The organism is Candidatus Latescibacterota bacterium (assembly GCA_020633725.1).
In the GTDB taxonomy this organism is placed as follows: domain Bacteria; phylum Krumholzibacteriota; class Krumholzibacteriia; order JACNKJ01; family JACNKJ01; genus VGXI01.
In genome coordinates, this window is record JACKDC010000002.1 from 1 (window position 1) to 461373 (window position 461373).

The following is a 461373-nucleotide window of genomic DNA, read 5'->3' on the forward strand; positions in this document are numbered from 1 at the left end:
GCGGGCACCTACTCGGGTGAGGGGAACAGCGGGATTACAGTGGAGCGGTCGCTGACGATCTGCTCGCTGGCTGGTCCGGAGTCGACCGTGCTTGCAGATGCGGACCCTCAGTGGGGCATCTTCTTCTCCCCGGAAACGAGTGACGACGAGCTAGCTGTCTCGGGTCTCAGCATCGTCGGTGCGGCTGGGGGCATCTATGCCACCGAAGGGGGAAGTCTGCATGTCAAGAGAGCCCGCCTGCTGAATTGCAGCTCACCCGGAGGCATCAACGCGAATTGGGGAAGCGTGACGCTCGAGTCCGTCGTGTTCGAATCCAACCATTCGAGCACCCACGGGGGGGGAGTGGACTGTAGCGACTGCTCCGTGGAAATCCTCAGCTGCGACTTCGCGCAGAACAGAAGCAGTTGGGGTGGAGCGGTGTCTCTCTTCAACTCGGACTGTGTTATCGAAGAGGGTAGCTTCGAAGGCAACCAAGCCTTCCGCACGGGTGGAGCCATCCGTACAGCCGGGACTGGCTCTCTTGTTGTGCGAGGCTCGCTCTTCGCGGGGAACCAAGCCGAGACAATCAGTGGCGGCGCGATAGACTGGTCCCAGGTGGACGGGAGCCTGGAGCAGTGCCAGTTCATCGACAACCAGGCTTTTGCGGGTGGTGGAGCCGTGATCGTCGACGCTGGCGGAACTTCACTCGTCACCGGATGCTTGTTCTTTGGCAACTCGGCAAACAACGCAGCTGCGGTCCTTGCAGTGAATGGCAGTGCTTGCACGATCATTGGATGCACCATTGTCGAGAACACTGTCGGAGCGTCCAACAGCAGCGCGCTTGGGATCGGTTTCCAAGCGATGGTCAGCACGCAAAGCTGCATAATCGCCTGGAACCTTGGCGGAAGCGGAGTGAGTGTCGCGCCGCAAGGCCAGGCCGATGTCCTGTGCTGTAACGTCTTCGGCAATGAGCTCGGGGAGTACTCGGGGGAGATCGTCGATCCGACGGGATCGGACGGCAACATCTCCCTGGATCCGATGTTCTGCGGTCCGGTGGGGTCGGGAGAGTTTCATCTCAGCGGCAACTCCCCCTGCACCGCCAGCAGCAGCGACTGCGGCCAGATTGGGGCCTTCGGAATCGGCTGCGGGGAGACGTCTATCGGCGACACCCATTGGGGATCGATCAAGCGATTGTACTAAGCCTGGACCGGCTCAGGTCGCCCGCCGCTTCACCGTGCTGCGCTAGAGCGTCCGGTCGAACCAGTCGACGATCCGCTTCAACCGCTCCAGCCGGTTCTGCGGCTTGCCGCCGCGGCTCAGCCCGTGGCTCTCGCCCTCGAAGCGGATGTACTCGGCCGTCCGCCCCAGCGCCTTCAGGATCGTGAACAGCTCGTCGGCCTGCGCGATCGGACAGCGCAGGTCGTTCTCGCTGTGGATGATCAAGAGCGGCGCCGTGATCTTGTGCGCGTAGAAGTTGGGCGAGCGCTTCAGGTACTGCAGCGGCTTCTCCCAGGGCCAGGCGCCGCCGAAGCTGTGGCGCTCGTGGGCGTTGTAGTCCGAGCTGCCGAACTGCGTCATGCGGTTGCCCGCCTGGCGCATGGTCACGCCCGTCTTGAAACGCTTGTTGTGGCCCAGCATCCAGGTGGTCATGAAGCCGCCGTAGGAGCCGCCGAGCACGCCGAGGCGTTTCGGGTCCACGTCCGCCTGGCGGGCGAGGTGGTTGGTCACGGCCATGAGGTCGGCGTAGTCCTTCTGGCCCCACGCCCCGTGGATGCTCTTCACCCAGTCGGTGCCGTAGCCGCAGGAGCCGCGCGGGTTGCTGAAGGCCACCACGTAGCCCTGGGCGGCGAGCAGGTGCATCTCGTGGAAGAAGGTGTAGCCGTACTGGCCCATGGGACCGCCGTGGATCTCCAGCAGGCCGGGCCGCTTGCTCCGGCTCTTGCCTCCCGGCGGACGCAACAGCCAACCGTGCACGCGCACCGCCCCGCTCTTGATCGAGAACTCCTCGGGCTCGCTGAGGGCGAGCCCGGCGAAGACCGCGCGGTTCACCTGCGTCAGGCGCTTCGCCTCGCCGGCGCCGTCCAGGTGCAGGCCGTAGATGTCCCCCGTGTCCATCATCGTGGCGGCGCTCACCGCGCAGGCGCCCGAGGGCGACACGCTCACCGCCGTGCTGTTCACGTCGCCGCCGAACTCGAGCCGCGCCTGGGCGCGGGTGCGCGTCCCCGCGCGCGGGATCGAGTAGACGCGGCAGGCGCCGCGCTCGTTCTGCACGAAGGCGATGCGCCAGGCCGCGCCGTCGCGGTAGGGCGCGATGATCGCGGCGTCGCCCATGGCCGTGTCGGTGACGACGAAGTTGAAGGGCCAGTCGTCCATCCACGGGGTGAGGCAGGTGTAGCGCTCGCCGGTGAGGCCGACCTCGTAGAGGCGGTAGGGGTGCTGGATCCACTCGCCGGGCTTGCCGAAGTGGCCGGTGAAGAGCAGCGAGCGGCCCTCGGGCGCCCAGGCGAGGGTGACCTTGTTGCCGCCGCGCGTGGTCACGGCGCGCGGCGTGCCGCCCGCGGCGCGCATCACGAAGATGCGCTCGAGCGTCCCCAGGTGCTGCTTCTCGGGCTCTGGGTTGGCGATGAAGGCGATCTGCTTGCCGTCCGGGCTCCAGCGCGCCTCGCGCACGCTGAAGTCGCCGCGCGTGAGCTGACGCGGCTTGCCGCCACCGACGCCCACCACGTAGAGCTGCTGGGGGTCGGGGGGGAAGTAGCCGAAGCCGTCGAGCTTGTGGGAGAGCCGGGTGATGTGCTTGTAGGTCGCGCCCTTCGCCCGTTGCTTGGGGTCCTGCTTCTTCATCGGCCGGTGGAGGAAGAGCAGGCGCTTGCCGTCGGGGCTGAAGGCCAGCCCGCCCACGGTGCCTTCGAGCTGGGTGAGCTGCGAGGCTTCGCCGCCGTCGGCGGGCAGGAGCCAGATGTTGCTCTTCTCGTCGCGGGTGGAGACGAAGGCGATCCGCTTGCCGTCGGGGCTCCAGAGCGGCGCCGCGTCCACCTGCGCGCCGCGCGTGAGCTGGCGGCGTCCGCCGCCGCGCCGCCGCACCTCGTGGAGGTTGGCGAGGTAGCGGTTCTCCTTCGGGTCCATCCGCTTCAGGCTGTAGACGATGCGCTCGCCGTCCGGCGAGATCGACGGGGCCTCGGGGAACTGGAAGCGGAACAGGTCGTCAGCGCGGAGCTTGCGTCGCTTGGGCATGACTTGCCTTTCGTTGTTCCGGTGGGCGATACTCCACCGTGCGGCCTTGGAGCGTCGGGCACATCCTAGGGCAGCTCTCGTGTGAAGGGTAGTGGAAAGGAGATCCGATGAGGCACTGGCGAATCCCCGCGCTCCTCGCGCTATTCGTGTTTCTGGCCGGGGGCGACGCGCTCGCCGGCACCGACTCCGACTTCCGTCCCTGGGGCGTGGGTTGGGGAGGCTGGCTGGGAGGTTCCAACGGCGTGGGCCTTCGCTATCGCCTGCCGTCGGGATGGGCCTTCACCGTGGCCGGTTACATCGGGTCCTCCGATGGCAGCAGCGTCGATGAAGACCCGGACGGCTACTATGCCTATTCGGGCCAGGCGGCGGATGACAGCAACACGCGCCGCTTCGCCGTGGAAGTCGGGCGCAGCTTCGCCCTGAACGACTGGCTGGAACTGGCCCCGAGCCTGCACTACGTGTATTCCTACTCGCGCAGTACCTCGTCGTACGAAGAGCTGCGGGTGTACGACGACCCCTTCCACTGGACGCACAGCTTGGGGCAGTACTCCCGTCGCTACGAGGACACCTGGTACGGGGTCGGGGTGCGTCCCCGCTTCTGGCCGCACCCCCGGGTCAGCGTGGAGACGGGCGCGTTCCTGGACTTCCGTCGCAGCTTCGTCAGCTACCGGCGATGGACTCGCGCCGAGACCAACACGGATCCCCCGGTGGAGGAATCGAGCCGCTCGCGCGACAGGGAGAACGGGTGGTCGTGGAATCTGCCGACGCCGTCGCTGAACATGGGCGTGATCCTGATGTTCTACTTCTAGCGCTTTTCGGCGGGCGGACTTTGGCCTAGAGTGTGCGACCACGACCCCCGTCCCCCCGCCGAGGTGCCCCATGTCCCATCGTGCCCTTCTCGTCCTCCTTGCCCTGCTGCTCGGTCTGCCCGCGCTTGCCCCGGCCGCCGAGTGGACCGTGGAGGACGTCGTCGCCCAGGACTACGCCACCGGCTTCCAGGTCTCGCCCGACGGCCGCTGGGCGGTCTGGTCCCAGCGCGGCCTGGCCGAGGACGGGAAGGTCTTCCGCTGGCAGCTCACCCTCACGTCGCTGGACGTGGCGAATGGCCCGCAGACCCCGCGGCAGCTCACGCGCGCCGCCGTCGACAGCCGCGGCCCTCGCTTCTCGCCGGACGGCCGCCGCCTGGCCTTCCTGTCCGCGCGACCCGCCCCCGGGGGCGAGTCGGACGACGCCCCCGACAGCCAGATCTGGCTCCTCGACCTGTCGGGCGGCGAGGCCGAGGCCGTGACCGAGCACCCGGGCGGCGTGCAGGACTTCGCCTGGATCGGTTCGGACCGGCTGCTCTATCTCGCCGGCGAGGCCAAGACCCTGCGCGAGCAGAACCTCGAGGACGTCCACGACGACACCGAGGTCGTCGGCGACGAAGACCACGTCCCCCCGGCGCGGCTCTTCACGCTGACCCTGGGCGGCGAGGCGAAACGCCTCACCGACAACGCCACGCCGATCCAGGACATGACCGCCAGCCCCGACGGCAAGCGCGCCATCGTGCGGCTCGCCAGGAGCATCCACGACGACTACGACTTCCGCACGCCGCCGGACGTGATGCTGGTGGACCTGTCCACCGGCGCCATGAAGGAGATCCTGCCGGCCGCGATCCGCGCCGACGGCTTCGTCTGGGACCTGAACTCGAAGGGCTTCAGCTTCCTGCGCCCCGAGGCGAGCGACTCCACCGACCTCTACGTGTCGCTCTACGCGCTGGGCCACCGCGACCTGGACGCCAAGACCTGGCGGCCGGTGCCGCTGGGCTGGGACCGTGGGCTGGACGGTCTGCTGTTCGCCACGTCCAAGGGCGTGCTGGCCGGCCTGGCCGACGGCCTGCAGGGCCGCCTGGTGCACTACGAGCGCAAGGGCGATAGCTGGAAGCGCCAGGAGCTGTCCCGCCCCGAGCGCGGCGTGGAGACGCTGCTGGCCGCCGGTCCCGACGGCGAGACCGTCCTGCTCGCCCACGGCAACGCGTCGCTGCCCGACCGCTACTACGTCGGCCGCCTCGACGGCAAGCGCCTCAAGGACCGCCGCGAGTTCCTGCGCCTGAGCACGCATCTCGCCAACCTGCCCATACCCCGCAGCGAGCCGTTCTACTGGGTGGGCGCGCGCGGCGACACCGTCGAGGGCATGCTCACCTACCCCTTCAACTACGATCCCGAGACCGACGACCGCTATCCCCTGGTGGTGATGCTCCACGGCGGCCCCGGCGACGCCGACCGCGACCGCTTCGACGAGAGCTGGGCCGGCTCGGCGGCGCTGCTGGCCCAGCGGGGCGCGGCCGTCCTCAAGCCCAACTACCACGGCAGCTACGGCTACGGCCTCGAGTGGCTGGAGTCGATCAAGGGCCACTACTACGAGCTGGAGGTGCCGGACATCCTCGCCGGCGTGGACGCGCTGGTGCAGACCGGCCTCGCCGACGCCTCGCGCCTCGGCATCCTGGGCTGGAGTAACGGGGCGATCCTGGGCATCGCCGCCTGCCTGGAGAGCGGGGAGCGCTTCCGCGCGCTGGCCGCGGGCGCGGGGGACGTCAACTGGACCAGCGACTACGGCAACTGCGCCTTCGGCGCCGGCTTCGACAACGCCTACTTCGGCGGGCCGCCCTGGGCGCTGCCGGACGTCTACCTGGCCAAGAGCCCGCTCTTTCGCATGCAGGACCTGCGCGTGCCCACCCTGATCAGCATCGGCAGCGCCGACACCAACGTGCCCGCCGAGCAGGGCCAGGAGCTCTATCGCGCGCTGCAGCAGATCGGCGAGGCGCCCGTGCGCTTCCTGCGCTTCCCCGACCAGCCGCACACGCTGGGGACACCGGCGGGGCGGCGGCGTCAACTCACGGAGCAGCTCGCCTGGTTCGACCGCTGGCTCTTCGAGAGCCCGCTGCCGGCGGAGAACGCCTACCGCGACGACTCGCCCCTGGCGCGCGCGCTGGCGGTCGCGGCGGCGGCGAGCGTCGACGGCTACTTCGGCGAGCGCCTCGACGACCTGCTCGTGCCCGAGCTCGTCCAGCGCGACGCCTTGCTGGTAGGCCGTTTCGAGGTGACGCGGGCGCAGTGGGCGTCCTACCGCGGCGAGCCCTGGCCGGTGGACCGGCGCGAGGGCAACCTGCCGATCACGGGCATCAGCGCCGCCGACGCCCGCGCCTACTGCGCGTGGGTCGGCAAGCGCCTTGCCCTGGACTGCCGCCTGCCCGTCGACACCGAGTGGGAATCATTGGCTGGCACGGAAGACGCAAAGCCAGGCGCGGAGAACACGCTGAGCTGGTGGGCCGGCCACGCGCCGAACCCCGAGGACCGGGCGACGCTCGCCGCCGGCGTGGACCTGCTCACCGCGAACCGCAGCCTGCTCGAGCCCGTAGGCTCCTTCGCCGCCGCGGACGGCCTCTACGACCTCGGCGGCAACGCGGCCGAGTGGGTGGAGGACGCCGCCGGCAAGGCCTCGCCCCGGGGCCTCTGCGCCGTCACGGCGCCGGACCCCTACGGCGCGCCGCCCGCGGCGCCCGACGACTATGTCGGCCTGCGCGTCGTCGCTCCCGCGCCCCCCGCGGAGCGCGCGCGATGACGCGTCTGTGGCCACCGCGGAGCTCGACGCTCCTCGTCCTCCTCGCCCTGTCCGCGGCCTGGACCGGCGCCTGCGCGCAGTCGGCGCCGCCCCTCGTGCCGCCCGTGGAGGAGATGAAGACGTGGAACGACAGCGTCACCGTGGCGGGCCAGCGCTACGCGGTGCCCGAGCAGTGGCGGGGACGCCGGGTGGGGGCGCGCAACACGCCGCCGCCGCCGGACCTGGTGCCGCTGCCCGCGGCGCTGCGCATCGCCGGCGACATCCCGCGCCTGCGCATGGAGGCCTTCCTCGCGCTGCGCGCCATGGCCGCCGAGGCCGCGCTGGACAGCATCACGCTGCGCGTGGACTCCGGCTATCGCAGTCCCGACGAGCAGGCCGCGTTGATCGCGAAGCGTCTGGCGGCAGGCCGTGAGTTCGACGAGATCGTCTGGGGCGTCGCCCCGCCCGGCTACTCCGAGCACATGCTCGGCACCACGGTGGACCTGGCCCTGGGGGGCAACTACGAGCACAACCCGGCCTACCACTGGCTCAAGGCCAACGCCGCCAACTACGGCTGGCGCGAGACCTACCCGCCCGACTCCACCGGTACCTTTCCCTGGGAGCCCTGGCACTGGCGCTACGTGGGCGTCGACGAGCTCGCCGCCGAGCGCGCCCGCGCGGAGGGCCGCCAGGACGATGACTAGTCCGGCCCGCCTCCCCGACCTGCGGGACTTCGCGCGGATCGTCTTCTTCACCGGCGCCGGCCTCAGCGCCGAGTGCGGCATCCCCACCTACCGCGGCGCCGGCGGCATCTGGCAGCGCTACCGCTACGAGGACTACGCCTGCCAGCGCGCCTTCCTCCGCGACCCCGAACGCGTCTGGGAGTTCCACGCGGCGCGCCGCGCCCAGGTGGCGGACTGCGCGCCCGGCCCGGCGCACCGCCTCATCGCGGCGGTGCAGCGCGCGAAGCCGGGGACGGTGGTGCTGACGCAGAACATCGACGGACTGCATCAAGCCGCCGGCGCGACCGACGTGATCGAACTGCACGGCAGCCTCTGGCGCCTGCGCTGCGAGGCCTGCGGCGCGCGGCGTGAAAGCCGCGACGTCCCCCTGCCCTCCCTGCGCTGCGACTGCGGCGCGTGGTGGCGGCCAGATCTGGTGTGGTTCGAGGACCCGCTGGACATGACCATCTTCCACCGCGCGCTGACGGCGGTGGAAGCCTGCGACTGCCTCGTGGCCATCGGCACCTCGGGCGTGGTCTATCCCGCGGCCGAGCTGCCGCTGGTGGCGATGCAGCGCGGGGCGCTGGGCGTGGAGATCAATCCCGAGCCCACGCCGCTCTCCGCGCTCTATCCCGTGCGGCTCCAGGGGCCGGCCGGCGCCATGCTCCCGCGGCTCTGGCCCGACGACGGGGAGGCCTAGCGTGGCGGCCCCGGCGGTGAGCGAGAGCGCGCGGCAAGTAGTGATCGACGGCGCCGAGCTGCCCTACGTGCTCGTGCGGCGGCGGGGACGTCGCCGGCTCACCCTCACGGTGGAGCCGCGCCACGGTCTGCGCGTGCTGGCGCCGCTGCGCCTGTCCTTGCGCGAGATCGAGGGCTTCATCACGCGCGAGCGGGACTGGCTGCGCGAGCGCCTCGACGAGGCCGCCGCCTGGGAGCAGGCGCATCCCCTGCGCCGCTTCGAGGACGGCGAGACGCTGCTCCTGCTCGGCGAGCGCTGGACCCTGCGCGTGCGCGAAGAACTCGGCCGCAGCCGAGCGCGGGTGGAGCGCGGCGCGCGCTTCGAGGGGCCGGGGACGATCACGCTGCGCCTGCCCGAAGGCCTGCGCGCCGGCGAGCGCCGCGAGGCTGCCGCCGCGGCGCTGGAGCGCTGGTACCGTCGCCTGGCCAAGGAGCTGCTGTCGGCGCGCGTGGCCCACTGGTCGGCCGCGACGGGCCTCGCGCCCACCCGCCTCAGCGTGCGCGACACGCGCAGCCGCTGGGGGAGCTGCTCGGCGCGCGGGCACCTGTCCTTCAACTGGAAGATCGTGATGGCCCCGCCGGCGGTGGTGGACTACCTGGTCGTCCACGAGCTCTGCCACCTGCGGCACCTCGACCACTCGCCGCGCTTCTGGACGCTGGTGGGCCGCCACTGCCCGGACTACGAGCGCGCGCGGCGCTGGCTGCGGCGGCGGGGGCGGGAGCTGTATCTCTAGCGGGATCGCGGGTCGCTACTTTAGCAGCAGCATAGGCCTGGCTGTGGCGCCTTCCGTAGTGGACAGGCGATAGAAGTACACGCCCGACGGCACAGGACGACCCGATCCGTCCTGGCCATCCCAGCGCAGCTCGTGTTGGCCGGCGGCGTAGGGTGTTGCCGTGCAGAGATCGCGGACCAAGCGGCCCGTCACGTCCAGGATGCTCAGCGTCACTTCCGCCGGGTTCGCCAGCGCGAAGGGGATCGTCGTGGCAGGGTTGAAGGGATTGGGGTAGTTGGCGCCGAGCGTGAGGCCGGCGGGTGGGGTTTGCTCAATCGCGGTCAGGGTGCAACCCATGCCAAACGCGCCCATCTGAACGGAGCAGCCGTTGTTCTCCGGCAGGCAAGGCGAACCCTCCGCCAGCGTGAAGTTGTCCGCGCCGGTATCACAGAGGAACGGGTCAAGCGAGATGTTGCCGTCCAGGCCCGTCTCATCAGTCAGCTCACCGCCGTAGTTTCCGCTGGGGTTGCCCCAGACGTCGGAGCACGACACGTTGATGGCTGCGTAGTGCGTCCACAGTGCCACCCCGCCGCTGTTCCCCGTCACCAAGCAGTTCACGAGGTCGGCCTTGCCCTGCCAGTTCGCCGTCATGGCCGAGCCGGCGACCCAGAGGCAGTCGTTGGCGATGAACGAGCAGTTGATGAACTGCACCGGTGGATAGGCCATGTACTCGCCGACATAGACGCCACCGCCTGCGCCGGCGGTATTGCGCAGCATGAGGCAGTTGCGGAAGACAGTACCCTCGTCCGACTCGATACAGATCCCCCCGCCAGTCTGGAGAGCGGTGTTCTCGATGAACGCGCAGTCCTCGAACAGTCCCGGATCTACGCCCGTGTCCAGCCCGCCGCCATTGCGGGCATGATTACGGATGAAAAGGCAGTCCTTAAAACAGACCGGGCTCGACGTGTAGTACACTCCGCCACCGTTCGAAATCGCCTCGTTGTCCTCGAAGGTCACATTGAAGAACTGCGGGCTGGAGAAGCACATGTAGGCTCCACCGCCTCGACCGTGGCTGTAGTTGCCGCGAATCACGACGTTGCTGAGAATCGCGGTGCTGCCGTTGCAGATGGCAATGCCACCACCAGATCCAGCCGAGTTCTGGTTGTCTTCGATGACACAATCCATAAGGATCGGGTCACCGCTCCCCTCGATTAGCACCCCGCCCGCATACTGCGCAAAACACTGTCGAACAACCACATCTCGGAACGTGGCGCCAGCGCGGCACAGAATGCCGCCGCACTGATCGTCCGGTAGCGAGCCATTCTGGATCGTGATCCCCTGGACTAGGGCTGCCTGGGTCTCTCCGCTCGCTAGATGTAGGCCTCTCCCCGCGGCATCGCAATCGATGATGGTAGCTGCCGATCCGCCAGAGCCGACAAGAGCAATATCCTTGCCATAGAAGTCCAGGTCGCGATTGCCGATTCCCCTGTACGTACCAGGCGCGACGAGTACCGTGTCTCCTGGCTGAGCGAGGTCGATGCCGGCCTGGATGGTCGCGTGCTCTTGCGGCACCAGGAGCGTCGCGGCAATGCCTGCCTGCGCCAGCAGGAGGCAGCACCCCGCAAGCAGGATGGCAGGGGCTCGAGTCGAGCGGTTCTCTGGTCCGAATCGCAACACCTGAACGCCGCCTCGGGGACAGTGGCTTCCACTTTGCCTGGTCGACTGTAATAGTATAGCAGAGATGCTCCCGCCGCGCAGGTCATCCGGCGGTGATCGCCAAATGAGGGCGGCGCTAGCAGATCGTCGGCAGCAGCCCCGGCAGCAGCTCGAGCGTGGCCTCCACGACGTCCTCGCCCAGCAGCTCGCCGTCGGCGTGGCCGTGGAAGGGGCGCGCGCTCGTCACCGCGATGCGCTCGGCGCGACCCGAGTGAACCCCCGCGAGGCCTAGATGCCGACCTTTCATCCCGCGCGGCAGCAGGCGCAGCACCTCGAGCTTGCCGCGGGCGTCGGCGAGGCAGTAGTCGAACTTGCCGTCGAAGGGGTTCGCGCCGGGGTTCAGCTTGAAGCCGCCGCCCGACGTGTGGCCGTTGCCCACGCTGAGCAGCAGCGCGGGCTGCGGGGGCCGCGCCTCGCCGTCGATCGTGAGCGCCATGGGCGGGTTCACCAGGCGCGGCAGCACGCGCAGCAGCGCCAGCAGGTAGAGCGGCATCCCGCGCAGCGGCGTGCGCAGGTGGTAGGCCTCCCAGCCCACCTGCCCCTCGAAGCCCAGCCCCACGTTGTTGACGAAGATCCGCTCCCGCGCCCCCTCGGCGCTGGCCAGGCGCCAGCGGATGCGGCCGAGGTCGAGGTCGCGGCGGCGGCCGGCCACCAGGGTTCGGCAGGCGGCGTCGAGTTCGGCGGGCAGGCGCAGGCTCTTGATGAGATCGTTGCCCGTGCCCGCGGGCAGGATGCCCAGCGCCGCCAGCGGCGGCCCCTCGGCCGCGCCGCGGGCCAGACGCGCGGCGGCCAGGCCGCCGGCCACCTCCTGGATGGTCCCGTCGCCCCCCATGGCCACGATCACCGAGTAGCGGGAGGCCTCCTCCTCGGCCACGCGGCGGGCGTCGCCGGGGCCGGAGGTGAGATAGACCTCGTAGGCAAGGCCTGCCGTGTCGAGGCAGCGTTCGGCCTGCCGGCGCCGCTTGGACCCCAGGCCGCGGCCGGCGTGGGGGTTCACGATGAGCAGATGGGTGAGCACGGCGCAGGCTAGCACGCGCCGTGGCGGGGTCTCCAGGGCGATCTGGCAAAGCGATTGCAATCGCCCCAGCGAGGGGTGTCCCCCGTGTCCGGCGGCGGATGACCCTTCCCCGAGGTTCCTTGCTGGGAGGCGATCTGCATGAAGTGTCCGGCCTGCGGCAACGCGCTCACCGAGATCACTGTGGGCGGCATCCAGGTGGACGTCTGCCGCGACGGCTGCGGCGGCACCTGGTTCGACTGGTTTGAGTTACAGAAATTTGACGAACCGGACGAGGACGCCGGCGAGCGGCTCCTCCACGTGCGCCGCGACCCCACCGTGCGCCCCGATACCGCGCCTCACCGCAAGTGCCCGCGCTGCGACGGCCAGCCCATGCAGCGGCACTTCTTCAGCGTGAAGCGCGAGGTCGAGGTGGACGAGTGCCCCGCCTGCGGCGGCTACTGGCTCGACGCCGAGGAGCTCGAGGGCATCCGCAACCTCTTCGGCTCCGAGGAGGAGGCCCGCGAGACCGCGCGCGAGTTCTTCGACGCCCTGGTCGACGTCAAGTTCGCCGACGAGCGCGCCAAGAGCCAGGAGCAGCTCCGCAAGGCGCGCCGCTTCGCGCATCTCTTCCGCTTCATCTGCCCCAGCTACTGGATCCCCGGCAAGCAGGAGTGGGGCGCGCACTAGCTTTCGGTCCGCGATTCTCGGTTCGCTCGGGGCGGCGTCCTGCGGGACGTCGCCCTTTTTGTTGCGGCGCCTCCGCCCGGTGGGGACAATGCCCGCATGGCCCTGCCCCTCGCCCACAATCCCGCGCTCACCGTGGCCCTCGCGCTCGCCGCCGGCATGGCGGCGCAGGCCCTGGCCAGGCACCTGCGCCTGCCGGGGATCGTCCTGCTGCTGGGCGCCGGCATCCTGCTGGGCCCTGACGTCCTCGGTCTCGTCCATCCGGAAAGCCTCGGCGAGGGCCTCGACCTGCTCGTGGGCTTCGCGGTGGCGGTGATCCTCTTCGAGGGCGGCCTCAGCCTCGACTGGCGGCGTCTCAAGGAGCAGGCGAAACCCCTGCGACTGCTCGTCACCGTGGGCGCGCTGATCACCGGCGTCGGCGGCGCGCTGGCCGCCCACTGGCTGCTGGACTGGGACTGGCGCCTCGCTGCGCTCTTCGGCAGCCTGGTGACGGTCACCGGCCCCACCGTCGTCACCCCGCTCCTGCGGCGCATCCGCGTGAAGGCTCGCGTGGCCACGGTGCTCGAAGCCGAGGGCGTGCTGATCGACGCGGTGGGCGCGGTGCTGGCGGTGGTGGTGCTGGAGGTCGTCCTGCGCCTGCCCACCGGCGCGGCGGCCAGCGGCCTCGCCGGGCTGCCCCTGCGCCTGGGCGCGGGCGTGGGCTTCGGCCTCGCGGGCGGCGCGCTGCTGGCGCTGCTGCTGAAGCGGCGGGGCGTGGTGCCCGAGGGGCTGGAGAACGTCTTCGCGCTGGCCGTGGTGATGGCGCTCTTCCAGGTGAGCAACGCGCTGGTGGCCGAGACGGGCGTGGTGGCGGCCGTGGTGGCCGGCATGGTGATGGGCAACGTCGACTCGCCGCTCGAGCGCGGCCTGCGCGAGTTCGACGAACAGCTGACGGTGATGCTCATCGGCATGCTCTTCGTGCTGCTGGCCGCGGACGTCCGCCACGCCGACGCCGTGGGCCTGGGCGGACGCGGCCTCGCCGTGGTGGCCGTGCTGGCGCTGGTGGTGCGGCCGGTGAACGTGTTCCTCTGCACGCTGGGCTCGGAGCTGAACTGGCGCGAGCGCGTCTTCCTGGCCTGGCTGGCGCCGCGGGGGATCGTGGCGGCGGCGGTGGCGTCGCTCTTCGACCGTAGCCTCGCCGGGGCGGGCATCGAGGGTGGCAGCCAGATGCGCGCACTCGTCTTCCTGGTGATCGCGCTGACGGTGCTGGTCCAGGGCCTCGGCGGCGGCCTGGTGGCGCGGCTGCTGGGCCTGCGCCGCCCGCGCGACAGCGGCTGGGCGCTGCTCGGCGCGAACCCGCTGGGGATGACCATGGGACGTCTTCTGCGCGCCGAGGGCGAGGAGCTGGCCTTCCTCGACGCCAGCGACGACCACTGCAGCGCGGCCCAGGCCGAGGGCTTCACCGTGCTGCACGGCAACGCGCTCTCCGAGACTCTGATCCTGCGCGCGCAGATGGAGAGCCGGCGGGGGGCGCTGGGCCTGGCGTCCAACGAGGCGGTGAACGTGCTCTTCGCCGCGAAGGCGCTGCGGGCGGGCGCGCCCCGCGGGCTTGCCGCGCTGCAGCAGGGCTACGGCACGCTGCAGACCCGCGACGCCCACGACGACCACGTGGGCGTGCTCTTCGGCGGGCCCATCGACCTGGCGCTCTGGATCTCGCGGCTGCGGCGGGAGACGGCGAACATCCGGCGCTGGCGCCTGGCCGCGGAGCCCGAGGGCGACGCCCCGCCCTTCCAGTTGCCCCGCGAGCAGCGCGCGCTCATCCTGCCCCTGGTGCTGGAGCGCGACGGCCGCGCCCGCCCGGTGGACGACGCCGTGAAAGTCCGCGAAGGCGACGTGGTCTGCTGGCTCCTGGCCGCCGACCGCGAGGCCGAAGCTGCCAACGTGTTGCGCGAACGCGGCTGGACGCCGCTGGAGGACGCCATGGACACCCTGCACACCGAACTCCTGAACAGCATCGACGCGGCGCTGGCGGCTGCGCCCGGCCGCGACGCCGCCCTTGCCGCCACCTGCAAGCTCATCCACGGGCGCCTGGACGGCTACGACTGGGTGGGCTTCTACCTCGTCGACCCGGCCAGCCCGCGCGAACTCGTGCTGGGACCCTACGTGGGCGACGCCACCGACCACGTGCGCATCCCCTTCGGGCGCGGCATCTGCGGCCAGGTGGCCGAGAGCGAGCAGACGCTGGTGGTGGAGGACGTCAGCGCCGAGGCCAACTACCTCGCCTGCAGCACGGCGGTGCGTTCGGAGATCGTCGCGCCGATACTCACCGCCGACGGCCGCTTCGTCGGCCAGCTCGACGTGGATTCCCATGCGCTCGCGCGCTTCGGCGCCGCGGACCGCGCGTTCTGCGAGGCCGTCTGCGCGCGGCTCGCACCCTTCTTCGAGGAGGCATGATGGGGACCGAGGCCGTCTATCGCGATCGGCGCGCGGACTTCTGGCGCGAGCACTTCGAGCGGGCGCTGCCCTACGACGCCTACCTGGCCGCCAGCCCGGAGGTCCACGCCGCCAAGTGGCGGGCCATGGAGTCGTCGATCCCCGCGCTGGACGCATCGACGCGCGAGCGCCTCACGGGCCACGCGCGGCAGCTGAACCTGCTGGTCTACAGCGGCGTCTGGTGCGGCGACTGCGTGCGGCAGGGGCCGATGCTGCAGCGCCTGGCCGCGGCCGTGGGGCCCGCGCCGGGTGCGGCCACGCTGCGCTTCGTCGAACGCGACGGCGCGCCCGCCCTGCAGGAGGAGCTGCGCGTCCTCGGCGCGCTGCGCGTGCCGGTGGCGGTCTTCCTCAGCGAGGACTTCCACGAGGTCGGCCGCTTCGGCGACCGCCTGCTCACCGTCTACCGCGCCAAGCGCGAGCGCGAGACGGGCGAGGCCTGCGCGCTGGGCCTGTTGCCGCCACCCGAGGGCCAGCTGGCCGCGGAGCTGGCGGAGTGGGCGGACATCGTCGAACGGATGCTGCTCATGCTGCGGCTCGCGCCGCCGCTGAGGGCGCGCCACGGCGACTAGGGCGAAGAAAAGTTGCCAACATCCGATTTTCTGCTGGACGCAGCCCGCCGATCGGCGTAATGTCTTTGCCCATCCAAACGCGTCCAAATGCGGTTTCGACGCCGGGGCGGCCCCATCCGCTTCGGTCGGGAGTGACGCCAAAGCTTCCGACGCCAGCAGACCGCCGCAGGGGTGACGCCGGCCAGCCACGCGGGACCTGTGCCCGCCCAGCCAAGGAGCGATCCATGATCACCATCCAGAACCTCGCGGTGCTGGTTTCGCGTCCGCTCCCGGCTGCAGTCAGGGATTTGGCCAACTCCAGACGCCGCTAGGCGCCAGCGACCCGCTCAGGCGGAGTCCACCGGGCGCCACGCGGCGCTGAATCCACAGCCAGAGTTCCCTCGCGGCCGGAGCCGAACGCGACCGTCCATCGCGTCGTCGTACGCCTACGCCCGAACGTCACCCCCTGCCTGGAGGCACAACCATGACGGGCATTCGTCGCCCTTTCACTGATGAGGACTACGCCGCGGTCATCGCCGTCGTCCACGCCATTCAACCGGACACGTCCACGGACGAGGTCGAACTCCGCCACCGCGACGCCACCCGCGACCCCTCGCTCTTCTTCGAGCGCTGGGTCTGGGAAGAGGCGGGCGAGGTGGTTGCCTACTACACGCTGACCCACATGGACTGGATGTTTCATCCGGACCGCTACTACGCCTCGCTGATGGTGCGGCCCGACGCGCGCGGCCGAGGCATCGGCACGACCCTCTACGAGGCCGTGCGCGAGCGGCTGCGCGAACGCAACGCGCTGTCGCTGATGATGCAGACGCGCGACGACTGGACGGAGAGCCTGCGCTTCCTCGAGCAGCGCGGACACGTGCCGGGCAACCGCGAGGTGATCTCGACGCTGGATCTCACGACCTTCGACCCGACGCGCTTCCCGGGCACCGAGGAGCGCGCGGCCGAGGCCGGCGTGAAGATCCTGAGCTACCCGGAACTCGAGGCGGATCCCGACCGCGACCTGAAGCTCTGGGAGTTCGACAAGATCGTCGGCGCGGACATGCCCATGCCGGGCGAGTACACCGTGCCGCCGTTCGAGACCTACCGCGAGCGCTACATGCGGGGACCGAAGTTCTATCCCGAGGGCTTCCTCATCGCGGTGGACGAGGACGGCGGCTACGCCGGCATCAGCCTGCTGCACTTCGGCCGCATCCAGGGCCGCCTGGAGACGGGCTTCACCGGCGTGCGGCGCGAGTTCCGCGGCAAGGGCGTGGCCACCGCGCTCAAGGTGAAGGTGCTGTCGGCCGCCAAGGCGGCGAACTACAACGAGGTCCGCACCGGCAACGATTCGACCAACGACGCGATGCTGGGCATCAACCGCCGCCTCGGCTTCGTGCCGCTGCCGGCCTGGGTAGACTACGCGCTCGAACCCCTGCCCGCGCTCGCGAAGCGCGAAGGAGGTGTCTGATGGCGACGCAGCCAGCGACCTGGACCTTGCGGGACTACACCCCCGCGGACTATCCGGGTCTCGCCGCCGTGCACAACGCCTGCTATCCGGAGTATCCCGAGACGGCCGACGACTTCGACCGCACGGACCGCACCCGCGAGCCGAAGGTCCGCTGGGGCCGCTACGTCGCCGAGGCGGCCGGGACCGGCGAGGTGGTGGGCTGGGCGCGCTGGGCCAACTCGAGCCACGCCTTCCATCCCCGGAAGTTCTGGCTGGACGTGGCCGTGCTCCCCGCGTGGCGGGGCCGAGGCATCGGCGCGGCGCTCTACGCGCGGCTGCTCGAGGCCGTGAAGCCGCTGGAGCCGATCGTGCTGCGCGCCGAGCTGCGCGAGGACAACGCCACGGGCTGGGGTTTCGCCGAGCGGCGGGGCTACCGGGTGGAGTACCGCGAGCAGGAGTCGCGCCTGGACATCGCCGCCTTCGCGCCGGAGCGTTTCGCGGCGGAGCTGGAGCGCGTGCGGGCCGCGGGCATCCGCCTGGAGTCCTACGCCGCCCTGCGCGCGCTGCCCGACGCCGCCCGGCGCCTGCACGCGCTGGACGACACGCTCAGCCGCGACGTCCCCGGCAGCGATCCGCCCACGGACTCGAGCTTCGAGACCTGGTCCCAGCGCATCCTGGAGAACCCGCGCTTTCTGCCCGGGCTCAACCTGATCGCGGTGGATGGCGAAGGCGACGACGCCCCCTGGGTCGGCCTGAGCAACCTGTGGAAGGACGAGCTCGAGGGCCGCGTCACCACCGGGCTCACCGGCGTGCTGCGGAGCCACCGCAAGCGGGGCATCGCCACCGCGCTCAAGGTGACGGTGCTCGCGGCCGCGAAGGCGGCGGGCCACGGCGAGACCATCACCTGGAACGCGGAGTCGAACCGCGGAATGCTGGGCATCAACGGACGTCTCGGCTTCGTCAAGACGCCCGCCTGGATGATGATCGAAAACGTGCTCGACGCGGCCGCGCTGGCCGCGGCGAGCGGGAAGGAGGCGCCATGAAGCGCTGCATTCGCGACTTCACGCCGGCCGACTACGACGCGCTCTGCGCCGTGCACAACCGCGTCTTCCCGGACTTCCTGGAGGACGCGGCCAACCTGGCCCGGCAGGACGAGCTGCGCGAGGAGCGTCACAAGCACCGTCGCTGGGTCTGGGAAGAGGGCGGCAAGCTGCTGGCCTTCGCCGAGTACACGCAGAGCAACTGGGGCTACCACCCGCGCAAGTTCTTCGTCGAGGTGGCGGTGGAACCGGACGCGCGTCGCCGCGGCATCGGCACCGCGCTCTACGACCACGTCGTCACCGCCGTGGCCGAGCACGACCCGATCATGCTGCGCGGCATGGTCCGCGAGGACTGGGAGGCCAGCCTCGCCTTCGCCCGCGCGCGTGGCTACGCGGACGGCATCCGCATGGAGGAGTCCGGCTGCGACATCGCCGCCTTCCGGCCCGCCGATCACGCCGCCGCGCTGGCCCGGGCCGAGGAGCAGGGCATTCGCATCCGCAGCTTCCCCGAGCTGGAGGACGACCCCGCCCGCGACCGCAAGCTCTACACGCTCGTGCAGCAGCTGCTCGCGGACATGCCCCGCACGGAGCCGCACCAGAAGCCGCCCTTCGAGCTGTGGCAGCGGCGCTCGCTCGAGAGCCCGCGCTTCCTGCCGGAGCTCAACCTGGTGGCGCTGGACGGCGACGACTACGTCGGCATGAGCAACTTCTGGCGGGACCTGCGGCCGGGGCACATCGGCACCGGGCTCACCGGGGTGCTGGCGTCCCACCGTCGACGGGGGCTGGCCACCGCGCTGAAGGTGCGGGCGCTGTCCGCCGCGCGGGCCGCGGGCTTCAAGGTGACCACCACCTGGAACGCGGCGGAGAACGCCGGGATGCTGGGGATCAACCGGCGCCTGGGCTTCACCGCGCGGCCGGCCTGGATGGAGCTGGAGCTCACCCTGGCGGCCGAGGAAGGAGAGAGCGTTGGCGCCTGAGCTTCGCGGCTACCGCGCGGAGGACCTGCCCGCGCTCGTCGCGCTGCAGCAGGCCTGCGAGCCGGAGCACCCCCTGAGCGCCGAGGACTGGCGCTACCTGGACTCGGTGCCCGACCCGCGGGCGAAGAGCGGGCGGCTCGTCCTCGACGACGGCCACGCGCTCGTGGGCTACGTGAGCTACACGCAGCTCTCGATGATCTACGACCCGGGGCGCTTCGCCTTCACGGGCGGCGTGGCCCCGGGCGCGCGTGGCCGCGGCCTGGGGCGGCGGCTGTATCAGGCCCTCACGGAAGCGCTGGCGCCCCACGCGCCGCACAACCTGTCCCTGGGCTGCTGGGAGCAGCAGCGCGCCGGCCTCGACTGGCTGGCGGCGCTCGGCTACCGCGAGTGCCTGCGGGAGACGGAGTCGTCGCTGGAGCTCGCGGACTTCGATCCCGCCGCCCACGCGCAGCGCTGGGCGGACGCGGAGCGCGTGGGCTTTCGCCTCAGTTCACTTGCCGCGCTGGGCGACACGCCGACGCGGCGGCGTCAGATCTACGCGCTGGACATGGGCTTCTCCACGGACATCCCCACGTCCGCGCCCTTCACGCCGCCGGACTTCGCCATCTACGAGCACCTGCTCTTCGGCGAGCCCGGCTACCGGGCCGAGCACTGCTGGGTGGCGCTAGAGGAGGACGACCCCGTCGCCCTCTGCTGGCACACCCTGGGCAGCGCGACGCCCACCGTTCAGACCAGCGTCAGCGGCGTGCGCCGCGACCGCCGCGGCCGCGGACTGGCCATGGCGCTCAAGTCGCGCGCGCTGGCCGCGCTCAAGGCGTCGGGCGCGGGCCGCGTGAGCACGCGCAACGCCGTGAGCAACGTCGGCATGCTGACCGTCAACGCCAAACTCGGCTATCGCCCCTGCGGGGCGCGGATCGTCGTGGAGAAGGAGATGGAATCATGAGCTTGCCCGTCGTCGATCTCGCCGGAGACGCCCGCGCCCAGGGCCTGGCCCACGGCCGCGCGCTGGCCGGGGACATCGCCCACAATCTGCGGACCTACCTGGATCGCTTCGAGCGCGAGGCCAAGCTCGACCGGGACACGCTGCTCGCGCGCACGGAGCGCTACCTGGAGGCGCTGGGCGATCGCGCGGCGGAGTACCGCCGCGGCATGGAGGGCATCGCCGAGGGGGCGGGACAGCCCTTCGCGCTCATCGCCATGCTGAACCTGCGCTACGAGCTGCTCTACTACCAGTACGGCACGGTGAAGGCCGCCGAGGCCGCGTCGCGGCTGGGCGGCGAGGGCTACCGCGCCGATCCGGACGGCTGCACGTCCTTCGCGCTGCTGCCCGCGGCCACGGCCGAGGGCCGGCTGCTGGTGGGGCAGAACTGGGACTGGATCCCGCAGGCCCGCGGCGCGCTGCTCCGCGTGCGCCCCGAGGAAGGTCCCGCGCGCCTCGGCTTCACCGAGGCCGGCATCTTCGGGACGAAGATCGGCTGCAACGCGGCGGGCATCGGGCTGGCCATCAACGGCATGCTGAGCACCGAAGACCACTGGGAGCGCTTCAGCCTGCCCTTCCACTGGCGCTGCCACGCCATGCTCGGGACCACGCGCTTCGAGGACGCGGTGGCCGTGATCGCCGACGAACCCCGCGCCTGCACCACGAACTACCTCGTGGTCCAGGCGCCTGACCACGTGCTCGACCTGGAGGCCGCGCCCGAACTGCTGGGGCGCATCGGCTGCGCGGACGACTGCCTCGCCCACGCGAATCACTTCGAGGACCCCGCCGCGCTGGGCGTGGAGGAGCCGCCGAGCCTGACGCGCCACTACTCGCGCCACCGCGCGGCGCGGCTCACGGCGCTGCTGCGCGAGCGCCAGCCCTTCAGCGTGGAGTCGCTGCAGGAGGCGCTGCGCGACCACGACGGCCGGCCCAACTCCGTCTGCCGCCACGAGGACGGGGAGCTGCCCGTCACCGAGCGCGTGCGGACGGTGTCGTCGGTGATCATGGATCCGGAAGCGGGGAAGCTGTGGGCGAGCGACGGGCCGCCCTGCGAGGGCGGCTACCAGGAGCTGGCGCTGGACTAGGCGGGCTGGAAGCGCCGCTCGCGGTTGATGCTCTTGGTGAAGTTGTCCAGGTGCTCGATGGTGTGGATGTAGTCCTCGGCGGTGCGCTCCGCGTCGAGGTCGAGCTCGGCGCAGACGCGCTCCACCTTGGGCCAGTCACCGTGCTCGTGCGCGGCGCAGAGCTTCAGCAGCAGGCCCAGCAGGCCCTCGCCGGTGGTCAGGCCCACGCGGGCCTCCTCGCCGACGGGGAGCAGCTCGAGGACCTTGTCCATGGTGCGGCCGAGGATCACGTCGAGCCAGGAGAAGAAGCCGACGAAGTAGAACTCCTGGTCCCGCGCGCTCATGCCGAGACGGCTGGCCAGGGTCTCCATGAACGACGCGCGGATGAAGGAGCGCTGCACGAGCTCCTCGACGCTGTCCTCGGCGATGTCCGTCATGGCCGTCACCTGGATCAGCTGGCGGATGCGCACCTCGCCGAGCATCACCATGGCGTGGCTGATGGAGAGGATCTCCCGCGGCAGCGCGGCCCAGGCGGAGTTCACCAGGCGCAGCAGGCGGTAGGACAGCGAGAGGTCGCTCTTGATGAGGCTCTCGAGGCTGGCGAAGTCGATCGGGTCCTTGCGGATGGCCTGGAAGAGCGCCAGCGCGACGGCCTTGTTGCGCGGGATGTCCCCGTGGGTCAGCACCTCGGGCCGCTGGAAGTAGTAGCCCTGGAAGAGCGTGAAGCCCAGCTTCTCGGCGCGCTGGAAGTCGGCCCAGGTCTCCACCTTCTCGGCGAGGAAGCGCAGGCCGGGCCGCCGCCACTGCTTGATGATCTCCGCGGCGCGGCGCTCGCCGGCGGCCTTCCAGTCCACCTTGATCACGTCGGCCAGCTCGACGAAGGGGAGCTGGTCCTCGCTGCTCACGATGTCGTCCAGCGCGAAGCGGTAGCCGGCCGTCTTGAGGCTGCGCACCGCCTCGAGCACCTTCTCGTCCGGGGTCACGTTCTCGAGGATCTCGATCACGACCTGATCGTGGGGCAGCAGGCGCACGCTGCCGTCGACCAAGAGCTGGCGGGGCATGTTGATGTAGGCGTCGCGCCCGCTGGTCAGCGACGACAGGTCGAAGAGCGAGAGCGAATTCGAGATGACCGTGGAGCTGGCCTGGTTGGCGTCACGCCCGCGGAACAGGTTCTCCGGCCCCGAGCGAAACAGCAGCTCGTAGGCGTGAACCTTGTTGTCCACCGTCAGGATGGGCTGTCGGGCGATGAAGGCTTCCATTGCGATCCCGTAATAGGTTACAGACCATGACCTTGGCGCGATCGGGTCGCCACACGCGGTTCGCAACTTCTGTTCCACACGCCGGGGCGAGGAATGGCGTGGCCCGGGCTTCCTCGGGCTTCCCGGCGCTTCCGCATGGCGCCTTGTGACGTCCCGCCGCGCGGGCTAGAGTGGACGCGACCAGGAGGTGGGCATGGACGCAGTGGCACTGCTGCTGGGCATTCTGATCGGCGGCGCGCTGGGGGCGCTAGCCGTGCTCTTCGTGCTGCGGGAGCGTCTGGCGGCCGAGCGGACGGAAGTGGCGCGGCTGAAGACCGTCCTGGAGCAGGAACGCAAGGGCGCCGCCGAGAAGGGCGAGCGCATGCGCGTCGAGTTCGAGGCCATGGCCGCCCAGGCGCTGCGCAGCAACCAGGACACCTTCCTCGCCCTGGCCAAGGAGACCTTCGGCAGGGAGCAGGCCACGGCCCGCGGCGAGCTGGAGAAGCGCGAACAGGCGGTGAGCAAGCTGGTGGAGCCGCTGGCCAAGTCCCTCGAGCAGGTGAACGCCGAGATCGGCCGCATGGAGAAGGCGCGGGCCGAGGCCTTCGGCGGCCTCACCGAGCAGCTGCGCGCCCTGGCCGGCGCGCAGGAGAAGCTGCAGTCCGAGACGGGCAACCTCGTCCAGGCGCTGCGCCGCCCCAGCGTGCGCGGGCAGTGGGGCGAGATGCAGCTGCGCCGCGTGGTCGAGATGGCCGGCATGCTCGAGTACGTCGACTTCGTCGAGCAGGACAGCACGGACAGCGAGGCGGGGCGCCTGCGGCCGGACATGATCGTCCGCCTGCCGGGCGGCACCCAGGTGGTGGTGGACGCGAAGACGCCCCTCGAGGCCTACCTCGGCGCGCTCGAAGCCGCCGACGACGCCACGCGCCAGGCCCAGCTCGAAAGCCACGCGCGGCAGGTGCGCGAGCACGTCCGCCGGCTCTCGGGCAAGGCCTACCACGACCAGTACGACACGAGCCCCGAGTTCACGGTGATGTTCCTGCCCAGCGAGAGCATCTTCTACGCGGCGCTGGAGAAGGATCCCACGCTCATCGAGAGCGGCGTCGACCAGAAGGTGCTCCTGGCCACGCCCACCACGCTCATCGCCCTGCTGCGCACCGTGCGCTACGGCTGGACCCAGGAGACGCTCAAGGAGAGCGCGCAGGAGATCAGCGCCCTGGGCCGCGACCTCTACGAGCGCATGGCGACGCTGGCCGAGCACTTCGACGCGCTGGGCAAGCGCATCGCCGGCAGCGTGGAGGCCTACAACAAGGCGGTGGGGACGCTGGAGCGGCGCGTGCTGCCGGCGGCGCGGCGCTTCCCGGCGCTCGGCGTGAGCAGCAGCAAGGTGGTGGGCGTGCTGGACGGGCTGGACAGCGCGGTGCGTCCCCTGCAGGCGCCGGAGCTGAACCCCGACGACAGCGAGGACTAGCCCTGCGGCTCCGCCTTGCGGCTGTAGTAGAACAGGAAGGCGGGGATGCCGTCGCGCTCCTCGCTGACGGTGTAGTAGGTCTCGCCGTCGGCGGACCAGGCCACCGCCTCGCCCTGGGGCTCGGGGCTGTAGGGCAGGCGCAGCGGCGGCGCCTGCAGGGCCTCGTCGAGCCGCTGGCCGGCGGAGCGACGGAACAGGTAGATCCCCTCGTAGGTCTTGAGCAGCACGGCGTCGCCGGCGGCGTTCACGTCGCCGGCGGTGACCATCGTGAGCGGCAGCTCGCCGCAGGGCTGAAGCGTGAACACGGAGTCGACCGGCTGCGGATAGGCGGCGCGGTAGACGTGCACCGTCGGCTCGCGCTTGCTCACGATCACCAGGTCGCGCGTGAGCGGATCGACGAGCAGTGTCTCCGCGTCGCGGGGGCCGTCGGGGTAGACCATGCGCAGCGCCTCCACCCCCGACAGCGCGCTCTCCACCGGCTCCTGGTCGGCGCGCACCACCGGCTCGGGGACGCGGTAGACCGTCACCGAGGCGTGCTTGGCGTTGTTGTCGCCGATGTCGGCCAGGTAGAGGTACTCGCGGCCGGGCACCGGGCCCGGGCCCACGGCCATGTCCTCCCAGTCGACGGCCTTCGCGCCGAGCAGCGTGTAGGCCCCGAGGTGCTCGCCCTTGGGTCCCACCGCGAAGACGCGGGGGCTGTCGCCCGAGTCGTTGTGGATCCAGAAGACGTCCGCGTTCATGCGGCTGGCGGCGAGGCCCGAGGCCTCGTCGATGGCGTCGCAGGCCAGCAGGCCCGCGGTCTGGCGCTGGCCGAAGCCGACGTCCGCCAGGGGATGGTCCAGCGTGAAGCGCGGCTGCTCGCGGCAGGACAGCGCCGCCAGCAGCGTGGCGGCGAAGACCAGCGGCGGCAGCAGCGTTCGGCGAGTGGACGGTGAGGGCATGGGCCTAGAGTAGTCGATGGCGGTACCGAGGGCTAGTGGGCGACACGCTTCCAGATGCAGCCGTCGAGGGCCGCGCTGGCGTCCGACCGCAAACGCACGCTGCCCGCCGCGAGTTCCTGCAGATGCAGCACCATGGGCCGGCCCGCGTCCGTGCGGCCGGTGATGCGGAGGCCGCTGCCGTGGACCTCGTCGTCCTCGAGGACGACCGCGTCCACCCACAGCACGTCCTCGCGCTGTCCGCGGACGAAGACCAGCCGCTCGCCGTCCACCTGCAGTGTGAGTCGCTCGGACAGGCGCTGGAGCACGAGGCCCTGATCGCCGCCGGGCTGGCCGGCGAGGGCGAGGCTGGCGTAGGCGTCCAGGGCCCAGGTGCCGGAGTAGCTGGCCAGGGGGGAAAGATCTGCCGCCGCGGGGCAGGCCAGGATCAGCAACAGTGCGAAAAGCGACGACACGCGCCGGAGCATGGGCACCTCCTCGGGAGCTTTCGCACGCGCCCTTGCAGGGGGCGTGCCGGGCGCGAGGGCTCAGGCGGTGGCCGCGTGGCGTGGCGCCGTGGTCGCGGCCGCTTCCAGCGCGGCGATGGCCCGGATGCCGGCGAGGCGGTGCTGGCCGCCGGGGTCGGGGACGTCCTCCAGGCCGGGAAAGCGCGGATCCGCCAGCATGGCCTCGAGGCTGCGGCCACGCGCGCGGTGCTCCGCGCAGCGCTGCCAGGTCTCCTCGAGGTAGACGCGCTGGCGGTCCAGGTCCGCGGCGGCGGCGAGCCCGCCGTGACCCGGCACCACGCGCGCGGGCGTGAGCCGCGCGAGCCGGGCGAGCGCGCGGGTCCAGGCGGGGACGTCCGCGTCGCCGAGGTAGGGGTAGCGCCCGCGGAAGAGCAGGTCGGCGGCGAAGAGGACGCCGTCGTCGGGCAGCCACATCACGCTGAGATCGGGGCTGTGGCCGCCGCAGTGCAGGAACTCCAGGCGGCGCTTGCCGAGGGTGAGGCGCCGTGCACGGCGGAAGACGTCATCGGGGGCCGTGACGCGAAGGTCGGTCAGGCGCTCCCGGCAGCGCGCGGCCTCGTCGGGGTGGGTCGCGGCGATCTCGGCGAGCCAGCGCTCGCGCGCCGCGGGCGACCACTCGTCCTCCGCGCAGCGCAGCATCAACTCCCGGCAGCGCCAGTGCCCGAGGATCGGTGAGTGTACAAGTTGATTGCCCCAGGTGTGGTCGGCGTGGAAGTGCGAGTTGAAGGTGAGCCGCAGGTCGGCCAGCACGACGCCGCGCGCGTCGAGCGCGGAGAGCAGCTCGAGGGCGCAGAAGGCGGTGTCCATGAGGACCCAGCCCTCGCCCGTCGCGATCAGTCCGAGGTTCGCGCCCTCCGCCGGGCGGATGCAGGCGTGAATCCCGGGTTCCAGCTCGTGCCAGTCCATGGCCACCTCACCCGGCCACCGCATTCCCCCCGCTCAAGCTTAGACCCATCGCGCGCCCATCACAAGGCGTTCAGCGCGCGGTCTTCTTGACGGCCTTCTTGGCAGCCTTCTTCGGGGCGGCCTTCTTGACGGCCTTCTTGGCAGCCGCCTTCGGGGTGGCCTTCTTGACGGCCTTCTTGGCAGCCTTCTTCGGGGCGGCTTTCTTGACGGCCTTCTTGGCAGCCGTCTTCGGGGTGGCCTTCTTGACGGCCTTCTTGGCAGCCGCCTTCGGGGTGGCCTTCTTGACGACCTTCTTGGCAGCCGCCTTCGGGGCGGCCTTCTTGGCCGTCTTCTTCTTGGCGGCCTTCTTCCGCGCAGCCTCCTCTGCCTCGCGGCGCGCCGCGGCCTCGACCTCCGCCAGTCGACGCTCCTCGGCCTTCTTCAGCTCCGCCAGCCGCACGGCCTCGCGCTTGCGCGTCTCGGCGCGTTTTCGCGCATCGGCCTTGGCCTTGGCGGCGGCCTTGGCCCTCGCGTCGGCGCGCGCCCGCGCCTTGGCCCGCAGCTTGGCCTCCGCCTTCGCCTTGGCCTCGGCCTTGGCCTTGGCTTCCGCCCGGGTCTTGGCCTCCGCCTTGGCTCTGGCCTGGGACTCGGCGCGACGTCGCTCGCGCTCCTCCGCGCGATGCTCCCGATGCTCCACGGTGCGCTCGATGTAGGCCTCGGCATCGGGTGTCTTGCAGCCCGTCTCGCCGTGGTCCACGTCAACCCGGCCGATCTTGCGCGCAACGTTGAGCGCGCGCGTGCGCAGACCCGGCCCGCGCAGGGCGATGGCGATCAGCGCCTGGTTCATGCTGTGGCGCACGCGGTTGGGCTTGCCGTGGATCTCCTGCTCGATCTCGCGGAGGCAGTCGCGGAAGTAGCTCTCGGGCGGACCCTCCGGCCGCATGGCGGCGATGGCCACCAGGTTCCACCCGGCCGCGGCCTTCCACTCGCTGGCCATGCCGCACCAGCGCTTCCGCTTGCTGTCGGCGGCGCGGGTGTGGCTGACGAGTCCCGACAGGGCGTCGGTGAGCACGTAGTTGTCCAGGTCGCCGGCCCAGGACTCGATCTCGGCGCTCGTGCACGCCGACGGATCCGCCACCATCGTGGCCAGCACCCGCGCGTCGTGATTGCCCGTCGCCCAGAGCGCGCGCGCGAGGTCTTGATCCTTGCCGATCCCGTGCGCGAGGCGGCCCAGCACCGCGTAGCTCACCCCGAACAGCTCTCCCTGCACGCCGTGCCGGGCGTAGACCTTGCGGTTCTGCGCCGTGCCGGCGGCCTTCAGCTCCCGCATGACGGCCTCGAAAGTCATCGTCGCTCCTTTCCTCCGCCTCAGGCGAGGGTCGACAGCAGGGTCGGCAGCTCTGCGAGGCTGCCGATGCGGGGGACGTCCTCGGCCCCCACGCCGTTTCGATCCAGGAAGACGCCCCGCAGGCCGGCCCGTCGGGCCGCCCTGGCGTCGGTGTCCAGTCGATCGCCGATGTAGAGGCAGTCGGCGGGCGCGCGCCCCGCCAGGCGGCAGGCGTGCTCGAAGAGCGCCGCCGCGGGCTTGGCCACGCCGATGTCGCCGGAGATGGCCACCGTCGGCAGCCGGTCGGCGAGGCCCATGCGCTCGAGCTTGCGGCGCTGGGCGTCGCTGTCGCCGTTGCTGATCACGCCGAGCGCGTGGCCGTCGCCTTCGAGGGCGGCGAGGCAAGGGGCGACATCCGGATAGAGCCCCCAGGCCGCCTCGTAGCGCTCGAGGTAGTAGGCGAAGGCGGTGTCGGCGCCGGGATCGTCGACGGAGGACCCCGCCTCCACGAACAGCGCGCGCAGCCGGGCGCGGCGCTGCTCCGGCGTGCTGAGTTCGCCGGCGAGGAAGCGGTCCACGTACTCCTCTGCCAGGGCGTGCCAGCGCTCGACGAAGCGGTCCGGCGCCATGGCCGCCAGCGCGGGGTGGCGCTCGCGCAGGGCCAACGCCCCCGCGCGCTCCGCCGCCGCGTGGTCGAGCAGCGTGCCGTCGATGTCGAAGAAGATCACGGGGTGCTCCCGCGTGGCCGCCACTGGAAGCGCTTCAGGTCCACGCGGCCCTCGCGGCTCAGCGCGACGCCCTCGCGCCGCAGCAGCCGGCGCTGTTCGTCGCCGCCGCTTCCCGGCAGGCTGCACTCGCCGCGCGCGTTGAGCACCCGGTGCCAGGGCAGCGCGCGGCCGGCCGGGGTCTTGTTGAGCGCGTAGCCCACCTGGCGCGCGTGGCCGGGCAGGCCCGCGAGGGCGGCGATCTGTCCGTAAGTGGCGACGCGGCCCGCGGGAATCCGCTTCACGACGGCGTAGATGCGCTCGTAGCTGGGATGACGGCGGGCGACGGGCCGGGGCTTGGGCGCGCCGGCCAGCTCCGCCAGCAACTCCGCCTCGGCGCGCTCAGCCCCCTTGCGGGACGCCGCCGACGGCCGGGCCGCGGCGGGACCGGTCGGGGAGGAGGCCGTTCGGGTCCGACGCCGTATCATGGTCGCCAGTCTAGCGTTCCGGGGCCGACTTGCCAACCTCCTCCTTGTGCCGCCGAAAATGTGTCTCCCCCCGGGAGGGCCTCCGCCCTGGGAGCCTGCGCCTCACATCTTGGGTGTCCACGCCGTCGACAGCCCTAGATCTGGGCGTTGGTCGCGCAGCCACATTTTCGGCGGCACAAGGAGGGGGCCTGCCGCCATTGAATTTGCGACGACGCCGGTGCATCTTCAGCAGCGCTCGCCCGCCCCCAGGCACCCACCTCCCGGAAAGGAACGCCATGGCCGCCGCCCAGACTCTAGTGGAGAAGATCGCCCAGCGCTTCGCCGTCGGCCTTGCCCCCGGACAGGTGGTGCGCGCCGGCGACTTCCTCTCCATCAAGCCCGCGCACGTGATGACCCACGACAACACGGGCGCGGTGATCCCCAAGTTCGAGAGCATCGGTGCCTCGCGCATGGCGAACCCCCGGCAGCCGGTCTTCACCCTGGACCACAACGTCCAGGACAGCAGCGAGAAGAACCTCGCCAAGTACGACGGCATCCGCGCCTTCGCGGCCCGCCACGGCGTGGACTTCTATCCCGCGGGGCGCGGCATCGGCCACCAGATCATGTGCGAGGAGGGCTACGCCTGGCCCGGCACGCTGGTGGTGGCCTCGGATAGCCACTCCAACATGTACGGCGGCCTGGGTTGCCTCGGCACGCCCATCGTGCGCACGGACGCCGCCGCCATCTGGGCGACGGGCCGCACCTGGTGGCAGGTGCCGCCGGTGGCGCGGGTCACGCTAGAGGGCAAGCTGCGGCCGGGCGTGACGGGCAAGGACGTCATCATCACCCTGGCGGGCTTCTTCAACGAGGACCAGGTGCTCAACCACGCGGTGGAGTTCACGGGGCCCGGCGTCGCGGCCCTGACGGTGGAGCAGCGCCTCAGCATCGCCAACATGACCACCGAGTGGGGCGCGCTGGCGGGCGTGTTCCCGGTGGACGCGGCGACGATCGCCTGGCTCAAGGCGCGGGCGGAGTTCGTCGCCGCGCGCGGTCTGGCGGGGGTGCCCTCGGACGCCGACGGCACCGGCACCCACCCGCGGCTGAACGCCGCGCGCATCGCGGCTCTCGCGGCCGACATCCCCGCGGCCGACCCCGGCGCGCGCTACGCCGTGGAGCTGGGCCTAGATCTCGACAGCGTCGAGCCCTACGTCTCCGGCCCGCACCACGTGAAGGTGATGACGCCGGTGAGCGCCTTCGCGAAGAAGCCGCTCAAGATCGACAAGGCCTACCTCGTCTCCTGCGTGAACAGCCGCGTGGAGGATCTCGCCGAGGCGGCGCAGGTCGTCCGCGGCAAGCGCGTGGCCGACGGCGTCGAGTTCTACGTCGCGGCGGCGAGCAGCGAGGTGCAGGCCGAGTCCGAGCGCCGCGGCGACTGGCAGGCGCTCGTGGACGCCGGCGCCAGAGTGCTGCCGCCCGGCTGCGGCCCTTGCATCGGCCTGGGCGTCGGCCTGCTGGAGGACGGCGAGGTGGGCATCAGCGCCACCAACCGCAACTTCAAGGGTCGGATGGGCTCGCGCGAGGCGTCGGCCTACCTGGCCAGCCCGGCGGTGGTGGCCGCCAGCGCGCTGGCGGGGCAGGTCGCCATGCCCCCCGGCCTGGATTTCGCCGGCGCCGCGCCCGTGGGCACGCTGACCGCGCCGCCGGCACAGGATCCGGAACCCGTGGACGTCCCCGTGCTCGACGGCTTCCCCGCCCGCATCGAGGGCGAGCTGCTCTGGTGCGCCGCCGACAACCTGAACACGGACGGCATCTACCCCGGCAAGTACACCTACCAGGACGACATCACCCCGGAGCAGCAGGCGGCCGTCGCCATGGAGAACTACGACCCCGCCTTTCAGCAGCTCGCCGAGGAGGGAGATCTGCTGGTCGGGGGGTTCAACTTCGGCACGGGCTCGAGCCGCGAGCAGGCCGCCACGGCGCTGAAGTACCGCGGCATCCGCCTCGTGCTGGCGGGCTCGTTCAGCGAGACCTACAAGCGCAACGCGCTCAACAACGGCTTCCTGGTGCTGGACGCGCCGCAGCTCGCCCGCGACCTGCGCGCGCGCTTCGGCGCGGAGAAGCCCACCCAGCGCACGGGCCTCAAAGCAGTGCTCGACGTCGCCCGCTCCACGCTCGAGGTGGAGGGCCAGCCCTATGCGCTGGGGCCGATCGGTCCCGCGGCCCAGGAGCTGGTTCTGGCCGGCGGACTGGAGGAGTGGGTGAAGGCGCGGCTGTAGCCGTGTCCCCGCTGCGCGTCTTCTACGACGGCGGCTGCCCCCGCTGCGCGGCCCTGGCCGCGCGCGAGCGGGAGCGGGGTGGGGACGTCCACTGGCTCGATCTCACACGGAGCGCCGCCGAGTTGAGCGCCGCGGGCATCGATCCCGGCGCCGCCCTCGAGCGCCTTCACGCCGTGGACGAGACCGGCCGCGTCACGCACGGCGCGGCCGCGCTGGCCACGGCCTGGGAGCGCATCCCCGGGCGGCGCTGGCTCGCGCCGCTGCTGCGATTGCCGCTGCTCCGCGGCCTCGCCGAACGGGCCTACGATCTGGTGGCGCGGCGGCGGCGACGGGCGTAGTGCCCAGGGAACCGGGGAGCCCGGGCGGAGTTGACCGAGGACCTCCGTCCCCGTATCCTCCCCGTCGACCCCACGCAAGGAGCCGCCCGTGCCCGACAGCCACGACGACGTCGCCCGCCTGGAGCGACTCCACGACGCCCACCGCGCCCTCAGCGAGCAGATCGGCCAGGTCATCGTCGGCCAGGAGCGCGTCGTGCGCGAGCTGCTGGTCTCGCTCTTCGCCGGCGGCCACTCGCTGCTGGTGGGCGTTCCGGGTCTCGCCAAGACCCTGCTCGTCTCCACGCTCGCCCGCGTGCTCGACCTGCGCTTCAGCCGCGTGCAGTTCACGCCGGACCTGATGCCCAGCGACATCACGGGCACCGAGGTGCTCGAAGAGGACAAGAGCACCGGCGGGCGCGTCTTCCGCTTCATCAAGGGGCCGATCTTCGCCAACGTGGTGCTGGCCGACGAGATCAACCGCACGCCGCCCAAGACCCAGGCGGCGCTGCTGCAGGCCATGCAGGAGTACCAGGTCACCGCGGGCGGCGAGACCTTCTCGCTCGAGCGGCCCTTCTACGTGCTGGCGACGCAGAACCCCATCGAGCAGGAGGGCACCTACCCGCTGCCCGAGGCCCAGCTCGACCGCTTCATGTTCAACATCAAGGTGGACTACCCCGGCGAGGACGAAGAGCGCCGCATCGTGGAGACCACCACGGCCGGGCGCGCGCCCGAGCTGCGCGCCGTGCTGAGCGCGGCGGACATCGTCGAGCTGCAGCAGCTCGTGCGGCGCATCCCCGTGGCCGAGCGCGTGCTGGCCTACGCGGTGCGCATCGTGCGCTCGAGCCGCCCTGACGAGACCGCGCCGGACTTCGTGCGCGACTTCGTCGCCTGGGGCGCCGGACCGCGCGCCGGGCAGTACCTGGTGCTGGGCGCGAAGGCCCTGGCCGCGCTCGACGGCCGCGCCGCGCCGGGCATCGAGGACGTCCGCGCGGTGGCGCCCAGCGTGTTGCGCCATCGCCTGGTCACCAACTTCAACGCCGAGGCCGAGGGCGTGGATGCCGACGCGATCATCCAGCGCCTGCTGGCCGCGGTGCCCGAGTGATCCCTCCCGTTCCGCAGCGAGAAGGAGTGCCATGTACCGCAGGCTTGACGACTTCGTCCACGGCTTCACCGCCCAGCGCGAGGCCACCGAGAAGATCTTCGAGGCCCTGACCGACGAGTCCCTCGACCAGCGCGTGACCGACGGCCATCGCAGCCTCGGCGAGCTGGCCTGGCACATCGTGGTGTCGATCCCCGAGATGATGCAGCGCACCGGGCTGCCGCTGAGCGCGGTGGATCCCGAGTCGATGCCGCCGGCCGGCGCGGAGGCGATCCGCGGGGCCTACGCGGCCGTCACCGGCGAGCTCGAGGACGCGATCAGCGAGCAGTGGGACGACGACACGCTCGAAGAGCTCGACGACATGTACGGCCAGCAGTGGCCGCGCGGGCTGACCCTCTCGATCCTCCTCAACCACGAGATCCATCACCGCGCGCAGATGACCGTGCTCATGCGCCAGGCGGGCCTGCAGGTGCCGGGGGTCTTCGGGCCGAGCAAGGAGGAGTGGGGCGAGTTCGGGATGAACGCCCCGGCGTACTGACGCGTTCGCGCCCAACCGCTCCGCAGCGGACGCGCGCTCAGGCCTCGTGTGCCTGGCGCGCGTTCTTGCGTACGCGCAGCGCGTAGAGCGCCAGGAGCAGCAGATTCGACGCGTAGGCGGCGAGCAGCGCGCCACGCCAGCCGTGCCGGGGGATCAGCCATGCGTTGAGCCCGAAGTTGCAGGCCACGGCGACGATCAGGCTGAAGCTGCGGTAGGCGAAGAAGTCCGCCCCGGTGAGGGCGTCGCCAAGCGGCTGGTAGAGCGCGAGCAGGATCAGCAGCCAGACCCCGCGGCGGAGAACGTCCGCCACCTCGGTGAACTCGGGGCCGAGCACCGTCTGGATCAGCGGAGCCGCCAGGAAGATGAGCAGCGCGACCGAAAGCGCATAGGCCATCCCCAGGGGCGCGGTCCGGCGCCAGATCTGCAGGCCATCCTTCAGCGAGCGCCCGCCTTCCTGGAACAGCCTGGGCAGGAGCGCAACGAGCAGCGACTGCAGCGGGATGAACGCGAACATCACGACGCGCATGGCGGCGCCGTACTGCGCGGCCGCGGTGAGGCCGAAGAGGGCCGGGAGCATCATCTTGTCGAGGCCCAGCAGGAGGCTGCGGCCGGAGGCGGCGAGCGAGACGTGGATGCCGTCGCGCGCGATGGCGCGCAGTTCCGCGATCCGCCGCGGCAGGACCGGCCGCCCCCAGTGCCGCGCGTAGACGGCCAGCGCCCAGGTCAGGGTCAGCATCGAGCCCGCGAAGTAGGCGTAGGAGAAGCGCGCGAGGTCGAGTCCCGCGACGAACTGCACTGCCGCCATGATGCCCAGCCGCAGCACGCTCAGCAGCGCCAGGATGACGGCCACGCGCCCGAGCCGCTCCTCGCCCTGCTGCACCCCGTTGAGGACCTGGATGACGCCGAAGCCGACGAGCTCCGCGGTCGCGAACAGGAAGAGCGGCAGGCGGGGGAAGTCGATCCCGAGCAGGCGGGGCGCGACGAAGGCGAGCAGCAGAGACGCCAGCAGCCCCAGCGTCACGGTGATCGCGAGCCCGGCGCCCCAGTGCCGCGCGCGCTGCTCGGGCGATCTGGCGACGCCCCGCAGCACCAGCAGCGGCGTCCCGAGACAGGTGAAGGGGTAGATGGAGACGAAGAGCGCCAGGAGCGCCGTCACCTTGCTGTAGGAGTCCGCGCCCAGGCTGCGCGTCAGCAGCACGAGGTAGAGCGACTGCGAGATCAGCCGTACCGACTGTCCGCTCAGAAGGTGCAGCGCCCCCCGCAGAACGGGCCGAAGGCTGCCCTCGGCGCCGCCAGAGCCGGTCGCTTCGCTGTCGAACATGCGGGTCATTATCGAAGTGGCTTTCCCGGCGCGCAAGCGAAATGCTGGGCCGCTTCGCCGCGCCGCGCGCCTAGCGAAGGACGACGAGCGCTCTCGCCGCGTCGCCCTGTCCCGCCACCCGTGCAAGATAGACGCCGCTGGCCAGGTCGGCCGGCGGCGTCCAGGTCAGCTGGGTGATGCCCGCGGGCAGGTCGAGGCGATCCACGCGGCGGCCGGCGACGTCCACGATCTCAATCGTATGTGGACGGGCGTCGGCAAGGGCCAGGCGCAGGGTGGTCGACGCGCGCAGCGGGTTGGGCCAGGCGGCCAGGGCGGGCCCGCCGCCGGCGGGCAGCTCCGCGGCCGTCTCCACCAGCAACTCGTCCATCACCGCGCCGGTCGCGTACTCGGTCTGGAAGCCGAGCAGCGCGGCGATGGTGGGCGTGACGTCGGGGATGTCCCGCGGGGTGGTGGACACGAAGCCGGTCTTCACGTCGGGCCCCACGGCGAGGAGCTGGATCGTGCGGCAGCCGGCGCAGCCGTCGCCGTGGCCGCTGAAGTCGTAGTCGTGGCGGCCGTGGTCGTTGGTGACGAGGAGCGTCGTCTTGCCGGCGTAGGCGGGCAACGACTGGAGCAGCGTCCACAGGTCGCCCACGATGGCGTCGGCCGTGTCGATGGCGGACAGGTAGTTGGTCCAGTTGCCCGAGTGGCCGTAGTGGTCCACGTCCGCCAGATAGAGGAACATCAGCGTGGGGCTCTCGTTCTGCAGCACGCTCTGGGCCTGGTTCCACACGTCCGTGTCGCTGGAGCCGGCCATGTGGTAGAGCGGCCACCAGTCGGGCCCGTAGTCGGGGTGCATGCTGCCGCGCCAGGGGCAGCCGACGTCCTTGAGCACGTAGACGCAGTCGGTCTCGGGCCGGTCGAGCTGTTTGCGGAAGTACTCGAAGAGCGACGGCAGCTCCGTGTAGTTGTTGCTCGAGCCGCCGCAGTCGGGATCCGAGAAGCTGAAGATGTCCGTGTAGCCCCCGCACCAGACCGAGGGCACGGCGTGGTCGGTGTAGGTGACGCCGAGGTTCTGGAAGGGCTCGACGATCGCGCCCTGCCCGGCCAGCGCCGCCATCGCCGGCACGTGGACGTGATCCGGGTCGCCCAGGCCCTCGCTGTAGCGCAGCCCGTCGATGAGTACCAGCACCACGCGCTCGGTCTGCCAGGCGTGGGCGACGCCGGCGAGGCCGCAGAGCAGGGTGACGAGCAGCAGGGTGGGCAGGATGCGGCGCATGGATCACCTCCGGGGAAGGCGTCCATTGTATCGCGAGGGCGGCGGGGACGTCAAAAGCGGGCTCAGGCCCCCGCTGCGGCCTCGCGCTCGGCGTCGGCCAGCTCGTCCTTGAGTTGGGCCACCCAGGCGATCACGCGATCGGTGGTCATGGCGGCCTGGCGGTCGTCGTCGATGACGAGGCCGAGGAAGCGGCCTTTCTTGAGGCCCTTGGACTCCTTGAAGCTGTAGCCGTCGGCGCTCCAGCGGCCGATGAGCCGCGCGCCGCCCTTGCGCGCCCGCTTGGCCAGGGGGGCGAGGGCGTCCGCGAAGGTCTTGGGGTACTTCTTCTGATCGCCCAGCGCGAAGACGGCCACCAGCTTGTCCGAGAGGTCCGTCTCCTTGAGCACCTTGAGGAAGTCCTTCCAGTGCTCCTGCAGCTTGCCCTTCTCATAGGTCGGCGAGCCGAAGATGACCAGATCGCAGCGCTCGACGTCCGCGAGGCAGGCCTTCTTCACGTCGTGCACCTGCGTCTCGCCGCCGAAGGCGTGCGCGATCTTGCGGGCCACGCGTTTCGTCGCGCCCTTGGAACTGCCGAAGAAGATGCCGACTTCAGTCATGGTGTTCGCTCTCCTGAGCGTGCAATAATGCGAAGACGAGCCGCGCGCGTCAATGCGGCGCGGGCATCCTGGATCATGGGATCCACAAGGAGCAATAGTGCCCCTCGCCACCCGACTGCGACGATTTCTCGACCCGGAAGCCGTGAGCCAGCTCGACAGCATGGAGCTCATTGCGCGGCTGGTGGTGGAGGGCTTCATCGCCGGGCTGCACCGCAGCCCCTTCCACGGCTTCTCGGTGGAGTTCTCGGAGTATCGGCCCTACAACCCGGGTGACAGCGTGAGCCGGGTGGACTGGAAGGTCTTTGCCAAGACGGACCGCCACTACATCAAGCTCTTCGAGGAGGAGACGAACCTCCGCGGCACGCTGCTCCTGGACGGCAGCCGTTCCATGGACTTCGCCGGCCGCGAGGGCGGCATCACCAAGTTCCGCTACGCGAGCATGCTGGCCGCGGGACTGGCCTACCTGCTCGTGCGCCAGCAGGACGCCGTGGGCCTGATCACCTTCGACGAGCAGATCCGGCAGGTGCTGCCGGCACGCAGCGTGCGGCGGCACCTCTACGACCTGCTCACCGCCATCGAGCGCAACGAACCGGGCGGCCTCACCGACGTCGGCGCCACCCTGCACCGCGCCGCCGAGCGCGTGAAGCGCCGCGGCCTGGTGATCCTGCTCAGCGATCTCCTCGACGAGCCCGAGCGCGTGCTCGCCGGGCTCAAGCATTTCCGTCACCGCGGGCACGAGGTGCTGGTCTTTCACGTCCTCGATCCGCTGGAGCGCGACCTGGACCTGCGCCGCGAGGTCCGCCTCGAGGACCTGGAGACGGGCGAGAAGCTGCGCACGCAGCCCTGGTTCATCCGCAAGGAGGTGGGCGAGCGCGTCGACGCCTGGATCCGCCAGCTCGAGAGCGAGTGCCGCGCCCACCGCATCGACTACGTGCCGCTGACCACCGACATGCCCTTCGACGTCGCCCTGCGCCGCGTGCTCGACCGTCGCGCGCGTCTGCGCTAGCCGGGAGGCCACCCGTGAAGTACCGCTTGCTGGGCCGCAGCGGCCTGCGCGTCTCCGAGCTCTGCCTCGGCACCATGACCTTCGGCGAGGACTGGGGCTGGGGCGCCGACAAGCCCACCAGCCGCGCGCTCTACGACGCCTACCGCGCCGCCGGCGGCAACTTCTTCGACACCGCCAACCGCTACACCGAAGGCACCAGCGAGCGCTACCTCGGCGAGTTCTGCGCGAGCGAGCGCGACCAGGTGGTGCTCGCCACCAAGTTCACGCTCTGGACGCGCCGCGACGATCCCAACGCCTGCGGCAATCACCGCAAGAACATGGTGCAGGCGCTGGAGGCCAGCCTGAAGCGCCTCGGCACCGACTACGTGGACCTCTACTGGGTGCACGCCTGGGACTTCACCACCTCGCCCGAGGAGCTGATGCGCGGCCTCGACGACCTGGTGCGCGCGGGCAAGGTGCTCTACGTCGGCGTCTCGGACACGCCGGCGTGGGAGGTGAGCCGGGCCGTCACCCTGGCCGAGCTGCGCGGCTGGACGCCGTTCACCGCGCTGCAGATCAAGTACAGCCTGCTCGAGCGCACGCCCGACCGCGACCTGCTGCCCATGGCCCGCGCGCTGGACCTGGCGGTGACGCCCTGGAGCGTCCTCGGCACGGGCCTGCTCACGGGCAAGTATCGCCGCGGCGAGGCCGGCGAGGGCGACCGCCTCGCGCGCAACGGGCGCGCCGACCAGGTGGACGCGCGCACCCAGGCCATCGTGGACGCCGTGATCGCCGTGGCCGGGGAACTCGGCTGCACCCCGTCGCAGGTGGCCATCGCCTGGCTGCTCGGCCAGCCGGGGGTGATCCTGCCGCTGGTGGGCGCGCGGCGGCCCGAGCAACTCGCCGACAACCTGGGCGCGCTGGACGTCACCCTGGACGCGGCGCAGCGCGAGCGCCTCGACGCGGTGAGCGCCGTCCCGCTGGGCTTTCCGCACGACTTCCTGGCGCAGGACTACGTGCGCGATCTCGTCTTCGCCGGCTGCCAGGACCGCATCGTGAACCATCGCGAGCGCTGACTTGGACGCCCCCGCCCGCATCGCGCTGGTGACGGGGGCGAGCTCGGGCATCGGCCTCGAGGTCGCGCGCGGACTGGCGCGGACGGGCGCGCGGGTGATCCTGGTGGCGCGCGATGCCGGGCGGGGCGAGCGGGCGCGCGCGAGCGTCGCGGCGGAGGCCGGCGCGGAGCCGCCGGATCTGCTGCTCGCCGACCTGTCGCTCCTGGGCGAGGTGAGCCGGCTCGCGGAGACCGTCCTCGCGCGGCACCCGCGCCTGGACCTGCTCGTGGCCAACGCCGGGGGCTTCTTCGGCCGCCGCGCGCTCACCGCCGATGGCCTGGAACGGACCTTCGCGCTGAATCACCTGGGCGTCTTCCACCTGACCAACCGGCTACTGCCCGTCCTCCGCGGCGCCGCGCGCGGGCGCGTGGTGATCGTGGCGTCCGACGCCCACTACCGGGGGCGCGTCGATCTCGACGACCTCCAGTCCGCACGCCGCTACGACGGCTGGCGAGCCTACCGCGCCAGCAAGCTGATGAACCTGCTCTTCGCGATGGAATTGGCCCGGCGCCTCGCCGGGGACGCGCTCACGGTCAACGCCTGCCACCCGGGCGTGGTGCGCACGGGCCTGCTTCGCCGGGGCAACCGGGTCCAGCGCCTGGCCTTCCGCGCCATGGGACCCTTCCTGATCGACGCCGCCACCGCCGCGCGCGTGCCGCTGCGGCTCGCCACCGACCCGGTGCTGACCGGCGTTAGCGGCCGCTACTTCGACGCCGCCGGCGAGAAGCGGCCCAGCGTCCAGGCCCTCGACCCTGACCTCGCCGCCGCCCTGTGGACGCGGAGCGCGCGGCTGGCCGCGGACGCGCAGGGCGCCGCGGGCAGTGACAGCGCCCCGGATTGCTGCTAGCCTCCTGGCGGACCCCGAGGAGGCTCCATGGCACCCAGCGGTTACGACGACTTCGTGGCGGAGTTCTACGACCACGTTCAGCCCTACGCCGGACGCGCCGACCTCGACTTCTACGTGGAGCGCGCGCGAGGCGCGCACGGGCCCGTCCTCGAGCTGGGCTGCGGCACCGGCCGCGTGCTCGTGCCCATGCTGGAGGCCGGGGCGGAGGTCTGCGGCATCGACAGCTCCCGCCCCATGCTCTCGATCTGCGTGGAGAAGCTCGCCCGCCTGGACGAGGCCCTGCGCGCCCGGGCGCATCTCATGCTGGCCGACATGCGCGACTTCACCCTGGGCCGCCACTTCGCGCTGGCCGTGGCGCCCTTCCGCAGCTTCCAGCACCTGTTGACCGTCGAAGACCAGCTCGCCTGCCTGGAGCGCGTACGCGTGCACCTGCTGCGGGACGGCCGTCTCATCCTCGACCTGTTCAACCCTTCGCTTCGCGCCCTCACGGACGACGCCCGCGGCGAGCCCTTCGGGCACGAGTCGCCCTTCACCCTGGGCGACGGGCGGGTCGTCCGCCGCTCCCAGCGCGTGGCCGGCCGCGACTTCGCGGCCCAGGTGCTGAACGCCGAGCTGATCTACGAGGTCGAGCACCCCGGCGGCGGCGCCGAGCGCCTGGTGGACGCCTTCTCGATCCGCTGGCTCTACCGCTACGAGGCCGAGCACCTGCTGGCCCGGGCGGGCTTTGCGCTGGAGGCCGTCTACGAGGACTATGCCGGCACGCCGTTCAGCGGCCGGGATGGCGGCGAGCTCGTGCTGGTGGCCAAAATCGCCTGAACCCTGTGATTCCGCTCCCTGGCCCGGTTCCCACCGGTGTCGCGAGCGCGCGCCCGCCGGGGCGGGTCTGCGCGTCGCCCAGCCGAAGGAGTGGACATGTCCCGCGCGCGCCAGCTCAGCGCCCTCGTGATTCGCATCATCCTCGTGAGCCTGCTCGCGCCGGCCCTGGCCGGCGCCCAGGACAACAGCCACTGGTGGGAGGGCTTCCATCCGCCCGGCGTGATGAAGGGCAGCTACAAGGGCAAGGTGAACGTCATCGTCCAGCGTGACGGCCAGGTCTACGTGGGCGGCGACTTCGACCGCATCGGCCTGGTGGACGCGGCGAACATCGCGCGCTGGGACGGCTACCGCTGGCACCCCCTAGGCGAGGGCGTGAACGGCGAGGTCACCACGATCTACCCCGCGCAGACCGCGCTCTTCGTGGCGGGCAACTTCACGGCGGCGGGCGGCGAACCGGCGCTCTACGTCGCGCGCTGGACCGAGAACCAGTGGTACCGCATGGGCGACGAGGACTTCGACGGCCATGTTTACGCCTTCGAGTACCACAACACGACGCTCTACGCCGGCGGGAACTTCACCCACTACGGCGCGACGCAGATGTGGCACCTGGCGAAGTGGGTCGGCAGCGAGTGGGAGCGGGCCGAGAGCACGGGGCCGGTCTGCTACGTCTGCTGGCCCTCGCAGATCCGCGCGCTGAAGTCCTACGGCAGCCGGCTCTGGGTGGGCGGCACCTTCGACAGCATCGACGGCACGAACATGTTCAACATCGCGGCCTGGGACGAGGACAACGGCTACCAGGAGCTCGGCACCGGACCGGGCATCGGTCCGCACTCGGGCTATCCGACCGTCGTCGACTGCTTCGAGGACCAGGTGGGCTACATCCTCTTCGGCGGCCAGTTCCTCACCGCCGACAGCGACGACTGCCTGGGCCTCGGCTCGAGCGCGAGCGGCGAGACCCTGCACGGCATCACGCCCTTCAACCCCGCCGACTACTGGGTGAACGACCTCGTGGACCTGGGCGAGACGACCCTCGTGGTCACCGACAAGTGGCTGCGCAGCTACGGCGCCGCCACCTGGGGCGCGGCCAAGGGCAGCATGGTCGGCGCGCTCTGCGCGGAGGCCCTCGGCAGCACCCTCTACGCGGGTGGCGAGCTGATCGCGTCGAACACCCACGCGGACGGCATCGCCTACTGGAACGGCTACCACTGGTTCCGCGTCGGCGCGGGCCTCGGCTACCGCGCGGACTTCGGCGACAAGGGCCGCACGCTGACCACCTGGGAAGGCGACCTCTTCGTGGGCGGCGAGAACACCGGCGTGCGCAGCGTCTCCTACGACGAACCCGACTGCCCGGGCACGATGCTCTACGACGGCAGCAGCCTGCGCCCCCTGTCGCCGGGACTGGCCTACACCTACGACTCCATCGTCTACCAGGACCAGCTCTACGTGGGCGGGGAGTTCAACCCCGGCGGCGGGCTCGCGCACGTGGCGCGCCGCGAAGGCGACGCCTGGATGCCGCTGGGCACGGGCATCGGCCCCTCGGCGGCGCGGGTCAACGCGCTCACCGAATGGAACGGCCTGCTGGTGATGGCCGGTCACTTCAGCTCCGCCGACGGCCTGGTCTGCGACCGCCTCGTGGCCTGGGACGGCGCCGCCTTCTCCCTGGTGGACGACGCCGTCTTCAGCGGCGATCTGCTTGCGGTCTGCGACTACCAGGGCGACCTGATCGTCGGCGGCTACTTCAACACCCTCGACGGCGCCGCCATGGGCCGCGTCGCGCGCTGGGACGGCGCGAGCTGGGACGCGATGAACGGCGGCTTCAACGGCGCCCTGCAGGCCCTGGGCGTCTGGGGCGGCGCGCTCTACGCCGGCGGCGAGTTCACGCTGGCCAACGGCGTGACGGTGAACGGCATCGCCCGCTGGGACGGCGCCGCCTGGCAGCCCGTGGGCGGCGGCGTGGACGCCACCGTCTACGCGCTCCACGCCACCGATCACGGGCTCTTCGTGGGCGGGAACTTCACCCAGGCCGGCGGCGCGCCGGCCGCGGCGGTGGCGCGCTGGAACGGCGTCGAGTGGAATCCGCTGGGCGACGGTCTCACCGGCGGCCCGCTGACGCCCACCGTGCGCGACTTCGCGGAGCGGAACGGGCACCTCTACATGACCGGCAACTTCCTCTACGCCGGCGGGAAGCTCTCGGCGGGACTGGCGCGCTGGGACCAGGGCAGCACGGGCGTGGTCGACGACCCCGTGCCCGCGCCCGCGGCCCCCACGCTGGCGGTCTGGCCGAACCCGGCCAACCCGCGCTTCAACGTCGAGCTGCGAATGCCGTCGGCGCAGCCGGTCCGGCTCACGGTGCTGGACGTGTCCGGCCGCCACCTGGCGACCCTCCACGAGGGCGCGCTGGACGAGGGCGACCACGTCTTCACCTGGGACGGCCGCGACGACGCGGGGCGCCCGCTGGCCTCGGGCGTCTACCTGCTGGGGCTCACCGGCCCCGCGGGATCGCAGGGCAAGCGCCTGGTGTTGCTCCGCTAGCGGCGGCCGCGCATCCGTGATACAACGGGGAACGGGTGGGGCACGGAGCTCCACCCGTTGCCGCGAGAGGACGTCCCCATGGCCAACCTGGCAGTGCTGATCACGCGCGACGGCATGGGCAGCGCCGATGCCGAACTCCAGCACAAGCTCATGCGCACCTGGCTCAAGGTGGTCGCCGAGAACGGCCGGCTGCCCGGAGCGCTCTGCTTCTACACCGACGGCGTCAAGCTGGTGGTCGAGGGCTCGCCGATCCTCGAGGAGCTGCGCGCCATGGAGGCGGCCGGCGTCCACCTGGTCATCTGCAAGACCTGCCTCGACCACTTCGGCCTCGCGGACAAGGTGGCCGTGGGGGTGGTCGGCGGCATGGGCGACATCGTGGCGGCCCAGTGGAGCGCCGACAAGGTGATCACCCTCTAGCCACTTTTTCGCATCCCGGGACAACGCCGCGGCCGCCATCCGTGTCTCACCTTCCGTATGCACGGACAGCGACGGGAGCCGCCTTGCAGGAACGGGAACTCATCGCCGCGGCCCTGCGGGGGGACCGGGATGCGGAGCGGGCGCTCTACGATGCGCACGTCGATCGCGTCTACGGTCTCGCCTACCGCATGAGCGGCGATGCCACCCTGGCGGAGGACTTCACCCAGGACGCCTTCGTCAGGGCCTTCCGCTACCTGCCCGGCTTCCGCGGCCAGGCGGCCTTTTCCACCTGGCTTCACGCCATCGCCAGCTCGGTGGTGCTCAACGGCCTGCGCAAGCTGCGCGGCCGGCGCCACTGGGCCCCGGAGCCCGAGGAGCACTGGGAGGCCACGCTGGCGACGGACCTGCCCGACCGCGAGCTGCGCATCACGCTGCTCGCGGCGGTGGACCGGCTGCCCGAGGACCTGAGGATGGTGTTCCTGATGCACGAGACCGAGGGCTACACGCACGGCGAGATCGGCGAGATGCTGGAGATCCCCGAGGGGACGTCCAAGGCCCGCCTCCACCGCGCCAAGGCCCAGCTGCGCGGCGCGCTCGGCGAGCTCGCGCCGGGACGGGCGGGCCGCGCCGAACGGCGGGAGGCGCCATGACGGACGACCGCCGCCCCGCCTTCGAGCGCGAGGACGAGGCCCGCTTCCAGGCATTGCTGGACGCGGCCCTGCCGGACTACCACCGCCCGCCCGCGCCGCCCCGGGACGCCCTCTGGGCCAAGATCACCGCCGAGCGCGGCCGGGCGGCCCGCCCCCGCGCCTGGTGGACGCGCCCCTGGGCCTGGATGCCCGCCGCGGCGGCCGCGGCGCTGGTGATCGGCGTGGGCATCGGGCGCGACAGCCTGCGCGAGGACGCCCGCCGCGCCCTCGAGGCACAGGGGCAGGCCGACGCGCGCGAGCGCGCGGCGCTCATCTACCGTCTCGCGGCGATCCCCGTGCTCAGCCGCAGCGAGACCCTGCTGACCCAGTTCCGCAACGCCGCCGCGGGAAGCGATCCCGAGCAGGCGAGCTGGGCCGGTGAGCTGCTCACCGAAACGCGACTGCTTCTGGATTCGCCCGCGTCGGCGGATCCGGAGCTGAAGCGTCTGCTCGAGGATCTCGAGCTGACGCTCGCCCAGATCGAGCGGGCCGCCGCCAGCGGCGACCCGGACGAGCGGACCCTGGTGACGGAGGGACTGGAGCGGCAGGCGCTGCTCAGCCGCCTGCGCGCCCGGGTGCCCACCGGCGACATCCCGACGGGAGTCTGAGGAGGATATGATGAACAGCATGCATCGCAGTCGCCCCGCGGCCTGGGCCTTCGCCCTCGCGGCCATCCTGATCGTCTTCACCGGGAGCCTGGTGGCCCGCGCCGACGAGGCCGACGACGCCTACCGCCGCGCGCGCCGCGCCCTGAACCGCGAGCTCTACTCGCGCGCGGTCGAGGACTTCGCGCGCTTCCGGGACAACTACCCCGACTCCCACTACGTCCCCGACGCGCTCTACTGGGAGGCCTTCAGCCGCGCCCGCATCGGCGCGAGCGAGGACCTCGAGCGCGCGCTGGTCCTGCTCAACGAGGATCTCGCCCGCTTCCCCGCCGCCGAGGTGGTGGCGGACGCCCGCGAGCTGGCCCTGCGCATCGAGACGCAGCTCGCCAAGTCCGGCGACGCCGGCGCGGCCTACCGCGTGACCCGCGACGCGGAGCGTCTGGCCGGTCAGCTCGCGCGGAGCAACCGGGTGCGCGCCTTCGCGATCTCCGGCGACGGGGACGAGCCCGCCGATCCCGACGAGGAGCTGCGCATCACCGCGCTCAACGCGCTCATGCAGATGGACAGCGAGCGCGCCCTGCCCACGCTGCAGCGCGTCCTCGGCAGTCCCGACAAGAGCAGTCCCGAGCTGCGCGCGCGGGCCGTGTTCATCCTGGCGCAGCACGGGGGACCCGAGGTGCCCACCCTGCTGGTGAAGACGCTGAAGGAGGACCCGGATCCCGACGTGCGCCAGACGGCCGTCTTCTGGCTGGGCCAGGCGGGCGGCCCCGAGGCCATGCGGGCGCTCAAGGACGTGATCGGCGACCGCGGCGCGCCCGAGGAGATGCGCGAGCAGGCGCTCTTCGCCATCTCGCAGCAGGGCGGCGCGGACGCGATCGTCATCCTGCGCAAGGTGGCCGAGGACAAGAACGAGGACACGGAGACGCGCCAGCGGGCGATCTTCTGGATCGGTCAGAGCGGCGGCGAGGTCGGCGTGAAGACGCTGCGCGAGCTCTACCGCTCCCTCGACGACCGCGAGGCCAAGGAGCAGGCGCTCTTCGCCCTGTCCCAGACGAGCGGCGGCAAGGACATGCTGCTCGAGGTGGCCCGCAACAAGCAGGAGGACATCGAGCTGCGCAGCCGGGCGCTGTTCTGGGCCGGCCAGATGGGTGAAGTGCCGGTGGACGACATCGTCAAGGTCTACCGGGACGCGGACCAGCGCGAGATGAAGGAGCAGGTGATCTTCACCCTCTCCCAGCAGCGGAGCAGCGCCGCCGTGGAGAAGCTCATGGAGGTCTTCCGCGAGGAGAAGGATCCGGAGCTGCGCACGCGCATCGTGTTCTGGATCGGGCAGTCGAAGCACCCCAAGGCCGCCGAGTTCCTCGAGGAGATCCTGAACAAATGAAGACGCTCGCCCTGCTCGCGCTGGCCCTGCTCGCCCTGCCCGTCGCCGTCGCGGCCGCCACGCCGCTGGACACCGTGCTCGGCCTGGAGGACGGCCGCGTGGCCCTGCGCTTCGCCGCCCGCGACGACGTCTGGGGCGACGGCCCCTCCATCAGCGTCGGCGATCACGACGAGCCCCGCGGCTACTGGCGCCGCGGTCCCCTGCACCTGCTGCTCACGTTGCGTCACGGTGAACTGGTGGACGTCGACACGCGGGTCGCCGAGCCGGTCCCCGCGGGTCGCGCGGCGGGCGATGTGATCGACATCGGCGAACTCGCCCCCGACGCGGCGGCCGCCCTGTTGCTCGACCTCGCCGTCCGCCTGCCCGGCGACGAGGCCGAGGGGCTGATCTTTCCGGCCACGCTCGCGCGCGGCGTCACCGTGTGGCCGCGTCTTCTCGAGATCGCCCGCGACCGGCGGCTGAACCGCGATCTGCGCGAGCAGGCGATCTTCTGGCTGGGACAGGACGCCGCCGAGGCCGCGACCCGCGGCCTCACGGCCATCGTCGACGACGACGACGCCGACCTCGCCGTGCGCGAACAGGCCGTCTTCGCGCTTTCCCAGCGCGCGAACGACGAGGGTCTGCCGGCGCTACTGCAGCTCGTGCGCGCGAGCCCGCACCCGCAGCTGCGCGAGACCGCCCTCTTCTGGCTCGCGCAGCACGACGACCCGCGCGTGCTCGCGCTCTTCGAGGAGATTCTCCTCGGCGACTGACGCGCGATTCCCATGCTGGAGTCGAAACTCTCGATTTGCCTTGAGTCGGCCGACGTCCCGCGCTAGAGTTCGGTCGGTCCTGGAGGACCCTGCCCGCCATCGTGCGGGCAGTGTCGTCTAGGGCAAGACCCCCGGGTTAAAGGGCCAGAAACTCGCCAAGGAGGGAGCCATGGCCACTGGAACCACGCCCAAGGGGCTGCCGCTCGAGGAAGCCCAGATCCAGGAACGACTGGCCGCCGCGCGACGTCGACTCGAAGCCGACGCCGGACTCGCCGGCGAGCCGGCGCCGGAGCACTACGCGACACCCGCGCAGCGTCCCTTTCTGGCAAGTGAACGCCCACACACCACGCTGCTCTTCGGCGGACTCACCTGGAAGCACGATTCGCTGATCCAGTCGTCGCTGGAGGCGCTGGGTTACCGCTGCCAGGCGCTGCCCACGCCGGACGTTCGCGCCTTCCAGCTTGGCCGCGAGTTCGGCAACAACGGCCAGTGCAATCCCACCTACTTCACCGTGGGCAATCTCGTGCAGTTCCTGCAGGGCCTCGAGTCCGAGGGCAAGAGCCGCGAGGAGATCCTCGAGCAATACGTGTTCTTCACGGCGGGGGCCTGCGGTCCCTGCCGCTTCGGCATGTACGAGAACGAGTACCGGCTCGCGCTGCGCAACGCGGGCTTCGACGGCTTCCGGGTCATCGTCTTCCAGCAGTCCGGCGGCCTCGACCAGGAGGACATGGAGGCGGGCCTCGCGCTGAACCTGGACTTCTTCCTCGGCATCCTCTACGCGATGATGGTGGGCGATCTGCTGGGCGAGGTGGCCAACCAGGTGCGCCCCTACGAGCTGGAGGCGGGCGCCACCGACCGCGCCCTGCAGGCGGCGGTGGACGACATCGGCGCCGTGCTGCGCGAGCGCCGGCCCTTCGTGCTCGCCAAGAGCCGAGCGAGGGGACTGCGGAGCCTGCCCGGGGGCCGGCGCCTCGACAGCTGGTCCAAGTTCCTCGCCGTGCTGCGCGACGAGTCGCTGGTGGAAGCGGCCGAGCGAGCGCGCGACCGCTTCGACGCGGTGGCCGTCGATCCGCTGCGTCCGAAGCCGGTGGTCAAGATCACGGGCGAGTTCTGGGCCCAGACCACCGAGGGCGACGGCAACTTCAACATGTTCCGCTTCCTCGAGCGCGAGGGCGCCGAGGTGCTCACCGAGCCCGTGGCGACCTGGATCCTCTACATGGTGCACGGCGCGCAGAACAAGATTCGCGACCGCAAGGGGCTCGACGAGGGCCTCGTGGTGCCGGGCTGGGGCAATCCGCTGCGGCGCGCGGGCGTGGAGTGGAAGGCCGCGCGGCGGATCCGTCGACTGGGCCTGGCTGCCTGGCTCTTCCAGCGCGAGTACGAGCGCCTGCGCGCGGCGCTGGGCGGCACCGCGCATGCGCCGGCCGATCAGCTCGAACTCGAGCGCATGGGGCATCCCTACTACAACAGCCGCGCGGGCGGCGGCGAGGGCCACCTCGAGGTGGCCAAGAACATCTACTATCACAACAAGGGCCTGGCCCACATGGTGCTGAGCCTGAAGCCCTTCGGCTGCATGCCCTCCACGCAGTCCGACGGCGCGCAGGCGGCGGTGCAGTCGCGGCATCCGGACATGATCTACCTGCCCATCGAGACCTCGGGCGAAGGCGAGATCAACGCCCACAGCCGCGTGCAGATGGCCCTGGGCGAGGCGCGCGTGAAGGCGCGTGAGGAGTTCGAGCGCGCGGTGGCGTCCACGGGCTTCACGCTGGACGAACTGCGCGCCGGCCTCGAGCGCGAGCCCGCGCTGACCCGGCCGCTGGCCGGCGTGGCGCGCCGCAAGGGCGTGGTGAGCCGGGCGGCCAACACCGTGCTGGAGCTGGCCGAGCGGCTGCGCGCCGCCGGGCTGCGTCCCGGCATGGCGCCGGTCGTGTCGCTGAACGCCGCCGCGGGCAAGGGGGGCGCGCAGTGACTCCGGGCGGCGGGACCTCGCCCCTGATCGTCGGCCTCGACGTGGGCTCCACCACGGTCAAGGCCGTGGTGAGCGGGCCCGACGGCAAGGTGCTCTGGCGCGACTACCAGCGGCACTTCACGAAGCAGCCGGAGAAGGTGCTCGAGTTCCTCGAGCGCATCGAGGAGGAACTGTCCGTCTCGCCCGAGCGCCTGCGCCTCTTTCTCACCGGCTCGGGCGGCGCGGCGCTGACCCGTCACCTGGGCGGCAAGTTCGTGCAGGAGGTCACGGCCGTCAGCCTGGCGGTGGAGCGCTACTACCCCGAGGCCAACTCCGTGGTAGAGCTGGGCGGCCAGGACGCCAAGATCATCGTCTTCAAGGCCGCCGAGGAGGGCGGGCGCAAGAAGAAGCTGCCCTCCATGAACGACAAGTGCGCGGGCGGTACCGGCGCGGTCATCGACAAGATCAACGCCAAGCTCAAGATCCCCGCGGAGCGTCTGGCCGAGCAGGGCTACGACGGCATCAAGCTGCACCACGTCGCGGGCAAGTGCGGCGTCTTCGCCGAGACGGACATCAACGGCCTGCAGAAGCAGGGCGTGTCCACGGACGAGCTGATGGCCTCGCTCTTCGAGTCCATCGTGCAACAGAACCTGTCCGTGCTCACCCGCGGCCACACGCTGCGGCCGGTGGTGCTGCTGCTGGGCGGGCCGAACACCTACATTCGCGGGATGGTGGAGGCCTGGCGCGCGAACATCCCCATGATGTGGGAAGAGCGCAAGGTCGACTTCGACGAGACCAGGATCGACGAACTGATCGTGGTGCCCGAGAGCGCGCAGTACTTCGCGGCGCTGGGCGCCGTGGAGTTCGGTCGCGACGAGGACGCGGACGTGGGCCGCTATGGTGGCCGCGACGCGCTGCAGCGCTACCTCGTCGAGGGGCGCGAGGCCGAGAAGCGCGACCGGGGTTCCCGTGCGCTCTGGCAGAGCACGGAGGAGCTCGAGGCCTTCAAGGCGCGCTATCGCCGCGCCGACTGGCAGCCGGCCCGCTTCGAGCCGGGCGCGGTGGTCCGCGGGTTCGTGGGCCTGGACGGCGGCTCCACGTCCACCAAGGCCGTGCTGTTCAGCCCCGAGCGCGAGCTGCTGGCCAAGGCCTATCGCCTCAGCCAGGGCAATCCCATCGAGGACAGCATCGAGATGTTCCGCCTGCTCCGCGAGCAGGTGGAGAGCCAGGGCGCCACGCTCGAGGTGCTCGGCCTGGGCACCACCGGCTACGCCAAGGACGTGCTCAAGGACGCCCTGGGCGCGGACGTCGCCCTGGTGGAGACGGTCGCGCACACCAAGAGCGCCCTCCACTATTACGACGACGTGGACGTGATCTGCGACGTGGGCGGCCAGGACATCAAGCTGATCATCCTCAAGAACGGCCAGGTGAAGGACTTCAAGCTGAACACGCAGTGCTCGGCGGGCAACGGCTACTTCCTGCAGAGCGCGGCCGCGGGCTTCGGCTTCGCGGTGGAGGACTTCGCCGACGCCGCCTTCAGCGCGGCCAGCATGCCCACCTTCGGCTACGGCTGCGCGGTGTTCATGCAGTCGGACATCGTGGACTTCCAGCGCCAGGGCTGGCGGGCCGAGGAGATCATGGCCGGCCTCGCCGCCGTGCTGCCCAAGAACATCTGGCTCTACGTGAGCCAGATTCCCAACCTGGCCAAGCTGGGACGCCGCTTCGTGCTGCAGGGCGGCACGCAGCACAACCTGGCGGCGGTGAAGAGTCAGGTGGACTTCATCGAGGGCCGCTTCAAGGGCAAGGACGTGACGCCCGACGTCTTCGTCCACACGCACACCGGCGAGTCCGGGGCGATCGGCGCGGCGCTGGAGGCCGCGCGGCTCTGGGGCGAAGGCCACGCAACGCAGTTCATCGGCCTGGACGCCGTCGCCGCGATCGCCTACACCACCACGCGCAACGAGAGCACGCGCTGCTACTTCTGCAAGAACAAGTGCCTGCGCACCTTCATCGACGTCGAGACGGCCCGCCGCCCGGCCGGCGCCGAGGCCTTCGTCTACAAGCGCGGGCCCGAGGAGCCCCACGCCGCGCGCATTCGCGCGGCGGAGGAGGCGAAGGCCGAGACGCACCGCATCATCATCGCCACCTGCGAGAAGGGCACCGTGGAGGACGTGGCCGACATGCGCGAGATCAAGCGCGGCCTCGACGCGGTGAAGAAGCAGAACCCCGATCTCGCGGCCTACGCGGCCACGGCGGCCTTCCGCTCCTGGGAGCCGGAGCGCGCGCCGGCGGGCGCCTCGCGCCTGCCCTGGCGGCGCGACGCCGCGCGCGAGACCGCCCGGGAGCGGCGCGCCGAGCTGCGCATCGGCCTGCCTCGCGTGCTCAACATGTACTCGCTGGCGCCGCTCTTCACGGCCTACTTCGAGAGCCTGGGCCTCGGCGCGCAGAACCTCGTCTGGTCGGACTACACCAGCGAGGAGCTCTACCGGGCCGGCGCCAAGCGCGGCGCGGTGGACCCCTGCTTCCCGAGCAAGCTGGGCATCCCGCACGTCCACAACCTGCTGACGGCGAAGCACGCCAAGAAGCCGCTCGACGCGATCTTCTTCCCCATGGTCGACGATCTGCCCAGCGATCTGCACGGCTGCGTCGACCACCGCTCCTGCCCCACGGTGGCCACCACGCCGGAGGCGGTGAAGGCGGCCTTCACCAAGGAGAGCGACCTCTTCGCCGAGGCGGGGATCCGCTACCTGGACACCTTCGTGAACCCCGGGCAGCCCGTGCTGCTCGAGCGTCAGCTCTACGACGCCTTCGAGGACTGGCTGGGGCTTACGCCGCGCGAAAACGCCCACGCCGTGGCCGAGGGCTACCGCGCGCTCGCGCGCTACCAGGAGGACCTGCAGGCGCGAGGCGGGGAGATCCTGCGGCGGCTCGAGGCGGAGGACCGCCTCGGCATCGTGCTGCTGGGCAGGCCCTATCACAACGACCCGGGCATCAATCACGGCATCCTCGAGGAGTTCCAGAAGCTGGGCTATCCGATCTTCACGCAGCAGTCCCTGCCGCTGGACGCGGACATCGTGGCGCGTCTCTTCGACGCGGACCTGGCCTCGGGGCGTGTGCAGCATCCGCTGAGCGTGAACGACGTCTGGTCCAACAGCTACAGCGAGAACACCAGCCACAAGGTCTTCGCGGCGAAGTACGTCGCACGGCACCCGAATCTGGTGGCCCTGGAGCTGAGCAACTTCAAGTGCGGCCACGACGCGCCGATCTACGCTCTGATCGAGGACATCATCGAGGCCTCGGGCACGCCGAGCTTCAGCTTCAAGGACATCGACGAGAACAAGCCCGCGGGGTCGATCAAGATCCGCGTGGAGACCATCGACTACTTCCTGCGGCACCATCGCGAGCAGCTCCAGCGGCGGCATCACAAGCGCGAGCGCGTGGAGAAGGAACTCGAGGCCATGGAGCGACGCCTCCGCGGCGAGGCCCCCGCGTCCGGGGAGCCGGACGAGGGACGGCAGGCAGCCGCGGCCTCCGCCCGGCAGGCGTCCTGAGGAGAGGGTGTGGCGCGTCTCGAATCCGACCGCATCATGTACGAGATCTACCGCGAGGCCAGCTACGACCGGCGCTTCCGCGTGGTCTACTTCACGGAGCTCACCGAGCGGAACCGCGACCTCGAGATCGGCCGGGCCATGGCTGGCGAGCACGTGCTGGACGGATTCATCCGCCTCGATCGCAGCGAGGAAGCCAAGGCCGCCATCACGGCGCTCCTCGAGCGGCTGAATGCCGGGGAGGCGCTGCCGGCCGAGCAGCTCAGCACGGTCCTGGGGGACTTCGCGGCCTGAGCCGCGGCCGCGCGACTCCTTTCTTGCCAGTTTTTCCCGTCGCGATTACTCTGCCGGCGGCCTGGCGTCTCCGCGCCGGTCCGGACCTGGCCCGCCACTTGAGTGAGGACGACGATGGCCACCCCCCCCAGCCTTCTCTTCGAGAAGACGCTGCAGTTCGAAGCGCGTCCCGAGCGCGTCTTCGCCGCCCTGTCCGAGGCCGAACAGCTCATCATCTGGTTCGCGGAGCAGGCCGAGGTGGCCGCGCGGCTTCACGGCGGCTACAGCTTCTGGGGCAAGTACACGCTCTGGAACGAGCGCCGCGTGTCGGGGGGGCAGTACATCACCCGCTTCGAGGCGCCCGGCCAGCTCTCCTTTCGCTGGGAGCTGGCGGCCCTGCCCACGGAGGTCCATCTGGACCTGGACGGCAGCGAGCGCCGCAGCACCCTGCGCCTGCGCCACGAGCTGCTGGGCGAGCAGGCGGACGCCCACACCCGCGAGATGCTCGCCGACTTCTGGCGCATCGCCCTGCTCAACCTGGGCTGGTACCTGGAGACCGGCGGCCCGATGCTGCGCCTGGACTACACCCGCGTGCAGGGCGACGTGCACCTGGAGATGCCCCTCGCCGCCCCTCCGCCGCAGGTCTACCAGACCCTCACGCTGCCCGCGCGCATGGACGCCTGGCTCTCGCGCCAGGCCAAGGTCGAACTGCGGGTCGGGGGGATCTACGACTTCGGGTGGACGGAAACCGTGGACGGCCTGCCCGTCCCGGCCGGTCCCACGGTGCTCAAGGCGCTGGAGCAGGACAGCCTGCTCGCCTACGGCTGGCGCTGGCCCGGCCTCGCGGGCGAGACCCTGGTGCGCTGGACGCTGACGTCCGCCGGCTCCGGTTCGCTGGTCACCCTCGACCACGGCGGCTTCGCCCCCGACCGCGACTCCACCGACTACAAGCAGGGCTGGGGCGCCTTCCTCTGCCTGCTCAAGCTCTACCTGGAGCGCGGCCTGCGATGGGAGTGACGCCGTGCGCCGGCTGACCGCGCTCCTGGGGCTCGCGCTGCTGCTGGCGTCCGCCCCGGCGAGCGGGTCGCCGCGGCGGCACGAGAACGTCACGCGCCTGGGCGAGAACGAGCGGCGCCGGCTGCCCACCGTGCTGTCCAATCAGCGCGTGGGCATGGACGGGCAGGTCGACGACCTCTTCCTCTTCGCGCAGTACGGCGAGGTGGCGGGCCGCGTGGACGACAACGTCTACGCCTTCTGCCAGACCCTGGAGCTGAGCGGCACGGTGGGCGGGGACGTCTACGCCTTCTGCCAGACCCTGCGCATCCGCGGGCAGGTGGAGGGCGACGTCTACGTGGGCGGCGGTGAACTGCTGCTCGAGCCGGGCGCGGCGATCGGCGGCTGCCTGCTGGGCGGCGTGGGCGAGGGGAGCCTCGAGGGCCGCGTGGACGGGCCGGTGAAGCTCGGCGCCGGCGAGCTGTGGCTCAACGGCGAGCTGCTGAGCGAGGCCGAACTGGAGGTCGGCTCGCTCCGCCTGGGTCCGGCGGCGCTGCTGCGCGGCCGCGTCCAGTACGAGGCCGATGGGCCCGCGACGCTCGATCCCAACGCGCGGGTGGAGGGCGACTTCATCTACCGTGAGCACGTGACGCTGCGCGAGGACGACGCGCCGGCCACGCACGCCGACGTGGGCTGGCGCTTTCCGTGGAAGGGCACGCTGCTCTTCGCGTGGCGGGTGCTGAGCCTCTTCATCCTCGGGGCCGTGCTGCTGGCCGTCGGCGGCGCGCGCGCGCGACGTCCCAGCGAGCGCCTGGCGGCCCGGCCCGGCCTCAGCCTGGGCGTGGGCTTCGTGGTGGGCGTCACGCTGCCGGCGGCGAGCCTCATCGCGATGCTGCTGATCCTGCCCCTTCCTCTCGGCCTGGTGGGGCTGCTGACCTACGCGATCGGACTGGCGCTGGCCGGCCCGGTGGTGGGGCTCTGGCTGGGCGAGCGCCTGCTTGCCCTCGCCGGCCGTGCGCCGTCGGGCGCGCCGGGCTACGGTTCCCTCGCGCTGGGCATCCTGGCGATCGCGCTGCTCGGGCTGGTCCCCTACCTGGGCTGGCTCGTCCGCATCCTCGTGCTGCTGGCCGGGCTCGGCGCGTTGAGCCTGGCGCTGTGGCGCAAAGGACAGGTGACGCCGGCGCCCGCGCTCCTGTAGGCTCGCGGACACCGGAGGACAGCCATGGACTTCAGCGCCGCCGACGAGAAGCGCATCCAGACCGCCGCCGAACAGCTCGAGGCGCGCACGGGCGTCGAGGTGCTGGCGATGGTCGTGGGCAAGAGCGACCACTACCCCGAGCTGCCGTGGAAGGCCTTCGGCCTCGGCGCGTCGCTGGCCGCGCTGGCCGTGACGATCCGCGCCGTGCTCGACCCGCCCTGGTTCCTCCCCGCGGACGGCGCGCTGACGGCCCTCACCGTGATCGCGGTGGGCGCGCTCGCCGCGCTGCTGCTGCCTGCGCTGCCTCCCCTCGCGCGCCGACTCGTGAACCGCGCCCGGCTGGCGGGCGAGGTGGAGCAGTACGCGCGCGGCGTGTTCCTGGAGCGCGAGCTCTTCGCCACGGGCGAGCGTCGCGCGGTGCTGCTGCTGGTGAGTCTCTTCGAGCGGCAGGCGGTGGTGCTGCCGGATCGCGGGCTGCACGCCGCGCTGGACGCCGCGGCGCTCGAGTCCGTGCTCGCGGCCATGCGGGCGCCCCTCGGGCGCGGCGATCGCGCGAATGCCCTGCTGTCGGGACTGGCGGCGCTGGAGCGGACGCTGCTCGCAGCCGGCCTTCGCGGCCCGGCGCCGGCGGACGCGATCCCCGACGAGCTCGCCCTGGACCCGGGGGTGGAGCCGTGAAGGCGCTGCTGGGCCGCCTGACGCTCGCCGCCGCGCTGCTCGGCGCCGCCGCGACGGCCACCCTCGCGCGCGTGGAGGTGCCCTATCTCACCGGGCGCGTCGTGGACACGGCCGAGGTCCTGAGCCCCGCCGCCCGCGGGGAGATCACGGCGCTCCTGCGCGCGCACGAGGAGAAGACCGGCGACCAGATCGCCGTGCTCACCCTCCCGAGTCTCGAGGACGAGAGCGTCGAGGACTTTGCCGTGCGCGTCTTCGAGGCCTGGCGGCTCGGGCAGGCCCAGCGGGACAACGGCGTGCTGGTGGTGGTGGCCGTCGAGGACCGGCGCATGCGCATCGAGGTGGGCTACGGCCTCGAGCCGACGCTCACGGATCTGGCGGCCGGGCGCATCATCCGCGGCGCCATGACGCCGCGCTTCCGCGAGGGCGACTACGACGGCGGTGTGAAGGCCGGCGCGGAGGCCATCGTCGCCGTGCTCGAAGGCGGCGAGGCGCCCGACGAGCCGGAGTCTGCCCAGGGCAAGCCCTCGGGCCTCCACTTCGACGGCCCCGACCTCTCGATCATCGAGCGCATCCTGATGGGTGCCTTCATCTTCGGGATCATCGGCCTCTTCACCGTGATCGGCGTGCTCACGCCGGGCATGGGCTGGTTCCTCTACTTCTTCCTGATCCCCTTCTGGGCGACCTTCCCGATGGTCATCGTCGGCACCCGCGGCGCCTTCGTGCTCTTGATCACCTACCTGGTGCTCTTCCCCATCGTGAAGCTGTCCCTGCGCCGCAAGGCGTGGTACGCGCGCGCGTCCCGCGACCTCAAGACCAAGGGCAAGGCCAAGGTGGGTGGCTGGACCTTCACGTCCGGCGGCTCGTCGGGCGGCAGCTCCTGGAGTTCGGGCGGCAGCAGCTTCTCGGGCGGCGGCGGCAGTTCCGGGGGCGGCGGGGCGTCGGGCAGCTGGTAGGACTTCCCGGCAGATGACCTCTTGCGCAATTTCTTGGCGCGCCTAGAATATGACTGACCGGTCAGTCATTTTCGGCCAACGGCAAGAAAAAGCAGGACATGGACTTCTCCGCCTCCAAGCGCGAACGCAGGGCCACCGCCATCCTGGCGGCCGCCGCGCACGTCTTCGCCCGCCGCGGCCTCAAGGCCAGCACCATGGACGAGATCGCCCGCGCCGCCGGCGTCGCCAAGGGCACCCTCTACCTCTACCACCCGAGCAAGCAGGAGCTCTTCGTCGCGGTCTTCGACGGCCTCTTCCGCCAGCTGACCGAGCGGATGCAGGAGCGCCTCGACACGGACGGCGGCCGCCCGGTGGCCGAGCAGCTCCGCGGACTGGTGGCCGACGTCTTCGCCTGGGACGACCGCTTCCTGGAACTGCTCCCCCTGTGGCTGGAGTTCTGGGCGGCGGCGGGCAGCGGTGACCTGCGGGAGCGCATGACCACGTCGTTGCGGGGGATCTACGAGGACGTGATCGCCCCCGTGGGCGGCCTCCTCGCCCGCGGCCAGGCGACGGGCGAGTTCCGTCCCGACTTCGATCCGCGCGCCCACGCCGCCGTGCTGATGGGGGCCATCGACGGCCTCTTCCTGCAGGCGATGTTCCAGGTCGCCAGCGATCCGCGCGCGGCCCTGGAGGACTTCCTCGACAGCGCGCTGCGCGGAATGCGCGCCGCGCCCGGCAAAGGAGGCACAGCATGACACGACTCTCCCGCGCAGCTGCCCTGGCCGCGCTCCTCGTGGCCGCCGCGGGAGCCGCCGGCGCCGAGCAGGCTCGGCCCGATCCCGCGGAGCTGAGCCGCGAGCTCGATCAGCTCTACCGCGCGGACACCAGCCACGGGCGGATGTCCATGGAGGTTGTCACGCCCAACTACACCCGCGATCTCGACATGGAGTTCTGGTCGCGCGGGCTGGACTACACGCTCGTGCGCATCCTCGCGCCGCTCAAGGAGAAGGGCGTGAGCAGCCTGAAGCGCGACACCGAGATGTGGAACTACCTGCCCAAGATCGACAAGACCCTGCGCGTGCCGCCGTCCATGATGATGGGCTCCTGGATGGGCAGCGACTTCACCAACGACGACCTCATGCGCGAGACCAGCTGGGAGAAGGACTACAGCGTGGCCTACGGCGACGCGGGCGCCGACACGCTCCGCCTTGTCTACACGCCGCTGCCGAGCGCGCCGGTCACCTGGCAGCGCGTGCTCGTGTCCTTCGACGCGGCCAGCCACCTGCCGCTGAGCGTGGACTACGTCGACGAGAAGGACCGCCTCGCCCGCCGCCTCGAGTACTCGAACGTCACGCTGCTGGGCGGGCGACGCCAGCCCAGCGTCATGACCCTCACCCCGCTCAGCGACGACAAGCGCGGCCACCGCACCACCGTCACCTACGAATCGCTGGAGCTGGACCTCCCGGTGCCCGAGTCCACCTTCTCGCTGCAGCGCCTGCGCGAGGGGGACTGAGATGCTCTCGGTGGCCAATCGCCTCGGCGTGCGCAACCTGTGGCGCCGGCGTCGCCGCAGCGTGCTCACCTGGCTGATGATCGCGGCGGGCACGACCCTGGTCGTCTTCACGGTGGGCCTGTCCGAGGGCACCTACAAGCAGATGATCGACCTCGCCACGCGCGGCAGCACGGGACAGTTCCAGCTCCAGGCGGAGGGCTTCCTCGACAAGCCGTCGCTCTTCCGCAACATCGCCGCCGACGACTCCCTCGCCCGCGCGCTCGCCGCCCGCCCCGAGGTCAAGGCCATCACGCCGCGGCTCGAGACCGCGGGGCTGCTGGCGGCGGGCGTCCGCAGCACGGGCGTGATGCTCGTGGGCGTGGACCCTGTGCGTGAGGGCGAGGTGACGTCCCTGCCCGGCACCGTCGTGGAGGGCGCCTGGCTGGACCCCGCGGCGCCGGGGGGCGACACGCCGCCGCTGCTGCTCGGCCGCGGCCTGGCGCTCCGCCTCGGCGTGGCCCTCGGCGACACGCTGAGCTTCGTGAGCCAGGCGGCGGACGGTTCCATCGCCGCGCAGCTCTACCTGCTCACGGGCCTGATCGCCACCGGCGCCCAGGAGGCCGACGCGTCGCTGGCCGTCGCGCGCATCGGAGATCTGCAGGAGCTGCTGGTGCTGCCGGGCCGCGCGCACCGTCTCGTGGGCACGCTGCACCGGCTGGGCGAGCTCGACCACCTGCTCGCCACCTTCGATCCCGGTCCGGGGCGGCGCCTGCTCGGCTGGCCCACCCTGCTGCCCGACCTGCACAGCAGCATCCAGGCGGACCGCGCCGGCGGACGCATCTCGCTGGCCATCCTCATCGCGGTGGCGCTGCTGGGCGTGGGCAACACCATGCTGATGTCCGTCTTCGAGCGCACCAAGGAGTTCGGCGTGATGCTGGCGCTGGGCACCGCGCCCGGACGCCTCGTGCGCGCCGTGCTCTGGGAGGCCTTCTGGTTGTCGCTGGGCGGCGTGCTCGCGGGCGTGCTCGTCGGGACCGTCATCAACCTGCGCGTCGCGCTGCCGGTGGGCAGCGAGCCCATCGAGTTCGGCGGCGTGGCGCTGAGCGTGATGCACGCGGCGAACACGGTGCAGGGCAACGTCGTCTACCCCTTGATCATCTTCGGCGCGGGGCTGGTCGCCGGCCTGCTGCCCGCGCTGCGGGCGGCGAGGCTCGCGCCCGTGGAAGCGCTGAGCCACCACTGAGAGCGCACGAGGAGACCCGATGACCACTCTCCGCATGGCCTGGCGCAACCTCTGGCGCAATGGACGCCGCACGCTGATCACGGGCAGCGCGATCGGTCTGGGTCTGGCCGCGATGATCTTCTGGCTCGGCCTGCAGAACGGCATGAACCGCTACCTGCAGCGTTCGGTGACGAGTTCCTACCTGGGCGACGCGCAGATCCACGCGGACGGCTACCGCGAGACCCGCGAGGCCGCGCGGGTGATCCCGAACGCCGAGGCGGTGCTCGCCCGCGCGGACTCGCTGCCGGCGGTGAGCGCGGCGAGCCCGCGACTGCTGGCCAACGGGCTCGTCGCCATCGGCGACCGGGCCGCGCCGGTGGAGCTCGTGGGCATCGACCCGGCGCGCGAGCGGCGCGTCACCGACTGGGCCGACCGCCTGCTGAGCGGAGCCTACCCCGATGGTCCCCGCGGCGCGCTGCTGGGCCGGGACCTGGCGGATCAGCTCGAGGTGGAGCCCGGCAGCCGTCTCGTGCTCACGCTGGCCGACGAGACCACGGGCGAGCTGAACAGCGTGCTGCTGCGCGTCGCTGGGATCGTCTACACGGGCAATCCCTTCCTCGACAAGGGCACGCTGATCCTCGACCGCCATACGCTGGGGACGGCCCTGGGCCTGCCGAACGCCATGCACGAGATCGCGCTGCGCCTCGCGGTGAACACCGACCAGGCGCCGGTCATGGACGCCGCGCTCGCGCCCCTGCGCGCGCCGGGCCTGGACGTCGCCCAGTGGCTCCAGCTCTCGCCCTCGCTCGCCGGCATCCGCGAGCTGCAGGACCTCTACTACGCCATCACGCTGCTGGTGGTCTTCGCGATCATCGCGCTGGGCATCGTGAACACGCTGGCGATGTCCCTGGCCGAGCGGACCTGGGAGTTCGGCGTGCTGCGCGCCATCGGCACGAGCCCGGGACGGCTGGCGGGCCTGATCTTCGCCGAGGCGGCGAGCCTCGGGGTGATCGGCGCGGCGCTGGGCCTGGCGCTGGGGGCCGTCACGCATGCCGTGATCTCGCGGCACGGCCTCTGGCTCGGGGGCTTCCAGGTGGCGGGCGTGAACTTCGAGTCGCGAGTCTACACGGAACTCACCCTGCCGCCGGTGCTGCTGGTGGCCGTGATCTTCGTGGCCCTGAGCACGCTGACGGGGCTGAGCACGGCGCTGCGCGCCGCGCACGTGCAGCCGGCCAGCGCGCTGCGGGAACTGTGAAAGGACTGCCATGGACATCGTCGTCGAACTGAAGGGCGCCACCCGCCGCTACGTGAGCAAGGGCGAGACGGTCCTCGCGCTGGACCACGTCGACCTCAGCGTGACCGCCGGCGAGTTCCTCGCGCTGGCGGGGCCGTCGGGCTCGGGCAAGTCGACCCTGCTCAACCTGGTGGGCGGACTCGATCGGCCGAGCGAGGGGCGCGTGATCGTCGAAGGGCGCGACCTGGGCGCGCTCTCGGGCAAGGCGCTGGCGGCGCTGCGGCGCGAGCGGTTGGGCTTCGTGTTCCAGTCCTACAACCTGGTGCCGGTGCTCAGCGCGGTGGAGAACGTGGAGTACGTCATGCTGATCCAGGGCCGCCCGGCCGCCGAGCGGCGCGCGCGGGCGATGGAGGTGTTGCAGGAGGTGGGGCTGGCGGGCATGGAGCACCGGCGGCCCGCGTCGATGTCGGGCGGGCAGCAGCAGCGCGTGGCGGTGGCGCGGGCCATCGCGGCGCGGCCGGCTCTGGTGCTGGCCGACGAGCCCACGGCCAACCTCGACACGGCCACGGGCGACGCGCTGCTCGACCTGATGGCGTCCCTGAACGCCCGCTACGGAACGACCTTCATCTTCTCCACCCACGACACGCGCATCATGGAGCGCGCGAGCCGGCTGGTGCGCCTGCGCGACGGGCGCGTGGCCAGCGACGAGCGCCACTCCGCGGTGGTGCCGGCGTGAGACGCGCCGCGCTCCTCGCGCTCGCCTGCCTGGCCGCGGCCACGCCGGCGCGGGCACTCTACGACTGGCAAGGCGAGACGTGGAGCCTGGGCCTGGATGGCGCGGGCCGCAGCTTCACCTTCGTCACCCGTGGCGACGCCGCCGAGCGCCAGGCCGTGAGCACCCAGCGCCTGCGCCTGGACGCCACGCTGCGCCTTGGCGGCGGCGCGCGCGTCGATGCCGCGGGCGACTTCACCGCCGTGCTGGGCACGGGCGGCGCCACGGCGTTTGCGCTGCCGTCCGCCACGGACTGGCGCTGGCGGGACCTCGACGCCACGGTGGAGCGCGGCGACGGCTACTCGCTCCTGCGCGACCTCGACCGCCTCGCGCTGAGCGTGCGCCGCGCCGACATGACCCTGTGCGCAGGAAGACAGGCCGTCACGCTGGGCAACGCGCTGCTGCTGCCCAGCCTCGATCTCTTCGCGCCCTTCACCCCCGGCGCCCTCGACACCGAGTACAAGCGCGGCGTGGACGCCCTGCGCCTCGGCCGCGCCTTCGGCCTGCGGGGCGAGGCTGAGCTGATCGCCGTGGCCCACGCGGACTCCCTGGACGCGGGCGCGCTGCTGGCGCGGGGGCGTCTCGACCTGGGCGGGGTCAGCGCCACGCTGCTGGGCGGCGTGGGCATGCACGAGCCCTTTGCCGGCGTTTCGCTGTCCACGGATCTCGGGGGAACGGGCTACTACGCGGAGGGGCTCGCCCGCGCGGGGCGCCACCGCGACGATACCTGGCGCCTCACCGTCGGCGCGCAGCGGCAGCTACTCGCGGATCTCTCCGCCGCGCTCGAGTTCCAGCACGACAGCTTCGGGGCCACGTCAGTGGACGGCTATCTCGCCGCTGCCCAGGTGCCGGAGATCCGTCGCGGCGAGGCCTTCCTGCTCGGCCGCGACTATCTGGCGCTCAACCTGAACTGGCAGGCGCGGCCGCTGCTGGCGCTCAGCCTCTTCGCGCTGCGCAACCTGCACGATGCCTCGATGCTGCTCGAGCCCGCGCTGAACTGGGACTTTGCCCAGGAGGCCGCCATCGGCGCCGGGGGGCTCTACGGCCTCGGCAAGGGGACGCACCCGGGGCCGTTCGGCATCGCCGTGCCGCGGAGCGAGTTCGGCACGCTGCCGGACACCGTGTTCGCGGAGCTGCGCTTCTACTTCTAGCCTTGCGCTCCCGCCCGGCTGTGCTATATTTGCATCGTCATGCAAATGAACTGCGACCCCGGAAGCGCCCTCGACGGCCTGCTCGAACCCGCCCTCTTCAAGGCGCTCGGCGACCCGAACCGTCTCGCCCTGCTGCTGCGCCTGGCGGCGGCGGGGGGGCCGGCCACGGTGGGAGCGCTGGGCGGCTGCTGCGCGCGCGACCTCTCCGTGGTCTCGCGGCACCTGGCCCGGCTGCGTGACGCCGGGATCGTCAGCGCCGAGAAGCGGGGCCGCGAAGTCTTCTACCGGCTCAACACCGATCTCGCGGGCACCCTGCGCGCCATCGCGGACGCCCTGGACGCCTGCTGTCCCCCGAATCAGGAGTGCGACTGCCCATGAAACACGACGACGAACACCGCAGCGTCGCGGAGCACTACGGCGCGGCCATCAAGCGCGGGGGCTCCTGCTGCGGCGACGAGGCCAGCGCGTCCACGGTGGCGGCGCTGGCCGGCTACAGCGAGGCGGATCTCGCCGCGCTGCCCGCCGACGCGCTGGCGAGCAGCTTCGGCTGCGGCAACCCACTGGCCTTCAGCGCCGTCGAGCCGGGCCAGACCGTGCTGGACCTGGGCTCGGGCGCGGGCGTCGATCTGATCCTCGCCTCGCGCAAGGTGGGGCCGACCGGGCGCGTGATCGGCGTCGACATGACCGCCGCCATGCTCGAGGCGGCCCGCGCGAACCTGGCCGCGGCCGGCGTGACCAACGTGGAACTGCGCGAGGGCCTGATCGAGGCGCTGCCCGTGGCGGACGCCTCCGTCGACTGGGTGATCTCCAACTGCGTGATCAACCTGTCGCCAGACAAGCCGCGGGTCTTCGCCGAGATCGCCCGCGTGCTGAAGCCCGGCGGGCGCGTGCAGGTGAGCGACATCGTCGCCGAGGACCTGCCGGCGGCGCTGCGCGACAGCGCGGTGGCGCGCAGCGCCTGCCTGGGCGGGGCCATCAGCGAGGCCGAGTACCGCGCGGGGCTTGCCGCCGCCGGCCTGGCGGACGTGGACGTGCCGGAGCGGCTCGTCTACTCGGCGAGCCAGCTTGAGGACATGGTCTGCGAGCTGGATCCGGGCGCCGAGTCCGCCGGCTGCGGCTGCGGTTGCGACAGCGGCGGGGGCGGGCTCGACGCCGAGGCGGCGAAGCGCGTGGCGGCGGCCGTGGAGGGCAAGGTCTGGAGCGCTCGATTCGAGGCGCGGAAGCCGCTGTGATCGTCGCCGCGATCTGCTAGGATGCGGACGACCCGCTGGCGAAGGGAGAGGCCATGCGCCGCTGGCTGATCGCCGTGCTGCTCGTCTTCATCCTGCTCGTGGCCCTGCAGAACATGGGCGAGGTGACGCTGCGCTTCCTCGTGTGGGAGACGCGCGTGTCCGGTGTGCTCGTCTACCTGGCGCTCTTCGCGCTGGGCTTCCTCGGCGGCTGGATCGCCGGGCACGTGGGACGTCGCCGCGCCGCGGCGAAGGTCCGGCCGGCGCCGCCGTCATCGACGCCGCCCGCGGCTCCGCCGGCGCCGCCTTCGCCGTGAGCGTGCGGCGCGAGAACTTCGGCAGCGGCGCGCCCTGGGAGTCCATCGTCGGCTACTCGCGCGCGGTGCGCGCGGGACGTCGCGTGGTGGTGACGGGCACCGTGGGCGAGGGCGCGGACGCCTACGCCCAGGCCACGGACGCCCTGGCCAAGATCGCCGCCGCGCTGGCCCGCGCGGGCGGCTCGCTGGCCGACGTCGTGCGCACGCGGATCTTCGTCACCGACATCGCGCGCGACTGGGAGGCCGTGGGCCGCGCCCACCGCGAAGCCCTGGGCGACGTGATGCCCGCCACCACCATGGTGCAGGTTGGCGCCCTCATCGCGCCCCACTTCGTGGTGGAGATCGAGGCCGACGCGGAGCTGGGCCTCGTGGACGTCCCCGCGCCCATGCCCGCCGACTACAACGACGCCGCCGTGGCCGGGCTGCTTCGCGCCGCCGGCCTGCCCGTGCCCGGCGAGGACGACGCCCCCGTGCAGATGCGCGTTCTGCGCGAAGACGGCCGCGTGCTCGCCTGTGCCGGCTACGAACGCCACGGCGACTTCGCGCTGCTGCGCTCCGTGGCGGTGGACGCCGGCGCCCGTGGCCGCGGCCTCGGCCGCGCGCTGGCGACGGGCGTGCTCGACGAGCTCGCCCGCGCGGGGGTCGCCGCCGTCTGCCTGCTCACGCTCGACGCGGCGCCCTTCTTCGCTCGACTCGGCTTCGCGCCCATTCCCCGCGACGCCGTGCCGGCGCCGCTGCTGGCGTCGCGGGAGTTCGCGCTTCACCACTGCGACAGCGCGCAGACCCTGCGCCGGGAGCTCTGACCCATGGATGCTCGCATGTTCCGCCGGCTTCGACTCGCGATCCTGTTCGTCCTTCTGCCGACGATCGCGGCCGCGCTCACCTATCCCCCGGCCCGCACCGTGGACCAGGTGGACGACTACCACGGCAGCCAGGTCGCTGATCCCTACCGCTGGCTGGAGGACATCGGCAGCGATGAGGTCGCCGCCTGGGTCGCCGCCGAAAGCGCGAAGACCTCCGCCTACCTGGACACGATCGACGGTCGCGACCGCCTGCTCGCGCGCTTCAAGGCGCTCAGCGACTACCCGCGCTACTCCATGCCCAGCAAGAAGGCCGGCCGCTACTTCTACTCCGCGAACGACGGCCTCCAGAACCAGTGGGTGCGCTACTGGGCCGAGAGCCTCGACGCCGAGCCCAAGGTGCTCTTCGATCCCAACACCTGGAGCGAGGACGGCACCATTGCCCTGGCCGGAATGGACATCTCGGAAGACGGCAGCCGCGTGCTCTTCGCCCGCTCCTCCAAGGGCAGCGACTGGGTCGAGTGGCAGGTGATGGACATCGACACGGGTCACGTCCACGACGAGCTGATCCGCTGGAGCAAGGGCGGCGGCAAGTGGAACGCCGACGGCAGCGGCTTCTACTACGAGCGCTACCCCGAGCCCGCTCCCGGTGAGGAGACACAGGCGGCGGCCCGCAGCGCCGCGGTCTGGTACCACCGGCTGGGCACGTCGCAGAGCGATGATCGCAGGATCTTCGACCTGCCCGAGCATCCCGACTGGCTGCTCGGCCTCGACATGAACGAGGAGCGCGACCTGGGCCTGATCACCGTCTACCCGCGCGGCTCCATGTTCGGGCTGCTCAGCCTGCTCGACCTCACGGACCCCGGCGCCAAGCCCACACCCTTCCTTCAGGACCCGGAGCACGAGTACAACTACGTCACGAACGTCGGCGACCGGCTCTACTTCCTCACCACCAAGGACGCACCGCTCGGCCGCGTAATCGCGGTGGACCGCCGCCATCCCGAGGAGGCGCGCTGGGAGACGATCATCCCCGAAGGCCGCTACCCGCTGCAGTGGGTGAGCGAGGTGGGGGGCGCGCTCTTCGTCGGCGCGCTCAAGGACGCGCGCAGCCAGGTGCTGCGCTACGACCTGCAGGGGCGGCTACTGGCGGACGTGGCGCTGCCCGGTCTCGGCACCGTCCGCGGCTTCCGCGGCCGCAGGGACGCCACCGAGACCTTCTACAGCTATGCGGACTTCCTCACGCCCACGACGCTCTACCGCTACGACCTCGCCACGGGCGAGAGCAGCGTGTATCGCCGCTACGAGGTGCCGGTGGACACGTCGCCCTACACGTCGCAGCAGGTGTTCTGCCGCAGCGTGGACGGCGTGGCCATCCCGCTCTTCCTGACCTATCGCAAGGACCTCGTGCGCAACGGCACCAACCCCACGATGCTCTACGGCTACGGGGGCTTCGGCGTCAGCCAGCAGCCGCACTTCTCGTCGACGCTCACGGCCTGGCTGGACATGGGCGGGGTGTACGCGCTGGCCTGCATCCGCGGCGGCGGCGAGTACGGCGAGCCCTGGCACCAGGCGGGGTCGCTCGAGGGGCGTCCGCTCACGTTTCAGGACATGATCGCCTGCGCCGAATGGCTCGTAGATTCCGGCTACACCACACCCCACCGCCTCGCCCTCATGGGCGGCAGCCAGGGCGGCATGATGGTGGGCGCCGTCGTGAACGCGCGCCCCGACCTCTTCGGCGTGTCCCTGCCGCTCGTCGGCGTGATGGACATGCTCCGCTTCAACCTCTGGGGCTACGGCTCGGCCTGGGAGAGCGACTACGGCAATCCCCAGGACCCGGCGATGTTCCCGGTCCTCTACGGCTACTCGCCCTACCACAACCTGAAGGAGGGCGTGCGCTACCCCGCCACCATGGTCTGCACGGCCGACACCGACGATCGCGTCATGCCCGCCCACAGCTTCAAGTACGCCGCCCGCCTGCAGGCCGTTCAGCCGGCCGATGGCCCGCCCGTCCTGCTCCGTGTGGAGACCCGTGCCGGCCATGGCGGTGGCACGCCGCTGGACAAGTCCCTGGCCGAGTACGCCGATCTCTACGCCTTCACCGCCCAGCAGATGGGGGTACCGATCCCGCACTGGCCCTGATCGCCATCTGTTTCCGTCCAGAGGGCTTGACATTGTCAGCCTAGGCGCTACAATGAGCGAGCACTCACTGAGTTCACACTCAGTTCGGGCGGTCGCCGTGAGCAGCAGGAGGGACGAGAGAAGGGCGCGCAGTCGCGCGGCCATCCTGAACGCCGCCCGAGAGCAGATCGCCGCGGGGGGCCTGGCGGCCACGAGCACCCAGCAGGTGGCTCTGGCCGCCGGGCTCTCCCACGGCGCCCTGTTCGTCCACTTTCCCCGACGCGAAGACCTCCTCATCGCCGTGCTCGACGCCTTCGCCGCCGACTATCGCGCCGCGCTGGGTCCTCCGACCCCCGCCCTCGAGGCCGAGCTGGACCGTCAGCTCGAGGCGCTGGCGCCGCAAGAGACGCTCTACGCCCAGCTGCTCGGCGCCGAGGCCACCCTGCCGACTGCCGCCCGGGACGCCCTCCGTGCCCTGGAGCGCGACCTCGCCGGCCGCGTGGCTGCGGTCTTCGCCGCGGACCGAAGCGGCGGCGGCCTGCGCGCCCTCTCGCCCCGCCTGGTGGGCGCCACCTGGCTGGCGTTGCTTCAGCGCGCGTTGCTGCGCGGCGAGTCGGGCGCGGCGCTCCCCACCTGGGGACCGGAGATCCGCGCCTTCCTGCTGGCCGTCGTCGCGCCCTGATCGGGCGAAAAGCGGCCGTTGCCGCGTATCCGCACGACTGCTAGTTTTCGACGACCCCTCTCCGGACGGTGCGCGTGGGCTTTCTCAACAGCGTCCTCCTCTTCGGCCTGCTCGGCAGCCTCGTGCCCCTGGTCATTCACCTGCTCGAGCGACGACGTCTCCCCCAGCTCGACTTCCCCAGCCTCCGCTTCCTGCGCGAGCTGAACCGTCGCCAGATGCGGCGTCTCAACCTGCAGCGTCTGCTGATCCTCTTTCTCCGCATGTTGCTGATCGCCCTGGTCGCCTTCGCGCTGGCGCGACCCACCCTGACCGGGCCCCTGGCGGCGATCTTCCCCGAGGACGCGCCCCGCGCCATCGCCCTCCTCATCGACAACAGCGCCAGCATGCAGCTTCAGACCGAACACGGCACCTTGGCGGAGCGCGCGCGCGCACGCGCGCACGAGATCCTCGACGGCCTGCGCCCCCGCGACGAAGTGCTGGTCTACGCCCTCGAAGACGAGCCGAGGGACCTCGGCGGCGGCCCCGTGTCCCCGGCGCTCGCCGCCCAGCTCCTCGACCGCTGGCCCGACGCCGACGGCGGCGCGGCCCTGCGCGCGGGGCTGGCCCGGGCCATGGACGATCTCGCGCTCCGCCCCCAGCCGCAGCGCGAGCTCTACCTGCTGAGCGACTTCGCCGCGGCCACGCAGGACAGCGCCGCGCTGCCTCCGACGGGCGAGCTGCGGCTCTTCGCCCTTCCGCTGAGCGAGGATCCGCCGCCCAACGTGGGGCTGAGCGCCTTGCGCCTGCCCGCCCGGCCGGTGCTGCCGGGACGTCCCTTCGACCTCGCCGTCGCCGCGCGGCTCAGCGGCGCCGAAAGCGCGGACGCCTTTCCCGTGGAGCTCGACCTCGACGGCGAGCACCGCGGCGGCTTCACGCTCACCCCGACCGCGGGCGCGCCCACCTGGCGCGACCTGAGCGTGACCCTGGAGAGCGAAGGCGCCATCGTCGGGCAGTGGCGGAAGAAGCCCGACCGCTTCACCCCGGACGATGCGCTCAACTTCACGCTGCCGGTGGCCTCGCGGCTGCAGGTGCTGCTCCTCGCCAGTCCCAGCGCGGCAGGCGGCGATGGAACTGGCCGGCTATCCCTTGCCGAGCACGTCGCGCGCGCGCTGGATCCCTACCAGGGGCGGCGGCCCGAGGCCATCGCCGTCGAACTCGAACAGCGTGGCATCGCCGCGCTGACCAGCGATCTCGTGGCGGGGCGTCACCTCGTCGTGCTCTGCGGCGGCGGCGGGCTGGACGCCACCCGCGCCCAGATTCTTGCGGATGCGGTCGCGCGCGGCGGCGGCCTGGTGCTGTGCCCCGATCTCGACGGTCTGCCCGACCTCGCGCGCCATCTGCTCCCGCGCATCGGGGGGCCCCACGCGCTCGAACCGGCAGGGAACGCGCGCGAGACGCTCGCGGCGCTCGATCCCGACACGCCGATCTTCGCGGACTTCTCCGCGGATCACCGCAAGGTGCTCGCCGAGCAACCGCTCTGGCAGAGCTTCCGCACGCGCCCGGGGGATCGGGACGTGCTCGCGCGCTTCGCCTCCGGCGGCCCCGCCCTCCTCGGCTGGGAGCACGAGCGCGGCCGCATCCGGCTGCTGCTCTTCGACGCCGGGCCGAAGGGGGGCGAACTGCCCTACTCGTCGATGTTCCTGCCGCTGCTCCAGGAGCTGGCCCAGGAGGCGGCCGGCGCCGCGCGCCCCCAACTCGCCACCGCCGGCGGCACCTTGAGCTGGGCGCTCGACGAGGACGCCCCGCCCGCGGCCGCCGCCCTGCAGGTGAAAGGGCCGGACGACGTCATCCTGCCCGTCAGGGTAGATGCGGCGAGCTTCCCCTCGCATGCCATGGCCACGGTGCGCCGCACCGGCATCTATCGCCTGCAGGAGCGCAGGCCCAAAGGCGTGCGCGAACTCGGCCTGGCGGCGGTCAACGTGCCACCGGCCGAAGGCCTGCTCGCACCGATTCCCGCGGACAGCCTCGCGCTCCGCCTCGGCCTGCCTGGGCTCCAGGTCATCGGCGACGCGGCTCCGCTGGAGGCGTCGCTGCATGCAGGACGCTACGGCAAGGAACTCGCGCGCACGCTACTCATTCTCGCCGCCTTGATCATGGCGCTCGAACTCTGGCTCTCGCAGCGCGCCGAGCAGCGCTGAACCTCGTCGCCCTTCTCCCCCGCCCCCGGGGGCGGGTTGTTCAGCGGCGGCGCGTGTCTGGCGCTATCGGACCTCCTGGTCTCGCTCGCCCCCGGGGGCGGGTGGGGGCTGCCGCGGGAAGATTCTCTCGACTATCTCTCGTGCCGCCCTTGACGGCCTTCGTATGATACTATACATTGGTATCCATCGCAAGCCTCCCGCTGCACTTTCCTGGGACTTTCATCATGGAGACTCGAGCCGACCGCGCCCGGCGACTGCACCGGGCTCTGACGACTGAACTTGAGCGATTGCAACGCCTCGAGAAGGGCGCGCTGCTCTCCTTCGCGTCGATCCTGGAGGAGGGGCTTTACCGCGAGCTGGGGCTCCTCGATCCACGCCTATGGCCGCGATGCGCTGGGCTTCTCCGAGCGCAAGCTCTCGGCCTTCGTGCGCATGGCCGGTGCACTCGAGCGCCTGCCGGAGACACGACGCGCCGTCGAGGCCGGCGAGCTGCCCTGGACCAAGGCGCGGGAGCTCGTCTCGGTGGCGACGCCGGCGAACGAGACCCTCTGGTTGAGCGATGCCAAGCGCCTCGGCCGCCGGGCGCTCGAGCGGAAGGTGAAGGCGAGCCGGCCGCGGCCGCCAAAACGGCGTCAGGATCCTCCGGCGCTGTTCGCGGCGGGCGAGCCCGAAGCGCGCCGCGAGGAGGCCGAAGCCGCCGCGCCCCTGCGCGTCACGCTGAACTTCACGGCCGAGCAGTACGCGCGCTGGGAAGCGCTGATCGAGCAGCTGCGCAAGGACGGGCAGCTAGACTCGAAGGAAGAACTGGTGCTTGACGCGCTCGCCACCCGCCCCCGGGGGCGGGCGAAGCAGGCCGCCACCGTGATCATTCGCCGCTGCCCGGACTGCCAAGCGAAGGCCTACATCACCAACCGTGGCGAACTGCCCGCCCCCGGGGGCGACCCGCCGCGCACGCTCACGCCGGCGCTGCGGCGGACGATCCTCGCCCGCGACGGCCACCGCTGCCAGGGGCCGGGCTGCACGAGCACGCGATACCTCGAAGTACACCACCGGAAGCCCCGCGCGAACGGCGGCACGAACGACCCGAGCAACCTGATCACGCTCTGCAGCGCCTGCCATCAGCTCCATCACGAGCGGGGCCTCGCGCGGACGGTCGTCGCCGGGGCGAGCGCGCGCGGCTCGCCCTGACCGGCGGCAGCTGCGCCGCGCGGGAGAGGACGGCCGAATGTCTTGACGCCCGGGGGGGCGCCTGCCACCCTGCGGCCATGACACCGGCACGTCTGTACCTGCTCGCCCTTCTCTGCCTGGTACTGGCCGGTGTGCTGCTCTTCGGCGTCACCGAAAGTCTCGCCACCAACACCGTTGCAGGGATCGCCGTGGTTCTGGCGCTCGTGGCCTACCTTCTCGGCATCTACCTGTCTCGGGTGGGCCGCCGCGGCGAGGAGGCGCTCACCGCGCTGCGGTCGCGCATCGCCAGCGTCAGCGACGAGGCGATCCAGGGCGAGTACCGCACCTATCATCTCGCGGGGCTCGACGAGCTTCCGCGGGGGGAGCTGCTCGTCATCTATGGCACGCGCGATGGCTGGCTGCTGGTGCCGTTGCTCGACGAACTGGCGTGGATGAAGGTGCCGGATTGCGCGGTGGGCAGCGTCAGCCTCGAGCGGGAGGGTGGACTGCATCTGCGGGCCGTCATGCGCAGCGAGTCCGGTCGGGATCTGGACCTCCGTCTCGCGTCCACACTGGCGGATCCGAAGAGCGACAGCGACGGCGCACGTCGCGACCTGGAAGCCCTGCGCGACGCGCTCCGCGGCCAGCCGGCCGAAGTCTAGCGCCGGCGCTACTGGTACTCCGCGCCGAGAATCACGCTGACGATGATCGCGCCCACGGCGAGCGGGGCCACGAAGCGGATGAGGAAGCGCCACGCGTTGTGCGTGACCATCTCGCCGCCGTGTCCCATCTCCAGTTCCTCGCGCGTCTCGCGGCGGCTCAGGACCCAGCCCGTGAAGAGCGCGATCAGGAATCCTCCCACCGGCAGGAACCAGTTGCTCGCCAGGTAGTCGAGGGTGCCGAAGACGCCGGCGGTGGACTCGCGGCCGATCAGGTTCACGCTGGACAGCTTCGAGTTGGCGCCCAGGCTCACCGCGCTGAGGAGTCCGAAGAGCGTGATCGCCCCGCCCATGGTGAGCACGGCGCGGTGACGCTTCCAGCCGAGCTCGTCGATGGCGAAGCTGGAGACCACCTCCATGAGGCTGATCGTGCTGGTCAGGGCCGCGAACGCCACCAGCAGGTAGAAGAAGGCGCTGATGGCCGCGCCGCCAGGCATCTTGAAGAACACCACGGGGAGCGTTGTGAAGAGGATCGTCGAGCTCTTGCGCGGCTCGAAGTCGAAGCTGAAGATGATCGAGAACATGATGATGCAGGCGAAGAGCGCGATCAGCGTGTCCACCAGGCTGATCAGGAGCGCGGCGCGGGGGATGCTGTCGCTCTTCTGCATGTAGGAGCCATAGGTGAGCATCGCGCCCATGCCGAGGCTCAGCGTGAAGAAGCTGTGCCCCAGCGCCTCGAGAATCGCTCCGCGCGTCAGCTCCGAGAAGTTGGGACGGAAGAGAAAGGCGAGCGCCCTGGTGAAGCCGGGCGTCCACGCGCTGTAGATCACCAGGGCGATGAGGATGAGAAAGAGGCAGGGCATGAGGACCGTCGTCACTCGCTCGATGCCCTTGGACACGCCGAAGTACACCACGCCGATCGTGGCGGCCATGAAGAGCAGGTAGTAGGTGATCTGCTGTCCGCTGCTCGCGAGGAAGCCGCCGAAGAACGTGTCGAGCGCCCCCGGGTGCGTGGCCAGGTCGCCAAGCTGGCCGCTGAGCGCCATGCCGATGTAGCGGATGGTCCAGCCCGCCACGACGCTATAGTAGGAGAGGATCACGAAGCCCGTGATCACGCCGAGCACGCCGACGCCGGGCCACAGCCCCGCGCCACGTCTGCCCGCGGCAAGAACGCGGAAGCTCCCCACGGGGTCCTTCTCCGCGCGGCGGCCCAGCAGGATTTCCGCCACCATGATCGGCGCGCCCACCAGGATCACGGCGGCCAGGTAGACGAGCACGAAGGCCCCGCCGTGGTTCTCCAGGGTGATGTAGGGGAACTTCCACAGATTGCCCAGCCCGACGGCGCCGCCGGCGGCGGCGAGAATGAAGCCCAGCCGGCTGCTCCACTGTCCGCGCTGCGCGCCCTGCTGGCTCATCGGTGCCTCCTGGGTCGGGGTGATCCGCTACGCGATGGGCAAACCCTAGCGAGATAAGGGATTGGGTGTCAAGCAGGGGCTCGGCCTCAGCTGGCAAGCCCGACATCAAGTCTTCAGGGTCTGCATGGCTCCATCCATGTCAGAATAGATCCGTTTTGCCTTGAATCGGCCGGGCGATTCATGGCAACTTAACCGGAAATAGGGACACTGAACTCGTGGATGCGCTCGCGCCGCGAGTTCATGACCGGAAGGAGACGTGATGCGACGCAGCCTGATCTGCTTCTTGATCCTGCTGCTGGCCCTGCCGACGCTGGCCTGGGCCAAGGAAAAACCTCTCAAGGTGGGGGTGCTGTTGCCCCTGACCGGCTCGCAGGCCAAGTTCGGCGAGATGGAGAAGAACGCCTTCACGCTGGCCATGGATGAGATCAACGCCGCCGGCGGCGTGAACGGCCGGATGCTGGAGTTCCAGTTCGAGGACGACACGGGCAAGCCGGACGTGGGGCGACTCGGCATCGAGAAGCTGATCAGCGTGAACAAGGTGCCGCTCGTGCTCGGCGGCTACAGCTCTTCGGTCACCTTCGCGGCCGCGCAGGTCGCGCAGCGCTTCCGCACTCCCTTCGTGGTGTGCACGGGTTCGGTCGACAAGATCACGGAGCCCGAGGCCTTCGACATGACGCCCGACCAGGCCGACCGCTTCTACATCTACCGCGTCAATCCGCCGGTGTCGGAGTACGCGTCGGGTCTGGAGGGCTTCCTGGGCGAAGTGGTGAAGCCGGGGAGCGCGATCATCTTCCACGAGAACACGACCTTCGGCACCAGCGGCGCGGAGTCCTTCGAGAAGACCTGCGCGGCGATGGGCGTCGATGTGATGGAGGTCGCCTCCTACGCCGCGGGCACGGTGGACTTCAAGCCGCTGCTGCTCAAGGTGAAGGAGCAGAAGCCGGATCTCGTCTACATGATCTCCTACGTGATGGACGCGGCGCTGCTCATGAAGCAGGCGCGCGAGCTGGGCCTCGATCCGAAGCTCTTCGTGGGCGCGGGCGCGGGCTACACGATGCCGGCGTTCAAGGAGAATGCGGGCGTGGCGTCGGAGAAGGTGATCAGCGCGACGCTGTGGCATCAGTCGCTGCCGCTCGAGGGTGCGCAGTCCTTCTTCGACCGCTACGTGGAGCGCTTCGGCGGCGAGGGGCCGGACTACCACGGCGCCGAGGCCTACGCCACGGCCTACGTGGCGGCGGACGCGCTGAAGCGCGCGAAGAAGATCGACACCGAGTCCATCAAGAAGGCGCTCGACGAGACGGACATGATGACCGTCTTCGGTCCCGTCAAGTTCACGGCCTACGGCAACAAGATCCATCAGAACAAGATGGACACCTACGTCGTGCAGTGGATCGACGGCGAGCTCAAGCTGATCTGGCCCAAGGCGCTGGCGAACTCGCCCTACGCCTATCCCATCGACTGGGCCAAGACCTGGAACTAGGGCTGGTCCCCGGGGCGGCCGCGGCCGCCCCGGGCGCCGGTCGTCCGCCCGATCCCACCTGCGAGGGGAGCCGGCATGGATCTGTTTCTGCAGACGCTGATCTCGGGCATCCTGATCGGCGGCCTGTACGCGATCATCGGCATCGGGATGACGCTCATCATGGGCGTGCTCGGCATCATCAACCTCGCCCACGGGCAGGTGCTGATGGTGTCGATGTACATCACCTGGGTGCTGTGGAAGTTCCTCGGGATCGATCCCTACCTCTCCATCTTCATCAGCATCCCGGCGGTCTTCCTGCTGGCGGAGGGGATCAGCAAGTTCTTCCTGCATCCGCTGATCGACAAGCCGTCGATCCTGCCGGAGAACCAGGTGCTGATGACCGTCGGCATCGGCATGGTGCTGATGGAACTGGCGCGCACGATCTTCACCAGCGACTACCGCTCGGTGCAGACCAGCTACACCGAGAAGGCCTGGCACCTGGGCGACGTCACCATGGCGGTGCCGCTGGTGATCGCCTTCTTCATCGCGCTGGGCCTGACGCTCGCGCTGTTCTGGTTCCTCATGCGCACCGACCTCGGGCGCAGCGTGCGCGCCACCGCGCAGGACAAGCACGCCGCGGCGCTGATGGGCATCAGCACCGCCAAGATCACGATCCTCACCTACGGCATCGGCAGCGGCCTGGACGCCGCCGCCGGCTCGCTGCTCCTGCCGGTCTACTACCTGTACCCGGACGTGGGGCCGATCTTCACGGTGAAGGCCTTCGTGATCACCATCCTGGGCGGCCTCGGCTCCACGGTGGGTGCGATCTTCGGCGGGCTGATCCTCGGTCTGGCCGAGACCTTCGGCGCCACCTACATCTCCATGGGCTATCGCGACGCGGTGGGGCTCGTGATCTTCCTCGTCGTGCTGGTCTTCATCCCCGGCGGCCTCAAGCGGCTGACCAAGATCTGAGGAGGTGGCCGCCGTGAACGTCGCAGTGCGCTTCTTCTCCTGGCGGGAATGGCTGGCCATCGGGCTCATGCTCGTGGCGCCGCTGACCGTCTACACGTCCACCTACTTCCAGGGGCTGCTGGTGCTCATCATGATGTGGGTCGTGATGGGCAACTCGTGGAACCTGCTCGCGGGCTACACCGGGCAGGTGTCCTTCGGGCACGCGGCCTTCTTCGGCATCGGCGCCTACGCGTCGGGGCTGCCCTTCCACCACTGGAAACTCTCGCCCTGGTGGGGCCTGCTGACGGGGGGCCTCGCCGCGGTGCTGCTGGGCTATCTGCTGGGCAAGCTCGTCTTCCGCCTGCGCGGGCCCTACTTCGCGCTGGGCACGCTGGCCTCGGCGGAGATCCTGCGGCTGGTCTTCGGCGAGGAGGAGTGGCTGACCGCCGGCCACAACGGCATCTTCTACATGGGCACCTGGACCAGCAAGCTGCCCTACTACTACGTCATCACCGCCATCGCGCTGCTCTCGCTCGTGGCCGTGAAGATGATCACGCGCAGCAAGCTGGGCTTCTACTGCCTCTCGATCCGCGAAGATCAGGACGCCGCCGCGGCCCTGGGCATCGACACCACGCGCACCAAGAACCTCTCGCTGGCGGTGTCGACCTTCTTCGCGGGCCTGGCCGGCGCCTTCTACATGATCTACATGGGCTTCATCGATCCCGAGGTGGTCTTCGCGCTGCACAACATCTCGATCATCACCATCCTCGTGGGCATCATCGGCGGCGTGGGGACGGTGTGGGGGCCCGCGGTGGGCGCCCTGATCATGGTCTTCGTGCAGGAGCTCTTCCGCTCGTCCTTCTTCGGCATCGGGCCGAGCTGGATCTCGCGGATGCACGCGCTGGCCTTCGGCGCGCTGGTGGTGGTGGTGATCCTGACGATGGCCGGCGGGGTCGTGGGCGACTGGCATCTGCTCGCGCGACGCTTCCGCCGCGCGCCACGCAAGGAGGGCGCATGAGCCTCTTCGCCGTGGAGGGACTGACCAAGCGCTTCGGAGGCCTGACCGCCGTCGACAACGTGAGTTTTGCCGTGCAGGAGGGTGAGATCCTGGGGCTCATCGGCCCCAACGGCAGCGGCAAGACCACGCTCTTCAACCTGATCAACGGCTACTACAGCGTGACGGCCGGGCGCATCGTCTTCGCGGAGCGGGACATCACCGGCCTGCCCACCCACGAGATCGCGCGCCTGGGCATCGGCCGCACCTTCCAGAAGGTGCGGCCCCTCAAGCGCCTCACCGTGCTGGACAACGTCATGGCCGGCGCCTTCGCCCGCGAGCGCAGCTTCGCCGGCGCGCGCAAGGTGGCGCGCGAGGTGCTGACCTTCTGCCACCTGGACAGCGTGTCCAAGCAGAAGGCCGGCAGCCTGCCCATCGGCGGCCGCAAGCGTCTGGAGATCGCCAAGGCCCTGGCCACGCGGCCCAAGCTCCTCCTGCTCGACGAGACCGCCGCCGGCCTCAACCCCTCGGAGCTCACGCAGGCGATCGCGATCATGCGGCGCATCCGCGACGAGCTGGGCGTGACCATCATCATCGTCGAGCACATCATGAAGGTGATGATGACGATCAGCGACCGCATCCACGCCATCGCCTCCGGCGCGACGATCGCGGAGGGCACGCCGGCGGAGGTGTCGCGGAATCCCGCGGTGATCGAGGCCTATCTCGGCAGCGACTACGACCCGGAGGAGCACACGCATGCTTGAGGTGACCAACGTCGACATGAGCTACGGCGACATGCAGGTGCTCTGGGACGTGACCTTCGCCGTGCATCCCGGGGAGATCGTGGTGCTGGTGGGGGCCAATGGCGCGGGCAAGAGCAGCGTGCTGAAGACCATCTCCAACCTGTCACCGGCCAAGGGCGGCACGATCCGCTTCGACGGGCTGAACCTGCGCAAGGCTTCCCCGATGGAGATCATCGAGGCCGGGGTGATCCACGTGCCGGAGGGCAGGCATCTCTTCCACGAGATGTCCGTGGAGGAGAACCTGATCCTGGGCGCCATCTCCAAGCGCGCCAAGCCCCATCGCGCGCGGATGCTGGACCACTGCTACTCGCTCTTTCCGCGGCTCAAGGAGCGGCGCAAGCAGCTGTCCGGCACGCTGTCGGGCGGCGAGCAGCAGATGGCCGCCGTCGCCCGGGGACTCATGGCGCGTCCGGCCATCCTGATGCTCGACGAGCCCTCGCTCGGCCTGGCGCCGATCCTCGTGCAGGACATCTTCAACATCGTGAAGTCGGTCAACCGCGAGGAAGGCATCACGGTGCTGCTGGTGGAGCAGAACGTCAGGCAGACGCTGGCCTTCTGCCACCGGGCCTACGTGCTCGAGAACGGCCGCGTCACCCGCAGCGGCACCGGCGAGGAGCTTCTCGCCGACCCCCAGGTGCGCGAGGCCTACCTGGGCATCTAGCCGCGGATTTCCGCGCGCCATTCAGGACAATCTGATACTCTTTGAGGGCCTCGCTTCCCGCGAGGCCCTGTGATTTGTCCGGAGGCTCCGTGTCTCACGAGTCGAGGAAGCGCGAGATCGACCTGCTGTCGGACGAGGCGCTCTGCGCGCTGGCGCGCGGCGCCGACGGCGCGTCGGCCCGCCGGGCGGCCACGGCGTTGCTGGGCCGCTACCGCGAGCGCGTCTACCGCTGGTGCTACGGACGCGTGCGGGACCACGAGGAGGCGCTGGACCTCGCCCAGGACGTGCTGCTCGGCGCCTACCGCGGGCTGGGCAGCTTCGATGGCCGCTCCCGCTTCTCCTCGTGGCTCTATGCGGTGGCGCGAAATCGCTGCCTCAACGCCCTGCGCCGGCCGCCGCTGCTGGGCGAGGACCTGGAGCCCGACGCGCTGCCGAGCGCCGCGCCGGCACAGGACGACCTGCTCGACCAGCGCGAGGGCGAGGAGCGCCTGCTGGCGCTGATCCAGCGCGCGCTGCCGCCCCTGGATCAGCAGGTGCTCTGGATGCGCTGCGTGGAGAAGATGCCGGTGGACCGGATCACGCGCCTGCTGAAGCTGGAGGAGGCCAGCGGCGCGCGCGCCGTGCTGCAACGGGCCAGACGCCACCTGCGGGCGGCGCTGGCCGCCGAACGCGCCGAGGATGCCGAGGAAGGAGACGAGGCCCGTGGCTGATTCCTGTCCCACCGTCGAGGTCCTCGCGGACCTGGCCGCACTGCCCGCGGACGACCCCCGCCGCCGCCACGTGCAGGACTGCCCCCGCTGCCGCGCGCGCCTGCTGGACTACCAGGACTTCCTGGCGGGCGGCGCGCCCGTCTCCGCCGCGTCCCTGGAGGACGCCCTCGACCGCCTGGACGCCGCCCTGCGCGACGCCACCGCCGACCCCGGTCCCGCCCCCGCGCTCCCGCGCCGCGAAGCGCTGCCGCTGCGCCCGGTCTGGCGCGCGACGCTGGCCCTGGCCGCCGTCCTCCTGCTGGCCGTGGCCGTGACGCCGCTGCTGCGCGACGCTCTCGACCGCGGCGGACCACGCGAGCTGCGGCTGCGCGGGCAGACGCCCACGGTGGCGCTCGCGCTGCAGCCCGCGCGCTGGACCGCGGACGGCGCCCTCGTCCTCGGCTGGTCGCCCGTGCCCGGCGCCGACGCCTACACGGTCCACTTGCTCGACGCCGCCCTGAACCCCCTCGGCGCGCGCGACGCCGGCGCCGGCACCCAGCTCACGCTCGACGCCGCCGCCCTGCGCGCACTGCTGCCCGACGGCGGCGACTTCATGGTGTGGCAGGTGGAGGCGCTGTCCGGCGGAGATCCGCTGGCGATGTCGCCGCCCGAGTCGCTGGTGCTGCCGGTCCCCTCGAACCCCTCCCGCGAATGACGCCCCGCGGGGCGCTCCTGCCGGCGCTGCTCGCCCTCGTGCTCGTGCTGGGGGCGCGGACCGCGGCCGCGGCCTCGCCCGGTGACGACCCGCGCTACGCCCGCCTCGACGCGCTCCAGCGCGCCTGGCAGGGCGCGCAGGCCCTCGCGCTCATCGACAGCCTGCTGCCCGAGGCGCGCGCGCACGCCGACGGCGCGCTGCTGCGCGACCTGCTGCGCCGTCAGGGCGAGATCCGCGTCTCCATGGGCGACGCCCCCGGCGCCGAGACGCCGCTGCGCGAGTGCCTCGCGCTGTCGCGCGCGGCGGGCGACACGCTGGGCCAGTGCCGCGCCCTTCGCTGGCTCGGGGTCGGCGCGGAGGGACGCGGGCACCCCGACGAGGCCGCCGCCCTCTACGCCGACCTGCTCGAGCTGGCCGGGTCCGCCGGGGACGCGGCGCACCAGGGCTGGGCGCAGGTGGGACTCGCCTGGCAGGACTTCCAGTCGGGGCACAACGGCAGCGGCGCGGAGCGCTACCGGCAGGCCATCGCGCACTTCGCCGCGGCGGGCGAGCGGCGCGGCGGGATCTGGGCCTGGAACGGGCTCGGCATCACCCTCAGCAAGCTGGGGGACTACCCCGGCGCCATGGACTGCTTCCGCCGCGCGGCGGCCGAGGCCGGGAGCTTCGGCGACGTGGCGGTGGAATCCATGGCACTCAACAACCTCGGGGCGCTCGCCTACGATCTCGGCGATCCCGGCGACGCGGCGCTGCACTTCACGCGCGCGGCGGAGCTCCAGCTGCGCCTCGGCTACCCCAAGGGCGCGGTGATCCCCGCGCTCAACCACGCGCTCTGTCTGCGGCAGCTCGGCCGCCTCGACGAGGCCGTCGCCCTGCAGGACTCCCTCCTCTCCACCTGCCGCGCCGAGGGCTGGCCGGACCTCGAAGGCCGCGTGCTGCTGCAGATGGCCGACGAATCGCGGCAGGCCTCGCGGCCCCGCGCGTCGGCGGCGCGCTATCGCGAGGCGCTCGCGCTGGGGGAGGCGCTGCCGCCGCGCAACGCCCTCGAGGCGCGCCTGGGCCTGGCGCAGGCGCTGGCGGCGTCGGAGGGCGAGGCCCGGGCGCTCGAGGCGCTGGAGTCGAGCGCCTCGGCGCTGGCGTCCTGCGACGACCGTCCCCTGGCCCTTCGCTTCGACGCCGAGCGCGGCCGCCTGCTGCTGGCGCTGGGACGCGCCCGCGCCGCCCTGCAACCGCTGGAGCGCGTCGACGCCGAGGCCCGCAACCTGGGGCTGGCGGGTTTCCGGGTGGAGGCGCTGGCGCGCGCGGCGGCGGCGCAGCGCGCGCTGGGCAGGCCGGACAGCGCGCGGGTGCTGCTCCGTCGCGGGGCGGAGGTCTGGGAGGCGGAGCGCAGCCTGCCGCGCGACCCGCAGTGGCGGGAGCAGCGCGGAGCGAGCGGCCACCTGCTCTACACGGATCTCGCCGCGGCGCTGCTGGCGCCGCGCGAGGGCATGGACGTCGACGCGCGCCGCCGCGAGGCCTTCGACGCCCTGCAGCGCTTCAAGGCGCGCACGCTGCGCGAGCGGATGCTCGGCCCCGGCCCGCTGGCCGCGCCGGCGCGGCCCCCGCTGACCCTGGACGCCCTGCAGCGCGAGACCCTGCAGCCCGGCGAGCTGCTGCTCGATCTCTACCTCGGCCCGGAGCGCTCGGTGCTCTTCGCCGTGACCCGCGACGACTGCGAGGCCCTGCTCCTGCCGCCCGAGGCGCCGCTGGCCGAGCGCCTGCGGGCGCTCTACGGCCTCGTGGCGCGGCCGCCCGTCGCCGGCGCCGGTGACGCCGCGCTCGTGGCGACGGCCGCGGCGGCCCTGCGCGGCCAGCTCTTCGCGGGCGTCGAGGACCTGCTGGCCGAGAACCCGCGCGTGATCCTGGTGCCGGACGGTCCGCTCAACCTGCTCCCGCCGGCGCTGCTCGACGCGGCCGACGCCCCCGCCCACCACTGGCTGCGCGTCCCGGCCGCCGCCGTGCTGGCCCAGCTCCGCGCCGCGCGCCCCGCCCCGGCCCGTCCCCTGCTGGCGCTGGCCGACGCGTCCGGCGGCCTGCCCGGCGCGCTCCGCGAGGTGGACGATCTGGCCCATCGCTATCGCGACGTGCGCCGCACGCGCCTGTCGGGCGGCGACGTCCCCGGCCCCGCGCTCGACGCCCTCCGCGGCTGGGGCGTGCTCCACCTCGCCACCCATGCCACGGTGGACGACCAGAACCCCTGGCAGTCCTCGCTCGCCGGCCTCGGGCTGACGGCGGCGGACATCGCGCGCGGCCGGCTCGACGCCGAGCTCGCCGTACTCGCGGCCTGCGAGTCCGCCGGCGGGCGCACGCTCTCGGGCGAAGGCGTGCTCGGACTCACCGGCGCCTTCCTCAGCGCCGGCGTGCCCACCGTGCTCGCCACGCTCTGGCCCGTGGACGACGACGCCACCCGCCGTCTCATGCGCGAGTTCTACGCGCAGCTCGCGGCCGGCCGGGACGCGGCCGCGGCCCTCGCCGCCGCGCAGGCGGCCCTGCGCGCCGATCCGGCCACGGCGCATCCCTTCTTCTGGGCCGGCGCCGTGCTCGTGGGGGACGGCGACCGGCACGTCGCGCTCGAAGGCCGTCCCCTCGCGCTGCGCCGCTGGCCGCAGTTCCTGGCCGGCGCGCTGGGGCTCGTCCTGCTGGCCATCGCGCTGAGGCCGTCGGGAAAATCGGACCACGCAGTGTGATTCCCTCGCCCTCTCGGGTTCCCACAGCCGAACCCATCGCCCAGGGAGGGCAATCATGCCTCGCGCGTCCCGCCTCGCTTCCGGCCTTCGCCTCGCGGCCGCCCTGCTTGCGCTCCTGCTGCTGACCGCTCCCGCGCCCCGCGAGCAGACGTCCCCCGTTCCCGGCGACTGGTGGACCGAGGTGCAGACCGCGCTCAGCGCGGCGGAGTACCTGCCCGAGGCCATGGACGGCGGGTTCGGGGCCCCGAATCGCGCGCAGGGGCTGCGCCTGCGCTTCGACGCGGAGGGCGTCAGCGTGTCGCCGCGCCGCGCGTCGGCGGGCGACTGGCGCTGGGCCTGGCGCACGGCGCGCTGGGGGCGTCCGGCCGCGCTGGCCGAGGCCGGCGCCGTGGGTCCGATCGCCGACGCGCGGCAGATCCACTATGTCCGCGAGGGCCTGGTCGAGTGGTATGCCAACGGCGAGTCCGGGCTCGAGCAGGGCTTCACGGTGAGCGAGGCGCCCCCGGGGGCGGGGCCGCTCTGCATCGTCGGCGCGGTGGAGACGTCGCTGGGGTTCGACCCGAGCGCCGACGGCGACGCGCTGCAGTTCGCCGACGCGGACGGCCACGCGCGCCTGCGCTACGACGCGCTCCGCGCCTGGGACGACGCCGGCCGCGAGCTGCCCTGCCGCATGGCGCTGGCCGACGGCGCGCTGCGCCTGGAGGTGGACGACACCGGCGCGCGCTACCCGGTGACCCTCGACCCGCTGCTCAGCACGCCCGACTGGCTGGTGCAGGGCGCCATCATGAACGCCGAGCTGGGCTACCGGGTCGCGCCCGCGGGCGACGTGAACGGCGACGGCTACGGCGACATCATCGTCGGCTCGCCGGACTACACGAGCAACGGCTGGCTCTTCTACGGGCGCGCGTGGGTGTTCCTCGGCGGGGCCGGCGGGCCGTCGTCGACGCCGCACTGGGAGGTGACCACCACCCAGGACGGCTGCAAGTTCGGCTACAGTGTGGCCGCGGCGGGTGACGTCAACGGCGACGGCTACGACGACGTGCTGGTGGGCGCGCCGGATTACGCCGTCGACTACTACGCCAACGGCGCGGCCTTCCTCTACCTCGGCTCGGCCTCGGGGCTCGACACGAGCTACGACTGGCGCGAGGACGGCAACGACGTCTACGTCTCCTTCGGGTGGAGCGTGGCCGGCGCTGGCGACGTGAACGGCGACGGCTACGACGACATCCTCATCGGCGATCCCTACTACGGCACCACCGGCCGCGCGACGCTCTACCTTGGAGGGTCCGCAGGACCCGACCATACAATCGACTGGGCGGTGGGCATCGCGGGGCGCAGCGGCAACAGCGTGGCCGGCGCGGGTGACGTCAACGGCGACGGCTACGCCGACATCGCCGTGGGCATCCCCTGGCGGACGGGCACGCTCGGCGCCGAGGGCGGCTTCCGCGTCTACCACGGCGGCGCGTCGGGGCCCGACACCACGCCCGACTGCGACGTGCTGGGCGACGAGATCGGCGAGTATCTGGGCTACAGCGTGGCCGGCGCGGGCGACGTGAACGGCGACGGCTACGCCGACCTGCTCGTGGGCGGCGTCGCGCTGGACGGCTACTACGCCACGCACTCGCGCGTGCAGCTCTACCTGGGTGGCGCGTCGGGCACGGCCACGGCGCCGGCCTGGGAGATCACCCAGGCCGACCACGGGCAGGCGCTGGGCTACGACATCGCGAGTGCGGGCGACGTGAACGGCGACGGCGTCGCCGACGTCCTCGTGGGCTGCCGCGGCGACGACTCGGCCGGCAGCGACGCGGGCCGCGCCTGGCTCTACCTGGGCAGCCTGCAGGGCCTGGCGACCGAGGCCGTCTGGAGCGCCTACGGCGAGGCCGCCGGCGACCTCTTCGGCGCGGTGGCCGGCCTCGGCGACGTGGACGGCGACGGCTTCGGCGACGTGCTGGTCGGCGCGCCCGGCATGTCCGACGACCATCCCGACGGCGGCGCGCTCTACTGCTACTGCGGCTTCGCCGACATGCCCAAGCTCAGCAGCGGCTGGTTCGCGCAGTCGGATCAGGCCGGCGCGCAGCTGGCCTACCGCGTGGTGGGCGCCGGCGACGTGACCGGCGACGGCTTCGACGACCTCTGGGTCGCCGCACCCTGGTACGACAACGGCGAGGCGGACGAGGGCGCGGTCTTCCTCTTCCCCGGCGGCCACGCGGGCCTGTCCTACCTGCCGATCTGGTGGGCCGAGAGCAACCAGGAGAACGCGCACCTCGGCTTCGGCATCGACTGCGCGGGCGACGTGAACGGCGACGGCCTGGTGGACGTCATCGTGGGCGCGCCGTGGTACGACACGGGCAGCGGCTACAACGGCGCGGCGTTCATGTGGTACAGCCAGCTGGGCGGCATTCCGCTCGGCACGCCGGACAACGCGGACTGGTCCGTGCTCGGCATGCAGGCCAGCGCCCAGCTGGGCGCCGGCGTCTGCGGCATCGGCGACGTGAACGGCGACGGCTATGCCGACGTCGCCGTGGGCGCGCCCTACTACGACAACGGCAGCACCGACGAGGGCGGCGTCTGGGCCTACTACGGCGGCCCCGGCGGCCCGAGCGCCGTCAGCGACTGGTTCCACGACACCGACAAGGCCAGCACCGGCTACGGCCTGCGCGTCTCGAGCGCCGGCGACATGAACGGCGACGGCTACAGCGACCTGCTCGTCGGCGCGCCGCTCTACGACCACCCCGAGACGGACGAGGGCCTGCTCGCCGTCTACCTGGGCGGCGAGGACGGACTGCAGGTGGGCGCGCCCTGGTGGTGGACCGAGAGCGACGAGGCCGGCGCGCAGCTGGGCCTCGCCATCGACTGCGCGGGGGACGTGAACGCGGACGGCTACAGCGACATCATCGCCGGCGCGCCCTATTTCAACGGAATCCTGACCGACGACGGCGTCGCCTACATCTGGCTGGGCGCGGCGACGACGCCGACCACCACGCCGGAGTTCTCGGTGACGGCGGGCCAGGCCTACGCCCACACGGGCACGGCGGTGGCCGGCGTGGGCGACGTGGACGGCGACGGCTACGACGACGTGCTCGTCGGCGCGCGCGACTACGACGCGGGCAGCCTCGGCGACGCCGGACTGGCCTTCCTCTACCGCGGCGAGTCCGGGGGCATCGACCACGGCGCCGCGCCCTGGCTGCTCGAGGGCAATCAGGACGGCGGCGGCGCCGGCAACGCGGTCGGCGGCGGCGACTTCAACGGCGACGGCTTCGCGGACCTCGTGGTCGGCGCGTCGCGCTACACGCTGGGCCAGGACACGGAGGGCATGGCCTTCCTGTTCTACGGCAACGGCGGCCGCGGCCTGTCGCGCACGCCGCGCCAGTGGCAGGTGGACGGCGCGACCCGTCTCGCGCCGCTCGGCCGGAGCACGGAGCTGGACGCCGTCGCGATCAGCGCCCGCGGCCGCACGCCGGCCGGCCGCGGCCGCGTGCGCCTCGCCGTGGAGGTGAAGCCGCTGGGCACGCCCTTCGATGGCGCGGGGGTCGTCACCGGTCCCTGGACCTGGACGGGCGCGCCGGGCACCTACGGCAGCACGGTGGATCTCGCGCCGCGGGTGGTGGGCGGACTCGCCGACGACACGCCCCAGCACTGGCGGCTGCGCCTCGAGACCGAGGACCCGCGCTTCCCGCGCACGCCGTGGTTCGGCCTGCCGTCCAGCGGCGTCAGCCGGACGGCCTTCCGCACCAGGAGCAGCGGCACGTCGGTGGAGACCGTGCCGGGCCTGGGCGCGCTGGCGCTGTCGAACCATCCCAACCCCTTCAACCCCGCCACCACTCTGCGCTACGCGCTGCCCGCGCAGGCCAGGGTGCGGCTGAGCGTGCACGACACGGCCGGCCGCTGGTTGCGGGATCTTGTCGACGAGACGCAGGAGGCCGGCCCGCACACGGTGCGGTGGAATGGGTGTGATGGGGCGGGCCGGCCCTTGCCTTCCGGCGTCTACTTCGCGCGCCTCGAGGCGGGAGCCTGGAGCGAGAGCCGGAAGCTGGTGCTTCTCAAGTAGCAAGCAGTGACCCGACCGTGCGGCGGGATGCCGCAGGCCGTCGCCGCCCGGATCCACCCCCTGTGGTCCGGGCGGTCTTCGTTGGATTGACGCTCCGCGCCCCCGCTGCTAACTTGCCCCCGCGCCGCCAGACGGCGCCGCGAACGCAGCCCCCCGGTTTTTACCGGCCGGGGCTAGCTGTGCGTCGACCCCGGCGAAGGGCTCGCTCCATGGCCATCCTCGACGATCTGCCCACCCTCCACGGCGGCGCCGCCGCGCTGCGCGAGGCTCTGGCCGCCGGCCCCCAGCGCCGTGTGCTCACCGGGCTCAAGGGTTCGAGCTTGCCGCTGCTGCTGGCGCGGCTGGATCGCGAGCTCGAGGATGACCCCCGCCCCTGGGTGCTGCTCACCAGTCTCGGCGCCGAGGCCGAAGGTCTCGCCGAGGACCTGCGCACCTTCGGCGCGACGGGCGTGGAGCACTTCCCCGAGCTGGAGATCCTGCCCTTCGACCGCCACAGCGCCGACCGCAACCTCGTCGCCCGCCGCGTGGAGGTGCTCGACGCGCTGGAGCGCGGCGAGGTGCGCTTCCTCTGCACCAGCGTGCGCGCCTGGCTGCGCAAGGTGCCGCCGCCAGAGCTGCTGGCCGAGCGGCGCTTCACGCTGCGCCCGGGTCTCGACCTCGATCTCGACGGCCTCGCCGCCCGCCTCGAGGCCCTGGGCTATCGCAAGGTGGGGCTCGTCACCGAGCCCGGCGACTTCGCGGTGAAGGGCGGGATCGTCGACCTGTATGCCCCCGGGGGCACGATTGACGCGCCCCTGCGCCTGGAGTTCTTCGGCGACACCCTCGAGAGCCTGAGGCAGTTCAGCGCCGAGAGCCAGATGAGCACCGGCGCGGTGACCGAGGCGCGCGTCCTGCCCTGCAGCCAGGTGCTGCTGGCCGAGGAGGATCGCCTGCGCGCGGTCCGCGAGCTGCACAAGCTCTACCCCTCCGAGTCCGTGCTGGTGGAGGACCTGGCCGCGAGCTTCCTCGAGGGCATCCCCTTCGAGGGCATCGACCGCTACAGCGCCTACTTCGTGCCCGAGGTGCCGCTGGCGCGCTACTTCCCCGCCGGCCTGCGGCCCGTGCTCCTCGACGAGGGCGCCATCGCCGAGCGCTGGCAGCATCTGGACGACGAGGTGACCCGCCGCCACGCCCGCGCGCTCGAGAACGACGAGCTGCCGCCGAACGCCGACGCCGCCTACCTCGACCGCGGCGATCTGCAGCGCCTGCTGGACGCGCCGGAGCTGCTCCTCGTGGAGGACGAACTCGCCGAGGCCATGGCCAGCCCCCGCGCGCCGGTGCTCAAGTTCGCGAGCAAGAGCCAGCCCGCCTTCGGCAGCAGCGTGAAGGCCCTGCGCGAGGACCTGGGCCAGCTCGTGGCGGAGGGCTACCGCGTCACCGTGTTCTGCGACAACAAGGGCCAGGCGGACCGTCTCGCCGAGATCCTGAGCGATCACGAGCGGCTGCTGCACCTGCCCGTGGGCGACCTGCAGCACGGCTTCCTGCTGCCGGACGAGAAGCTGGCCGTCTACACCGATCACGAGATCTTCGACCGCTACAAGCGCATCCGCCGCCGGCAGCGGCTCTATCGCGGCGCGGGGCCCGTGCGCGACCGCGCGAGCCTGAAGCCGGGCGACTACGTCGTGCACATCCAGCACGGCGTGGCGCGCTACCAGGGCATGAAGAAGCTCGACGTCCTCGGCGAGGAGCGCGAGGTCCTGCACCTCAGCTACGCGGACGACCAGCAGCTCTACGTGCCCGTCGAGCAGATCCACCTGGTGGAGAAGTATTCCAACCAGGAGGACGGCAGCCCCCGCCTCAACCGCCTCGGCGAGAAGGCCTGGATCCGCACGCGCAAGAAGGCCGAGAAGGCCGTCCGCGAGATGGCCGCCGACCTGCTGCAGCTCTACGCGCGGCGCCAGGCCAGCGGCGGCTTCGGCTTCGGTCCCGACACGCCCTGGCAGAAGGAGCTGGAGGCCAGCTTCCTCTACCAGGACACGCCCGACCAGGCCCAGGCGGCGCTGGAGACCAAGCAGGACATGGAGCAGGCGCGGCCCATGGACCGCCTGGTCTGCGGCGACGTGGGCTTCGGCAAGACCGAGGTGGCCATCCGCGCCGCCTTCAAGGCCGTGCAGGCGGGCAAGCAGGTGGCCGTGCTCGTCCCCACGACCATCCTCGCCCAGCAGCACCTGCAGACCTTCGCCGAGCGCCTGCGCGAGTACCCCGTGCGCATCGACATGGTCAGCCGCTTCCGCACGAGCGCCCAGATCAAGGAGACGCTGAAGCGCCTCGCCGCCGGCGAGCTGGACATCGTGGTGGGCACGCACCGCCTGCTCTCGGCCGACGTGGCCTTCAAGGACCTCGGCCTGCTGGTGGTGGACGAGGAGCACCGCTTCGGCGTCGCCCACAAGGAGAAGCTGAAGCGGGCGCGGGCGGCGGTGGACGTCCTCACGCTCACGGCCACGCCCATCCCCCGCACGCTGCACATGGCCCTCGGCGGGATCCGCGACGTGTCGCTGATCCGCACGCCGCCGCTGGACCGCCTGCCGGTGCACACGGAGATCGTCGCCTTCGACGAGGAGACCATGAAGGAGGCGATCCTGCGCGAGGTGGACCGCGGCGGGCAGGTCTACTTCGTGCACAACCGCGTGGAGACGATCACCGCCATGGCGGCCTTCCTGCAGGAGCTGCTGCCCGATCTGCGCATCGCGGTGGGGCACGGGCAGATGAGCGAGAAGCAGCTGGAGCGGGTGATGGTGGACTTCATCGAGGGCGAGTTCGACGTGCTGGTGAGCACGATGATCATCGAGAGCGGTCTGGACATCCCGCGGGTGAACACGATCCTCATCAACCGCGCGGACCGCTTCGGCCTGGCCCAGCTGCACCAGCTGCGCGGGCGCGTGGGCCGCAGCCGGCAGCGCGCCTACTGCCTGCTCATGATCCCGCGCGACCGGGGCGTCACGGACGACAGCCGCCGGCGTCTCGAGGCGCTGGTGGAGCACGACGAGCTGGGCGCCGGCTACAAGCTCGCCCTGCGCGATCTCGAGATCCGCGGCGCGGGCAACATGCTCGGCGCCGAGCAGCACGGCCATCTGACGGCGGTGGGCTTCGACCTCTACCTGCGCCTGGTGGCCGAGGCCGTTCGCGAGCTGCGGGAGGGCAAGAGCTACGCGCAGGACGTCCGCGTGGAGTCGCGCCTGGACGCGCGGATCCCCGACGACTACGTCCCCGACCCCGAGCAGAAGATGATCCTCTACCAGCGCATGGGCCACGCCGATCGGCTGGAGCAGGTAGACGCCCTGCGCCGCGAGCTGCGGGACCGCTTCGGCGACCTGCCGGGCCCCGTGGAGAACCTCTTCCTGCTGCTGGAGCTCAAGGTCCTGGCCCAGGGCGCCGGGGTGGCCCGGGTGGAGCTCGGGGACCCCACGCGCGTGGAGATGCAGCCCGGCGCGGGGCTGAACAGGACCGCCCTGGGCGACTTGGCCCGGAACTTCGGGCGCGATATACTCTTCAAGGCGGGCGATCCCCTGGTCCTGGAGCTGCGCGGCCGGCCCGGGGAGCGCATCACCCAAACCCGAAACCTGTTGAAGTCGATGGAAGGCTGTGCTATTCAATTGACTTCAAATGCCTGAAAGAACGGGGCTTAACGTGGTTCGCGCCGGCGTCGACCGGCCGCGACGGAGCGTCGGCGGTCCTCCCCGACGGGTCCTGCGCCCCATCCCATCCCGAGTGAGGTGTTCGATGTCCATGGCGAAGCTGAGGTCCGCCCATGTCCTGACGGCGCTGCTGCTGGGCAGCCTGCTGGCCGGCTGCGGCGGCAAGAACCCCGACGACGTTGTGGCCTCCGTCGACGGCGTGCCCATCACCGTGGCCTACTTCGAGGCCAAGTGGGCGAAGCTGGCGTCCAACGACGCCGACTTCAAGCCGACGCCGGCGAACCTGGACTCCATGCGTGGCGCGGTGCTCGACGTGCTCATCAACAAGGAGCTCATGGTGAACAAGGCCCTCGAGGAGAAGATGGTGGAGGACACCGTCTACCGGGAGGCCTACGACAACCAGCTCGACTACCGGCTCATCGAGGCGCTCAAGAACCGCGAAGTCGTGGACAAGATGCCCACCTTCACCGAGGACGACCTGCTGGCCCACTACAAGTACCTGGGCCTGACGGTGAAGGCGCGGCACATCGACATGGATCTGCTCGAGGACGCGCAGAAGGTGGTGGCCGACCTCAGGGCCGGGACGATCAGCTTCGCCGACGCGGTGGCGAAGTACTCCACCAACCAGGACCGGGATCGCGGCGGCGACCTGGGCACGGTGAGCTTCGGCAGCAACATCAAGCCGGTGGAGGACGCGCTCTTCAACATGGGCGAGGGCGAGATCACCGATCCGATCAAGACGCCCTACGGCTACAGCATCTTCATCGTGGACTCGGTCAAGAACACGCAGCCGCAGGAGTACGCGGCCGTGCGCGAATCCATCAAGCGCCGGCTGGAGACGCGCGCGCTGCGCGAGAAGGGGGCCGAGCACGCCGAGCGCGCGCTCAAGAAGCACGGCTTCAAGTTCCACTGGGACACGGCGGAGAAGGTCCTCGCCAAGATGCCCGACGACATGACGCCCTCCCAGGCCGCGCAGTCGCGCGCGAACACGGAGGAGAAGCCCGTCCTCAAGTTCTCGCCGGAGGAGCTGAAGATGACCCTCTACGAGCTGGAGGGCAAGGACTACACGCTGCAGGAGTTCTCCGACGAGTACGACCGCCTGCATCCCTTCGCGCGGCCGCAGAAGGCCAACCGTCTGCAGGGCATCTACAACTACGTGCAGAAGGAAGTGGTGGGGAAGGTCATGCCCGAGGAGGCGCGCACCCAGGGCCTGGACAAGGATCCCGAGGTGATCGTGGCCATGAAGGAGTTCGAGGAGCAGGCCTGCATCGGCGCGGTGCGTCGCGTCTTCGTGGAGCGCAACCTGCACATCACCGAGGCGGACGAGCGCGCCTTCTACGAGAAGAACCCGCTCTACTACACGATCAAGCCGCAGGTGCGCTGCAAGCAGATCATCAACAGCGAGGAAGCCAAGATCCAGGACGCCTGGAAGCGCCTGCAGGCGGGCGACAGCTTCGACGACGTGGGCCGCGACGTGTCGATCGTCTTCGACCGGCAGTGGGTCACCGACTGGTTCACGCCGGACTCGATCGCCAATCCCGAGAACGAGGCCATCCGCCTCATCGCGCGCCTGCAGGAGCCCGGCGAGATGACCGAGCCCTTCTACTACCAGGGCTACTGGGGCATCATGCAGCTCTTCGAGACCCGCCCCGCGCACCTCATGGAGTTCGAGGAGGCGAAGAGCCGCGTGGAGAAGGATGTCCACGAGTCCATGGCCAACGCCATGCTCGACTCCCTGCTGGGCGAGTGGCGCAAGGATGCCGACGTGGAGATCGACCAGAAGGTGCTCGGCAAGACCGAGATGGGCGAGGCGCCCAACCCCGACCATGGCCGCTTCTAGCCGGGGAGGGGCGGCTCTCGGCGCGGCGGTCGCCGTCCTGCTCGGGGGCCTGCTGTTCGTGGGCGGCTGCCGCGAGGAGGCCGGCTCGCCCGGTCTGTCGAGCCGCGGCGACGACGGCGCGCGCGCTCCCGAGCGCCTGGACTACCTGGTCCGGGTGGGGGACACGGCGCTGTCCGAGGAGCGCTTCGTGGAGGGCATCCCCGAGGAGTTCCGGGGCCTCCTCACGCTGGAGGAGAAGCGCGGCTACCTGGATCGCTGGGTGGACACGGAGCTGCTCTACGAGGCGGCCAAGGACCGCGGCGTCCTCGACGACCCCGACCTCCAGCAGCGCCTGGAGCAGCAGCGGCGCGAGTACGTCGCCAACTATCTGCTGCAGAAGGTGCTGAACGAGCGCGTGGCGATCACCGAGGGCGAGATCGCGGACTACTACGCCGAGCACCTGGACGAGTACTCGTCCGAGTACCGCTATCGCGAGATCGTGGTGCGCAGCCAGCAGGAGGCGGAGGACCTCCACGAGCGTCTCGCCAGCAACGCCATCTCCTTCACGCGGGCGGCCGAGCGCCACTCGCTCGCCAGCTCCGCGCGGATGGGCGGCGACATGGGCTGGCTCGCCAAGGGCGGCATGCCGCCCGAGGTGGAGGAGCGCATCGTGAACATGAAGCCGCAGGAGATCTCGAAGCCCTTCGAGACCGCCTGGGGCTGGACGCTGATCCAGTTCCGCGAGCGCCGCGAGAGCGACCGCGCCCTGGATCTGCAGGACGTCCGCGACGAGATCCTGCGCTACCTCACCATGCAGCGCCGCCGGCAGGTCTACGCCGAGTTCCTCGACGAGGTGCAGCAGAGCTACCCCGTGCGCTATCACCCCGATCTGGAGCAGCGTCTGCGCAGCGACGAGTTCGTGCCCGCGGGCAGCCTGCGCTAGCGTGGCCCGCGCCGAAGGAGAGTCCATGTCATCGCGCCGTGCCGTCCTGTCCGTCCTTCTCGGCCTGATCGCGCTGCCGGGGGCCGGCGCGCGCGCGGCCGACGCTCCCGCCGACAGCAGCGGCCAGACCCTGCCCGTGCTCGAGCAGGTGGTGGCCACCGTGGACGACGAGGTGGTGCTCCTCGGCGAGATCGTGGCGGACGTTCAGTACCACGCCCTGCAGCAGGGCGCCATGCCGAGCCCCGCGGAGCAGCGCGAGCTGCTGCAGGAGGCCCGCGATCGCCGCATCGAGGAGAAGCTGCTCGTGGCCAAGGCGAAGCGCGATCAGATCCAGATCGGCGACGAGGACCTGAACATGGCCCTCGACGGGCACATCGACCAGCTGCGGAAACAGGCCGGCGGTGACGCGGGCTTCGCGCGGGAACTGGACCGCGAGGGCATCACCGAGCGGGAGCTGCGGCGCAACCTGCGCGAGCCCATGCGCGAGCAGCTGCTGGCGCAGCGCGTGGTGGAGCGTCTGAGCCTCGACACCCAGGTCGGCGACGAGGAGTTGCGCGGCTTCTACGAGCAGAACAAGAACAACCCGGAGATCATCCCGCTGCGTCCCAAGGCCGCGCAGCTTTCGCACATCGTCGTGATTCCCCAGGCCAGCCCCGAGCGCGAGCGCGAGCTGCGCGACAAGCTCGCCGAGATCCACCGGCGCCTCGACGCCGGCGAGGACTTCGGGGACGTCGCCAAGGCGCTCAGCCAGGGCCCGGCCGCGGCGCGCGGCGGCGATCTCGGCTGGTGGGACCTCAAGGACATCGCCCTGCCGGAGCTGGCCCTCGCCGTGGCGAACCTGCCCCCGGGCGCGGTGACCGACGACGTCCAGAGCGAGCAGGGCTACCACGTCCTCAAGATGGAAGAGCGCGACGGCCAGCGTGTCCACTTCCGGCAGATCTTCGTGCCGCTGCCCATCTCCGACGGCGAGCGCCAGGCCGCGCGGGATCGCGCGCGGGAGGCGTGGCAGCGCCTGCAGGCGGGCGAGGACTGGGACAAGGTCGTGGCGGAGTACAGCGACGACACGCCCACCAAGGACAAGGGCGGCCTGCTGCCGCCCATCCCCGAGGAGCAGCTGGACGACCGCTACCTCAGCATCGTCGAGGCCCTCGAGCCCGGCGAGTACTCGGGCGTGTTCCTGGGCAAGCACGGCTATCAGATCCTGCGGCTGGAATCGCGGGACGCGTCGCGCGCCTTCGCCTTCGACGAGGTCGCCGACCAGCTGCGCACCCAGCTCATCGCGCGCAAGCGCAACCAGGCCATCCAGAACTACCTGGGCCAGCTCGAGCAGGAGCTGCTGGTCACGCGGGTCCCGCTGCCTCCGCTGGAGCAGATCGCGGGACTCAGCCCCGGCGGTTGAGTCCGTTGCGGCTGGACGTGTGGCTGAGCAAGGTCTGTCTCGTCAGGAGCCGCAGCCAGGCGAAGGCCGGCTGCCACAGCGGCAAGATCCTGCTGGGTGACGCGCCCGTCAAGGAGAGCCACGAGCTGCGGCCCGGCGAAGAGCTCACCCTGATCTTTCCCCAGCGCGAGCTCAGGCTGCGCGTGCTGGACATCCCCGCGGGCAACGTGGCCAGGCGCGACGCGCCGAGCTACTACGCGCTGCTCGGCGAGCGCACGCTGCCCCGCGAGTTCTAGTCGACGCGATCTCCGCCTGCGCAAGAACGCCGGGACTCCGCGAAGGAGCCCCGGCGCATTCATCGGGTCGGCCGCAGCCGTCGCGCTAGGTGCTGTCGGCGTAGTTGAGGCGACGGCTCTCCACCCCCACGGGCTTGCGCTCGCTCGACGGGGAGGACTGGCCGCGACTCTGCGACTCGGAACCGCCTCCGCCGCCGCGCTCGCCGCCGCCGCCACCACCACTGCCGCCGCCGCCCCCGCGACGTCGACGCGGACGCCGCCGCCGACGGCGCGCGGCATCGCCTTCGCCCTCGGCGCGCGGACCGTCGCCGCGGCTGTCGCGCCGCGGCGCCGGCGCCCTGGCGTCCGCTCTGGGCGGCGCGTTCGCCGCCGCCGGACTGCCCGCGACCCCCGCGTCCGGAGCCGCCGCGCCGGCGACGCCGGCCCTGGTCCCGGTCCTCGTCCTCGCGTCCTTCATCGCGGGCGCGCTGACGGTAGTACTCCTTGCGACGCTCGCGGCGCTCGTTGGCGATGCGCCGCATCTCCTCGTCCGAGGCGCCCTCGTAGCCGCCGCGCGCGCGGCCGAGCGACCACTTGAGCGCGGGCGGCGTGATCAGCGTGGTCACGATGACCATGATCACCACCGCGCCGTAGGTGGCGTCGTCGATGATCCGCTCACCGGCCACGGCCAGGCCGGTGCCGATGCTCGCGAAGATGAGGCCCACCTCACCGCGCGGGATCATGCCGAAGCCCACGGAGAGCCGGTCGAGGCCCTTCTCCATCACGCCGAACGAGCAGACCTGCTTGCCGAGGATGGCCGCCACGGTGAGGCCGGCCGCCAGGAGCAGGATCTCCGTCTGGCCGAAGTAGATCAGCTTCACCTTGTAGCCCATGTGGACGAAGAAGATCGGCACCAGGAAGCCGGCCAGCGGATGCAGCAGCTCCTCGAGCGTGTGCTTCTCGCGCTCCTTGAGCTCGCCGTAGTGGACCTCGTCCAGGATCAGGCCGGCCGCGAAGGCGCCGACGATCGTCGCGAGGCCGATCTTGTTGGCCAGGTAGCTAAGCGAGAAGAGGATCACCAGGGCCGTGGTCAGCAGCAGGTGCTGGCCGCGCAGCTTGCTGGCGAGCTTGAAGATGCGCGGCGAAGCCCACTGGCCCACCACGACCGCGCCCACGAGGAAGAGCAGCGCCTTGCCCACGATCCAGGCCACGGCGCCGATGGAGACGCCGCCCTCGTTGCCCGCGCCCGCCGCCATGATGATGCCGGAGACCACCGCGAGGATGACCAGGCCCATCACGTCGTCGATCACGGCCGCGCCGAGGATGATCTTGCTCTCGCGCAGCGTGATCTTCCCGAGATCCTTGAGCACCCGGGCGGTGATGCCCACGCTCGTCGCGCAGAGGGTCGCGCCCAGGAACACATGCACGTAGGTCGAGTGCTCGGGCAGGAGCCAGACGCCCACGCCCCAGCCGAGGAAGAACGGAGCGATGACGCCGAAGGTGGCCACCAGCAGGGAGCTCACCCCGACGCTCATCATCTCCTTGATGTTGCTCTCCAGTCCCACCTCGAAGAGCAGCAGGATCACGCCGATCTCGCCGAGGATCTCGATCATGTCCTCGGCCGGCACCATCCCGAAGACGGTGGTGTTGAAGAGTTGCTGCACGCCCGTGAATCCCACCAGGGCGAGATTCCCGAGCAGCACGCCGAAGACCAGCTCGCCGAGCACGCCCGGCTGGCCGAACTTCTCCATGAGCGCGCCGCCGAGCTTGGCGGCGAGGATGATCAACAGGAGCAGCGCGAGGACGGGGACCACGGGGTTGTCGTGGCCGCCTCCTTCCTCGCCGTGGGCATCGCTGCCCGGGGCGCCGTGTCCGGCGGCGGCGTCGCCCGAGGCCCCATGCGAAGGGCCTGCCAGGGCGTCACCACCGACTTCCGCGGACGGCGCTGGGGCCGCAACCGCTTCCTGCGCAAAAGCTTGCGCAGCAAGGGCGGCCCGTGGCTGGATCGCGTCCAGCGCACACATTCCGGCCACGGCGAGCGCGACGAGAAGCATCAGCGCTGCGCCGGCAGGGCGGAAAGTCCGCATGCCGTCTCCTTTTCAGGACTCGAGACTGGGCCGGGCCCGATGGCCTAATCCGTTTAGTGGTTTTGAATTACACTTGACCGGGCCTCGGGGCACAGCGTAAGCGGGGCTCAGGATGTCGTCAAGCAGTGTCCTCGGCCTGGAACATGAAACCGGGCCCGCCGGACACCGTACAGTTTCCGTGCCTACGCGACACATTCCAGATCTGAAATAGGAGTGGTCCCATGAAAAGCGCCCTCGTCCTCATCGCCGCCACCCTCTGCCTGCCCGCCGCCACCGCCTGGGCCGGCGCAGATTACAGCAAGGACATCGTTCGCAAGTTCGAGCCGCGCAGCGTCGAACAGCTGGAGCTGCAAAATCTGGCCGGGCGGCTGCTCGTCGAGGAGGCGAGCGGGGACGAACTCGAACTCCGCGCCACGGTCCACGCCGACGCCTACGACAAGATGGACGCGCGCGACGTGGCCCAGCTCCTCGAACTGAAGATCGAGCGCGACGGCGGCGCGATCGCGGTGATGGCCGTCTACCCGGTGGACCGCTACTCCCGCCTCCGCTACGGCGCCGCCGAGGGCGGCTTCTTCTCCGGCAGCACCCAGACGCGCGTGGACGGCCGCAAGGTGCGCATCAGCATGGGCCGCAAGGGCGACGGCCTGCCGCTCTGGGTCGACTTCCACCTGCGCGTCCCCAAGGGCGTGGACTGCTCGCTGCGCAACCTCGTGGGCGACGTCAAGCTCGAGGGCCTGCACGGCGACGTGAAGCTGGACTGCGCCAGCGCCGAGGTGGACGTGGACCGCCACGACGGCCGCCTGCTGGTGGACAGCGGCAGCGGCGACATCCGCGTGGTGGACATGCGCGGCGCGCTGACCCTGGACACGGGCAGCGGCGACATCAAGGTGGAGAACCTCGAGGGCGACTTCAGCGGCGACACGGGCAGCGGCGACATCCTCCTGCGCCAGGCCCGCGGCGAGGCCTTCCACGCCGACACGGGCAGCGGCGACGTGATTCTCAAGGACGCCGCCTATCCGCAGATGGGCATCGACACGGGCAGCGGCGACGTGGAGGTCGCCTCGCTGCTGGCCGAGCTTCGCCGCTGGCAGGTGGACACGGGCAGCGGCGACGTGGTCTTCAGCCTGCCCGCGCTGGGCGCTTCCTTCCGCCTCGAGGTGGACACCAGCAACGGCGACGTGCAATGCGCCTTCGACAGCCGCGACGTGCAGCTGCACCGCGGCAAGATCCGCAGCCTCACGGTGGGCACGGGTGAGGGGCTGATCATCGTGGACACGGGCAGCGGCGACATCTCGCTGCTCCAGCGAAAGTAGAGAGAGGGTCCGGGATCCGGCTGGTCCGGAGACTTCCCGCGAGGCGGCGCCCAGGGCTACGGGCGCCGCCTCTTTTCGTGGGCGAGGCGTGGCTTGTTCGAGCGCCGGTCGCGGGTTAGCATGGCGCTGCGGTCGCGGTCCCGAGGGGCCGGACCCGGAAGGAGCGCCATGCCGTCCACCGGCCGCCCACGGGGCAACTCGCTGTTCATCCTCGCCATCTTCGTCGCCATGCTCGCCGGCGGCCTGCTCGGCGCCCTGCTCGGGCGGGAGCTGCCGCTGCTGGCGCTGGTGGGCGACCTCTTTCTGGCGGGCCTGAAGATGATGATCGTCCCCCTGGTCGGCTCGAGCATGATCGTGGGCGTGGCGTCGCTGGGTGACGTCCGGCGCCTGGGGCGCCTGGGCGGCCTGACGCTGGTCTACTATCTGAGCACGACGCTGCTCGCGGCGGCGCTGGGGCTGCTGCTGGTGAACCTCATCCATCCGGGCGCGGGCGTGGACGCGACGAGCGCCGCGCTGGAGGGGGGAGTGCACGAGTACTCCTTTCTCGACGTGCTGCGCGGGATCGTCCCGCCCAATCTCTTCAAGGCGCTGGCCGAGGGCCAGATGCTGCCGCTGATCTTCTTCTCGCTCTTCTTCGGCGCCATGCTGAGCACCGTCGGCGAGAAGGGCGCGCCGGTGCTCGCCTTCTTCGATGGCATCTTCCAGGTGAGCCTGCGCATGGTGCATCTGGTGGTGGCGACGGCCCCGCTGGGCGTCTTCGCGCTGGTGGCCACCCGCCTCGGCGCCGCGGGCGGGTGGACCGCCTTCGCCTCCGAGTTCAGGGCGCTGGGCCTCTACGCCCTCACGGTGATGCTGGGGCTGCTGCTGCACGGGGCCGTCACGCTGCCGGCGGTGCTGGCCACCTTCGGCCGCCGCTCGCCGCTGCGCTTCGTGCGCGACATGCTCGAGCCCATCGCCGTCTCCTTCTCGACGGCCAGCAGCAGCGCGACGCTGCCCGTCACGATGGAGGCCGTGCGCGAGCGGGCGGGCGTGGACGGCCGCGTGGGCAACTTCGTGCTGCCCCTCGGCGCCACGGTGAACATGGACGGCACGGCGCTCTACGAGGCCATCGCGGCCGTGTTCATCGCCCAGAGCTACGGCGTGGCGCTGACCCTGCCGGTGCAGCTGGTGATCATCTTCACGGCCACGCTCGCGGCCGTGGGCGCGGCGGGGATCCCGCAGGCGGGCCTGGTGACCATGGTGATGGTGCTGCAGACCGCCGGCCTGCCGGCGGAGGGGATCGGAATGATTCTCGCCATCGACTGGTTCCTTGACCGCTGCCGCACAACTGTTAATGTCTGGGGTGACGCCGTGGGGGCGGCGGTCATCGCACGTCATGTGCGCTTCGAGTCGCCGGAAGCGGTTCCACGCCATGGGAACGGTGAGCGGCGCTGACTTATCTTGACGTTTTTGCAATCTCTGCTACCGTAGAGATGACGACGGCTTGCAGGACCGACATCTGAGCACCACCGTTCGCCCCGGGAAACGCCCGGTCGGCGGCGGCCGCAGCGCCCGTCTTCAGGGAGCGACAGATGGAAGAGTCCGGCCATACCCCCCCTTCCCCGTCCACCCCGCCCGCGCAGCGTCTGATCGAGGTGACCGGCGAGGTCATCCTGGCGATCCTCGAGAGCACGCGGACCCTGGGTGACGAAGGCCTCAAGATCCTCGGGCGCCACCGCATCACCGCGCCGGCGGCGGGCCAGTGGTACCCCTTGCCCAGCCTGCTGGAGGCCTTCGCCGAGCTGGAGGGGTCGATGACGAACACGACCCTCTTCACCATCGGCCACAAGATCCACCGCAACGCGAAGCTGCCCGCCCAGAGCTACGACGACTTCGTGAAGGCCCTGGAAGGCATCGACGAGGCCTACCACCTGAACCACCGGGGCGGCGAGATCGGCCATTACAGCTTCGAGCGCGTGGCGGCGAAGCACATCGAGATGACCTCCACCAGCCTCTACCCCTGCGAGTTCGACCGCGGGGTCGTCGCAGGGTTCTCGACCATCGCCCGGCCCGCAGACATCGAGACGCTCAGGGTCTATCACGACCGCAACAGCCCCTGCCGCCGGCTCGGCGGCCCCTTCTGCCTCTACCACGTGGCCTGGTAGCGCCGGCGGCCGCGTTGCGGGGCCTCCCGCGCCCGTGCTAGGCTGCGCCCATGCCCAGCCACACGCTGCACTTCCCGGGGAACGCCCGCATCCGCACCCAGCTCGAGCACGCCCTCTCCGCCGGCAGACTGGCGGGCAGCTACCTCTTCGAGGGGGCGCCGGGCGCGGGGCAGGAGCAGGCGGCGATCGAGCTGGCGGCCGGGGCGATCGTCGGGGACACCGACCTGGCCAACCCCGACGCCCGCCGCGTCCGCCGCTACCAGCACCCCGACCTGCTCTACGTGCTGCCCGTGCTCAAGCCGTCCGGCCGCAGCTGGCAGGACATGCCCGTCGAGGACATCTTCGACCTCTTCCGGGCGGAGCAGGCCCGCAAGGCGGAGGATCCCTACGCGCAGCCCGACTTTCTCAAGAAGCCCACGATTCCCGTGAAGGCGCTGCGGGAGCTGCTCAAGCTGATCAGCACCCGGCCCTTCGAGGGGCGGGGGCGGGCGCTCATCCTTCGCGACGCCGACGCCATGGACTCCCACGGCCAGGACACCCTGCTCAAGACGCTCGAAGAGCCGCCGCCGGGGCGCGTGATCGTGCTGATCAGCTCGCGGCCCGAGGCGCTGCTGCCCACCGTCCTCAGCCGCTGCCAGCGCGTGCCCTTCGATCCCCTGCCCGCCTCCCTGCTCCAGTCCCTGCTGGAGGACCGCGGTCTCGCGCCCGCGCGCGCCGCCTTGCTGGCCACCCTGGCTGACGGGAGCGCGGACCTGGCGGTGCAGCTGGCCGCCGCCGAGCCGTCCCCGGACGGCGACGGCGACGCGGGCAACCCGCTGCTCGAGCAGCGCGAAGCCTGGCTGGACATCCTCGAGGTCTGCGAGCTCGGCAGCGAGCTCCAGATGCTCGACGCCGTCCAGGCCTTCACGCGTACGGGGTCGCGGGGGAACGTGACGCGCGAGCGGGCGGAGTTCCTCGGGCTGGCGCAGAGCTGGTACCGGGAGCTGCTGGGCCTGGCCGTGGGCGAGTCCGAGCCGCGGCTCTTCGTCGACCAGCGCGCCCGCCTGACCCGGCTCGCCGGCCTCACGCCCGCGGGCCTGGCCGAGCGCATCCAGCGCTGCGAGAAGGCGCGCGCGCAGATCCTGGGCAACGCCAACGCGCAGCTCACGCTGCTTGGCCTCTTCTTCGGCTTCCGGCAGGGCGCGCTCGCCCGCCGCGCCTCCTGAGCGCGCATGATCGACAGCCACGCCCACCTGCACCTGGAGGACTTCGACGCGGACCGCGACGCCGTGCTCGCCCGGCTTCGCGAGGCCGGCGTGCGCAAGGTGATGGAGGTGGGCATCGATCGCGCGGGCGCCGTGGCCGCGCTGGAGCTGGCGGCGCGCGTGCCGGAGCTGCGCGTGGCGGTGGGTTGCCATCCCCACAACGCCGAGGAGTGGGACGCGGACTTCGCCGCCGACCTGCGCCGCTGGGCCGAGCACCCGCGCGTGCTGGCCCTGGGGGAGATCGGCCTCGACCACTACCGCGACTACTCGCCGCACGACGTGCAGGAGCGGGTCTTCCGCGAGCAGCTGCGCCTCGCGCGCGCGCTGGACCTGCCCGTGGTCTTCCACGTGCGCGCGGCCGAGGCGGACTTCCTGCGCGTCGTCGACGACGAGGGCCTGCCGCGCCGCGCGGTGCTCCACGCCTTCAGCCACGACGCCGACTTCGCGCGGGCCTGCCTGGAGCGCGGTTTCTGGCTGGGGATCGGCGGGATCGTCACCTTTCCGAGCAGCACGCTGCCGACGATCCTGCGCGACGTGCCCGCCGAGCGCGTTCTGCTGGAGACGGACTGTCCCTGGCTTTCGCCCGTGCCGCGGCGGGGACGTCGCAACGAGCCGGCGCACCTGACCCACGTAGTGGAGCGGCTGGCGGGAATCTACGCGCGGCCGGCCGGGGAGCTCGAGGCGCAGCTCGACGCCAACTTCGCCGCCTTCAGCGGGGAGGATTGAGGCGGTGAGCGTCCCCGAACGGGAACCGGACGCGCCCCTGCGGCCAAAGAAGGCCCTGGGACAGAACTTCCTCCGCGACCCGAACCTGATTCGCAAGATCGTGGCCGCGGTGGATCCCCGGCCCGGCGACCTGATCCTCGAGTACGGCTGCGGCACGGGCGCGCTGACGCGTCCGCTGGTGGCGAGCGGCGCGCGCGTGGTGGGGGTGGAGGTGGACCGCGACCTGCTCGTCCGCCTCGCGGCCGACCCCGCGCTCGACGGCCTCGATCTGCGCGACGCCGGGCTCGAGGCGCTGCCCCCGCGGGCCGTGACGGGCGGGGACGTCCGCCTGAAGCTGGTGGGCAACCTGCCTTACCAGCTCAGCTCGGTGGCGCTCTTCGCCGCCGTGGAGGACTGGGAGCTGCTGGAACGGGTGGTGTTCATGCTGCAGCGCGAGGTGGCCGAGCGGGTGATGGAACCGCCGGGCAGCCGCCGCTACGGCATACTGCCGGCCCTGATCCAGGCCCGCTTCGGGGTGGAGAAGGTGCTGGACGCCGGTCCCAAGGCCTTCTTTCCCCCGCCCGAGGTGAAGAGCCGCGTGCTCCGCCTCACCCCCCTGCCGTCCCCCCGCGTGGACGCCGACCTCTGGCCGGCCTACCGGGATCTGGTGAAGACGCTCTTCCGCGAACGTCGCAAGCAGTGCGGATCCCTGCTCAAAAAGTACTACGCTGCGGACGATGACTATCTGGTAGAACTGGAGCGAGCCGGCGGCCCGAGCCCCGGACGTCGCCCCGAAACCCTGAGCATCGAGGAACTGGCGGAGCTGGCGGCGCGGCTCGTCACGTCGCCGCCGGGGCCTCGTAACGCCTGACGCAGCCGAGCCGATGAGAGCACGCCCATTCAGCGTCCTGGCCCTCGGCCTCTTCGCCCTCCTCGGGGTGACGCTCGCGCGCGCCCAAGATGACGTCGGCGACGGGGACTCCGCCGGCGACGTCGCCGCGCAGCCGGACAGCATCGCCACGGCGATCTGGGAGGCCGCGGCCGCGAGGGGCGACACGCTGAGCTGGGCGCAGGTGGACAGCATCATCGCCGCGGCGAGCGGGGACGAGGACGACCAGCCGGCGATCCCCACGGCGTCGCTTGGACTCCATCCGGTCTTCTCCAGCGACGCGAAGGCCGTGGACACGCGCATCGAGGTCAACAACGACATGCGCATCAGCGCGGGCTTTCCCAGCACCTGGACCGTGGACGGTCGCATCTACTACGACCGCACGCTGCCGCGCGAGTTCACGAAGGAGGGCGTCGACAAGGGCTTCACGCTGAGCACGGGCAAGCGCCTGCTGGGCGCGGTCCCGATCCGGCTGAGCGCCGATCGGTCCTACAAGCTCGACGAGCAGAACAAGGGCGAGAGCAACTACCGGCGCGACGTCACCGAGCAGCAGAGCGTGGGCGTGACCGCGAGCGGGGAGCACGAACTGACGGGCTGGCTCACCGCGAACATGCTCACGAGCGCCCGCCTCGCCAACACGCAGGCCCAGAACAACCAGAGCCTCGATCGCAGCAGCGAGGACCTCAGCCGGCAGCTCGCGGGTCACCTGGACCTGGCGCCCGCGAAGGGGCTCAGCATCACCGCGGGCTACTCGGGGCTCGGCATCGGCAGCAGCGCCAGCCTGAACGACATCTCCATGAACGTGGGGACGAGCCAGGACTCGCTGCAGCTCCGCGCGGAGTACGCGCCGAGCGCGGCCGTGAACGTGAAGGCCTCCGGCGGGCGGATGGAGCGGCGCGCCGAGAGCCTGGACTTCAAGCGCAACCAGTACGGCGTCGTGGATCCGGACAGCATTCCCGTCTTCGACGTGACCCGGGACACCGACGTCGTCGCGAAGGTGAGCGTGCAGCTCAAGCCCAGCGATCGCCTGTCCTTCACCGGGAGCGCCGGCGCGAGCCGCGACGAGCGCCGCGTGCGCCTGGACGACAACAAGAACAAGGACGGCGACAGCAGCGACTTCTCCCTCTACACCGCCTTCAAGCTGTGGAAGGGCTTCTCGGCCGACGCGAGCTACAAGCAGGGCGAGTCGCACAGCGTGGACTTCGCCGCCGACAAGCGCCAGCTCAAGCGCGAGTTCCTCACCGAGGCCAGCCAGGCGCTGACGAAGACCTTCGTGCTGTCGGGCGAGGCCTACCTGCTCCTGACCCAGGACGAGTACGCCGACGGCAAGCAGGACCGCGACAAGGCGCAGACGCGCGTCTCGGGCACGGTGGCCGGCGACATGACGCCGTGGATGGGGGCGAGCACCACCGTCCAGTACTTCCAGAACCAGGACGTGCTCATCCCCAGCACCAACTCCATCGCCAGCAAGGACAGGAACTCGCTGTCCTGGCGCGCGGACCTGGACTACACGTTCCGGAACAAGTACAAGGTGACCCAGCGCTGCGAGGTGAGCGTCACCGAGGAGGACTTCTACTTCACACAGGACAAGAACGCCCTCACCCGGGACTACCTGCTCCTCACCAGCACGACCCTTCCGGTCTCCGGGCGCATCCAGGTCAAGTTCGAGCACGAGTTCCGAAAGCGCGAGACGGGCAGCTACCTGCCGGATCCCGACGTGGCCGGGCACCCGAAGACCTTCTTCAAGGACTCGCGCACCAAGACGGAGCTGTTGCGCCTCGCGCTGGGCTATAGCTTCTGGGAGTACCTCTCCCTGTCCTGCGACGAGGAGGTGGGGCGGGACGTGGACTTCGACTACCGCAATGCGGAGCAGCAGGTCTCGATCTACGGAACGCTAAACTTCTCAATGCGTTTCAAGTACGCGCTCGGCCCGAGCGGCAAGGTGGAGGCGAATCTCGCCCATCGCGCCCGCTTCGGCAGCTTCGTGCGCGAGAGCCAGCGAAGCCTCTGGCTTCCCACCCTCAGCATCGGGTATACTTTCTGATGGTAAGGCGAGTCCAACGAGCGAGACGGTCCACGCGACGGCATGCCCCGTGGCGGACGCTCCTCCGTGTCGCGGGCACGATCCTCGCAAGCGCCGTGTTCGGCGGCTGCGTATTCACCCCGCGCACACCCGAGGCGCCACTTGCTTCGGACGTGTCCTGGATCCGGCCCTCGGAGCCGGCGAACGTGCTCGCCAACATGAAGTCGGCCGTGGAGGCGCGCTTCCTCACGAACTACAAGGACAGCATCGACGAGAGCTTCCTCTTCACGCCCTCCTCGTTCGATGCCGGCGAAGCGCCCCCCGACTACTTCACGGAATTCGGCAAGAGCCGGGAACTCGCCGCCATGGAGAAGCTGTTCACCCAGGTCGACGCCATCGACCTGAACTGGAACTACGAGGAGCTCTACATCGAGGCGAGCGCCGCGCAGTTCGAGGCCAACTACGAGTTGACGGTGACCTACTCCAACGGCGACGAGGTGGTGTACGCGGGTGACGCGCTGCTGAATCTGGAGAAGTTCGGCAGCGAGTGGCGGCTGGTCGGGTGGGACGAGTCGCCGAGTTCAGCCAACCAGTCCTGGGGGCGCCTGCGCGCCAACCTGGACGTCTGAAGGAGCGTCGAGAGAGAGACACTGCGCCAGCTTCCGAGTTCGAACCGAGTCCGCACCCTGTTTTGCATCAGGAGATGATTCCATGAAAGCACGCAGCAACTTCTCGCCCCTGCTGCTCCTGCTGGCCACTTTGCCCGTCGTGGGTGGCTGCCTCTTCGGCACGCCCACCAAGCCGCCCATCGAGCAGCCGCCGGAACCCTACCTGCCCTACTACGACGCCGATTCCCAAACGGCCATGGACAACCTGGTGGCCAACTTCCAGCTCGCCTGGGAGAAGATGGACCTCGCCGAGTACCGGGACAGCATCCTCTACGACGGCACCGTGCCGGCGACGGACGGCCAGCTCTACGCGCCCTTCGTGTTCTATTATGATAGGAGCACGAGCGATCCGAACATCCCCGACGACGATGACGTGTACGACCGCGAGATCCAGCGGGCGGAGAACATGTTCGGCGGGCTTCCCGGGCAGGACGCCGAAGGCAAGATCTATCCGGGCATCAAGGAGATCGCCTTCCAGCTGACGGCGAACGAGCAGTGGGCCAATCCACTCGATCCGAGCCAGGTGGAAGGGGACGAGTATCCGACCGGCACCAAGCAGCGGCCCTTCGAGACCCATCTGTTCATCACGCTGAAGTCCGCGATCCAGGGCTCGAACAACATCACGGCCTGGGATGTGCAGGACCGCTTGATCCTGTACATCATCCCCGTACAGATCGAGAACGAGGACGTGCCCGGCACCTACCACACCGTCTATCGCATCTGGAAGTGGCGCGACGTGATCACGATCTAGCGCGTTCGCTTCCCGGTCCGCTCCGCGCCCCTCGCGCTTGACAGCGCGGGGGGCGCTTTCTAGTCTGGCGCCGCCGCCGCGCGCCGCTCTCGGCCGGCGCCGGGCGACGTCACTCCAGCCCTCCAGGTACCCGTGGCCCGCAAGCGACGCAGCCGCAAGAGCTCCCGGCGTTGGTTCGCCCGGGCGTTCGTCCCCCTCAGCGCCATCGTGCTGCTGCTGGCGCTGGGGCTCGTCTTTCGCGAGCGGCTCGTGGACCTGTGGCTGACCACCACGAGCCCCGGACAGCGGCTGCCCGATCGCGGACTCACGCCGGCCCAGCAGCTCGACGAAGCCGTGGTCCTCGGCGCGCGCGAGCTCGGCGTGCCCAATACGCGCATCGGCCGCCGGGCGGGCGCGAAGCACATGCCGCACTTCGAATTCCGCTGTCCGGACCGCCTGCATCCCATCACGGCCAACCGCTGGCTGAGCCGCATCTTCCTGGACGCGGGCCTGGAGATCCTCGACTGCGCCGAGGACGGCCCGTCGGCCCGCCCCAAGCTCGAGTACGTCCTGGCCGCGGGGCCCCGCCGCGAGGCGCGGGCCACGCTGACCGTCTACCCGCCCATCGGCGACCCGCCGCTGCACGAGGCGCACCCGCGCCTGGCCATCCTCGTGGACGACCTCGGCCACAACTACGGCCGCGTGGCGCGGGGCATCCTGGACCTGGGCGAGCCGATCACGGTGTCCGTCCTGCCGGGGCTCGGCAGCAGCCGCCGCCTGGAGCGGGAAGCCCGGCGGCGCGGGCACGCCGTCTTCCTGCACCTGCCCATGGAGCCCGAGGACTACCCGGCCGAGGACCCGGGACCCCTGGCGCTCTTCACGCGCATGGGGCCGGACTCGGTGGCCGATCTCCTGGCCACGATGGCGCGGAACTTCGATCACCTCGACGGCTTCAACAACCACATGGGCAGCAAGGCCAGCACGGACCCCACGCTGGTGGGGGAGGTGCTCGACTGGGCCGACCGCGAGCAGCTTCTGGTGGTGGACTCCTACACGGCCTCCCGGAGCTGTATCTACACCCTGGCGCGGGAGCGGGAGGAGCCCGCCCTGCGGGTGGACCTCTTCCTCGACGGCGAGGAGGAGGACGAGGCCGGCATCATGGAGAACCTGGCCGAGGCGGCGGAAACCGCCCGTCGCCGGGGCTGGGCGCTGGTGATCTGTCATCCCCGCTCCGAGACCCTGGCCGCCCTGGAGGTCATGCTGCCCCGGCTGCGGGACAACGGCCTACGCTTCGTGACGGTGCCCCAGCTCTTCGCGAGCCTGGACGCCAGCGACCCGGCGCCCCCGCGCCCGCGGCGTACCGGCCCGCATTGATTTCGGCGAGGGGGTCTGCTATCTTTCTGCCCTTCCGGCAGTTGGGACAGCCCCACCGCTGCCTCGAACCCCCAGGAGCTCCATGATTCGCCCGCGGACACTTCGGCAGACCTGCGCGCTCGCCCTGCTGCTGACCGGCATGGCGCAGAGCGTGGCGGCGCAACCTCCTCCCCGCCCCGTCGAAACCCCGGGCCAGGTGCAGCGAAGAGTCCTCACCCGCGAGGAGATGCTGCGCCCCGAGGACCAGCTCCAGGTCTTCCCCTACCAGCTCGTGAACTACACCAAGGCCGCCCACGACGGCCGCATCCAGAACGCCACCGTGGTCGTGCTGGGCAAGGTGGAGTCCTACGAGGAGATCCAGGGGACCGACAAGAGCCGCAACTGGGCCGTCTGGCTTCGCGTCGAGAGCTTCCTGCGGACCGACCGCCCCGGGCAGGAGCAGAGCGATCGCATCTTCTTCCGCATGCTGCCCCTGACCAAGCCGTACCAGGACGTGAAGCCCGGCGACCGCTGCCTGGTGCTTCTCGACCGCGACCTGCGCTTCGACAACGCGCTCGTCCTGCCGACGGAGCTCTGCTACTACCCCGTCTCCGAAGACGGGGAGGTCACGAAGTTCTGGAAGGAGATGCCCACCGCCGAGGAGCCCACGCAGCGCACGCAGGCGCTGTCGGCGTTCCTGGAGGAGATCCGCGGCCTGCTGCGCGCGGTGAGCATCGAGGAGCAGGCCCGCCGGTCCGATCTGGTCATCACGGGCACCGTGACCGACAGCCACCAGGGCGACGATCAGGCCAGCGACTTCTACTACGTCCAGGTGAAGCCCGAGAAGGTGTTCAAGGGGCAGCCGGACGGGGAGACCATCACCTTCATCCAGCGGGGCAACCCCTACCGCTGGGCTGTCCAGGCCCTCAACCGCGCCGCCTTCAAGAAGGGCGATCGCGTGCTCTGCTTCGGGAACAAGGATCCAACATTCTCGAAGCCGGGGACCTGGAATCCCAAGGGCGAGGCGCTCTACGTCTTCCCCTACCAGAAGAACTCGTCGCTCTTCCTGGCCAGCAGCACGGCCTGGCGGCGCGGGTTCCAGCCCATCCCCCTCGAGCAGCTCTACGCGGATCTGGAGCGCTGGACCAAGGTCGCCCGCTAGGCGGCCCGCTCCGGATCCCGCGAGCGCTCACGCGCTCACCCAACGAATCCCCAACCCTGAGGAGGGCGCGCCCCTCCCGGAGGTGAGGCATGTCCCGCAATCAGAAGATCAAGTTCTACAGCATGTTCGTCGTGCTGGCGTTGAGCTTGTGGCTGCTGTATCCCAGCTTCAAGTACTTCAGCATGAGCGACGACGCCCTCGACGCCCTGCGCCACGACAACCCCAAGAAGTTCAACAGCCTGCTCGACAAGTCGCTGAGCCTGGGCCTCGACCTGCAGGGCGGCACCTATCTCGTGCTCGACGTCGACCTCGAGGGCGTTCCCGACGACAAGCACGCCGACACGGTGAACCAGGCCATCAAGGTGATCCGCAACCGCGTGGACCAGTTCGGCGTGTCCGAGCCGTCCATCACCAAGGAAGGCGACAGCCGCATCGTGGTGCAGCTGCCCGGCCTGCCGGACGTGGAGCGCGCCACGCGGCTCATCAACACCACCGCGCTGCTCGAGATGAAGCTGGTGGCCCAGCAGGGCGAGCTGTTCTCGACCCTGCAGAAGATCGACCAGGTGATCCAGGTACAGGCGTCGATGCCGGGCGCCATGGGCGACGAGAAGTCCGCGGGCGACATGGCCGCCGCGGACTCCAGCGCGGCCGCGGGCGACAGCACCATCGACTTCCTGGCCGGCGGCGCCAACGGCGCCGAGGAGAGCCCCGGCGAGGAGCCCTCGGGTCTGCTGTCGCTGATGCGCGGCTACCAGGGCGGCGGCATCTTCATCTACAAGGACGACATGCAGCGGGTGAAGGACTACCTCGCCGAGCCCGCCGTGCAGGCGGCGATCCCGCAGGGCTACGAGTTCCTGTGGGGGGCGAAGGACGTCACCGACGCCAGCGGCCGCAAGGCGCGCCTGCTCTACTACCTCAGCTCGAAGGTGGAGCTGGACGGCAAGCGGCTCACCGGCGCGACCCCCGAGCCCGACAACGACCGCCCCGGCTTCTACCGCGTGGCCTTCACGCTGGACCGCGCCGGCGCCAACGAGTTCGCGCGCGTCACCGAGCGCAACGTGGGCCGCCAGCTGGCGACGATCCTCGACAGCCAGGTCTTCCTGGCGCCCGAGATCGAGAGCCGCATCGGCGCCGGCTCGGGCGTGATCACGGGCCGCTTCAGCGCCGAGGACGCCACGGACAACGCCATCCTCCTGCGCGCGGGCGCCCTGCCGGCGACCATGCACATCGAGGAGGAGCGCTCGGTGGGCCCGAGCCTGGGGCACGACTCCATCACCCAGGGCTTCCGGGCGGGCATCATCGGCTTCCTCGCCGTGATCCTGTTCATGGTGCTGTACTACCGGGGCAGCGGGCTCATCGCGACGGCGGCGCTCCTGCTGAACCTCTTCATCATGATGGCCGCCATGGCCTACCTGCACGCCACGCTCACGCTGCCGGGCATCGCGGGCATCATCCTCACCATCGGCATGGCGGTGGACGCGAACGTGCTCATCTACGAGCGCATCCGCGAGGAGCTGCGCGCGGGCGGCCGCGAGGGCAAGGTGCGGCGGGCCATCCAGGCCGGCTATGACCGGGCCTTCTCCACGATCTTCGACGCCAACCTGACCACCCTGATCACGGCCGTCGTGCTCTACATCTTCGGCACCGGCCCGATCAAGGGCTTCGCGGTGACCCTGTCCCTGGGCATCATCGCGAGCATGTACACGGCCCTCGTCGTGAGTCGCGCGATCTTCGACGCGATCATCATGCGGCGTCACATCGAAACCCTGAGCATCTAGGCGACGGAAAGGCAAGGAACTGACATGCTACACATGTTCCAAGACGCGAACTATCGCATCATCCCGCACCGTCGGCTGATGATGGGACTCTCGCTGCTGGTGATCCTGATCGGCGTCGCCAGCCTCGTGATCAAGGGCGGTCCCAACTACGGGATCGACTTCAAGGGCGGCTACAAGTTCATCATCCAGTTCACCAACGAGGTGCACCTGGGCGACGTGCGGCAGGCCGTGAACGACATGGGCTTCAGCGGCGGCCAGGTCTCCGACTTCGGCCGTCCCGACGAGGTGCTCGTGGTGCTGCCGGTGGCCGACGCGATGACCGGCGTCTCCGACGACGCCACGGGCGACGCCATCCAGAGCAAGCTCGCCGAGGGCATCCGCGGCGCGTTCGCGGACAACCCGGTGGTCGAGATCAGCCAGGAGAAGGTGGGTCCCAAGATCGGCAACGAGCTGCGGCGGCAGGCCCTGTGGGCCATCCTCTACTCGCTGCTGGGGATCATCGTCTACATCACCTGGCGCTTCGAGTTCAAGTTCTCCATCGCGGCCATCATGGCTCTGGTGCACGACGTGGTGATCACGCTGGGCTTCTTCAGCCTGCTGAACAAGGAGATCAACCTGACGATCCTGGGCGCCCTGCTCACCATCGTCGGTTACTCCCTGAACGACACCATCGTGGTCTTCGACCGCATCCGCGAGAATCTCAAGGCGCGGCGGCGGGACGACGTCTACGACGAGGTGATCAACACGAGCATCAACCAGACGCTGAGCCGCACCATCATCACCAGCGGCACCACCCTGATCGTGGTGCTCTTCCTGTTCATCTTCGGCGGCGCCGTGATCCACGACTTCGCCTTCGCCCTGCTGGTGGGCATCATCGTGGGTACCTACAGCTCCATCTTCATCGCGAGCCCGATCCTGGTGGAGTGGCACGCCTCCGATCGCAAGCGGCGCGCGCGCAAGCTCGCCGCGGCCTGACGCCGCGCGCAGCCTACGAACCCCAGGGGGCGCCACACGGCGCCCCCTTTTTGCTGGCGCGCACCTGACGGCCTCCTTAGGATCGCGCCATGCGCCTCCGTCCCTGGCTTTTCGCGTTCGCCGCCGCGCTGCCGCTCTGGTTCGCCGCCCCGGCCGCGGCGCAGTCGCCGCGCGCCGAGCTCTGGCGCCGCAGCCTGGAGGACGTCCCCGGCCTCCCACCGCGCATCGAGGCCCTGGCCGTCGCGCTGGCCGCCGGCGACGTCGGCCAGGTGGCGGCGCAGTTCGCCGCCGGACGCGTTCGCCTCCAGGTCCCCGCGCAGGATCTGCCCACCACCCGCTGCGGCCACTCCCAGGCCCGCGTCCTGCTGCGCGACTACTTCGCCGCGCTCCCCGCGTCGGGCGGCGAGCTGCGCATCGGGCCGGCGCGGCTGTCGCCCGACGCTGCGCGCGCCCAGGTGGCCTTCGATCAGATGGACGTGCCCGTGGCCCCCGGCCTGCCCGCGCGACGCCGCTTCGTCGCGGTCTATCGCCTGGAGGCGGGCGACTGGCGACTGGAGGGGCTGCGTTGTCCCTGAGCGCGCCCAGACAGCGCCTGCCGCTCTGGCCTGTCCTGCTGCTGCTGCTCGCGGCGTCGGCCGCGCGCGCGCAAGCGCCCGCGACCGGCGACGACGTCCGCGACTGGGCGACGGCCGGCGAGGCCGCGCTCGCCGACGGCGGCGCGCAGCTCCGCGCCCGCGTGGATTCGGCGCTGACCGCGCTCGACGCGCGCGCCGACGCCCTCGTCCAGGCCGCCGGCGACAGCCTGACGCGCGACGGCGCGTCCTTCGCCTTCCTCGAGCGGACGATCGGCGCCCGGCCCCAGCTGCTCGACCTGCCCCTCGGCGCGCAGCTCCTCGACGGCGACGAGCCCCTGGCCTGGGTGGGCCGGCCCGTGCCGCTGGACGAGCAGGCGCCTCCCGCGGGCAGGGCCGGCCTGGCGTTGCGCAGCTTCGGCGTCTACCGCTTCCTCAGCCTGCGACGTCCCCTGGGCGGCTCCGGCCTGGACCTGCTCCTGGATCTGCCGCTGGCCGAGCGCTTGCCCGGCGCGCACGGCGGACTGCCCGTGCTGCTCGCGCCGCCGCCGGGGCTCGCGCTGGAACTGCTGCCGACGCTGGCCGCGAGCGCGGCCGACAGCGCGTCGGCCGGCCCGGTCTGGCGCGACGAGCAGCCCGTCCGCGGCACCACGCTGCTGGGCCTCTCGCGCAGCTGGGTGCTGGCGCAGGGCGGGCGCGCCCTGCTCGAGCTGCGTCTCCAGGGGCCGAGCGCCCAGGACTTCGAGCGCGTCCGCGACGCCGCGCGCCGCCGCTGGCTGGGCGCGGGGGCGGCGCTACTCGTCCTCGTCGGCGGTCTCTGGCTGCGGGCGCGCCTGCGCCGCGGCCGCCCGGAGGGGTTGCCGCTGGTCGCGCGGGCGCTCGTCATCGGGGGCTGGGCCCTGCTGCTGCGCCTGGCCCTGCGCTGGGGCGGCCTGCCCGGCAGCCTGCTGGACGGCGAGTTCTGGAGTCCGCGCGACTTCGCGCTGGACGTCCCGGGCCGCCTCCTCGACAGCCCCGGCGAGTTCCTGCTCAGCGCCCTGGCCGCGCTGGGCGTGCTGCTCCTGGTGCTGCGGCCCTACCTGCATCCCGAGGACGAGCGCGCCGACGACGAACCCGCCGCCCCGGCCCACTCCGCGAGCCCGCTGCTGGGCCTCTTCGCCATGCTGGCGCCGCTGGCCGCCGTGCTGGTGACGGGGGCCTTCGCGCGGCTGGTCTACGCGAACAGCACCGGGTCGCTGCTCGGCGCCACCGGCCTCGACCGCCCCGCCGTGCTGGGCTTCGACCTCGCCCTCTTCTTCGCCGCGATCTTCCTGCTCAGCCTGCTGCTGGTGCCGGCCAACTTCGCCTGGCGACGTCTCGCCCTCGGCCGGGCCGCGCGTCTCGTCGCCAGCCTGCCGCTGCTCGCCCTCGCCGCCTGGCTCGGCGGCCTCGAGACGGCCCTCGCCCTCCTGCTGCTCTTCCCCGTCGCCTGGGGCTTCCGCCGCGCCGCCGCGCGCCTGACCGGCCTGCTCTTCCACGTGGTCTTCGTCATCCTCGCCGTCACGCTGATCGTGGACGGCGCCCGCGAACACGCCCGCCGCGACCTGCGCGCCGACCTCGCGCCGGCGGCGGCCGAGGCGACGGGCGTCAGCTTCTGGCAGCCCCAGCAGGTCGAGGAGACCCTGCTCACCCTGGGACGCGAACCGGCGCTGCGGCGCGACCTGGCCCTGGCCGAGGGCAGCGGCGCCTGGCTGGCGCTGGCCGCGTGGCAGAGCGCGGGCCTCGACGCGCTGGGCGAGCGGGGCGCCCTCGAGCTCTTCGACGCTCGCGGCCGGCTGCGCGGCCGCTATCAGCAGGGCGTCGAGCTGCCTCTGCCCGTGGGGCGCGCCGCCATGGCGCCGGATCGCTCGGACCTGTCGGTGGCGGTGCAGAGCGCGGCGGCCGAGGCGGGTCCGGACTCCCTGCCGCTGGTCAGCGGCGAGGTGGCGCTGAGCAACGGCCCGGGCCATCCCCTGGGCACGCTCGTGCTTCGCCTTCGCGCCGAGCGCGCGCCGCCCAGCTTTCCCGCCACGGCCACGCTGCCGCAGCGCCTGCTCGCCGCGAGCCTGCGCCTCTTCCTCTACCTCGCGGCGCTGTTCGTCCTGCTGCTGCTGGACCTGCTCTTCTCGCGCGTGGAGCTCGTGCGGCGCACGCTGCCGCCCCTGGTGGGGCCGCGGGGTCTGGGCTTCCAGCACCGTCTCCTGGGCGCCTTCCTGCTGGTGGCGCTGCTGCCGGTGGTGCTCACGGGTCTCATCGCCGGGCGGCAGATCCGCGCGCAGCAGGACGCGGCCAGCCTCCGCGCCAGCCTCGAGCGCGTCCGCGCCGCGCGCCGCTCGCTGGAGAACCGCGTCCGCCAGGACGCCCGCGACCTCGCGGCCAGCGAGTACGTCCGCAACTTCGTGGTGCCCGACTTCCCGCCCACGGTGCGCGACATCGGCAGCCTCGAGCACAACCGCATCATGATCTTCGACGGCGACGGCGCCCTGCTGCTCGACGAGAGCCTGCGCAACTGGTCGCCCGCCCAGAGCGACTCCTTCCTGGCCGTGCTGCCGCCGGGGCGCGTGGTCTACGAGCGCGAGGGGCGCCGCGTGCACGCGGGGCTGCTGCTGCCCATGGAGCTCTGGCATCGAGAGCGGCGGGTGTCCTTCTCCGTCTACTATCGGCTGGCCCTGGACGGCGGGCTGCTCGACGACCTCGGCGAGGTGGTGGGCGGCGAGCTCAACCTCTACGCCGCGGGCGCGCTGCTGCACAGCGGACGTCCCGCGCTCTTCGGCCTCGGCTACCAGTCGCCGATGCTGGACCCGAGCACCGTCGCGGCCATGGCCGCCGGGGCGGATCAGCACCAGGACCTCGACCGCGCCGCCGACCTCCGCTTCGGCCGCGCCACGCTGCCGCTGGACGATGCGCTCGGCAATCCCGTCGCGCTGCTCTCGAGCCTCGACGTGGCGGGCCTCGACGCGCCGGCGGGCGGACTGCAGCAGAGCAGCTCGCTGGTCTTCAGCATGATCGCGCTGCTGCTCGTGCTGGCCCTGGGGCTGGGCGGCTTCCTGGCGGGGCGCGTCTTCCTGCCCATCCGGCGGCTGCAGCTCGCGGTGCGCCGGCTGAGCGCGGGCGACCTCGGCGCGCGGCTGCCGGCCGGTGGCGCCGACGAGATCGGCGAGCTCATGTCCAGCTTCAACCGCATGGCCGAGGGCCTCGAGTCCACGCGCGGCGCGCTCGAGCATCGCCAGCGCTTCCTCGAGAACGTGCTGGAGAACGTGGCCAGCGGCGTGCTCGCCTTCGACGCCGCGGGGCGGCTCGTCTCCGCCAACGGCGCCGCCCGCCGTCTGCTCGCCCTGGGGGACGAACCCGTCGACGGCCTGGCGCTGGACGTCCTCGCGGGCCTGCCGCCGGCGGGGCTGGACCGTGGCGCGCTGTTCCGTCACCTGATCGAGCATCCGGACGGGCTGCGCGGTCCGGCCTGCGAGCTGCGCCTGGAGCATCCGGAGGGCGCGCGCACGTTGCGCATGGCCGACGCGGATCCGTCGGGCGAGCGCGTGCTGGTCTTCGAGGACGTGACCGAGCTCATCCGCAGCCAGAAGCTGGCGGCGTGGAGCGAGATGGCGCGGCAGGTGGCGCACGAGATCAAGAACCCGCTCACGCCCATCAAGCTCTCCGCGCAGATGGTGGAGCGCGCCTGGCGCGACGGCCGCGACGACTTCGCGAGCATCCTGGACGAGAGCCTGTCGAGCATTGCCGAGCAGGTGGAGATCCTGCGCAACATCGCCTCCGAGTTCAGCCAGTTCGGCCGGCGGCAGGCGCTGACCGCCGAGCGCGTGGACGCGGCCGCGCTCCTGCGGGAGATTCTCGCGCCCTACCGCGACGCCCTCGACGTGGACTGGCAGGGTCCGGCGTCGCTTCCGGTGCGGGCCGACCGCGAGGCCCTGCGCAAGGTGCTGCTCAACCTCGTGGAGAACGCGCGCGAGGCCATGGAAGGGGCGGGGCGCCTGGAGGTGTCGCTCGCCGCCGAGGACGCGCAGGGGCTGGCCGGCGTTCTGCTGCGCGACTTCGGCACGGGCATCCCGGGCGAGGCGCTGGACCGTCTCTTCGAGCCCTACTTCAGCACCAAGACCCGCGGCACCGGCCTCGGTCTCGCCATCAGCGCCCAGCTGGTGGAGGAGATGGGCGGCCGCCTGCGCCTCGAGAATCACCCCGCGGGTGGGGCCGTGGCCCGTCTGGAGTTGCCCGGCGCCTGAGGGGCCCGCGACGGTGAGGGTCGATGGGGCGCCACCGCGCCCCGCCATTCCTCACAGATTCTCCCGAAATACGAAAATGTAGTAAAGGCCCGGGGCGAGCCGCCGATACCCGAGAGCACACTCCGCTTTCGGGCGGAACAGGTTTACCCATACGCCCCAACAAGGAGGGGTGACATGCGAGTTCGCTCCTGGACCTTCCTGGTCGTCATCGCCCTGCTGGCGGGCATGGTCGCGGACGTCACCGCGGCGCCCCTGCGCCAGTACGGCTACTTCTCGTCCCGCTACGAGCGGACCTTCAGCGAGCCCGGCCTCGACGGGGGCGGCAACACCGTCTACCTGGACGCACCGGGCGCCTGGAGCCATCCCTCGCTGAACCTGATGTTCCAGCAGCAGGTCAACGACAACGTGAAGGCCTTCCTGAACATCAACGGTTCCGGGGCCGGCACGCTCGACGTGCGCAACATGTGGGGCGAGTACAGCTTCAACTCGGCCTTCAACCTGCGCGTCGGCAAGATCTACCGCACGCTCGGCCTCTACAACGAGATCCTCGACGCCGTGCCCATGTACATCGGCATCGAGGCGCCGGAGCTCTTCGACGCGGACCACCTCATGGTGTCCCGCACGACGCAGCTCATGGCCTACGGCAGCCGCGAGCTGGGCGACGGTTCCCTGCGCTACACGCTGTCCATGGACAACGGCGAGGGCGAGCCCGTGCTGGACGTCTACCCGCTCTGCCTGGACCTGCGCTACAGCACGGGCAACGATCAGCTGACCTTCGGCACGTCGCTCTACTCGTCCAACGGCGCGCTGACGCCGGACAAGAGCCCCGGCGAGGGTTCGCCCAAGGGCGGCATCCTGCCCTGGATGGCCGAGGACAACTTCAAGGTCTTCGGCGGCTACACCCAGCTCAACGCGAAGTCGTGGATCGTGCAGTTCGAGTACTGGCAGTCGCCCCACGACGCCGTGCGCGACGCGAGCCTGGTGGTCGACGTCGTGAACAGCGCCGGCGTCAACGAGGCCCAGCTCGACCGCTTCCTGCTCGACGTCACCCGCGCGCCGGACGACACGAACGTGCGCGTCCCGGTGAAGTTCGACGTCAAGACCTGGTACCTGCGCAGCGGCTACTCCTTCACGAGCAACGCCGGCGAGTGGGTGCCCTACATGCAGTGGGACTGGTACTCCAATCCCGAGACCATCGCCGCCAAGACCTGGGGTGGCGACAACGAGGCGGGCGTCGCCGACGACGGCAAGTTCAACAAGGCGACGCTGGGTCTCATCTTCCGGCCGGTGCCGCAGGTGGCGCTGAAGCTGGACGGCAGCACGCACATGTACAAGTTCAACGGCAAGAACGAGAAGTACTCGGAAGTCCGTTTCGACATTTCCTACGTGTTCGGCCTCTAGGGCGGCCCACGTACTCATCAAGGGGGTACCACGATGAGCCGGTCATTGTTCGCAGTTGCCGTCGCCGCCCTGATGCTGGGCGCGACGGTGGGCAGCGTCGCCGCGGAGTCGGTCGACCTGTCCGGCGTGGTCGTCATCGTCAACGCGTCGCAGGGCGTGACGACGATCTCGACGGCGGAGCTCACCAAGCTGTTCCTCAAGAAGTCCACGAAGTGGGAGAACGGGACGGCGGTCGTCCCCGTGGACCAGGCGCCGAACGCCCTGCCGCGGTGCACGTTCACCGACAAGGTGCTGGGCAAGACGCCCAGCGCGGTGAACAGCTACTGGCAGCAGCAGGTCTTCTCGGGGGCGGGCGTGCCGCCGGAGATCCTGGCTGGCGACGAGGCCGTCGTGGCCTTCGTCAAGCAGAATGTCGGCGCCGTGGGCTACGTCTCCGCGGAGGCGAAGCTCGACGGCGTGAAAGCCCTGACGGTCACGCAGTAGCAACAGGACGCTGAAGAAAGGCGGGTAGTGGCCATGAAGCTCGTGTTCCGGATGTCTCTCATCCCGGCCTTGGCCGGTCTCGCCTTCGTCGCGATCCTGGTCGGCGGGTTCGTCGCCGGCAAGCGCAACGATCAGCAGCTCGCACGGATCGAACAGGGGTCATTCCCCGCCGTCGAGCTGAGCCGCGACCTGAGCGAGCTGCTGTCGGAGCTGCAGCACTCGCTTCAGGACGCGGTGGCGGCGAGCGAAGAGCAGAAGCTCGAGCAGGCGCGGGAGATCAGCGCGCAGTTCGTGGCGCGGCTGGACGCGGAGCGTTCGAATCCCGTGCTCGACGCGAAACAGCTCACCTCGCTGTCCGAGGAGTACCAGAGCTACTTCGAGCTGGCGTCGGACACGGCGTCGCGCATGATCGATGGCACCATGGACACGGACCTGCTCGGCCGGCTCAAGCGCATGACCGAGCAGTACAACGCCGTGCACGACCGCCTGGAACAGTTCCGGGAGGCGCAGAAGGCCGACATCAGCAGCTCCTTCAGCCTGGCGCGCAACGAGCAGATCAGGACGCAGAAGCTGAACGGTCTGCTCACGATCGTCTTCCTGCTGCTGCTGCTGGGCCTGTCCTACTACACGATGCGCGCCATCCTGCCGCCCATCAAGACGACGGTGGCGCGTCTGGAAGGCGGCTCCGAGACGCTGCGCCACGCCTCCGAGCACCTGATCGCCACCAGCGACTCCACGACCGAGGGCGCCACGGTCCAGGCGGCCAACCTGCAGGAGATCTCCGCCTCGCTGCAGGAGCTGAGCTCCAGCACGGACAGCAACGTGCAGAGCGTGCGCAAGGTCCGCGAGATGGCCCTGGGGGCCCGGACCGACGCCGAGGCCGGCATGAGCACCATGCAGCGGATGTGGAAGGAGATGGACGAGGTCAAGCGCACGGCGGACGAGACCGTCAAGATCGTGCAGTCCATCGACTCCATCGCCTTCCAGACCAACCTGCTGGCGCTCAACGCCGCGGTGGAGGCGGCCCGCGCCGGCGAGGCGGGGCAGGGCTTCGCCGTGGTGGCCGAGGAGGTGCGCACGCTCGCGAAGCGCAGCGCCGAGGCCGCGCAGGAGACGAGCCAGCTCATCGCCGAGTCGCAGCAGAGCACGCAGCGTGGCGTGGCGACCTCGCGCGACCTGTCCGAACTGCTGCAGGGGATCGTGACGGCGGTGAACGACGTCAGCGAGCTGGTGGAGCGCGTCACGGCGGCCACGTCCGAGCAGGCCACGGGGCTCAGCTCCATCGCGACGGCGCTGGTTGACATCGGCAACGTCACCCAGGCCAATGCCGCGGCGTCGGCGGGGGTGCAGTCGGCCACGCGGGACGTCGCCAGCCAGGTCGAGGACCTGAAGCAGGTGGTGGAGATCCTGTCGGCCGTGGTGGGGGAGAAGGCCGCGGTCTAGCGCCGGCGGAGCCTTCCTGCTCGCCCGGAGTCCGGGCCGTGACCGTCCGCGAGCGCGTGGGCGGTCACGGTTTCCAGGCTCCGAATCTCCATTTTCAGGAATCCGTGAACATGCTGTCGCGATGTGCTAGACTTCGGTCGGGCACGGACTTTCCTGAGTCCGGCCAGCCCAATCGGACGACCGCCATCGCTCCCACCTCACGCCACCCCTCGGGAGGTCACGCATGAGAACACGCATTCCCGCACTGGCACTGCTGTTCCTGGCTCTTCTGCCCGCCGGCGCCCCGGCCGCGACGCACGTGGTGACGGCTCTGGGTCAGGCCTTCGACCCCAGCGAGATCACGATTCAGATCGGCGACACCGTCGAGTGGCACTGGGGGTCGCTGCTGCACACGGTCACCAGCGGCGTCGACCTGTCCGATCCCCAGGCCGGCGCGCTCTTCGACGCTCCCCTCGACTCCGGCAATCCCGTCTTCTCGTACACGTTCACCGAGGCGGGCGATCAGCCCTACTTCTGCCGCTTCCACATCGCCGTGGGCATGACCGGGCTCATCCACGTGGAGACGACGACCTCCGTGCCCGACGAGAGCCTGCCCCCCGACCCGCCGAGCTTCGGCGTCATCAAGAGCCTTTACTAGGGCAGGGCTTCTGGCTTCGCGGATCGCCCCGGCGCGTGTCGCCGGGGCGATCGCGTTCCCGTGTTCCGGGTCCGGGATGCGCGACGGTCCCGCGATCGTCGCCGCGCGTCCCCTGGAACCGATTCTGCTCCTGGGTCTTTGCAAGGCAATGCGCTATCATTCAGGCAGCTAGACCCTCACGCGCCACCCGGGAACCGCAGCATGCACCGCGTCCTCGCTCAGGTACTCGCCACGCTGGCGGGCGCGATCGTCGTCGCCGCCCCCGGGGGCGGGTTCGCCCAGCCCGCGCCGGATCCCGACCAGGTCCAGCTCGGCCGCCTGCACTACAGCGGCGGCGGCGACTGGTACGGCGACCCCAGCAGCCTGCCCAATCTCCTGAGCGAGTTCGAGCGCCGTACGGGCATCGACTGCGCCGAGCACGACACCGCCATCAAGGCCACCGATCCCGGGCTCGAGCGCCTGCCCTTCGTCTACATGACCGGGCACGGGAACGTCATGCTGACGGCCGACGAGGAAGCGGCCCTGCGCGGCTGGCTCGAGCGCGGCGGCTTTCTCTGGTGCGACGACAACTACGGCCTCGACTCCAGCTTCCGCCGCATGGTGAAGCGCCTCTTCCCCGAGGAGGAGCTGCGCCTCGTGGCCGCGGACCACCCCATCTACCACAGCTTCTACGATCTCACCGGCGTCCCCAAGATCCACAAGCACGACGGCAAGCCGCCCCAGGGCTGGGGCCTCTTCCGCGACGGGCGCCTGGTGATCTTCTACACCTACGAGTCGGACATCGGCGACGGCATCGAGGACGCCGACGTGCACAAGGATCCCCCCGACAAGCGGGAGGCGGCCATGAAGATGGCCATCAACGTGTTCTACTACGCGCTGACGCGGGCGCGGACGGCGTCGTGAGCGCCCCGCGGCCCGCGGCCGCTTCCGAGCGACTGCTGGCGCTGCTGCGCGGCGAGCTCGCGCGGGCGCGCCGGGCGCACTGGCGCGCGGCACTGGGTCCGGCGCTGGCGCTGAGCGCGGCGGTGCTGCTGGCGGCCGTGCTGATCCTGCGCTTCGCGCTGCCGGCCGGACCGGGAGCGGGTCGCGCGGCGGCGACCGCGACCTGGCTGCTGGCGCTGGCCCCGCTGGTCGCGGCGTTCGTCTGGCCCTGGCGGCGGCTGCCCAACGCGCGCGCGCTGCTGCGCGAGGCCGAGGCGGCCGCGGACACGCGCCAGCTGATCGAGACGGCGGCCGACGTGGCCGAGGGACGTCTCGACGGCAAGGGCTACTCGCCCGCGCTGATGGACCGCCTGCTGGCCGGCGCGGTGGAGCGCGCGGCCGCCGGGCTGCCCGACCCCAGCCAGGGACCGTGGCCTCGGCGCGGGCGGCTCGCTCTCGTCGCGCTGGTTCCGCTGGTTCTGCTCGCCGGACTGCCAACGGGGCGCGGCGGGCTGCGTCCGCTGGCGCTGCTGCTCACGCCCGGCGATCCGGAGCACTACGCGGAGCGCGCCTGGCTCGAGCTGCTGCCCGGCGACGTCGACCTGCTCGCCGGCAGCGCCCTGACGCTCGATCTGCGCGAGCGCGACCTGCCCTGGCGCTTCCCCGGCGACCTGACTCTCGAGATCGACGCGACCGGCGACCTCTTCCGTCCCGTCGCGCTGACCCCGGGCGCGTCCGACGGCGCGTGGACGCTGCGCCGCGAGTCGGTGGACCAGGGCTTCGCCTACCGCGCGCGACACGGCCGCACGCTGAGCCCGACCTACCGCGTGAACGTCTACCATCCGCCGATGCTCGACAGCCTGCGCGTCACGGCCACGGCGCCGGCCTACACCCAGCTGCCGCCGCGCGAGCTGACGCTGCAGAGCGGCAGTCTGCGTGTGCCCGAGGGATCGCGGCTCGCGCTGTCCGGCCTCGCCTCGAGCCCCCTGGCCCGCGCATGGCTGCTCGGCGCCGGTCCGGCGGACAGCCTCGAGCTGGACGTCGACGCCGGCGGGCTCCGGCTCTCCGGCGAGCTCGACGTGCGCGAGGACGCCAAGCTGCGGCTGGGGATGGAGGACCGTCGGGGCACGCGCAGCGTGACGCCCACGCTCATCGAACTGACCGCCCTGCCGGATCGCGCGCCCACGGTGGAGATCCTGGCGCCGGGCCCCGACGCCGACCTGGACCGCGATCTGCGTCAACCGCTCGAGGTCAGCGCGGCCGACGACTACGGCGTGGCCGCCCTGCGCTTGCGCGCGGTGAAGCGGGGCGAGGCCGACAGTCTCGTCACCGCGCTGCCGCTGGGCGACGCCGCCGGCCAGCCCCGCGCCTCGCTCGACTGGACCTGGGACCTCGGCGCGCGCTGGGATCTCTTCCCCGGCGACGTGGTGGAGTACTGGCTGGAGGTGGAAGACACCCACCCCGGCACGCCCGGCCGCGGGATGAGCGCCGTGCAGCGCCTGCGCGTGCCCAGCGTGGCGGAGATCTACGCCGAGATCGAGCAGGAGGACGCGCAGCGCAACGACACGCTCGAGGAGATGGTGGACAAGGGCCAGCAGCTCCAGGAGCAGATGCGCAAGCTCGAGGAGGATCTGCGCGCCGACCCCGACGTGGACTGGGAGCGCAAGCAGGAGCTCGAGAAGACTTTCGAGAACCTCGAGCAGATGAGCGAGCAGCTGCGCGACCTCAACCAGGGTCTCGCCGAGCGCAGCGAGTCGCTGTCCGAGAACGAGATGATGCGCCAGGAGATGGCCGACAAGCTCGAGAAGATCCAGGACCTCATGGAGGAGCTGCGCGACACCGAGGCCGGCGACCTGTTGCGGCGCTTCCAGGAGATGCTCGAGAACATGAACCCGGAGACGCTGCCGCAGGAGCTGCAGGACATCCGCATGGATCACGAGGCGCTCATGGAGCAGCTCGAGCGCACGCAGGCCATGCTGGAGCAGCTCCAGCGCGACCAGAAGATGGACGCGCTGCAGCGCCAGGTGGACGAGATGATCCAGCGCCAGCAGGAGCTGCGCGCCGAGACCGAGGCGCTGCCGGACTCGACGGGCGCCGAGTCGGCCGAGGACGCGGCCCAGCAGTCGGCCGAGGCGGCGGACTCCACCGCCCTCGGCGAGCAGGCGGACGCGCAAGACGGCGAGCAGCAGGATCAGCAGCAGCAGGGCGAGCGGCAGGACGGCGACACGCCCGCCGACGAGGACGCCCAGAAGCTCGCCGAGCGCCAGGAGGATCTCGCCAAGGAGGCCGAGGAGCTGCTCGCCGAGATCCAGAAGACCGCCGAGGAGATGAGCGACGAGTTCCCCGAGCAGGCCGAGGAGATGAAGCAGTCCTCGGAGCCGCAGTCCCAGCAGGATCCCAGCGAGCCCATGCACGAGGCGCAGGGGCAGATGGAGAAGGGCGACAACGACGAGGCGAGCGAGAGCCAGAAGCAGGCCGAGAGCCGTCTCCTGAAGCTCTACTGGACGCTGGCCCAGGCCCAGTCGGGCATGAATGCGCAGATGGAGCAGCGCTCCATGGAGTCGGTGGATCGCGTCACGCGGCAGGCGCTGGAGCTGTCGCTGCGCGAGGAAGCGCACGAGGACGAGACGAGCCGTCTCCTGCGCTCGGGCCGCCGCGACGACGGCATGCGCGAGGCCGCCCGCCGCCAGATGGGCCTCTACCAGTCGATGGAGCACGTGCGCGACGACCTGGTGGAGGCGGGCAAGCTGACCTTCGCCGTCAGCCGCGAGGCCATGCGGCAGAGCCAGGCCGCGCTGGACGCCATGAGCCGTTCCGTCGCCGAACTCGAGGCCGGCCAGCACGCCGTGGGCTTGCAGCAGGCCGGGCTGTCCGTCACCCATCTCAACGGCGCGGTGATCGAGCTGCTCGAGGGCGTGCGCAGCCAGGGCTCGGGCACGGGCAGCTGTCCGAACCCGGGCGCGGCGATGCAGGACATGCTGCAGCGCCAGGAGCAGCTCAACCGCGACAGCCGCGGGCAGGCCAAGTCCCAGGGCGGGGGCGGAATGTCCATGGAGGAGCGCGCGGGCATGGCGCGCCTGAAGGCCGAGCAGCAGGCGATCCGCGAGGGCGTGCAGGAACTCATGAACGGCGATCAGGACGGCCTGCTGGGCCGCATGGACAAGATCGTCGAGGACATGAAGGAAGTGGAGAAGGACCTCGAGGGCGGCCGCCTCGACGACGAGACCCTGCGCCGCCAGGAGAAGATCTTCGAGCGCCTGCTGGACGCGCAGCGCTCCGTCCACCGCCGCGATTTCAAGCGCGAGCGTCAGAGCGAAACCGGCGACGAGCTCGCGCCGCTCTGGCCCGAGGACCTGAAGCGCGACGACCCCCTGGCCAAGCTACGCGACGAGATCCGCCGCGGCCAGGGCGAAGCGGCTCCGCCCGAGTACGAGGAGCTGATCCAGGAGTACTACCGTTCGCTGCTGGAGCGCGGGCAGGGCGAGGCCACACCGTGAGCCGCGCGGCCCGTCGGCGGCTCGTGGGCCTCGCGCTCGCGCTCGTCCTCGCGCTGCCGCTCGCGGCGGACGCGCAGCTGGTCTCCCCGGACCGCGACCCGCAGCGCGAGACCCCGGCGGACGAGGCCCGCATCCGCCTCACGCGCGAGCTGCTGCGTCTGCAGCGGCTGACGGAACAGGATCCCGCGGCGGCGCGGGCGCGTCTCGTGCAGCTGCGGGCCGAGCACCCCGACCATCCGCAGCTCGAGTTGCTGCTGGCGCGGGCCGACCGTCTGACCGGCGCGTTCGACGAGTCGGAGGCGATCCTGCGCCGCCTGCTCGAGCGCTATCCCCAGTCGAGCGGCTATCGCTCGGAGCTCGTCACCACGCTCTTCCGCGCCGGCCGGCTGGACGAGGCCCGCGACCTGGCCCGCGCGATCTACCGCGACGAGAAGCGCGCCGGCGCCTACGAGGAGGCCGCCAGCCTGCTGCTCGACCTGGGGCGGCCAGACATGGCCGAGGACGTCTACCGCGACGGCCTCGCCGCCGTCCCCACCAGCGATCCGCGCGGCCGCCTGCGCCTCATGCGCCGCCTGCTCGAGCTCTTCAACCTGGAGGGGGCGCCCGGCAAGGTCCTCGACCTCGTGGCGAGGGACGGCGAGTCCCTGACCGACGCGAACCTGCGCGCGCGCCTGGTGAACGACGCCGCGCAGTTCCTCCGCGAGGCCGAGCAGCCGCGCAGCCTGCTGCCGCTGGCCGACAGCCTCGCCGCCGGCCCCAGCGGCGACCGCCTGGCCCCGCTGCTCCGTGAGATCTACCTGGCGGTGGGCGATCACACCCGTTACGCCGAACAGGTGCTGCGCGCGAAGGTGCCCGGAGAAGTCCGCGCCGAGTGGCTGCTCGACGCCGGCATCCGCTGCCTCGAAGATCCGCGCGGCGATGCCGCACGGCGCCGCGCCGCGGCCGACCGCCTCTTCACCGCCGGCCTCGACGAGGCCGACAACGCCCTCCAGCGCGCGCGCCTGCGCTACCAGCTCGCGCGGCTGCGTCTCGAGGAGGATGGCGAGCGCCGTCTTGCCGGCGACACGCCCAGCGCCGCCGACGTGAGCGCCCTGCGCGACCTCCTCGCCGCGCTGCGCCGCGAGCAGCCGGGCAGCGAGTGGGCCACGCGCGCCCTGGTGGACGAGCTGCGCCTCCTGCGCGACCGCCTCGGCGAGGTCGCCGCGGCGGACAGCCTTCTGCGCGCCTGGTTCCTCGAGCCGGACCGCGCGCGCGGGGGCGTGAGCGACGCGGCGCTCGAGATGGAGCTCGGCGAGAACCTCATGGCCGCCGGCGAGTTCGATGCGGCGCGCGGCCACTACGAGAGCCTGCGCCGCGAGGACGACCAGCCCGAACTCGTCTCGCTGGCCACCTTCCGGCTGGCGGAGCTGCAGGTGCTGGCGGGGGAGACCGCCGCCGCCCAGGACAGCCTCGCCGCGCTGGCCAAGGCCGCGCCGGGAGCGTCGCTGGCCAACGACGCCCTCGACCTCGCGCTGCTGCTCGCCGAAAGCGCCACCTGGCCGCAGGCGGTGCAGCGCCATCTGGCCAGCGCCTTCGCGCTCGAGTTCCGGCACCAGCCGGCTGCGGCGGCGAAGGCGCTGCTCGGCTTCGCCACCGAGTTTCCCGAGGACCCGGCCAGCGCGCCGCTGCTCTATCGCGCCGGCCAGCTGCAGCTGCGCGCCCTCGACGGCGACGGCGCCATGGCGAGCTGGCTGCTTCTGGCCGACGAGCATCCCGACGACTTCCGCGCCCCCCAGGCCCTGGAGCAGGCCGCGCGACTTGCCTTCCGCCGCGGGCGGCTCGACGAGTCCCGCGCGCTGCTGGAGCGCGTCATGACGGAGCACCCCGGCTTCCCCCTGCGGCCCGGGATGCGCGACTTGCAGGATCGACTGCGGGAGGACGCCTGATGAAGCGGGCCGCGACCTGTCTGCTGCTGGCGCTGGGATTCGGACTGGGGGCGCGGAGCGTCCACGCGGATCTGCTGGTGCCCATGGACCTGGAGCAGACCGACCACCTCAAGGCCTACGGGTTGGCCTTCCATTGCCTGCAGCAGCAGCAGACGGTGCTCTGGCTGCTGAACTACCGCGGCGGCAGCTTTCTGCTCGAGGACGGCGCCTTCGGCCGCCAGGAGGCCGTGCGGCTGGGCGTGAAGGTGGAGCCCATCAGCGAGAGCCGGCGCGCGTCGATCTTCGGCACGATCGAGAGCAGCAACATGGAGAAGGTGGTGCTGGAGAAGGCGCCCGAGGTGGCGATCTACAGCCCGCCCACCGCACAGCCCTGGGACGACGCCGTGATGATGTCCCTCGACTACGCCGAGATCCCCTACACGATCGTCTACGACCAGGAAGTGCTCGACGGCAAGCTCTCCGACTACGACTGGCTCCACCTGCACCACGAGGACTTCACCGGCCAGTACGGCAAGTTCCTCGCGCTCTACGGCAACACGCCCTGGTACCAGAAGGACAAGCGCCTCTCCGAGCAGATGGCCGCGGCCGCGGGCTATCCCAGCGTGAGCGAGCACAAGAAGGCCGTGGCGCGGGCGATTCGCAGCTACGTGGAGAACGGCGGCTTCCTCTTCGCCATGTGCAGCGCGACGGACACCATCGACATCGCGCTGGCCTCCGAGGGCGTGGACATCGTGGCCAGCGAGTACGACGGCGACCCGCCCGACCCCGACTGCCAGAGCCGCCTGGACTACGGCAAGGACTTCTGCTTCCAGAACTACCACCTGCTGACCAATCCCATGGTTTACGAGTTCAGCGACATCGACGCCACCAACACCGCGCGCCTGCGCGGCCAGGGCAACGACTACTTCACGCTCTTCGAGTTCTCGGCGAAGTTCGATCCCGTGCCCACCATGCTCGTCCAGAATCACGTGGCGGTGGTGGAGGGCTTCATGGGCCAGACCACGAGCTACTACAAGCGCTTCCTCAAGGACGGCGTCACGGTGCTCGGCGAGGTGGAAGGCGCCGACGAGGTGCGCTACGTGCACGGCTCGCGCGGCAAGGGCACCTTCACCTTCTACGGCGGCCACGACCCCGAGGACTACACCCACCGCGTGGGCGACCCGCCCACGGACCTCAGCCTGCACGTGCACTCGCCGGGCTACCGGCTGATCCTCAACAACGTGCTCTTCCCGGCCGCGGAGAAGAAGGAGCGGAAGACGTAGCAGTCTATTGATTCGCAACTGCCCCCTCCGTATGCTCTGGCTGCAAGGGGAAGTCCCTGAGGACTTCCGGGTGACCGGTCTCGACTGGACAAGGGGGGCAGAAGTCATGCGAATCCGCTTCGTATTCCGCGCGCTCAGTCTGCTGGCAATGGTCCTTGCGCCCTGCCTCGCGGCAGGTCAATCACCAGGACCCGATGAACTTCCCCTCAACTCGCAGCTGGCGCGAACCGCCTGGCAGGCCCTGGACGGGGGCGACTTCGAGCGAGCAATCGCCCTGACCGACAGCTGCATCGCCGAGTTCGGGGGGCAGGCGGAGGTGGAACAGGGCAGGCTGGACTCTCTCGGGGTGTCGGAGCCCCCGGAAGGCGGGGTCTCCGATGCTACGAAGGTTGAGATCTTCAGCCACGGAATCCTGAACGACGTTGGGACTTGCCACTTCATCCGTGCAACGGCTTTCGAGAAGTCCGGCCGCAATGAGGATGCCTGCGAGGCCTATCGTGCAGCCGCACGCTTTCACCATGCTCGTTGCTGGGATCCGAAGGGCTGGTTCTGGTCGCCTGCGAAAGCGGCGGTGGGAAAGCTGCGCTCCCTGGGATGCTGACGGCAGCGGCGACTCGCCGCAGCCCGACTGGGGATGTGATCCCCGACTGACGTGGAGGCAAAATGAGGGCGTGGGTGAAGAACGGCAGCATCGTGGCGGCGGTCGCTGCGGCGGCCACGGCGCTGATCTGGGTGGGGACGCTCAGCGGGACGGTGAACACGATTCGCTCCAGTACGTTCGCCGACGTCGACAAGAGCAGAATCGAAGGGCTGCTGGTCGCTACCCAGGACTCGCTCCAAGCGGTTCGTCGAGACCTGGAGGCAGTTCGCGGACAGGTCGCGGCGCTGAGTCGAGCGTACACGCCTCCGGTCTCGGTTCAGATCTCCACGCCGACGGACATGACGTCGATCGCACGCGAGACGCTTGTCCGCGGTACTTCCCAGGGCCTGCCGGCCGGGGAGAGCATCTGGATTCTCGTCTTCGACAACGCGCGCAAGCGATACTACCCGTTCGTCAAGCCCGCCGACACGCAGGTGGGCGGGGACTGGACGCAGCTGATCGAAGTCGGGGGCTACGTGGACTCAGGTGCGCAGTTCCAGCTGATCGCGGTGGTCCCGGATTCGACGGCTACCCGCCGGTTTCGCGAGCTGACTCAACCCCCTCGGGGAGACTATCCGTGGAGCGACGGCTTGACGGAGATTCCGTCCGGCGTCCTGGAGTATGACCGGGTCAGTGTCTGGCGAAGGTAGGGTTTCCTATCGGCGGCCTCGTCGCCAGCCGGCCGACGAGGAGGATGCGCGGCGAGTACTATGCCGGTCCGGGGGCGGGCCCGCGCATCGTCAAAAAGAACGCAAGACCCCGTTGGCTCGGTCCGCTATCCTCGCGGCCCTGCGACCAGGAGGTGCGCGTGGCCGCGATCGCACAACCCGTCGAGGCCCGCGGCCTCACCAAGCGCTTCGGCGAGTTCACCGCCGTCGACGGCATCGACTTCGCCGTCGGCCCCGGCGAGTGCGTGGGCTTCCTCGGCCCCAACGGCGCCGGCAAGACCACCACCGTCCGCATGCTCTGCTGCGCGAGCCCGGTGACGGCTGGCGAAGCCCGCGTCTTCGGCCTCGACGTCAGCGTCGAGGCCCGCGCGATCAAGGCGCGGCTGGGCATCTGCCCGCAGGAAGACAACCTCGACCCCGACTTCACCGTGCGTCAGAACCTGCTCGTCTACGCGCGCTACTTCGCGCTGCCGCGCGCCGAGGCGGCTGCGCGCGCGGATGCCCTGCTCGCCCTGATGCAGCTCACCGAGAAGTCCCGCGCGAAGATCCCCGAACTGTCGGGCGGCATGAAGCGGCGCCTCGTGCTGGCGCGTGCGCTCATCAACCACCCCGAGTTGCTGGTGCTCGACGAACCCACCACCGGCCTCGACCCCCAGGCGCGGCAGCTCATCTGGGAGCGCGTGCGCAAGCTGCGCGCGGCGGGCACGGCCGTGCTGCTCACCACGCACTACATGGAGGAGGCCTCGCGGCTCTGCGATCGCGTGATCCTCATGGACGGCGGCAAGATCCTGCTCGAAGGCGCGCCGGCGACGCTGATCGCCGAGACCATCGGCCGCGAGGTGGTGGAGCTGCTCGAACCCGACGAGGCGCTCACGGCCTTCGTGGCGGAGCGCGGCTGGCCGAGCGAGTCCTCCGACGACCGCCTCTTCGTCTACGATCGCCAGGGCGCGGTGGTGGCGCAGGCCGTCGCCGAGGCCTTTCCGCGGGCGGAGCGGCTGATCCGCCACGCCACGCTGGAGGACGTCTTCCTTCACCGCACCGGGCGCACGCTCAGGGACTAGGAGGCGCGCGTGATCGGCATCTCGCGGAACATCTCGCGGCGGGCGTGGCGGGTGTGGCAGCGCAACGTGGACGTCTACCGCGTCACCTGGATCGTCAACTTCCTGCCGCCGCTGCTCGAGCCGGTGCTCTACGTGCTGGCCTTCGGGCTCGGCATGGGGAGCCTGATCGGCGTCGTGACCTACCAGGGCGCGCCGGTGGCCTATCTGCGCTTCATGGTGCCCGGGGTGATCGCCGTGGCGATCATGTTCTGGTCCTACTTCGAGACCACCTACGGCTCCTTCGTGCGCATGTACTACCAGCGCACCTTCGACGCGATCGTGGCCACGCCGCTGACGGTCGAGGACGTCATCGCCGGCGAGTGGCTCTGGGGCGGCACCAAGAGCCTGATGGCCGGCGGCCTGATGACGGGGGTGATGGCCCTCTTCGGGCAGGTGGACTGGCCCTGGGGGCTGGCCGTGCCGCTGCTGGCGGTGCTGGGCGGGCTCTTCTTCAGCGCGCTGGGCCTGGTCACGACGGCCGTCACGCCCAAGATCGACACCTTCAACGTGCCGATGTTCCTGCTGATCTTCCCGATGTTCCTCTTCAGCGGGACCTTCTTCCCCATCGACATCCTGCCCCGCTGGGCCATGCTGCTGGCCGAGGCGCTGCCCCTCACCCACGTGTCCTACCTGGTGAGGGGGGCCTGCCTGGGGCAGGCCCCCCCGCACTGGGCCCTGAGTATCGTCTACCTGCTCGTGGGCACGCCGCTGGTCACGGCGCTGGCGGTGCGCCTCATGCGCCGCCGCCTCGTGAAGTGACGCTAGAACAGCTGCGGCACGTCGAGCGTCTGCTCGCCGGTCACCTGCAGCATGAGCGTGACGCGCCAGGTGAAGGTGATGGGGTCGCTCGCGCTCGGTGTGGGCGCGACGTCGCCATTGGCCACGCGCAGGGTGAGCACGGGCGACGCGCCCGCCAGAAAATCGGCGAGGGCCTGGTTGATCAGGCTCACGCCGGCCGCGGTGAGCGGCGCGGCCTGGCGGACGCCCAGCGCCGCCTCCACCGACTGGCTCGTGTAGGCGAGGAGCTGGACGAAGTTGCCGCTGGCGTCGCGCTCCACGTCGATGGCGCCGGAGATCTGCCAGTCGTGGGTGCCGTCCAGGGTCAGCACCTCGAAGTCCACGCCGGACAGGTGCGCCGAACCCACCTCGTCGCGGCCGAGGTTGGCCGAGTCGAGGATGTCCGCGATCTTGTCGCCGAGCTCGACCACGGCCGTCTCCTCGAAGGCCGCGTCGGTGTCGTCGACGACGAACTCCGCGGACGACTCGCCCGTCAGGACCAGCTCGATGACCTTCTCCTCCACGAGGCAGCCCGACGCGAGCGACAGCAGCACGCCGAGGCCGAGGACGATGAGCAGGGTGCGCAGGATGGTCTTCATGTCCACCTCCTAGAGGCCCAGGGTGCCGAGCGACACGCCGAGGTTGAAGCTGTTGTGCTCGGCGAAGCTGTAGGCCGCCGAGAGGTTGACGATCTTGAGATTCAGGCCCGCGCCCAGGGTGAGGTGAAACGTGGTGGCGCGGTCGAAGTCCAGGTGCAGCGACTCGCCGCCCTCGTGCTCGTAGTCGACCTCCATGGCGAAGGTGTCGAGGCTGAGTCCGGCGAAGGGCTCCACGGTGATGGCCGCGCCGTAGCGCTTGCTGGCCTGCAGCCCCACCGAGAACGCGCTGGTGGACATGAGGTCGCCGCCGGCGCTGTTCTCGCCCACGTTGAAGTGCTGCCAGAGCAGACCGGCCGCGAGGTCGAACTTCGGTGAGGCCATGTACTGCGACAGGCTGTGCCGCACGCCGAGGCCGAAGAGGCTGACCTTGCCCAGCTCGGAGTCGCCGGTGTCCAGCGACACCCAGCGCAGCAGGCCCTCGCTGCCGGCGATCCCGCTCACGCGCAGCTGGGGCACGGGCAGGGCGAAGGAACTCAGGTCGAGCCCGCCCGGGAAGGCGAAGGTGGCGCCGCCCTGGCCGTTCACGAAGACGGCGTTCGGATCGCCCACCACTGTGGGCGCCTCGGCCGTGGTCTCCGGCTGGAACGAGCCCTCGGAGTTGGCGCTGAAGCTGCGGTCATCGTCGCCGAACATGACGCCCATCAGCTTCAGCTCCACGCCCACCTTGACGCCCGCCCGCGGGATGCGCGCGGACTGGTAGAAGCCGTCGTTGAGGCTGGCGCCGAGGGCGTCGGCCAGCGGCTGCAGATAGCCGACGGCGTTGTCGCCGGTGTAGACCGACAGCTGGTCCTCGATCTGCGCGAGGGCGGGGGCGGCGGCGAACGTCAACAGGACGCCCGTCATCAATCCCCGTCGCAGGATGGCTCTCCATCGCTGGTGCATGAGTCCTCCTTCGCGGGGGCCGTGCCCGCCGCTGCCTGGTGGTTCGCGCCCGCCTGGGTGGCGGGCCGTGTGGGTGCTGAGACGCGCGGTCCGCGCAGAGGATCACAGGGAGAGGGGCCCAAGTGTAAGCGGGCTTACATTTCGGAGTACGCGCTCGCTAGTCCACCGGGTTCAGCGTGAGCTCCCGCGTGTCGCCCCGGGGCTCGCGGGCCGGCAGGGCGGCGGCCAGCTTGGCGATCACCTTGGCCGCCGTGGCGCGGTAGGTGGTCAGCTTGCCGCCGTAGATGCTGAGCAGGCGGGGGGGGCGGCCGCCGTCGGTGAGGAGGACGTCCTCGCGCGAGCGCCCGAAGGCCGCGCCGCCGCCGCCCGGCAGCACGCGCAGGCCGGCGAAGGCGGCGACGACGTCGCGCTTGGCCACGCCCCGCGTCGGGAAGACGCGCCGAAAGCTCGCGAGCAGGTAGTCGATCTCGCTGTCGAGCGGGTAGCTGGCGGCGGGGTCGTCGGTCCAGGGCGTCTCGGTGGTGCCGACCATGATGTTCTCGCGCCAGGGAATCGCGAAGATCACGCGCCCGTCCGGCGCCTCCACGTAGTAGATGCCCTTCATCAGCCGACCCGGCAGCACCAGGTGCGCGCCCTGGACCAGCTCCACGTCCAGCGCGCGCTGGGCCGGCCGCGCCGTCGCGAGCACGCGATTCACCCAGGGCCCGCTCGCGTTGACCACGGCCCGCGCCCGCAGCTCGCGGTCCTGCCCGCGCTGCAGGTAGCGCAGGGTGACGCCGTCCACGCCCAGCTCCACGGCCTCCACGCGCGCGCTCAGCTCGAGCGTGGCGCCCAGCGACCGGGCCGACGCCATGACCGCGCGGGTGAGCGCGGCGTCGTCGGTCTGGCCGTCGTAGTAGCGGTAGACGGCCTTCAGCCCCTCCGTCGTGAGCCCGTCCAGGCGATCCCAGGCCGTGCGCGGCAGCGTGCCGAAGCGCGCATGCTTGCCGAGGTTGCCGAGCATCGCGTAGAGCGACAGCCCCGCGCGCACCTGCCAGCCGGGCCGGCGGCTGCCCGCGTAGACGGGAATGTGGAAGGGCGAGAGCGTCACCAGCTCGGGGGCGATGCGCAGCAGCAGCTCGCGCTCGGCCAGGCTCTCGCGCACGAGGTGGAACTGGCCGCTCTCGAGGTAGCGCAGCCCGCCGTGGATCAGCTTGCTCGAGCGGCTCGACGTGCCCTGCGCGAGGCCGGGGTACTGCTCGAGGAGCGTCACCGACCAGCCCGCGGCCGCCGCGGCCTGCGCCACGCCCACGCCGTGGATGCCCCCGCCGATCACCGCCAGATCGACCGCGCCGCTCACGCGCCCGCCTCCGCGAAGGCGGGATGGGCGAGCAGCGTGCCGATGTCGTCCGTCTCCACGTAGCGCGCGCCGCGCGCGCCCCAGGCCAGCGCCTCCTCGGCCGTGTCGACGGCGAAGATCATCCACGCCCAGGGGCCGGCCGGAAGAACCGTGTGTGTACCGGCAAAGCGCTCGCGATCGGCCACGAGCAGGGGGACGTCCAGCGCCTGCGCCGCCGCCAGCGCGAAGGCGTCCACCGTCTCCAGGATCCAGCCCAGCCGCTCCCAGCCGAGGGACCGCGCCATGCGCAGCACTTCCGCGTCGAAGGAGATCAGCGTGACGCGATCGCGCATGGCCTCGAGCGCGGGCAGCGCCGCGTCGAGCATGGCCTCGCGGCCGAAGCGCTCCATGCTCACGCGCTTCAGCTCCACGAAGAGCCGCGCCGCCGGGTGCCGCGCGAGCAGCGCGACCGCGGCGTCGAGCGTGGGGACGGTGGCGTCGGCCCGCCGCGCGCCGGCGGGACCCGTCGGCAGCATGACGAGCTCGGTGGCGGGCAGCTCGGCGACGGGGCCGTCGCGATCGGTGCAGCGCTCCAGCGTGCGGTCGTGGAAGAGGACGGGCACGCGGTCCGCGCTGAGCTGGACGTCCACCTCGAGCCAGCGCGCGCCAGCCGCGAGCGCGGCGGCGAGCGCGGGCAGGGTGTTCTCGGGCTCGCGGCGATTCCAGCCGCGATGCGCCACCAGCTCCGGTGTGGGGTCCATGCGGGGCAGCCTAGGACAGGTCGCGCATCAGCGCCAACCAGGATTCGTAGCGTCGCTTGAGGGCGGGGTCGTCGACGGGGTCGATGCGGCGGAACGGGGCGCGCGACCAGCCGGACGGGCGGCCCGCGGCCAGGTAGGCGACGCCCCGCGCGGTGGCCTCGGGATCCGCCGCGACCTCCACCGGGAGGCCGCAGAGGGCGGCGAGCCGAGCGCAGAGCGCCGTGGACCGGGTGAGGCCGCCCGAGAGGCGGAGCGTCCGCAGCGGCGGGCCGGCGGCGGCGAGGAGGTCGAGATTCGTGCGCAGCATGAAGAGGATGCTCTCGGCCAGGCCGGTGGCGAGGCGGTCGGGGTCCCGCGGGCCGGTCTCGGCGGCGTGGGTGCTCACGTCATGCCGCCACCAGGGGGAGCCCAGCCCGCCCACGGCGTTGATCACGATCTCGGGTTCGCGCACGCGAGTGAGCAGCGCATCGAGCCGCGGCGCCACGGGCGCGAGGTCCCAGTATTCCTCGGCCCAGTCGAACGCCGCGCCGGCGCCGTTCACGGTGCCCTCCACGAGATAGCTGGCGTCGTCCGCCGCGCTGTCGGCCACGCCGCGCAGGAGGCCGTCGTCCGCGTCGAGGTTCGGCGCGGGCGACGTGCGCAGCGCGAAGGCGCCGGTGCCGAGGTTGACCAGGGCGACGTCCTCCGGCAGCGGGCCGTCGGCGAAGACGGCGGCGTTCTGGTCGCCGGTGAGGGCGGCGATGCGGACGCCGCCGCGCCACTGCGGCGAGGGCAGCCGTCCGTGGGGGAAACGGATCGGCCAGCAGGCGGGCAGCGCCTCGGGCGGAAGGCCGAAGCGCTCGATCAGCGTTGGATCCCAGTCGCGCGTGGCGAGATTCCAGAGCAGCGTGCGGGAGGCGTTGGCGTGATCGACGGCGCAGGGCGCCTCCTTCGCGAGCCCGGCCAGCAGCCAGGCGGCCAGTGGCCCCATGGCGAGGCGCCCCGCCCGCGCGGCTTCCCGCACCGCGGGCAGCTGGTCGAGGCACCAGGCCAGCTTGCTGGCGCCGTAGTGGGGCGAGAGGCGCAGGCCGGTGCGTCGCGCGATCTCGGCGGCGCAGCCGGCGTGGGGTTCGAGGCGATCGGCCGCGCGGGTGTCCTGCCAGCTCAGCACGGGCGACAGCGGGACGAGCCGCTCGCGGTCCCAGCAGACCACGCTGCTGCGCTGCACCGCGATGCCGCAGGCGACGGGCGCCGACGGCGCGGCGGCGAGGACTTCGTCGATCGCGTCGTGGGCCAGTCGCAGCATGAGCTCGGGCTGCTGTTCGACCCGGCCCGCCCCGGGCCGGGTGAGCCTCAGGATTCGCTCGCTGTAGTCGAGCACCCGCCCGCGCGAATCCAGCAGGACGGCGCGAAGGCTGCTCGTGCCGCAATCCAGGGCCAGGAGGCAGGAATCGTCCATGGCGCGAGTATGCCGCGGAAAGCGGCCGCCGTCGAGGGGGCGTGGGCCGTCTACTTCGCGGGCAGCGGGAGGGGCTCGGCGGCGCCGCCGAGCCCGCGCGCCGGCACGCGAATGCGCAGGCAGACGAAGAACCCGCCCAGCGCGATCGCCGCGGCGATCAGGAACACCCAGCGGTAGCCCCAGGCGTCCCAGATGTAGCCGGACAGCACCGGCAGGCTCATGGCCACCGCATGGTCGATGGTGATGCCGAGCGAGATGGTGGGCGTGATGTCCTTCGGGTCCTTCGCGATCTTCTTGAGGTAGGTGGTGCGCGCCACGCGCAGCGCGAAGAGCAGCTGGTCGAGCACGTAGGCCGCGTAGAGCAGGCGCAGGTCCCAGGGTTCGGACAGGACGTCGCTGGCGAAGGCATAGATCAGGCAGACGAGGAGGAGGAAGAGCTCGTCCACGGCGAGGACCGCGCGCTCGCCGAGCCAGTCGATCACGTCGCCCAGCAGCGGCCGCAGCACCACGCCCAGGGTCGCCGCGACGAAGTAGAGCAGCGCCATGGTGGACACCGGCACGCCGTGCAGCGCGACCAGCACCCAGGAGCCGAAGACCAGGAAAATCTGCTTGCGGATGCCGAAGAGCGCGCTGATCGCATAGAAGAGCCCGTACTCCTTGCGGTAGACCAGGCGCCTGCTGCGCGCCTCGCCGCGCCCCGTGTGCAGGCGCAGGTAGAAGCCGCCGGCGATGAGGGCTAGTGCGGCCGCGATCACGTAGAACAGGCCGAAGTCGTTGCCGCGCAGCTTGGCCAGCGCGAAGACCAGGCTCACGCCGAGGATGGTGCCCAGGTTGCGCGCGCCGCCGAGCTGGCCCAGGCGTCGTCCTTCGCCGCCCTCCTTGGCCAGGCGCAGGCCGATGGGGCCGTCCACCGCGAAGAGGATGTGGTCGCCGAGCGACCACAGCGCCACCCAGACCACCAGCAAAGCGGTGCTCGGCGCGAGGTGGCCGAGGCCGACGGCGCCGGCGGCGGCGCAGAGCATGGCCAGGCCGGCCATCTTCGTCTCGCGCATGGCCAGAGAGAGCAGGCCGACCACGCCCACCAGCAGGAAGCCCGGCAGTTCGCGGGGGAACTCGAGCCAGCCGCGGGCCTCGGCGCCGAAGCCGTGGACCTCGGCGAGGTAGTTGTTGAGCGTGGAGGCGAAGATCCCGCTGGCCGCGCCGAAGAACAGCGTGGCCCCCAGGAGTCGCAGGATTTCCCGGCGGTGGGCGGTGAGGGTGGGCATGGCGACAGAGTAGGGCAGGCCGCGGGCGGCGGCAAGCGAGGGAAGCCGCACTTTTTTTGCGGCGCGGGGAGGGCGCATCGTTCCTGGTGGCTCCTCGGCGTTGCTCATTAGTTCGTTGGTGGCGATTCATGGAGAGTCGAACAGAAAACAGGGGCTTATCAGACGGCGGCGAACCTGCCATACTCACGCTCGCTTCGACAGCAACCCGGTCCCCTGAAACCCACCTGGAGATGACATCTATGCGTAGGATCGAGTCCCTCCTGCTTCTTCTGCTCATGGCTGCGTTCGCGATGACGGGCTGCAGCCAGCAGGGCGGCGTCACGTCGCCCGCCGGCCCCGACGGCACGAGCCCGATGGCGAGCTCCCCGCTCTTCGGCTACGCGCTGCCCGACGGCGCCACCCTGACCAGCGCGACGTTGAACCTCTTCATCGTCGACGCGACCTACATGAACGTGGACGTCTTCCGCGCCACCCGCGACTGGGACGAGGCCACGACGACCTGGAACAGCTTCAACCTCCACGACGGCGGCGCCTACGACCCGACCGTGCTGGGCAGCTTCGCCACCCAGCCGGGCGGCGTGTATGCGAGCGTGGATGTCACCGCCCAGGTGCAGGCCTGGATGGACGGCGTCGACGAGAACCTGGGCTTCGTGCTGCTGCAGCGCCCGGAGTTCAGCTCGCGCACCGAGTACTACAGCCGCGAGCGCGGTGAGAACATCCCCTTCCTCGAGCTGACGTACATGGTGAATGGCCAGTCCGTCACCGAGACGATCGATCCCCTGGCGGACACCCAGATCAACGAGGAGTCCCCGGACACGGCCTTCGGCCTCTTCGACAAGCTCTACACCGGCTGGCGGAACCAGCTCGAGAAGGAGACCCTGATCCGCTTCGATCTGGACGTGCTGCCTCCGGGTGACGGCGGCGACGACTGCGGCGACCACAACGGCGACTGCGATGGCCACGATGGCGATTGCGACGGCCACGACGGCGGTCATGACGGCGATTGCGATGGCCACGACGGCGGCTGGTGGGGCTGGGGCCAGGGCGGCCATCACAGCGGCGGCAACCACGGCGGCGGCAACGACTGCGGCGGCAACGGTGGTCACGATGGCGGTGGCAACCACGGCGGCGGCTGGGGTGGCAACGGCGGCCATGGCGGCGGTGGTCACGGCGGAGGCCACGGCGGCTGTTAGTTGCGCTCGTGGGCCCTTTGCCTCGCTTCGCACTTCGTGAGGCGCTCGGCCAAAGGGCCCACTCGCTAGCTCGGCAGAGAAAGAAGGGGGAGCCACGAGGCTCCCCCTTTGTCATTCCCCGATTCCCCCAATCTCCACGCCGTCTTTATCTCCCCGTCACGGCCGCGGGCTAGTCTATCCCTGCCTGGAAGCAACCTGAGAGCCCGGAGGTCCCCCGTGTCAGCCGCCCCCGACAGCTCGCGCCTCGACAGCCTTGAGAGCGGCGCGCTGGACTGGGGGGTCTCCGGGCGACGCCTGACCGGCGAGCATCCTCTTCCGTTCGAAGCATTCAGCGGGGGCGACGTCGCAGGCGTCGCCCCCGTCCCGCCTTCCGGGCCGCTGCTCGCCCCGGCGCTCTGGGTGTCGGTGCTGCTGAACCCGCCGCTGGCCAGCGCCGCGGCGATCCTGCTCGCCGCCCGCGCGGGCGGCGACCGCCTCCCCTGGACGGCCCTGCTCCTGCTGCTGGCCGTCTTTGCGCCCCTGGCGCACACGCTGTGGCTTCATCGCTCAGGCCGCATCACGGACCTCGACATCAGCGCGCGTCACGAGCGCTTGAAGCCCCTCTTCACCGCTGCAGCCAGTCTGGGGCTGGCCTGGCTCCTACTCAGACACGGCGTCGCCTCGGCACTGATGATGGACCTCGCCACCGCCTTCTGGCTGCAGACGCTTTTTCTCCTCGCCGTGTTGCCCGCCTGGCGGCTCAGCTTGCACGTGCTCGCCGTCGTAAACGCCACCCTGCTGCTGGGCGGGCTGACCGGCCTCTGGCCGGCCCTGATCCTCATTCCCCTCGTGGCCGCCTCGCGGCTGCGCCTGCGCCGCCACACTCCCCTCGAGGTGGTGGGCGGCGCCCTGACCGGCCTCGCCGGCATGCTGCCGGTGCTCGTGGTTCACGCGTCCCGCCTGGGCTAGCGGCATTCGGCGCTGGCCGAACCCCGACGATCCTGCTATCCTGCCTGTGGCGTCCGCGGAGGGGACACCTTTCTGCGTGCTCCCTTTCGCATCGCCTCATCCAGTTGCCCTGGCGTTCCTTGAGCGCCAGGGTTCGTCATCTTGAGTCGGGGGATCTCCGCTGCAGTTTCCTGCGCCACTGGTGCCGGGCCGGCTCGTCGGCCGCGAGAAACGCTTCTTCGCGCACGTGGTCCTCGACGACGGCCGCCGCGTCACCGCCCACTGCCCCAACACCGGCAGCATGCTGGGCTGCGCCGAGCCCGGCAGCCGGGTCTGGCTGAGCCCGGCCGACGACCCCCGCCGCAAGCTCGCCTGGACCTGGGAGCTGGTGGAGGCGGGCACGCCGCCGTCGCTCGTGGGTATCAACACCCTGCGCGCGAACCGGCTGGCGCGGGAGGGTCTCGAGGCCGGCGCCGTGCCGCAACTCGCCGGCTTCGCCCGTCTCCGTGCCGAGGCGAGTCCGGTCAGGGGCACGCGCTTCGACTTCCTGCTGGAGTGGGAGCCAGCGCGGCGGCTGTGGCTGGAGGTGAAGAGCGTCACCCTGGCCGAGGGGCGGCGGGCGCTCTTCCCCGATGCGGTGACGGCCCGCGGCCTGAAGCATCTGGACGAGCTCGTCGCGCGGATCGAGGCCGGCGACGAGGCCGCCCTGCTTTTCGTCGTGCAGCGGGAGGACTGCGACGCCTTCGCGCCGGCCGACGCCATCGACCCCGCCTATGGCCGGGCGCTGCGCGCTGCGCGGGCGGCGGGTGTCAGGCTGCTGGTGCATCGCCTCGGGCTCTCCCCCGAGGGCCTGAACTTCGGCCCGGCGCTGCCCCTCGCCGACTTGTGACCGTCGCGAGCCTCTGCTATCACCGTTGGGACCCCGGACCGGGAGCCGATTCGTGCGCTGGCGTCCTCTCCTGATCCTGCTGCTGCTTGCGGCCACGGCCCGCGCCGACGACGGCGCCCGCTACCGCGGCTGGACGCTCACCGCGCTCACCCTGACCGTCGACCCGGGCGCTCCCGATGTCGCGCGCCGCGAGGCCACGGCCCTGCTGGAGGCCGCCAAGCCCGGCCTCGCCCTGGCCAGCTCGGGCGGGCTCTTCAGCCGACGCCATCCCGACTTCACGCCCGCGCTGCTCGAGGCCGACCGCCGCCGCCTGTCGCTCTACCTCGCACGGCGCGGCTTTCCGCGCGCGACGATCACGCCCAGCTTCACGCCGGCGGCGCGCGGCCGCCGGCTGGCCCTCACCCTCGGCGTTCGCCCCGGGCCCATGGCCCGCGTCACCGATCTCGTGCTCAGCGGACTGCCCCCGGACTACGCAGCCTTCGGCGACTCGCTGGCCCGCGCCGCGGCCGACGGCCGCCGCTTCAGCGAGGAGCGCCTGGCGGTGATCACCACCGCGGTGGGGGATCGCCTGCGCGCTGGCGGCTACGCGGCGCTCGTGGTGGAGGCCGGCGTCACCCCGCTGGACTCCACGCGCGTGCGGCTCGACCTCGCCGTCACCCCGGGTGATCGCTACGTCTTCGGCGCCCCCCGCGTGAGCGGCGTTCCCGCGGATCTCGAGCGGCTCGCGGCGTCCCACCTACGCGTGCTCACAGGCAAGGGCTACGCGCCGTCGCTCATGGCGCGCGCGCAGAACGACCTGCGGACGCTCCAGCTCTTCCGCCGCATCGACCTGCGCGACGAACCCGCCGCCGGCGACAGCCTCGCCGTGCTCGCCGAACTGGCGCCGCGCAAGCCGCGCAGCACGTCGGCCAGCGTTGGCACCTGGTCGGACCACCCCTTCCGCGTGCGCGCGGCCTGGGAGCACCGCAACCTCTTCGGCGGCGGCCGCGGCCTGCGCCTGCGGGGCGCGTGGTCGCCCGAGCAGCAGCAGGGCGGCGTGGACGTCTGGTGGCCGGGCCTGCCGCGCCCGCGCACGACGAGCTCGCTGGGCCTCGCCTACGTGGCCGAGCGCGAGGCGAGCTACCACCAGGACACCGCGACGCTCGAGGCCGCCCTGCTCATCCGCCCGTGGACCGACACGCCGACCCAGTGGCGCCCCTCGCTCAGCGTGGGCTACGTGCGCGCCGACCCCAGCAGCACGGCCGAACAGGCCTTCGAGGCGGGCGACGGTCTGCTGTCCATCCTCGCGCTGGACGCGAGCCGCGACGGCAGCGACGATCCCCTCGAACCCAGCCGCGGCACGCGCCTGCAGGCGCGCGCGGAGTACTCGCCGGCGGGGGTTCTCTCCGACTACCCCTTCGCCAGCGGCGAGGCGCAGGCCGTGGCCTACGCCACCCTCGCGCGCTTCACGCTGGCCGCGCGCGTGGCGGGCGGGCTGGCGTCGCCGCTGGGCGACGCGACGCGCCTCCTGCCGGGCAAGCGGCTCTTCGCCGGCGGGGCGAGCTCCATGCGCGGCTACCGCCGACGCGAGCTGGGTCCGCGGGACGCGTCGGACGACCCGCTCGGCGGCCGCGTGCGGCTGCTCGCGGGCCTCGAGCTGCGACGTCCGCTGCTGGGCCGCGTCGGCCTCGCGCTCTTTGCCGACGCGGGGCAGGTCTGGGAGCGTCCGCGCGATCTGCGACTCGGCGAGCTGGCCGTGGCCGTGGGGCCGGGCCTGCTCGTCTCGACGCCCGTGGGCGCCCTGCGCGGCGACTTCGCCTTCAACCTGCGCGACGCGCCCGACCGCTGGCTCTTCCACTTCAGCGTGGGTCATCCATGGTAGCCGCGGCGCGCAGACGGCGGTGGCTCTGGCTGCTCCTGATCCCGGCGGCGATCGTCCTCGCGCTGTTGTTCGCCGTGGGACTCCCCGCGGGGCGCGGCGCGCTGCTGCGCCTCGGCCTCGGCGTGGCCGAGCGGCGCCTGCCGGGCGCGCAGCAGCTGGGCGAAGCGTCCTGGCCGCGCGTGGGACGTCTGCACCTGGAGAACTACGCCTGGACGGACGGGCCCGACACGCTGGTCGCGCTGCGCTCCCTCGACCTCACCGTGAACCAGGCCGCGCTGCTGCGCCGTCACCTGGATGCGGAAGCGCTCACGGTGGACGGTCTCTACGTCGACCTGCCCGCCCTCAGCGCCCGGCTGACGAAGGGCGAAGCGCCGGCCGACAGCTCGGCGCCCGCGCCGCTGGACTCCGTCCTCGCCGCGCTGCCCTCGCTGCGCGTGCGCGCGCTCGCGCTCACCGACGCGCGGCTCCGCGTCGCGCCCGATCTGTCGCTGCTGCGCCTGGATCTGGCCGGCGGCGCGGACGTCGCGCCCACCGCGCCGCGTTCGCTGCGCATTGACAGCCTGCGCCTCCATCCCCAGGACGCACCCTGGGCGCTCGAACATCTCAGCGCGGCGCTGCGCGAAGAGCCCGGCGCACCCTGGGCGGGGGAGGTCGCGCTCGCCGGACGCTTCCGCGGCCTCCACGCCGCCCTCGCCGCCGAGGGCGCCCTGCAGGACTCGCTGCGGCTGCGGCTCTCGCCCGTCGCGCTGGGGTTGGCGGACGGCGAGGTCTGGCCGCCCGCGGCCGCGCGGCCCGGCCGGGCGGCGATCCCCCGCGACCTGGCGGGTCTGCGCGCGCGGAGCCTGCAGCTGACGGGCGCGCTGGGCGAGTGGGACGTCGCCGGCGCTTACGGCCCCGCCGACTCCCTGGCGGCCACGCTCGCCGCGCGCTGGCCCTCGCCGCCGCTCGCCGGCGCGCGCGCCCTGCTCGGCGATTCGCTGGTGGACGCCATCCCGCCCCGCCTGGCCTCGCTCTGGACCACCGACGCGGCGCACCTGGAACTCTCCGCGCGCGGCGTGGTGGAGCCCGCCCCCGGGGGCGAGTTCGACCTCGCGGCGGCGCTGCCCGGCCTGGACTTCGCGGCGGCGGGAGGCGCGAGTCAGGCGCACGTGGACCTGACCGCGCGCCTCGCCCTGGCCGACCTCTCGGCGGCCGACGGCCTGCTCCCGGCCGCGTTCGACAGCCTGCGCGGCCGCGCGACGCTCACGGCCAGCGCCGTCGGCGCGCCCCGCGCGCCGGCGCTCACCGCCTCGCTCGATCTCGACGCCGCCAACCGCACCCTCGCCGCGCGCGACCTGCGCCTGCGCCTGAGGCAGGCGCCTGGGCACCGCCGCCTGCAGCTGCGCGCACCCTCGGGGCTGCGCTACGGGGACGTCGCGCTGGACTCCCTCGACCTCGCGGTGGACCTGCCGCCGGACAGCCTCACGCCGTTGCCCGCGTCGGGGCGTCTCGTCGCCGCGGGGCGAGGCCTCGCCCTCGGCCTCAGGGCCGGGCTGCGCGAGACCGCGGATGGCTTCGCGCTGGCCGCCGACTCCCTCGCCCTGCGGAGCGCGGACGGTCATCACCTCGCGGCCACGCGACCCTTCGACGCCGTGCTCGCGCCGGCGTCGCGGCGCCTCACGCTGCGCGACCTCGCGCTCGACGGCGATCTGGGCACCCTCAGCGCCGACGGCGCCGCCTCTCCCGACAGCGCCGACCTGCGCGCAAGCCTGCGCCTGGCCCTGCCGCGCGCGGTGCTGACGCGGATCGACTCGCTCGTCGCGCTGCCCACCGCGCTCGACACGCTGACGCTCGTCATCGACCTGGACGCCCACGGCAACGCGGCGAATCCCCGCGCCGACCTCGCGCTCGAGGCCAGCGCCGCGGGTCCCGAGTTCGCGCTGCCGTCGCTGGGCGTCACGCTGCAGCAGGCCGCGGACGCGCGGCGGCTCACGCTCGCGCTGCCGCAGGGCCTGCAGTTCCGCGCGTCGACGGTGGACAGCGTTACCCTCGCCCTCGCCCTGCCGCCCGACAGCCTGCGCGTCTTCCCCGCCACGGGACGTCTGCGCGCCGAGGCCGCGGGCATCGGCCTGAGCCTCGACGCGCGCGTGGATCAGCGGGGCGCGCTGCTCAGCCTCGCCGGCGACAGCCTCGATCTGCGCGTGCGGGGACGTCACCTGACGAGTCGCGGACCCTTCCGCGTGGAGACGGACCGCGCTACGCGGCTTCGCGTGGAGGGACTCACGCTGAGCGGCGGCCTGGGCGAGCTGCGCGCAGCCGGCACGCTGGACTCCACCGGGGTGGACCTCGGCGTCCACGTGGCGCTGGACCTGCCCGCGGGCGCGCTGCTCGGCCTGCCCGGTGCGGCCGACCTGCCGCGCGCGGACAGCCTGGCGCTCGGCGTCGCCGCCGACGTGACGCTCAAGGGCGGCACGCGCGATCCCGCGCTCGCCGCGGCGGGCGAGGTGGAGCTGCGCGAGGCGGGGAGCGCACGGCGACTCGGGGTGGCGGTGGACCTGTCGCGTCCCGCGGGCGACGCCGAGCCGCTGGCCGGCACGCTGGCCCTGAGCGACGCGAATGGCGCCCTCCTGTCCGGCACGCTCGCGCTCGGCGGCTCGCTGGACCTGCGCGAGCACGCGTGGACGCCGGCCGGCGAGGAGGCCCTCGACCTCGCGCTCGGCCCGAACACGCTGCCCCTTGCGCGCCTCGCGCCCTATCTCCCGCCCTCGATCGGTCTCGAGGGCGACTGCCGCGTGCAGCTCGCGGCGCGCGGCGCGCTGGACGCTCCCACGCTCTCCGGCGGCCTGAAGACCGCGCAGGCGACCGCGCGCTGGAACGGTCAATCCTGGGTGGCCCTGAAGGGCGACGTGGCGCTCGGCGGCAACGCCGCGCGCCCGCGCGTGACGGGCAGCCTGGCCACGCTGTCGGGGAACGTCCGCCTCCCCGAGCCGCCGCGGCCGCTGCTGCCGGCCGAGGGCGGCGCGCTGCTCTGGGACGCCGCCCCGGCCACCGCGCCGGTCGTCGCCCCGCCTCCCGCGGCCGAGCAGCGCTGGCCGGACCTCGATCTCACCCTCAGCGTCCCCGGCGATCTCTGGCTGCGGCGCAGCGGTCTCGAACTCGAGCTGGGCGGCGATCTGCGTCTGCTGCGCGAGAGCGCGGAGGCCGTGACCGCGCAGCCGCGCGCCGACGGCGAACTCAGCCTGCGCCAGGGCAACGCGAAGTTCCTGGGACGTCGCTTCGACGTGGAGCGCGGCATCGTGACCTTCTTCGGCGAGCAGGCGCCCGACCCCGCGCTGGACCTGCTGCTCTCGAGCCAGCTCGGCGACACCAAGGTGCTGATCGCGGTGGGGGGCACCGCCAAGGCGCCGACCTTCGCGCTCAGCTCCGAGCCCGAGAAGAGCGAGAACGAGATCCTCGCGCTGCTGCTGAGCGGCGGCGCCTCCGAGCAGGGCGGCGAGGATCCGGGCGCGCAGCAGCAGATGCGCGCCGCGGCCACGGCGCTGCTCAGCAGCCTGGGCGTTTCGCGGCTGCAGAGCGGCATCACCTGGGGCGGGGGCTTCGATCAGCTCGAGTACCGCCCCGGCGCGGAGGGCCAGCGCGGCGCGCTGATGCTGGGCAAGTACCTCAGCCCGCGGCTGCTGCTGCAGTACGAGCAGAGCCTGAGCGAGACGAGCGCCTTCATGGTCCACCTGCGCTACCTGCTCAGCCGGCACTGGCGGATCGAGAGCAGCTATGCGCAGACGGGGCCGTCGGGCCTGGAGCTGGACTGGAGCCGGGAGGACTAGTTGCCGCGCTTCGCGCCTCCCGGGTGTCGGGAGAAGACCCGCCATCCAACCGGAGGTCGATCGCATGCCCAAGCTCACGCTGTTCGCTGTCCTGCTGCTCGTCGCCGTGCCCGCGTGGGCGGGGACCGTCCTCGTCGACACCAACCTCGACCGCTGCTTCGACAACACGGCGGAAATCATTTGCCCCGACCCCGGGCATCCCTTCAGTGGACAGGACGCGCAGGTTGATGGCGCCGCGCCCGCCTACCAGGACAACGGCGACGGCACGGTGACGGACCTCGTCACCGGCCTCATGTGGCAGCAGTCGCCCGAGCTGTGGAACCTCGTGACCTGGGACGAGGCCGTGGCCGGCGCGGACACCTGCGGGGTCGGGGGCCACGACGACTGGCGCCTGCCCACGATCAAGGAGCTCTACTCGCTCATCGAGTTCAGCGGGCACACGGGGATGAACGAAGCGGAGTCGACGCCCTACATCGACACCGAGTACTTCGGGTTCCGCTACGGGCTGGAGAGCCTGGGCGAGCGCATGATCGACGCGCAGTACTGGAGTTCCACGGCCTACGCGGGCCTCACCATGGCCGGGGACCTCACGGCCTTCGGCGTGAACTTCGCTGACGGTCGCATCAAGGGTTATCCGCGGGAGCCCATTGGGCCTCCGGGGGAGGAGACCGAAAAACGAACGTTCGTTCGCTATGTGCGCGGAAACGAAGGCTACGGTGTGAACGACTTTGTCGCCAACGGCGATGGCACTGTCACCGACGTTGCCACCGGTCTCCAGTGGCAGCAGGCCGACAGCGGCACGGGTCTGAACTGGGAGGACGCGCTGGCCTATGCCGAGGGCCTGGAGTTGGCCGGGCACGACGACTGGCGTCTGCCCAACGCCAAGGAGCTGCAGAGCCTCGTGGACTACAGCCGCGCTCCGGACGCCACCGACCTCGGCGCCGTGGGCCCGGCCATCGACCCGATCTTCACGCTCGGCGACGACGACGGCTGGTACTGGTCCAGCACCACGCACATGGACGGCCCCACGCTCGAGTGGGCGGCCTACGTCTGCTTCGGGATCGGCTGGGGCTGGATGGAGCAACCGCCGGGCTCGGGCAATCTGGTGCGGATGAACGTCCACGGCGCGGGCTGCCAGCGCAGCGACCCCAAGACTGGCGATCCGGCGGACTACCCCTACGGCCACGGGCCGCAGGGCGACGAGGTGCGCATCTTCAATCTTGTGCGCTGCGTGCGCGACGCGGGCGAGACCACCGGCTCGATCGACCCCGGCGACAGCGCGCCCGCCGCCCGCGTGACCTTGACGGCGTCGCCCAATCCCTTCAACCCGCGGACGACCCTGCGCTTCACGCTCCCTGAGGCGGGGCGAGTGCGGCTCAGCATCGTGGACGTGGCCGGCCGCCGCGTCGACACGCTGCTCGACGGCGCGCTGGAGGCGGGCGTGCACACGCGGGACTGGACCGCGGAGGTGGGTGTGTCGGGCGTCTACCTGGCGCGCCTGGAGACGGCCGACGGCGTGACGGCCACGAAGCTGGTGCAGGCGGAGTAGTGGCCTTGTCTTTGCCGTCCCCGCTTTGACATACTCCACTCCCGCGCCGGGAACCTCCACGGCCGGCGCCGGTACCCTGGCCAGGGGGCAAGCCACTGACAATGAGACGCTTACATTTTGACCGCGCCGTCGTCGTCCTGGCGATGCTGGCGCTTCTGACCGTCGCCGGCTGCGGGCGCGAGGGCGGCGGCCAGCGCCGTGGCGCGGCGCCCACGCCCGTGGTGGAGGCCGTGCAGGCCCGTCATGGCGCGCTGCCCCTGACCCAGCGACTGAGCGGCGTGGTGCGGGGGCGCAATCAGGTGCGCATCAACCCCGAGATCAGCGCCGTCGTCACCGACGTACTCGCGCGCGACGGCGACACGGTCGCGGCCGGCCAGGCACTGGTGCGACTGCGCGACCAGGAGTTCCGCGACCGGCTGAAGCAGGCCACGGCCAGCCATCAGATCGCGCAGGCCCAGGCCAAGCAGGCGGACGCGCGCCTGGCCGAGGCCCGTTCCGCGCTGCGGCGCGTCGAGGGCCTGGCCGCCGAACAGCTCGTCAGCGACGCCGATCTCGAGGCGGCGCAGACGCGCGCCATCTCCGCCGAGGCGGACGCCGAGCTGGCCCACGCGCGCGTGGACCAGGCCGCCGCGTCCATGGCCGAGCAGCAGGGCAACCTGGCGCGCACGGTGATCCGCGCGCCGGTGGAGGGCAGCGTCGGCGACCGCAACGCCGAGGTGGGCATGCGCGTCGACCCGAGCACCCAGCTCTTCACGCTCGGCCGGCTGGACAGCGTCTACGTGCAGGTGGTGCTCACGGACGAAATGCTGAACTTCATCGCCGAGGGGCAGTCCGCGGAGATCGCGCTCGCCGGTCGGGGTCTGCCGCTGGCGGGGACGCTGGATCGCATCTCGCCCTTCCTGCACCCGGTCACGCACAGCACCCAGGGCGAGATCGACGTGGCCAACCCCGACGGCAAGCTCAAGCCCGGCATGTTCGTCACCGTGGACGTCTTCTACGGCCAGAGCGCGGACGCCACGCTGGTGCCGCTGAGCGCGCTCTACGAGCAGCCGTCGACGGGGGTGAGCGGCGTCTACGTCTGCGACGCGGACCTGGGCCAGCAGGAGCTGCAAGCCGCGGGCGACGATCCCGGCATGGCCCTCAGCGGCCCTGTGGACTTCCGCTTCGTGCCCGTGCAGGTGATCGCCAGCGGGCGCATGGAGGCCGGCGTGAGCGGCGTGGAGACGGGCGACTGGGTGGTGACGCTCGGCCAGAATCTGCTCGGCCCGGAGCGCAGTCAGGCCAAGGCGCGCCCGGTGGGCTGGGACTGGGTGGAGAAGCTCCAATCGCTGCAGCGGGAGGACCTGCTGCAGGACATGATCGAACGCAAGCCCAGCTCGTAGGTCGCCATGAACCTGAGCGCGCTCGCCATCCGACGTCCCGTGGCCACCGCGATGGTGTTCCTCATCATCATCGTGATCGGCCTGATGGGCTTCCGCTTCCTGCCCGTGGATCTGCTTCCGCAGATCGAGGTGCCGCGGCTCACCGTGCGCACCAACTACCCAAACGTGGGTCCGGAGGAGATCGAGCGGATCATCACCGACCGCGTGGAGAACGCGCTGGCCGTGGTGCCCAACGTGGAGACGGTGCGCTCCGAGTCGGAGGAAGGGTCCAGCCGCGTCACGCTGGAGTTCGCCCAGGGCACGAACATCGACGAGGCCGCCAACGACGTCCGGGCGGCGCTGGACCGCATCCGCGACAGCTTTCCGCCCGAGGTGGAATCGCCGCGGCTGTGGAAGTTCGACCCGGACAACTTCCCCGTGGTCATCCTCGGCGCGCGCTCCACACGCAACATGGAGGAGCTGACGCGCATCCTCGAGCGCGAGGTCGCCCAGCGCTTCGAGCAGATCCCGGGCGCGGGTTCGGTGGACGTCTGGGGCGGCGTCTATCGCGAGATCCAGGTACGACTGAAGCGCGACCGCCTGGCCTCGAGCCAGCTCACGGCGACGGACGTGCAGCAGGCGCTGGAGCGCGAGAACGTCACGCTGCCGGGCGGCGATCTGCGCGAGGGCCTGAGCGACATGTACGTCCGCACGCGCGGCGAGTACGACTCGGTGGCGCAGATCGCCGAGACCATCATCACCACGGTGGACGGCCAGCCCATCCGCGTGCGCGACGTGGCCGAGGTGGTGGACGGCTACGCGGACCTGAACCGCATGGTCAAGGTGGACGGTCTCTCGATGGTGCGCATGGGCGTGCGCAAACAGTCGGGCGCGAACACCGTGGCCGTGGCCGAGGCCGCGCGCAAGGTGATGGACCAGATCAACCGCGAGCGCGACGACGTGGACCTGATGATGGTCATCGACCAGAGCGAGTTCATCAAGAACTCCATCAGCAACGTGCAAAAGTCGGCGCTCTGGGGCGGCCTGCTGGCGATCCTGATCCTCTACGTGTTCCTGCGCAACGGCTCGACGACCTTCATCATCGCGCTGTCGATTCCCATCTCCATCGTGGCCACCTTCGGCCTGCTCTTCTTCAACCACCTCACCCTGAACCAGATGAGCTTCGGAGGGCTCGCCCTCGGCATTGGGCTCATCGTGGACAACGCGATCGTGGTGCTGGAGAACATCGTGCGCCTGCGCGAGCAGGGGCGCGAGCCGCGCGAGAGCGCGCTGGTCGGCACGCAGCAGGTGACCGGCGCGATCATCGCCTCGACGCTCACTACCATGGTGATCTTCCTGCCCGTGGTCTTCATGCACACGGTGTCGGGCAAGCTCTTCCAGGAGCTGGCGCTGGTGGTGGTCTTCGCGCTGGCCTGCTCGCTCTTCGTGGCGCTGACCCTGGTGCCCATGCTGTCCAGCCGCATGCTCAGCGTGCGCGGCGTAGACGCGGAGACGCGCCACGGCGGCTGGTTCCGCGCCCTCGAGCAGCGCTATGCGGGCTGGCTGGCCGGCGCGCTGCGGCATCGCTGGCGGGTCTTCGGCGTGACGGCGGTCCTGCTCGCGGCGAGCCTGTGGGGTTGGCGGTTGATTCCGGTGGAACTCGCGCCGCAGACCGAGGCGGACGAGATCGACGTCAGCCTGGAGATGGCCCAGGGCACGAACATCGCCGTGATGAACGAATACCTCGGGACGCTCGAGACGCTGGTGCGCGAGGCCGCGCCGGCCGACGAGGTCGAGCACTTCAGCGTGGAGATCCGCAGCGGCGACGCGTCCGTGGAACTGGCGCTCAAGGACGCCGACGAGCGCAGCATGGACAGCTTCGTCATCGCCGACGACATCCGCCGCAAGGTGAGCGGCCGCATCCCCGGCGCGTCGGTGCGCGTTCAGGCCCAGACCGGGCTGTGGATGCTGCGCCGGCTCTTCGGCTCCGGCGGCGGCGACGCGATCGAGCTGGAGCTGCGCGGCTTCGACCTCGATCAGGCCGATCAGATCGCCCTGAAGATGAAAGCGCTCATGGAGCAGGTGCCCGACGTGGAGGACGTCCGCGTCAGTCGCCGTGAGGGGCGCCCCGAGCAGAATCTCATCATCGACCGCGAGAAGATCGCGAACCTCGGCCTGACCGTGAGCGATGTGGCCCGGGTCATCCAGACCAACGTGGGCGGCGGGCAGGCGGGCGTCTACCGCGAGGGGGGTGAGGAGTTTCCCATCGTGGTGCGGCTGCAGCCCGAGGACCGCCTCAGCACGCTGGACCTGGGGAACGTCACCGTGCGCACGGCGAGCGGGCGCGTGATTCCCATCTCGGCCGTGCTGCGCAGCGAGCGGCGGCGCGGGCCCACCTCCATCGAACGCGTGGACGGCCAGCGCGTCACCCGCATCACGGCCAATCTGGCCAGCGGCGCGGCGCTGGGCGACGTGGTGCCGCGCATCGAGGACGCCCTCGCCGGCCTCGCCCTGCCGGCAGACTTCTCGCTCATCTACAGCGGCGAGTACGAGGAGCAGCAGAAGGCGCGGCGGGACTTCATCCTGTCCATCGTCATGGCGCTCACGCTGATCTACATGGTCATGGCCGCGCAGTTCGAGCGCTTCCTCGACCCGCTGATCGTGATGGTCTCGGTGCCGCTGGCCATCGTGGGCGTGGTGCCGACCCTGCTCCTCACCGGCACCTCGCTCAACGTGCAGAGCCTGATGGGCGTGGTGATGCTCATCGGCATCGTGGTGAACAACGCCATCGTGCTGGTGGACTACATCAACCTGATGCGCCGCGAGGAGCGACTGCCCGTGGCCGAGGCCGTGCTGCAGGCGGCGCGGCGGCGGCTGCGCCCCATCCTCATGACGTCTAGCACTACCGTGCTGGGCATGCTTCCCCTGGCCATCGGCTCGGGCGCCGGCGGCGAGATCCAGGCTTCCCTGGCGCGGGCAGTGATCGGCGGGCTCACGGCGTCTTCGCTCATCACCCTGGTGCTCATCCCGACGGTCTACGCCTCGGTCTACGAGTTGCGCGAGCGCCTGGCGGTCGCGCGGGGGGCGAAGCAGCGCGCGGGCGGGGAGAGCCCGGCGCGGGCCTAGCCTGCTCTCAGGGGCGAGCCGCGCGGATGATCACCCCCTTCCCCTGTGCGTCGGTGCCGAGCAGGTACATCCCATCCGGCGCGAACTCCAGGCCGGACCACGCCACCTGCCTGTCCGGAGGCTCGTAGCTTTCGAGGACTTGCCCCGTGGCCGGGTCGATGCGCACGATCATCTGCGTCGCCAGGGTCTCGACGCCCCACAGGTCGGCGCCGTCGAAGGCCAGCGCACGGAGATCGCGGTTGAACGGCAGCGTCCGTTCCACCTGATCCGGCTCGCCATTCGTGTTCATGACGTAGACCTGACCGATTTGGGCGTCGAAGGGCCGCCCGTGAAGCCAAAGGCGGTCGGTGTTCGGCGCATAGGCCATGGCGCGAAACGTGATGGGACCGCCCATCTCGTCCTCGCTGCTGACGGTGTCCACCACGCCCGCGAGGTCCTGCTCGAAGGCGTCGCGACTTCCCCCGCAGCCGCAATGGGACCAGAAGTACGCGCCCTGAGCGGTTTGCACGAGACGGCTGCTGGTCGGACCGTAGGGCGAGCCGAGTGCGTGATTGCTCAGGGCGAAGCGCTCGAGACTCGTGAGGCTCGCGTACATGAGATCCCCGTCGAAGTGCGCAAGGTCGGAGAAGTAGACCGGTGCTGGCAGGTCGTCATGGCGGTCGACGATGCCGAGCGCGCGGAGCGTCACGCTGTCGGGCAGGCTGCTCTGGTGAGAGAGGATGGCGACTCGCCCCTCGCCGTCGGCGATGCGTAGCGTCGCTCCGTCGAGCGTGACCACTGGATAGGAAAACGTGTAGCGATTCACGGCGCCATTGAATGCAAAGCCGGCGCTCGTCTCGGCCGCGAAGTCGAAGATCAGCGAGACGTCGTTCTCGTCGTAGAGCACAAACGCGCGCACGCGATCCTTGGCCCCGGTGAGCCGATCGCGCAGCCAGACCCTGCCGGTGCCGTCATCCCCGATGCGAATCGCCGTCACGTCTGCGGTGACCCCTGTCGTGAGCGGCGCGACGAGGAAGTCCGGCATCATGCCACCGGCCTCCACGAGCCAGTCGCCCACGAGATCGGCCAGCGCGAGAGTGTGGGATGTCGGCGCCGAGGGGGAGGTGCTGTCGGTCTTGGTGCAGGCCGGCAAGGCCAGCAGAAGCATCGAGAATAAAGTGACGCGGAGGGGTCGCATGGTGGGCTCCTGCGGTAGGGGGACGTCTCCACCCTCGAAAGCGCCACAACGCGCCGGATTGGATCATGGCCCGCCCCGCCACCCACCCACAGGTCGTTGACCCTGCGACTCCCCCCGCTCATACTCGGGGCGATGCCACATCGAACCGCCAACCCGACGCCCGCGCCGAATCGCGGCTACACCTATGCCGGCCGCGTCGACGCGCGGAGCGCTGGCCGCACGCTGATCGACTACCTGACGCAGCGCTACCCGCACGGCAGCGCGGTGGAGTGGCGGGAGCGTATCGCCGCGGGCCGCGTCCGCGTGGGCGGGCACACCGTCTCAGCCGACACGACGCTGCGCCGCGGCGACACCGTGACCTGGGCGCGCCCGCCCTGGGTGGAGCCCGCGGCGCCCCTGCGCTACACCGTGCTCCTGGAAGACGCGGCCTTCGTCGCCGTCGCCAAGCCCGCCGGCCTGCCGACGCTGCCCGGCGGCGGCTATCTCGAACACACGCTGCTCGCCCTCGTGCGCGCGGACTACCCCGAGGCTGCCCCGGCGCACCGCCTCGACCGCGGCGCCTCGGGCATCGTGCTCTTCACGCGCACGCCGGAGGCCGCGCGCGCGATCGCCCTGGCCTGGCGCGAGCAGCGCGTCGAAAAGGTCTACCACGCGCTGGTGGAGGGACGTCCCGCGCAGGACGCGTTCACGATCGAGACGCCCATCGGCCGCAGCGCGCACCCGGCGCGCGGAGCCGTCTTCGCCGCGGATCCCGCGGGCAAGCCGTCGCGCAGCGAGCTGCGGGTCCTCGAGCGGCGCGAGAGGACCAGTCTGGTCGAGATCCGCCTCGCCACGGGCCGTCCCCACCAGGCGCGCATCCACCTGGCCGCCTGCGGGCATCCGCTGCTGGGGGATCCGCTCTACGCGGCGGGAGGCGGATTGCGCGAAGCGCCAGGACGTCCGGGCGATGCCGGCTATCACCTGCACGCGATCCGCCTGGCGTTCCCTCACCCCGAGTCAGGGGAACCCGTGGACATCCACTGTCCGCCTCCCGATTGACGCACCCGCCCGCGGCGCGCTAGACTTGCCGCACACCCGGGATGATCCCAGAAAGGCTTGATGTCCACCCTCGCTTTCCATGCGGAGCAGACCTAGGCCGCAGCCTCGGCGGTGCGATTGCGCATCGCCGGCTTCAGCCCGCCGCTCCCTCCGCGCAGGCCACGCCGGGCGAACCACGTCCGGCCGCCGGACCCTGCGATGCCGTGCATTTCCACACGCACACGCATGGAGAGCCACCATGACCGATCTGCTATCCCTGGGTTTCGACCTCTTCTTCAGCGCGCAACTCGACGCCTGGGACGACCCCGCGCTCATTCCCGCCCGCGTGGCGGCCGAGCACCGCGGCGCCTACGAGGTCTGGACGGCGCTGGGGGGCGGCAGCGCCCTGCTGTCCGGCCGCCTTCACCACGAGCTCGACGACGCAGACCGGCCCACCGCGGGCGACTGGGTCGCCTTGCGCAGCGAACCCGCGCCCGATGCGCCCGCGCTCATCGAGCGGCGCTTCGCGCGGCGGACCGTCTTCACCCGCGGCGTCGCCGGCACGGAAAGCCGCGCGCAGGTGGTGGCGGCGAACGTTGACGTGATCTTCGCCGTCACCGGGCTCGACGCGAGCTTCAACCTGAACCGCATCCAGCGCTATCTCGCGCGGATCTACGCGGGGGGCGCGCGTCCGGTGATCGTCCTCAACAAGGCCGATCTGTGCGAGGATGCGGCGTCGATGCAGCGCGAGGTCGAGCGGCGCGCGCCGGGCGTGCCCGTGCTCGCGGTGAGCGCGCTGGCGGGGGAGGGTCTCGAGGCGATCCGCGCGTCCATCGCCCCCGGCGCGACCGCGGCCTTCCTCGGCTCCTCGGGGGCGGGCAAGTCCACGCTGATCAACGCGCTCGCCGGGCTCGCGACCATGAGCACCGGCGCGGTGCGCGAGGGCGACGCCAAGGGCCGCCACACTACGACGCATCGACAGCTCGTGCGCCTGCCGGGCGGCGGGCTCGTCCTCGACACGCCGGGGATGCGCGAGCTGCAGCTGCTCGATGCGGACGGCCTCGACGCGGTCTTCCCCACGGTCGCCGCGCTGGCCGCGAGCTGCCGCTTCGCCGACTGTGGTCACGACGGCGAGCCGGGCTGTGCGGTGCAGGCTGCGGTCGCGTCGGGCGCGCTGGACGAGGAGGCGCTGGCGCACTGGCGCAAGCTGGAGCGGGAGGCGCGGGCGAACGCGCGGCGGCAGGACGTCCGCCTGCGCCGCGAAGAGGAGCGCGCCTGGGGACGCCGTCACGCCCAGGCGATGAAAGGGCGGCGCCCGAAGCGACGCGAGGCGCCTTAGAGCGCCTCGCGCCTGCGACCCTTACTGTAGCAGCAGCATCTTCCGCGACTGCCGCTCGGCGCCCATCTCCACCTCGTAGAAGTAGACGCCCGAGGCCTGGCGCAGCCCCTGCGCGTCGCGGCCGTCCCAGCGGAAGTTGAAGGTGCCCGAGGCGGCGTGCTCGCGGGTCTGCTCGATCAGCAGGCGTCCGCCCGGGCTGTAGATGCGCAGGGTCACGGTGCCCGGCTCGGCCAGCGTGTAGTTGAACACGGTGGACGGGTTGAAGGGGTTCGGGTGGTTCTGGCCCAGCTCGAGGCGCGCGGCCTCGACCGCGTCGGGCGCAGCCGTGGGATCGGCGCGGTAGAGGATGAGCTGGCCCATCACCTTCCAGTTGGGGGGCGTGGTGCCGTCGTAGTTGCAGTCGGTGCAGGTCTGGCCGGGCACGCAGTCGGGGTTCGTGGGATTGCAGGGGTTGAAGTACTGCTCGATGTCGTAGTCGAAGGTCATCTGCCCGCCCGGCACGAGCAGGCTCGAGATGTCGTTGTCCCAGGGCGTGACCTTGTCGCCCGGGCACCAGCCCGAGCGCGGATACTGCCAGGTGCCGCCCTGGGGGCTGCAGGTGTTCGTCGCGCAGCCCTGCCAGAGCAGGTGCGTGTAGCTCATGCCGTCCACCACGATCGTGTGGTCCTTGGGACAGAACTCGGCGCAGTTCTCCGCGAAGCCGAAGCCGTGACCGGTGGTGGTCATGCGCACCTTGCCCGCGGCGGCGTCGGCGGGGATGTCCACCACGACCGGCGGCAGCTCCTCCTCGTGATCCAGCAGCGTGTCGCCGTAGATGATCCAGTCGTCCAGGTAGAGGTTCACCACCCGGTAGGGCTGCAGCGCGCTCACGCCGTGCACGAAGGCGAAGTCGCAGGTGATGAGCCAGCCGCGGTCGTTGCCCATCCACGACTCGATGTAGAGCTTCAGCGTGACGAGGTCCTTGAGGAGGAACTTGTAGTCGGTGACGTCATAGGTCCACGCGCAGCTGCCGGGATAGGTTGGCGGGCCGGTGATGTCGTAGGGCGTGATGAAGCGTGCGATCTCGATGTCCTCGGTGGCGCCGCCGCCGAGGTCGTGCACCAGTCGCAGCCAGGCGTAGCGGTCCCAGGGGTCGCAGTCGCCGGGCAGGCCCGGGCAGCCGATGGTGATGGTCAGGAGCACCTGGCTGTAGATCTCGGGGTTGCCGGGGAAGGCGAAGCTCGCCTCGTGGGGCGTCGCCCAGTTGATGAACTCCTGGTCGAAGGCGCGCACCCACGTGGTGTCGGGCCAGGCGGGGTCGGCCTGCGCGGTGGCCGCGAGCGTGAGGGTGAGCAGGGCGGCGAGCAGGATGAAGCGGCGCATCACGTCCTCCCGGGCAGGGTGGGCGGCGGGGGCAAGTCCCGGCCGGGGAAGAGTATAGCCGATCCAGGCAGCGCGGGGAACGACGGGGAGCCCGGACAGGCCAGGCTCCCGCGTCCGAGAGGGCGTCAGTAGAGGCCCTTGATCGCGCTCCAGGAAGACTCGGCGGTGGGGATCTCGATGAGTGAGGCCAGGATCTGGAGATCGGCGGCCTCGCCGCCCCAGCTGTCGTTCTCCCAGTGACCGCTCCACCACGACCAGGTCACCGTTTGGTTGAACTGGCTGTAGCCGACACGCCCAGGATTCTCGTACGCGATGATGATCCAGTAGTCGCCGAAGAAGATCAGCGGCTCAGGCAGTTCGACATAGGTGTAGGGGTAGGGTGGAGAAGCCGTGCCGTCGGCGACGATCGGTGTGAAAGTGCCGGAGTACTGCGGGTTGAACGGGTCATCCGGCAGCTCCGATGAGTAGTCGTCGATCCACAGCCCCCAGTGGGCCTCACCGCCTGCGCAGGGGAAAGCAAAGCCCTCCAATGCCACGTCGAGCCCTTGGGTGACGTCCCATCCCCTGACCGCGGTGACTACCCATTCTGCCCAGCTAGTGTAGTGCCCGATGGTGGACGGGTTCTCGAAGGTCCCACTGGTGCTCCACCACGCGTTCCACTCGGCGTCGCGCACGCGAGTCTGGTCGGCAGCAGCCTGGGATGCGAAGGCCAGCAGGGCGAGTACGATCACTGTTGAGCGCATGCTTCCTCCTCGGAGTCTTGTGCCCAGCCACTCTCCCACCGGGTGCGCGAGCGATGAATCAAGATATCCAATTGTGGACTAGTATAGCTCAGAGCGCCCGAAAGGGAACAGCGTTCCGGCCAAGGAGGGCGGTTGGCCGCCCGGCGGCGCCTGTGCTATAATCGAGACCTTCGCGACCAGAACCCAATCCCGCGCCGGAGGATCCCCATGCGTCGTCCCCTGCCCGTCGTCGCGCTGTGCCTGTTCGCGCTCAGCGCCCTCAGCCCCCTCGCCCACGCCGAGATGGACGTGGACGGCACCGAGGAGCTGCTCCCCCGCGGCATGACTGCCGAGGAAGCGCGCATCATGCCGCAGTACGTGGCCGAAAACGGCGACCGCGTCACGGATCCCCCGCCCGTCGGTCCCGTGCGCAACGTGGCCGAGTGGGAGCCGGTGACCGGCGTGATCATCCGCTACCCGCTGGGACTGCCCTACAACCTGCTGCAGGACTTCGACGACAACCTGACCGTGCACGTCGTCGTCTCGAGCGGCTCCTACAACTCCGCGGTCAGCGCGCTCACGGCCAATGGCGTGGACATGAGCCACGTGCAGTTCCTCATCAAGAACAACGACAGCATCTGGACCCGTGATTACGGTCCCTGGTACGTCTTCGACGGCAACGGCGACGTGGGCATCATCGACCACCACTACAACCGTCCGCGGCCCAACGACGACCTGATCCCCTGGTACTTCGCCGAGCAGCAGGGCATCCCCGCCTACCGTCACGACATGTACCACACCGGCGGCAACTACATGACCGACGGCGCGCACATCAGCAGCTCGACCCGCCTCGTCTACAACGAAGCGGCCACCTACAACGGCATGAGCGAGGCCGACGTCAACCAGCTCATGGCCGACTACTACGGCGTCGAGACCTACACGGTGCTGGACTACATCGAGAGCGGCGGCATCCACCACATCGACACCTGGGCCAAGTTCCTCGACGAGGAGAACGTGGTCGTGAAGGACGTCCCCACGACCCACGCCACCTACAACAACCTGAACCAGCGCGCCGCGCTGCTGGCCAGCCTCCCCAGTTCCACCGGCCGCAACTACCAGGTCCATCGCGTCTACTGCTACCTGACCTCCTCGGGACCGGCCAGCTACACGAACTGCCTGATCCTCAACGATCACATCTACGTGCCCTTCTTCGGCAACACGACCTACGACAACGACGCCATCGCCGCCTACCAGCAGGCCGCGCCGGGCTATACCGTGCAGGGCTACTACTACAGCGGCTTCCTGAGCGACGACGCCCTGCACTGCCGCGCCAAGGGCGCCTACGACGTGGGCATGCTGCGCGTGGCGCACGTGCCGATCCACGAGCAGCAGGAGGGCGCGGTCACGGTAGGCGCCATGGTGCGCGACCACAGCAACACCGGCGTCAGCGCGGTGGAGCTGCACTACCGGCAGAACGGCGGCGCCTGGCAGATGGTCGCGATGGGCAACGTCGGCGGCTACGACTACGAGGGCACGATTCCGGCGCCCCTCAGCGACGGCACGACCGATTACTACATCCACGCCGCCGACAACTCGGGCCGGGACGAGGGCATGCCCCGCGTGGAGCCGGCCGCCTGGTACAGCTTCGACCACCTGACCGGCGACCTCACCGCGGTGGACGGCGTCACGCCCGCCCGCCCGGCGGCCCTGCACGCCAACTACCCGAACCCCTTCAACCCGTCGACGAAGTTCAGCTTCACGCTGCTCTACGCGGACCAGGTGGAGCTGACCGTCTTCGATCCCCAGGGCCGCCTCGTGCGGACGCTCATCGACGGGCTCGTCCCCGCTGGCGACACGTCGGTGACCTGGGACGGTCGCGACGACGCCGGCCAGGCGCTGCCCAGCGGCGTCTACCTGTATCGCCTACGCGCCGCGGGGCTCCAGTACAGCCGGCCGGCGACGCTGGTGAAGTAAGTAGATAGCTAGCAGGATCTTGTGCTGTTTCGCGACCCCGGGAAGCCTCTCGGGGTCGCTTGTCATGGGTGAGCCCCGAGTCCGCAATCGACGCACCGCGCCCATAATCTCTTCTGCCGAGTTGTCGAAGGAGTAACCCCTACCGGAGGCCCATCATGACGCGTCGCTTGGCACTGCTGGCCGTGTTCACCCTTCTCTCGATGATCGCGCTTGCTCCAGCTGCCCTCGCCGCAATGGACGTGGACGGCATCGAGGAGCTGCTTCCCCGCGAGATGAGCCGGGAAGAGGCTCTCCACCTGTCGGAGTATCTGGAGGCGAGCGGCGATCGACTTGCCACTCCCCCGCCGCTCGCACCCATCCGCAACGTGGCCGAGTGGGAACCGGTGACAGGCGTGCTCATCCGCTACCCGCTGGGTTTGCCCTACGACCTGCTCCAGGACTTCGACGACAACCTGACTCTCCACGTGATCGTCTCCAGCGCAAGCTACGATGCTGCCGTGAGCAACATGACGGCCAACGGTGTGGACATGAGCCACGTCCAGTTTCTGATCAAGCCCAACGAGAGCATTTGGACGCGCGACTACGGTCCCTGGTACGTCTTCGACGGCAACGGCGACGTGGGCATCATCGACCACAAGTACAATGTGCTGTCGAGGCCCAATGACAACTTGATTCCTGTGCACTTCGCGGAGCAGCAGGGCATCCCTTGCTACCGGCACGACATGGTCCATACCGGTGGCAACTACATGACCGACGGAGCCCATATCGGTTGTTCGACATGGAAGGTCTATAACGAAGCGTGGTCCTACAATGCGATGCCGCCCCAGGCTGTTCAGCAGCTCATGTTCGACTACTACGGCATCGAGAACTACGTGGTATTGGACTACATCGAGAGTGGCGGCATTCACCACATCGACACCTGGGCCAAGTTCCTCGACGAGGAGACCGTGATGGTGAAGGACGTCCCCACGAGCCACGCCACCTACAACAACCTGAACCAGCGTGCTGCCCTGCTGGCCAGCCTGCCCAGCTCCACCGGCCGCAACTACCAGGTCCACCGTGTCTACTGCTACCTCGTCTCCTCCGGCCCCGCGAGCTACACCAACAGCCTGATTCTCAACGACCACATCTATGTACCCGTCTTCGGCGATGCGACCTACGACGAGGATGCGATCGCGGCCTTTCAAGAAGCCGCGCCGGGCTACACCGTGCAGGGCTACTACTACAGCGGCTTCCTGAGTGACGACGCATTGCACTGCCGCGCCAAGGGCGCCTACGACGTGGGCATGCTGCGCGTGGCGCACGTGCCGATCCTCGAGCAGCAGGAGGGCGCGGTCACGGTGAGCGCCATGGTCCGCGACCACAGCAACACCGGCGTCAGCGCGGTGGAACTGCACTACCGGCAGAACGGCGGCGACTGGCAGGTGGCCGCGATGCATGGCATCGGAGGCTATGAGTACAAAGCTCTGATTCTGCCACCCGTGAGCGACGGCAGGACCGACTACTACATCCACGCCATCGACAACTCGGGCCGCGACGAGGGCATGCCCCGCGTGGAGCCGGCCGCCTGGTACAGCTTCGACCATCTGGTCGGCGATCTCACCGCGGTGGAGGGCGTCACGCCCGCCCGCCCGGCGGCCCTGCACGCCAACTACCCGAACCCCTTCAACCCGACGACGAAGTTCAGCTTCACGCTGCTCTACGCGGACCAGGTGGAGCTGACCGTCTTCGATCCCCAGGGCCGCCTCGTGCGGACGCTCATCGACGGGCTCGTCCCCGCCGGCGACACCTCGGTGACCTGGGACGGTCGCGACGACGCGGGCCAGGCGCTGCCCAGCGGCGTCTATCTCTATCGCCTGCGCGCGGCGGGGCTGCAGTACAGCCGGCCGGCGACGCTCCTCAAGTAAGCGTAGGCCCCGCTCCGGTCGGACTTGCCGAACCGAAGCGGGGCCTTGCTGCGTCTACGGCTAACGGGTGCTAGTTCGCGGGCACGTCGTTCACGGTCCAGGGGCCGACCGCCGAATCCACCATCAGCAGGCGGAAGGGTCGCTCGGTGTCGCCCAGCAGGCCCGCCGCCACCGCGAAGTAGCGGCCGCCGCTGCGCGCATCCAGGTCGAAGGTGGCCACCGGATCGGTCTCGCCCGTCGCGGCCACGCCCAGCGTCACCGGACCCGAGCCCAGCGCCACGCCGGTTGCCGCCGAGGACTCCCCGAAGGCCAGATCCGACAGCTCGGGCACGGCGCTGAAGCCGCCCGCCACCACGCCGACGTCCACGCTGGGCGCGCCGGGGCTGGCGTGCAGCACGCGTACGCGCACGTCGCCTCCCATGTCGAAGCCCTCCGCCAGCGGCAGCAGGGTGAAGCTGGCGTCACTAAGAAGACCGCTGGCCACCGCGAGGTAGCGCTCGCCGGCGGCGAGGGTCGGCGTGGTGGCGCTTGCCGCAACGTCCGACGTGCCCGTCGCGCTGAAGGCCAGCGTGTAGGCGTCGGGCGGCAGCTGCAGCGGCGCGGAGAGCTCGCCGAAGTCGAGGTTCGCGATCACGACGGCGCCGCCCGCCCAGATGTCCACGGCCGGGGCGTCGGCGCCCGCGTGCAGCGCGTAGACCGTGGGGTTCTGACGCACGAGGCCGATGCCGCCGCTCGCGTCCGCCGCGAGGAGGGCGAAGCCCTTCTCATCGCGGGGCAGATCGCCGAGCAGACCCGTGGCGATGAGGAAGTACTCGCCGCCGTCGGCCAGGGCGGGCGCGGTGAAGGCCGTTACCCGCGCGAGGGGACTGCCGGCCCAGACGCCCACCTGCAGGCTCTGCCCGGCCGGCAGCGCCACGCCGTCGGCGCCGGTGTCGGCGAAGCGCGCGAAATCGGTGACCTCGGCGCTGCCGTCATTGTTCACATCGAGAGCCACGGTGGGAGCGTCCGCGCCCGCGTGGACGATGCGAACGCGCGCCATGCCGGCTGCGGGATCCGCGAAGTCCTCGCCCAGGGCCAGCACGCGGAAGGCGTCGGCGCTGTCGGAGGACCCGTAGAGCCCCGCGGCCACGGCCGTGACGCTTGCGCCCTCGATCAGGGTCAGCGGACCGGTCTCGTAGAGCACCGCGCCGCTCGAACCGCTCCCCGCCGCGCGGATCTGCACGTTCACCGTGCCCGGATCCACGTCCAGGTAGGCGCTCACATCGCCGTAGGCCACGTTGCTGAGGAGCGGCGTGCTCACACCCTCGGCGTAGACGTCCACCGCCGGCGCGTCCGGCGAGGCGTGGACCACCCGCAGGCGCGTGGTCTCGGTGGACATCCCCATGGGATTGCTGTCGTCGTCGCTGCAGCCCGCCAGCGCCACGATGAGCAGCGGCAGGAGCAGCGCGAGTCGCTTCTTCATCGTAATCACAGGAGTCTCCTTAGTTGGGCAGCATCACGCTGTCGATGACGTGGATGACGCCGTTGCTGGCCATGACGTCGGTGGCGGTCACCTTTGCGCCGGCGACCGTCACGCCGTCCTTCGCGCTGATGGCGAGGCTCTTGCCGCTGGCGGTCTCGGCGCTCTTCAGCTTCACTACCTGCGCGGCGGTCACCTTGCCGGGGACCACGTGGTAGAGCAGGACCTCGCGCAGCGCCTCGGGGTCGGCGAGCAGTTTGTCGAGGGCGCCCTTGGGCAGCTTGGCGAAGGCCTCGTCGGTGGGGGCGAAGACGGTGAAGGGACCCTCACCGGCGAGCACGTCGGTCAGGCCGGCGGCCTCGACGGCGGTGGCGAGGGTGCTGAAGCCGGCCGCCTGGGCCGTCTCGAGGATCGAGGCGGGCGTGGCGGCGTCGGCCTTCAGGGCGTGGGTCTTGGCATGTCCGTGATCCGTGCTCGCGGTCACGCCGCAGCTGCCGCAGTGCGCCGATGCCGGCGTGCCGAAAGCGGCCAGGGACAGGGCGGCGAGGGCGGCAAGGGTGATCTGCTTCATGGTTCGTGCTCCTTGGCGGAGGGTAGGAGGCCGGGGCTTCCACCCCGGCGCGATCACTTGCTCTGAACGCAACATGAGTAGTATCGGTAATCGTTCAGTGATTGTCAAGGTTATATCTGTACAAATACGTACAGCATGGAAGGGGGCCGGACCTAGGCCTCGGCCCGCCGGGCGATGGCGGCGACCATCCCGCGAAACACGGGCCCGTGGAAGGGGGTCACGGCCCACCAGTAGAGCAGACCGAGGAGGCCGCGGGGCTTGAAGCGCGCCTGCTGCCGCAGCACGCAGGTGCCCGGGGTGGGGCCGTCCTCGAGGTGGAACTCCAGGCTGGCCTCTCCCGGCAGACGCATCTCGGCGCGCAGGGCGACGCTCCGGCCCGGCTCGAGTCCCGTGACGCGCCAGAAATCCAGGACGTCGCCGTAGGCCAGCCGGTCCGGGTGACGGCGCCCGCGACTGAGCCCGGGCCCGCCCAGGAGCCGGTCCAGCAGGCCCCGCACGCGCCAGAGCCACTGCGCGGCATACCAGCCGCCAGGGCCGCCGATGCGGGTGATCACCGCATAGACCGCCTCGGGCGAGGCCTGCACGAGGCGGTCGCGCTCGTCCAGGTAGACGGTGCCGCCGGTCCAGTCCGGGTCACCGGGCAGCGGCCCCGCGTCGAGCCAGCTCGTCTCGGGGTCGCCGCCCTCGCTCTTGCCCAGAGCGGCGCGGATGGCCTCGTCGACGGTGAGCAGCGGAGCAGGCATCAGCTGCTGCGCGCGGTCGTCGCGGCACACCACGCGGTTGCGGAGTCCCTCGGCCAGCGGGCGGGCGATGCGGTGGTCGGCGGGCGTCACGAGATGGATCCACAGGGAGCTCAGACGCGGCGTGAGCACCGGCACGGGCAGGATCAGCCGGCGAGGCAGGCCGCGCGCCGCCGCCATGAGGCGCATGGTCTCGCGGTAGCTGAGGACGTCCGGTCCGCCGATGTCCAGGGTCTGGCCCCGCGTGGCCGGCGTGTCGAGGCAGGCGACGAGGTAGTGCAGGGCGTCGCGCACCGCGATGGGCTGCGCGTCGGTGGTGACCCAGCGCGGCGTGATCATCACCGGCAGGCGCTCTACCAGGTAGCGCAGGATCTCGAAGGAGGCGGAGCCGGAGCCGATGATCATCGCCGCGCGCAGCACGGTCACCGGCACGGGTCCGCTCGCGAGGGCGTCGGCCACCTCGTGGCGCGAGTTGAGATGGCGCGAGAGGCCGGGGCCCGTCTCGCCCAGTCCGCCGAGGTAGACGATCTGCGCCAGCCCTGCGCGCGCCGCCGCCGCGCCGAAGGCGTGCGCGAGTTCGCGGTCGCGCTGCTGGTAGTCCTCGCCGGCCGCGACCATGGAGTGGATCAGGTAGTAGGCGGCCGAACATCCGCGCAGGGCGCGGTCGAGGGATGCCGCATCGCCCGCATCGCCGCGCACGAGTTCCAGCGCGGGATGGCCGGTCCAGTCGCGGCCCTCGAGCTTGCCGGGATCGCGGACGAGGCAGCGCACGCGCCGGCCCGTCGCCAGCAGGCGCGGCACGAGGCGTCCGCCGATGTAGCCGGTGGCGCCGGTGACGAGCACCGTGTCCTTGTCGACCGCGCGCATGCCGCTAGCGGGCGCCGTCGAGCTGCTCGCCGAACTCCAGCAGGCTGGCCGTGAAGTGGATGCCGAGTTCGTCCAGCAGGCCGCGCTGCGTGCGCGCGGCCTCGCCGCCGGCAAAGAGCTCGACGCCCTCGCCCGCCAGCTCCCGCAGCCAGCGCAGTTCGCGCTGGAGCAGGGCGGCGTCGTCGGCAAAGACCGCGCTGATGGCCACCGCCCGCGCCTGCCGCGCGTGGACGGCGGCGGCGATCTCCGCGGCGGGCAGGTCGGGCCCCAGGTAGGTGACGTCCCAGCCCCGCTCGGCCGCCACCGAGGCGGCCAGCAGCGCGCCGAGTTCGTGTCGCGAGCCCGGGAGCGTCGCGGCCAGCAGGCGCGGCGCCTGCGCGGAGCCCGGACGCTTCTGCTGCATCGCATAGAGGAAGGCGTGGATCACTGATGAGGCCATGTGCTCGTGCACGATGCGCAGCCCGCCAGTGTGCCAGGCGTCGCCGATGTGCTTCATCAAGGGCAGGACCAGGGCCTCGCGCAGCCGCACGGGACTCAGGGCGACGGTGCCCTCGCCGAGCACGCCCTCGAGCGCGCGCCGGTCGAGGGCCTCCACGGCGCCGAGCGCGCGGGCGAGCAGGTCGCGGGCGTCCGCGTCGACCGGGGCTGGTGACGGGGAGCGGCGCTGCGTATCCTCGAGGCGCGCGGTCCGGTCCTGCTGGTCCAGGTCCCGCAGCCGGTCCAGGTCGAAGGCGGCGACGTCGCTGATGCGGCGGCCCGCGTCCACCAGCCGCTTGAGCAGCTGCAGCTTCTCGATGTCCGCGTCGCTGTACAGGCGCCGTCCGCTCTCGCTCCGCCACGGGCTGACGGCCCGGTAGCGCCGCTCCCAGGCGCGCAAGAGCTCTGGAGTCAATCGCGTACGGCTGGTGACCACCCCCATGGGGTGCCGTGCCTCCATGGCTTTCTCCTCGGACATGACCGCAGCCTAGCGATCTGGACAAGTCAGCGCAAGCGCGGAAGGGGGCTTGCGCTCGTTGGATTGTTCATGTATTGTACTGGACAAGACGCGAACAGTCAAGACGGCAAGCGACGGTCCGCGTCGGATCGTCTCAACCTCCAAGGAGTCAGCCATGAAGAAGATCGATGTCCTCGCCACCGCCCTTCTCATCGTGGGCGGCCTCAACTGGGGCCTGGTGGGCCTCTTCCAGTTCGACCTCGTCGCGGCGCTCTTCGGCGGCAGCTCCGCCGCGCTGGCGCGGATCGTCTACGCGCTGGTCGGCCTCGCCGCCGTCTACCAGGCCGCGAGCGTGCGCGCGATCCAGCGCCGCTGGCACGTCGCGACCGCGCACGCCTAGGCACGGACACGCCTACGGCACCTGGCAGGGGTGCTCGCCCCCGGCGGCTCTCCGAGCGCCGGGGGCACTTTTGAGCCCCAGCGGTGTTGCACCGGGCGGCTTGACTTTCTGGCGATAGTGGATAAATTCCGGTCTAGTCCCCCGGTGGACCAACCACGGCGTTAATCGACCCCTCGGTGTGAAAGGGAGGTGGAGGCTCGAACCCCTCGGGCCTGTGACATGGAGCATTTTCCCAAGTGTCTGAATTGCGAGAACGGCCAGCTGCTGCCGCTGTCGGACTACGGCCGTGACGGCGCGACCATCCAGTACAAGGCCTGGGTCTGCAACAATCCGGGCTGCGGCTTCAACATCAGGATCGACAACGGCGAGGTCAGCCTGGGACGTCCCCTGACGACGTCCACCAAGTAGGCGGCACCACACCGCGCCAGCATCCGGCCTCCGCCACGGCGGGGGCCTTTTTCGTGGGAGCCGGTGTCAGACCCGCGCGTGCAGCCAGAGGCGGCTGAAGAAGGCGAAGAGCGCGGCGCTGAGTACGAACCAGAGCAGCGAGGCGTGGGTGAAGGGCGAGTCGAGCAGCTGATCCAGCTCGCCCGTGCTCTGCTTGAGCACCACCATGTTGGCCAGGTTCCACACGGCGTGGGCGATGATCGGGTAGGTCAGGTTGCCCAGCAGCAGGGCGAGCACGCCGAAGAACACGCCCAGCAGCGTGACCCCCGGAATCGAGTAGAGCGGGTGCACCGCGCCGAAGAGCACGGCCACCAGCAGCACGGCCACCACCGGGTGACCGTGCCTGAGCAGCAATCGCTGCAGCACGCCGCGGAAGATCAGTTCCTCGGCGAAGGGCACGGCCACCGCCAGCGCCAGCACCACTCCCACCCAGGCCGACCAGCTGTCGGGGCGAAGCTGCTCGACGAAGCTCAGGTAGCTGGGATCGGGCGGGTAGCGCCGCGCCATGGCCGCCGTGATGATCTCCAGCGCGGGGATCAGGCTCAGCGTGGCGCCGGCCACCGCCAGCGACGCCCCCAGCGCCGGCCGCTCGAGCTGGAACTGCGCGCGGAAGGGGATGCCCAGACTTCGCGTCAGCGTGAAGAGCGGCACGAAGACGCCCAGCCCCGCGCTCAGCCCGATCCCCACGGCGATCCACCACGGTCCCCGGTTGTAGAAGGGCACCTGGATCAGCTCGTAGAGGATGAAGCAGAGCGCGACCACCAGCACGATGGCCCACGGGCGCAGACGGGCGCCAAGCCGGTCGGGATGCAGCATGCGCGCAGTATAGAGGTGGCTCGCGGCCACCGCAAGCGACGCGCCGCGACCCTCTTGCGTTGACAGCCCCCCGAGGCCGGGCGACACTCGCCGCGATTCGACTCCGCCGACCATCTGCCGGGAGGGATTCATGGCCGTCATCGTGTTCGCCGTGCTCGTGATCGCGGGCATCGTTCTGCTCTTCAACGCGCCCATGCAGCGCGACACGGGCCGCCGGCCCGGCCGCATCGCGGGCGTGGTGCTCGCGTTGGTGGGCCTGGGCGGCGTGCTGTCGCAGAGCATCGTCTCGGTGCCGGCCGGCTACGTGGGCCTCAAGGACTTCTTCGGCAAGATCAGCGACGCGACCCTCGCCCCGGGCATCCACGTGGTGAACCCGCTGCTGGTCATCCGCAACATGGACGTGCGCACCCAGGAGATCACCGAGACGGCCAACGTGCCCAGCAAGGAGGGCATGAACGTCAGCCTGGACATCTCGGTGCTCTACAGCCTGCACAGCGAGCAGGCCGCCGACATCTACCGCACGATCGGCCGGGACTACTCGAAGATCTTCGTGATCCCCACGCTGCGCTCGGAGGTGCGCGGCGCCACCACGGCCTACGAGGCCAAGGCGCTCTACACGAGCCAGCGGCAGGCCATCGCGCAGACGATCTACGACAACCTCAAGCCGATCTTCGCCGACCGCGGCATCACGCTCGAGCAGGTGCTGCTGCGCAGCGTGACGCTGCCCAACCAGCTCGCCCAGGCGATCGAGGACAAGCTCAAGGCCGAGCAGGAGGCCGAGCGGATGCGCTTCGTGCTCGACCGGGAACGCCAGGAGGCCGAGCGCAAGAAGATCGAGGCCCAGGGCATCGCGGACTTCCAGACCATCGTGAGCGAGGGCATCAACCAGAATCTGCTGCGCTGGAAGGGCATCGAGGCCACGCAGAAGCTGGCGGAGAGCGCGAACGCCAAGGTCGTGATCGTGGGGGGCCAGGACGGCCTGCCGCTGATCCTCAACACCAAGGACTAGGATGAGGCTCGTCAGCAGCGCGCAGATGCGCGAGATCGACCGCGTCACCATCGAGGGCGGTCTCGTGCCCGCGGACGTGCTGATGGCGCGCGCGGGCGAGGGCGTCTTCCGCCTGCTCATGGACTGGGAGGGCTGGGGCGGCAGCGTCGCCGGCCGGCGCGTGCTCGTCGCCTGCGGGAAGGGCAACAACGGCGGCGACGGCTTCGTGGTCGCGCGGCACCTCATGCAGGCCGGCGCCAAGGTGAGCGTCTTCGTGCTCGCCGGCGACCTGAACCTGTCGAGCGCGGCCAAGCAGGCGCTGCACCAGCTCATTCCGCTGCACCCGGATCTGCGCAAGTTCTCCGATGCGGGCGCCATGGACGCCTTCCGCGCCGAGCTGGCCCGCTGCGAACTGGTGGTGGACGCCCTCTTCGGCACCGGCCTCAACGCGCCGCTTCGCGATTCCGCCGTCGACGTGGTGCGCGCGCTCAACGGCAGCGGCGCGCCGATCGTCAGCATCGACGTCCCCAGCGGGCTCTCCGGCGATCTCGATCAGCCCGCCGGCGACTGCGTGCGCGCCACGGTGACGGCCACGATCGGCCTGCCCAAGATCGGCCTGTACTACTACCCCGGCCGCGCGTCCGCCGGCGACGTGCGGGTGGTGGACATCGGTTTCCCCGCGTCGGTGATCGAGGCGCAGGGCGGCTGTCGTCGCCTCGTGGACCGCGCCGCGGCGGCCCGCGTGCTGCCCGCGCGCGATCCGCGCAGCCACAAGTACCGCCGCGGCTCCGTGCTGCTCGTGGCCGGCAGCCGGCACTACGCGGGGGCCGCCCTGCTCGCGGCGGGCGGCGCGCTGCGCGGTGGCGCGGGGATGGTCTACGTGGCCGTGCCGGCCTCGCTCGCGCCGCTGGTGCAGACGCGCTGGCCGTCGGCCATCACGCTGAGTCTGCCCGAGGACGAGGAGGGCCGCCTCGACGGCCGCGCCCTCGCGCCGCTGCAGGAAGCCGCCGCGCGCGTGCAGGCCGTGGCCCTTGGCCCCGGGCTCGACCGCGCGCCCGCCACCCAGGCGATGCTGCGCGACTGGCTGGAGCGTCTGGATCGGCCGGCCGTGGTGGACGCCGACGCGCTCGCGCCCTTTGCCGGCGACTACGCCCGTCTGGGCGAGCAGCCCGCGATGCGCGTCCTCACACCGCACTCCGGCGAGCTGGCCATGCTGCTGGGCACCAGCGCCGCCGAACTCGACGCCCACCGCGAGGAGCAGCTCCTCGGCGCGCGGCACGACCGCGTCGTCCTGCTGCACAAGGGGGCGCCCACGGAGATCGCCGAGCCCTCGGGCCTGCTCTACACCGTGGCGGGCGGCCATCCCGCGATGGCGCGGGGGGGCACGGGGGACGTCCTCACCGGCCTGCTGGGCGCGGTGCTCGCGCAGGATCCCGAGCGGCCGGGCGAGATGGCGCGGCTGGCCGCCTGGCTGCACGCCGAGGCGGGACGTCTGGCGGCGGCCGAGTGGGGGCGTGGGCTCAGCTCCGAGGACCTCATCGCGGCGCTGGGTCCGGCGTGGCGGGAGCTGGCGGCGGCGGCCACGGGTCCGTCGCCACGCTGAGAACGAGCCGCGCGCAGGCGTTCAGCATCACCGGATCGAGCAGCTCGGGCAGGTCGCCCGCGCCCTGGTCGCGAAACCGGTAGACCCCCGACAGCTCGCTCAGGCTCACCGCCGCCAGCCCGCGCGCGAGAAAGGGCCCGTGGTCGCTCTTGGCGATGCGATCCTGCGGGTGGAGCCGCCAGCCCAGGATCTCCGGCGCGCCGCGGCGGCCGAGCTCGCGGATGTGATCGAGGAAGGTGAGCCCGGGGCCGCGGCTGAAGAGCTGCAGCGCGCGCGGCGCCTGTCGCGTGGCGCCCACCTGGTCCACGTTGAGCACCCAGCCCAGGCTGCCCGGTCCCGCCAGCGGCAGCGTCGCCCACTGGGACGCGCCCCGCTGGCCCATCTCCTCGGCGGCGCTGAAGAGGAAGACCACGTTGCGCGCGTTGTCGTCGGGGCTGAGCAGGCGCATGACCTCGAGCAGCACGGCCACGCCGGTGGCGTTGTCGTCGGCGCCCGGGGCCGGGCTCTCGGGGTCCTCGAGGCTCGACGCCTCGTGCCCCCAGCCCTCGTTCACGGTGTCGTAGTGGGCGATGAGCAGCAGCCAGGGCTTGCGCAGATCGCGGCCGGGGTGCAGCGCGTAGAGGTTCACCTGCTCCGTGTCGACGGTGCCCACCTGTAGCGGAAAGCGCTGCTCACGGGGCTCGAGCCCGCGCGCCGCGATGGCCGCGCGCAGCCAGTCCAGCACGGCGGGGGTCTCGGCGCTCGCCGCGAAGCGCGTGGGGAAGGCGGCGAGCGCGCGGACGTCGGCCATGATGCGGGCGGAGTCCGGCTCGGCCAGCGCGGGCGCGGCGTCCAGGCGCCGCGGCACGAAACGCGCCGGCGTGATCAGGAGCAGCAGCAGGGCGCCGCCGGCGAGCAGGAGCAGCGTGCGGATGGGAACCTCCCGGGTCGGGGCGGCCGCCTTGCGGGCGGCGCGGGGCGATCCTATACTCGGCTGACGCCCGCGACAAGCGCGGGCTGTGGGACGCCCGCGACAAGCGCGGGCTGGAGGCAAGCGTGATCATCCTCGGCATCGAGACGAGCTGCGACGACAGCGCGGTGGGCATCTACTGCAGCGAGCGGAAGGTGCTGGCCAGCGTGCTCGCCACGCAGCTGGAGCACCGCGCCACGGGTGGCATCGTACCCGAGGTGGCCAGCCGCGCGCACCTGCGCAACCTGCCGCCGGTGCTGCGCGCCGCGCTCGAGGACGCGCAGCTGGGCCCCGCGGACGTGGACGCGATCGCCGTCACCCGCGGGCCGGGGCTGCTGGGCTCGCTGCTGGTGGGGCTTGCCTTCGCGCGCTCGCTGGGCGAGTCCTGGGGGCGGCCGGTGCTGGGGGTGCACCACATCGAGGCGCATCTGCTCGCGAATCGGCTCGAGCGCGAGATGGTCTTTCCGTCCATCGCGCTGGTGGTCTCCGGCGGGCACAGCCAGCTGATCCTCATGCGCGCCGCCGGCGACTACGCGCTGCTGGCGACCACGCGCGACGACGCCGCCGGCGAGGCCTTCGACAAGGCCGCCAAGGTGGCGGGCCTGGGCTTTCCCGGCGGTCCCGTGATCGAGCGGCTGGGGGCGACGGGCGACCCGCGCGGCTTCGCCTTTCCCGTGGCGCGCCTGAGCAACGGCGGCCTGGACTTCAGCTTCTCGGGACTCAAGACGGCCGCGCGACTGGCCTGGGAGGAGGAGGGTCCGCTCGAGGGACAGCGGCTGGCCGACTACTGCGCATCACTTCAGGATGCGATCATTCGGCAGCTGCTCGACCGGCTGGGACGCAGCCTCCAGGGACGCGACGTCCGCGCCTGCTACCTCGCCGGCGGCGTCGCGGCCAATCGCACCTTGCTCGCCGCGACGACGGCAATGCTCGCCCCACTGGGCATTCCTGTCCACGCGCCGAGCCCTCGCTACTGCACCGACAACGGCGCGATGGTGGCCTGCGCCGGCGCCTGGCGCCTCGCCGACACCGGCGATGCCGGCGGCCTCGCGCCCTTCCCGCGCGGCGTGCTGCGCTCCTGGGGCGCGCCGTCCTGAGTCGTGCCCCGGGGGGCGTCGCGCGTCCTCGCGCTTCCCCGTTCGATCCCGTCCTTCCCGCGCGTTCCCCGCGATGACCGCGCGCGGCGAGGTGTCAACGGTTCGCGACTCTGGAATGAATCCCGCGTCAAGGTCCCCGGCGGGCTGCCGATATCCCCATTGGTCGGGCATGTGGATTGCAATCGCCGGCGCAGGCCGGTGAGCGCACGCATGCTCGAAGGCCGTGGGACACATGCAGCGCGGGAAGGATCCTCATCCAGATGGACAATCCCACCACGATTCTCGTCGTCGAAGATGACGCGGCCATCCGTCGCATCCTCGAGTATCAGTTGCAAAAGGCCGGCTACGATGTGGTGACGGCCGAAGACGGCGAAACGGGCCTCTTTCTCGCGCGCAAGCACGAGCCGGATCTCGTGCTGCTCGATGTCATGTTGCCCCGCCTGGACGGACACGAGGTCTGCCGCCAGATCCGGCAGGACTATCGCATCGCCCAGACGCCGGTGATCATGCTCACCGCCCGCAGCTCCGTGAAGGACCGCGTGGCGGGCCTGGCGCAGGGCGCCAACGACTACCTGATGAAGCCCTACGACCAGGAGGAGATGCTGGTCCGGGTGAAGAACACGCTCACCCTGGCGCGCAAGCAGCGCGAGGCGAACCCGCTGACCGGCCTGCCGGGCAACCGCGCCATCGAGGCCGAGCTGAACCGCCGCCTGGCCACGCACGAGGACTTCGCCTTCCTCTACATCGATATCGACAACTTCAAGGGCTACAACGACACCTACGGCTACGCGAAGGGCGACGAGGCCATCCGCATGCTGGCGGGGATCCTCACCGAGGCCATCCACGACACCGGCCACGAGGGCTTCGCGGGGCACGTGGGCGGCGACGACTTCGTCATGGTCGCGCCGATCACCGTGGCCGAGGAGGTCTCCCGCCGCGCGGTGAAGGCCTTCGACCTGCTCAAGGAGCGGCTGTTCCGCCGCGAGGACTGGGAGCGCGGACACCTGAGCGTGCTGGACCGGCAGGGCCAGGAGCTGCGCATTCCGCTGATGAGCCTGACCGTGGCGATCGTCGTGAACGAGGAACAGCGCTACACGCACGTGGGCCAGATCAGCGACGCCGCCTTCGAACTCAAGAAGTACGGGAAGACCTTCCAGGGCAGCACCGTGGTCAAGGAACGCCGCGGCCATGCCGGGGAGGACGAGGAGGACGCCAGGCACGACGAGAGCATCAGCCACGCCGAGCCCGAGTCGGCTTAGCCCGAGACGAGGATCACGCAGTTGCAGGTACCCATCGAGCAGATCACCGAACTGGAGCGCCTGGAGGAGGTCGTGCCGCGCCGCGGACCTTCCCGCCGCGTGCGTCACCTGTTGCACCGCCTGCGCCTGGTCTGGACCGTCTTCTTCGGTCTCGCCACCCTGGCGCTGGCCGCGGGCGCGGTCCTGGGTCCCGCCGACCTGCGCTGGGAGCTCGGCGCTCTGGGCGGCCTCGCCGCGCTCATGCTGCTCTTCCTGATCCGCGAGGAGCGCGCCGCGCGCGCCACCATGGCCCGCGAGCGCTACCTCTGGCTGCGCCTGCGCGATCTCAGCCAGATCTTTGAGGTCGTGCTGGGCGTGCGTTCCCACGACGACGTGCGCAGTCTCGCCGGCCTCGGCCTGCAGGAATCGATGCTGCTGCTGCGCAGCGAGTACGGCGCCCTGATCCTGCAGGACACCGAGGGCGACGATCACGTCACCGTCCTCGGCTACGCGGACCGCAACTACGATCACCGCCCCTGGCTGATCGAGGTGCAGAACATGCTGCGCGGGCTGGCCGTCAACGTGCCGGTCTTCGTGCCCAACGTCTCCGCCGATCCCCACTTCGGCAGCTCGGCGATGCTCGAGAAGGCCGGCATCGGCGCCCTGGCCGCCGTGCGCTTCGGCAACGGCAGCGAGGCCGGCGGCCTGATGGTCGTGGCCAATCCCCGTCCCAGCGAGTTCCGCTACGGCGACGACAAGACCTTCGAGCTGGCCGCGCGCGTGATGACGAGCATCCTTCGCCACGGCCGCAAGCTGGACGAGCTGTCGGAGGTCATCGCCGACCTCAAGCGCGAGGTCGACGAGCTGACCTACGCCAACCAGGCCAAGAGCGAGTTCGCCTCCGTCGCCAGCCACGAGCTCAAGACGCCGCTGACGGCGGTCAAGGCCTCGGTGGACACGCTGCTCGCCAACGTGCGCCGCGGCGACTACGAGGCCCTGGAGGAGTTCCTGCTGGTGATCCGCGAGGAGGCCGACCGCCTCATCGACATGACCGGCAAGATCCTCGAGATCTCCGCCCTGGACTACAGCAACCGCGTCATGGAGCGGCGGCCCGTGCGCCTGCGCCGCGTGGTGGACTCCTGCGCCCAGGCCCTCGAGGTGCACCTGCAGGAGAAGGACATGCACCTGCAGGTGGACGTCCCGCTCGACCTGCCGCCGGTCTTCGCCGACCCGGGCATGGTGCGCCAGGTGCTGATCAACCTGATCGGCAACGCGATCAAGTTCAGCACCAGCGGGCAGAGCGTCACCGTGACCGCGCAGCGCGAGGGCGAGGGCGTCCAGGTGCGCGTGATCGACGAGGGCATCGGCATCCCCGAGGACGAGCAGCCGCACATCTTCGAGCGCTTCTTCCAGGGCAGCCACCAGGGCGACAACCACATCCAGAGCACGGGCCTCGGCCTGGCGATCGTCAAGGAGATCGTCGAGCAGCACCAGGGCCACGTGAGCGTGGAGAGCCGACCCGGCGCCGGCGCGACGTTCTGCTTCGACCTGCCCCTGGCCCGCGACAGCTTCGGGCTGGAGGGCACGCCGCTCGACTTCAAGCAGTCGGGCGAGGTGGAGGAGTTCCTGCGCCTGGCGCTGGACTGGATCAGCCACGTCTCGCGCGCCGACGGCGCCATGCTCTTCATCGGCGGTCCCGAGGAGCTGCAGCTCTACTGGTCCACGGAGGAGTGCGAGAACCTGCTGGAGGTCGCCAAGGTCGCCACGCGGGCCATGAGCGCGGGCTCGGGCATCCTGCTGGCCGGCGAGGGCACGAGCCTCGTGGCCGTGCCGCTCTACTTCCGCGACCAGGTGGCGGGCTGCTTCGTGGCGCGCCGCGAGTCGCCGCCCTTCCCGCTGGAGGACCAGCTCCTGGTGGAGGGGATCGTCGACCGCATCAGCCGCGTGCTCGCCGAGGCGGCCGCACAGCGCGATCCCGGCCGCCAGCTGCGCCGGGCCATGCGCGCCGTGCGCGACCTGCTGCAGAACAGCCAGCGCCGCGTGCCGATGCGCGTGGACCCCAGCCTGCTGGCCTGGGAGCTGGCCGACCGCGCAGGCGCTGACCGCGAGCTGGCGCGGGACGTCCGCCTGGCGACGAACTTCCACGACGTCGCCATGGCGCAGATCGGCCTCGACATCGAGAAGCAGGAGCGCCCGCTGAGCGACACCGAGCAGGAGCGACTGCACGAGCATCCGCGGCAGGCGGCGAGGCTGCTCGAGGACATCCAGGCCATGGAGTCGGTGAGTCAGATCGTGCTGCACCACCACGAGTGGTACGACGGCGCGGGCTATCCCGACGGTCTCGCCGGTTCGGCGATTCCGCTGGGCGCCCGCATCGTGGCGATCATCGACGCCTACTGCTCCATGACCACCCCCCGCAAGTACAAGCCCGTGCACGAGCCGCTGGACGCCGCGCGCGAGCTGGTGCGCTGCTCGGGACGCCAGTTCGATCCGTCGCTGGTGCGGCTCTTCCTCGGCATCCTCGAGGGGCGCAGCTGGCTGGAGCCCGGCGAGTCCGAGGCGCTGCTGATCGAGCTGGAAACCGTGGCGGCCGAGCGCCTGGCGCGCAGCGGGGGAAATGGTCAGCCGGCGCCGACAGCGAGCGCTTCAGTCGCCACGGTACCTGCCGATAACGAGAGCGAGGAGGGGCTCGACTGAGCCCGGGAGCCCCGGCGAGGGGCGCCGCAGTCCATGGAAAGGAGCCACCGTGTTTCAGGGAAAAGTCCTGGTCGTCGATGACGAGGTTTACATCCTGCACATCCTGGACTTCAGCCTGGGAGCCGAGGGATACGAGGTCGTGACGGCCGCCAACGGCGAACAGGCCCTGGATAAGGCCGTGAGCGAGAAGCCCGACCTGATCGTGATGGACGTCATGATGCCCAAGCTCGACGGCTACGAGACCTGCCGGCGGCTCAAGGAGATGCCGGAGACGAAGCACATCCCCGTGCTCCTGCTCACCGCCAAGGGCCGCGACGTGGATCGCAAGAAGGGCTTCGAAGTGGGTGCCGACGACTACATCACCAAGCCGTTCAGCCCCAACAAGCTGATCGGCCGTGTCCAGGAGATCCTGGGCATCTCCACCGGACAGTAGATAACGCCGCGGCGCGCGCGCTTCCCGGCCGCCTTCCCCGCGGGGGAGGGCGGCCTTTCTTCGTTGCGCCGGCCCCCGCCGGGGTGCAAGAAAGGGAAGGGCCGGCGCCCCCTCCCTGGCGGCCGGCGATCCCCAGGAGTGCCGTCCCGTGAGCGAATCCTCCGCGGGCGCGGCGCCGGACCGAGCCCCGCGCTTCGTGGACGTCGCCCTGCCCCTGCCCCTGCACCGCCGCTTCAGCTACTCGCTGCCCGAGGCCATGCCGCAGCCCCAGCCGGGGGCGCGGGTCCGCGTCCCCTTCGGGCCGGGGCAGGAGACGGGCTTCGTGCTGGGGCCGCTCACCCGGGCGCAGCTCGACCCGCCGCTGAGGGCCAACCCGGGCCGGGTGAAGGACGTCCTCGAGCTCCTCGACGACCCCTCCTGGCTGGGCCCCGACCTGCTCGCGCTCGCGCGCTGGCTCGCGGACTACTACGCCGCCAGCCTGGGCGAGGTGCTCCGCGCCATGCTGCCCATCAAGCCCATGAAGCGTCCGCGCCGCGCGCCCGCGCCGCCGGCGGTGGAGCCCGATTCGCCCCTGTCGATGACGGCCGAGCAGCGAGACGCGCTCGCGGCCACCTGCCGGGCCCTCGACGACCGCGTCTTCGCCAGCCAGCTCCTCCACGGCGTCACGGGCAGCGGCAAGACGGAGGTCTACCTGCAGGCCATCGCCCACTGCCTGGCGCAGGGTCGGCAGGCCATCGTGCTGGTGCCCGAGATCAGCCTCACGCCCCAGGCCGCCCGGCGCTTCCGCGCGCGGCTGGGGGACCGGGTGGGCATCTTCCACAGCGGGCTCAGCGCGGGGGAGCGCTTCCTCGTCTGGCAGGGCATCCGCGACGGGGAGATCCAGGTGGTGCTGGGCCCGCGCTCGGCCATCTTCGCGCCCTTTCCCCGCCTGGGCCTGGTCGTGATCGACGAGGAGCACGACGGCTCCTACAAGCAGACCGAGAAGCCGCGCTACCACGCCCGCAGCGTGGCCCTGGTGCGGGCGCGCGACGCCGGCGCCGTGGTGCTGCTGGGCAGCGCGACGCCGTCGCTGGAGAGCCTGCACAACGCGCGGCGGGGCAAGTACCGGCTGCTCGAGCTGCGCGAGCGCGTGGGCGGCGGGCAGCGGCCGCCGCTGGAGGTCGTCCCGCTGGCGGAGGGCGAGGACCTGCTGGCCCCGGCGCTGACCGAGGCCCTCGAGGGCTGCGCCGAGCGCGGCGAGAAGGCCATGCTCCTGCTCAACCGCCGCGGACACAGCCGCCTGCGCCTCTGCCGCGACTGCGGCGAGACGCGCCGCTGCACGCGCTGCGAGATCCCCCTCGTCTACCACTCGCGGCGCGAGCGGCTGATCTGCCACTACTGCGGTCAGGAGCGGCGGCCGGAGCCCGTCTGCGAGGCCTGCGGCGGCCGGCGCTGGGTGCTGCTCGGGGCGGGCACGCAGCAGCTCGAGCTCGAACTGGAGCTGCGCTTCCCGGGCCTGCCGATCCACCGCATGGATCTCGACAGCACCCGCCGGCGCGGCGCCCACGGGGACATCCTCGCGCGCTTCGCCGAGCCGGGGCCGGCCCTGCTGCTGGGGACGCAGATGATCGCCAAGGGCCACCACTTCCCCGAGGTCACCGTCGTGGGGGTGCTCGGGGCCGATCTGGGGCTCTTCCTGCCCGACTTCCGCGCGGCCGAGCGGAGCTGGCAGCTGCTCGAGCAGGTGGCCGGGCGCAGCGGGCGGGGGGAGCGTCCCGGGCGCGTGCTGGTGCAGACCTACTGCCCGGAGCACCCGGTGCTGCGGGCCCTGGCCACGGACACGCTGGACCAGCTGGTGGACCGGGAGCTCGCCGAGCGCCGGAGCCTGGGCTATCCGCCCTTTCAGCGGCTCGTCTCGCTGGTGGTCAGCGCCCCCGAGGAGGACCTGGCCCGCCGGGCCGCCCAGCGCCTGGTGGCCGCCTTCCAGGAGCGCTGGCCGGAGAGCACCGAGCCCAAGCGCCGGGGGCCTGGGCCCGCTCGCGCGGTGGAGCTGCTGGGGCCGGTGGAGGGCTACCCGGCCAAGGTGAAGGAGCGCTACCGGCAGCAGGTGCTCGTGAAGGGGCGTCTGGACGCCGAACAGAAGCTCGCATTCGCCGAGCTCTTCCCCGCGATCGCGCGCAAGCTGGGGCGCAGCGGGGCGCTGGCGCTGGACCTGGACGTCGATCCCGAAAGCCTGCTCTGAGCGCGGCGCGCGCCCCGGCGCAGGCCGCCGCCGGCCCCGGCCTTGACTTTCACCCTTGTGGCCGTTAGCTTTGCGTCCGTCTGCCCCTCGACACATCATACCATCAGGTCGCTTTGCCGGATCCGGCCGTTCCCGAGGCCGCTGGCTTCGGTGCTCCCCGCTCCCTCTCGATCCAAGGAGGACGGTTCAGGGATGAGACAGTATCACGTGCTCACGGTGGCCCTCCTGGGTCTGGTCGCGCTCGCCATCGGCTGCAACTCCATGCAGACCTCGAGCGCCATTCTGCGCTACCAGCAGGGTGAATTCGAGATGGCCGACTCCCTCTGCGGCGAGGCTCTGCGAGTCAACCCCGAAGACGGCGAGGCCTACTTCTACCGTGCGCTGAGCCAGTCGATGCTCCAGCACTACGACAAGGCCTACGAGAACTTCCGGAAGGCCGCCGAGCTCAAGCCCGACCGTGCCGAGATGGCCCAGCAGAACATCGAGCACAACTTCTCCGAGGTCTACAACAACGGCGTGGACGCGGCGAAGCGGGACGAGACCGAGCTGGCCATCGAGTACTTCACGACGGCCACGCAGGCCAACCCGGAGAATCCGCTGGGCTACATCAACCTGGCCCGCGCCTACTGGACCAAGGCCGACCGGCTCAAGGGCCTGGGCGCCAGCGACGACTTCTTCACCAGCGCCGAGAGCGCCCTGGAGAACTTCAGGCTGGGCCTGGCGCGCGAGAACGACGCGGAGAAGCGCCTGCAGGCCTCCAAGGAAATGACCACCGTGCTCGGCAACCTCTACATCGAGAGCGAAGAGGACAGCCGCGAGCAGTATCTCACGCAGTACCGCGACTTCACGTCCCAGATGGGCCAGCTCTACGGCCCGCACGAGGCCTTCGCCCGCGTGCTCTTCGACAAGGCCGAGGACATGCGCTCCATGAAGCGCAAGCCCGAGCTCTACAAGGACTACTACACCTACGCCGCCGAGGCCTACGCCAAGGCCGCGGACATCCGCCGGGATCTGGGCGAGACCGACGTCAACACGCCGCTCTTCGCGGGCATCGCCTACCTGAACGCCGAGGAGTTCGCGCCGGCCGCCAAGTACCTGAACATGGCCGTCGAGCTGGATCCGAACCTGGAGCAGGCCTGGTTCTACATGGAGTTCAGCTACTACAAGGCCGAGCAGTACGACGACGCGATCAAGGCCGGCCTGTTCATCGACCAGACCCTGGGCAGCACCGATCCCCAGGTCTTCCAGATCCTGTGGCAGAGCTACAAGGCCAAGGCCGTGGCGGCGGACAACGCGGGCGATCCGGCCGGGTTCGCCGAGAACAAGCGGCTCTACGAGGACGCCTACATCACCTACGCCACCTACAAGGGCCTGGCCGACGTGACGCCGCCCGTGCTCCTCTCCAAGGCCGAGGAGAAGGAGAAGGACAAGATCGAGTCGGCGATCTACGAGAAGGACAACGTGGCGATCCTAGAGGCCAAGGTGCAGGGACGCTTCATCAAGGGCGTCATGCTGAACAAGGGCACGGCGACGATCGAGTACGTCGAGATGACCATCGACCTGAAGGACGCCACCGGCGAGATCGTGGGCAGCACCTACACGGAGAAGGAGAACCTCCGGCCGGGCGTGCAGACCCGCTTCGAGGCGGCGATCATCCAGGATGACGTCACCGACTTCGCGATCACCGACCTCGTGGTGGAGTAACCGGGAGCAGTTGGCCCGAATCTTGATTGGTGCCGGGCGGCGAGGCCGTCCGGCACCGCCCTCTCCCGACGCCTGCCGCAGCGCGGCGCCCAGCCCTGAACGTGAGATGGGGTCCGGCGCGGCCCGTCGCTTCGGCTTGACAGCGGCGCGGGGATTGGGTAACTTTAAGTCCTGAGACGCCCTTCAGGGCGCGACCCGGACGTCCCCGTCCCAGACCCCATCGCTTCCAGCGCCAAGTCTGACCGTCCGCGACACCACGCGGAGTCCCATTTTCCGATTGCCTGGAGTGAATCCTTTGAGAGCAGAAACTGACGAGAAGACCTCGCGCGGCCGTCGGCGCGGCTTCGACCGCCGCCGTGGCGGCCACCGCCAGCAGCACAGCGCCGACATGGGCGAGCACCCGAACGGCCACGGCAGCGATCCCGATACCGTCGATCGCGAGACCGCCAGCGGGGCCGTGATGGACATCGCCCAGCTCAAGCGCGAGCCGGTGGGCAACCTCGCGGAGATCGCGCAGGGCCTCGAGATCGAGGGCGCCAGCGGCATGCGGAAGCAGGAGCTGATCTTCCGCATCATCGAGGCGCAGACCCAGCAGAAGGGCTTCCTCTTCTCGGAGGGTGTCCTGCAGGTCCTGCCCGAGGGCTACGGCTTCCTGCGCTCGCCCGACTACAACTACCTGCCCGGGCCGGACGACATCTACATCAGCCCCAGCCAGATCAAGAAGTTCGATCTGCGGACGGGCGACACGGTGTCCGGCCAGGTGCGTCCGCCCAAGGAGAGCGAGCGCTACTTCGCGCTGCTGCGGGTGGAGACGATCAACTACGTGCCGCCGGGGGAGGGCAAGACCAAGGCGAAGGTGCTCTTCGACAACCTGACGCCGCTCTACCCGGAGGAGAAGCTCGAGCTCGAGTGGAAGGCCACCGACCTGACCACTCGCGTCATCGACCTGATGACGCCCATCGGCAAGGGCCAGCGCGCCCTGATCACCGCCCCGCCGCGCACGGGCAAGACGGTGCTGCTGCAGAACATCGCCAACGCGATCAGCACCAACAACCCCGAGGTCAAGCTCATCGTGCTGCTCATCGACGAGCGGCCCGAAGAGGTGACCGACATGCAGCGCAACGTGAAGGGCGAGGTCATCAGCTCCACCTTCGACGAGCCCGCCGAGCGGCACGTCCAGGTGAGCGACATGGTCATCGAGAAGGCCAAGCGCCTGGTGGAGCACGGTCACGACGTCGTGATCCTGCTGGACTCCATCACCCGCCTGGCCCGCGCCCACAACGCCGTGGTGCCCCACTCGGGCAAGATCCTCTCTGGCGGCGTGGACAGCAACGCGCTCCAGCGCCCGAAGCGCTTCTTCGGCGCGGCGCGCAACATCGAAGAAGGCGGCAGCCTGACGATCATCGCCACGGCCCTGATCGAGACCGGCAGCCGCATGGACGAGGTGATCTTCGAGGAGTTCAAGGGCACCGGCAACTGCGAGATCATCCTGGACCGCCGTCTGAGCGACAAGCGCGTCTACCCGTCCATCGACATGTTCCGCAGCGGAACCCGCAAGGAAGAGCTGCTGCTACCAGAGGCGGTGCTGGGCAAGATCTGGGTGCTGCGCCGTTTCCTGAATGACAAGCCCATCGTGGAGGCCATGGAATTCCTGCTGGAGAAGATGGCCAAGACGAAGACCAACCAGAAGTTCATGGAGTCCATGAACGCCTGATTCCCATCGGAGCCACCTGCGCCCCGAGGAAAGGCAAGGAGGAACCCCGCGATGAAGAAGGGCATTCACCCCGAGTACATGACCTGCACGGTGACCTGCCTCTGCGGCAACGTCATCGAGACCCGTGCGACGCAGCCGGAGATCAAGGTGGACATCTGCTCGAACTGCCACCCGTTCTACACCGGCAAGCAGAAGCTGGTGGACACGGCGGGTCGCGTGGAGCGCTTCCAGAAGCGCTTCAAGGACTACCGCAAGCAGCTCGACCAGCAGGGTTAGCGACGCTTCCGACGGGCGCGCCCCACGGCGCGCCCGTTTTTCTATAGCCCCCGGCGGCGGGGACCAGCCCGGCGGTACAGCATGAGAGCCGAAGAAAGAGAAAGCTTCGCGGTCGGCGGCCAGGCGGTCATCGAGGGCGTGATGATGCGGGGACGGGACTTCGTGGCCTGCGCGGTGCGCACGAGCGAAGGCGAGATCGTCCTCAAGAAGGAGCCCTTCCGGAGCATCCTCAGCCGGCTGAAGCTGGCGAAGGTGCCCATCGTTCGCGGGGCCATCGGTCTCGTGGAGACGATGATCCTCGGCATGCGCATCCTGTCCTACTCCGCCGAGGTGGCCATGCCGCCCGAAGAGCGCAAGGACAAGGAGAAGGGCGAGGGCGGCGGCCTCAAGGCCAAGCTCGGCCTCGGCCTCACCCTGGTGCTGGCCTTCGTGCTGGGCCTGGGCATCTTCTTCTACCTGCCCCTGATCCTCACCGACCTGGTGCCGGGCACCGAGAGCGGACTCGCGTTCAACATCGTGGACGGCTTCTTCCGCCTCGTGATCTTCCTGGCCTACATCTGGGGCATCAGCCTCATGCCCGACATGCGCCGCGTCTTCGAGTACCACGGCGCCGAGCACAAGACGATCAACTGCTACGAGTCGGACATGCAGCTCACGCCCGTGAACATCAAGGCCTGCACACGCTTCCATCCCCGCTGCGGAACCAGCTTCCTGCTGCTGGTGATGGTGGTGTCGATCCTGGTCTTCATCCCGCTGGGGCGGCCGGAGAGCATCGGCGAGCGGCTGCTCCGCCTGGCCTTCGTGCCCGTGATCGGCGGCGTGTCCTACGAACTGATCAAGCTGAGCGCGCAGGAGCGCTTCTTCCGCTGGATGAAGCCCATCGTCATGCCCGGCCTCTGGCTGCAGCGCGTGACCACGCGCGAGCCCGATCTCGACCAGTGCGAGGTGGCGCTGCGCTCCCTGGCGGCCTGCCTGGAGCCCGAGGAGCTGGCCGCCCGCATCCCGATGGAAGAGCCGGACTTCTCGCCGCCGCCCATGCACTACGACGAGGACGCCATCGACCCCGATCTGGAGGACGGGGAGGCCCCCCGCCGCGAGGTCAACGCCGAATGAGAGATCTCCGCCCCCGCGTCCGCGAAGTGCTGGACCGGCTGGCCGCGCTCGAGAAGGAGATGCTGGACCCGGCCGTGCTGGCCGACCGTCGCCGGGCCAAGGAGCTCGGCGGCGAGCTGAAGCATCTGCAGGCCGTCGCCGGCCCCGGGCGCCGCTATGTCGCGGCGCTCGACGCCATCGACGAGGCCGAGGAGCTCCTCCACGGCAGCGACGCCGAGCTGAAGGAGCTGGCCCGTGCCCAGAAGGAAGAGGCCGAGGACGCCCTGCCCGGCCTGACCGAGGACCTCGAGCGCCTGCTCATCCCCCGCGACCCGGACGACGACCGCAACCTCATCCTCGAAGTCCGCGCCGGTACCGGCGGCGAGGAGGCCGGCCTCTTCGCCGGCGACCTGCTGCGCATGTACGAACGCTACGCCGAGCGCAAGGGCTGGCGGATGGAGCTGCTCAGCGCCACCGAGGGCTCGGCTGGCGGCTTCAAGGAAGTCGTGCTCGCCGTGCGCGGCGAGGGCGCCTACGGCGAGCTGCGCTACGAGTCGGGCGTCCACCGCGTGCAGCGCGTGCCGGCGACGGAGTCGCAGGGGCGCATCCACACCAGCGCCGCCAGCGTGGCCGTGCTGCCCGAGGTGGAAGACGTGGACGTGGAGATCGACCCGAACGACCTGCGCATCGACGTCTACCGCTCCAGCGGACCCGGCGGCCAGAGCGTGAACACCACCGACAGCGCGGTGCGCATCACCCATGTCCCGAGCGGGCTGGTGGTGAGCTGCCAGGACGAGAAGAGCCAGCACAAGAACAAGGCCAAGGCGATGAAGATCCTCGCCGCGCGGCTCTACGACCTGGAGAAGAGCAAGCGCGACGCGGAGATCAGCGCCCAGCGCCGCGACCAGGTGGGCAGCGGCGATCGCTCGGCGAAGATCCGCACCTACAACTTCCCGCAGAGCCGCATCACCGACCACCGCATCGGCTTCACGACGCACAATCTGGCGGGCGTGCTGGAGGGCGACCTGGAAGAGATCGTCGAGGCGCTCAAGCTGAACGTGCAGGAGCGCATGCTGGCCGCGGAGGACGCATGAGCCTGCCGGCGCAGGACCCCTCGGAGCCGGTCTGGACCCTGCTCGACGTGCTGGGCCCCGCCGCCGACTACCTCGACGACGCCGGCGTGGAAAACGCCCGCTACGACGCCGAGTGCCTGCTGGGCAGCGTGCTGGGGCTGAGCCGCCTCGATCTCTACCTCCAGTACGAGCGGCCGCTGAGCGAGGAGGAGCGCGGGCGCTTCCGCACGCTGCTGCGCCGGCGCCGGGCGCGCGAGCCGCTGCAGTTCATCCTCGGCGAGGTGGAGTTCCTGGGGCTGGCCTTCGCCGTGCGGCCGGGCGTCTTCATCCCGCGGCCCGAGACCGAGCTGCTGGCCGAGCGCGTCCTCGCCCGCATGGACGCCGAGTTCCCCCAGGGCGGTGGCAAGCTGGGCGTGCATCCGCTGCGGGCGCTGGAGCTGGGCGTGGGCAGCGGGGTCATCGCCGTGGCGCTGGCCGCCAAGCGTGGCGACCTGCAGATCTGGGGCAGCGACATCTCCGCCGAGGCCCTGGCCCTCGCCGCCCTCAACGCCGAACGGCACGGCGTGGAGGCGCGGATCGATCTCCAGCATCGCGAGGGACTGCCGGCCGGCAACGGCGCCGACGTGCAGCTCATCGTGAGCAACCCGCCCTACGTCCGCCCGGACGAGGCACCGCTCCTGGCGCCCGAGGTGTCGGAGCACGATCCCCCCGCGGCGCTGTTCGGCGGCGACGACGGCCTCGACTTCTACCGCCTGCTGGCGGCCGAGGCCCCCGCGCGCCTTGCGCCCGAGGGCCTGCTGGCCGTGGAGATCGGTGCGGAGCAAGGCGAGCCCGTGCGCGCGATCTTCGAGGCGGCGGGCTTCACGGACGTCGCGGTGGAGCAGGACTACAGCCGCCGCGACCGCTTCGTCTTCGCGCGGAAGCCGGTCTGACCTCCGCCGATCCCGATCAATACAGCGACTTGATGTGGCTCATGCTCGTCGACTCCACCGAAGTGGTGCCGGCGAAGCGGAAGTTCACCGCGCCCATGAAGCCGGGATTGTCGTGGGAGTAGGTGGTCGGGAAGTTGAGGTGGCTCGAGTAGTTGTCGATCCAGCTGCCATCCAGCAGGGTGAGGGCGGGATCCATCAGCTCGGCCGCGGTGACGATGATCTGCTCAGGGAAGTACCACATCGCCTGCATGTCGGGCCAGAGGTCCCAGGTTTCAAGATGCTCCTGCCCCGATGGCTGGAAGCGCACGAACATGTACTCCTGTCCAGCCTGCAGGACGACCGGATCGATGTCGAAGTACCGGTACTCCCCGTGCACCTCACCCGGTTCGCCGGCCTCGATCTGTACGTCGGCCAGCAGTTCACCGTCCGGGAAGGAGTAGATTCCGACCTCGGTGCGCTTCCACAATCCGTAGTGCGGGTCGAAGATGGTGTTGGTCGAGTCGAAGACGCCGAGCTGGAGCACCTCAATGCTCTCTTCGGCGCGCACGACGTAGCCGTGATTCGGGCTGTAGACGGAGCCGACGGACCAGGCGAGACACCAGATCTCCCAGCTGTCGAAGTAGAATCCGACAGTCTTGGCGCCGGCCTGGCCGGTCCCCAGAAGAAGCATGCCGACGACGAGCAGACGAGTAGCAAACCGCATGGGAGTCCTCCCCCGGATGGTGTGAAGCGCGGAGGCGCATCGCGAGGGGATGGCGCGCGCCCCGGTTGTCGGGCGAGGGCTGCAGCCGGGGGAGACGGATGTGCCGCGAGATCCCAGGCGGCGCCGTCTCCCGTCGTGCACGGGAGATACTCAATGATGTGGGAAAGAACTGCAGAAGTCAAAGGCAGTAGTGAATTCGCGGCGGGCGGGTCCAGCCGCGCCGACGCGGACTGATCTGCGGGGCCGCTTTCCTGTCGCGCGGCCCGCCTCTGGAATGCTAGAACGACTCGGGGGTTGTGCCCCGGGAGGACCCCATGGAACGCTTCGTCATCGAAGGCCCCGTTCAGCTCACCGGGCGCGTACGCGCCGGCGGCTCCAAGAACACCGCACTGCCGCTGCTCTGCGCCGCCCTGCTGGCGCCGGGGGAGTCGCGGCTGCGCAACGTCCCGCGGCTGCGGGACATCCGCACCATGGTGCGGGTACTGGAGACCCTGGGCGCCCGCTGTACGCACGACGGTCACGAGCTGGCGATCGACGCCACGGAGATCCCCGGCCGCGAGGCGCCCTACGAGCTGGTCAAGACCATGCGCGCGTCGGTCTACGTGCTGGGGCCGCTGCTGGCGCGCTTCGGCGAGGCGCGCGTCAGCCTGCCGGGCGGCTGCGCCTGGGGACCGCGCCCCGTGGACCTGCACTTGATGGGCATGGAGCGCCTGGGCGCGCGGGTGGACCTGGAGCACGGCTACATCCACGCGAGCGTGCCGGCCGGCGAGCGCCTGAAGGGTGACGAGATCACCTTCAAGGTGTCGAGCGTGGGGGCCACGGCCAACGTGATGATGGCGGCCGTCCTCGCCCGCGGCCGCACCGTGCTCCACAACGCCGCGCGCGAGCCGGACGTGGTGGCCCTGGCCGAGGGTCTCATCGCCATGGGGGCGAGAATCCAGGGCCACGGGACGGGCACGATCACCATCGACGGCGTCGACGCCCTCGCCCCCCTCGAGATGAGCGTGCCGTCCGACCGCATCGAGGTGGGCACCTTCCTCGCGGCGGCGCCCATCACGCGCGGCAAGGTGCGCGTCGAGGGCTGCGTCCCCCGCGAGCAGCGCGCGCTGCTGGCCATGCTGCGCGAGGGCGGCCTGCCGATCGAGCAGGGCGACGACTGGATCGAGGTGGACGCCACCGCCACGCGCCTGCGAGCGCTGGAGGTCATCACCGCGCCCTATCCCGGCTTCGCGACGGACATGCAGGCGCAGATCATGGCCGCCTGCGCGCTGGCCGACGGCGTGAGCACGATCACCGAGACCATCTACGTGGACCGCTTCACGCACGTGGCCGAGCTGCGGCGGCTGGGGGCGCAGATCCGTCTGGACGGGAACGTCGCCGTGGTGCGCGGCGTGGACCGCCTCTCCGCGGCGCCCGTGATGGCCACCGACCTGCGGGCGTCTGCCGCGCTGATCCTGGCCGCCTGCGGCGCTGAGGGCGCGACGACGCTGAGCCGCATCTACCACATCGACCGGGGCTACGAGCGCATCGAGGAGAAGCTCGCCGCCCTGGGCGCGAGAATCCGCCGCGAGGACGAGCCCGCATGAAGTCCATCATCATCGGCACGGCGGGCCACGTGGACCACGGCAAGACGCGCCTCGTGGGACGTCTCACCGGCACCAACACGGACCGCCTCAAGGAGGAGCAGAAGCGGGGCATCAGCATCGAGCTGGGCTTCGCACGGCTCGACCTGGGCGACGTGGAAGCGGGCATCGTGGACGTGCCCGGGCACGAGAAGTTCGTCCGCACCATGGTGGCCGGCGCGGGCGGCGTGGACTTGGCGCTGCTGGTGGTGGCCGCGGACGAGGGCGTCATGCCCCAGACCCGCGAACACGTGGAGGTGCTCGAGCTGCTGGGCGTGACGCGCGGGCTGGTGGCGCTGACCAAGATCGACATGGTCGATCCCGAGCTGGTGGAGCTGGCGGCGGAGGACGTCCGCGAGTATCTCGCCGAGACCTCGCTCGCCAGTGCCGAGGTCGTGCCGGTGTCTTCAGAGACCGGCGAGGGCCTCGAGGATCTGCGCGCCGCGCTGGCCGCCCTGGCCGCCGCGACGCCCGAGCGCGGGGGACTCGGCCCCTATCGCCTGCCCATCGACCGCGTCTTCACGCTGGCGGGCAAGGGGACGGTGGTCACGGGCACGAGCTGGAGCGGCAGCGTGCGCGCGGGCGACACGCTGGAGCTGATGCCGCGGGGGATCAGCGTGCGCGTGCGCAGCCTGCAGGTGCACGACCGCCCCGTGGACGAGGCCCACGCCGGCCAGCGCACGGCGCTGGCCATCCACGGCGTGAAGCACGACGAACTCACCCGTGGCGAGGTGCTCGTGAGCCCCGGCCGCTTCCAGGCCAGCAACATGGTGACGCTCAAGGTCAACTGTCTCGCCAGCTGCCCGCGCCCCCTGCGCCATCGCACGCGGCTGCGCTTCCACTTCGGCACCCAGGAGATCCTCGGGCGGCTGGTGCTGCTCGACCGCGAGGCGCTCGGCCCCGGCGAGAGCGGGCTCGCCCAGGCGCGCATGGAAGAGCCGGCGGTCTGCGCGCCGGGGGACCACGTGATCGTCCGCTTCTACTCGCCCATGCGCACGGTGGCCGGCGGCGAGGTGATCGAGGCCACCGCGCCCAAGCGTCGCCACGGCCGCGCGCGCGACCTGGAGGCGGTGCGCCTCAAGGAAGGCGGCGACCCGGCGGTGATCCTGGAGCGGAACATCCTCGACGCGGGCGCGTCGGGCTTCGCCGATCGCGACGCGCAGCTCCTGGTGGAGAAGTACAAGGGCGAGAATCCGCTGCCGGAGCTGCTGGAGAGCGGGCGGGTGATCGCCCTCGGCAAGCGGCTCTTCCACGACGACGCGGTGACGCGACTCGCCGACGGCATCGCCGAGCGCGCCGGTCGCTTCCAGGCCGAGCACCCCCTGGCCTGGGGTCCGGCGCGGCAGGGTCTGCGCTCGGCGCTGGCGCCGGAGGTGCCGCAGGCGTCCTTCCAGTTGCTGCTCGAGTACCTCGAGCAGCAGGGCGCGCTGCGCCTGCGCGGCGAGAGCGTGCGCGTGGGCGAAGACGACCCCGCCCCCACCGGCGCCGCGGCCGGCTGGGTGGAGCGCGCCGACGCCGCCTGGCGCGACGCCGGGCTCTCCCCGCCCGCCATGAGCACCTTCGCCGAGCTGGGCGTGCCCGCCGACCAGGTGCCGGACCTCGTGGACTACCTGGTGAGCGGCGGGCGCCTGCTGCGCGTCTCGACCGAGATGCTGGTTCACGCCGAGGCCTTCGCGCGCCTCCTGGACGGCCTGCGCGCGCTCTTCGCCGAGAAGGACGCCATCGCGGTGGGCGACGTGGGCCAGCGCCTGGACGTCAGCCGGAAATACAGTGTGCCCATCCTGGAGCTCTGCGACCGCCTGGGCTACACCGAGCGCCGCGAGTCCGAGCGGCGCCGCGGGCCGAAGCTCTAGCCCCCTCCATCCCCGGTTTGCGCCGCGCCTCCCGCGGGACTATCATGCTATAATAAAGGTCGGGCACAGGCTGGAGGGGGCGTCATGCGCAGCGAAGTCCTGATTGTCATGCTGGGAATCCTCGGCGCGGGCGCGGCGCCCGCGGGTGGGCAGTGCGTCAACTACGAGGACGTGATGCACGTCGAGAGCATGCTCGACCTCGGCGGGCCAGCCCGAAGCGTCGCGATCGTCGAGGACGTGGCGCTGGTCGCCGGCGGGGATGCGGGACTTGCCGTCGTCGACCTGTCCGGCACGGATCCCGTCCTCGCGCAGACCCTCCCGACGCCGCTCCTCGCCGAGGACGTGGACGTCCAGGGCCAGTTCGCCTATCTGGTCCAGTACGACAACGGCTGGCCGCCCGAGCCCAGCCTGCTGTGGATTCTCGACGTCAGCGCGCCCGCAGCCCCTGTGTTGATCGGCGAGCTGGAGCTGCCTGGCTTCGCCTACGAGATCATCGTGGAGGACGATCTCGCCTACATCGCCACGGGATGGGAGGGCGGCTACCCGAGCTTCCGGATCGTGGATGTCTCCGATCCACAGCATCCTACCGCGCTCGGTTCCGGGGGCTCCGGCGGGCCGGACGCGGGTGTCGTGGGCTTCGCGGTGCAGGGCGGATTCGTCCACTTCGCGGTGAATGGCCTGATCGGCAGCTACTACGATATCTACGACGCCACGGACCCCGCTGACCCCCAGCTTGTGGCGAACGTCGACATTGCCCAGGACTACGGCGGCATCGCCCTCGCCGGCCCGCTGGCCTACGTCAGCACCTTCGACGGGCTCGTGGCCCTCGACATCTCCGACCCCGCCAGTCCGCAGGTTCTGGCGACGGCTCCCGCGCTGGGCGGCCACCCCCTCTTCGCGGGCGGATACCTCTTCCTGGTCGGCGACGGCATTCAGGTCGCCGACGTGAGCGACCCGCTGGCGATGACCCTTCTCGGCGAGATGGACCTGCCCTCCTCGCCCCAGGAGATGGCGGTGGTGGGCGGTAGCGCCTTCGTCGCCTGCCAGAATGCCGGCCTCGTCGACGTCTACCTGGGCGGATTCGAGACCGCGTCGCCCCTCAGCGTGCTGGACGTGGGCACGGGGTCAGACGTCGCCGTCGATGGCGCCCTGGCCGCCGTGGCGAGCTTTCAGTCTCTGGTCACGGTCGACGTCAGCGACCTCGGCCAGCCAGCGGAGCTCGGCTCGCTCTATCTCGGCGAGTATCTGCAAGCCGTGGCGATCGACGGCAGCCGCGTCTACGGCGCGGCCGAGGACCTCGGGCTCGCGGTCTTCGACATCGCCACGCCGACCGCCCCGAGCCTGGTGACGACGCTCCCGCTGCCGGGTCCCGCCGTGGACATGGCCTTCAGCGCGCCCTACGCCTTCGTTTGCACGTACTACTCCGGCCTGTGCGCAGTGGACCTCAGCAGCCCCGAGTCGCCGCTGCTTCTCGACACCCTGCCCTTGCCCGGCGCGACGGTCTACTGCACCCTTGTGGGATCGCTGGCCTACGTCATCAATCATGGCTGGCTCACGATCGTCGACGTGTCCGATCCCGCGCAGCTGACGGTGCTGAGTCAAACCGCGCTGCCCTACGACTACGAGTCGGTCACGGTGGCCAGCGACCTCGCCTATGTCTGCGCCTATGGAATCTACGACGCCGGCCTGCGCGTCTACGACGTCTCGACGCCGGGTGCTCCCGAGCTGCTCGCGGAGAACCCGGACCTCGGAATGACCCGTCTCATGGTGGACGGTCCCGTGGGCTATGGCGCGACCGGGCAGGGACTGGTCGTGCTCCAGCTCGTCCCGCCGACCCATCCCCAGCGCCTCGGCGGCGCGGATGCACTCCTGCTACGCAACCTCCAGGTCACCGGGGACGCGGTCTTCTGTGCCGAAGTCGAGGGCCTGCGCATCCAGCCCCTCCAGTGCGCGCCTACTTCAGTGCCTCCCTCGGCGTCCGACGTGATCGCGCTGGACGCCTGGCCCAACCCCTTCAACCCCAAGGTCACCCTGCGCTTCACGCTGCCGGCCGCGGGGCGCGCGACGCTCTTGATCAACGACGTCTCGGGCCGACGCGTGGCGACCCTCGCCGAGGGCGTCTACGGCGCCGGCGAACAGCGCTGGACCTGGGACGGCCGGGACTCGCGGGGCCGCGCGGTGGCGTCGGGGGTCTACTTCGCGACGCTGAACACCGCGTCGGGAAATGGGAACAGGAAGCTGGTGATGCTCCGCTAGCCGCGACGCGCGGGCCGGCGGTAGGTGTAGATCAGCAGCCCCAGCGACAGCGCCATCACCGCGCCGTAGAGCGCAGGGCTGCGGGCTACGATGCCGGGATAGAGCGCCGTCGTCACGAGCAGGCCGATGATCGCACCGCCCAGGTGGGCATCGTGGCCGATGTTGCCGAAGCCGCTGCGCATGCCCGCGCCCGTGGCCACCACGAAGAGGATCGCGAAAAGCCAGGACGGGATCGCCATGGGAATGGGGAAGACCGTCACGCTGCCGCCCGGCAGCAGGAAGATGCTCGCGAAGATCACCCCGCAGACCCCGCCCGACGCGCCGAGGGCCCGGTAGACCTGGTTCCGGTGCATCGCCAGCGCCAGCAGGTTGCCGCCGAGGATCGCCGCCACGTAGATGAGCGCCAGCGGCAGGGGCCCGTAGACCTGCTCGATCAACCGGGCGAACGAGTAGAAGCTGAACATGTTGAAGAGCAGGTGCGGCAGGCTGGCGTGCAAGAAACCTGCCGTGAAGAGGCGGTAGAGCTGCCCCGCGCGCACGGCCTGCACGTCGAACAGGAAGCGCCGGACCACCTGTTCGTCACGGAAGCCCAGGGCCGAGACCACCACCGTGGCGATGATGATGGCGACGGTGACAAGTGCCGGCGATGCGTCCACGGGGCCCAGACTCCGAGTTCGGATGAGGTCAGTCCCTGGACCCTATGCCGAGGCATGGAGGTAGTCAAGAGATCCGCGCTGCTACTGGGCCGGCACCCGATGGCCGACTCGTCTAGTAGAGCGCTTTGATCGCACTGATGCTCGTCTCGGCCGTGCTCACCGCGCCGCAGTTCACAGGCAGTGCGCCGATGAGCTCGCCGCACCCGTTGTTGTTCGGGGCGCAAGGCGAGTCGCTCTGCAGGTAGTAGTTACCGCTGCCGGGAATCCCGCAGAACTGCGGGTCGGCTTCGATGTTGCCGTTCACGCCGAGTTGGTCGGCGTAGCAGTCGACCCAAGCGTCACCGAAGGGGCTGTAGATGTCGCAGCAATGGAAACTGGGAGCAGCAATTCCGCATGAGTAGGCGGTGAGACCTTCGCCAAGTACGAGTAGACAGTCTACGATCTGTGGGTCTTCACCGCCCCGGAGGTAGGAAGTGCTTTGTGCGACTCCTGTCGAGACGAAAGTCGACTGCTCCACGCGCAGCGCGGTGCTCGCGGATGCCAATACCTCGCAGCCAAGCGATGGGGTTGCTGAGGCACGCACGAACTGACTGGTCACGATGAGCAGCTCATCGCCCCCAGCCGCGATGCTCGAACCGTCAGCTCCGTATCCACTCGAATTCTCTTGGAAAACCGTCTTCGTGATTGTGCAATTCAATCCTGACTGCGATATGGCACCTCCAATACCATATGTCCAGTTCGCTTCGAAGCGGCTGCCGTCCACGAGAAGCTCTGCACCACTGGCATAGACCGCACCGCCGCCGCCACCCAGGTTGTTGTCGCTGTAATTCCCGTAGAACTCGGAGTCCGATATCGCGACTTGAGAAGAGGTGGCAAAGATTGCCCCGCCTCTGCCCCCTCCCCCGCCATGGTGCCCCACATTCTCAGTGAATGTCGAATAAGTGACCTCCAGTGTAGTCCCGCCGCAGTAAACCGCACCGCCCTCTCCCGCGCCGACTTCAGACTCCGTTGCGCGATTATCGCTGAATTCGCAGTTGTCAACGAGGACATCCGAATCAACGGCATAGATGCCGCCCCCCTGACTGCCCGCATAGTTGGAGATGAATCGGCAGCTGTGGATTCCGACTTGGGCGCTTTGGATATTGAATCCACCTCCGTCGGCGTCATTGTAGGCCCCGCCGTGCATGAAAGTGATTCCCTCGATCCGCGCCCGAAGAGGCGCGTTCCAGCAGCGGAGGATGGAGCCGTTCTGGCCGCCATCGATGACGACACAGTTGGGACTTCCAGTCGCACTACGCAGGGTTACTCCACTGCGAACTAGCATGGCACTCTCCACATAGGTACCACATTCAACGACGACGGAATCCCCGCTCCAGGCATGTTGCAACCCCTGAGTGATTGATGGGTAGTCGTCAGGCACGTGAATCTCCAGCGCCCACGGCTTTCCGCAACAAACACTCAGCCAAAGCGCTGTAAGGATCAGGGCTCTCGGTTTCCAGCCAGCACGGGGTTGAAATCGCATGGCGACTCCCAGCTTGACGGGCCCGCACGGCTATCCGGGCTATTCAATCCAGTAGGTCACAAGATAGCCGATCTCATTGCCAGCCACGTCGTAGGCCATGATGATCTTTCGTTTCGGTCCTGGAAAGCCCTGGGGAACATCCTGCGCGTTCCCGAACGCCAGGCCATCCAGAGCTTTCACCTGTCCCGACGCAGAAATATCTCCCGTAGCTTCGACATCGCTGCCACTCGAGATGCTCCCACTGCAGACAAGGTGTACAGAGTCCGTATTGACCTGACAGCCACCCCCGAATCTCCCAGGATTAGCTTAAGTGTCCCACAGGTGGGGGGGCATGCCAACGGTGATCAGCTTATGCCACATCCATGCTACGCCGGGCGGCCTACTCGTGCGACGCCACGGCGGCCTTCAGCGCCTTGCTGAAGGCCCAGATGGCCAGCCCGGCCGCCAGGCCCAGCAGGCAGAGCATGCCGAAGAACGTCTCCCGGCTCATGCGCTCGTAGAAGGTGCCCAGGAAGCCCGACATGTAGTTGCCGAAGAAGCTGGAGAGGAACCACACGCCCATCATCATGGAGACGATCCGAGCGGGCGACACCTTGGTCACCAGCGAGAGGCCGATGGGCGAGAGGTAGAGCTCGCCGATGGTGAGGACGAAGGTCGTCCCCAGCAGCCAGAGCACGCTGCGCTGGTCCTCGGGGCCCATGCCGCGCGTGCCGGCGATCATGATCAGGAAGGACGCGCCGAGCAGGAAGCAGCCGATGGCCATCTTCATCACGCTGCCGGGCTCGCGGCGCCGGCCGTTCTGCCAGGTCCAGAACATGTTCAGCAGCGGCGCGAAGGCGAAGATGATCAGCGGGTTGAAGGCCTGATACCAGGTGGACGGCATCTCCCAGCCGAAGATGCTCCAGCTGGTGTTGCGGTCGGCCCAGAGCTGCATGGTGTTGCCCTGCTGCTCGTAGACCCCCCAGAACACGATGTTCAGCGCGCAGAGCACCACCAGCGCGATCACGCGGCGCCACTCGCCGGCGGTCAGCGGCTCCTTCTCGGCCTTGCGCGCTGCGCGTCGCTCGGCGATCTGCTCGGGCGCGAGGTAGCGCTGTCCCCACAGGTAGAGCAGGAGCCCGAGCACCATGCCCACGCCCGCCGCGCCGAAGCCGTAGTGCCAGCCCACCTTCTGCCCCAGCGTGCCGCAGACCAGGGGCGAGAAGAACGAGCCCAGGTTGATGCCCATGTAGAAGATGGTGAAGGCGCGATCGCGACGCGGATCCCCGGGCGGGTAGAGGTCGCCCACCTGCGTGGAGATGTTCGGCTTGAAGGCGCCGTTGCCCATCACCAGGAAGAGCAGCGCGGGGAAGAAGAGCCACTCCACGGCCATGAGGAAGTGGCCGATGGCCATCAGCACGGCGCCGAGCACGACGCTCTTGCGCCGTCCCAGCCAGCGGTCGGCCAGGACGCCGCCGAAGAGCGGCGTCAGATAGACCAGGCCCGTGTACAGGCCGTAGATCTGCGACGAGAGCGGCTGCGCCTCGAGCGGCCCGAAGATCGACTCGAGCACGCCCTTGACGGCTGTGAAACCCAGGACGTGCCGCCCCACGTCCGGCCGCAGGAAGAGGTGGTCCACCATGTAGAGGACCAGCAGCGTGCGCATGCCGTAGTAGGAGAAGCGCTCCCACATCTCGGTGAAGAAGAGCACGAAGAGGCCGCGCGGATGGCCGAGGAAGCTGGGCTCGCCGACGTCGGCGCGGGGGACGGTGGGGTTGAGGATCGGCAACGGCGTCGGTCCTGGGCTGGGGTCAGTAGCGGGCCTTCACGGCGCCGAAGCTCGTCGGTTCGCTGGCCGTGGGGATGAACGTGCGCGTGCCGTTGGGCTGCCAGGCCCAGTCGAAGCTCACGAGCGAATCGGCGAGGGCGGTGACCTCGATCTTGACGGCCGTCGTCTCGATGGCGGCTCCGGCCTGCACCTGCAACAGCGCGTAGCTGTGACCGGGCGCCGCGATGGCGAAGCGCTCGAGCGCCACGGGCGCGCCGAGTTCGTCCAGCATGTCCGCCACCGTGTCGATGCCGCGCTCACCCAGATCGGCGATGAGCACGCGGTCGAAGAGCGTCCCGGGATCCTCCGGCGCGCGGAGCCAGTGCTCGGTCTCCCCCGCCTCGAGCTCCACGTAGACGAGATCCGCCAGCCCCGCCATCACCAGGTCCAGGTAGCCCGACAGGCTGTCCACCTGCCCCGCGGCGAAGTCCATGCCCTGCACGAGGCCGTTCGTCTGGATGCTGTCCTGCGTCGCCAGGCGCAGCGCGGCCGAGCCCGAAGGCAGTCCCCAGGGGTCGACGTGGTCCGCCCGCACCGCGGTGGCCAGCGCGAGGCAGCCGAGGGCGAGCAGCGCGCGGCGCATCAGAAGCCCTCCACTGGCAGGTCCATCGCGCCGTCGCAGTCGCCCAGCGCGCCGATGTCGCCGCAGGCGCCGCCCAGCGCGGGGCTCGCGGCGTCGACGCGCCAGTCGTCGACGTCGGGATCGCAGAAGAGCGGGTCCGCCAGCAGATCGCTGGCGCCGGGATCGAGGCCGCCGTAGTCGCCCACGGGGTTGTCCCAGAGCAGATTGCAGACGAGCGTCGGGGCGGCGCCCGACTGCAGGAAGAGCCCGCGGCCGCCGCGCGCGACGATGCAGCGCTCCAGCGTCACCGCGCCGGCATCGGAGAGGAAGGCCCCCGCGAGATCCGAGTCCAGCACGCTGGATGTCGTGAGCGTGCCCGCGGCGCCGTCGCGCAGCCAAAGGCCATACCAGTGCGAGCGCAGGATGAGCAGGCGTTCCGCGTCGAGCGCCCCGCCGCTGAGGGACACGCCGTGGTCGTTGCCGTCCAGCACGCAGCGCGCGATGGCGAGCGCGTCCTGGGGGCGGCCGTCGAGGAAGACCCCCGCGGAGCCGCAGCGCGTCACCCGCGTATCCTCGACGGTGGCGCTGCTGTGGTAGAGGTAGATGCCCGTGGATGCGGCGCCCGTGATCGCGAGGCCGCGGATCTGCATGGCCTGGCTGCGTCCGCTGAGATAGAGGCCGAAGTCGTTGTCGCCCTCGCCCGCGTCCAGCGCCACCGGCCCGACGCCCGGCATCGGGGCGAGCAGCAGGTCGGCCGCGTCGAGGCGCAGGGCGGCGCTGCCCACGCCCGGCAGCTCCTGATGCGCCAGCGAGTAGCTGTCTTGCGCGAGGAGCAGCGTGTCGACGCCCATGGCCGCGCAGTAGTCGACCCCCGCCTGCAGCTCGGTGATCAGGCTGTCGGCGTGCACGCCGGGCAGGAGCAGCACGCTGGTGGGCGCCACGGTGATCGTGAGCCGGTTCTCGACGTCGGGCTGGATGAACAGCGTGTCTGGATAGCCGGCGAAGACGGGTTCCAGGGACCGCGCGCCGTGGAAGGCGTCGGTGGCGAAGCTCACGACCACCTTCTCGCCCCAGGCCACCGCGTCGAAGAGCTGCGTGCTCGCCGGCGTCGCCAGCGTGTCCACGTCCAGCACCGCCACCGGCACGGCCGCCGGATTGCCCTCCAGGTCCACGATGTCCACGCGCAGCGAGCCCGTGCGCTCGATCACCGGGACGTCCAGCGTGCGCACCACGGGAGTGGCGTCCTCGGCGTCGCGCACCAGCACGCTGAATTCCACGGTGTCCACGGCGGCGAAGCTCGACGGCGCGACCCAGGTGACCGTGGAGTCGTTGTTCACGTTGCCGGCCCAGCTGCCCACGCTGCCCGAGCTCCACGCGAAGCGGAGGAGATCGTCGTCGAGGTCCGTGGCCGACACGCTGAGCCGGAAGCTGTCGCGGGGGGCGAGCGCCGCGGGCGGGGGATCCATGAAGATGTCGCTCACGGAGGGCGGGTGGTTCTCGGGGAGGTCGTTGACCTCCAGGCTGCACGCGGCCGCCAGCAGGGTCAGCGCCCCGAGGAATGGGAGCAGGAGGCGGAGACTGTTCGGGCTGTGGCGGCGTGGCCGCATCGGGTCCTCCCGCGGACGTGGCCCTTCCCGGGGCGCCGGGGAATGATAGACTATGGCCACGATGCGCCCAACCCCAACTTGAGGAGCCCCCTCCGTGTCCAGCGCCGAGCAGCTCGTCGCCCGTCTCCTGGGACCGGAAGGGCAGGCCCTGGCCGCGGCCGTCGACGCCCTGCCCGCCGCCGAGCGCGCCACGCCGCGCGCCGTGGCGGCCCTGCGCCGGCTGGGCGACGCGGAGCTCGTCGCCCTGGCGCTGCGCGTCGCCGAGGCCGAGACGCGCCGGCCCCTGAAGTTTCCCGCCGCCGAGCCCCTGCGCTTCACGCCCGAGCTGCTGGAGCAGGCCAGCGCGCATCCCGTGGCCAGCCATCGCGCGGCGCGGCTCGCTCCCTTCGGCCCCGTGCTCGACCTGGGCTGCGGCGCCGGGGGCGACCTGACCCGCCTCGCCGCCGCGGGCGCCCGGGTCGCCGGCCTCGAGGCCGACCCCCTGGCCGCCGCACTGGCCCGCGCGAATCTCGCCGCGCTGGGGCTGGAGGGCGAGGTCGTCACCGGGCGCCACCCGGGCACGCCGCTGCCCGCCCACCGCGCGCTGTTCCTGGATCCGGCGCGTCGCGCCGCAGGTCCGCGGGGACGTCGCCGCCGCGATCCCCGCGCGTTTTCCCCGAGCGCGGCGGAGGTGGCGGCGCTTCTCCGCCACAGCGACGCCTGGTGTCTCAAGTGGGGGCCGGCGCTGCCGCTGGACGACGACGAACTGGCCGGGCCGGACGGCCCGCTGGCAGGCCTCGCCCCGGGCGACTGGGAGCTGGAGACCGTCTCCTGGCGGGGCGAGCTGCGCGAGGCGGTGCTCTGGGGTGGGGCCGCCCGTCGCGGCGTGACGCGCCAGGCCACGCTGCTGGACGGGGACGTGGAGCGCTGGGCGACCCACGCCTACCGTGGCGACGGGCGCGTCCCCACGCCCACCCCCGCGCCACCCGGGCCCTGGCTCCACGAGCCCGACCCCGCGCTCATCCGCGCCGGCCTCCTCGACGCTTTCGCCACCGAGCACGGCCTCGCGCCGGTGGCGCCGGCGATCGCCTACCTCACCGGGGACGCCACGCGCAGCCCCTTCCTGCGGCGATGGCCCCTGCTCGAGCAGCTGCCCCTCAGCATCCCGGCCCTGCAGGCGGCGCTGGACCGTCACGACGCGGGGCCGCTCGTCCTCAAGAAGCGCGGCTTTCCGCTCGATCCGGAGACACTGCGTCCACGTCTGCGCACAGGGGGTAAACGGCCGGTGACGGTCCTCATCTACCGCGATCGGCGGGCGCCAGGGGGCCACGAGCACCAGGTTTGCGTGTGCGGGGAGCAGGCCGGAGAGTAACTTCGGGTTTACCGAGCAAGAAAAGTTGTTTTACAAAATCCGGATTTGCCGTTAACTCCTCCGCACGTCGGCGCTCGACAGCCGTGTCACTCCGGCCCGTGAGGAAACGATGACAATGGTCAACGCAAGTGTACTGCTGCTGGACCCCAACGGGGTGCTGATCATGCGCTGGGCCGAGGCCCTGGCGGGGGACTACCAGGTCGAAAGCGCCCGCAGCGCGGAGGACGCTCTCGCCCAGCTCGGTGAGTGGCTTCCGGATTACCTGGTCCTGCACCTGGAGCCGCGCAACGCGGTGCCGCTCCTGGACGGCCTGGAGCGCCTGCTCCTGCTCAACCCAGAGCTGCCCGTGGTGCTGGCGCTCGATGACGGTCTACCTCCCGAGCAGCGGCTGCGCGCGCTGCGGCAGCCGATCTACGCCCACCTGGCCTCGGACTGCCGGCTCGAGGAGCTGCGCATCGTGCTCGACCGGGCGCGCGACCACAGCCGCCGGCAGCAGGAGCGGCTGCTCCTGAGGCAGCAGCGGCTGGACTTGGACGTCTACGAGATGGGGGGCAGCCTCGGCGCCCTGCACGAGGAGATCCAGCAGGCCGCGGGCACGGAGCTGGGCGTGCTCGTCTACGGGAATCAGGGCAGCGGACGCCGCGAGGTGGCCAAGAAGCTGCACCTGCTCAGCAAGCGGGCCCGGGAGCCCTTCGTGTCCTTCAATCCCGCGGGGCTGTCGGTGGAGGATTGCCGCGTGCGGCTCTTCGGCCGCGAGAGCCGCGACGGCCTCCGCCGCCGGGGCCTCCTGGAGATCGCCGACGGGGGCACGCTGCTGCTCGAGGGCGTCGAGCGCCTGCCGCGCAGCGTGCAGGCGGAGCTCTACCGCGCGCTCCACGAGAAGCGCTGCACGCGGGTCGGGGGCATCCACCCGGTGTCGCTGAATGTCCGCCCCATGGCCACCGCCTGCCGGTCGCTGACCGACGCCGCGCGCGAGGGCGAGTTCCACGGGGAGCTCTTCAGCCTGCTGCACGTCTACTCGCTGGCGGTGCCGTCGCTGGACGAACGGCGCGAGGACATCCCCGCGCTCGTCCGGGGCTACCTCCGCCGCTACGGGCGCCGCCACGGCCGCCCGGAGCTGGAGCTGGATCCGGCGGTGGAGGCCTTCCTGATGCGACGGAACTGGCCCGGCAGCCTCCACGAGCTGCGCCGCAGCGTCGAGCTGGCCGTGCTGCGGGCCGAGGGGCGCACCGTGACGCTGGCCGACTTCGGCGTGAACGGTCTGGATGTGGAGCTGCTCCCGCTGTCCTATCGCAAGGCCAAGAAGCTCACCGAGATGGACTTCAAGCGCCGCTTCTTCTCGCGCCTCCTGCGCCTGGCGGAAGGCAAGGTGACCGCGGCGGCCCAGATGGCCGACGTGCCGCGGCCGAGCCTGTCCACCATGATCAAGGAGGCGGGGCTCGCCGCCGAGAGCTTCAAGCCCGCCCGTGCCACGCGCAAGGCGGCGGCACGCTAGCGTTCCGGCCCGCCGGCTGCGTCACAATCTGGTGTCGGTGTCGAAGCAGGTGCCCAAGTGGCACCTGCTTTCGGTTTAACCCCCACGTTACATCCCGTCCTCCCGGTGACGACGCAGGGACGCGCCGTTCGGCCGCTCCCGTCGCGCTCGTCGCAGCTCGAACCGGGAGGATTCCATGCAGAGCCACACGCAGCAGCGCCGTGCCCTTCTCGTTCTCGCCCTTGCCATCGTCCTGTTGATCGCCCTGCTCGCCGGCTGCAGCCGCGACGGGGAGAGTCCCCTCGTCTCACCGTTGACGCTCGACGGCGCGGCGGACCCGCCCGCCGCCGGTCCGCTGGGAGTGAGGTCCGCGCTCACCTTCGCCGAGGCGATGGCGGCCAGCGACAGCGCCACCTACGCGTCCTACTCCGCCACCCTGAGCGGGGGCGGCACGCTGCTCGGCACCTGCCCGGGTTACAGCGACACCTGCAAGCTCCAGGTGCCGGCGGGCGCCTACCAGGGGCCGGCGCCGCTGTCGGTGCTGGTGCCCTGTACCCACGTGCCCGTCTACCAGCTCCTGCCCCACGGGCAGACCTTCAGCAGCGCCGTGACGGTGACGCTGGACTACTCGCTGTGGCTGGCCAATGGGACGTTCGCGGTGGGGGACACGCTCGAGGTCTTCTACATGGACGAGGTGAACGAGGAGTTCGTCGCGCTCTCGCCGCCGGCGATCGTGGTGGCGGACTCGGTGAACACGACGATCAGCTTCCAGACCCTGCACTTCTCGCGCTGGCGTGCGGCCAAGAAGAACTAGGCGCTAGCGCGCAGATCGCAGGATCTGCCACGGCGCCCAGGTACAGGGGTCAGCCTGCTCGTGTGGGCTGGCCCCTCTGTCGAGCTTGGTTCGGCGCAGTGCCTCGTCCGCGCTGAGGCCTTCGCGAAGGTGGCGATAGAACAGCAGGGCGAAGTCCTCGCCGGAGGAGTCCGGCACCTTGATCGGACTCGCGAGCACGCACCCCGCGCCCCCTGCGAGAAAGGCGCGTGGCAGGTCCAGACCCCGTCCGCGGCGGTCCACCGTCTCGCAGCTCACCAGGAAGACCAGCGGTGTGTTCCACGACTCGGCGGCAACGCGCTGTGCGTCGAGGAGTCCGTCCTGCCCGAGCGCGAGGGCCGTCTGCCCGGGGCTGAAGCGCCCCGCCACGCTGTGCAGCACGATGTGGAGCAAGTTGCCGCGCGCTGCGGCATCGATCACTGCCTTCACCGTGACCGTGTCGCCCAGGGCGGAGCGGCTGCCAGGGGCGCAGAGTGCCGCCACGGACTCCGCCTGGGCCTCGGCATGCGCCAGAGGCGGACGGCCGGGTCCCGCCGCCGCGTTGCGTCCGAAGGTCAGCGCGGGGATGTCGCCGAGCCCTGCCGGCCAGTCGTGAACGGCGGGCTGGAGCGAAGGCACCTGGACCACGGGACCCCTTTCGAGAGAGCTGCGACCATCGAGGCGGAGCAGGTCCCAGGGCAGGGCGCGGAGGCTGCCGTCGGCCAGCACCTGAAGTGACGTCCCCGGGGGCCAGTGCCCGGCGAAGGGCTCCACGAGCAGCTCGCCGAGTTCGGTCTCAGCGGCGACGTCCCGCTGGCGGCCTGGCCTCGACACGCCGTCGAGCACGCGCTGCCCAAGGCGTTCGAGCTGCGCCCTGCCGGGGAGTTGCCGGACCTCGATCGTGTCGCCGCGGACGAACCAGACCGTGCTCACCTTCGGAGCCAGCAGCAGGATCAGCGTGGGTTGCTGCGGCATCGCCACGGGTTCGATGGGCTTCCCATCGAGCAGCTGCTGGAGTTGGTGGCGCCAGGTGAGGCTGGCCAGTGCGGCTTTGCGGTTGAGACCGTCGCGAAGCTCGAGGCGCACGAGTCCTTCCACCGCTTCCCGCAAGGCATCGCGAGCGATGTAGCGCAGGGTCGCTGTCTCGAGACGCTGGTTGACGTCGCCAGTTTCCTCCACGACCGTGCGGTAGGCCTCGCGAGCCCGGGTCGCCACGCCGCGAGCCTCCTCGCTTCGCCCAACGGCGAGCAGGGTCTTCACGCGAAGGTCCTGGGGCAGGGAAGGCGACTGGGCAAGCAGCGCGCGCGCGCGGCGCAGAGCATCTGCCGGACGTCCATCGGCCTCGTCGCAGCGAATCAGCCAGTAGTCGCGCTCCTGGAGGTTCCGCAGGCCTCTGCGCTCGGCCAGGAGCTTGCCCACCTGTCCCAATTCGGCGCGGGCGGCCCCGACGCTGTCCGCAGCCAGCAACGCCTGCGCGAGGACCAGCCGTTGCTGCACCACGATCGCAGGGCGATGGCTGGCCACTGCCGAGTCCAGGGCCTCGTGGATGAATTCGAGACCGAGAAATGGATCGCCGCCGTCCTGGGCGATCTGTCCACGGAGCGCGAGGACGCGCGCCGATCCGGACGCGGAAGGAACCTGGGACAAGCGCAGCACGCAGGAGTCCAGCGCCGCGTAGGCGCGCACGCGATTGCCGGCCTCCTGCTCGAGCTGTGCTCTGAGCAGTCCCGCTTCCAGGGGATAGTCCTCGGCGTTGCCGCGGGGAACCGGCTCCAACAACAGCCGCTCCATCTCCAGCAGGGAAGATTCGACGACGGGGAAGTTGCCGAGGGTCAGCGCGCGCTGGGCCCGGTGAAGCGCACGCCGCGCGATCGCGTAGGGGTGCTTCTGGCTGGCGAGTCCCGCATTCTGGGAATCTGCCAGCTGGCCGAGCGAGTCGGCGCGTGCAGCTTGCCCCATGATCGCCGAGAGGTCGGCGTCGTCCAGGTACACCGCCCACTGGGCCTCAAGAGTGCCCGTGGACGCCGCTTCGACGTGCGCGGAGTCGATCCACGCGCGCGCCAGATCCAGCTCGGCGAGTTGAAGGTAATCGTCGGCGACGTTCAGGAGGATGAGTGTGCGATCGAGCCGGAAGTTGAGGCGGTCCATCAGGCGCACTGCCTCGATGTCCAGATCCAAGGCCCGGCCGATTTCGCTGAACTCAACGTAAACCGAGGACTGCTCGCCGATGGCGATGACCTCGACGAACGCGGCCCCTTCGGTCCGAGCGCGTTCTCGCGTGCGATCGAGGACGATGAGCGCTCGACCCGGCTGCTGCGCTTCGATCAGATGCTCCGCCATGTTGATCCCGGCCCACAGCGCCCAGTGCTCCCCCGAAGACTGCTCGTAGAGCTCGATGCTGTAAGCCTCGGCGTGCAGCGCCGCGTCAAGCTGCCCCTCCGCGGCGAGGGCCTCACCCAGCACCTTCCAGAAACGCGCCTCGAAGAAGGGGCCGCCCAGGCCGCGCGCGGAGGGGATCGCATCGAGAAGTTCGCCCGAGCGGCCGGCGGGGTCTCGCCACATGGCGCGTGACAGGCGGAAGACGAGGCGGTCCTCCTCCGTGCCGAACGACTCTGGCGCGATGTCCCCCAGCAGCGAGTCCCGCACCGACTGCTCTTCGGCAAGGACAACGGCCAGTACGGCAGCCGCCGGGCTGCGGGGTGGGATGAGCGCTTGAACTGCCGCGACGCTGTCCGGATCGGTCTGCAGCAGGGCGTCGCGCTCGACGCACTCCAGCCAGAGCAGTCGCTCCGGCTCCCGCCGCCACCGCGCGAAGAACTCGGCGACCGCCGCGTCGTGGGTCTCCGGGTCGTCGAGACGGAGATCGAGGCCGGCCCGCCACTCGTGGTCAGGGGTGAGCGGGCCGCCGGGCCGCCGGTCGGCGCGGGATTGCTCGAGGGCACGCGCGAGTCCGGGGGGAACGGGGATGTCGTCGAGGATCCCCTCAGTGTAGGAGGACTCCCCCTGCGGACGACAGGATCCGCCTCCCAAGATGACGGCCAGGGCCAGGGTTGCCGCGAGAAGGAACATCGATGTGACAAAGCGTCTCGACAAGGCAGCGGCTCCCGTACGGCGTGCGGTATGGTACCAAATGTGAATTGAGGGTACCCTGTGGACTTGCTCGGCTCAAGTCCGGAGAGGGGCGAATACGGGAGGAGCGAGAGAGCATGGACTGGGACCTGGACGAACTCATCCGGCGGATCCGGGCCGGAGACGTGGCCGCGGAGAACGAGCTCTGCCGCCTCGTCTACCCTCGGCTGATCCGCAAGGCGAGGGCCATGGTCTCGGACGCGGGGATGGAGGGTCCCGAGGATGCGGTCGCGGTCGCTCTCGGCAAGTTCATCGATTTCGTGAAGCGCACGCCGGTCTTCGACCGGCCCGTCTTGCCCTACCTGATGGGGGTGCTGCACAACGCCTGCCTCGACATCCTCAAGCGCCGCCGGGCGATGGAGCGGTTGATCGGCAAGGCGACGCAGCGTGGAGGAGGCGGGGAGCCACGGCCTCCGCAGCTCCCGGACGTCCCCTTCGACCTGCTCCACCGGGAGATCCTCAAGCTGAAGTGGCCTTGTCCGTTGCTCCTGATTTCCATTTATTACTACGACATTCCGACCAAGGTGCTCGCGGCGCTCCTCCTGGGCCGGCCTGTAACATTACAGGCGATTTTCAAGCGCAGAGATAATTGTCTCAAGGAGCTGTACCGAAGGTTGAATCTGGATCTCTAGCAGCGTTTGTAGGGTGGAGGCAGGCGATGGCGGAACGGCCAGTGCGGCGGTTCCCGCTGCCGGCAGACCCGACATGCGATGAGGACGACAATGGACACCCCGACTGAGTACGTTTGCATCGATCCCGAGGTCGGCGAGCTGCGCCACCGGGAGCGCAGCTCGCTCAGCGACCAGGAGCGCGGCGCCTTGGAAGCGCACCTGGCGATCTGCCGTTCCTGCGAAGTGGTCGTCGCCATGGACAGCGTGCTGCGCGACGCCGGCGCCGCCTATCGCCAGCAGTGGCGGGCCCGCCTGCGCAGCATGGCCACGGGCCTCCGCACGGCGGCGGCCGGCTGTCTCGTGGCCGGGCTCATCGGCATCTTCCTGCTGACACCATCTCGCGGCCCCCTGTTCGGCGGCTCGTCCGCGCGGCTCACGCTGGGCGATGAAGGCGTCGTGGTGGAGCGGCCCTTCGAGGGCGAGGTGCTCGCCCCCAGCGGCGGCGACCTGCGCTGGACCGGCGTCGAGGGCGCGCAGCGCTACGACGTCACCGTTCGCGGCATGGGCTCGGACTACCTGTGGACGCGCGAGGGCGTCGAGGGCACGCAGATCACCCTGCCCACCGACGTGCCCGCCGGCGGCTGCGTCGCCGAGGTGATGGCCCTGCCCGATCACCTGGCCGGCGGCCTGCCCGGCGAGGTCTACTTCCAGCGCGGCAGCTGGGCGCAGTTCGCCAGCTATCGGCTCCAGCACCTGCCGCGCGTCGCCCTGGCCCTGCTGGTGGCGGGCGTGATCCTGCTCGGGATCGGCTTGTCGATACGCCCCCGCTAGACGATACTCGGCGCCCATGACGGTGCGCCCCCGCTTCCTGCCGAGCCGCCGCCAGCTCCTGCCGCTCGGCCTGGGGCTCGTGGTCCTGCTGCTGCTCAGCCGCCTGCCCGCCGACCCCGATCGGCTGGTGCCCGCCGGCCTCGAACGCTCTTTCTTCCCCGGCCTCGCCGCGCGCTTGGCCCCCCACGGGGGCGCGGCGGGGCGTGAGATCGTGCTCAGCCTCGACGGCCCCGGCGCCGCGGGCGTGCGGCCCGTCCTCGAGCGCGAGCTGGAGGCACAGGCCGCCGCCGCGCCCGACAGCGCCCAGATGCCGCTGCACCTCAGCCTCGCGTGGACTCAGGAAAGCCGCCACGCGCTGCAGCTGCGCGGGAGCATCCGCACGCTTCGTCTCGAGACCTTCGTGGACGAGCGCGTCCCCCTGCCCGGCTGGGAGAGCCTGCTGCCGCCGCTGGTGGCGATCGTGCTGGCCTTCGCCTTCCGGCAGACGCTCCTCTGCCTCTTCGCCGGCATCTGGGTGGGGGCGACGCTGATCGTCGGCGGCAGCCCGCTGACCGGTCTCTTCTGGGTCGGCTACGAGGGCATCCTGCGCCACGCGCTGCTGGACCGTTTCCGGATCGAGATCCTGGTCTTCATCTTCGGACTGGTGGGCACGGTGGGCATCATGAGCCGCATGGGGGGCGTGGCGGGCCTGCTGCGCGCGGCGGGGGGCGCGGTGCGCGGCGTGCGCTCCACGCAGCTCTTCGCGTCGGCCATGGGGCTGCTCATCTTTTTCGACGACTACGCCAACACCATCCTCGTCGGCACCACCATGCGCCCGCTCACCGACCGCTGGCGCGTGAGCCGCGAGCGGCTGGCCTACATCGTGGACTCCACCGCCGCCCCCGTGGCCGGCCTCAGCGCGCTGTCCACCTGGGTCGCCTACGAGATGAGCCTCTACGCCGACCAGCTGCCGGCGGCGGGGATGCACCAGGACGCGTACATCGTCTTCCTGCGCACGCTGCCCTTCCGCTTCTACTCGATCTTCACGCTGCTGCTGGTGTTCATGGGAGCCGCCATGGACCGCAGCTTCGGCCCCATGCTGCGCGCCGAACGCCGCGCGCGCGCCGGCGCCGTGAGCCCCGAGGACGAGACCGGCGGCCGCGCCGAACGCCTCAGCGCCAAGGCCCTGCGCCGTACGGCGGCCAAGCCTGGCCTGCCCGCGCGCTGGATCAACGGCGCGCTGCCGCTCGCCGTGATCGTCGGCGTCACGGTGGCGCTCATGCTGGCCTACGGCGACGTGGACGGCCGCGGCCTCGCCGCCCTCGGCGACCTCGTCTACCTGCGCGACACGGTGCTCTCCAACACGCAGAGCGCGCGGGCGCTGGCGTTCGCGTCGATCGCAGGGTTCGCGGTGGCGATACTGCTCGCCCGCGGCCAGAAGCTGCTCGGCTGGCGCGAGGCGCTGTCGGCCGGCGTGGGCAACTTCTCGGCGATGCTCGAGGCCGTGGGCATTCTCATCCTGGCCTGGGTGATGGGCCGCGTCTGCGACGACCTCGGCACCAGCCACGCGCTGATCGCCGCCACGGGCGGGCGGCTCGCGGACATGGCGCTGATCTTCCCGCTGATCCTCTTCTTGACGAGCGCGTCCGTGTCCTTCGCCACGGGCAGCTCGTGGAGCACCATGGCGATCCTGCTGCCCAACGTCACCGTGCTCGCCGCGCGCCTGGGCGAGGGCACGGCGCTGGGCGCCGAGGGCCTGCTGCTGCTGTCCATCGGCGCGGTGCTGGAGGGCAGCATCTTCGGCGACCATTGCTCACCCATCAGCGACACCACCGTGCTCTCCAGCGTGGCCAGCAGCTGCCCGCACATGGCCCACGTGAAGACGCAGGCGCCCATCGCGCTGGCCGCACTGGGGCTGAGCGTCGTGGCGGGCTACCTGCCCGTGGCGCTGGGCCTGCCGGTGGGCGCGTCGCTCGCGATCGGGGCGGTGGCGGCGTGGCTGCTGCTGCGGGTCGTCGGGCGCGTGCCAGGGGCGGCGTGACCGTGTTATAGTTGATGCAAGGGCACACCTTCGAGGGAGGTCGACCATGCGCGCTCACAGGCTGGCTCTTGCCGTCACGCTGTTGACCCTCCCCGTCGCCGGTCACGCCCAGTATCCCAACGTTCGCGTGAGCGCGACCTGGAGCGCCGATCCGGAGGAAGTCACGATCGCGGTGAACCCGGTGGATCCGGAGAACCTCGTGGCCGGCGCGAACATCTTCCGCAGCTACACGTCCTTCGACCGCGGGCTGAGCTGGGCGCAGGGGGGGATCACCTCGACGCTCGGCGTCTGGGGCGACCCCTGCGTGCACTTCGACGCCTTCGGCACGGCCTACTACGCCCACCTGTCCTACGGCTCCGGGCCCGACGGCTGGCTGGACCGCATCGTCGTCCAGCGCTCGCTGGACGGCGGCCTGAACTGGGACGACGGCGTGGGCGTCGGCTACAACCCGCCCAAGGACGAGGACAAGGAGTGGCTCGCCAGCGACCAGACCGGCGGCCCCTTCCACGGCAACGTCTACCTGGCCTGGACCGAGTTCGACGCCTACGAGAGCACGAACCCCGCCGACAGCTCGCGCATCCGCTTCGCGCGCAGCACCGATCACGGCGCGACCTGGTCGACGGCGATCACCGTCAGCGACCTCGGCGGCAACTGCCTGGACGCCGACGACACGGTGGAAGGCGCCGTGCCCGCCGTGGGGCCCGAGGGCCAGGTCTACCTGAGCTGGGCCGGCCACGAGCAGATCTACTTCGACCGCTCGCTGGACGGGGGCCAAACCTTCGGCACCGACCGGGAGGTGGCCACGCAACCCGGCGGCTGGGACTTCGCCGTGAGCGGCATCTACCGCGCCAACGGCTTCCCCGTCACGGCCTGCGACACCAGCGACTCGCCCTATCGAGGGCGCGTGTACATCGCCTGGTCGGACCAGCGCGCGGGCTCGAACGACACGAACGTCTACCTGATCAGCTCGGACGACCAGGGCGACAGCTGGACCGCGCCCGTCCGCGTGAATGACGACGCCACGAGCCGCCACCAGTTCTTCCACTGGCTCACCGTGGACCCCGCGACCGGCAGCCTCTACCTGGTCTTCTACGACCGCCGCAACACGGTGGGCGACGCCACGGAGGTCTATCTCGCCCAGTCCACCGACGGTGGCGCGAGCTTCGTCAACACGCTCGTCAGCGAGACGCCCTTCACGCCCTTGAGCCAGGTCTTCTTCGGCGACTACATCGACATCGTGGCGCTGGACGGCCACGTGCACCCGATCTGGATGCGCATGGACGCCGGCGACCTAAGCGTCTGGACCGCCACCGTCAGCGTGGCCACCGACAGCGGCGCGCCCGGCTACGCCTTCCAGCTCGCGCAGAACTATCCCAACCCCTTCAACCCGACCACGCACATCCGCTTCACGCTGGACGAACCCGCCGAGGTTGAGCTCACCGTCTTCGACGTGACCGGCCGCCGCGTGGACACCCTCGCCCACGGCATGCTGCTCGGCGGCACGCGCGAGCTGCGCTGGGACGGCACCGACGAGCGGGGTACCCCCGTGGCCGGGGGCGTCTATCTCTACCGGCTCACGGTGGCCGGCCGGTCGGAGACGCGGAAGATGCTGCTGCTCCGCTGACCCGCCCCCGGGGGCGGGTCAGGGCGCGAGCCGCGTCGCCCCCGGCGCGCGCAGCAGGCGCAGCGCGTTCGCGATCACCAGCAGCGATGCGCCCATGTCGGCCACGATGGCCATCCAGAGCGTCGCGCGGTCGGCGAGGGCGAGCGCGAGGAAGATCAGCTTTAGCCCCAGCGCCAGGCCGAGGTTCTGGCGGATGATCCCCAGCACGCGCCGCGAGTGGCGGACGAGCCAGGGCAGGTGGGCGAGGTCGTCGCTCATGAGGGCGATGTCCGCGGTCTCGATGGCCGCGTCGGCGCCCATGGCGCCCATCGCGATGCCCAGGTCCGCGGCGGCGAGGGCCGGCGCGTCGTTGATGCCGTCGCCGACCATGGCCACGGGGCCGTGGGCCGCGAGCGCGCGCAGGGCCCGGGCCTTGGCGTCGGGCAGCAGCTCGGCGCGCAGGGTCGGCGTGGCGCCGCCGGCGCGCAGCGCGGGGCCGAGGGTTTCGACCACGCGGGAGCCGTCGCCGCTGAGCACTTCCTGATGCCGGATGCCGAGCCGCGCCAGCTCGCCGAGGGCGGCCGCGGCCTCGGGGCGGAGGGCGTCGCGCGCGGCGAGCAGGCCGACGATGCGGATCTCGTCGGCGACGAGCAACAGGCTGTGGCCCTTGGCCTCGGCGCGGGCCATGGCCATCGCCACGCCTCGCGGGTCGCGACCCAGTTCGCCCATCCAGGCCGGGCTGCCGATCCAGTAGGCGCGGCCGTCCACGTGGCCGGTGAGGCCGCGGCCGGGCACCGTCTCCATGTCTTCGGCCGGCGGGGTCGCGAGTTCGCGCGCCGCCGCGGCCTCGCGCACCGCCGTCGCGAGCGGATGCGTGCTGTGGGCTTCGAGCCGCGCGGCCAAGCCCAGCAGGGCGGTTTCGTCCAGCCCGGACTCCGGCGCGGGCGACACGCGCGCGATCTCGAGCTCGCCGCGGCTGAGGGTGCCGGTCTTGTCGAAGGCCATGGCCTTGAGGCGCGCGGGCAGCTCGAGGTAGACGCCGCCCTTGATCAGGACGCCTTCGCGCGCCGCGCGCGCGAGCCCCGCCACGATGCTCACCGGCGTCGAGATCACCAGCGCACAGGGGCAGGCGATGACCAGGATCACCAGCGCCTCGTAGATCCAGCGCGACCAGGCGCCGCCGAAGACGAGCGGCGGCACGAGCGCGATCAGCGCGGCCACGCCGAGCATGATGGGGGTGTAGACGCGCGCGAAGCCGTCCACCCAGCGCTCGGCCTGGGCGCGGTTGCCGCGCGCCTCCTCCACCTCGCGCAGGATGCGCGCGAGCAGGCTCTCGCGCGACGTGTGCGTCACCGCGATCTCGAGCACGCCCTCACCGTTGATGCAGCCGGCGTAGACCGCGTCGCCCGGCGCCTTCGCCACGGGCTGGCTCTCGCCGGTGAGCGGCGACTGATCCACGCCGCCGCGGCCGGCCACGACCTCGCCATCGAGGGGGATGCGCTCGCCGGCCAGCACGCGGATCCGCGCGCCGACGTCCACGCGCTCCACGGGCGCCGCGCTCTCCGCGCCCGCGGCGTCGAGCAGCCGCGCGGTCTCCGGCGCGATCTCGAGCAAGCGCGCGATGGCGCGACGTGCGCGTCCCACGCTCCAGGACTCGAGCACCAGGCTGAAGGCGAAGAGGAAGCTCACCGCCGCCGCCTCGAAGAGCGCGCCCAGGGCCACGGCGCCGAGGACGGCGATCGTCATGAGCAGGTTCATGTCGGGGCGCAGCCGCGCCAGCGACCGCCAGGCCCGCGGCAGCACGAAGAGCAGCCCCGCGAGCACGGCGCCGCCGTAGAGCAGCGTCGCGGCGAAGGGCGGCGAGCCGCCCTCGAGCGCCGCGCGCCAGCCTCGCGTCACCTGATGTGCAATGAAGGCCGCGACGAGCAGCAGGCCGCTGAGCGCGGTGAGACGTCCCCGCCAGTCCCAGCGTGCGCGCGCGTGCGCGTGAGACGACGACGGCGCGGCGGGCGCCGCACAGGAATCGCCGCAGCCGCAGGCGATGCCGTCGTCGAGGGACACGCTAGACCGAGAAGCTCGTCCCGCAGCCGCAGCCGCCCGCGGCGTTCGGGTTCTCGAAGCGGAAGCCGCCGCCGATCATCTTCTTCTCGTAGTCGATCACGAGGCCCTTCACGTAGAAGTAGCTCTTCATGTCGACGACCACGTCGATGCCCGCCGTCTCGAAGCGCTGGTCGCCTTCGCCGAGGGCGTCGTCGAGCTCGAGCTCGTAGCTGAAGCCGCTGCAGCCGCCGGCCTTGATGGCCACGCGGAGGAAGGCCTCGGGATGGCCGGACTGCTCGCGCAGGCGGCGCACCTCGCTGGCGGCGGTGTCGGTGAGCGTGATCATGCCGTGCTGCTCCTTGTGCTGGTTGTCGTTTCGGGGTCGCGCCGGGGATCGGCGGCGCGCAGGTCGGCCACCGCCTCGGCGATCGCATCCACCACGCGCTCCACCTCGTCGGCCGTGTTGAAGCGTCCGAGGCTCAGCCGCAGCGCGCTGCGCACGCGCGCGGGCGGTAGGCCCATGGCGCTGAGGACGTGCGACGGCGCGTCCGTCGCCGAGCTGCAGGCCGAGGCGCTGGAGAGCGCCACGTCGCGGATGCGCATCAGGAGACCGTCGGCCTCCACGCCCTCGATGCTCAGGTTCAGGTTGCCCGCGAGGCGCGGACTCGGTGCGCCGTTGAGCACGACGCCGGGGACGCGCTCGCGCAGGCCCGCCAGCAGGCGGTCGCGCAGGCGGCCGAGGCGCGCGGTCTCGGAGGCCATCTCCTCGACGGCGATCTTCGCCGCCTCGCCGAAGCCCACGATGCCCGGCACGTTCAGCGTGCCCGAGCGCAGGCCCTTCTCGTGCCCGCCGCCGTGCAGCTGCGGCTCCAGCCGCACGCGGGGCGTGCCGCGCCGAACGGCCAGCGCACCGACGCCCTTCGGCCCGTAGAGCTTGTGCGCGGAGAGGCTCATCAGGTCGATCTGCAGGGCCTCCATGTCGAGCGGGATCTTGCCGGCCGCCTGCGCCGCGTCCACGTGCAGCAGCGCGCCGCGCGCGCGGACCATGGCGCCGACGTCGGCCAGCGGATGCAGCAGGCCGATCTCGTTGTTGGCGGCCATGAGGCTGACGAGGACGGTGTCGTCGCGCAGCGCGGCGGCGAGCTCGGCGAGGTCGAGGCGGCCGTCATTATCAACACACAGTACACTTAGCTCCCAGCCGCGACGCGCCAGCGCCTTCATGGGATCCAGCACCGCCGGGTGCTCCGTGGCGCAGGTGATCAGGTGCTTCCCGCGCCCCGCGTAGGCCTCGGCGACGCCCTTGATGGCCAGGTTGTTGGACTCGGTGGCGCCGCTGGTCCAGATCAGCCCGCCGGGCTCCGCGCCCACCAGCGCGGCGACGGACGCGCGCGCGCCCTTCACCGCGGCGGCCGCCTCCCAGCCGTAGCTGTGCTGACGGCTGGCCGCGTTGCCGAAGCGCGCGTCGAAAAAGGGCGCCATGGCCTCGCGCACGCGGGGGTCCAGCGGCGTGGTGGCCTGGTTGTCCAGGTAGATGGGCCGCGCCGCCCGGACCGGGGCCGCCCGGTGCCCCGCCAGCTCGACCAGGCTCAGCGCGGCGAACTGCCGCGCCAGCTCCTCGCGGACGGCGGCCAGGGGAGCCGAGTAGCCGCAGACCGCGGCGGCGCCTTCCGTGTCGTCCCCCGCGCCCTCCACCGCCTCGATGATCGCCTTCAGCGAGATCGCCGCCGCCGGCTGCGCCAGCCGGTAGCCGCCCCGCGAGCCCAGCCGGCTCTCGCAGAGCCCGGCCCGGGCCATGGCCTGGAGCAGCTTGGCGGTGAGCTGGACGGGGATGTCATGGCAAGCCGCTATCTCGCGGGCACTTACCGGCCCGGACGCCTCGCCGGCGGCCATGTGGAGCAGGGCCTGGACGGCGTAGTCGGTCTTGCGGGTGAAGCGCAGCATGCCGGGCTTTCGGAGTCGGGGACCGCTTACTCAAATGCCGACCATTTTGGTCGGAGTCACAAGGTAGAAGCGCGTTCCGGGTCTGTCAAGGCGGGATCGCCTGGCATGGCGAGGAGCAAGATCAGGCCCAGGAGAAAGAAGATCCCGAGGGCGAGGATCGACAGGCGGGCGGTGCCCGTCGCCTGGCGGATCGCGGCGAAGAGGATCGGCCCGCCGATCGCGCTGAACTTGGCGAAGACGCTGTAGAAGCCGTAGTACTCCGCGCTCCGCTCCAGCGGGACGAAGCGCGCGTAGAGGCTGCGGCTCAGCGCCTGGGTCGCGCCGAGGCAGAAGCCCACCGCCGCGCCCAGCACCCAGAACTCCCAGGCCGCCGCCAGCCGGTAGCCCCAGGCGACGACGCCGAGCCAGATCACGAGGCTCAGCACCAGCGCGCGCTTCGCGCCCCAGCCGCGCGCCAGGCGCCCGAAGAGCAGCGCGCCGGGCACGCCGACGGCCTGCACCAGCAGCAGCGTGCCGAGCAGGGTGCCGGTATCCAGGTGCAGCTCGTCCTTGCCGTAGATGGACGCCATCTTGACCACGGTCTGGATGCCGTCGTTGTAGAAGAGGAAGGCGAGGCAGAAGAGCGCCAGCGCGGGCCGCGCGAGCACTGCGCGGAAGGTGGCCGCCGTGCCGCGCAGGGCGGCGGCGGGGCTCGTCCGGCGCGCGGCCCCCGGCGGCTCCTCCATCAGGCGCCAGGCCACGAGCCCGAAGCCGCCCCACCAGAGGCCCGCCGACGCCAGTGCGATGCGCACGGCCCACTCCTTCGTCAGCCCGAAGCTGCCGTGGGCCTGGATCAGGATCAGGTCGACGAGGAAGAGCAGCCCGCCGCCGGCGTAGCCCCAGGCGAAGCCGCGGGCGCTGATGCGGTCGCGCTCGGACGCGTCGCCGAGGCCGGGCAGGAAGGCGTCGTAGAAGATGTTCGCCGCCACGAAAGCCGTGCCCGCGGTGACGTAGAGCGCGAGGGCCGCCCAGACGTCCCCCGGACCGATCGCGATCAGCGCCACGGTGGCCACCGCGCCGGGCAGGAAGCAGCCGAGGAGCCAGCGGCGGCGGCTGCGCGTGGCGTCGGCGAGCGCCCCCAGCAGCGGCGCGCTGAGGAAGACCAGCAGCGTCGACAGCCCCGAGGCGTAGCCCCAGAGGCTGGTGGCGCTGAGCGTCGCGCCGAAGACGCGGAAGCCGCCCGCCGGCACCACCGCCTCGGCGAAGTAGACCGGCAGCAGCGCCGCGAGGATGACCGTCGCGAAGGCGGAGTTCGCCCAGTCGTAGAGGTAGAAGCCGCGCAGGCTGCGGGCGCTCACGGCGATGCCTCCGGCGGCAGCACACCCGGCGCGAAGCGGCCACGCAGCAGCGCGGCGGGCGCCGTGGCGAGCACGAGACGGCGCGGGCCGTGGGCGCCGAGCACCAGCGTCTTCTCGATGTCCGCCGTGCGGCTGGGTCCGGTGATGAGCGTGAGGCTGTGGCCTGCGCGCGCGCGGAACTCCGGCGCGAGACGGGTGAGCAGGTCGGCGAGGCGTTCGACCACGCAGTCGTCCGCGGCCAGCGCGAAGTGGGTTTCGGCGAGGAACGCGCCGCGCCGCGCGCCCGGGTGGCGCGCCGACAGCGCGAGCGAGCCCGTCTCGGCGATGACGCCTTCGAGCACGGCGAAGCCGCGGCCGTCGTCGAGGAGGCCGGCGGGGTCGAGCAGGCCGGCGCGTTCGGTCCAGCCGGCTTCGGCGAGGAAGGCGGCCAGCGCCGCCGCGTCCGCGAGCTGCCGCCACTCGCAGCCGCTCTGCGCGAGGCGCTCGGCGAGGAGATCGCGCAACTCGGCCGTCATCGGATGCGCTCCGGGTGCCGCCGCCGCAACTCGGCCGCGAAGCTGCGCGGGGGCGCAGGCGGCAGCGCGTGATTCGCGCTCCACGCGCGGCCGAAGGCGGCGGCGAGGGCCGGGGAGACGCGCAGCGCGACGCGCATCAGCCCGGCGGCGAGGCGGAAGCTCCGCGGCCGCGCGCTGAGCGCCGCGAAGACGCGCCAGGGCGCGCGGCGGCCCGCGGGTGCATCCTCCTCCTTGGCCACCCGCGCGCGCCAGATGAGGTCCGGCAGCGGGATCTCCGCCGGGCAGATTTCGGCGCAGGCGCCGCAGAGCGAGCAGACGTCGGCGAGGCTCGTCTCCAGGCGGTGGGCCGAGCGGCCGTCGGCGGCGGGCGGCGTCGGGGCCGCCAGGTAGGGCGACTGCAGGATGCCCATCGGCCCCGGGTAGATCGTCCCGTAGCTGTGTCCGCCCGCGTGGCGGAAGCAGGGGCAGACGTTCAGGCAGCTCCCGCAGCGCAGGCAGGCCAGGATCTCCGCCTCGGGGCTCGCCGCCAGGGCGCGGCGGCCGTTGTCGACGAAGATCACGTGCCGGGCCGTGGGGCCGTCGCCGACAGGCGCTGGACCATTGATCAGGCTGACGTAGCTGCCCGCCCGCTGTCCCGTGGCGTTGGCGGGGAGCAGGCGCAGCAGCGGGTCGAGGTCGGCCAGGCGCGGCAGCACCTTCTCGATGCCGGCCAGCGCGATGTGCAGCGGCGGCACGCTGGAGCAAAGGCCGATGTTGCCCTCGTTCTCCACCAGGACCAGGCTGCCTGTCTCCGCGATGACGAAGTTCGCCCCGGTGATGCCCGCGTCCGCCGCGAGGAAGCGCTCGCGCAGGTGGCGCCTCGCCTGGGCGGTGAGGGTGGCCGGGTCCTCGCTGGGCGTCTCGTCGGGCCAGAGCCGCACGAAGAGCGCGCCGATCTGCCGCCGGTTCAGGTGCAGCGCCGGCGCGGTGATGTGGCTCGGCCGCTCGCCGAGCTGCTGTACGATGAACTCGCCGAGGTCGGTCTCCACCACGTCGAGGCCGGCGGCCTCGAGCGCGGCGTTGAGCTCGATCTCCTCGGTGATCATCGACTTGCTCTTCACCACGCGGCGCGCGCCGGCGTCGCGCAGGATGCCGAGGACGAGCCCGCGGGCCGCGGCGGCGTCGGCGGCGTGGTGCACCGTGAAGCCGGCGGCTTCCATCTGCGCGACCGCCCGGCCGAGCAGCGCTTCGCGCGCGGGGGCGTCGGCGTGGCGGGCGGCGGCCACGGCGTGGCGGTCGGCGTCGGCGCTGGGGAGCGCGGCGAGCAGCGCGCGGCGCTTGGCGAGCGTGCCGCCGGTGGCGCGTCGCAGGTTGCCGTGCAGTTCGGTGTCGGCCAAGGCGCGGGCGGTCCGTCGGCGGAAGGCGGCCAGCGCCGCCGGCGCGCTCATGCGCCCGCCCCCGGGGGCGGCGCCAGGATCTCGACGAAATGCAGCGCGCGAAGCGGCCGCCCCAGGTGACGCGCCCGACCCTCGAGGTGGAGGAGGCAGCTCACGTCGGTGAGGGCGAGCGTGTCGGCGCCCGCCTCTGCGAGCAGGGCGAGGCGCTCGTCGGCCTGCGCCACGGACAGCTCGGGCAGCTTCACGGCGTAGACGCCCCCGAAGCCGCAGCATTCGTGCTCGGGGCCGGAGGCGTCCACCAGCTCCAGGCCTTCGACGGCGGCGAGGAGGCGGCGGGGCTCGTCGACGAGGCCGAGTTCGCGCAGGGCGTGGCAGCTGTCCTGGTAGGCCACGCGCCCGGGCCAGCGGGCGCCGAAGTCCACGCGCCCGAGCCGGTTCACCAGGAAGTCGCTGAGCTCGAGGCAGCGCGGGCCGAGGGCGGCGAGGGCGTCGCGCTCGGCGGGTGCGAGCCCGGGAAGGGAGTGCAGCCGGCGGAGCATGGCCACGCAGCTCCCGGACGGGCTGAGCACCAGCTCCGCGTTCTCGAAGCGCCGCAGGAAGTTACGCGCTGCGGGCAGGGCCTCGTGGGGATGCCCGGCGTTGTAGGCCGGCTGGCCGCAGCAGGTCTGGTCGGCCGGATAGGTCCAGTCGAGGCCCAGGCGGTCCAGGAGACGCGCGAGCGCCAGGCCCACGGCCGGCCGTAAGTGCTCAACATAGCAGGGGATGAAGAGCTCGAGGCGCATGGGGGGACTCTAGTCCAAGCCCAGCGCCGTTGGAAGCGGTTCCTTGTGCCGCCGAGAATGTGTCCGGGGCCGGGAGGCCCCGGATCTCGTGCTGTTAACAGCGTTGACGCTCACGATGGAGTGCCAGCCGCCTTCACGGAGGGGCCTCGAGGGCCGCAGACACACTTTCAGCGGCACAGGGTTTCTGATAAAATGACCCGGTAACCCGCTACCTTGTCACTCGGGCCACTCCATGCAATAGGGGGAAACATGAGACGACTGAGCGTGCTCATCGCTGTCGTCGCGCTGCTCTTGTCGGCCACGTCGGCCGGCGCGCGACAGATTGCGGTCGCCAGTGGCGATGACGCCTACTCACTGCGCGTGCTCTCGGCCACGCCGGAGCGCAGCGTCGTGCAGCTGGATCTGAATCACTTCGATCTCGAGGGCGTCGAGATCGACGGCGACAAGTGGGCCACCCTGGCCCTCGACAAGCTCGCCCTCCACCAGGAAGCTGGCCTGCCGGCGCTGCCCACCGTGCGGCGGTCGCTGGCGGTCCCCGGCGACGGCATCATGGGCCTCACGGTCACCGGCGCCGACTTCGTGGAGTTCGCGGGCGTGGACGTCGCCCCGTCCAAGGGCAATCTCTCGCGCAACGTGGACCCCGCGATGGTCCGTTACACTTTCGACCGCTTCTACGACCAGGACGCCTGGTACCCGAGCAAGACCGCGCAGCTCCACACGCCCTACATCCTGCGTGACGTGCGCGGCCAGGTGCTCGAGCTGAACCCGTTCCAGTACAACCCGGCCACGCACACGCTGCGCGTCTACACCACGCTGCAGGTGGAGGTGGCCTGGGCCGCGCCGGGCGGCGAGAACGTTCTGGCCGGCCGCACGGCCGCGCCCGTCGACGAGTTCGCGAAGATCTACTCGCGGCAGTTCATCAACTACGACGCCATGGGCGATCGCTACGCCAGCATCCCCGAGGTGGGCTCGATGCTCGTGATCACCTACGACGCCTTCGCGTCGGCGGTGCAGCCGTTCGTGGACTGGAAGAACCAGATGGGCATCGCCACCACCATGGTCAACGTGAGCGCGGTGGGCGGCACGGGCACCCAGATCAAGGCCTACATCCAGAATCTCTACGACACGACGGATCTGGCCTTCATCCTGCTGGTCGGCGACGCCGCGCAGGTGCCCTACTACAACAACGGCGGGGCGTCCGACCCCAGCTACACCTTCCTCGCCGGCGCCGACAACTACCCCGACGCGTTGATCGGGCGCATGTCCGCCGAGACCATCGCCCAGGTAGAGACGCAGGTCGTGCGCAGCGTCGAGTACGAGCGCGACGCGCAGGCGGCCGCCTGGTACGGCCAGGGCATCGGCATCGCCTCGGCGCAGGGTGACGGCATCGGCGACGACGGCGAGGCGGACTACGTGCACATGGACGTCATCCGCGGGAAGCTGATGGGCTTCACCTACGCCGGCGTCGATCAGATCTACGACACCAACGGCGGCAACGCAACGATGGTGACCAACGCGCTGAACGCCGGGCGCAGCATCATCGACTACTGCGGCCACGGCAGCATGACGAGCTGGGGCACGACGGGCTTCTCGAACACCAACGTCAACGCGCTGGTGAACGACAACAAGTTGCCTTTCATCCACAGCGTTGCCTGCAACGTCGGCGAGTTCCAGAGCGGCACCTGCTTCGGCGAGGCCTGGCTGCGCGCCACCAACGGCGCCGAGCCGACGGGCGCGGTGGGCTTCTACGGCTCGACGATCAGCCAGAGCTGGGCGCCGCCCATGAGCGCGCAGGACGAGACCATCGACCTGCTCGTCACCGGCGCCAAGCGCTGCTTCGGCGCGCTCTGCTTCAACGGGGCTTGCCTGATGAACGACGAGTACGGCGCCAGCGGCGAAACCGAGACGAAGTACTGGACCGTCTTCGGCGACCCCAGCCTGCGCGTCCGCACGGACGAGCCCACGGCTCTGGCCGTCGATCACATCGAGACCGTGGATCCGCTGATGGCCTACTTCGACGTCACCACCACGCCCGGCGCGCTCGCGGCGTTGAGCTACCAGGGCGACTACGTCGGCGCGGCCTTCGCGGACGCCGCCGGCCTGGCGCGGATCCCCTTCACGGGCGATCTGCCGACTCCCGGCCAGGAGGTCACCCTCACGGTCAGCGGCTTCAATCATTTCGTCCACGTGGAGAACGTGCTGGTGGGCGACGGCCTCGTGCCCACCTGCGACGTCACGCCGCTCGCCTTCACGAAGGTCATGACGCAGGACATGCTGATGACCGACTACCTGCACATCGCGAACAACGGCGAGCTGGGCTCGACGCTCTACTACAACATCAGCCTCAGCGACCCCGACTACCCGACGGGCGGCGGCATCGGCCTCGATCGCAGCATTGCGGGCTCCACGATGACCGCGGATCTGCCGGGCTACTTCCCCGGACAGACCTACGACGTGGTCTTCACCGCGAACTGCGTGTCCAACGACAGCGAGTGGATCAAGTACGTCGATTTCGATCTGCCCGCCGGCGTGGTGCTGAACTCCGCGACGTCCATGAGCGGCGGCTCCGGCGGCGACATGCCCTACAACGGCGGGACCGGTGACGGCGTCGCCTCCGGCTGGTCGGGCACCGGCACCTGGGGCAGCATCTATCCCGGCGAGTCCGCGTCGGCCACCGTCAGCCTGACCTTCAACAGCAGCGCCGACGTGGTGATCCCCTACACGCTCACCGGCGACATCTACGGCAGCGAGCCGCACACGTTGAACGGCGAAATCGTCATCTCGCTGCTCGGTCCGGCCGTGAACGTGGTCTTCCCCAACGGCGGCGAGATCTGCGCGATCGGCGACATGATGCCGATCCAGTGGACGGCCGGCGGCGGTCCTGCCTACGTGAACGTCGAGCTGACGCGTGACGGCCACAGCTGGGAAACCCTCGCCAGCGGCCTGCCCGCGGGCTTCGGGCAGTTCGCGTGGAACGTCGACGGCCCGATCACCGCGGCCGCGCGCGTGCGCGTGACCGACGCGGACGACCCCGGCGTCACCGACACCAGCGACTCGGCCTTCACGATCTATCGCACGATGACCTGGGTCAGCATGACGAGCACCGGCGGCAGCGTGCCCGAGGGCGAGAGCGTCTCGCTGCCCGTGATCTTCGACAGCACGGGTCTGCCCGACGGCACCTACCACACGAACATCGCCATCAGCAGCAACGCGGGCGGCCAGCTCGTGGTGCCGGCCACGGTGGAGGTGCTCTTCGATCCCACGGGCGTGGAGACGGCGCCGACGGCCCTGCGTCTGGCCCAGAACCATCCGAACCCGTTCAACCCGAAGACCGTCATCAGCTTTGCGCTGCCCGCCGCGGGCGACGTGAGCCTGCGCGTCTTCGACGTTCAGGGCCGCGCGGTGGCCACGCTGCTCGACGGCGTGCAGCCCGCCGGCGACCACCACGTCATCTGGGAGGGCCGTGACGATGCGGGCCAGGCGCTCGCCTCGGGCGTCTACTTCTACCGCCTCGAAACGGCGGGCGAGACCCAGGTGAAGAAGATGCTCCTGATGAAGTAGCTCGCTCGTGTCCTCTCGCGCGATGCTTCGAAGGCGCGCAACCCGGACACAAGCTCGCTAGCATGAAGAACAGAGGGGGAGCCCGATGGCTCCCCCTTTCTTCTCTTCATGCGAGCGAGTGGGCCCTTTGGCCGAGTGCCTCACGAAGTGCGAAACGAGCGGGAAGGGGCCATGAGGCCTATCCGTAGCGCCCCTCGATGTAGTCCGCCGTCTCCGCATGCCGCGGCGTGACGAAGAGCGTGTCGGTGGGCGCGTGCTCCACCACCTTGCCCAGCAGCATGAAGATGCACTCCTCGCTGGCGCGGCGGGCCTGGGCCATGTTGTGCGTCACGATGATGATGGTGTAGTCGCCGCGCAACTCCCACATGAGCTCCTCGACGGCCTCGGTGGCCTTGGGGTCGAGGGCCGAGCAGGGCTCGTCCATGAGCAGGAGCACGGGCTTGACCGGCAGCAGGCGCGCGATGCAAAGCTTCTGCTGCTCCTCGAGGGAGAGCAGGGTGGCGTCGCGGTCGAGGTGGTCCTTGACCTTGTCCCAGAGCAGCACGGTGCGCAGCGCCTGCTCGACGATCGCCTCGCGCTCCGCGCGGCCCACGCGGCCGCCCGGCAGGTGGAGGCGCTGGCCGAAGAGCACGTTCTCGCGGATCGACAGCGGCAGCGGGTTCGGCCGCTGGAAGACCATGCCCACCTGCTTGCGCACCTGGACCAGCTCGACCTCGGGCGCGAGCACGTCCTGTCCCATCACCGTGATGCTGCCGCTGGTGCGCACGTAGCCGAGGCGTTCGTTGATTCGATTCACGCTGCGCAGCAGCGTGCTCTTGCCGCAGCCCGAGGGGCCGATGAGGCTGGTGATCTGTCCCTGCTTGATCTTCAGGTTCACGTCGAAGAGGGCCTGGAAGCTGCCGTACCAGAGGTTCAGATCGCGCGTCTCGACAGCGATGGGGGCCCTTGCCGTGCTGGGGTTAGCCAAAGCGCCCCTCCACGTACTCGCGCGTCCGCGCGTCCTTGACCTGCCGCGTGAAGAGATCCTCGGTGGGGCCCACCTCGACGCACTCGCCGCTCAGGAAGAAGGCCGTGCGATCGGCGAGGCGGCGCGCCTGTTGGACGAGGTTCGTCACCAGGACGATCGTCACCTCGGCCTTGAGTTCCTTGAGCACGTCCTCGATGCGCATGGTGGTCACGGGGTCGACGGCGATGGAGAACTCGTCCAGCAAGAGCAGGTCCGGCTCCTGGCTCAGCGCGCGCGCGATGGTGAGGCGCTGCTGCTGGCCCCCCGACAGCAGGCTGCCGAGGGAATTCAGGCGGTCCTTGACCTCGTCCCAGAGCGCGGCGCGGGTGAGGCAGCGCTCGACCACTACATCCAGCGCCTGTCGGCGCTTCAATCCTGCCAGGCGAGGCGCCAGCGCCACGTTGTCGTAGATGGACAGCGGCAGGCCCACCGGCAGGGGAAAGACCACGCCGATGCGCCGGCGCAGGGCGTAGAGGTTCTTCCACTCGCGGATCGGGCGGCCGTCGAGGCGGATCTCGCCTGTCACGCGCATGCCGGGGACGAAGACGTCCATGCGGTTCAGCGCGCGCAGGAAGGAGGTCTTGCCGCTGTTGGCCGGGCCGATGATGCCGAAGATCTCGCCGGCGTGGACGTCCAGCGACACGTTCGCGAGCGCGGACTCGCCGGCGTAGCTGATGCCGAGCCCGTCCACGGACAGCTTGGGCACGGCCGCTACCATTTCTTCCTCCCGCGCAGCCACATGCGGAAGCCGATGGACAGCGCGTTCATGATCAGCACCAGGCTGATCAGGACCAGGGCGACGCCGTAGGGCAGGGCCTCGGGGACGTCCGGCACCTGGGTCGAGATCACGAAGAGGTGCAGGCTGAGCGCCATGGTCTGATCGAAGACCGACTGCGGCAGGAAGGGCAGGAAGAGCGCCGCGCCGGTGAACATGATCGGCGCCGTCTCGCCGGCCGTCCGCGACACCTCGAGGATCACGCCCGTGAGGATGCCGCTCACGGAGTTGGGCAGCACGACCGTGCGGATCGTCTGCCAGCGTGTGGCGCCCATGTTCCAGCAGGCCTCGCGGAAGGCCTGGGGGACGGCCTGCAGGCTCTCGCGCGTGGAGACGATCACCACGGGCAGCGTCATCACGGCCAGCGTGAGGCTGGCCGCCAGGATGCTCGTGCCGAAGCCGAAGAACAGGACGAAGGCGCCCACGCCGAAGAGGGCGTGCACGATCGACGGCACGCCGGCCAGGTTGATGATGGCCAGGTTGATCGCGCGCGTGAGTGCGTTGTCCGGCGCGTACTCGCTCAGGTAGACCGCCGCGGCCACGCCGATCGGCACCGAGACGAGCAGCGCCACCGCCACCAGCCAGATCGTGCCGATGAGTGCGGGGAAGATGCCGCCGGCCGTCATGCCGTTGGTCGGCTCGCTCAGCAGGAAGTCGAGGCTGATCACCGGCGCGCCCTTGATCACGAGCACGGTGAGGATGATCAGTACCGGCGCGACCAGCAGCCCCGTCATCACGCCGAAGAGCAGGCGCACCAGGCGCTGGTTCCGGCGATTGCGCGCGTTGAGCGGGGTGGCCTGGAACATGCCTAGCGCCTGCGCACGCCGCGGACGATGAGATCGGCCGTGAGGTTGATCACGAAGGTCACCAGGAAGAGCAGGATGCCAAGGGTGAAGAGGGCGCGGTAGTGCTCGGAGCCCACGGCCGTCTCGCCCAGCTCGGCGGCGATGGTGGCCGTCAGCGCGCGCACCGAGTCGAAGACGCTGGTGGGCAGGTGCACCGAGTGGCCGCTGGCCATGAGCACGGCCATGGTCTCGCCGAAGCCGCGACCCACGCCCAGCAGCACCGCGGCCACCAGCCCGTTGCGTCCGGCGGGCAGGACCACGCGGCGGATCACCTGCCAGCGCGTGGCGCCCATGGCCTCGGCGGCCTCGCGGTAGCGATCGGGGACGGCCTTGAGGGCGTCCTCCGCGATGGTCGTCATGATGGGCGCGGCCATGAGGCCCAGGATCACGCCCGCGTTCAGCACGTTCAGGCCCACGGGCACGTGGAAGAGCTCGATGATGAGCGGGTTCATGATGCTGAGCCCGATGAAGCCCCAGACCACCGACGGAATCGCCGCCAGCAGTTCCACCAGCACCTTGAGCACCTCGCGCGTCTTGCCCGTGGCGAACTCGGCGATGAAGATCGCCGCGCCCAGCGAGAAGGGCACGGCCACGAGCATGGCGAGGCCCGTCACGCTGGCGGTGCCGGCCAGCAGGGCGAGGATGCCGTAGGTGGGCCGGGTCTCGGAGGTCGGCCGCCAGTTGATGGACCCGAAGAACTCGCCGGGATTCAGGTGGTGGGCGATGAAGCCGAAGCCCTCGGCGGTGATGAAGACGAAGATGCCGAGGATGAACACGATGGCGCTGATGCCCGCCACGAAGACCAGCACCTGCACGCCGCGGTCGATCCACCAGGCGGCGTCGCGGCGGTCCCGCGCCGGAGGCAGGCTGCGGCGCGCGCCGGGGCCGGGCTGCTCGGCGGCGGCCATGTCAGCCGGCCTCCTCGCCCATCAGCAGCTCCATCAGCTCCTGCAGGCGCTGCGACAGCGCGCGATGCGCCGTGGCCAGTCGCTCGCGTTCGTCGCCACCGTCGGGCGCGGGCGGGTCCAGGTTCCAGTGCAGCAGCACGGTGCGGAAGGGGAGCTCGCTCAGGCGTTCCCGCAGCTCGCCCGTCACGGCGATGATGATGTCGTAGGCCAGCAGCGCGTCGTGCTCCAGCGGCAGCGGGGTGGGCGAGTGCGCGACGTCGGCCAGCCCGTGCGCGGCCATGTAGGCCTGCGCCGCCGGGTCGATGGCATCTGCGGGCGCCCAGCCCGCACTTTCGAAGACGCCGGCGTCCGGATACGCCTTGCGCGCCAGAGCCGCCGCCAGGGGCGCGAGGCAGCTGTCGTGCTCGTCGACGAAGAGGATGCGATGGCTTCGCGGCCGCTTGGCCACGCCCTGCACGGTGAAGAAGGTCTCCTCGCAGATGTTCCGCGCCTGGTCGGTGATCCGCTCCAGGCGGTAGAAGGTGATCAGGAAGGCGAAGAGGTCCTGCGGCGGGCGCGACTGCTTGGCGCCCACCTTGAGCAGGTCGGCGTAGAGCTTGCCGAAGGTCTTGCGCGAATCGTAGGCGGCCTGCAGGGCCGTGCGGGCGAGACCGTCGTCGCCGGCGATGAAGGCCGCCGTGGCCTGGCGCAGGTTGTCGCGGCTCTGGTCGAGCATCAGCTCGATGTCCTTGGCGACGGTCTTCGGCGGCTGCCTGGAGAGGAGCAGCGCCTCGCGCGAGATCGAGCAGGCGTAGTCGCCGATGCGCTCGAAAGCCACGGTCAGGCGCAGCACCGAGGAGATGAAGCGCAGCACGCCGGCGCTCGGCAGGTGCCGCACGATGAAGCTGTGGCAGAGCCGGTCGAGGTCCCGCGTGATGCGGTTGATGGGGTTGTCCTCGATGATCGTGCGCGAGGCCAGCTCGTCGTCGCCGCGCAGCATGGCGGTGGTGGACTGGGCGATGGCCGTGTCGATGCGCTCGGCGAGCAGCGATAGCTGGCTGCGGATCTGCGCCAGGTCGCGCTCGAGACGCGCCTCGTAGTGGGACATGTCTCCCCCCGGGGGCTGGAGTGTCGGCTAGTCCAGCTGCCGGACGGGCGCGTAGCCCTTGTCGCGGATGATGCGCTGGCCGGCGTCGCTGAGGATCCAGTCCAGGTAGGCGCGCACGGCGCCCGTGGGCTCGCCGGCCGTGTACATGAACAGCGGCCGCGCGATCGGATAGCTCTTGTCGTGGGCGCTTTCCTCCGTGGGCTCCACGTAGGGCTCGCCTTCGCCCCGCGAGACGGGCACCAGCCGCACCTCGTCGGTGGCGTAGGCCAGACCGCTGTAGCCGATGGCGCCGGGGGTCTTGGCCACCAGGTCCACCACGTCCTTCGAGCCGTGCATGTCCAGCGAGCCGAGCTTGTACTCGTGGCCGGGGCCGAGCACGGCCTCCTTGAAGTAGGCGTAGGTGCCGCTGTTGTTCTGGCGGCTCACGCGAACGATGTGGCCGTCTTTCGCGCCGGGGACGTCCACGCCCAGCTGCGACCAGTTCTCGGTCTTGCCATTCTCGCCGTAGATGTCCGCCAGCTGCGCCAGCGTGAAGCCGGCGATGGGATTCTCCTTGTGGACGTAGACCGCCAGCGCGTCGTAACCCACTACGAACTCCACCGGCTCGATGCCGTTCGCGCGCGCCTGCTCGATCTCGCTGTCCTTCATCTTGCGGCTTGCGTTGGCGATGTTCACCGTGCCGTTGATCAGCGCCGAGATGCCCGTCCCGCTGCCGCCGCCGGTCACCGCCACGGCCACGTTGGGATCCACGGTCTTGTAGGCCTCGGCCCAGGCCTGGGCCACGTTGACGAGCGTGTCCGAGCCCTTGTTCTGGATCAGCGCGCGGGACGTCGAGTCGCCGCGCCCGCAGCCGAGCGCCGCGAGCAGGCAGAGGGGCAGCAGCCAGGTCCGCATGGTGAACTTCTCCTCGGGGTTGCCGGGGTTCGCCGGGCAGGCCGGTAAAGGCGGCATGAAGGTCGTGTGAAGACGCTCCCGGTATAGCGGACCCCGGGGTCGAAATCAAGGCCCTCAGAGCACGCGCAACTGCCGGTGCAAGGGGAGCATGGCCTTGAAGTGACCGTGCACCAGATCGACCAGTTCGGGACCGCTCGACTCGGCGGGGAGGCCCAGACTCAGGCCCGCGTAGAGCCCCTTGCGGCGCAGGAGATCGGCCCGCGGATGCTCGGGGTCCAGGCCGCGCGGCACGCGCTGGGTCTGCTCGCCGCCCACCGTGTAGCCGCGGCGTTCCACCTCGCGCGCGGCCCGCTGCAGCGCGGGTCCCGCCTTCGGGTCGAGGACGCGCTCGCGATAGGCGGCCAGGGCGTCCTTCGAGAACTGGTAGAAGCCGTCGCCCAGGTAGATCTCCGTAGCGCTGAGCTGGAAGTAGAAGCCGGCGCTCTCGAGCTTGTGGCCGAGACCCTCCCACCAGAGGATGCCCAGGTGCGTCTTGAAGGGCGACTTGTCGGGGCTGAAGCGGATGTCCCGGTGCAGGCGGAAGATGCTGCGGTCGGTGCGGGGGTCGGCGTTGATGCCGGGGACGTCCTTCGCGAGGCGCTTGCCCACCTCGACCACGAAAGCCCGCGCGGGGCCGAGCACGGACTCCTCGTAGTCGGCGCGATGGGCCTCGAACCAGGCCTTGTCGTTGTTCTTGGCCAGCGCGCGGAAGAAGCGCGGCGCGGCGGGCGGGAAACCGGTGAACTCGCTGGTGGACATGCTGGCGCTCCCTGGGACGTGGAGGGAGCGCCAGCCTAGCAGGGGCGAGGGCCGCGAATCAACGCAGCAACGTGAGCTTCATGGATTCGCGGTGGCCGCCTGCCTCCAGCGCCAGCAGGTAGACGCCGCTGGCCAGCGCGCGGCCGGACGCGTCGCGGGCCTCCCAGTCCAGCGCGTGGGGGCCGGCGGCGAGGCGCTGGCCATCGAGCACGGTGGCCACGCGGCGACCGTCGAGGGCGTAGACCGCGAGGCGGACGTCGGCGGCCGCGGGCAGCGAGAAGCTCAGGCGGGTCTTGGGGTTGAAGGGGTTGGGGTGCGCGGTGAGGAGCGCGGCGGGCGACGGCGTGTCGTCGACGGCGGTCACACCCTCACAGCCCTGCCCCTCGGCGCCCATCTGCACGGCGCAGGTGTTGTTTGCCGGGAGGCAGGGGGAGGTGTCGTAGAGGGAGAAGTCTCCGCCGGCCCAGTCGCAGAACTGCGGGTTCTCGCTCATGTTGCAGCCGACGCCGTATTGGTCGGCCAGCACCCCCACCCAGTCGCCCCCCACGTTGCCGTAGAGATCGCAATCCGTGAAGGTGAGTTCGTAGTCGCCGAGCGCCGGCTGAACCACGTCCCCTCCCTGGCGAAGGCTGAAGATGCAGCGCTCCACGCTGACGCCGCCCTGAGACTCCTCCTGCACGATGTCGGCTCCACCCTCGGCGCCGTTGGCCACGAAAGTGCAGCCAGAGATCGTGGCGATCGGTTGGCCGCTGAAGCCGCTCTCGAACCACAGGCAGGAGCCGGGATTGAACGCGAACTCGCAGCCGGTGACGACATGGTATTCCGTGCCGCGGGAGAAATGCACCAGGCTCACGGCATCGTTTCCCGCGAAGCGGCAGTTCGTGAAGGAACCCGACCCGTAGTCAGCCTCGTTCACGGCCACGCCGACAAGGCTGTAGCCCGACGGCGGCTGGTTGTTCGTGAAGGTGCAGTTCTCCAGCGTAGGATAGTAGGCGCTGGCAATCGGTGAGAAGTTGCTCTCGAACAGACAGCCCGTCGCGCTGCAGGAGGCTGCGCTGATCACCAAGGCGCCGCTGTTCCCTCGCACGACGCAGTCGGTGAGCGCCGCCCAGTTGGAGACCACCAGTCCATGCCCGCCTTCGATCACGCAGTTCTCGAAGCGGAATGGACCGGGATGCAAGGTATTCGTCACCGGGCCCGCATTGCGGATGCCGATGCCGGTGCACCACAGGCCATCCGTGGCGGCACCGAGATCGAAGCCTCCCGCATCGAGAATGCAGGCCTCAGGATCGCCGCTTTGCGAGGCGAGCAGAGTGTACTCGATCTGCAGATCGCGGTTGCCGGGACCGGTGAAGACTCCGTCGCCGAGCAGGATGGTCGCGCCGTAGGGCGTGGCGTCGATGGCCGCCTGGATCGTTGGGTAGTCACCGCTGCCGTCGGGAAGCACCAACGTCGCGTGGGTCGTGCCCGCGACGCCGACCAGGACAACCAGCGCAAGGGTGATACGTTTCATGACCGACTCCTTCTGGTGCCCGATTCCTGGGAAGCGCTATCTCAGCAGCGTCAGCTTCATCGACTCGCGAGTGCCACTCGCATCGAGCGCCAGCAGGTAGACGCCGCTGGCGAGGGGGTGTCCGGACGCGTCGCGGGCCTCCCAGTCCAGCGCGTGGGGGCCGGCGGCGAGGCGCTGGCCGTCGAGCACGGTGGCCAGGCGACGTCCATCGAGAGCGTAGACCGCGAGGCGGACGTCGGCGGCCGCGGGCAGCGAGAAGCTCAGGTGGGTCTTGGGGTTGAAGGGGTTGGGGTGCGCGGCGAGGTGCGCCGGCGCCGACGGCGTGTCGTCCACGGCCGTCACCGTCTCGCAGCCCTGGCCTTCGGCGCCCATCTGCACCGTGCAGCTGTTGTTCGCGGGCAGGCAGGGGGAGTCGTCGAAGAGGGTGAGCGTGCCGGCGGTCAGGTCGCAGAAGCGGGGGTCCTCGAAGACGCTGTTCACGGGCACGAACCAGCCCGTGGGGACCTGGAAGAAGTCGCTGCAGGTGATGGTGGGCGGTGTCATGCCGGGCGCGAGGTTGAGGAGCATGCCCTCGTCGCGGAAGGCGAAGATGTTGTTGCCCATCTCCGAGCCGTCGCCGAAGCAGGCGACGCAGTCCATGCGGATGAGATCGCTCCCCGCGCCGTAGTTCTCCGCGAAGGTGCAGCCGTGGATGTTGGGGTAGACGTCTGTGAGCTCGGCGATGGTGCCTTCGTTGCGCCAGAAGACGCAGTCCTCGAGGGTGAGCTGGATGGGGGGTTCCCAGTCGTGCGGATCGGCATCGTCGAAGCGGATCAGGGCCGGCGCGTGGTTGTCCTCGAAGCGGCAGCCGTGGAAGCTCGCGCCGGCGCCGTAGATGGTCTGGTTGTAGTGCGCCTCGAACAGCGGATCGTCGCCGCTGTCGTTGCCCCGGAACAGGCAGTCGTGGAAGCCGATGTTGGGACTGCCGAAGGACGCGTGGTTGTCGATGAAGCTGCAGCCGGAGCAGAGAACGCCGCCGGCTTCGCCCGCGCCCACCGGCGGCACGAGACAGTCGGTGAAGCTGCAGTCGTAGAAGTAGAGCGAGCCGAAGAAGGCGTAGGCCCCGCCTGTCGTGAAGGTGAAGCGGCAGTTGTGGAACTCGTAGCGGGCCCAGCTGGCGCCGACGCCCCCGCAGTTCGGAAAGCTGATAGCGGAGATCACCGCGTTCGTGCCTTCGGAAGGCATGCTCGAAAAGAGCCGCACACCCTGTGCATCGATCAGGCAGGCCGAAGGGTCGCCGGAGACCGAGCGGATGTAGAGGTTGTTCTGCCCGGCCTCGAGCGCGGAGTTCCCCGGGCCGGTGAAGACGCCGTCGCCCAGAAGAATCGTGTCGCCGAGGCTGGAGGAGATGACGTCCAGCGCGGCCTGGATCGTTGGGTAGTCGCCGCTGCCGTCCGGGTTCACGAGTATCGTCCCGGCGGCGGGTCCGGCCGCGAGTAGCAGGAACAAGCCGACCGTCAGCAGACGCTTCATACCGCACCCCCCGGTTCATGCCCGACATACAAGTATATCGAGTTGGGAACGGCGGGGGCAAGCGGCGCGGGCTAGAAGTTTGCGCTGAGCATCAGCCCGGGCTGGCCGCGGGGACCGGCCGCCAGGCCGAGATTGATCTCGCGGGCCGTGTGCATGGCGTGGCCGATGTCGACGACCTTTAGGCCCAGAAAGGCAACCCCGAGCAAGGAGAGCGGGCCCAGGGCCTCGAGGTGGTGGTCGTCCTCGGCAGTCAGCGCGACCACCCCCGCCGCGGCGACCAGCCCCAGCGACGATCCGAGATAGATCGCCCCCGCGCGCTTGTGGCCGCAGTAGAAGTGGCCCCCGCCGGGGACGAAAAAGGACAGCATCCCCGCCACGCCGGGGTTGCGCGGCTGCTCGTAGATCGGCGTCGCGCCGAGCTCGGGTGTCGTGGCCACCGCCGCGGTAGGCAGCAGCAGCGCGAGGAGCAGCAGGGGTGCCAGTAGCGTCTTCATCCGCACCCTCCACGTGGCACCGGGTGGCGCTAGTAGGACTTCGCGAAGATCACGCGCCGCGAACTGGCCCGCCCCGAGTAGACGCAGACGCCGGGCTCCAGGTCGGCCGGGTCCATCTCCAGCGGGATGCAGCGGATGGTGGCCTTGGTCTCCTCCTGGATGGCCGACTCGGTCTCGTCGGTGCCGTCCCAGTGCGCGACCAGGAAGCCGCCCTTGGACTCCAGCACGTCCTTGAACTCGTCCCAGGAGTCGACCCGGGTGGTGTTCGACCGGCGGAAGTCGACGGCGCGCTGGAAGATGTCGCGCTGGATCGTCGCAAGCAAGTCGGTGACGCTCTTGTCGAGGCCATCCACCGCCAGGCCCTGCTTCTCGCGGACATCCCGCCGCGCGCTGAACACCGAGCGCTTCTCCAGGTCCTTGGGGCCGATCTCGAGCCGCAGGGGGACGCCCTTCAGTTCCCACTCGGCGTACTTCCAGCCGGGCTTGAAGTTGTCGCGGTCGTCCACGTGGACGCGCAGGCCGGCGGCGGTGAGCTGCTCGGCCACGCGGTGGGCTTCGGCCACCGTGGCGCTGCGCTCCTCGTCGGTCTTGTAGATGGGCACCACCACCACCTGCACGGGCGCGAGGCGGGGGGGGAGGATGAGGCCGGCGTCGTCGCCGTGGGCCATGACCAGCGCGCCCACCAGCCGCGTCGAGACGCCCCAGCTCGTGGCCCAGACCAGCTCGCGCTCGCCCGCCTCGTTCTGATAGGTCACGTCGAAGGCGCGCGCGAAGTTCTGGCCGAGGTTGTGGCTGGTGCCGGCCTGCAGGGCCTTGCCGTCGCCCATGAGCGCCTCGATGCAGTAGGTGCGCACGGCGCCGGCGAACTTCTCCTGCTCGGTCTTGAGGCCCTTGATCACGGGCAGGGCCATCTCGTTCTCGGCGAAGTCGGCGTAGACGTCCAGCATGCGCAGCGTCTCTTCCTCGGCCTCGGCGGCCGTGGCGTGCGCGGTGTGGCCCTCCTGCCAGAGGAACTCCGTGGTGCGCAGGAAGAGCCGCGTGCGCATCTCCCAGCGCACGACGTTGGCCCACTGGTTGATGAGCAGCGGCAGATCGCGGTGGCTCTGGATCCACTTCTTGTACATGGACCAGATGATCGTCTCGCTGGTCGGCCGGATCACCAGCGGCTCCTCGAGCTTCTTGCCGCCGCCGTGCGTGACCACGGCCAGCTCGGGCGCGAAGCCCTCCACGTGCTCGGCCTCGCGCTTGAGGAAGCTCTCGGGGATCAGCATGGGGAAGTAGGCGTTGACGTGCCCGGTGGCCTTGAAGCGGCGGTCCAGACCCTCGCGCATGTTCTCCCAGAGGCCGTAGCCGTAGGGGCGGATCACCATGCTGCCCTTCACGGGCGAGTAGTCCGCCAGCTCGGCCTTCTGGACCACGTCCGTGTACCAGCGCGAGTAGTCCTCGCTCTGCTTGGCGATCCCCTGCGACATCGTCATCCTCCGAAGGTGCGGGTGCCCGCGCGGCGCGCGCGATCCGAGTACACTAGCCAAGCGGCTGCCGCGATGCAAGATCGCCGGGGCGTGGCCCTCGGGGGTGGTCGCCGGGTGCCGGATCCGGTATAATTGACCGAAGGCTCCGGAATCGTGGAGTCGGCACCACCGGAACCGGAAGGCTCGAAGGGGAGGTCCCCATGAAGCGCGTTTACAGATTCGCCCTGATCCTGGTGTTCGCCCTGCTGACGGCGGGCGCAGCGCCGGCCAGCCTCGTCACCAATCCGCACTTCCTTGCGGGTACGGATGGCTGGGACGTCTGGCTGACCCCGTCCGACGAGGCGGACCAGATCTACTGCGACGGCGACGTGCTCGCCTACGACGCCACGACGCTGGACCTTCAGGCGAATGGGTGCCATGCGCCGGGGCATGTCGACGAGTTCTACGGCAGCATCGCGCGCTTGTCCCAGCGGGTCACGGCTCCCCTGACCGGCGAGTACGAGCTCAGGCTCCGCTACGACCACTACCTGCCGTCTCACTGCGTGGACCAGGATCAGCAGATCATCGGCTACTACGGGATGGTCATCGTGAGGGTCGGGGACTGGCAGGCGACGTTGACGGGCTACGAGGAGGGGTGGCTGGAGGAGAGCTTCGTGCTCCCGCTCTCGCAGGGTGAGCACGAACTGAGCATCGAGGTGGTGGGTTACACGCTCGACCTGCCCGGGTACTACTGCTCGGATGCCGACCACGCCTACCTGGACGAGCTCGATCTCGTTCCGCTCACGACGGCAACCGAGTCGCTCTCGCTGTCGGCGGTCAAGTCGCGCTACTGAGCGGGCCCGCGGCGGAGGGCAAAGAAAAAAGCAACCGCGCCAGTCACTGCAACGGTTGCTTCTTGTTTTACCCCTGCTGCCCTGGCTATTGCAGGCGCGGTGCCAATCCGGGCGCCGCGCCTGTCGATTTTTAACTAACGCAGAGGCAACGGGTTATGGCCTAGACCCGTCCCCCGGGGCGGGTGGCGGCGGAACCCGGCCCCCGCACCCGTCCTCCGCAGTGGACGCGGACCCCGCCCGCGTGGACACTGCAGGGGACATCGTCGCACGCAGCCAAAGGAGAGGCCATGGACCACCGCGAGACGCCCCGGGGCTTTCTGCTCCGTCTGGATCGGGGCGAGGAGATCATCAGCACGCTGACGCGCTGGCTCGAGGAGAAGGACATCCGCTTCGGGGCGCTCACCGGCATCGGCGCCGTGGACGACCCCGAGCTCGGCCTCTTCACCATGAAGACGAAGGAGTACCTGCGCACCCGCTTCGAGGGCGAGTACGAGATCGTCAACCTCACGGGCAACGTGAGCACCGTGGACGGGAAACCCTTCCCGCACATCCACGGGCTCTTCTCCGATCTCGGTTGCCAGGTGGTGGGCGGGCACGTCTTCCACGCCGAGGTGGCCGTGACCTGTGAGATCGACCTTGCGGTCTACCCCGGCGAGGTGAAGCGCAGCAAGGACGCGGTCACGACGCTGAATCTGCTGGATTTCCGGGCATAGAAAGAGGCGGGGAAGACCGCGGGAAGGGGGAGAGGACGGACCCTGGTTGGAGGCGGCGCGCCCCGCACTCGCGGAGCCGATGTTCCGTCGGCGCTGCTCCGTCCACTGGAACGTTGGCGCCTGCCTCGATGTCCTCCCAGAAGACCCTTCACGTTGGCGGCTTCCCCGCCGGTGGAGGGGGAAGCGACCCCCTCAAAGTCCTCGCATGTGCTACCCGAAGTATAGCCCTCTTCGATGCCGCGTCAAACCGCGGGGCGCACTTTTGACAACTAGAGCGGCCACTTCTCCGAGTCGATCAAGACGTCCGCCACCTGGCGGCGCAGGGTCACCGTATCCAGCGGCGTGTGCTTGATCACGCGGCGCAGGCCGGCCAGCGTGGTGCTCAGCGTGTCGCCGCTCATCACCGCGGCCAGCGTCTCGCGTGCGCGCATCTCGATGCGGTCGAGGCCCTCGGTGCAGATGATGCGCGTCATGTCGGCGGCGACGTTCGTCTTCGCCGCGTCGCCCTGCGCCTGGATCTTGCGCGTGCGCATGACCGTGGACTCCATGGCGTAGACGTCCATGATCATGTCGGCCAGGAAGCTCAGCACCTCCTCGTGCGCCATGGGCTCCTTGAGCTTGTCGCCCAGCTCCTGCGCCACCGCGCCGAGGGTGAGCAGCGTGGTCTTCTTCGCCTGGGTGACCGCGTGCTGCTCGCCGCCGAGGAAGTCGCCGTCGTCGCCGGTGTCGAAGCTCGGCACGCCCATCAGCTCCTCGAGCAGCGCCTTGGCGCGCGCGAAGATCGGCAGGTGGTTCTTCGCCGCCTTCTTGATCACGTCTCCGGCGATGATCATCCGGTTGATCTCGTTCGTGCCCTCGAAGATGCGGTTGATGCGGCTGTCGCGGTAGTAGCGCTCGGCCACGTACTCCTGCGAGTAGCCGTAGCCGCCGAAGATCTGCACGCACTCGTCGACGCAGTAGTCCAGCGCCTCGGAGCAGTAGACCTTCATCATGGAGCACTCCGTCATGTACTCGCGGATGCCGTGTTCCACCACCTGGGCGTCGTAGTCCTCGGCGCCCTTGTCCAGCGTGGCGATGTTCTGGTCGATGTAGCCCGCCGTGCGGTAGACCATGCTCTGCGCGGCGTAGACCCGCGCCGCCATCTCGCCGATCTTGTGCTTGATCATGCCGAAACTGGTGATGGGCACGCCGAACTGCTGCCGCCCGTTGCCGTACTTCACCGCGTCGATCAGCGCCAGCTCGGCGCTGCCCGTGGCGCCCGCGCCCAGCTTGAAGCGGCCCACGTTGAGGATGTTGAACGCGATCGCCGCGCCGCGGCCGATGCGGCCGAGCACGTTCTCGGCGGGCACCTTGACGTCCTCCAGCACCAGGATGCGCGTGGAGGAGCCCTTGATGCCCATCTTCTTCTCCTCGGCGCCCGTGCGGAAGCCCTCCATGCCCTTCTCCAGGATGAAGGCCGTGAAGCGGTCCTTGCCGCCCTCCTCCTCCGGCGGCACCTGCGCGAAGACGATGAACAGGTCGGCGAAGCCGGCGTTGGTGATCCACATCTTCTCGCCGTTCAGCACGAAGTGGCTGCCGTCGGCGCTGGGGACGGCCTTCGTGCGCGCGGCCATGGCGTCGGAACCGCTGCCCGCCTCGGTCAGCGCGTAGGCGCCGAGGATCTCGCCCGTGGCCAGGCGGGGCAGGTACTTCTGCTTCTGCTCTGGCGTGCCGAAGTAGACGATGGGCAGCGTCCCGATGCCGGTGTGCGCGCCGTGGCCCACCTGGAACGAGCCGCTGGGCGCGAGCTTCTCGGCCACCAGCATGCCCACGCGCTTGGGCTGGGCCATGCCGCCGTAGGCCTCGGGGACGTCGATCATGAGCAGGCCCAGCGCGCCGGCCTCCTTGAGCAGGCCGGGCATGGCGCCCTCCTGCAGCGACTCGAGCGCGTCCATCTTCGGCATCACCGAGCCGGCGACGAACTGGCTCACCATGTCGCCGATCATCTTCTCTTCCGAGTTGAACCCCTCGGGCGTGAAGACCCGCTCGAGCGGGTGCTCCTCCACCAGGAAACTGCAGCCGCGGATCATGTCGGTGGTGGTTCCGTCTGCCATCGTGTGCTCCCTTTCGGTCCTGGGCCCCGCGTCCCCGCGGCGGCTACTGCAAGTTCTCGAAGATCCCCGCGGCGCCCATGCCGCCGCCCACGCACATCGTCACCATCGCGTAGCGCGCCTTGCGCCGCCGCAGTTCGTGGAGGGCCTGGGTCGTGAGCTTGGCCCCCGTGCAACCCAGCGGATGCCCCAGTGCGATGGCCCCGCCGTTCACGTTGGTCTTCGCGGGATCCATTCCCAGGCGCCGCATCACGGCGATGCCCTGGGCCGCGAAGGCCTCGTTCAGCTCGATGACGTCCATGGCATCGAGCGCCAGCCCCGCCGCCTTCAGGGCCTTCGGCACGGCTTCCACCGGACCGAGGCCCATGATCTCGGGCGCCAGCCCCGCGGCGGCGTAGCTCACCAGCCGCGCGAGGGGCGTGAGGCCGTGCTCGGCGGCGAAGTCGCTGTCGCAGACCATCACGGCCGCGGCGCCGTCGCTCATCTGGCTCGAGTTGCCGGCGGTCACGGTCCCGCCCAGCTTGAAGACCGGCCGCAGCCCCGCCAGCGCCTCGGCGTTGGTGTCGGCGCGGGGGCCTTCGTCGCGCGCGAAGTCCTCGCTCGCGCTGACCAGCTTGCCGCCCTTGCCCGCGGGGCGCGAGCGCGTGACCGTCACCGGCGTGATCTCCTCGTCGAAGCGACCGCCCTCTCGCGCCGCGACCGCGCGGCGGTGGCTCTCGAGCGCGAAGGCGTCCTGGTCCTCGCGACTGACGCCGTCCATCTCGGCGACGCGCTCGGCCGTGAGGCCCATGTTGAGATAGGCCTCGGGGCGATGCGCGGCCAGCTCCGGATTGGGGACGATCTTCACCCCGCCCATGGGGATGAGGCTCATGGACTCCGACCCGCCGGCGATGGCGCAGCGCACGGTGCCGCTGGCCACCTTGAGCGCGGCCAGATGGATGGCCTCCAGCCCGCTCGAGCAGTAGCGGTTCATCGTCATGGCGGGCACGGCGTCGGGCAGGCCGGCGAGGAAGACCACCTGGCGGGCGAAGTTCATCCCCTGCTCGGCCTCGGGAAAGGCGCAGCCGAGGATCAGGTCGTCCACCAGGGCGGGGTCCAGGCCGGGCACGCGCGCGAGCAGACCCTTCACGGCCGTGGCGGCCAGGGTGTCCGGACGCGTGGCCGAAAGCGTCCCGCGCGGGGCCTTGCCCACGGCGGTGCGAGTGGCGGCGACGATCACTGCTTCGGACATGACAGGCCTCTCAGTTGCGAAGCGGTTTTCCCGTCTTCAGGGTGTGCTGGATGCGCTCGAGGGTCTTCGGCTCGCCCACGAGCGAGAGGAAGGCCTCGCGCTCGAGCTCCAGCAGATACTCCTCGGTCACCCTCTGCGTGCCGGTCAGCTCGCCGCCGCAGAGGACGTTCGCGACCTTCTCGCCGATCTTGCGGTCGTGCGCGCTGATGTACCCGCCATCGGCCATGTTGAAGAGCCCCACGCGCAGCGCCGCCAGGCCCGCCGCGCCCATCACCGGGATGTCCGTGCGCGGATGGCCGGGGTCGTGACCCGCATGGGCCATGCCCAGCACGGTGGCCTTGGCGTCGGCGATCAGGCGGTCGCGGTTCATGCTGTACTCGTCGGTGTCGCGCAGGTAGCCGAGGCTGCGGGCCTCGAGCGCGCTGGTGGAGACCTTGGCCATGCCGATGGTCTCGAAGGCCGCGCGCACGGGGGGCAGGAGGTTGTCCGTGCCCGACCAGCGCTCGAGCATGCGCAGGTAGAGTTCCTTGCAGCCGCCGCCGGCGGGCAGCAGGCCCACGCCGACTTCGACCAGGCCGATGTAGCTCTCCGCCGCCGCGCGCACGCGCTGCCCGTGAAGGACGTACTCGGCGCCGCCGCCCAGGGCCAGCGCCGCGGGCGCCACCACCACGGGAACGGGCGAGTACTTCATCGCCATCGTCGCGCCCTGGAAGGCCTTGATCATGAGGTTGACCTCGTCCCAGTCGCCCTCCAGCGCGGCGAAGAGCACCAGCATCAGGTTGGCGCCCACGGAGAAGTTCGTCCCCTGGTTGCCCACCACGATGCCGGCCCAGCCCTCGTCGGTTGCGGTCGTGACTGCGGTCCGCGTGATGCCGAGGATGTCCCCGCCGATGCTGTTCATCTTGGAGTGGAACTCGAGGCCGAGGACGCCGTCGCCCAGGTCCATCAGGCTCGCGCCCTCGTTGCGCTTCACCACCGCGCCGGCGCGGCGCAGCAGGTTCAGCTCCAGCTTGCCGGGGTCGGCGGGCGGCGCGGCGTAGGCCCGGTCGGCCGGGCGCCAGACGGCCACGGCGCCGTCCTCCACGCGGTAGAAGCTGCTGGCGCCGGCCTCGAGCATGGCGTCGATCCAGGCGGGCAGGGCGATGCCCTCGGCGCGCATGCGCTCCACCGTGGCCGCGAGGCCCATGGCGTCCCAGAGCTCGAAGGGACCGGCCTCCCAGGCGAAGCCCCACTTCATGCCGTCATCGATGGGGCGGGGGTCGTCGCAGATCTCGCCCACGCGGTGCGCGCAGTAGGCGAAGAGGCGGCTCAGCGTGCGCCAGGTGAAGGCGCCCGCGCGGCTGTCCATGGCGGCGAGCGCGGCCACCTTCTCGGGCAGCGCCTCGATGCTCTTGAGCCCCTCGATCTCGGGGAAGGACGGCTTCAGCTTCTCGCGATGCTCCAGGGACAGCGTGTCGAGGGTGAGGATGTCGCTTCGGCCGTCCGCGCCGCGCGACTTCTTGTAGAAGCCGGCGCCGCTCTTCTCGCCCAGCAGGCCCTTGTCGATCATGCGCGCCAGCAGCGGCGGCGTGGCGAAGCTCTCGCGCTGCTCGTCGTCGGGGCAGCCCGCGTGGACGTTCCCCGCCACGGCGACGAAGGTGTCCAGGCCCACGAGGTCCGCCGTGCGGAAGCTCGCGCTCTTGGGACGTCCCACCAGCGGACCGGTGAGGAAGTCCACTTCCTCCACGGTGAGTCCCTGCTCCTCCATGGCGCGCAGCGTATCCAGCATGCCGAAGACGCCGATGCGGTTGGCCACGAAGTTGGGGGTGTCGCGCGCGATCACGACGCCCTTGCCCAGGCGCCGGTCGGCGAAGGCCGCCAGCGCGGCGAGCAGCTCGGGGTCCGTGTCGGGACCGGGGATCAGCTCGAGCAGCTTCAGGTAGCGCGGCGGGTTGAAGAAATGGCTGCCGAGGAAGTGGCGGCGGAAGTCGTCGTCCAGGCCCTCTGCCATGGCGGCGATGGAGAGCCCCGAGGTGTTGCTCGTCAGGATGCTGCCCGGCCGGCGGTACTTGGCCGCGCGCGCCAGCACGGCCTTCTTGATGGCCAGGTCCTCCTTGACCACCTCGATGATCCAGTCGGCCTCGGCGATGCGGGGGAGGTCGTCCTCGAGGTTGCCGATCTCCACCATGGCGGCCAGGTCGTTCCGGAAGAAGGGCGCGGGCTTGGCCTTGAGCGCGCGGGCGAGGGCGTCGGCGCCGAGTCGGTTGCGGGCCGCGCGGTCGCCCTCGGGGGCGCCGGCCGGCACCACGTCCAGCATGAGGGAGGGGATGCCCGCGTTGGCCAGGTGGGCCGCGATGGCCGACCCCATGACGCCGCTGCCCAGAACCGCCGCCCGCTCGATGGAGATGCGCATGCTTGCCTCCGTACTGAATATCATTCAGTATCTATCTTGGCGTCTAACTGGCGATTCGTCAACGCCGAAGCGACGCCTTTCGCAACCCTTCATCCCCCGGATCCCCTTGCCGCGTCCGGCCGGCTCACCTAGGATTCCCCCCAGGGAGGATGCCCGTGACCGCCAGCAAGAGCAAGGCCGACAAGCGAGAACGCATCCTGGCAGCGGCCGTGGAGAGCTTCAGCCGGCAGGGCTTCTACCGCACCCGCATCCACGACATCGCGGCCCGGGCCGGCGTGGCCGACGGGACCGTCTATCTCTACTATCGGAACAAGGAGGCGCTTCTGGAGGCCGTGTTCGCGGAAGTGATGGAAAGCTTCCTCGAGGCCGCCCAGGCCAAAGCCCGCCAGCCGCTGCCGGCGCCCGAGCGCCTGCGCCAGGTGCTGGCCCTGCACCTGGGCGCCCTGGGACGCGACCGCGACCTCGCCACGGTCTTCCAGGTGGAGCTGCGGCACAGCGTGCGTCTCATGGAGCGCTACGGGCAGGGGCATCTGCGGGACTACTTCCGCCTCATCGCCGGCCTGCTGGAGTCCGGGCAGGCCGAGGGCACGGTGCGCCCGGGGCTCGACGCCCGCTTCGCCGCGCGCTGCATCTTCGGCATGGTGGACGAATCCGTCACGGCCTGGGTGCTTCACGGCCAGGACCGCCAGCTGGACGAGCTCGCCGCGCCCCTCATGGACTTCCTCCTCCACGGCCTCGCGCCGGCCGGGTCCGGCGTCTAGGCCCCCGGCGCCTGCACCCCCGGTACCTCCGGCTTGACGAAGACCGTCTTCTCCCGCGTGCAGAGCGCCAGCCCCGGCGTGCCCTTCCGCGGCTTCCGCACGTAGCGCTTCTCCGTGTAGATCACCGGCACCAGCCCGCTGTGCCGTGCCTTGCTGTGGAAGGCTGCGATGGCCGCGGCGGCCTCGACGATGCTCCGCGGTGGCCCGCTGCGATGCCCGCCGGTGCGCAGGATCACATGGCTGCCCGACGCCCCCGCGGCGTGGAACCAGAGGTCGCGGCCGTCGGCCTCGCGGTGGGTGAGCTGGTCGTTTTCGGCGTTGTTGCGCCCCACCAGCACCTCCCAGCCGCCGGGCAGGCTGTAGCGGCGGAAGGGCCGCTGCGCCGGCTGGGGCCGCGCGCCGGGCGCGCTGCGCCGCAGGTCGAAGAGCGAGGCCGAGTGTCCGAGGCGCAGCAGCTCCTCGCGCAGGGCGTTGATCTCGGCGAGGTCGCGGCAGCGGCACTTGGCCAGGGTGGGCAGGCGCTCGCCGAGCGTCTCCTCGTCCTCCACCACGCGGCGGCGCACCTCTTCGAGGCGCAGCTCCACCGTCTGCAGGCCGCGCTCGCCCTTGGCGGCGCGCTGGTAGAGGCGGCCGAGGTTGTCCTGGGGGCTGCGGGCGGGGTCGAGGGGGATGTCCACGCGGCGCTCGCCGTCGTGGACGTCGTCCAGCTCGATGTGCTCCATGCCGCGCTTCACCTGGCCGAGGTGGGCGGCGAGGCTGTCGGCCTGGCGGCGCAGGTCGCCCGCGCTGGCCGCGCGCTCCCAGTCCTTCTCGAGCTTGGTCAGCAGGCGGCGGTTGTGGGCGAGGCGCTGTTCGAGGCCGCGGCGCAGGCCCTCGATCAGCTCGCGCATCTGGTAGCGCGCGAGGCAGCCGCGACCCATGTAGTTCAACGCGGTGGGGTAGTGGTCGAAGCGCGACACGGAGATCGCGTCGTGCTCCAGGGCCAGGCTGTCCTCGTCGGTGAGCGGGAAGGGCATGATCTGGCAGCCGCGGTGCAGCTCGGGCGGGAAGCTGAGCACGTTGACGCCCTCGCGCCCGTTCAGCACGCGGTTCACCCAGCGCTGGAGGCGGTTGGCGAGGATGACGCGGGGGTCGTCCTTGGCGTGGGCGCGCGGGCGCTGCGCGAGGTAGCGCACCGAGTCGGGCTTGAAGCCGCGCACGCCCTGGCAGTGCTCGCTGGGGATGCGCCCGTCGCCGCCCTGGCGCACCCGCTCCAGCAGCTCGGGCCGCCAGCCGTCGAAGCCCTCCGGGCCCATCGGCAAGTCTTGCCCGGGGTCGACGACCGGGCCCGCGCCGGCCAAGTACTGCGCCCCGGGCTTGTGCTCGATCGCGCCCTTGCGGCTCGCGCGGATCACGCGCCCCGTGCCGTCGGTGAGCACTGCCCGCCCCCCGGCGAAGAACTCCACGTAGAGGTGCAAGCGGCTGTCTTCCTTGAAGTTCCCCTGGGTGCCGAAGTCCAGGCGCAGCAGGCTCTGCCCGCGGATCGGCGCGGCGCCCAGGTAGGTGGCGCCTTCGAGGTGGGGGGGCAGGAAGCTGAAGTCGTGGCGACGGTCCTGGAACTGAATATGCTCGAATTCCTCGTGGAGCGTCGTGTCCAGGTGCAGGGACTGCACTTCCTGGTGCAGATGGAGGACGAGCACCTCGCTGCCGCGGCCGCTGTCGAAGACCAGGGCGGCCACGGGCCCGTTCCAGGTGACCCTCTGCAGGCGTTGTCCCTGGAGCGCGTCGAGGAGCGGGGCGGCCATCAAGAGGTTCGGGAAGTCCACGGGACCCTTCTCCCCGCTTCAGTCGCAGAGGAAAGCTGCCGAAACCCCGGGAAGCGACGCCGCGGGGCGAGCCCCCGTCGCACGGCGACGGCACCAGGAATCAGGAGAAGCTAGCACGGGATGAAGAGCATCGCAACCGGAGTCCGAACGCGCCACGCGGCCCTCACGCTCGCGCTCGCCTTGCTCGCGCTGATCCTGTCGGCCGCGTTCACAGCGCCGGTCTGGGCCCAGGTGGACAGCGACGGCGACCTGCTGGACGACTCGGTCGAGATCGCCAACGGCACCGATCCCAACGACCCCGACTCCGACGACGACGAGGTGCTCGACGGCCTCGAGACCGCGTGGAACGCGGACACCGACGGCGACGGCCTGATCAACGCGCTCGATCGCGACAGCGACGGCGACGGCCTGCTCGACGGCGAGGAGATCGCGCTGGGCACGAGCATGGTGCTCGTCGACAGCGACAGCGACGGCCTCGACGACTACGCCGAGGTGGTGGTTTACCACACGAACCCGGCGCTCTACGACACCGACGCCGAAGGCCTGAGCGACTTCGAGGAGGTCACCTTCGCCACCGACGGGCTCATCACCGATCCCTGGCGCGCGGACACGGACGGCGACGGCCTCACCGACTACCAGGAGCGGCCCCTGGCCTTCGGCGGCCACGGCACCAACGCCACCCTGCGCGACACCGACTCGGACGGCCTCAGCGACTACGAGGAGGTCTTCCAGGGCGAGGACGGCTACACCACCGACCCGCGCAGCGCCGACACCGACACCGATGGCCTCAGCGACGGCGCCGAGATGGGCTACGGCACGAGTCCCGTCAACGCGGACACGGACGGCGACGGCCTGAACGATCGCATCGAGATCCTCACCTACGGCACGAATCCGCTGCAGAGCGACACCGACGGCGACGGCATCAGCGACACCGGCGAGATCCAGGTCTACGGCACCGATCCGCTGCTCTTCGACACCGACGGTGACGGCCTCGGTGACAACGAAGAGGTCACCAACGGCTGGGACGGCTACCAGACCGACCCCCTCGATCCCGACACCGACAACGACGTGCTCACCGACGGCCGCGAGGCCGAGCTGGGCACGAACCCGCTGCAGCGCGACAGCGACGGCGACGGGATCTGGGACGGCGACGAGGTGGCGTACGGCACCAACCCCAACCTCGCCGACACCGACGGCGACGGCATCAACGACTACAACGAGCAGGTGGCGGGCACGCTGCCGCTCAACCCCGACACCGACGGCGACGGCCTGATGGACGGCGCCGAGCCCAACTGGAACGGCGACACCGACGGCGACGGGGCCATCAACGCGCTCGATCCCGACAGCGACAACGACGGCCTCATCGACGGCGCCGAGGGCCCCCTGGGCGGCGACCCGCTGCTGGCCGACACCGACGAGGACACCCTGGGCGACGCCCTGGAGGCCGTGCTCGGCACCTTCCTCAACGACGACGACACCGACGACGACGGCGTCACCGATGACGCCGAAGTTGACGGCGGCACCTCGCCCCTCGCCCGCGACAGCGACGGCGACGGCCTCGGCGACGGCCTCGAGCTCGGCCTCACCGCGCCCCAGGGCGACGACACCGCCGCCGGCCACTTCACCGCCGACGCCGACCCCACGACCACCACCGATCCCCTGCTGGTGGACAGCGACGGCGACGGCCTGGCCGACGGCTTCGAGGACGCCAACCACAACGGTCGCCGCGACGGCGACGACCCCACGGACGCGTCCAGCGACTGGGGTTCGGGCGGCGAAACCGACCCGCTCGCGATCGACACGGACGGCGACGGCCTCAGCGACGGCCTCGAGCTGTCCCAGGGCGACGACCCGCTGCTGCCGTTCACGTCCCAGGACCTCGACTGGACGGCCGACAGCGTGAGCCTCGAGCTCGACCTGGGCACGGTGCTCAGCGACTCGTTGCTGCTGGTGAACACCGACGCCACGAACAACCCCGACGACAGCGACGGCCCCGGGCGCGGGGACGTCGAGGCGATCGAGATCGAGGCGAGCGACCTCTACAGCGAGACCGGCCGCCGCCTGCCCGCCGAGTGGCTGCGCTTCCAGCCCGAGCGGATCTTCGTGCTGCCCGCGGGCGGCGACAGCCTGGTGACGCTCACCGTGCTGCTGCCGGACAACGCGTCCTCGGGCACCTACAGCGGCACCGTCACGGCCAGCGCGGCCGGCGGCGCGCCCTTCGCCACCTTCACCCTCGTGGTGACGGTGGTGGGCGGCGGCGCGCTGGAGGTGCTGCCGAATCCGGTCTACGCGGACCGCAAGCCCTACGCCGAGTTCAGCTTCCGCAGCAGCATGGGCCTCGAGCTCAGCATCGACATCTACACGATGGCCCTGGAGAAGGTGCGCACGCTCCGCGGGCCGGGGATCTACACCGACGAGGAGATGCACAGCCTCACCTGGGATCTGGCGAACGAGTCCGGGCGCCGCGTGGCCAGCGGCGTCTACGTGGCCGTGGCCCGCATGGCCACGCCCGAGGGCACGACGCTGCTGCGCAAGAAGATCATGGTCGTCCACTAGGAGTGCCGATGAGCGAGCGACGCCAGCGATTCATTCTCGCCCTCTTCATCGCGATCTTTCTCTTCCTGCTCGGACTCACCGAGCGCGAGGCGAAGGGCGCGGAGCTGGACGCCGCCGTGGGCACGAGCCACTCGGTGGTGGACGCCCTCGGGCTCGACGCCCGCGCGGCCGGCCTCGGCTGGGCCGTGACGGCCGTGGACCTGGGCGCGCCGGGGCAGAACTTCAACCCCGCGTCCATGGCGCTGGCCACCGAACGTCAGCTCTACCTCGGCCACGTCGACTGGGTGCTCGACACCAGCCTGAGCCAGAGCCTCGCGTTGATGCCCATGGCGGGCGGCAACGTCGTGGGCCTGGGCCTGCTCTACTTCGACCAGGGCACCGTGGACGAGGTGCTCGACGACGGCAGCTACACCGGCGAGCGCCTCGGCGCCCGCGACCTGCACTTCAGCCTCGGCCTCGGGCATCGCTTCGTGACCGGCGTGAGCGTGGGGGCGCGCTTCACGGTGTTCCAGAAGACGCTGGGCTGGGAGCGGGCGTCCGGCATGACCGGCGATCTCGGCGTGCTCACCGACGACATGGGCGGCTTTCGCCTCGGCGCGGCCGTGCAGGCCATGGGCCCGCCGCTGCGCTTCCGCGAGACGGAAGACCCCGCGCCGCTGCGCTACCGCCTGGGCGTGTCCCACGCGGTGGACGTGGGCGTCGACTTCCGCATGCAGAACAGCCTCGACCTGGTGATTCCCCGCGACAACTACAACTCTTTCCACGTGGGGACGGAGTGGGAGTACCACCGTCTGCTGGCCTTCCGCGCGGGCTACCAGCGCACGCTGCTCGAGGACGGCACCCCAGACAGCGACCGGTTCAGCTATGGCGCGGGCTTCCGGCTCGGCGGCTACCGCTTCGACTACGCCTACTCGCCCAAGGACGACTTCGACCCCGTCCACCGCTTCTCGGTCAACTTCGCCCTGGGTGCGCCGCCCGCGGCCGCGCCCGCGCCCACCACGGCGGCGATGCCGCGCGACGACGGCGCCCTCACCGAGGCCGACCTCGACAGCACCGAGACCGTGGGCCACGATCCGTTGCCCCGCGTGACGGTGCTGAAGGGCATCACCTTCGACCTGAACAGCTCCGAGATCGCCGAGGCGAGCCAGCCCATGCTGGAGGAGATCCTGCAGCGCCTGGTCCACACGCCCAGCGTGGAGGCAGTGGAGATCCAGGGTCACACGGACAACTCGGGCGACCCCGACTTCAACAAGCGCCTCAGCCTGCAGCGCGCCCGCGCCGTGCGCGACTACTTCGCGCTGCACGGCTATCCCACGGGCAAGATGGGCGTGATGGGCTTCGGCGACTCGCGGCCGATCGTGGCCAACGACACGCCGGACGGTCGCGCGGCCAATCGGCGCATCGAGCTGCACGTCATCCGGACGGTGGACGGCTAGCGGAGCAGCACCAGCTTTCGCCGCGCGCGAAACTCTCCGGCCTCGAAGTGGGCGAAGTAGACGCCCGAAGGCAGGCTGCGGCCGGCGTCGTCCCTTCCCATCCAGTCGATAGAGTGTTGCCCCGGTGGCAGCATGGCGCCGTCCAGGAGGCGCGCCACGCGGCGTCCCTGCACGTCAACGATGTCCAGGCGCACCGTCGCCGCCCGCGGCAGGTCGAAGCGCAGCGTGGTCTTCGGGTTGAAGGGGTTGGGGTGCGGCGCCGCAAGCGCGAAGGCGGCGGGGAGGGCGTCGTCGGCGGGGGTGAAACCGCAGCCGAGGCCGAAGGCGCCCATCCGCAGCTCGCAGTCGTTGTTCCACGGCAGGCAGGGCGAGGAGCCGTCGAGGCTGTAGTCGCCGCCGGCGGCGTCGCAGAAGAGCGGGTCGGCGCTGATGTTGCCGTTCACGCCGGTCTGGTCCACGAGCACGCCGCCGTAGTTGCCGCCGGGATTCGCGAAGACGTCCGAGCAGCTGAGCGATATGGCGCTGCCCGCGTCGGCCCAGAGCCCCACGCCCTGCTCGCTGTAGGCCACGATCACCTGCTCGAAGGTGGGAGAGGCGTCGATGCAGTGGATGGCCGAGGGACCGTCCGCCGTGTCCCCGTCGGGTTCGAAGCGGTTGTCGAGAACGGTGGTCCGCCGAAAGGTCGGAGAGGCATCGCGGACGATGATGCTGCCGCCGATGTCGGAGGCATTGCCAAGGAAGAGGACATCCTCGAAGACCGGAGTCGCTGTGCCGTAGACCCCGAGTCCGCCGCCGCCGTCCCGGGCGTAGTTTCCGCGAAACACACAGCGGCGAAACGTGGGCGAGCCCCCGGCGCAGGCGACGCCGCCACCGCCGAACTCCGTATAGCCGATCTCGGTGCCGACCCCGTTGCCTTCGAAGACGCAGTCCTCGAACAGTGCGGCGCCGCCTACGATCACCCCTCCGCCGAAGTTCTCCCAGCATCCGCAATTGCGAACGGTGACCTCGCGGAGCGTCGCGTTTCCGCCCACGGAGATTCCGCCCCCGGGGCCGCCGTTGTACTCGACGCCCGACCGCGAGCAGTCCTCGACCAGCACCCGTTCGAGTTCGGGCGCGCCACCCGAGAAGCGGAGACCGCCTCGGCTGTAGCAGTTCCGCACTTCGACATCCCGAAGGAGCAGGGAGGAATCGTAGGCGTCGAGCGCTCCGCCCGGATAGTAGTAGGCGCCGCCTCCGAACCCCTCGAGGTGGACCCCGATGAAGCTCGGCGATGCCCCTTCGACGATCACGCCCGTCGGCGCGTAGTAGTGGTAGTTGTTCCTGAGGGTCATGTCCCGCAGCACGGCCGCGCGCGTCTCGCCGTTCTCGATGCGTAGCACCGGCACGCCGCTGTCCTCGCAGTCCAGGATCGTCGCCTCCGGGCCGGCGCCGGCCAGGACGATGTCCTTGCCCCCGAAGTTCAACTGGGTGTTGCCGGGACCCAGGTAGAGCCCCGCGGCGAGGAGGATGCTGTCGCCGGTTTCGGCGGCGGCGATGGCCTCGGTGATGGTGGGGAAGTCGCCGGCGCCATCAGCGCTCAGGTGGTAGGTGGCTCCGGATCCAGTCCCAGGCAGCGCCGCCAGCAGCCCTGCAAAAAGTACCACGACACGCATCTCGACCTCCCCCGGTTCAGACCGCAACAAGTCTAATCCCGTTGGAGCCCGCTGTCCACCCGCGCAATCGCCTGGGGCACGGTCAGGCCCTCGCGAGCGAGTTCGAAGCCGAGACGAGCGAGGGCCTGACCGTGCCCCAAGCGATCACTCGAACTTCACCGTGCGCTGATCGCCCTCGATGATCTGCAGATTCCCCGCGGGATCGGTGCCGACGATCTCCAGCTTGCCGTCGCCGTCGATGTCGAAGATGTCCATGGGCTGCCCGAACGGCCGCTCGAACTCCCATTCCAGCTGGCGGAAGCGCGCGTCGAGCACCTGGCCGCTGTCCATGACGATCTCGTCCTGCCCGTCGCCGTCCACGTCCGCCACGCGGATCTGCTTCGCGCTGAAGCTGTCGACGCTGCGGTACTCCTCGCTCTCCTTCTCGCCGGACATGATGACGAGCTTCTCGTCGGCCAGCAGCACGATCTCGGGCTTGCCGTCGGCGTCCACGTCGGCCACGGTGAAGCTGGCGATCGACTGGAAGTAGCCCTCCGGCGTGCGCCAGACGTCGTCGAGGGTGTCCAGGTCGATCACGAAGAGATCGCCCTGCCGCGTCGTCACGATCAGATTGTTGCGCCGGTCGCCAGTGGCGTCGGCCACGCGCACCTCCTTGACCGGCGCCCAGACCTCGCGCTGGCGCTTGGTCTGCAGGCGGCCGGTGGCGCGGTCGCGCTCGAGGAAATACAGAAAGCCCCGCGCCGTCCCGTAGACGAAGCTGTCCACCGTGTCGTCGATCATCTCGGCGGTGGGCTGGTGCTCCACGAAGGCCCAGGGGTAGGACTGGTTGACCCAGTTCTGGGCGGCGGCGGGCGAGGCGACCAGAAGGAGCAGGGCGAGGACACAAGCGCGGCGCATGGCACTCCTCGGGCTGGGGGACGTCCTAAGATAGCACGGTGGCGGGCCGGGTCAAAGCAGCCCCCGGAGTCCTTTACAGTCCCGGGCATTGACGACATACTGGCATCGCCTAACTTGAGGGCCCGGAGGGTGTCCGGCAGGCAGGAGGTGCGGCCATGGATCGGCTTCTGACGGAACGCTATCCCCACGAAGCGCTGATGGAACGGCGCGTCGTGGACCTTCGCGCCATGGCGCGCGAGTACCGCCTCATCGGCTACAGCGCCCTGCGCAAGGCCGAGCTCGTGGCCACGCTCTATCGTCACTTCCAGCACCTCGACGACGCCGCCGCCGGCCGCGCGCGCGAGCGCGAGGACGAGCAGCCCGGCCGCCGGGCGAGCACCACCCCCGCGGCGCCGGCGAGCCAGCCACCGGCGGCCGCCGAGCCCGCGCCCCCGCGGGCCGACGACCCCGGCGCCATGCGCGATCCCTCCTGGTACGCGCCGCCGCTGCCCGAGGCCTACGACGTGGACCGTCTCACGCTCATGGTGCGCGACCCCCGCTGGCTCTTCTGCTACTGGGAGCTTCGCCCGGACACCCTGGCCGGCGCCCGCGCCGAGTTCCCCGGACCCAGCTGGACGGTCCTGCGCGTTCAGCAGCTGCACGACGACGACAGCGTGGTCGACGACTGGTCGATCACCGTCCACGACGAGGCCCTCAGCTGGTACATCGAGGCCGGCCGCCCCGGCGCGCGCTTCCGCGTGGAGCTGGGCCTCACGGACGTCACGGGCCGCTACCGCCTGCTCGTGGCGAGCAACACCGTGCGCGCCCCCCAGGACGCCCCGTCCCAGCGCTGGGACGAGGAGTGGGTGGGCGTGAGCCGCGAGGCCTGGGAGCGCCTGCAGTGGCAGCAGGGGCCGACGCCGGGCTCGCTGGGCGGCTGGGACGTCTTCCGCCAGGAGCTGGCCCGCGTGGGCGCCCAGCGCGTGGGCGCCTCCGAGCGCCTCTCGGCCGCGGCGCCGGCCTCCAAAGCGGGGTCGCGCTCGTGAGCCCCGCCGGCCGTCCCGGACGCCTGGCCCTGGTCCTCCACCATCACCTGCCCTACGTGCGCCACCCGGAGTACGAGGACTTCATGGAGGAGGACTGGCTCTACCAGGCGGTGGCCGAGACCTACCTGCCCCTGCTCGAGGTCTTCGAGCGCCTGCGCGCGGACGGCGTGCCCACGCGCGTGACCATCTCGCTCACGCCGCCGCTGGTCTCCATGCTGGACGACCCGCTGCTCCGCGACCGCACCGAGCGCCACCTCACGCGCCTGCTGCGCCTGGCCGAGGCCGAGATCCATCGCACCCGCGGCGACGACGCCCGCCAGCGCCTCGCCCACTACTACCGCGACCACCTGGGCGCCATGCGCGAGCGCTACCTGCACGCCTACGGCCGCGACCTCGTGGGACGCTACCGCGACCTCCAGGACAGCGGGCAGCTCGAGATCGTCACCTGCTGCGCCACGCACGGCTTCCTGCCGCTGATGAACGGCCACGAGCCGGCCATGCGCGCGCAGGTGGCCGTGGCGGTGGAGCACTACCGCGAGCGCTTCGGCCGACGTCCACGCGGCATCTGGCTCGCCGAGTGCGGCTACCAGCCCGGCGTGGAGCGCCTGCTGGCCGACCAGGGCGTGGAGTACTTCTTCGTCGACACGCACGGTCTCGCCTTCGCCGAGCCGCGGCCGCGCTACGGCGTCTTCGCGCCGGTGCTCACGGACAGCGGCGTGGCCGCCTTCGGGCGCGACCTGGAGACGAGCCACCAGGTCTGGAGCGCCGACGCGGGCTATCCGGGCGATCCCGTCTACCGCGAGTTCTATCGCGACCTGGGCTGGGACCTGGACCTCGACTACCTGAAGCCCTTCCTCGGCGCGCACGGCTTCCGCAAGTACCTCGGCCTCAAGTACCACCGGGTCACGGGCAAGGTGGCGCTGCACGAGAAGGAGCTCTACGACCCCTGGGCCGCGCGCGAGAAGGCCGACGAGCACGCCGGCAACTTCCTCTTCAACCGCGAGCGGCAGATCGAGGACCTCGCCGGCCGCATGGAGCGCCCGCCCGTGATCGTCGCGCCCTACGACGCCGAGCTCTTCGGCCACTGGTGGTACGAGGGGCCGCGCTTCCTCGAGTCCTTCATCCGCAAGGTCGCCTACGACACCCGGGCCTTCAGCCTGGTGAGCCCGGGCGACGTCCTCGACGAGCAGCCGGTCAACCAGCGCGCCACGCCCAGCTTCTCGAGCTGGGGCTACAAGGGCTACTGCGAGTTCTGGCTCAACGGCACGAACGACTGGATCTACCGCCACCTGCACCAGGCGCAGGAGCGCATGACCCAGCTCGCCGATGCGGAGGGCGGCGGCGACCCTCGCCGCGAGCGTGTGCTGCAGCAGGCCGCGCGCGAGCTGCTGCTCGCCCAGAGCAGCGACTGGGCCTTCATCATGAAGACGGGCACGGTGGTGGAGTACGCCGAGAAGCGCACCAAGGAGCACCTGCACCGCTTCGCCGAACTGACGCGCATGCTGGACGGCGGCGGCGTGGACGAGGGCCGCCTCGCCGACCTGGAGGGGCGCGACAACATCTTCCCCGCCATCGACTGGCGTCACTGGCGCAGCCGCTCGGGCGAGACCCTGGCCGTCGGTGCGGTGCGCACTCCCGCCGCCAGCTAGCCCGCGCCTTCCCAGCAAGGAGACGACGTGATCAGAAGCATGACGGGATTCGGCGGCGCGCGCCGCGAGGAGTCCGGCCTGCGCGTGCAGGTGGATCTGCGTTCGGTCAACAACCGCTTCTTCGACTTCCAGACGCGACTGCCGCGGGAGCTGGCCTTCCTCGAGGGCGAGATCATGGAGCGCTGCAAGACCCGACTGGGCCGCGGCCGCGTGAACGCCATGATCGCGCTGGAGCGCGCGGCCGAAGCGCGGGGGCCGCAGCTCGACCCCGGCGTGCTCAACGCGTATCTCGACCTGGCCGCACGCCTCGAGCGCGAGCACGGCTTCACCGAGCGGGGGAGCGTCGCCGAATTTCTCGCCCTGCCCGAGCTGCTCTCCGCGCCCGAGGCGGAGCCCGAGCGCGAGCTGCTGCAGCAGGTGGTGATGGGGGCGCTGGACGAGGCCATCGACGCGATGCTCGCCATGAAGGAACGCGAGGGCGAGGCGCTCGCCGCCGAGCTGAAGGGCCGCGTGGACACCGTCACCGCGGCGCTCGGCCGCGTGGAGTCCGCCCTGCCCGAGGCGCGCGATGCGCTGCAGACGAACCTGCAGACACGGCTCAACGACTTGCTCGGCGATGTCGCGCTCGACCCGCAGCGGCTGGCCCAGGAAGTGGCGATCCTCGTGGACCGCAGCGACATCACCGAGGAGACCGTGCGCCTGCGCTCGCACCTGGAGCAGTTCCGCGCCGCGCTGGACGGCGGCGGCGAGGTGGCCAAGAAGCTCGGCTTCCTGCTGCAGGAGATCCTGCGCGAGGCCAACACCATGGGCGCCAAGACCCAGGCCCTGGCGGTTCTGCAGGAGGTGTTGTTGATTAAGGAGGAGACGGAGAAGATCCGCGAGCAGATCCAGAACGTCGAATGATCAGCGCAGGCCCCACCCGGAGGAGCGACAGCGGGATGTCAGAGGCGGTGAAGGGCGGCGCGGCCGTGGTGGTCTCGGGGCCGTCCGGCTCGGGCAAGACGACCCTGGTCAAGCACCTCATGCTGCGCCATCCGCGCAGCCACTTCTCGATCAGCGCCACCACCCGCGCCCCCCGGGGCGAGGAAGTCGACGGCGTCGACTACCGCTTCCTCAGCCGCGAGGCCTTCCTCGACCTTCGCGCCCGGAACGGCCTGCTGGAGTGGGCGGAGGTCCACGGCGAATTCTACGGCACTCCGCGCGGGGAGGTCTGCCCCTACCTGCAGGACGGCCGGCACGTGTTTCTCGACATCGACATCCAGGGCGGGCTGGCCGTGCAGGAGGCCCTGGGCGCCCAGAGCTGGCTGCTCTACGTCCTGCCGCCCGACATGGAGACGCTCACCCGCCGCCTGACCCGCCGGGGCACCGACGACGAGGCCACCGTCGCCCTGCGCCTCAAGAACGCGCTGGGGGAACTGGCGGTGCTGCCGCGCTACGACGCCGTGGTGGTGAACGACGACCTCGCCGCGGCCGTGGAGCGGGCCCGCATCCTGCTTGCCTCTCAGGAGCGGAACTGCGCCCGCTGGCTCGACGAGGGCGGCCGCGCGCTGCTGGCCGAGGGTTTCGGGGTGCGGGTCTGACCGGCGCAAGGCGCTGGATTTTGGTCCCTTACGCGATTTCCTCTTGAGCCGGCGACTCGGCTTTGCTAGATTAGACCCCTTCGCTCCTCCTTTCATCCCGACGCCACGAGGTGTGCGCCCCATGGGCTTCGTACCCATCGAGAAGGTCACCCGGACGATCCCGAACAAGTACGAGGCGGTGCTGGTGGCCGCCAAGGACGCCCGCGTGCAGAACAGCATCGCCCAGCTGCAGGACCTCGATCCCAACGAGGCCTACCCCAAGATGACCTCGCTGGCCCTGCGCCGGCTCATCGACGGCAAGGTGCAGTACTTCTACGGCGAGGAGGAGCCTCAGCCCCAGGTCGAAGAGACCGAGGAGTTGGATCTCGACGAGGACGCCTAGGCCGTGAGCACGAGCGCCCCTGACACGCCCAGCCCGCTGCTCGGCCTGCGCATCGTCCTGGGCGTTTCCGGCGGCATCGCCGCCTACAAGTCGGCAGCGCTGGTGAGGCTGCTGCGCAAGGCCGGCGCCGAGGTGGTGGTCGTCATGACCGAGGCCGCCACGCACTTCATCGGGCCGCTCACCCTGTCCACCCTCAGCGGCAAGCCCGTGGTCACCAGCCTCTGGGAACGCGTCGAGGGCGAGGACCTGCCCAGCGACGTCGAGCACATCGGCCTGGTGAAGTGGGCCGACCTGGCCCTGCTGGCCCCGGCCACCATGAACACCCTGGGCAAGCTGGCGCGCGGCCTGGCCGACGACGTCCTCAGCACCTTCTTCGCCGCTTATCCGCCCGAGCGCAGCCTGCTGGCGCCGGCCATGAACGGCGGCATGTGGCGCAATCCGTCCACGCAGAAGAACGTGCGCCTGCTGCGCGCGCGGGGCTACACGGTCACGGGCCCAGGGCGTGGCGAGCTGGCTTGCGGCGACGAGGACGAGGGCCGCATGGCCGAGCCCGAGCAGATCGTCGACGCGCTGCTGTCGCGGGTGCGCCGCGGGCCGCTGTCCGGCCACCGCGTGCTGGTGACGGCGGGGCCGACGCGCGAGCACGTCGATCCGGTGCGCTTCTGGAGCAACGCCTCCACCGGCACCATGGGGCGCGCCATCGCCGAGGCGGCGCGCGCGGCGGGCGGGGCCGTGACCCTGGTGGCGGGGCCGGGCGTGGCGCCCGTGCACCCCGCGATCCGCCGTGTCGACGTGGAGAGCGCCGCCGACATGGCCGCCGCCGTCTACGCCGCCGCCGAGGACGCGGACATCACGGTCATGGCCGCCGCCGTGGCGGACTGGCGGCCGGTGGCAGTGGCCGAGGGCAAGCTCAAGAAGGAGAGCGGCCCACCCGCCGTGGCTCTCGAGCCCACCGAGGACATCCTCGCCGGCCTGGCCGAGCGCGGCACGGGCGGCTTCCGCGTCGGCTTCGCGCTCGAGACGGACGACCTGGAGGCCAACGCCCGCGGCAAGCTGGAGCGCAAGCAGCTGCAGCTCATCGTGGCCAACGGCCTCGGCGAGGGCGCGGGCTTCGGCGAGGGCGACAACACGGTGCTCGTGCTGGGGCCGGGGGGCTTTCGTCAGGACTTTCCGCGGCAGGACAAGCACTCGCTCGGCCGCGAGCTGGTGCAGCTCATCGCCACGCGCGCCCGCGCGGGGCGGCATACGACCGCCTGATACCTTCATCGCCCGTCCCCGCGGCCCAGGGCCACGGCTGGAGGACCGTCCGAGCCGGTCGCCATGCGGATCTGGCCTGCCGATCTCGAGCCCAAGCTCGTCACCGTACTTCGTGAAGGGTACTCGGCCCGGCAGCTCGGGCGCGACGCGGTCGCGGGCCTGATCGTCGGGGTGGTGGCGCTGCCCCTGGCGATCGCCTTCGCCATCGCCTCGGGCGTGCGGCCCGAGCAGGGGCTCTACACCGCCGTGGTCGCGGGCTTCCTCATCTCCGCCCTGGGCGGCAGCCGTGTGCAGATCGGCGGGCCCACGGGCGCCTTCGTGGTGCTGGTGGCCTCGGTCGTCGGCCGCTTCGGCTACGACGGGCTCGCCCTGGCCACGCTGCTGGCCGGCGTCCTGCTCGTCGTCATGGCCCTGGCCCGCCTCGGCGCGGTGATCCGCTTCATTCCCTATCCCGTCACGGTGGGTTTCACCACGGGGATCGCCGTCATCATCGCGGCGGGGCAGGTGGTCGACGGCCTCGCGCTTCCCCTCTCCGCCGTGCCGGCCGAGTTCATCCCCCGCTGCGCCGCGATCGGCAGGCACCTGGCCGAGACCGATCCCAACGCCCTCGCGCTGGCCCTGTTCACGATGGTCATGATCTGGCTGTGGCCACGGCTGAAGACGCCGATTCCCGCGCCGCTGGTGGCGCTGGTCGCGGCGACGTTGCTCGTCCGCGCGCTCAACCTGGACGTCGAGACGATCGACAGCCGCTTCGGCTCCGTGCCCAGCGGACTCCCCACGCTGCGCCTCCCGCACTTCGACCTGCGGCTACTGCCCGCGCTGCTGCCCTCCGCGCTCTCCATCGCCATGCTGGCGGGGATCGAGTCGCTGCTCAGCGCGCTGGTCGCGGACGGCATGATCGGCGGACGCCATCGCTCGAGCGCCGAGCTGCTGGGGCAGGGCATCGCGAACCTCGCCTCGCCGTTCTTCGGCGGCATCCCGGCCACCGGAGCCATCGCGCGCACCGCCACGAACGTCAAGTCGGGCGGCAGGACGCCCTTCGCCGGCATCGTTCACGCCCTCACGCTGCTGGCGATCCTCGTGGCCGGCGGCAGGTGGGCGGGGATGATCCCGCTGCCGGCGCTCGCGGGCTTCCTGGTGGTCATCGCCTACAACATGAGCGAGTGGCGGGTCTTCCTGCGCCTGTTCCGCGGACCGCGCAGCGACGTCCTCGTGCTCCTGACGACCTTCCTCCTCACGGTGCTGGTGGACATCAACGCGGCGATTCAGGCCGGGGTCGTGCTGGCCGCGTTGCTGCTCATGCGGCGGATGGCCGAGGTCAGCGCGGTCAAGCCGGTGACGGGGGTCCTGGACTACGAGGGGGACGTGGAGGGGCCGACGCTCGGCCGCCCGCTGCCCCAGGGCGTGGACGTCTTCGAGGTGAACGGGTCCTTCTGCTTCGGCGCCGCCGGCAAGTTCACCGAGGTGCTGGCGAATCTCAAGTCGCGACCGAGGGTGGTCATCCTCAGGATGCGCAGCGTCCTCGCCATGGACGCCACGGGTCTTCACGCGCTGGAGGGCGTGGCGTCGCGCCTCAGGCAGCAGCACGTGGTCCTGCTGCTGTCGGGGGTCCATTTGCAGCCGTTGAGCGCGATGGAGCGGAGTGGTACCCTGCAGCGGCTGGGCCGGGAACACCTGTTCGACAGCTACGAGCAGGCGCTCGATGCCGCCGCGCTCCTCGTGGGCGAGGACGCGGATCCGGCAGCAGGGGGCAGGCATGGGCAGTGACTTCGCCAACGTCTACGACGACGCGCGCCGCGCCGACGCCTACGCCCGCCTCGAATTCCCCGGCACCTACCATCTGGCCTTCCGCGACCTTCCCGCCCTCTTCGCCGCGCACGTGCAGGGTCGCGATGCGCTGGACTTCGGCTGCGGCGCGGGCCGCTCCACGCGGTTCCTGCGCGCCAACGGTTACTCCGTGTGTGGAGTCGACATCGCCGCGCCCATGCTCGAGCGGGCCCGGGCGCTGGATCCCGAGGGCGATTACCGCCTGCTCGACGCGCGCGGACTTGCCGCGCTGCCGGCGGCGAGCGTCGACCTCGTGCTCTCGATGTTCACCTTCGACAACATCCCCACGCGCGCGGCGAAGGTGGAGCTCTTCGGCGGGCTGGCGCGGCTGCTGCGGCCTGCGGGGCGGCTGGTGAGCGTGGTGTCGTCCCCGGAGATCTACGTGAACGAGTGGGCGTCCTTCAGCACGAAGGACTACCCCGAGAACGCGCGGGCGGCGAGCGGGGACGTGGTGCGCATCGTGATGCTCGACGTGGACGACCACCGGCCGGTGGAGGACGTCCTCTGGGACGACGCGGCCTACGCGGACGTCTACGCCGCGGCCGGCCTCGCCGTGCGCGAGCAGCGCCGGCCCCTGGCCCACGGCGACGAGCCCTGGACCTGGGTCAGCGAGACGCGCGTGGCGCCGTGGGTGGTCTACGTGCTGGAGAGGGACGACGCGCGGGGAGGTTGACGAGCCGGCGTCCGCGCCCCGCTGCCGCGATTTTGCTGGCGTGGGGGTGCGGCCGCTTCTACCTTCCTGCGCACACCCATTCGCCGGAGGCACCGCCGCCATGGGGGTCGCGCCCTTCGCGTGCGCCACGCTTCGCCGCCCCGCCCTGCTCCTCGCCGGTCTGCTGGCGCTCGTCCCGCGCCCTGCCTTCGCCGCCCTCGACTATCCCCTGAGCTACGAGACCGTCGACGTCCAGGGCCTGCGCATCCTCGCCGGCAGCGTGGACTCCACCGCCGCCGCGCGGATCCAGGTCGAAGTCGTGGTGGCGGGCGGCGGTCTCGGGGGCGTGGCCGCGGCGCTGGCGCTCTGCGAGGAGGGCCGCCACGTCCTGCTCACCGAGGAGACCGACTGGCTCGGCGGGCAGGCCAGTAGCCAGGGCGTGTCGGCGCTGGACGAGAACCGCTGGGTCGACCGCGGCGGCGCCACCCGCCTCTACCGCGAGTTCCGCGAGACGATCCGTCGCCACTATCTGCCCCGGGCGACGCTGCCGGACAGCCTGCGGGCCGCGGCGGCCTTCAACCCCGGCAACTGCTGGGTCAGCCGTCTGGCCTTCGAACCCGCGGTGGCGCACGAGGCCTGCAGCCGTCTGCTGGAACCCTACCGCCGCGCGGGGCTGCTGACCCTGCGGCTGCGGCACAAGGTCGTGGCCGCGCGCCGTGAGCAGGCGCGCGTGACACGCCTGCTCCTGCTCGACCTCGACAGCCAGGCGGCGCTCGAGGTGACCCCGGACCTGGTCATCGACGCCACCGAGCTCGGCGACCTGCTGCCGCTCTGCGACGTCGCCTACGTGAGCGGCCGCGAGAGCCGCGCGATGACGGGCGAGCGCGACGCGGCCGACGGGGAGAGCGAGCCGCAGTGCGTGCAGAGCTTCACCTATTCCTTCGTGCTCGAGAGCGGGGGTGGCGGCTGTGCCGACGGCCCGGAGCCCCCCGGGTACCGCCGGCACCTGGCCAGCCAGCCCTTCAACACGCGCATGACCCGGTCGATGAACGGCGAGGCGAAGCAGATCGAGGTCTTTCTGTTCGACAAGGTCGAGGTGTGGCCGGGCTCGCTCTGGGAGTACCGCCGGCTCATCGAGGCGCGGCAGTTCGACCGCCGCGACTACCCGGGCGACCTCTCGCTGATCAACTGGATGGGCAACGACTACCACGAGGGGAGCATCATCGACGTCTCGCCCCGCGAGATGCTCGACCAGCTCCAGGCCGCGCGGAGCCTCAGCCTCAGCTACTACCACTTCATCCGCACGCAGATGGCGCGCCCCGACGGACATCTGGGCTACGACGAGGTCTGCCTCCGCCCCGACGTCATGGGCACCGCCGACGGGCTGAGCAAGTATCCCTACGCGCGGGAGTCGCGGCGCATCGTCGCGATGGAGACCCTGCGCCAGCAGGACGTGGAGAAGCCTCCCGTCGGCATTCGCCTGCGGGGGAGGCACTTCGTGGACGCCGTGGCCATCGGCGCCTACGACATCGACCTGCACGCCGGCCCCTGCCACAAGAGCACCCTGCAGGTCCAGACCCTGCCCTTCCAGATTCCCCTGGGCGCTCTGATCCCGGTGGGCACCGAGAACCTGCTGCCCGCCGCGAAGAACGCCGGGGTGACGCACATCACCAACGGCTGCACGCGGGTGCACAGCGTGCAGTGGGCGATCGGGGAGGCCGCGGGACGTCTGGCGGCGCACTGCCTCGAGCGCGATATCAGTCCGGAGCAGGTCTGGCTCGACCCCGCCGAGGTGCTCATGCTGCAGGCGCGCATCGTCCGCGGGGGAGCGCCGATCTTCTGGTACGGGAATCTGCCCAGCAGCGACCCGCGCTTCGCGGAGGCGCAACTCCAGCCTTTCCGGCTCGCCCATGGCATGCACATGGCGGGCCTCCAGCTGCAGAGTCTGACTCAGAGCTTCAACTGGGCGAGTCCCTGAGCCCGTCTGCGCAACCGAGGTCGACATGGGCATGAGCCGCACGCTGATCGCGGCGCTGCTGCTGGTGGGCAGCAACGTCTTCATGACCTTCGCCTGGTACGGGCACCTGCGCACGCTGGCCGCGCGACCCTGGCTCCTGGCCGTGTTCGCGAGCTGGGGGATCGCGCTGTTCGAGTACCTGCTGCAGGTGCCGGCCAATCGCATCGGCCATGCCGAACTCAGCGTCGGGCAGCTGAAGATCCTCCAGGAGTGCATCACCCTGGGCGTCTTCGTGCCGTTCTCGCTGTTCTACCTGCGGGAGCGCCTGACGTTGGACTACCTGTGGGCAGGCCTCTGCCTGCTGGGCGCGGTGTTCTTTCTCTTCCGCGCTCGACTGATGGGCGCCTGACGCCGCCGCCCTACGCCTCGCCCAGAAGCTCGCGCAGCTTGGCGAGGAATGGCGGCCAGTCCAGCGGCTTGGTGAAGGCCGCTCTCGCGCCGAGCAGTTCAGCGGAGTGCAGGTAGACGCCGGGATCGCCGGCGCCGCCGCCCGAAATCGCGATCACCTTGACGTCGGGGTCGAGACTGCGCAGCTCGCGCAGGGTCTCCAATCCCTCCATCTCCGGCAGGATGATGTCCAGGATCACCAGCGGGAAGCGCTCCTGCTGGAACAGTGCGACGCCGGGCTTGCCGTCCCCGGCCATCGAAACCGCAAATCCTTCCCGGTGAAGGCGCTCGGCGAGCATCCGCGCGAACGGCTCGTCGTCGTCGATGAGCAGCAGCTTGGTCATTGTGCCTAGGCTCCTTCGGCACGGGTCGTCAGAATCCTCCCGACGGCCTCCACGATCTCCCTTCCCCCCAACGGTTTCTGGCAGATTTCAGCTACACCAATCTGTTTTAGGCGAGTCTCCACCACCGGCTCAGTGTAGCCCGTGATGAGCAAAATTGGAAGCCCGGGGCGGAGTTTTCGTGCCTCCTCGCTCAGTCTCTCGCCGCTGAGGCCAGGCATGCCCAGGTCCGTGACGATCAAGTCGAAGGCGGCGGGTTCACGGCGAAAACGATCCAGGGCGGCATCTCCCCGGGCGACGGTCTCCACCACGTGGCCGGCGCGGGTGAGCGCTTCCCGGTAGAGCTCGCGCAGCTGCGCCTCGTCCTCGGCGACCAGGATACGCGCCGGACTTGCGGAGACTGCGGGGAGCGCCTCGGGCGCCGGCGCGGGCGTCCCTACCAGTTCGGGCAGCAGGATGTCCACGGCGAAACCTCTGCCGAGCCTGCTTTCGAGGTCGAGGGAGCCGCCAAGACTGGTCACGATACCATGGACCACGGAGAGACCCATCCCCGTGCCCTCACCCGCCGGCTTCGTGGTGAAGAAGGGCTCGCAGACGCGGGGCAGGAGCGCGGGATCGAGCCCGGGGCCGTCGTCCGCGACGCGGAGATGCACGTAGGGGCCGGGGAGCAGGTCCTCGCCGCCCCAGCGATGCGGCGTATCCAGCGTCAGGCGCTCGACGAGGATGTCCACGCGCCCCGGTCGGCCAGCCAGCGCCTGGCTGGCGTTCGTGCACAGGTTGAGCAGCACCTGCTCGAGCTGGACGGGCGCCGCGAACAGCCGACAGTCGCCGCAGCGCTCCTCAACGCGCAGTTCGAGGCTGCTGGGCAGCGTGGCGCGCAGGAGGCCCATCGTCTCGTCCAGGGTGCGGGCCACCGGGATCGACTCCGGCGCCGGCGTCTGCCGCCTGCTGAAGGAGAGGATCTGCCGGACCAGCTCCCGGGCACGATTCGCCGCTGCCAGCACCTCGGCCATGTAGCGCCGGCAGTCCTCCTGCCGATCCAGGCCCTGCTCGGCCATCTCCGCGTAGCCGATGATCGCGCCGAGGATGTTGTTGAAGTCGTGCGCGATGCCGCCGGCCAGCGTGCCGATGGCCTCCATCTTCTGCGCCTGGACGAGCCGCTCCTCGAGCAGCCGCAGCTCGCTCCGGTCCACGTGGACCGCGACGAAACCCGCCAGCTCCCCGCGCTCCCCGGAGATCGGATTGACGGTGGCGAGCGTCTCCACCGTGCCGCCGTCCTTGCCGCGCCAGGTCACCGGTCCCCGCCAGGCGCTGCCCCCGGCGAGCGTCAGCCGCAGCGATTCCTTCGCCGCCTCGTGGGTTTCCTGCGCCTGCAGGTCCACCGCCAGGCGGCCGATCGCCTCCCGCTGCGGGTAGCCGCTCATCAGCTCGAAGGCCGGATTCACGTAGGTGATGGCGCCCTCGACGTCCAGCATCATCACGGCGTCGCTGGACTGCTTGAGCGCGGTGGCCAGCCGCCGCAGCTCCAGCTCGTTGCGCCGCCGTTCGGTGATGTCGCGCGCGATGCCCACGGTGCCCATGGCGGCCCCGTCGGCGCCGAACACCGGCGTCTTGACGGTCTCCACCCAGCGTTCGAGCCCTGAGTTGTCGACGACCCCTTCCTCCACCCGCAGCCGCTCCCGCGTGCGCAGCACCTGCGCGTCGTCGGCGGCGTAGCGCGCCGCGCTGGCGGCGTCCGCCCAGATGTCGCCGTCGTGCCGTCCGTGGATCTGGCCGGCGGGCAGGCCGCAGAGCTCTTCGAAGGGCGCGTTGACGCCGAGGTAGCGGCCGTCGGCGTCCTTCATCCAGGCGCTGTCGGGGATGCTGTCCAGGATGGCCTGCTGGACGCGCCGCGTCGCCTCGAGGTCCTCGCGACCGCGCACCAGTTCCTCCTGCGCGCTGAGCAGCTTGCCCAGCAGCAGGGTGCCCAGCGGGAAGAGGGTGAGCACCGGCAGGCCGATCCGTCGCACCGTCGCCCAGGCCAGCTCCGGCGGCAGCGCGAACATGCAGAGCAGCATTCCGACGTGCACCGCGAGCCCGAAGAGCAGCAGGCCCCGATCCCCGCGCCAGGCGGGGCGCGAGGCGCGGAGGCGGCGGAAGAGAAGACCGAGGGCGCTGCTGCTCAGGATCGTCAGCAGCCCTGGCGCGACGCCCACGCCGCCCTGGGCGATGCGCAGCGCCCCTGCCGTGACCGCCGCCAGCAGCGCCGCCAGCGGGCCGCCGACCAGCGCGCCGACGCCCAGGACGATGCTGCGACCGTCGAAGAACAGACCCGGCTGGAGGGGGACCGGCTTCAGCATGCCGCCCACGGCCACGGCGCCGATGGCGAGTCCCACGACCACCTGGCGGGCGGAGGTCTCCCTTCGCCAGCGACGCAGTGCGAAGCTGTAGATGAGTGCGAGGGCGAGCAGGAGGGCGATGTTCTCGGCCAGGGCCACGAAGAGCGCGAGCACTTGGGCCTCCCCGGGCGGGTTACGCTACAATTTCAGTAATGGCAGATACTCCCGGCCTTTTCCAGGGCTTTCGTGGGGGTCTTGTTGCCCGCCCGCCGCCCGCCTATACTGGCCTTCCCCATCCCCCGGCCGCCCATCCCGGAAGGACCTGCCATGGACGAGGCCAAGGACATCGTCGTCGAACTGCGGCGCTGGGTGCAGCAGCAGCGCGCCGGCGGCGTGGAGGACGTGCTGCTGCCGGCCTCGCCGCCGCTGCCCGCGGCCGCCCCGGTGAGCGCGACGCCTGCGCCGACCGCCGCGGCCACCGCGTCGGCGCCCTCCGCCGCCGCGCCCGCCGATCCCGAACTCCGCGCGACGCTCCTGGCCCGTCACCCCGCCTGGGTCGGCAGCCTGCTGCTGCCCCTCGCCGAGGAGATCGACGTCTGCCGCCGCTGCAACCTGGGCGCCCAGCGGAACTGCTCCGTGCCGGGCACGGGCAACCCGAGGGCCAAGCTCGTCTTCGTGGGTGAGGCGCCCGGCGCGGAGGAAGACCGCCAGGGCATCCCCTTCGTGGGCCGGGCGGGACAGCTGCTGGACAAGATCCTCGCGGCCATCGACCTGAAGCGCGAGGACGTGCACATCCTGAACATCCTCAAGTGCCGGCCGCCGGAGAACCGGAACCCGGCGCCCCTGGAGATCGAGGCCTGCCGGCCCTTCCTCGAGCGTCAGCTGGACCTGATCGAACCCGGCATCCTGGTTGCACTGGGGCTCTTCGCGGGGCAGTGGCTCACGGGCAAGAAGCTGAGCCTCACCAAGCTGCGCGAGACGGGCCCGCACCAGTACCGGGGCATTCCCGTCTACGCGACCTTCCACCCGGCCGCGCTGCTGCGCAATCCCAACTGGAAGCGCCCGGCCTGGGAGGACTTCAAGAACATCCGCGAGGAGTACAAGAAGCTGTGAACGCCAGTTCGGAAGGCGCGGCCCGTCCCGCGCGCGATCCTCGCGTGCCGCCGCAGAACCTCGAGGCCGAGGAGGCGATCCTCGGCGCGCTGCTGCTCGACCGCAACGCGATCTTCAAGGCCATCGAGCTGCTGGAGCCCGACCACTTCTACGCCGCGAAGAACGCGGCGATCTTCACCGCCATGGTGAACCTCTTCCAGCGCGGCGAGGCGGTGGACATCATCACGCTCACCGAGGAGCTGCGCAGGGAGGGCCGTCTCGAGCGCGCCGGCGGGGCCAGCTATCTGGGCGGGCTGCAGGAGAGCGTGGCGACGGGGGCGCACATCGAGCACTACGCGCGGATCGTCACCGAGAAGGCGACGCTGCGGCGGATGATCGAGATCAGCGGCGAGATCGTCGAGAGCTGCTTCGACGCGCGGGACGACGCCATGGACATCCTCGATCGCGCCGAGTCGTCGATCCTGGCGGTGAGCCAGGGACGCCTGCGCCAGGGCTTCGAGCCCGTGAACGAGATCCTCAAGGCCACCTTCCAGAACATCCAGCGCATCTACGACAGCAAGACCCACATCACCGGCGTGCCCACGGGCTACGAGCGCCTGGACCGCTTCACGGGCGGGCTGCAGCCGTCGGATCTGCTGATCGTGGCGGGGCGCCCGTCCATGGGCAAGACGAGCCTCGTGCTCAACGTCGCGCAGCACGCGGCGATCGAGGAGAAGAAGAGCGTCGCCTTCTTCTCGCTGGAGATGAGCAAGGAGCAGCTCGTGCAGCGCCTGCTCACGGCCGAGGCGCGCATCGACGCGCACAAGCTCCGCACCGGCAACCTGAAGGACACGGACTGGCCGCTGCTCACCGAGGCGGCGGGGCAGCTGGCCGAGGCGCCGATCTACATCGACGACACGCCCGCCATCTCCGTGCTCGAGATGCGCGCCAAGTGCCGCCGGCTGCAGGCGCAGAAGGGCCTCGACATGGTGGTGGTGGACTACCTGCAGCTCGCGCGCGCCACCGCCCGCGCGGACAATCGCCAGCAGGAGATCAGCGAGATCAGCCGCGGCCTGAAGGCCCTGGCCAAGGAGCTGAACGTTCCGGTGATCGCGCTGAGTCAGCTCAGCCGCGCCCTGGAGAGCCGCACGGACAAGCGGCCGATGCTGTCGGACCTTCGAGAGTGCGTGACCGGCGACACCCTGGTCTGCCTTGCCGACGGCCGACGCGTGCCGATCCGGGAACTCGTCGGGACGACCCCCGAAGTCCTCGCGCTCGACCCTCGACGCCGCGTGCATCGAGCCACGAGCGACTGCGTCTGGTCGGTGGGTGTGAAGCCTGTCTACACCGTGTCGCTGGCCTCGGGGCGTAGCATCCGCGCCACGGGGGAGCATCGGTTCCTGGGCGCCAGGGGCTGGAGCACCCTGAGCGAGTTGCGCTCGGGGGATCGCCTCGCCGGCGTGCCGGACGGGCGTCTGCATGAGGAGCTTGCGATCCGCGCCGAGTCGTGGGAGCTCGTTGCTGTTGGTAGCGAAGCCAGCAGGATGTCCCGGGCTGGCCAGGAGTCGATGGTACGCCTCACCGAGGCAACCGACGACCTCTTCTGGGACCGCATCGTGGCGATCGAGCCGGCAGGTGAGGAAGAGGTCTTCGACCTGACCGTTCCCGGGCCGGCGAACTGGTTGGCGGATGGAATCGTCACCCACAATTCGGGAGCCATCGAACAGGACGCCGACGTGGTGATGTTCATCTACCGTCCGGAGGTCTACGACAAGGAGAACGAGGAGCTCGAGGGGCAGGCGGAGCTCATCCTCGGCAAGCAGCGCAACGGTCCCACGGGCACGGTGCCGCTCTTCTTCGTCAAGCAGTACACGCGCTTCGAGAATCCGGCGCACGGCGACGACTACTATGGCTCCTGATGGCCTCAATGCCATCCTCATCCAGCGCATCGAGGTCTCGCCGGGGCTCGTGATCCTGCGCGTCGCGCCCGACGGCTGGGAGTTGCCGCCCTTCAAGGCCGGGCAGTTCGGCGTGCTCGGCCTGCCCGGGCGCGCGCCGCGCTACCGTCTGGCGGACGTCGAATCGCCGCCCGCCGACCCCGACGCGCTCATCCGGCGCTCCTACTCCGTGGCGTCCTCGTCGCGGGATCGCGAGTACCTGGAGTTCTACGTGAACCTGGTGCTCTCCGGCGCGCTCACGCCGCGGCTCTTCGCGCTCAAGCCCGGCGACCGCCTCCACCTGGGCCCCAAGCTCACGGGCGCGTTCACGCTGGACAGCGTGCCGGCGGAGGCGAACCTCGCGCTCGTCGCCACCGGCACCGGCCTCGCGCCCTACATGAGCATGCTGCGCGGCGAACTGCTGTCGGACGCCCCCCGCCGCCACGTCGCGGTGCTCCTGGGCGCGCGCCACTCCTGGGATCTCGGCTACCGTGGCGAGCTCATCGCCATGGAGCGCCTCTCGCCCGGCTTCAGCTACCTGCCGGTGATCAGCCGACCCGACGAGGAGCACCAGCCCTGGCCGGGGCGCACGGGCTACGTGCAGGACCTCTGGCGCGCCGGGGCGCTCGCCGAGCTCTGGGGCTTCGCGCCCGCGCCGGCGCACACGCACGTGCTGCTCTGCGGCAACCCCGGGATGATCGAGGCGATGAGTGCGATGCTGCTCGCCGAGGGCTACCGCCAGCACTCGCGCCGGGAGCCGGGCCAGCTCCACGTGGAGCGCTACTGGTGACAGTCGCCAAACAGGCCATTAACTCCTGAAACTGCTAGACAGCTCCGGCTCCCGTCCCGATGATGGCTCCGAACCCCATCGGGGAGGCGCCATGGCGAAGATCCTGATCCTCGGCGCCGGCTTCGCCGGACAGACCGCGGCCCTCTACCTCGGCGCGGCCCTCGGCCGCGACCACGAGATCACCCTCGTCAACCGCTCCGGCCGCTTTCTCTACGTCCCCTCGCTGGTCTGGGTGGGCACGGCCCGCATGGCTCCCGAGAAGACGCAGTTCGAGCTGGGGCCGGTCTGCAAGCGGATGGGTGTCAACTTCGTTCACGGTCTGGCCACCGAGGTGAACCCGGACGAGGGCTACGCGCTCGTGCTGCCGAAGTCGGAGACGGGGGAGGACGCGTCCACGCTCCGCCGCTTCGACTACGACTACCTCGTCGTGGCGACGGGCCCGCAGCTCAACTTCGCCGGCACCGAGGGCCTGGGACCGGCGGCGGGCAACAGCTGGTCCATCTGCACGCTGGGCCACGCCGTGCAGTGCCGCGACCGCTATCTCGAATCCGTGGCGCGCATGGAACAGGGCGAGAAGCAGCGCCTGGTGATCGGCACCGGCCACCCCGGCGCCACCTGCCAGGGCGCGGCCTTCGAGTACATCACGAACATCCACAAGGATCTGGTCCGGCGCCGCCTGCGCGATCGCGCCGAGCTGGTCTGGCTGTCCAACGAGCGCGCGGCGGGGGACTTCGGCGTGCGCGGCGTGCAGGTGCGGCACAAGGGCAAGACCTCCAGCAGCGAGGACTTCATCGGCGCCGTCTTCCGCGACTTCGGGATCGAGTGCCAGGTGCGCCGCGGCGTGAAGGCCGTGGGTCCGGGCGTCGCGCAGTGGGAGGACTTCGACGGCGTCGACGGCGAGACGCGCTTCGACTTCGCCATGCTCATCCCGCAGTTCACGGGGGTGCCCATCGCCTGGCGCGGGGAGGGCGGCAAGGACGTCAGCGAGGACGTCGTGAACCCCGGGGGCTTCGTCAAGGTGGACGGCATCTACGACCTCCCCTGGGACCAGCTCGCCGAGACGCCCGACGCCTGGCCCGGCTACTACCAGAACCGCCGCTACCGGAACCTCTTCGCGGCGGGGATCGCCTTCGCGCCGCCGGGGCCCATCAGCCAGCCCCACGTCACGCCCCGCGGCACGGTGATGGCCGCCGCGCCGCCGCGCACGGGGATGGTGTCGGGAATCATCGGCCGCGTGGTCGCGCGCAACATCGTCGACCTGGTGCGCCGCGGGCGCATGGGCCACCACGAGCGCATGAGCGAGATGTACGCGGCCTGCATCGCCTCCATGGGCGACAGCCTCTGGGACGGTGGCGCGGCCACCATCATGATCTACCCCGTGGTGCCTGATCCGCGGCGCTTCCCCGCCGAGGGGGGTCGCGACCTCTTCGTCACGCACATGGAGATGGGTCTCGCCGGGGCGTGGATGAAGCGGCTCATCCACAGCACGTTCATCCACAAGCTGCAGGGCCGTCCCGGCTGGAAGCTGATCCCGGAGTAGCCGAAATGGAAATCGACGCCAAGAGCCGCTTCTGGATGAACAACAAGCTCTTTCAGCTGTGGCGCTTCATCGTGCTCAACCTGAAGATCCTGAAGGCCGTGGACCGCAACAAGCGGGCGTGACGCCGGCGTGGCTGCTATACTCGGGCCAGCCCCGGGAGGTTCGCCATGCGCGCTCGCCGTCTCCTGCTGTCCGTCCTGCTCTTCTCCCTTCCCTGCGCGCTCGACGCCGCGCCCACCGCGCCCCGGCCGGTGGTCGTGGTGTTGCAGGAGCAGGCCCCGGCTCCCGCGATGAACCGCGCGCTGCTGGCCGATGGCGTGCCGCGCGCGGAGCGTCACCGGGCCGTGATCGAGGCCCTGCGCGAGGCCGCGGACGGCCAGGCGCCGCTGCTGGCCTGGCTCGACGCCCGCCGCGCCGCCGGCGAGCTGCTGCGCTATCGCGGCCACTGGATCGCGAACCTCGTTGTCCTGGAGGCCGCGTCCACGACGGTCGAGGCCGTGGCGCGGCGCGCGGACGTCGCCGCCGTGACGCCCCTGCCCGCGCCGACGGTGGAGGCGCCGCGTCCCACCGGCGCGGGCGATCGTGCGATCGGCGTGCCGCCCGGCATTCGCGCCATCGGCGCGGATCGCGTCTGGAACGAGCTCGGCTTCACCGGCGCGGGCGCGCTGGTGGGGATCCTCGACACGGGCGTGGACGTCACGCATCCGGCGCTCGCCGGCAGCTGGCGCGGCAACGGCGCGCCGGCCGGCGAGTGCTGGCTCGACCTGCTCGACGGCACGAGCGGCCAGCCCGTGGACCTCGCGGGCGGCCACGGCACGCACGTGCTGGGCACGGTGGTCGGGCTCGCTCCCGGCGACAGCATCGGCGTCGCGCCGGGGGCCGAGTGGATCGCCTGCAACGCGATCGGCCAGGGCGTGAGCCCCGAGTTCAACGCCGACATCTTCGCCGCGCTGGAGTGGTTCGCCGATCCCGACGGCGACGCCGGCACCCTGGACGACGTCCCCGACGTCCTCGTGAACGCCTGGGGCGTGAACGAGAACTTCGGCTACGCGGACTGCGACGCGCTCTGGTGGGCGGCCATCGACAACTGCGAGGCCGCGGGTGTGGTGCTGCTCTTCACGGCCGGCGGCGACGGTCCCGCGCCGGGCACCGTGCGCTCGCCGGCGGATCGCGCGACCACCGCGCTGAACAGCTTCGCCGTGGGCGCGGTGGACGCGAGCGTCCCCGAGAGCTGGCCCTACCCGCTGGCGTCCTTCTCCAGCCGCGGGCCCAGCGGCTGCGACGTGGCGCCCGGGCTCGAGGTCAAACCCGAGCTGGTGGCGCCGGGGGTGAACGTCGTCTCGTGCGTGCCCGGCGGGAGCTACGCGATCTGGAGCGGCTCGGCCATGGCCGTCGCCCACGCGGCGGGCGTGGTGGCGCTCATGCGCGGCGCGAACCCCGAGCTGGACGTGGACTCCCTCAAGGAGCTGCTGCTGGCCACCGCCCGCGACGAGGGCGACCCCGGCGAGGACAACAGCTACGGCTGGGGCGTGGTCGACGCCTTCGCCGCCGTGCGGGGGGCCCTCGGCAGCGCCACCGCGGCGCCGGCGTCTCCCGCCGCGCCGCCGGCCCGGCTGCGCCTGGCGCGCCCGAACCCCTTCCGGCCGGCCCGGGGCGCGGCCGTCCTGGCCTTCACGCTGCCCTCGCCGGCCGCGGCGCGCCTCGACGTCGTCGACGTCTCCGGCCGCCACCTGCGCACCCTGCTCGCGGGCGAGCTCCCCGCGGGCGAGCACGTCGCGCGCTGGGACGGCCGCGACGACGCGGGCCGGGCGCTCGGCGCGGGTGTCTACCTGGTCCGGCTGGACGCCGGCGGCACGCGCGAGGCGCGCAGCCTCGTGCTTCTGCGCTGAGACGGGCCCTCCGCGGCCCGCAACATCTGCATGACGGCGCCTCCGCCGCTGTGGTAGAATGGTCCAGTCTCGCCTTGGACCCGGCGGCCGTGGGGTTCCCCCGCACCGCTCAGCGTACCCAGCCCGCCGGCCGGCCCGTCCGGACCGGTGTTGCCGCACCTCTTGAACCGTCAAGGACCACGGAGGAGGAAGCCCATGCGTCTCGTCAGAGGATTCGCCCTGACGGCCCTGCTTCTCATGGCGTCGCTCGCCCAGGCCGGGGAGATCCACCCCGCGCTGGCCGCGAAGATGGACGCCACCCCGGCCGACGAGGCCATCAGCGCCATCGTCATCATGGCCGAGCAGGCCCCCATCGCCGAAATGAACCAGGCTCTCAAGCAGGACCGCGCCAGCATGGCGCGTCGCCACCGCGAGGTCGTCCTCGCCCTGCAGGACGCTTCCCGCTCCCAGGCCTCGCTCAAGACCTGGCTGGAGACGAAGCGGCAGACCGGCGAGGTCCGCGGCTTCTCGTCGCACTGGATCTCGAACCTCGTCGTGGTCTCGGCCACGCCCGGAGCCCTGGCGGAGATCGCGGCCCGTGAGGACGTGGACTTCGTCGAGCTCAACTTCAAGGCCGAGCTGATCGAGCCCATCCGCGATCAGACCCTGCAGGGCGAGACCGGCGACCGCGGCGACCGCGGCATCGGCGTCCCGCCCGGCATCCGCGCCCTCAACGCGCCCCAGGTCTGGTACGAGCTGGGCATCACCGGCGAGGGCCGCATCCTGGCCAACATGGACACGGGCGTCGACGGCAACCACCCGGCGCTGGCCTCCCGCTGGCAGGGCAACTTCGCGCCGGCCTCCGAGGCCTGGCTCGACGTGCTCGGCACCTCCGCGAACTTCCCCGTGGACAACTACGGCCACGGCACCCACGTGATGGGCACCATCACCGGTCAGGCCTTCGACGACAGCGTCGGCGTGGCCCCCGGCGCCCACTGGATCGCGACGAACCCCATCGACCAGGGCGTGGGCAACGAGTTCGACAACGACGTCATCGTCGGCTACGAGTGGATGGCCGATCCCGACGGCAACCCCCTGACCTACGACGACGTCCCCGACGTCTGCCAGAACTCCTGGGGCATCAACGAGAACTTCGGCGGCAGCTACACCGACTGCGACACGCGCTGGTGGGCCGCCATCGACAACCTCGAGGCCGCCGGCTGCGTGGTGACCTTCTCGGCCGGCAACGAGGGCCCGAGCAGCACGAGCCTGCGCTCGCCCGCCGACCGCGCCACCACGGCCTACAACGTCTTCTCGATCGGCGCCGTGGACGCCACCAGCTACAGCTGGCCCTATCCGATCGCGTCCTTCTCGAGCCGCGGCCCCACGGGCTGCAACGTGGCCCCCGAGCTGAAGATCAAGCCCGAGGTGGTCGCGCCCGGCGTGAGCGTCTACTCGTCCATCCCCGGCGGCGGCTACAGCAGCAGCTACAGCGGCACGTCGATGGCCGGTCCGCACGTGGCGGGCATCGTGGGCCTCATGCGCCAGGCCAACCCGGACCTGGACGTGGACACCGTGAAGCAGATCCTCATGAGCACGGCCCGCGACGAGGGCACGGCCGGTGAGGAGAACACCTACGGCTGGGGCTTCGTGGACGCCTACGCGGCCGTCCTCGCGGCGATGGAGGGCTTCGGCTCGCTCGAAGGCCACGTCACCAACGCCAGCTACGGCAACGCGCCGCTGCCCGGCGCGCAGGTGGAGCTGCTCAGCACCACCTTCCACTGGGCGACCGACGCCGCCGGCTTCTACCACGGCTCCGTGGGCGCGGGCGACTACACGGCCCACGCCAGCATGCCCGGCTTCGCCGCCATGGACGTGCCGGTGACGATCGTCGACGGCAACGCGACCGTGCAGGACTTCGCGCTCACCGACAACGCCGGTCCCTCGCTCAGCAACCTGACCCCGGGCGGCAGCACCAGCGACACCGCGGGTCCCTATCCCATCAGTGTCGACGCCCAGGACTTCAGCACCGTGGCCGGGGTGGTCCTGCACTACCGCGTGAACAACGGCGCCTGGCAGATGCAGGCCATGACGGGCGGTCCCGTCACCTTCAACGGCACGCTGCCCGGCTCCTTCGCCAACAGCCATCTGGACTACTACGTGAGCGCCACCGACGGCCTCGCGCAGGAGAGCGTGATTCCCGCCGGCGCGCCGCTGGCCTACGAGACGCTCTTCATCACCGAGGTGTCCTACACCTACGACACCGAGACCGGCATGGGTGACTGGACCGTCGTCAACGACGCGGGCACCACCACCGGCTTCTGGGAGGCCGGCGATCCGGATGGCACCAACTACAACGGCACCATCCTGCAGCCCGAGGACGACCACACGCCGGCGCCCGGCGTGATCTGCTTCGTCACCGGCGCCGATGGCGGCACCGCGGCCGGCGACAACGACATCGACGGCGGCTGCACGACCCTCTACAGCCCGGTCTTCGACCTCAGCGACGCCAGCCGCGCCTTCGTGCGCTACTGGCGCTGGTACGGCGAGGGCGGCGCGTCCACGGACGACGACTTCGTGGTCGAGGTCACCAGCAACGGGACGAACTGGGTCGAGCTGGAGCGCGTGGTCAACATCGCCAACAGCTGGACCGAGGTGAACGCCGAGCTGACCGACCTGGTCGGCCTGAGCAACACCGTGCAGTTCCGCTTCGTGGCCTGCGACCTCGGCTCGGGCGGTCTGGTGGAGGCGGCCATCGACGATCTGTCCCTGGAGACCTACCAGGCGGATCTGACGGCCGCGCCCGGCGACGAGCCGCAGCAGCTGTGGTCGCTGCAGCTCCAGCAGAGCCAGCCGAACCCGTTCCACCCCGGCGACGGTCCCACGACCCTGCGTTTCAGCCTCGAGACGCCGTCGATGGCCCGTCTGTCGATCTACGACATCTCCGGCCGCCACGTCCGCACGCTGGCGGAGGAGCGTTTCACCCAGGGCGAGCACACGCTCACCTGGGACGGCAAGGATGCGCACGGCCAGGCGGCTGGCTCGGGCGTCTACTTCTACCGGCTGGAAGCCGAGGGGCACAGCCAGAGCCGCAGCCTGGTGCTGGTCCGCTAGGACCCGCGGCCCGGCACGCGAAGGCGCAGCACACGCCTGACGGAGGAAGGCCGGTGGGGAAACCCACCGGCCTTTCTTGCAAGGTCGTGTCGGGGATTACTGGCTCGCGCTGAACACGAAGGGCGCGTTGAAGCTCACGCGGCCTCCCTCCACGGCGCCGAAGCGCCAGGCGTTCACCTGCGCCAGCACGCAGTCCAGCACCTCGGCGCTGTGGAGCGTGTCGTCCACCACCGTGGCGTCGCTCACGGAGCCGTCGCCCTCCACGGTGAGGCGGAGCACCAGCTTGCCGGCGAGGTCGCCCTGGCGCTTGAGAGCGTTGTCGTAGCAGTAGCGGATGCCCGGCGCGTAGCGCTGCAGCACGGCCAGCAGGGAGGCGTTGCTCCGGATCTCGGCGCCGCCGTCGCCCGCGCCGCCGCCCAGCGCGCCCGCCGCGCCGCCACCCGACGACGCCACCGCCATCTCCCCAAGATCCACCGACAGCCCCGCGGCCAGCAGCACCGGCCCGCCGGCATCGGCCGCTGCGGGCGCCACGGCGTCGCTCACCCCGGCGAGCTGCTCGCGACCGCGGCCTCGGCGGAGGCGTCCGCGGTTGCGCTCGGTGCGCGGCGCGGCGTTGTCGTCGGCGGTGGGCAGTGCCGCGCTCAGCTCGGCCAGGGTCTTGTCGAGCGCAACACTGGTCTTCGCGAGGGACGCTGTGGCCGCCTGCGCCTCCTTGCGACCCGCCTGCCCCTGATCCGGCGCGACGCGCGGCGCGGTCTCCTTGCGGATCACGCGGCGCTCGGGCCGGGGCGGCGTGACGGGCGCCGCCTGGGGCGTCTCCACCGCGGCCGGGGCGGGCGGCGCCTCGGCGAACTCGGGCGGCGCCTGCACCTGCGACTTGGGGGCGACGGCCTTCGGCTCGGCCGGCCGCTCGAGGATCAGCTTGGCCAGCCGCTCGGGCATGGCCTCGAGCGTGGGCTCCACCAGCACGGGAGCGGGCGTCAGCGCGACGGTCGCCAGCAGCAGCACGCCGAGCGCGCCGGCGATGGCGAAGCTCCGCCGCGTGCGCGCATCCATCTCCCCGATCAGGATGACGTGCCAGGGCAGCCGGTAGCTCTCGGCGCGCAGCGTGGTCACCACCGACATGCTAGCTGTCCTTGATCACGGCCAGGGCGATGTCGTCGTAGCCGCTGCGGTTGCAGGTGTACATGACCTTCTGCAGGATCGAGAACTCGATGTCCCTGTCGCCCTGGATGGCCAGGCTGGCCGGGCGGTCGGCCTCCTCGGCCGCGCCGCGCCGCTGGGCCAGCGCGTCGCCGCGCGCGCGTTCGGCTTCGAGCCGGCGGCCGAGGCCGTCGATCCACAGCGTCTCCTCGGCGAGGGACGCGCTCACGCTGGCCACCATCTCGTCGCCCACGAGGATCGCGTCGTCGAAGACGGCCACCACCAGCCGCGGCGCCGCGTTCTCCTCGCTCGACGACTCGGGCAGCTCCACGCCGGGCACCGGCGTCAGCGCCTCGCCGTCCACCACGAAGCTCTTCAGCAGGAAGAGCAGGAGCACGGTGAGGATGTCCATCATCGAGGTCATGCGCAGGGTCGTCTTGCCGCCGCGCAGGCGGTGGTGACCCAGGTGGCGTCGCTTCACGGCTTACCTCCGCTCGCGTCTCCGTACAGCGCCACGTCGGGCCAGCCCGAGCCGCGCGCGATGTCCATGGCCGCCACGATGCGCGCGTAGCGCGTGTGGGGCGTCGACACGATCACGATGTCCCGCTCGTCCGGGTGCTCGCGGCTGATCGCGGCCAGCAGCGCGCCGAGGCGCGCGGGGCCGTCCGCGTCCTCCGCGATGGTGCTCGCCGCGATGCCGCGACCCTCCACGCGCCAGGCGCCGTCCTCCAAGCTCACCGAGAGGTCCAGGCCGGGCGCGGCCGGGGGCGCCGGCGCGCTGTCGGCGGGCGGCAGGTGCATGTCGATGACCGTCACCTGCAGGAACACCGCCGAGATCAGCAGCATCGGAATCAGCGCGATGAACAGGTTGAGCAAGGGCAGGATCTCCAGCTCCTCGGCGACGAGCTGCCGGAAGCCGCGGCCCTGCCCGCGCTTGCTGCGCAGCATGAGCTAGAGCTCCCCGTTGCCGCCGGTGAGCAGGCTGATGAGGCGCACGCTCAGGGCGTCCACGCTGTCCACGATGCCCTCCACCTTGCTCACCAGGAAGCCGTGCACCAGCAGCGCCGGCACCGCCACGATCAGCCCGAAGGCCGTGGTGTTCAGCGCCTGGCTGATGCCGGCGGCCAGGAAGGCCGAGCGCTGCGACGGATCGGCGGCATCCACCGCCGCGAAGGCCGTGGTCAGGCCGAAGATCGTGCCCAGCAGCCCGAGCAGCGTGGCGGCGTTGGCCAGCATGTTCAGATAGGAAAGGCGGCGGCCCAGCGGCGGCAGCACCACGGTGGCGGCGCCGTCGGCGGCGCTTTGCAGCGACTCTTCATCGCCGCCCTCGCGCTGCAGGATGGCCTTAGCCACGCTGGACGCCGGCGCCTTCACCTTGCCGCACAGCTGAACGGCGCTGTTCTTGTCCCCCCTGCGCACGAGACGCAGCAGGTCGCGGCTCAGCTTGGCCGAGTTCAGGGCCGCGGCGCGCTGGATCACCCAGAAGCGCTCAAGGCTCAGCGCCAGGATGACCAGGCCCGTGGCCAGGATGACGTACATGAAGGGCCCGCCGTTCTTGAAGAACGCAGCGAAGCGGCCCAGCCAGACGAGCGGATCCATGCCTCACTCCTCCGTCGTGGTGGTGGTCGGTCTGTCGATGGCCGGCGCGAGCAGCGCGTCCGGCACTTCCGTGGGCTCGAGGCGAAGCGGCGCGGGCAGCGCGGGCTCGAGCAGCCCCGCGGCCGCGAGCAGCGTCCAGCCGTGCGTGGCCGTCAGCCGCGCCGGCTCGCGGGCGTTGATGAACAGCACCTCGGGGCCGTCCACCACGCCTTCGATCTGGATCGCCTCGAGGCTGCGCGCGGCCGGCGCGGGCGTCTCGGCCGCCGCGGCGAGGCTCGCCGCGCTCAGCAGCGCAAGGGCGCCGGCGAGGCGGAGGCTAGTTGGCGTCATGCTGCGTCTCCTTGGTGACGTCCTCGCGCGTCAGCGCCACCTCGCCCGCGCCGCTGCCGTCGGCGAGGCTGCGGCCGAGGGCGTCGGGGTCGTCGCCGCCGGCCGGGGCGAGACGGCGATAGGCCAGGTAGTGCTCCCGCGCCGCGGACTCGTCGAAGCGGTAGTGCAGATCGACGATGGCCAGGTTGTAGTAGGCGCCGGCGCAGTCGGGGTCGAGCGACAGCGCGCGCTCGAACTCGGCGGCGGCGTCCTCGGGGCGTCCCGCATAGAGCAGGCCGATGCCGAGGTTGTTGGCCGCGGCGGCGGAGCCCGGCGCGGCGGCCGCCGCGGCGCGCAACAACGGCTCGCTGTTGAAGGGATCGGGGCCGCGCAGCGTGAGGAAGCCGAGGGCCGGGGCGATGTCGCCCTCGGCGGGATCGAGGCGCGCGGCGAGGGCGTCGGCCTCGTCCAGTTCGCCCAGCGCCTCGAGCTGCAGCGCCAGGCCGGCTTCGAGCGGGCCGCGGGGCGAGGCGCCGGCGTCGAGCGCTGCGCGCAGCAGCGCGGCGCCGGCGGCGTACTCCCCGCGCCCGTACAGACGCTTGGACTTGAGGCTCACGGCCGGGGCGTAGCGCGCGTCACGCGCGAGCGCGAGGTCCAGCGAACGCTCGCCGGCGGCCGAGGAGTCGGCCGCGAACTGGAGCGTCGCCAGACGGTAGGGCCAGTAGGGCTCGGTCACGGCCAGCTGCGCGCGTTCGCGGAGCGTCGGTCCCTCGCTGGCCAGCTGCGCGACGGGGTCCGCCTCCACCGCGCTGTCCACCCCACGGTTGCCGGCGCAGCCGGCCATGGCCAGCAGCAGCGGCACGTGCAGGACGCGAGTCCAGCGGCGGGCAGTCTGCGCATCCCAGCGGGGCATGTGGCTCCTCGTCGGGTTCCAGGTGACCGGGGGGGCGAGCGTCGCCCGCGTGATTTGGCTGTTCGCAAGTCGCATACCGATCAGGAACCCCAGGGGGGCGCTTCGGCCTGCACCAGCGGATAGTCCAGTTCCGGCAGGTGCAGAAAGCGACGGGCGATGCGCGGCCACAGCTCGGTTTTAGTAATTGAGACCCAGTTGTCCGGGTCTTCGTCCCCGGAGGGAGCGAGGCGCACCAGTTCGCTCCAGGTGCTCTCGCCGCGGCTGTAGAGCTGCCAGGCCTGATCCTCGAGGACCTCGAGGTAGGCCAGGGCGTCGTCGCCACTAAGAGAGGGGGGGGCTTCGAGGGCGAGCAGCGCGTCGCCGAACTCGTAGAGCGACTGGCCGAGCAGATGCGCGGAGGCCCGCGACCAGCGCGCGTTGCCGCGCGCGAGCACGGCGCGGCTCCGCTCGGCGAGGTCCGTGAGCGCGGCCTGCTTGCGCTCGAGTTGCGTGGCGAGGGGCGCGGCGCCGTCGAGCTCGATCTCCGCGAAGCGCGCGTGCAGCGACAGGCAGACGAGATAGTCCACCCGCGCCAGCAGCTCCGGATCGCCGAGTTCGGGGCGCGCGGCGGCGCCCGCGAGATAGTCCGCCAGAGGGCCGTCCAGCGCGCCCGGGTCGGGGATGGGCGCGTCGCCGCGCGCGTCCAGCGCGGCCAGCGCCCGGGCGCGCAGGATCTCGGTCAGGGAGGCGGGGTGCTCGGGGAAGCGCGCGAGGAAGCGGTCGCGCAGGCTGTCGGCGGCGTTCGCCGCGCCCGCGCCCACGCAGAGGTCCACCGCGCGCAGCAGCGCCTCGGGCGCTTCGTCCGCGCTCGCCTCCTCCAGCGCGTAGCTGGCCAGCGCGGCCGCCGCGGCGCGGGGGTCGGCCTGCTCCCGCTGTGCCGCGAGGCGGAGCAGCGCATCGCCGCGCAGGGGGCTGCCCGGCGCGCGACGGCTCAGCGCCGCCCAGGCCCGGCCTGCGGCGGCCGTCTCGCCGCAGTCCTCGTAGGCGAGGCCGGCGCGATACCAGGCCTCGTCGGCCTGGTCGAAGGCGGGCCAGTCGGAGGCCAGCGCCTCGAAGCGCCGCGCACCTGCGCAGTCGCTGCTATCGGCCGCGACCGACGCCTCGGCCGCGAGGAACTGCGACGCCGGGACGCGTTCGGCCAGGGCCGTCGTCAGGCTGTCGTTGCCCGCGGCGCGCGCCAGCACCAGGGCCTCCGCGTAGCGCGCGGCCGCGGCGGCGTGCTCGCGATCGCGGGCCAGGGCGTCGCCGCTGCGGGCGGCCGCGAGGGGGGCCGCCGCGTTCTCGGGCCAGCGGCGCGCGAAGCGCTGGAAGGCCTCAGCGGCGTCCGCGTTCATTGCGTTGGCTTCGCGCAACGCCGCCAGACGCCAGAGCAGACCTGCCGCCCGTTCGTCCCGGGGGTGCGCGGCAAGGAAGTCCTCGCCGGCGGCCAGGAAGCGCGCCAGCGCGGCCGGCGCCGCGGTGGAGTCCGCCGTCGTCTGCGCCGCGTCGAGCAGGGCGAGCGACTGCCATCTGGCCGTGGGGGCCAGGCTGCTGTCCGCCGCCGCCGCGGCGCCGTAGCGGGCGAGGGCGGTTTCCATGTCGCCGAGTCGCGCGGCGGTCTCGCCGGCGAGCAGCAGGCGCGCGGGATGCTCCGCGTCGTCCGCCCAGTGGGCCAGCAGCAGGTCCATCTGGCCGGCGAGCTCGCGCCAGGCCGCGGGGTCGTCGGTGGCGCGGGCGCGCGTCTGGGCCTGCGCGGCGAGACGGAGCGCGCAGGCGCGGGCAAAGTCTCCGCCGGCCTCGGCCAGCGAGTCGTCCGTGGCGCGCACGGCGTGGTCCCAGGCGCCGCCCGGCAGAAAGCGCCGCGTCAGGTCGGCGAGGCGGCCGTCGGCGCGGGCCGAGTCGCCGGCCGCGCGCAGGTCGCCAAGGAGCAGCTGCGCCTGGGCGAGCGCCGCGGGCGCCAGGGGGTGACGCTCCAGCCACAGCGAGTCCGCCGCCGCCGCCCGCGCGTGGAAGCCGTAGCCGCGCAGGAGACGTCCCATGTCGGTCAGCAGCGCGGGCGACCAGTCGCGTTCGCCGGAGCCCGCGAAGAAGGACGCGAAGGCCGGCGCCCCGCCGGCCCGCGCCAGCGACTCCGCGAGATGCCGACGCGACTCGCTCTCCAGCGCGCCCGCCTGCGGGTCCGTGGTCGCCACGCGCAGCTCGAGGTCGATCAGGCGACGGTAGAGCTCGGCGGCGTCGAGGAAGCGGTCCTGCTGGAAGCGGATCCAGGCCAGGGTGTAGAGCGCCACGCGGGCCTGCTCGGGCGCGCCCCGCTCGGCCACGGCCGCGTAGTGGGCGGCCGCCGCCGCGGCGTCGCCGCGGGCCATGGCGCGCTCGGCGAGGCGCAGGCGCGCGCGCGGAACGGTGGGGGACTCCGGCCACTCCTTCAGTAGACGCTGTAACGTGGGCTCGCCGTCCGGGTCGCCCGCGTCGTCGAGCAGCATGCCCAGGTTGAAGAGCACCTCGTCACGGCGCGCGAAGTCCTGGTCCTCGTCGAGCAGCGAGCGGTAGAGCGCGCAGGCCGGCGTGACGTCGAGGAAGGGGGCGAGCGCCTGGGCCGCGGCCTCGTCGGCGGCGCCCTCCGCGCCGAGGAAACGCGCCATGGCCGCGTTGAAGCTGGCGTGCGCCTCGTCGAGACGCAGCTCGGCGAGGGCGAAGCGCATCTCGGCGCGGGCGGTCGACCCGGGATGCGCGGCGAGGAAGGCGGCGATGCGCTCGCGCGCGACGGCGGCGAGGGCGTCGTCGTCCGCACGGCGGCTGCGGGACAGGGCGGCCTCGGCGAGCTGGTAGTCGAGCGCCTCCTGCTGGACGTCCATCGCGGCCAGCCGCTGTTCGATCAGCGACGCGGCCGCGTCGCGGCGCGCCGCGCGCAGTTCGCGGGCCGCGGAGGATTCGTTCGCCTCGGCGCGAGCGAGCGCCTGCGCGAGCGCAAGCTCCAGCGAGTCCGGCGCGGCGGCGAGTCGTCGCAGGTGGGCGGCGAGGGCGTCGGCGTTCGCGAGCAGCGTGTCGCCGCGGGCGGCGGCGTCGGACGGACCGTGGCGCAACCGCGGCGCCCAGCGCTGCTCGAGGCCCTCGGCGAGCAGCACGGGGACGCGCGCGCGGTGCAGCGCGGCGAAGTCCCGCAGCTCTCCGGCCAGCGAGCGCTCGGCGACCACGAGGCTGTCCAGGTCCAGGGGCGTCGTGCGCGGGCGGCGCGCCCGGGGGCCGTCGAGGCGCAGTCGGTCGAGGGCGGCGAAGGCCTCGTCGTGCAGCGCGGCGCGACGCGCGACGGCATCGACGCGCGCGAGCAGCCACGCCTGATAGTCTCCGAGCAGGGACGCGAGGCCCGCCTCGGCCCGACGCGCAGCGAGGTCGAGCGTGTCCAGGCCGGCGGCGGTGCTGCGCAGGTCGGTGTCCAGGGCGTTCAGGCTGTCGAGCATCGCGGCCAGGTGACGCCGCCAGGCGGACCGGTCCGCCACGCGCGCGTCGCGCGCCGCCTCGGCCCGCTGTCGCGTGAGACCTGCCGCGCCGAGGGCGCTGCGCGCGTCCTCCAGGGCACGCCGTTGCGCGGGGGCGAGCGATAGCGGCGCGGGGTCGGTGGCGGCGGGTTCGAGGGCTTCGCCGGCCTTGCGGCCCGCGCCGTCGAGGCGCTCGCGGCGGTCGCTGGCGGCGGCATCGAGCGCGGCGAGCAAGGCGTCGCGGCTCCAGGGCGCGAGGCTGAGCCCGCTGCGCGCCGCCAGGGCGAGCAGCGAGTCCGCCGCGGCGTCGGGGTCGAGCGCGACCAGCCGCCCGCGTTCCGCTGCACGCGCGGCCTCGAGCGCCGTGAGATCGCGCCAGGCGGCGTCGGGATCGTCCGCGTCGAGCGCGAGGCGGGCGCGCAGCAGCGTGGACGGATCGTCCGCCGGCAGCGGGGCCAACGATGCGCGCGCTCCCACGCTGTCGCCGGCGGCCAGGCTCGCCAGCGCGCGCACGCGCAGCGCGTTCGGCGCATCGGAAGCGGCCGCCAGTTCGGTCTGGGGGTCGCGCGCCAGGGCGCGGAGCGCGGCGTCCGCCACCAGGGGCCGCTCCCAGTCCGCGCGCACCCGGTGACGCGCCAGCGCAAGCCAGCGCGCGCCGGCGTCCGCGTCGCCGCGGCGATCGGCCAGCCGGGCGGCGAGCTGCAGGCGCAGGGCCTCGGGAAGACGTCCCGCGCATTCGGCCAGGGTGGCGGCGGCGCGGTCGAGGTCGTTCGCGGCGAGCGCGCGCTCCACCGCGAGTGCGGCCAGTAGCGGGGGAGCGCCGGTCGCGTCGTGGCCAGGATCTACGCCGCTGGCGAGCGCGATCAGATCGAGCGCGGGGGCGGCGGAGAGGGGCGGGGCGTCCAGCAGGGCGTTCAGCCCGCGCGTGTCGCCGGCCGCGGCGGCGGCCAGGGCCTGGAGGAGGCGGGTGCGGGCGGCGGCGTCGGCATCGAGACGCGCGGGCTCCGCCAGCGCGAGCTGTTCGAGCGCGGCCCCGGGCGCCTCGCGCGACCAGAGCCCCAGCGCGAGACCGAAGGACAGGCGCGCGGCGTCCTGCTCGTCCAGGGCGACGGGGGCGGGCGCGAGCGAATCTCGCCGCGCCGCCGCGTCGGCGGCGGCGGGCGGGCTCGCGGTGCAGACCGCCAGGAGGACGAGAACCGCTGTCAGGGCGACGCGCTTCGTCACATCAATCCTGCCAGATCTTCGCCGAGGCGGCGGAGAGGTCCGCGGTGGAGGACACCCCGCTCAGGTCGAGCTGCAGCAGCGTGAGCTGGTCGCGCGGGGTGTCGGCGGCGATCTCCAGCAGGCCGTCGCCGCCCAGGCTGAACTCCAGGCGATGCAGCCGCGGCTCCATGTACTCGTGGAGCACCTGCACCAGGCCGCCGCGGCGCAGGGCCGCGCGCTGGGCGGCGTCGAGACGGATGTTCCAGCTGGCGCCGTCGTCGTCGCGGATGGCGATCTTCGCCGGATCCACCTGGGGCGGCAGGCCCTTGAGCAGCACGATCAGCGCCGTCTCCTGCTCGCCGCGGAGGGCCTCGTCGAGGTCGTGCAGCCGGTCCTCCTGACGGTCGGTGAGACGGTCCATGCGGTCGAGCTGGTCCTCGAGCCGCGAGAGGCTGTTGAGCTGCCCGAGCATGGCGTCGCCCGCGAGCTGCACGCCCTCGGTGCGGACGCTGTCGCGCGAGGCCTCGATCTCGTCGAGAATGCGGCGCAGCAGGAGCTGGCGCTCGTCGAGGCCGCGGGCCTGGCCCTCGCCGGGCAGCGGCTTCTCGCGCAGCAGATCGAGCCGGCCGCGCAGGAAGTCGCGGTTAGCGTGCAGGAAACGCAGGCTGGCGAGGCCGCCCTTGTCGGGCGCGCGACGCTCCACCTTCACGCCCCCTCCCGCGGACTCCTCGGCGACGGCAGGCGTGGCGATGCCCAGGATGAACGGCAAGAGAAGCAGAGCAATGGGCTGGCGGTGCATGTCATCCCCTCCAGGTGCGCACGGCGTGGCCGCTGGACGCGTCCAGGAGAACGTAGAACGAGGGCGCGTCCGGCGAGGTGTAGACGACGGTCCAGGTGCTCATGTCCGGCCGCTGCGGATGGAAGGCGCCGCGCAGCAGGACCATGCTGCTCAGGCGACCCTGGTGCTTGCGGCAGTAGTCGCGGCCGCCGGCGTCGTCGGCGCTGAGCAGCGCGGCGGCGCTGTCCACCCACTGGGTCGGCAGGGGCGGCGCGTCGAAGTCGAAGTCGAGGTCGCGGGCCTGGAGCACCTTGGCCGCGCCGCCGTCGAAGGAGAGCGAGTAGGACCGGCAGCGGCCGCGCTGGGTCGAGCGGAAGAGGTAGCCCCAGCGCGGCGCCTGGCCCGCGGCGCCCAGGTCCTCGTCGTTCTCCACGTAGACGAGCTGGGCGTCGTCGGCCCAGGCGCGCGCCGCGTCGGCGGCGAGGGCGAGGCCGTCGCGCGCGGCGAAGGGCGCGCGCTCGTCGGCGCGCGCGGGCGTCGGCCACGGGGCGATCCCCAGTGCGAGCAGGAGGACGAGCGCAGGCGCCGTCCTGGTCGGGAACGGGACTCTCATCACGGGCACCTCCTAGAAGAGCAGGCTGCTGCCGAGGCTGAACTCGACGTTGTTGTTGTCGCGCCGCGCGCTGGCGGCGCCGGAGGCGAAGCGGTAGTTCCGGAATTCCCAGCGCATGGCCATGCGCTTGCTGAAGTAGAGCATGCTGCCCGCGCCCAGGTTGACGCTGGGCTCGGTCTCGCCGCGCAGGATGCTGCTGCCCATGCCGCCCGTCAGGTAGGGCACCATCTGCCGTCCCGGCAGCAGCTTGAGGTTGAGATTGAACGAGTAGTAGAGCATGTGGAACTGCTCCTCCTCGAGGGCGAGGTTGAACAGGTTCTCCACGATCTCGGCGGGACGCGCGACGCGCGTCCAGGCCACGTCGCCTTCGAGCTCGACGTGGTCGAGCAGCTGGTAGCCGAGGCTCCCGCCCAGCACCAGCGAGTTCGACTTGCGGTCGAAGGCGTAGGCGCCGCTGTAGGCGCGCAGCGTGTAGCTGCCCACGCGCGAGAAGAGCCTGGGGTTGGGTCTGAACTCGAGGCCCGACATGTCGTCGAACTCCTCGCAGACGTCCTCGTGCACCCAGCCGGTGCGCTGCGCGTCGATGCTGAGGCCCAGCCAGGGGCCGCGCTTGGCGACCACCTTGAACGTGCTGCCCGCGGGGAAGGTGGCCACGATCGCGAAGTCCGGCCCCGGGCCGCTGCGCAGGACGCCGTCGCCATCGCCCGTCAGTCGCACCGACTTCTCCGTGAGGACGTGCGGACCGTTCAGCGGCGTGGACCAGAGCGGCGCGCGCGTGGAATCCGCGGCGCTGTCGGCGCCCCGCGCGATCCCCGTCACGACAGTCAAGAGCGCGAACGCGAGGGCGACGTGGAGACGCCCCCGCCCTCCGCGGCGGTGAGAGGTGCTCACGATGTCCTTCCTTCCTAGCGCAATCCCGGCGTCGCGGTGCCGGGCGTCCAGTCGAGGCGCAGGCCGAAGCGCCAGTTCGTGCGGCGCTGCCGTTCCAGCAGCACCGCGTCGCCCACGCGTCGCGCGCTGTCCAGCGCGAAGACGAGGGCGTCGAGGTCGAGGCCGAGGCCGAGCCCCGCGGCGAGGGGCCGGCGCAGCAGCAGGCCGCCGCCGCCGCAGAGTTCGTTCACGGTGTCGAAGCGAAGCTGCAGAGGTTCGCCGACGTCCACGGTCAGTGCATCCGGTGAATAGGCCAGACGCAGCCAGCCGGCGTGCGCCTGCCCCCAGCACTCGAGGCCGGCGAGCGGAAGGCTCAGCAGCCGCCGCGAGGCGAGCAGCTCCACGTTGCTCAGGCTCAGCGCCAGCGCGGCGGGTGCGCCCGGCAGGCCGGTGCCCTGGCTGCCGCCGTGGCGCTCGGCGCGCAGGCCAAGGCCGCCCAGGCGGCCGTCGAGCAGGAGGCCGCCGCCCACGAGACCCTGCGGCCCGGTGTCCCAGCGGAAGTCCGCGAAGCTGGCGTCGGGCAGCGCCGCGCCCGCGGCGACGAAGACGCGCAGGCCCGCGCTCGCGGGCTCGGCGTGCGCCAGGAGGACGGCGAGTCCCAGCCAGCGCAGGGCGCGGGGCCAGTCGATGCGGCGGCGGTTCACGGCGTGCCCCCGCCGAGGTCGAGCGGATAGCCCTCGGTGAGGATCTGCAGACTGTCCATGGACACGGGCGTCACCACGACGGTGTCGGCCATGCCGGGGCGGCGCACGTCCTCGTCTTCCCCGAAGTAGAGCAGGACCCAGAGCGCCTCGCTGCTGTCCAGGTCGGCGGGGACCTGAGCGTCGAAGGCGAGGGTCGCGTCCATCATGAGATGGTCGAAGCCCGTGATCGCGCGCAAGTCGCCGGCCAGCGGCTGCGTCGCCGCGAGCAGCGCCTGGACGTCGTGGCTCTGCACCTCGGCCGGCGCGTCCGCGGTCAGCGGGTGGGAGGTGGCCAGCGCGGCATCGCCACGCCGCAGCTCGAGCGCCAGCGCGCCCGTGCGGATGGCGCGAAAGGTGACGCGCGCGTCCACGCGCAGGGACAGGCTGTCACCGGGCGCGAAGGCGACGCTTCGCCCCGGCGACGCGCCGAGGATCTCCAGGCGCGTCCAGGTGTCCTCGATGCCCGGCGCCTCCAGACAGCCGGTCGCCGCCGCCCCCGCCAGCAGGGCGGCGAAGGCGGCGGCGCCGAGCGACGCGCGATGTCGTGTGCTCGGGTTCATCACTTGAGCAGGAGCAGCTTGCCCTGCTGCTGGGCCTGTCCCTGGGTCAAGCGGCTGAAGTAGACGCCCGAGCCCTGCGGCCGGCCCTCGCCGTCGCGGCCGTCCCAGACCGCGGAATGCTCGCCCGCGGCGAAGACGCCCTCGGCGAGGACGCGCACCAGGCGGCCGCGCACGTCGAAGACCTCGAGACGCAGGGGCTCGCCGCTGCCGGCCGGCACCGTGAAGCGCAGCGTGGTGCTCGGGTTGAAGGGGTTGGGGAAGTTGCCCATCAGCGCGAGCGCGCGCGCAGGCGCCTGGCCGGCGGCCAGGGCGATGCCCGTCTCGAGCCGCACGGCGGGGCCGTCCGGATAGGCGCTGGCGGCGTCGATCCGCAGGCGGTAGTCGCCGGCCGGGTGGTCGACGAGGAAGTCGTCCGCGGCGAAGCTCACGCTCGCCGGTCCGGCGTCGACCGTGTTCAGGTTCTTGAAGGCGATGCGCGCGCCCGCCGCGTCCAGGATCGTCGCGCTGACGGCCGCGCGGTCGGTGAGCAGGAACTCGGCGCGCGGGGCGTCGCCGCCCTCGGCCTGCAGCGACTGCAGATCCGGGCCGAGCGCGTAGAGGCGCAGGCCGCTGCCCTCGCTCCAGTCCTCGACCACGAGGCTCGCGGCCTCGCGGCGGCGCGACACGTCGCCCGTGCGGTGATCGCTCACCGTGACGGCGGGCACGCAGACGTCGTGCGGGTGGCGCAGCGCGCCCTCCACATCCCCGAGGGGCCGGAGCTGACGGTCGAACTTGCGCAGCACGCCGGCGCCGGGGGCCGCCGCGTAGCAGTTGCCCCAGGCGTCGAGGTCGAGGCCCTCCACGCGGCCCAGCCCGTGGCTGACGGCGCGCTCCCAGCGCAGGGCGTTCGCCGCCTCGCTCAGCTCGACGATCCGCCCGGCGTGCGCGTCGGCGACGAGGACGCGATTCGCGTCGCCAGCCCAGGCCGCGGCGATGGCGGTGGGGCCGGCGAAGCGGCCCACGCCGCCGCCCAGCGCACCGAGCCGCGCGGCCGGCGCGAAGCGGCCCGCGGTCGGCGCGCAGGCGACGATCTCGTTGGCGCCCGTGTTCGCCACGAAGAGGCGGTCGTCGGCGGGCTGGAAGGGCGTGCCGCCGTCGGACCAGGCGACGTCCTGGGGACGCGACAGACCCTCGATGGCGTAGAGCGGCGTGAGGCTCAGCGACTCGCTGTCGTAGGTCGCCTTGAGCACCAGCACGCGGTCGTTGCCGCTGTCGGCCACGTAGACGCGCCCGGCGTCATCCGCGGCGAGCCCGGCCGGCGCGTCCAGCTGACCGAAGCCGCTCGCCGCGCCGTCGTAAGCCGCGAGCCCCGCGGCGGGATCGCCGAAGAGCAGGCGGTTCCACGTGGGGTCGCTGACCACCTGCAGGTAGCGCGCCTCCAGGAAGGGGAAGCGGTCGTAGACGTCCACCCGGCCCAGGATCACCCCGGACCGGGCGCTGCCCATGAGGTCCCGCCCCAGGTCCGCTCGGCTCGCGCCGCGGTCCAGCAGCGCCCGGTCGGCGCCGGGGAAGGCGAGCGGGCTGAAGGTCGCCGCGCTCACGCCGCTGCTGCTCGCCGGCAGGGCGAGAAGCAGGCCAAGGGCTCCGATGGTGATGCGTCGCATGTCGGGCTCCTTTCTCGGTCTCGCTAGAAATCCAGGCTGAGGCCCGTCTCGAAGACGTTCGCCGCGAAGTCGTTCGTGTTGAAGTAGCGCTCGTAGCCGAGGCGCAGGGTGCAGCGCGTGAGCAGGCGCCAGCGCGAAGCGAGGGCGCTCGGCATCCACTCCAGGCGCGTGCCGAAGAGGTGCGCGTCGAAGGGGCCCAGACGGTAGTCGCCGCTGCGGTAGCCGTCGATGCCGCTCGCGCTGGCGTACTCCTCGGCCCAGAACCAGGCGCCGCTCTGGCGGTAGAAGCGGTAGCGGTAGCGCAGCACCAGGTCCGAGCCCAGGTACTGGTTCAGCTTCAGACCCGCGGTGTGCGAGTGCAGCTTCCAGTCGTCATTGTAGTAGCGGTAGTCGACGTTCAGGCTCGAGTGCTCGCCGAGGTAGCGGTTCAGCTTGACGAAGACGTCCTGCCGGTGCCGCTCGTCCGGGTGCAGCTCGGGCTCCCGCGCCCCGCCCGCGTAGACGTTGCGATAGGGATTGTGCTGCAGACCCGAGAGGCGGTTCAGCTCCCCACCCAGACGCAGCACGGTCTTCGGGTCGAGGATCCGCGTCGCCACCACGTTGAAGTGGACGATGCGCTTGCTGCGGGCGTCGCCGCTGGTGTCCTCGTCGCTGAGCGGCTCCACGCGGTCCCAGCCGTAGCCCGCGCCGACCGACACGTTGAGCTGCCGGTGGTCCAGGTCGCGCTGGAGGCTGCCCGAGACCATGCTCGCGTTGTAGTCGACCTCCTGCGAGCGGTAGAAGCCCAGCTTGCCCGGTCCCAGCGCGATGTCCGCCTGCAGCGCGTTGCGCACCTTGATGTAGTCGCTGAACGCGTCGCTCGCGTTGGCGATGGGACGGCTGGCGGCCGTGATGGCATCATCGGCCTCCTGGCTGCCCACCGGCGCCTGCACCGCGGGGATGCTCACGCGCTCGTGGTTGAACTCGAGATTCAGCGTCCGGCCGCCCAGGTCGAGACCGTAGAACGCGTAGTGCGAGCGCACGTGGACGTCCTCCACGTCCGCGAAGTAGTGGAACAGGAAGGACGCCTCCTGGCTCTCCGGCGCGAGGCCGGCCCGCGCCGGAGCGGCGGCCAGGAGCGGCAGCACGAATGCCAGACGCCTCACTTGCACGCGCAGCCTCCGCCGGCGCCGCCCACGCCGCCGCTGGAGCCCTCGCGGGCCTCGAGCCACTTGAGCTCGCGGGCCTCCGCGGGGGTCTCGGCGGCGAAGTCCATGATGGGATCGGCCAGGAACTCGCGCTCGTAGGGACGCGCGCCCGCGCAACCGCCCAGCAAGGGCGTGGCCGCGGCGGCGAGCAGCGCGAACGCGAAGAGGAGTCGACGTCTCACTGCCCGCCTCCCAGGCTCGCGCTCTCCGCCGCGGCGGGACCCTTCAGCAGAACGGCCAGCGCCGCGTCCAGGGCGCGCAGGTTCTCGTCGCTCTCGCCGTGGAGCTCCAGCACGCGCTGGCCCTTGGCGTCGAAGAGGAAGGTGCAGGGCAGGGACGGCAGGTCCATGGCGGCGGCGAGGCCGTCGGGACCGTCGATGTAGAGCGGCAACCCGAGCGCCAGCTCCGCCGCGAAGCGCCGCGCGCGATCCGCCTCGCGGTCCACGGACACCACGCGGGTCTGCAGTCCCTCGCCCGTCCAGCGGGCGACGCGCGCGTCGAGGGCGGGCAGCTCCCGGCGGCAGGGCGCGCACCAGCTGGCCCAGAAGTGGAGCAGCAGCGGCCGGCCCAGCACCGGCGCGGGCGCCGGCGCGGGCGTGGCGCCGGGCGCGTCCAGCAGGGACAGCGGATGCTCGACGACCGTCTGCCACTCCGCCGACGGCCCGCCGGCTGCCGAGGCGAGGCCCGGCAACGCGGCGATCAGGAGGACGGCGAGTGCGAGGCGTGTGCGCATGGGCGTCCTCCTAGCGGTACTGGGCGCCGAGCAGCACCCAGAGGCGGAAGGTTTCCTGCTCTGCCGGCGTGAGCGCGTTCGCGCCGTCCGGGTGCGCGCCGCTGGCCTGCCAGTTGCCGAGGCCCTCGGTGGCGTCGATCAGGAGCGAGCGGCGCGGGAAGGCGGGCCGCACCACCTGGTGATCCATGGTCTCGGACTCGCCGGAGAGGCTGATGTAGCCGCGCGGGAAGATCTCGCCCATCTCGAGGGTGTCGGGGACGGCGGAGAGATCCAGATCGCCCGCGGCCCAGAGCGTGTCGCCCGGCGCGTTCACGATGACCTGGTGGCAGGAGACGCACTTGTTCTCCACGATGGGCGCGATGTCGTTCTCGTAGTTGATGACGCGGAAGGCCGACGGGTCGAGGTTGAGGTCGGCGCCGGCCACGTAGTTGGCGATGGGGTCGGGGTTCGTGGGGTAGGGTCCGCCGGCCACGCGGTCCTCGTGGCAGCCCGTGCACTTGTCGAAGGTCTCGCCGGGCCGCACGTAGAGCCAGGTGCGCTTGACCACGAAGCCGCGGCCGTGATCGTCGAGGGTCGCGAAGGAGATGGGCGTGTCGGCCGGCACCTTGATCTTGAAGGAGCCGTCGCTCTCCACCGGCGCGTAGCCGACGAAGGCGCGCTTCTCGAACTCGTTGGCCGAGAAGTCGCCCATCTCGCCGGCCATGGTGGGACGCGCGGCGATGACGGCGATCTGGTCGATCGTGTCGTTCGCGCGGGTGGGCACCTCCTGCCCGTCCTGGTTGCTGCGGTTGAAGACGTCCTGCGCCACGAAGAAGCCGTAGTCCACGCTGTGGTCCACGGTGTCGGGGATGACGGGCGGCTTCTCGCGCGGCCAGAGCAGCTGCGCGTCGTACTCGTTGGTGGACGGGTCGTTGTAGAGGAAGCTCAGGTCGTCCAGGCTCAGCGTCGCCGGATCCTCGGGCGTGCCCGCGCCGGTCTGGTTGAGCGAGAAGGTGTAGAGCGCGTAGTCCACCTGGCCGTCCTCGGCGGCGGGCAGCGTGTAGCTGACCACGTAGCGGTTGCCGCCCAGGGGGAAGGGATACTTGAAGGCGCCGTAGGTCCAGGGCGCGCCGTCGGTGTTCACGTCGGGCGTCAGGACGCTCCAGAAGTCGCTGTCCGGCCCGGGCGTGGGATCCGCGGGACCGTTCTCGAGCTTGAGCACGCAGATGGGACCGGCGTCCTCGTTCACCATCGTGGACTCCACCGCGATCAGGCGGCCGTCCGGCGTGGGCTGCGCGTGGAAGAAGTTGCGGTCGTGCGGGCCGAACATGTGGAAGGTGCCCGTCCCGTCCGGGTTGGTGAAGAAGAGCGGGAAGCGGTTCATCGTGCCGAAGTGCTCCCAGCGCGTGTAGACGAGCCGCCCGTCCGGCAGCACCGCGGGATCGAAGTCGTCGCTCTGGTTGAAGCTGATGCGCTCCATGGCGGAGCCGTCCGCGTTGCAGACGTAGAGGTGCTCGGCCTGCGAGTGGTTGTACTCGTCCATCTCGCCGTCGCGGCTGCTCGTGAAGAGGATGCGCCCGTCGGGCAGGTAGAGCGGATCGAAGTCGTGGCCGCCGCCGCTGGTGACGCGGCGGAGGTTCTCGCCGTCGGCGTCGATCTCCCAGATGTTGCGGGAGCTCTCGCCGGGCGCGCGCATGGAGAAGAGCACCTTGGCGCCGTCCCAGCTCACGCAGGGATCGCTGACGCTCGCCCCGCTGAAGTTCGTGAGCGGCGTCACCTGACCGCCCGGCGCGATGGGCTGCAGCTTGAACAGGTTGCTGCTCGCCCAGCTCCGGTTGAGCGTCTCCTCGGCCGTGGTCTTCACGAAGACCAGCGCGGGCGTGCTCTGATCGTTGACGATCACGTCTTCCGGCGCGTTTTCCCGGCATCCCGTCAGCAGCGCCGAGGCCGCCAGCGGGAGCGCCGCCAGCAGCGGGGCCAGCGAACGCAGGCGTACGAAGGTGGCAGGCATGATCCACTCCTTGCGCTTGGGGTTCTCCCGAGTGTCCCAGTCCCTCACGGCGTCAGGCTCCGGTAGAAGACGAAGCCCGCGCTGTAGTCCGCGTAGTCGTAGTAGAGCGTCTCGCCGTCCTGGCGATCGAGGACGCGCCGGCCCCGCGCCTCGAGGCGGAGGGCGACGTCGTCGCGAAGGAAGAGCTCCAGTCCTCCGCCCGCGCTGAAGGCGTTGCGCGTGATCGAGTCGGCCAGCAGGGCGCCGCCGGGGAAGGCGATCATCATGCCGTAGCCGGCCGAGACGTAGGGCTGCAGGCGCCAGGGCAAGGGCCGCCTGAGCACGACGCTGAAGTCGTGGAAGAGCGCGTGCACCGCCGAGGCCGGGTTGTGCGCGACGCTCGCCTCGTAGCCCAGCCAGCGCCGCGGGCAGTAGGCCAGGCGCAGCGCGTACTGGCGGTGCGCGCCCAGGCTGCCGGCGGCGGTGGAGAAACCGAGATGGTGACGATAGGGACGCTCGCCGGGGGCCAGCTGCATGCGGCCCTCCGCCATCGTCGGGACCAGGTACTCGACGCGCTGGGGCGCGCCATCGTCCGCGCGAGCCTCGGCGCGCGCAGCGGCCGGCGCGAGGGCGAGGCCGAGCAGGAGGAATGACAGCCGCGCGCGCACTAGCGGTACTCCCCGGCGAGGATCCAGTCACGGAAGGCGACGTAGCCCGGATCGTCCGTGGAATCGAAGCCCGCCCCGCCGATGGCGCCGGCGTGGTCCACGCCGCCGGCGTCCTGGCTCAGCGGCTTGCGCAGCAGCGGGCTGTTCAGGCGGTCCCAGCCCCAGACCTGCAGGCTGGCCTGGTCGAAGTCGTAGGTCGCATCGGGAGCGTCGGGGGGCGACAGGGCGAAGCTGCCCCGCGGGCCGCCACCGTGGCACTGGGCGTTGTTGCAGCCCTGCGCCACGAGCACGGGCCGCACCTCGGACTCGAACTGGACGGGGTCCAGCACGAAGGCGGGGTCACCGCCCGGCGGCGTGGGTGACGTGGACTGCGGCCGGCAGGCGCCCACCGCGGCGGGCACCGTCACCAGGGTCAGCAGGACCAGCGCGGGCCAGCGTCGCTCGGAGCGACCCTTGCCGCCGAAGGCGCCAGGATTGCCCAGCCTGCCTCGCACACCGACTCCTTCCGCCGACGGATCCGCAGTTCGCACGATGCCAGGCCTCGGGCGGCTCTCGCCGGGGCCGTGCCGGGAATCCACGCGACCCCTGGGGGCCGTCCGGACTCACCGGTGGCCGAAACCAGCAATGCGTGCGCCAAAGCGGAAGGAACGATGAGATAAGGGATTTAGGATTCGGATATGCCGGTTTGTCGCCCAGGGGGCGGGAAAGCCCCGTCGCGGCTAGAAGCGGTGCAGGCGGTAGCCCGCGCCATCCCCCGAGCTCATGCTGTAGCTGCCCGCCAGGCTCCCCTCGACCCAGATCAGGTCGGGGCCGTCCTCGCGGCGCTCCACCAGGATGACGTCCATGTCATCCCGCGCCGCGGCGAGCTTCTTGGCGGCGGTCGGTCCCATGACGCAGAGCGCCGTGGCCCAGGCGTCCGCCTCCATGGCGCTGTCCATGAGCACGGTGACCGAGGCCAGCGAATCCGCCGGCCAGCCCGAGCGCGGATCGAGGATGTGCCCGTAGCGACGGCCGTCCGCCGCCACGAACTGCTCGTAGTCGCCGCTCGTGGCCACCGCCGCCCGGGTGAGGGTCAGCGTGCCCAGGGTGGCGTCGCGATTGGCGGGATCGCGCAGACCCAGGCGCCAGTGCTCGCGCCCCGGGGGGCTGCCGAGCTGCGCGATGTTCCCCGAGAGGTCGATCAGGGCGTCCGTCACGCCCATCCTCTGCAGGCTGTCGCGCACGCAGTCCACCGCGTAGCCCTTGGCGATGCCGCCGAGGTCGATCTGCAGGCCCGCGCGCGCGGGCTGCAGCACGCGGCGCGGCGCGTCCCAGGCGAGCGCGCGGTGCCCGACGCGGGGGAGCAGGGCCTGGATGTCCGCGCTGTCAGGGCGCGTGGGACGTCCGCCGAGGAAGCCCCAGAGCCGCACCAGGGGCTCCACCGTGGGATCGAAGGCGCCGCCGCTCGCCGCGGCGATGTGCAGCGCGGCCTCGAGCACCTTGCTGGTCTCCGGCCCGACGGGGAGGGCGTCGTAGGGCTCCGCGTCGGCGAGGGCGCGATTGAGCCGCGCGACGTCGCTGGTGGTCGTCCAGTTCGACATGAGGGAGTCCACGCGCGCGAAGGTGCGCAGCGCGCGCGCGGCGAGGGGCGCCAGGGCGCTCGAGTCGGCGCCGGCCAGCGTGACCGTGGCCGTGGTGCCCATGGTGCGCATCGAGAAGCGCGCGGTGACGTCCTCGGCCGCGCGCGCTGACACGACGGGAAGAAGGCAGGCGAGCAGGGCGGCGACGGCCGTCGCCCGGCAATGGCGTGGATGACGTGACATGGCGAGGGAGTCTAGGGCGGCCGCGCCGGTGGGGCAAGGGCGCAGATCCGTGCTCCGCTAGCCCCCCCTTGCGCTCCGGCCGACAAACCGCCAAACTCCCGGGATATCCCCTCACACCCGCGGAGGCACAATGCGGAACTCACTTCGGCTGCTCCTCGTCCCCATTCTCCTCACGCTCGGCCTCGCGAACTGCGGCCAGAAGCAGGAGGCGGCGAAGAAGGAACTGCTCTACACGGCGATCCCCGACCAGAACAGCACCGAGCTCATCGAGAAGTTCAAGCCCTTCAGCGATCACCTCAGCCAGGTGCTGGGCGTGCCGGTGCGTTACGTCCCCGCGCGGGACTACCAGGCCTCGGTGGAGATGTTCAGGAACGGCGACGTGCAGCTCGCCTGGTTCGGGGGCCTCACGGGAGTCCAGGCCCGCGCCGCGGTGCCCGGCGCCTCGGCGATCGCCCAGGGCGCGGCGGATCCCACCTATTATAGCTACTTCATCGCGAACGCCAGCACGGGCCTCGAGAAGAGCGACGACTTCCCCATGGGCATCGAGGATCTGGCCTTCACCTTCGGCTCCGAGAGCAGCACCTCGGGCCGCCTGATGCCGGAGCACTTCATCCGCGAGGCCACGGGCAAGGCGCCGTCCGACTTCTTCAGCAAGCCCGTGAGCTTCTCCGGCAGCCACGACAAGACCTGCGAGCTCGTCGCCAGCGGCCAGTTCCAGGCCGGCGTGGTGAACTACAAGGTCTACGACCGCCGCGTGGCGGAGGGGACCACGGATCCGAACGTCGTGCGCGTCATCTGGCAGACGCCCCAGTTCGCGGACTACAACTGGACCGCGCATCCCAGCCTCGACGCGACCTTCGGCGCCGGCTTCACCATGAAGCTGCAGAAGGCGATGACGGACATCAGCGATCCCGCGCTCCTCGCCGCCCTGCCGCGCGAGAAGCTCATCCCCGCCAGCAACGCCGAGTTCGAGGGCATCCGCGAGGTCGCCGTCCAGCTCGGGATGCTGCGCTAGCGGCCGCGGTGGGCGGCGAGCGGGGACTGGCCTTCCATCTCCAGGGCGTGAGCCTGCGCTACGGCGCGCAGACTGCCCTGGAGGACGTCACGCTGGACATCGCTCCCGGCGAGGCCGTCGGCCTCGTCGGGCCCAGCGGGGCGGGCAAGACCAGCCTGCTGCGGCTGCTCGGCGCCGCGCTGCCGCCCACGGACGGCCTGCTCGCCATCGCCGGACAGGATCTCGCGACGGTCTCGCCGCGCGCGCTGCGCCAGCTGCGGGCGAGCCTCGGTTTCATCCACCAGGATCTGCGCCTGGTGCCCAATCTCCGGGTCAGCCAGAACGTGCTGGCCGGGCGGCTGGGACGCCTGGGCTTCCTCGGCTCGCTGCGGCACCTTTTGCTGCCGCCCCGGCGTGAGCTGGCGTCGGTGCACGCGCTGCTCGAGCGCGTCGGCATTGAAGACAAGCTCTTCGCGCGCAGCGACCGCCTCTCGGGTGGACAGCTGCAGCGCGTGGCCATCGCGAGGGCGCTGCATCAGCAGCCGCTGGCCATGCTGGCCGACGAGCCCGTGGCCAGCGTGGATCCCGCCCGCGCACGCGACACCGTGGAACTGCTCACGCGCATCTGCGCGGAGGAGGGGCTCACCCTGGTGATGAGCCTCCACAATCTCGCGCTCGCCCGCGAGCACTTTCCGCGACTGGTGGGCCTGCGCGCGGGGCGCCTCGCCTTCGACGCACCCGTGGACCAGGTGACCGAAGCGCAGTTCGCCGCGCTCTACACCCTCGACGCGCCTGCGCCGCCCGGCTCCGCCCATGGGGGCTGAGACCCACATCCGGCGCGGCGCGCCGGGAGCCTACGGCGCGCGCCTGATCGTGCTCGCGGCGCTGATGATGGCCGGCCTCGCCTCCCTCGCGGCGCTCGGGCTCTCGCCCGCCGGCCTCAGCCCGGGGCAGGGCGGCCTGCGCGTGGCGGGGGACTTCCTCGGCCGCGCCCTCAGCCCCGCGCTTGACTACCAGGGCGACGTCCCCGCCGGCACGCCGCCAATCCTCCTCAAGGCGCTCGCGGCCGCGCGCACGACGGTGGTCTTCGCCGCCGCGGCCATCGGGCTGTCGGTGCTGGCGGGGCTCCTGCTCGGCTTTCTCGCGTCGAACGCCTGGTGGGACGCGCTGCGCGGCGGTGAGGCCAGCCGCGCGGGACGTCTGCTGCGGCCGCTGATTCCCGTCCTCTACGGCGGCGTGCGCGTGCTCATCGCGCTGATGCGCTCGGTGCACGAGCTGCTCTGGGCGGTGCTCTTCCTCGCGGCCTTCGGGATCAGCAACCTCGCGGCGGTGATCGCCATCGCGATTCCCTACGCCGGCACGCTGGCCAAGGTCTTCGGCGAGATGATCGACGAGGCCGACACGACCGCCGCCGTCGCCCTGCGGCAGGCCGGCGCCAGCGCGCCGCAGGTCTTCGTCTTCGGGCTGCTGCCCCGCGCGCTGCCGGACATCGGCGCCTACGCCTTCTATCGCTTCGAGTGCGCGCTGCGCTCGTCGGCGGTGCTGGGCTTCTTCGGCTTCCCCACGCTGGGCTACTACCTCTCGGCCTCCTTCGAGAACCTCTACTACGGCGAGGTCTGGACCTACCTCTACACGCTCTTCGTCCTCGTGGCGCTGGCGGACCTGTGGAGCGGCGCGCTCAGGCGGAGGCTGCTGACATGAGCGCGCGCGAGGCAAGGGTGCGCGCGCTGTGGCGCGGCCGGGAGCGCAGCCCCTTTCTGCGCTGGAGCGGGATCGCCCTGCTGGCGCTGATCGCGGGCTCCTGGATCGGCGGCGGCTTCAGCGCGCAGGGCTTCCTGGCGCCGCGGCGCGTCGAGAACCTGCATCGCTTCCTGCACGAGCTGCGGCCCTATCCACTGCAGGAGACCGACTGGGACAGCGGCGTCGCCCTGCGCTGGGCGCTCGATCTGCTCGGCAGTCGCGGGCTCGCCGCGGCGGGGATCACGCTGGCGATGGCCGTGGCGGCCATCGCGCTGGCCGCCCTGCTGGGCACGCTGCTCGGGCTGCCCGCCGCCCGCAACCTGGCGACGCCCGCGCCCTTCCTCCCCGCCGCGCACGCTCCCGGGCGCGGCGCCCGCGCGGCCTGGGCGACGCTGCGCGGTGTCGCACGTCTCGCGCTCATCTTCTGTCGCGCGATCCCGGAATACGTCTGGGCCTTTCTCTTTCTCGCGCTGCTGGGGCCGAGCGCCTGGCCGGCGGTGCTGGCCCTGGGTCTGCACAACGCGGGCATCCTGGGCAAGCTGGGCGCGGAGGTGGTGGAGAACCTCGATCGCGGGCCGCTCGGCGCGTTGCGTGGTCTGGGCGCCACCCGCGCTCAACTGGTCACCACAGGGGTTTTTCCGCTCAGCGTGTCGCGCCTGCTGCTCTACTTCTTCTACCGCTGGGAGACCTGCATTCGCGAGGCCACGGTGCTCGGCCTGCTGGGGATCGTCTCGCTGGGTTACTGGATTGCTGACGCGCGCGCGCGCAATCAGTACGACGTGATGGCCTTCTACATCCTCCTCGGCGCGCTGCTGGTCTTGCTCGGCGATCTCGTCTCAGGTTTGATACGCGCCTGGCTGCGGCGGGCCTAGCCGGCTGGACGCGCCCGCGCGCGAAGTGTTACAAGTCGGGACGCCGGGCTGGGTGCACCGCCGGCGAACCGCGGACCCGAACCAAGGAGCGAGTCATGGGTCTCTTCGATTTCGTCAAGGACGCTGGCGAGAAGATCTTCCACACCGAGGCCAAGGCCGCCGAGGCGCGGACCGAGATGGCGCAGCGCCTGGGCTCCCACGTCACGGCCATGGGCTTCGAGGTCGAAGGTCTCGCGGTGGACTTCAACGACAAGGACGTGGCGACCCTGCGCGGCACCGTGGCGTCCCAGAAGGAGATGGAGCAGGTCGTTCTCACCGTTGGCAACGTGAGCGGCGTGGCGTCGGTGGACAATCAGCTGGTGGTGAAGAAGCCCGAGCCCGAGGCCGTGTTCTACACGGTGAAGTCCGGCGACACGCTGGGCGCCATCGCCAAGGCGCATCTCGGCAGCGCGGGCGCCTACATGAAGATCTTCGAGGCGAATCAGCCCATGCTCAAGGACCCGAACAAGATCTACCCGGGTCAGACGCTGCGCATTCCCAAGAGCTGAACCCCGACGAAGGAGAGAACATGAGCATCGTCAAGGTCATCGAGGTCATCGCCTCGTCGAAGAAGGGCTGGGAGGACGCGGCCCGCAACGCGGTCGAAGAGGCCGGCAAGACCGTCAAGAACATCAAGCACTTCTACGTGGAGAGCCAGACGGCCGTGGTGGAGAAGGGCGAGATCAAGGAGTACCGGATCAACGGCAAGATCTCCTTCGTGGTGGACTAGCGAAGCACCATTGCGATGTGGGCCGGGGCTGCGCGCAGCCCCGGCCCGGTCGTATCCAGCGGTGGGTCGTCCCGACTCAGCGGAGCATCACCAGCTTCGCGCCGGCGCTGGCGCCCGCACCCTCGAAGCGCAGGAAGTAGACCCCGCTGCTCATCGCGTGGCCGGCGTCGTCGCGGCCGTCCCACTCGGCGTGATGCTCGCCGGCGGGCAGGGTGGCGTCGAACAGGGTGCGCAGAAGGCGGCCGTCGACACCGTGCACGGTGACGCGGGCGGGGCCGTCGGCCGGCTGGACGAAGCGCACGCGCGTCTTGGGGTTGAAGGGGTTGGGGTAGGCGGTGAGCAGCGCGGGCGCGGGCGTGGCGTCCACCGGCTCCACCGCGGTGATCGCGCCGCAGTTCAGCGGTCCGATGCCCAGCGCATGGGGCGCGGAAGCGTGCCGGTCGCTCGTGACCAGCAGGTCCGGGCCCGCCGCCACCGCGTCCGCCAGGTAGCCGCCGAAGGCGCCGGTGACCCTGGGGTTGGCCGGGTCGGAGATGTCATAGGCGGTGAGGCCGCCCGAGGCGACGTACACGCTGCCGTCCCGCACCGCCAGGTCGTAGTGACCGGAATAGCCGATGCTCACGCTGCCGAGGGACTGCGGAGTGGTGGGATCGCTGATGTCCAGCACGCTCAGGCTGCCGCCGAAGAGATCGTCCCAGTTCCAGGATTTGAGCCGGACCAGCAGGTCGCCCACCACCTCCACGCGGTGAGCGCCCGGCCAGCCATCGGCGAGCGGATCGTAGTTGAGCGGCTGCAGCGCGTTCGGGTCGCTCACATCGACGATCCAGAGGCTCACGCCCTCGGCGCAGTAGAGGATGCCGCCCGCCAGCGCGAGGTCCTGCGCCCACAGGTTCACCGCGGTGGCGTCGAGCAGCACGGGCAGGGTCGGATCGCTCGTGTCCACCGAGACGACGGGGCCGTTCTGGAGCGAGAGGAAGGCGACTCCATCGCCGAGTGCGATGGCGATGGCTTCGTCGGGAAGGACGAGGCCGCCCACCAGCCAGGGGCTGGCCGGATCCGCCACGTTGGCGATCTGGAGTCCTCCATCAAAGGCGGCGATGTAGGCCAGATCGCCCTGCAGCACCAGATCGCGCGCCTCGCCGGGAAGCGCCGTCCGGGAGAGCGTCACCGGGGTCGCGCTGTCGCTGAGATCGGCGATGACCAGATCGTCCGGGCCGGCCGCGAGGTAAGCCGTGCGTCCCTCGATCACGATCTTGTCGGCGGCCGTGTCGAAATCGTGGCTCTCCATGGGCACGAACGTGGGGGCGGCGAAGATCGTCGAAAGCGTGGAGCTCGTGGCGTTGTAAGCGCTGTTGTAGGCGCTCACGAGGGCGTGCTCTCCGTGGAGCCCGATGCCGCGCGACCGCTGCGAAAGGCCGACCGTGCCCAGGTCGACCATCGCCGCCGGATCGGAGACGTCGATCACCGCGACGCCGCCGTTGGCGATCAGCGCGCGGTCCGCCTGCACGACGATGTCGTAGGGCTGGCCGCTGAGTGGCAAGGTCGACAGGACGCTCGGCGCCCCCGGCACGGAGACGTCGACGCTTGCGAGGAAGCCCGTGTTCGCCCAGTAGTAGCCCGTTGCGTAGAGCACGTTGCCCACCAGGTCGAGGGCGCGGGGGTAACTCGACATGGCCACGGTGGCCAGGAGCACGGGGGCGAGCGGATCGGTCACGTCCAGTATGCGCACGCCGCCGGCGCCGCCGAGGTAGGCCACGTCGCCCTGCACGAGGATGTCGAAGGCGTCGGGGAAGGCGGTGAGTTCCGCGACGAGCGCCGGGGCGCTGGGGTCGGCCACGTCGTAGACGTTCAGCGAGTGATAGTAGCACGCGAAGAGGTAGTGGCCGCCCACGAGCGCCGTGTGCAAGAGCGTCGACAAGTCCACGATGTCGATCGGAACCTCGCCCAGGAGCACGGGCACTGCCGGGTTGGCGACATTGAAGACCTGCAGCCCGGACGGGGGCATGTAGATGTCGGAAGACCCCGCCGCGTAGGTGACGTAGGCGAGGTCGCCGTCCAGGGTGACCCAGCGGCTGCCCTGGGCGCCGAAGCTGGTCAGGACGACGGGGTGGACCGGATCGCTGACGTCCATGACGAGCATCTGGTCCGTCGTGCCGACGTAGGCGATGTCGCCGTCGACGGTGACGCTCTCGCCCCAGTAAGGGAGGGTCATGTCGCCGACGAGGTTGACGTAGTCGTCGTAGTCGACGCAGTCCAGCGGCGTGGCGGTCGCGCTGGCTGCGGCGAGCAGGAGGGCGAGTGTCAGGGTGGCGAGGCGGTGGCGGCAATTCATGGCGAACTCCTGGGATTGGGGTCCACGATTAGAGTTCAGTGCCCGGCCGCTGAGAAAGGGAGGCGGCGCTCCCGACCACATTAATTGTAGCCATCCCCTCTGATTCCGCGCAAGGGCTTGTCGTATCAAAATCTCCCGGACTGCGATCGCGCTTGAGACGCGCAGCGGGCCGGCTATACTCCCCGGGTGCCCCGACCCTGGAGGAAGCATGAGCCGCCTCGCCGATAGCCGCCGTCTCAGCGCCGAGCAGCTGCGCTGGACCTGCGACGAATCCGCCTTCGACTTCGACAGCACCAAGAGCGTCCCCGCCCTCAAGGAGATCGTGGGCCAGCCGCGGGCCATACAGAGCCTGGAGTTCGGCCTCAAGATCCAGAACCAGGGCTACAACATCTACGTGAGCGGTCTGAGCGGCGTGGGCCGGATGACCCTGATCAAGACCCACCTCGAGGAGCTGGTGAAGTTCGCGCCGCGCCCCGAGGACATCTGCTTCGTGCACAACTTCGAGGACCCGGACGTCCCCAAGGCGCTCATCCTGCCGCCGGGCAAGGGGGCGGACCTGCGCCGCCACGTGAACCAGCTCGTGGACACGCTGCGCGAAGAGGTGCCGCGCGCCTTCGAGAGCAAGGAGTACGAGGGCGAGGTGTCCGCGGTGGCGCAGGCCAGCCAGGCGCGGCAGCAGGAGCTGCTGAGCGGGCTGGAGAGCTACGCCAGCGAACGCGGCTACACGATCGAGTTCACCAAGGTGGGCATCACGCTCCAGCCGGTGAAGGACGGCGAGGCGCTCGACGCCGAGGCGGTGGCGAAACTCGGCGCGGCGGAACGCGAGGCGCTCGACCAGGCCCGCGAGGAGGTGCAGGGCGAGGTCCAGCGCTTCCTCAAGGCCGCCAAGGAGCTGAACAAGGAGACCCGCGAGCGGATCGAGGAGATCAAGAACCGCGTGGGCGTGTTCGTCGTGGGCAGCATCGTGGACATCTACAAGGACAAGTACGGCGAGCACCCGGCGGTGCTGACCTACCTCGACGCCTTCCAGCAGCACGCCGTGGAGCAGCTCAGCGACTTCGGCGAGGACGAGGAGCGCCCGCAGCTGCCGCTCATGGGCGTCAAGCCCGAGCCCGAGGGCGACAAGTTCGCGAAATACCGCATCAACGTGGTGGTGGACAACAGCGCCACCGAAGGCGCGCCGGTGGTGATCGAGACCAGCCCCAGCTACTACAACCTCTTCGGCCGCATCGAGCGCAAGAGCTACATGGGCGCCATGGTCACCAACTTCCAGATGATCAAGGCGGGCAGCATCTTGAAGGCGCGCGGCGGCTACCTCGTGGTGAACGCGCTGGACGTGCTCACCAGCCCCGGCGTCTGGGAGAGCCTGAAGAAGGTGGTGAAGTACGAGCAGGTGCGCATCGAGGACCTGGGCGAGCAGTACAGCCTGGTGCCGCTGGCGGGCATGAAGCCCGAGCCCATTCCCACCACGCTCAAGATCCTCATGATCGGCTCCGCGCGCATCTACCGCCTGCTGCAGAACGTGGACGAGGACTTCCGCAAGATCTTCAAGGTGAAGGTGGACTTCGACAGCCGCATGCCCATGGACATGGCGCGTCAGGACTACCCCGCCTTCATCAGCACGCGGGTGCGCGCGGAGGGACTGCTGCACTTCGACCGCAGCGGTGTGGCCGCGGTGATCGAGGACGCCGCCCGCCAGGTGGACGACCGCGACTACGCGTCCACCCGCTTCGCCGACGCCGCCGACCTGGTGCGCGAGTCGAGCTACTTCGCGCACCAGGAGGGCGCCAAGCTCGTCTCGCGGCAGCACGTGGAGCGCGCGCTGGACGAGAAGCGCTTCCGCTCCAACCTGATCGAGGAGCGCATCCAGCAGCTCTTCGCCGAGGGCACCGTGCTCGTGGACCTGGAGGGCGAGCGCGTCGGCCAGGTGAACGGGCTCGCGGTGCTCGACCTGGGGGACATCCGCTTCGGCAAGCCGAGTCGCATCACCGTGAAGACCTGGATGGGCCGCGCCGGCGTGGTGGACATCGAGCGCGAGGCCAAGCTCGCGGGGCAGATCTACCAGAAGGGCGTGCTGATCCTGTCGGGTTACCTCGGCGCGAAATACGCCCAGGGGCGGCCGCTGGCCCTGTCGGCCAGCATCGCCTTCGAGCAGAGCTACGACGGCGTCGACGGCGACAGCGCCTCCAGCACCGAGCTCTACGCGCTGCTCAGCAGCCTGTCCGGGCTGCCCATCCGCCAGGGAGTCGCGGTGACGGGCAGCGTGAACCAGCACGGCGAGGTGCAGGCCATCGGCGGCGCGAACGAGAAGATCGAGGGCTACTTCGCCGTCTGCAAGCTCAAGGGCCTGACCGGCGAGCAGGGGGTGATGCTCCCCGCCAGCAACCGTCGCCATCTCATGCTGAGTCCGGAAGTGCGGGACGCGGTGGAGGCCGGGCGCTTCCACGTGTGGAGCGTGGAGTCCATCGACCAGGGCATCGAGATCCTGACGGGCGTGCCGGCCGGCGAGGCCGATGCCGAGGGCGTCTTCCCCGAGGGCACGGTGCACCGCGCCGTGCAGGATCGTCTCGACGGCTTCATGGAGGGGCTGCGGAGCGCGAAGGACGACGGCGCGGCGCCCTCCGTCAAGAGCGACGACAAGAACGGGAGCTAGGGAGTGGGCGACGGGTGGACGTGGGCCCCACGGCAGCGAGGAGCGCCATGGCCAGCGTGAGCGTGAGCGGAGCGCAGCTCGACGTCGTCGAGCGCGGCCAGGGCACGCCGCTGCTCTTCGTCCACGGCTCCGCCAGCGATCGCCGCAGCTGGCAAGGCCAGCTCGACGCCTTCGGCGCCCGGTATCGCGCCATCGCCTACAGCCGCCGCTGGCACTGGCCGAACGCGCCGATCGGTCCCGGCGAGGACTACGCGATGCTCCGGCACGTGGACGATCTGCGCGAGGTCATCCTGGGACTGGACGCCGCGCCGGCCCACCTCGTGGGCCACTCCTACGGCGCCTTCGTCTGCCTGCTGCTGGCCTTGCGCGAGCCGGCCTTGGTCCGGTCGCTGGTGCTGGCCGAGCCGCCGGCCATCACGCTCTTCGCGAGCAGTCCCCCGCGTCCGCCCGAACTGCTGCGCCTGCTCGTGACGCGGCCACGCGCCGCGACGGCCCTGCTGAAGTTCGGGCTGGGCGGCGTCGCGCCGGCCGTGAAGGCCTTCCGGCGCGGGGACGATCAGCACGCCGTGCGGCTGTTCGGGCGGGCTGTCTTCGGCCCCGTCGGCTACGATCGCATGAATCCCGGGCGCCGCGGCCAGATCCAGGACAATCTGAGCAACGTGAAGGCGGAGCTCACTGGCTCGGGCTTCGCCGCCCTGGACTGCGAGCAGCTGCGGCAGCTCAGGCTGCCCGTGCTGCTGCTGGAGGGGGAGCGGAGCATTCCCCTCTTCGGTCAGGTGATGGACCGCCTGGCCGAGCTGCTGCCCTCCGCCAGGCGCGTCCGGCTCGCGGGCGCGACGCACATGCTGCACGGCGACAACCCCGACGACTTCCGCGCGGCGGTGCTGGATTTCCTGGCGGGAACTGGGGCATCCTGATCCCGTCGAGCGCGGGGCTACAGCGGAAGGGAGACCGCCGATGGACTTTCACGAACTGGTGGACGGACTGGAGCGCAGCGGGGCGCTGCTCGCGGGCGCCTTCGAGGGCGTCACCGACGAGGCCATGCGCTGGAAGCCGGCGCCCGAGCGCTGGAGCCTGCTGGAGATCCTCGGGCACCTCTGCGACGAGGAGGCCGCCGACTTCAGCGTGAGGCTGCGGCTCATCGTGGAGTCCCCGGAGGCGGACTGGCCGCCCATCGACCCGGAGGGCTGGGTGCGCGAACGGCAGCACAACGAGGGCGACCCCGGCGAGCTGGTACGGCGCTTTCGACTGGCGCGGGCCGGCAATCTCCTGTGGCTGCGCGGCCTCGACCCGGCGGCGCTCGAGACCGTGCACACCCATCCCCGGTTCGGGTCCATGCGCGCCGGCGACATGTTCGCCGCCTGGTGTGCCCACGATCTGCTGCACCTGGCCCAGGTCGCGCGCACGAATCTCGATCGGGTGCGCAAGCTGGGCAAGCCCTACGACACGGGTTACGCGGGGTAGCGCGTGACCGCGACCGGCGCCAAGCCCACCTTCTTCGCGACGCCGGCGGCCTGGCGCCGCTGGCTGGCCGCGAACCATGCGAAAGCGGACGCGCTGCTCGTCGGCTTCTGGAAACGCGACGCGGGCAAGCCCAGCATCACCTGGCCCGAGTCCGTCGACGAGGCGCTCTGCTACGGGTGGATCGACGGCGTGCGCCGCCGCATCGACGAGGCGAGCTACTCGATCCGCTTCACGCCGCGCAAGCCGGGGAGCACGTGGAGCCGCACCAACATCGCGCGGATGGAGGCGCTGAGCGCCGAGGGGCGCGTGAAGCCTGCCGGACACGCGGCCTACGCCGCGCGGCGGGAGGCGAAGTCCGTCATCTATTCCTACGAGCAGGGGGCCGTCGAGATGCCGGCGGCCTTCCTCGCCGCGTTCAAGAGGCGGCGGGTCGCGTGGCGCTTCTTCGACGAACAGCCCGCGTCCTATCGCAAGATGGCGACCTGGTGGGTGGCGAGCGCCAAGCGCGAGGAGACGCGGCAACGGCGATTCGACGCGCTCGTCGAGGCCTCCTCACGCGCCGAGCGCCTGCCGCAGTTCGACGGCCGCAAGCCCAGGGGGTAGTCATGGCCGAACAGAAGCAGCCCTACGTGCAGCACATGGACGTCCTCCACGGCGCGCTTTCGCGCATCGACGTGGCGGCCCTCGTGGCGAGCTGCACCGACCCCTGGTACAACCAGACGCTCTGCCGCGTGAACGACAGCGTGGTGCGCCTGGGCATCCTGCAGGGCGAGTACCACTGGCACCGCCACCCGGACGAGGACGAGTTCTTCTTCACCCTGCGGGGCACGCTCCTGATCGACGTGGAGGACGCCGACACCGTGGCGCTCGGCCCGCTGCAGGGCTACGTCGTGCCGCGGGGCGTGCTGCACCGCACGCGCGCGCCGGAGAAGGTGGTCATCCTGATGGTGGAGACGGCCGCCATCGATCCGATCGGCGAGGAGTAGGTGGTGGCCGCAGGCGACGGACCCCTGCACCCCGCCGCGGCGCCCCGCGTGAGCGAGCTGCTGCGTCTGCTGCGGGCGCACGACGTGCGCTTCGTGCTGGCGGGCTCTGCGGCGGTACGCGCGCACGGGGTCGCTCTGGAACCCGGCGACCTCGACGTCGTCCCCGACCCCTCGCGCGAAAACTTGCGGCGGGTGGCCACGGCCATCGAGGCGGTTGGCGGCCGGCCGGCGGGACCCTTCGGCGACTGGGTCGAACTGCCGAACGGCGAGAAGAAGTGGGAGGCGCGCCCCACCAGCCAGGCGGAGATCGACGCGTGGGCGCCGGATCCGGAGGACGTCGCCAGCTTCGACCACAAGCTGCGCACACGGCTGGGCGATCTCGACCTGGTGCCGACGCTGGCCGGCGGCTATGCGGAACTCGCGGCGCGCGCCGTGACGCTGTCGGTGGAGGGCGTCGACGTGCCCGTGGCGAGCATCGCCGATCTGCTCGCGAAGATGACCGTGCCGCGACGGGAGAAGGACGTCCCGCGCGTCGCCGCCCTGCGCTCGATCCAGCGGGGGGAGTCGCCATGAAGCTTCTGACCTACGATCAGGTGGATCCGCTCGGCGTCCTCCATCTCAACCTACTCTGTCTCGGCTATCCACTTACGCCGGAGCTCGCGGCTCGACTGCGGCGGGACGACCCGCGGGTGATGGAGGGCCTCGGGGTCTACCTGGAGGCAGACGGCATCGTGGTGGGGCAGGTCCTGCTCTACCGTCTGCCCGTGGTCGCGACCGACGGCCCCGGCGAGGTCGGCGGCATCTGCGCCGTCTGCACGCATCCGGCCTTCCAGCGCCGCGGGATCGCCGCGCGCCTCATGGATGCCGCCCACGCGCGCATGCGCGATGCGGGGCTGACCGTCTCCACGCTCGGCACGACACGCTACCGGGTAGCGCATCGGCTCTACCTGCGGGCCGGCTACGAGGACGCCGTCGACTCCCTCTCGACCCTGGTCCGGCGGGAGCAGCTCCCCCCGAACGGCTTCCTGCGCGCTCTGCGCGCCACGGAGGCCTCGCTCGGCGACTGCGACGCCGTCTTCGATCGCGCGGCTCGCGGGCGGCTGGGCTTCGCGAGACGGCACCCGGGTTTCTTCGCGCTCTCCGCGGCCGCCGGCGAGATCGACGTCGGCGCGCTCTGGCTCCTCCACCGGGGCGCCGAGCCGGTCGGCTACGCCACGACCAGCGGGGGCGGCGGCCTGCTGCGCGTGCGCATGCTCCTGCTGGAGGAGCGCGCCGATGCTCCGGCGGCCATCGCGGCGCTGTCGGCGGCCGGCGCGGCGGAGCGAATCGAGCTGCGGGTGGACGAACCCGCCGTCGCGGAGGCGCTGATCGGGGCGGGGTTCCCGCCGCCGCGGCGCGACTGGAATACCTTCATGCTCAGGCCGCTGCGCGAGGGGCTCCCGATCGAGGCCGCCCGCCGCTGGCTCGGCATCGACTCGGGGCGCTTCCTCATCTCGCCGATCGATCAGACCTAGAGGCGTCGCCCGCCCTTGCCGAAGCCCCTCCGAATACCGACATTGCACTCCGAAAACACGCCCCCGGGGGCGACTTCCCCGGGCCAAGGAGGCGCGATGCCCAGCACCACCGAGAATCTCAAGGAAGCCTTCGCCGGCGAGAGCCAGGCCTACCAGAAGTACATGGCCTTTGCGGCCCAGGCCGAGAAGGAGGGCTACGCCAACGTGGCGCGGCTCTTCCGCGTGACGGCCGAGGCCGAGCGCCTGCACGCGACCGGCCACCTGCAGGCCCTCGACGGGCTCGGCAACACGGCCGAGAACCTCGAGGAGGCCATCGGCGGCGAGACTCACGAGTATCGTGAGATGTACCCGCCCATGCTGGAGCAGGCCGAGATGGAAGGCCACCGCGCCAAGCGCATGTTCGGCTACGCGGTCAAGGCCGAGGCCGTCCACGCCAAGCTCTACGCGCTGGCGCTGCGCGCCGTGAAGAACGGCGACGACCTGGCCGAGACGCGCTTTTACCTGTGCCCGGTCTGCGGACACATCGAGATGGACGCCGCCCCCGACCGCTGCCCGATCTGCCAGGCGCCGGCGGCGCGCTTCCAGCGGCTGTAGCAAGGAGGATCCGATGCGCCTCTGCATCCCTGCCGCGGACGCTCGCGGCCTCGACGCCCGCGCCCACGGGCATTTCGGCAGCGCGCCCTGCTTCGTCCTCGTGGACACGGAGAGCGGCGCGTTCAGCACCCTCGACAACCGGCGCGCCGAGCATCGGCACGGGCACTGCGATCCCGCGGGCGCGATCGCGGGCGCCGCGGTGGACGCGGTGCTCTGTCACGGCATGGGCCGGCGCGCGCTGGAGATGCTGAGCGCGGCGGGCATCGAGGTGTTCACGGCCGAGGGCGACGACGTGGCGGGCATGCTGCAGGCGTTTCGGAGCGGCGCGGCACAGCGTCTCGCCGCCGACGACGCCTGCGCCGGGCACGGCCACTAGACTCTAGCCGCCGGGACCCACGAGACTGCGATAGACGTCCCAGGTGCGCTCGGCCACCTGGTCCCAGTTGTAGTGGCGCACCGCGTGCTCGCGGCCGGCCTCGCCGGCGGCGCGCGTGCGCTCGGGGTCCGCGAGCAGGGCGGCGAGCTGGGCGCGGAGGTCGTCCACGTCCTGGCTGCGGAAGCGGAAGCCAACGTCGGCCACCAGCTCCAGGTTCTCGGGGATGTCCGAGGCCAGCACGCAGCGCCCGAAGCTCATCGCCTCCAGCAGCGCGATGGACAGCCCCTCGATCTCGCTGGGCTGGCAGTAGAGCGTGGCGTTGCTGAAGAGCTCCTCGAGCAGCTCGCCGCCGACGAAACCCGTGAACAGCACACGGGGGTCGCCCTTGGCGAGGCGGTGCAGCTCGGCGACGTAGCGGTCCTCGTGGAGAGCGTCGCCCGCGATCACCAGCCGCTTGTCGGTGTCGAGCTCGCGCCAGGCGCGGATCAGGTGGTGCGCGCCCTTCTCGGGCGTGAGCCGGGCGATGAAGAAGACGTAGTCGTCCCCCGCCAGTCCCCACTTCTCGCGGATCGCGGCCGGCTCGCGCCGTGTGGGGGGCACGATGCCGTTGGGAATCGCGTGCACCTCGCGGCCGAACTTCTCGCGGTAGTAGACCTTCAGCACCTCGCTCACCACGATGGTCGCGTTGGGGAAGCGCACGCTGAAGCCCTCGCAGGCCTGCAGGTAGCGGCGGGCGAGACGTCCCCACTTCGCGCGCTGCCAGTCGAGACCGTGCACGGTCACCACCGTCTTGTGGCCGAAGAGCCGCGGCAGCCAGGCGAAGACGCTCGGCCCCAGCGCGTGGAAGTGCACGATGCCGCGGGGGCGAAAGAGCACGTCGAGGCTCGCCAGCAGCGCGTAGAAGATCGTGTCCAGGTGCTTGGTCTGCAGCGTGTGCAGGCGCCGCACGCGGACGCCCTTGTACTCGCGGATCCTGGGCAGATAGTAGCTGCGCCCGTAGACGGTGATCGCCGCGCGGCTCGCCAGGCGGGGGGCGATCTCCTCGATGTGCCGCTCGATCCCGCCCTGGCTGGTGGGTATGCCGCGCGTGCCGATGTGGTATACCTTCATGGGCGGGGGCGCCTCTCGGGGACGGTCGGCCGGCGGATTGCTGACCTTTCATCCTAGGCGGGGCCCCGGAGACTGTCAACCTCGGCTCCCGGAGCGCAGGGTGAGGGAACTGGTCGTCGGCATCGCGGGCGCGGGCAAGACCCGTCACTGCCTCGAACGCTGCCGCCGCGCGCTGGACGCCGGCGAGCGCGTGCTCTATCTCGTGCCCAACCGCGACGAGGCCGCCCTGGTCCGCCGCCGGCTCCTCGGCGCCGCGGGCGCGGGCGCCCCGCCCGCCGGCGTGGCCGCGCTGCTGCCCGGCATCCTCACGCCGCGGCTGCTCGCGCGCCGCCTCCTCGACGACTGGCTCCCCGGCTGGGCCGAGCGCTCCCCGGTGCGCCGCCATCAGCAGCTTCGCGCGCTCGTCGAGACGCGGCGCGGACGCCTGGGGCCGCTGGAGGCCAGCGCGCGCACCCCCGGCTTCGTGGCCGCGCTGGACGCGCTGCTCGCCGAGCTGGAGGGGGCGAACATCCCGCCGACGGCCTTCCCCCCCCTGATCGCCGCGGCGCCCAGCGCCGCCGACGCGGGCCGGCTCGACAGTCTGCAGACGCTCTACCGGGACTTCCTGAGCGGGCGCGACGACCCCAAGCTCCTCGATCCACCCTCCGTGCTGCTCCGCGCGGCGGCGCTCGCCGCCGCGGACCCCGCGCGCGCGGCCGGCGGGGCCCAGCTCCTCGTGCTCGACGGCTTCAGCCATCTCGGCCCGCTCGAGCTGGCCCTGGTGGACGCACTGCTCGCCGGCGTGCCCGCCGCCGCCGTCTCGCTCTGCCTCGACCCCGCCGACCTCGAGCGCGGCCCCGCGCCGCCCTTCGAGGGCCTGCACGCGCTGGCCCGCCACTTCCTCGACGCCGGCTGCGCGCTCACTCCCCTCGGCGCTTCCCGGCGCAGCGCCGCGCCCCTGCTCGGCGCCGCGGCCGCGGGCCTCTTTCGCGACGACGCGCCGGCCGCCCCCGGGGGCGAGTCGCTGCGGCTGCTGATCGGCGGCACGCCGCGGGACGAGGCCGAGGGTGTGCTGCGCGAGGTCCGTCGCCTGCTGGCGGCGGGCACGCCGCCGGCCTCCATCGCCGTGCTCTATCGCCAGGAGCGCTACGGCGACCTGCTGGCGGAGCTGATGGACGCGGCCGGCGTGCCCTTCCGCGCGGAGCGTCGCCGGCCGCTGGTCCTCGCGGCGGGGGTGGACCTCGCGCTGACGCTGCTCGACTGGGCCGCGGGCGCGAGCGTGCGCGACCTGCCGCAGCGGCTGCGGGGCTTCGTCGACACGGACGACGCCCTGCTCGCCGAACTCGCCGCGCTCGGCCGCGGCCGCGGCCTGCCGGCGACGGGGACCTGGGAAGCGCTGCTCGGCGACGCGCGGGAGCGCGAGCCGGATCACGACTGGGCCTGGCTCGACTGGCGACTGCAGGTGGAGGACGTCCCGCAGGACGGCCGCGCCTTCGTCGACCGGACCCTGCACCCGCTGCTGGCCCTGCTCGCCGGTCCCCTCGGCCGCCGGCTCGAAGCGGCGCTGCTCGCCCCCGGGGGCGGGGCGGAACTGGGAGATCTCGCCGCGGACGCGCGGGCGCTGGAACGTCTCGGCGCGCTGGGCGCCGAGCTGGCCGCCGCGCTCCCCGGCCTGCGCGGCCCGGCCGCCTGGAGCGAGCTGCTGCGCCGCGAGGCCGAGCTGGACGAACCCCGCGAAACGCTGGGCGGCGAGACCGGCGGCGTGCTGCTCGGCAACCCCTTCGCGCTGCGGCTGCCCGAGCTGGAGACGGTCTTCGTCTGCGGGCTCAACGAGGGCGCCTTCCCGCCGCCGGCCCGCGAGGATCCGCTGCTGCGCGACGCAGAACGCCGCGCCCTCGGCCCCGCCCTGCCGGACCGCGCGCAGCGCCAGGCCCGCGAGCGCTACCTGTTCTACGTGGCGGCGACGCGACCGTCGCGCACGCTCTGGCTGAGCCACGCGGAGCGCGACGCGACCGGCCGCCCCCTGGCTCCCAGCCTGTTCCTCGCCGAGCTGAAGCGACTCTCGACGGACTGGCCCGCGCCCGTCCGCCTGCCGGCGCTGGCCACCGCCGAGAAGCTGCGCGATCCCGTCAGCCTGCGGGCGCTGCTCAGGGACCGCCTGCTGGCCGAGGCGCGTCGCGAGGCCACGGCGCTGGCGGCGCAGGCGGAGGCCTGGCTCGCGGCGGCGGGGGAGTCCGCGCGGCTGGTCGCGGCACGGGACAGGCGACCGGAGCCGCGCCTCGCCAGCCAGCCCGCGCTGACGTCGCATCTCGGCGCGGCGAGCGCCGGCGGCCTGCGCCTCAGCGCGAGCCGGCTGGAGGCCTTCGCCGAGTGCCCCTACCGCTTCCTCGGCGTGAACCTCCTGGGCCTGGAAGCCGAGGAGGACTTCGAGCCCGGCGTGCGCGAGGAGGGCCGCCTGCTGCACGCGGTGCTCGAGCGCGTCTACCGCGATCCCACCGACGACAGCACTCTCGCCGAGCACTACGCGGCGGCCCTGGAGGAACTCGCCGACGACGACCTCCCCGGCCTCCGCTCGCCGCGCTTCCGCGCCGGGGACCTGCGGCGCCTGGCCCTGCTCGAGGGCTTCCTGCGCCGCGACGGCGACCGCCTCGCCGCCAGCGGCTTCGCGCCGCGCCCCGGGAGCCTGGAGTCCCGCTTCGCGCTGCCTCTCGACGCGCCGTCGGGGGGCGTCACCCTGAGCGGCATCGTGGACCGCGTGGACGTGGACGCGGACGGCCGCGAGTTCGTCCTTGATTACAAGCGCGGTGAAAAGGTGATCGAAGCTCCGGGCAGCGAGTCGGCCACGCTCTTCCAGCTCGCGCTCTACGCCATCGCCAGGGGCCGCGAGGCGACGGTGGCCGGCGCGGCCTACGCGAACCTGCGGGGCGAGAAGCCCCTGCGTGGCTACTTCCGCGACGACCTGGCGGCCACGCTCGAGCCCTTCGCCGTGCGTGGCAACCACGGCGCCGCCTGGCTCGATCTCGACGCGTGGCAGGCCTGGCTGGACGGCGTGGCCGAGCGGCTGCGCGCGGTCGTCGCCGAGATTCGCGGCGGCCGGCTCGAGCCCGCGCCGCGCGAGGGCATCGACACCTGCGAGCGCTGCGCGATCCGGCCCATCTGCCGCTGGCCAGAGGACGAGGGCGCGGGCGCCGCGGAGGACGACCATGAGTGAGCTCCGCCTGGCCGACGAGCAGCGGCATCCGGTCGAGCGCCACGACGAGCACTGCCTGCTGGCTGCGGGCGCCGGCTCGGGCAAGACGCGCGTGCTCGTGGAGCGCTATCTGCGCATCCTCGCCGACGCCGGCTGGGACCCGCGCCTGCCCGCGCGCATCCTCGCCGTGACCTTCACGGACAAGGCGGCGCTGGAGATGCGCGGGCGCATCCTCGGCCGTCTGCAGGAGGAGGAAGCGGCGGCGACGGGCGACGCCCGCGACGCGCTGCGCGCCCTGGGACGCGAGCTGGAGACCGCGCCCATCTCCACGATCCACGGCTTCTGCAGCCGCGTGCTGCGCGAGCACGCCGTGGAGGCCGGCCTCGATCCGCGCTTCAGCGTGCCCGCCGAGATGGAGCAGGCGCGCCTGCGCGAGGAGGTCATGGACGGTCTCCTCGCCGAGAACGACGCCGACCTCGCCCAGCTCACGGCGCGCTTCGAGCTGAAGGACCTCGAGGACGGCCTCGAGGCGCTGCGCGGGCTGCGCCGCAGTCTCGGCCTCGCGCTCGACGAGTCCGCCGCCGCCGCCCTCGCCGCCGCGCAGGACGCCGCGCTCCACGCGCTGCTGGCGACCGCCCTGGTGGCCGATCAGGCCGCGCTGGCCCGGTGGCTCGACGACTTCACCGCCCTGCTCCCCGGCGGCGTCCATCCCCAGCCCGCGGGCCGTGAGAAGCTGGCCGCCGCCCGCGCGCTGCTGGCCACACGCCCCCTCGACGCCCCCTGGCCCGAGCTTCCCGCGGCGCTCAAGGCGTCGCTCGGTGGACTGCGCTGCAAGGGCAAGGACCTCGACGAGGCCGCCGGCGGCCCCCTCGCCACGTCCTTCGACGGATTCAAGCGCGCCGCCGACGATGCCACCGCCCTCGCCGACGCCTGGCGCATCTCCGCCCCCGGCGCGCCGGAGGCCGCGGAGTTCCAGGCGCTGCGCGCGGCCGCCTTCCGCGTGGCGGCCCGCCTCGACCAGCGCCTGCGCGCGCGCATGCGTGCCCGCGCGTGGCTCGACTTCGAGGATCTGCAGCTCGAGACCCTGCGCCTGCTGCGCGAGAACGAGGGCGTGCGGCGGCGTCTGCGCGAGCTCTACAGCCACGTCCTCGTGGACGAACTCCAGGACACCAACCGCCTCCAGATGGAGCTGCTGCGGCTGCTGGTGCCGGAGGACACGCCCGCCTCCCGCTGCTCGCTCTTCCTGGTGGGCGACGCGCGGCAGAGCATCTACGGCTTCCGCAACGCGGACGTGGAGATCTTTCGCGGCGAGCGCCGGCGCATGGGTGCGCGCAACGAGGCGCACAGCCTGCGACTGAACCACCGCAGCCATCCGGCGCTGCTCGCGGCGCTGAACGGCGTCTTCACCGGGGACGACTTCGCGCCGCTGGACTCGCTCGAGCCGGAGCGGGCCGCGGAGGGGCCGCGCGTGCTGGTCCAGATCGCGCCTCGGGGGCCGGGCGAGCGGAAGGCCGAGAGCCGTCTCGGCGCGGCCGAGGCGCTGGTGGCGACGCTGCGCGAGGCGCGCGACGGCGGGCTCGAGGTGGGGCGCGGCGATCGGCGTCGGCCGATCGACTGGGGCGACATGGCCATTCTCCTGCGCAGCGGGGCCAGCGCGCGGCCGCTGCTGCGCGCGCTCGCCGCCGCCGAGGTGCCTTACGCCGCCGACGCGGGCCGCGAGTACTTCATGCGCCGCGAGCTGCGCGACCTCGAGTGGCTGGTGGCCGCGCTCGACGATCCCTACCAGCCCTTCGCGCTGCTCAGCGGCCTGCGCGGCGACCTGCTCGGCATGCGCCGCGCCGATCTGCTCGCGCTGCTGCCGCCCCTGGCCGAGCGCCGCGATCCCGACCGCCCGCTGCCCGACCGCGACCGCGGCGAGCTGCTGGCCCGCCTCGAGCGCGCGGCGGCGGGGGAGCTGGGGCTCAGCGACCACGGACGCGCCTCGGCGGCGCGCTTCCTCTCCCTGCGCGCGCGCTTCGGGGGACGTCTCCATCGCCTGCCCCTGGCCGAGCTGCTGCCGGCGCTGGTGGAGGCCACCGACTACGACCTGCGCGCGGCGCTCGCGCCGCAGGGCCTGCGCGCGCTGCGCAACCTGCGCCAGCTGGCGGAGATCCTCGGCGACATGGAGAGCGGGCGGCGGCTCACGCTGCGCGAGTTCGTCGACGGCATGAGCCGCTTCCGCGTGCACGCCACCCGCCAGCAGGAGGCCTGGGTGCCGGAGGAGGGCGGCAGCCTGCTGCGGGTGATGACCATCCACGGCGCCAAGGGGCTGGAGTTCCCCCTGGTGGCGCTCTTCGACCTGGACCGCGAGCTGCGTCCCGGCCAGAAGAACGGCGATCTCTGCAGCCTGCACGAAGCGCTGGCGGACGGGCCCGCGGCGCTGCTGGGCCTGCGCCTCAAGGACCCAGGCCGGCCGAAGGACGACGGCCGCGAGGACGCCGCGCGCCGCTGGATCGTGCGCGAGCGGAAGCGTCGCGAGATCGCCGAGAACCTGCGCCTGCTCTACGTGGCCATGACGCGCGCCGAGGACCATCTGATACTGGCGGGTGGCGTCGATGCGGAGCTCGCCGCGAACTGGCCCGAGGCGTTCCTGTCGCAGCCCGCGAAGCCCGAGCGAGACTTCCTGGAGCTGATTCGCGAGGCGCTGGCCGGGAGCGACGACCTGCGGGGGCGGGTCCGTCTCGCGCTGGCGGGAGAGGGCGACACCCTGCCGGGGCCGCGTCTCGGCGCCGTCACGCCTGGCGTCGCACCCGGCGCCGGGTCCGGGGACGCGCCGGGCGCGAACTGGTCGACGCTCGCCGCGGCCCTGCCCGCCGGCGAGTCGCCGCTCGAGCTGCCCGTCACGGGTCTGACGCTCCTCGGCAGCTGTCCGCTGCGCTGGCTGTTCGAGCGCAGGCTGCGGCTGGGCCGGCTGTTCCGGCCGGAGAGCGAGCCCTGGGTGCCGCAGCAGCGGGAACGTCTGGAGAGCGAGGGCGTCGGGGGCGTCGCGCTGGGCAGCGCGCTCCACGCGCTGCTCGAGCGCTGGGACTTCCGCCGTCCCTTCGCCGAGGCCTGGTCCGCCGCCTGTCCGCCGGGGCTGCCGGCAACCTTGCGCGAGGAGGCCCGCGCGTTGCTCGCGGAGTTCTTCGCGGGCAAGCAGCCGTGGCTCGAGCGTCTGGCCCAGGCGGAGGAGCTGCGTCGCGAAGAGCCTTTCGTCCACGCCATGGAGGGCGTGCTGCTCACGGGGCAGACGGACCTCGTCTTCCGCTGGCGGGACCAGAGCGTCCTGATCGACTGGAAGAGCGACCGCGTGCAGGGACGGGAGCGCCTGTTGCGGCGTCTGGGACATCACAGCTTCCAGGTGCTGCTCTACGCGCTGGCGCTCGAGGCCGCGGGGCGTCCGGTGGATCAGGCGCTGGTGGTCTTCCTGCGCGCGGGAGAGGACGGGGGCTTCCGGCAGGTCAAGCTCGAGCCCTTCGACCTGGAGTGGGCGCGCAATCGCGCGCGCAATCTCGCCACGCTGGCCCTCGATCTGACGCGCCTGGAAGCGGACGGGCCGGACGGCGTGCCCCTGGACCGCGTCCCCCGCGCCCAGGATCCACCCTGCCAGGACTGCCCCTTCCGGGACGGTCCCTGTCCGCGAAGCTATCGCCAGGCCTCCCACGGCCTGAGAGACCTGCCTGCGCCGGGCGGATCGCGCTAGGCCGCGCCCGGCCTTCAATAACAATACTGAAACGATTGGCAGATTGCGAACAGGGCCCGCCCTTCCGGCCCTTTCTCGCCCTTCGCGGAAGCACCCGGCGCATGGTCCGTTTTCTGCACATTGGGCGCGGGGATGGCAGTGGACCATCCGGGCAGCATGAGCAAGGACGAGAAAGGACGAGGGACATGGCGGTCGCCCCACGGATCACCGCGCGCGCCCTGCGGAGCGAGACCAGCGTCTCGCGGGCCGGATTCACCCTGGTTGAGCTGATGGCGGCGGTGGCCGTCTTCGGCATTCTGCTCTCCATCGCCGTGCCGTCGGTCTATCACAGCATGGACAGCATGGAGAGCCGGCAGAATGCCGAGTCGCTCAGCGGCAGGCTGCGGCTCGCGCGCTCGCAGGCGTTGAGCAGCTACAGCGACGTGGTCGTCTACTTCAACCGCGACGGCGCCGGCACCTACACGGTGCACGTGGACAACGGCGGCGGCACGGGCACGCCCGACGACCCGGACTTCGATCCGGCCAACAAGAACAACGGCGTGGTGGACGACGAGGAGCGCGTCTTCACGCCGGTGTCCCTGCCGGCCCGCTGCGTGTTCGGCTACGTGCCGGGCGCGACCACGGGCGACGGCGTCTTCCTCGACACGGCCATCAGCTTCGCGGGAGCGCCCAAGCGGGTCACCTTCCGCGCGGACGGCACCTGCGACGCCAGCGGCTGGATCTCGGTGATGCCGCTGGAGGACTTCCTCGACCAGGAGCCGGGCCGCGACTACCTGGTCGAACTCACCTCGACCACCGGCGAAGTCCGCGTGGAACGCGCGCAGCACTAGGCAAGGAGACGGACATGAACCGACAGGGGTACAGCATCCTCGAAGCTGTGGTCGCCATGACGATCTTCGCCATCGGCATGCTCGCGCTGTCCCAGTCCTACTTCGGAGTCGTGCGCTCCCAGGTCAACGCGAGCAACCACGAGCTGGCCACGCAGTGCGCGCGCGACCGCATCGAGGAGATGGTGAACTCGGTGCGCTACGCCGACATCACGTCGGCCAACTTCCCCAGCGAGGCCTACGGCGCCGTCAACGGGGGCGACCCCAAGTACGAGCAGTTCCAGCGCAACGTGGCCATCGTCGACTCACTCAATGCCATCAACCAGAGCGTCCTCAAGGAGATCACGGTGCGGGTCCAGTGGCAGACCGCCGCGGGAGCGCGAAACGTGAGCCTCAACACCGTCGTCGCTCGCTACCAGGACATCCAGCTATGACCGACAGCCGCAGACAGCAGTATGCCGCCCGCAGCCGTTCCGGCTTCACCCTGGTGGAGCTCGTCATCGGTACGCTGGTGGCGAGCATCGTGATCGTCGTGGCCTTCCAGGTGCTGGTGGGTGAGCAGCGGTCCGCCGAGGCCCGGCGCAACGAGATGAACGCGCAGCAGAACCTGCGCGTGGCCATCGACCGGCTCGGGCGGGACGTCCGCATGGCGGGCTTCGGCGTCGACCAGTTCGACGACCAGCCGCGCATGGTGGACGCGGGGCCCTGGCAGCTGGCCTTCAACGGCGACATCTCCACGGGCGTGGGCGGCGACCCCGCCATGGACGCCGGCATGCAGATCAAGCTCTCCAGCGGCGCGGCCTACAGCCCCGGCGACTACCCCGGCGAGAACCTGGGCGGGCTGCCGCGCTACAGCGGCGGCGCGGAGACGATCGTGCTGGGCCTGGACTCCAACTTCGACGGCCTGATCGACGACGACGACCTCTACGACGACAGCCAGTGCCCGGCCGACTACGCGCTCTACCGCGGCGTGAACGGCCTGCGCACCGAGCAGCTGGCCTTCGGCATCCGCGGGCCCACGGCCTACCCGGACGGCACGCTGCCCCCGCCGCTCTTCCGCTACTGGGGCCAGTTCGCGGGCGGCAACCTGAGCCTCTGGGGCGACGGCGACGGCGACGGCGAACTCAGCCAGACCGAGATCGCCGACCTCGATCCGGTCAGCGTGGGCGAGCTGGAGAACATCCTCTACGTGGACGTGAACCTGGCCACCTACTCGGCCAGCCCCGTGGCGGCCATGCCCCACGAGCACGGCACCTCCGACGAGCCCTTCCGCTACGTCGAGCGCGAGACGGGCACCCGCATCCGCCCGCGCAACCTCGGCGTGAACCCCGCGGACCTGTCGGCCTGCGGCGATCCGCCCACGCGCCCGGGCGGCATCTGGGTGGCGGACACGCCCAACGACGCCGGCTCGAGCATCGACGTCCACTTCAACGCCTCGGTGGACGAGTACGCCGGCGAAGAGGACGTGACCCACTACTTCATCTACCGGCGCCAGGCGGGCGGCACCTACGGCGGCGCGATCGCGTCGGTGCCGGCCGCGGGGCTGAGCAGCTACGTCTACGCGAACGACCTGCACACGCCCGACGACGACAACGTGCCGGTGGACGGCGTGGAGTACTACTACCGCGTCAGCGCCTGGGACTGCGCGCCGCAGGAGAGCCCGATGTCCTACGAGGTCGGGCCGGTGTCGAGCACGCCCAACGGTTCGGCGCCGCCGGTGCTGGTGCAGGCCTACGACACGCCCTGCGACTCGGGCGAGGAGATCACCCTGGTCTTCAATCAGAGTCCGGACGAGGGCTCGGGCACGGTCAGCGGCTACCGGGTCTTCCGCGGCCCCTCGGGCGGCGACTTCCTGGCCAAGACGCTCATCGGCTACCTGCCGTCCAACGGCTCCATGAGCTACACCTACCACGACAACGCGGCGAACAACGTCGCCGGCGCGCCGCCGGTGGACGGCCAGGACTACTGGTACACCGTGCGCGCCGTGAACGACACGATCGTGTCGGTGGACTCGAACGAGCTGGGGCCGGTGGACTCCAACGACGGTCTCAGCGCCGCGCTGCTGCAGCCGGTCCAGGACGTCCCCTTCGACGACGGCACGCGCCTCAACCTCAGCTGGCTGCGCTCCGAGAGCGAGACCTGCTCGCCCAACCCCGTGATGGGCTACAAGCTCCAGCGGAAGGGCCCCGTGGACGGCGCCTTCCTGGACGCCGGCTACTACCCGCTGACCGGCGATCCGTCCTACGCGGTGGTGGACAGCAACCTGCTGGCGGGGCAGCCCTACGAGTACCGTGTGATGACGGTCAGCATCGACGAGGAGCGCCCGAGCAACACCATGTCGGGCGTGCCCACCAACAACGTCGACCTGATGCCGCCCACGAACCTCGCGGCCGGCACCGTGCCCTGCGACGCCAGCGGCTCGATCGCGCTCACCTGGGACCGCTCCTATCACGACAACGGCAGCGGCGACGTGGAGTGGTACCGCATCTGGCGGCGGGTGCAGTTCACGATGCTCTGGGGTGAGCTGGACCGCGTGGCGGCCACGGCCTCGTCGCACTACTCGTACACCGACAACGACGCGGGGCCGAACCCGCCCGTGCTCGGCACGACCTACGAGTACGTGGTCACGGCCTACAACGACAGCAACGGCCACGAGTCCGGGTACTCGAACATGGCCAGCTGCACGTCGGCCAGCGTGCCGGGACCGCCCTACCTGTTCCAGGCGATCGACACGCCTGGGGACCACGGCGGCTCGATCACGCTCAAGTTCATCCGCAGCCAGGACGACGGCAGCTGCACCGACACGGTGCAGTCCTACAACGTCTACCGGAACACCGACTGGGGTGGCTTCGCCGACGAGCACATCGTCGGCGAGGTGACCGCCACCGACACGAACGTCTACACCTTCGTGGACAACGGCAGCGGTCCCGGGGACGCCCCGATCGACGGCACCGGCTACTACTACATGATCCGCGCCTACGACGGCACGCAGTACTCGGTGAACAGCAACGTGCGCGGACCCGTGCTCGCCGCGGACGACGCCGTCGTCGCTGCGACGCTGTTCGAGGACGGCTTCGAGACCGACCTGGGCTGGACCCACGGCGGCGCCCAGGACGACTGGCAGCGCGGCGACCCCGTCGCGCGCGCCCAGACCTACGGCGAGGCGGACCCGGACAACGCCTACCTGGGCGCCTGCGTCTACGGCACGGACATCGGCGCCAGCGGCTGGAACGGCACCTACCGCTCCTACGCGGACTCCTGGCTGATGAGTCCGGCCATCGACTGCTCGGGGTCGACGAACATCCACCTGAGCTTCCGTCGCTGGCTGAACGTGGAGCAGCCGATCTACGACCGCGCCATCGTGGAGGTCAGCGGCAGCGGCAGCGGCGGCCCCTGGGTGGCGATCTGGGGCAACTCGGTGGAGATCACCGACACGGCCTGGAGTGAGTGGGACTTCGACATCACCTCGGTTGCCGAGGATCGAGCGGATGTGCGCATCCGCTTCCGCCTCGAGTCCGACAGCAGCTGGGAGTACGCGGGATGGAACATCGATGAAGTGCACGTCATTGGCGACCAGTGATGTTCGCCGCAGCGGCCTGACGGACAACCGGGGCAACGCCCTGGTGGTCACGCTGCTCGTCACCCTGGCCCTGTCGGGCCTGGTGATGGGGGCCCTGCTTGCGACGCAGACCGAGACGCGCCTGAGCAGCAACAGCAGCCTGCAGCAGCAGGCGTTCTACCTGACCGAGCGCGGCATGGAGGAGTCCATCGCCTTCCTCTCGCAGCTCGGGCAGCCCATCCAGGGCTCGGGTGCGGGCGGCGGTCCGGTGGTGCTGTTCAGCGACGTGGCGGTGGGGGACGGCCGCTACACGGCCTGGGCCGACCCCATGGACAGCAACTCGGGCCGGGCCACGCGCTTCATCGCGGTGACCGTCCGCGGCACGCTGAACGGGACGGGCATCAGCCGCTCCATGCAGGTGCGGCTGGGGCAGCAGAACTTCTCGCGCTACGCCTACTTCACGGACATCGAGACGTCCGCCAGCGGCGGCACCATCTGGTTCACGAGCAACGACGAGTTCTTCGGCCCGGTGCACACCAATGACCAGATGCACATCGCCGGCGATCCGATCTTCCACGAGGAGGCCAGCAGCGGCGACTCCTCCGTGGACTACTACAACGGCGGCCCGCCGTCGGACAACCCGACCTTCGAGCAGGGGCTGACGCTGAACGCGGGGAACATCGCCCTGCCGCCCAACACCGACCTCCTGCGCGCGAAGGGCCAGGCCGCCGACGGTCTCGCCTTCGTGGGCACCGCGGCCATCGAGATGAAGGTGGATCCCGGCACCGGTCTCGGCTACCTGGCCGTCAAGCTGAACGGTGGCGCCACGGTCAACTACCCGCTGCCGGCCAATGGCGTCTGCTACGTCACGGGCAAGGTCGAGATGAAGGGCCGGCTGAAGGGCCAGCTCACCATCGCCTGCGACGGCGACATCGAGATCATGGACAACTGCATCTACGACACCGACCCGCGCGTCGATCCCACGAGCACGGACCTGCTGGGCATCGTGGCCGACGGTGACGTCTACATGGACGGCAATCCCTACGGCGCCAACGTGGACACCGCCGACGAGACGGTGATGGCCGCGATCATGGCCCTCGACGAGAGCTTCACCGTCGAGAACTACAGTAGCGGCTCGCCGCGCGGGAACCTGGTGATCTACGGCGGGCTGATCCAGTACCGCCGCGGACCGGTGGGCACCTTCAACGGCAGCACGGGCCAGATCGTCACGGGCTACGGCAAGGACTACTCCTACGATCCGCGGCTCATGGACAACCCGCCGCCGGCCTTCCCGACCACGGGCGACGTGGAGAAGCTGAGCTGGCAGGAGCTGGATCCGAGCGACGACATCACCGCCAACTACTGGTAGTCGGCGGCGGAAAGACCGCTTTGCCCGTTCGGCGGGCTGGCCTATAGTGACCCGGCCCGGAGCGCGACGCGTCCCGGGCCGTGTCGCGTGAACCCGGAGGATCGACGCTTGCTGGCATCGCTCAGGCAAAGCCCCGGACGACTGCGTCCCGCCGCGCTGGCGCTCGCCGCCCTGCTGCTCTTGACGTCCCTCCTGGTCGGCGCGCCCGCCCGCGCCGCGCGCGAGTACGTGTCCGCCCTGCTCATGGAGGCCGAGAGCGGGCAGATCCTCGTGGCCGACAACATCGACCGCGAGTGGATCCCCGCCAGCGTGGTCAAGCTGATGCTGCTGCTCCTGGCCCAGGAGGCGATCGAGGATGGCCGCGCCACGCCGGACGACCTCGTCACCGCCACGCGCCGCGCGCAGCGGCAGGGCGGCAGCCAGATCTTCCTGGGCGACGGCGAGCAGGCCACCCTGGAGAAGCTCCTGGAGGCGGTGGCCGTGGGCTCGGCCAACGACGCCGCCGTGGCCGTGGCCGTGCACCTCTACGGCTCGGCGGACGAGGCCGTCAAGGCGATGAACGCGCGGGCCGCCTCGCTGGGCATGGCGCACACGCACTACGTCAACGTCACCGGCCTGCCGGAGCGCGGACCGGAGAACCACAGCACCGCGCGGGACCTGTCGCAGCTGGCGCGCGTGATCGTCACCGAGCACCCGGGCGTGCTTGGCTGGACCAGCCGCACCTGGACCCGTTTCCGCCAGGGCCTGGTGATTCCCTGCACGAACGTCCTGCTCAAGGAGTTCGAGGGCATGGACGGCCTCAAGACCGGCTATCACCACAAGGCCCACTCCAACATCGTGGCCACGGCCCAGCGCGACGGTCGCCGCCTCATCGCGGTGGTCCTCGGCAGTCCCAGCGCCGGCACGCGCAACCGGGTTGCCTCGCGCCTGCTCGAGCGCGGCTTCAGGGACTGGGAGCTCGTGCACGCCCTGGCGGCGGGGGAGGGCTTCGGCGACGAGTTTCCCGTCGACCACGGCTGGAAGGCCACGGTGCCCGTGCTGGCGGGCCGCCCGCTGGCGGTGGCCGTTCCCCGCGGCAAGGGGGGCGACGTGCGCGTCCGCCTGGGCGCTGACGCCACGCTCGAGGCGCCGCTGGACAAGGGGCAGGTCCTCGGGCGCATCCAGGCCGTGCTCGACGGCCGCGTGCTGGCCAGCGTGCCCGCCCTCGCCGGGCGGACGGTGTCCCGAAGCTGGATCTCGCTGCCCTTCGGCAAGGAGGCGCGCGTCTGGCCCGAGCTGCCGTCCGTCGAGGCCTCCGGCATGGGCGGGCGATAGCCACCTTGTGCCGCCGAAAATGTGGCTGCGCGCTGCCGGACGCGGTTTCGTCCTCGGGCCCACGGAATGTTGGGTGACAACGATGGTCACACCCCCAGGTCTTGGGCGGGCGGCGTACAGGTACATTCTCGGCGGCACAAGGAAACGGCTGGCGGATCCCCGACCCATCTCCTACTCTCAACCCAGTCTACCCACCCTCGGACCGGAGGCCCGCCATGCGCCGTCTCTTCCCGCTCGCCCTGATCGCGATCCTGTCTCTCGGCGCCCTGTCCTGCGGGGGCAAGGGCGAGAGCGAGACGGAAACCGCCGCCGCCTCCGCCCCCGACAGCGTTCTCACCGCCACGGAGATTCCTGCCGAGGGCGTCGTGTGGATGAGCTTCGCCGAGGGGCAGGCCCGCGCGGCCGCCGAGGGCAAGCCCATGGTGGTGGACTTCTGGACCACCTGGTGCCACTGGTGCAAGGTGATGGACAAGGATACCTACAGCGACGCGACGATCCAGCGCCGGCTGGCGGAAGGCTTCATCGCCGTCAAGGTGAACGCCGAGAGTCCGGAGGTGCAGGGGGGTGAGGGCGCGCCGACCGGTGTCGATCTGGCCCGTAGCTTCCAGGTGAACAGCTACCCCACCACCTGGTTCGTGGACAGCAAGGGCGAGAAGATCGCCCCGCTGCCGGGCTTCGTGCCCCCCGACCGCTTCGCCCTCGTCCTCGACTACATTTCCAGCGCGGCCTACAAGACCCAGAGCTTCCAGGAGTATCAGGCTGGGCTCGAAGGTTAGCCCCTGGGCTTATTTTCCTGTGAATAAGTTGACAGGCTTATGTATTGCTAGATAAGCTCCAGTGTGAGGAGGTCGCCATGATCGCCGTGCTCACTGGAGACATCGTCGCCTCGTCGCGGGTCCCGGAGGACCAGCGCGCCGCCATGCTCGACCGCCTGGACCGGGCGATGGGCAGCTTGTCGCCGCTGGCCCAGCAGATCTTCCGCGGCGACGCCTTCCAGGCCGCGCTCGCCGAGCCCGCCCGCTGCCTGGACGCCGCCCTGCAGCTGCAGCTTCGCATGGAGGACCCGGACTTCGCCGATGGCCCGTCCCGCGAGCTTCGCCTGGGACTGGGACTGGGGGAGGCCACGGCGCCCCCCGGCGAGCCCATCGGCCGCTGGAGCGGCCGGGCGTTCGTGCAGGCGGCCGGCGCGCTGAGCGGCCTGGAGGGGGCCGCCGGGGGACGTCGGCTGGCCCTGCGCAGCCCCTGGCCCAGCCTCGACGCCGAGCTGGCCGTGGAGCTGGCGCTCCTGGACGCCCTCCGCCGCCGCTGGACCCCCGAACAGCGGGCGGCGGTGCTCGGGGCGCTCTCCGGCCAGACCCAGGCCGAGCAGGCGGCGGCGCTGGGGGTCACGCAGCCGGCCGTCTCGCAACGTCTGCGCGCCGCCGGCTGGGACGCCCTGCAGCGCCTGCGCGAGCGCGTCCACACGCAGGTCGCCGCGGGACTGGACGGACAGCTCTTCGAGGAGGGGGACCTGTGAACCAGCCCTGGCTGCTCGATCTCGCCCGCGGGTTCCTCGCCCGCCTCGACCTGCTGCTGCCCCTGCTGGCCGCGCACCTCCTGGCGGACTTCCCCCTGCAGCCGAGCCGCTGGGCCGCCCGCAAGCGCGCGCGCCGGCTCTCGCCCGTGCTGCTTCCTCACGCGGGGGTGGCGGCGCTCCTGGGCTACGCGTTCCTCGCGCGCTGGGACGCGTGGTGGCTGCTGCTCTACCTGGGCGTTGGACACGCGCTCATCGACGCGCTGAAACCCCGCCGGGACGGCGCGGCGGTCTTCCTGGCGGATCAGGCGCTCCATCTCGTCCACCAGCTTGGCGCGGCGCTGCTGCTGGCTCCGGGCGCCCCCAAGGCCTGGCCCTGGCTGCCGGGGGACGTCTGGCTGCTGCTGGTGGCGGTGCTCGTCAACTGGTCCTTCGCGGGCGTGCTGCTGGAGCAGGCCACCGCGCGCTGGCGTGGCGAGCTGGGCGCCGGGGAAGGCCTGAGCCGCGCGGGCCTCTGGATCGGACGGCTCGAACGCCTGCTGGCGCTGGTGATGGTGCTGGTGGGGCGGCTGGAGGCGGTGGCGCTGCTGGTGACGGCCAAGTCGATCTTCCGCTTCGGCAGCGAATCGGGCCGCAAGGCGCCCGAGTACGTGCTCGTGGGCACGCTGGCCAGCCTGGCGATCGCGATCCTCAGCGGGCTGGCCGCGGCGGCGCTGCTCGCGCGCGTCTAGCCGCCCAGCACCTCGAGGCGCACGGGGGCCACGCCGTCGCCGAGGAAGCCGAGTTCGCGGGCGGCGCGGCGGGAGACGTCCACGATGCGTCCGGCCACGAAGGGCCCGCGGTCATTGATCCGCAGGACGAGGCTCCGGCCATTCTTCAGATTGGTCACGCGCACCTGGGTGCCGAAGGGCAGCGCGCGGTGGGCGGCGGTCAGTGCTTCCTGGTCGTAGATCTCGCCGCTGGCCGTCTGGCGGCCGTGGTAGGGCGCGCCGTACCAGGAGGCCAGGCCCTCCTGCGCGGCGCCGCGTTCGGGCGGCGGGCCGAGGGTCTTGGGGCTGCAACCGGAACCAAGGGCCAGGGCGAGGCCCAGGGCGGCGATGCGGGCAAAGCGGCTGGCGCGTCGGATGGCGGACTCCCCTCGTCGGGTCCCCATCCTAATCGGACGGACGCCGCCCTGTCTTGAACGAAGTCCGTCAGGCGCCGGCCAGGGCCCGGCCGCGCTGGAAGGCGCCCCAGTTGCCCTCCTCCGTGCCGCGCGGGACGCGTCCGAAGATCACCTTGCGCCAGAGCGCTTCCTCGAAGGGCAGGCTGGGGGCGACTGCGCCGAGGAAGAGCACGCTGACCATCTTCTCGTTGCCCAGCGCGCGGCACTCGGCCTGGGCGTCGAAGCTCACCAGATCCTTGCAGCGGGCGCCGAGCTGCGCGAGGGCGTCGTCGGGGTAGCTGAACTGCTTGCCGGCGGCGATGGGCGGGATGATCCGCTGCGTGCTCACCAGGGCGCGTCCGCCGGGGGTGAGGTCGTGGACGGCCCGCAGCCCCTCCGCCAGCTCGAAGGCCATGAGCAGGTCCGCGCCGCCCTCGGGGATCATCGGACTCCAGACCTTCTCGCCGAAGCGCACGTGGCTGGAGACGGTCCCGCCCCGCTGGCTCATGCCGTGGACCTCGCTCTTCTTCGCGTCGAGGCCGGCCTCCATCGCCACCTGGGCGAGGACGTCGCTGGCCAGGATGATCCCCTGACCGCCCACACCCACCAGCAGCACGCCGGTGGTCCTGGTCGCGGTGGCCGTCATGCCGGCACCTCCTCGTTCACGAGCACGATGGCCGCGTCGTTGCAGGTCTGGGGACAGAGGCCGCAGCCCGTGCAGGTGTCCGTGTCGATCACCGCGCGGGTGCGCCCCTCCGGGGTGAGGCTGCCCGTGAGGCTGATGCTGGGGCAGCCGGTCTGCAGGCAGCGCAGGCAGCCGGTGCAGTTCTCCTCGACGATCTGGAACGGCGTGTCGCGCAGCTTGCGCGGCATGAGCGCGCAGGGGCTGTCGGCGATGATCACGCTCACGCCCTCGAAGTCCTCGGCGTCTTCCAGGGCCGCGTGGACGTCCTCCAGGTCGTGGTTCATCACGCGCTGCACGTGCTCCACGCCCAGCGCGCGCGCGAGCACCTCGAAGTCCACCTGCTTGGCCTCCGCGCCCATCAGGGTGTGCCCGGTGTGGGGGTGCTCCTGGCCGCCGGTCATGGCGGTGACGCGGTTGTCGAGGATGATCACGGTGATGTTCGCGCGGTTGTAGACCGCGTCGAGCAGGCCCGTCATGCCCGAGTGCAGGAAGGTGCTGTCGCCGATGGTGGCGTAGACGGGCTTCTTGCCGTCCGAGACCTTGCTCGCGCCGATGGCGTTGCTGATGGACGCGCCCATGTCCAGGCAGGTGTCCATGGCGTTCAGGGGCGGCAGCGCGCCCAGCGTATAGCAGCCGATGTCGCCGAAGACGTTCCCGCGCTGCTTCTTCAGTTCGAAGAACACGCTGCGGTGGGGGCAGCCCGCGCAGAGCACCGGCGGCCGGGGCAGCACCGGCACGGGATCGGCGGCGGCCGCCCCCGGCTCGGCGAGCCCGGCGCGGTGAAGGCCGGCGCGCAGGCGTCCCGGGGTGAGCTCGCCGAGGAGTCCGGTGATGGTCTTGCCCTCGCAGGGGATGCCGGCGGCCTTGAGCTGCTCCTCGGTGAAGGCGTCGAGCTCCTCCACGATGATCACGCGTTGCACGGCGCGTGCGAAGTCGCGGATCTTCTCCAGCGGGAGCGGATAGCTGAGGCCGAGCTTGAGGAAGCTGGCGTCGGGCAGCAGCTCGCGCGCCTGCACGTAGGCGGCGCCGGCGGCGATGACGCCCACGTCCTTCGAGCCCCACTCCAGGCGGTTGAGCGGCGTCTCCTCGCTGAAGGCGCGCAGGCGCTCCAGGCGCTCCTCCACGTAGGCGTGACGCGGCCGCGCGTGGCCCGGCACCATGACGAACTTCTTCGGGTCCTTCTTGAAGCCGAGGATCTCGGGGCGCTCGATCTCGCCGGCCTCCACGATGCCCTTGCTGTGGCTGATGCGCGTGGTCATGCGCAGGAGGACGGGCACGTCGAAGCGCTCGGAGATCTCCATGCCCGCCTTGACGAAGTCCTTGCAGTCCTGGCTGTCGGCCGGCTCGAGCATGGGGATCTTGGCGAAGCGCGCGTAGTGGCGGTTGTCCTGCTCGTTCTGGCTGCTGTGCAGCTCGGGGTCGTCGGCGCTCACCACCAGCAGGCCGCCCACGACGCCCGTGTAGGCCAGGGTCATGAGCGGGTCGGCGGCCACGTTGAGCCCCACGTGCTTCTGGGTGCTCAGCGCGCGTGCGCCGCTGAAGGCCGCGCCGGCCGCCACCTCGAGGCCCACCTTCTCGTTGGGCGACCACTGGACGTACATCTCCGGCACCATCTTCGCGAGCGTCTCCAGGATCTCCGTGCTCGGGGTGCCGGGGTAGCCCGCGCCCAGGTGGACGCCCGCCTCGCGGCAGCCCAGGGCCACGGCCTCGTTGCCCGACAGCATGTAGCGGACCTGTTCGGTGGGCTTCAGCGACGCTTCCACGTTCGTCCTCCATCGGCTGCGGCCGGCAAAGCGGAGTGCCGGATCCGGTTGCCCTTCCAAGATAGGCAGCCGGGCAGCGGCGTCAATGGGCGGGGCCGGCCCAGGCTCGCCGCGGGACGGAAACGCGGCTATACTCGGGCTAACGGCCTGTACCGCAAGGCTCTGTGATGCTCGGGAGGTGCTGATGTGACATTGCGAATCCTGTCCGTCCTTGCGCTGGCGCTCCTCGTCGCCGGCCCCGCCTCGGCCAACCCGCTGCCCGAGGCCATCGTCCTCACCCACGTCCAGCCCTACGACGGCGCCCCGCCCGCCGCGAGCGACTGCGTGGACATCGTCCAGCACACGACCGCGACCGGCGAACTGGAGTTCGACGTCTACCTGCGGCCCCTCTTCGCCCAGCCGCCCTACGGGCTGATCAGGCTCCAGCTCGAGCTGGAGTGGCCCGAGGACTGGACCTGGCTCGGCTACACGGTGCCCTTCGACGGCGAGGGCGAAGTCAGCGTGGGCAGCGGCCTCGCCTGGCTCGACCTGTACTGGCCGACGCCGCCGCAGAGCGACGACGAGGTGCTCCTCATGTTTCGCTGCCTTCTGGACGTGACCGGCCACGGCGAGCTCGACGCGCGCACCGGCCACGCCGACGTGACCGCCGGCTGCTGGGGCAACTACCCCATGGATGTGTGGATGTACGGCGCCACGGCGGGCGTGACCTGCGCCTGGCTCGACACCGACTGCTGGCTGGACTTCCAGTGCACGCCCTACGCGCAGACCGATGTGCTCGACCTGCAGGTGGTGGAGGGGGGCGAGGTGGTCACCGCCGTCAACTACTACGTGGGCTACGACGGGAGCGGCTTCCCCTGCTCGGTGATCTACAGCGCGTCGGAGGACTGGCTCGGCGTCGAGGTCGAGGTGCTGAGCGAGACCGACCACCGCATCACCCTGACCGCGGACAGCGACGGCCTCGCGCCCGGCAACTACTCGGCCTGGCTGCGAGGGGAGGCGAGCAGCGTCGCCTGCACGCAGGTGAACCTGGAGGTGCTGACCACGGTGGCCACGGAGTCCGTCTCCTTCAGCGCGGTGAAGTCGCTCTACTGACGCGTCGGGCCGCCCGGCGCTTGACAGCGGCCCCCCGGCCGTGAGAACCCCGACGGGCCCCTTCTCCAGCCCGGGAGTTCCCATGCGACTCGCTGTGCCCGCCGCGCTCCTGCTCGTCTCCCTGCTCGCCCTGCCCGCGCGGGCCGCGCTCGACGCCAAGGCGGAGGGCCGCGCCGCCGTCGCCCTGTTCTACGCCGGCGAGCTGGACAGCCTCTACGCCCGCTTCGCGCCGAGCATGGCCTCGGCCATGAGCCTCGAGCAGCTTCGGGACTTCCGCGCGGGCATCGAGATGCAGCTCGGCCCCGAGGCGCAGGTCTACCGCGAGGACGTGGCGCCGGCCGACTCGGTGCAGGTCTACCTGCGCCGCGCGCGCTTCGAGCGGGGACAGGGGATCGTGGACGTCGCCGTGGGCTTCGACGCGGCGGCCCGCATCACCGGCCTGCTCCTCCGCCCCGCGGCCGTGGCCTTTCCCAGCGACTACCTCGACTACGTGCCGAAGACCCGTCTCCACCTGCCCGTCGCGGGCGAGTGGTTCGTGGCCTGGGGCGGCCGCACGCTGGAGGAGAACTACCACGCCTCGACCCGCGACCAGCGCTTCGCGCTCGACCTGCTCGTGATGGACGGCGACGCGACGCACGTCGACGACGGCGCCCACAACAGCGACTACTTCGCCTACGGACGTCCCGTCCTCGCTCCGGCCGCCGGCACGGTCGTGGCCGCGGTGGACAGCGTGCCCGAGAACGCGCCCGGCCAGATGGACGGCGCGTCGCCCCTGGGCAATCACGTGGTGATCGACCACGGCAACGGCGAGTTCTCCTTCCTCGCCCACCTCCAGCCCCGCAGCCTGCGCGTGGCGCCGGGCGACCGCGTCGAGCCCGGCGACACGCTGGGCCTGTGCGGCAACAGCGGCCACTCGAGCGAGCCGCACCTGCACTATCACCTGCAGAACAGCCCGCGCTTCGGGGATGGCGACGGCCTGCCCGCGCCCTTCCTCGCCTACAGCGCCGACGGCAGGCCGGTGGATCGCGGGGAGCCCGTGCGCGGGCAGCTCATCGCGGCGCGGGACTAGTCCGGCGCCTCAGGGCGCCGGGCGCTGGCAGTCGCGCACCGAGCACTCCACGAAGGCCCGCAGGACGAACATCTCCTCGCCGCTCAGACCCTGGCCGATGAAGGCCGCCCCGTAGATGAAGGCGATCAGCGCGGCGGCGGCGGGCGCGGCCCACATGGGCCAGAGCGGACCGTCCACGGCCATCTGCGCCAGGCCGTAGATCAACCCCGCCAGTCCGCACATCGCCAGCGCGAAGAAGAGCCCCATGAACCCGGTCCAGACGTTGGGGTGCGGCGAGAAGCGGCCGATCAGCACCGTGCCGGACTCCCCCTGGCGCAGCTCGAGGTTGAGGTGGGGGGACAGCAGGCTGCGCCGATCGTCCGGCAGGCGGACGAAGGCGTGGGGCGGCCGCACCTGGCCCACGAGCTGGGCGCCCGGCTCGCGCAGGCGTTCGCCGAGCAGGGCGAGGAGCGCGCTGCCGTCGCCCGGGACGGGCAACTCGAAGGTGGGGCGCATGCGGGGTGGGCGGGTCATGCGTCCAGTATGTCCGATGCCCTGGGGGATTTCAAACCGGTGGGGTGCCCGAAAGGGCTGGCCATGGGCAGGCCAAGTGGGCACAGTGGCCGGGTCCCCAGCGGGAGGCTTCCGGCATGATTCCCTACATCGACATCCCCGCGCTGCATCTGGTGGGCTCGCTCAGGGTCCAGCCCTTCGGCGTGCTGGTGGCGCTGGGTCTCGTCACCGGCTACGCCGTGGCGCGCCGCGAGGCCCGCCGGCGCGGCCTGGATGAGGCGCGCATCGGCGACCTGGTTCTCTGGACCGTGGTCGGGGGTTTCGTGCTCGCGCATCTCGTGTCGGCGATCTTCTACTTCCCCGACGAGGTGGCGCGCAATCCCTGGGAGCTGCTCAAGGTCTGGGACAGCCTCAGCTCCTACGGCGGCTTCGCCGGCGGGGCGCTGGGCGCGCTCATCGCGATCCGCCGCTACCGCCTCCCGCTCTGGCCCACGGTGGACACCCTGGCCGCCGCGCTCATCGCCGGCTGGTTCTTCGGGCGGCTGGGCTGCACGGTGGTGCACGATCACCCGGGACGGCTCAGCGACTTCTTCCTGGCCGTGAACTACCCGGGCGGCGCGCGCCACGACCTCGGCTTCGACGAGTGGCTCTTCACCATCGGGCTCAACGTGACGGTCTTCCTCATGCTGCGCCGCGACCCGCCGCCGGGCAGCGTGCTGGCGCTGCTCATGATCGCCTACGCCCCCGTGCGCTTCGGACTCGACTTCCTGCGCACCGCGGACCGCCACTACCTCGGCCTGACGCCGGGGCAGTACTTCTCCGTCGCGCTCCTGATCGGGGGACTGCTGGTGCTGCGCCGGGTGCGCTCCCGGCGCGAGCTTCAGCCGAAATAGGGACGGTGCTTGCGCCGGGCGATCTCCTGCTCGTCGTGCAGGGTGCCCAGGGCCAGGCTCAGCAGCTTGATCTCCGCGCTGTCGCTGCGCGAGAGCAGCACGATGGGCGCGGCAGCGCCGAGCACCAGCCCGGCCACCTTGGCGCCCGCCAGCAGGATCAGGCTCTTCACGACGAAGTTCACCGCGCTGATGTTCGGCCCCAGGAAGATGTCCGCGCGCCCGGCCACGCGGCTGGGGATGCCCTTGAGCTGCGCGGCCTCGCGGCTCAGGGCCACGTCGATGGCCAGCGGCCCCTCGATGATCAGGTTCCCCAGCGGGCCGCCGCCCGCCCAGCGCATGAGCTCGCTCATGTCCAGGGTCTCGGGCAGCTTGGGGTTCTCCTTCTCCACGAGCGCCATGCAGGCCACGTGGGGATGGTCGTTCTCCAGGCAGCGCGCCAGCTCCACCGCGTTCGCGAGGATGTCCTTCCGCGTCGCCAGGTCCTGGTGCAGGTTGATGCCCCCGTCGGTGTGCAGCATCAGGCGCGGATAGCTGGGCAGCTCCGCCACGGCCACGTGGCTGAGGACGCGTCCGCTGCGCAGGCCGTGCGCGCGGTCCAGCACCGCCTTGAGCAGGCGCTCGGTGGAAACGCTGCCCTTCATCAGCAGGTCCGCGCGGCCTTCCTTCACCTCGGCGACGGCCCGCACGCTGAGAGCGGCTTCGTCGTCCGGGGTGTCGATCAGCGAGAACGGGGCGATGTCGAAGTCCAGCCGCTCGGCCAGCTCGCGGATTCGCGGCGCGGGCCCCAGCAGCACGGGCTCCACCAGCTCGCGGCGCACCGCCGCCGCGAGGGCCTCCAGCACGGGCGTCTTCGCGGCGCCCGCCACGGCCACGCGCTTGCTGGGCGCACCGGCGACCTTGGCCAGCACCTGATCGAAGTGCCGGATCACCGCGGGCTCCTGTCCGACACGCGGGCGTAGTCGCGCAGCTGCTCCTCGCCGGCGAGCACGCGCAGCGCGCCCGCGGCCAGGGCCTCCATCTCCCGTTCGCCGGGATAGACGAGGAAGGGCCCCAGCCCGCCGACCCGCTCCTCGAGCCGCGCCACGAGACGTTCGCTGCGGCTCATGCCGCCAGTCAGGATCACGGCGTGCACGTCGAGGCCCAGTGCCGCGGCCACGGCGCCCAGCTCCTTGGCGATCTGGTAGACCATAGCCTCCCAGACCTCGCTGGCGCGGCCGTCGCCGGCGTCCATGCGGGCTTCCACCTCGCGCAGATCGCCGGTGCCCAGGTAGGCGAAGAGGCCGCTCTCGGCGCGGAGATGCCGTTCAACCTGGCCCCTGGCAGGCACCCTGGCCCCCTCCGGGGACGACGCCGTGCCGCTGCCGTAGACCAGGTCCAGCACGCCGCGCAGGGGCAGCGCGCCGGCGCGGAAAGGCGTGAAGGGCCCCATGCCGAGGAGCGCGTCGTTGACGTCCACGATGCGCCCGCCCCGCATCGCCGCCACGCTGATGCCGCCGCCCATGTGCGCGGCCGCGAAGCGCGACCCCGCGAGCGGCAGCGCCAGCTCGGCCGCCGCCAGCCGGCTGACGGCCTTCAGGCTGAGCGCGTGGCTGCGCCCGAGCCGCGTGATCTCGGGCACGCCGCTGAGGCGCGCCACGGCGTCCAGTTCGTCCACGGAGACGGGATCCACCACCAGCGCCGGCACGCCGCGCGCCTCGCCCAGCGAGCGCGCCATCAGCCCGCCCAGCAGGCTCGCGTGCTCGCCCCAGCGGGCGCTGGCGAGGTCGTCGGCCATGGCGTCGTCCACGCGGTAGCAGCCGCCCTCCAGGGGGCGCAGGGGACCGCCGCGACCCACGACGGCGTGGAGCGCGGGGTCGTCCGCCGCCGCGAGAAAGCGACGGGTGGCCGCCAGGCGCGCGGGGAGCTGGTCGCGCAGCACGGGCGTGGCGGCGAGTTCCTCGGCCGTGTGGTGGATCTCCTCCTGGCGGAGGCAGCCGGTCTCGTCGAAGAGGGCCAGCTTCGTGCTCGTGGAGCCCGGATTGATGGCCAGGACGGTGGGCACGCTCACCTCGACGGGCCGGCGGTGGAGAAATCGGACGGGTCGGTCACAATGTACGCGGCCTGGCGGCGGCGTCAATGTGAGTTGGGCGCCCTGGGAGCGCTAGGGCAGCGTGCGGTGGAGCGACTCGGGGGCGTCGTTCTCGTCCTCGCCCGCGGGCGACGCGAACTCCTCCTCGGGCGACTCGAGCAGATCGCCGATGAACATGCTCGCGTTGCGCACGAAGAAGACCACGGGCAGCTCGCCGGCCAGCGCCTCCATGCGTTCGGCCACCTCCGCCTCGTGGCCGGGCGGCGGGCTGGCCAGGCCGAGGAAGACGACCTCCGCCTCGGCGCTCTCGCGCTGGATCAGGGTGGCCACGGGGACGTCGCGCGGCTTGACCAGCACGTTCACGTCCACCTCCATGCGGATGTTCGGCAGCAGCTGCGACAGGCGGCGGTCGGTCTGGGCCTTGGCCGTCTCGCTGGAGGCGATGCTGAGCACCTTCACGTGGGCGCCGCTCCACTCGTGGTTGTGCTGGAGCAGGTAGGCGAGCAGCAGCATGAGATCGCTGTTGCGCTCGAGGCCGCCCCACCAGACGTGGATCTCGCGCCGCTCGCGGGCGAACTGGCGGCGGGGGCGGATGCGTCCCAGGATGACCGACTTGCGCAGGATCTCCAGCTTGCGCACCACGCGCAGGAACTCCGCGCGCAGCTCGGGGTGGCTGGGCCAGCCCAGCAGGATGCTGTTGGAGGACAGCCCCGCCATGCCGTTGGCCTGGGCGACGTCCACGATGCCTTCCACGAGATCGTGGACCACGTCCACCTCGGCGAAGACGACGAGCTTCTCGCCGTCGAGCACCTCCTGCACCGCCTGCCGCTCCTCGCGCTGCTGTTCGCTGTAGGCGGTGAGGTCGCCCACGAGCAGCTTGCAGACGGTCACCACGCCACGCCCCTGGCTGAACCAGTTGCCGTAGCGCACGAGGTCGAGCTCGCGCACGGGCTCGTCGACGAAGACCAGCACGTGCGGCCGCCAGTTGCGTGCGCTGAGCGGGCGCTGGGCCAGCTTGATCAGCGCCCAGCGGATGAGGTTCTCGTAGAGGCCGCGGCGCGCGTCGCCCCAGCGCGCCTGCCGCGCGCGGCGGGACAGCAGCTGCCAGAGCCCGATCTCGGCGATGATCGCCACCGCGCCGGCCATCGGACTGATGAGCACCATGCAGGCCAGACAGCCCAGACCGCCGGCGAGGTAGATGGCCCAGTGCACGTGGATCCGCGGCCGCCACGAGGGGTCGCCGCTCAGCACCTCGAAGGCCGCCACCAGGTTCACCGTGCCGTAGACGGTGAGGAAGAACATGGAGACCACCGTCGCCACCGTGTTCAGGTTGCCCAGCAGCACGGCGGAGAGCGCGAGCGCCACGGAGACCACCAGGCCGGGCAGGATGTCCGGCAGGTTTCCCGGCGGGCGGAGCAGGAGGCGGGGGGCGATGCCGTCGCGCGAGAGCGCCTGCAGGGTGCGCGGGGCCGCGAGGATCGATCCCACCGCCGACGAGAAGATCGCCGCCCACAGCCCCGGCAGGATCAGGATCGGCCCCAGCGGCGCGATGCGCGCCCAGATCAGCGGGTCCTCGCGCAGCGCCGCCGGACTCGCGCCCAGGGCGAGCAGCACGGGCACCACGAGGTAGACCACGAAGCCCGTGGCCACCGCCGCGATCGAGCCCAGCGGGATGGCGCGGCCCGGGTCCTCCAGATCACCCGACAGCCCCAGTCCCGCCATCACGCCGGTGACGGCCGGAAAGAACACGGCGAAGCCCGCCCAGAAGGCCAGCTCGCGGCCCGGCGGATTCAGCAGGATGCTCCGCCCCTCGGTCTGGTGCAGCGCGCCGATGGCCAGCGCCACCAGCGACAGGGCCACCAGCGCCATCAGCACGACCTGCGCGCGCAGCGCCTTGTCCGCCCCGGCCACGGCCAGCGCGCCCACGGCGAGGATCACGCCCACCGTCACCGGCGCGAGCGGCAGCGACGGCCAGACGATGCGGAAGGACTCGGCGAGACCGTAGGCGTAGAGCGTCACCGAGAGCACCTGGCTGAGAAAGAGCGGCACGCCGATCGCACCGCCCAGCTCCCAGCCCAGGCTGCGCGAGATGATGAAGTAGGCCCCGCCCGGCCCCACGCGCGTGTTGGTGGCCACGGCCGAGAAGGCCAGCGTGGTGACCGCGGTGATCGAGTTGGCGAGCACGACGACCATCAGCACGCGCAGCAGGCCGAGCTGTCCCACCAGCCAGCCGAAGCGCAGGTACATGATGACGCCGAGGATGGTCAGGATCGTCGGCGTGTAGACGCCGATGAAGGTGCCGAGCTTCTTCATGCCTCACCGCCGTGGGCGGCCGCGCGGGCGCCCGCCTTGCCCTCGCTCACGTTGTCGTAGTAGCGGACGGTGGGGTAGGCGAAGTCGATGTCGTCGTGCTGGGCGAAGACGGTGAGGATCTCCTCCCAGAGCTTCTCCTCGCCGCCGCGGCGCCGCCTCGGTTCGGTGATGTAGCGCACGGTGAGGGTGACGCCCACGTCCACCACGCGGGTCCAGACGATGGGCGTGAGATGCTGGAAGTGGATCATGTAGTCGCGGGCCGCGCGGCGCACCTGCGCCTGGGCCGCCTCGCTGGCCAGCAGGCTCTGGCGCTCGGCGATCTCGGCCAGGATCCCCTTCGCCTTCTTCCAGTCGCTCTCGAAGGTCACGGTGACTGGCAGCTCGTTCCAGATGAAGTTGAAGCCCTTCGTGTAGTTGGCCGTGCTCTGCTTGAAGACCCAGCCGTTGGGGATGTGGATGATGCGCCCGGTGCTCTGATCCGCGTCCACCCAGTTGCCCACCTCCATCAGCGAGAACTGGAAGAGGCGCATGTCGATGACGTCCCCGCGGTGATCGCCGATCTGGATGCGGTCGCCCACCACGAAGGGCTTGCGGACGGAGAGGAAGACCCAGCCGGCGAGGTTCGTCACCGGGTCCTGCAGGGCGATGGCGAGACCGGCGGACACGATGCCCAGGTAGGCCGCCCAGCCGGTGACGTTGCCGAACCACACCACCAGCAGCGCCATCGCCAGGCTGAAGCCCAGCAGGTACTGGACGGTCTTGCCCACCACGTAGCGGCGGGTGACGTCGGCCACGCGGCGGTGCAGCAGCGCGCCGATCAGCATGCGCAGGGCCAGGTAGCCCAGCCAGACGAGCAGGCTGAACACGAGCTTGTGCAGCAGCCCCTCGGAGATGCCGAGGGCGCCCGTGATCGCGTCGCTCAGTCGCTGGAGGATCGGTTCCATCGCACCCCCGCGGGGCGCTCGCCCCGACGGGAGAGACTAGGGCCAGAGGCGGCGGAGGTTCAAGGGGAACGGGGCTAGCCCAGGTGCTTCACCGGCGTCGGCGCCTCGGCGGCGGGGAACTCGACCTCGAGGATCTCGTCCGGCGCCGGCGTGGGGGGCGCGCCGCCGTCGCCGGCGGGGCCGGCCAGCGGCAGCCAGATCGTGAAGGTGCTGCCCTCGCCGTAGACGCTCTCCACGCCGATCCGTCCGTCGTGGAGGCTGAGGTAGTGGCGCGCGATGTCCAGGCCCAGGCCCGCGCCGCCTTCCAGCATGGCCAGGGCGTCGCCCGTCTGGTGGAAGCTCTCGAAGATCAGCTCCTGGTTCTCGGGCTGGATGCCGATGCCGTCGTCGGTCACGTCGATGCAGAGCTCATCGTCCTCGATGTGCGCGCTGATGCGCACGGTGCCGCCCGGCTCGTTGTACTTCACGCCGTTGGTGAGCAGGTTCCAGATCACCTGCTGGATGCGGAAGGCGTCCATGCGGACGCGCGGCAGCTCGGGCAGCTCGTCGAGCACGATGGCGATCTGCTTCTTGTCCGCGCGCACCTTCACGGTGCCGATGGCCTCCTGGATCACGGTGACCGGATCGGCCCAGCTCAGGTTGAGGCGGGTGCGGTCGTTGTGGAAGCGGCTGAGCTCCATCAGGTCCTCGATCAGCTGCAGCAGCTTGCTGCTCTGGTCGTGAACCACCTTGCTGAACTCCGCGCGCACGGCGAGGGACAGCTCCTCGTCCTCGAGCTGCTCGGAGTAGGCGATCACGCTGGTCAGCGGCGTCTTGAGCTCGTGGCTCACCTTGGCCAGGAACTCCAGCTTGCGCTTGGTGCTCTCCATGAGCTTCGCGTTGGACTTGCGCAGCTCCTCCACCGCGTGGTCGCGCTGGGTCATGTAGTTGGCGGCGATGCCGTCCTTGCCCTTGCTCAGGATCGAGATCAGGCGGCCCAGGTTCTCGCCCAGGTGCTCCGGCTCGCTCTGGGACACGGTGAGCTCCCAGAGCGTCTCGCTGACCATGTTGAGCGTGAGCAGGCTGTCCTCGATGGGCACGCCCGCGGCCACGTTCTGCTCGCTGGCGTAGTCGAGAAAGAAGGTGAAGAGGTAGTCGTCCTCGTAGCGCAGCGACTGGAGGATGGGATCGATGTGCCGCCAGGCCAGGGCGCGCAGGCCGTCGAAGTCGAACTGGTCGAAGGAGCAGCGTCCAGAATTGCGAAAGCGCCGCGCCACCGCCTCCTGCAGCGGCTCGGCGTTGCTCTCGATGATCTGCAACAAGCTCTTGCCGGGTTCCATCCTGCGTCGCTCCCTGGCTGCCGCGATCACCCTGGACGTCGTCGTCGCATCCGGCGACGGCGCGTGCTACCCTTCGCTTTCCCGGGACGGCGGCGGCGGCGCCGGCCTCCCGAGCCTGCGGGGGGCTTTTGCATCCCGCGTACCGAAACGACCTGTGAGGACGCCCATGGCCGAACTCTCGCACACGGGGCCCGGCGGCGAGGCCCGCATGGTGGACGTCTCCGGCAAGCCCAGCTCGCGCCGAAGCGCCGTGGCGGAGGCGAGAATGCGCCTCGGCGACGAAGCCTGGGCGGCGCTCGCCGGGAACCGGGCGGCCAAGGGGGACGTCCTCGCCGCCGCCCGCCTGGCCGGCATCGGCGCCGCGAAGCGCACGGGCAGCCTGATCCCGCTCTGCCATCCCCTGGGGCTCGATCATGCCGCGGTGGACTTCGCGCTGGACGATGCGTCCCGGGAGCTCCGCATCACGGCGACCGCAACTTGCACGGGTCCCACCGGCGTCGAGATGGAGGCCCTCACGGCGGCCAGCGTGGCGGCGCTCACGGTCTACGACATGCTGAAGGCCGTCGAGCGGGGCATCGTGATCGGGCCGATCCGACTGCTGGAGAAGAGCGGCGGCGCCAGCGGCCACTGGCGCGCGGACTCGACGGAATGAAGACCTTCGTGAGCGTGGCCGAGGCCAAGGCCCTGGTCGCCGAGGGCCTGCCGGCGCCGCGCCTCGCGCGGCTGTCCCTGGCGCGCGCGGCCGGCCACGTGCTGGCCCGCGATCTCGTGGCCCGCGAGTCCCTGCCCGCCTTCGCGAACAGCGCCATGGACGGCTACGCCGTCCGCGCCGCCGACGTCGCCGGCGCCACGCCGGAGCGCCCCCGCACGCTGCCCCTCGCCGGCGAGATCGCCGCGGGGGCGGCCCCGGGCGCGGCGTGGCCGGCCGGGAGCGTCCTGCGCATCATGACGGGCGCGCCGGTGCCGGACGCCTGCGACGGCGTGATCCCCGTGGAGCGCACCGAGGAGGCGGACGGCGCCGTGCGCTTTCTCGCCGATCTGGGCGCCACCGGGCCCAACCTGCGTCCGGCGGGGGAGGACGTCACCGCCGGCGCCCCTCTGCTCGCCGCCGGCACGCGCCTCACGCCCGCTGCGCTCGCCCTGCTCGCGGCGCAGGGTTTCGCGCGCGTGCCCGTGTGGCGCCGCCCGCGCGTGGCGCTGCTGGCCACGGGCGACGAGCTGCGCCCCGTGGGCGCGTCGCTCGAGCCCGGGCAGATCCGCAACAGCAACGTGCCGATGGCCGTGGCGCTGCTCGCCGAGAGCGGCTTCACGGCGCTGGACCTGGGCGTCGCCCCGGACGCCCCCGGCCCCCTGCGCGCGCTGCTGGCGCGCGGCCTGGCCGAGGCGGACGTCCTCGTGAGCTCCGGAGGCGTCTCCATGGGACGCTACGACCTGGTGGGCACGCTGCTCGCGGAGATGGGCGCGACCTGGGTCTTCCACAAGGTGCGGCAGCAGCCCGGCGGGCCGCTGGCGCTGCTGCGCTGGGAGGGCAGGCCCGTGTTCGGCCTGCCGGGCAATCCCGTCTCCACTTTCATGACGCTCTGGTACTACGTGCTGCCCGCGCTGCGGCGCATGGCCGGCGACCCCGAGACCGAGCCGCGCGTCGTGAGGGCGCGCCTGGCGGAGGCGATCGCGGGGCGTCCGGTGAAGCAGTTCTTCGCGCGGGCGGCTCTGCGGCGCGTGGAGGACGGCTGGGAGGCCACGCCGCGGCCGCCCCACGGCAGCCACGTGCTGAGCAGCCTCGCCGCGTCGAACGCGTTCCTGCTGCTGCCGCCGGACTGCGGACGCCTGGAGGCGGGGGTGGAAGTGGATGCGGCGCTGCTGGCGCCCTGCTGAACGCGGCCGGACCCGGGCCCGCTAGGTCGCGGCCTCGGTGCCGGGGAGCGGCGTGGCCGCACGCAGTCCCCGGCGCTCGGCGCGGAGGCGGCTGAGGCTCAGCACGGCCTCGAGGATCAGCCACAGGTCGAGGCCGAGGATCACCAGGCCGGTGCCCACCAGCGGCCAGCTCACCGTGGTCGCGTGCATGAAGCGCCAGAGGCTGTAGGGCAGCGCGATCAGCGTGACGGCCATCATGAAGGTCATGGGCAGCAGCAGGTAGAAGAAGGGCCGGCCGGCGCGGTAGAACCAGAGGGTCATCACCAGGAAGCCCAGCGCGCCCAGCAGCTGGTTCGAGATGCCGAAGAGCGCCCAGAGCGTGATGCCCGCGGGCTTGCCGTCGACGCGGATCACCGCGAAGTAGCCGATGGCCAGCACCGCCACCAGGGCCGCGCCCCAGCGGCGCGCCGTGAGCACGCCCAGGGGACGGAAGTGGCTGCCCAGCTCCTCCAGGTTGTAGCGGAGCAGGCGGGTGCCGCTGTCGAGCGTGGTCATCGCGAAGCCCACCACCACGACGGCGATGAAGATGGCCATCAGCTCGGGGTTCAGACCGAGACCGGCGCAGAGATTCGCGCCGCCCTGGACGAAGGCCTGCAGCTTGGGGCCGAGGCCGTCGGCGCTGGCCCAGGACGCGTAGTGCGCGCTCCACTCGGCCCGGCTCGCGAAGCCCGCGCTGGTGGCCAGGATCGCCAGCACGGCCAGCATGCCCTCGGTGAGCATCGCGCCGTAGGCGACGAAGAGGCCGTCACGCTCGCTGGCCAGCTGCTTGGCCGTGGTGCCGCTGCTCACCAGCGAGTGGAAGCCGCTGATGGCCCCGCAGGCGACGGTGATGAAGAGGAAGGGGAAGAGCGGCGGCAGATCGGCGGGCACGTTGTTGAAGGCCGGCGCCACGATGGCCGGGCGGGTCACGAAGAGCCCGGCGAAGAGCAGCGCCATGCCGATGTAGAGCTGGAAGCTGTTCAGGTAGTCCCGCGGCTGCAGGAGCAGCCAGACCGGCAGGATGCTCGCGAGCAGGGCGTAGGCCATGAGGATCCACACCCAGCGGTCCAGGGAGAGGTCGCCCAGGCCAGGGAGGCTCGTCACCGGATGGTCGGCGCCCCACCAGACGGCCGCCAGCATCAGCCCGACGCCGAGCAGGGTGGCCGGCGTGAGCGGCACCCGCCAGCGGTAGACCATGATCCCGATCAGCACGGCGATCCCGATCAGCGCCCAGACGGGGATCACCGCCTGGGGATAGAAGCTGCTGGTGAAGAGGATGCCGATGACGTGGGCGAAGGCGCCCATCGCCAGCGCGAGCAGGAAGAAGGTGAGCACGAGGAAGAGCGTGCGGCCCCGCGGGCCGAGGATGTTGCCGGTGATGTCACCGATGCTCTTGCCCTCGTGACGCAGCGACAGGTAGAGCGCCGCCAGATCGTGCACCGCGCCCATGAAGATGCTGCCGAAGATCACCCAGAGCAGCGCCGGCAACCAGCCCCAGATGACGGCGATCGCCGGACCCATGATCGGCCCCAGCCCGGCGATGGTGGCGAAGTGGTGGCCGAAGAGCACCAGGCGGCGGCTGGGGACGTAGTCCACGCCGTCGGCGTAGCGCTGCGCCGGCGTCGCGCGTTCGGCTTCGAAGCCGAGCAGGCGGCTCGCCACGCGGCGGCCGTAGGTGTAGTAGGCGGCCAGGTAGGCGACGAAGGCGGCGACGGCGATGAGGACTGCGCTCATGCGGCCAGCGTGGCGCAGCGCGCCGCAGGCTGTCAACCGTCGAGCCGGCGGTGGGATTCGCCCTTCGAGCGAGGGCACAAAAAAAACCTGCAGGAGCTCGGCGAATGCAGAGGCCCCCGCAGGAGGGTGAGAGAAAGCTTTACGCTACCAGAAGCCCGGGGGCCTGTCAAGCCCCCCGGGGCCAGTAGAAGATCCGGCCGCAATTCTCGCACTGGAGGATGCGATCCCGGTTCTCGATGGACGTGTAACTCGTTGGAATTATTGCGAAACAGCCCAGGCAGACCTGGCCGGTGATGGGCACCACCGCCCGGCCCAGGCGGCCGATGATCCGCTCGTAGCGGTTCAGGAGGGGCCGGTCGATGCTCTCGGCCAGCTCGGCGCGCGCCTGGCGCAGGTCGTCCACGCCCTCGAGCGGGAAGCCCATGGCCTGCAGCTTCTCGGCGTGGACCTTGTTCTCGGCCTCGTGGATCATCGTGTCGAGATCCTGCAGGGCCACCAGCAGGAGCAGTTGCTCGTTCAGACTCGCCACTAGTCGTCTCCCAGGATGATCGTGCGGAACTCCGCGAAGGACTTCACGGCCATCAGCTTTTCGCGCGTGGCCTCGTCGCGGATCAGCTCCACCACCTGGCCGAGGGCCGGCAGGTAGCGGTTCTCCTTCTCCACGGGCGGGGCGATGAACATGAAGAACAGGTGGACGGGCTTGCCGTCGATGGCGCCGTAGGTGACGCCCTTGGACGAGCGCGCGAAAAAGGCCATCAGCGTGGGGATGGCCAGCGAGCGCCCGTGCGGGAAGGCGACGCCCTGGCCCAGGCCGGTGCTGCCCAGGCTCTCGCGGTTCTTCAGCATGCCGAGGATGACGTCCTGGTCGCGGATCACGCCGGCCGACCCCGCGTGCTCGACCATCTCCTGGAGGACGCCGTCGCGGTCCGTCGCCTTCAGGTCGGCGATGAAGAGTTCCTCGCTGAACAGCGTGATCAGTTCCTCGTGATTCATGGAATCGCTACCTTCCTGGGCCGACGTTCGCGTCGGCGTCGCCTTGTCATCAGCCATGGGCACCCTCGGTCGGACAATACGGACGTAGGGACCTGGAATCCCCGAACACGCTAGCAAATAGTGACGACTGTAACAAGAGGGGAAGGCTGACTTTATGGCCGCGTGGCGCTCTGCTAGACTCCGGGCATGGTCAAGGTGGATTCGCGTGAGGCCGAGCGCCTCGAGGGACGGGTGCTGCGCGCCGAAAGCGGACGCTTCCTGGTGGACGTCGGCGAGCACCGGGTGCCCTGCCGCCTGCGCGGCAGGATCCGCAAGCAGCGGCTGGGGCAGGTGCGGAACGTGGTCGTCGGCGACCGGGTGCTGGTGCAGCTGACCGGGAGCGAGCCCCGCCCGGAGGCCGAGGGCGTGATCGAGGAGCTTCTGCCCCGGGACAATCACCTCAGCCGGGCCAGCGCCGAGCGGTCGAGCCGTCAGCAGGTGCTGATGGCCAATCTCGACCGGGTCTTCGTGGTCATGGCGGCGGCCCAGCCCGACTTCAACGCCCGCCTGCTGGACCGCTTCCTGGTGGCGGTGGCGCACCAGGACCTGGACGGCGTGATCGTCCTCAACAAGTGCGACCTCGCGGACGCCCCCGGCCTCACCGCCATGGTGCTGCCCTACCGGGCCGCCGGCTATCCGGTGATCCTGACCAGCGCCGAGACGGGCGAGGGCGTCGAGCGGCTGGCGCGAAGCATGGCCGGCCGGGTGAGCCTCTTTCTCGGCCCCTCGGGCGCGGGCAAGAGCAGCCTGCTGAGCCGCGTGCAGCCGGGGCTCGAGCTCAGCGTGCGCACCGTGAGCGAGGCGACGGGCAAGGGCCGTCACACCACCAGCGCCACCGAGCTGCACGCGCTGGACCGCGGCGGCTGGGTGGCCGACTCACCCGGCGTGCGCGAATTCGGGCTGTGGGGGATCGACGCGCAGGAGCTCGCGGCCTGCTTCCCGGAGTTCCGTCCCCACCTGGGCGGCTGCCGCTACCCCGACTGCACGCACTCCCACGAGCCCGACTGCGCGCTGCAGGACGCCGTCGAGGAGCGCGCGGTGGACCCGCGGCGCTACGAGAGCTACCTGCGCATCCTGGAGTCCCTGGGGGAGGGGCGCTTCAGCGTCTAGTGGAAGAGGCCGACGATGTGGCCCCAGACCGAGGCGGCCAGCGCGGTCAGGCTGGGGAAGCGGCCCAGCCAGAGGCCCTCGAGCCCCAGCAGTCCCGCGCCCAGCATCAGGATGACGGCCGACTTGCCGTAGCGCTGCTTGAGACGCTGGCGCAGGCTGGGCTTCGTGGCGTCCAGCGTGCTCTTCTTCAGCACCACGCGGTAGTGGTTCGGATCGCTGAGGAACTGCTGCACGCGCTCGTCCGGATGGTGGATGCCCAGCCGCTCCAGCACGGAGTGCAGGTCGGCGATGAGCGCGTTGCCGTTGGAGTAGCGCAGGGAGCGGTCGCGCTGCAGGCAGGTCATCACCAGCGTGTCGACGAAGGCCGGCACCTCTTCCCTGAGCGTCGACGGCGGATCCACGCGGCAGTTGAGGATCTCGCGGAAGACCTCGTCGGAGCTCGTGCCCTGGAAGGGCGTCTGGAAGGTGAGGAGCTGGTAGAGGACGATGCCGAAGGAGAACAGGTCGCTCCGCGCGTCGAGCGTGGCGCCCTGCACCTGCTCCGGCGACATGTAGAGCGGCGTGCCGGCCGGGTGCGAGTGCTTGCCCGCGTTCTTCTGCGTGTCCACGAGCCGCGCCAGGCCGAAGTCGGCCACCTTCACCGCGCCCTCGCGATTGAGCAGGATGTTCGCCGGCTTGATGTCCAGGTGCAGGACGTGGTGGTCGTGCACGTAGGCGAGCCCGCGGGCGGTGAAGTAGGCGATGGACAGCGCCACGTCCAGCGGCAGCACCTCGGCCCGCTCCAGCAGGTCGCGCACCGAGCCGCCGCGCACGAACTCCATCACGAAGTAGTAGAAGCTGTCCTGCTCGCCGAAGTCGATCACCTGGACGATGTTCGGGTGCTCCAGGCGCGCGAGCAGCTTCGCCTCCTCGGCGAAGCGGCGGCGGAACTCCTCCTGCGCGGAGAGCTGCCGGCGGAGCACCTTGATCACCACGTCGCGGTCGAGGCTGTTCTGACGGGCAAGGAAGATGCGCGCGGCGCCGCCCGTGGCCAGGGGCCGCTTCATCGTGTAGTTCTCCCCCAGCTGAACCTGGGGCATCGGCTTGTCGGCAGTTTCGGTGTTCATTCCGGCACGGAGAGTCAAAAGGCGTGCCAGGCAGGATGGCGGCATCAGGAGGCGTCACGGGGAGCGTTGAAACGTCCTGAGGTCGCCTTGACGGCGCAAGTTGCGGCGTGGTATTACCCGCATGTGACCTGATCGTCCGGGCCGGGGCGAGGCGGGCGCGACGCTCAGCCTCATCCCAATCTCAGGGGAGTCTGCCTTGCGTGTTACCGGGAAAGTGAAGTGGTTCGACGACGCCAAGGGCTACGGGTTCATCACGCGCGACGCCGGCGGCGACGTCTTCGTGCACTTCTCCCAGATCCAGGGGGACGGCTTCCGCTCCCTGAGCGAGGGTCAGGCCGTCGAGTTCGAGGTCCAGGAGGGGCCGAAGGGCCCGCTGGCCATCGAGGTCAAGCCCGCCTGATCGGTCCCCTCTCCCGCCACACTCCGAGGTGATCGCGTGGCCGGCGCGGCGTTCGTCCTGATCGGCGACCGGCTCCTGCCCGCGGGCGAGGCCTGCCTGCCGGTGTCGGACCGGGGCTTCCTCTTCGGCGACGCCGTCTACGAGACCCTGCGCGCCTACGCGGGACGTCCCTTCCAGCTCGACGCGCACCTCGAGCGCCTGGCGCGCTCGGCCGCGGCCATCTACCTGGAGCTGCCCTGGAGCGCCGCGACGCTGACCGAGCGGCTGGGCGGCCTGCTGGCGGCGAATCGCATCGACGCGGGGCGCATCCGCATCACCGTGACGCGCGGCCCGGGCGACGTGCGCCGCCGCCTCGACCAGCTCGGCCCGCCCACCCTGGTCATGACCGCCGATCCCTTCACGCCGCTCGAGGAGGCGCGCTACGCGCGGGGCGTGCCGGTGGAGATCGCCCGCCGCCCGCGCAACCTGCCCGGCGCCCTGGACCCCGCGATCAAGAGCGGCAACCTGCTCAACACGCTGCTGGCCCGCTTCGAGATGCGCGACGCGGAGAGCTTCGAGGTGCTGATGCTCAACCACCGCGGCGAGCTGGGCGAGGCGTCGCTGGCCAACCTCTTCCTCGTGGACGCCGCCGGCCGCCTGCGCACGCCGCCGCTCGGCAGCGGCATCCTGCCGGGCATCACGCGCGCGCTGGTGCTCGAGCTGGCGGCGGCCGAGGGGCTCGACCCCGACGAGGGCCCCGTGCTGCCCGAAGAGCTCCTCGCCGCGCGCGAGGCCTTCCTCACCGCGAGCACGCTGGAGGTGCTCGCCATCTCCCACGTGGACGGGACGCCGCTGGCCGCGGCCGCCGGGCCCGTGACGCGGCGCCTGCTGGCGCGCTACCGCGAGCGCGTGGCCGCCGAACTGCACCTGTGAGCAAAGCAAGAAACCCCGCCCTGGGGCGGGGTCTCTCGCGAACGGTACAGCCCGTGTCTGTCGCGGCTAGTGCATCTCGTCGGAGATGATCGGCTCGCCCATGTCGACGACCACGGAAACCGTGGTGGACAGGGCGCTCTCGTTGTCGCTCTCGTCCACCGCGGAGACGCGGTAGGCCAGATCGAGCAGGCCAGACTCGGTGATCGTGTCCACGTAGCGCGGCTGAGCGCAGGCGGACTCGAGCGCCAGGGCGCCGTCGTTCACGCCGCGATAGACGCGGTAGTTGGCCAGATCGATTTCGCTGTTACTCGTCCAGGCGACGGTCACCTGGTCACCCTTCACACTCACGCTCAGGTTGAGCGGCGCGGCGGGCGGAGTCAGGTCCTCGTTTCCAGAGCTGACGGGGGTCGTGCTGTCGCTCGAGCAGCCGGTCGCGGCGAAGACGAGCAGCCCGGCCAGGGCCAGCAGCATCAGGATCCTGTGCATCGTTGCCACTCCTTTGCATCCTTCCATGATGGGCGCGCAGAGATCGAAAACTGAAAGGGCTGCGAGGAAACGGGAGGTCGTGTCAGTGGAAGCAGGTCAGGTTGTCCCCCGCAGCCGAGCCGCCCGGCAGCAAGGCACGTTCCATCGCCGTGCCATGCGGCGAGATGCCCGCAAGCGGATTCAGGACAAGGGTTTGTGAAATGCGTTGCCGGGAGGCGGAGGGCGGGCTCGCAGACTCGGCGCCGTGCGATCTGCAAGGCGTCGGGCGCGCTGCTGCGCGACAGGCCACGGGCCCGCCGGTCCAGCACGCCCTTGACAGCGCCGCGAGCCTTGTTCTAATCTGCTTGAGGTCAATGACTTAAATCGGCGTCCGTCGCCCCGGGAAAAGGAGCTGCCCGATGACCAAGGCCCAGATCGTCGAGGAAATCGTCCAGAAGACCGGCCTCACCAAGAAGGACGTGGCCGATTCGGTGGATCACTTCCTCAAGGCCATCTCCGAGGCGCTCGCGACGGGCAGGCACCTGGAGATCCGCGGCTTCGGGACTTTCAAGGTCAAGCGCCGCAAGTCGCGCATGGCCCGGAATCCGCGCACGGGCGATCCGGTGCCGGTGCCGGAGCGGAACGTCCCCGTGTTCAAGGTCAGCAAGGAACTGAAGGACCTGGTGGCGGCGGCGAACCCCGTGGGCAGCGAGAGCGGGGAAGCGGGCGGCATGTAGGCTACCGGCCGGCTCGACGAGAGGCGGGAGGGACGGCGTCCCTCCCGTTTTGCGTTGGGGCTAGTTGTCGAAGAGGACGGACAGCGTCAGCGCGCCGTCGAAGTGATGCGTCAGGGTGCGATCGTAGTAGGGATCGGCGGGGTCGCTGTCCTTGAGGAAGGCCCCGGTCCAGCCCACGTCGCCGCGCACGTAGAGCGGCCCCACGATGTTGCGCCGGAAGCCCAGCCCCGCCTGCACGCTGGGATCCGAGGTGTAGACGGCCGTCGAGTGCCGGACGAAGGTCCCCAGCCCCGCGAAGCCGTAGAAGAAGATGCCACGGCTGAGCACCAGATCCCGGGTCAGGTTGAACTGGATGCGCTCCACGTAGCTGTTCTTCCCGAAGGGAATGCCCGGAAAGCCCACCGTCGAGCCCGAGATCGCGTAGTTGAACTGGAAGCCCAGCATCTCCATCGTGCGCAGATCCAGGCGGACGCCGAAGTCCAGGTTGCTGGAGTAGTGCGTGAGATTGGAGTCGTAGAGCAGATAGCCCACGTAGGGCGCCACCTCGAGGCTGGGATACTCCTGGAAAGCGAACCCTGGCGACGCCACCGCGGCGAGCAGCGCAAGTCCACAGAGCGATGCGGCGAGCGTTCTCATGACACTCCTTGCATGGGGCCTGGTCATCGGGTTGAGGTGTTCAGCGTGGGGGGCTCGCGGGGAGATTACATAAGCGACGCGGCAAAATCAAGCAAACGGCGGTCTTGCGTCGGCTTGCGGGGCCGCGTCCCGTGGCGTAGACTGGCGCGGCGAGCCGCGGCCGGGGCGCGGCCCGACCGCCACGATCGAGGAGGACGCGTGACCCTGCGCATCGGCCTGGCCCAGCTCGACCCCGCCCTGGGCCTCTTCCCCCGCAACCTGGAGAGCCACCTGGCGAGCGTGGACGCCGCGCGCGACCAGGCGGTGGACCTGCTGCTCTTTCCCGAGCTGAGCCTCACCGGTTACCTGCTCAAGGACCTGGTGCCCGAGATCGCGCGGCCCTGGCCCCATCCCGCTTTCGAGCCCCTGCTCACGGCTTCCCGCCACCTGGATCTGGCCTTCGGCTTCGTGGAGCGGGGCGAGGACGGGCTGAACTACAACTGCCTGGCCTATCTCGCCGAGGGCGAGCTGCGCCACCTCCATCGCAAGGCCTACCTGCCCACCTACGGCATGTTCGACGAACAGCGCTACTTCGCCGCGGGCGGCGCCATGCAGAGCTTCCCGACGCGCTTCGGCCGCCTGGCCATGCTGGTCTGCGAGGACCTCTGGCATCCGTCCATGCCCTACCTGGCCTTTCTCGACGGCGCGCTGGGCCTGCTCGTCGCCAGCGCCAGCCCGGTGCGCGGCCTCGAACGCGCCGGCGACGACGACCTGCCCGCCAACGCCGAGTTCTGGGCCTCGCTGCTGCGCCAGCACGCGCGGCAGTACGCGGGCTTCGTGGCCTTCTGCAACCGCGCGGGCGTGGAGGACGGCAGCAGCTACTGGGGCGGCAGCCGCGTGCTGGGCCCCGACGGCGAGACGCTGGTCGCCGGCCCGCTGCACGAGAGCGCGCTCGTCGTCGCCGACGTCGATCTCGAGCGCGTGGCCCGGCAGCGCCGCGGCTTCTCGCTCCTGCGCGACGAGCGCCCCGAGCTGACCTACCGCGCCCTCGAGCGCATCCTGCGCCGCCGGGCCGCGGGGCCGGGCGACGTCGACGACGACGTCGAGGACGCGCCGTGACCCCGGGCGCCACGCCGGCCGGGCCCTGGCCCGGGGAGACCGTCGACCACGCGCTGCTGCGCAAGATCCTGGTGCAGTTCATCCGCAGCGAGGTGCGCCGCACCGGCCTCGAGCGCGGCGTGCTGGGTCTCTCCGGGGGCCTCGACTCGAGCCTGGTCGCGGCGCTGGCCGCCGAGGCCCTGGGTCCCGAGCGGGTGCTCGGCCTCGCCATGCCCTACCGAAGCAGTTCGCCCGAGAGCCTGGCCCATGCGCGGCTCATCGCCGAACAGACGGGCATCCGCTTCGAGACGCGCGAGATCACGCCCATGGTGGACGCCTACTTCGCCGCCGAGGACGACGCCAGCAGCCTGCGCCGGGGCAACAAGATGGCGCGGGAGCGGATGAGCATCCTCTACGACCGGTCGGCGTCGGAGGGAGCGCTGGTGCTGGGGACGAGCAACAAGAGCGAGATCTTCCTCGGCTACGGCACGGCCTTCGGCGATCTGGCCAGCGCGGTGAATCCCATCGGCGACCTGTACAAGACGCAGGTGCGCGCGCTCAGCCGCTTCCTGGGCCTGCCGGCGGCGATCGTCGACAAGGCGCCCAGCGCCGATCTCTGGGCCGGCCAGAGCGACGAACAGGAGCTCGGCTTCAGCTACGCCGAGGTGGATCCGCTGCTCTACGCGATGCTCGACGAGCGTCTGGACCGCGACGCGCTGCTGGCGCGCGGCTGGGAGGCGGCCTTCGTGGACCGCGTCACCGAGATGATCCGGCGCTCCCAGTTCAAGCGGCGCCTGCCCGTGATCGCCAAGGTTTCCCGGCGCACGGCGGACCGCGACTTCCTCTACCCGCGCGACTGGGGCAGCGGATGAGCGCGAGCGAGGGCCGTCTCGTGCTCGTGCCGACGCCGCTCGGCAATCGCGAGGACCTGTCGCCGCGGGCGCTGCGGACGCTGGCCGAGGCGGACCTGGTGGCCGCCGAGGACACGCGGCACACGGGGCGCCTGCTGAGCGATCTGGGCATCAAGCCGCGCTATCTGGCCTTTCACGAGCACAACGAGGACCGTCAGCTGCCGCGGCTGCTGGAAGCCCTGGCCGAGGGCAAGCGCGTGGCGCTCGTCAGCGACGCCGGCACGCCGGGCATCTGCGATCCCGGCTTTCGCGCCGTGCGCGCGGCGCTGGCCGCGGGGCACGCGGTGGAGGTGCTGCCCGGCCCGGCCGCGGTGATCCCTGCGGTGGTGGGCAGCGGGCTGCCCTGCGATCGCTTCAGCTTCGAGGGCTACCTGCCGCGCAAGCCGGGGGCGCGCCGGGCCGCCTTCGCCGCGCTCGAGGGGGAGACGCGCACGGCCGTCTTCTACGAAACTCCGCACCGGCTCGCGCGCAGTCTGGCCGCGCTGGCCGAGCTGATGCCCGAGCGGCCGGTGGTGGTGGCCCGCGAGCTGAGCAAGCTCCACGAGGAGTACTGGCGCGGGACCGCGGCGGAGCTCGCCGCGTCGCTCGCCGAGCGGCCGCTGAAGGGCGAATACGTCCTGGTGGTGGGCGGTGAAGGCGCCGCCCTGCCGGCACGGCGCTTGCCTTGACAGCACCCCCTGGTGCGTGCTAGCTTGAACCCAAGGTGTAAGCCTTTTTGAATTGGGGAGTTATGGCGATCAACAAGGCCGCGGTGCAGCGCGTCGCACGACGGATCCTCGATCCCGTGGCGGGGCTCATCCTGCGCCTGGGCTTCGGACCCGACGCGCTGACGCTCACCGGCCTCGTGCTCTCCCTCTTCGCCGCCACCTCCGCCGCCCAGGGCCACATGGCCTCGGCCGCGCTGCTGCTCTTCCTCGGCGGCCTCTGCGACATCCTCGACGGCAGCATGGCCCGACGCAGCGGCCGCGCGACCCTGCGCGGCGCCTTCCTCGACTCGACGCTCGACCGGCTCGCGGAGATCGCGGTCTTCGTCGGGCTGGTCGTGCACTATCGCGCGCACCTGAGCCTGCAGCTCATCACGGTGCTCGCGCTCACGGGCTCGCTGATGACCAGCTACGCGCGCGCCCGCGCCGAGGGACTCGGCGTGGACTGCAAGGTCGGCCTGCTGGAGCGCCCGGAGCGGCTGGCCCTGCTCATCCTCGGTCTGCTGCTCTCTCCGCTGCGCGTGGGTGGGGTGGGCGTGCTCGAGCTCGTGCTCACGGTGCTCGCCGTGCTCACCTACCTGACGACGCTGCAGCGCATCCTGCACGTGGTGGGCCGCACGCGCGCGCTCGAGCGGGACGGCGATCTCGGCGACGCGGCCGGGGACGCCTCCCCGCGCCGCCGGCGTCCCGAAGTGGCGGTCGTGCCCTCCGAGCCCGCGCCTGGTCCGTCCGGCGACGGCGAGGTGCTGCGCCGCGGCCGTCGATCCCAGTGAGCAGCCTCCGGCGCCGCGCGGGCGTCCCCGGCTAGACGGTGACGGCTGCCATGGCGCGAAACTTGCCCAAAACCGTGCGTGGGGGCCTCTTCCTCTCCCTGGAAGGCGGGGAGGGCAGCGGCAAGAGCACCCTGCTGGGACGTCTGCGGGATTTCCTGGAACACGAGGGCTACGATGTCCTTATCACCCGGGAGCCCGGGGGACCGCCCATTGCCGAGGCGGTGCGGGGCATCCTGCTCGATCCCGGCAACACGGCGATGGATGCGCTGACGGAGCTCTTCCTCTACCTCGCCTCACGGCGACAGAATCTGGTGGAGCGCATCCTGCCGCAGCTGGCGAAGGGCGGGGTCGTCATCAGCGACCGCTTCGCCGACGCCAGCGTGGCCTACCAGGGTGGAGGACGGGGCCTCGGCCTCGCGCGGGTGGATCGCCTGAATCGCGAAGCGATCGGCGAACACGTGCCGCAACTGACCTTCTTCCTGGACGTAGACCCCGCCCAGGGGCTCGAGCGCGGGCCGGGGGTCACGGCGGTCGACCGCAGCGGCGGCGATCGCATCGAGCGCGAGACGCTCGAGTTTCACGAACGGGTGCGACGCAGCTATCGGGAATGGGCGGCGCTGCACCCCGAGCGCATCAAGGTGATCGACGCCTCCCTCCCACCCGAGGCGGTGGCCGCGGCGGCCCTGAACGCGCTGAGTCGCCTCCTGGCCGCGACGGACTGACCGCCGGCGGCTTTGCCCTCACCGGCGCGGACCCTTAACTTTAGGGGCACCTTCCCTGCCCCGGCCCCAGCCAAGGGAGACAGCGTGCGCATCCTCAAGAAGAAGACCTTCCTCGTCCTCGTGGTCGCCCTGATCAGCTTCGGCGCCGGCGTGCTCACCACCGCCGCCGCGCGGGCCGATCGCGCCGAGACGCTGCGCAACCTGGAGCGCTTCAGCCGCGTGTATCAGAAGATCCTCTCCAGCTACGTCGAGGAGGAGGATTCGAACGAGCTCGTGGACGCGGCCATCCAGGCCATGATCGACAAGCTCGATCCGTTCAGCACCTACATGGACGCCGACATGCTCTCGGACCTCATGGTGAAGACCCATGGCGAGTTCGGCGGGCTCGGCATCATCATCAGCGTGCGCGACGACTTCCCGACGGTGATCAGTCCCATCGAGGACACGCCGGCCGCGCGCCTCGGCATCCGCGGCGGCGACAAGATCGTGGAGATCGAAGGCGAAGGCACCAAGGGCTGGGACGTGCAGGACGCCGTGGACAAGCTGCGCGGCCCGGAGGGCACGCCCGTCACCATCGGCATCAAGCGCTTCGGCGTGGACGAGGTGCTGCCCTACACGATCACGCGCGCGATCATCCCCGTGGTCAGCGTGCCCTATCACTTCGTGCTGGCCGACGACATCGGCTACATCCGCTGCACGCAGTTCGGCGAGCAGACGTCCACCGAGATGCGCGCGGCCCTCGACGACCTGCAGGGCCAGGGCATCAAGGGGCTCATCCTCGACCTGCGCAACAACCCCGGCGGCCTGCTGGAGGCGGCGAAGGACGTCAGCGATCTCTTCCTCGACGCCGGGCAGATCATCGTGAGCACGCGGGGGCGCGACGGCCGCCGCCTGCAGGAGATCTACGCAACCACGGACGATCGTTACGCGAAGAACTACCCGCTCGTGGTGATGATCAACGAGAACTCCGCCAGCGCGAGCGAGATCGTCGCCGGCGCGATCCAGGACTGGGACCGCGGCCTCGTGGTGGGGCAGAACTCCTTCGGCAAGGGCAGCGTGCAGAGCATCTTCCAGATCTCGGACGACGAAGCCCTCAAACTCACGACCGCCAAGTACTACACGCCCAGCGGACGCTGCATCCACAAGGACGAGAACAACCACCGCATCACGCCCGAGGAGATGCTGCAGCACGCCCAGGCGGCGGAGGCCGAGGACGGCGATGACAGCACTCAGCTCCAGCAGGCGCCGGAGATCCCCATCGATCAGAGCGATCTGCCGCTCTACTCCACGCTCAAGCTGCAGCGCCCGGTGCGCGGCGGCGGCGGGATCATGCCCGACATCGTCCTGGCGCCGGACGAAATCTCCGACGCGGCCCTTGACCTCGAAAGACGCTCTGCGTTCTTTAATTTCGCCGTGGAGCTGCTGGCGGATCACCCGGTGACCATCGACTTCAAGGTGGACGCCGCCCTCATGCAGCGCTTCCACGACTGGCTCAAGGACAACGGCATCGAGCTGGAAGACCAGGCGTTCACGGACAACGAGGACTACATCCGCATGGCCCTCCGGCGGGAAGTCCTCTACAAGCAGTTCGGCAACGTGGAGGCCTACCGCTCGACGCTCGGCATGGATCGCGTGTTGCAGGAGACCCTCAACCTGCTGAAGGGCCAGCGAGACCTCGACGCGCTCCTCGCCCGCAGCGGCGAGGACGACTCCGCCACGTCAAAGACGCAGCAGTAAGACCGCGCCGTCCGGGCGCGGCGCCCGGACGGTCGCATGTACAAGGCCACGCTCATCTGTGACGCCGACACCGGAGTCCTCGCCGTGCGCGAGGACGACCATCCGGCCAACGAGCTGGCCCTGCGCGCCTGGAAGCAATGGCGCGGCCGCGGCTGCAGTTCGGCGGGCTTCGAGCAGCTCGACATGGACGTGGTCGACGACTACATCCACACCCAGTCGGTCGAGCCCTACTTCCAGGACTTCCACGATTTCGTCTACGAGCACCAGATCCTCTTCGGCGTGGTCACCCAGCGCATGGGCCGCATCGTGGAGACGATCCTGCGCCGCGAGGGGCTCGAGCGCATCCCCGTCTTCGCGAACCAGATCGAGGTGGAGCCCTTCACGATCCGCCTGCGCTTTCCCTACTTCAACGTGCTGGGCTGCGGCGACTGTCCGAGCTGCAACCTGCACCACCTGAAGCGCTTCCGCCGGCCCGGCGTGCCGCTGATCTTCGTGGGGGAGAAGGGGCAGGACGTCTGCGCCGCCGCCGCGGCCGATCTGGTGTTCGCGCGCGGGGAGCTGCGCAAGCAGTGCGAGGCGAACGCCGTCACCCACATCCCGATCAAGAACCTGCGGGACGTGGAGCGCATCCTCGAACGCATGATCCTCAAGGGCGAGCTGGAGACCCTGCCGCGCAAGGAGGGTCAGGAGGTCACGCCGTTTCGACCCGGCGCAGATGGGACCCGAGGCGCGCAAGGATCTCGTAGTTGATCGTGCCGGCCTGCTCGGCCAGCTGTTCGGCGCTCACCCTCTCGTCCCCCTGACTCCCGATCAGCACCGCCTCGTCGCCGCGCTCCGCTTCCGGCACGTGGCCCAGATCCACCAGCGTGAGGTTCATCATCACGCGCCCGCGCACCGGCGCGCGGCGTCCGCGCACCAGCACGTGCGCGCCGCCGAGGCCGCGGTCGTAGCCGTCGTAGTAGCCCACCGGCAGCACGCCGATTCGCGTGGGCGCCTCGGCCTTCCAGGTGCAGCCGTAGCCCACGTAGGCGCCGGTGTCGACGTGCTTGATCTGGACGATCCGCGCCTTCCAGGTCAGCGCGGGCCGGAGGTCCAGCCGATTGCGCCCCGCCGCCTGTGCGCTGACGCGCGTCTCGCGACTCGGCCAGTGGCCGTAGAGGCTGATGCCGAGCCGCAGCAGGTCGTGGTGCGTCTCGGGAAAGAGGATCGCCGCGGCCGAGCAGGACGCGTGCGCGAGCCGCGGCGTGTGGCCCAGCTCCGCCAGTCGCGCGCGCATGGCGGCGAAGCGCTCCATTTGAGCACGGGCGTACGAATGGTCCGTGGTGTCCTCGATGTTCGCGAAGTGCGAATGCAGTCCCTCGAGCGCGAGGCGCGGCGAACGGTCGAGCAGCCCGGCCGCGGCCTCCAGCTCCTCGGCGCGCAGGCCCTGCCGATTCACGCCGGTCTCGAGCTTCAGGTGGACGGGCACGTCGATCCCCGCCGCCTCCGCCGCTCCCGCCGCCTCTTCCAGACCCGGCAGGTCGATCACCGTGAGACGCACCCCGCCGGCCACCAGCGCGGGAATCCGATCCGCGGGCACAGCCGAGAGCACGAGAATGCGCGGATCGGCAAGGTCCGGCAGCGCGATGAGCGCCTCGGCCTCCTCGGCCGAGTGCACGCCGAACCAGCGCTGACCCTCGCCGGCGAGAATCCGCGCCACCAGCTCCAGCCCGTGGCCGTAGGCGTTGGCCTTGAGCACGGGCAGCAGCACGCGCTCGGGCCCCGCCTGTAGCGCGAAGAGGCGCCAGTTGTGGAGCAGCGCCTCGCGGGAGACCTCGATCCAGCTGAGGGGTCCGATCACGGTGGTGGAGCCTCCGGTTCGCTCGGTTCGACGGGCATGCTAGCCCAGTTCCGTCCAGCTGAGAAGCGCTCGCTGCGGAGCCCGGCCCGTGAAGATTTCGACCCGGCGCAGCCAGATAGTGCGTTTTCGGGTGCGAATGGCGTATAATTATTGTGGGCACCGAACCGGGAGGTCCCCCATGCGCGCGCTCGTGATGCTTCTCGTCCTCTGCTGTGCGGTCGCCGCCCAGGCTGCCGTGCTCGACGTTCCCGCGGACTACGCCACCTTCGCCGACGCCGTCGCCGCCGGCGCGGCCGGCGACACGGTGCGCGTCGCCGCCGGCACCTACAGCGACAGCAGCGTCCCGCTGTTCTACGGCGGTCTCGTCTTCATCGCGGACGGCGAGGTGGTGATGAACGGCGCCACCGGCAGCGAGTACGAACCGGTGTTCTATGTCTCCTACGATGTGGAGGGCGATCCGCCGACGCAGTTCCAGGGCTTCCGCTTCGAGGGCAACTCGGTCGCGTTCAATCTGGACATGGATGCGGCGCTGGACTTCGTCGACTGCAGCTTCGTCGACAACGACCATGTCCTGTTCGGCTGCGCCGGCTCCACCGTCACTCTGCTGCGCTGCAGCTTCGAGGGCAACCACTCGCCCTACTTCGGCGCCGCGCTCTACCCCTGCCTCTGGCGCATCCTGGCCGAGGACTGCGTCTTCACGGGCAACAGCGCCGGCATGCAGGGCGGTGCGGTCTACCTCGACGTGAATCCCGTCGACGGCCCGCACCAGTTCGAGCGCTGTCTCTTCGTCGGCAACGTGTCGCCGGGGGGCGCGGCCGTCTATGTGGACGGCGGCGACGCCGTCTTCCGGAACTGCGTGTTCTGGGGCAACTCGGACGGCCCGACCATCGAGATGGAAGCCAACAACGCGCTCAGCTTCGAGAACTGCATCGTGGCGGGTAACGGCGACAAGGCCTTCGCCTGCCCGGGGGATCTGGACTTGGCGGTGAGCTGCACGGTCGTGCATGGCAACGCGGGCGGCGACTGGACCGACTGCGCCGCGGGTCTCTTGGGCGTGGACGGCAACGCCGACGTCTCGCCGCAGTTCTGCGATCCGGAGGGCGGCGACTTCCAGGTGTACTTCGGCTCCTACTGCCTGCCGGAGAACAACCCCTGCGGAGAGCTCATCGGGCTCTACGGCTGGGGCTGCGGCACCACGGGCACCGAGGAGAGCAGCTGGAGCCAGGTGAAGTCGCTCTACTAGCGCGGATCCCGTTCGTAGGCGGGTAGCCGCCGGCTGACTGGGCGGCCGGCGGCGTCCTGCATCGCGAACTCCCAGTAGGGGACCCAGGCCAGCTCGCAGTAGTCCACGCGCACGTCGCTGCGCCGCGGCTTGACGCGCCGCGTCTCGACGCTCTCCGCCGTGGCCTCCCAGCGCGCGGCGATCGCAGCGCTCTCGCGCTCGAAGTCCTCGCGCATGCTCTCGATCTCCGCTTCGAGACGCGTGATCTCCGCCTCCGACTCGGCGATGTCCAGCTTCGCCTTGCCCGTCATGCGGTGCTTGGTGACGCTCCCGGACAGGCTGCGCCGACTCTTCCGCCCGAAGAGGCCGAGCATGCCCACCAGCGTTTCACCCACCGAGAGCAGCTCTTCGCGCTTGCGCGAGGAGTACTCCATGCGGTCCTCCTCGAGCTCGCGCCGCTCGCGGTCGAGGCGCGTCTGCAGGCGGTCGAGCTGCGTGTTGAGCTTGTCGCGGAGCTTGGCCACCTCGGCGTCGCGCGCCTCGCGCTGCGCCTGGCGGACGCGACCGCGGAAGGCGGCCTCCTCCTCGCCGGGCTCGGCCTGCAGCTTGAGCGGAGGGCAGGTGAGCAGGTCGAGGCCCTGCTCGCGGTAGAGCCAGTCCTTGAAGTCGCGCTCGAGTCGCTTGATCTCGGTGGCCTTTGCGAGTTCCGCGGGCACCGTGCCGAAGCGGGCGGGCGCGGGTTCGCCGTCGAGGTCGGCGACGGCGAGGCGGGGCGTGTCGCCGGCCGCCCAGTCGAGGCCGACGCCCAGGTCGGCCGCGGCGACGAGCCGGGCGACGGGGCGGGTTTCGTCCACGCCGCGACGGCTGTCCACGAAGGACACGGCGCCGAGGGCCAGCAGTGCGGGCTCGTAGACGAGCTGCGGCGGCGCGTCCTCACGCGTGGCGGGGGCGCGCAGCGCGGCTTCGGCCTCGCGCGCGGAGACGCGCACGGGCAGGTAGGCCTGCGCGCGGCCCGGGGCGAGGGCCGGCGCGAGGCTATCGTAGGTGGTGGGCGCGGCGGCGGCCGGCGCGCTGGTCGGGGGAGCGGGGACGTCCGCCGGCTTCGCGTCCGCCGGCTTGAGCCGTGCGATCTGCTCGCGCGTCAGCGGCCCGCGCAGGTAGCTCATGGCCCAGCGCGTACGGAAGAGCAGCGGGCCGTCGGCGTGCACGTTGTGGAGCAGGAAGACGCGCGAGCCCAGCCCGCCGATCAGCGCGTCGGCGCGCGCGCGGTCCCAGCCGGCGCCTGCGGCGCCTTCGAGGCCGTCGAGGACGCGCTGCTTGTCGCGGTCGGTCTGCAGCTTGCCGATCATCCAGGTGCCGGCGTTGGACAGCGCCTTGTAGTCCAGGTCCACCGGGTTCTGCGTGGTGAGCACCACACCCAGACCCGACGCGCGCGCCTGCTTGAGCAGGGTGAGCAGCGGCGTCTTGCTGGGCGGGTTGGCCACGGGCGGCAGGTAGCCGAAGACCTCGTCGATGTAGAGCAGCGCGCGCAGGCTGGTGGTGCCCGGCTGGCGGCGCACCCAGGCCAGCACCTGCTCGAGCAGCAGGGTGACGAAGAACATCCGCTCGCTTTCACCGAGATGCGCGATGGAGAAGATGCTGTGCCGGGGACGCCCGTCGGGGGCGGTGAGGAGCGCGTCGACGTCCAGCGGCTCGCCCGTGAGCCAGGCGCCGAAGGCGGGCGAGGCCACGAGGTTGTTGAAGGCCATGGCGAGGCCAAAGCGGTCCTTGGCGGGGAAGACCGTCTCCAGGTCGAAGACGCCCAGCTTGCGCAGCGGCGGCTCCTGGATCGACGTGATCAGGCGGGCCAGATCGAGGTCCTCGCCCGCGGTCCACGCGCGCTCCATGATCTGCGACAGCAGGATGTGCTCGCGGCTCTGCAGCGGATCGGCCTCCACGCCCACCAGGCCCAGCAGCGCGCTCACCGTGCCGCGCACCTGGTCGCGCAGGGCCTCGCTGCCGGCGGTGGCGCCAGCGGGCGCGCGTAGCGACGCGAGAATTGAAACGGGCAGCCCGGCCTCCGAGCCCGGCGTCAGCAGGCGGAACTCGGCCGCGTCCCTGAGCCGCTGGATGCGCTCGGGCCCCTGGCCCCAGTCCGCGAGCCCCTGCTTCCAGGTGGCGGCCATCTTGGCGGCGTAGTCGGCGACGGAGAGGTCCTTGCGTCGGGCGTCGTCCAGATTGACCCAGGGCTCGAAGTCCGCGGGGCGCAGCTCGGGGAAGGTCAGGAGCAGATTGCCGATGTCGCCCTTGGGATCGATGAGGATCGCCGGCACCTTGTCCAGCGCCGCCTCTTCGAGCAGGTCGATGCAGAGACCCGTCTTGCCGGAGCCGGTCATGCCCACGCAGACCGCGTGGGTGGTGAGGTCGCGGGCGTCGTAGGAGATCAGCGCCTCGGGCGCGCGGTCCTCGCCCGTGTCGGGATCCACCTCGCGACCCAGATAGAACGCGCCCAGTTTCTCGGGGACTTGCACGGGACCTCCCTTTGCGCCAGTCTGCGGCGACTCTAACCGGAGGATCCTAGCCCATGTCCGTTCGCTTGAGAAGTCCGGGACGAGGTCGCCTGGTCCTGTTCGCCCTGATCCTGCTCGCGGTCTGGGCCTGGCAGCGCATGAACGGCGGGCCGGCCACGGATCCCACGCCCACGTCCAGCACCGTGGACGAGGCCCAGGCCACCCTTCAGGGCGGACAGATCTTCGAGGCCGAAGGCACGGTGGACCGCCTCCTCGACGACGACGACGAGGGCAGCCGCCACCAGCGCTTCATCCTGCGCCTGGCGTCCGGCCGGACGCTCCTCGTGGCCCACAACATCGACCTCGCGCCCCGCGTGCCGCTGTCGCGCGGTGACCGCGTCACCGTGCGCGGCGAGTACGCATCCAACGCCCAGGGTGGCGTGATCCACTGGACCCACCACGACCCCGCGGGGCGCCACCCGGGCGGCTGGATCGAGGCCGGCGGCAAGCGCTACGAATAGCTCGCCCCCGGGGGCGGGCGCGGGCGCTGCAGTTGGAAGTGTAGCGGAAACAACGGCTTGGGAAATGTTCACGTGAACATTGCGCGCCGCGCTCGCAATCAGTGTTGAGACGGGTTAGACTTGTGGTCGTGAACTCCCGGGAGGTGTGATGTGACCCGTCTGCCCGCGGTCCCGATCCTGCTGGCGCTCGCAAGCTCGGCCAGCGCGGCGACGCTCCATGTCCCCGCCGATCTCCCCGCCATCGCGGGTGCGCTGGCTGTAGCAAGCTCCGGCGACACGGTGCTCGTCTCGCCCGGCACCTACCTCGAGCACGATCTCGTGCTGCCCTCCGGCGTCGTGCTACTCGGCGACGCGGCGACCCCGGAACACGTAGTGATCGACGCGGCCGGCCAGGGCCGCGTCCTCTTTGGCGACGGCCTCGCGGCCGGCACCGAGATCGGCATGCTCACCCTACAGGGCGGCGCGACGTCCGGCAACGGCGGCGGCGCGATTCTCTCCGGCAGTTTTCTGCTGAGGGACTGCGTGATCGAGGACTGCAGCGCAGATGGCCTGGGCGGCGGCCTGCGCTTGCAGCGCGGCGAGGTTCGTCGCTGCGACTTTCGCGACAATCACGCGGGGGCCGGCGGCGGGCTTGCGATCGGCAACAGCGACACAGCGCATGTAGAGGACTGCGTCTTCGCCGGGAACACCGCCACGATCGGGGGTGCGGCAGCCTCCACCGGCTTCCTGACCCTCGTCCACTGCACGCTGGCCTTCAATACAGCAGATCGCGGGGGAGCGGTGTTCTACGGCGGTGACTCGGAGATCCAGGCTAGGACTCTCCTCGATCGCTGCCTCGTCGCCTTCAACATGGCCGCCAGCAGCAGCGGCGGTATCGACGGTTGGTACAGCGTAGGAGAAGCGCCTCACATCGACTTCGACTGCAGCGATGTCTTCGGCAACACACCGACAGAAATCGTCGGCGGCTTCCCGATGGCAGATCTCATCTATTCCGACCCCCAGTTCTGCCCCGGCGCCGGCGAGGGCCGCTACCCCATCGCCGACGGCTCGCCCTGCGCGCCGGCGAACAGCCCCTGCGGCGAGCGGATCGGCGCCTTCGACCCGGCCTGCGCGAGTACGGCCGTGGAGCGTCGCAGCTGGGGCGCGGTGAAGTCGCTCTACTGATCGCGCCGCCGGCGGCAACGAAAAAGGCGGGGGAGAGCCCCCGCCTTTCGCGTTTCAGTCGTGACCCGCGCTCAGCCCGCGGTCTTGATGCGCACGTCGATGCGGCGGTTCATCGCGCGGCCGGCCTCCGTCTCGTTGCTGGCGATGGGCTTCGACTCGCCGAATCCCACCGCGCTGAAGCGGCTGAGCACGCCGCCCATGTTGGCCTGCAGATAGTCCTGCACAGCGGTGGCGCGGCGCAGGCTGAGGGCCTGGTTGACGTCGTCGTTGCCCCGCGCGTCCGTATGGCCCTCGATCGCCACGGGGGCGTTCGGGTACACCCGCAGCGCCTGCTGCAGCTTGGTGAGCAGCTGGAAGTTCTCCGGGCGGATCTCCGACGAGCCCGTCGGGAAGGACAGCCCGTGCATGCGGATGATGAGATCGCTGCCATCCTGCAGGACCTGCGCCTCCGCGGGTTCGAACAGCCCGCGCACCTTCTCCAGCGCCTGCTGGCGCTCCTGCTCGGCCTGCATCGCCGCGGTGGTGCTGCGCTGGCGCTGCTCGAGCGCCGCCAGCTGCGCGTCGAGGGAGTCGATCGTGGCGGCGGACTGCGCGAGGCGCGCGGTCTGGTCGGACAGCTCGGACTGCAGGTTGCCGCGATCCGAGTAGAGGCTGCCCAGGGCGCTCACCACGGCGTCGGACACGGCCTTCGGTCCCTGGCTGAAGTCCGGCGCGATCTTGAGCGACTCGCAAATGGCTCCCAGGCTCTGCTCGTAGTCCAGCACGAGCGACTCCACCGTGCCCGTGTTGCGCTCGCCCGCCGCATCGGAGCGGCCGGCGATGATGCTCGCGCGCAGATAACCCCGCGACGCCTCGCGCGCCTGCTCCTTGGCCGTGGCGCGCTGGTAGCGGTCGCCGCGCAGGACGTCCTCGGCGCCGTTCAGCATGGCGTCGGCGGCGGCGAAGGTCTTGGGCGCCTTCTTGTCGGCGCCCGCGGTCAGCGCGGCCTCGCGTGAGGCATGGGCCGTGCCCAGCAGGTCCGTGCGGATGGCCTCCAGCTCGGCGCTGCGGTAGAGGTCCTGGGCGACCTCGGCCTTGCTGCGCGTCTTGTTCTGGTCGCCCTTCTCCACCTCGCGGCCGGCCTCTTCGATGGCCGCCTCGGCCGACTCCCACTGCTTGGCGGCGTACTGCGGGGCGTCGGCGGCGAGGGCGTCCGCCCGGGCTTCCAGGGCGCCGCGAAGCAGCAGCTTGCCCATCTCCTCGAGCCGCGCCACGGCGTCGAGCTTCTGGGTGGCCTCCTTGAGCTTGGCGCGGATGTCCTCGATCTTGCCGCCCTTGCCGAACTTCTGCTTGGCCTCGGCGAGCTTCTGCTGCGCCTCGGCGAACTGCTTCGGCGCGATCTGCGCCCAGTTGGCCGCCTGGCCCTCGGCCGCGCGGGTCTCCACCGCCGCGATCTCGCCCTCGATGCCCTGGGGCTGGGCCGCCGCCGGACCGGCCAGGGTGGCGGCGGCGAGGAGCGCGCCGGCGACAAAGCGGATGAATCTGCGGGGAACGAACATTCCATGACCTCCCGATGCTGGAAATGTCGCGACCGCAGAAGGTAGCAGGGTCCCCCAGGATTGCAAGATCCGCCCGTCCACGCCCGGCTTTGCGGAGCTAAATGACTTGATCTCTGTTACTTGCGCAGCGATTGGGCAGCGGCTATCCTGGGGGTCCGTCCGAAGGAGCGCCGTGACGACATCGTCCGACAAGCTGCAGCGCATCGAGCGCCTGCGCGCGGTGGTCCGCGCCGGGGGCGCGGCCTGCGCGCCCATGGCCGGCGTCACGGACCGGCCCTTCCGGCGGATCTGCCGGCGCATGGGGTCGATCTACGTCACCACCGAGTTCATCAGCAGCGTCGGGCTGGCGCGGGGGCGCGAGAAGGTTCGCGCGATGGCGGCCTACGACGAGGAGGAGCGCCCGCTGGGCATCCAGCTCTTCGGGGCGGACCCCAAGGGCATGGCGGCCGGCGCGCGGGCCGCGGCCGCGATGGGGCCGGACTTCATCGACATCAACTTCGGCTGCCCGGTGAAGAAGGTCGTGCGCACCAACGGCGGCAGCTCCTGCATGAAGGACCTCGGCCTGATGGAGACGATCATCCGCGCCGTGGACGAGGCCGTGGACCTGCCCGTCACCGTGAAGATGCGCGCGGGCTGGGATCACGACTCGCGCAACGCGCCCGAGGCCGCGCGGATGGCCGAGGCCGCGGGCGTCGCCTGGGTGGCCGTGCACGGACGCACGCGCGCGCAGCTCTACAGCGGGCGGGCCGACCTCGACATCATTCGCGAAGTGAAGGAGGCCGTGTCGATCCCGGTGATCGGCAACGGCGACGTGGTGGACGCCGCCAGCTATCAGCGCATGGTGGACGCGACCGGCGTCGACGCCGTGGTGATCGGCCGCGGCGCCATCGGCAATCCGTGGATCTTCGACGAGATCGCCGCGCACCGCGCGGGCCGGCCCTGGAGTCCGCCCTCGCTGGAGGATCGCGTCGAGCTGCTCATGGAGCACATGCTGTCCAAGGTGGACGAGCAGGGCGCCTGGCGTGGCGTCGTGGCCTTCCGCACGCAGATGGCCCAGTACCTGCGCGGGCTACCCGGCGCCGCGGCGCTCCGCAAGGAGCTCTTCGGCCTGGACGACCCCGCCGACGTGCGCGCTCGGCTGCTGGAGTACTGCCGCCGGCAGGCCGCCTAGCCGCCCGCGCAAGGAGCGCCGTGGAAGAATCCCGCATTCGCGAGCTGCTGGAAGCGCTCGCCGCCAATCGTCTCAGCGTGGACGAGGCCGTCAAGGGCCTGGCCGGCCTCAGCGTCGAGACGCTCGGCCACAGCCGCATCGACCACCACCGCGCCGTGCGCACGGGCTTCCCCGAAGTGATCTTCTGCCAGGGCAAGACGCCCGCCCAGGTGGCCGAGATCGCCGCGGCCCTGGACGCCGCCGGCAGCCGCATCCTCGCCACGCGCTGCGAGCCCGCGCACTTCGAGGCCGCGGCGGCGCGCGTCGCCGATCTCACGCATCAACCGCTGTCGCGCCTGTTCTACAAGGGCCTGCCCGTGCGCGACGAGGCCGCCGGACGCGTGCTCGTGGTGAGCGCGGGCACCAGCGACATCCCCGTGGCCGACGAGGCCGTCTGGACCGCGCGCATGGTGGGCGCGCACGTGGAGACGCTCTTCGACGCCGGCGTCGCCGGCATCCACCGCCTCACCAGCCAGCGCGAGCTGCTCGACTGGGCCGACGCCATCGTGGTCGCCGCGGGCATGGAGGGCGCCCTCGCCAGCGTGGTGGGCGGCCTGGTGCGCGTGCCGGTGATCGCGGTGCCCACGAGCGTGGGCTATGGCGCGTCCTTCGGCGGGCTCGCGGCGCTGCTCGGCATGCTGAACTCCTGCGCGGTGGGCGTGAGCGTGATGAACATCGACAACGGCTTCGGCGCGGGCCTCGCCGCGGCGCGCTTCGCGCGGGGCGTGGGCGAGGCCGTCAAGCGGGACCGGGAGTCCAGGTGAGCCGCGCGGAGGACAGCTTGCGTACCCACGTACTCCTAATTGACGCTCCCACCGGCATCGCCGGCGACATGTTCCTCGCCGGCCTCGCCGGCCTCGGCTTCGACCTCCTGTCGCTGCAGCAGGCGTTCGCGCGCGCGGGCGTCCAGCTCACGCTGGGCGCCGAGCCGGTGAAGCGCCACGGTCTCGCGGGTCTGCGCCTCGCGGCGGAGCTGCCGCACGAGCACGTCCACCGGCATCTGTCGGACTGCCTCGCGATCCTCGACCGCCTCGAACTGCCCGCTGCCGCGCGCGCGCTGGCCGGCCGCTGCTTCGAGCGTCTGGCGCGCGTGGAGGGCGAGCGGCACGGCGTGGCGCCGGAGGCCGTCCACTTCCACGAGGTGGGGGCGATGGACTCGCTGCTCGACATCGCCGGCGCCGCCCTCGGCCTCACGACTCTCGGCGTCACGCAGGTCGTCCTGCGCGATCTCGCCGTCGGGCACGGCACGGCGACGATGGCCCACGGCGCGCTGCCCCTGCCCGCGCCGGCGACGCTCGCCCTGCTCGAGGGCTTCCCCGTGCGCGAGGCGGGCTTCGAGGGCGAGCTGGTGACGCCCACCGGCGCGCTCATCCTGGCCGAGACCGCGACGCCCGCGGTCCCCGGCCTGCGCTGGCGTCCGCTGCGCACGGCCTACGGCGCCGGCACGCGCGAGCTCGCCGACCGGCCCAACCTGCTGCGGCTCACGCTGGCCGAGGCGCTGCCGGCGGCGGCGGACGGGCTCGTCCACCGCGAGTTGCCCGTGCTGCGCTGCACCGTGGACGACATGAGCGCCGAGCGCTGCGGCTTTCTCATGGAGCGGCTCTTCGAGGCGGGCGCGCTGGACGTCCACTTTCGCCCGCTGCAGATGAAGAAGAACCGCCCCGGGCTGGAGATCGAGGTGCTCTCGCCGGAGGATCGCCTCCTCGCGCTGCAGACCCTCGTGCTCACCGAGACGAGCACGCTCGGCCTGCGCATCGCGCGCGAGGAGCGCGTGGAGCTGCCCCGGGCCTTCGAGCCGGTGGAGACGCCCTTCGGAGAGGTCACGATGAAGGTGGCCACGCTTCCCGACGGCAGCCTGCGGGCCGCGCCCGAGTACGAGGACTGCGCGCGCCTCGCCCGTGCGACGGGCCGTCCGCTGGCCGACATCGAAGAGGCCGCGCGCCTGGCCTGGCGGCAGCGTCGGGACGCCAGGTGAAGCGCCCCCCGCGCCGCCGGATCGCGCGGGGCGCGCTGCTCGCCGCCCTCGCGCTGGCCCTCGCGCTGCAGGGCTGCTCGAGCCGCAAGCGCGACGCGCACAGCCCCTACGCCCTCCCCGAGGAGATGACGGGCCGCGAACCGGGCATCCGCGCCACGCTGGACGAGACCACCACCTGGGAAGCGCTCGCCGAGGCCTACTACGGCGACCGCGGCCGCGCGCGCGGACTCCGCCGCGCCAACCGCGCGCTGGGGGACACGCCCGCGGCGGGCGACCGCGTCTTCGTCCCCATGGACGAGCGCGAGCGCGCGGCCTTCGAGGAGCGCGCCACGGCCCGCGCGCCCTACAATCGCGGACTGGAGTCGGCGCGGCGCGGGGACTATCCCGCGGCGATCCTGCAGTTCCAGGAGGCGCTGCGCATCGACCCGCGCCTGGCGCGGGCGCAGTACAACCTGGGGCTCGTCTATCTGCGCGCGGGGCGTCCCGCCGAGGCCGCCGACGCGCTCGAGCGCGCCGCGGACATGCAGTCCAGCGCCGACACCCACTACGCCCTCGGCAGCGCCCGACTCGAACAGGGCGACCCGCGCCGGGCCGAGCGCGCCTTCCGCAAGGCGGTCGACGTCGACCCCTGGCACCTGCCCAGCCTCTACGCCCTCGCCCGCCTCGTGCAGAGCGACGACCCGCGCGAAGCCGCCGAACTCTGGCGCCGCGTGCTGGCGCTCGATCCCCACGGACCGCGCGGCGAGGAGGCGGCGCGGGCGCTGGGGCTCGCCCCGTGACTCCGCGCGCGCTCGTGGAAGCGCGCGGCGTGACGCTGCGCCGCGGCGAGCGTGTTCTGCTCGAGGACGTCACCGTCGGCCTCGCCGCCGGCGAGCGCTGGGTGCTCTGGGGCGCCAACGGCGCGGGCAAGAGCAGCCTCGCGCGGCTGCTGGCGGGGCTCGAGGCGCCGAGCGCCGGCGGCGTGCTGTTCGCCGCCGGGGTCGACGCGCCGCTGCCGCTGCTCGTCCCCGATCCCGACGCCCAGCTCGCCGCCGCCAGCGTGCGCGACGAGATCGCCCTCGGCGCACGCCGCCCCGGCGAGCCGCGCCTCGATCGCGCGGGCCGTGGGCCGGCCGCCGCGCGGATCGACGCCGCGCTGGCCGAGTACCGACTCGGCGCGCTGGCCCGGCGCAATCCGCACGCGCTGTCGGGGGGCGAGAAGCGCCGGCTGGCGATCGCGGCGCTGAGCGTGCTCGACAGCCCCGTCCTCCTGCTGGACGAACCCGAGCTCCACCTCGATCCGCCCTCCTGGCGCGAGACCTGCGCGCACCTGGACGCCTGGCTGGCCGGCGGCGAGCGGGCCGTGCTCGAGATCAGCCGCGATCCCGCGCGGCTCGCGGGGGCGGCCGGCCTCGCGGTGCTGCACGACGGGCGACTGATCGCGGCCGGGCCGCCGGAGCGCGTGCGCGAGGCCCTGGCGGGGCGTCCCGAGCTGGCGCTGCCCTGGCCGGGCGAGACGCCGGCCGCCGCGCCCGCTCCGCCGCCGCCGGGCGACGCGGTCCTGCGCGCCGAGGGGCTGCGCCTGGACCGTCCCAGCGGGGGCACTCCCGTGCTGGCGGGCCTCGATCTCACGCTCCACGCCGGCGAACGCGTGCTGCTCGTGGGGGATAACGGCAGTGGGAAGAGCGTCCTGCTGCTGCTCCTGGCCGGCCTGGCCGATCCGGACGCCGGCCGCCTTTGGCGCGCCCCGGACTCCGGCGAGCCCGCGCTGGCCTTTCAGGAGCCCGAGCGGGTATGCTTCGCCGAGCGGGTGGACGCGGAAGTGGCCTTCGGCCTCGAACGCCGCCTCGGCCTGCGGGGCGCGGCCCTCGCCGCGCGCGTGGAGACGGCGCTGGCGGCCGTGGGGCTGCCGGCCGCGACGTTCGCGTCGCGGGATCCGTTCCGCCTCTCCACCGGGGAGCAACGGCGGCTGGCGCTGGCCAGCATCCTGGCCCTGGAGCCGCCGCTGCTGCTGCTGGACGAACCCGCCGCCGCCCTCGATCCCGCGGGCCGCGCGGCGCTGCTGGCGGCCGTGGACGCCTGGCCCGGTGCGCTGCTCTGGGCCGACTGCCGGCCGGAGGCCGGCGAGGGCGTCCGCTGGCACCGCCGACTGCGGCTGGCGGATGGACATCTGTCGGAGGAGTGAGGGGTGAAGCGACGCCTGGGGCAAGCGCGGCGCTACCTGGTCTGGCTCTGGCGCGAGTACCAGCACGACCGCTGCGGGCAGGCCGCGGCGTCGCTGGCCTTCGGCACGCTGCTCAGCCTCGTGCCCCTGGTGGCGCTGCTGGCCTGGCTCACGCGGCCCTTCCATCGCTACATCAGCAACCCCCTGGAGTCGATGGCGCCCTTCTTCACGCCGACGCCGCGGCTGCAGGAGATCATCCAGGCCAACGTGTCCCGCTACGCCGACAACGCGGGCAAGCTGGGCGTGGTGGGGCTGGTCTTCTTCCTCTTCGTGGCCTGGGGGATGCTCGGCGCGATCGAGAGCGTGATCAACGACATCTGGCACGTGAGCCAGCGCCGCGGGCAGATGCGTCGCCTCCTGCGCTTCTGGGTGGCCATCGCGGCCGTGCCCGTGCTCTTCATCGCCAGCGCCGCGCTGAATCAGGCGCTGGAGCGCGCGGTCATCCTCAAGGGCCTCATGCAGCAGGGGTTCTACAACTGGTTGCTGGCGGACCTGCTGCCCTTCCTGCTGCTGACGGCCTCGGCGTCCATCGCCTACTGGGTGCTGCCGGCTGTTCCCGTGCGCGCGCGCGCGGCGCTGACCGGCGGCCTGGTGACGGGCGCGCTCTACAACCTGGTGCGCTGGCTCTTCGGCCTCTACGTCTCGAGCATCGGCACCTACGACAGGATCTACGGGCTGCTGGGGGTGATTCCGGCCTTTCTCATCTGGCTCGTCATCGTGTGGTCGGTGGTGCTCCTCGGCGCCGAGGTGGCCTACAGCGTGCAGCGGCCGTGGGACGAGGTGTTGCCGCCCTGAGCCGCTACTTGCCGGCCTGCAGTTCTCCGAGAACTGCCCGCAGGACGCTCGGGAACCGCGACGGCATGGGACACACAACCTCGAGGTGCACCATGAACTCCGGCGTGGTGCTGCCGTAGGGTCCGAAGACGCGCACGCGAAGCTCCGACAGCGGCACGTCGCCCGGGCGCATGCTGGGCGGGTAGATCCGCGTGGTGCCGCTAACGGGGTAGAAAATCCAGTCGCCGTCCTCGTCCACGGGGGCGAACTGGTGCAGTTCCCCCTCGTAGGTATAGCCAAAGATGGGCTGCAGCTGGATGTTCGCGCCGTTCGTGTAGGCCTGGATGGCCACCTCGGGCAGATCCTGCCACGCCTCGAGACCACTGAGATCCGGCGAGACGTAGTCGAAGCGCCAGAGCGCATCGGGCTGATCGGCGTACAGATCGCCGGTGAGGACGACCAGCCCCGGCACGTCCACCGGAACGTCGAGCTCCATGCGCGCGAAGTAGGGCTGGCTCGATCCGGTCGCGGGGGCCCCCGAGGCGACGTCGACGATGCCGCTGAAGGTCCAGCCGGCGGTGCCTTCGCTGGCGTCGGCCCAGGTCGCGCAGGGTTCCGCGGCCTTGACGAAGAACGCCTGGTGGTCCCGCAGCGTGCTGACGGTCGGCTCCGGCTGGTTCAGCCCGGGCTGGGGCAGGAAGTCGGCCTCGACGCAGGCCTCGTAGGGGCCGAAGTTGAGCTGGTACAAGCTGCGCTCGTAGCGGTTGTAGCTCGTCTTCTCCATCGCGAGGGCGGGGCCGAATGCAAGGTCCGGCTCGCGGGTGGAACGCACGCGCACGCGGGCCCCGTGGCTGATCTTGCCCGACGCGCCGGGCACGCGCACGTCTGCGGCGATGCCCACCACGGCGCCATGTGTGGCGTTGCTGGCATCGATCTCCTCAATCGACGGATTCAGGGAGAGCGGCTCCCCCTTGTGCGGATTGTTCACGACGCACTCGTTCGTGGTCGCGCACGCGGACAGAAGGACTGTCAATCCGAGGGGAAGCAGCGCAAGCCGAAGGGCCGTCATTTGATCACCACCTGGTCTGAGCGAGGGTCTGGGCTATCGCGCCGGGAGCCGTGTCGTCAAAGTTGTATATACCTCGACGTTCCGTGACAAGAGATTCCTGGCAATCGATCAACATCGTATAGCGCGCGCGAAGCCCTCAGCCGGACGGGCTTCTAGGCCCCAGGGGGCCGCTGGATCGTTCGGTCGGCCTGTGCTAGTCTCGCGCCTTGGCCCAGCCACGGAGGACGCCCCATGGACAAGGTGATCGCCGCGATCCGCGCCGCCGCCGACCGGCAGCGCGCGGAGCTCTTCGAACTGCTCAGCATCCCCAGCATCAGCGCCGATCCCGCGCACAAGCCGGACGTCCAGCGCGCGGCCCAGTGGCTCCTGGCCAAGCTGCAGGGGATGGGCATCCGCAGCGAGGTGGTGCCGACGCCGGGGCACGGGATCGTCTATGGCGAGCATCTCGCGACCGAGGGCGCGCCCACGGTGCTGCTCTACGGCCACTACGACGTGCAGCCCGTGGACCCGCTGAACCTGTGGACCACGCCGCCCTTCGAGCCCACGATCCGCGACGGCAAGGTGTTCGCGCGGGGCTCGTCCGACGACAAGGGCCAGGTGCTCTGCCACCTGCTCGCGATCGAGGCCTTCATGGAAGCGACCGGTGGCCTGCCGGTGAACCTGAAGATCGTCATCGAGGGCGAGGAGGAGGTGGGCAGCCCCAACCTCACGCCCTTCGTGGAGGCCAGCCGCGAGCGCCTGGCCTGCGACGCCGTGATGGTGAGCGACAGCGCGTTCTTCGCCAAGGGCGTGCCGAGCATCGTCTACGGCCTGCGCGGGCTGGCCTACATGGAGGTCATCGCCCACGGGCCGAACCGCGACCTGCACAGCGGCAGCTACGGCGGGGCGGTGGCGAATCCGGCCGACGCGCTCGCGGGCATGATCGCGGCGCTGCACGACGAGGACCGCCGCATCGCGGTGCCCGGGTTCTACGACAAGGTCCGCCAGCTCACGCCTGCCGAGCGCGAGGAGTACACGAGGCTGCCCCACGACGAGGAAGCCTACATGGCCGACCTGGGCGTGGACGGCCTGCAGGGCGAGGCAGGCTTCAGCACGCTCGAGCGCCTGTCGGCGCGGCCGACCCTCGAGGTCAACGGCATCTGGGGCGGCTACATGGGCGAGGGCGCGAAGACCGTGCTGCCCGCCTACGCCGGCGCCAAGATCAGCTGCCGTCTGGTGCCCGATCAGGATCCCGACGACATCGCCGCGCGCGTGGAGAAGCGCCTGCGCGAGCTGGCGCCCGCGGGCATCCGGCTGGAGTTCGTCCGACACCACGGCGGCCGGCCCTATCTCGCCGCGCCGGACAGCCCCTTCGTCGAGGCCGGCAAGGGGGCGCTGGAGGCGGCCTTCGGCAAGCGGCCCGTGATGACGCGCGAGGGCGGGAGCATCCCCGTGGTGGAGGCCTTCGGACGCCTGCTCGGCGCCCCGGCCGTGCTCATGGGCCTGGGCCTGCCGGACGACAACCTGCACTCTCCCAACGAGAAACTGGACCTGGAGCAATTCCACAAAGGCATCGAGGCGGCGGCGCAGTTCATGGCGCTGGCGGGAAAGGTGGGACGATGAGTACCTTGGAGTCGGCCATCGGCCAGGGGGAGACCATGCTCAACTTCCAGCTCAACGAGCAGCAGCAGATGATCCGCGACATGATCCGCGACTTCGCGGTGAAGGAAGTGGAGCCCATCGCCGCCGAGATCGACGAGACCATGGAGTTCCCCGAGGCGAACATCGACAAGCTCGCCCAGCTCGGGATCCTCGGCATGACGGTCCCGCCCGAGTACGGCGGCCAGGGCATGGACCACCTGAGCTACACGCTGGTGGTGGAGGAGCTGAGCCGGGTCTGCGCGTCGACGGGCATCACCGTGGCCGCTGCCATCAGCCTGGGCATCGGGCCCATCCTCGCCAACGGCAGCGAGGAGCAGAAGCGCAAGTGGCTGCCCGACCTCGCGGCGGGCAAGTTCCTCGGCGCCTTCGGCCTCACCGAGCCCGGCGCGGGCTCGGACGCGGGCAGCCCCCGCACCACGGCCATCCTCCAGGGCAACGAGTGGGTGATCAACGGCACCAAGCAGTTCATCACGAACGCGGGGCACGCCGGGCTGATCACGATCACGGCGAAGACGGATCCGTCGGCCGGGCGCGGCAAGGGCATCAGCGCGATCGTGGTGCCGGCCGACACGCCGGGCTTCAAGCTGGGCACCAAGGAGAACAAGCTGGGCATCCGCGCCAGCGAGACCTGGGAGCTCATCTTCGAGGACTGCCGCGTGCCCGCCAGCAACCTGATCGGCGAGCTGAACACGGGCTTCGCGACCTTCATGCGGACGCTCGAGGGCGGGCGCATCTCCATCGGCGCCATGGCGCTCGGCATCGCGCAGGGCGCGCTGGACAAGGCCGTGCCCTACGCGCTGGCGCGGGAGCAGTTCGGCAAGCCCATCGCCAAGCACCAGGCCGTGGGCAACATGATCGCCGACATGGCGACCGAGGTCGAGGCGGCGCGCCACCTGGTCTACAACGCGGCGCGGCTCAAGGATGCGGGCAAGCCCTACGGCAAGGAGGCGGCCATGGCCAAGCTCTTCGCCAGCGAAGTGGCCACCCGCGTGGCGAGCAAGGCCATCCAGATCCACGGCGGCTACGGCTACACCAAGGAGTACCCCGTGGAGCGCTACTACCGCGACGCCAAGCTCACCGAGATCGGCGAGGGGACGAGCGAGATCCAGCGCATCGTGATCGCGCGACGCGTCCTCGAGGAGTACGGCAAGTGATCCTCGAGCTGATCGGCGTGCTGGCGGCGTTCTGGCTGCTGCGCGTCCTGCTGAACCGCTGCGGCCTCGGCGGCGGCTGAAGGAGCTAGTCGCCGCGGTGGCGGCGATCGGCGTTCCCTTGCCGCATCGGAGTCGACAGCGCTGCCAGCCGGCGGACGCGTGGCCGTTCGGCAGGCCATCGTCGGAGCGCCCAGTCTGAGCGGTAACCTCGACAGCTCATCCGTCCACTTCTTCCGATTCCACGGTCGGGCGAACTGACCTGAAGAGGGGGACGCTGATGAAACGAAGAACCTCACTGGCAGCTGCCGCGCTCCTGCTCCTTTCTCTCGGGATGGCCCGAGAGGCTGGGGCCGTCTACCTCGAGGCCGAACCCACGGTCGCCCTTCAGCCCGACGGAAGCGCAGTCAAGGCGCTGATCGTGGGAGACGAGTATTACTCCAGGCTCGAGACCGAGGACGGCCACACGATCGTCCGGGATGGCAGCTCCGGCTACTACTGCTACGCGGAGCTGAGCGTGGACGCCTCCGAGTTGCTCAGCACGGGCATCCGCGCGGGAAGTGCGGCCCCGCTGCGGCTCGACAAGCACCTGGATCTGGCCCCGGCGGCCATGGCCAAGACCGCGGCCGACGTGCGCGCGTCGCTGGACGACGGCCCCGGCGACCGCTGGCGTCCCAGCTACGGGGCGCCGCACACGGGGACCGTGGTCGGTGTCACCGTTCTCGTGGACTTCGCGGACCTGGACTACCACGTTGAGCGGGACTACATCGAGCGCTTCTTCAACGAGCCGGGCTTCGACGGCAACGGCACGAACGGCTCGGTCAGGGACTTCTTCCTGCACGTATCCGGGGGGCACCTGGACTACAGCAACGTCGTGAGTCCCGGGTACATCCAGGCCGACGAAGGCTGGGGCTACTGGAGCACGCATTCCATCTCCTCCGCGGGACAGCTGGTGACGGAGGTGCTTCAGAAGCTCGACAGCCAGGGCTTCGACTTCAGCGCCTTCGACGCCGACGGCGACGGCCGCATCGACGCCATCAACATCCTCACCGAGGGGCCGCCGATGGGCAACTCCGCCCTTCATCCCCACGCCGACGACAACATCAACGTGTCCTTGGACGGCCTCATCGCCGACTACTATCAGATTCACAACATCGGGCCCAACATTCCCTATCTGGGCGGGGTCGTCCACGAAAACGGGCACATGCTCTGTGACTGGCCGGACCTCTACTTCACGGGCTCAGAGGAAGGCCGCCTGGGGACCTTCTGTCTCATGGGCCGTGGCGGCGGTGGCTACTACAACGGCCGGCAGCCGAATGCGTATCTCAAGTACGACGCCGGTTGGCTGAGCCCGATCGTCCTCGGGTCGAGTCTGAGGACCTACCAGGCGCCGGCCGACGCCAACGTGGCGTTCAGGATCGACCACCCGGACCGCAACCGACCGGAAGAGTTCTACATCATCGAGAACCGCCAGTCGTCGGGTTACGATGAGGGCATTCCCGACTCGGGTCTGGCGATCTATCACATCGACGAGAGCCGCTATACCTCCGGCCTGTACGTCATCGACCTGGTCGAGGCCGACGGTGAGTGGACCATCAACGGCGATGACGGCGACCTCTGGAGTTCGCCCGAAGCCACGGCCTTCAACTTCAGCACGGACGTGGCGGCCACCTGGTACGACGGGGAAGTGCCGGGCATCAACCTGAGCAACGTCGGGCCTTCGCAGGCCACGATGAGCTTCAGCTTCCAGCGCTGGGACCGCTATGCCGTGGCAGTGGATCCCCAGCCCAACGAGATCATCGCGCCGTGGTCGCTGACTGGGCCCGGAAGCTTCTCGATGGAGGGCGGGGGGTACACTGAGCTCGCGCTCCCCAGTCCGTTCAGCTACACCGTGGACTTCTTCCCCTCGCCCCTCTACGGCGCGCCGGTTCCCGCCAGCGTCTCGAAGCTGCTGTGGACGCAGCCTACTCAGCCCATCTACTTCACGAGCAACTATGCGCTTCCCTTCGGGCTGATCACCGGCGGTGGTCTGGCCGACACGGGCAGCGTGTCCTGCGCGAACGCGGTGGATGTCGACGGCGACGGCGTGGCCGAGGTCTACGTCGGCAATCTCGATGGGGCGGGTCAGCTGCTCGAGCACCAGGGCAACGGGACCTTCACGGACATTGCCCCCTCGAGCCTGAGCAGCGTCACGGGCGTGAAGAACGCCGCGTGGGCCGACGTCGACAACGACGGCGATTCCGACGTCTTCCTGGTGCGCGGCTCGAATCAGCACGCGCTGCTGGTCAATGGCGGCAGCGGGTTCACGGAGGCCACCGGCAACACGCCGGAGTTCGCTCAGATGGGCGATGCGCAGACCGCGAGCTGGGCCGACATCGACGCGGATGGACTGCTGGACCTCTTCATCACCCGCTTCAACGACGCCAACCTGCGCTTCGACGCGGCGGGCGGCAACCGCTTCGTTCCCGGCAACGCCGGCTGGGCGACGCTGGACTCCAACACGCAAGGGTGCCGCTGGGGTGACTACAACCTGGACGGCTACCTGGATCTGTTCGTCACGGGGATCGGCGCGGGGACGTATTGCCGCGGGATCACCTTGAACAACGCCGGTACGTTGAGCCATCCCGGCGCCGCCTGGGTCCTGGCCTACAACGCCAAGGACGCCTGCTGGTCGGACTTCAACAACGACGGCCTCGTGGATGTCCTGAAGCTGGCGCCCGACTCATCGCACAATTTCTTCATGCAGTGGGCGGACCCCTTCGACTTCGAGGCGGTGCCCTCGCTCGGCCTGGTGCTGGACGATGGCGCCACGGCCACGTCAGTCCTCGCCGATGACTTCGACAACGACGGCTTCGTCGACCTCTTCGTCACGTGCACCGGCGGGCGGGACTTCCTGGCGATCAACAGGGGAGACCATGACGAACAGACGGCCTACTTCGACCAGGTCTACGTTGGCCTGACGGAGGCCTCGGGGCCGAGCATGGCCGCGGTAGCCTGCGACTTCGACGGCGACGGCGGCATGGACATCTTCGTCGGTAGGGACGGCGTGGACAACTACGTCCTGCGCAACGAGGTCCCCGACCGCGGCCACTGGCTGAACGTGAGCCTCGCCGGCAGCGAATCGAACGCGAGCGCCATCGGCGCCACCGTCGAGGTCTATGCCGGGGAGGAGCACATGCTGCGGCAGGTGACGGCGGGCGGCGGCCCGGCCCAGCGGTCGACCAATCTGCACTTCGGGCTGGGCAGCGCGCAGGTCGCGACGCTCGTGGCGATCACCTGGCCCGGCGGTGGCACTCCCACCTACTTGAGCAACGTCACGGCGGATCAACAGATCGCCGTGACGCAGCCGACGGGTGGCAAGCGCGAGGCGCCCGGCGAAGCGCCGGCGACGGCCTTCGAGCCGGCCTACCCGAACCCCTTCAACCCCAAGACCACCCTCAGCTTCTCCCTCGAGAGCGCCGCGCAGGTGAGCGTGGCGATCTACTCGGTGGACGGCCGCCAGGTCGTCGAACTGGTGAACGAGCGGCTGGAGGCCGGCGAGTACAGCGTCACCTGGACAGGTCGCGACGCCGCCGGGCGCAGGGTGTCGTCGGGAGCCTATCTCTGCAGGGTCAAGGCGGGTGACAAGGAGTTCACCAGCCGCCTGACGCTTCTCAAGTAGTACGTGGATACCGATTCGAACGCACGACACAGCGGCCCGGGCCATTCGGCTCGGGCCGTTGCGTGACGCGTACGGCGACGAACGCTAGACGCAGGGCAGGCAGTCCTCGACCTCGACGTGCGCCGTCTCGCCGGCCTTGACCGTGAAGGGCTCGTCGACGTAGAGCAACCCCGGCCCACCGGCGTTGATCTCGTAGGCGCGCAAGGTGTAACCGCCCGCGGGTAGCGCGAAACGCGCCATCCCGTTCGCGTCCGTGATCTTTTCCACCCCGAGCTCGAGCACTTCGACGCGCTTGCCGGCGATGCCCGCGTCGTCCCAGTGGACGAGCACTTCGAGCGTGGCGTCAGCCGCGGGCGACTCCGGCGTGTCGCCGCCGCAGGAGACGCCCAGGGCGCCTGCGGCGACGATCGCCAGGGCCATGATGACCTGCTTCACGCTGCACCTCCTGCTGTTGCGGGGTCCCGGGGCCCCGGCGGGAAGATGCCGGGAACCCCGGGGAGATGCAAGTCGCGGCGTCCGCTAGGGGCCCTCGCCGCCGTCGTCCGGCCGTGGCGAATGGATCTCCAGGTAGCACTTCCACCTGCCCTCGGCATCGGGCCGCCAGAGCGTGACGTAACGTCCGGGCCGGCTGGCCACGCCCTTGGCGTCGATCCACTCGTAGGTCCCGACGATGTAGCCGAAGTCGCCGGATGCCGAGGCCACGATCTCAAGCGGCTTGGACCGCGGCGCGATGCCAAGGTCCCGCCGGTTGTGCGCGACGTACTCCCGCACGGCGGCGATGCCCCGCACCGGCGCCTCGTCGACGGGGTAGATCACCGCGTCGTCGGTCCAGAAGGAGAAGATGCGCGGCAGATCGCCCTGCGCGATGGCCTGGCTCCAGGCCTCGCGGGCGGCCACGAGTTCCTGGCGATGGGTTTCGGCGTTGGCGTTGCCGGCGCCGCCGGCCGACGCGCTGCCGACCGCCGCGAGCAGACCGAGTCCCGCGAGCGCGAGCGTGAGGAAGTACTGCATGGCTGCGTCCTTTGGAAGGGGTTCGATTACCCCTGCTTGGACGCGAGAGGGGACGGGTCCGTCACAGCGCCATGGTGAAATCGGCGCTAGTGCCACGAGCCCCAGTTCTTCTCGCCGGCCAGCACGGCGACGGACAGGGTGTTGCCCTCCGGCGGCAGGGGGCAGGTGGCGTAGGGACTGAATGCGCAGGGCGGGTTGACGGCGCGATTGAAGTCCAGGGTCACGTGGCCGTCGGCGTCCGGCGCCGGCGCGCTGAGGAAGCGGCCGCCGCCGTAGGTGCTGTCGCCGGTGCTCGCGTCGGCGAAGACGAGGAACAGCTCCTCACCCGCCTCGGCGATGGGCCAGAGCGAGCAGGGCGCGCCGTCCAGCGTGAAGACGAGCCGGCCCGGGCACGGCGCGTCGTCGAGCTGGCCGAGCACGTTGGGGATGGCGATGCTGCGCGCGCTGTCGGCCTCCAGGCGCGCCTCCACCCGCCAGCGCGTGTCCACGGGAAAGCGGTCGACGCCCGTGAAGTGGAGCCGGGCCGGTGCCTCGCGGTCCTTCACGCGCAGGAAGAACGCGCCCCCGCGCTCGATCGCATAGAAGCGCAGCGTGCCGAGCGAGACCTCGGTGGGCTCGCCGTCGCTGTCCGGGACCAGGGAGATCGGGCCGTTGAGGACGTCGTCCCCCACGCGCAGCGGCACGCCGGGCGCGGGTTCGAGCCCGAGTCCGCCGGCGTCGTTCAGCGTGATCGTCCCCACGCGCGGCGGAGCCGGCGCGGGAAGGCGCAGCTCGGCGTCCGGGGCCGAGCCGAGCGTTCGCGCCCCCTGCTCGATGGGCAGCAGCGCGACGAGGCTCAGCCAGCCGTCCTCGGCAGCCAGCGCCGCTTCACGCTGGGCGTGCCAGGCGTCGATCGTGGCGACGTAGTCCGCGTCCTGCGCGCCCGATCCACAGGCGCCGAGGATCAGCGCGAGGGTGACGATGACGACGGCCTTCTTCATGCTCTGCCTCCTGTGCTCGCGAACCAGTCCAGCACGCGCAGCGCGCGCAGGGTGATCCAGCGGCTGGCGTGCCCTTTGCCGGCTTCCATCGCCAGGTCCACGGGGTCGGCGTGGACCGTCCCCAGCGGCCAGCGCTCGTTCTGATGCCGCCGCGTGCGCACCACCTCGACGGCCTCGCCGAGTCGCTTGTCCGGGGCGCCGCCCGCGCGGCGGAAGTAGTCCAGGCCGCGCAGCACGTCGTAGTGCCAGGTCGTGGGAAAGGCGAAGCGCGTCCACTGCTGGTCGATGACCCTGCCGGTGGAGAGGCGGCGCATCAGATCACGCCGCAGCAGGTACTCCTCCCCGAGCCGCCGCGCTTTCGTGAGCGCGGGCGTCGCGCCCCGGGCGTGTTCGTAGGCCAGCAGGCCCTCGAGGACGCAGAGCGTCGTGTGGAAGGACGAGCGCACCGAGCCGCGCTCCGCCTCGCAGTTCCAGCCGCCGTCGTCGAGCTGTTCGGAGAGCAGGCGCTTCATCAACCGTTCGCTGGGCACGCCGAAGTAGGCGCCCAGGGCCAGCGTGTGGCCGTTGATGCACGGCTCCACCTCGCCCTCGAAAAAGGGCGAGTCGCCGAACTCGGGACCCCAGGTGAACCGCTCGCCGAGGCGCTTCGCCGCCGCGCGGGCGGGCGAGGAATCCGGGTCGAGGCCGAACTCGCGGAGCAGGAGCATCGTGAAGAGCGTCGGCTCCCAGCGGCGGGGGCTGCCCGGGTCGCCCCAGCTTCCATCGGGATTCTGGCGGGCGAGCAGCGTGGCGCCCCAGCCCTCGCTGGCGACCCGCGCGCGCTCGGCGGCGACGGCGCGTGCGGGTTCGTCCGCGAGGTCGCGCATGACCTGCCAGCGGATCGCCGGGTCGCCGTCCAGCAGCCAGCGCAGGACGGCGGGACGGATCGCGACCCTACTCACGCGCAGTCTTCGGGAGCGAGTAGCTGAACGCGTAGGCGTGCTTGCCGTCCGCGATGATGATCTCGAACGCGCCCGTGATGCCGGCCAGCTCGCCGGTGCCGGAGTCGGGCACCACGACCACGGAGAGGCTGGGCTCGCCGCGCGCCATGAGTCCCGTGTGCATCAGCACGAAGCTGCCGTGCCTGCCGTGAAGCGTGCCGGTGACCTGCTCGATGGCGACGTAACCGGCCGACCCCTTGGTGGCGGTGCCGGCGCTCAGCATCTGGCCGCGGGTCGTGGCGTCGAGATCCCCCGTGATCCGCTTGTCGATGCTCAGGCGGCCGAGGGGCGCTTCGGCGTCCACGCCCTCGAACTCGAGGGGCGCGAGCGCGACCGTGAACTCGCCCTTGGCGATCTGCGTCATTCGAACCTCCCTGGGAGAGGGCGCACACTATCGCGGCGCGGTGCCTGGATCAAGGGCTCTCAGAGCTTCGTCGCGCGCGCCCGCCGCACGCGCTTGACCACCAGCCAGTTGTGCTTGCCGAGCTGGCGAACCCGCCGGAAGCCCTGGCCCTCGAACATCGCCAGCCTGCTGTTGTGGAGAAACGAGCCCGACACCGTGCGGCCTTCGACGTCCTCGGGGAAGCTCTCGACCAGCCCACCACCGAGGCGCGCGATCTCCTTCAGGGCTCCGGTCAGGGCCGCAGACGCCACGCCCTTTCCACGGTAGGCCTTGTCCACGAAGAAGCAGGTGATTCGCCAGTCGGGGGGATCTCCGGGCTCGGCGTCGTAGGCACGGCGGCGCTTGATCCGTGGCAGCTCTTCGGGCGAACCGAACTGGCACCAGCCGACGCACCGATCACCGTCGTAGACGAGAGCGGCATGGGCCGTGCCGGCGCGCACGTGGGCCTCCTTGGCCGCGCGCCGGTGCGGACCGCGCGCCTTCCCGTCCGCGTGGAACTCGAGGCACCAGCAGCCACCCCAGACGCCGTCGTGTCTCTCCACGAGAGCGGCGAAGTCGCTCCATGTCGCGGGGGCGAGGGGCTTCACCGTGTACTTGGGCATGCGGGCCTCCAGGGTCATCCGCCGCGCAGGTTGACGGCGAACAGCACGCCCTCGCCGCCCGTGAACGCCACCCCGCAGAACTCGGGTCCGCGCGCGATCTCCGCAAAGCCGAAGCCGGCGTGAAGGGCGATGCTCGCGCGGTTGCGCGCGTTGGCGAAGTAGTAAGCCCAGTCGCTCTGGCGCGCGATCCAGGCGAGACGCTGGGCGGTCAGGCGGGCGCCGATGCCCCGGCGGCGGACGCGCGGGTCGACGATCACCCCGGACAGATACCAGCCGTGAGGCGACTCGCCACCGCTCTCGCCCGCGTGGAAGTGCGCCTTGCCGTAGGCCACGAGCGCGTCGTCGAGCGTCGCGACCAGCACGAGCGCCGCGCCGCGCTCGGGGTCGGCTTCCAGCGCGCGGCGGAACGCCTCGACGTGACGCCCCGCCGGGCCGCCGTCGCGTTCGGCCGCGAGGCGGCCGAGGCCGGCGAGGTCCTCGAGATGCGCGGGTCGCAGCGCCAGCTGGCCCGGCGCGTCCTCCCGCGGCTCGCCCTGAGGCCGCTCGCGATACTCGGCGAAGAGGCTGCTTCCACCCATCGCCTAGCGCCCGGTCATCCGTTCGAGCGGCTCCGGATAGCGGTCGCCGTGTACGGCCGCCATGAAGGCGCGCAGCGCCGTTTCGTCGAGCCTGCCGTCCCGGCGGACGCCCGAACAGACGTCGACGCCGAACGGCCCAACCTCCTCGATCGCCGGCGCCACGTTCTCGGGGCGCAGGCCGCCGGCGAGGTAGACCGGGCGCGGCAGCTCGCGGACGATGCGCCGGCTCACGCGCCAGTCGTGCGTGCGCCCCGTGCCGCCGAGCTCGGGCGTGGCGGCGGAGGGCCGTCCGGAGTCCAGCAGGATCGCGTCCACGTGCTCGGCCACGCGTTCGGCCTGGGCCAGCGCCGCCTCGCCTTCGACGTGGATGACCTGCACGATCCCCACCGTCGGCGTCTCCTGCCGCAGCGCCGTGTAGACGTCGAGGCCCACCGGGGCGACGAGCTGGACCACCGTCGTGCCGCAGTCGCGGACGTGCTCGACCACCAACGCGGGCTCACTGCGGCTGGTCAGCAGGAAGGTGTCGATCTCGGCGGGCACCGAGGCGGCGATCTCACGGATCAGGCCGTCGGGGATCGGCCCCGGACCGCTGGGCATGGCGGCGACCAGACCGACCGCGTCCGCCCCGAGGCCGACGGCGAGCGCCGCCTCCGCGGGCGTCGCGATGCAGCAGATCTTCACGCGGGTGCGCATGCGGTTTCGCCTCAAGCCGCGGCCGGCGCGTCCGCCGGGCGATAGTGGTGGTCCACGAAGCGGTTCCAGCCCTTCTTCGTCTTCGACTCCACGGCCCAGTGAAAGCCGCCGTCGTCGGCGGGCCAGTAGACCATCCGGGCGAGACCGGCGGGCATCTGCGCCTCGAAGCCCACGGCCTCGGGGTGGACGTCGGTGACGTCCGCGAGCCGCCCTTCCGAGCGCTTGCCGTCCGACGTGAACGACCAGAAGGCGAGGGCGCCGTCGTCGCCGGCGCCGATCACGGCGTGCTCCTCGTAGGACTTGCCCTCGGCGCCGGGGCCGAACTGCCAGTGGACGTCCAGCAGCAGATACTTGCCGCCAAGGGCCAGCGTCAGCCTGCGCGTGCAGCGCAGCGGGCCCATCGGCGAGTCGCTCTCGGCGATCCAGGAGCCGATCAGGGGGGCGAGGGGCCCGAGCTTGCCGCGCCCCTTCTTCCAGAGTGCGCTCACTTGCGATCCTCCCAGATCACGGTGATGGACTTCTTCAGATCCGGCAGCGGCAGCGCGGCGGCCTCCGCTTCCGTCTCAGCGCGTTTCGCCTTGGTCAGCGTGCGCCAGGGGCGGATCGACACCCTCTCCTGCGACCGCCGCCAGGTGCCGACCAGCTCGCCATCCACCAGCAGCCCGCCGGGCCACACCGTCGCCGGCGGCCAGAGCTCACGCCCCCGCGCCGCGTCGGCGACGAGCAGCTCGCGATCGCCGGCCAGCAGGTAGGCGTCGCCGCTGGGCAGGAAGCGCGTGCCCGTGGCGAGCGTCCGGGCGGCGCGAAACGCGGGTTCGTCCGCGCGGAGTATCCATGCCTCGCCCTGCGGGGTCCGCACTGGCGCGAGGGACCGTCGCAACGCCTTGAACACGGCCTCTCCTCGGGACCGAATTCCCGCCCAGCGGCCAAAGGCCTCGGGGGTCGTCGGCCCCAGGATGTGCAGGTGCCGCTTCGCCAGCTCGCGACACGCCCGGTCCGGATCGACATGGGGAGCCGGCACGATCCAGAGCTCTGGCGCGCGGGCGCCATCCCAGCGGATGAGCACGCGGCCCGTCAGCGCGCTGTAGCGCAGCAGATTGGAATCGACCCCCAGAGCCTCGCCGATCTCGCGGTCGCGCAGCCTGCCGCCGCCGAGGAGCGCCTCGAGTCGCGCGAAGATCGTCTCCGCGCGCTCCCTGGCGGCGCCGCTCTCGGGCAATCGCGCCACGGTGAACAGCCCGCGATCTTCTGTCGCCACGGCGTAGACGCTGAATCGCGGTCCCCAGACCTGGACCAGGGCGGGATCTTCCCACGAGGACGAGCTCGCGCCGCGAATCCGCGCATGGATGGAGAGCAGCGCCGCCCGCGGCACGCTGTCCTGAAGCCCGCACCAGGCGATCCGGCGCAGCGAGCGCTTTCCGCAGGGAAGCCGCTCGGCCAGCGCACCCACCTGCTGGCGGTAGGCGAGAATCGAGCGGCGGTCGAGTTCGAGCGGGGCCTTCACCGCCGCGACCTCCGGGCGACGCGCCATTCGGCGCCGTTGGGGACAGGCCGTCGAGTCTAGCATTGCCTGGGGCGGGTGTCACGGCGGGCGAAGGGTCTCAGCCCATGTCGCCCAGCACGCCGAGGGTGCGCTCGAGTTGCCGCAGGTGTACCTGCTCGTGGTTCGCCAGCATCTCGCCGTAGCTGTGTACGCTGAGCGTCTTCGGTCGGCTGAAGCCGGTGACGGTGGCGCTGCGCGCCCAGTCCGCCTCGTCCAGCGAGCGGAGTAGCGCCACCAGGTTCACCCGCTGCCTCGTGAAGGCGACGAACGACGCCGCGAAGTCCTGCGCGGCGAAGTCGGTACGCTTCACCCAGGTCCTCGGACTCATCGCCCGGTAACGGGGCGCGTCCTCGTCGAGTATGCGCTGGATGTACCCGCCCCACACGTCGCAACAGGCGCGCAGGTGCGCGAGGATCTGCAGGGGGGACCAGGCGTCGGCGGCGGGCGACGCCGCGAGGCGCGCGGCGGGCAGACCGTTCGTGAGTTGCGCCAGCTGGTCGGGCGCCGCACTCAGAAGCGCGAGAATCTGCTCGTGAGTGAGCGGCGCATGCGGCACGGCGAATCCTCCAGCGCGGTGACGACGATCAGCCCAGCATCCGCCAGACCAAGGCCACCGCGGCGCAGACGACCACGCCGATGCCCAGGGGGATGAGGGCGGACAGCGCGGTCCACCTGGCGCTGCCGGTCTCCTTGTAGATCGTGTAGAGCGTGGTGCTGCAGGGGTTGTGCAGCAGGCTGAAGAGCATGAGGTTCACGGCGGTCAGCGTCGTCCAGCCGCCGGCCGTGAGCAGCGCATGGACGGCGCTCTCGGAATCGAGCTCGAACATCACGCCGGCGCCGCCGCCCACGCCGTGCGCGCCGGTGACCATGGCGGTGAGCATGAGGACGGTGGGGATGACGATCTCGTTCGCCGGGATCGCGATGATGTAGGCCAGCAGGATCACACCGTTCAGCCCCAGGAAGACGCCCGCAGGGTTGGTGAAGCGGATGAACTGCCCGGCCAGGCTGTCGCCGCCCACGTGGACGTTCGCGACCAGCCAGATCACCGCGCCCGCCGGCAGCGCGAAGACCACCGCGCGCCAGAGCACGAAGAGGGTGCGGTCGATGAGGGAGGTGTAGAGCGTCCGCCAGAAGCGCGGCGGACGGTAGGGCGGCAGCTCGAGGCTGAAGGTGCTGACCTCGCCCTTGAGTGCCGTGCGCGAGAGCGCCCAGTTGACGTTGAAGGTCATCACCACGCCGAGCAGCGCGACGCCGGTCACCGCCGCCGCCGAGACCACGCCCGCCAGCGCCGCGGGCACCAGCGAGCCGAGGAAGACGGTCGCGATGAGGAATTGCGTCGGCCAGCGTCCGTTGCAGAGCGCGAAGTTGTTGGTGAGGATCGCCAGCAGGCGCTCGCGCGGGCTGTCGATGATCCGCGTCGCCACCACGCCGGCGGCGTTGCAGCCGAAGCCCATCATCGTGGTCATGGCCTGCTTGCCGTGGCCGCCCGAGGTCTTGAAGAGGCGGTCCAGGTTGAACGCCACGCGCGGCAGGTAGCCGAAGTCCTCGAGCAGGGTGAACAGGGGAAAGAAGATCGCCATGGGAGGCAGCATCACGCTGATCACCCAGGCCGTCGCCAGGTAGATGCCGTCCGCCACGAAGCCCGTGAGCCACCAGGGCGCGCCCATGGAGACGAAGAGCCCGCGCAGCCAGGGATGGCCGTGGTCGATCAGGAGCGACGACAGCCAGCCCGACGGCACGTTCGCGCCCGTGATCGTGATCCAGAGCATGACCGCGAAGAGCAGGATCATGATCGGGAAGCCCCAGAGCTTGCTGGTGAGGATGTGGTCCAGCGTGCGGTCCAGGGTCGGGCGCGCGGCGTGATCCGGGGTCGAGACGGCGCGGCCGGCGATGTGCGCCGCCTGCGCGTAGATGGCCTCCACCACGTGCTCGTGCAGATCGCCGGAGATGTCCCGCCGCCACCGCTGCGCCGCGGCGATGATGGACTCGGCCTGTCCCGTGGGCTCGATCGGTTGCTGGCTCATCGCGTCGCCACTTCCGGCGCGGGACCGCTGTTCGCGGCGTGGAGGGTGGCGAGCTGGCCATTGCGAACGGCCTCCATCATGGAGTCGTCGCCGCCGAGCAGACGCAGCGCCACCCAGCGCGGGTTGGGCAGGTCGGGGTAGCTGTCCCGGAGCTTGCCCACCAGGTCGTCCAGCGCGGCCTTGATCGCGGGGGGCTCGGTGTTCAGCCGCTGGGGACGGCAGACGAAGGTGCCGGTGGCCACGTCGCTGATGGCCTGCAGCAGCTCGGGCAACCCGCGGCCATAGCGGGCCGACGTGGGGATGACGGGCACGCCGAGATCGCGGGCGAGCTGGCGTTCGTCCACGACGATGCCGTGGCGGCGGGCCTCGTCCATGAGGTTGAGGCAGACCACGGCGCGGTCGGTGATCTCGAGGATCTGCAGGACGAGGTTGAGATTGCGTTCGAGGCGGGTCGCGTCCGCGACGACCACGGTCACCTCCGGCTGGCCAAAGAGGATGAAGTCGCGCGCGATCTGCTCGTCGAGGCTGGTGGAGAGCAGCGAGTAGGTGCCGGGCAGGTCCACCAGCTTGAAGCGCTTGTCGCCGTGCGCGTAGCCGCCTTCGGCGCGCGCGACCGTCTTGCCCGGCCAGTTGCCCGTGTGCTGCCTGAGTCCCGTGAGCGAGTTGAAGACCGTGCTCTTGCCGGTGTTCGGGTTGCCGGCGAGCGCGACGACGTAGTCCCACTGCTCCATGGAGACGCCGAGCTTCTTGAGGTTCGCGGCGCGGTGCACGCTGCAGTTCTCGCAGGCCTCGTTCATTGGCTGGCCGCCTTTCGGGTGTCGCTCGAGGGCTCGACGCGGATGAGTCCGGCCTGCTCGCGGCGCAGCGCCACCACGGTTCCGCGCAGGCGGTAGGCCGTGGGATCGCCCGCGGGGCTGACGCGGTCCACCACCACCTCGGTGCCGGGCACGAAGCCGAGATCGAGAAGGCGCCGTCGCTCCTGCCCGCGGCAGGCGGGCGACAGATCGAGCACCCGCGCGCTGTCGCCGGGCTTGAGATTCGAGAGGTACTCCTCGTCCACCAGGTCCGCGGTCTGGTACTCGGGCAGGAGGTCCACGGTCACGCTCTCGGCCAGCACGGGCGCGAGGACGTGCTCGTCGCCGTCGGCCCAGAACCGGATGCGCGCGGGCGTCTGCTCGATGACGAAGACCCGCATGCCGCGCCGCAAACCCTGCGCGATCAGCTGCCGGTAGACCGCCTCGGGTTCGTCCTCGATGTGGGTGATCATGACGGGCGTGTCCGGCGGCACGCTGTTCAGCGAGCGGCCGATCTCGCTCTCCAGCGCGCCGTCGAGCGCGGGGATCTGGTCGCCGTGGGGGTCGTGCGTGGGATGGCCGAGCCGGGCGGCGAGCGCGTCGGCCTGCTCCGGCGTGAGCAGATGCTCCTGGTGCTCCGCCAGCGGGTGCCACTGGCTCTCGGCGATGCCCGTGTGCTCGGCGAGGTAGCTTTCCCAGAGGCGATGTGCGCGCACGATGTGCAGCGCCATCTCGCGGCCGGCCGTCCGCAGCCGCAGCTGCCCTCCCTCGACGGCCAGCAGCTCGTGCGCCTGGAGCTCCTCGAGTACCCGGGCGGCACGCGCCGTGCTGATCTGAAGCGCGCCGGCGAGGCTGCTGATCGTGGGCGTGCGACCGTTGGCCTGGCTCTTGAGGATGTGCTTGAGCGCGTCTTCCCGGCGGATGCGGCAGGCGAGCCCCTGGGCCCGCCGCCAGCGCGCCCAGAGGCCGTGGCGAGGCCAGAACGCGAGCACCGCGGCGGCCGAGGCGACGATCAGTACCGTGCCGGCGTTCATGCGAGATCCTCCCTTTGGCCTCTCTAACACAGTCATCGGAGTTTGACTAGTCAAACTTTAAGTCAAGTTGCACACAAAGTCAAACATGGGTAGGCGAAAAAGTGCCATGTTCGAGCTATGGAAGTTCACGGTCGGCCGGGATTCTGCTACCGTGAGTTGTCGCATGCAATCCCCGTGCGCGCGGACCGGAGGGCCGATGGCGATGGTGACGGAAGCCGTCGAGGACTATCTCAAGGCGATCTACACGCTGAGCAAGGAATCGCCGACGGGCGAGGCCGGCATGAGCAGGGTGGCGGCGGTGGTGGGGGTGACCACCGGGACGGCCACGGCCATGGCCAAGAAGCTGGCCGTCGCCAAGCTCGCGCGCTATCAGCGCTTCGGGGGCGTTTCGCTCACGGCCAAGGGGACGCGCGCGGCGGTGGACATCATCCGGCGCCACCGGCTGATCGAGACCTTCCTCGTGCAGACGCTCAAGCTCGACTGGTCCGTGGTCCACGAGGAGGCCGAGCGCGTGGAGCACGCCGTGTCGCCGCGGGTGCTCGAAGCGCTGGACGCGTTCCTCGGCCGCCCCGAGGTGGATCCCCACGGCGACCCCATTCCGGACGCCGATGGCCGCTTCCGCGAGACGCGCGCCCTTCCACTGCGCGATCTGCAGGCCGGCGCGAGCGTGCGCATCGTGCGCATCGTCGACCAGGACGAGCGCTTCCTGCTCTTCGCCGCCGAGCACGGGCTCAGGCCCGGGGCGCAGCTGATGGTGCTGGCCGCCGACGCCGTCGCGCAGTCGATCACGGTGCAGGCGGACGGTGCGCCCGTTACGCTTGCGCTCGCCGCGGCCGAGAAGATCCTGGTGGGCGCGCGCTAGGCGCGGAGCCGCCACCACGGGGCCTGTGCTATACTCCGGAGCGCTCGACCGGAACCGCCACCCCTCACGGAAGGTCAGCCCCATGTCTGCACGCTTCCGCGCGCTCGTCCCCGCGCTCGCACTCCTTTGCGCCGCCACGCCTCCCGCGCTCGCCCAGTGGACGCGCATGAACGGCCCCACGCCGCCGCCCGCGTCGGCACTCGCGCCGCACGCGGGGCGATGGTTCATGGGCACCGACTACGCGGATCAGGGGGACGTGTTCGTCTCCGACGACGACGGCGCCACCTGGACCGACGCCGGCCTGCCCAACGGCGGAGTCGCGTGCATGCTGTCGCACGGCGGCACGCTCTTCGTGGGCACCTACCTGGGCGGGCTGCAGCGCAGCGACGACGCGGGCGCCAGCTGGACCCCCGTCGGCGCCCCGCTCAACTCGGCGACCGTGGAGGCCGTGCTCCCGGTGAACGCCAGCACGCTCATCGCCGGTGTGGATCCCTTCTTTCCCGCGCCGCTCTACCGCTCCGACGACGCCGGCGCCACCTGGGCCGCAATCCCGGGCGGTCCGATGCTGCGCTGCTGGGATCTGGCGCAGGTGGGCGGCGTGCAGCTGGCCGGCGGCGAGGACGCCGGGGTCTACCGCTCGGCGAATGGCGGCGTCACCTGGACGCCGGCGAATGTCGGCCTGCCGGCCAGCTGCGATGCGCAGCGCTTCGCCGTGGACGGCGGTACTGTCTACCTGGCCGCGGAGAACGTGGGGATCGCGATGGCCGTCTACCGCTCGGACGATCTCGGCCTCAGCTGGACGACGGTGAGCGCGGACCTGCCGACGAGCATCGGCGATCAGGCGACGCAGCTCGTCGCGAACGGCGGCGCGCTCTACCTCGCCACCGACGGCACCTTCGGCGCCCGTGGGCTCTACCGCTCGGTGGACGGGGGCGTCCACTGGACGCTGCTCACGGCGACGCTGCCCTCCGGCGCGCCGGGCGTGCGCGCGCTGGCCTTCGTGGACGGCGATCTGGTGGTGGGGACCTTCGATGGCGTCTTCCGCAGCGGCGACGACGGCGCCACCTGGACCGCCAGCTGGCAGGGCAGCTCGGGCATCTGCGGCGGCCAGGCGGCGCTGTGGACGGGCGCGCGCCTGCTGGTGGGCAACGACGTGTCGGCGCTCACGAACGACAACGTGCAGTCCACCGCCGACGGCGGCCTGACCTGGCAGGGGGCCACGGGCCCGGCGGCCACGGCCACGGCGCGGGACTTCCTGCTGCGCGACGGGATCGTCTACGCGGCGCTCTACGGGGCGACGCGCGGCGTGTCGGCCTCCTTCGACGGCGGACTCAGCTTCGCGTCCGTTGGCGTCGGCATGGCCTCCGGCACGGTGCTGCAATGTCTGCACGCTTCGGGCGACGCGCTGCTCGCCGGCGATTTCGACGGCCTCTATCGCTCGGAGGACGACGGCGCGACCTGGCAGTTCCAGTCCACGCCCGGTCCCGTGAGCGACCTGGCGACGCACGACGGGCGGCTCTACGCGTCGCTCTACCCGGGCGGCGTGGCGGTGTCGGACGACGACGGCGTCAGCTGGACTCCCGTGGGCAGCCTGCCGGGGCTCCACGTCAACGCGGTGGCGAGCTTCGGCGGGTCGGTCTACGCCGCGCTGAACTCGAGCACCGGAGTGCAGCGCTGGGACGGCAGCGCCTGGGTCGGCACGGGCTGTCCCGCGGACTTTCCCGACGCGCTGCTGGTGGTGGACGGCGCGCTGGTCGTGGGCTCGGCCTTCGGCGAACTGTACGTCAGCACGGATGGCGCAACCTGGGACGACTGGACCGCGAACTACACGGGCGGGCTCATCGAGAGTCTGGCGGCGACGGCGGACGACGTGCTCGTCGCGTCCCGCAGCCGCGGCTTCTGGACGCGCCCGCGCAGCGACCTGCCCGGCGCCACGGCTGTGGAAGCGGCCGCGCCCACGCCGGCCCTCGCGCTCGGCGCCGCGCCGAATCCCTTCAACCCCTCGACCACGCTGCGCCTGCAGCTCGAGCGCGCCGGCCACCTGCGTCTCGACATCGTGGACGTGAACGGCCGCCGCGTGCGCCGCCTGCTGGATCGCGCGGTCGACGCCGGGCCGCTCGCCGTGGACTGGGACGGCCGCGACGACGCGGGACAGACCGTCGCCACCGGCGTCTACCTGGCGCGAGCGCGCACGGCCGCCGCCGGCGTCTCGGTGAAGCTGGTGCTGCTGCAGTAGCGGCCGATATTCCGACTAGGACGTCCGCTTCAAGGGATCGCCAGTTTACTCGACATGTAATCTGGGCTACACTTGGACGTCACCCACTCCTCTAGGATGACTTCACCCCAAGCGCCGGCGCTGGCAGGGAAGGGGGCGGCTGGGATTCGGGGTCCGGCAGTGGCGCGATCACTCCGGAGGACCCAGATGCCAGAACGAGAACGCCGACCCTCGCCACGCCCGTTGCGACTCCTGCCACTCGCCTGCCTTCTCCTCGCTCTTCTCGCACCCCAGACAATCCCGGCCGCGGTCGACGAAGACGGAACGAGCATCCTCCGTCTCGACGAGGCCATGGACGCGCTGCGCGCGGGCGGGAGCATCGCCCCGCGCAGCGCGCTGCCCGCGGACACACCCGTGCTCTTGACCGGCAGCCTCGATGCGCTCGGCCCCAAGGGCGTCGCCGCGGCGCTGATCCTGAGCGGACTCAGTCTGCGGGCGAACGGCGAGATCGTCCGGGCCCATTCCTCGAGCGAACGCGAGCGCGCCGAGACGCGGCGGCTTCCGCACTTCGTCACGGCCCCCCGGAGCGGGGGCATCGAGACCGGCGCCGTCGCGCTCTACGGCGAGCTCACGCCGCCGCCCTACGCGGTGGAGGTGATGGGCGACGAGATTCGCATCAACGGCGTGACGGTCTACCCCTCCCCGGGTCCCGCCGTGATGCCGCCCTCGCCCAGCGCGGAGCAGGTCTCCCGCCAGCAGGACATCGCCGAGGGGGGCGCGGAGTACGCGCGCAGCGTGGCCGCGGGACAGGGCCAGGCCGCGCGCGACGCCTTCGCCCAGCGAATGCTCGCGCGGGAGGAGGTCGCCGCCGCCCGGTGGCTGAGCGACGACACCCTGGAGCTGAGCTACACCGACGGCAGCACCGAGACGCTGGGCTTCGAGCCCGAGGGCCGCGAGGCGGACGCGGCGGATCCCGCCGCCGAGGCCGAGTACCTGGACAGCCTGGCCGAGAGCCTGCGGCAGGTGCTCCGCGCCGATCACACCGTGCTCGCCGGCGCCACCTACCTGCTCACGATCACCGACGCCAGCGCCTCCGGCTTCCGCCGGCGTCTCGACGAGCTGCGTGGTTCGAGCGAGCCGGAGGCGCTGAAGCTGGCGCGCATCCAGGTCCACACCGGTGACCGCAATGCCGCCGCCGATCTGCTCTACAACCCGTAAAGGAGGCCCGCGATGAGTACCAGGACGAACACGCGCGCGGGGCTCCTCCTCGCGGCGATCCTGCTGGCCGGGGCGGCCGGCACGGCGATGGCCGGGGCGAACGAGACGCCCGGCGCCGATCACAAGCCCCACCGCTTCAGCGCTTTCTCCCCCTGCCAGTGGGAGTTCGGCCAGCGGGACATCAACATCTTCCAGGCCTGGGTGGTGGCGCACCAGCACTACACCCAGGGCGCCGTCTACGCCGACGCCACCAACGACGCCAGCACCGGCGGCGCGGGCATCGACAACTTCTTCACCTTCTGCACGAACAAGGCGGCGGACGTGATGCTCGTCGCCTCGCACGGCTGGAACCAGCCGTCAACGGGCATCGCGCAGTTCCCGCCGACGCCGGAGGGCCTGGCGGCGCGCGACTCGATCTTCAACTACTGGAACGGCATCTTCGCGGCCGGCAGCATCAACAAGCACACCTGGCTGCGCCCCAACGGCACCGTGCGCTCCTATCACATCCGCGCCACGCAGACCTTCTACACGACCTACTTCCAGACGCCGCGGGCCCTTGCCTGGTGGGCCACCTGCTGGTCCTCCTTCCTCGGCATGACAGGGGTCGCGGAAGCGCGCTGCTTCCTGGGCTACGACAACGTCGTGGCGAGCACGAAGTGCTACTGCGACGAGACGAAGGTGCTGAGGCGGATGGACGGCCAGGAGGGCCAGGACAAGCGGCCACTGCAGGCCGCCGCGGCGGGCATCAACGGCTTCTGTCCGCCGGGCGGGGCGCGGCTGCACACCCAGGGGAGACTCAACACCACGCTCTCGCCCTCGGTGACCGGCCATGCGCCGATCGGCATCGTCTGCGCGCAGACTCACGGCTTCGTGACCTTCGACACGTCCCTGGAAACCCGCGTCAACCCGGCGTCTGTGGTGCAGGCCTTCGGTGACGGGTATCTCACGAATCACACCTGGGTCGGCGACGATCGCATCGAGTTCGACGTGATCCCCACCGATCCCTGCCCCCAGATCTTCTACGATGTCTTCGAATCCAGGGCTCGCAGCAACGCTGACCGCGCGCGGCTCGACGGCAATACGAATCCCCAGGTGAACGCGCGCGGCCCCAACCGCGACGACTACGTGTGGCTCACCCACTGCGTCTGCCCGGTGGACTCGGTGCCGTGGATCCCCTACGGGCCCGGCGAGGCCATCGGCCCCGTGGTGCCGGGCGAGCCGGCGCGGATCGGCATCGGCATCGCCGGCGAGGCGGTGGGAGGCGGGACCGTCCAGGCCACGCTCACCGACGCCCTGGGCTGGACGCCGGCGCAGACGCAGGACGTGATCCTGACGGGGCCGGACGACTTCCAGCTCGTGCTCTGGGAGCTGCCGGTGCCCGAGGGCGTGGAGTACGGGACGGTGGACGACGTCGTCATCACCTGCGTCGCGGACGACTTCTTCAACCAGATCTTCGTCACCGTGACTGTGGACGGCGCGGTCGGCTTCCAGCTGCAGGATCCCGCCTACGGACTGCCGGGCGAGCTGCAGACGGCCGGCCTGGTCCTCGAGAACAACACGGACGCTCCGGTGGCACTCAGCGGGCTGACCGTGACCACCAGCGCGCCCGACTGGACCGTGCTCGCACTGGACACCGACACCTGGACCCTGCCCGAGCACTCGAGCACGGAGACCGGGTTCGTCTTCCAGGTGCCCTTCACGGCGCCGCCCGGCGCGACGGCCCCGGTCGAGATCCAGGGCCTGATCGACGGCGCGCCCTTCACCCGGGTGCTCGGCGATCTGCTCGCGGGCGTGCCGCTGCTCGTCAGGGCCGAGGAACCGCAGGACTTCGTCGTGGGCAATCCCAACGCCAGCATCCCGATCCAGATCGAGAGCCTCGCGCTCACGGACCTGCCGCTGAACTGGTCATGCACGGACAGCAACGGCTTCCCCTGCTTCGCCGAGTGTCCGCCGGTGATCTCGCCGGGGGACGTCCTGCCGGGCCAGATCTTCGTGGGGCTGCCGCCGGATCCATCGCTGGTGGGGCAAGAGGGCCTGATCAACGTGACGGCCGAGAGCGACGCCGGCTTCAGCTTCGAGACGGCGTTGAACTACGTCGTCGGACCCTCCCTGAAGGTCGTGACGCTCTTCACCGATCCGCAGCTCTCCGACCCGCTCTACATCGGCAGCGCGGCGCCGCAGAGCTTCGACCTGCCGTTCCTGCTGGGCAATCCGCTGCCGCTCGAGCAGCAGGGCTTCGCCTACCTCTCCCTGCCCGGCCTGACGATCGATCCGCCCGGCGGGCTGCCCTTCATCATCCCGCCCACGGAGCCGGGCCTCGAGCTGCAGTTCCAGGCGCTCGTGTCGCCGGGCACGCCGACTGGCCTCTACGAGGGCGAACTGCAGATCGTCACCACCGAAGGCGGCGGTGACCGCGGCCTGGGCGATCAGCTCATCCCGGTCGAGGTCGAGGTCTTCAACCCGGTGGTGGTGGACGTCAACGAGCGCGGCATCAGCGGCGAAGCGGGGGACATCCTGGTACTCGGCGGCACGCTCCACAATCTCCGTCAAGATGCGCCCATGAGCGGCAACTACTCCTGGACGGACGCGAAGGGCTGGCTCCTCAGCGACGTGATCGAAGCCTACACGCTGGGACCCGGCGAGCGGGACTCCGTCTCGGTGGAGATCGAGTTGCCGACCGGGGTCGTCGCCTACGCGGACTCCGACTCGGTGGCTCTGAACGTCGACATGCTCCTCGACACGGGCGAGGGTGCGATCGGCAACGCCGGCCTCTGGGTCTACGTCCTCGACACGGGGGGGACGGGCGTCGACGACGGCGCGCCGGCCTTCGACGACCTCGCGGGCATCTACCCCAATCCCTTCAACCCGACGGCGATGCTCCGCTTCACGCTGGCCCGGGACCAGGACATCACGCTCAGCGTCCACGACATCACGGGACGCCGGCTCAACGTCCTCGCCTCGGGACGCTGGGAGGCGGGTACCCACGAGCTGCGCTGGGACGGACGCGACGAAGCGGCCCGCGCCCTGCCGAGCGGCGTCTACCTCGTCCGCCTGCGGACGGACGAGGGCGTGCAGAGCGAGAAGGCGATCCTGCTGAGGTAGGGGGCCGCCGAAAGAACCGTTCGCGACTCGAGCCCGCGCCCGTGGCGGGCTCTTTTCGTGGGGCGAAGCTTGCGCTCCTAGCCGAGGACGACCGCGTCGCCCAGGGCCACGCGCCCCGGCCGCACGGTCGATCCATACACGCCGAGGCAGCCTTCGCGCGTCTGGGCGACGGCGCGCAGGATCGCGGGGTCGGGCGCGCCCGTCGCCGGATCCACGGTGATCACCACGCAGCGTCCATCGCGCTTGTCGACGCGGATCTCCGCGTCTCCGATCCGCAGGGTCGCGCCGACCCAGTCGTCCTCGGGATGGGCCGCGTCGCCCGTCGCTTCGATCAGTAGGTTGGGACGGAAGCGAAGGACGTCGAGATTGGTCCCGAGCGCGGCGCCGAGGGAGGCGACAGTTTGCGTGCTGATGACCGACACCGGGAACACGTCGAAGGCGCCGCGATTCTGACGGATCACGCGCGCGTCGTGCCCCAGCTCGGCGGCCAGCGCGGGGTCCGTCACGTCGAGTTCGCGGCCGTCCGGCGTGTGCACGTGGGTGGCGGAGCTCTCCGGCTTGCCTGGCTCGAGGAAGCGCGGCCGGTAGTGCCAGAGCTCCGGAAGCTGTCGGATCGTGAGCCAGGGGAAGTTGCTCTTCTCCATGCCGCCGCGGACGAAGGCCCAGCGGCGGTCGCCGGCCAGCCCTTGCCAGGAGAGCTCGACCTCTTGCAGCGGCTCGGCTGCCATCGACTTGATCGGATAGCGCCAGAGGCCGACGACGCGGCCGAGGGTGTTCATCGTTCGCATGCTTGCTCCTGTCGCCGGGGCGATCACTCTAGGACGTGCGCGAGTCGAAGGCAATCCCTGCCAGGAACGTTGGGTCGTCGAGCCAGCGCGGCCGACGTCTGCGCGTCCAGCGCGCGATGTTCAGGTCCAGCACGAAGATGTCCATCGCCCCGGCGACGCCTGCTTCTCCGCCGTCCACACGGCGAGGAACTCGCGGCCAAGCGAGTGGGTGCGGCCCTGGAGCTTTCCGTCGACGAGCACGCCGGACGTGTTGTAGGCCCCCGAGCCATCCGCGGTGGTGAACGCGAAGTGGAGCTGTCCCCAGTCCGTGTTGACGCGTGCGTTCTCGATGGCGGTGCCGTAGAAGGTGCCGGTGAAGCGCTTTCCGTCCACAGCTGTCACGACGAACTCCTGATAGTAGGCCTCGGCGTCCGGGGTCGGCCTGAGGTCGACGGTCCAGGTGCCCAGCAGTTCGGTGGCCTCGGGCGCCGACGCAAGCTGGGCGCGCGGCGCGCAGCCGAGGGATAGTAGCAGCGTCAGGGCGGTGGCCGACTCGATCAGACGTCGCATGTCGCCTCCTAGGGCTGGCCCAAATGCGGCGCCACGACCTCGCGCGTCCGCGTGCTGGGCACCACCGGGCAGATCTCGAAGGTCACGCCGAGGCCTCTCCACTGTAGCACCCACTCCTGCAGCAGCGCCGCATCCGAGCACTCCATGAGCTGGAAGCAGCGGCCGAAGCTCGGTTCGATCCAGCTGTCGACGTACACGAGGCCGTCCGGCAGCTGGCGCCCGCCTTCGCGCAGGCGTTCGTAGACCGGAATCATGTCGTTGTCGCGGAATCGCTCGATGACCATAAATAGCATGGGCACTCCAGCTCGGGGTGTGGTTGTGGGCGATCGAGGGTCGTCAGCGCGGCTGTCCCGGCCCGCTGGCCGGATCGAAGCCGATGCTCACCGAATCGTTCCAGTTCGGATGATCGTGATCCCTGAGGTCGGGCCCGCCCGCCAGGAGGGACCGCAGGTTCGTCAGGAAGTAGATCCAGCAGCTGCGGCAGTTGACGTGCTGCCAGGCGCGCTCGGGATCGGTGGTCGCGCAGCGGGTCTGGTGGAGGTCCACCTCGGTGGCGTCGCCGAGGTCGCGGAAGCGGACTTCCACCCGCATGGTGCCGAATGTGAAACGCACCCGGCGATCTGGCTCCACCTGTTCGAAGCTGCCGCCGTGGCCGAAGTCGTGAACGTAGGTCCAGTCGTAGCGGTCGCCCGACTGGACGAGCTCGTTCGACGCGCGGACCGTGCCGTCCGCGGCGGTGTGCGTCGCCTTGTGGATGAAGAAGGACTCGAGGCCCTCGGCCGTCGCGAAGCGCCGGAACACGTCGCCGAGCGGCGCGAGGTAGTACATCCGGACGTGGAACTCGGACCAGTCGTAGGTTTCCATGGCGCGCCTCCTCGGCCCGCGACTTCCCGCGCGCGAGCACCACGAACTATCGCGGAAACGAGCCCTGGCCGCAATCGCCCCCGGGACGGTACGTCGGCGCGCAATGCGACGGACCCTCGCGGCTAGTCGATCTGCACGAGCACCTTGCCCCGCGCGTGGCCACCTTCGACGTAGCGAACCGCGTCGGCCGCCTCGGCCAACGGGTAGCTGCGGTCGATGATTGGGCGCAGCGCGCCCTCATCGACGAGCCGCGCCAGCTCGACGAGATCCTCCCTGCTGCGCTTTGCCTCGAGGCCCATCAGCTTCTGCTTCACGAAAGGCGACATCAGCGGGGCCTGCATGAATCGCCCCAGGGGTCCGATCCACGCGCCCTCGGAGTCGCCGCTGCAGAGCACCAGCCTGCCCCGCTGCGTCAGCGCCCTGCGGCAGCGGACCGGCGAGTCCATGCCGCCCAGCTGAAAGACGACGTCGAACTTCTCTGCCGTGGCCGTGAAGTCCTCGCGCGTGTAGTCGATGACCGCGTTCGCGCCGAGGGCCTTGACGCCGTCGAGGTTCCCCGTGCTGCAGACGCCCGTCACCCGTGCGCCCAGGTGCTCGGCGATCTGCACCGCGAAAGTGCCGACGCCGCCGGACGCCCCGATGATCAGCACGCGCTCGCCGGCTTGCAGCCGCGCGCTGTTCCGCAGGCCCTGCAGCGCCGTGAGACCGGCGAGGGGAATCGCGGCCGCGAGCGAGAAGTCCAGCATCCGCGGCTTGGGCGCGACGCTGCTCTCGGGGGCGCAGAGGTACTGGGCGAAGGCGCCGGTCTGCATGCCGTAGACCTCGTCGCCCACCTTCACCGTGGTGACCTCCGGCCCCACCGCCTCGACCACGCCCGCGAAGTCCACGCCGAGGCGATCGCGCTTCGGGGCCCTGAGGCCGGAGACCAGCCGCAGGAAGTAGGGCTTGCCCCGCATGAAGTGCCAGTCGTAGGGATTGACGGCGGCCCCGCGAACGCGCACCAGCACCTGTCCCGGTGCCGCGACTGGCTTTTCCACCTCGACCAGCCGCAGGACGTCCGGCGGACCATAGCGATCATAGACGATGGCTTTCACATCAACCCCTCCACACCGAGTGAGAATCGCTTTCGCCCCCTCGGTTCACTATCATAAAACTGCGCCCCGCGCGTAAACATCCTTCCGGCGCCGTCCGTCAGGGGGTCGAGACGAGGAGATGCGACGGTGACCACAGACAGCGAACATAGGCAAGACCTCGAACGGGCACAGCGAGCCTTCGCGGGGGACGAGCAGGCCTGGCGGGCCATCTACGACGACACCTGCCAGAGCCTTTTCAACCTGCTGGCCTTTCAGGTGGGCGACCGGGACGCGGCGATGGACCTGCTCCAGGAGACCTACCTCACGGCCCTCGGCAAGCTGGACCGCTACCGCGGCCAGGGTCCCCTGGGCGCCTGGCTCCGGCGAATCGCCCTGCGCAAGGCTCTCGACTGGCGGCGCGGCCTGGCCCGCCGCCTTCGCGGGAACCAGCGCCTGGCGCGCGAGGCCGACGACACCGCCCCGGAAGCCGCCAGCCCCCGCTTCGACAGCGAGCGCGCGGCCTTCCAGGCGGCCCTGAACCGCCTCTCGCCGAAGCAGCGCGCCGCGCTGATCCTCCGGGAGGTGGAAGGCCTCGACTTCGACGCGATCGCCGCCGAGCTGGGCTGCCGCGAAGCCACCGTCCGCGTGCATCTGCACCGCGCACGGGAGGGCCTGCGCCGCCTCCTGAGCACCGCCGAGACGCCGCTGTTCGCCGAGGAACTGGAAGGATGGCAGCCATGAAGAGCCTCTTCGACAAGCACGCGCATCGCCTCTCCAAGGGCGAACAGGAGCTGATCTGGCGGCAGATCTCCGCCGGCAGCCAGCAGGAGCGCCGCCGGCGGCGGCAGTTCGTCACCGCGCTGTCGGGCGCGGGGGCGCTCGTGGCCGCCGGCCTGATCCTGACCGTGATGATGCTGGATCCCAATCCGGCGAAGCGCGTCGAGACGCTGAGTGCGCCGTCGACGCGAACCGTGACGCCGGGCACCGACGCCCTCGCCGGCCGCGCCGTGGCCGATGCCGCGCCCGAGGCGCTCGACGAGGTCGCGTCGCGCGAGATGAAGAAGGACGAGGCGCCGGCGCAGCCCGCCGAGGAGGCGCCCGCCACAACGCAGAAGGTCGCGGCCCCGGCGGCCCAGGAACACAACCCCACCGTCGTGTCTTCCGAAGCGGGCCGCCGGGACGCCGCGGCCGACATGGGCAAGGCCGCGCGCGAGGAGTTGTCCGCGGCGCCCTTGGTCGCGGAGTACAGCGCCGCCCATCCCCAGCCGGAGGTGGAGCCGGACAGCACCACGTCCTGGGTGCGGACCGCGAGCGTTGCCGGCGACGTGATGCGGGTCTACGGACATGTGGTCGACAGCCAGACCGGTGACCCGCTGGCCTACGCCAACGTCACCGTCAAGGGAACAAACTTCGGTACGATGACGAAGGTGGATGGAAGCTTCGAGTTCACGATGCCCAAGGGTGAGTACACGGTGATCGTCTCATCCCTGGGCTACGATAGCGCGCAGCTGGCGGATGTCTCGCTCGAGCGCGAAGTGCTGAAGCCGTTGACGCGATTCGCCATGGTTTCGAACTCCGCCATCGCCTACATGGTGGAGGGCGAAGCGCCGGAGGTCGACGTCAAGTCCTCCTCGGAGCATCGACGGAAGGAGCAGGATCTCAGCGCCTTCGCCGTGGACAACCTCCAGGAGGCCATGGCCCTCGAGGCCGGCATCACCATGAAGGGCGGCGACCTCTACGTCCGCGGCGGGCGCACCGGCGAGGTCAGCATGCAGATGGACGGCGTGCCCGTGAAGGACCCCGGCGTCGCCCTGCCCTCCGGCGTGAAACAGCCCGAGGCGAAGGAAGAGGCCGCCAAGACCAACGACCCGCGGCCGTCCACGCTGGCGGGGCAGACGCAGCCCGCGCGGGACTCCCGTCAGGATCGCGACGAGGAGGATGCCTACGTCCGGGCCCGTCGCCTCGAACGCGAGCGCCAGCAGGCCTACTACCGGCGCTGCTGGTGGACGCCGCCCGACTACAACAACCCCAACGGCGAGCCCTTCGACGCCATGTACTTCCGCGACTACGGGACGAACCCCTTCGTCGTCACGGAAGAGGACGCGCTCTCCACCTTCGCGGTGGACGTCGACCGCGCCAGCTACAACATCGTGCGGCGCTACCTCGACGAGCGGCATCTGCCGCCCAAGGAGGCCGTGCGCGTGGAGGAGTTCGTCAACGCAATGGATCCGGGCTACGGCCGCGTGCGCCAGGGCGACTTCGCGCTTCACGCCGACGGCATGCCCTCGCCCTATCGCGACGGCTACCAGCTGCTCCGTCTGGGCGTGCAGGCCCGCGAGGCGGAGCGCGGCGAGCGCCGGCGCGCGAACCTGGTCTTCGTCATCGACACGTCGGGCTCCATGGCGCGCGAGGATCGCCTGGGCCTGGTGAAGCGCTCCCTCGGCGTGCTGCTGGATGGCCTGGGCGCCGACGACACCGTGGGCATCGTGGAGTACGGTTCCACGGGCCGCGTGGTACTTCCGCCGACGAGCGTGGAGGACCGCCGTACGATCGAGCGGGCCATCGAGTCGCTGCACACCAACGGCAGCACGAACGCCGAGCAGGGCCTCGACCTTGGCTACACGATGGCGAGTCGCGTCTACGATGCGAAGGCCATCAACCGCCTCGTGCTCTGCTCCGACGGCGTGGCCAACACGGGCGAGACCGACGCCGAGCGCATCCTCGACAAGGTGCGCTACCAGTCCGACCGCGGCATCTACCTGAGCACGGTGGGCTTCGGCATGGGCAACTACAACGACGTCCTCATGGAGACGCTCGCCGACAAGGGCGACGGCAACTACTACTACGTCGACAGCTTCGACGAAGCGCGCCGCCTCTTCGGCGACACGCTCGCCGGCACGCTGATGGTCCTGGGCCGCGACGCGAAGATCCAGGTGGAGTTCGATCCCGAGTCGGTGCTGCGCTGGCGCCTGCTGGGCTACGAGAACCGCGACGTGGCCGACGAGGACTTCCGCAACGACAGCGTCGACGCGGGCGAGATCGGCCCGGGCCACACCGTCGTGGCGCTCTACGAGCTGAAGCTCAGCGACGAGGCGGCGCGGGCCATCGGCAAGCGCGGCTCCGCCCCGCTGGGCACGCTACGCCTGCGCTACGAGCATCCCGAGTCCGAGCGGGACGCCGGCGAGGTGGAGGAGCTGTCCAAGCGCTTCGGCACCGCCGACCTGCTGGACAGCGCCAGCCGCGCGGACCTCAACCTGCGCCTCACGGCCCTGGCCGCCCAGTTCGCCGAGGTGCTGCGGGGCAGCTACTGGGCCCGGGACCTCCGTCTGACGGACCTCGAGGACACGGCCCGGGATCTGGACCGGGCGCTGGGGCGGGACGACACGGCCGACCCCGAGATCCGCGACTTCCTGCGCTCCGTGGAGCGCGCCGCCCGGCTGGGCGAGCGCTAGCGACGAGCGGCGAGCGGCGAGGCGCGTCGCGAGGCCGGTCCCGGCGCTGCCGGGGCCGGCCTCTTGCGCAGGGTTGAAACTTGTCCTGCTCTGACGCGAATATCACCCCTGTGTGCCGGTAGCACAGGCAGCGCCCCCGCGCTCGCCGGCCCGCCCGGCGCACCTCAACTCAAGGAAGGACGGCTCCCATGTTCGAACTCGGCCTGCTGCTTCTCCTGCTGGTGGGTGGTGGCCTGGTGCTCTCCCTGGCCTTCACGCTGCTGGGCGTGGTCTTCAAGCTCATCCTCCTGCCCTTCCACGTGGCCTTCTGGCTCCTGCGCGGGGTGCTGGGCTTCGCCCTCGGACTCGTCGGCCTGATCCTCTTCCTGCCGGTGCTGGGAGTGGCCCTGCCGGCGCTGATCCTGGTCTTCGGCCTGCCGCTGGCCGTGATCGGGCTGATCGTCTGGCTGGTCAAGCGCAGCACGGTGCACAGCGCGTGAGCGGCGCCGAACCCAAGCGCTGCGCGTGGGCGGGCAGCGACCCGCTTTACCAGGCCTATCACGACGGCGAGTGGGGCGTGCCCGTCCACGACGACCGCCTGCTCTTCGAGTTCCTCATCCTCGAAGGCGCGCAGGCAGGGCTCAGCTGGATCACGATTCTCAAGAAGCGCGACCGCTATCGCGAGATCTTCGCGAACTTCGACCCGGCCAAGGTGGCGCGCTTCACGCCGGCGCGCGTGGAGAAGCTGCTGGCCGATCCGGGCATCGTGCGGAACCGTCTCAAGGTAGAGGGCGCGGTGAAGAACGCCCGCGCCTTCCTCGCCGTGCGGAAGGAGTTCGGCAGCTTCGACGCCTACCTCTGGGGCTTCGTGGAGGGCAGGCCGATCCAGAACCGCTGGCGCGCGATGGGTGACATACCCGCCGAAACGCCGCTCTCCCGCGAGATGAGCCGCGACCTCAAGCGCCGCGGCTTCACCTTCGTCGGCCCCACGATCTGCTATGCCTTCATGCAGGCCGTCGGCCTGGTCAACGACCACGTGACGGACTGCTTCCGCCACGGCGAACTCACTCCCAAGCGCTAGGACGTCCCATGCACCTGCTCGTGATCGGCGGCGGCCAGTTCCTCGGCAAGCACTTCGTGGAGGCCGCGCTGGCGGCCGGCCACCGCGTCACCACCTTCAACCGCGGCCGCACGAACCCCGAGCTGTTCGCGGGGCGCGCGGGCTTGACAGCGATCCACGGCGACCGCGACGGCGGCCTCGACGCCCTCGGCGGCGGGCCCTGGGACGCCGTCGTCGACACCTGCGGCTATCTGCCGCGGGTGGTGGGGGCCAGCGCCGACGCGCTCGCCGCGCGCTGCGGGCGCTACCTCTTCGTGTCGACGATCTCCGTCTACGCCGATCCGCCGCCGGCAGGCGTGGACGAGGACAGCCCCCTGGCACAGCTCGCCGATCCCACGACCGAGACGGTCGACGGCGCCACCTACGGCGGCCTCAAGGTGCTCTGCGAGCAGGCGGTGACGCGGGCGCTGGGCTCCCGTGGGCTGATCGTGCGGCCCGGGCTGATCGTGGGGCCGGACGACCCCACGGATCGCTTCAGCTACTGGCCGCTGCGCGCGGCCCGCGGCGGCGACATCCTGGCGCCGGTCGGCGCGGATGCGCCGACCCAGCTGGTGGACGTCCGCGACCTCGGCGCCTGGATGCTCGCCCTGCTGGAGGGGGAGGCCGAGGGCGTCTACAATGCCACGGGGCCGGCCGAGCCCATCGGCATGGGGCGGCTGATCGACGCCTGCCTCGCCTCCGCTAGCACCGAGGGTACACCTGTGTGGATAACTGAGGAATTCGTTGCGGAGAAGGAGCTTACGCCGTTCGGCGACCTGCCTTGCTGGGTGCCGGCCGCCGGGGCGGGGCTCCTGCGCACCCGGATCGACCGCGCGCTGGCCCGGGGGCTGCGCTTTCGTCCGCTGGAGGAGACGGCCCGGGACACCCTGGCCTGGCGTCAACCCCTTGTGGCGCAACGCCCTCTGCGCGCCGGGCTCTCGCCGGAGCGGGAGGCCGAGCTCCTTGCGGCCTGGCGCGCCCGTTGAAGCGCGCGGGCATATCTGATAGAATCTCAGCGGTTCCCCACGGGCGCCCTACGACCCCCAGGCCAAGCGCTGACGCGCGGCTCTCCCCATGGGCCAGGCTGTCGATGGCAAGCTGCCCTGCACACCGACATCAGAGGAGGACAGAATGAAGAGAATGCTGACGATCCTCGCCCTGCTGGCGCTCACCGCCGGCTCGGCCCTGGCTCAGGACATCAGCGGCAGCACAGTGACCGTCGATCCGACCGAGTCGGAGAACGGCGTCGTCTTCCTGTGCTTCACCGTGACGAACTCCAGCCTCGACTTCGAGTGGATTGCGGACATCACGCTGACCCTGCCGGCCTGCATGACCATCCTGGACGTGCCCCCGGCATCGGCCGATCCCGCGGTCGGCTCCGATCCCTTCAACCCGGATGCCCCCATCGCCTTCACCGGCTACGGCACCAACGTGGCCAACTGGTCCGGCACCGACAGCTTCGGCTTCGGCTTCCTGACCGGTGAGAACGCCGGCGTGTTCTGCGTCAGCGTCGAAGTGAACTGCGCGTGCGACAACGTGTATCCCATCGTCTGGGATCTCGCGGGCGACGGCTTCGGCGGCGACCCCCACGTGCTCAACGGCACGCTGGACTTCTCGGTGCTCTGCAGCACGCCCACCGAGGACAGCAGCTGGGGCGACGTCAAGGCCCTGTACTAGATCCGGTAAGCCGGCCTCGCGCCGGCATTCGCTTCCAGAACCCGAGTCGTTCGCGCGGCTCGGGTTTTTGTTGCTGGCGGCGGCCGCCCCGCCTTGTCAGGAGCGCTCCCAAGTGTCATAATTAAGGATGCCGGGGTCCCGTACCGCGGCGATTGCCCCATGCTGGCCTTGGTCGGGCCGATCTCGGGCACCGATGCGATGCCCAGGCCTCGCATCCAGCCCTTCGTCGCAAGGAGGGAACATGAAAACGTTGCTCGCCGCCGCACTCTTGCTCGTGGCATTCAGCGGCATTGCCGTCGCGCAGTACCAACCGTTCATCGGCATCTACGACGACCCGGAGAACGCGCACTGCCAGGCCGACATCGCGCTGTACACGAGCGTCACCGTCTACTTCCTGGCCTACCTGCCGCCGCCGATCCAGGCGATGACGGCCGCCGAGTTTCGCGTCAGCAACCTGCCCGGCGCCGACATGGCCGTCATGACGCCCTTCTGGGGCACCGAACTCGTGATCGGCGATTTGGGCTACGGGCTCGCGCTGGCCTGGTCGCCGCCGCTGCCCGGACCCGTGGCGCAGATGGGGAGCGTCAGCTTCTTCTCGATCCAGGACTTCGGCGACGACTACCGCATCACGGTCATGCCGAGCATCAGCAGCGGCAACCTGCTCATCGTGGACGAGAACTACGAAGAGATCGCCTGCAGCGAGATGCCCACGTGGTTCACCTTCAATTGCACCGGCTCCCTGCAGGGCGGCTGCTGGTGCCCGCTCTCGATTCCCGTCGCCGTGGACGACGCGAGCTGGGGACAGATCAAGGCGCTCTACTAGGCGTTCAGCCCGCGAGCCATCAGCCCGAGCCGCGGTCGCGGCTCGGGCTTCTCATTCCGTGGGGGAGCGCCAGAGGGCACGGCCTTCCGTGTCGATGACGAGCAGGCGCCCGCCATCGACCACCAGCGCCACGCCGTGCTCGAAGGGCGTGCCCGCGGTGTAGCGCGTGGGCAGGCGCTCGGCGCCCGTGGCGTCCACGTAGCCCACGCGGCCGGCGCTCGCCACCGCGGCGAGCCCTTCGCTGAAGGGCATTCCCTCCTCGTAGCGGCAGGGGATCACCAGTTCGCCAGCGCGATTCAGGTAGCCCACGCGGCCGTTCCGGGTGACGGGCGCGAGGCCGTCCGCGAAGTCGCCGGCGTACTGCCAGCGGGGCGGCAGGACGAACTCGCCGCTGCGGTCCACGAAGCCCACGGCGCGGCCGTCGACCGTGGCGGCGGCCAGGCCCTCGCTGAAGCGCCCGCTCCAGGTGAAGCGCGGCGGGATCACCCACTCGCCCGCCCGGTCGATGTACCCGCCGAGCGAGTCCGTCACCGCCATGCAGAGGCCCTCGCTGAAGGCGTCCACGCCGCGGAAGCGCGGGGGAATGGCGAAGGCGCCGGTGCTGTCGATGAAGCCGATGGCCACGCTGTCCCGGCTCGCCGCGGCCAGGCCTTCGCTGAAGGCGTCGGCCCAGGTCCAGCGCGGCGGCGTGAGCTCGCGGCCCGCCGCGTCCAGGTAGCCCCAGCGGCCGCCCTGCGCGTAGGGGCGCCGTCCATCGCGCAGCGCGCCCAGCGCCTGGTAGCGCTGCGGACTCGCCGGCTCGCCGCCGAGGGTGACGAGGCGCCAGGCGCCGTCGTCGTCCTGCACCGGCAGCGGCGCCACCGCCTCGGCGAGCTCCGGCGGCGGGGCGGCGGTGTCGAGGAGCAGGGGATAGCGGTGGAGGCGGCCGTCGCCCAGGGCCTGCACCCGCGCGGGGAGCGCCGCGTAGACGTCCATGGCCTGCCGCGGCGGCAGCTCGCGACGGGCGAGCAGGAGCGCCCCGAGGGTGGCCGCGTCGGCGCGCGCGAGGCGGAGGCTGTCCGGGCCGGCGGGCAGGGCCTCGAGGAAGGCGTCGGCCTCGAGCACCGAGACCTGCCAGCCCTGCAGGAGCGGGTCGCCGCGGCGGGCGTCCGCCCCCGGGGGCGGGCCGTCCAGCGCGAACAGCGCGAAGCGGTTCTCGCCGGCGAGCAGCAGCTCGGGGCCGGGAGCGAGCCGGCCCGCGGCCACGGCCGCGGCGAGGGAGGCGTGGACTCCGAGGAGCGCACCGGTTCGCACCCGTCGCTCGCCGGCCAACTCGAGAACCTCGACGCCGACGAGTCCCGCCAGGCTCGCCGCCTCCCAGTCCTCCACGGGACGGCCGGACGGATCCCAGAGCAGCTCGCCCCGGCGGTTGACCAGGTTGGGACCCAGCTCCGTCTCCACCTCGGCCCACTCGCCGCGGAAGGACCCGGCCCAGACGAAGCGCGGCGCGATGGCCAGGCGGCCCGCCGCGTCGATGTAGCCCCAGCGCTGCTCCGGGAGCACCGGGGCGAGGGGCTGGGGGCCGTCGTCGAAGTCGCCCGCCTGACGGAAGACGGCCGGCACGCGCAGGGCGCCCGCGGCGTCGAGGTAGCCGAAGCGCGCGGCGCCGGCGGGCTTGACCCGGGCCAGGCCGCCGTGGAAGTCGCCGGCGAAGTCGAACTCCTGCGCGAAGGCGGGGCGGCCGTCGCGGTCCAGGTAGCGATAGCGCTCGCCGTCGCTGGAGAAGGTGGTGACGCGCCCGTCGCCCACGCGTTCGCCCAGGCGCTCCTTGCTGGCGAAGCGCTCGCGGCCGCGCCGGTCGATGACGCGGCTGTCCAGGGGGCTGTAGACGACCACGGCCAGCCCCTCCGCGAACGCGCCCAGCTCCCGGGCCGCGCGCGGCAGCGCGATGACCCACGCCCCCGCGGGGTCGATGTAGCCGCTCGCGGCGTCCTGGCCGCCGGGCTCCCGCACGCCGGCCAGGCCCTCGCTGAAGTCCGTCGCCAGGACGTAGCGCGCGGGGATGACCACGGCGCCGGTCGCGTCCAGGAAGCCGTAGCGGGGGCCCGCCGGAGTGTCGAGGCGGAAGCGGGCGCGGCCGCCGGCGTAGTCGCCCAGCTCTGCGTAGCGGGGAGGGACGAGCGCGCGGCCATCCGCGTCGATGACCCCGTAGAGCCGCGGGCCCTCGGCCGGGTCCTCGGCCACCACCGCCCGCCCCTCGCTGAAGCGCCGGGCGTCGGCGTAGCGGAAGGGCAGGGCCGGCGCGCCGCCGGGCGTCAGGTAGCCGGAGCGCCCGGCCAGGTGCGCGGGGAGCAGCGGCTCGGGCGCGGGGGCCGAATCGCGCTGCCGTGGGCCGCAGCCGGCGAGCAGGGCGAGGGCGAGGAGGAGGGCGAGGAGTCGGCGCATGATCGCGGGAGTATAGGCGGGGTGGGCGGACCTGTCAGCCCGGACTTGCCAAGTCGCGTCCCGTTGGGTACTGACTGGAGGACCCGCGACCCCGGAGGAGCCTTGAAGTTCACGCCGATGCGCATCCCGGACCTCGTCCTCGTCGAGCCCAGGGTCTTCCTCGAGGAGCGCGGCTTCTTCATGGAGACCTGGCAGGCGCGCGCCTTCGCCGAGGCCGGCCTCGACCTCCGCTTCGTGCAGGACAACCACAGCCGCAGCCGCCAGGGGGTGCTGCGGGGCCTGCACTACCAGGTGCGCCAGACCCAGGGCAAGCTGGTCCGGGTTGTGCATGGTGAGGTCTACGACGTGGCCGTGGACCTGCGCCGGGGCTCCCCGACGCTGGGGCAGTGGGTGGGCGTCACCCTCTCGGCCGAGAACAAGCGCCAGCTCTGGGTGCCGCCGGGCTTCGCCCACGGCTTCTACGTGACCAGCGAGGACGCGGAGTTCGTCTACAAGTGCACGGACTTCTACGCCCCCGAGCACGAGCGGAGCCTGCGCTGGGACGACCCGGCGCTGGCCATCGACTGGCCACTGGTGGACGGCAAGGCGCCACTGCTGTCGGCCAAGGACGCGGCCGGCGTGGCCTTTGCGGAGGCCGAGCTGCTGGACTAGCACTTGTGGCGGGGGCGTTTTTGGGCTAGCCTGCCGCGCTATCGAGGCATCCTCCTGGAGGCATCCCGCATGAGACGATTCGGGCCGCTCGCGCTCGCCGCTGCCCTGGCCTGTCTGTGGCCGGGCGGCGCGGTCGCCGCCGACACCACCACGCCCACGCCCGAGCAGATCGAGCTCTTCAAGCAGCTGCCGCCCGACCAGCAGCAGCGGCTGATGGAGCAGTACGGCCTGGACGCCACCCAGCTCGAGACCGGTGCCCCGCCCACGCGGGACGTCAGCAGTCCCGAGCTGGTGCAGCCGCGCACGCCGGTCTTCGGCGACAGTACCGCCATGCAGATGCCCGACTCCGCGCTGGTCGCGCAGGGTCCCGCCGCGAGCGCCATGCCGGGGGAGAAGCTGCACTTCGCCGCCGAGGACGTGGAGGTCCGGCAGGCCTTCAGCAACTTCCTCGAGGAGGGCGCCCCGCTCGCGGTCAACACCGAGCTGCAGCCCTTCGGCTACGACCTCTTCGCGGGCTCGCCCACGACCTTCGCCCCCGCCACCGACGTGCCCGTGGGGCCGGACTACGTCATCGGACCGGGCGACGAGATCCACGTGCAGCTCTACGGCAAGACCAGCCTCAGCGTGGATCTCACGGTGGACCGCGACGGCCTCATCGCCTTCCCCGAACTCGGCCCCATCGCGGTGGCGGGGCAGAGCTTCGCCGAGCTGCGCGAGTCGCTGCTGCGCGAGGTGGACAAGCGCATGATCGGCGTCGAGGCGAGCATCACGCTGGGGCGTCTGCGCTCCATCCGCATCTTCGCGCTGGGCGAGGTCTTCCGCCCCGGCAGCTACACGGTGAGCGGGCTGTCCACGCTGACCAACGCGCTCTTCGCGGCCGGCGGCGTGAAGGAGATCGGCAGCCTGCGGCGCATCCAGCTCAAGCGCGAAGGACAGCTCGTCTCCACGCTGGATCTCTACGACCTGCTGATGAAGGGCGACACGTCGGGCGACGCGCGCCTGCTGCCCGGCGACGTGATCTTCGTTCCCCCGGTGGGCCCGCGGGTCGGCGTGGCCGGCGAGGTGAAGCGCCCGGCCCGCTACGAGCTGGTGGGCAAGGTCACCGCCACCGAGATCCTCGATCTGGCCGGCGGCCTCACGGCCCGCGCCTACACGCCGCTGCTCCAGCTCGACCGCTACCAGGGCGACCGCCGCGTCAGCGAGGACTTCCCGCTCGCCGAGGCCGGCAAGTGGAGTCTCCGCGACGGCGACCTGCTCAAGGTGTTCCCGGTGACGGGGCAGGAGGAGGGCGTCGTCTGGCTGGACGGCAACGTGCGCCGGCCGGGCAAGCGCCAGTTCGCCCGCGGCATGCGCCTCCTGGATCTCGTGGGCAACATCGACGACCTGCTGCCCGAGACCCACTTCGCCTACGGCCTGATCGAGCGCGAGAGCCCGGTGAACCGCGAGACGGAGTACCTGGCCTTCGACCTGGGCGCCGCGCTGCTCGACGGCGACGCCACCGCGAACATCGCGCTGCAGGACCGCGACAAGGTCTTCGTCTTCCACCGCGCCTACTTCCGCGAGCAGCCCAAGGTGAAGGTGCGCGGGCGCGTGCAGGAGCAGGGCGAGTACGCCTTCCGCAAGGACATGCACGTGATGGACCTGATCCTCGCGGCCGGCGGCCTGCTGCGCGACTCGTGGCTGCAGGAGGCCGAGCTCTTCCGCACGGATCCGCTCACGCTGGACGTCACCAAGATCCCCCTCGATCTGCGGCGCGTGATGGACGCGGATCCGCGGCAGAACATCGCGCTGCAGGACCTGGACGACCTGATGGTCCACTCGATCTGGGAGTTCAAGGATCCCCAGCGGGTGGAGATCCTGGGCGAGATCAACTACCCCGGCGTCTATCCGCGCTTCGAGGGGATGCGTGTGAGCGACCTGATCTTCGCGGGCGGCAGCCTGCGCGAGGAGGCCTTCCGCGAGCGCGCCGAGCTCACCCGCTACGCGATCATCGACGGCGAGCGCCGCGAGCTGCAGCACGTGAGCCTGGACCTGCGCAGCATCCTCGCCGGCGAGCCCGAGGCGGACGTCTTCCTGAAGCCCTACGACCGCGTGCTCATCCGCCGCATCAGCAACTGGCGCACGGACGAGGTGGTCAAGGTGGAGGGCGAGGTCACCTTCCCCGGCAGCTATCCCATCGAAGAGGGCGAACGCCTTTCGGGTCTGATCGAGCGCTTCGGCGGCTTCCTGGAGCGCGCCTACCTGCCGGCGGTGGTCTTCACCCGCGAGGACGTGCGCCTGCTCCAGCAGGAGCAGTTCGACCGCATGGCCGATCAGCTCGAGGCAGATTTGGCGCGCATGGCCATCCAGGTGACGCCGCGTGAGAATACGCAGGAGAGCACCAAGCGGCAGGTCGCGCTCGAGAGCGGCCAGCGCCTGGCGACGGCCCTGCGCACGGCGCAGGCGACGGGGCGTCTCGTCATCCACCTCTCGGATCTCGAGAAGCAGTCGGGCTCGGACTGGGATCTGGTGCTGAAGGACGGCGACCGGCTCATCGTGCCCAAGAAGCCGAACTACGTCATGGTGATCGGCGAGGTGCACAACCCCACCGCCTTCCAGTTCCACGACGACATGAAGGCGAAGGACCTCGTCAAGCAGGCCGGCGGCGAGACGCGCTTCGCCGACACCAAGCGCGCCTACGTCGTGCGCGCCGACGGCTCCGTGACCCGCGGCCTCGGCACGCGCATGAATCCCGGCGACGTGGTGGTGGTGCCCGAGACCCTCGAGCGCTTCAGCGGCATGCAGTTCATGCTGGACGTCAGCCAGGTGCTCTACCAGCTCGGCCTCGCCGCAGCGAGCGCCAAGACCGTGGGGGCGTTCTAGTGAAGATCGATTGGCGGTCCGCCAAGCGCACCCTGACGAGTCCCCAGGCCAGCATTCAATTGGCCTGGCGCAATCGTCGCGGGGTTCTCCTCTGGGCCGTTGTAGCCGCGGCGATTGGAGTCGTAGTTGCGCTGCTCTGGCCGCAGACCTGGGATGGGGTTGCACGCTTTCAGATCCAAGTGCGCGACTTCGACGAAGAGTATCGGAACAGCACTACGGCGCTGCCTTCGTTCGCACGTCTCGTCGGCGTGCTCGATTTCGAGACCCCCGGGTCTGAGTTTCTGAGTGTCTTCGACAACATGGGTTTCGTTCTCCACCTGTCGGAGTCCACCGATTTCTTTGATCGAGTGCCAGATGGAGTACGACTTCCGGCTCCCCCGTGGCAAGAGGGCGGAAAGGCCAATGCCCCGGAATTGCTGCGGGCCAAGTTCCAGAGGTACGTGAAGTTCGAAGTGGAACCGAAGTCGGGCCTAGTCCGCCTGCGTGTACGGATGGCGAAAGCAGCAGAGGCGGCGCGATGGGCCGATGGGTTGGTCTCAATCGCTAACGAGTACCTACGTAACCAGGCCATCTTGCGGCACCAGCGTAATGTGGATGTGTTGGCAGCAGAACTTGCGAAGGAGACGCGGAGCGAGGTTCACAAGGCGATGGGCGACCTGATGGTCAAGGAATCCCAGCGCCTCGCGTTCGCTCAAACTCAGCCTGACTATGCTTTCGTGGTGGTTGATCCAGCTTGGGTGCCCAGCATGCGGAGCGCCCCCCGCCGCAAGCTGATTGTGATTGCGTTCTTCCTTGTGGGCGCAGGCTTGAGATTCACCCAGATTGTCTTGCGCGGTGACTAGGGCTAGACCTGCCGGAGCGCTTCTCCTTTTCCTGGGTGCAAGCGCGGTGCTCGGTGAGGTCGTTCTGTGGATGCTGCTTCCCGTGCTTCTGTGGTATGCGGTTCGCGATCTGCGCTGGGGGGTCGCCTTCGGTGTCCTGGGAACCTACTATCTGTCATTGCTTAGCTTCCCGATCAGCGGGATCCTATTCACCGACGCGATTGTCCTAGCCTCACTCTGGATAGCGCAAGACAAGCGGCTAGGCCGGCACGGACTCGTCGTGCTTCTGTGCTACCTCCTATGGTTGGGCTATCTGGCGGCAAGAGCGGGATCCCCTGAGGGGTGGGACAAGTGGCAGAAGATCGCGGGGAGAGGGGTTGTGCCGCTTGCGGGGGTGTTGGCACTCCGCGGGACTGGCCGCATCGATCGTTTGCTATCACCGCTTCTCATCTTGTCTGGAGCGATGACTCTATACCTTGCGGCTAGATGGGTAGTTGGCGCGTCGGCGAGTCCCGACCGACTTCAGCTCGTGCGCCTTGGCCCCATCCATGTCGGTCGTGCAGCAGGCCTTGCCCTCCTTCTTCTGGTCTGGAAGGGGGGGGATTTGCTTCGCTCACGTGGTTTGGTGGCTTTGGCTGCCGCCATTGCCGGGCTAGTGCTTCTGCTGTCCGGTTCAAGAGGGCCACTGCTTGGGCTTGTCGTATGTCTCCCCTTCCTTGTGCCCTGGCGGCGCCTCAGACGGGGACATGTGTGGTCCGCCCTGGCAGTGGTTGCCGCCGGTTTCGTGATCTGGCAGTTCGTTCTGGGCGCTCAGACTCGCGCTCGGCTGACAATAACACCTGATGCGCTACTGAGCAGCCAAGTTCGGATCATACTCTGGCAGGACGCGCTGGAGGTGTGGCGATCCGCGCGAGTCTGGGGGCAGGGGCTAGGGAGTTTCGCCAGTCGATACAGCTGGGCAGGTCTGAACATCTACCCTCACAGTCTCGTCTTCGAGGTTCTGTCTGAGTTGGGGATCGTTGGTGCAGGTCTGCTCCTGGCCTACTTCGTTGCCACTCTGGTTCCACGATTCAGGGGCGGATCCCTCTCGATTCCCTTCCTTGCACTCGTTGTGTTCTTCGTGCTCCAGGCCCTAGTTAGCGGGGATCTCACGGCGAACATAGAGCTCTTCGTACTTGCTCCGCTTCTGGTTGTAGACGCACCTACCTTGGAACCGGGCAAACATGCAACCCAACCGTGATCAAGGGCTGCTCAGCAGCGTTTCGGCAACTCAAGCCTCCAATGTAGTGCGCGCGATTAGCGGCGTGGTCAAGGTCTGGTTGCTGGTGCCGTTCTTTGGGAGGGATCTCTACGGGTTGTGGGCAACCATGAGTTCATGGCTCATTGTTATCGCCATGATAGACCTCGGCGTTGGCGCAGGGCTACAAAACCAGATCTCACGCGAGGCTGAGCCTTCAAGGCGCAAGGCATTGATTCAGGGAACGGGGCTCCTGTACCTAGTCATGGTCGCCCTCCTTGCGCTTTGCTACTTGGCGATTCGCGAAAGAGTGCTCGGTTGGGGGGTGAGCCACCTTTCGCTGAGCGCTCTTAGTCGGGGCTACTTCCGCTCCTCCTGTGACTTGCTAGTGGCTTTGGCTATCTCGCAGCTGTTGGTTGAGCCATTGCGCCGGAGCGTTCTAGGCTGGCGACAGGTCGCGTCCTTCTATTGGGCGATGACGGGTGCGGACTTGGCGCAGCTTGGGTTGATGGCCTGGGGCGTGAATTCAGGCTGGCCGATTCAGGCGTTCCTCGTCGTTCTGGGCCTAACTCCTGTCTCAGCGGCGTTTGTCGCATTCATGCTGGCAATGAAGCGGGGAATCGGCTCTGGCTGGTTCCGCTGGGAAGGCTCCATCGGTGGCAGTCTCCGGATACTAGCCAAGGGCATTCCCTTCGGATTTGTCCGGTTGTTGGGCCTACTCAATCTTCAGTCGATACCCACTCTCTTGCTTTGGATCATCTCTGATGCCGCCGTGTCAGAGTTTTCGATCCCCATGCGTCTGGCGGCTGTGTCGGTCCAGGCCCTCTATGGGATAGGAAACGTGTACTGGCCTCGCCTGGCTGCCCATGGGAATGATCGGGACGAGTTCGCGCGCTGTCTCGGACTGGTACTATTCGTTGGGGTACTGGGCGCTGTTGCACTGGCCGCCGCTCTGCCGTTGGTCGTCCACCTTCTATCGCACGCGGAAGTCGGGGCAACCTACCTTCAGTCGACCGGCTTTGCACTTTGGATGCTGTTCGCCGGCGTCGGGTTCGCTTTCACCGTCAGGGCCTACGCTGCCGATGCGTTCCTGCTGGTTCTCTTCGCTGTGCTTTGCCAGGTAGTTGTACAGCTTGGGGCGACACTGATCCTATTGCACCATGGTTCGCCTGCCTCTCTCGGTTGGTCCTTGTTGATTGGGGAGTTGGCAAAGTGGCCGCTCTTCGCCGTGTTCCTTCGCACGACCGGAAGAGAGTCCCTCTCCGCCGCATTCGCCGGCGGCTTCAGGGAGTCACTCATTGCCCTCGGGCGAATCAGACGGCGGATGCGCGGGGGGAGGTGAAACTTGAAGCTCCTGTACCTCACGGTACCATTGCATCTGAGCCGACCTTCCTCTGCGCAGTATCTCCATGTGACGAAGATCGTTGAGTCCTGGCGCAAACGTCATTCGGTGGAACTCTGGCACCCGCGTGGTACTATGGCCAAGCTGTTCCCCCTGACTGCAATGCTACGCGTCCTGAAGGCAAGAGCCCATGGGGCCGATCTCTGCTATGTCCGTAGTACCCCCCGCTGTTTCCTGGCTGTCGCGGCAGCGGTTGCTGTCGGCCTACCCGTAGTGCTGGAGATCAACTCGACTATCGCGGTGGAGCGGATGACATGGGGTGGCGGTAGATCTATCAGGAACCTTGTCCTCTCCTGGCTGGAGGGTGTAGTCGCGAGGTGGGCTTGGCGCGTCGTGACGATAAGTGGGGTCATGGCGCGGCACATTGCGGCGATGGGAGTTGCGCGTTCCTGCATCACCGTGGAACACAATGGGGCGGATCTCTGTGCGGACCAAGCCAAATACAAGCCGCCTCAGGATGACGAGCGGCTTCGAGTGGGGTATCTGGGGGCCAGCCACCCTTGGCATCGGGTAGAGAGCCTAGTGGACCTAGTCTTGGTGGCGACAAAGTCGGGTCTTGATGTTGAGGTGCATCTTGCCGGAGAAGGGCACGAGCGATTCAGGGATCGGTTGCCGGCCGAGCTTCAAGATCGGTGGCAGCCTCAGGGTGTGCTAGGTCGCGACGAAGTCCGTGGGTTCTTGGCAGGGAATCATGTCAACGTGATGCCCCACACCAATGAGTACGGGTCTCCAATCAAGCTGTTCGAGTATCTTGAGGTCGGTGTTCCCGTGGCAATGCCTGACTTGCCCGTCATTCGTGAGGTAGTCGACGATAGCACCGCCCTCCTTTTCAAGAACGGCGACATGGCAGAGTTGAGCGCCAAGATTACATCGCTGTTCGGGACGCCAGGAGCGCCAGAAGAGATGGGTGCAAAAGGCCGAGACCTGATCGTTTCGCGGCATAGCTGGTCGGCTGCGGGCTCAAGGGTGGTGACGGCGATAGAGAAAGCGTGGTCCTCCTCGCGGGCCTAGCTTCTGGCGCGATTAGAGACCTACTTCGTGAGCTGCTGCCTGTACAGATACTCCCAAGTGGATGCCACGGCTTCTAGTTCGAAGTGCTCTTGTACATGGTTCCGGCCAGCCTGGCCCATCCTCAACCGCTCCGCGAGCGGCAGCTCCATGACCTTGACCATCGAGGCTGCGAGACCCGCCGAGTCTCGCGGCTCACAGAGCAGGCCGCTGGATCCTGCTGCGATGGCGTCCTCGCTCCCCGCTACCCTGGTCGCGACAATCGGCAGTGCGCTTGCCCCGGCTTCCAGGAGAACTATCGGGAGGCCCTCCCAGTCCGAGGACATCACAAAGCCGTCTGCGGCCTGCATGAGCTTGGGGATGTCTCGGCGGATGCCGAGAAGGCGGAGGGGGCCCTGCAACCCGCGCGACTCGACCTCTTGCTGCAGCTGCTCCTCGAGGGGGCCCTTTCCGGCAATGACGAGGCGGGCGTCAGGATGTGACTCCAGCACCCTGGCAAATGCGGCGAACATGTTTGGGTAGTTCTTCTGTTCGGCCAGCCGCCCCACCGCCAGCCAGAGGAAACCGTCTTGGACGTCGAGTTCACGGCGCAGTCTCGCCCTGGCTTCCTCGTCGGCGGCGTAGTCTGCCGTGACCAATCCGTTGGGAACGAAGAGGATACTATCCGGGGCGGCAGCTCGCTTCTGCGTCGCCTCGGCTACGGCGATGCGGCTCACCGCCGTAGTCAGGCTGGATAGGCGATCGGTCAGTCGATACGCCGCATAGCGCCACCTACCGCCTTCGTCTTGGCAGTGGATGGTGCTGATGACCGCCTTGGTGTCCACAAGCAGCTTGGAGACGCGCGCCAGCAGATTCGCGTGTACCATGTGCCCATGTAGGACGTCCGGCTGCCAGCCCTTGAGGACTGCTCGCAGCCGCAGGAGCGCCCTGGGGTCGGGGATCCCCCGTCGCATGCTAAGGGCAACTGTGCGAATGCCCATGCTCTCGAGATCGGCGAAGGGTACATCGATAGTCTGCATGGAGATGAGCCCAACTCCCCACCCTCGCCTCTGGAAGGCAAGGGCGAGGTGCCTCACCTCGAACTCCGCTCCGCCGAGGCCGCTACCCGTAATGAGGAAGGCAACGCTGGGGGCGCCAGGGGTAGGGGCCAAGACCCCGCCCTGGGCTTCGTGCTGGCGGGCTGCGGCTTGCATGCTCATCTCCTAGTCCGCGGGACTGCTGGTCCCAAGGCCGACTGTGCTTCTGAACTTGCCATTCGGTCCGCGCTCGATGGCGGGTACCGACTCAAACTCGACATCAGATTCGTAGCCCAGGACGCGGGCAAAGATCTGCTGAGTCTGGCGCTGGACCTCATCCTCGGGCCGTGTGCCGTCGAGGGCGTACCTGACCCGGAATGAAGACTCCGTGAGCTGGATGATCTGGGCTTCGCGGTATCCCTGGACGTGCTTCAGCGTTCTGTAGCTGAACATTCCGATCTTGCGACCATCCGGGGTTAGCACAAGATCCTCGACCCTACCCAGTACACCTTCGATGGTCGGAAGGGTCCGACCACAGGGGCAGAGCTGGTTGGCTACCGCGGAAATCGCTAGGTCGCCTGTTCGGTATCTGATCAAGGGCATCTGCCACTGGACGAAGCTGGTGACCACGAGCTCCCCAGGCTGCCCAGGTGCGCAGGGGGCGTCATTCTCATCTAGGATCTCGAAGGCTCCGGAGTCGAGTCGAAGGTGGTACCGCCCGTGCTCGCACTGCTGAATCAGAGGGACACCTTCGCTGGCGGCGTAGTAGTCAAGCACCTGCACTCCCAGGCCACTCTCGATCTCCGCCCTCAGGGTCGGATCCAACGTCTCGGCAGTAGTGATGACTCCCCGTAGGGCTCCAAGCACGCCGCCTGACGTTCGCATCGCGCTGGCGATCTGGGCGATTGCTGTAGGGTAGCCGTCGATGACCTCGGGATCGTAGCTGAGTATCTTGTCGAGGATGGCCGGCAGTGCGGATGTGTTCAAGTGGTAGGTCGAGACCAGTAGCTGGTTCTCGAAGGGATTCGCCACCCAGAATGGGGGGCGCGACTGCGAAGCTGGAACGATTTCGCGTCCCGATAGACGCAGGGTCCGCGCTCGTGGCCGAAGCCCGAGCCACCGGCGATGATGATGGATGAACGCCATTCGGCGTTCCATCGAGTACCGGTCAAACTGAACAGTCAGTGGGGATCCCGTCGAACCGCTGGTCGAGCTGCTGACCGCCGCCTTCCTCGAGGAGTTCAAGAAGCTCGAAGGTCTTGCCTTGAGCGTGGACTTCGCGAGGAACGGAACGGAACCAAGCTCCCGTCGCCTTGCAATCTCCTGGAGATGTTGAGCCGAGAAGGGGGCGAGTGCTTCGGTGTAGTAGGCGACGTGAGCCTTCGCCTCGGCGAGCAAGAGCCCTAGCTGGCCGGAAACGTAGGCCTCAGCCTCGGACTTCGTCCAAGCGTCCGCCGAGAGGGCGAGCTCAAGCGTTTCCCGGTAGTTGCGGCCATATCGAAGCGCCCTGTTATAGGCGGACACCCCATAGATGATCCCCTGCCGGATGGGTGCCGGCAGTGATAGGTAGATGTCCTGCTTCGTCTTCGACAAGGGCGAGATCCAGTCCGTTGGCTTGTCGAGTGTCAGCGCGCAGAGGGCACGTCCGCGCGCTGACCCCAATGCGCCTTGCAGTATCGGTGTTCCGCTGGGTCTTGTCGACTACATCATCCGGCAATGGCGGATGCTGCTTGGCCCGGCGCAGCGGGATAGCAGTTGAGAGTCGAGCTGACGACCTGTTCAACCGAGAACTCCCGCTCCACCAGTGCACGCGCCGCCTTCCCAAGTTCCCGCCGCCGCTTCGCCGACTCCACAAGGACGGCCATGGCGTCAGCAAGGGCTTCTGAATCGCGAGGGGGCACCAATAGACCAGTCACACCATGCGCCACGACTTCGCGACAGCCCGGGACGTCGGCCGCCAGCAAGGGCAGGCCGACAGCGGCTCCCTCGAGTAGAGACTTCGGCACCCCTTCCCGGTACGACGGCAAGACGGCGACATCCGCCGCCTGGTAGTTCGACAAGACATCTTCGGCGTAGCCGACCCACTCAAGCTGTGTCCGGGACTCACACGCAGCCCGCAGCCATGATTCTGGGACGTGATCCGGCGTACCAGGGTCGGACGCGCCGAGCAGGCGGAATCGAGCTTCCGGGTGGCGCTGGTGCACCTGATCGCTTGCGTCCACGAACTCCCGGACACCCTTTGCCCAAAGCATCCGGCAGGCCATGAGAAAGGTGACGGGGTGCTCGCTGTCTCGCGCAGCGATTGGTGAGAAACGGGAGAGATCCACCCCCGAACCCCGAATGATCACGGAGTTGCGCTGATCCACTAGACCGGCTCGCTCAAGTTCTGCCTGATCCTCTCGATTCTGGAAGACCACGATGCAGCGTGCCCCGATTGCCAGCCTATAGCCGAAGAGCGCTGCTTGCCGGAGCGTAGACCGTCTGGCAAATGCCAACCCCAGTCCCGTTATCGCCTGGATAACGCGAGGAATCCGGAGGATTCTTGCGGCGATGCCGCCGATGATCACGGGCTTGATCGTGAAGTGGTGGACGCACGTCGGTCGCAGGCTTCGATAGAGGCTGAAAAGCGACGCGAATGTCCTAAGTACAGCGATGGGAGAGACACTTGCCCGATCCATCGCGATCGTGTGAGACTCTGCGCCTAGAGCACGCAATTGGGGAAAGTGCGAGTCGTCTGGGGCGGCGACAGCAACTCGCCATCCTCGTTCGATGAGTGCGGCAACAAGCTCTTTGCGGAAGTTGTAGAGATACCAAGAAGTGTTTGCGCAGAGCAAGGCCAGCGGCGTGTTCTCTCGGGCCTCAGGCATTCATCACTCGCGGCGCTACCGGTTAATCGCGTTGAGCGGTTCCACCGCCGATGCTGGCTCCATGTTGGCCGCCTGGCCCTCCGAACCCGGGACTGGCGTGATGCTTCGAATGGAGGACCCGCCGCCCCCAGCTGCGGCTTTCACCGCGTTGTGGCTGTGAAGGGGAATAACTTTCGAAGGTGCGGGCTGGAACCTAACCAGACGAGTGGCGGCGATGATGCACACCGTCATGGGAAGAACCAGGTGAACCAGTGCGAGAGGAGCCGCCCCGTAGAACGGCAGCGCCACGGCGAAGACCGCCAGGCCCGACAGCCCGTGCAGGCTGGCGAGCGTCCATTTCGGCCCGAGCCCCGCCCGCAGAAGGCGGTGGTGGAAGTGGTGGGTGTCCGGTCGGAAGGGGCTGACCCCGTCACGGCGACGCCGCACGATCGAGGTCAGCACGTCGAGGATGCCCACGACGTAGGCGGCCAGCGCGAAGGCCAGCGGCGCCCAGCTCAGCGCGGCGCCCGGCTGGCGCGCCATGGCGAGCGCGAAGGTGCCCACCGTGAGGCCGAGGCTCAGGCTTCCGGAATCGCCCAGGAAGACCTTGCCCCGCCCGCGGAGGTTGCAGACCAGGTAGGGGACCACCAGGCCGGCGGCGAACATCGCCAGCGCGCCCACGCCGCTGCCGATGAACAGCCCGAAGGTGCCCAGCGCCAGCAGGGCGAGCAGGTTCATGCCGCCGGAGAGGCCGTCCATGCCGTCCATGAGATTGCTCGTGTTCATGAAGCCCATGAACCAGAGCAGGGTGAGCGGCAGCGAGAAGAGGCCGAGCTGCAGCGTCCAGCCGCCGAAGGCGATGGCGTCCAGACGGAAGCCGCCCGCCCAGAGCAGCAGGCCCGCGGTGGCCTGGATCACCAGGCGCCGGCGAGCGGAGAGGCCGCGGAGGTCGTCCACGAGGCCGGTGGTGAAGATCAGCGTGAAGGCCAGGCCTAGCGACAGGGCCGCGCCCATGGCCTGCCCCGGAGAGCCGGCCGCCAGCCAGACGAGATAGCCCAGCAGGAGAGGCACGAACAGGCCCGGCCCCCCGGACAGGGGCACCGGCTGCAGATGGATCTTGCGGGGATTCGGGAGGTCGAGGAGGCCGATGGACGTGGCGACGCTACGGCTCAGCTCCTGGGCGACCCAGCCCAGCAGGAGCACCAAAGGCAAGAGCATGTACCACGGTAGACCGATCCACTCGGAGATCAGGGACATGGTGGGGAAAGCCTCCCTGAATCGCTGCGACGACCTGGTGCGAGGGTGGATGATCGGGATCATCCACGGTCCGCGTCAATGGGCCGAAGCGTTTTTCACAGTTTCTTGTCGCATGATGCGATGAACGCTCGAGGCATCCGTTCGCAATCTTGCAAGTTTGCAAAAGACGGGCCGTCTTTCGGCGCCGTGATCCACGTCCCCCTCCGTGGGCCGGGCTCGGGCAAGAGCCTGTGCCGCCTTGGCTTGCGGCACTGTCATACCTGCGAGACCGACGGACCTTCCGCGCCGGGTGGCAGATTACCCGGCAAAACCGGTCAGGTTCGTATCAAATAGCTTGCCTGGGTGGAGCCCCGGCCCGGTGCCGGGGCTCCTCGCAGGAACTTCGCTCGTTCTCTACTTCAGCAGGGTGAGCTTGGTCAGCTCGCTCTGCCGTCCACCGATGCTCAGCATGGCGAAGTAGACGCCGCTCGCCAGGGGCTGGCCCGCGTCGTCCTTGCCGTCGAAGACCACCGTGTGCTCGCCGGCGCCCTGCAGCTCGCCCGCCAGCAGCGTGCGGTGCACCCGCCCCATGGGCGAGACCACCGCCAGCGTGACGTGCGCGTCCGCGGCCAGGTCGAAACGGATGTTGGTCTTCGGGTTGAAGGGATTCGGGTAGGCCGGATGCAGGCGCATGGCCGGCGTGCCCTCGGGCGTGACGTCCGTCGAGACGTCCTCGGTCAGCGTGTAGCTGAAGGACTTGTAACCGCCCGAGATGCTGCAGTGCGGGAAGCTGATGCCCAGCTCGCTGATCTGGCTGAAGGGCACCGTGAGGGTGACCTCGCCGTCGTCGTTCGCGCCCATCACCACGGAGTCGAACTGCAGCGTGCCGTCCAGCTTCTTGATGATGACCTGCGGACGGAAGTCCGCGGTGTCGTCACCGTTGAAGGTGATCTTGGGGTAGTCGCTCAGGCCGCTCACCGACAGGTGACGCGCGTAGCGCGCGCCCATGTCCTCGCAGGTGGTGCTGGGCGGCGTGCCCAGGCCGCTCACCGTGTAGAAGACGTTGCAGCTGTAGAGCTCGTGCGCGTCGGGGTAGCCGCCCTCGCCGTCGGGGTTGTCGTCCCAGGCGTCGGAGGCCTTGAAGCCGGTGAGGTAGTTCCAGCGCGTCCACTCGGCCATGAGCGCCGCGCGGCTCGAGCCGACGGTGGCCAGGTGATTGTCGTAGCTCGTGAGCATCGGCCAGCTCGGGAAGCTCGCGCGCAGCTGCCACAGGTCGACGATGAACTGCATGCCCCACTTCTCGCTCATGATGGTCTGCCAGATGCAGTCCTCGTAGCTGCCGCTGCCGCCCGAATCCAGGCTCTGCTGGGGCGTGTAGAGCGGGCTGCCGGTGTAGGCGATGTAGTTGTGGTAGTCGTTCGTGGCCGGGTAGACCTGATCTTCCATCCAGGTCGCGTCCAGCTCGACCCAGCCGCCCTCGCTCCAGTTGCTCGTGGGGTACTGGCTGGCGTGCTTGAACTCGTGGCCCGCGGTCACCTTGGCGGCGCCGAGCTGGTCGCCGTCGGGGTCGTCGTTGGCCGGGAAGCCGATGAAGTTGCGGTGCAGCTCGATGCGCGTGCGACCGCTGCCCAGCGGGTAGGTCACGCCGTAGTAGGCGAAGTTCTTGAAGCTCACCTGGTAGTCGACGCCGGCCAGGATGGTGGGCGCCTCGAAGCCGATGGTGTCGATCTCGTACTGCCACGACCAGTCCATGTACTCGGCGCAGCGCTCGACGAAGTCGGGGATGCCGTTGGCCGGGTTGGTGTCCGTGGTGGGCACGGCGTCGGTGCCGGTGGTGAAGTAGGTGAGACGGAAGATGCCCGACGGCGAGATGTAGAGGGCGCGGTCGCCGGTCGCGGGCGGGTTCAGCGCGTAGTCGCGCAGGACGTCCTTCACGGACTCGCTCACGGCCTCGTCGGCGAGGATGCCGGCGAGCATCGCGGTGGCGCACTTGCCGGGCTGGCCGGCGCGATCGATGAAGCGGGCGTCCACCTTCTCTGGAGCGATGACGTCGTAGATCTTGTTGAGGGCGGCCTCGTCGTGGCTGATCTGCCCCGCGGCCTCGGCGGCCTCGATGTTCAGGATGGTCTGGGGCACGCCCGGACGGGCAAAGGCGCCTCCGGCCAGCAGGATCAGCGAGCTGGCCGCGAGGAGACGGACGGTGAGCAAGCGCATACTTCCCCTCCCCCTTCGTGGGTAATCAACAGGCACGCAATGGAACGGGGCGGCCTTCTGCGTAAGACCGCCCGAACCCGCGATGCCGGCGATTATAGCACGAGAGCCGCCGATGACACAATGCGGTGACGTCCTGCCTAGCCCCGCCGAAAGCGCCCGGCATAGCGCCGGTGCTGGCGCCAGATCAGCTTGCGCAGGGCCTCCCGGCGGCCCGGCTGGGGGCCCGCCGCCGTCAGGGCGGCGAGGAGCTTTAGCATGCCCTCGGCGTCGGCCCGGCTGACCCACTCGGCGGCGGCGCCGCGCGGTCCCATGTTGTGATAGTTGGCCAGGGCCACCGCCAGGGCGCAGGTGGGACGTCCCTCGAGCTGGTAGAGGCTCGCCTCGCAGGCGCCGCCGGGCATGAGGGCACGCTGGAACTGGAATTCCTTGTCCTGCTTGGCCAGGCCCTCGGCGGTCTCGGTCAGCCAGCGGGTGAGCTCGTCGTCGTAGATGCTGAGGCGGTCGCCCACCCGGATCACCGGCCCGCGGCCGATCTTGAAGCCCGGCAGCTCGCGGCTCGTCTCCATTACGACCATGGGGACCTTCTTCGGCAACATGGGGCTGCGCATCAGCTCCATGGCGCCCACGAAGCCCACCTCTTCGGCGCTGGTGAAGACGCCGTAGACGTGCGCGCGCCGCCCGGCGGCGCTGAAGTCGTCCAGCAGCTTCAGGATCAGCGCGGCGCTCAGCACGTTGTCGATGGCCTTGGAGCGGATCTTCCCGCCGGCCAGCGAGAGGCGGACCAGATCGAAGTGCCCCCAGTCGCCCTCGGCCACCGGCGACGCGCTGCGGACGCGGAGGGTGGTGTCGTCCTTGCGGCGGTCGGCGGCCATCGTGACGCCGAGCACCTCGGCCTTGACCCTTCCGCCCGGCGTGACCAGGACGATGCGGCTGTTGCGGAGGGTGGGTTCGTCCACCCCGCCCAGGAGACGCAGCGTGGCCTGCCGGCCGCGGGCGCGGATCACCTCGAAGCCGGGGTGATCGGTGTGGCAGGTGAAGGCCACCGGCGCCTGACCCCTGCGGGGGTTGCGGTACTCCAGCACCAGGTTGCCGGCGCGGTCCTCCTTGAGGCCCAGCCCGCGCTCGCGGGCGAAGGCCTTCACGCGGGCGGTCACCTGCTGCTCGTGGAACGGCGCCGTGGGCAGGGTGAGGATCTCGCGGAGCCAGTAGTCCAGGGGGCGCGCGCCGGTCTTCTTCATGGGCTTCCTTCCGACAAAGCGAAACTTCGTCAAAATGGCGCGCCCCTTTTGGAACCCGCCATCCATCAGCGTATCTTACTCTCGACGACAGGGCTCGGCCCGCTTCCAGCCCCGAGAGTCGCCGGAGAGGGCCGGGAACGTCTCCAGAACCTGGAGACGCCAGAAAGGGGGCCCTCATGGCTGACCAGAAGCGTTGCGAGCGCCGATTCCTCGCCGAGATCGAACCCGGACACAGGCACTTCAGTCCTCTGCGCGCGGCGCTGGCCCTCAGCCAGGCCGCCGAGCCCGGGCGGCTCCCCAGCCAGGTCCTCCTGCCACTTCTCCAGGGCCTGCCGGCGCTGGACGAACGTCTCGCCGGGATGGGCAAACCCTACCAGAAGTTCGAGGCTCTCAGCAGCTACTTCTTCGGCGAGCTGGGCTTCCTGGCCGCCGGTCCCGCGGAGAACGGCCTGGCGGTGACCGAGCTGCACGCGGTGGTCACCCGTCGCCGCGGCCGCGCGCTGAGCCTGGCCCTGCTCTACTACGACCTGGCCCGCCGCCTCGCCTTCCCGCTGCGCGCCCTGGCCCAGCCCGGCGGCGTGCTGCTCGGCAGCCACTGGCTGCCCCGCGGCCACGTGCTCGACCCGGCCGACGGCGCGGTCCTGCCGCTGGACGCCGCGCGGCACCGGGTGGAGCTGCTCATCAGCGGACGCCGCCTGGCCTTCCAGCCCCAGCGGCTGAATCCGCTCTCGTCCCGGCAGCTGCTGGAGCGCTACCTGGTGGCCATGCGGATCGTCTACCAGGCCGAGGGGCTGGCGGAGGAAGCCCTGCGCGCCGCCGACTGGCGCGTGCGGCTCATGCCCCGCTCCCGCGCGGCCCGCTGGGATCGCGGCCTCCTGCTCTACTCGCAGGATCGCTACGAGGACGCGGACCGCGACCTCGGCGGCCTGCTGGGCCGGACGGGCCGTACACGGGATGACACGCCCGAGCGGCCAGCGTCGACGGCCAAGGAGGCGCGCGAGAACCGCGCCGCCGTCAACCACCTGCTGGCGAGCCTGAGCGGGGAGGTGGACGCCTAGGCCTCTTGAAATCCCCGCCGGAAAGGCGTAGGATGTGCTCGGTCCACTCGAAGGGCCGTCCTTTAATTCGATCCCGTGAGGTCGAGAAGGGGAAGGCGATGAGCCCCGCGGCAACGACTGAGACGCCCTGCGCCACCGGCCGGGGTCTTTTTTTTGCCCAGACTCGCCGCGCACCCCGCTAGAACCGAGCGGCGGAGGTCCCATGGAAGCCAATCCCGTGCGCGCCTTCAACCAGAAGGCCGTGCTGATGAACGACGAGCAGATGCTCCGGGCCATCAAGCGCATGACCCACGAGATCCTGGAGCGCAACGAGTCCAGCAGCGACCTGATCATCATGGGCATCGCCCGGCGCGGCGTGCCCATGGCCGAGCGCCTCGCCGCCTACATGCAGAAGGTGGAGGGACGTCCGGTGGACGTGGGCAGCCTGGACATCACCTTCTATCGCGACGACCTGCGCACCATCGGCCCGCAGCCGCGCGTGGGCGAGACGCGGATCCCCGGCGACATCCAGGACCGCGTGATCGTCCTCGTGGACGACGTGCTCTACACGGGCCGCACCGTGCGCTCGGCCATGGACGAGCTCATGGACTACGGACGCCCCGCCGCGATCCAGCTCGCGGTGATGATCGACCGCGGGCATCGCGAGCTGCCCGTGCGCGCGGACTACGTGGGCAAGAACGTACCCACCTCGCGGCGCGAAGTGGTGAAGGTGCGCTTCACGGAGATCGACGGCGTCGACGACGTCCTGCTCGGGGAGGTCGAGCAGTGAGCTACACGCGCAAGGACCTGCTCGATCTCGAGAGCCTGAGCGCCGAGGAGATCACGCTCTTCCTCGACACCGCCGAGAAGTTCCGCGAGGTCAGCGAGCGCGAGGTCAAGAAGGTGCCGACCCTGCGGGGCTACACCGTCTGCAACCTGTTCTTCGAGAACAGCACGCGCACGCGCATCAGCTTCGAGCTGGCCGAGAAGCGCCTCAGCGCCGACATCGTGAACTTCTCCGCGTCCACCAGCAGCGTGGCCAAGGGCGAAACCTTGCTGGACACGGCAGAGAACCTCTTGGCCATGAAGATGGACATGTTCGTCATGCGCCACGGCGCCAGCGGCGCGCCGCACTTCCTGGCCGCGCGCGTGCCGGCCAGCGTGATCAACGCCGGCGACGGCACGCACGAGCACCCCACCCAGGGCCTGCTGGACATGCTCACCATGCGCCAGCACCTGGGGGAGCTCGCGGGGCGCAAGGTCGTGATCGTGGGGGACATCCTCCACAGCCGCGTGGCGCGCAGCAACCTGCACGGGCTGACCAAGCTCGGCGCGGAGGTCACGCTCTGCGGACCGCCCACCCTGCTGCCGCGGGAGCTGGGCACTCTGGGCGTCACCCTGGAGTACGACCTCGAGCGCGCGCTGGCCGGCGCCGAGGTCGTGAACATCCTGCGCATCCAGCGCGAGCGACAGGAGGGCGGCCTGCTGCCGAGCCTGCGCGCCTATGCGCGTGACTGGCAGGTGCGTCCCGAGCACTTGAAGCTGATGGCGCCGAACGGCATCGTGATGCACCCGGGGCCGATGAATCGCGACGTGGAGATCGCCCAGGAGGTGGCCAACGGCCCGCGGGCGGTGATCCTCGAGCAGGTCACCAACGGCGTGGCGGTGCGCATGGCCGTCCTCTACCTGCTCAGCGAGGCGCGTCGCCGCATGGAGGGCTCGGCGCCGGCCGGCGGGACGAGCCCCGGCGCGAGCGAGGACACGCTCATCGCCCAGGCCGACGCCTAGCGCGGCCGTCACTGGACTCGGAAGGGAATCGCAAAGGAGCGAGCATGGACTGGATCGAGCGCTGCCTGGACGACCGCGGCGGCAACTTCTGGATCGACGGCGCGCGGCTCATCGACCCCGTGGCCGGCACCGAGACCAAGGGCGCCGTGCACGTGGAGGGCGGCAGGATCCGCGCGATCGCGGCCAAGGCGCCGGCGGCGGGCGGCGTGCCCGTGCTCGACGCGGGCGGCCTCTGCCTCGCGCCGGGCCTGGTGGACATGCACGTCCACCTGCGCGAGCCCGGCTTCGAGGACAAGGAGACGGTGGCCACGGGCTCGGCCTCGGCCGCGCGCGGCGGCGTGACGGCCATGGCCTGCATGCCCAACACGAAGCCCATCTGCGACGACGCGGCCATCGTGGAGCTGATCCGCGAGCGCGCGGCGACGGCCGGGCTCTGCCGCGTGCATCCCATCGGCGCGATCACCCAGGGCGCGGCCAGCGAGCAGCTCGCCGACATGGGCGAGATGCTGGCCGCCGGGGCCATCGGCTTCTCCGACGACGGCTGGCCCGTGCGCAGCGCCGGCCTCCTGCGCAACGCCCTGGAGCTGTCGCTGCGCTGGGACGCGCTGCTCATCAGCCACGCGGAGGAGCCGTCGCTCAGCCAGGGCGGCGTGATGAACGAGAGCGCGGTGTCGCACCGGCTGGGGCTGAAGGGGATTCCGCGGGAGGCGGAGGACATCGGCACCGACCGCGACGTCCGGCTGGCCGGCCTCACGGGGGCGCGCCTGCACATCGCCCACGTCTCCAGCAGGAACAGCGTGGAGATCGTGCGCCGCGCCAAGGCCGACGGTCTGCGCGTCACGGCCGAGACCGCGCCGCACTACCTGCTCCTCGACGACACGGCCCTCGAGGGCTACGACTCCCACAAGAAGATGAACCCGCCCCTGCGCGAGAAGAGCGATCAGGAGGCGCTGGTGGCGGCCCTCGTGGACGGCACGCTCGATTGCGTGGCCACCGATCACGCGCCGCACACCGAGGCGGAGAAGCAGCGCGAGCTCGCCTACGCGCCCTTCGGTGTGACGGGCCTCGAGACCTCGCTCGCCGCCGTCCTGACCCGCCTCGTGCACACGGGCCTGATGAAGCTGCCCGCGGCGCTCGCGCTGCTCACGAGCCGGCCCGCGGCGATCCTCGGCCTCGAGGGCGGCCGCCTGGAGGCTGGCGCGCCGGCCGACCTGGTGCTCTTCGATCCCGAGGAGGCCTGGACCGTGCGCGGGGCCGAGATGGCGTCGAAGGGCCGCAACACGGCCTTCGAGGGGATGTCCCTCACCGGCCGCGTGCGGGCCACCGTGCTGGGTGGACAGGTGGTCTACGCGCGCGAGGGCGAGGCCGAGCGCTTCAGTCCCCGGCCGTGGCGTGCGGTCGCGTCCCATGCGTAGCGCCCCGGCGACGCTGCGGCGGCTGGCGCGGCTGTGGCCGCTGCTCGCGCTCGTCCTGTTCGCGCTGGGGGCGGGCGGCGGCTGCGCCTACTTCAACACCTACAGCAACGCCAGGCGCTACTTCAAGCAGGCCGAGAACATGCAGCGCACGCCGGACGGCAAGATCACGCCCAACGCGCGCAAGGCCTACGACGACTCCATCGAGAAGTGCAAGAAGCTGATGGAGCTCTATCCCGACAGCAAGTACGTGGACGACGCGCTCTTTCTCATGAGCCGCGCCTACTTCGAGAAGAGCGAGTACGGCAGCTGCCTGCGCCGCCTCGACGAGCTGGAGGAGCGCTTCCCCGACCACGAGTGGCGCGAGCAGGCGCTCTACATGCGCGGCGTCTGCGACCTGGAGAACGGCGACGAGTCCCGGGCCATCGCGGATCTCGACCGCCTGCAGGAGGAGTTCCCCAAGAGCAAGCACCTCGCCGAGGGCATGTTCCGCCGCGCCGAGGCGGAGTACCGCCTGGGCAACTGGGACGACGCCATCGGCGCCTACCAGCGGCTGCTGGAGAGCTTCAAGCAGAGCGAGTTCAACGACGAGGCGCGCCTCAAGATCGCCCTCACGCAGCGCGAGCTGGGGCAGGACTCGCTGGCCGTGGAGACGGTGGCCGTCCTCGCCGAGAAGGGACGCAACCGCCGCACCGTCTTCGAGGGGCAGCTCGCGGCGGCGGAGATCCTCTTCGACCAGCACCGCTACGCGGAGTGCGGCGCGCTGCTCGGCGAGCTCGAGCCGGTGGCCGAGAACTTCCAGTCCCGCGGGCCCGTGCTCCTGCTCCAGGCCAGGCTGGTGGAGGCCGACGGCGACCTGGAGAAGGCCGCCACCCAGTTCGAGAACGTGGCGACGGAGTTCCCCCGCAGCAACAGCGCCGCCGAGGCGTGGTATCGCATCGGGCTGATCCGGCAGAACCGCGAGCACGATCTGGAGCAGGCCATCGTCGCCTACGACAATGCGCGCAAGGAGGTGCCGCGTTCGCTCTTCGCCGACCTCGCTGGCACCAAGAGCAAGGCCGTGCAGGAGGTGATCGACTTCCGCGCGCAGTCGGGGGAGGAGGCGCCGGACTCGTCGGCGGCGCAGCTGCAGTTCCGTCTCGCGGAGAATCAGCTGCTGCGCCTGGAGGACCCCGAGGCCGCGCTCGCCGAGTACGGCAAGGTGCTGGAGGACTACCCCGACAGCCCGCTGGCCTCGCAGGCGGCCTACGCGCTGGCCTACATCAACCGCTACAGCCTGGCGGACACCCTCGCGGCGAGACGCGCGGTGGCGCTGCTGCTCGAGCGCTATCCCGAGAGCGATTCCGCCCGCTACGTGGAGGGCTGGCTCGACGCCCTGGGGCCGGCGCAGTGAGCGCGGCGGGCGGCGACACGCCTCGTCCCGCGGCGCTCGCGGCCGTCTGGCGCCGCGTCCGCGTGAGCGACCTGCGCGCCGACGGCGCGCTCTACTGGGACCTGCGCGTGGAGGGCGACGACCTCCCCGCCGGCGCGCCGGGGCAGTTCTCGCTGCTGTCGCCGGGTGCCGATGGAGCGAGCCGCGGCGCCGATCCCTTTCTCCTGCGCCCGCTCAGCCTGCTCGACGCGGGTCCGGGCTGGCAGCGCTTCCTCTTCAAGGTCTTCGGGCGGGGGAGCGCGGCGCTCGCCGCCCTCACGCCCGGGGCGACGCTCGACCTGCTCGGCCCGCTGGGCCACCCCTTCGCGCCGGCGGCCTCGCCCGCCCCGCTGCTGGTCGGCGGGGGCGTGGGCATTCCGCCGCTGCACATGCTCTCCCGGCGTCTCGCGGCGGCGGGCGCGCCGCACCGGGTGCTCTTCGGCTTCAACACGGCCGCGGACATCCCCGAGCGCCTGCTGGCCGAGTTGGCAGTCGCGGTGCAAGTGAGCACCCTCGACGGCTCCGCCGGCCGCCGCGGGCACCCCGTGGCGCAGCTGCTCGACGAACGCGCCGACGACCCCGCGCCGCAGCAGATCCTCGCCTGCGGTCCCATCCCCATGCTCGAGGCGCTGCGGCGCGCGGCGCGTCCCCAGGATCGCGTGCTGCTCTCGCTGGAGGAGCGCATGGCCTGCGGCGTGGGCGTCTGCCGCGGCTGCGTGGTGCCCGTGCGTGACGGAGACGACTGGCGCTACGCCACGGTGTGCCGGGAAGGTCCCGTCTTCGAGGTGGGGCAGCTGGCCACGGCGGAGGCGCTTGCCGAGGAGGTGGGGCATGCCTGAGCGTCACGCCACCGTCGACCTTGGCGCCCGCGTGGGCGAGCTGCGGCTCGCCAACCCTCTGCTCGCGGCCTCGGGCTGCTTCGGCTACGGCCTCGACTACGACCCGCTGCTGCCGCCGGAGGTCTTCGGCGCCGTGGTGACCAAGACCATCACGCCGTTGCCGCGCAAGGGCAACCCCGTGCCGCGGCTCATGGAGACGCCGGCGGGCATGCTCAACTCCATCGGGCTGGAGAACGTGGGGCTCGACGCCTTCGTCGAGACCAAGCTGCCCGCGCTGGCGGCGCGCGGCCTCAGCCCGGTGGTCTCGCTGTCTGCGGGCTCCGCGGACGCCTTCGCCGCCATGGCCCGTCGACTTGCCGACGCGCCCACACTTGCCATTGAGCTGAACCTCAGCTGCCCCAACGTGGCCGAGCACGGCGCGAACTTCGCCACCGACCCGGCTGCGGTGGAGGCCATCACGCGCGCGGTGAAGCGCGACTTCACCGTGGCGCCGGTCTGGGTGAAGCTCAGCCCCAACGTCACCGACATCGGCCTCGTGGCTCGCGCAGCCGAGAACGCCGGCGCCGACGGCATCTGCGCCATCAACACGCTGCTCGGCATGGACATCGACCTCGCCACCGGCCGCAGCCCCTTCGCGCGCGTGACGGCCGGGCTCTCCGGCCCCGCGATCTTCCCCGTCGCGCTGGCCGCGGTGCACCGCGTCGCGAGCCAGGTGACGATCCCGGTCATCGCCATCGGCGGCGCCGCGAGCGCGGCCGACGTGCTCAAGTTCATCGCCGCGGGCGCCAGCGCCGTGCAGCTCGGCACCGCCCTCTTCTCGGATCCCGGCCTGCCCGCGCGGGTGCTGGACGGCCTCGCCGCCTTCCTTGCCGAGCGCGACTGCGCCAGCCTCGACGCCCTGCGCGAACACTGGAAGGAGCGCGCCTCGTGAGCCCAGCGAACGACGAACCCCTCGGCCACCGCCTCTACATCGCCCTCGACCTGCCCGACGCTCTCGCCGCCGAAGCGCTGGCCGCCGCGCTGGCGCCCCTCGATGTGGGCCTCAAGGTCGGCCTCGAGCTCTTCGGCGCCGAGGGTCCGGCCCTGGTGCGGCGGCTCGCCGCGGCGGCGCCCGTCTTCCTCGATCTCAAGTTCCACGACATTCCCGCCACCGTGGCCCGCGCCGTGGCCGCGGCCACGCGCCTCGGCGTGCGGCTCGCCAACCTGCACGTGAGCACGGGCGAGGCCGCGGTGCGCGAGGCCGTCGCCGCGCGAGACGAGGCCGCCGAGGAGGCGGGCGTCACGCCGCCCGCGCTCATCGGGGTCACGGTGCTCACCAGTCTCGACGGCGACGACCTGCGCGCCGTCTGGGGCCCCAGCGTTGCCGGCACCCGCGATCCCTCGGCCGAGGCGCTGCGCCTGGCCGAGCACGCGCGGGACTGGGGCCTGGACGGCGTCGTGGCCTCGGCCCGCGAGGCGGCCGCCATCCGCGCCGCCTGCGGGGACGACTTCCTCATCGTGACCCCGGGCATCCGTCCCGCGGGCGCGGAACTGGGTGACCAGAAGCGCGTGCTCACGCCGGCGGCGGCGCTGGAGGCCGGGGCGAGCCATCTGGTGGTGGGGCGGCCCGTCACGCGGGCGGACGATCCCGCCGCCGCCTGCCGCGAACTGCTGGCGGCCATGGCCGCGGCGAAGGTGTGAAGGAGGGGACGTGGAGCGCATCGTGAGCACCGGCGACGGCGGCCTGCAGCTCGTGCAGGCGCAGCTGTCCGACATCGGCCTGCGCCGCAAGACCAACGAGGACGCGCTGGGCTTCTTCGTCCACGAGGACAGTCCGCCCACCCAGCTCGCCGTGATCTGCGACGGCGTCGGCGGCAACGCGGCGGGCGAGGTGGCCAGCCAGCTCGCGGTGGAGACGGTGGAGCGCAGCTTCTTCGGCGCCGGCAACCCGGTGGATCCCGTGGCGGCGCTCAGGCGGGCCATCCAGGCCGCGAACGCCGAGATCCAGGTGCAGGCGTCCCGCGACCCCGGCCTGACGAGCATGGCGACCACCTGCACGGCGGTGGCGTTTCGCGGCGACAGCTTCCACGTGGCCCACGTGGGCGACTGCCGGGCCTACCTGCTGCGCGACGGCGAGATCACCCAGCTCACCGAGGACCACTCCCTCGCCGAGGAGTACCAGCGGCGGGGCGAGCCGCTGCCGGCGAGCCAGCAGGCGCTGGCGAACGTCCTCACGCGCTGCCTGGGCATCGAGCCCTCGGTGGCCGTGGACACGGTGGGTCCGGTGCGCTACGGCGCGGGGGACGTGCTCGTCCTCTGCAGCGACGGCCTCACCAAGGTCGTCACGCCCCCCGAGATCCTGAAGCAGGCGACGCTCTTCGCGCCCGGCGAGGCGTGCCGCGCGCTGGTCATCCTCGCGCGGGAACGCGGCGGGCCGGACAACATCTCCCTGCAGGTGCTGCGCGCGCGCGAGGGAAAGGCCTTGTGATCGCGTAGACAGTGTCCGAGAATCCCGAACGACCCCGAACCCCGGAGCGGCGACGATGACCCCCGAGCACGTGATGGAGCGCCTCCGCGAGACCGAGGCGATCCTCGACGGCCACTTCTCGCTGAGCAGCGGGCGCCACAGCGACCGCTACGTCCAGTGCGCGCGGCTGCTGGCCGCGACGCCCGTGGCCGCCGAGATGGGCGCCGCGCTGGCGGCGCTGCTGCCCGCGGACGTCGACCTGGTGGTGAGCCCGGCCATGGGCGGGTTGATCATCGGCCACGAGGTCGCCCGCGCCCGGCAGCTGCCCTTCCTCTTCACCGAGCGCGAGGACGGCGCCATGGTCTTTCGCCGCGGCTTCGCCGTGCCGCCTGGCGCGCGCACAGTCGTGGTGGAGGACGTGGTCACCTCCGGCGGCAGCCTGCTGGAAGCGGCGGCCGCGCTGCGGGCGGCCGGCGGCACGCTGGTCGCGGCGGCGGCCATCGTGGACCGCAGCGGCGGCGCCAAGCCCGACTTCGGCGTGCCCTTCCACTCGCTGATCGCCCTCGAGGTCAAGACCTGGAGCCCGCAGGACTGCCCGCTCTGCGCCGCCGGCGGCACGGCCGTCAAACCCGGGAGCCGGCACCTGGGCAAGACGCGGGCCTGAGCGGCCATGCCCGTCGCCGATCTCGTCATCCTGATCCTCGGACTCGCGCTGCTCGTGGGCGGCGGCGAGGTGCTCGTGCGCGGGGCGACGGCCCTGGCGCGCAGCCTCGGCGTCTCGCCGCTGGTGATCGGACTCACGGTGGTGGCCTTCGGCACCAGCGCACCCGAGCTGGCGGTGAACATCACGGCGGCGCTGCGCGGGCAGGGCGGGATCAGCTTCGGCAACGTGGTCGGCTCGAACATCGCGAACATCGGCCTGATCCTCGGCATCTCGGCGCTCGTGCGGCCGCTGGCCGTGCAGCGGAGCCTGGCGCGACGTGAACTGCCCTTCATGCTGGCGGCCTCGCTGGGGGCCACGCTGCTCGCGCTGGAGACCGTGGCGGACCGCCCCGGCGGACTCGGCCCAGTGGACGGCGTGCTGCTGCTCGCGGGCTTCGTCGTCTTCCTGGTGGCGATGCTCCGCGCCGCGCGGCGCGATCGCGCGCGCGATCCCTTCCTGCGCGGCGCCGAGGAGCGCGCGGGCGAGGGCGGCGCCATGGGCCTGCCCCTGGCGAGCCTGCTGACCCTGGCCGGCCTGGCCGGCGTGATCGGTGGCGGGCACTGGACCGTGGAGGGCGCGACGGCCATCGCCCGGCACCTGGGGATCAGCGAGGCGGTGATCGGCCTCAGCATCGTGGCCATCGGGACGAGCCTGCCCGAGCTGGTGACGAGCCTCGTCGCCGCGCGGCACGGCGAATCCGATCTCGCGGTCGGGAACGTTGTCGGCTCCAATATCTTCAACCTGCTGCTCGTGCTGGGGCCGACGGCCATGATCCGCCGCATCGCCGTGCCCGCGGGCGGAGTCGTCGATCTCGCGGTGATGTGCGCGCTCTCGCTGGCGCTCCTGCCGCTGGGCTTCGCCTTCGGCAACCGGATCAACCGCGCCGAGGGCGCGATCCTGCTGGCGGCCTACACGGGCTACATCGCGTGGAGGGTGCTGGGCTAGGACAGGGAGGCGAGGATGATGAAACGTCGACTGCTGGCAACCACGATGCTGCTTCTCGGCTCGAATGTGGCGGCGGAGGTCCCCCGCGTCGACAACCCCGCCGAGGCGCCCGCCGCCCGCACGGTCGAGCTCGAAAAGCTCTGGGAAGTGGGCGGCTTCTCGGACACGCCAGGGGAGTTCTTCGGCAAGCTCTACACCCTGGACGTGGACAGCCAGGGGCGGGTCTACCTACTCGACGTCCAGCTCAAGGAAGTCCGCGTCTTCTCGCCGGACGGGCGCTACCTGCGGACCACGAGCCACGAGGGCGAGGGGCCGGGCGAGCTGCTGCGTCCAAGCGGCCTGACGATGCTTCCCGGCGACACGCTCTGCGTGCTCCAGACCAGCCCGCCCCGGCGCAGCCTCTTCGACGCGGACGGCGACTACACCGGCGAGCTGCCCCTGCCTGGGTCACTCTTCGAAGACGCACAGCGCGTGACCAGCGTCCGCTTCGGAGGGGGGCGACTGGTCGTGGGCACCTTCGCCTACGGTGCGGGACCCGGCTACGTCGACAGCACGACGCGGGTGTACTCCCTCGCGCCCGGCGACAGCACGGCCGCGCCGTTCGCAGAGTTCACCTACCACAACGAGTTCAGCGAGCACGTGGTGAAGGAGGCCGCCACGAACCCTCTGCGCTGGTCGGTGGGCCGCGACGGTCGCTGCGCGCTCACCCGGGGGTACGACTACGCCATCGAGATCTGGTCCCCCGCGGGCAGGCTGGAGCGTGTGATCACCCGCGACATCGAGCACCGCATGCGGAGCAAGGCCGAGCGGGACTCGGTCGTCGCCGCCTATCGGCGCGGAGGAGGGACCGAGGGCCTCGACATCGAGGTGATGGACCATGTCCGCGACGTGGAGTGGATGGCACTCCGCGAGGACGGTGGCCTCTGGGTGCTGAGCAGTCGCGGCGTGCAGGCCGGTCTCGATCCCGGATGTCTGGGTACCTTCGATTGCTACGACGCAAAGGGACGCCTCGTGGAGGAGCTCAGGCTTCTCGGCGAGGGCAGCCTGGGGGCGGATCGCTACTTCCTCGCCGGCGACCGCCTCTACGTCCTGCGGCGCTACGCGGAGGCGTTCTCCACGGTGCCCGAGCCGGCGGAGGAGTCCTCGGACGAGGAGCCCGAGCCCATGAGCGTGATCTGCTACCGGCTGCCGGAGTCGCCGACGGGCCGTTGACGGCGCGGGCTTTCCTGCCTAGGATGAGCCGTCCCCACGCCCGACCCGCCCACCAGGAACACAAGAGGCGCAATGAAGGTCCTGATCACCGGCATCACCGGCTTCGCCGGGAGCCATCTGGCCGACCATCTTCTGGCCACCCAACCGGACGCGGAGGTCGCCGGCCTCTACCGCTGGCGCAGCCGCACCGAGAACGTGGAGCACCTCGTCGGGCGGGTGCGCATGGTGGAGTGCGACATCCGCGACGCCACGGCCACGCGCGAGGCGATCGAGGCCTTCCGTCCCGACTACATCTTTCACCTGGCGGCGCAGAGCTTCGTGCCCTCGAGCTGGCGCGCGCCCCAGGAGACCCTGAGCACGAACCTGCTCGGGCAGCTGAACGTCTTCGAGGCGGTGCGGAAGAGCGGGCTCGAATGCCGCATCCAGATCGCGGGCTCGAGCGAGGAGTACGGGCTCGTCCACGAGAGCGAGCTGCCCATCACCGAGGACCAGCCCCTGCGCCCGCTCTCGCCCTACGCGGTGAGCAAGGTGGGGCAGGACGCGCTGGCCTACCAGTACTTCATGAGCTATGGGATGCAGATCATCCGCACGCGGGGCTTCAACCACACGGGGCCGCGGCGGCCGAGCGTCTTCGTCTGCAGCGACTTCGCGCGGCAGGTGGTGGAGATCGAGCGGGGGATGCGCGCGCCGTCCCTGCGCGTGGGCAACCTCGATGCGCGGCGCGACTTCACCGACGTCCGCGATACCGTCCGCGGCTACTGGCTGGCCCTGACCAAGGGCAAGCCGGGTGAGGTCTACAACGTGGCCACGGGCCGGAGCTGGGCGATCCGCGAGGTGCTGGACATGCTCGTGGACTTCGCGGGCGTGAAGGTGGAAATCGGCGAGGACCCGGAGCGGCTGCGGCCGTCGGACGTCCCGCGCCTGGAGGGCGACGCCACCCGCCTCCGTGAAGCCACCGGCTGGGCGCCCACGATTCCCTTCGAGCAAACCCTGCGCGACCTCCTCGACTACTGGCGCGAGCGCCTGGCGTAGCGGCGTGCGCAGTCTCGTCACCGGCATCACGGGCTTCGTGGGCAGGCACATCGCGCCGCGCCTGGTGGCGGCCGGCGACGAGGTGCTCGGCCTCGCCTACGACCCCGACGGCCCCGGCGCCGCCCTGCCGGCCGACGTCCGCGTGCTGCGGCAGGATCTGGCGAACCCCAAGGGCCTCGTCGAGCAGGTGGCGGCCTTCCGCCCCGAGCGCGTGCTCCACCTGGCGGCGCTCAGTGCCCAGGGCGCGGCGCTGCGCGATCCGCTGCCGACCTTTCGCGTCAACGCGCTCGGCACGCTGAACCTGCTCGAAGCGCTGCGGGCGGGCGCACCCGAGGCGCGGCTGCTGCACGTCTCGTCGGCTGAGGTCTACGGCAATCCCGGCGACGACTGGGTGGACGAGGACCGCCCCATCGCCCCGGTGAATCCCTACGGCGCCAGCAAGGCGGCCGCCGAGCTGCTGGTCCACGCCGCGGTGAAGAGCTGGGGGTTGGACGCGGTCGTCGCCCGCAGCTTTCCCCACGCGGGGCCCGGCCAGCGGGCGGAGTTCGCCCTGCCGGCCTTCGCGCGGCAGATCGCCGAGATCGAGGCAGGCCGCCAGGAGCCCTGCCTGCGGGTGGGCAACCTGGAGGCGCGCCGCGACTTCCTCGACGTGGAGGACGTGGTCGAGGCCTATCTCTTGCTCCTGGACCCCGGCAAGGGGGAGCGCGGCGAGACCTACAACGTCTGCGCCGGCGAGACCCACAGCATTCGCGAGGGGCTGGACCTCATGCTGGCCATGAGCCCCAGTCCCATCCGCGTGGAGACGGATCCCGCCCTCCTGCGCCCGGCCGACCAGCCGGTGCTGCGCGGGCGGCCCCGCAAGCTCATGGCGGCCACGGGCTGGTCGCCCCGGCATTCTTTTCCCTCGACCCTGGAGCGCGTGCTGGCGGACTGGCGGCGGCGGAGCTCCGAGGAGGCGGCGTGACGCGAATCCTGATGATCGGCACGGGCTACGTTGGCCTGGTCTCCGGCGCCTGCATGGCCGACTTCGGCAATCACGTGATCTGCTACGACATCGACCAGGGCAAGATCGACACCCTGAGCCGCGGGGCGATCCCCTTCTACGAGCCGGGGCTCAAGGAGCTGGTGGAGCGCAACCGCGACGCCGGCCGCCTCCGCTTCAGCACGGACCTCGACAGCGCCATGGCCGAGAGCAACGTCGTCGTGATCGCGGTGGGCACGCCCGAGCTGCCCGACGGCAGCGCCGACCTCAGCGCCGTCTACGCGGTGGCCAAGGCCATCGGCGAGCGGATGAACGGCTACAAGGTCGTCGTGCAGAAGAGCACCGTCCCCGTGGGGACGAACCGCCGCATCCGCGCCAGCATCGCCGAGGCGGCCGGCGCCGGCGCGGAGTTCGACATGGTCGCCAACCCGGAGTTCCTGCGCGAGGGCTCGGCCATCGGCGACTTCATGCGCCCGGACCGCGTCGTGATCGGCGCGGACAGCGAGCGCGCCCAGCGCCTCATGCGCGAGGTCTACCGGCCGCTCTACCTCAACGAAACCCCTGTGTTGTCAACGGACATCGAGACCGCCGAGATGATCAAGTACGCCGCCAACGCCTTCCTGGCGACGAAGATCTCCTTCATCAACGAGGTGGCCGAGCTCTGCGAGCGCGTGGGCGCGGACGTGCAGGTGGTGGCGCGGGGCCTGGGCCTCGACGGGCGCATCGGCTCGAAGTTCCTGCACGCGGGCGCGGGCTTCGGCGGCTCCTGCTTCCCCAAGGACACGAAGGCGCTGCTGCAGATCGGCCGCTCGCACGGCGTGCCGATGGGCCTGGTGGCCGCGACCATCGACGCCAACGAGCGCCAGCCCCGCCGCGCGGTGGAGAAGCTCGAGGCGCTGGCGGGTGGCTCGGTGAAGGGGATGCACGTGGCCATCCTCGGGCTGAGCTTCAAGCCCAACACCGACGACGTGCGCGAGGCCGCGGCGCTCAAGATCATCAAGCTGCTGGGCGAGCGCGGCGCCACCGTGCGCGCCTTCGATCCCGTGGCGGGCGAGAACGCCAAGCGCGCGATGCCCGAGCTCGATCTCGCCGCCGGCACCTACGAGTGCCTGGAGGGGGCGGATGCGCTGATCATCGTCACCGAGTGGAACGAGTTCCGCGTGCTGGACCTGGAGCGCGTGGCCGGCATGCTGAAGCGCAAGCTGGTGGTGGACTGCCGCAACATCTTCAAGGCCGGCCCCATGGCGGAGGCGGGCCTTCGCTACGCCAGCTTCGGCCGGCAGTCGGAGGAGAGCGCATGAGAATCCTCGGCGTGGTGGGCGCCCGGCCCAACTTCATGAAGATGGCGCCCATCGTGCGGGCCGCGGCGGGCAGCGACATCACGCTGCGCCTCTGCCACACCGGCCAGCACTACGACGACAACATGTCCAAGGTCTTCTTCGAGGACCTGGAGCTGCCGCGCCCGGACGTCTACCTGGGCGTGGGCTCGGGCTCGCACGCGGCGCAGACGGCCGTGATCATGACCGAGTTCGAGAAGGTGCTGGCGGACGAGCAGCCCGACCTGGTGATGGTGGTGGGGGACGTCAACAGCACCCTCGCCTGCAGCCTGGTCTGCGCGAAGCTGCTCGTGCCCGTGGCCCACGTGGAGGCGGGCCTGCGCAGCTTCGACCGGGAGATGCCCGAGGAGATCAACCGCATGGTGACGGACATCCTCTCGGACCTGCTCTTCACCACCAGCGCCGAGGCCGAGCCCAACCTGCTGCGCGAGGGCGTGGCCGCCGAGAAGATCCACTTCGTCGGCAACGTGATGATCGACTCCCTCGACTTCTACCTGCCCAAGGCCGAGTCCCTGGACGTGCTGGATCGCCTCGGCCTCACGCCCGGAGCTTACGGCCTTGTAACGCTGCACCGCCCCAGCAACGTGGACGACCCGGACACCTTCCGCGGCATCCTCGAGGCCATGGGCGAGGCGGGCCGCCGCGTGCCGCTGCTCTGGCCCGTGCACCCGCGCACCGCCAAGATGATCCAGACCTTCGGGCTCGACACGGAGGCCTACGGCCTGCGCCTGGTGGAGCCCCAGGGCTATCTCGACTTCCTGCGCCTCATGAAGGACGCCCGCCTGGTCCTCACCGACAGCGGCGGCATCCAGGAGGAGACGACGGTGCTCGGCGTGCCCTGCCTGACCCTGCGCGAGAACACCGAGCGCCCCGTCACCTGCGAGGTCGGCACCAACGTGCTGGTGGGCACCAACCCGGAGCGCATCCGCGAGGCCATCCGCGGCGCCTTCGAGGGGAGCAGCCGCGCCCACCAGGTGCCGCCGCTCTGGGACGGCCACGCGGCCGAGCGCATCCTGCAGATCTGCGGGGACTGGTGGCGGTCGCGATAGGTCGACGGCGATGCCTGGATCTCCGCGGACGGGATCGGCGCCTCTGAATAACTCTCTCGCCTAAGCGGCCCCGTCGGTCTATAATTGGATTGCCAGCCGAACCGAGCGCGGCCTGTTCTCCCTGGAGGCAGCAGTGCCGAGTCAGGGCGTGCGGTTCATCTCCACCGTGGGGCAAGGGTGACATGAAGCCGTCAGCAGCCGTCCGATGGGCGATCGTCGGCATTGTCCTTGGCGCGGGGTTCCAGGCACGGGACGCTCGAGCGACCCTGCACCACTACCCTGGCGGCTTTGCCTCGCTACAGGAGGCCTTCAACACCTGTGAAGAGGGGGACACGCTGCTCATCGCGCCAGGCGTCTACAGCCAGCCGCAGCACCGCCGCGTGGACTACTCGGGGCCAGGGTTCACGGTGCTTTCTGAAGCCGGTCCGGAGGACACGGTGTTCGACTGCGGTTTCGCCGACTACTGGCTACAGCTGAGCGGCGCTGGATCTGCGTCCCAGCGCATGGTGCTTGCCGGGATCACCGTGAGAAACTACCGCGACTTTGAGGTCATCGCGTCCCTTGCATGCACCGAGACGGTGCTGACCCTGGACACCATGGTGTTCAGGGACAACCCAGACAACTATTTTGGGACTGGAGCTAGCTTCAGTGATGGGGACATCCAATGCATTGGTTGTGTCTTCCGGGAGTGCAATGAGGTCGGTCTAATTCTTGTGCGCAGCACGTACGACGTTTCCGGCTGCCTCTTCATGAACAACAGCGGCGGCTCAAGCGGGGGGGGGGCGGAGTTCAGCAACTGCACAGGAGCGGTAAGGGATTCGCAGTTTATTGACAACGTGGCCACCAGGGGTGGTGGACTCGCTCTCAAGCTTGGCGGGTCTGCGGAATTGGATGGGCTCTTATTCGGCGGGAATCAGTCTGGAACATGGGGAGGAGGACTAGAAGCGAGTCTGTACGGAGAGGTGACCCTTCGCAACAGCGTCTTTGTGGACAACCGGGCATGGTATTGGGGAGGGGGCGTGGCCTTCCTCGGTTCCTGGGACGTCGACGATCGACTGATCGTCGAGAACTGCGACTTCGTCGACAATTGGGCACAGCGCTGGGGCTCGGCGATCACCGCTTACAGCAGCGCGGAATTGCATGTGACCGACTGCAGTTTCGTGGGCAACGAGACTGAGGACACCTTTCCGAACATCGGGGCAGCCATCCTGTGCGCGCTCTGGTCTCCATTCTACATGGAGCGGACCATCGTGGCGGACACCAGGCGGGGCGTCGGGATCCGCATCGGGGATCCTGACACGGTCTCAATCCAGTGCTCCAATGTCTGGGGCAACGCGGACGGCAACTTCGACAACATCGACGACCCGACCGGGCTCGACGGCAACATCTCGCTCGACCCGCTCTTCTGCGGCACAGTGGGCGGTGACAGCCTGGCACTCATGAACACCTCGCCCTGCTTGCCGGCGAACAACGCCTGCGGGGTGCTGATGGGCAACCACGGCCAGGGCTGCGAGACCGTGCGGACGGAGAGCCGGAGCTGGGGCAGCATCAAGTCGCTCTACTGAGGGCACCGGCTTCACTTGACCCCAACCGGGGGGCGGGATAGGATCCCGCCATGCACCACTTGCGCATCGGCATCAACAACAGCCGCGTCTCGCTGTTCGCGGCCCAGCGAATCCGCGAGCAGCTCGAGGCCGCCCACGACGGGCTCAAGGTCGAGTTCGAGACCTACGAGACCGCCCTCGGGCCCACGCCCGGCGATCCCGAAGCCCACGTCCGCGCGCTCGAAGAGCCGCTGGAGAAGGGCCGGGTGGACGTGATCGTCCACCAGCTCAAGGAGATCCCCGTGCGCCTGCCGGCGCAGATCCGCCTGGTGGGGGTGACCGAGCGGCTGACGCCCTTTGACGCCTTCGTCTCCGAGCGCTACCAGCTCATCGACGAGCTGCCCGAGGGCGCGCGCCTGGGCTACACGCACCTGCGCCAGCGCGCGCAGCTGCAGATCCAGCTGCGCCACCTGCAGCTCGAGCTGATCCAGGTGCTGGGTTCGGCCGAGGAGCGGCTGCGCCAGCTCGGCGAGCAGAACCTCGACGGGCTGATCATCAGCGCCGACAGTCTGGAGCTGGTGGGCCGCCAGGAGAGCGTGAGCGAGGTGCTGGGCGAGAGCATGCTCCTGCCCCGGCCGGGCGCCGGTTGCCTGGGCTTCATCACCCGCCGCGAGGACCCCGAGATCGAGGAGCTGCTGAAGCCTGTCGAGGACCGCACCAGCCGCCTCGAGACCATGGCCGAGCGCGCCTTCCTGGACACCCTGGGCGGCGACCCCGAGCTGGCCCTGGGCGCGCGCGCGGCGCTGGACTCGCAGTCCATGATCGTGGAGGGCATCCTCAGCAACACGGACGGCACGGTGTACATCCGCGACGCCATCCAGGGCCCCTCCCACCTGGCCGAGGAGCTGGGCCGCAACCTGGCCAAGCTGCTCCTGGCCCTGGGCGACGAAGAGCTGCACGGCCTGATCCCGGCCCCGTCCCAGTGACGCATTAGTTTCCAAACCTTGGCTGCCCCCCGCCACGGTGCTAGACTCCGCCGCCGAGCGCCCGCACCGGAGGATCCCGCATGCTCGATCGCAAGTTCATCCGCCAGAACCCCGACGCCGTGCGCGACGCGCTCACGGCCAAGAACGAGAGCGGCGACCTGGACGCCTGGCTCGCCCTGGACACCGAGCACCTGGACCTGCTGCGCGAAGTCGAGGAGCTGAAGGCGCGGCGCAACCAGGCCAGCGAGTCCATCAACCGCATGAAGCAGGCGGGCGAGGACGCGAGCGCCGCCATCACCGAGACGCGGGAGCTGGCCCAGCGCATCAAGGAGCTCGACGCGCGGCGCGGCGAGCTCGAGGCCGCGCTGCACAGCGAGCAGCTGCGCCTGCCCAACCTGCCGCACGCGTCGGTGCCCGTGGGCGGCGAGGACGCCAACCAGATCGTCAAGACCTGGGGCGACCCGGACGCGCTGCCTGTCTTCGAACGCCAGGCCCACTGGGACATCGGCGAGACGCTCGGCATCATGGACATGCCCCGGGGCGCGAAGGTGGCCGGCAGCGGCTTCCCGCTCCTCATGGGCGACGGCGCCCGCCTCCAGCGCGCGCTGGTGAACTTCATGCTCGACCTGCACCGCGAGGCCGGCTTCACCGAGGTGAGCCCGCCGCTGCTGGTGAACAGCGACACGGCCACCGGCACGGGCCAGCTGCCCAAGAGCGCCGAGCAGATGTACCACTGCGAGATCGACGACCTCTGGCTGCTGCCCACGGCCGAGGTGCCGGTGACGAACATCTACCGCGACGAGTTGCTCGAGGCCGACGACCTGCCCCGCCGCCTCGTGGCCTACACGCCCTGCTTCCGCCGCGAGGCGGGCGCCCACGGCAAGGACACGCGCGGACTGCTGCGCGTGCACCAGTTCGACAAGGTGGAGCTGGTCAAGTTCGTGGCGCCCGAGACCAGCTACGACGAGCTGGAGAGCCTGCTGGCCCAGGCCGAGAAGGTGCTGCAGACGCTCGAGCTGCCCTACCGCGTGCTGGTGCTGGCCACCGGCGACCTCTCCTTCGCGGCGGCGAAGTGCTACGACATCGAGATCTGGTCGGCGGGCGTGGGCCGCTGGCTCGAGGTGTCGAGCGTGAGCAACTTCGAGGACTTCCAGGCGCGGCGCGCGAACATCCGCTTCCGGCCGGCGCCGGGCGAGAAGCCGCAGTTCGTCCACACGCTGAACGGCAGCGGCACGGCGCTCGCGCGGCTCATGGCGGCGCTGCTGGAGAACGGCCAGACGCCGACGGGCAAGGTGCGCCTGCCCGAGGCCCTGCGGCCCTACCTGGGCGGCCAGGAGTACCTGCAGCGCTAGGAGGTGCGCCCTGTCCCGACGCTTCTCCCTGTCCAGCGAGCGGATGCGCTTCCTGCTGCAGCTCTACGTCTTCATCGCCAGCCTCGTGGTGCTCTTGATGGCCGTGCTCTACGTGCGGCATCTCAACGAGCGCGCGCGGCACGAGTCGAACTTCAGCACGGGCATCATCAGCCGGATGCTGGGCCTCTACCTGGAGACCGAGGAGATCCAGCGGAACACGCAGCGGATCCGTCAGATCATGGACGAGATCTCGGTCAACGCCCCCTTTCCCATCATCATCGTGGACAAGGACGGCCGCCCCACCTGGTGGAAGGTCACGGGCTATCCCAGCTACAAGGAGTACGGCTTCGAGAAGCTGATCAGCTTCGACCCCGCCGAGCCGCCGGACGACAACATCGCCGAGCTGATGCGCATGGCCGCGCGCTTCAAGGGCGAGGACAACGCGGTGGTGTTCTACTACCCCGGCACGCCGACGCGGGTGCAGGGGCTCATCTGCTACGGGCAGAGCGATCTGGCCAGGAACCTGGGCAAGGCCATCGCCATACAGCTCATGATGCTGCTGGTCTTCTCCACCGTGGGGGTGCTGGGCTTCTTCGTCATGAAGCGCTTCGAGCAGGAGTCGATCTGGGTGGGTCTCGCCAAGGAGACGGCCCACCAGATGGGCACGCCACTCACCAGCCTGCTGGGCTGGATCCAGCTCGGCGAGTCGCGCCTGGAGACGGCCTCGCTGCCTCCGGCCACGGCCGACGCCTTCCGCGACGCCTTCGGTGAGATGTCCAGCGACGTCGAGCGCCTGCAGAAGGTCTCCGCGCGCTTCAACAACATCGGCGGCACGCCCGCGCTCAAGCGCGGCGACCTGCGGCCGGTGGTGGAGCGCACGGTGCTCTACTTCCGCCGGCGCCTGCCCCAGCACAAGGTGCAGGTGGAGATCCGCGACCAGTACGACGAGGTGCCCATGGTCCGCTTCCACGCCGAGCTGATGGAGTGGGTGGTGGAGAACCTGGTGAAGAACGGCCTCGACGCCCTGGACAAGGACAAGGGCCTCATCACGGTCACGCTGAGCTACAACGGCACCGAGGGCACCGTGGACCTGCACGTGCGCGACAACGGCCGCGGCATGAGCCCGTCGGTGCGCCGGCGCATCTTCCGGCCGGGCTACTCGTCGAAGAAGGGCGGCTGGGGCCTCGGCCTCACGCTGAGCCGGCGGGTGGTGGAGGAATACCACGGCGGGCGGCTGCAGCTCCTGGACAGCCACCCCGGCCACGGGACATGTTTCGTGGTGCGCCTGCCCGTCTAGGCGCCCCGACCGCCGCCAGAAAGGACCCGTGTGAACACGCCCGCCCGACAGCGCATCCTCTGGGCCGACGACCAGATCGATCTGCTCAAGCCGCACATCATCTTCCTGCAGGAAAAGGGCTACGTGGTCACGGGCGTGCCCAACGGCGACGACGCCCTCGCCCTGCTGGAGCAGGAGCAGTACGACCTGGTGCTGCTTGACGAGATGATGCCCGGCAAGAACGGCCTCGAGACGCTCCAGGAGCTGCGGCGTTTCCGCGCGGACATCCCCGTGATCATGATCACCAAGAGCGAGGAAGAGGGCCTGATGAACCAGGCCCTGGGCCAGCAGGTGCAGGACTTTCTCGTCAAGCCGGTGAACCCGGTGCAGATCTTCTCGGCGATCAAGCGGCTCTTCGAGGGCCGGCGCATCCAGGAGGGGCAGCTCACCCAGGACTACATCGCCGAGTACGGCAAGGTCAGCGGCGAGGACATGGAGAAGGCCGACTGGCAGCGCTGGCTCGAGGTGAACCGCTTCCTCTGCGACTGGGACCTGCGCCTGGACCAGTTCCCCGGCACCGGCCTCGAACAGACGCACCAGGACCTGCGCCGCGACCTCAACCTCGCCTTCTGCCGCTGGTACGAGCAGCACTATCCCGGCTGGATGAAGCAGGGCGAAGGCGAGCGGCCGCTGTTCAGCCCCGAGGTCTTCCGCCACTTCGCCGCGCCCTTCGTGGAGGAGGGTCGGCAGGTGTTCTTCATCGTGATCGACTGCATGCGCCTCGACCAGTGGCAGGTGGTCGAGGAGATGCTCCGCGAGTTCTACACGATCCAGCGCGAGGAGTACTTCGCGCTCCTGCCCACCGCCACGCCCTACGCGCGCAACGCGATCTTCGCGGGGCTGTGGCCGGACGACATCGCGCGCCGGCACCCGCGCTACTGGACCGAGAACCCGCGCGAGGAGCTGAGCCTCAACCGCTTCGAGAAGGAGCTGCTGGCCGCGCAGCTGAAGCGGCTGGGCCTGGAGGACCGCGGCCTCAAGTACGCGAAGATCTCGAAGATCAACGAGGCCAACGAACTCTACCGGCAGATCGGCAGCTTCCAGGGCATCCCCGTGGTGGCGCTGGTCTTCAACTTCCTCGACATCCTGGCCCACGGCCGCTCGCAGTCGGAGATCCTGCAGGAGATCGCGCCGGACGAGTCCGCCTTCCGCACGCTGATGGGCTCCTGGTTCCGCCACTCGGCGCTCTTCGACATCCTCAAGGTGCTCGCCAAGCAGGAGGCCGCGGTGGTGGTGACCAGCGACCACGGCTCCGTGCTCTGCCGCCGCTCGAGCCTGGTGCATGGCAACCGCGACACCAGCAGCGGCATCCGCTACAAGTACGGCGACAACCTTGGCTGCGACGACAAGCAGGCCATCAAGGTGCAGAAGCCCGAGGCCTGGCGCCTGCCGCCGGGCAGCCGCACGAAGAACTACGTCTTCGCGCGGGAGAACTACTACTTCGTCTACCCGACCAACTTCCACGAGTTCGAGCAGCGCTACCTCGGCAGCTTCCAGCATGGGGGCGTGTCGCTGGAGGAGGTGATCGTCCCCTGCGCGGTCCTGGAACCGAAGCGCTGACGCTCCTCGCGCCCACGCCCGAGGCCACCGCGGCCATCGCCGCGGCGCTGGCCGGTGCGGTCGGGCTGGGGGACGTCCTCGCCCTCGACGGCCCGCTCGGGGCCGGCAAGACCTTCTTCACCGCCGCCCTCTGCGCGGCGCTGGGCGTGGATCGCGCGGCGGTGGACTCGCCCAGCTTCGTGCTGCTGAACGAGTACGAGGGCGAACGCGACGGCGCGCCGCTGCCCATCCACCACTTCGACGCCTATCGGCTGCGCGGCGAGGCCGACGAACTCGCCGAGGCGGGCTTCCTGGATGAGCGCCAGCGTGAGAGCGTGAGCATCGTGGAGTGGGCGGAGCGCATCGCCGCCTTCCTGCCGCGCGGCGCGCTGCGCATCCGCTTCGAGATCCTGAGCGAGACCGGCCGCCGGCTCACCCTGGCCGGCTGGCCCGCCGAACGCCTGAGCGCCCTCGCCCCCTGGCGCGAGCCGCGGCCATGAGCCTGCGCGATCCGCGCGCGCAGGTCTTCGTCCTCGCCTTCCTCGCGCTCGCCATCTTCCTGGGACGTCCCCGCGGGCACGGCCTGCCCAGCTTCGACGACGCCTACTACGCCCAGAAGGCCGTCGAGCAACTGGAGTCGGGCGGCTCCTGGGTGAGCACGCATGGCGGCCATCCCCGCTACGACAACCCGCCCCTGCACTTCTGGGTCACGGCCGGCCTCTACTGCCTCTTCGGCGTGTCGCGCGCCACGGCCGTCCTGGCCACGGGCCTCTTCGCCACGGGCACCGTGCTGCTCACCCTCGCCTTCGGCCGCGCGCTCTTCGGCGCCGGGCCCACGGGCGCGGTGGCGGGGCTGATCCTCGTCCTGCCGGGCTTCTTCATGGACTACGCCCGCCGCGGCATGCTGGACCAGACGCTGGTCTTCTTCACGACGCTGGCGCTGCTCGCGCTGTGGCGCGCGGGGGATCGCGGGCTTTCGCGCTGGCATCTCGTCTGGGGACTGGCGCTGGGCGCGGCGCTGCTGACGAAGAGCGTCATCGGCGCGCTGGCGATGCCGGTGGCGGGACTCGCGCTGCTGACCGGCCGCCCGCGCCGCCTGCTCGCGCCCGGCTTCTGGCTGGGCGTCCTGCTCGGCCTCGGGCTCTTCGGCCTCTGGGTGCTGCAGAACGCGCGCTTCGGCGGCCGCGCCTTCTGGGACGAGCACTTCGCCTGGCTCATCCTCTCGCGGGCGGTGCACGACGCGGGCGCCGAGGGCTACGGCTATCTGCTCGGTTACCTGCGCCTGCTCTGGGGCAACTTCTGGCCCTGGCTGCCGTTCGCCGCGGGCGGCATCGCGCTCGCCCTGCGCGAGCGCCGCGCGTCGCGCCCGCGCAGCGCGCTCTTGCTCTGCTGGGCGCTGCTGCCGCTGGCGATCATGAGCCTGACGCGCAACCAGTTCCTGCGCTACGTGCTGCTCATCTGGCCGGCGCTCGCGCTGCTGTCCGCGCACGCGCTCACGGCCATGCTTGCCCGCCGCGGCTGGGAGTGGCGCGGGCTGGGCCTGCTGCTGGCCCTGGCGCTCGTGACCGCTGCCGCGGTGGACTTCACGCCCCTCACCCTGCCCGGCGCGATGGGGCTCAGCCGGCACAGCGAGGACGTGATCGCCCTCGCGCCCGCGGTGGAGTCCGAGTGCCCGGCGGGGGACACGCTGCTCAACTTCCGCCTCGCCACCTGGGAGCCGCGCAACGCGCTCCTCTTCGCCACGGGGCGCTGGCTGGGCGATCCCGTCGCGGACGTCCCCGCCCTGGCGGACTCCCTCGCCGCCACGCCCGGCCGCCGGCTCCTCACGAACGGCGCCGGCGCCGCCCGCCTGGACTCCCTCGCCCCCGGCCTCACGCGCGATCTCGCCCGCGCCGGGAACCTGGTGCTGCGCGCCGGGCGTTCCCAGGACTCGCGCTAGCCCCCTGGCACGGACGCGCCGCCTGCGCTACAGTGCCACGATCACCGCTTCGAGGTTCACCATGATCCTGGCCATCGACGTGAGCGCCCACCTCGGTCTCGTCAGCCTCGCGCTGGCGGACGGCCGCGTGCTCACGCGCCACGCCGACCGGCCGCGCGAGCACCTGGAGTTCCTGGGCCGCACGCTGTCGGCGCTGCGTGCCGAAGCGGGGCTGGCGGACTGGAGCGCGCTGGAGCGCGTGGCCGTCGCCCTGGGGCCCGGCAGCTTCACGGGCCTGCGCGTGGGGCTGGCCACGGCCAAGGGACTGGTCTTCGGGCGGGAGACGCCCGTCGCCACGCTCGACAGTCTGGCCGTGCCGCGCCTGGCGGCGGACCCGGCGCTGGCGGGGGAGCGGGTCGTCTGCCGCCGCGCCCGCGCGGACGAGTTCTGGGCCGCCCACTTCGCGGCGGGGTGCGCCCGGCCCGATGAGGAAGCGCTTCTCACCGCCGAAGAGCTGGATGCCCGCTGGCCGGGCCTCGCCCGCCTGGGCGACGCCCCCGGCGCCGACCCCGAGCCCGACGCCGAGGCCCAGCTCGTGGCGCTGACACGGCTCGCGCGGGAGAGCGAGACGCTCGTCCGCGGCCTCGAGCTGGATCGTCTCCAGCCGCGCTATCTGCTGGCTCCGGCGATCACGCCGCCGCGGGAGGGTGCCTGATGCGCAAGCCCGCCCCGCGACTCGCCGAGGGCTTCCGCGCCCGCTTCCGCACCTGGGAGCTGCAGGCCGAGCCCTACGGCCCCGAGCACCTGCCCGCCGTGCTCGCGCTCGAGGACGCCTGCTTCGCCGCGCCCTGGAGCGAGCAGCTCCTGCGCGAGGAGGCCCAGCCGCGCAGCCACGCCTGGAACCTGGTCGTGCGCGTCGACGGCGCCGTGCGCGCCTTCCTGTTCAACTGGGTCGTGCTCGACGAGATGCACCTGCTCAACTTCGCCGTCGACCCGCCGCTGCAGGGCCGGGGCATCGGCGGCTTCCTCATGGACTGGATGCTGGCCGAGGCCGCGCGCAACGGCTACCGGCGCGTGAGCCTCGAGGTGCGCGCATCCAACGAATCGGCCATCGCGCTCTACACGTCGCGGGGCTTTCGCCGCGTCTTCGTCCGCAAGGGCTACTACACCGACAACGACGAGGACGCCCTGATCATGGTCTGCGACCTGGAGGCGCCGGATGCGCGCTGAGTTCCGTCTGCCCTCGCCGCTGCCGCCGTCGCTCGCCGCCGCCATGGAGGCCCTGGCCCCGCGCTGGGCGGCGCTCGACATTCCCGCCGGCACCCTGGGCGTGATCCTCGGCAGCGGCCTGGGCCCGGCCGCCGAGGCCTTTCCCGCACGCTGGAGCCGCGGCTTCGAGGAGCTCGGCCTCACGCAGGCCAGCGTGGCCGGCCACGCCGGTCGCCTGCTGCTCGCCGACGGCCCCGGCGCGCCGCTGCTCTTCCTGCAGGGGCGTCTGCACCGCTACGAGGGCCTGGACGACGCGCGCGTCCTCCTGCCCGCCGCAGCGCTCGCGAGCCTGGGCCTGGCGGGGATCCTGATCACCAACGCCGCCGGCGGGCTGGATCCGGCCTTCGCGCCGGGCGACTTCATGCTCATCGACGACATCCTCAGCCTGCAGCTCGACGACCCCCTGCGCGGCCTCGCCCTCGCCGGGGCGCCGCGCCGCCCGCCGCGGCGGCCGCTGTTTACTGGTACGCTCGCGGAAACTCTGGTTGCCGCCGCCGCCGAGGCGGGGGTGACCCTCCACCGCGGCACGCTGACCTGCGCGACGGGGCCGTCCTACGAGACGCGCGCCGAGGTGGCCATGACCCGCGCGCTGGGCGCGCAGGCCGCGAGCATGTCCACCTATCCGGAGTCCATGCTGCTGGCCCACCTGGGGCATCCCGCCGTGGCCATGAGCTGCATCACCAACGCGATTCCGCCGGCGGACGCCGCGGACAGCGCCCCGCTGACCCACGACGAGGTGGTGGACGTGGGCCGCCGCGCCGCCACGGACTTCGGCCGCCTGCTGGCGGCCTGGTCGCGGCGCGTGGGGACGTAAGCAATTACGGGAGAAGGATATCCGGTAGGTGCCCGCGGGAACTCGGGCCGCGCACGGCCCTTGCATGGGGGGTGCTCCTCCCCGGGAGTTCCCCCTTGCTCCCTTCCGGGGCGCGTCCCTATACTGCGTTCACGAGAATTTCACGCCAATCCACGGGGTTTGCCCATGTCCTGGCTGCAGCGCGACAGAAAGGGTCTCAAGACCCAGGTAAAGCAGACGCGCAAGGAGATACCGGACGGGCTGTGGATGAAGTGCCCCAGCTGCGCCGAGATTCTCTTCCGGCAAGAGCTCGAGAAGAACCTCTGGGTCTGCAGCAAGTGCCAGAACCACTTCCGGGTGGGCGCGGACGTCTACCTGGACTTCCTGCTGGACGAGGGCACCTTCCGCGAGACCCACCGCGGCATCACCAGCCTCGACCCGCTGCAGTTCAAGGTCGCCGGCGACCGCTACGTGGACAAGCTCCGCCAGGCCGAGAGCAAGACCCAGCTCGAGGACGCGGTGGTCACCGGCTTCGGCGACGTGAACGCCCAGCCCGTCACCGTCGCCGTCATGGACTTCCGCTTCATGGGCGGCTCCATGGGTTCGGTGGTGGGCGAGAAGATCGGCCGTGCGATCCGCGACAGCATCGAGACGCGCCGGCCGCTCATCATCGTCAGCCAGTCGGGCGGCGCGCGCATGCAGGAGTCCATCCTGTCGCTCATGCAGATGGCCAAGACCAGCGCGCTGCTGGGCAAGCTGCGCAAGCGCGGCGTGCCGTTCATCTCGATCCTGACGCACCCCACCACGGGCGGCGTGACGGCGTCCTTCGCCATGCTGGGCGATCTCATCCTGGCCGAGCCGCGCGCGCTGATCGGCTTCGCCGGGCCGCGCGTGATCCAGCAGACGATCAACGCCGAGCTGCCCGAGGGCTTCCAGACCGCCGAGTTCCTGGAGCAGCACGGCCAGGTGGACCGCGTGGTCGGGCGCCACGAGTTGCGTCGCATCCTGAGCCAGAGCCTCCGCTTCTTCACGGTGGAACGGCGCGCCGGGCAGCGCCCGGTGCATCGCGACGAGGCCGAAGAGGCCAGCCCCGGCCCGCGGCTCCTGCGGCGCGCTGGCGGCGGCGACGTCGTGCACGACGACAGCGCCTAGCTCCATGCCCGCAGACGCCGAGGGCCCGCGCGCCCCGGGCCGCTTCGACTTTCCCGAGTCTCCGACCCTCGCTCCCGCCACCGACACCGAGCGCTGGCTCTACGGCCTGACGCGCTTCGGCATGAAGCCGGGCCTGCGGAACATCGAAGCTCTGGTGACGCGCTTCGGCCACCCCGAGCGCGGCCTGCGCTTCCTCCACGTGGCCGGCACCAACGGTAAGGGCTCGGTCTGCCATCTCCTGGAGCGCCAACTGCGCGCGGCCGGCTTTCGCACCGGCCTCTTCACCAGCCCGCACCTCGTCCACGTGGGCGAGCGCCTGCGCGTGGACGGCGCGCCGCTCGGCGACGACGACATCGCCACCCTCGGGGAGCAGGTGGCGCCCGCGGTGACGGAGCTCGCCGCCACCTTCTTCGAGACGCTCACGCTCATGGCCCTGCTCCACTTCGCCGAGCGCGAGGTGGACTGGGTGCTCTGGGAGACCGGCCTCGGCGGCCGCCTGGACTGCACCCGCGTGGTGGACGCCGACGGGAGCGTCCTCACCGGCGTGTCGCTGGATCACACCAAGTACCTCGGCGCGACGGTCCAGGAGATCGCCCGCGACAAGCTGGGCATCGGCCGGCGCGGCAGGCCGTTGTATTCCGCCCTCGCGGACGCGGGGCTGCGCGCGATCGCCGTGGAGGAGGCCGCTGCCGCGGGCTTCGAGCTCGTCGAACTGGTGGATGTACTGGACTGGCGGCTCGAGGGCGAGTCGCTGCGCATCGCGAACGGGCCGCTCGCAGGCCGCTACCCGCTGCCGGGCTTGCCGGCCGTGCAGGCGGCGAACGCCGCGCTGGCGCTTCACGTGCTCGACGACCTCGGCCGCCGCCGCGGCGAGCGCCTGCTCCCGAACGACCCCGGCGCCGCGCTGGCCGCCACGGCCCTGCCCGCGCGCTTCCACCGCTGGCGAGAAGCACCGCCGCTGGTGATCGACGGCGCCCACAACCCCGAGGCGCTGGCGGGAACGCTGGCCGCGTGGCAGGCCCTGCTGGCCGTGCGCGACATCTCGCCGGACGCGGCGCGGGTCGTCTTCGGCTGCATGGCGGACAAGGAAGTGGCGCCCATGCTGGAGCTCCTCGCCGCGCAGCCCTGCCCGGTGACGCTCACCGCCGCCCGTCAGCCGCGCGCGCTTCCCGTGGCCGAACTGGCCGCGCGGGCGGGCGCGGCGGCCGCCCGCTGGGATGGCGCGCCGACGCTCGACGCGGCGCTGGCCGCCCACGGCGACGGCCCGCTGCTGATCACGGGGTCCTTCTATCTGGCCGGCGAGGCCTACGCGGCCCTCCGCGGCGAGGTGGGCGGGGTCTAGGCGCCGCTCTCTGCCCGGCCCGAAGTCCGGTCGCCGACCCGCCCCCGGGGGCGGGTTCACCCTGTGGGCAAGTCGCCTGCCGCTGCGCGAATCCTTGGCCATGGGCTTGACGCTGAACGGATGATACTATACATGCGAATCATACGCAAGCAAACCGCAACAGATGCTTGGGTTTTCCTGCGAGGGAGAGGCGTCGGGGGTGCGGCGGCGGCTACGCGGGACTGGACTCGGAGGTCCCACCCGCCCCCGGGGGCGGGTGGCCTCATCCATCGGACGCGGTGTGCAACGGCGCCGGCCGCCGGAGATGGCGGCGGCGCCTAGCGCAGCAGGGTGAGCTTGTGCAGCTCCGGGGCGTGGCCCGCGCGCAGCAGGCGCGCGAAGTACTGCCCGCTGGGCAGGGCGCGGCCGGCGTCGTCGCGGCCGTCCCAGTCGATGCTCTGCGCGCCGGCGGGCAGAGCGCCCGTCGCCAGCACGCGCAGGCGGCGGCCCTGGGCGTCGTAGATGGCCAGCTCGACGCGCGCGCTCTCCTCGAGCGCGAAGCGCAGCGTCGTCTTCGGGTTGAAGGGATTGGGGAAGTTGCTGAGCGACGCCACCGGCGGCGTCACGCCGCTGAGGCGGCCGCGCGCCGGGCCGAGGTAGCGGCGGATGGCGCCGTTCTCGTCGAGCATGGCCAGCCAGTACCAGTAGTCGCGGCCGGGGCGGGCGCTGTAGTCGTCGAAGCGGTAGTCGCCGGGGCCTTGGAGGATCTCGTCCATGGCGGCCAGCGGCGCCGACGCGCCGGGTTCGGCGCTCTCGCCGCGCTGCAGGCGGAAGTTCTCGGTCTCGCCCTCGAGGTGCAGCACCCAGCGGAGGGCGAGGTGGTCGCCGGCGTCCGCCACGGTGAAGCTCTGCAGGGTCAGCGGCGTGTCGCCGAAGGTGAGCAGGGGGCCGTCCTCGAGGTAGCCGCCCACCGCGTGGCTGCCGCTGCCCAGCAGACGGCCGAACCAGCCGTTGCTGTCGGTGCCCATGCTGCCCGACTGCTGGCTGCTGAGGTCGTACTCGAGCGTGAGCGTCTGGCTGGAGCTGAGCTCCAGGTCATACTGGCCCGACTCGGGATCCCAGAAGACGAAGTGGTAGGGCACGAGGCCGGCTTCCACGTCGCCGGGGTCGCCCTCGTCGACGTAGAACGCCACCGCGCTCCCACCCACGCGGGCGGTCACGTTGCTCACCTCGACCCAGGCCGGGATCTGCTCGGAGAGGAAGAGGCCGTCCAGCGAACGGCTGACGGGACGCACGGTCCACGTGACGTGGCAGGCGTCCCCGATCTCGATCCCGCCATCCGCGCCCGCGAAGCTGCGGGACACGTTCACCTCGCCGGCTTGAGGCCAGACGCCGGCGAGCACGGGCGGAGCCGAGAAGGCGAGAATCAGAACGGTGGCGATGAGCAGTCGCAGTGAACGCATGACGCTCCTTCCTCCCAGGTTGTCGCGCAGTGCCGAGGGATGGGTGGGGCGCCGGGCGTCGGCAGGGCGGTGGCGCCAACGGCCGATCGGCCAGCCCCATCACCACCCACGCACGTTCCGACCAAGCACACCCTGTACCATGACCGTGGCAATTGCAAGGTAAGATGGACCGCCACGGGGCCGCGCCGGCGGCGGTTGAGGGATTTCGGACCCTGTGCTAAGCTGCCGCCGCCGCCCGGGATAGGGCGCGCCAGAGGGAGAATCCGAACTCCCTGCCCTCAACCGGGAGGCGGCATGCCCGAGACGACCCCACGCCACCGCCTGGCGCCCGAGCGCCTGCGCTGGACCTGCGATCCCGCCACGCTGCCCGCGGTGGGCGAGCGCCTGAAGCCCTCGCTGGAGATCATCGGGCAGGACCGCGCCCTGGACGCCCTGCGCATGGGCCTCGAGATCCGCCGTCCCGGCTACCACATCTTCGTGACGGGCGTGGAGGGCACCGGCCGCACCACGACCATCCGCCGCGTGCTGGAGGAGTCCAAGCGCAAGGGCGAGCAGCCCGGCGACCTCTGCTACGTCCACAACTTCTTGGATCCCGAGCAGCCGTTGCTGCTTCGCTTTCGCGCGGGCGTCGGGCGCGACTTCAAGCTGCGCCTCGAACGCATGACCAGCAGCCTGCGGCGGCACATCCCTCAGTTATATCGCGGAGAGGGCTACCAGCGGCGGGTGGCCGCGCTGGAGCGCCGCTACCGGCAGGCGCAGTCCGAGAGCGTGAAGGCCTTTGCCGAGAAGTCGCGCCAGGCGGGCTTCAATCTGGTCGAGGTGCAGAGCGGGCCGTACATCCGCCCCGAGCTGCACGCCATCGTGGAGGACGAGACCTTCGACGTGAGCGAGCTGGATCAGCTCGTCCAGGAGGGGCGCGTGGACGCCCGCCTGGCCTCGCGGCTGCAGCGCCGCCACCTCGTGCTCTCCGACGAACTCCGCTCCCTCGTCCGCGCCAACGCGCGCCTGGAGGAGTCCTTCCGCGAGGAGCTGGCCGGCATGGAGCAGGCGGTGATCCTGCCGCTCATCCACGACAGCGTGGAGATGCTCAAGGCCCGCTTCGAGGATCCCGCCGTCCACGCCTACCTCTCCCAGGTGGAGCAGGCCCTGGTGGACGAGGACTGGGTCCCCGCGGACGACGACGAGGAGGGCGACGAGGAGGCGGTCGACAGCTTCGGCCGCTTCAGCGTGAACCTGCTGGTGGACAACAGCCAGCGGGACGAGGCGCCGGTGATCATCGAGACCGCGCCCACCTTCCAGAACCTCTTCGGCAACATCGAGCCGGCCGTGACGGCGCGGGGCGTCGCCGGCTTCGACTTCCGCCAGATCAAGCCCGGCGCCCTGGTGCGCGCCCAGGGCGGCACCCTGGTCATCATGGCGCAGGACCTCCTCGAGGAGGCGCCGGTCTGGCCCACGCTCAAGCGCGTGCTGCGCAACCGCAAGCTCGAGATCCAGGCCTACGATCCGCAGAACCGCATGGTGATCAGCCCGCTGAAGCCCGAGCCCATCGATCTGGATCTCAAGGTGATCCTGGTGGGCGACACGCGGCTCTACAACGTGCTGCTCCAGGGCGACCCGGATCTGCAGCGCGTGTTCCGCATCAAGGTGGACTTCGAGACGGACATGCCGCGCAACCGCGCCAACATGCGCCGCTACCTGAACTTCATCGCCAAGGTCTGCCACCAGGACGAGCTCCTGCCGCTCTCGCCCCGCGCCCGCGCCGCGGTGCTGGAGCAGGGCGCGCGGCTGGCGGGGCGGCAGGACCGTCTCTCGACGCGCTTCAGCAGCATCGTGGACCTGCTCATCGAGAGCGACTACTTCGCCCGCAAGGAGAAGCGGCGCAACATCCACGTGGAGCACGTGGACCTGGCCCTGGCCGAGCGCATGCGCCGCCTGGGGCAGGTGGAGCAGCACTTCCAGAAGCTGGTCAAGGAGAAGGCGCTGCTCATCGACACCGAGGGCAGCGCGGTGGGGCAGGTGAACGGCCTCTTCATCATGGAGCAGTGGGACTACGCCTTCGGGCAGCCGGTGCGCATCACGGCGAGCGCTTCGCTGGGGGACGGGGACATCCTCAGCATCGAGCGCGAGGTGGAGATGAGCGGCGCGGCCTTCGACAAGGGGCACATGATCCTGGAGGGCTTCCTGCGCCACCGCTTCGCCCAGGACAAGCCGCTCTGCCTGCACGCCACGCTCTCCTGCGAGCAGAACTACGTGGGCGTGGACGGCGACAGCGCCAGCGTCGCCGAGATCTTCGCGCTCATGAGCGCGCTGTCGGGCGTGCCGCTCAAGCAGTCCATGGCGGTGACGGGCTCGGTCAACCAGTTCGGCCAGGTGCAGCCGGTGGGGGGCGTCATCGCCAAGATCGAGGGCTTCTATCGCATCTGCCGCGACCGGGGGTTGACGGGCGAGCAGGGCGTGGTCATCCCCGCCTCCAACGTGAACGACCTCATGCTCAGCAAGGAGATCCAGGCCGACAGCCGGCGTGGGCGCTTCCACGTCTGGGCGATCCGCAACGTGGACGAGGGACTCGAGCTGCTCACCGGCGTGCCCGCCGGGCGGCGGCGGGGCGAGGGGCCCTGGCCGGGCGGGAGCGTCAACGGGCGGGTGGACGCCCGGCTGCTGGAGATGGCGATGGTGCTGCGGCAGTTCAACGGGGAGAGCGCCGAGACGGCGCCGCCCCCGGCGCCCGCCGCGACCCCCCGCGCGGCGCGCCGCCGGGGCGCTTGACAGCCCCCCTGGACGCCTCTACAACGGCAAGCTGGCCTACTACGAGGACGGGACATGGCCGAAGTCATCCTGCGGGACGTGTGGAAGATCTTCGACGGCGACGTCGTGGCCGCCCAGGACATCAACCTGGAGATCGCGGACAAGGAGTTCATGGTGCTCGTGGGGCCGAGCGGCTGCGGCAAGAGCACCACGCTGCGCATGGTCGCCGGGCTCGAGGAGATCACGCGGGGCACGATCAGCATCGGCGGCCGGGTGGTGAACGACGTCCTGCCCAAGGACCGCGACATCGCCATGGTCTTCCAGAACTACGCGCTCTACCCGCACATGACCGTCTTCGACAACATGGCCTTCGGCCTCAAACTCCGGAAGTACCCCAAGCGTGAGATCGCCGAGCGGGTGAACGAGGCGGCCGAGATCCTGGGCATCACGCCCCTGCTCGAGCGCAAGCCCAAGGCGCTCTCGGGCGGGCAGCGGCAGCGCGTGGCCGTGGGGCGCGCGATCGTGCGGCGGCCGGCGGTCTTCCTCTTCGACGAGCCGCTCTCCAACCTCGACGCCAAGCTCCGCGTCCAGATGCGCGCCGAGATCAGCCGCCTGCACAACCGCATCCAGGCCACCATGATCTACGTCACCCACGACCAGGTGGAGGCGATGACCATGGGCGACCGCATCACGGTGATGAAGGACGGCCTGATCCAGCAGGTGGACACGCCGCTGTCGCTCTACGACCGGCCGGACAACCGCTTCGTGGCGGGCTTCATCGGCTCGCCGGCCATGAACTTCCTGCGCGGGCGGCTGGAACGCGGGGGCGCCGGCGACGGCCTCGTCTTCGCGGGTGGGGCGAACCGCCTCACCCTGCCCGCCGAGCGCGCCGCGGCCCTGCGCGAGCACGCCGGCCGCGAGGTGATGCTGGGCATCCGCCCCGAGCACATCTACGGGCCCGCCTTCGGCCCCGACCTGCCCGCGGGCGAGACCCTCAGCGCCGAGGTGGACGTGATCGAGCCCATGGGCAACGAGCTCTTCCTCTATCTGAAGGGCGGCGACGGTCAGCTCGTCGCGCGCGTGGACCCGCGGCAGCAGGCGCGCGTGGGCGAGACGCTCCCCGTGACCCTGGACCTCAGCAAGGCCCACTTCTTCGACGCGCAGAGCGACGCCGCGATCGCCTGACGCCCACGGGAGACCGCATGCGCATCCTCCTGGGCCTGGACGTGGGCGGCACCAACGTGAAGGCGGTGCTCGCCACGGCCGACGGCCGCGCGCTCCGCCGCGCGCGCTGGCGCACCGCGGAGCTGGGCGACACGCCCGCCGCCGCGCTGGACGGCCTCGCCGCCCGCGTCGACCGGCTGCTCGCTGCGGCGCCCCTCGCGCCCGCCGCCCTCGGCGGGCTGGGCCTGGCCTGCGCCGGGCTCATCGACGGGGAGAGCGGACGCATTCTCGACGCCCCCAATCTTCGCCACTGGGAAGGCGCGCCGCTGGGCGAATGGCTCGCCGGCCGCTTTCCCTGCGCCGTGGCGGTGGAGAACGACGTCAACGCCCTGGCCTACGGCGAGTGGCGGCTGGGCGCCGGGCGCGGGACGCGGCACCTGGCCTGCCTCGCCCTGGGCACCGGCGTGGGGGGCGGGCTCATCCTCGACGGGGCGCTCTACCGCGGGCGCAGGGGTCTCGCGGCCGAGCTGGGTCACCTGGTGATCGACCGGGAGGGGCGGCGCTGTCCCTGCGGGAATCGCGGCTGCCTCGAGGCCTATGCCGGCGCGCGGGCGCTGGAGGCGGCGGCGCGGCGCGCGCTGGCTCGTCGGCGGGCCGGTCACGCGGCGTTGATGCGGGCCCTCGGGGGCGGCGCGCCCGACCCTCGGGCTCTCGCCGCGGCGGCGCGGGGCGGATCCGCGCTGGCGCGGGAACTCCTGGCCGAGGCCGGACGTGCGCTGGGCGTGGCCGTGACGAGCATCATCAACGCCTTCGCGCCCGAGCGCGTGATCCTGGCCGGCGGAGTGGCCGCGGCCGGGGCGCTGGTGCTGGGGCCGGCCCGCGCGGAGGCGCGCGCGCGCCTGATGAACCCGCGGGTCCAGCGGCTGGATCTGCGCCTGCGCGCCCTCGGCAACGACGGCGCCGCCCTCGGCGCCGCACTGCTCGCCGCGGAGCGCCGCGGATGAGGCGCCTCGTCGCCGTGCTGCTCGTCCTCGCCTCGGCGGCGGTCGCCTCGGGTCAGCAGGAGACCGGCCGCGCGCGCGTCTTCAACTGGCGCGGCGGCGGCCAGCTCGACTACTCCCGGGTGGACAGTCTGAGCGTCACGCGCCTCGAGAAGTTCTGGTGCCAGTCGGACAGCATGGAGGTCACGGCCGACCTCGCCGAGCGGCGCGTGAACGAGCGCAGGGGGTCGGACGAGTTCTTCCTGCGGGGCAACGTCGTGGCCACCGAAGGGGCGACGCGGATCGTCGGCGACCGCGGCCACTACGACCGCAACCTGGACCAGGCCACCGTCAGCGGGAACGTCAGCATCGACGACGCCGAGACGGTGATCCACTGCGACCGGGCCGTCTACGATCACGGCGCGCAGATCATCCACCTCGAAGGGCACGTGGACGTGCTGCAGACCGGCAGCCGCCTGCGCGCCGAACGCGTGAGCTACCACCGCGAGACGGGCTTCACCGAGGCCTTCGGCGCCGTGGAGATCGAGGACCTGAAGGAGGGGACCGTCCTGCGCGGCGAGCACGGCAGCTTCGACCGGCAGCGCGACATCGCGCAGATGGACGCCGAGCCCGTCCTCCTGAGCACCAGCGACGGCGACACCGTGCGGGTCACCGCCCAGCGCATGCGTCAGCTCCGCGGCGACAGCCTGGCCGTCGCCGTGGGCGACGTGCGCTACCTGCGCGGCTTCACCGAGGCCCTCTGCGACTCGGCGCTATTCTGGCAGGCCGAGGACCGGCTGCAGCTCTACGGCACGCCGCGCGTGCTACGCAAGGGGGGCGTGCTGTCCGGCGACACGCTGGAGCTCTTCTTCGAGCAGGGGGAGGTCCGGCGGATGAACATCGACGGCGAGGCGCGCTTCCGCGACCGGCCGGCCGCGCCGCACGTCTTCCCCGGCAAGCAGAGCGAGATCCGTGGCGAGCGCTTCCGCGTCGGCTTCAAGAAGGGCGAGATCAGCACCGTGGAGGTGCAGGGCGAGCCCTACAGCCTCTACATCCCTCCGCTGGAGAACCAGGGCCGCGCCTCGATGAACGAGGCCAGCGGCGACTCCATGCTGCTGCGTTTCGACGCCGGCGAGCTGGACGAGGTCCGCATCTTCGGCCAGGCCCACGGCAGCTACCGCTACGTGGACGACTGGCCGACCGCCCTGGCGTCCGCCGACAGCGCGGCGGTGGACAGCCTCGGCTTCTACGGCCGCTTCCAGGAGCGGGCGCTGACGATCGACTACGAGGCGGAGGACATCCTCTACCAGGCGGCGGCCGAGCGGGCCTACCTCGAGGGGCAGGCGCAGGTGAGCAACGCGGACTTCGTGCTGCAGGCGAAGGCCATCCGCTTCGACGCGGCCGACGACTTCCTCGACGCCAGGGGCGAGCCGGTGCTGATCGACCAGGGCGACAAGCTCTACGGCAGCCTCATGGAGTACGCCATCGACGACAAGGTGGGCCTCGTGCACGAGGGCGCCACGCGCTACGGCGACGGGTTCTACACCGGCGAGCGGCTGAAGAAGAATCCGGAAGACCGCGTCCACGCCTACGCGTGCACCTACACCACCTGCGACCTGGCCGAGCCGCACTTCCACTTCAGCGTCGACCGCATGACGATCCAGACCAAGGACAAGATCGTCGGCGCGCCGGTGCGCTTCTATCTCGGCGACGTGCCGCTCTTCTACCTGCCCTACCTCTTCAACGACCTCAAGCGCGGCCGGCGCTCGGGCTTCCTGCAGCCCGACTTCGAGTTCGGCATCACGCTGAACGACAACAAGCCGCAGCGCTTCATCCGCGACGTCGGCTACTACTGGGCCACCAGCGACTACATGGACTGGACCGTCCGCGGCAGCTTCGAGGAGAAGAAGTCGCTCTTCGGCACCCTGAGCACGCGCTACTACCGCCGCTACTTCATGAACGGCTCGGTGAACAGCAACTTCAACTACGACGCGCGGCGCGATCTGGTCACGAAGGCCTTCGCCTGGGGACTCCACGGCACGCACAGCCAGACCTTCGGCGAGCGCACCACGCTGAATGCGAACGTCGACTTCGTGAGCAGCGAGAAGCTGCGTGACATCGACAACTACACCGTGGAACAGACGGTGGACCAGCGGCTGACGTCCAACGTCGGCTTCAGCCACAAGTGGGACAATCTCTCGCTGAACACGAGCTATCGCCGCACGCAGATCCTCAACCAGAAGGACGCCGATCCGGCGACGGACAACCTGCTGCTGGACGAAGCCGTCCCCCTCTCGCTCAGCGCCACGCCGATCCCGCTCTTCCCCGGCCTGACCGCCCGCGACGGCATCGCCGGCGCCCTCGCCAGCCTCAAGCTCACGCCGCGCATCAACTACAGCCGCAGCAGCAAGCAGTACGAGACCCGCAAGGTCGTCACCGAGTCCGCGTCCACCGGCACGAACCTGGGCCTGACGATGAAGCTGGGCATCCTCACCGTGCGGCCGGGCGTGGGCGCGTCGGAGAACTGGAACCGCAGCAACCAGCCCGTGTCCAGCGACGTCCTCGTGCCCTTCGGCAAGCCCGCCGACCTGCCCTACGGCGGCACGCCGCTGTCGCCCTTCGGCGAGAGCGGCGCGCTGGCGGAGGGCAGCGAGGGCGTGGTGGACCGCTCCGGCGAGTTCAGCCATCGGTGGAGCGCGTCGACGTCCGTCTCCACCAAGCTCTACGGCCTCTACTACCCGCACATCGGCCGGCTGACGGGCCTGCGCCACACCTTCAGCCCCTCGGCCTCTTGGAGCTACGAGGAGAGCCGCGGCAAGAGCTTCAGCCTCGGCCGCCGCGTCAACATGTCCCTGGACAACAGCCTCGACCTCAAGTTCGGCGAGGGCGACAAGGTGCAGCGCAAGACCGGCGTGCTCCAGTGGAGTCTGGGGACGGCCTACGACCTGACGAAGCGCCCCGAGGAGAACCCCTGGAGCGCGCTCAGCAGCAGCGTGCAGTTCAATCCGCTCCAGTCCTTCACGCTGTCGCTCCGCCAGTCCTACGACCTGAACACGGGCGAGCGGCAGAGCACGA

384 protein-coding genes and 1 pseudogene (1 of these 385 only partly in view) are annotated in these 461373 nt (G+C 70.9%); 253 read left to right on the forward strand and 132 right to left on the reverse strand.

The window, feature by feature from the left end:
- Window positions 1-39: 39 nt before the first annotated feature.
- Window positions 40-1179 carry a hypothetical protein gene (locus tag H6693_04560; protein ID MCB9515440.1) on the forward strand — a complete coding sequence of 380 codons (1140 nt, stop codon included), beginning with the start codon at window positions 40-42 and terminating at the stop codon, window positions 1177-1179.
- 42 nt (window positions 1180-1221) lie between these two features.
- Here H6693_04560 and H6693_04565 read toward each other — a convergent pair whose 3' ends face one another.
- Window positions 1222-3210 carry a S9 family peptidase gene (locus H6693_04565; protein ID MCB9515441.1) on the reverse strand — a complete coding sequence of 663 codons (1989 nt, stop codon included), beginning with the start codon at window positions 3208-3210 and terminating at the stop codon, window positions 1222-1224.
- Window positions 3211-3317: 107 nt separating this feature from the next.
- Here H6693_04565 and H6693_04570 point away from each other — a divergent pair, with 107 nt between their 5' ends.
- From H6693_04570 to H6693_04590, 5 genes are all read left to right on the forward strand, one after another.
- Complete coding sequence (locus tag H6693_04570) at window positions 3318-4019, forward strand: hypothetical protein (GenBank protein ID MCB9515442.1); 702 nt, start codon at window positions 3318-3320, stop codon at window positions 4017-4019.
- Window positions 4020-4089: 70 nt separating this feature from the next.
- Entirely contained in the window at window positions 4090-6810 is a 2721-nt protein-coding gene (locus tag H6693_04575; GenBank protein ID MCB9515443.1) for a prolyl oligopeptidase family serine peptidase, read from the forward strand.
- A complete protein-coding gene (locus H6693_04580; protein MCB9515444.1) occupies window positions 6807-7493 on the forward strand; it encodes a M15 family metallopeptidase in 687 nt (228 codons plus the stop codon). Before H6693_04575 ends, H6693_04580 begins: the two co-directional genes overlap by 4 nt.
- Entirely contained in the window at window positions 7486-8211 is a 726-nt protein-coding gene (locus H6693_04585) for an NAD-dependent deacylase (protein ID MCB9515445.1), read from the forward strand. Before H6693_04580 ends, H6693_04585 begins: the two co-directional genes overlap by 8 nt.
- A gap of 1 nt (window position 8212) precedes the next feature.
- Window positions 8213-8983: a M48 family metallopeptidase gene (locus H6693_04590; GenBank protein ID MCB9515446.1), complete on the forward strand. Its 771-nt coding sequence runs from the start codon at window positions 8213-8215 to the stop codon at window positions 8981-8983.
- Window positions 8984-8998: 15 nt separating this feature from the next.
- Here the strand turns inward: H6693_04590 and H6693_04595 are convergent, their stop codons facing one another.
- Both H6693_04595 and H6693_04600 read right to left on the reverse strand, forming a co-directional pair.
- Window positions 8999-10639: a right-handed parallel beta-helix repeat-containing protein gene (locus tag H6693_04595; GenBank protein ID MCB9515447.1), complete on the reverse strand. Its 1641-nt coding sequence runs from the start codon at window positions 10637-10639 to the stop codon at window positions 8999-9001.
- Window positions 10640-10754: 115 nt separating this feature from the next.
- Window positions 10755-11711: a YegS/Rv2252/BmrU family lipid kinase gene (locus H6693_04600; GenBank protein MCB9515448.1), complete on the reverse strand. Its 957-nt coding sequence runs from the start codon at window positions 11709-11711 to the stop codon at window positions 10755-10757.
- A gap of 123 nt (window positions 11712-11834) precedes the next feature.
- Here H6693_04600 and H6693_04605 point away from each other — a divergent pair, with 123 nt between their 5' ends.
- The 8 genes from H6693_04605 (at window position 11835) to H6693_04640 (ending at window position 20907) form a co-directional block, all read left to right on the forward strand.
- On the forward strand, window positions 11835-12362 hold the full coding sequence (locus H6693_04605) for a zf-TFIIB domain-containing protein (protein ID MCB9515449.1): 528 nt from the start codon (window positions 11835-11837) through the stop codon (window positions 12360-12362).
- 96 nt (window positions 12363-12458) lie between these two features.
- Window positions 12459-14792, forward strand: coding sequence for a cation:proton antiporter (locus H6693_04610; protein MCB9515450.1), 2334 nt, complete (start codon window positions 12459-12461; stop codon window positions 14790-14792).
- Window positions 14792-15400, forward strand: coding sequence for a thioredoxin family protein (locus H6693_04615; GenBank protein MCB9515451.1), 609 nt, complete (start codon window positions 14792-14794; stop codon window positions 15398-15400). Before H6693_04610 ends, H6693_04615 begins: the two co-directional genes overlap by 1 nt.
- Before the next feature lie 463 nt (window positions 15401-15863).
- The gene (locus tag H6693_04620; protein MCB9515452.1) at window positions 15864-16847 is read left to right on the forward strand and encodes a GNAT family N-acetyltransferase; all 984 of its coding nucleotides are present in this window, start codon (window positions 15864-15866) and stop codon (window positions 16845-16847) included.
- The gene (locus tag H6693_04625; GenBank protein ID MCB9515453.1) at window positions 16847-17869 is read left to right on the forward strand and encodes a GNAT family N-acetyltransferase; all 1023 of its coding nucleotides are present in this window, start codon (window positions 16847-16849) and stop codon (window positions 17867-17869) included. Before H6693_04620 ends, H6693_04625 begins: the two co-directional genes overlap by 1 nt.
- Complete coding sequence (locus H6693_04630; GenBank protein MCB9515454.1) at window positions 17866-18843, forward strand: GNAT family N-acetyltransferase; 978 nt, start codon at window positions 17866-17868, stop codon at window positions 18841-18843. The genes H6693_04625 and H6693_04630 overlap by 4 nt, the downstream gene beginning before the upstream one ends.
- Window positions 18833-19786, forward strand: coding sequence for a GNAT family N-acetyltransferase (locus H6693_04635; GenBank protein MCB9515455.1), 954 nt, complete (start codon window positions 18833-18835; stop codon window positions 19784-19786). The genes H6693_04630 and H6693_04635 overlap by 11 nt, the downstream gene beginning before the upstream one ends.
- A complete protein-coding gene (locus H6693_04640; protein MCB9515456.1) occupies window positions 19780-20907 on the forward strand; it encodes a peptidase C45 in 1128 nt (375 codons plus the stop codon). The genes H6693_04635 and H6693_04640 overlap by 7 nt, the downstream gene beginning before the upstream one ends.
- Here H6693_04640 and H6693_04645 read toward each other — a convergent pair.
- Window positions 20904-22145 carry an HDOD domain-containing protein gene (locus H6693_04645; GenBank protein ID MCB9515457.1) on the reverse strand — a complete coding sequence of 414 codons (1242 nt, stop codon included), beginning with the start codon at window positions 22143-22145 and terminating at the stop codon, window positions 20904-20906. The two genes, H6693_04640 and H6693_04645, sit on opposite strands and share 4 nt — an antisense overlap.
- A gap of 193 nt (window positions 22146-22338) precedes the next feature.
- On the opposite strand from H6693_04645, the gene rmuC reads away from it, so the two are divergent.
- Window positions 22339-23595, forward strand: coding sequence for a DNA recombination protein RmuC (gene rmuC / locus H6693_04650; protein ID MCB9515458.1), 1257 nt, complete (start codon window positions 22339-22341; stop codon window positions 23593-23595).
- On the opposite strand, the gene H6693_04655 is transcribed toward rmuC, so the two are convergent.
- The 6 genes from H6693_04655 to H6693_04680 all read right to left on the reverse strand — a co-directional run bounded on the left by H6693_04655 (window position 23592) and on the right by H6693_04680 (window position 28443).
- Window positions 23592-24536, reverse strand: coding sequence for a hypothetical protein (locus H6693_04655; protein ID MCB9515459.1), 945 nt, complete (start codon window positions 24534-24536; stop codon window positions 23592-23594). The two genes, rmuC and H6693_04655, sit on opposite strands and share 4 nt — an antisense overlap.
- 32 nt (window positions 24537-24568) lie before the next feature.
- On the reverse strand, window positions 24569-25000 hold the full coding sequence (locus H6693_04660; protein ID MCB9515460.1) for a hypothetical protein: 432 nt from the start codon (window positions 24998-25000) through the stop codon (window positions 24569-24571).
- A gap of 60 nt (window positions 25001-25060) precedes the next feature.
- Window positions 25061-25945 carry an MBL fold metallo-hydrolase gene (locus H6693_04665; protein MCB9515461.1) on the reverse strand — a complete coding sequence of 295 codons (885 nt, stop codon included), beginning with the start codon at window positions 25943-25945 and terminating at the stop codon, window positions 25061-25063.
- A 70-nt stretch (window positions 25946-26015) separates the two neighbouring features.
- The gene (locus tag H6693_04670; GenBank protein MCB9515462.1) at window positions 26016-27272 is read right to left on the reverse strand and encodes a DNA alkylation repair protein; all 1257 of its coding nucleotides are present in this window, start codon (window positions 27270-27272) and stop codon (window positions 26016-26018) included.
- A gap of 20 nt (window positions 27273-27292) precedes the next feature.
- The gene (locus H6693_04675) at window positions 27293-27979 is read right to left on the reverse strand and encodes an HAD family hydrolase (GenBank protein ID MCB9515463.1); all 687 of its coding nucleotides are present in this window, start codon (window positions 27977-27979) and stop codon (window positions 27293-27295) included.
- Window positions 27976-28443: an MGMT family protein gene (locus H6693_04680; GenBank protein ID MCB9515464.1), complete on the reverse strand. Its 468-nt coding sequence runs from the start codon at window positions 28441-28443 to the stop codon at window positions 27976-27978. The genes H6693_04675 and H6693_04680 overlap by 4 nt, the downstream gene beginning before the upstream one ends.
- Window positions 28444-28718: 275 nt before the next feature.
- Between H6693_04680 and lysF the strand changes: the two genes are divergently transcribed.
- The 4 genes from lysF to H6693_04700 all read left to right on the forward strand — a co-directional run bounded on the left by lysF (window position 28719) and on the right by H6693_04700 (window position 32652).
- Window positions 28719-30698: a homoaconitase gene (gene lysF, locus H6693_04685; protein MCB9515465.1), complete on the forward strand. Its 1980-nt coding sequence runs from the start codon at window positions 28719-28721 to the stop codon at window positions 30696-30698.
- Between the two features lie 2 nt (window positions 30699-30700).
- Complete coding sequence (locus tag H6693_04690) at window positions 30701-31036, forward strand: DUF393 domain-containing protein (GenBank protein ID MCB9515466.1); 336 nt, start codon at window positions 30701-30703, stop codon at window positions 31034-31036.
- Window positions 31037-31124: 88 nt separating this feature from the next.
- Window positions 31125-32117: a MoxR family ATPase gene (locus tag H6693_04695; protein ID MCB9515467.1), complete on the forward strand. Its 993-nt coding sequence runs from the start codon at window positions 31125-31127 to the stop codon at window positions 32115-32117.
- Between the two features lie 31 nt (window positions 32118-32148).
- The gene (locus H6693_04700; protein MCB9515468.1) at window positions 32149-32652 is read left to right on the forward strand and encodes a DinB family protein; all 504 of its coding nucleotides are present in this window, start codon (window positions 32149-32151) and stop codon (window positions 32650-32652) included.
- A gap of 37 nt (window positions 32653-32689) precedes the next feature.
- Here H6693_04700 and H6693_04705 read toward each other — a convergent pair whose 3' ends face one another.
- From H6693_04705 to H6693_04715, 3 genes are all read right to left on the reverse strand, one after another.
- Window positions 32690-33973 carry an oligosaccharide flippase family protein gene (locus H6693_04705; GenBank protein MCB9515469.1) on the reverse strand — a complete coding sequence of 428 codons (1284 nt, stop codon included), beginning with the start codon at window positions 33971-33973 and terminating at the stop codon, window positions 32690-32692.
- Window positions 33974-34043: 70 nt separating this feature from the next.
- On the reverse strand, window positions 34044-35231 hold the full coding sequence (locus H6693_04710; protein MCB9515470.1) for an alkaline phosphatase family protein: 1188 nt from the start codon (window positions 35229-35231) through the stop codon (window positions 34044-34046).
- Between the two features lie 62 nt (window positions 35232-35293).
- On the reverse strand, window positions 35294-35827 hold the full coding sequence (locus H6693_04715) for a flavodoxin (protein ID MCB9515471.1): 534 nt from the start codon (window positions 35825-35827) through the stop codon (window positions 35294-35296).
- Between the two features lie 52 nt (window positions 35828-35879).
- On the opposite strand from H6693_04715, the gene H6693_04720 reads away from it, so the two are divergent.
- From H6693_04720 to H6693_04875, 32 genes are all read left to right on the forward strand, one after another.
- Window positions 35880-36833, forward strand: a complete 954-nt coding sequence (locus tag H6693_04720; protein ID MCB9515472.1) for a DUF58 domain-containing protein — start codon at window positions 35880-35882, stop codon at window positions 36831-36833.
- A gap of 14 nt (window positions 36834-36847) precedes the next feature.
- Window positions 36848-37888, forward strand: a complete 1041-nt coding sequence (locus H6693_04725; protein ID MCB9515473.1) for an aldo/keto reductase — start codon at window positions 36848-36850, stop codon at window positions 37886-37888.
- Between the two features lies 1 nt (window position 37889).
- A complete protein-coding gene (locus H6693_04730; GenBank protein ID MCB9515474.1) occupies window positions 37890-38774 on the forward strand; it encodes an SDR family oxidoreductase in 885 nt (294 codons plus the stop codon).
- A gap of 27 nt (window positions 38775-38801) precedes the next feature.
- Window positions 38802-39590 (forward strand): class I SAM-dependent methyltransferase, encoded by a 789-nt coding sequence (locus H6693_04735; GenBank protein MCB9515475.1) that lies wholly within the window; start codon window positions 38802-38804, stop codon window positions 39588-39590.
- A 96-nt stretch (window positions 39591-39686) separates the two neighbouring features.
- Window positions 39687-42122 carry a hypothetical protein gene (locus tag H6693_04740; protein ID MCB9515476.1) on the forward strand — a complete coding sequence of 812 codons (2436 nt, stop codon included), beginning with the start codon at window positions 39687-39689 and terminating at the stop codon, window positions 42120-42122.
- Window positions 42123-42200: 78 nt separating this feature from the next.
- Complete coding sequence (locus tag H6693_04745; protein MCB9515477.1) at window positions 42201-42539, forward strand: DsrE family protein; 339 nt, start codon at window positions 42201-42203, stop codon at window positions 42537-42539.
- An 83-nt stretch (window positions 42540-42622) separates the two neighbouring features.
- A complete protein-coding gene (locus tag H6693_04750) occupies window positions 42623-43189 on the forward strand; it encodes a sigma-70 family RNA polymerase sigma factor (protein ID MCB9515478.1) in 567 nt (188 codons plus the stop codon).
- Complete coding sequence (locus H6693_04755) at window positions 43186-43836, forward strand: hypothetical protein (protein ID MCB9515479.1); 651 nt, start codon at window positions 43186-43188, stop codon at window positions 43834-43836. Before H6693_04750 ends, H6693_04755 begins: the two co-directional genes overlap by 4 nt.
- Window positions 43837-43846: 10 nt before the next feature.
- Window positions 43847-45217: a HEAT repeat domain-containing protein gene (locus H6693_04760; GenBank protein MCB9515480.1), complete on the forward strand. Its 1371-nt coding sequence runs from the start codon at window positions 43847-43849 to the stop codon at window positions 45215-45217.
- Entirely contained in the window at window positions 45214-45969 is a 756-nt protein-coding gene (locus H6693_04765; protein MCB9515481.1) for a HEAT repeat domain-containing protein, read from the forward strand. The genes H6693_04760 and H6693_04765 overlap by 4 nt, the downstream gene beginning before the upstream one ends.
- Window positions 45970-46138: 169 nt before the next feature.
- Window positions 46139-47938, forward strand: coding sequence for an activator of (R)-2-hydroxyglutaryl-CoA dehydratase (locus H6693_04770; GenBank protein MCB9515482.1), 1800 nt, complete (start codon window positions 46139-46141; stop codon window positions 47936-47938).
- Window positions 47935-51468, forward strand: a complete 3534-nt coding sequence (locus H6693_04775) for a CoA activase (protein ID MCB9515483.1) — start codon at window positions 47935-47937, stop codon at window positions 51466-51468. The genes H6693_04770 and H6693_04775 overlap by 4 nt, the downstream gene beginning before the upstream one ends.
- 9 nt (window positions 51469-51477) lie before the next feature.
- On the forward strand, window positions 51478-51759 hold the full coding sequence (locus H6693_04780) for a hypothetical protein (GenBank protein ID MCB9515484.1): 282 nt from the start codon (window positions 51478-51480) through the stop codon (window positions 51757-51759).
- Between the two features lie 114 nt (window positions 51760-51873).
- Window positions 51874-52755: an SRPBCC domain-containing protein gene (locus H6693_04785; protein MCB9515485.1), complete on the forward strand. Its 882-nt coding sequence runs from the start codon at window positions 51874-51876 to the stop codon at window positions 52753-52755.
- Between the two features lie 4 nt (window positions 52756-52759).
- Window positions 52760-53929 carry a hypothetical protein gene (locus H6693_04790; GenBank protein ID MCB9515486.1) on the forward strand — a complete coding sequence of 390 codons (1170 nt, stop codon included), beginning with the start codon at window positions 52760-52762 and terminating at the stop codon, window positions 53927-53929.
- Window positions 53930-53953: 24 nt separating this feature from the next.
- Window positions 53954-54607 carry a hypothetical protein gene (locus H6693_04795; protein ID MCB9515487.1) on the forward strand — a complete coding sequence of 218 codons (654 nt, stop codon included), beginning with the start codon at window positions 53954-53956 and terminating at the stop codon, window positions 54605-54607.
- A 5-nt stretch (window positions 54608-54612) separates the two neighbouring features.
- Entirely contained in the window at window positions 54613-55560 is a 948-nt protein-coding gene (locus H6693_04800; GenBank protein ID MCB9515488.1) for a TPM domain-containing protein, read from the forward strand.
- A gap of 98 nt (window positions 55561-55658) precedes the next feature.
- The gene (locus H6693_04805) at window positions 55659-56294 is read left to right on the forward strand and encodes a TetR/AcrR family transcriptional regulator (protein ID MCB9515489.1); all 636 of its coding nucleotides are present in this window, start codon (window positions 55659-55661) and stop codon (window positions 56292-56294) included.
- The gene (locus tag H6693_04810; protein ID MCB9515490.1) at window positions 56291-57052 is read left to right on the forward strand and encodes an outer membrane lipoprotein-sorting protein; all 762 of its coding nucleotides are present in this window, start codon (window positions 56291-56293) and stop codon (window positions 57050-57052) included. Before H6693_04805 ends, H6693_04810 begins: the two co-directional genes overlap by 4 nt.
- A gap of 1 nt (window position 57053) precedes the next feature.
- Window positions 57054-58274: an ABC transporter permease gene (locus H6693_04815; protein MCB9515491.1), complete on the forward strand. Its 1221-nt coding sequence runs from the start codon at window positions 57054-57056 to the stop codon at window positions 58272-58274.
- A 19-nt stretch (window positions 58275-58293) separates the two neighbouring features.
- Complete coding sequence (locus H6693_04820; GenBank protein ID MCB9515492.1) at window positions 58294-59508, forward strand: ABC transporter permease; 1215 nt, start codon at window positions 58294-58296, stop codon at window positions 59506-59508.
- 10 nt (window positions 59509-59518) lie between these two features.
- A complete protein-coding gene (locus H6693_04825; GenBank protein MCB9515493.1) occupies window positions 59519-60223 on the forward strand; it encodes an ABC transporter ATP-binding protein in 705 nt (234 codons plus the stop codon).
- On the forward strand, window positions 60220-61410 hold the full coding sequence (locus tag H6693_04830) for a hypothetical protein (protein MCB9515494.1): 1191 nt from the start codon (window positions 60220-60222) through the stop codon (window positions 61408-61410). The genes H6693_04825 and H6693_04830 overlap by 4 nt, the downstream gene beginning before the upstream one ends.
- Window positions 61411-61449: 39 nt before the next feature.
- A complete protein-coding gene (locus H6693_04835; protein MCB9515495.1) occupies window positions 61450-61788 on the forward strand; it encodes a helix-turn-helix transcriptional regulator in 339 nt (112 codons plus the stop codon).
- Window positions 61785-62642 (forward strand): arsenite methyltransferase, encoded by an 858-nt coding sequence (gene arsM, locus H6693_04840; GenBank protein ID MCB9515496.1) that lies wholly within the window; start codon window positions 61785-61787, stop codon window positions 62640-62642. The genes H6693_04835 and arsM overlap by 4 nt, the downstream gene beginning before the upstream one ends.
- A gap of 53 nt (window positions 62643-62695) precedes the next feature.
- Complete coding sequence (locus H6693_04845) at window positions 62696-62956, forward strand: LapA family protein (protein MCB9515497.1); 261 nt, start codon at window positions 62696-62698, stop codon at window positions 62954-62956.
- Window positions 62953-63759: a GNAT family N-acetyltransferase gene (locus H6693_04850; protein ID MCB9515498.1), complete on the forward strand. Its 807-nt coding sequence runs from the start codon at window positions 62953-62955 to the stop codon at window positions 63757-63759. Before H6693_04845 ends, H6693_04850 begins: the two co-directional genes overlap by 4 nt.
- Window positions 63760-63762: 3 nt before the next feature.
- Window positions 63763-65895, forward strand: a complete 2133-nt coding sequence (locus tag H6693_04855) for a S9 family peptidase (protein ID MCB9515499.1) — start codon at window positions 63763-63765, stop codon at window positions 65893-65895.
- Between the two features lie 97 nt (window positions 65896-65992).
- Window positions 65993-66556 carry a helix-turn-helix transcriptional regulator gene (locus tag H6693_04860; protein ID MCB9515500.1) on the forward strand — a complete coding sequence of 188 codons (564 nt, stop codon included), beginning with the start codon at window positions 65993-65995 and terminating at the stop codon, window positions 66554-66556.
- Window positions 66557-66624: 68 nt separating this feature from the next.
- Window positions 66625-68733 carry a BatA domain-containing protein gene (locus tag H6693_04865; protein ID MCB9515501.1) on the forward strand — a complete coding sequence of 703 codons (2109 nt, stop codon included), beginning with the start codon at window positions 66625-66627 and terminating at the stop codon, window positions 68731-68733.
- A 432-nt stretch (window positions 68734-69165) separates the two neighbouring features.
- Window positions 69166-69921 carry an HNH endonuclease gene (locus H6693_04870; GenBank protein MCB9515502.1) on the forward strand — a complete coding sequence of 252 codons (756 nt, stop codon included), beginning with the start codon at window positions 69166-69168 and terminating at the stop codon, window positions 69919-69921.
- A 77-nt stretch (window positions 69922-69998) separates the two neighbouring features.
- Entirely contained in the window at window positions 69999-70562 is a 564-nt protein-coding gene (locus tag H6693_04875) for a hypothetical protein (GenBank protein ID MCB9515503.1), read from the forward strand.
- 8 nt (window positions 70563-70570) lie between these two features.
- Here H6693_04875 and H6693_04880 read toward each other — a convergent pair whose 3' ends face one another.
- Window positions 70571-71974: a sodium-dependent transporter gene (locus tag H6693_04880; protein MCB9515504.1), complete on the reverse strand. Its 1404-nt coding sequence runs from the start codon at window positions 71972-71974 to the stop codon at window positions 70571-70573.
- 259 nt (window positions 71975-72233) lie between these two features.
- Between H6693_04880 and H6693_04885 the strand changes: the two genes are divergently transcribed.
- The 14 genes from H6693_04885 to H6693_04950 all read left to right on the forward strand — a co-directional run bounded on the left by H6693_04885 (window position 72234) and on the right by H6693_04950 (window position 93127).
- A complete protein-coding gene (locus H6693_04885) occupies window positions 72234-73454 on the forward strand; it encodes an ABC transporter substrate-binding protein (protein MCB9515505.1) in 1221 nt (406 codons plus the stop codon).
- 75 nt (window positions 73455-73529) lie between these two features.
- A complete protein-coding gene (locus H6693_04890; GenBank protein MCB9515506.1) occupies window positions 73530-74405 on the forward strand; it encodes a branched-chain amino acid ABC transporter permease in 876 nt (291 codons plus the stop codon).
- Window positions 74406-74472: 67 nt separating this feature from the next.
- Window positions 74473-75402 carry a branched-chain amino acid ABC transporter permease gene (locus H6693_04895; protein MCB9515507.1) on the forward strand — a complete coding sequence of 310 codons (930 nt, stop codon included), beginning with the start codon at window positions 74473-74475 and terminating at the stop codon, window positions 75400-75402.
- A complete protein-coding gene (locus tag H6693_04900) occupies window positions 75399-76142 on the forward strand; it encodes an ABC transporter ATP-binding protein (protein MCB9515508.1) in 744 nt (247 codons plus the stop codon). The genes H6693_04895 and H6693_04900 overlap by 4 nt, the downstream gene beginning before the upstream one ends.
- The gene (locus H6693_04905; GenBank protein MCB9515509.1) at window positions 76135-76842 is read left to right on the forward strand and encodes an ABC transporter ATP-binding protein; all 708 of its coding nucleotides are present in this window, start codon (window positions 76135-76137) and stop codon (window positions 76840-76842) included. Before H6693_04900 ends, H6693_04905 begins: the two co-directional genes overlap by 8 nt.
- A gap of 89 nt (window positions 76843-76931) precedes the next feature.
- A complete protein-coding gene (locus H6693_04910) occupies window positions 76932-77552 on the forward strand; it encodes a sigma-70 family RNA polymerase sigma factor (protein MCB9515510.1) in 621 nt (206 codons plus the stop codon).
- The gene (locus tag H6693_04915) at window positions 77545-78246 is read left to right on the forward strand and encodes a hypothetical protein (GenBank protein ID MCB9515511.1); all 702 of its coding nucleotides are present in this window, start codon (window positions 77545-77547) and stop codon (window positions 78244-78246) included. The genes H6693_04910 and H6693_04915 overlap by 8 nt, the downstream gene beginning before the upstream one ends.
- Window positions 78243-80969, forward strand: coding sequence for a CHAT domain-containing protein (locus H6693_04920; GenBank protein ID MCB9515512.1), 2727 nt, complete (start codon window positions 78243-78245; stop codon window positions 80967-80969). Before H6693_04915 ends, H6693_04920 begins: the two co-directional genes overlap by 4 nt.
- A gap of 55 nt (window positions 80970-81024) precedes the next feature.
- Window positions 81025-85017, forward strand: coding sequence for an FG-GAP repeat protein (locus H6693_04925; protein MCB9515513.1), 3993 nt, complete (start codon window positions 81025-81027; stop codon window positions 85015-85017).
- A gap of 209 nt (window positions 85018-85226) precedes the next feature.
- Window positions 85227-88667, forward strand: coding sequence for a transcription-repair coupling factor (gene mfd, locus H6693_04930; protein ID MCB9515514.1), 3441 nt, complete (start codon window positions 85227-85229; stop codon window positions 88665-88667).
- A 115-nt stretch (window positions 88668-88782) separates the two neighbouring features.
- Window positions 88783-90531: a peptidyl-prolyl cis-trans isomerase gene (locus tag H6693_04935; protein MCB9515515.1), complete on the forward strand. Its 1749-nt coding sequence runs from the start codon at window positions 88783-88785 to the stop codon at window positions 90529-90531.
- Window positions 90518-91453 carry a peptidylprolyl isomerase gene (locus H6693_04940; protein MCB9515516.1) on the forward strand — a complete coding sequence of 312 codons (936 nt, stop codon included), beginning with the start codon at window positions 90518-90520 and terminating at the stop codon, window positions 91451-91453. The genes H6693_04935 and H6693_04940 overlap by 14 nt, the downstream gene beginning before the upstream one ends.
- A 25-nt stretch (window positions 91454-91478) precedes the next feature.
- Window positions 91479-92852 carry a peptidylprolyl isomerase gene (locus H6693_04945; GenBank protein ID MCB9515517.1) on the forward strand — a complete coding sequence of 458 codons (1374 nt, stop codon included), beginning with the start codon at window positions 91479-91481 and terminating at the stop codon, window positions 92850-92852.
- 17 nt (window positions 92853-92869) lie between these two features.
- A complete protein-coding gene (locus tag H6693_04950; GenBank protein ID MCB9515518.1) occupies window positions 92870-93127 on the forward strand; it encodes a hypothetical protein in 258 nt (85 codons plus the stop codon).
- A gap of 554 nt (window positions 93128-93681) precedes the next feature.
- Here H6693_04950 and H6693_04955 read toward each other — a convergent pair.
- Window positions 93682-95130 (reverse strand): annotated as a pseudogene (locus H6693_04955) (cation:proton antiporter).
- Window positions 95131-95414: 284 nt separating this feature from the next.
- Here H6693_04955 and H6693_04960 point away from each other — a divergent pair.
- The 27 genes from H6693_04960 to H6693_05090 all read left to right on the forward strand — a co-directional run bounded on the left by H6693_04960 (window position 95415) and on the right by H6693_05090 (window position 129738).
- Window positions 95415-96506: a DUF4097 family beta strand repeat protein gene (locus tag H6693_04960; protein ID MCB9515519.1), complete on the forward strand. Its 1092-nt coding sequence runs from the start codon at window positions 95415-95417 to the stop codon at window positions 96504-96506.
- A gap of 168 nt (window positions 96507-96674) precedes the next feature.
- Entirely contained in the window at window positions 96675-97940 is a 1266-nt protein-coding gene (locus tag H6693_04965) for a dicarboxylate/amino acid:cation symporter (GenBank protein MCB9515520.1), read from the forward strand.
- A 137-nt stretch (window positions 97941-98077) separates the two neighbouring features.
- Window positions 98078-98650 (forward strand): hypothetical protein, encoded by a 573-nt coding sequence (locus H6693_04970; protein ID MCB9515521.1) that lies wholly within the window; start codon window positions 98078-98080, stop codon window positions 98648-98650.
- A 50-nt stretch (window positions 98651-98700) separates the two neighbouring features.
- Entirely contained in the window at window positions 98701-99855 is a 1155-nt protein-coding gene (locus tag H6693_04975; GenBank protein MCB9515522.1) for a hypothetical protein, read from the forward strand.
- A 6-nt stretch (window positions 99856-99861) separates the two neighbouring features.
- Window positions 99862-100620 (forward strand): TatD family hydrolase, encoded by a 759-nt coding sequence (locus H6693_04980; GenBank protein ID MCB9515523.1) that lies wholly within the window; start codon window positions 99862-99864, stop codon window positions 100618-100620.
- Between the two features lie 4 nt (window positions 100621-100624).
- Entirely contained in the window at window positions 100625-101470 is an 846-nt protein-coding gene (gene rsmA / locus H6693_04985) for a ribosomal RNA small subunit methyltransferase A (GenBank protein ID MCB9515524.1), read from the forward strand.
- 13 nt (window positions 101471-101483) lie between these two features.
- Window positions 101484-103532 (forward strand): hypothetical protein, encoded by a 2049-nt coding sequence (locus tag H6693_04990; GenBank protein ID MCB9515525.1) that lies wholly within the window; start codon window positions 101484-101486, stop codon window positions 103530-103532.
- A 152-nt stretch (window positions 103533-103684) separates the two neighbouring features.
- Complete coding sequence (locus H6693_04995; GenBank protein MCB9515526.1) at window positions 103685-104140, forward strand: hypothetical protein; 456 nt, start codon at window positions 103685-103687, stop codon at window positions 104138-104140.
- 82 nt (window positions 104141-104222) lie between these two features.
- Window positions 104223-104930, forward strand: coding sequence for a hypothetical protein (locus H6693_05000; GenBank protein ID MCB9515527.1), 708 nt, complete (start codon window positions 104223-104225; stop codon window positions 104928-104930).
- Window positions 104931-105062: 132 nt separating this feature from the next.
- A complete protein-coding gene (locus H6693_05005; GenBank protein ID MCB9515528.1) occupies window positions 105063-106283 on the forward strand; it encodes a divergent polysaccharide deacetylase family protein in 1221 nt (406 codons plus the stop codon).
- An 82-nt stretch (window positions 106284-106365) separates the two neighbouring features.
- Complete coding sequence (locus H6693_05010) at window positions 106366-107424, forward strand: hypothetical protein (GenBank protein ID MCB9515529.1); 1059 nt, start codon at window positions 106366-106368, stop codon at window positions 107422-107424.
- An 89-nt stretch (window positions 107425-107513) separates the two neighbouring features.
- Window positions 107514-109202: a protein translocase subunit SecD gene (gene secD, locus H6693_05015; GenBank protein ID MCB9515530.1), complete on the forward strand. Its 1689-nt coding sequence runs from the start codon at window positions 107514-107516 to the stop codon at window positions 109200-109202.
- Between the two features lie 33 nt (window positions 109203-109235).
- The gene (gene secF, locus H6693_05020) at window positions 109236-110177 is read left to right on the forward strand and encodes a protein translocase subunit SecF (protein ID MCB9515531.1); all 942 of its coding nucleotides are present in this window, start codon (window positions 109236-109238) and stop codon (window positions 110175-110177) included.
- A gap of 89 nt (window positions 110178-110266) precedes the next feature.
- The gene (locus H6693_05025; protein ID MCB9515532.1) at window positions 110267-110752 is read left to right on the forward strand and encodes a hypothetical protein; all 486 of its coding nucleotides are present in this window, start codon (window positions 110267-110269) and stop codon (window positions 110750-110752) included.
- Window positions 110743-115002 carry a HAMP domain-containing protein gene (locus H6693_05030; GenBank protein MCB9515533.1) on the forward strand — a complete coding sequence of 1420 codons (4260 nt, stop codon included), beginning with the start codon at window positions 110743-110745 and terminating at the stop codon, window positions 115000-115002. The genes H6693_05025 and H6693_05030 overlap by 10 nt, the downstream gene beginning before the upstream one ends.
- Window positions 115003-115176: 174 nt before the next feature.
- Window positions 115177-116403, forward strand: coding sequence for a hypothetical protein (locus H6693_05035; protein ID MCB9515534.1), 1227 nt, complete (start codon window positions 115177-115179; stop codon window positions 116401-116403).
- A 33-nt stretch (window positions 116404-116436) separates the two neighbouring features.
- A complete protein-coding gene (locus tag H6693_05040) occupies window positions 116437-116886 on the forward strand; it encodes a substrate-binding domain-containing protein (GenBank protein MCB9515535.1) in 450 nt (149 codons plus the stop codon).
- A 33-nt stretch (window positions 116887-116919) separates the two neighbouring features.
- Window positions 116920-118329, forward strand: a complete 1410-nt coding sequence (locus tag H6693_05045; protein MCB9515536.1) for a hypothetical protein — start codon at window positions 116920-116922, stop codon at window positions 118327-118329.
- A 223-nt stretch (window positions 118330-118552) separates the two neighbouring features.
- Window positions 118553-118966, forward strand: a complete 414-nt coding sequence (locus H6693_05050) for a hypothetical protein (GenBank protein ID MCB9515537.1) — start codon at window positions 118553-118555, stop codon at window positions 118964-118966.
- Between the two features lie 201 nt (window positions 118967-119167).
- The gene (locus H6693_05055; protein ID MCB9515538.1) at window positions 119168-119869 is read left to right on the forward strand and encodes a DUF4159 domain-containing protein; all 702 of its coding nucleotides are present in this window, start codon (window positions 119168-119170) and stop codon (window positions 119867-119869) included.
- Window positions 119866-123384: a DUF4175 family protein gene (locus H6693_05060; GenBank protein ID MCB9515539.1), complete on the forward strand. Its 3519-nt coding sequence runs from the start codon at window positions 119866-119868 to the stop codon at window positions 123382-123384. The genes H6693_05055 and H6693_05060 overlap by 4 nt, the downstream gene beginning before the upstream one ends.
- The gene (locus H6693_05065; protein MCB9515540.1) at window positions 123381-125309 is read left to right on the forward strand and encodes a tetratricopeptide repeat protein; all 1929 of its coding nucleotides are present in this window, start codon (window positions 123381-123383) and stop codon (window positions 125307-125309) included. Before H6693_05060 ends, H6693_05065 begins: the two co-directional genes overlap by 4 nt.
- The gene (locus H6693_05070) at window positions 125309-126571 is read left to right on the forward strand and encodes an asparagine synthetase B (protein ID MCB9515541.1); all 1263 of its coding nucleotides are present in this window, start codon (window positions 125309-125311) and stop codon (window positions 126569-126571) included. Before H6693_05065 ends, H6693_05070 begins: the two co-directional genes overlap by 1 nt.
- 106 nt (window positions 126572-126677) lie before the next feature.
- Window positions 126678-127172 (forward strand): hypothetical protein, encoded by a 495-nt coding sequence (locus H6693_05075; GenBank protein MCB9515542.1) that lies wholly within the window; start codon window positions 126678-126680, stop codon window positions 127170-127172.
- Window positions 127173-127246: 74 nt separating this feature from the next.
- Window positions 127247-127861 carry a hypothetical protein gene (locus tag H6693_05080; GenBank protein MCB9515543.1) on the forward strand — a complete coding sequence of 205 codons (615 nt, stop codon included), beginning with the start codon at window positions 127247-127249 and terminating at the stop codon, window positions 127859-127861.
- Between the two features lie 44 nt (window positions 127862-127905).
- The gene (locus H6693_05085) at window positions 127906-128940 is read left to right on the forward strand and encodes an ABC transporter ATP-binding protein (GenBank protein MCB9515544.1); all 1035 of its coding nucleotides are present in this window, start codon (window positions 127906-127908) and stop codon (window positions 128938-128940) included.
- A gap of 18 nt (window positions 128941-128958) precedes the next feature.
- Entirely contained in the window at window positions 128959-129738 is a 780-nt protein-coding gene (locus H6693_05090; GenBank protein ID MCB9515545.1) for an ABC transporter permease, read from the forward strand.
- Between the two features lie 2 nt (window positions 129739-129740).
- On the opposite strand, the gene H6693_05095 is transcribed toward H6693_05090, so the two are convergent.
- From H6693_05095 to H6693_05120, 6 genes are all read right to left on the reverse strand, one after another.
- On the reverse strand, window positions 129741-130355 hold the full coding sequence (locus H6693_05095) for a hypothetical protein (GenBank protein MCB9515546.1): 615 nt from the start codon (window positions 130353-130355) through the stop codon (window positions 129741-129743).
- A gap of 9 nt (window positions 130356-130364) precedes the next feature.
- Window positions 130365-131258: a hypothetical protein gene (locus H6693_05100; GenBank protein ID MCB9515547.1), complete on the reverse strand. Its 894-nt coding sequence runs from the start codon at window positions 131256-131258 to the stop codon at window positions 130365-130367.
- A gap of 196 nt (window positions 131259-131454) precedes the next feature.
- Window positions 131455-132636, reverse strand: coding sequence for a glycerol-3-phosphate dehydrogenase/oxidase (locus H6693_05105; GenBank protein ID MCB9515548.1), 1182 nt, complete (start codon window positions 132634-132636; stop codon window positions 131455-131457).
- Complete coding sequence (locus tag H6693_05110) at window positions 132633-133376, reverse strand: glycerophosphodiester phosphodiesterase (protein ID MCB9515549.1); 744 nt, start codon at window positions 133374-133376, stop codon at window positions 132633-132635. Before H6693_05110 ends, H6693_05105 begins: the two co-directional genes overlap by 4 nt.
- A gap of 10 nt (window positions 133377-133386) precedes the next feature.
- On the reverse strand, window positions 133387-134814 hold the full coding sequence (locus H6693_05115) for a hypothetical protein (protein ID MCB9515550.1): 1428 nt from the start codon (window positions 134812-134814) through the stop codon (window positions 133387-133389).
- A gap of 50 nt (window positions 134815-134864) precedes the next feature.
- Window positions 134865-136079 (reverse strand): MFS transporter, encoded by a 1215-nt coding sequence (locus H6693_05120; GenBank protein MCB9515551.1) that lies wholly within the window; start codon window positions 136077-136079, stop codon window positions 134865-134867.
- 239 nt (window positions 136080-136318) lie between these two features.
- Between H6693_05120 and H6693_05125 the strand changes: the two genes are divergently transcribed.
- From H6693_05125 to H6693_05160, 8 genes are all read left to right on the forward strand, one after another.
- Window positions 136319-137272, forward strand: coding sequence for a DNRLRE domain-containing protein (locus H6693_05125; GenBank protein ID MCB9515552.1), 954 nt, complete (start codon window positions 136319-136321; stop codon window positions 137270-137272).
- 216 nt (window positions 137273-137488) lie between these two features.
- Window positions 137489-138220, forward strand: a complete 732-nt coding sequence (locus H6693_05130) for a hypothetical protein (GenBank protein MCB9515553.1) — start codon at window positions 137489-137491, stop codon at window positions 138218-138220.
- Window positions 138221-138380: 160 nt separating this feature from the next.
- Window positions 138381-139088, forward strand: coding sequence for a DNA/RNA nuclease SfsA (gene sfsA / locus H6693_05135; GenBank protein ID MCB9515554.1), 708 nt, complete (start codon window positions 138381-138383; stop codon window positions 139086-139088).
- Between the two features lie 52 nt (window positions 139089-139140).
- Entirely contained in the window at window positions 139141-140949 is a 1809-nt protein-coding gene (locus H6693_05140; protein MCB9515555.1) for a BamA/TamA family outer membrane protein, read from the forward strand.
- Window positions 140943-144752: a translocation/assembly module TamB gene (locus tag H6693_05145; protein ID MCB9515556.1), complete on the forward strand. Its 3810-nt coding sequence runs from the start codon at window positions 140943-140945 to the stop codon at window positions 144750-144752. Before H6693_05140 ends, H6693_05145 begins: the two co-directional genes overlap by 7 nt.
- Before the next feature lie 64 nt (window positions 144753-144816).
- On the forward strand, window positions 144817-146301 hold the full coding sequence (locus H6693_05150) for a DUF1566 domain-containing protein (GenBank protein MCB9515557.1): 1485 nt from the start codon (window positions 144817-144819) through the stop codon (window positions 146299-146301).
- A gap of 101 nt (window positions 146302-146402) precedes the next feature.
- Window positions 146403-147683, forward strand: coding sequence for an efflux RND transporter periplasmic adaptor subunit (locus H6693_05155; protein MCB9515558.1), 1281 nt, complete (start codon window positions 146403-146405; stop codon window positions 147681-147683).
- A gap of 6 nt (window positions 147684-147689) precedes the next feature.
- Window positions 147690-150788, forward strand: coding sequence for an efflux RND transporter permease subunit (locus tag H6693_05160; protein MCB9515559.1), 3099 nt, complete (start codon window positions 147690-147692; stop codon window positions 150786-150788).
- A gap of 7 nt (window positions 150789-150795) precedes the next feature.
- On the opposite strand, the gene H6693_05165 is transcribed toward H6693_05160, so the two are convergent.
- On the reverse strand, window positions 150796-151965 hold the full coding sequence (locus H6693_05165) for a hypothetical protein (protein MCB9515560.1): 1170 nt from the start codon (window positions 151963-151965) through the stop codon (window positions 150796-150798).
- Window positions 151966-152097: 132 nt separating this feature from the next.
- Here H6693_05165 and H6693_05170 point away from each other — a divergent pair, with 132 nt between their 5' ends.
- A complete protein-coding gene (locus H6693_05170) occupies window positions 152098-153003 on the forward strand; it encodes an RluA family pseudouridine synthase (protein ID MCB9515561.1) in 906 nt (301 codons plus the stop codon).
- 238 nt (window positions 153004-153241) lie between these two features.
- The gene (gene rsgA / locus H6693_05175) at window positions 153242-154321 is read left to right on the forward strand and encodes a ribosome small subunit-dependent GTPase A (protein MCB9515562.1); all 1080 of its coding nucleotides are present in this window, start codon (window positions 153242-153244) and stop codon (window positions 154319-154321) included.
- Window positions 154322-154342: 21 nt separating this feature from the next.
- Here the strand turns inward: rsgA (H6693_05175) and H6693_05180 are convergent, their stop codons facing one another.
- Window positions 154343-155683, reverse strand: a complete 1341-nt coding sequence (locus H6693_05180; protein MCB9515563.1) for a T9SS type A sorting domain-containing protein — start codon at window positions 155681-155683, stop codon at window positions 154343-154345.
- 125 nt (window positions 155684-155808) lie between these two features.
- Entirely contained in the window at window positions 155809-156426 is a 618-nt protein-coding gene (locus tag H6693_05185) for a hypothetical protein (GenBank protein ID MCB9515564.1), read from the reverse strand.
- Window positions 156427-156633: 207 nt separating this feature from the next.
- Here H6693_05185 and H6693_05190 point away from each other — a divergent pair, with 207 nt between their 5' ends.
- Window positions 156634-158379: an agmatine deiminase family protein gene (locus tag H6693_05190; GenBank protein MCB9515565.1), complete on the forward strand. Its 1746-nt coding sequence runs from the start codon at window positions 156634-156636 to the stop codon at window positions 158377-158379.
- Window positions 158380-158534: 155 nt separating this feature from the next.
- Window positions 158535-160286 carry an agmatine deiminase family protein gene (locus H6693_05195; protein ID MCB9515566.1) on the forward strand — a complete coding sequence of 584 codons (1752 nt, stop codon included), beginning with the start codon at window positions 158535-158537 and terminating at the stop codon, window positions 160284-160286.
- Window positions 160287-160356: 70 nt separating this feature from the next.
- On the opposite strand, the gene H6693_05200 is transcribed toward H6693_05195, so the two are convergent.
- The 4 genes from H6693_05200 to H6693_05215 form a co-directional block, all read right to left on the reverse strand.
- Complete coding sequence (locus H6693_05200) at window positions 160357-161748, reverse strand: DUF4397 domain-containing protein (GenBank protein ID MCB9515567.1); 1392 nt, start codon at window positions 161746-161748, stop codon at window positions 160357-160359.
- 19 nt (window positions 161749-161767) lie between these two features.
- Window positions 161768-162316 carry a fasciclin domain-containing protein gene (locus tag H6693_05205; protein MCB9515568.1) on the reverse strand — a complete coding sequence of 183 codons (549 nt, stop codon included), beginning with the start codon at window positions 162314-162316 and terminating at the stop codon, window positions 161768-161770.
- Between the two features lie 152 nt (window positions 162317-162468).
- Window positions 162469-163923, reverse strand: a complete 1455-nt coding sequence (locus tag H6693_05210) for an SDR family oxidoreductase (protein ID MCB9515569.1) — start codon at window positions 163921-163923, stop codon at window positions 162469-162471.
- A gap of 4 nt (window positions 163924-163927) precedes the next feature.
- Entirely contained in the window at window positions 163928-164860 is a 933-nt protein-coding gene (locus H6693_05215; GenBank protein ID MCB9515570.1) for a MerR family transcriptional regulator, read from the reverse strand.
- 172 nt (window positions 164861-165032) lie between these two features.
- Here H6693_05215 and H6693_05220 point away from each other — a divergent pair, with 172 nt between their 5' ends.
- Entirely contained in the window at window positions 165033-165257 is a 225-nt protein-coding gene (locus H6693_05220) for a DUF378 domain-containing protein (protein ID MCB9515571.1), read from the forward strand.
- A 219-nt stretch (window positions 165258-165476) separates the two neighbouring features.
- Window positions 165477-165665 carry a hypothetical protein gene (locus H6693_05225; protein ID MCB9515572.1) on the forward strand — a complete coding sequence of 63 codons (189 nt, stop codon included), beginning with the start codon at window positions 165477-165479 and terminating at the stop codon, window positions 165663-165665.
- 66 nt (window positions 165666-165731) lie between these two features.
- On the opposite strand, the gene H6693_05230 is transcribed toward H6693_05225, so the two are convergent.
- A complete protein-coding gene (locus H6693_05230; GenBank protein MCB9515573.1) occupies window positions 165732-166520 on the reverse strand; it encodes a CPBP family intramembrane metalloprotease in 789 nt (262 codons plus the stop codon).
- A gap of 130 nt (window positions 166521-166650) precedes the next feature.
- Here H6693_05230 and H6693_05235 point away from each other — a divergent pair, with 130 nt between their 5' ends.
- Window positions 166651-167529, forward strand: coding sequence for a prohibitin family protein (locus H6693_05235; protein MCB9515574.1), 879 nt, complete (start codon window positions 166651-166653; stop codon window positions 167527-167529).
- Between the two features lies 1 nt (window position 167530).
- Window positions 167531-169111, forward strand: coding sequence for an NAD(P)H-hydrate dehydratase (locus H6693_05240; GenBank protein MCB9515575.1), 1581 nt, complete (start codon window positions 167531-167533; stop codon window positions 169109-169111).
- Here the strand turns inward: H6693_05240 and H6693_05245 are convergent.
- Window positions 169044-170144, reverse strand: coding sequence for a M20/M25/M40 family metallo-hydrolase (locus H6693_05245; protein ID MCB9515576.1), 1101 nt, complete (start codon window positions 170142-170144; stop codon window positions 169044-169046). The two genes, H6693_05240 and H6693_05245, sit on opposite strands and share 68 nt — an antisense overlap.
- Window positions 170145-170146: 2 nt before the next feature.
- On the opposite strand from H6693_05245, the gene tsaD reads away from it, so the two are divergent.
- The 11 genes from tsaD (at window position 170147) to prmC (ending at window position 184537) form a co-directional block, all read left to right on the forward strand.
- Window positions 170147-171157: a tRNA (adenosine(37)-N6)-threonylcarbamoyltransferase complex transferase subunit TsaD gene (gene tsaD, locus H6693_05250; protein ID MCB9515577.1), complete on the forward strand. Its 1011-nt coding sequence runs from the start codon at window positions 170147-170149 to the stop codon at window positions 171155-171157.
- Between the two features lie 260 nt (window positions 171158-171417).
- Entirely contained in the window at window positions 171418-172416 is a 999-nt protein-coding gene (locus H6693_05255; GenBank protein MCB9515578.1) for a response regulator, read from the forward strand.
- A gap of 21 nt (window positions 172417-172437) precedes the next feature.
- The gene (locus H6693_05260; GenBank protein MCB9515579.1) at window positions 172438-175092 is read left to right on the forward strand and encodes an HD domain-containing protein; all 2655 of its coding nucleotides are present in this window, start codon (window positions 172438-172440) and stop codon (window positions 175090-175092) included.
- Window positions 175013-175525, forward strand: a complete 513-nt coding sequence (locus tag H6693_05265; GenBank protein ID MCB9515580.1) for a response regulator — start codon at window positions 175013-175015, stop codon at window positions 175523-175525. The genes H6693_05260 and H6693_05265 overlap by 80 nt, the downstream gene beginning before the upstream one ends.
- 148 nt (window positions 175526-175673) lie before the next feature.
- The gene (gene priA, locus H6693_05270) at window positions 175674-177746 is read left to right on the forward strand and encodes a primosomal protein N' (GenBank protein MCB9515581.1); all 2073 of its coding nucleotides are present in this window, start codon (window positions 175674-175676) and stop codon (window positions 177744-177746) included.
- 192 nt (window positions 177747-177938) lie between these two features.
- Window positions 177939-179450 (forward strand): hypothetical protein, encoded by a 1512-nt coding sequence (locus H6693_05275; protein ID MCB9515582.1) that lies wholly within the window; start codon window positions 177939-177941, stop codon window positions 179448-179450.
- A gap of 460 nt (window positions 179451-179910) precedes the next feature.
- On the forward strand, window positions 179911-181164 hold the full coding sequence (rho, locus tag H6693_05280) for a transcription termination factor Rho (GenBank protein MCB9515583.1): 1254 nt from the start codon (window positions 179911-179913) through the stop codon (window positions 181162-181164).
- A gap of 51 nt (window positions 181165-181215) precedes the next feature.
- The gene (gene rpmE, locus H6693_05285) at window positions 181216-181440 is read left to right on the forward strand and encodes a 50S ribosomal protein L31 (GenBank protein ID MCB9515584.1); all 225 of its coding nucleotides are present in this window, start codon (window positions 181216-181218) and stop codon (window positions 181438-181440) included.
- Window positions 181441-181521: 81 nt separating this feature from the next.
- Window positions 181522-182553 (forward strand): DUF1385 domain-containing protein, encoded by a 1032-nt coding sequence (locus H6693_05290; protein MCB9515585.1) that lies wholly within the window; start codon window positions 181522-181524, stop codon window positions 182551-182553.
- A complete protein-coding gene (prfA, locus tag H6693_05295; protein ID MCB9515586.1) occupies window positions 182550-183626 on the forward strand; it encodes a peptide chain release factor 1 in 1077 nt (358 codons plus the stop codon). Before H6693_05290 ends, prfA begins: the two co-directional genes overlap by 4 nt.
- A complete protein-coding gene (gene prmC / locus H6693_05300; protein ID MCB9515587.1) occupies window positions 183623-184537 on the forward strand; it encodes a peptide chain release factor N(5)-glutamine methyltransferase in 915 nt (304 codons plus the stop codon). The genes prfA and prmC overlap by 4 nt, the downstream gene beginning before the upstream one ends.
- 16 nt (window positions 184538-184553) lie before the next feature.
- Here prmC and H6693_05305 read toward each other — a convergent pair whose 3' ends face one another.
- On the reverse strand, window positions 184554-185240 hold the full coding sequence (locus H6693_05305; protein MCB9515588.1) for a hypothetical protein: 687 nt from the start codon (window positions 185238-185240) through the stop codon (window positions 184554-184556).
- Between the two features lie 314 nt (window positions 185241-185554).
- Between H6693_05305 and murA the strand changes: the two genes are divergently transcribed.
- The 3 genes from murA (at window position 185555) to H6693_05320 (ending at window position 190971) form a co-directional block, all read left to right on the forward strand.
- Window positions 185555-186826, forward strand: a complete 1272-nt coding sequence (gene murA / locus H6693_05310) for a UDP-N-acetylglucosamine 1-carboxyvinyltransferase (protein MCB9515589.1) — start codon at window positions 185555-185557, stop codon at window positions 186824-186826.
- Window positions 186823-188715 carry a selenocysteine-specific translation elongation factor gene (gene selB / locus H6693_05315; protein ID MCB9515590.1) on the forward strand — a complete coding sequence of 631 codons (1893 nt, stop codon included), beginning with the start codon at window positions 186823-186825 and terminating at the stop codon, window positions 188713-188715. The genes murA and selB overlap by 4 nt, the downstream gene beginning before the upstream one ends.
- 84 nt (window positions 188716-188799) lie before the next feature.
- Window positions 188800-190971: a T9SS type A sorting domain-containing protein gene (locus H6693_05320; GenBank protein MCB9515591.1), complete on the forward strand. Its 2172-nt coding sequence runs from the start codon at window positions 188800-188802 to the stop codon at window positions 190969-190971.
- On the opposite strand, the gene H6693_05325 is transcribed toward H6693_05320, so the two are convergent.
- From H6693_05325 to H6693_05350, 6 genes are all read right to left on the reverse strand, one after another.
- Window positions 190968-191627: a rhomboid family intramembrane serine protease gene (locus H6693_05325; protein MCB9515592.1), complete on the reverse strand. Its 660-nt coding sequence runs from the start codon at window positions 191625-191627 to the stop codon at window positions 190968-190970. The genes H6693_05320 and H6693_05325 overlap by 4 nt on opposite strands.
- Window positions 191628-191739: 112 nt before the next feature.
- Entirely contained in the window at window positions 191740-193047 is a 1308-nt protein-coding gene (locus tag H6693_05330) for a hypothetical protein (GenBank protein ID MCB9515593.1), read from the reverse strand.
- A 141-nt stretch (window positions 193048-193188) separates the two neighbouring features.
- Window positions 193189-193329 (reverse strand): hypothetical protein, encoded by a 141-nt coding sequence (locus H6693_05335; protein ID MCB9515594.1) that lies wholly within the window; start codon window positions 193327-193329, stop codon window positions 193189-193191.
- A gap of 199 nt (window positions 193330-193528) precedes the next feature.
- The gene (locus H6693_05340) at window positions 193529-194911 is read right to left on the reverse strand and encodes a peptide MFS transporter (GenBank protein MCB9515595.1); all 1383 of its coding nucleotides are present in this window, start codon (window positions 194909-194911) and stop codon (window positions 193529-193531) included.
- Window positions 194912-194939: 28 nt separating this feature from the next.
- The gene (locus tag H6693_05345; GenBank protein MCB9515596.1) at window positions 194940-195539 is read right to left on the reverse strand and encodes a hypothetical protein; all 600 of its coding nucleotides are present in this window, start codon (window positions 195537-195539) and stop codon (window positions 194940-194942) included.
- Window positions 195539-197125 (reverse strand): hypothetical protein, encoded by a 1587-nt coding sequence (locus H6693_05350; GenBank protein ID MCB9515597.1) that lies wholly within the window; start codon window positions 197123-197125, stop codon window positions 195539-195541. Before H6693_05350 ends, H6693_05345 begins: the two co-directional genes overlap by 1 nt.
- A 94-nt stretch (window positions 197126-197219) precedes the next feature.
- Here H6693_05350 and H6693_05355 point away from each other — a divergent pair, with 94 nt between their 5' ends.
- From H6693_05355 to H6693_05365, 3 genes are all read left to right on the forward strand, one after another.
- Window positions 197220-198476: an SAM-dependent methyltransferase gene (locus H6693_05355; protein ID MCB9515598.1), complete on the forward strand. Its 1257-nt coding sequence runs from the start codon at window positions 197220-197222 to the stop codon at window positions 198474-198476.
- A gap of 109 nt (window positions 198477-198585) precedes the next feature.
- Window positions 198586-199971, forward strand: coding sequence for a sigma-54-dependent Fis family transcriptional regulator (locus tag H6693_05360; protein ID MCB9515599.1), 1386 nt, complete (start codon window positions 198586-198588; stop codon window positions 199969-199971).
- 175 nt (window positions 199972-200146) lie between these two features.
- Window positions 200147-200764 carry a hypothetical protein gene (locus H6693_05365; GenBank protein MCB9515600.1) on the forward strand — a complete coding sequence of 206 codons (618 nt, stop codon included), beginning with the start codon at window positions 200147-200149 and terminating at the stop codon, window positions 200762-200764.
- Window positions 200765-200767: 3 nt separating this feature from the next.
- Here the strand turns inward: H6693_05365 and H6693_05370 are convergent, their stop codons facing one another.
- Window positions 200768-203830: a CHAT domain-containing protein gene (locus H6693_05370; protein MCB9515601.1), complete on the reverse strand. Its 3063-nt coding sequence runs from the start codon at window positions 203828-203830 to the stop codon at window positions 200768-200770.
- A gap of 137 nt (window positions 203831-203967) precedes the next feature.
- On the opposite strand from H6693_05370, the gene H6693_05375 reads away from it, so the two are divergent.
- From H6693_05375 to H6693_05390, 4 genes are all read left to right on the forward strand, one after another.
- The gene (locus tag H6693_05375) at window positions 203968-204522 is read left to right on the forward strand and encodes a hypothetical protein (GenBank protein MCB9515602.1); all 555 of its coding nucleotides are present in this window, start codon (window positions 203968-203970) and stop codon (window positions 204520-204522) included.
- Window positions 204523-204612: 90 nt separating this feature from the next.
- The gene (locus H6693_05380; protein ID MCB9515603.1) at window positions 204613-205332 is read left to right on the forward strand and encodes a hypothetical protein; all 720 of its coding nucleotides are present in this window, start codon (window positions 204613-204615) and stop codon (window positions 205330-205332) included.
- 16 nt (window positions 205333-205348) lie between these two features.
- On the forward strand, window positions 205349-207352 hold the full coding sequence (locus H6693_05385; protein MCB9515604.1) for a Na+/H+ antiporter NhaC family protein: 2004 nt from the start codon (window positions 205349-205351) through the stop codon (window positions 207350-207352).
- Window positions 207353-207398: 46 nt separating this feature from the next.
- Window positions 207399-208976, forward strand: a complete 1578-nt coding sequence (locus H6693_05390) for a T9SS type A sorting domain-containing protein (protein ID MCB9515605.1) — start codon at window positions 207399-207401, stop codon at window positions 208974-208976.
- Window positions 208977-208994: 18 nt separating this feature from the next.
- Here the strand turns inward: H6693_05390 and H6693_05395 are convergent, their stop codons facing one another.
- The 7 genes from H6693_05395 to H6693_05425 are packed head-to-tail and all read right to left on the reverse strand — an operon-like array spanning window position 208995 to window position 216946.
- On the reverse strand, window positions 208995-211016 hold the full coding sequence (locus tag H6693_05395) for a heavy metal translocating P-type ATPase (GenBank protein ID MCB9515606.1): 2022 nt from the start codon (window positions 211014-211016) through the stop codon (window positions 208995-208997).
- 1 nt (window position 211017) lies between these two features.
- On the reverse strand, window positions 211018-211341 hold the full coding sequence (locus tag H6693_05400; GenBank protein MCB9515607.1) for an iron-sulfur cluster assembly accessory protein: 324 nt from the start codon (window positions 211339-211341) through the stop codon (window positions 211018-211020).
- A complete protein-coding gene (locus H6693_05405) occupies window positions 211338-212936 on the reverse strand; it encodes an aminotransferase class V-fold PLP-dependent enzyme (protein MCB9515608.1) in 1599 nt (532 codons plus the stop codon). Before H6693_05405 ends, H6693_05400 begins: the two co-directional genes overlap by 4 nt.
- 56 nt (window positions 212937-212992) lie before the next feature.
- On the reverse strand, window positions 212993-214273 hold the full coding sequence (locus tag H6693_05410; protein MCB9515609.1) for an MFS transporter: 1281 nt from the start codon (window positions 214271-214273) through the stop codon (window positions 212993-212995).
- Window positions 214270-214788, reverse strand: a complete 519-nt coding sequence (locus H6693_05415; GenBank protein ID MCB9515610.1) for an LUD domain-containing protein — start codon at window positions 214786-214788, stop codon at window positions 214270-214272. Before H6693_05415 ends, H6693_05410 begins: the two co-directional genes overlap by 4 nt.
- Window positions 214785-216215 (reverse strand): lactate utilization protein, encoded by a 1431-nt coding sequence (locus H6693_05420; protein MCB9515611.1) that lies wholly within the window; start codon window positions 216213-216215, stop codon window positions 214785-214787. Before H6693_05420 ends, H6693_05415 begins: the two co-directional genes overlap by 4 nt.
- Window positions 216212-216946 (reverse strand): (Fe-S)-binding protein, encoded by a 735-nt coding sequence (locus H6693_05425; GenBank protein ID MCB9515612.1) that lies wholly within the window; start codon window positions 216944-216946, stop codon window positions 216212-216214. Before H6693_05425 ends, H6693_05420 begins: the two co-directional genes overlap by 4 nt.
- A gap of 249 nt (window positions 216947-217195) precedes the next feature.
- On the opposite strand from H6693_05425, the gene H6693_05430 reads away from it, so the two are divergent.
- Window positions 217196-220507 carry a T9SS type A sorting domain-containing protein gene (locus H6693_05430; protein MCB9515613.1) on the forward strand — a complete coding sequence of 1104 codons (3312 nt, stop codon included), beginning with the start codon at window positions 217196-217198 and terminating at the stop codon, window positions 220505-220507.
- A 178-nt stretch (window positions 220508-220685) separates the two neighbouring features.
- Here H6693_05430 and H6693_05435 read toward each other — a convergent pair whose 3' ends face one another.
- The 11 genes from H6693_05435 to H6693_05485 form a co-directional block, all read right to left on the reverse strand.
- Window positions 220686-221474, reverse strand: a complete 789-nt coding sequence (locus tag H6693_05435; GenBank protein MCB9515614.1) for a phosphate ABC transporter ATP-binding protein — start codon at window positions 221472-221474, stop codon at window positions 220686-220688.
- Entirely contained in the window at window positions 221467-222231 is a 765-nt protein-coding gene (locus H6693_05440; protein ID MCB9515615.1) for a phosphate ABC transporter ATP-binding protein, read from the reverse strand. The genes H6693_05435 and H6693_05440 overlap by 8 nt, the downstream gene beginning before the upstream one ends.
- Entirely contained in the window at window positions 222225-223094 is an 870-nt protein-coding gene (gene pstA / locus H6693_05445; protein MCB9515616.1) for a phosphate ABC transporter permease PstA, read from the reverse strand. Before pstA ends, H6693_05440 begins: the two co-directional genes overlap by 7 nt.
- A gap of 2 nt (window positions 223095-223096) precedes the next feature.
- Complete coding sequence (gene pstC, locus H6693_05450) at window positions 223097-224041, reverse strand: phosphate ABC transporter permease subunit PstC (protein MCB9515617.1); 945 nt, start codon at window positions 224039-224041, stop codon at window positions 223097-223099.
- A gap of 1 nt (window position 224042) precedes the next feature.
- Window positions 224043-225128 (reverse strand): hypothetical protein, encoded by a 1086-nt coding sequence (locus H6693_05455; protein MCB9515618.1) that lies wholly within the window; start codon window positions 225126-225128, stop codon window positions 224043-224045.
- Window positions 225129-225155: 27 nt separating this feature from the next.
- Window positions 225156-226022 (reverse strand): PstS family phosphate ABC transporter substrate-binding protein, encoded by an 867-nt coding sequence (locus H6693_05460; protein ID MCB9515619.1) that lies wholly within the window; start codon window positions 226020-226022, stop codon window positions 225156-225158.
- Window positions 226023-226136: 114 nt separating this feature from the next.
- The gene (locus tag H6693_05465; protein MCB9515620.1) at window positions 226137-226820 is read right to left on the reverse strand and encodes a DUF2461 domain-containing protein; all 684 of its coding nucleotides are present in this window, start codon (window positions 226818-226820) and stop codon (window positions 226137-226139) included.
- A gap of 58 nt (window positions 226821-226878) precedes the next feature.
- Window positions 226879-228333 carry a hypothetical protein gene (locus tag H6693_05470; protein MCB9515621.1) on the reverse strand — a complete coding sequence of 485 codons (1455 nt, stop codon included), beginning with the start codon at window positions 228331-228333 and terminating at the stop codon, window positions 226879-226881.
- 36 nt (window positions 228334-228369) lie between these two features.
- A complete protein-coding gene (locus H6693_05475) occupies window positions 228370-229845 on the reverse strand; it encodes a hypothetical protein (protein MCB9515622.1) in 1476 nt (491 codons plus the stop codon).
- A 71-nt stretch (window positions 229846-229916) separates the two neighbouring features.
- The gene (locus H6693_05480) at window positions 229917-230339 is read right to left on the reverse strand and encodes a hypothetical protein (protein ID MCB9515623.1); all 423 of its coding nucleotides are present in this window, start codon (window positions 230337-230339) and stop codon (window positions 229917-229919) included.
- Window positions 230340-230368: 29 nt separating this feature from the next.
- Window positions 230369-231811, reverse strand: a complete 1443-nt coding sequence (locus H6693_05485) for a proline--tRNA ligase (protein MCB9515624.1) — start codon at window positions 231809-231811, stop codon at window positions 230369-230371.
- 200 nt (window positions 231812-232011) lie between these two features.
- Here H6693_05485 and H6693_05490 point away from each other — a divergent pair, with 200 nt between their 5' ends.
- Both H6693_05490 and H6693_05495 read left to right on the forward strand, forming a co-directional pair.
- Window positions 232012-232644, forward strand: coding sequence for a hypothetical protein (locus tag H6693_05490; GenBank protein MCB9515625.1), 633 nt, complete (start codon window positions 232012-232014; stop codon window positions 232642-232644).
- Between the two features lie 287 nt (window positions 232645-232931).
- Window positions 232932-233357: a DNA-binding protein gene (locus H6693_05495; GenBank protein MCB9515626.1), complete on the forward strand. Its 426-nt coding sequence runs from the start codon at window positions 232932-232934 to the stop codon at window positions 233355-233357.
- A gap of 269 nt (window positions 233358-233626) precedes the next feature.
- On the opposite strand, the gene H6693_05500 is transcribed toward H6693_05495, so the two are convergent.
- From H6693_05500 to H6693_05510, 3 genes are read right to left on the reverse strand one after another with little or no spacing between them, the layout of a single operon-like run.
- Window positions 233627-235450 carry an acyl-CoA dehydrogenase family protein gene (locus tag H6693_05500; protein MCB9515627.1) on the reverse strand — a complete coding sequence of 608 codons (1824 nt, stop codon included), beginning with the start codon at window positions 235448-235450 and terminating at the stop codon, window positions 233627-233629.
- A 43-nt stretch (window positions 235451-235493) separates the two neighbouring features.
- Window positions 235494-236678: an acetyl-CoA C-acyltransferase gene (locus H6693_05505; GenBank protein MCB9515628.1), complete on the reverse strand. Its 1185-nt coding sequence runs from the start codon at window positions 236676-236678 to the stop codon at window positions 235494-235496.
- Window positions 236679-236688: 10 nt separating this feature from the next.
- A complete protein-coding gene (locus H6693_05510; GenBank protein MCB9515629.1) occupies window positions 236689-239070 on the reverse strand; it encodes a 3-hydroxyacyl-CoA dehydrogenase/enoyl-CoA hydratase family protein in 2382 nt (793 codons plus the stop codon).
- 155 nt (window positions 239071-239225) lie between these two features.
- Between H6693_05510 and H6693_05515 the strand changes: the two genes are divergently transcribed.
- Window positions 239226-239831, forward strand: a complete 606-nt coding sequence (locus H6693_05515) for a TetR/AcrR family transcriptional regulator (protein MCB9515630.1) — start codon at window positions 239226-239228, stop codon at window positions 239829-239831.
- Here the strand turns inward: H6693_05515 and H6693_05520 are convergent.
- Window positions 239828-241636, reverse strand: a complete 1809-nt coding sequence (locus H6693_05520; protein MCB9515631.1) for a DUF814 domain-containing protein — start codon at window positions 241634-241636, stop codon at window positions 239828-239830. The genes H6693_05515 and H6693_05520 overlap by 4 nt on opposite strands.
- A gap of 120 nt (window positions 241637-241756) precedes the next feature.
- Between H6693_05520 and H6693_05525 the strand changes: the two genes are divergently transcribed.
- Window positions 241757-244192 (forward strand): hypothetical protein, encoded by a 2436-nt coding sequence (locus H6693_05525; protein MCB9515632.1) that lies wholly within the window; start codon window positions 241757-241759, stop codon window positions 244190-244192.
- Window positions 244193-244200: 8 nt separating this feature from the next.
- Complete coding sequence (locus H6693_05530) at window positions 244201-245628, forward strand: OmpA family protein (GenBank protein MCB9515633.1); 1428 nt, start codon at window positions 244201-244203, stop codon at window positions 245626-245628.
- Here the strand turns inward: H6693_05530 and H6693_05535 are convergent.
- Together H6693_05535 and H6693_05540 are read right to left on the reverse strand one after the other, a co-directional pair.
- On the reverse strand, window positions 245625-247280 hold the full coding sequence (locus H6693_05535; GenBank protein MCB9515634.1) for a right-handed parallel beta-helix repeat-containing protein: 1656 nt from the start codon (window positions 247278-247280) through the stop codon (window positions 245625-245627). The genes H6693_05530 and H6693_05535 overlap by 4 nt on opposite strands.
- A 144-nt stretch (window positions 247281-247424) precedes the next feature.
- Window positions 247425-248177, reverse strand: a complete 753-nt coding sequence (locus H6693_05540) for a VCBS repeat-containing protein (protein ID MCB9515635.1) — start codon at window positions 248175-248177, stop codon at window positions 247425-247427.
- 155 nt (window positions 248178-248332) lie between these two features.
- On the opposite strand from H6693_05540, the gene H6693_05545 reads away from it, so the two are divergent.
- From H6693_05545 to H6693_05590, 10 genes are all read left to right on the forward strand, one after another.
- Window positions 248333-249202: a DUF4912 domain-containing protein gene (locus H6693_05545; protein MCB9515636.1), complete on the forward strand. Its 870-nt coding sequence runs from the start codon at window positions 248333-248335 to the stop codon at window positions 249200-249202.
- 23 nt (window positions 249203-249225) lie between these two features.
- On the forward strand, window positions 249226-250851 hold the full coding sequence (locus H6693_05550) for a DUF1957 domain-containing protein (GenBank protein MCB9515637.1): 1626 nt from the start codon (window positions 249226-249228) through the stop codon (window positions 250849-250851).
- 27 nt (window positions 250852-250878) lie between these two features.
- Window positions 250879-251754, forward strand: coding sequence for a YicC family protein (locus H6693_05555; protein MCB9515638.1), 876 nt, complete (start codon window positions 250879-250881; stop codon window positions 251752-251754).
- Window positions 251755-251789: 35 nt separating this feature from the next.
- Window positions 251790-252431, forward strand: a complete 642-nt coding sequence (gmk, locus tag H6693_05560) for a guanylate kinase (GenBank protein ID MCB9515639.1) — start codon at window positions 251790-251792, stop codon at window positions 252429-252431.
- A 121-nt stretch (window positions 252432-252552) separates the two neighbouring features.
- A complete protein-coding gene (rpoZ, locus tag H6693_05565; protein ID MCB9515640.1) occupies window positions 252553-252813 on the forward strand; it encodes a DNA-directed RNA polymerase subunit omega in 261 nt (86 codons plus the stop codon).
- Window positions 252814-252849: 36 nt separating this feature from the next.
- Window positions 252850-254070 carry a bifunctional phosphopantothenoylcysteine decarboxylase/phosphopantothenate--cysteine ligase CoaBC gene (gene coaBC, locus H6693_05570; GenBank protein MCB9515641.1) on the forward strand — a complete coding sequence of 407 codons (1221 nt, stop codon included), beginning with the start codon at window positions 252850-252852 and terminating at the stop codon, window positions 254068-254070.
- Between the two features lie 63 nt (window positions 254071-254133).
- Window positions 254134-255837: an STAS domain-containing protein gene (locus H6693_05575; protein MCB9515642.1), complete on the forward strand. Its 1704-nt coding sequence runs from the start codon at window positions 254134-254136 to the stop codon at window positions 255835-255837.
- On the forward strand, window positions 255827-256570 hold the full coding sequence (locus tag H6693_05580; GenBank protein MCB9515643.1) for a class I SAM-dependent methyltransferase: 744 nt from the start codon (window positions 255827-255829) through the stop codon (window positions 256568-256570). The genes H6693_05575 and H6693_05580 overlap by 11 nt, the downstream gene beginning before the upstream one ends.
- A gap of 100 nt (window positions 256571-256670) precedes the next feature.
- Entirely contained in the window at window positions 256671-258527 is a 1857-nt protein-coding gene (locus H6693_05585; protein ID MCB9515644.1) for an FAD-dependent oxidoreductase, read from the forward strand.
- A 31-nt stretch (window positions 258528-258558) separates the two neighbouring features.
- The gene (locus H6693_05590; protein ID MCB9515645.1) at window positions 258559-258915 is read left to right on the forward strand and encodes a DMT family protein; all 357 of its coding nucleotides are present in this window, start codon (window positions 258559-258561) and stop codon (window positions 258913-258915) included.
- A gap of 10 nt (window positions 258916-258925) precedes the next feature.
- Here H6693_05590 and H6693_05595 read toward each other — a convergent pair whose 3' ends face one another.
- Complete coding sequence (locus H6693_05595; protein MCB9515646.1) at window positions 258926-259297, reverse strand: response regulator; 372 nt, start codon at window positions 259295-259297, stop codon at window positions 258926-258928.
- 5 nt (window positions 259298-259302) lie between these two features.
- Window positions 259303-261786, reverse strand: coding sequence for a PAS domain S-box protein (locus H6693_05600; GenBank protein MCB9515647.1), 2484 nt, complete (start codon window positions 261784-261786; stop codon window positions 259303-259305).
- A 153-nt stretch (window positions 261787-261939) separates the two neighbouring features.
- Between H6693_05600 and H6693_05605 the strand changes: the two genes are divergently transcribed.
- The 6 genes from H6693_05605 to H6693_05630 all read left to right on the forward strand — a co-directional run bounded on the left by H6693_05605 (window position 261940) and on the right by H6693_05630 (window position 271953).
- A complete protein-coding gene (locus tag H6693_05605; protein MCB9515648.1) occupies window positions 261940-262725 on the forward strand; it encodes a uracil-DNA glycosylase in 786 nt (261 codons plus the stop codon).
- Window positions 262665-264623 carry a replicative DNA helicase gene (gene dnaB, locus H6693_05610; protein MCB9515649.1) on the forward strand — a complete coding sequence of 653 codons (1959 nt, stop codon included), beginning with the start codon at window positions 262665-262667 and terminating at the stop codon, window positions 264621-264623. The genes H6693_05605 and dnaB overlap by 61 nt, the downstream gene beginning before the upstream one ends.
- Window positions 264613-265431, forward strand: a complete 819-nt coding sequence (locus tag H6693_05615) for a ferredoxin--NADP reductase (protein ID MCB9515650.1) — start codon at window positions 264613-264615, stop codon at window positions 265429-265431. The genes dnaB and H6693_05615 overlap by 11 nt, the downstream gene beginning before the upstream one ends.
- Window positions 265432-265522: 91 nt before the next feature.
- On the forward strand, window positions 265523-266971 hold the full coding sequence (locus tag H6693_05620) for an FAD-dependent oxidoreductase (GenBank protein MCB9515651.1): 1449 nt from the start codon (window positions 265523-265525) through the stop codon (window positions 266969-266971).
- A 167-nt stretch (window positions 266972-267138) separates the two neighbouring features.
- Window positions 267139-268860: a S8 family serine peptidase gene (locus H6693_05625; protein MCB9515652.1), complete on the forward strand. Its 1722-nt coding sequence runs from the start codon at window positions 267139-267141 to the stop codon at window positions 268858-268860.
- Window positions 268861-269055: 195 nt separating this feature from the next.
- A complete protein-coding gene (locus H6693_05630; protein MCB9515653.1) occupies window positions 269056-271953 on the forward strand; it encodes a S8 family serine peptidase in 2898 nt (965 codons plus the stop codon).
- A 96-nt stretch (window positions 271954-272049) separates the two neighbouring features.
- Here the strand turns inward: H6693_05630 and H6693_05635 are convergent, their stop codons facing one another.
- The 20 genes from H6693_05635 to H6693_05730 all read right to left on the reverse strand — a co-directional run bounded on the left by H6693_05635 (window position 272050) and on the right by H6693_05730 (window position 292111).
- Window positions 272050-273078, reverse strand: coding sequence for an AgmX/PglI C-terminal domain-containing protein (locus H6693_05635; GenBank protein MCB9515654.1), 1029 nt, complete (start codon window positions 273076-273078; stop codon window positions 272050-272052).
- Between the two features lies 1 nt (window position 273079).
- On the reverse strand, window positions 273080-273577 hold the full coding sequence (locus H6693_05640) for a biopolymer transporter ExbD (protein ID MCB9515655.1): 498 nt from the start codon (window positions 273575-273577) through the stop codon (window positions 273080-273082).
- Window positions 273574-274044, reverse strand: coding sequence for a biopolymer transporter ExbD (locus H6693_05645; GenBank protein ID MCB9515656.1), 471 nt, complete (start codon window positions 274042-274044; stop codon window positions 273574-273576). Before H6693_05645 ends, H6693_05640 begins: the two co-directional genes overlap by 4 nt.
- 3 nt (window positions 274045-274047) lie before the next feature.
- Window positions 274048-274695 carry a MotA/TolQ/ExbB proton channel family protein gene (locus tag H6693_05650; GenBank protein ID MCB9515657.1) on the reverse strand — a complete coding sequence of 216 codons (648 nt, stop codon included), beginning with the start codon at window positions 274693-274695 and terminating at the stop codon, window positions 274048-274050.
- 3 nt (window positions 274696-274698) lie between these two features.
- Window positions 274699-275025 (reverse strand): hypothetical protein, encoded by a 327-nt coding sequence (locus tag H6693_05655; protein MCB9515658.1) that lies wholly within the window; start codon window positions 275023-275025, stop codon window positions 274699-274701.
- Window positions 275012-275917 (reverse strand): tetratricopeptide repeat protein, encoded by a 906-nt coding sequence (locus H6693_05660; GenBank protein ID MCB9515659.1) that lies wholly within the window; start codon window positions 275915-275917, stop codon window positions 275012-275014. Before H6693_05660 ends, H6693_05655 begins: the two co-directional genes overlap by 14 nt.
- A gap of 80 nt (window positions 275918-275997) precedes the next feature.
- Complete coding sequence (locus H6693_05665; protein ID MCB9515660.1) at window positions 275998-280635, reverse strand: hypothetical protein; 4638 nt, start codon at window positions 280633-280635, stop codon at window positions 275998-276000.
- Between the two features lies 1 nt (window position 280636).
- Complete coding sequence (locus H6693_05670; GenBank protein MCB9515661.1) at window positions 280637-281413, reverse strand: hypothetical protein; 777 nt, start codon at window positions 281411-281413, stop codon at window positions 280637-280639.
- Window position 281414: 1 nt separating this feature from the next.
- Entirely contained in the window at window positions 281415-282005 is a 591-nt protein-coding gene (locus tag H6693_05675; protein ID MCB9515662.1) for a hypothetical protein, read from the reverse strand.
- Window positions 282006-282017: 12 nt separating this feature from the next.
- The gene (locus H6693_05680) at window positions 282018-282896 is read right to left on the reverse strand and encodes an outer membrane beta-barrel domain-containing protein (GenBank protein ID MCB9515663.1); all 879 of its coding nucleotides are present in this window, start codon (window positions 282894-282896) and stop codon (window positions 282018-282020) included.
- A 14-nt stretch (window positions 282897-282910) separates the two neighbouring features.
- Complete coding sequence (locus H6693_05685) at window positions 282911-283579, reverse strand: hypothetical protein (protein MCB9515664.1); 669 nt, start codon at window positions 283577-283579, stop codon at window positions 282911-282913.
- Window positions 283576-284178 (reverse strand): hypothetical protein, encoded by a 603-nt coding sequence (locus H6693_05690; protein ID MCB9515665.1) that lies wholly within the window; start codon window positions 284176-284178, stop codon window positions 283576-283578. The genes H6693_05685 and H6693_05690 overlap by 4 nt, the downstream gene beginning before the upstream one ends.
- Window positions 284178-285821 (reverse strand): T9SS type A sorting domain-containing protein, encoded by a 1644-nt coding sequence (locus H6693_05695; protein MCB9515666.1) that lies wholly within the window; start codon window positions 285819-285821, stop codon window positions 284178-284180. Before H6693_05695 ends, H6693_05690 begins: the two co-directional genes overlap by 1 nt.
- Window positions 285822-285844: 23 nt before the next feature.
- Window positions 285845-286972 carry a DUF3570 domain-containing protein gene (locus H6693_05700; protein ID MCB9515667.1) on the reverse strand — a complete coding sequence of 376 codons (1128 nt, stop codon included), beginning with the start codon at window positions 286970-286972 and terminating at the stop codon, window positions 285845-285847.
- The gene (locus H6693_05705) at window positions 286963-287160 is read right to left on the reverse strand and encodes a DUF4266 domain-containing protein (protein ID MCB9515668.1); all 198 of its coding nucleotides are present in this window, start codon (window positions 287158-287160) and stop codon (window positions 286963-286965) included. Before H6693_05705 ends, H6693_05700 begins: the two co-directional genes overlap by 10 nt.
- A 26-nt stretch (window positions 287161-287186) precedes the next feature.
- Window positions 287187-287741, reverse strand: coding sequence for a TlpA family protein disulfide reductase (locus H6693_05710; protein MCB9515669.1), 555 nt, complete (start codon window positions 287739-287741; stop codon window positions 287187-287189).
- A gap of 10 nt (window positions 287742-287751) precedes the next feature.
- Window positions 287752-289731 (reverse strand): PD40 domain-containing protein, encoded by a 1980-nt coding sequence (locus tag H6693_05715; protein ID MCB9515670.1) that lies wholly within the window; start codon window positions 289729-289731, stop codon window positions 287752-287754.
- A gap of 44 nt (window positions 289732-289775) precedes the next feature.
- Entirely contained in the window at window positions 289776-290378 is a 603-nt protein-coding gene (locus tag H6693_05720; protein ID MCB9515671.1) for a hypothetical protein, read from the reverse strand.
- On the reverse strand, window positions 290378-290872 hold the full coding sequence (locus H6693_05725; GenBank protein ID MCB9515672.1) for a hypothetical protein: 495 nt from the start codon (window positions 290870-290872) through the stop codon (window positions 290378-290380). The genes H6693_05720 and H6693_05725 overlap by 1 nt, the downstream gene beginning before the upstream one ends.
- A 225-nt stretch (window positions 290873-291097) precedes the next feature.
- Complete coding sequence (locus H6693_05730; GenBank protein MCB9515673.1) at window positions 291098-292111, reverse strand: FAD:protein FMN transferase; 1014 nt, start codon at window positions 292109-292111, stop codon at window positions 291098-291100.
- Window positions 292112-292310: 199 nt separating this feature from the next.
- On the opposite strand from H6693_05730, the gene H6693_05735 reads away from it, so the two are divergent.
- From H6693_05735 to H6693_05760, 6 genes are all read left to right on the forward strand, one after another.
- Entirely contained in the window at window positions 292311-293195 is an 885-nt protein-coding gene (locus H6693_05735) for a putative selenate ABC transporter substrate-binding protein (GenBank protein ID MCB9515674.1), read from the forward strand.
- 26 nt (window positions 293196-293221) lie between these two features.
- Complete coding sequence (locus tag H6693_05740; GenBank protein ID MCB9515675.1) at window positions 293222-293998, forward strand: ATP-binding cassette domain-containing protein; 777 nt, start codon at window positions 293222-293224, stop codon at window positions 293996-293998.
- Window positions 293988-294875 (forward strand): ABC transporter permease subunit, encoded by an 888-nt coding sequence (locus tag H6693_05745; protein MCB9515676.1) that lies wholly within the window; start codon window positions 293988-293990, stop codon window positions 294873-294875. Before H6693_05740 ends, H6693_05745 begins: the two co-directional genes overlap by 11 nt.
- Window positions 294872-295786 (forward strand): ABC transporter permease subunit, encoded by a 915-nt coding sequence (locus tag H6693_05750; GenBank protein ID MCB9515677.1) that lies wholly within the window; start codon window positions 294872-294874, stop codon window positions 295784-295786. The genes H6693_05745 and H6693_05750 overlap by 4 nt, the downstream gene beginning before the upstream one ends.
- A 95-nt stretch (window positions 295787-295881) precedes the next feature.
- Window positions 295882-296334 carry a peptidoglycan-binding protein LysM gene (gene lysM / locus H6693_05755; protein ID MCB9515678.1) on the forward strand — a complete coding sequence of 151 codons (453 nt, stop codon included), beginning with the start codon at window positions 295882-295884 and terminating at the stop codon, window positions 296332-296334.
- Between the two features lie 20 nt (window positions 296335-296354).
- A complete protein-coding gene (locus H6693_05760) occupies window positions 296355-296555 on the forward strand; it encodes a dodecin domain-containing protein (protein MCB9515679.1) in 201 nt (66 codons plus the stop codon).
- Between the two features lie 76 nt (window positions 296556-296631).
- On the opposite strand, the gene H6693_05765 is transcribed toward H6693_05760, so the two are convergent.
- On the reverse strand, window positions 296632-298887 hold the full coding sequence (locus tag H6693_05765) for a hypothetical protein (GenBank protein MCB9515680.1): 2256 nt from the start codon (window positions 298885-298887) through the stop codon (window positions 296632-296634).
- 208 nt (window positions 298888-299095) lie between these two features.
- Here H6693_05765 and H6693_05770 point away from each other — a divergent pair, with 208 nt between their 5' ends.
- The 9 genes from H6693_05770 (at window position 299096) to H6693_05810 (ending at window position 306474) form a co-directional block, all read left to right on the forward strand.
- Entirely contained in the window at window positions 299096-301540 is a 2445-nt protein-coding gene (locus H6693_05770) for an AAA family ATPase (GenBank protein MCB9515681.1), read from the forward strand.
- A 47-nt stretch (window positions 301541-301587) separates the two neighbouring features.
- Window positions 301588-302457: an alpha/beta hydrolase gene (locus H6693_05775; protein MCB9515682.1), complete on the forward strand. Its 870-nt coding sequence runs from the start codon at window positions 301588-301590 to the stop codon at window positions 302455-302457.
- 40 nt (window positions 302458-302497) lie between these two features.
- Window positions 302498-303004 carry a DinB family protein gene (locus H6693_05780; GenBank protein ID MCB9515683.1) on the forward strand — a complete coding sequence of 169 codons (507 nt, stop codon included), beginning with the start codon at window positions 302498-302500 and terminating at the stop codon, window positions 303002-303004.
- Window positions 303005-303007: 3 nt separating this feature from the next.
- The gene (locus tag H6693_05785) at window positions 303008-303607 is read left to right on the forward strand and encodes a YdeI/OmpD-associated family protein (protein MCB9515684.1); all 600 of its coding nucleotides are present in this window, start codon (window positions 303008-303010) and stop codon (window positions 303605-303607) included.
- Between the two features lie 2 nt (window positions 303608-303609).
- Window positions 303610-303990: a cupin domain-containing protein gene (locus H6693_05790; protein ID MCB9515685.1), complete on the forward strand. Its 381-nt coding sequence runs from the start codon at window positions 303610-303612 to the stop codon at window positions 303988-303990.
- Window positions 303991-303993: 3 nt separating this feature from the next.
- A complete protein-coding gene (locus H6693_05795; GenBank protein ID MCB9515686.1) occupies window positions 303994-304563 on the forward strand; it encodes a hypothetical protein in 570 nt (189 codons plus the stop codon).
- Window positions 304560-305504: a GNAT family N-acetyltransferase gene (locus tag H6693_05800; protein ID MCB9515687.1), complete on the forward strand. Its 945-nt coding sequence runs from the start codon at window positions 304560-304562 to the stop codon at window positions 305502-305504. The genes H6693_05795 and H6693_05800 overlap by 4 nt, the downstream gene beginning before the upstream one ends.
- A 96-nt stretch (window positions 305505-305600) precedes the next feature.
- Window positions 305601-306098: a rubrerythrin family protein gene (locus tag H6693_05805; GenBank protein MCB9515688.1), complete on the forward strand. Its 498-nt coding sequence runs from the start codon at window positions 305601-305603 to the stop codon at window positions 306096-306098.
- Window positions 306099-306111: 13 nt separating this feature from the next.
- Window positions 306112-306474, forward strand: a complete 363-nt coding sequence (locus H6693_05810) for a NifB/NifX family molybdenum-iron cluster-binding protein (protein ID MCB9515689.1) — start codon at window positions 306112-306114, stop codon at window positions 306472-306474.
- A 3-nt stretch (window positions 306475-306477) separates the two neighbouring features.
- Here H6693_05810 and H6693_05815 read toward each other — a convergent pair whose 3' ends face one another.
- Entirely contained in the window at window positions 306478-307584 is a 1107-nt protein-coding gene (locus H6693_05815; protein ID MCB9515690.1) for a glycosyltransferase family 4 protein, read from the reverse strand.
- 100 nt (window positions 307585-307684) lie between these two features.
- On the opposite strand from H6693_05815, the gene H6693_05820 reads away from it, so the two are divergent.
- From H6693_05820 to H6693_05865, 10 genes are all read left to right on the forward strand, one after another.
- A complete protein-coding gene (locus tag H6693_05820) occupies window positions 307685-310774 on the forward strand; it encodes a PD-(D/E)XK nuclease family protein (GenBank protein MCB9515691.1) in 3090 nt (1029 codons plus the stop codon).
- The gene (locus H6693_05825) at window positions 310767-314474 is read left to right on the forward strand and encodes a UvrD-helicase domain-containing protein (GenBank protein ID MCB9515692.1); all 3708 of its coding nucleotides are present in this window, start codon (window positions 310767-310769) and stop codon (window positions 314472-314474) included. Before H6693_05820 ends, H6693_05825 begins: the two co-directional genes overlap by 8 nt.
- Window positions 314475-314659: 185 nt before the next feature.
- A complete protein-coding gene (locus H6693_05830; GenBank protein ID MCB9515693.1) occupies window positions 314660-315304 on the forward strand; it encodes a prepilin-type N-terminal cleavage/methylation domain-containing protein in 645 nt (214 codons plus the stop codon).
- A 14-nt stretch (window positions 315305-315318) separates the two neighbouring features.
- Window positions 315319-315735, forward strand: coding sequence for a type II secretion system protein (locus H6693_05835; protein MCB9515694.1), 417 nt, complete (start codon window positions 315319-315321; stop codon window positions 315733-315735).
- Window positions 315732-318881 (forward strand): choice-of-anchor J domain-containing protein, encoded by a 3150-nt coding sequence (locus H6693_05840; protein ID MCB9515695.1) that lies wholly within the window; start codon window positions 315732-315734, stop codon window positions 318879-318881. Before H6693_05835 ends, H6693_05840 begins: the two co-directional genes overlap by 4 nt.
- Window positions 318868-320229: a DUF4900 domain-containing protein gene (locus H6693_05845; GenBank protein ID MCB9515696.1), complete on the forward strand. Its 1362-nt coding sequence runs from the start codon at window positions 318868-318870 to the stop codon at window positions 320227-320229. Before H6693_05840 ends, H6693_05845 begins: the two co-directional genes overlap by 14 nt.
- 108 nt (window positions 320230-320337) lie before the next feature.
- A complete protein-coding gene (locus tag H6693_05850; protein MCB9515697.1) occupies window positions 320338-321543 on the forward strand; it encodes a D-alanyl-D-alanine carboxypeptidase in 1206 nt (401 codons plus the stop codon).
- A 215-nt stretch (window positions 321544-321758) separates the two neighbouring features.
- Window positions 321759-322319 (forward strand): thioredoxin fold domain-containing protein, encoded by a 561-nt coding sequence (locus H6693_05855; protein ID MCB9515698.1) that lies wholly within the window; start codon window positions 321759-321761, stop codon window positions 322317-322319.
- 77 nt (window positions 322320-322396) lie between these two features.
- Entirely contained in the window at window positions 322397-323059 is a 663-nt protein-coding gene (locus tag H6693_05860; GenBank protein ID MCB9515699.1) for a hypothetical protein, read from the forward strand.
- A complete protein-coding gene (locus H6693_05865) occupies window positions 323056-323787 on the forward strand; it encodes a DUF3307 domain-containing protein (GenBank protein ID MCB9515700.1) in 732 nt (243 codons plus the stop codon). Before H6693_05860 ends, H6693_05865 begins: the two co-directional genes overlap by 4 nt.
- Here H6693_05865 and H6693_05870 read toward each other — a convergent pair.
- From H6693_05870 to iorA, 3 genes are read right to left on the reverse strand one after another with little or no spacing between them, the layout of a single operon-like run.
- Window positions 323784-324209, reverse strand: a complete 426-nt coding sequence (locus H6693_05870) for a septal ring lytic transglycosylase RlpA family protein (GenBank protein ID MCB9515701.1) — start codon at window positions 324207-324209, stop codon at window positions 323784-323786. The two genes, H6693_05865 and H6693_05870, sit on opposite strands and share 4 nt — an antisense overlap.
- 40 nt (window positions 324210-324249) lie before the next feature.
- Complete coding sequence (locus H6693_05875) at window positions 324250-324846, reverse strand: indolepyruvate oxidoreductase subunit beta (GenBank protein ID MCB9515702.1); 597 nt, start codon at window positions 324844-324846, stop codon at window positions 324250-324252.
- Entirely contained in the window at window positions 324843-326609 is a 1767-nt protein-coding gene (iorA, locus tag H6693_05880; GenBank protein MCB9515703.1) for an indolepyruvate ferredoxin oxidoreductase subunit alpha, read from the reverse strand. The genes H6693_05875 and iorA overlap by 4 nt, the downstream gene beginning before the upstream one ends.
- Before the next feature lie 225 nt (window positions 326610-326834).
- On the opposite strand from iorA, the gene H6693_05885 reads away from it, so the two are divergent.
- A complete protein-coding gene (locus H6693_05885) occupies window positions 326835-327740 on the forward strand; it encodes a hypothetical protein (GenBank protein ID MCB9515704.1) in 906 nt (301 codons plus the stop codon).
- An 82-nt stretch (window positions 327741-327822) separates the two neighbouring features.
- Window positions 327823-328809: a peptidoglycan DD-metalloendopeptidase family protein gene (locus H6693_05890; GenBank protein MCB9515705.1), complete on the forward strand. Its 987-nt coding sequence runs from the start codon at window positions 327823-327825 to the stop codon at window positions 328807-328809.
- Window positions 328810-328818: 9 nt separating this feature from the next.
- Here H6693_05890 and H6693_05895 read toward each other — a convergent pair whose 3' ends face one another.
- On the reverse strand, window positions 328819-329322 hold the full coding sequence (locus H6693_05895) for a hypothetical protein (GenBank protein ID MCB9515706.1): 504 nt from the start codon (window positions 329320-329322) through the stop codon (window positions 328819-328821).
- 116 nt (window positions 329323-329438) lie between these two features.
- On the opposite strand from H6693_05895, the gene H6693_05900 reads away from it, so the two are divergent.
- Window positions 329439-330194: a prolipoprotein diacylglyceryl transferase gene (locus H6693_05900; GenBank protein ID MCB9515707.1), complete on the forward strand. Its 756-nt coding sequence runs from the start codon at window positions 329439-329441 to the stop codon at window positions 330192-330194.
- Here H6693_05900 and H6693_05905 read toward each other — a convergent pair.
- The 5 genes from H6693_05905 to H6693_05925 form a co-directional block, all read right to left on the reverse strand.
- Window positions 330182-331123 carry a phosphate butyryltransferase gene (locus H6693_05905; protein ID MCB9515708.1) on the reverse strand — a complete coding sequence of 314 codons (942 nt, stop codon included), beginning with the start codon at window positions 331121-331123 and terminating at the stop codon, window positions 330182-330184. The genes H6693_05900 and H6693_05905 overlap by 13 nt on opposite strands.
- Entirely contained in the window at window positions 331120-332235 is a 1116-nt protein-coding gene (gene buk / locus H6693_05910) for a butyrate kinase (GenBank protein ID MCB9515709.1), read from the reverse strand. The genes H6693_05905 and buk overlap by 4 nt, the downstream gene beginning before the upstream one ends.
- 99 nt (window positions 332236-332334) lie before the next feature.
- On the reverse strand, window positions 332335-334575 hold the full coding sequence (locus H6693_05915) for a Na-K-Cl cotransporter (protein ID MCB9515710.1): 2241 nt from the start codon (window positions 334573-334575) through the stop codon (window positions 332335-332337).
- Window positions 334572-335519 carry a mechanosensitive ion channel gene (locus H6693_05920; protein MCB9515711.1) on the reverse strand — a complete coding sequence of 316 codons (948 nt, stop codon included), beginning with the start codon at window positions 335517-335519 and terminating at the stop codon, window positions 334572-334574. The genes H6693_05915 and H6693_05920 overlap by 4 nt, the downstream gene beginning before the upstream one ends.
- Window positions 335520-335593: 74 nt before the next feature.
- Window positions 335594-336838, reverse strand: coding sequence for a HAMP domain-containing histidine kinase (locus H6693_05925; GenBank protein ID MCB9515712.1), 1245 nt, complete (start codon window positions 336836-336838; stop codon window positions 335594-335596).
- Window positions 336839-337004: 166 nt separating this feature from the next.
- Here H6693_05925 and moaC point away from each other — a divergent pair, with 166 nt between their 5' ends.
- Window positions 337005-337490, forward strand: a complete 486-nt coding sequence (gene moaC, locus H6693_05930) for a cyclic pyranopterin monophosphate synthase MoaC (protein ID MCB9515713.1) — start codon at window positions 337005-337007, stop codon at window positions 337488-337490.
- Window positions 337487-338713, forward strand: coding sequence for a molybdopterin molybdotransferase MoeA (locus H6693_05935; GenBank protein MCB9515714.1), 1227 nt, complete (start codon window positions 337487-337489; stop codon window positions 338711-338713). Before moaC ends, H6693_05935 begins: the two co-directional genes overlap by 4 nt.
- A 21-nt stretch (window positions 338714-338734) precedes the next feature.
- Here H6693_05935 and H6693_05940 read toward each other — a convergent pair whose 3' ends face one another.
- The 3 genes from H6693_05940 to H6693_05950 all read right to left on the reverse strand — a co-directional run bounded on the left by H6693_05940 (window position 338735) and on the right by H6693_05950 (window position 341515).
- Window positions 338735-340465: a carbon starvation protein A gene (locus tag H6693_05940; GenBank protein MCB9515715.1), complete on the reverse strand. Its 1731-nt coding sequence runs from the start codon at window positions 340463-340465 to the stop codon at window positions 338735-338737.
- A 166-nt stretch (window positions 340466-340631) separates the two neighbouring features.
- Window positions 340632-340994: a hypothetical protein gene (locus H6693_05945; protein ID MCB9515716.1), complete on the reverse strand. Its 363-nt coding sequence runs from the start codon at window positions 340992-340994 to the stop codon at window positions 340632-340634.
- The gene (locus tag H6693_05950; protein ID MCB9515717.1) at window positions 340994-341515 is read right to left on the reverse strand and encodes a PTS sugar transporter subunit IIA; all 522 of its coding nucleotides are present in this window, start codon (window positions 341513-341515) and stop codon (window positions 340994-340996) included. Before H6693_05950 ends, H6693_05945 begins: the two co-directional genes overlap by 1 nt.
- A 129-nt stretch (window positions 341516-341644) precedes the next feature.
- Here H6693_05950 and rsgA (H6693_05955) point away from each other — a divergent pair, with 129 nt between their 5' ends.
- On the forward strand, window positions 341645-342607 hold the full coding sequence (gene rsgA / locus H6693_05955; GenBank protein ID MCB9515718.1) for a ribosome small subunit-dependent GTPase A: 963 nt from the start codon (window positions 341645-341647) through the stop codon (window positions 342605-342607).
- Here the strand turns inward: rsgA (H6693_05955) and H6693_05960 are convergent.
- Window positions 342604-343713, reverse strand: coding sequence for a serine/threonine protein kinase (locus H6693_05960; protein MCB9515719.1), 1110 nt, complete (start codon window positions 343711-343713; stop codon window positions 342604-342606). The two genes, rsgA (H6693_05955) and H6693_05960, sit on opposite strands and share 4 nt — an antisense overlap.
- Window positions 343714-343909: 196 nt before the next feature.
- Here H6693_05960 and H6693_05965 point away from each other — a divergent pair, with 196 nt between their 5' ends.
- Both H6693_05965 and H6693_05970 read left to right on the forward strand, forming a co-directional pair.
- Window positions 343910-344113, forward strand: coding sequence for a cold shock domain-containing protein (locus tag H6693_05965; protein ID MCB9515720.1), 204 nt, complete (start codon window positions 343910-343912; stop codon window positions 344111-344113).
- 36 nt (window positions 344114-344149) lie between these two features.
- Entirely contained in the window at window positions 344150-345025 is an 876-nt protein-coding gene (locus tag H6693_05970) for an aminotransferase class IV (protein ID MCB9515721.1), read from the forward strand.
- A 66-nt stretch (window positions 345026-345091) separates the two neighbouring features.
- Here the strand turns inward: H6693_05970 and H6693_05975 are convergent, their stop codons facing one another.
- Window positions 345092-345511, reverse strand: coding sequence for a hypothetical protein (locus H6693_05975; protein ID MCB9515722.1), 420 nt, complete (start codon window positions 345509-345511; stop codon window positions 345092-345094).
- Window positions 345512-345909: 398 nt separating this feature from the next.
- Between H6693_05975 and H6693_05980 the strand changes: the two genes are divergently transcribed.
- The gene (locus tag H6693_05980) at window positions 345910-346227 is read left to right on the forward strand and encodes an integration host factor subunit beta (GenBank protein ID MCB9515723.1); all 318 of its coding nucleotides are present in this window, start codon (window positions 345910-345912) and stop codon (window positions 346225-346227) included.
- Window positions 346228-346287: 60 nt separating this feature from the next.
- Here the strand turns inward: H6693_05980 and H6693_05985 are convergent, their stop codons facing one another.
- A complete protein-coding gene (locus H6693_05985) occupies window positions 346288-346863 on the reverse strand; it encodes a hypothetical protein (GenBank protein MCB9515724.1) in 576 nt (191 codons plus the stop codon).
- A gap of 198 nt (window positions 346864-347061) precedes the next feature.
- On the opposite strand from H6693_05985, the gene H6693_05990 reads away from it, so the two are divergent.
- The 7 genes from H6693_05990 (at window position 347062) to H6693_06020 (ending at window position 353537) form a co-directional block, all read left to right on the forward strand.
- Window positions 347062-347961: a hypothetical protein gene (locus H6693_05990; GenBank protein MCB9515725.1), complete on the forward strand. Its 900-nt coding sequence runs from the start codon at window positions 347062-347064 to the stop codon at window positions 347959-347961.
- The gene (locus H6693_05995) at window positions 347958-348812 is read left to right on the forward strand and encodes an NAD+ synthase (protein ID MCB9515726.1); all 855 of its coding nucleotides are present in this window, start codon (window positions 347958-347960) and stop codon (window positions 348810-348812) included. Before H6693_05990 ends, H6693_05995 begins: the two co-directional genes overlap by 4 nt.
- Complete coding sequence (gene rsmI / locus H6693_06000) at window positions 348809-349519, forward strand: 16S rRNA (cytidine(1402)-2'-O)-methyltransferase (protein MCB9515727.1); 711 nt, start codon at window positions 348809-348811, stop codon at window positions 349517-349519. Before H6693_05995 ends, rsmI begins: the two co-directional genes overlap by 4 nt.
- Window positions 349520-349581: 62 nt before the next feature.
- Window positions 349582-350328, forward strand: a complete 747-nt coding sequence (locus H6693_06005) for a CDP-alcohol phosphatidyltransferase family protein (protein MCB9515728.1) — start codon at window positions 349582-349584, stop codon at window positions 350326-350328.
- A gap of 74 nt (window positions 350329-350402) precedes the next feature.
- On the forward strand, window positions 350403-351050 hold the full coding sequence (locus tag H6693_06010) for a dTMP kinase (protein ID MCB9515729.1): 648 nt from the start codon (window positions 350403-350405) through the stop codon (window positions 351048-351050).
- An 84-nt stretch (window positions 351051-351134) separates the two neighbouring features.
- Window positions 351135-352787 carry a S41 family peptidase gene (locus tag H6693_06015; protein MCB9515730.1) on the forward strand — a complete coding sequence of 551 codons (1653 nt, stop codon included), beginning with the start codon at window positions 351135-351137 and terminating at the stop codon, window positions 352785-352787.
- A 36-nt stretch (window positions 352788-352823) separates the two neighbouring features.
- The gene (locus tag H6693_06020) at window positions 352824-353537 is read left to right on the forward strand and encodes a hypothetical protein (protein MCB9515731.1); all 714 of its coding nucleotides are present in this window, start codon (window positions 352824-352826) and stop codon (window positions 353535-353537) included.
- Here H6693_06020 and alr read toward each other — a convergent pair.
- Complete coding sequence (gene alr / locus H6693_06025; GenBank protein MCB9515732.1) at window positions 353479-354627, reverse strand: alanine racemase; 1149 nt, start codon at window positions 354625-354627, stop codon at window positions 353479-353481. The two genes, H6693_06020 and alr, sit on opposite strands and share 59 nt — an antisense overlap.
- Window positions 354628-354805: 178 nt before the next feature.
- Here alr and H6693_06030 point away from each other — a divergent pair, with 178 nt between their 5' ends.
- Complete coding sequence (locus H6693_06030; GenBank protein ID MCB9515733.1) at window positions 354806-355870, forward strand: right-handed parallel beta-helix repeat-containing protein; 1065 nt, start codon at window positions 354806-354808, stop codon at window positions 355868-355870.
- Here H6693_06030 and H6693_06035 read toward each other — a convergent pair.
- Window positions 355867-358359 (reverse strand): ATP-binding protein, encoded by a 2493-nt coding sequence (locus H6693_06035; protein ID MCB9515734.1) that lies wholly within the window; start codon window positions 358357-358359, stop codon window positions 355867-355869. The genes H6693_06030 and H6693_06035 overlap by 4 nt on opposite strands.
- A 53-nt stretch (window positions 358360-358412) precedes the next feature.
- Between H6693_06035 and H6693_06040 the strand changes: the two genes are divergently transcribed.
- Together H6693_06040 and H6693_06045 are read left to right on the forward strand one after the other, a co-directional pair.
- Complete coding sequence (locus H6693_06040) at window positions 358413-358859, forward strand: DUF3465 domain-containing protein (GenBank protein MCB9515735.1); 447 nt, start codon at window positions 358413-358415, stop codon at window positions 358857-358859.
- Between the two features lie 150 nt (window positions 358860-359009).
- The gene (locus H6693_06045; GenBank protein MCB9515736.1) at window positions 359010-360023 is read left to right on the forward strand and encodes a hypothetical protein; all 1014 of its coding nucleotides are present in this window, start codon (window positions 359010-359012) and stop codon (window positions 360021-360023) included.
- 71 nt (window positions 360024-360094) lie between these two features.
- Here H6693_06045 and H6693_06050 read toward each other — a convergent pair whose 3' ends face one another.
- Window positions 360095-361561, reverse strand: a complete 1467-nt coding sequence (locus H6693_06050; protein ID MCB9515737.1) for an OmpA family protein — start codon at window positions 361559-361561, stop codon at window positions 360095-360097.
- A gap of 172 nt (window positions 361562-361733) precedes the next feature.
- Here H6693_06050 and dusB point away from each other — a divergent pair, with 172 nt between their 5' ends.
- Genes dusB through H6693_06080 form a run of 6 tightly spaced genes read left to right on the forward strand, consistent with a single transcriptional unit; the run spans window position 361734 to window position 367744 of the window.
- Window positions 361734-362732, forward strand: coding sequence for a tRNA dihydrouridine synthase DusB (gene dusB, locus H6693_06055; GenBank protein MCB9515738.1), 999 nt, complete (start codon window positions 361734-361736; stop codon window positions 362730-362732).
- A 20-nt stretch (window positions 362733-362752) separates the two neighbouring features.
- Window positions 362753-363535: a nickel pincer cofactor biosynthesis protein LarB gene (larB, locus tag H6693_06060; GenBank protein ID MCB9515739.1), complete on the forward strand. Its 783-nt coding sequence runs from the start codon at window positions 362753-362755 to the stop codon at window positions 363533-363535.
- Window positions 363536-363552: 17 nt separating this feature from the next.
- The gene (larC, locus tag H6693_06065) at window positions 363553-364746 is read left to right on the forward strand and encodes a nickel pincer cofactor biosynthesis protein LarC (GenBank protein MCB9515740.1); all 1194 of its coding nucleotides are present in this window, start codon (window positions 363553-363555) and stop codon (window positions 364744-364746) included.
- Window positions 364743-365525 carry a tetratricopeptide repeat protein gene (locus tag H6693_06070; GenBank protein ID MCB9515741.1) on the forward strand — a complete coding sequence of 261 codons (783 nt, stop codon included), beginning with the start codon at window positions 364743-364745 and terminating at the stop codon, window positions 365523-365525. Before larC ends, H6693_06070 begins: the two co-directional genes overlap by 4 nt.
- Window positions 365522-366910, forward strand: a complete 1389-nt coding sequence (locus H6693_06075; GenBank protein ID MCB9515742.1) for an ATP-binding cassette domain-containing protein — start codon at window positions 365522-365524, stop codon at window positions 366908-366910. The genes H6693_06070 and H6693_06075 overlap by 4 nt, the downstream gene beginning before the upstream one ends.
- Before the next feature lie 3 nt (window positions 366911-366913).
- Window positions 366914-367744 (forward strand): YihY/virulence factor BrkB family protein, encoded by an 831-nt coding sequence (locus tag H6693_06080; protein MCB9515743.1) that lies wholly within the window; start codon window positions 366914-366916, stop codon window positions 367742-367744.
- Window positions 367745-367748: 4 nt separating this feature from the next.
- On the opposite strand, the gene H6693_06085 is transcribed toward H6693_06080, so the two are convergent.
- Window positions 367749-368711, reverse strand: coding sequence for a hypothetical protein (locus tag H6693_06085; GenBank protein ID MCB9515744.1), 963 nt, complete (start codon window positions 368709-368711; stop codon window positions 367749-367751).
- A gap of 312 nt (window positions 368712-369023) precedes the next feature.
- On the opposite strand from H6693_06085, the gene H6693_06090 reads away from it, so the two are divergent.
- From H6693_06090 to H6693_06100, 3 genes are all read left to right on the forward strand, one after another.
- Complete coding sequence (locus tag H6693_06090) at window positions 369024-370394, forward strand: dipeptidase (GenBank protein MCB9515745.1); 1371 nt, start codon at window positions 369024-369026, stop codon at window positions 370392-370394.
- Window positions 370395-370429: 35 nt separating this feature from the next.
- Entirely contained in the window at window positions 370430-371587 is a 1158-nt protein-coding gene (locus H6693_06095; protein ID MCB9515746.1) for an acyl-CoA dehydrogenase, read from the forward strand.
- A gap of 331 nt (window positions 371588-371918) precedes the next feature.
- Window positions 371919-375245, forward strand: coding sequence for a M6 family metalloprotease domain-containing protein (locus tag H6693_06100; protein MCB9515747.1), 3327 nt, complete (start codon window positions 371919-371921; stop codon window positions 375243-375245).
- A gap of 84 nt (window positions 375246-375329) precedes the next feature.
- Here H6693_06100 and H6693_06105 read toward each other — a convergent pair whose 3' ends face one another.
- The 14 genes from H6693_06105 to H6693_06170 form a co-directional block, all read right to left on the reverse strand.
- Complete coding sequence (locus H6693_06105; protein ID MCB9515748.1) at window positions 375330-375680, reverse strand: hypothetical protein; 351 nt, start codon at window positions 375678-375680, stop codon at window positions 375330-375332.
- An 84-nt stretch (window positions 375681-375764) separates the two neighbouring features.
- A complete protein-coding gene (locus tag H6693_06110) occupies window positions 375765-376256 on the reverse strand; it encodes a DUF4440 domain-containing protein (GenBank protein MCB9515749.1) in 492 nt (163 codons plus the stop codon).
- Window positions 376257-376342: 86 nt separating this feature from the next.
- Window positions 376343-377236, reverse strand: a complete 894-nt coding sequence (locus H6693_06115) for a DUF1684 domain-containing protein (protein ID MCB9515750.1) — start codon at window positions 377234-377236, stop codon at window positions 376343-376345.
- A complete protein-coding gene (locus H6693_06120; protein MCB9515751.1) occupies window positions 377233-378177 on the reverse strand; it encodes a hypothetical protein in 945 nt (314 codons plus the stop codon). The genes H6693_06115 and H6693_06120 overlap by 4 nt, the downstream gene beginning before the upstream one ends.
- Window positions 378170-378580, reverse strand: a complete 411-nt coding sequence (locus H6693_06125) for a DUF3224 domain-containing protein (protein MCB9515752.1) — start codon at window positions 378578-378580, stop codon at window positions 378170-378172. The genes H6693_06120 and H6693_06125 overlap by 8 nt, the downstream gene beginning before the upstream one ends.
- A gap of 59 nt (window positions 378581-378639) precedes the next feature.
- A complete protein-coding gene (locus tag H6693_06130) occupies window positions 378640-379221 on the reverse strand; it encodes a GNAT family N-acetyltransferase (protein ID MCB9515753.1) in 582 nt (193 codons plus the stop codon).
- A gap of 14 nt (window positions 379222-379235) precedes the next feature.
- A complete protein-coding gene (locus H6693_06135; GenBank protein MCB9515754.1) occupies window positions 379236-379799 on the reverse strand; it encodes a GNAT family N-acetyltransferase in 564 nt (187 codons plus the stop codon).
- 3 nt (window positions 379800-379802) lie between these two features.
- Window positions 379803-380492 carry a phosphoribosylanthranilate isomerase gene (locus tag H6693_06140; protein ID MCB9515755.1) on the reverse strand — a complete coding sequence of 230 codons (690 nt, stop codon included), beginning with the start codon at window positions 380490-380492 and terminating at the stop codon, window positions 379803-379805.
- 11 nt (window positions 380493-380503) lie between these two features.
- Entirely contained in the window at window positions 380504-380980 is a 477-nt protein-coding gene (locus tag H6693_06145; protein ID MCB9515756.1) for a hypothetical protein, read from the reverse strand.
- Window positions 380977-382023, reverse strand: coding sequence for a winged helix DNA-binding domain-containing protein (locus tag H6693_06150; GenBank protein ID MCB9515757.1), 1047 nt, complete (start codon window positions 382021-382023; stop codon window positions 380977-380979). Before H6693_06150 ends, H6693_06145 begins: the two co-directional genes overlap by 4 nt.
- A gap of 70 nt (window positions 382024-382093) precedes the next feature.
- Window positions 382094-382591, reverse strand: coding sequence for a DinB family protein (locus H6693_06155; GenBank protein MCB9515758.1), 498 nt, complete (start codon window positions 382589-382591; stop codon window positions 382094-382096).
- Between the two features lie 28 nt (window positions 382592-382619).
- Window positions 382620-384059, reverse strand: coding sequence for a ferrous iron transporter B (locus tag H6693_06160; protein MCB9515759.1), 1440 nt, complete (start codon window positions 384057-384059; stop codon window positions 382620-382622).
- Window positions 384056-384856 carry a 50S ribosome-binding GTPase gene (locus H6693_06165; GenBank protein ID MCB9515760.1) on the reverse strand — a complete coding sequence of 267 codons (801 nt, stop codon included), beginning with the start codon at window positions 384854-384856 and terminating at the stop codon, window positions 384056-384058. Before H6693_06165 ends, H6693_06160 begins: the two co-directional genes overlap by 4 nt.
- Window positions 384853-385887, reverse strand: coding sequence for a DtxR family transcriptional regulator (locus tag H6693_06170; protein MCB9515761.1), 1035 nt, complete (start codon window positions 385885-385887; stop codon window positions 384853-384855). Before H6693_06170 ends, H6693_06165 begins: the two co-directional genes overlap by 4 nt.
- A 196-nt stretch (window positions 385888-386083) precedes the next feature.
- Between H6693_06170 and H6693_06175 the strand changes: the two genes are divergently transcribed.
- The 4 genes from H6693_06175 to H6693_06190 all read left to right on the forward strand — a co-directional run bounded on the left by H6693_06175 (window position 386084) and on the right by H6693_06190 (window position 393284).
- A complete protein-coding gene (locus H6693_06175) occupies window positions 386084-386749 on the forward strand; it encodes a metal-dependent transcriptional regulator (GenBank protein ID MCB9515762.1) in 666 nt (221 codons plus the stop codon).
- 82 nt (window positions 386750-386831) lie between these two features.
- Window positions 386832-388985: a hypothetical protein gene (locus H6693_06180; protein MCB9515763.1), complete on the forward strand. Its 2154-nt coding sequence runs from the start codon at window positions 386832-386834 to the stop codon at window positions 388983-388985.
- Between the two features lie 330 nt (window positions 388986-389315).
- Window positions 389316-390182: a hypothetical protein gene (locus H6693_06185; GenBank protein MCB9515764.1), complete on the forward strand. Its 867-nt coding sequence runs from the start codon at window positions 389316-389318 to the stop codon at window positions 390180-390182.
- A 12-nt stretch (window positions 390183-390194) separates the two neighbouring features.
- Window positions 390195-393284: a T9SS type A sorting domain-containing protein gene (locus H6693_06190; protein ID MCB9515765.1), complete on the forward strand. Its 3090-nt coding sequence runs from the start codon at window positions 390195-390197 to the stop codon at window positions 393282-393284.
- 77 nt (window positions 393285-393361) lie between these two features.
- On the opposite strand, the gene H6693_06195 is transcribed toward H6693_06190, so the two are convergent.
- From H6693_06195 to H6693_06215, 5 genes are all read right to left on the reverse strand, one after another.
- Window positions 393362-394072, reverse strand: a complete 711-nt coding sequence (locus H6693_06195; protein ID MCB9515766.1) for an MOSC domain-containing protein — start codon at window positions 394070-394072, stop codon at window positions 393362-393364.
- 120 nt (window positions 394073-394192) lie between these two features.
- Window positions 394193-394621 carry a hypothetical protein gene (locus tag H6693_06200; protein MCB9515767.1) on the reverse strand — a complete coding sequence of 143 codons (429 nt, stop codon included), beginning with the start codon at window positions 394619-394621 and terminating at the stop codon, window positions 394193-394195.
- 8 nt (window positions 394622-394629) lie between these two features.
- A complete protein-coding gene (locus H6693_06205; GenBank protein ID MCB9515768.1) occupies window positions 394630-394914 on the reverse strand; it encodes a DUF3303 family protein in 285 nt (94 codons plus the stop codon).
- 43 nt (window positions 394915-394957) lie between these two features.
- On the reverse strand, window positions 394958-395485 hold the full coding sequence (locus H6693_06210) for an SRPBCC domain-containing protein (protein ID MCB9515769.1): 528 nt from the start codon (window positions 395483-395485) through the stop codon (window positions 394958-394960).
- 122 nt (window positions 395486-395607) lie between these two features.
- Window positions 395608-396579, reverse strand: coding sequence for an NAD(P)-dependent alcohol dehydrogenase (locus H6693_06215; GenBank protein ID MCB9515770.1), 972 nt, complete (start codon window positions 396577-396579; stop codon window positions 395608-395610).
- Between the two features lie 126 nt (window positions 396580-396705).
- On the opposite strand from H6693_06215, the gene H6693_06220 reads away from it, so the two are divergent.
- From H6693_06220 to H6693_06250, 7 genes are all read left to right on the forward strand, one after another.
- Window positions 396706-397299: an RNA polymerase sigma factor gene (locus H6693_06220; GenBank protein MCB9515771.1), complete on the forward strand. Its 594-nt coding sequence runs from the start codon at window positions 396706-396708 to the stop codon at window positions 397297-397299.
- The gene (locus H6693_06225) at window positions 397296-400010 is read left to right on the forward strand and encodes a von Willebrand factor type A domain-containing protein (protein MCB9515772.1); all 2715 of its coding nucleotides are present in this window, start codon (window positions 397296-397298) and stop codon (window positions 400008-400010) included. The genes H6693_06220 and H6693_06225 overlap by 4 nt, the downstream gene beginning before the upstream one ends.
- A gap of 188 nt (window positions 400011-400198) precedes the next feature.
- Window positions 400199-400489, forward strand: a complete 291-nt coding sequence (locus tag H6693_06230; protein ID MCB9515773.1) for a hypothetical protein — start codon at window positions 400199-400201, stop codon at window positions 400487-400489.
- Window positions 400486-401070 (forward strand): DNA-3-methyladenine glycosylase I, encoded by a 585-nt coding sequence (locus H6693_06235; protein MCB9515774.1) that lies wholly within the window; start codon window positions 400486-400488, stop codon window positions 401068-401070. Before H6693_06230 ends, H6693_06235 begins: the two co-directional genes overlap by 4 nt.
- A gap of 8 nt (window positions 401071-401078) precedes the next feature.
- The gene (locus H6693_06240; GenBank protein MCB9515775.1) at window positions 401079-402074 is read left to right on the forward strand and encodes an epimerase; all 996 of its coding nucleotides are present in this window, start codon (window positions 401079-401081) and stop codon (window positions 402072-402074) included.
- Between the two features lie 145 nt (window positions 402075-402219).
- The gene (locus H6693_06245) at window positions 402220-402765 is read left to right on the forward strand and encodes a hypothetical protein (GenBank protein MCB9515776.1); all 546 of its coding nucleotides are present in this window, start codon (window positions 402220-402222) and stop codon (window positions 402763-402765) included.
- 241 nt (window positions 402766-403006) lie between these two features.
- Entirely contained in the window at window positions 403007-403588 is a 582-nt protein-coding gene (locus H6693_06250; protein ID MCB9515777.1) for a hypothetical protein, read from the forward strand.
- A 51-nt stretch (window positions 403589-403639) separates the two neighbouring features.
- Here the strand turns inward: H6693_06250 and H6693_06255 are convergent, their stop codons facing one another.
- The gene (locus tag H6693_06255; protein MCB9515778.1) at window positions 403640-406012 is read right to left on the reverse strand and encodes a WG repeat-containing protein; all 2373 of its coding nucleotides are present in this window, start codon (window positions 406010-406012) and stop codon (window positions 403640-403642) included.
- 117 nt (window positions 406013-406129) lie between these two features.
- Here H6693_06255 and rfbC point away from each other — a divergent pair, with 117 nt between their 5' ends.
- The 6 genes from rfbC (at window position 406130) to H6693_06285 (ending at window position 413996) form a co-directional block, all read left to right on the forward strand.
- Window positions 406130-406663 (forward strand): dTDP-4-dehydrorhamnose 3,5-epimerase, encoded by a 534-nt coding sequence (gene rfbC / locus H6693_06260; GenBank protein ID MCB9515779.1) that lies wholly within the window; start codon window positions 406130-406132, stop codon window positions 406661-406663.
- Between the two features lie 69 nt (window positions 406664-406732).
- Window positions 406733-409525 carry an SLBB domain-containing protein gene (locus tag H6693_06265; protein ID MCB9515780.1) on the forward strand — a complete coding sequence of 931 codons (2793 nt, stop codon included), beginning with the start codon at window positions 406733-406735 and terminating at the stop codon, window positions 409523-409525.
- Window positions 409525-410367, forward strand: coding sequence for a hypothetical protein (locus H6693_06270; protein MCB9515781.1), 843 nt, complete (start codon window positions 409525-409527; stop codon window positions 410365-410367). Before H6693_06265 ends, H6693_06270 begins: the two co-directional genes overlap by 1 nt.
- Entirely contained in the window at window positions 410360-411586 is a 1227-nt protein-coding gene (locus H6693_06275) for an O-antigen ligase family protein (GenBank protein MCB9515782.1), read from the forward strand. Before H6693_06270 ends, H6693_06275 begins: the two co-directional genes overlap by 8 nt.
- Window positions 411570-412925, forward strand: coding sequence for a hypothetical protein (locus H6693_06280; GenBank protein MCB9515783.1), 1356 nt, complete (start codon window positions 411570-411572; stop codon window positions 412923-412925). The genes H6693_06275 and H6693_06280 overlap by 17 nt, the downstream gene beginning before the upstream one ends.
- A gap of 3 nt (window positions 412926-412928) precedes the next feature.
- Window positions 412929-413996 (forward strand): glycosyltransferase, encoded by a 1068-nt coding sequence (locus H6693_06285; GenBank protein ID MCB9515784.1) that lies wholly within the window; start codon window positions 412929-412931, stop codon window positions 413994-413996.
- 20 nt (window positions 413997-414016) lie between these two features.
- On the opposite strand, the gene H6693_06290 is transcribed toward H6693_06285, so the two are convergent.
- From H6693_06290 to H6693_06315, 6 genes are all read right to left on the reverse strand, one after another.
- The gene (locus tag H6693_06290) at window positions 414017-415186 is read right to left on the reverse strand and encodes a glycosyltransferase (GenBank protein ID MCB9515785.1); all 1170 of its coding nucleotides are present in this window, start codon (window positions 415184-415186) and stop codon (window positions 414017-414019) included.
- Between the two features lie 9 nt (window positions 415187-415195).
- Complete coding sequence (locus H6693_06295) at window positions 415196-416602, reverse strand: phenylacetate--CoA ligase family protein (GenBank protein ID MCB9515786.1); 1407 nt, start codon at window positions 416600-416602, stop codon at window positions 415196-415198.
- A 113-nt stretch (window positions 416603-416715) separates the two neighbouring features.
- Entirely contained in the window at window positions 416716-417876 is a 1161-nt protein-coding gene (locus H6693_06300; protein ID MCB9515787.1) for a glycosyltransferase family 4 protein, read from the reverse strand.
- Window positions 417877-417891: 15 nt separating this feature from the next.
- Window positions 417892-419112 carry an undecaprenyl/decaprenyl-phosphate alpha-N-acetylglucosaminyl 1-phosphate transferase gene (locus H6693_06305; GenBank protein ID MCB9515788.1) on the reverse strand — a complete coding sequence of 407 codons (1221 nt, stop codon included), beginning with the start codon at window positions 419110-419112 and terminating at the stop codon, window positions 417892-417894.
- A gap of 393 nt (window positions 419113-419505) precedes the next feature.
- Window positions 419506-421305: a hypothetical protein gene (locus H6693_06310; protein MCB9515789.1), complete on the reverse strand. Its 1800-nt coding sequence runs from the start codon at window positions 421303-421305 to the stop codon at window positions 419506-419508.
- A gap of 137 nt (window positions 421306-421442) precedes the next feature.
- The gene (locus tag H6693_06315; GenBank protein ID MCB9515790.1) at window positions 421443-422543 is read right to left on the reverse strand and encodes a hypothetical protein; all 1101 of its coding nucleotides are present in this window, start codon (window positions 422541-422543) and stop codon (window positions 421443-421445) included.
- Window positions 422544-422719: 176 nt separating this feature from the next.
- Between H6693_06315 and H6693_06320 the strand changes: the two genes are divergently transcribed.
- The 28 genes from H6693_06320 (at window position 422720) to H6693_06455 (ending at window position 451967) form a co-directional block, all read left to right on the forward strand.
- Window positions 422720-423601: a hypothetical protein gene (locus H6693_06320; protein ID MCB9515791.1), complete on the forward strand. Its 882-nt coding sequence runs from the start codon at window positions 422720-422722 to the stop codon at window positions 423599-423601.
- 202 nt (window positions 423602-423803) lie between these two features.
- Window positions 423804-424370: a bifunctional pyr operon transcriptional regulator/uracil phosphoribosyltransferase PyrR gene (pyrR, locus tag H6693_06325; protein MCB9515792.1), complete on the forward strand. Its 567-nt coding sequence runs from the start codon at window positions 423804-423806 to the stop codon at window positions 424368-424370.
- Entirely contained in the window at window positions 424367-425368 is a 1002-nt protein-coding gene (locus tag H6693_06330) for an aspartate carbamoyltransferase catalytic subunit (GenBank protein MCB9515793.1), read from the forward strand. The genes pyrR and H6693_06330 overlap by 4 nt, the downstream gene beginning before the upstream one ends.
- A gap of 44 nt (window positions 425369-425412) precedes the next feature.
- The gene (locus H6693_06335; GenBank protein MCB9515794.1) at window positions 425413-426783 is read left to right on the forward strand and encodes a dihydroorotase; all 1371 of its coding nucleotides are present in this window, start codon (window positions 425413-425415) and stop codon (window positions 426781-426783) included.
- Window positions 426776-428173, forward strand: a complete 1398-nt coding sequence (locus H6693_06340) for a tetratricopeptide repeat protein (GenBank protein MCB9515795.1) — start codon at window positions 426776-426778, stop codon at window positions 428171-428173. Before H6693_06335 ends, H6693_06340 begins: the two co-directional genes overlap by 8 nt.
- The gene (locus tag H6693_06345; GenBank protein MCB9515796.1) at window positions 428170-429030 is read left to right on the forward strand and encodes a dihydroorotate dehydrogenase electron transfer subunit; all 861 of its coding nucleotides are present in this window, start codon (window positions 428170-428172) and stop codon (window positions 429028-429030) included. Before H6693_06340 ends, H6693_06345 begins: the two co-directional genes overlap by 4 nt.
- Window positions 429023-429961 carry a dihydroorotate dehydrogenase gene (locus tag H6693_06350; protein ID MCB9515797.1) on the forward strand — a complete coding sequence of 313 codons (939 nt, stop codon included), beginning with the start codon at window positions 429023-429025 and terminating at the stop codon, window positions 429959-429961. Before H6693_06345 ends, H6693_06350 begins: the two co-directional genes overlap by 8 nt.
- Window positions 429958-430710: an orotidine-5'-phosphate decarboxylase gene (gene pyrF, locus H6693_06355; GenBank protein ID MCB9515798.1), complete on the forward strand. Its 753-nt coding sequence runs from the start codon at window positions 429958-429960 to the stop codon at window positions 430708-430710. Before H6693_06350 ends, pyrF begins: the two co-directional genes overlap by 4 nt.
- Window positions 430711-430720: 10 nt before the next feature.
- Window positions 430721-431497, forward strand: a complete 777-nt coding sequence (locus tag H6693_06360) for a serine/threonine-protein phosphatase (GenBank protein ID MCB9515799.1) — start codon at window positions 430721-430723, stop codon at window positions 431495-431497.
- Between the two features lie 55 nt (window positions 431498-431552).
- A complete protein-coding gene (locus H6693_06365) occupies window positions 431553-432140 on the forward strand; it encodes an orotate phosphoribosyltransferase (protein ID MCB9515800.1) in 588 nt (195 codons plus the stop codon).
- A 6-nt stretch (window positions 432141-432146) separates the two neighbouring features.
- A complete protein-coding gene (locus H6693_06370; GenBank protein MCB9515801.1) occupies window positions 432147-433124 on the forward strand; it encodes a calcium/sodium antiporter in 978 nt (325 codons plus the stop codon).
- Between the two features lie 18 nt (window positions 433125-433142).
- Window positions 433143-434336 (forward strand): hypothetical protein, encoded by a 1194-nt coding sequence (locus H6693_06375; protein MCB9515802.1) that lies wholly within the window; start codon window positions 433143-433145, stop codon window positions 434334-434336.
- A gap of 72 nt (window positions 434337-434408) precedes the next feature.
- Window positions 434409-435368 (forward strand): GDP-mannose 4,6-dehydratase, encoded by a 960-nt coding sequence (locus H6693_06380; GenBank protein MCB9515803.1) that lies wholly within the window; start codon window positions 434409-434411, stop codon window positions 435366-435368.
- 4 nt (window positions 435369-435372) lie between these two features.
- Window positions 435373-436332 (forward strand): GDP-mannose 4,6-dehydratase, encoded by a 960-nt coding sequence (locus H6693_06385; GenBank protein ID MCB9515804.1) that lies wholly within the window; start codon window positions 435373-435375, stop codon window positions 436330-436332.
- 11 nt (window positions 436333-436343) lie between these two features.
- Window positions 436344-437651 carry a UDP-glucose/GDP-mannose dehydrogenase family protein gene (locus tag H6693_06390; protein MCB9515805.1) on the forward strand — a complete coding sequence of 436 codons (1308 nt, stop codon included), beginning with the start codon at window positions 436344-436346 and terminating at the stop codon, window positions 437649-437651.
- On the forward strand, window positions 437648-438736 hold the full coding sequence (wecB, locus tag H6693_06395; protein ID MCB9515806.1) for a UDP-N-acetylglucosamine 2-epimerase (non-hydrolyzing): 1089 nt from the start codon (window positions 437648-437650) through the stop codon (window positions 438734-438736). The genes H6693_06390 and wecB overlap by 4 nt, the downstream gene beginning before the upstream one ends.
- Before the next feature lie 182 nt (window positions 438737-438918).
- Window positions 438919-440301, forward strand: coding sequence for a hypothetical protein (locus H6693_06400; GenBank protein ID MCB9515807.1), 1383 nt, complete (start codon window positions 438919-438921; stop codon window positions 440299-440301).
- 50 nt (window positions 440302-440351) lie between these two features.
- Window positions 440352-441266 carry a hydroxymethylbilane synthase gene (gene hemC, locus H6693_06405; protein MCB9515808.1) on the forward strand — a complete coding sequence of 305 codons (915 nt, stop codon included), beginning with the start codon at window positions 440352-440354 and terminating at the stop codon, window positions 441264-441266.
- An 80-nt stretch (window positions 441267-441346) separates the two neighbouring features.
- Window positions 441347-442618 carry a serine--tRNA ligase gene (gene serS / locus H6693_06410; GenBank protein MCB9515809.1) on the forward strand — a complete coding sequence of 424 codons (1272 nt, stop codon included), beginning with the start codon at window positions 441347-441349 and terminating at the stop codon, window positions 442616-442618.
- Window positions 442619-442661: 43 nt separating this feature from the next.
- Entirely contained in the window at window positions 442662-443915 is a 1254-nt protein-coding gene (locus H6693_06415) for a HAMP domain-containing histidine kinase (GenBank protein MCB9515810.1), read from the forward strand.
- Window positions 443916-443945: 30 nt separating this feature from the next.
- Window positions 443946-445514: a response regulator gene (locus H6693_06420; protein ID MCB9515811.1), complete on the forward strand. Its 1569-nt coding sequence runs from the start codon at window positions 443946-443948 to the stop codon at window positions 445512-445514.
- Between the two features lie 146 nt (window positions 445515-445660).
- On the forward strand, window positions 445661-445993 hold the full coding sequence (locus H6693_06425) for a tRNA (adenosine(37)-N6)-threonylcarbamoyltransferase complex ATPase subunit type 1 TsaE (protein MCB9515812.1): 333 nt from the start codon (window positions 445661-445663) through the stop codon (window positions 445991-445993).
- The gene (locus H6693_06430; GenBank protein MCB9515813.1) at window positions 445990-447432 is read left to right on the forward strand and encodes a glycosyltransferase family 39 protein; all 1443 of its coding nucleotides are present in this window, start codon (window positions 445990-445992) and stop codon (window positions 447430-447432) included. Before H6693_06425 ends, H6693_06430 begins: the two co-directional genes overlap by 4 nt.
- 61 nt (window positions 447433-447493) lie before the next feature.
- Entirely contained in the window at window positions 447494-448126 is a 633-nt protein-coding gene (gene tsaB, locus H6693_06435) for a tRNA (adenosine(37)-N6)-threonylcarbamoyltransferase complex dimerization subunit type 1 TsaB (GenBank protein ID MCB9515814.1), read from the forward strand.
- Window positions 448126-448641, forward strand: coding sequence for a ribosomal protein S18-alanine N-acetyltransferase (rimI, locus tag H6693_06440; protein ID MCB9515815.1), 516 nt, complete (start codon window positions 448126-448128; stop codon window positions 448639-448641). The genes tsaB and rimI overlap by 1 nt, the downstream gene beginning before the upstream one ends.
- Window positions 448631-449494, forward strand: coding sequence for a purine-nucleoside phosphorylase (locus H6693_06445; protein MCB9515816.1), 864 nt, complete (start codon window positions 448631-448633; stop codon window positions 449492-449494). The genes rimI and H6693_06445 overlap by 11 nt, the downstream gene beginning before the upstream one ends.
- A 165-nt stretch (window positions 449495-449659) precedes the next feature.
- The gene (locus H6693_06450) at window positions 449660-450625 is read left to right on the forward strand and encodes an acetyl-CoA carboxylase carboxyltransferase subunit beta (protein MCB9515817.1); all 966 of its coding nucleotides are present in this window, start codon (window positions 449660-449662) and stop codon (window positions 450623-450625) included.
- A gap of 4 nt (window positions 450626-450629) precedes the next feature.
- The gene (locus H6693_06455) at window positions 450630-451967 is read left to right on the forward strand and encodes a hypothetical protein (protein ID MCB9515818.1); all 1338 of its coding nucleotides are present in this window, start codon (window positions 450630-450632) and stop codon (window positions 451965-451967) included.
- A gap of 317 nt (window positions 451968-452284) precedes the next feature.
- On the opposite strand, the gene H6693_06460 is transcribed toward H6693_06455, so the two are convergent.
- A complete protein-coding gene (locus H6693_06460; GenBank protein MCB9515819.1) occupies window positions 452285-453409 on the reverse strand; it encodes a hypothetical protein in 1125 nt (374 codons plus the stop codon).
- Window positions 453410-453703: 294 nt separating this feature from the next.
- On the opposite strand from H6693_06460, the gene H6693_06465 reads away from it, so the two are divergent.
- The 4 genes in view from H6693_06465 to H6693_06480 are tightly spaced (at most 54 nt apart) and all read left to right on the forward strand, a layout consistent with a single transcriptional unit that may run on beyond the window.
- Window positions 453704-456175 (forward strand): AAA family ATPase, encoded by a 2472-nt coding sequence (locus H6693_06465; protein MCB9515820.1) that lies wholly within the window; start codon window positions 453704-453706, stop codon window positions 456173-456175.
- 54 nt (window positions 456176-456229) lie between these two features.
- Complete coding sequence (gene ugpC / locus H6693_06470; protein ID MCB9515821.1) at window positions 456230-457339, forward strand: sn-glycerol-3-phosphate ABC transporter ATP-binding protein UgpC; 1110 nt, start codon at window positions 456230-456232, stop codon at window positions 457337-457339.
- Window positions 457340-457356: 17 nt separating this feature from the next.
- Complete coding sequence (locus tag H6693_06475; GenBank protein ID MCB9515822.1) at window positions 457357-458322, forward strand: ROK family protein; 966 nt, start codon at window positions 457357-457359, stop codon at window positions 458320-458322.
- A protein-coding gene (locus H6693_06480) for a hypothetical protein (GenBank protein ID MCB9515823.1) crosses the window boundary here: on the forward strand, window positions 458319-461373 show its 5' portion. The gene runs 533 nt beyond the window's last position; 3055 of the gene's 3588 nt are visible here — the first part of the coding sequence; its start codon is at window positions 458319-458321; its stop codon lies off the right edge, out of view. Before H6693_06475 ends, H6693_06480 begins: the two co-directional genes overlap by 4 nt.

What these genes read in the sequence shown, in the direction of transcription:
- H6693_04805 (MCB9515489.1), top strand. Translation starts at nt 55,659, where the DNA reads ATGGACTTCTCCGCCTCCAAGCGCGAACGCAGGGCCACCGCCATCCTG.
- H6693_04940 (MCB9515516.1), top strand. Translation starts at nt 90,518, where the DNA reads ATGGCCGCTTCTAGCCGGGGAGGGGCGGCTCTCGGCGCGGCGGTCGCC.
- H6693_04575 (MCB9515443.1), top strand. Translation starts at nt 4,090, where the DNA reads ATGTCCCATCGTGCCCTTCTCGTCCTCCTTGCCCTGCTGCTCGGTCTG.
- H6693_04960 (MCB9515519.1), top strand. Translation starts at nt 95,415, where the DNA reads ATGAAAAGCGCCCTCGTCCTCATCGCCGCCACCCTCTGCCTGCCCGCC.
- H6693_05370 (MCB9515601.1), bottom strand. Translation starts at nt 203,830, where the DNA reads ATGTTCCTTCTCGCGGCAACCCTGGCCCTGGCCGTCATCTTGGGAGGC.
- H6693_05035 (MCB9515534.1), top strand. Translation starts at nt 115,177, where the DNA reads ATGCGAGTTCGCTCCTGGACCTTCCTGGTCGTCATCGCCCTGCTGGCG.
- rfbC (MCB9515779.1), top strand. Translation starts at nt 406,130, where the DNA reads ATGCGCATCCCGGACCTCGTCCTCGTCGAGCCCAGGGTCTTCCTCGAG.
- H6693_06280 (MCB9515783.1), top strand. Translation starts at nt 411,570, where the DNA reads ATGCAACCCAACCGTGATCAAGGGCTGCTCAGCAGCGTTTCGGCAACT.
- H6693_05545 (MCB9515636.1), top strand. Translation starts at nt 248,333, where the DNA reads ATGGATCGGCTTCTGACGGAACGCTATCCCCACGAAGCGCTGATGGAA.
- H6693_04855 (MCB9515499.1), top strand. Translation starts at nt 63,763, where the DNA reads ATGGATGCTCGCATGTTCCGCCGGCTTCGACTCGCGATCCTGTTCGTC.
- H6693_05935 (MCB9515714.1), top strand. Translation starts at nt 337,487, where the DNA reads ATGAAGACCTTCGTGAGCGTGGCCGAGGCCAAGGCCCTGGTCGCCGAG.
- H6693_06380 (MCB9515803.1), top strand. Translation starts at nt 434,409, where the DNA reads ATGAAGGTCCTGATCACCGGCATCACCGGCTTCGCCGGGAGCCATCTG.
- H6693_06455 (MCB9515818.1), top strand. Translation starts at nt 450,630, where the DNA reads ATGCCCGCAGACGCCGAGGGCCCGCGCGCCCCGGGCCGCTTCGACTTT.
- H6693_04570 (MCB9515442.1), top strand. Translation starts at nt 3,318, where the DNA reads ATGAGGCACTGGCGAATCCCCGCGCTCCTCGCGCTATTCGTGTTTCTG.
- H6693_04760 (MCB9515480.1), top strand. Translation starts at nt 43,847, where the DNA reads ATGAACAGCATGCATCGCAGTCGCCCCGCGGCCTGGGCCTTCGCCCTC.
- H6693_06170 (MCB9515761.1), bottom strand. Translation starts at nt 385,887, where the DNA reads ATGAACGCCGGCACGGTACTGATCGTCGCCTCGGCCGCCGCGGTGCTC.
- rho (MCB9515583.1), top strand. Translation starts at nt 179,911, where the DNA reads ATGGACATCGCCCAGCTCAAGCGCGAGCCGGTGGGCAACCTCGCGGAG.
- H6693_06210 (MCB9515769.1), bottom strand. Translation starts at nt 395,485, where the DNA reads ATGGAAACCTACGACTGGTCCGAGTTCCACGTCCGGATGTACTACCTC.
- H6693_05265 (MCB9515580.1), top strand. Translation starts at nt 175,013, where the DNA reads ATGGTCAGCCGGCGCCGACAGCGAGCGCTTCAGTCGCCACGGTACCTG.
- H6693_05480 (MCB9515623.1), bottom strand. Translation starts at nt 230,339, where the DNA reads ATGAAGACGCTACTGGCACCCCTGCTGCTCCTCGCGCTGCTGCTGCCT.
- H6693_06115 (MCB9515750.1), bottom strand. Translation starts at nt 377,236, where the DNA reads ATGAAGAAGGCCGTCGTCATCGTCACCCTCGCGCTGATCCTCGGCGCC.
- H6693_06460 (MCB9515819.1), bottom strand. Translation starts at nt 453,409, where the DNA reads ATGCGTTCACTGCGACTGCTCATCGCCACCGTTCTGATTCTCGCCTTC.
- H6693_05835 (MCB9515694.1), top strand. Translation starts at nt 315,319, where the DNA reads ATGAACCGACAGGGGTACAGCATCCTCGAAGCTGTGGTCGCCATGACG.
- H6693_05100 (MCB9515547.1), bottom strand. Translation starts at nt 131,258, where the DNA reads ATGACGGGCGTCCTGTTGACGTTCGCCGCCGCCCCCGCCCTCGCGCAG.
- H6693_04740 (MCB9515476.1), top strand. Translation starts at nt 39,687, where the DNA reads ATGTCCCGCGCGCGCCAGCTCAGCGCCCTCGTGATTCGCATCATCCTC.
- H6693_04890 (MCB9515506.1), top strand. Translation starts at nt 73,530, where the DNA reads ATGGATCTGTTTCTGCAGACGCTGATCTCGGGCATCCTGATCGGCGGC.
- H6693_05275 (MCB9515582.1), top strand. Translation starts at nt 177,939, where the DNA reads ATGAGACAGTATCACGTGCTCACGGTGGCCCTCCTGGGTCTGGTCGCG.
- H6693_04735 (MCB9515475.1), top strand. Translation starts at nt 38,802, where the DNA reads ATGGCACCCAGCGGTTACGACGACTTCGTGGCGGAGTTCTACGACCAC.
- H6693_05770 (MCB9515681.1), top strand. Translation starts at nt 299,096, where the DNA reads ATGAGCCGCCTCGCCGATAGCCGCCGTCTCAGCGCCGAGCAGCTGCGC.
- rsgA (MCB9515718.1), top strand. Translation starts at nt 341,645, where the DNA reads ATGGTCAAGGTGGATTCGCGTGAGGCCGAGCGCCTCGAGGGACGGGTG.
- lysM (MCB9515678.1), top strand. Translation starts at nt 295,882, where the DNA reads ATGGGTCTCTTCGATTTCGTCAAGGACGCTGGCGAGAAGATCTTCCAC.
- H6693_06230 (MCB9515773.1), top strand. Translation starts at nt 400,199, where the DNA reads ATGTTCGAACTCGGCCTGCTGCTTCTCCTGCTGGTGGGTGGTGGCCTG.
- lysF (MCB9515465.1), top strand. Translation starts at nt 28,719, where the DNA reads ATGGCCGCCGCCCAGACTCTAGTGGAGAAGATCGCCCAGCGCTTCGCC.
- pyrR (MCB9515792.1), top strand. Translation starts at nt 423,804, where the DNA reads ATGGAAGCCAATCCCGTGCGCGCCTTCAACCAGAAGGCCGTGCTGATG.
- H6693_05115 (MCB9515550.1), bottom strand. Translation starts at nt 134,814, where the DNA reads ATGGACGATTCCTGCCTCCTGGCCCTGGATTGCGGCACGAGCAGCCTT.
- H6693_06315 (MCB9515790.1), bottom strand. Translation starts at nt 422,543, where the DNA reads ATGAAGAAGACCGGCGCGCGCCCCCTGGACTACTGGCTCCGCGAGATC.
- H6693_05465 (MCB9515620.1), bottom strand. Translation starts at nt 226,820, where the DNA reads ATGTCCACCAGCGAGTTCACCGGTTTCCCGCCCGCCGCGCCGCGCTTC.
- H6693_05630 (MCB9515653.1), top strand. Translation starts at nt 269,056, where the DNA reads ATGCGTCTCGTCAGAGGATTCGCCCTGACGGCCCTGCTTCTCATGGCG.
- H6693_05765 (MCB9515680.1), bottom strand. Translation starts at nt 298,887, where the DNA reads ATGAATTGCCGCCACCGCCTCGCCACCCTGACACTCGCCCTCCTGCTC.
- H6693_05530 (MCB9515633.1), top strand. Translation starts at nt 244,201, where the DNA reads ATGAGCGAGCGACGCCAGCGATTCATTCTCGCCCTCTTCATCGCGATC.
- H6693_05150 (MCB9515557.1), top strand. Translation starts at nt 144,817, where the DNA reads ATGCCCAAGCTCACGCTGTTCGCTGTCCTGCTGCTCGTCGCCGTGCCC.
- H6693_04970 (MCB9515521.1), top strand. Translation starts at nt 98,078, where the DNA reads ATGGAAGAGTCCGGCCATACCCCCCCTTCCCCGTCCACCCCGCCCGCG.
- H6693_05125 (MCB9515552.1), top strand. Translation starts at nt 136,319, where the DNA reads ATGCGTAGGATCGAGTCCCTCCTGCTTCTTCTGCTCATGGCTGCGTTC.
- H6693_05535 (MCB9515634.1), bottom strand. Translation starts at nt 247,280, where the DNA reads ATGCGTGTCGTGGTACTTTTTGCAGGGCTGCTGGCGGCGCTGCCTGGG.
- H6693_06135 (MCB9515754.1), bottom strand. Translation starts at nt 379,799, where the DNA reads ATGGGTGGAAGCAGCCTCTTCGCCGAGTATCGCGAGCGGCCTCAGGGC.
- H6693_05345 (MCB9515596.1), bottom strand. Translation starts at nt 195,539, where the DNA reads ATGCGCCGCGCGCTGCTCGCCCTCGGCTGCCTCGCGCTGGCCACCGCG.
- H6693_05890 (MCB9515705.1), top strand. Translation starts at nt 327,823, where the DNA reads ATGCGACTCGCTGTGCCCGCCGCGCTCCTGCTCGTCTCCCTGCTCGCC.
- H6693_06125 (MCB9515752.1), bottom strand. Translation starts at nt 378,580, where the DNA reads ATGACGCAGATCGCCAAGGGCGAGTTCACGGTCGCGCTCGCGCCCCTC.
- H6693_05070 (MCB9515541.1), top strand. Translation starts at nt 125,309, where the DNA reads ATGAAGCGGGCCGCGACCTGTCTGCTGCTGGCGCTGGGATTCGGACTG.
- H6693_06150 (MCB9515757.1), bottom strand. Translation starts at nt 382,023, where the DNA reads ATGGCGCGTCGCCCGGAGGTCGCGGCGGTGAAGGCCCCGCTCGAACTC.
- H6693_04905 (MCB9515509.1), top strand. Translation starts at nt 76,135, where the DNA reads ATGCTTGAGGTGACCAACGTCGACATGAGCTACGGCGACATGCAGGTG.
- H6693_04835 (MCB9515495.1), top strand. Translation starts at nt 61,450, where the DNA reads ATGCAAATGAACTGCGACCCCGGAAGCGCCCTCGACGGCCTGCTCGAA.
- H6693_04845 (MCB9515497.1), top strand. Translation starts at nt 62,696, where the DNA reads ATGCGCCGCTGGCTGATCGCCGTGCTGCTCGTCTTCATCCTGCTCGTG.
- H6693_06195 (MCB9515766.1), bottom strand. Translation starts at nt 394,072, where the DNA reads ATGCGAACGATGAACACCCTCGGCCGCGTCGTCGGCCTCTGGCGCTAT.
- H6693_05430 (MCB9515613.1), top strand. Translation starts at nt 217,196, where the DNA reads ATGAGACGACTGAGCGTGCTCATCGCTGTCGTCGCGCTGCTCTTGTCG.
- H6693_06020 (MCB9515731.1), top strand. Translation starts at nt 352,824, where the DNA reads ATGTACAAGGCCACGCTCATCTGTGACGCCGACACCGGAGTCCTCGCC.
- H6693_06465 (MCB9515820.1), top strand. Translation starts at nt 453,704, where the DNA reads ATGCCCGAGACGACCCCACGCCACCGCCTGGCGCCCGAGCGCCTGCGC.
- H6693_04660 (MCB9515460.1), bottom strand. Translation starts at nt 25,000, where the DNA reads ATGCTCCGGCGCGTGTCGTCGCTTTTCGCACTGTTGCTGATCCTGGCC.
- H6693_04870 (MCB9515502.1), top strand. Translation starts at nt 69,166, where the DNA reads ATGGCCGGTGCACTCGAGCGCCTGCCGGAGACACGACGCGCCGTCGAG.
- H6693_04785 (MCB9515485.1), top strand. Translation starts at nt 51,874, where the DNA reads ATGGCCACCCCCCCCAGCCTTCTCTTCGAGAAGACGCTGCAGTTCGAA.
- H6693_04980 (MCB9515523.1), top strand. Translation starts at nt 99,862, where the DNA reads ATGATCGACAGCCACGCCCACCTGCACCTGGAGGACTTCGACGCGGAC.
- H6693_04665 (MCB9515461.1), bottom strand. Translation starts at nt 25,945, where the DNA reads ATGGACTGGCACGAGCTGGAACCCGGGATTCACGCCTGCATCCGCCCG.
- H6693_04705 (MCB9515469.1), bottom strand. Translation starts at nt 33,973, where the DNA reads ATGTTCGACAGCGAAGCGACCGGCTCTGGCGGCGCCGAGGGCAGCCTT.
- H6693_06245 (MCB9515776.1), top strand. Translation starts at nt 402,220, where the DNA reads ATGAAGAGAATGCTGACGATCCTCGCCCTGCTGGCGCTCACCGCCGGC.
- rpmE (MCB9515584.1), top strand. Translation starts at nt 181,216, where the DNA reads ATGAAGAAGGGCATTCACCCCGAGTACATGACCTGCACGGTGACCTGC.
- H6693_05420 (MCB9515611.1), bottom strand. Translation starts at nt 216,215, where the DNA reads ATGAGCGCGCCGGCGGCGCTGGCCGCCTTCCGCCGACGGACCGCCCGC.
- H6693_06030 (MCB9515733.1), top strand. Translation starts at nt 354,806, where the DNA reads ATGCGCGCGCTCGTGATGCTTCTCGTCCTCTGCTGTGCGGTCGCCGCC.
- H6693_05525 (MCB9515632.1), top strand. Translation starts at nt 241,757, where the DNA reads ATGAAGAGCATCGCAACCGGAGTCCGAACGCGCCACGCGGCCCTCACG.
- secF (MCB9515531.1), top strand. Translation starts at nt 109,236, where the DNA reads ATGTTCCAAGACGCGAACTATCGCATCATCCCGCACCGTCGGCTGATG.
- H6693_05915 (MCB9515710.1), bottom strand. Translation starts at nt 334,575, where the DNA reads ATGAAGAAGCTCGGCACCTTCATCGGCGTCTACACGCCGACGATCCTG.
- serS (MCB9515809.1), top strand. Translation starts at nt 441,347, where the DNA reads ATGCTCGATCGCAAGTTCATCCGCCAGAACCCCGACGCCGTGCGCGAC.
- H6693_04820 (MCB9515492.1), top strand. Translation starts at nt 58,294, where the DNA reads ATGACCACTCTCCGCATGGCCTGGCGCAACCTCTGGCGCAATGGACGC.
- H6693_04625 (MCB9515453.1), top strand. Translation starts at nt 16,847, where the DNA reads ATGGCGACGCAGCCAGCGACCTGGACCTTGCGGGACTACACCCCCGCG.
- H6693_04715 (MCB9515471.1), bottom strand. Translation starts at nt 35,827, where the DNA reads ATGACTGAAGTCGGCATCTTCTTCGGCAGTTCCAAGGGCGCGACGAAA.
- H6693_05145 (MCB9515556.1), top strand. Translation starts at nt 140,943, where the DNA reads ATGGTAGCCGCGGCGCGCAGACGGCGGTGGCTCTGGCTGCTCCTGATC.
- H6693_05110 (MCB9515549.1), bottom strand. Translation starts at nt 133,376, where the DNA reads ATGGACCCCACACCGGAGCTGGTGGCGCATCGCGGCTGGAATCGCCGC.
- H6693_05365 (MCB9515600.1), top strand. Translation starts at nt 200,147, where the DNA reads ATGCAGAGCCACACGCAGCAGCGCCGTGCCCTTCTCGTTCTCGCCCTT.
- H6693_05810 (MCB9515689.1), top strand. Translation starts at nt 306,112, where the DNA reads ATGCGCCTCTGCATCCCTGCCGCGGACGCTCGCGGCCTCGACGCCCGC.
- H6693_04815 (MCB9515491.1), top strand. Translation starts at nt 57,054, where the DNA reads ATGCTCTCGGTGGCCAATCGCCTCGGCGTGCGCAACCTGTGGCGCCGG.
- H6693_04920 (MCB9515512.1), top strand. Translation starts at nt 78,243, where the DNA reads ATGACGCCCCGCGGGGCGCTCCTGCCGGCGCTGCTCGCCCTCGTGCTC.
- H6693_05790 (MCB9515685.1), top strand. Translation starts at nt 303,610, where the DNA reads ATGGCCGAACAGAAGCAGCCCTACGTGCAGCACATGGACGTCCTCCAC.
- H6693_04795 (MCB9515487.1), top strand. Translation starts at nt 53,954, where the DNA reads ATGGACTTCAGCGCCGCCGACGAGAAGCGCATCCAGACCGCCGCCGAA.
- pstA (MCB9515616.1), bottom strand. Translation starts at nt 223,094, where the DNA reads ATGTTCCAGGCCACCCCGCTCAACGCGCGCAATCGCCGGAACCAGCGC.
- H6693_05095 (MCB9515546.1), bottom strand. Translation starts at nt 130,355, where the DNA reads ATGAAGACCATCCTGCGCACCCTGCTCATCGTCCTCGGCCTCGGCGTG.
- H6693_05825 (MCB9515692.1), top strand. Translation starts at nt 310,767, where the DNA reads ATGAGTGAGCTCCGCCTGGCCGACGAGCAGCGGCATCCGGTCGAGCGC.
- H6693_05745 (MCB9515676.1), top strand. Translation starts at nt 293,988, where the DNA reads ATGGGGGCTGAGACCCACATCCGGCGCGGCGCGCCGGGAGCCTACGGC.
- H6693_06130 (MCB9515753.1), bottom strand. Translation starts at nt 379,221, where the DNA reads ATGCCCAAGTACACGGTGAAGCCCCTCGCCCCCGCGACATGGAGCGAC.
- H6693_05585 (MCB9515644.1), top strand. Translation starts at nt 256,671, where the DNA reads ATGGGGGTCGCGCCCTTCGCGTGCGCCACGCTTCGCCGCCCCGCCCTG.
- H6693_05980 (MCB9515723.1), top strand. Translation starts at nt 345,910, where the DNA reads ATGACCAAGGCCCAGATCGTCGAGGAAATCGTCCAGAAGACCGGCCTC.
- prfA (MCB9515586.1), top strand. Translation starts at nt 182,550, where the DNA reads ATGAGAGATCTCCGCCCCCGCGTCCGCGAAGTGCTGGACCGGCTGGCC.
- H6693_05155 (MCB9515558.1), top strand. Translation starts at nt 146,403, where the DNA reads ATGAGACGCTTACATTTTGACCGCGCCGTCGTCGTCCTGGCGATGCTG.
- H6693_05510 (MCB9515629.1), bottom strand. Translation starts at nt 239,070, where the DNA reads ATGCGCATCTCCATCGAGCGGGCGGCGGTTCTGGGCAGCGGCGTCATG.
- H6693_06240 (MCB9515775.1), top strand. Translation starts at nt 401,079, where the DNA reads ATGCACCTGCTCGTGATCGGCGGCGGCCAGTTCCTCGGCAAGCACTTC.
- H6693_05495 (MCB9515626.1), top strand. Translation starts at nt 232,932, where the DNA reads ATGGACCACCGCGAGACGCCCCGGGGCTTTCTGCTCCGTCTGGATCGG.
- H6693_05840 (MCB9515695.1), top strand. Translation starts at nt 315,732, where the DNA reads ATGACCGACAGCCGCAGACAGCAGTATGCCGCCCGCAGCCGTTCCGGC.
- H6693_05950 (MCB9515717.1), bottom strand. Translation starts at nt 341,515, where the DNA reads ATGGCTGATGACAAGGCGACGCCGACGCGAACGTCGGCCCAGGAAGGT.
- H6693_05715 (MCB9515670.1), bottom strand. Translation starts at nt 289,731, where the DNA reads ATGCCTGCCACCTTCGTACGCCTGCGTTCGCTGGCCCCGCTGCTGGCG.
- H6693_05900 (MCB9515707.1), top strand. Translation starts at nt 329,439, where the DNA reads ATGATTCCCTACATCGACATCCCCGCGCTGCATCTGGTGGGCTCGCTC.
- H6693_04900 (MCB9515508.1), top strand. Translation starts at nt 75,399, where the DNA reads ATGAGCCTCTTCGCCGTGGAGGGACTGACCAAGCGCTTCGGAGGCCTG.
- H6693_05455 (MCB9515618.1), bottom strand. Translation starts at nt 225,128, where the DNA reads ATGTCCCACTACGAGGCGCGTCTCGAGCGCGACCTGGCGCAGATCCGC.
- H6693_05160 (MCB9515559.1), top strand. Translation starts at nt 147,690, where the DNA reads ATGAACCTGAGCGCGCTCGCCATCCGACGTCCCGTGGCCACCGCGATG.
- H6693_04610 (MCB9515450.1), top strand. Translation starts at nt 12,459, where the DNA reads ATGGCCCTGCCCCTCGCCCACAATCCCGCGCTCACCGTGGCCCTCGCG.
- H6693_05760 (MCB9515679.1), top strand. Translation starts at nt 296,355, where the DNA reads ATGAGCATCGTCAAGGTCATCGAGGTCATCGCCTCGTCGAAGAAGGGC.
- H6693_04585 (MCB9515445.1), top strand. Translation starts at nt 7,486, where the DNA reads ATGACTAGTCCGGCCCGCCTCCCCGACCTGCGGGACTTCGCGCGGATC.
- wecB (MCB9515806.1), top strand. Translation starts at nt 437,648, where the DNA reads ATGAGAATCCTCGGCGTGGTGGGCGCCCGGCCCAACTTCATGAAGATG.
- H6693_05500 (MCB9515627.1), bottom strand. Translation starts at nt 235,450, where the DNA reads ATGGCAGACGGAACCACCACCGACATGATCCGCGGCTGCAGTTTCCTG.
- H6693_06255 (MCB9515778.1), bottom strand. Translation starts at nt 406,012, where the DNA reads ATGCGCCGACTCCTCGCCCTCCTCCTCGCCCTCGCCCTGCTCGCCGGC.
- rpoZ (MCB9515640.1), top strand. Translation starts at nt 252,553, where the DNA reads ATGGGCTTCGTACCCATCGAGAAGGTCACCCGGACGATCCCGAACAAG.
- H6693_05085 (MCB9515544.1), top strand. Translation starts at nt 127,906, where the DNA reads ATGCGCGGCGAGTACTATGCCGGTCCGGGGGCGGGCCCGCGCATCGTC.
- H6693_04720 (MCB9515472.1), top strand. Translation starts at nt 35,880, where the DNA reads ATGCGGCGCGGGCATCCTGGATCATGGGATCCACAAGGAGCAATAGTG.
- murA (MCB9515589.1), top strand. Translation starts at nt 185,555, where the DNA reads ATGGAACGCTTCGTCATCGAAGGCCCCGTTCAGCTCACCGGGCGCGTA.
- H6693_06205 (MCB9515768.1), bottom strand. Translation starts at nt 394,914, where the DNA reads ATGCTATTTATGGTCATCGAGCGATTCCGCGACAACGACATGATTCCG.
- prmC (MCB9515587.1), top strand. Translation starts at nt 183,623, where the DNA reads ATGAGCCTGCCGGCGCAGGACCCCTCGGAGCCGGTCTGGACCCTGCTC.
- H6693_06400 (MCB9515807.1), top strand. Translation starts at nt 438,919, where the DNA reads ATGAAGCCGTCAGCAGCCGTCCGATGGGCGATCGTCGGCATTGTCCTT.
- H6693_05000 (MCB9515527.1), top strand. Translation starts at nt 104,223, where the DNA reads ATGAAAGCACGCAGCAACTTCTCGCCCCTGCTGCTCCTGCTGGCCACT.
- H6693_05210 (MCB9515569.1), bottom strand. Translation starts at nt 163,923, where the DNA reads ATGCGCGCGGTCGACAAGGACACGGTGCTCGTCACCGGCGCCACCGGC.
- H6693_04770 (MCB9515482.1), top strand. Translation starts at nt 46,139, where the DNA reads ATGGCCACTGGAACCACGCCCAAGGGGCTGCCGCTCGAGGAAGCCCAG.
- H6693_04825 (MCB9515493.1), top strand. Translation starts at nt 59,519, where the DNA reads ATGGACATCGTCGTCGAACTGAAGGGCGCCACCCGCCGCTACGTGAGC.
- H6693_06340 (MCB9515795.1), top strand. Translation starts at nt 426,776, where the DNA reads ATGCGTAGCGCCCCGGCGACGCTGCGGCGGCTGGCGCGGCTGTGGCCG.
- H6693_06305 (MCB9515788.1), bottom strand. Translation starts at nt 419,112, where the DNA reads ATGTCCCTGATCTCCGAGTGGATCGGTCTACCGTGGTACATGCTCTTG.
- H6693_06175 (MCB9515762.1), top strand. Translation starts at nt 386,084, where the DNA reads ATGGCGATGGTGACGGAAGCCGTCGAGGACTATCTCAAGGCGATCTAC.
- H6693_05425 (MCB9515612.1), bottom strand. Translation starts at nt 216,946, where the DNA reads ATGCGCCTCGAGCTCTTCATCCCCTGCTATGTTGAGCACTTACGGCCG.
- H6693_06095 (MCB9515746.1), top strand. Translation starts at nt 370,430, where the DNA reads ATGCTCAACTTCCAGCTCAACGAGCAGCAGCAGATGATCCGCGACATG.
- arsM (MCB9515496.1), top strand. Translation starts at nt 61,785, where the DNA reads ATGAAACACGACGACGAACACCGCAGCGTCGCGGAGCACTACGGCGCG.
- H6693_05870 (MCB9515701.1), bottom strand. Translation starts at nt 324,209, where the DNA reads ATGGGGACCCGACGAGGGGAGTCCGCCATCCGACGCGCCAGCCGCTTT.
- H6693_06050 (MCB9515737.1), bottom strand. Translation starts at nt 361,561, where the DNA reads ATGTTCGTTCCCCGCAGATTCATCCGCTTTGTCGCCGGCGCGCTCCTC.
- H6693_05320 (MCB9515591.1), top strand. Translation starts at nt 188,800, where the DNA reads ATGCGCAGCGAAGTCCTGATTGTCATGCTGGGAATCCTCGGCGCGGGC.
- H6693_06005 (MCB9515728.1), top strand. Translation starts at nt 349,582, where the DNA reads ATGGCGATCAACAAGGCCGCGGTGCAGCGCGTCGCACGACGGATCCTC.
- H6693_04645 (MCB9515457.1), bottom strand. Translation starts at nt 22,145, where the DNA reads ATGGAAGCCTTCATCGCCCGACAGCCCATCCTGACGGTGGACAACAAG.
- rsgA (MCB9515562.1), top strand. Translation starts at nt 153,242, where the DNA reads ATGACCGATCTGCTATCCCTGGGTTTCGACCTCTTCTTCAGCGCGCAA.
- H6693_06445 (MCB9515816.1), top strand. Translation starts at nt 448,631, where the DNA reads ATGCGCGCTGAGTTCCGTCTGCCCTCGCCGCTGCCGCCGTCGCTCGCC.
- H6693_05385 (MCB9515604.1), top strand. Translation starts at nt 205,349, where the DNA reads ATGACGGTGCGCCCCCGCTTCCTGCCGAGCCGCCGCCAGCTCCTGCCG.
- H6693_06090 (MCB9515745.1), top strand. Translation starts at nt 369,024, where the DNA reads ATGGACAAGGTGATCGCCGCGATCCGCGCCGCCGCCGACCGGCAGCGC.
- H6693_05635 (MCB9515654.1), bottom strand. Translation starts at nt 273,078, where the DNA reads ATGTCGGTGGTGACCACGCTGCGCGCCGAGAGCTACCGGCTGCCCTGG.
- H6693_05205 (MCB9515568.1), bottom strand. Translation starts at nt 162,316, where the DNA reads ATGAAGCAGATCACCCTTGCCGCCCTCGCCGCCCTGTCCCTGGCCGCT.
- H6693_05860 (MCB9515699.1), top strand. Translation starts at nt 322,397, where the DNA reads ATGATCGCCGTGCTCACTGGAGACATCGTCGCCTCGTCGCGGGTCCCG.
- H6693_05660 (MCB9515659.1), bottom strand. Translation starts at nt 275,917, where the DNA reads ATGCCCCGCTGGGATGCGCAGACTGCCCGCCGCTGGACTCGCGTCCTG.
- H6693_06430 (MCB9515813.1), top strand. Translation starts at nt 445,990, where the DNA reads ATGAGCCTGCGCGATCCGCGCGCGCAGGTCTTCGTCCTCGCCTTCCTC.
- H6693_04875 (MCB9515503.1), top strand. Translation starts at nt 69,999, where the DNA reads ATGACACCGGCACGTCTGTACCTGCTCGCCCTTCTCTGCCTGGTACTG.
- H6693_05505 (MCB9515628.1), bottom strand. Translation starts at nt 236,678, where the DNA reads ATGTCCGAAGCAGTGATCGTCGCCGCCACTCGCACCGCCGTGGGCAAG.
- H6693_05670 (MCB9515661.1), bottom strand. Translation starts at nt 281,413, where the DNA reads ATGCACCGCCAGCCCATTGCTCTGCTTCTCTTGCCGTTCATCCTGGGC.
- H6693_05655 (MCB9515658.1), bottom strand. Translation starts at nt 275,025, where the DNA reads ATGACGCCAACTAGCCTCCGCCTCGCCGGCGCCCTTGCGCTGCTGAGC.
- H6693_05055 (MCB9515538.1), top strand. Translation starts at nt 119,168, where the DNA reads ATGCACCGCGTCCTCGCTCAGGTACTCGCCACGCTGGCGGGCGCGATC.
- H6693_04885 (MCB9515505.1), top strand. Translation starts at nt 72,234, where the DNA reads ATGCGACGCAGCCTGATCTGCTTCTTGATCCTGCTGCTGGCCCTGCCG.
- H6693_05225 (MCB9515572.1), top strand. Translation starts at nt 165,477, where the DNA reads ATGGAGCATTTTCCCAAGTGTCTGAATTGCGAGAACGGCCAGCTGCTG.
- moaC (MCB9515713.1), top strand. Translation starts at nt 337,005, where the DNA reads ATGGCCGAACTCTCGCACACGGGGCCCGGCGGCGAGGCCCGCATGGTG.
- H6693_05775 (MCB9515682.1), top strand. Translation starts at nt 301,588, where the DNA reads ATGGCCAGCGTGAGCGTGAGCGGAGCGCAGCTCGACGTCGTCGAGCGC.
- H6693_05925 (MCB9515712.1), bottom strand. Translation starts at nt 336,838, where the DNA reads ATGGAACCCGGCAAGAGCTTGTTGCAGATCATCGAGAGCAACGCCGAG.
- H6693_05615 (MCB9515650.1), top strand. Translation starts at nt 264,613, where the DNA reads ATGGCTCCTGATGGCCTCAATGCCATCCTCATCCAGCGCATCGAGGTC.
- H6693_04880 (MCB9515504.1), bottom strand. Translation starts at nt 71,974, where the DNA reads ATGAGCCAGCAGGGCGCGCAGCGCGGACAGTGGAGCAGCCGGCTGGGC.
- H6693_05045 (MCB9515536.1), top strand. Translation starts at nt 116,920, where the DNA reads ATGAAGCTCGTGTTCCGGATGTCTCTCATCCCGGCCTTGGCCGGTCTC.
- H6693_06365 (MCB9515800.1), top strand. Translation starts at nt 431,553, where the DNA reads ATGACCCCCGAGCACGTGATGGAGCGCCTCCGCGAGACCGAGGCGATC.
- rimI (MCB9515815.1), top strand. Translation starts at nt 448,126, where the DNA reads ATGCGCAAGCCCGCCCCGCGACTCGCCGAGGGCTTCCGCGCCCGCTTC.
- H6693_05855 (MCB9515698.1), top strand. Translation starts at nt 321,759, where the DNA reads ATGCGCCGTCTCTTCCCGCTCGCCCTGATCGCGATCCTGTCTCTCGGC.
- H6693_05960 (MCB9515719.1), bottom strand. Translation starts at nt 343,713, where the DNA reads ATGAACACCGAAACTGCCGACAAGCCGATGCCCCAGGTTCAGCTGGGG.
- H6693_05920 (MCB9515711.1), bottom strand. Translation starts at nt 335,519, where the DNA reads ATGGAACCGATCCTCCAGCGACTGAGCGACGCGATCACGGGCGCCCTC.
- H6693_05490 (MCB9515625.1), top strand. Translation starts at nt 232,012, where the DNA reads ATGAAGCGCGTTTACAGATTCGCCCTGATCCTGGTGTTCGCCCTGCTG.
- gmk (MCB9515639.1), top strand. Translation starts at nt 251,790, where the DNA reads ATGTCAGAGGCGGTGAAGGGCGGCGCGGCCGTGGTGGTCTCGGGGCCG.
- H6693_05075 (MCB9515542.1), top strand. Translation starts at nt 126,678, where the DNA reads ATGCGAATCCGCTTCGTATTCCGCGCGCTCAGTCTGCTGGCAATGGTC.
- mfd (MCB9515514.1), top strand. Translation starts at nt 85,227, where the DNA reads ATGGCCATCCTCGACGATCTGCCCACCCTCCACGGCGGCGCCGCCGCG.
- H6693_05040 (MCB9515535.1), top strand. Translation starts at nt 116,437, where the DNA reads ATGAGCCGGTCATTGTTCGCAGTTGCCGTCGCCGCCCTGATGCTGGGC.
- H6693_05215 (MCB9515570.1), bottom strand. Translation starts at nt 164,860, where the DNA reads ATGGAGGCACGGCACCCCATGGGGGTGGTCACCAGCCGTACGCGATTG.
- H6693_04655 (MCB9515459.1), bottom strand. Translation starts at nt 24,536, where the DNA reads ATGCCCTCACCGTCCACTCGCCGAACGCTGCTGCCGCCGCTGGTCTTC.
- H6693_04680 (MCB9515464.1), bottom strand. Translation starts at nt 28,443, where the DNA reads ATGATACGGCGTCGGACCCGAACGGCCTCCTCCCCGACCGGTCCCGCC.
- H6693_05985 (MCB9515724.1), bottom strand. Translation starts at nt 346,863, where the DNA reads ATGAGAACGCTCGCCGCATCGCTCTGTGGACTTGCGCTGCTCGCCGCG.
- H6693_06160 (MCB9515759.1), bottom strand. Translation starts at nt 384,059, where the DNA reads ATGAGCCAGCAACCGATCGAGCCCACGGGACAGGCCGAGTCCATCATC.
- H6693_05290 (MCB9515585.1), top strand. Translation starts at nt 181,522, where the DNA reads ATGAGAGCCGAAGAAAGAGAAAGCTTCGCGGTCGGCGGCCAGGCGGTC.
- H6693_05750 (MCB9515677.1), top strand. Translation starts at nt 294,872, where the DNA reads ATGAGCGCGCGCGAGGCAAGGGTGCGCGCGCTGTGGCGCGGCCGGGAG.
- H6693_06185 (MCB9515764.1), top strand. Translation starts at nt 389,316, where the DNA reads ATGGACGCGCTGCGCGCGGGCGGGAGCATCGCCCCGCGCAGCGCGCTG.
- H6693_06140 (MCB9515755.1), bottom strand. Translation starts at nt 380,492, where the DNA reads ATGCGCACCCGCGTGAAGATCTGCTGCATCGCGACGCCCGCGGAGGCG.
- H6693_04615 (MCB9515451.1), top strand. Translation starts at nt 14,792, where the DNA reads ATGGGGACCGAGGCCGTCTATCGCGATCGGCGCGCGGACTTCTGGCGC.
- ugpC (MCB9515821.1), top strand. Translation starts at nt 456,230, where the DNA reads ATGGCCGAAGTCATCCTGCGGGACGTGTGGAAGATCTTCGACGGCGAC.
- H6693_05255 (MCB9515578.1), top strand. Translation starts at nt 171,418, where the DNA reads ATGGACAATCCCACCACGATTCTCGTCGTCGAAGATGACGCGGCCATC.
- H6693_05625 (MCB9515652.1), top strand. Translation starts at nt 267,139, where the DNA reads ATGCGCGCTCGCCGTCTCCTGCTGTCCGTCCTGCTCTTCTCCCTTCCC.
- H6693_05220 (MCB9515571.1), top strand. Translation starts at nt 165,033, where the DNA reads ATGAAGAAGATCGATGTCCTCGCCACCGCCCTTCTCATCGTGGGCGGC.
- secD (MCB9515530.1), top strand. Translation starts at nt 107,514, where the DNA reads ATGTCCCGCAATCAGAAGATCAAGTTCTACAGCATGTTCGTCGTGCTG.
- H6693_05010 (MCB9515529.1), top strand. Translation starts at nt 106,366, where the DNA reads ATGATTCGCCCGCGGACACTTCGGCAGACCTGCGCGCTCGCCCTGCTG.
- H6693_04605 (MCB9515449.1), top strand. Translation starts at nt 11,835, where the DNA reads ATGAAGTGTCCGGCCTGCGGCAACGCGCTCACCGAGATCACTGTGGGC.
- H6693_05470 (MCB9515621.1), bottom strand. Translation starts at nt 228,333, where the DNA reads ATGAAACGTATCACCCTTGCGCTGGTTGTCCTGGTCGGCGTCGCGGGC.
- H6693_04710 (MCB9515470.1), bottom strand. Translation starts at nt 35,231, where the DNA reads ATGCGCCGCATCCTGCCCACCCTGCTGCTCGTCACCCTGCTCTGCGGC.
- H6693_05575 (MCB9515642.1), top strand. Translation starts at nt 254,134, where the DNA reads ATGCGGATCTGGCCTGCCGATCTCGAGCCCAAGCTCGTCACCGTACTT.
- H6693_04965 (MCB9515520.1), top strand. Translation starts at nt 96,675, where the DNA reads ATGCCGTCCACCGGCCGCCCACGGGGCAACTCGCTGTTCATCCTCGCC.
- H6693_04925 (MCB9515513.1), top strand. Translation starts at nt 81,025, where the DNA reads ATGCCTCGCGCGTCCCGCCTCGCTTCCGGCCTTCGCCTCGCGGCCGCC.
- H6693_06290 (MCB9515785.1), bottom strand. Translation starts at nt 415,186, where the DNA reads ATGCAAGCCGCAGCCCGCCAGCACGAAGCCCAGGGCGGGGTCTTGGCC.
- H6693_05645 (MCB9515656.1), bottom strand. Translation starts at nt 274,044, where the DNA reads ATGCTGCGCAGCAAGCGCGGGCAGGGCCGCGGCTTCCGGCAGCTCGTC.
- H6693_05595 (MCB9515646.1), bottom strand. Translation starts at nt 259,297, where the DNA reads ATGACCAAGCTGCTGCTCATCGACGACGACGAGCCGTTCGCGCGGATG.
- H6693_04630 (MCB9515454.1), top strand. Translation starts at nt 17,866, where the DNA reads ATGAAGCGCTGCATTCGCGACTTCACGCCGGCCGACTACGACGCGCTC.
- H6693_04620 (MCB9515452.1), top strand. Translation starts at nt 15,864, where the DNA reads ATGACGGGCATTCGTCGCCCTTTCACTGATGAGGACTACGCCGCGGTC.
- H6693_05485 (MCB9515624.1), bottom strand. Translation starts at nt 231,811, where the DNA reads ATGTCGCAGGGGATCGCCAAGCAGAGCGAGGACTACTCGCGCTGGTAC.
- H6693_06110 (MCB9515749.1), bottom strand. Translation starts at nt 376,256, where the DNA reads ATGCAGTACTTCCTCACGCTCGCGCTCGCGGGACTCGGTCTGCTCGCG.
- H6693_05780 (MCB9515683.1), top strand. Translation starts at nt 302,498, where the DNA reads ATGGACTTTCACGAACTGGTGGACGGACTGGAGCGCAGCGGGGCGCTG.
- H6693_05475 (MCB9515622.1), bottom strand. Translation starts at nt 229,845, where the DNA reads ATGAAGCGTCTGCTGACGGTCGGCTTGTTCCTGCTACTCGCGGCCGGA.
- hemC (MCB9515808.1), top strand. Translation starts at nt 440,352, where the DNA reads ATGCACCACTTGCGCATCGGCATCAACAACAGCCGCGTCTCGCTGTTC.
- H6693_05975 (MCB9515722.1), bottom strand. Translation starts at nt 345,511, where the DNA reads ATGCACAGGATCCTGATGCTGCTGGCCCTGGCCGGGCTGCTCGTCTTC.
- H6693_05240 (MCB9515575.1), top strand. Translation starts at nt 167,531, where the DNA reads ATGAGGCTCGTCAGCAGCGCGCAGATGCGCGAGATCGACCGCGTCACC.
- H6693_04670 (MCB9515462.1), bottom strand. Translation starts at nt 27,272, where the DNA reads ATGACTTTCGAGGCCGTCATGCGGGAGCTGAAGGCCGCCGGCACGGCG.
- H6693_05580 (MCB9515643.1), top strand. Translation starts at nt 255,827, where the DNA reads ATGGGCAGTGACTTCGCCAACGTCTACGACGACGCGCGCCGCGCCGAC.
- H6693_05815 (MCB9515690.1), bottom strand. Translation starts at nt 307,584, where the DNA reads ATGAAGGTATACCACATCGGCACGCGCGGCATACCCACCAGCCAGGGC.
- H6693_05605 (MCB9515648.1), top strand. Translation starts at nt 261,940, where the DNA reads ATGGACGAGGCCAAGGACATCGTCGTCGAACTGCGGCGCTGGGTGCAG.
- H6693_05050 (MCB9515537.1), top strand. Translation starts at nt 118,553, where the DNA reads ATGAGAACACGCATTCCCGCACTGGCACTGCTGTTCCTGGCTCTTCTG.
- H6693_05710 (MCB9515669.1), bottom strand. Translation starts at nt 287,741, where the DNA reads ATGCGCACACGCCTCGCACTCGCCGTCCTCCTGATCGCCGCGTTGCCG.
- H6693_05185 (MCB9515564.1), bottom strand. Translation starts at nt 156,426, where the DNA reads ATGCGCTCAACAGTGATCGTACTCGCCCTGCTGGCCTTCGCATCCCAG.
- H6693_04580 (MCB9515444.1), top strand. Translation starts at nt 6,807, where the DNA reads ATGACGCGTCTGTGGCCACCGCGGAGCTCGACGCTCCTCGTCCTCCTC.
- H6693_06390 (MCB9515805.1), top strand. Translation starts at nt 436,344, where the DNA reads ATGATCGGCACGGGCTACGTTGGCCTGGTCTCCGGCGCCTGCATGGCC.
- H6693_05380 (MCB9515603.1), top strand. Translation starts at nt 204,613, where the DNA reads ATGGACACCCCGACTGAGTACGTTTGCATCGATCCCGAGGTCGGCGAG.
- selB (MCB9515590.1), top strand. Translation starts at nt 186,823, where the DNA reads ATGAAGTCCATCATCATCGGCACGGCGGGCCACGTGGACCACGGCAAG.
- H6693_04765 (MCB9515481.1), top strand. Translation starts at nt 45,214, where the DNA reads ATGAAGACGCTCGCCCTGCTCGCGCTGGCCCTGCTCGCCCTGCCCGTC.
- H6693_06165 (MCB9515760.1), bottom strand. Translation starts at nt 384,856, where the DNA reads ATGAACGAGGCCTGCGAGAACTGCAGCGTGCACCGCGCCGCGAACCTC.
- H6693_06100 (MCB9515747.1), top strand. Translation starts at nt 371,919, where the DNA reads ATGGCCCGAGAGGCTGGGGCCGTCTACCTCGAGGCCGAACCCACGGTC.
- H6693_05165 (MCB9515560.1), bottom strand. Translation starts at nt 151,965, where the DNA reads ATGCGACCCCTCCGCGTCACTTTATTCTCGATGCTTCTGCTGGCCTTG.
- H6693_04975 (MCB9515522.1), top strand. Translation starts at nt 98,701, where the DNA reads ATGCCCAGCCACACGCTGCACTTCCCGGGGAACGCCCGCATCCGCACC.
- H6693_05170 (MCB9515561.1), top strand. Translation starts at nt 152,098, where the DNA reads ATGCCACATCGAACCGCCAACCCGACGCCCGCGCCGAATCGCGGCTAC.
- H6693_06200 (MCB9515767.1), bottom strand. Translation starts at nt 394,621, where the DNA reads ATGCGACGTCTGATCGAGTCGGCCACCGCCCTGACGCTGCTACTATCC.
- H6693_04895 (MCB9515507.1), top strand. Translation starts at nt 74,473, where the DNA reads ATGCTCGTGGCGCCGCTGACCGTCTACACGTCCACCTACTTCCAGGGG.
- H6693_06375 (MCB9515802.1), top strand. Translation starts at nt 433,143, where the DNA reads ATGAAACGTCGACTGCTGGCAACCACGATGCTGCTTCTCGGCTCGAAT.
- H6693_05800 (MCB9515687.1), top strand. Translation starts at nt 304,560, where the DNA reads ATGAAGCTTCTGACCTACGATCAGGTGGATCCGCTCGGCGTCCTCCAT.
- H6693_05415 (MCB9515610.1), bottom strand. Translation starts at nt 214,788, where the DNA reads ATGACGGCCGAGTTGCGCGATCTCCTCGCCGAGCGCCTCGCGCAGAGC.
- H6693_06250 (MCB9515777.1), top strand. Translation starts at nt 403,007, where the DNA reads ATGAAAACGTTGCTCGCCGCCGCACTCTTGCTCGTGGCATTCAGCGGC.
- H6693_05190 (MCB9515565.1), top strand. Translation starts at nt 156,634, where the DNA reads ATGCGTCGTCCCCTGCCCGTCGTCGCGCTGTGCCTGTTCGCGCTCAGC.
- H6693_05940 (MCB9515715.1), bottom strand. Translation starts at nt 340,465, where the DNA reads ATGAGCGCAGTCCTCATCGCCGTCGCCGCCTTCGTCGCCTACCTGGCC.
- H6693_04565 (MCB9515441.1), bottom strand. Translation starts at nt 3,210, where the DNA reads ATGCCCAAGCGACGCAAGCTCCGCGCTGACGACCTGTTCCGCTTCCAG.
- H6693_05405 (MCB9515608.1), bottom strand. Translation starts at nt 212,936, where the DNA reads ATGCTGCGCTTCACCCGCAAGACCGACTACGCCGTCCAGGCCCTGCTC.
- H6693_05375 (MCB9515602.1), top strand. Translation starts at nt 203,968, where the DNA reads ATGGACTGGGACCTGGACGAACTCATCCGGCGGATCCGGGCCGGAGAC.
- H6693_05350 (MCB9515597.1), bottom strand. Translation starts at nt 197,125, where the DNA reads ATGCGGCCACGCCGCCACAGCCCGAACAGTCTCCGCCTCCTGCTCCCA.
- H6693_05805 (MCB9515688.1), top strand. Translation starts at nt 305,601, where the DNA reads ATGCCCAGCACCACCGAGAATCTCAAGGAAGCCTTCGCCGGCGAGAGC.
- H6693_04935 (MCB9515515.1), top strand. Translation starts at nt 88,783, where the DNA reads ATGGCGAAGCTGAGGTCCGCCCATGTCCTGACGGCGCTGCTGCTGGGC.
- H6693_05675 (MCB9515662.1), bottom strand. Translation starts at nt 282,005, where the DNA reads ATGAGAGTCCCGTTCCCGACCAGGACGGCGCCTGCGCTCGTCCTCCTG.
- H6693_06180 (MCB9515763.1), top strand. Translation starts at nt 386,832, where the DNA reads ATGTCTGCACGCTTCCGCGCGCTCGTCCCCGCGCTCGCACTCCTTTGC.
- H6693_05360 (MCB9515599.1), top strand. Translation starts at nt 198,586, where the DNA reads ATGACAATGGTCAACGCAAGTGTACTGCTGCTGGACCCCAACGGGGTG.
- H6693_05830 (MCB9515693.1), top strand. Translation starts at nt 314,660, where the DNA reads ATGGCGGTCGCCCCACGGATCACCGCGCGCGCCCTGCGGAGCGAGACC.
- pstC (MCB9515617.1), bottom strand. Translation starts at nt 224,041, where the DNA reads ATGGCCGCCGCCGAGCAGCCCGGCCCCGGCGCGCGCCGCAGCCTGCCT.
- H6693_05690 (MCB9515665.1), bottom strand. Translation starts at nt 284,178, where the DNA reads ATGAACCCGAGCACACGACATCGCGCGTCGCTCGGCGCCGCCGCCTTC.
- H6693_05440 (MCB9515615.1), bottom strand. Translation starts at nt 222,231, where the DNA reads ATGGTAGCGGCCGTGCCCAAGCTGTCCGTGGACGGGCTCGGCATCAGC.
- H6693_05875 (MCB9515702.1), bottom strand. Translation starts at nt 324,846, where the DNA reads ATGACGGCCACCGCGACCAGGACCACCGGCGTGCTGCTGGTGGGTGTG.
- H6693_05120 (MCB9515551.1), bottom strand. Translation starts at nt 136,079, where the DNA reads ATGCCCACCCTCACCGCCCACCGCCGGGAAATCCTGCGACTCCTGGGG.
- H6693_06265 (MCB9515780.1), top strand. Translation starts at nt 406,733, where the DNA reads ATGAGACGATTCGGGCCGCTCGCGCTCGCCGCTGCCCTGGCCTGTCTG.
- H6693_06310 (MCB9515789.1), bottom strand. Translation starts at nt 421,305, where the DNA reads ATGCGCTTGCTCACCGTCCGTCTCCTCGCGGCCAGCTCGCTGATCCTG.
- H6693_05695 (MCB9515666.1), bottom strand. Translation starts at nt 285,821, where the DNA reads ATGCGACGCATCACCATCGGAGCCCTTGGCCTGCTTCTCGCCCTGCCG.
- H6693_05305 (MCB9515588.1), bottom strand. Translation starts at nt 185,240, where the DNA reads ATGCGGTTTGCTACTCGTCTGCTCGTCGTCGGCATGCTTCTTCTGGGG.
- H6693_05195 (MCB9515566.1), top strand. Translation starts at nt 158,535, where the DNA reads ATGACGCGTCGCTTGGCACTGCTGGCCGTGTTCACCCTTCTCTCGATG.
- H6693_06190 (MCB9515765.1), top strand. Translation starts at nt 390,195, where the DNA reads ATGAGTACCAGGACGAACACGCGCGCGGGGCTCCTCCTCGCGGCGATC.
- H6693_05235 (MCB9515574.1), top strand. Translation starts at nt 166,651, where the DNA reads ATGGCCGTCATCGTGTTCGCCGTGCTCGTGATCGCGGGCATCGTTCTG.
- tsaB (MCB9515814.1), top strand. Translation starts at nt 447,494, where the DNA reads ATGATCCTGGCCATCGACGTGAGCGCCCACCTCGGTCTCGTCAGCCTC.
- H6693_05735 (MCB9515674.1), top strand. Translation starts at nt 292,311, where the DNA reads ATGCGGAACTCACTTCGGCTGCTCCTCGTCCCCATTCTCCTCACGCTC.
- H6693_06370 (MCB9515801.1), top strand. Translation starts at nt 432,147, where the DNA reads ATGCCCGTCGCCGATCTCGTCATCCTGATCCTCGGACTCGCGCTGCTC.
- H6693_04700 (MCB9515468.1), top strand. Translation starts at nt 32,149, where the DNA reads ATGTACCGCAGGCTTGACGACTTCGTCCACGGCTTCACCGCCCAGCGC.
- H6693_06040 (MCB9515735.1), top strand. Translation starts at nt 358,413, where the DNA reads ATGTCCGTTCGCTTGAGAAGTCCGGGACGAGGTCGCCTGGTCCTGTTC.
- H6693_04745 (MCB9515477.1), top strand. Translation starts at nt 42,201, where the DNA reads ATGGCCAACCTGGCAGTGCTGATCACGCGCGACGGCATGGGCAGCGCC.
- H6693_04990 (MCB9515525.1), top strand. Translation starts at nt 101,484, where the DNA reads ATGAGAGCACGCCCATTCAGCGTCCTGGCCCTCGGCCTCTTCGCCCTC.
- H6693_06320 (MCB9515791.1), top strand. Translation starts at nt 422,720, where the DNA reads ATGGCTGACCAGAAGCGTTGCGAGCGCCGATTCCTCGCCGAGATCGAA.
- H6693_06335 (MCB9515794.1), top strand. Translation starts at nt 425,413, where the DNA reads ATGGACTGGATCGAGCGCTGCCTGGACGACCGCGGCGGCAACTTCTGG.
- H6693_05650 (MCB9515657.1), bottom strand. Translation starts at nt 274,695, where the DNA reads ATGGATCCGCTCGTCTGGCTGGGCCGCTTCGCTGCGTTCTTCAAGAAC.
- H6693_05200 (MCB9515567.1), bottom strand. Translation starts at nt 161,748, where the DNA reads ATGAAGAAGCGACTCGCGCTGCTCCTGCCGCTGCTCATCGTGGCGCTG.
- H6693_06475 (MCB9515822.1), top strand. Translation starts at nt 457,357, where the DNA reads ATGCGCATCCTCCTGGGCCTGGACGTGGGCGGCACCAACGTGAAGGCG.
- H6693_04945 (MCB9515517.1), top strand. Translation starts at nt 91,479, where the DNA reads ATGTCATCGCGCCGTGCCGTCCTGTCCGTCCTTCTCGGCCTGATCGCG.
- H6693_05590 (MCB9515645.1), top strand. Translation starts at nt 258,559, where the DNA reads ATGAGCCGCACGCTGATCGCGGCGCTGCTGCTGGTGGGCAGCAACGTC.
- H6693_05540 (MCB9515635.1), bottom strand. Translation starts at nt 248,177, where the DNA reads ATGCGCCGCGCTTGTGTCCTCGCCCTGCTCCTTCTGGTCGCCTCGCCC.
- H6693_04810 (MCB9515490.1), top strand. Translation starts at nt 56,291, where the DNA reads ATGACACGACTCTCCCGCGCAGCTGCCCTGGCCGCGCTCCTCGTGGCC.
- H6693_05895 (MCB9515706.1), bottom strand. Translation starts at nt 329,322, where the DNA reads ATGACCCGCCCACCCCGCATGCGCCCCACCTTCGAGTTGCCCGTCCCG.
- H6693_05025 (MCB9515532.1), top strand. Translation starts at nt 110,267, where the DNA reads ATGCGCCTCCGTCCCTGGCTTTTCGCGTTCGCCGCCGCGCTGCCGCTC.
- H6693_05390 (MCB9515605.1), top strand. Translation starts at nt 207,399, where the DNA reads ATGCGCGCTCACAGGCTGGCTCTTGCCGTCACGCTGTTGACCCTCCCC.
- H6693_05230 (MCB9515573.1), bottom strand. Translation starts at nt 166,520, where the DNA reads ATGCTGCATCCCGACCGGCTTGGCGCCCGTCTGCGCCCGTGGGCCATC.
- H6693_06450 (MCB9515817.1), top strand. Translation starts at nt 449,660, where the DNA reads ATGTCCTGGCTGCAGCGCGACAGAAAGGGTCTCAAGACCCAGGTAAAG.
- H6693_06415 (MCB9515810.1), top strand. Translation starts at nt 442,662, where the DNA reads ATGCGCTTCCTGCTGCAGCTCTACGTCTTCATCGCCAGCCTCGTGGTG.
- H6693_06350 (MCB9515797.1), top strand. Translation starts at nt 429,023, where the DNA reads ATGCCTGAGCGTCACGCCACCGTCGACCTTGGCGCCCGCGTGGGCGAG.
- H6693_06300 (MCB9515787.1), bottom strand. Translation starts at nt 417,876, where the DNA reads ATGCCTGAGGCCCGAGAGAACACGCCGCTGGCCTTGCTCTGCGCAAAC.
- rsmI (MCB9515727.1), top strand. Translation starts at nt 348,809, where the DNA reads ATGAGCGCGAGCGAGGGCCGTCTCGTGCTCGTGCCGACGCCGCTCGGC.
- H6693_05460 (MCB9515619.1), bottom strand. Translation starts at nt 226,022, where the DNA reads ATGCGGACCTGGCTGCTGCCCCTCTGCCTGCTCGCGGCGCTCGGCTGC.
- H6693_06225 (MCB9515772.1), top strand. Translation starts at nt 397,296, where the DNA reads ATGAAGAGCCTCTTCGACAAGCACGCGCATCGCCTCTCCAAGGGCGAA.
- H6693_04755 (MCB9515479.1), top strand. Translation starts at nt 43,186, where the DNA reads ATGACGGACGACCGCCGCCCCGCCTTCGAGCGCGAGGACGAGGCCCGC.
- H6693_05400 (MCB9515607.1), bottom strand. Translation starts at nt 211,341, where the DNA reads ATGATCACGCTCACCGACACCGCCGCCAGCGAGGTGCGCCGCCTGCGC.
- H6693_05180 (MCB9515563.1), bottom strand. Translation starts at nt 155,683, where the DNA reads ATGCGCCGCTTCATCCTGCTCGCCGCCCTGCTCACCCTCACGCTCGCG.
- rmuC (MCB9515458.1), top strand. Translation starts at nt 22,339, where the DNA reads ATGGACGCAGTGGCACTGCTGCTGGGCATTCTGATCGGCGGCGCGCTG.
- iorA (MCB9515703.1), bottom strand. Translation starts at nt 326,609, where the DNA reads ATGCTGTCGGGCAACGAGGCCGTGGCCCTGGGCTGCCGCGAGGCGGGC.
- H6693_05620 (MCB9515651.1), top strand. Translation starts at nt 265,523, where the DNA reads ATGGCGAAGATCCTGATCCTCGGCGCCGGCTTCGCCGGACAGACCGCG.